409 protein-coding genes, 7 tRNA genes, 7 pseudogenes, 1 riboswitch and 1 other annotated feature (2 of these 425 running past the window's edge) are annotated in these 461,373 nt (G+C 56.0%); of the genes and pseudogenes, 234 read left to right on the forward strand and 189 right to left on the reverse strand.

Annotated features, from left to right (window positions below):
• From mscM to rsgA, 3 genes are all read right to left on the reverse strand, one after another.
• Positions 1-2,821 carry the 5' portion of a miniconductance mechanosensitive channel MscM gene (mscM, locus tag HBM95_02110; protein NIH41740.1) on the reverse strand. The gene continues 503 nt to the left of window position 1, outside the view, so the window shows 2,821 of its 3,324 coding nt (coding positions 1-2,821); it begins with the start codon at positions 2,819-2,821; its stop codon lies off the left edge, out of view.
• 19 nt (positions 2,822-2,840) lie between these two features.
• Positions 2,841-3,809, reverse strand: a complete 969-nt coding sequence (psd, locus tag HBM95_02115; protein NIH41741.1) for a phosphatidylserine decarboxylase — start codon at positions 3,807-3,809, stop codon at positions 2,841-2,843.
• Between the two features lie 97 nt (positions 3,810-3,906).
• Positions 3,907-4,992, reverse strand: coding sequence for a small ribosomal subunit biogenesis GTPase RsgA (gene rsgA, locus HBM95_02120; protein NIH41742.1), 1,086 nt, complete (start codon positions 4,990-4,992; stop codon positions 3,907-3,909).
• Between the two features lie 74 nt (positions 4,993-5,066).
• Here rsgA and orn point away from each other — a divergent pair, with 74 nt between their 5' ends.
• From orn to HBM95_02140, 4 genes are all read left to right on the forward strand, one after another.
• Positions 5,067-5,612 carry an oligoribonuclease gene (orn, locus tag HBM95_02125; GenBank protein ID NIH41743.1) on the forward strand — a complete coding sequence of 182 codons (546 nt, stop codon included), beginning with the start codon at positions 5,067-5,069 and terminating at the stop codon, positions 5,610-5,612.
• 196 nt (positions 5,613-5,808) lie between these two features.
• A tRNA-Gly gene (locus tag HBM95_02130) sits at positions 5,809-5,884 on the forward strand.
• A 37-nt stretch (positions 5,885-5,921) separates the two neighbouring features.
• Positions 5,922-5,997: transfer RNA gene (locus HBM95_02135), tRNA-Gly, on the forward strand.
• A gap of 36 nt (positions 5,998-6,033) precedes the next feature.
• A tRNA-Gly gene (locus HBM95_02140) sits at positions 6,034-6,109 on the forward strand.
• Positions 6,110-6,379: 270 nt separating this feature from the next.
• Here the strand turns inward: HBM95_02140 and queG are convergent.
• Positions 6,380-7,519 (reverse strand): tRNA epoxyqueuosine(34) reductase QueG, encoded by a 1,140-nt coding sequence (queG, locus tag HBM95_02145; GenBank protein ID NIH41744.1) that lies wholly within the window; start codon positions 7,517-7,519, stop codon positions 6,380-6,382.
• Here queG and nnr point away from each other — a divergent pair.
• From nnr to rlmB, 14 genes are all read left to right on the forward strand, one after another.
• Positions 7,518-9,041 carry a bifunctional ADP-dependent NAD(P)H-hydrate dehydratase/NAD(P)H-hydrate epimerase gene (gene nnr / locus HBM95_02150; GenBank protein NIH41745.1) on the forward strand — a complete coding sequence of 508 codons (1,524 nt, stop codon included), beginning with the start codon at positions 7,518-7,520 and terminating at the stop codon, positions 9,039-9,041. The genes queG and nnr overlap by 2 nt on opposite strands.
• Complete coding sequence (tsaE, locus tag HBM95_02155; protein ID NIH41746.1) at positions 9,034-9,495, forward strand: tRNA (adenosine(37)-N6)-threonylcarbamoyltransferase complex ATPase subunit type 1 TsaE; 462 nt, start codon at positions 9,034-9,036, stop codon at positions 9,493-9,495. The genes nnr and tsaE overlap by 8 nt, the downstream gene beginning before the upstream one ends.
• A gap of 16 nt (positions 9,496-9,511) precedes the next feature.
• Positions 9,512-10,846 (forward strand): N-acetylmuramoyl-L-alanine amidase AmiB, encoded by a 1,335-nt coding sequence (amiB, locus tag HBM95_02160; GenBank protein NIH41747.1) that lies wholly within the window; start codon positions 9,512-9,514, stop codon positions 10,844-10,846.
• A 9-nt stretch (positions 10,847-10,855) separates the two neighbouring features.
• Positions 10,856-12,700 (forward strand): DNA mismatch repair endonuclease MutL, encoded by a 1,845-nt coding sequence (gene mutL / locus HBM95_02165; GenBank protein ID NIH41748.1) that lies wholly within the window; start codon positions 10,856-10,858, stop codon positions 12,698-12,700.
• Positions 12,693-13,643 carry a tRNA (adenosine(37)-N6)-dimethylallyltransferase MiaA gene (gene miaA / locus HBM95_02170; GenBank protein NIH41749.1) on the forward strand — a complete coding sequence of 317 codons (951 nt, stop codon included), beginning with the start codon at positions 12,693-12,695 and terminating at the stop codon, positions 13,641-13,643. The genes mutL and miaA overlap by 8 nt, the downstream gene beginning before the upstream one ends.
• Positions 13,644-13,728: 85 nt before the next feature.
• Entirely contained in the window at positions 13,729-14,040 is a 312-nt protein-coding gene (gene hfq / locus HBM95_02175) for an RNA chaperone Hfq (GenBank protein NIH41750.1), read from the forward strand.
• Positions 14,041-14,113: 73 nt separating this feature from the next.
• On the forward strand, positions 14,114-15,394 hold the full coding sequence (gene hflX / locus HBM95_02180; protein ID NIH41751.1) for a GTPase HflX: 1,281 nt from the start codon (positions 14,114-14,116) through the stop codon (positions 15,392-15,394).
• Between the two features lie 56 nt (positions 15,395-15,450).
• The gene (gene hflK, locus HBM95_02185; protein ID NIH41752.1) at positions 15,451-16,710 is read left to right on the forward strand and encodes an FtsH protease activity modulator HflK; all 1,260 of its coding nucleotides are present in this window, start codon (positions 15,451-15,453) and stop codon (positions 16,708-16,710) included.
• 2 nt (positions 16,711-16,712) lie between these two features.
• Positions 16,713-17,717: a protease modulator HflC gene (gene hflC, locus HBM95_02190; GenBank protein NIH41753.1), complete on the forward strand. Its 1,005-nt coding sequence runs from the start codon at positions 16,713-16,715 to the stop codon at positions 17,715-17,717.
• 71 nt (positions 17,718-17,788) lie between these two features.
• The gene (locus HBM95_02195) at positions 17,789-17,986 is read left to right on the forward strand and encodes a DUF2065 domain-containing protein (GenBank protein NIH41754.1); all 198 of its coding nucleotides are present in this window, start codon (positions 17,789-17,791) and stop codon (positions 17,984-17,986) included.
• 104 nt (positions 17,987-18,090) lie between these two features.
• Complete coding sequence (locus tag HBM95_02200) at positions 18,091-19,389, forward strand: adenylosuccinate synthase (protein NIH41755.1); 1,299 nt, start codon at positions 18,091-18,093, stop codon at positions 19,387-19,389.
• Positions 19,390-19,581: 192 nt separating this feature from the next.
• A complete protein-coding gene (gene nsrR / locus HBM95_02205) occupies positions 19,582-20,007 on the forward strand; it encodes a nitric oxide-sensing transcriptional repressor NsrR (protein NIH41756.1) in 426 nt (141 codons plus the stop codon).
• Between the two features lie 38 nt (positions 20,008-20,045).
• Positions 20,046-22,487, forward strand: coding sequence for a ribonuclease R (rnr, locus tag HBM95_02210; protein ID NIH41757.1), 2,442 nt, complete (start codon positions 20,046-20,048; stop codon positions 22,485-22,487).
• 65 nt (positions 22,488-22,552) lie between these two features.
• Entirely contained in the window at positions 22,553-23,287 is a 735-nt protein-coding gene (rlmB, locus tag HBM95_02215) for a 23S rRNA (guanosine(2251)-2'-O)-methyltransferase RlmB (protein ID NIH41758.1), read from the forward strand.
• 89 nt (positions 23,288-23,376) lie between these two features.
• Here rlmB and HBM95_02220 read toward each other — a convergent pair whose 3' ends face one another.
• Complete coding sequence (locus HBM95_02220; protein NIH41759.1) at positions 23,377-24,651, reverse strand: MHS family MFS transporter; 1,275 nt, start codon at positions 24,649-24,651, stop codon at positions 23,377-23,379.
• 194 nt (positions 24,652-24,845) lie between these two features.
• Between HBM95_02220 and HBM95_02225 the strand changes: the two genes are divergently transcribed.
• Positions 24,846-26,468, forward strand: a complete 1,623-nt coding sequence (locus HBM95_02225) for an isovaleryl-CoA dehydrogenase (GenBank protein NIH41760.1) — start codon at positions 24,846-24,848, stop codon at positions 26,466-26,468.
• Here the strand turns inward: HBM95_02225 and HBM95_02230 are convergent.
• The 3 genes from HBM95_02230 to bsmA form a co-directional block, all read right to left on the reverse strand.
• Entirely contained in the window at positions 26,465-28,396 is a 1,932-nt protein-coding gene (locus HBM95_02230; protein NIH41761.1) for a HAMP domain-containing protein, read from the reverse strand. The two genes, HBM95_02225 and HBM95_02230, sit on opposite strands and share 4 nt — an antisense overlap.
• A gap of 171 nt (positions 28,397-28,567) precedes the next feature.
• Positions 28,568-28,843, reverse strand: a complete 276-nt coding sequence (locus tag HBM95_02235) for a DUF1471 domain-containing protein (GenBank protein ID NIH41762.1) — start codon at positions 28,841-28,843, stop codon at positions 28,568-28,570.
• Between the two features lie 148 nt (positions 28,844-28,991).
• The gene (gene bsmA, locus HBM95_02240; GenBank protein NIH41763.1) at positions 28,992-29,321 is read right to left on the reverse strand and encodes a biofilm peroxide resistance protein BsmA; all 330 of its coding nucleotides are present in this window, start codon (positions 29,319-29,321) and stop codon (positions 28,992-28,994) included.
• Between the two features lie 137 nt (positions 29,322-29,458).
• Here bsmA and yjfP point away from each other — a divergent pair, with 137 nt between their 5' ends.
• Positions 29,459-30,181, forward strand: coding sequence for an esterase (gene yjfP / locus HBM95_02245; GenBank protein NIH41764.1), 723 nt, complete (start codon positions 29,459-29,461; stop codon positions 30,179-30,181).
• On the opposite strand, the gene ulaR is transcribed toward yjfP, so the two are convergent.
• Complete coding sequence (gene ulaR / locus HBM95_02250) at positions 30,178-30,933, reverse strand: HTH-type transcriptional regulator UlaR (GenBank protein NIH41765.1); 756 nt, start codon at positions 30,931-30,933, stop codon at positions 30,178-30,180. The genes yjfP and ulaR overlap by 4 nt on opposite strands.
• A 110-nt stretch (positions 30,934-31,043) precedes the next feature.
• A complete protein-coding gene (gene ulaG, locus HBM95_02255) occupies positions 31,044-32,108 on the reverse strand; it encodes an L-ascorbate 6-phosphate lactonase (protein NIH41766.1) in 1,065 nt (354 codons plus the stop codon).
• Positions 32,109-32,466: 358 nt separating this feature from the next.
• On the opposite strand from ulaG, the gene ulaA reads away from it, so the two are divergent.
• The 6 genes from ulaA to HBM95_02285 are packed head-to-tail and all read left to right on the forward strand — an operon-like array spanning position 32,467 to position 36,874.
• Complete coding sequence (ulaA, locus tag HBM95_02260; GenBank protein NIH41767.1) at positions 32,467-33,867, forward strand: PTS ascorbate transporter subunit IIC; 1,401 nt, start codon at positions 32,467-32,469, stop codon at positions 33,865-33,867.
• A gap of 12 nt (positions 33,868-33,879) precedes the next feature.
• Positions 33,880-34,185, forward strand: a complete 306-nt coding sequence (gene ulaB, locus HBM95_02265) for a PTS ascorbate transporter subunit IIB (protein ID NIH41768.1) — start codon at positions 33,880-33,882, stop codon at positions 34,183-34,185.
• 9 nt (positions 34,186-34,194) lie between these two features.
• Entirely contained in the window at positions 34,195-34,662 is a 468-nt protein-coding gene (ulaC, locus tag HBM95_02270; GenBank protein NIH41769.1) for a PTS ascorbate transporter subunit IIA, read from the forward strand.
• Positions 34,663-34,674: 12 nt separating this feature from the next.
• The gene (ulaD, locus tag HBM95_02275) at positions 34,675-35,325 is read left to right on the forward strand and encodes a 3-keto-L-gulonate-6-phosphate decarboxylase UlaD (protein ID NIH41770.1); all 651 of its coding nucleotides are present in this window, start codon (positions 34,675-34,677) and stop codon (positions 35,323-35,325) included.
• 9 nt (positions 35,326-35,334) lie between these two features.
• A complete protein-coding gene (locus HBM95_02280; protein NIH41771.1) occupies positions 35,335-36,195 on the forward strand; it encodes an L-ribulose-5-phosphate 3-epimerase in 861 nt (286 codons plus the stop codon).
• Positions 36,188-36,874, forward strand: a complete 687-nt coding sequence (locus HBM95_02285) for an L-ribulose-5-phosphate 4-epimerase (GenBank protein ID NIH41772.1) — start codon at positions 36,188-36,190, stop codon at positions 36,872-36,874. The genes HBM95_02280 and HBM95_02285 overlap by 8 nt, the downstream gene beginning before the upstream one ends.
• A gap of 140 nt (positions 36,875-37,014) precedes the next feature.
• On the opposite strand, the gene HBM95_02290 is transcribed toward HBM95_02285, so the two are convergent.
• On the reverse strand, positions 37,015-37,290 hold the full coding sequence (locus HBM95_02290) for a DUF1471 domain-containing protein (GenBank protein NIH41773.1): 276 nt from the start codon (positions 37,288-37,290) through the stop codon (positions 37,015-37,017).
• Between the two features lie 340 nt (positions 37,291-37,630).
• Between HBM95_02290 and rpsF the strand changes: the two genes are divergently transcribed.
• The 5 genes from rpsF (at position 37,631) to HBM95_02315 (ending at position 40,151) form a co-directional block, all read left to right on the forward strand.
• Positions 37,631-38,026, forward strand: a complete 396-nt coding sequence (gene rpsF / locus HBM95_02295) for a 30S ribosomal protein S6 (protein ID NIH41774.1) — start codon at positions 37,631-37,633, stop codon at positions 38,024-38,026.
• 6 nt (positions 38,027-38,032) lie between these two features.
• Entirely contained in the window at positions 38,033-38,347 is a 315-nt protein-coding gene (priB, locus tag HBM95_02300; protein NIH41775.1) for a primosomal replication protein N, read from the forward strand.
• 4 nt (positions 38,348-38,351) lie between these two features.
• Positions 38,352-38,579, forward strand: a complete 228-nt coding sequence (gene rpsR, locus HBM95_02305; protein ID NIH41776.1) for a 30S ribosomal protein S18 — start codon at positions 38,352-38,354, stop codon at positions 38,577-38,579.
• Positions 38,580-38,620: 41 nt separating this feature from the next.
• The gene (gene rplI, locus HBM95_02310; protein ID NIH41777.1) at positions 38,621-39,070 is read left to right on the forward strand and encodes a 50S ribosomal protein L9; all 450 of its coding nucleotides are present in this window, start codon (positions 38,621-38,623) and stop codon (positions 39,068-39,070) included.
• A 151-nt stretch (positions 39,071-39,221) separates the two neighbouring features.
• Positions 39,222-40,151, forward strand: a complete 930-nt coding sequence (locus HBM95_02315) for a DMT family transporter (GenBank protein NIH41778.1) — start codon at positions 39,222-39,224, stop codon at positions 40,149-40,151.
• A 46-nt stretch (positions 40,152-40,197) separates the two neighbouring features.
• On the opposite strand, the gene HBM95_02320 is transcribed toward HBM95_02315, so the two are convergent.
• Positions 40,198-40,842, reverse strand: a complete 645-nt coding sequence (locus HBM95_02320; protein ID NIH41779.1) for a hypothetical protein — start codon at positions 40,840-40,842, stop codon at positions 40,198-40,200.
• 194 nt (positions 40,843-41,036) lie between these two features.
• Between HBM95_02320 and HBM95_02325 the strand changes: the two genes are divergently transcribed.
• Together HBM95_02325 and cycA are read left to right on the forward strand one after the other, a co-directional pair.
• A complete protein-coding gene (locus HBM95_02325) occupies positions 41,037-41,696 on the forward strand; it encodes a peptidylprolyl isomerase (protein NIH41780.1) in 660 nt (219 codons plus the stop codon).
• A gap of 311 nt (positions 41,697-42,007) precedes the next feature.
• Positions 42,008-43,417, forward strand: a complete 1,410-nt coding sequence (gene cycA / locus HBM95_02330) for a D-serine/D-alanine/glycine transporter (GenBank protein ID NIH41781.1) — start codon at positions 42,008-42,010, stop codon at positions 43,415-43,417.
• A gap of 531 nt (positions 43,418-43,948) precedes the next feature.
• On the opposite strand, the gene ytfE is transcribed toward cycA, so the two are convergent.
• Complete coding sequence (gene ytfE, locus HBM95_02335) at positions 43,949-44,611, reverse strand: iron-sulfur cluster repair protein YtfE (protein NIH41782.1); 663 nt, start codon at positions 44,609-44,611, stop codon at positions 43,949-43,951.
• Between the two features lie 243 nt (positions 44,612-44,854).
• Between ytfE and HBM95_02340 the strand changes: the two genes are divergently transcribed.
• A complete protein-coding gene (locus HBM95_02340) occupies positions 44,855-46,504 on the forward strand; it encodes a HAMP domain-containing protein (GenBank protein ID NIH41783.1) in 1,650 nt (549 codons plus the stop codon).
• A 79-nt stretch (positions 46,505-46,583) separates the two neighbouring features.
• Here HBM95_02340 and HBM95_02345 read toward each other — a convergent pair whose 3' ends face one another.
• The 6 genes from HBM95_02345 to HBM95_02370 form a co-directional block, all read right to left on the reverse strand.
• On the reverse strand, positions 46,584-47,549 hold the full coding sequence (locus tag HBM95_02345) for a DMT family transporter (protein NIH41784.1): 966 nt from the start codon (positions 47,547-47,549) through the stop codon (positions 46,584-46,586).
• Positions 47,550-47,624: 75 nt separating this feature from the next.
• Positions 47,625-48,449 carry an AraC family transcriptional regulator gene (locus tag HBM95_02350; protein NIH41785.1) on the reverse strand — a complete coding sequence of 275 codons (825 nt, stop codon included), beginning with the start codon at positions 48,447-48,449 and terminating at the stop codon, positions 47,625-47,627.
• 81 nt (positions 48,450-48,530) lie between these two features.
• Positions 48,531-49,379, reverse strand: a complete 849-nt coding sequence (locus HBM95_02355) for an SDR family oxidoreductase (protein NIH41786.1) — start codon at positions 49,377-49,379, stop codon at positions 48,531-48,533.
• A 256-nt stretch (positions 49,380-49,635) separates the two neighbouring features.
• A complete protein-coding gene (locus HBM95_02360; GenBank protein ID NIH41787.1) occupies positions 49,636-49,926 on the reverse strand; it encodes a helix-turn-helix transcriptional regulator in 291 nt (96 codons plus the stop codon).
• Between the two features lie 855 nt (positions 49,927-50,781).
• Positions 50,782-51,231, reverse strand: a complete 450-nt coding sequence (locus HBM95_02365) for a hypothetical protein (protein ID NIH41788.1) — start codon at positions 51,229-51,231, stop codon at positions 50,782-50,784.
• Positions 51,232-51,248: 17 nt separating this feature from the next.
• On the reverse strand, positions 51,249-52,049 hold the full coding sequence (locus tag HBM95_02370; GenBank protein NIH41789.1) for a hypothetical protein: 801 nt from the start codon (positions 52,047-52,049) through the stop codon (positions 51,249-51,251).
• Between the two features lie 571 nt (positions 52,050-52,620).
• Between HBM95_02370 and HBM95_02375 the strand changes: the two genes are divergently transcribed.
• The 7 genes and pseudogenes from HBM95_02375 (at position 52,621) to HBM95_02405 (ending at position 63,605) form a co-directional block, all read left to right on the forward strand.
• Positions 52,621-53,064 carry a hypothetical protein gene (locus tag HBM95_02375; protein NIH41790.1) on the forward strand — a complete coding sequence of 148 codons (444 nt, stop codon included), beginning with the start codon at positions 52,621-52,623 and terminating at the stop codon, positions 53,062-53,064.
• Positions 53,065-53,129: 65 nt separating this feature from the next.
• Positions 53,130-53,195: pseudogene (locus HBM95_02380) on the forward strand (hypothetical protein).
• 1,932 nt (positions 53,196-55,127) lie between these two features.
• A complete protein-coding gene (locus HBM95_02385; protein NIH41791.1) occupies positions 55,128-61,037 on the forward strand; it encodes an autotransporter outer membrane beta-barrel domain-containing protein in 5,910 nt (1,969 codons plus the stop codon).
• A 67-nt stretch (positions 61,038-61,104) separates the two neighbouring features.
• On the forward strand, positions 61,105-61,686 hold the full coding sequence (locus HBM95_02390; GenBank protein ID NIH41792.1) for a hypothetical protein: 582 nt from the start codon (positions 61,105-61,107) through the stop codon (positions 61,684-61,686).
• A 59-nt stretch (positions 61,687-61,745) separates the two neighbouring features.
• The gene (locus HBM95_02395) at positions 61,746-62,366 is read left to right on the forward strand and encodes a helix-turn-helix transcriptional regulator (protein ID NIH41793.1); all 621 of its coding nucleotides are present in this window, start codon (positions 61,746-61,748) and stop codon (positions 62,364-62,366) included.
• Positions 62,367-62,481: 115 nt separating this feature from the next.
• A complete protein-coding gene (locus HBM95_02400; GenBank protein NIH41794.1) occupies positions 62,482-63,006 on the forward strand; it encodes an OmpH family outer membrane protein in 525 nt (174 codons plus the stop codon).
• 107 nt (positions 63,007-63,113) lie between these two features.
• Positions 63,114-63,605, forward strand: coding sequence for a DUF523 domain-containing protein (locus tag HBM95_02405; GenBank protein ID NIH41795.1), 492 nt, complete (start codon positions 63,114-63,116; stop codon positions 63,603-63,605).
• A 176-nt stretch (positions 63,606-63,781) separates the two neighbouring features.
• On the opposite strand, the pseudogene HBM95_02410 reads toward HBM95_02405, so the two are convergent.
• The 7 genes and pseudogenes from HBM95_02410 to HBM95_02440 all read right to left on the reverse strand — a co-directional run bounded on the left by HBM95_02410 (position 63,782) and on the right by HBM95_02440 (position 72,006).
• A pseudogene (locus tag HBM95_02410) lies at positions 63,782-64,393 on the reverse strand (transposase family protein).
• A 224-nt stretch (positions 64,394-64,617) separates the two neighbouring features.
• Positions 64,618-65,162, reverse strand: a pseudogene (locus HBM95_02415) (3'-5' exonuclease).
• Positions 65,163-65,553: 391 nt separating this feature from the next.
• Entirely contained in the window at positions 65,554-66,570 is a 1,017-nt protein-coding gene (locus HBM95_02420; GenBank protein ID NIH41796.1) for a hypothetical protein, read from the reverse strand.
• A 132-nt stretch (positions 66,571-66,702) separates the two neighbouring features.
• Positions 66,703-67,566, reverse strand: a complete 864-nt coding sequence (locus HBM95_02425; GenBank protein NIH41797.1) for a hypothetical protein — start codon at positions 67,564-67,566, stop codon at positions 66,703-66,705.
• A 44-nt stretch (positions 67,567-67,610) separates the two neighbouring features.
• The gene (locus tag HBM95_02430) at positions 67,611-69,053 is read right to left on the reverse strand and encodes an ATP-binding protein (protein ID NIH41798.1); all 1,443 of its coding nucleotides are present in this window, start codon (positions 69,051-69,053) and stop codon (positions 67,611-67,613) included.
• A complete protein-coding gene (locus tag HBM95_02435) occupies positions 69,050-71,182 on the reverse strand; it encodes a transposase family protein (GenBank protein NIH41799.1) in 2,133 nt (710 codons plus the stop codon). Before HBM95_02435 ends, HBM95_02430 begins: the two co-directional genes overlap by 4 nt.
• Entirely contained in the window at positions 71,173-72,006 is an 834-nt protein-coding gene (locus HBM95_02440) for a transposase (protein ID NIH41800.1), read from the reverse strand. The genes HBM95_02435 and HBM95_02440 overlap by 10 nt, the downstream gene beginning before the upstream one ends.
• A 352-nt stretch (positions 72,007-72,358) precedes the next feature.
• Here HBM95_02440 and HBM95_02445 point away from each other — a divergent pair, with 352 nt between their 5' ends.
• A complete protein-coding gene (locus HBM95_02445) occupies positions 72,359-72,745 on the forward strand; it encodes a helix-turn-helix transcriptional regulator (protein ID NIH41801.1) in 387 nt (128 codons plus the stop codon).
• A gap of 87 nt (positions 72,746-72,832) precedes the next feature.
• Here the strand turns inward: HBM95_02445 and HBM95_02450 are convergent, their stop codons facing one another.
• Positions 72,833-74,776 carry a bifunctional 2',3'-cyclic-nucleotide 2'-phosphodiesterase/3'-nucleotidase gene (locus HBM95_02450; GenBank protein NIH41802.1) on the reverse strand — a complete coding sequence of 648 codons (1,944 nt, stop codon included), beginning with the start codon at positions 74,774-74,776 and terminating at the stop codon, positions 72,833-72,835.
• A 190-nt stretch (positions 74,777-74,966) separates the two neighbouring features.
• Between HBM95_02450 and cysQ the strand changes: the two genes are divergently transcribed.
• Positions 74,967-75,707, forward strand: a complete 741-nt coding sequence (cysQ, locus tag HBM95_02455) for a 3'(2'),5'-bisphosphate nucleotidase CysQ (GenBank protein ID NIH41803.1) — start codon at positions 74,967-74,969, stop codon at positions 75,705-75,707.
• Here the strand turns inward: cysQ and HBM95_02460 are convergent.
• Positions 75,701-76,258 (reverse strand): YtfJ family protein, encoded by a 558-nt coding sequence (locus HBM95_02460; protein ID NIH41804.1) that lies wholly within the window; start codon positions 76,256-76,258, stop codon positions 75,701-75,703. The genes cysQ and HBM95_02460 overlap by 7 nt on opposite strands.
• A 324-nt stretch (positions 76,259-76,582) precedes the next feature.
• Between HBM95_02460 and HBM95_02465 the strand changes: the two genes are divergently transcribed.
• The gene (locus HBM95_02465) at positions 76,583-76,789 is read left to right on the forward strand and encodes a DUF1107 domain-containing protein (protein ID NIH41805.1); all 207 of its coding nucleotides are present in this window, start codon (positions 76,583-76,585) and stop codon (positions 76,787-76,789) included.
• A gap of 76 nt (positions 76,790-76,865) precedes the next feature.
• Here HBM95_02465 and HBM95_02470 read toward each other — a convergent pair whose 3' ends face one another.
• Positions 76,866-78,203, reverse strand: a complete 1,338-nt coding sequence (locus HBM95_02470; GenBank protein NIH41806.1) for an HlyC/CorC family transporter — start codon at positions 78,201-78,203, stop codon at positions 76,866-76,868.
• Between the two features lie 759 nt (positions 78,204-78,962).
• Here HBM95_02470 and HBM95_02475 point away from each other — a divergent pair.
• Both HBM95_02475 and HBM95_02480 read left to right on the forward strand, forming a co-directional pair.
• On the forward strand, positions 78,963-79,673 hold the full coding sequence (locus HBM95_02475) for a hypothetical protein (protein ID NIH41807.1): 711 nt from the start codon (positions 78,963-78,965) through the stop codon (positions 79,671-79,673).
• Between the two features lie 10 nt (positions 79,674-79,683).
• Positions 79,684-81,093 (forward strand): PAAR domain-containing protein, encoded by a 1,410-nt coding sequence (locus HBM95_02480; protein ID NIH41808.1) that lies wholly within the window; start codon positions 79,684-79,686, stop codon positions 81,091-81,093.
• A gap of 766 nt (positions 81,094-81,859) precedes the next feature.
• Here the strand turns inward: HBM95_02480 and HBM95_02485 are convergent.
• From HBM95_02485 to HBM95_02505, 5 genes and pseudogenes are all read right to left on the reverse strand, one after another.
• On the reverse strand, positions 81,860-83,407 hold the full coding sequence (locus HBM95_02485) for an MFS transporter (GenBank protein NIH41809.1): 1,548 nt from the start codon (positions 83,405-83,407) through the stop codon (positions 81,860-81,862).
• Between the two features lie 78 nt (positions 83,408-83,485).
• Positions 83,486-84,508 (reverse strand): Gfo/Idh/MocA family oxidoreductase, encoded by a 1,023-nt coding sequence (locus tag HBM95_02490; GenBank protein NIH41810.1) that lies wholly within the window; start codon positions 84,506-84,508, stop codon positions 83,486-83,488.
• Positions 84,509-84,520: 12 nt separating this feature from the next.
• The gene (locus HBM95_02495) at positions 84,521-85,588 is read right to left on the reverse strand and encodes a Gfo/Idh/MocA family oxidoreductase (protein ID NIH41811.1); all 1,068 of its coding nucleotides are present in this window, start codon (positions 85,586-85,588) and stop codon (positions 84,521-84,523) included.
• Positions 85,585-86,767, reverse strand: a pseudogene (locus HBM95_02500) (Gfo/Idh/MocA family oxidoreductase). Before HBM95_02500 ends, HBM95_02495 begins: the two are co-directional and overlap by 4 nt.
• Before the next feature lie 16 nt (positions 86,768-86,783).
• Positions 86,784-87,935: a Gfo/Idh/MocA family oxidoreductase gene (locus tag HBM95_02505; protein NIH41812.1), complete on the reverse strand. Its 1,152-nt coding sequence runs from the start codon at positions 87,933-87,935 to the stop codon at positions 86,784-86,786.
• Positions 87,936-88,128: 193 nt separating this feature from the next.
• Between HBM95_02505 and HBM95_02510 the strand changes: the two genes are divergently transcribed.
• Positions 88,129-89,187, forward strand: coding sequence for a LacI family transcriptional regulator (locus tag HBM95_02510; protein NIH41813.1), 1,059 nt, complete (start codon positions 88,129-88,131; stop codon positions 89,185-89,187).
• On the opposite strand, the gene msrA is transcribed toward HBM95_02510, so the two are convergent.
• Positions 89,188-89,829, reverse strand: coding sequence for a peptide-methionine (S)-S-oxide reductase MsrA (msrA, locus tag HBM95_02515; protein NIH41814.1), 642 nt, complete (start codon positions 89,827-89,829; stop codon positions 89,188-89,190). It abuts the gene before it with no gap.
• Between the two features lie 223 nt (positions 89,830-90,052).
• Here msrA and tamA point away from each other — a divergent pair, with 223 nt between their 5' ends.
• From tamA to HBM95_02530, 3 genes are read left to right on the forward strand one after another with little or no spacing between them, the layout of a single operon-like run.
• Positions 90,053-91,786 carry an autotransporter assembly complex protein TamA gene (gene tamA, locus HBM95_02520; GenBank protein ID NIH41815.1) on the forward strand — a complete coding sequence of 578 codons (1,734 nt, stop codon included), beginning with the start codon at positions 90,053-90,055 and terminating at the stop codon, positions 91,784-91,786.
• Positions 91,783-95,559: an autotransporter assembly complex protein TamB gene (gene tamB / locus HBM95_02525; protein NIH41816.1), complete on the forward strand. Its 3,777-nt coding sequence runs from the start codon at positions 91,783-91,785 to the stop codon at positions 95,557-95,559. Before tamA ends, tamB begins: the two co-directional genes overlap by 4 nt.
• Positions 95,560-95,561: 2 nt before the next feature.
• Positions 95,562-95,906, forward strand: a complete 345-nt coding sequence (locus HBM95_02530; protein NIH41817.1) for a gamma-glutamylcyclotransferase — start codon at positions 95,562-95,564, stop codon at positions 95,904-95,906.
• Positions 95,907-95,960: 54 nt separating this feature from the next.
• Here HBM95_02530 and ppa read toward each other — a convergent pair whose 3' ends face one another.
• The gene (ppa, locus tag HBM95_02535) at positions 95,961-96,491 is read right to left on the reverse strand and encodes an inorganic diphosphatase (GenBank protein NIH41818.1); all 531 of its coding nucleotides are present in this window, start codon (positions 96,489-96,491) and stop codon (positions 95,961-95,963) included.
• Positions 96,492-96,800: 309 nt separating this feature from the next.
• Between ppa and ytfQ the strand changes: the two genes are divergently transcribed.
• The 5 genes from ytfQ (at position 96,801) to HBM95_02560 (ending at position 103,014) form a co-directional block, all read left to right on the forward strand.
• A complete protein-coding gene (ytfQ, locus tag HBM95_02540) occupies positions 96,801-97,757 on the forward strand; it encodes a galactofuranose ABC transporter substrate-binding protein YtfQ (protein NIH41819.1) in 957 nt (318 codons plus the stop codon).
• A gap of 65 nt (positions 97,758-97,822) precedes the next feature.
• Positions 97,823-99,325, forward strand: a complete 1,503-nt coding sequence (locus HBM95_02545) for a sugar ABC transporter ATP-binding protein (protein NIH41820.1) — start codon at positions 97,823-97,825, stop codon at positions 99,323-99,325.
• 10 nt (positions 99,326-99,335) lie between these two features.
• Positions 99,336-100,361: an ABC transporter permease gene (locus HBM95_02550; protein NIH41821.1), complete on the forward strand. Its 1,026-nt coding sequence runs from the start codon at positions 99,336-99,338 to the stop codon at positions 100,359-100,361.
• A complete protein-coding gene (gene yjfF, locus HBM95_02555; protein NIH41822.1) occupies positions 100,348-101,349 on the forward strand; it encodes a sugar ABC transporter permease YjfF in 1,002 nt (333 codons plus the stop codon). Before HBM95_02550 ends, yjfF begins: the two co-directional genes overlap by 14 nt.
• A 93-nt stretch (positions 101,350-101,442) precedes the next feature.
• Positions 101,443-103,014 carry a methyl-accepting chemotaxis protein gene (locus HBM95_02560; protein NIH41823.1) on the forward strand — a complete coding sequence of 524 codons (1,572 nt, stop codon included), beginning with the start codon at positions 101,443-101,445 and terminating at the stop codon, positions 103,012-103,014.
• Here HBM95_02560 and HBM95_02565 read toward each other — a convergent pair.
• Entirely contained in the window at positions 102,986-103,342 is a 357-nt protein-coding gene (locus HBM95_02565; GenBank protein NIH41824.1) for a LysR family transcriptional regulator, read from the reverse strand. The genes HBM95_02560 and HBM95_02565 overlap by 29 nt on opposite strands.
• 150 nt (positions 103,343-103,492) lie before the next feature.
• A complete protein-coding gene (gene fbp / locus HBM95_02570) occupies positions 103,493-104,491 on the reverse strand; it encodes a class 1 fructose-bisphosphatase (protein ID NIH41825.1) in 999 nt (332 codons plus the stop codon).
• Between the two features lie 197 nt (positions 104,492-104,688).
• On the opposite strand from fbp, the gene mpl reads away from it, so the two are divergent.
• The gene (gene mpl, locus HBM95_02575; protein ID NIH41826.1) at positions 104,689-106,068 is read left to right on the forward strand and encodes a UDP-N-acetylmuramate:L-alanyl-gamma-D-glutamyl-meso-diaminopimelate ligase; all 1,380 of its coding nucleotides are present in this window, start codon (positions 104,689-104,691) and stop codon (positions 106,066-106,068) included.
• Between the two features lie 94 nt (positions 106,069-106,162).
• Here mpl and HBM95_02580 read toward each other — a convergent pair whose 3' ends face one another.
• Positions 106,163-106,714 (reverse strand): ribosome-associated protein, encoded by a 552-nt coding sequence (locus HBM95_02580; GenBank protein ID NIH41827.1) that lies wholly within the window; start codon positions 106,712-106,714, stop codon positions 106,163-106,165.
• Between the two features lie 95 nt (positions 106,715-106,809).
• On the opposite strand from HBM95_02580, the gene pmbA reads away from it, so the two are divergent.
• The 12 genes from pmbA to HBM95_02640 all read left to right on the forward strand — a co-directional run bounded on the left by pmbA (position 106,810) and on the right by HBM95_02640 (position 117,570).
• A complete protein-coding gene (pmbA, locus tag HBM95_02585; GenBank protein ID NIH41828.1) occupies positions 106,810-108,162 on the forward strand; it encodes a metalloprotease PmbA in 1,353 nt (450 codons plus the stop codon).
• Between the two features lie 40 nt (positions 108,163-108,202).
• Positions 108,203-108,589: a cytochrome b562 gene (cybC, locus tag HBM95_02590; protein ID NIH41829.1), complete on the forward strand. Its 387-nt coding sequence runs from the start codon at positions 108,203-108,205 to the stop codon at positions 108,587-108,589.
• Positions 108,590-108,905: 316 nt separating this feature from the next.
• The gene (locus tag HBM95_02595; protein ID NIH41830.1) at positions 108,906-109,244 is read left to right on the forward strand and encodes a glycine dehydrogenase; all 339 of its coding nucleotides are present in this window, start codon (positions 108,906-108,908) and stop codon (positions 109,242-109,244) included.
• 10 nt (positions 109,245-109,254) lie between these two features.
• Positions 109,255-109,617, forward strand: a complete 363-nt coding sequence (locus HBM95_02600) for a hypothetical protein (protein NIH41831.1) — start codon at positions 109,255-109,257, stop codon at positions 109,615-109,617.
• 2 nt (positions 109,618-109,619) lie between these two features.
• Entirely contained in the window at positions 109,620-109,919 is a 300-nt protein-coding gene (locus HBM95_02605) for a DUF4312 family protein (protein ID NIH41832.1), read from the forward strand.
• Between the two features lie 23 nt (positions 109,920-109,942).
• The gene (locus tag HBM95_02610; GenBank protein NIH41833.1) at positions 109,943-110,719 is read left to right on the forward strand and encodes a DUF4311 domain-containing protein; all 777 of its coding nucleotides are present in this window, start codon (positions 109,943-109,945) and stop codon (positions 110,717-110,719) included.
• Positions 110,720-110,732: 13 nt separating this feature from the next.
• Positions 110,733-111,374 (forward strand): DUF4310 family protein, encoded by a 642-nt coding sequence (locus tag HBM95_02615; protein NIH41834.1) that lies wholly within the window; start codon positions 110,733-110,735, stop codon positions 111,372-111,374.
• Between the two features lie 42 nt (positions 111,375-111,416).
• A complete protein-coding gene (locus HBM95_02620) occupies positions 111,417-112,550 on the forward strand; it encodes an amidohydrolase/deacetylase family metallohydrolase (GenBank protein NIH41835.1) in 1,134 nt (377 codons plus the stop codon).
• On the forward strand, positions 112,534-113,652 hold the full coding sequence (locus tag HBM95_02625) for a DgaE family pyridoxal phosphate-dependent ammonia lyase (GenBank protein NIH41836.1): 1,119 nt from the start codon (positions 112,534-112,536) through the stop codon (positions 113,650-113,652). The genes HBM95_02620 and HBM95_02625 overlap by 17 nt, the downstream gene beginning before the upstream one ends.
• Positions 113,649-114,389: a KDGP aldolase family protein gene (locus tag HBM95_02630; protein NIH41837.1), complete on the forward strand. Its 741-nt coding sequence runs from the start codon at positions 113,649-113,651 to the stop codon at positions 114,387-114,389. Before HBM95_02625 ends, HBM95_02630 begins: the two co-directional genes overlap by 4 nt.
• A 114-nt stretch (positions 114,390-114,503) precedes the next feature.
• Positions 114,504-115,640, forward strand: a complete 1,137-nt coding sequence (locus tag HBM95_02635; protein ID NIH41838.1) for a lactonase family protein — start codon at positions 114,504-114,506, stop codon at positions 115,638-115,640.
• Between the two features lie 19 nt (positions 115,641-115,659).
• The gene (locus HBM95_02640; protein NIH41839.1) at positions 115,660-117,570 is read left to right on the forward strand and encodes a BglG family transcription antiterminator; all 1,911 of its coding nucleotides are present in this window, start codon (positions 115,660-115,662) and stop codon (positions 117,568-117,570) included.
• A 32-nt stretch (positions 117,571-117,602) separates the two neighbouring features.
• Here HBM95_02640 and nrdG read toward each other — a convergent pair whose 3' ends face one another.
• From nrdG to HBM95_02665, 5 genes are all read right to left on the reverse strand, one after another.
• Positions 117,603-118,067, reverse strand: a complete 465-nt coding sequence (gene nrdG, locus HBM95_02645; protein ID NIH41840.1) for an anaerobic ribonucleoside-triphosphate reductase-activating protein — start codon at positions 118,065-118,067, stop codon at positions 117,603-117,605.
• Positions 118,068-118,187: 120 nt separating this feature from the next.
• A complete protein-coding gene (nrdD, locus tag HBM95_02650; protein NIH41841.1) occupies positions 118,188-120,326 on the reverse strand; it encodes an anaerobic ribonucleoside-triphosphate reductase in 2,139 nt (712 codons plus the stop codon).
• Between the two features lie 370 nt (positions 120,327-120,696).
• On the reverse strand, positions 120,697-121,269 hold the full coding sequence (locus HBM95_02655) for a PTS transporter subunit EIIA (GenBank protein ID NIH41842.1): 573 nt from the start codon (positions 121,267-121,269) through the stop codon (positions 120,697-120,699).
• A 1-nt stretch (position 121,270) separates the two neighbouring features.
• Positions 121,271-123,865 (reverse strand): alpha-mannosidase, encoded by a 2,595-nt coding sequence (locus HBM95_02660; GenBank protein ID NIH41843.1) that lies wholly within the window; start codon positions 123,863-123,865, stop codon positions 121,271-121,273.
• A 10-nt stretch (positions 123,866-123,875) separates the two neighbouring features.
• Positions 123,876-125,273, reverse strand: coding sequence for a PTS transporter subunit EIIC (locus tag HBM95_02665; protein NIH41844.1), 1,398 nt, complete (start codon positions 125,271-125,273; stop codon positions 123,876-123,878).
• Between the two features lie 179 nt (positions 125,274-125,452).
• On the opposite strand from HBM95_02665, the gene HBM95_02670 reads away from it, so the two are divergent.
• The gene (locus HBM95_02670) at positions 125,453-126,112 is read left to right on the forward strand and encodes a MurR/RpiR family transcriptional regulator (protein ID NIH41845.1); all 660 of its coding nucleotides are present in this window, start codon (positions 125,453-125,455) and stop codon (positions 126,110-126,112) included.
• A gap of 8 nt (positions 126,113-126,120) precedes the next feature.
• Here the strand turns inward: HBM95_02670 and HBM95_02675 are convergent, their stop codons facing one another.
• The 4 genes from HBM95_02675 to treR form a co-directional block, all read right to left on the reverse strand.
• Complete coding sequence (locus HBM95_02675) at positions 126,121-126,867, reverse strand: hypothetical protein (GenBank protein ID NIH41846.1); 747 nt, start codon at positions 126,865-126,867, stop codon at positions 126,121-126,123.
• 135 nt (positions 126,868-127,002) lie between these two features.
• Entirely contained in the window at positions 127,003-128,658 is a 1,656-nt protein-coding gene (gene treC, locus HBM95_02680; GenBank protein ID NIH41847.1) for an alpha,alpha-phosphotrehalase, read from the reverse strand.
• Between the two features lie 51 nt (positions 128,659-128,709).
• A complete protein-coding gene (treB, locus tag HBM95_02685) occupies positions 128,710-130,131 on the reverse strand; it encodes a PTS trehalose transporter subunit IIBC (protein NIH41848.1) in 1,422 nt (473 codons plus the stop codon).
• 127 nt (positions 130,132-130,258) lie between these two features.
• The gene (gene treR, locus HBM95_02690) at positions 130,259-131,206 is read right to left on the reverse strand and encodes an HTH-type transcriptional regulator TreR (GenBank protein NIH41849.1); all 948 of its coding nucleotides are present in this window, start codon (positions 131,204-131,206) and stop codon (positions 130,259-130,261) included.
• A gap of 391 nt (positions 131,207-131,597) precedes the next feature.
• Between treR and mgtA the strand changes: the two genes are divergently transcribed.
• A complete protein-coding gene (gene mgtA, locus HBM95_02695) occupies positions 131,598-134,306 on the forward strand; it encodes a magnesium-translocating P-type ATPase (protein ID NIH41850.1) in 2,709 nt (902 codons plus the stop codon).
• 166 nt (positions 134,307-134,472) lie between these two features.
• The gene (locus HBM95_02700; protein ID NIH41851.1) at positions 134,473-136,863 is read left to right on the forward strand and encodes a family 20 glycosylhydrolase; all 2,391 of its coding nucleotides are present in this window, start codon (positions 134,473-134,475) and stop codon (positions 136,861-136,863) included.
• Between the two features lie 57 nt (positions 136,864-136,920).
• On the opposite strand, the gene gbpA is transcribed toward HBM95_02700, so the two are convergent.
• The 5 genes from gbpA to HBM95_02725 all read right to left on the reverse strand — a co-directional run bounded on the left by gbpA (position 136,921) and on the right by HBM95_02725 (position 140,544).
• Positions 136,921-138,372 (reverse strand): N-acetylglucosamine-binding protein GbpA, encoded by a 1,452-nt coding sequence (gbpA, locus tag HBM95_02705; protein NIH41852.1) that lies wholly within the window; start codon positions 138,370-138,372, stop codon positions 136,921-136,923.
• A gap of 138 nt (positions 138,373-138,510) precedes the next feature.
• A complete protein-coding gene (gene ridA, locus HBM95_02710) occupies positions 138,511-138,897 on the reverse strand; it encodes a 2-iminobutanoate/2-iminopropanoate deaminase (GenBank protein NIH41853.1) in 387 nt (128 codons plus the stop codon).
• Positions 138,898-138,971: 74 nt separating this feature from the next.
• Positions 138,972-139,433: an aspartate carbamoyltransferase regulatory subunit gene (gene pyrI / locus HBM95_02715; protein ID NIH41854.1), complete on the reverse strand. Its 462-nt coding sequence runs from the start codon at positions 139,431-139,433 to the stop codon at positions 138,972-138,974.
• Between the two features lie 12 nt (positions 139,434-139,445).
• Positions 139,446-140,378 (reverse strand): aspartate carbamoyltransferase, encoded by a 933-nt coding sequence (pyrB, locus tag HBM95_02720; GenBank protein ID NIH41855.1) that lies wholly within the window; start codon positions 140,376-140,378, stop codon positions 139,446-139,448.
• A gap of 34 nt (positions 140,379-140,412) precedes the next feature.
• Complete coding sequence (locus HBM95_02725) at positions 140,413-140,544, reverse strand: PyrBI operon leader peptide (GenBank protein NIH41856.1); 132 nt, start codon at positions 140,542-140,544, stop codon at positions 140,413-140,415.
• On the opposite strand from HBM95_02725, the pseudogene HBM95_02730 reads away from it, so the two are divergent.
• Positions 140,497-140,621: pseudogene (locus HBM95_02730) on the forward strand (hypothetical protein). The gene HBM95_02725 and the pseudogene HBM95_02730 overlap by 48 nt on opposite strands.
• Here the strand turns inward: HBM95_02730 and HBM95_02735 are convergent.
• The 5 genes from HBM95_02735 to arcA (HBM95_02755) all read right to left on the reverse strand — a co-directional run bounded on the left by HBM95_02735 (position 140,618) and on the right by arcA (HBM95_02755) (position 145,869).
• The gene (locus tag HBM95_02735; GenBank protein ID NIH41857.1) at positions 140,618-141,097 is read right to left on the reverse strand and encodes an ArgR family transcriptional regulator; all 480 of its coding nucleotides are present in this window, start codon (positions 141,095-141,097) and stop codon (positions 140,618-140,620) included. The pseudogene HBM95_02730 and the gene HBM95_02735 sit on opposite strands and share 4 nt — an antisense overlap.
• Positions 141,098-141,177: 80 nt before the next feature.
• The gene (locus HBM95_02740; protein NIH41858.1) at positions 141,178-142,581 is read right to left on the reverse strand and encodes a YfcC family protein; all 1,404 of its coding nucleotides are present in this window, start codon (positions 142,579-142,581) and stop codon (positions 141,178-141,180) included.
• A 47-nt stretch (positions 142,582-142,628) separates the two neighbouring features.
• Positions 142,629-143,633 carry an ornithine carbamoyltransferase gene (argF, locus tag HBM95_02745; protein ID NIH41859.1) on the reverse strand — a complete coding sequence of 335 codons (1,005 nt, stop codon included), beginning with the start codon at positions 143,631-143,633 and terminating at the stop codon, positions 142,629-142,631.
• A 93-nt stretch (positions 143,634-143,726) separates the two neighbouring features.
• Entirely contained in the window at positions 143,727-144,638 is a 912-nt protein-coding gene (arcC, locus tag HBM95_02750) for a carbamate kinase (protein NIH41860.1), read from the reverse strand.
• Positions 144,639-144,648: 10 nt separating this feature from the next.
• Entirely contained in the window at positions 144,649-145,869 is a 1,221-nt protein-coding gene (gene arcA, locus HBM95_02755; GenBank protein ID NIH41861.1) for an arginine deiminase, read from the reverse strand.
• 675 nt (positions 145,870-146,544) lie between these two features.
• On the opposite strand from arcA (HBM95_02755), the gene HBM95_02760 reads away from it, so the two are divergent.
• The 5 genes from HBM95_02760 to HBM95_02780 all read left to right on the forward strand — a co-directional run bounded on the left by HBM95_02760 (position 146,545) and on the right by HBM95_02780 (position 153,346).
• Positions 146,545-146,997 (forward strand): DUF386 domain-containing protein, encoded by a 453-nt coding sequence (locus HBM95_02760; protein NIH41862.1) that lies wholly within the window; start codon positions 146,545-146,547, stop codon positions 146,995-146,997.
• A gap of 227 nt (positions 146,998-147,224) precedes the next feature.
• Positions 147,225-148,133 (forward strand): 2-keto-3-deoxygluconate aldolase, encoded by a 909-nt coding sequence (yagE, locus tag HBM95_02765; protein NIH41863.1) that lies wholly within the window; start codon positions 147,225-147,227, stop codon positions 148,131-148,133.
• Between the two features lie 14 nt (positions 148,134-148,147).
• Positions 148,148-150,115 carry a xylonate dehydratase YagF gene (yagF, locus tag HBM95_02770; GenBank protein NIH41864.1) on the forward strand — a complete coding sequence of 656 codons (1,968 nt, stop codon included), beginning with the start codon at positions 148,148-148,150 and terminating at the stop codon, positions 150,113-150,115.
• A 226-nt stretch (positions 150,116-150,341) separates the two neighbouring features.
• Complete coding sequence (locus HBM95_02775) at positions 150,342-151,724, forward strand: MFS transporter (protein NIH41865.1); 1,383 nt, start codon at positions 150,342-150,344, stop codon at positions 151,722-151,724.
• 11 nt (positions 151,725-151,735) lie between these two features.
• The gene (locus tag HBM95_02780) at positions 151,736-153,346 is read left to right on the forward strand and encodes a glycoside hydrolase family 43 protein (GenBank protein NIH41866.1); all 1,611 of its coding nucleotides are present in this window, start codon (positions 151,736-151,738) and stop codon (positions 153,344-153,346) included.
• Positions 153,347-153,350: 4 nt separating this feature from the next.
• Here HBM95_02780 and xynR read toward each other — a convergent pair whose 3' ends face one another.
• The 3 genes from xynR to argF (HBM95_02795) all read right to left on the reverse strand — a co-directional run bounded on the left by xynR (position 153,351) and on the right by argF (HBM95_02795) (position 156,364).
• Complete coding sequence (xynR, locus tag HBM95_02785; protein NIH41867.1) at positions 153,351-154,109, reverse strand: DNA-binding transcriptional repressor XynR; 759 nt, start codon at positions 154,107-154,109, stop codon at positions 153,351-153,353.
• A 174-nt stretch (positions 154,110-154,283) separates the two neighbouring features.
• Positions 154,284-154,718, reverse strand: coding sequence for a DUF3828 domain-containing protein (locus tag HBM95_02790; protein NIH41868.1), 435 nt, complete (start codon positions 154,716-154,718; stop codon positions 154,284-154,286).
• 641 nt (positions 154,719-155,359) lie between these two features.
• A complete protein-coding gene (gene argF, locus HBM95_02795; GenBank protein NIH41869.1) occupies positions 155,360-156,364 on the reverse strand; it encodes an ornithine carbamoyltransferase in 1,005 nt (334 codons plus the stop codon).
• A 164-nt stretch (positions 156,365-156,528) separates the two neighbouring features.
• Between argF (HBM95_02795) and rraB the strand changes: the two genes are divergently transcribed.
• The 4 genes from rraB (at position 156,529) to HBM95_02815 (ending at position 158,694) form a co-directional block, all read left to right on the forward strand.
• On the forward strand, positions 156,529-156,945 hold the full coding sequence (gene rraB, locus HBM95_02800) for a ribonuclease E inhibitor RraB (protein ID NIH41870.1): 417 nt from the start codon (positions 156,529-156,531) through the stop codon (positions 156,943-156,945).
• Positions 156,946-156,991: 46 nt separating this feature from the next.
• On the forward strand, positions 156,992-157,750 hold the full coding sequence (miaE, locus tag HBM95_02805; protein ID NIH41871.1) for a tRNA isopentenyl-2-thiomethyl-A-37 hydroxylase MiaE: 759 nt from the start codon (positions 156,992-156,994) through the stop codon (positions 157,748-157,750).
• A gap of 30 nt (positions 157,751-157,780) precedes the next feature.
• Complete coding sequence (locus HBM95_02810) at positions 157,781-158,503, forward strand: topoisomerase II (GenBank protein ID NIH41872.1); 723 nt, start codon at positions 157,781-157,783, stop codon at positions 158,501-158,503.
• Positions 158,504-158,609: 106 nt separating this feature from the next.
• Positions 158,610-158,694 (forward strand) — tRNA-Leu (locus tag HBM95_02815).
• 155 nt (positions 158,695-158,849) lie between these two features.
• Here the strand turns inward: HBM95_02815 and HBM95_02820 are convergent.
• The 3 genes from HBM95_02820 to HBM95_02830 form a co-directional block, all read right to left on the reverse strand.
• Complete coding sequence (locus tag HBM95_02820; GenBank protein ID NIH41873.1) at positions 158,850-159,731, reverse strand: DNA adenine methylase; 882 nt, start codon at positions 159,729-159,731, stop codon at positions 158,850-158,852.
• The gene (locus HBM95_02825; GenBank protein ID NIH41874.1) at positions 159,731-161,227 is read right to left on the reverse strand and encodes a ParB N-terminal domain-containing protein; all 1,497 of its coding nucleotides are present in this window, start codon (positions 161,225-161,227) and stop codon (positions 159,731-159,733) included. The genes HBM95_02820 and HBM95_02825 overlap by 1 nt, the downstream gene beginning before the upstream one ends.
• Positions 161,228-161,315: 88 nt before the next feature.
• Complete coding sequence (locus HBM95_02830; GenBank protein NIH41875.1) at positions 161,316-162,194, reverse strand: HNH endonuclease; 879 nt, start codon at positions 162,192-162,194, stop codon at positions 161,316-161,318.
• Between the two features lie 300 nt (positions 162,195-162,494).
• Here HBM95_02830 and HBM95_02835 point away from each other — a divergent pair, with 300 nt between their 5' ends.
• A complete protein-coding gene (locus HBM95_02835) occupies positions 162,495-162,962 on the forward strand; it encodes a type I toxin-antitoxin system SymE family toxin (protein ID NIH41876.1) in 468 nt (155 codons plus the stop codon).
• A gap of 58 nt (positions 162,963-163,020) precedes the next feature.
• Here HBM95_02835 and HBM95_02840 read toward each other — a convergent pair whose 3' ends face one another.
• Both HBM95_02840 and trpS read right to left on the reverse strand, forming a co-directional pair.
• Entirely contained in the window at positions 163,021-163,389 is a 369-nt protein-coding gene (locus HBM95_02840; GenBank protein ID NIH41877.1) for a hypothetical protein, read from the reverse strand.
• 587 nt (positions 163,390-163,976) lie between these two features.
• On the reverse strand, positions 163,977-164,978 hold the full coding sequence (gene trpS / locus HBM95_02845) for a tryptophan--tRNA ligase (protein ID NIH41878.1): 1,002 nt from the start codon (positions 164,976-164,978) through the stop codon (positions 163,977-163,979).
• A 199-nt stretch (positions 164,979-165,177) separates the two neighbouring features.
• Here trpS and fosA point away from each other — a divergent pair, with 199 nt between their 5' ends.
• The gene (fosA, locus tag HBM95_02850; protein NIH41879.1) at positions 165,178-165,603 is read left to right on the forward strand and encodes a FosA/FosA2 family fosfomycin resistance glutathione transferase; all 426 of its coding nucleotides are present in this window, start codon (positions 165,178-165,180) and stop codon (positions 165,601-165,603) included.
• Here the strand turns inward: fosA and HBM95_02855 are convergent.
• Positions 165,589-166,596 carry a substrate-binding domain-containing protein gene (locus HBM95_02855; protein ID NIH41880.1) on the reverse strand — a complete coding sequence of 336 codons (1,008 nt, stop codon included), beginning with the start codon at positions 166,594-166,596 and terminating at the stop codon, positions 165,589-165,591. The genes fosA and HBM95_02855 overlap by 15 nt on opposite strands.
• Positions 166,597-166,781: 185 nt before the next feature.
• Between HBM95_02855 and HBM95_02860 the strand changes: the two genes are divergently transcribed.
• Together HBM95_02860 and HBM95_02865 are read left to right on the forward strand one after the other, a co-directional pair.
• Positions 166,782-167,870 carry a cellulase family glycosylhydrolase gene (locus HBM95_02860; protein NIH41881.1) on the forward strand — a complete coding sequence of 363 codons (1,089 nt, stop codon included), beginning with the start codon at positions 166,782-166,784 and terminating at the stop codon, positions 167,868-167,870.
• Between the two features lie 50 nt (positions 167,871-167,920).
• On the forward strand, positions 167,921-169,342 hold the full coding sequence (locus HBM95_02865; protein NIH41882.1) for an MFS transporter: 1,422 nt from the start codon (positions 167,921-167,923) through the stop codon (positions 169,340-169,342).
• Here the strand turns inward: HBM95_02865 and HBM95_02870 are convergent.
• From HBM95_02870 to HBM95_02885, 4 genes are read right to left on the reverse strand one after another with little or no spacing between them, the layout of a single operon-like run.
• Positions 169,305-170,126 (reverse strand): alpha/beta hydrolase, encoded by an 822-nt coding sequence (locus HBM95_02870; protein ID NIH41883.1) that lies wholly within the window; start codon positions 170,124-170,126, stop codon positions 169,305-169,307. The two genes, HBM95_02865 and HBM95_02870, sit on opposite strands and share 38 nt — an antisense overlap.
• A gap of 30 nt (positions 170,127-170,156) precedes the next feature.
• A complete protein-coding gene (locus tag HBM95_02875; GenBank protein ID NIH41884.1) occupies positions 170,157-171,776 on the reverse strand; it encodes an MFS transporter in 1,620 nt (539 codons plus the stop codon).
• Complete coding sequence (locus tag HBM95_02880; GenBank protein ID NIH41885.1) at positions 171,773-172,180, reverse strand: DoxX family protein; 408 nt, start codon at positions 172,178-172,180, stop codon at positions 171,773-171,775. The genes HBM95_02875 and HBM95_02880 overlap by 4 nt, the downstream gene beginning before the upstream one ends.
• Entirely contained in the window at positions 172,180-174,051 is a 1,872-nt protein-coding gene (locus tag HBM95_02885) for an amidohydrolase (protein ID NIH41886.1), read from the reverse strand. Before HBM95_02885 ends, HBM95_02880 begins: the two co-directional genes overlap by 1 nt.
• Positions 174,052-174,270: 219 nt before the next feature.
• Between HBM95_02885 and HBM95_02890 the strand changes: the two genes are divergently transcribed.
• From HBM95_02890 to HBM95_02910, 5 genes are all read left to right on the forward strand, one after another.
• Positions 174,271-174,957: a hydrolase gene (locus tag HBM95_02890; GenBank protein ID NIH41887.1), complete on the forward strand. Its 687-nt coding sequence runs from the start codon at positions 174,271-174,273 to the stop codon at positions 174,955-174,957.
• A gap of 61 nt (positions 174,958-175,018) precedes the next feature.
• On the forward strand, positions 175,019-175,240 hold the full coding sequence (locus tag HBM95_02895) for a XapX domain-containing protein (protein ID NIH41888.1): 222 nt from the start codon (positions 175,019-175,021) through the stop codon (positions 175,238-175,240).
• Positions 175,237-175,497 carry a XapX domain-containing protein gene (locus tag HBM95_02900; GenBank protein NIH41889.1) on the forward strand — a complete coding sequence of 87 codons (261 nt, stop codon included), beginning with the start codon at positions 175,237-175,239 and terminating at the stop codon, positions 175,495-175,497. The genes HBM95_02895 and HBM95_02900 overlap by 4 nt, the downstream gene beginning before the upstream one ends.
• A 23-nt stretch (positions 175,498-175,520) precedes the next feature.
• A complete protein-coding gene (locus HBM95_02905) occupies positions 175,521-175,901 on the forward strand; it encodes a response regulator (GenBank protein ID NIH41890.1) in 381 nt (126 codons plus the stop codon).
• Between the two features lie 9 nt (positions 175,902-175,910).
• Complete coding sequence (locus tag HBM95_02910) at positions 175,911-181,493, forward strand: AAA family ATPase (protein ID NIH41891.1); 5,583 nt, start codon at positions 175,911-175,913, stop codon at positions 181,491-181,493.
• A 3-nt stretch (positions 181,494-181,496) separates the two neighbouring features.
• Here HBM95_02910 and HBM95_02915 read toward each other — a convergent pair whose 3' ends face one another.
• Together HBM95_02915 and HBM95_02920 are read right to left on the reverse strand one after the other, a co-directional pair.
• Positions 181,497-182,114 carry a response regulator transcription factor gene (locus HBM95_02915; protein ID NIH41892.1) on the reverse strand — a complete coding sequence of 206 codons (618 nt, stop codon included), beginning with the start codon at positions 182,112-182,114 and terminating at the stop codon, positions 181,497-181,499.
• Between the two features lie 178 nt (positions 182,115-182,292).
• Positions 182,293-182,679 (reverse strand): glyoxalase/bleomycin resistance/extradiol dioxygenase family protein, encoded by a 387-nt coding sequence (locus HBM95_02920; protein ID NIH41893.1) that lies wholly within the window; start codon positions 182,677-182,679, stop codon positions 182,293-182,295.
• Between the two features lie 81 nt (positions 182,680-182,760).
• On the opposite strand from HBM95_02920, the gene HBM95_02925 reads away from it, so the two are divergent.
• From HBM95_02925 to HBM95_02935, 3 genes are all read left to right on the forward strand, one after another.
• Positions 182,761-183,531: a DeoR/GlpR transcriptional regulator gene (locus tag HBM95_02925; GenBank protein NIH41894.1), complete on the forward strand. Its 771-nt coding sequence runs from the start codon at positions 182,761-182,763 to the stop codon at positions 183,529-183,531.
• Positions 183,532-183,594: 63 nt separating this feature from the next.
• Positions 183,595-184,197 carry an ATP-dependent Clp protease proteolytic subunit gene (locus HBM95_02930; GenBank protein ID NIH41895.1) on the forward strand — a complete coding sequence of 201 codons (603 nt, stop codon included), beginning with the start codon at positions 183,595-183,597 and terminating at the stop codon, positions 184,195-184,197.
• Positions 184,198-184,319: 122 nt separating this feature from the next.
• Positions 184,320-185,441 (forward strand): cupin domain-containing protein, encoded by a 1,122-nt coding sequence (locus HBM95_02935; GenBank protein NIH41896.1) that lies wholly within the window; start codon positions 184,320-184,322, stop codon positions 185,439-185,441.
• Positions 185,442-185,937: 496 nt separating this feature from the next.
• On the opposite strand, the gene HBM95_02940 is transcribed toward HBM95_02935, so the two are convergent.
• On the reverse strand, positions 185,938-187,356 hold the full coding sequence (locus tag HBM95_02940; protein NIH41897.1) for a PLP-dependent aminotransferase family protein: 1,419 nt from the start codon (positions 187,354-187,356) through the stop codon (positions 185,938-185,940).
• Positions 187,357-187,532: 176 nt separating this feature from the next.
• Between HBM95_02940 and HBM95_02945 the strand changes: the two genes are divergently transcribed.
• Positions 187,533-187,694: a DUF1127 domain-containing protein gene (locus HBM95_02945; protein NIH41898.1), complete on the forward strand. Its 162-nt coding sequence runs from the start codon at positions 187,533-187,535 to the stop codon at positions 187,692-187,694.
• 40 nt (positions 187,695-187,734) lie between these two features.
• Here the strand turns inward: HBM95_02945 and HBM95_02950 are convergent, their stop codons facing one another.
• A complete protein-coding gene (locus tag HBM95_02950) occupies positions 187,735-189,123 on the reverse strand; it encodes a PLP-dependent aminotransferase family protein (protein ID NIH41899.1) in 1,389 nt (462 codons plus the stop codon).
• Between the two features lie 101 nt (positions 189,124-189,224).
• Here HBM95_02950 and HBM95_02955 point away from each other — a divergent pair, with 101 nt between their 5' ends.
• Positions 189,225-189,704 carry a carboxymuconolactone decarboxylase family protein gene (locus HBM95_02955; GenBank protein ID NIH41900.1) on the forward strand — a complete coding sequence of 160 codons (480 nt, stop codon included), beginning with the start codon at positions 189,225-189,227 and terminating at the stop codon, positions 189,702-189,704.
• On the opposite strand, the gene HBM95_02960 is transcribed toward HBM95_02955, so the two are convergent.
• On the reverse strand, positions 189,691-190,593 hold the full coding sequence (locus HBM95_02960; protein NIH41901.1) for a LysR family transcriptional regulator: 903 nt from the start codon (positions 190,591-190,593) through the stop codon (positions 189,691-189,693). The two genes, HBM95_02955 and HBM95_02960, sit on opposite strands and share 14 nt — an antisense overlap.
• A 100-nt stretch (positions 190,594-190,693) precedes the next feature.
• Between HBM95_02960 and HBM95_02965 the strand changes: the two genes are divergently transcribed.
• The 7 genes from HBM95_02965 (at position 190,694) to HBM95_02995 (ending at position 196,332) form a co-directional block, all read left to right on the forward strand.
• Complete coding sequence (locus HBM95_02965) at positions 190,694-192,109, forward strand: aldehyde dehydrogenase family protein (protein ID NIH41902.1); 1,416 nt, start codon at positions 190,694-190,696, stop codon at positions 192,107-192,109.
• A 75-nt stretch (positions 192,110-192,184) separates the two neighbouring features.
• Positions 192,185-192,508, forward strand: coding sequence for an antibiotic biosynthesis monooxygenase (locus HBM95_02970; GenBank protein NIH41903.1), 324 nt, complete (start codon positions 192,185-192,187; stop codon positions 192,506-192,508).
• Complete coding sequence (locus HBM95_02975) at positions 192,501-192,896, forward strand: amino acid-binding protein (protein NIH41904.1); 396 nt, start codon at positions 192,501-192,503, stop codon at positions 192,894-192,896. The genes HBM95_02970 and HBM95_02975 overlap by 8 nt, the downstream gene beginning before the upstream one ends.
• Positions 192,871-193,566 carry a winged helix-turn-helix transcriptional regulator gene (locus HBM95_02980; GenBank protein ID NIH41905.1) on the forward strand — a complete coding sequence of 232 codons (696 nt, stop codon included), beginning with the start codon at positions 192,871-192,873 and terminating at the stop codon, positions 193,564-193,566. The genes HBM95_02975 and HBM95_02980 overlap by 26 nt, the downstream gene beginning before the upstream one ends.
• Before the next feature lie 165 nt (positions 193,567-193,731).
• Complete coding sequence (locus HBM95_02985) at positions 193,732-194,202, forward strand: MarR family transcriptional regulator (GenBank protein NIH41906.1); 471 nt, start codon at positions 193,732-193,734, stop codon at positions 194,200-194,202.
• Positions 194,199-195,266 carry an HlyD family secretion protein gene (locus HBM95_02990; GenBank protein NIH41907.1) on the forward strand — a complete coding sequence of 356 codons (1,068 nt, stop codon included), beginning with the start codon at positions 194,199-194,201 and terminating at the stop codon, positions 195,264-195,266. The genes HBM95_02985 and HBM95_02990 overlap by 4 nt, the downstream gene beginning before the upstream one ends.
• Positions 195,256-196,332 carry a DUF2955 domain-containing protein gene (locus HBM95_02995; protein NIH41908.1) on the forward strand — a complete coding sequence of 359 codons (1,077 nt, stop codon included), beginning with the start codon at positions 195,256-195,258 and terminating at the stop codon, positions 196,330-196,332. Before HBM95_02990 ends, HBM95_02995 begins: the two co-directional genes overlap by 11 nt.
• On the opposite strand, the gene HBM95_03000 is transcribed toward HBM95_02995, so the two are convergent.
• Positions 196,329-197,600 (reverse strand): DUF445 domain-containing protein, encoded by a 1,272-nt coding sequence (locus HBM95_03000; protein ID NIH41909.1) that lies wholly within the window; start codon positions 197,598-197,600, stop codon positions 196,329-196,331. The genes HBM95_02995 and HBM95_03000 overlap by 4 nt on opposite strands.
• A gap of 170 nt (positions 197,601-197,770) precedes the next feature.
• Here HBM95_03000 and HBM95_03005 point away from each other — a divergent pair, with 170 nt between their 5' ends.
• On the forward strand, positions 197,771-198,058 hold the full coding sequence (locus tag HBM95_03005) for a BrnT family toxin (protein NIH41910.1): 288 nt from the start codon (positions 197,771-197,773) through the stop codon (positions 198,056-198,058).
• Entirely contained in the window at positions 198,045-198,347 is a 303-nt protein-coding gene (locus HBM95_03010; protein NIH41911.1) for a BrnA antitoxin family protein, read from the forward strand. The genes HBM95_03005 and HBM95_03010 overlap by 14 nt, the downstream gene beginning before the upstream one ends.
• A gap of 30 nt (positions 198,348-198,377) precedes the next feature.
• Here HBM95_03010 and HBM95_03015 read toward each other — a convergent pair whose 3' ends face one another.
• Both HBM95_03015 and HBM95_03020 read right to left on the reverse strand, forming a co-directional pair.
• Positions 198,378-199,016: a LysE family translocator gene (locus HBM95_03015; GenBank protein ID NIH41912.1), complete on the reverse strand. Its 639-nt coding sequence runs from the start codon at positions 199,014-199,016 to the stop codon at positions 198,378-198,380.
• Between the two features lie 47 nt (positions 199,017-199,063).
• Complete coding sequence (locus tag HBM95_03020; GenBank protein NIH41913.1) at positions 199,064-199,807, reverse strand: AraC family transcriptional regulator; 744 nt, start codon at positions 199,805-199,807, stop codon at positions 199,064-199,066.
• Between the two features lie 151 nt (positions 199,808-199,958).
• On the opposite strand from HBM95_03020, the gene HBM95_03025 reads away from it, so the two are divergent.
• Positions 199,959-201,329: an NAD-dependent succinate-semialdehyde dehydrogenase gene (locus HBM95_03025; protein ID NIH41914.1), complete on the forward strand. Its 1,371-nt coding sequence runs from the start codon at positions 199,959-199,961 to the stop codon at positions 201,327-201,329.
• A gap of 45 nt (positions 201,330-201,374) precedes the next feature.
• On the opposite strand, the gene HBM95_03030 is transcribed toward HBM95_03025, so the two are convergent.
• Complete coding sequence (locus tag HBM95_03030; protein NIH41915.1) at positions 201,375-201,695, reverse strand: hypothetical protein; 321 nt, start codon at positions 201,693-201,695, stop codon at positions 201,375-201,377.
• Complete coding sequence (locus HBM95_03035; GenBank protein ID NIH41916.1) at positions 201,695-202,240, reverse strand: porin; 546 nt, start codon at positions 202,238-202,240, stop codon at positions 201,695-201,697. The genes HBM95_03030 and HBM95_03035 overlap by 1 nt, the downstream gene beginning before the upstream one ends.
• 410 nt (positions 202,241-202,650) lie before the next feature.
• Between HBM95_03035 and HBM95_03040 the strand changes: the two genes are divergently transcribed.
• Positions 202,651-204,009: an esterase-like activity of phytase family protein gene (locus HBM95_03040; GenBank protein ID NIH41917.1), complete on the forward strand. Its 1,359-nt coding sequence runs from the start codon at positions 202,651-202,653 to the stop codon at positions 204,007-204,009.
• 70 nt (positions 204,010-204,079) lie between these two features.
• Here HBM95_03040 and yjiA read toward each other — a convergent pair whose 3' ends face one another.
• From yjiA to HBM95_03110, 14 genes are all read right to left on the reverse strand, one after another.
• Positions 204,080-205,033 carry a GTPase gene (gene yjiA / locus HBM95_03045; GenBank protein NIH41918.1) on the reverse strand — a complete coding sequence of 318 codons (954 nt, stop codon included), beginning with the start codon at positions 205,031-205,033 and terminating at the stop codon, positions 204,080-204,082.
• A 10-nt stretch (positions 205,034-205,043) separates the two neighbouring features.
• A complete protein-coding gene (locus HBM95_03050) occupies positions 205,044-205,247 on the reverse strand; it encodes a YbdD/YjiX family protein (GenBank protein NIH41919.1) in 204 nt (67 codons plus the stop codon).
• 51 nt (positions 205,248-205,298) lie between these two features.
• Complete coding sequence (locus HBM95_03055) at positions 205,299-207,452, reverse strand: carbon starvation protein A (GenBank protein NIH41920.1); 2,154 nt, start codon at positions 207,450-207,452, stop codon at positions 205,299-205,301.
• Between the two features lie 190 nt (positions 207,453-207,642).
• A complete protein-coding gene (locus tag HBM95_03060) occupies positions 207,643-208,560 on the reverse strand; it encodes a WYL domain-containing protein (protein NIH41921.1) in 918 nt (305 codons plus the stop codon).
• 178 nt (positions 208,561-208,738) lie between these two features.
• Positions 208,739-209,251, reverse strand: a complete 513-nt coding sequence (locus tag HBM95_03065) for a 4-hydroxyphenylacetate 3-monooxygenase reductase subunit (protein NIH41922.1) — start codon at positions 209,249-209,251, stop codon at positions 208,739-208,741.
• 17 nt (positions 209,252-209,268) lie between these two features.
• Positions 209,269-210,831: a 4-hydroxyphenylacetate 3-monooxygenase, oxygenase component gene (hpaB, locus tag HBM95_03070; protein NIH41923.1), complete on the reverse strand. Its 1,563-nt coding sequence runs from the start codon at positions 210,829-210,831 to the stop codon at positions 209,269-209,271.
• Positions 210,832-211,008: 177 nt separating this feature from the next.
• On the reverse strand, positions 211,009-211,941 hold the full coding sequence (gene hpaA / locus HBM95_03075) for a 4-hydroxyphenylacetate catabolism regulatory protein HpaA (GenBank protein NIH41924.1): 933 nt from the start codon (positions 211,939-211,941) through the stop codon (positions 211,009-211,011).
• Complete coding sequence (gene hpaX, locus HBM95_03080; protein NIH41925.1) at positions 211,913-213,259, reverse strand: 4-hydroxyphenylacetate permease; 1,347 nt, start codon at positions 213,257-213,259, stop codon at positions 211,913-211,915. The genes hpaA and hpaX overlap by 29 nt, the downstream gene beginning before the upstream one ends.
• 21 nt (positions 213,260-213,280) lie before the next feature.
• Positions 213,281-214,078, reverse strand: a complete 798-nt coding sequence (gene hpaI, locus HBM95_03085; GenBank protein NIH41926.1) for a 4-hydroxy-2-oxoheptanedioate aldolase — start codon at positions 214,076-214,078, stop codon at positions 213,281-213,283.
• Between the two features lie 10 nt (positions 214,079-214,088).
• Complete coding sequence (hpaH, locus tag HBM95_03090; protein NIH41927.1) at positions 214,089-214,892, reverse strand: 2-oxo-hepta-3-ene-1,7-dioic acid hydratase; 804 nt, start codon at positions 214,890-214,892, stop codon at positions 214,089-214,091.
• Between the two features lie 69 nt (positions 214,893-214,961).
• On the reverse strand, positions 214,962-215,342 hold the full coding sequence (locus HBM95_03095) for a 5-carboxymethyl-2-hydroxymuconate Delta-isomerase (protein ID NIH41928.1): 381 nt from the start codon (positions 215,340-215,342) through the stop codon (positions 214,962-214,964).
• Between the two features lie 9 nt (positions 215,343-215,351).
• Positions 215,352-216,203 (reverse strand): 3,4-dihydroxyphenylacetate 2,3-dioxygenase, encoded by an 852-nt coding sequence (gene hpaD / locus HBM95_03100; GenBank protein ID NIH41929.1) that lies wholly within the window; start codon positions 216,201-216,203, stop codon positions 215,352-215,354.
• A gap of 2 nt (positions 216,204-216,205) precedes the next feature.
• The gene (hpaE, locus tag HBM95_03105; protein ID NIH41930.1) at positions 216,206-217,672 is read right to left on the reverse strand and encodes a 5-carboxymethyl-2-hydroxymuconate semialdehyde dehydrogenase; all 1,467 of its coding nucleotides are present in this window, start codon (positions 217,670-217,672) and stop codon (positions 216,206-216,208) included.
• Positions 217,669-218,946 carry a 4-hydroxyphenylacetate degradation bifunctional isomerase/decarboxylase gene (locus tag HBM95_03110; protein ID NIH41931.1) on the reverse strand — a complete coding sequence of 426 codons (1,278 nt, stop codon included), beginning with the start codon at positions 218,944-218,946 and terminating at the stop codon, positions 217,669-217,671. Before HBM95_03110 ends, hpaE begins: the two co-directional genes overlap by 4 nt.
• A 271-nt stretch (positions 218,947-219,217) precedes the next feature.
• Between HBM95_03110 and hpaR the strand changes: the two genes are divergently transcribed.
• Positions 219,218-219,658 carry a homoprotocatechuate degradation operon regulator HpaR gene (gene hpaR, locus HBM95_03115; protein ID NIH41932.1) on the forward strand — a complete coding sequence of 147 codons (441 nt, stop codon included), beginning with the start codon at positions 219,218-219,220 and terminating at the stop codon, positions 219,656-219,658.
• 83 nt (positions 219,659-219,741) lie between these two features.
• Entirely contained in the window at positions 219,742-221,406 is a 1,665-nt protein-coding gene (gene tsr / locus HBM95_03120; GenBank protein ID NIH41933.1) for a methyl-accepting chemotaxis protein, read from the forward strand.
• A gap of 90 nt (positions 221,407-221,496) precedes the next feature.
• Here the strand turns inward: tsr and HBM95_03125 are convergent, their stop codons facing one another.
• The 18 genes from HBM95_03125 to HBM95_03210 form a co-directional block, all read right to left on the reverse strand.
• On the reverse strand, positions 221,497-222,003 hold the full coding sequence (locus HBM95_03125) for a GNAT family N-acetyltransferase (GenBank protein ID NIH41934.1): 507 nt from the start codon (positions 222,001-222,003) through the stop codon (positions 221,497-221,499).
• Positions 222,004-222,032: 29 nt separating this feature from the next.
• Positions 222,033-222,506 carry a hypothetical protein gene (locus HBM95_03130; GenBank protein ID NIH41935.1) on the reverse strand — a complete coding sequence of 158 codons (474 nt, stop codon included), beginning with the start codon at positions 222,504-222,506 and terminating at the stop codon, positions 222,033-222,035.
• Between the two features lies 1 nt (position 222,507).
• Positions 222,508-223,248, reverse strand: coding sequence for a winged helix family transcriptional regulator (locus HBM95_03135; GenBank protein NIH41936.1), 741 nt, complete (start codon positions 223,246-223,248; stop codon positions 222,508-222,510).
• A gap of 128 nt (positions 223,249-223,376) precedes the next feature.
• The gene (locus HBM95_03140) at positions 223,377-224,333 is read right to left on the reverse strand and encodes a spore coat protein U domain-containing protein (protein NIH41937.1); all 957 of its coding nucleotides are present in this window, start codon (positions 224,331-224,333) and stop codon (positions 223,377-223,379) included.
• Positions 224,324-226,510, reverse strand: coding sequence for a fimbrial biogenesis outer membrane usher protein (locus tag HBM95_03145; protein NIH41938.1), 2,187 nt, complete (start codon positions 226,508-226,510; stop codon positions 224,324-224,326). Before HBM95_03145 ends, HBM95_03140 begins: the two co-directional genes overlap by 10 nt.
• Before the next feature lie 25 nt (positions 226,511-226,535).
• Positions 226,536-227,312, reverse strand: coding sequence for a molecular chaperone (locus HBM95_03150; protein ID NIH41939.1), 777 nt, complete (start codon positions 227,310-227,312; stop codon positions 226,536-226,538).
• A gap of 2 nt (positions 227,313-227,314) precedes the next feature.
• Positions 227,315-227,812: a fimbrial major subunit CsuA/B family protein gene (locus tag HBM95_03155; GenBank protein ID NIH41940.1), complete on the reverse strand. Its 498-nt coding sequence runs from the start codon at positions 227,810-227,812 to the stop codon at positions 227,315-227,317.
• Between the two features lie 32 nt (positions 227,813-227,844).
• Positions 227,845-228,384 carry a helix-turn-helix transcriptional regulator gene (locus tag HBM95_03160; protein NIH41941.1) on the reverse strand — a complete coding sequence of 180 codons (540 nt, stop codon included), beginning with the start codon at positions 228,382-228,384 and terminating at the stop codon, positions 227,845-227,847.
• Complete coding sequence (locus HBM95_03165) at positions 228,381-229,019, reverse strand: EAL domain-containing protein (protein NIH41942.1); 639 nt, start codon at positions 229,017-229,019, stop codon at positions 228,381-228,383. Before HBM95_03165 ends, HBM95_03160 begins: the two co-directional genes overlap by 4 nt.
• A 180-nt stretch (positions 229,020-229,199) precedes the next feature.
• The gene (gene opgB, locus HBM95_03170; GenBank protein ID NIH41943.1) at positions 229,200-231,491 is read right to left on the reverse strand and encodes a phosphatidylglycerol--membrane-oligosaccharide glycerophosphotransferase; all 2,292 of its coding nucleotides are present in this window, start codon (positions 231,489-231,491) and stop codon (positions 229,200-229,202) included.
• 268 nt (positions 231,492-231,759) lie between these two features.
• A complete protein-coding gene (locus tag HBM95_03175; GenBank protein NIH41944.1) occupies positions 231,760-232,242 on the reverse strand; it encodes a DUF2501 domain-containing protein in 483 nt (160 codons plus the stop codon).
• 84 nt (positions 232,243-232,326) lie between these two features.
• The gene (gene dnaC, locus HBM95_03180; GenBank protein NIH41945.1) at positions 232,327-233,064 is read right to left on the reverse strand and encodes a DNA replication protein DnaC; all 738 of its coding nucleotides are present in this window, start codon (positions 233,062-233,064) and stop codon (positions 232,327-232,329) included.
• Complete coding sequence (gene dnaT, locus HBM95_03185; GenBank protein NIH41946.1) at positions 233,061-233,606, reverse strand: primosomal protein DnaT; 546 nt, start codon at positions 233,604-233,606, stop codon at positions 233,061-233,063. The genes dnaC and dnaT overlap by 4 nt, the downstream gene beginning before the upstream one ends.
• A 135-nt stretch (positions 233,607-233,741) precedes the next feature.
• On the reverse strand, positions 233,742-234,170 hold the full coding sequence (locus tag HBM95_03190; GenBank protein ID NIH41947.1) for an organic hydroperoxide resistance protein: 429 nt from the start codon (positions 234,168-234,170) through the stop codon (positions 233,742-233,744).
• A gap of 84 nt (positions 234,171-234,254) precedes the next feature.
• Positions 234,255-234,707 carry a MarR family transcriptional regulator gene (locus tag HBM95_03195; protein ID NIH41948.1) on the reverse strand — a complete coding sequence of 151 codons (453 nt, stop codon included), beginning with the start codon at positions 234,705-234,707 and terminating at the stop codon, positions 234,255-234,257.
• A gap of 41 nt (positions 234,708-234,748) precedes the next feature.
• The gene (locus HBM95_03200) at positions 234,749-235,390 is read right to left on the reverse strand and encodes a TetR family transcriptional regulator (protein NIH41949.1); all 642 of its coding nucleotides are present in this window, start codon (positions 235,388-235,390) and stop codon (positions 234,749-234,751) included.
• Positions 235,391-235,457: 67 nt separating this feature from the next.
• A complete protein-coding gene (locus HBM95_03205) occupies positions 235,458-235,931 on the reverse strand; it encodes a threonine/serine exporter (protein NIH41950.1) in 474 nt (157 codons plus the stop codon).
• Positions 235,922-236,698: a threonine/serine exporter ThrE family protein gene (locus HBM95_03210; protein ID NIH41951.1), complete on the reverse strand. Its 777-nt coding sequence runs from the start codon at positions 236,696-236,698 to the stop codon at positions 235,922-235,924. Before HBM95_03210 ends, HBM95_03205 begins: the two co-directional genes overlap by 10 nt.
• A 411-nt stretch (positions 236,699-237,109) precedes the next feature.
• Here HBM95_03210 and HBM95_03215 point away from each other — a divergent pair, with 411 nt between their 5' ends.
• Both HBM95_03215 and bglJ read left to right on the forward strand, forming a co-directional pair.
• A complete protein-coding gene (locus HBM95_03215) occupies positions 237,110-237,847 on the forward strand; it encodes a response regulator transcription factor (protein ID NIH41952.1) in 738 nt (245 codons plus the stop codon).
• Positions 237,844-238,479: pseudogene (gene bglJ / locus HBM95_03220) on the forward strand (DNA-binding transcriptional activator BglJ). Before HBM95_03215 ends, bglJ begins: the two are co-directional and overlap by 4 nt.
• 38 nt (positions 238,480-238,517) lie before the next feature.
• Here bglJ and HBM95_03225 read toward each other — a convergent pair.
• Positions 238,518-238,976, reverse strand: a complete 459-nt coding sequence (locus tag HBM95_03225; protein ID NIH41953.1) for a YbaK/EbsC family protein — start codon at positions 238,974-238,976, stop codon at positions 238,518-238,520.
• A gap of 328 nt (positions 238,977-239,304) precedes the next feature.
• Here HBM95_03225 and HBM95_03230 point away from each other — a divergent pair, with 328 nt between their 5' ends.
• The gene (locus HBM95_03230; protein NIH41954.1) at positions 239,305-240,651 is read left to right on the forward strand and encodes a PTS sugar transporter subunit IIC; all 1,347 of its coding nucleotides are present in this window, start codon (positions 239,305-239,307) and stop codon (positions 240,649-240,651) included.
• Between the two features lie 98 nt (positions 240,652-240,749).
• On the opposite strand, the gene fhuF is transcribed toward HBM95_03230, so the two are convergent.
• Both fhuF and HBM95_03240 read right to left on the reverse strand, forming a co-directional pair.
• Positions 240,750-241,538: a siderophore-iron reductase FhuF gene (gene fhuF, locus HBM95_03235; protein ID NIH41955.1), complete on the reverse strand. Its 789-nt coding sequence runs from the start codon at positions 241,536-241,538 to the stop codon at positions 240,750-240,752.
• A 94-nt stretch (positions 241,539-241,632) separates the two neighbouring features.
• Complete coding sequence (locus tag HBM95_03240) at positions 241,633-242,697, reverse strand: GGDEF domain-containing protein (GenBank protein ID NIH41956.1); 1,065 nt, start codon at positions 242,695-242,697, stop codon at positions 241,633-241,635.
• 254 nt (positions 242,698-242,951) lie between these two features.
• On the opposite strand from HBM95_03240, the gene HBM95_03245 reads away from it, so the two are divergent.
• Positions 242,952-243,182: a DUF1435 domain-containing protein gene (locus tag HBM95_03245; protein ID NIH41957.1), complete on the forward strand. Its 231-nt coding sequence runs from the start codon at positions 242,952-242,954 to the stop codon at positions 243,180-243,182.
• Positions 243,183-243,223: 41 nt separating this feature from the next.
• Here HBM95_03245 and HBM95_03250 read toward each other — a convergent pair.
• The 4 genes from HBM95_03250 to rsmC form a co-directional block, all read right to left on the reverse strand.
• Positions 243,224-243,309: transfer RNA gene (locus HBM95_03250), tRNA-Leu, on the reverse strand.
• Between the two features lie 33 nt (positions 243,310-243,342).
• Positions 243,343-243,429 (reverse strand) — tRNA-Leu (locus tag HBM95_03255).
• Between the two features lie 28 nt (positions 243,430-243,457).
• A tRNA-Leu gene (locus tag HBM95_03260) sits at positions 243,458-243,544 on the reverse strand.
• A 174-nt stretch (positions 243,545-243,718) separates the two neighbouring features.
• Complete coding sequence (gene rsmC / locus HBM95_03265; GenBank protein ID NIH41958.1) at positions 243,719-244,747, reverse strand: 16S rRNA (guanine(1207)-N(2))-methyltransferase RsmC; 1,029 nt, start codon at positions 244,745-244,747, stop codon at positions 243,719-243,721.
• A gap of 102 nt (positions 244,748-244,849) precedes the next feature.
• On the opposite strand from rsmC, the gene HBM95_03270 reads away from it, so the two are divergent.
• The 8 genes from HBM95_03270 (at position 244,850) to HBM95_03305 (ending at position 251,212) form a co-directional block, all read left to right on the forward strand.
• Entirely contained in the window at positions 244,850-245,263 is a 414-nt protein-coding gene (locus tag HBM95_03270; GenBank protein NIH41959.1) for a DNA polymerase III subunit psi, read from the forward strand.
• The gene (gene rimI / locus HBM95_03275) at positions 245,232-245,675 is read left to right on the forward strand and encodes a ribosomal protein S18-alanine N-acetyltransferase (GenBank protein NIH41960.1); all 444 of its coding nucleotides are present in this window, start codon (positions 245,232-245,234) and stop codon (positions 245,673-245,675) included. Before HBM95_03270 ends, rimI begins: the two co-directional genes overlap by 32 nt.
• A gap of 19 nt (positions 245,676-245,694) precedes the next feature.
• The gene (gene yjjG / locus HBM95_03280) at positions 245,695-246,372 is read left to right on the forward strand and encodes a pyrimidine 5'-nucleotidase (GenBank protein NIH41961.1); all 678 of its coding nucleotides are present in this window, start codon (positions 245,695-245,697) and stop codon (positions 246,370-246,372) included.
• A 91-nt stretch (positions 246,373-246,463) separates the two neighbouring features.
• A complete protein-coding gene (gene prfC / locus HBM95_03285) occupies positions 246,464-248,053 on the forward strand; it encodes a peptide chain release factor 3 (GenBank protein NIH41962.1) in 1,590 nt (529 codons plus the stop codon).
• Positions 248,054-248,353: 300 nt separating this feature from the next.
• Complete coding sequence (gene osmY / locus HBM95_03290; protein NIH41963.1) at positions 248,354-248,971, forward strand: molecular chaperone OsmY; 618 nt, start codon at positions 248,354-248,356, stop codon at positions 248,969-248,971.
• A 127-nt stretch (positions 248,972-249,098) separates the two neighbouring features.
• Positions 249,099-249,260, forward strand: a complete 162-nt coding sequence (locus HBM95_03295; protein ID NIH41964.1) for a DUF1328 domain-containing protein — start codon at positions 249,099-249,101, stop codon at positions 249,258-249,260.
• A gap of 120 nt (positions 249,261-249,380) precedes the next feature.
• On the forward strand, positions 249,381-250,433 hold the full coding sequence (locus HBM95_03300) for a patatin family protein (protein ID NIH41965.1): 1,053 nt from the start codon (positions 249,381-249,383) through the stop codon (positions 250,431-250,433).
• Positions 250,430-251,212 carry a metal-dependent hydrolase gene (locus HBM95_03305; protein ID NIH41966.1) on the forward strand — a complete coding sequence of 261 codons (783 nt, stop codon included), beginning with the start codon at positions 250,430-250,432 and terminating at the stop codon, positions 251,210-251,212. Before HBM95_03300 ends, HBM95_03305 begins: the two co-directional genes overlap by 4 nt.
• Here the strand turns inward: HBM95_03305 and yjjW are convergent.
• Positions 251,207-252,067 carry a YjjW family glycine radical enzyme activase gene (gene yjjW, locus HBM95_03310; protein NIH41967.1) on the reverse strand — a complete coding sequence of 287 codons (861 nt, stop codon included), beginning with the start codon at positions 252,065-252,067 and terminating at the stop codon, positions 251,207-251,209. The two genes, HBM95_03305 and yjjW, sit on opposite strands and share 6 nt — an antisense overlap.
• The gene (locus HBM95_03315) at positions 252,042-253,589 is read right to left on the reverse strand and encodes a YjjI family glycine radical enzyme (protein NIH41968.1); all 1,548 of its coding nucleotides are present in this window, start codon (positions 253,587-253,589) and stop codon (positions 252,042-252,044) included. Before HBM95_03315 ends, yjjW begins: the two co-directional genes overlap by 26 nt.
• 244 nt (positions 253,590-253,833) lie before the next feature.
• On the opposite strand from HBM95_03315, the gene deoC reads away from it, so the two are divergent.
• The 4 genes from deoC (at position 253,834) to deoD (ending at position 258,144) form a co-directional block, all read left to right on the forward strand.
• Positions 253,834-254,631 carry a deoxyribose-phosphate aldolase gene (gene deoC, locus HBM95_03320; GenBank protein NIH41969.1) on the forward strand — a complete coding sequence of 266 codons (798 nt, stop codon included), beginning with the start codon at positions 253,834-253,836 and terminating at the stop codon, positions 254,629-254,631.
• Between the two features lie 109 nt (positions 254,632-254,740).
• Positions 254,741-256,063, forward strand: a complete 1,323-nt coding sequence (gene deoA, locus HBM95_03325; GenBank protein NIH41970.1) for a thymidine phosphorylase — start codon at positions 254,741-254,743, stop codon at positions 256,061-256,063.
• 53 nt (positions 256,064-256,116) lie between these two features.
• On the forward strand, positions 256,117-257,340 hold the full coding sequence (gene deoB / locus HBM95_03330) for a phosphopentomutase (GenBank protein ID NIH41971.1): 1,224 nt from the start codon (positions 256,117-256,119) through the stop codon (positions 257,338-257,340).
• An 81-nt stretch (positions 257,341-257,421) separates the two neighbouring features.
• A complete protein-coding gene (deoD, locus tag HBM95_03335; protein NIH41972.1) occupies positions 257,422-258,144 on the forward strand; it encodes a purine-nucleoside phosphorylase in 723 nt (240 codons plus the stop codon).
• Positions 258,145-258,229: 85 nt separating this feature from the next.
• Here the strand turns inward: deoD and lplA are convergent, their stop codons facing one another.
• Positions 258,230-259,246 carry a lipoate--protein ligase LplA gene (lplA, locus tag HBM95_03340; GenBank protein ID NIH41973.1) on the reverse strand — a complete coding sequence of 339 codons (1,017 nt, stop codon included), beginning with the start codon at positions 259,244-259,246 and terminating at the stop codon, positions 258,230-258,232.
• A gap of 39 nt (positions 259,247-259,285) precedes the next feature.
• The gene (locus HBM95_03345) at positions 259,286-259,930 is read right to left on the reverse strand and encodes a YtjB family periplasmic protein (GenBank protein NIH41974.1); all 645 of its coding nucleotides are present in this window, start codon (positions 259,928-259,930) and stop codon (positions 259,286-259,288) included.
• A 117-nt stretch (positions 259,931-260,047) separates the two neighbouring features.
• Between HBM95_03345 and serB the strand changes: the two genes are divergently transcribed.
• The 3 genes from serB to nadR are packed head-to-tail and all read left to right on the forward strand — an operon-like array spanning position 260,048 to position 263,681.
• Positions 260,048-261,016 (forward strand): phosphoserine phosphatase, encoded by a 969-nt coding sequence (gene serB, locus HBM95_03350; GenBank protein ID NIH41975.1) that lies wholly within the window; start codon positions 260,048-260,050, stop codon positions 261,014-261,016.
• 11 nt (positions 261,017-261,027) lie between these two features.
• Positions 261,028-262,413 carry a DNA repair protein RadA gene (radA, locus tag HBM95_03355; protein ID NIH41976.1) on the forward strand — a complete coding sequence of 462 codons (1,386 nt, stop codon included), beginning with the start codon at positions 261,028-261,030 and terminating at the stop codon, positions 262,411-262,413.
• 35 nt (positions 262,414-262,448) lie between these two features.
• Positions 262,449-263,681, forward strand: coding sequence for a multifunctional transcriptional regulator/nicotinamide-nucleotide adenylyltransferase/ribosylnicotinamide kinase NadR (gene nadR, locus HBM95_03360; GenBank protein NIH41977.1), 1,233 nt, complete (start codon positions 262,449-262,451; stop codon positions 263,679-263,681).
• A gap of 106 nt (positions 263,682-263,787) precedes the next feature.
• Here nadR and HBM95_03365 read toward each other — a convergent pair whose 3' ends face one another.
• The gene (locus HBM95_03365) at positions 263,788-264,789 is read right to left on the reverse strand and encodes a zinc-binding alcohol dehydrogenase family protein (GenBank protein ID NIH41978.1); all 1,002 of its coding nucleotides are present in this window, start codon (positions 264,787-264,789) and stop codon (positions 263,788-263,790) included.
• Between the two features lie 108 nt (positions 264,790-264,897).
• On the opposite strand from HBM95_03365, the gene HBM95_03370 reads away from it, so the two are divergent.
• On the forward strand, positions 264,898-265,797 hold the full coding sequence (locus HBM95_03370; protein NIH41979.1) for a LysR family transcriptional regulator: 900 nt from the start codon (positions 264,898-264,900) through the stop codon (positions 265,795-265,797).
• Between the two features lie 91 nt (positions 265,798-265,888).
• Here HBM95_03370 and ettA read toward each other — a convergent pair whose 3' ends face one another.
• Positions 265,889-267,556, reverse strand: a complete 1,668-nt coding sequence (ettA, locus tag HBM95_03375; GenBank protein ID NIH41980.1) for an energy-dependent translational throttle protein EttA — start codon at positions 267,554-267,556, stop codon at positions 265,889-265,891.
• A 226-nt stretch (positions 267,557-267,782) separates the two neighbouring features.
• Between ettA and sltY the strand changes: the two genes are divergently transcribed.
• Both sltY and trpR read left to right on the forward strand, forming a co-directional pair.
• Positions 267,783-269,720 (forward strand): murein transglycosylase, encoded by a 1,938-nt coding sequence (gene sltY, locus HBM95_03380; GenBank protein ID NIH41981.1) that lies wholly within the window; start codon positions 267,783-267,785, stop codon positions 269,718-269,720.
• 55 nt (positions 269,721-269,775) lie between these two features.
• Positions 269,776-270,105 (forward strand): trp operon repressor, encoded by a 330-nt coding sequence (gene trpR / locus HBM95_03385; GenBank protein ID NIH41982.1) that lies wholly within the window; start codon positions 269,776-269,778, stop codon positions 270,103-270,105.
• Here trpR and yjjX read toward each other — a convergent pair.
• A complete protein-coding gene (gene yjjX, locus HBM95_03390) occupies positions 270,096-270,611 on the reverse strand; it encodes a non-canonical purine NTP phosphatase (GenBank protein NIH41983.1) in 516 nt (171 codons plus the stop codon). The two genes, trpR and yjjX, sit on opposite strands and share 10 nt — an antisense overlap.
• A gap of 49 nt (positions 270,612-270,660) precedes the next feature.
• Between yjjX and gpmB the strand changes: the two genes are divergently transcribed.
• Positions 270,661-271,308, forward strand: a complete 648-nt coding sequence (gene gpmB / locus HBM95_03395) for a 2,3-diphosphoglycerate-dependent phosphoglycerate mutase GpmB (GenBank protein ID NIH41984.1) — start codon at positions 270,661-270,663, stop codon at positions 271,306-271,308.
• Here gpmB and robA read toward each other — a convergent pair.
• Positions 271,305-272,174, reverse strand: a complete 870-nt coding sequence (gene robA, locus HBM95_03400) for an MDR efflux pump AcrAB transcriptional activator RobA (GenBank protein ID NIH41985.1) — start codon at positions 272,172-272,174, stop codon at positions 271,305-271,307. The genes gpmB and robA overlap by 4 nt on opposite strands.
• Positions 272,175-272,385: 211 nt before the next feature.
• Between robA and creA the strand changes: the two genes are divergently transcribed.
• The 4 genes from creA to creD are packed head-to-tail and all read left to right on the forward strand — an operon-like array spanning position 272,386 to position 276,393.
• A complete protein-coding gene (creA, locus tag HBM95_03405) occupies positions 272,386-272,856 on the forward strand; it encodes a protein CreA (protein NIH41986.1) in 471 nt (156 codons plus the stop codon).
• Positions 272,857-272,870: 14 nt separating this feature from the next.
• Entirely contained in the window at positions 272,871-273,560 is a 690-nt protein-coding gene (gene creB, locus HBM95_03410; GenBank protein NIH41987.1) for a two-component system response regulator CreB, read from the forward strand.
• Complete coding sequence (gene creC, locus HBM95_03415) at positions 273,560-274,984, forward strand: two-component system sensor histidine kinase CreC (GenBank protein NIH41988.1); 1,425 nt, start codon at positions 273,560-273,562, stop codon at positions 274,982-274,984. The genes creB and creC overlap by 1 nt, the downstream gene beginning before the upstream one ends.
• 56 nt (positions 274,985-275,040) lie before the next feature.
• Positions 275,041-276,393: a cell envelope integrity protein CreD gene (gene creD / locus HBM95_03420; GenBank protein ID NIH41989.1), complete on the forward strand. Its 1,353-nt coding sequence runs from the start codon at positions 275,041-275,043 to the stop codon at positions 276,391-276,393.
• Positions 276,394-276,439: 46 nt separating this feature from the next.
• Here creD and arcA (HBM95_03425) read toward each other — a convergent pair whose 3' ends face one another.
• Complete coding sequence (arcA, locus tag HBM95_03425; GenBank protein NIH41990.1) at positions 276,440-277,156, reverse strand: two-component system response regulator ArcA; 717 nt, start codon at positions 277,154-277,156, stop codon at positions 276,440-276,442.
• Positions 277,157-277,251: 95 nt separating this feature from the next.
• Between arcA (HBM95_03425) and HBM95_03430 the strand changes: the two genes are divergently transcribed.
• The 6 genes from HBM95_03430 to thrC all read left to right on the forward strand — a co-directional run bounded on the left by HBM95_03430 (position 277,252) and on the right by thrC (position 283,522).
• The gene (locus HBM95_03430; GenBank protein ID NIH41991.1) at positions 277,252-277,392 is read left to right on the forward strand and encodes a hypothetical protein; all 141 of its coding nucleotides are present in this window, start codon (positions 277,252-277,254) and stop codon (positions 277,390-277,392) included.
• Between the two features lie 399 nt (positions 277,393-277,791).
• Positions 277,792-278,478, forward strand: coding sequence for a tRNA/rRNA methyltransferase (locus HBM95_03435; GenBank protein NIH41992.1), 687 nt, complete (start codon positions 277,792-277,794; stop codon positions 278,476-278,478).
• Between the two features lie 211 nt (positions 278,479-278,689).
• Entirely contained in the window at positions 278,690-278,758 is a 69-nt protein-coding gene (gene thrL / locus HBM95_03440) for a thr operon leader peptide (protein ID NIH41993.1), read from the forward strand.
• Positions 278,697-278,814, forward strand: a sequence feature (Thr leader region). It overlaps the preceding gene by 62 nt.
• Positions 278,815-278,838: 24 nt before the next feature.
• A complete protein-coding gene (gene thrA, locus HBM95_03445) occupies positions 278,839-281,301 on the forward strand; it encodes a bifunctional aspartate kinase/homoserine dehydrogenase I (protein NIH41994.1) in 2,463 nt (820 codons plus the stop codon).
• 1 nt (position 281,302) lies between these two features.
• Complete coding sequence (thrB, locus tag HBM95_03450; GenBank protein ID NIH41995.1) at positions 281,303-282,232, forward strand: homoserine kinase; 930 nt, start codon at positions 281,303-281,305, stop codon at positions 282,230-282,232.
• 3 nt (positions 282,233-282,235) lie between these two features.
• Positions 282,236-283,522 (forward strand): threonine synthase, encoded by a 1,287-nt coding sequence (thrC, locus tag HBM95_03455; GenBank protein NIH41996.1) that lies wholly within the window; start codon positions 282,236-282,238, stop codon positions 283,520-283,522.
• Positions 283,523-283,638: 116 nt separating this feature from the next.
• On the opposite strand, the gene yaaA is transcribed toward thrC, so the two are convergent.
• A complete protein-coding gene (gene yaaA / locus HBM95_03460; protein ID NIH41997.1) occupies positions 283,639-284,412 on the reverse strand; it encodes a peroxide stress protein YaaA in 774 nt (257 codons plus the stop codon).
• Between the two features lie 66 nt (positions 284,413-284,478).
• Entirely contained in the window at positions 284,479-285,909 is a 1,431-nt protein-coding gene (locus HBM95_03465) for a sodium:alanine symporter family protein (protein ID NIH41998.1), read from the reverse strand.
• A 262-nt stretch (positions 285,910-286,171) separates the two neighbouring features.
• Here HBM95_03465 and tal point away from each other — a divergent pair, with 262 nt between their 5' ends.
• From tal to HBM95_03480, 3 genes are all read left to right on the forward strand, one after another.
• A complete protein-coding gene (gene tal, locus HBM95_03470; protein ID NIH41999.1) occupies positions 286,172-287,125 on the forward strand; it encodes a transaldolase in 954 nt (317 codons plus the stop codon).
• Positions 287,126-287,235: 110 nt separating this feature from the next.
• Positions 287,236-287,823, forward strand: a complete 588-nt coding sequence (mog, locus tag HBM95_03475; GenBank protein NIH42000.1) for a molybdopterin adenylyltransferase — start codon at positions 287,236-287,238, stop codon at positions 287,821-287,823.
• A gap of 122 nt (positions 287,824-287,945) precedes the next feature.
• Complete coding sequence (locus HBM95_03480; GenBank protein ID NIH42001.1) at positions 287,946-289,268, forward strand: MHS family MFS transporter; 1,323 nt, start codon at positions 287,946-287,948, stop codon at positions 289,266-289,268.
• On the opposite strand, the gene satP is transcribed toward HBM95_03480, so the two are convergent.
• Entirely contained in the window at positions 289,245-289,811 is a 567-nt protein-coding gene (satP, locus tag HBM95_03485) for an acetate uptake transporter (protein NIH42002.1), read from the reverse strand. The two genes, HBM95_03480 and satP, sit on opposite strands and share 24 nt — an antisense overlap.
• A 296-nt stretch (positions 289,812-290,107) precedes the next feature.
• Here satP and dnaK point away from each other — a divergent pair, with 296 nt between their 5' ends.
• The 4 genes from dnaK (at position 290,108) to nhaR (ending at position 295,560) form a co-directional block, all read left to right on the forward strand.
• Complete coding sequence (dnaK, locus tag HBM95_03490; protein NIH42003.1) at positions 290,108-292,021, forward strand: molecular chaperone DnaK; 1,914 nt, start codon at positions 290,108-290,110, stop codon at positions 292,019-292,021.
• Between the two features lie 87 nt (positions 292,022-292,108).
• A complete protein-coding gene (gene dnaJ / locus HBM95_03495) occupies positions 292,109-293,254 on the forward strand; it encodes a molecular chaperone DnaJ (protein NIH42004.1) in 1,146 nt (381 codons plus the stop codon).
• 172 nt (positions 293,255-293,426) lie between these two features.
• Complete coding sequence (nhaA, locus tag HBM95_03500; GenBank protein NIH42005.1) at positions 293,427-294,602, forward strand: Na+/H+ antiporter NhaA; 1,176 nt, start codon at positions 293,427-293,429, stop codon at positions 294,600-294,602.
• 58 nt (positions 294,603-294,660) lie between these two features.
• Positions 294,661-295,560 (forward strand): transcriptional activator NhaR, encoded by a 900-nt coding sequence (gene nhaR, locus HBM95_03505; protein ID NIH42006.1) that lies wholly within the window; start codon positions 294,661-294,663, stop codon positions 295,558-295,560.
• 57 nt (positions 295,561-295,617) lie between these two features.
• Here nhaR and rpsT read toward each other — a convergent pair whose 3' ends face one another.
• Positions 295,618-295,881 (reverse strand): 30S ribosomal protein S20, encoded by a 264-nt coding sequence (gene rpsT, locus HBM95_03510; protein ID NIH42007.1) that lies wholly within the window; start codon positions 295,879-295,881, stop codon positions 295,618-295,620.
• 101 nt (positions 295,882-295,982) lie between these two features.
• On the opposite strand from rpsT, the pseudogene HBM95_03515 reads away from it, so the two are divergent.
• From HBM95_03515 to folA, 13 genes and pseudogenes are all read left to right on the forward strand, one after another.
• Positions 295,983-296,201: pseudogene (locus tag HBM95_03515) on the forward strand (DUF2575 family protein).
• A gap of 7 nt (positions 296,202-296,208) precedes the next feature.
• Entirely contained in the window at positions 296,209-297,135 is a 927-nt protein-coding gene (ribF, locus tag HBM95_03520) for a bifunctional riboflavin kinase/FAD synthetase (protein ID NIH42008.1), read from the forward strand.
• Positions 297,136-297,180: 45 nt separating this feature from the next.
• A complete protein-coding gene (ileS, locus tag HBM95_03525) occupies positions 297,181-299,997 on the forward strand; it encodes an isoleucine--tRNA ligase (GenBank protein NIH42009.1) in 2,817 nt (938 codons plus the stop codon).
• Entirely contained in the window at positions 299,997-300,497 is a 501-nt protein-coding gene (gene lspA / locus HBM95_03530) for a lipoprotein signal peptidase (protein NIH42010.1), read from the forward strand. The genes ileS and lspA overlap by 1 nt, the downstream gene beginning before the upstream one ends.
• A gap of 52 nt (positions 300,498-300,549) precedes the next feature.
• Positions 300,550-300,999 (forward strand): FKBP-type peptidyl-prolyl cis-trans isomerase, encoded by a 450-nt coding sequence (gene fkpB / locus HBM95_03535; GenBank protein ID NIH42011.1) that lies wholly within the window; start codon positions 300,550-300,552, stop codon positions 300,997-300,999.
• Position 301,000: 1 nt separating this feature from the next.
• Positions 301,001-301,951, forward strand: a complete 951-nt coding sequence (gene ispH / locus HBM95_03540) for a 4-hydroxy-3-methylbut-2-enyl diphosphate reductase (protein NIH42012.1) — start codon at positions 301,001-301,003, stop codon at positions 301,949-301,951.
• 205 nt (positions 301,952-302,156) lie between these two features.
• Complete coding sequence (gene dapB, locus HBM95_03545) at positions 302,157-302,978, forward strand: 4-hydroxy-tetrahydrodipicolinate reductase (GenBank protein ID NIH42013.1); 822 nt, start codon at positions 302,157-302,159, stop codon at positions 302,976-302,978.
• A gap of 455 nt (positions 302,979-303,433) precedes the next feature.
• The gene (carA, locus tag HBM95_03550; protein NIH42014.1) at positions 303,434-304,582 is read left to right on the forward strand and encodes a glutamine-hydrolyzing carbamoyl-phosphate synthase small subunit; all 1,149 of its coding nucleotides are present in this window, start codon (positions 303,434-303,436) and stop codon (positions 304,580-304,582) included.
• An 18-nt stretch (positions 304,583-304,600) separates the two neighbouring features.
• Positions 304,601-307,825, forward strand: a complete 3,225-nt coding sequence (gene carB, locus HBM95_03555; GenBank protein ID NIH42015.1) for a carbamoyl-phosphate synthase large subunit — start codon at positions 304,601-304,603, stop codon at positions 307,823-307,825.
• A 139-nt stretch (positions 307,826-307,964) separates the two neighbouring features.
• Positions 307,965-308,198 carry a YgdI/YgdR family lipoprotein gene (locus tag HBM95_03560; GenBank protein NIH42016.1) on the forward strand — a complete coding sequence of 78 codons (234 nt, stop codon included), beginning with the start codon at positions 307,965-307,967 and terminating at the stop codon, positions 308,196-308,198.
• Positions 308,199-308,301: 103 nt separating this feature from the next.
• On the forward strand, positions 308,302-308,832 hold the full coding sequence (gene kefF, locus HBM95_03565) for a glutathione-regulated potassium-efflux system oxidoreductase KefF (protein NIH42017.1): 531 nt from the start codon (positions 308,302-308,304) through the stop codon (positions 308,830-308,832).
• Positions 308,825-310,690, forward strand: a complete 1,866-nt coding sequence (kefC, locus tag HBM95_03570) for a glutathione-regulated potassium-efflux system protein KefC (GenBank protein NIH42018.1) — start codon at positions 308,825-308,827, stop codon at positions 310,688-310,690. The genes kefF and kefC overlap by 8 nt, the downstream gene beginning before the upstream one ends.
• A 114-nt stretch (positions 310,691-310,804) precedes the next feature.
• Positions 310,805-311,284 carry a type 3 dihydrofolate reductase gene (folA, locus tag HBM95_03575; protein ID NIH42019.1) on the forward strand — a complete coding sequence of 160 codons (480 nt, stop codon included), beginning with the start codon at positions 310,805-310,807 and terminating at the stop codon, positions 311,282-311,284.
• An 81-nt stretch (positions 311,285-311,365) separates the two neighbouring features.
• Here folA and apaH read toward each other — a convergent pair whose 3' ends face one another.
• From apaH to lptD, 6 genes are read right to left on the reverse strand one after another with little or no spacing between them, the layout of a single operon-like run.
• Positions 311,366-312,214, reverse strand: a complete 849-nt coding sequence (apaH, locus tag HBM95_03580) for a bis(5'-nucleosyl)-tetraphosphatase (symmetrical) (protein ID NIH42020.1) — start codon at positions 312,212-312,214, stop codon at positions 311,366-311,368.
• Positions 312,215-312,218: 4 nt separating this feature from the next.
• The gene (apaG, locus tag HBM95_03585; GenBank protein ID NIH42021.1) at positions 312,219-312,596 is read right to left on the reverse strand and encodes a Co2+/Mg2+ efflux protein ApaG; all 378 of its coding nucleotides are present in this window, start codon (positions 312,594-312,596) and stop codon (positions 312,219-312,221) included.
• Positions 312,597-312,599: 3 nt separating this feature from the next.
• Positions 312,600-313,421: a 16S rRNA (adenine(1518)-N(6)/adenine(1519)-N(6))-dimethyltransferase RsmA gene (rsmA, locus tag HBM95_03590; protein ID NIH42022.1), complete on the reverse strand. Its 822-nt coding sequence runs from the start codon at positions 313,419-313,421 to the stop codon at positions 312,600-312,602.
• Entirely contained in the window at positions 313,418-314,404 is a 987-nt protein-coding gene (pdxA, locus tag HBM95_03595) for a 4-hydroxythreonine-4-phosphate dehydrogenase PdxA (GenBank protein ID NIH42023.1), read from the reverse strand. Before pdxA ends, rsmA begins: the two co-directional genes overlap by 4 nt.
• On the reverse strand, positions 314,404-315,690 hold the full coding sequence (gene surA, locus HBM95_03600; GenBank protein ID NIH42024.1) for a peptidylprolyl isomerase SurA: 1,287 nt from the start codon (positions 315,688-315,690) through the stop codon (positions 314,404-314,406). Before surA ends, pdxA begins: the two co-directional genes overlap by 1 nt.
• 53 nt (positions 315,691-315,743) lie before the next feature.
• Entirely contained in the window at positions 315,744-318,095 is a 2,352-nt protein-coding gene (gene lptD, locus HBM95_03605; protein NIH42025.1) for an LPS assembly protein LptD, read from the reverse strand.
• A 239-nt stretch (positions 318,096-318,334) separates the two neighbouring features.
• On the opposite strand from lptD, the gene djlA reads away from it, so the two are divergent.
• Positions 318,335-319,150, forward strand: coding sequence for a co-chaperone DjlA (djlA, locus tag HBM95_03610; protein ID NIH42026.1), 816 nt, complete (start codon positions 318,335-318,337; stop codon positions 319,148-319,150).
• Positions 319,151-319,180: 30 nt separating this feature from the next.
• Here djlA and rluA read toward each other — a convergent pair whose 3' ends face one another.
• The 6 genes from rluA to araB form a co-directional block, all read right to left on the reverse strand.
• Complete coding sequence (gene rluA, locus HBM95_03615; GenBank protein ID NIH42027.1) at positions 319,181-319,840, reverse strand: bifunctional tRNA pseudouridine(32) synthase/23S rRNA pseudouridine(746) synthase RluA; 660 nt, start codon at positions 319,838-319,840, stop codon at positions 319,181-319,183.
• A gap of 12 nt (positions 319,841-319,852) precedes the next feature.
• Positions 319,853-322,759: an RNA polymerase-associated protein RapA gene (rapA, locus tag HBM95_03620; GenBank protein ID NIH42028.1), complete on the reverse strand. Its 2,907-nt coding sequence runs from the start codon at positions 322,757-322,759 to the stop codon at positions 319,853-319,855.
• Between the two features lie 128 nt (positions 322,760-322,887).
• A complete protein-coding gene (gene polB, locus HBM95_03625; GenBank protein NIH42029.1) occupies positions 322,888-325,245 on the reverse strand; it encodes a DNA polymerase II in 2,358 nt (785 codons plus the stop codon).
• A 74-nt stretch (positions 325,246-325,319) separates the two neighbouring features.
• Positions 325,320-326,015, reverse strand: a complete 696-nt coding sequence (gene araD / locus HBM95_03630) for an L-ribulose-5-phosphate 4-epimerase (protein ID NIH42030.1) — start codon at positions 326,013-326,015, stop codon at positions 325,320-325,322.
• 47 nt (positions 326,016-326,062) lie between these two features.
• The gene (gene araA / locus HBM95_03635; GenBank protein ID NIH42031.1) at positions 326,063-327,565 is read right to left on the reverse strand and encodes an L-arabinose isomerase; all 1,503 of its coding nucleotides are present in this window, start codon (positions 327,563-327,565) and stop codon (positions 326,063-326,065) included.
• 10 nt (positions 327,566-327,575) lie between these two features.
• On the reverse strand, positions 327,576-329,285 hold the full coding sequence (gene araB / locus HBM95_03640) for a ribulokinase (GenBank protein NIH42032.1): 1,710 nt from the start codon (positions 329,283-329,285) through the stop codon (positions 327,576-327,578).
• Between the two features lie 337 nt (positions 329,286-329,622).
• On the opposite strand from araB, the gene araC reads away from it, so the two are divergent.
• Both araC and HBM95_03650 read left to right on the forward strand, forming a co-directional pair.
• Positions 329,623-330,468 (forward strand): arabinose operon transcriptional regulator AraC, encoded by an 846-nt coding sequence (gene araC / locus HBM95_03645; GenBank protein NIH42033.1) that lies wholly within the window; start codon positions 329,623-329,625, stop codon positions 330,466-330,468.
• A gap of 128 nt (positions 330,469-330,596) precedes the next feature.
• Positions 330,597-331,364, forward strand: a complete 768-nt coding sequence (locus HBM95_03650) for a DedA family protein (protein ID NIH42034.1) — start codon at positions 330,597-330,599, stop codon at positions 331,362-331,364.
• 43 nt (positions 331,365-331,407) lie between these two features.
• On the opposite strand, the gene thiQ is transcribed toward HBM95_03650, so the two are convergent.
• From thiQ to sgrR, 4 genes are all read right to left on the reverse strand, one after another.
• On the reverse strand, positions 331,408-332,109 hold the full coding sequence (gene thiQ, locus HBM95_03655) for a thiamine ABC transporter ATP-binding protein ThiQ (GenBank protein ID NIH42035.1): 702 nt from the start codon (positions 332,107-332,109) through the stop codon (positions 331,408-331,410).
• Positions 332,093-333,703, reverse strand: coding sequence for a thiamine/thiamine pyrophosphate ABC transporter permease ThiP (thiP, locus tag HBM95_03660; protein NIH42036.1), 1,611 nt, complete (start codon positions 333,701-333,703; stop codon positions 332,093-332,095). Before thiP ends, thiQ begins: the two co-directional genes overlap by 17 nt.
• The gene (locus tag HBM95_03665; GenBank protein NIH42037.1) at positions 333,679-334,662 is read right to left on the reverse strand and encodes a thiamine ABC transporter substrate binding subunit; all 984 of its coding nucleotides are present in this window, start codon (positions 334,660-334,662) and stop codon (positions 333,679-333,681) included. Before HBM95_03665 ends, thiP begins: the two co-directional genes overlap by 25 nt.
• Positions 334,663-334,693: 31 nt before the next feature.
• Positions 334,694-334,794: riboswitch (TPP riboswitch) on the reverse strand.
• 36 nt (positions 334,795-334,830) lie between these two features.
• The gene (sgrR, locus tag HBM95_03670; GenBank protein NIH42038.1) at positions 334,831-336,486 is read right to left on the reverse strand and encodes an HTH-type transcriptional regulator SgrR; all 1,656 of its coding nucleotides are present in this window, start codon (positions 336,484-336,486) and stop codon (positions 334,831-334,833) included.
• 88 nt (positions 336,487-336,574) lie between these two features.
• Between sgrR and sgrT the strand changes: the two genes are divergently transcribed.
• Together sgrT and HBM95_03680 are read left to right on the forward strand one after the other, a co-directional pair.
• Positions 336,575-336,727: a glucose uptake inhibitor SgrT gene (gene sgrT / locus HBM95_03675; GenBank protein NIH42039.1), complete on the forward strand. Its 153-nt coding sequence runs from the start codon at positions 336,575-336,577 to the stop codon at positions 336,725-336,727.
• Positions 336,728-336,847: 120 nt separating this feature from the next.
• A complete protein-coding gene (locus HBM95_03680) occupies positions 336,848-338,026 on the forward strand; it encodes an MFS transporter (GenBank protein NIH42040.1) in 1,179 nt (392 codons plus the stop codon).
• 86 nt (positions 338,027-338,112) lie between these two features.
• Here the strand turns inward: HBM95_03680 and leuD are convergent, their stop codons facing one another.
• From leuD to leuL, 5 genes are all read right to left on the reverse strand, one after another.
• Positions 338,113-338,718 (reverse strand): 3-isopropylmalate dehydratase small subunit, encoded by a 606-nt coding sequence (gene leuD, locus HBM95_03685; GenBank protein ID NIH42041.1) that lies wholly within the window; start codon positions 338,716-338,718, stop codon positions 338,113-338,115.
• Between the two features lie 10 nt (positions 338,719-338,728).
• Complete coding sequence (gene leuC, locus HBM95_03690; GenBank protein ID NIH42042.1) at positions 338,729-340,129, reverse strand: 3-isopropylmalate dehydratase large subunit; 1,401 nt, start codon at positions 340,127-340,129, stop codon at positions 338,729-338,731.
• Positions 340,130-340,131: 2 nt separating this feature from the next.
• On the reverse strand, positions 340,132-341,223 hold the full coding sequence (gene leuB, locus HBM95_03695) for a 3-isopropylmalate dehydrogenase (protein NIH42043.1): 1,092 nt from the start codon (positions 341,221-341,223) through the stop codon (positions 340,132-340,134).
• Positions 341,223-342,794: a 2-isopropylmalate synthase gene (gene leuA / locus HBM95_03700; protein ID NIH42044.1), complete on the reverse strand. Its 1,572-nt coding sequence runs from the start codon at positions 342,792-342,794 to the stop codon at positions 341,223-341,225. The genes leuB and leuA overlap by 1 nt, the downstream gene beginning before the upstream one ends.
• A 91-nt stretch (positions 342,795-342,885) precedes the next feature.
• Entirely contained in the window at positions 342,886-342,972 is an 87-nt protein-coding gene (gene leuL / locus HBM95_03705) for a leu operon leader peptide (GenBank protein ID NIH42045.1), read from the reverse strand.
• A gap of 608 nt (positions 342,973-343,580) precedes the next feature.
• On the opposite strand from leuL, the gene leuO reads away from it, so the two are divergent.
• The 23 genes from leuO (at position 343,581) to mutT (ending at position 370,758) form a co-directional block, all read left to right on the forward strand.
• Positions 343,581-344,525, forward strand: coding sequence for a transcriptional regulator LeuO (gene leuO / locus HBM95_03710; protein ID NIH42046.1), 945 nt, complete (start codon positions 343,581-343,583; stop codon positions 344,523-344,525).
• Between the two features lie 380 nt (positions 344,526-344,905).
• Positions 344,906-346,630, forward strand: a complete 1,725-nt coding sequence (gene ilvI / locus HBM95_03715) for an acetolactate synthase 3 large subunit (GenBank protein NIH42047.1) — start codon at positions 344,906-344,908, stop codon at positions 346,628-346,630.
• 1 nt (position 346,631) lies between these two features.
• Positions 346,632-347,123 (forward strand): acetolactate synthase small subunit, encoded by a 492-nt coding sequence (ilvN, locus tag HBM95_03720; protein ID NIH42048.1) that lies wholly within the window; start codon positions 346,632-346,634, stop codon positions 347,121-347,123.
• Between the two features lie 179 nt (positions 347,124-347,302).
• A complete protein-coding gene (gene cra, locus HBM95_03725; protein ID NIH42049.1) occupies positions 347,303-348,310 on the forward strand; it encodes a catabolite repressor/activator in 1,008 nt (335 codons plus the stop codon).
• 599 nt (positions 348,311-348,909) lie between these two features.
• Entirely contained in the window at positions 348,910-349,368 is a 459-nt protein-coding gene (mraZ, locus tag HBM95_03730; protein ID NIH42050.1) for a division/cell wall cluster transcriptional repressor MraZ, read from the forward strand.
• 2 nt (positions 349,369-349,370) lie between these two features.
• Entirely contained in the window at positions 349,371-350,312 is a 942-nt protein-coding gene (rsmH, locus tag HBM95_03735; GenBank protein NIH42051.1) for a 16S rRNA (cytosine(1402)-N(4))-methyltransferase RsmH, read from the forward strand.
• Entirely contained in the window at positions 350,309-350,674 is a 366-nt protein-coding gene (gene ftsL, locus HBM95_03740) for a cell division protein FtsL (protein NIH42052.1), read from the forward strand. Before rsmH ends, ftsL begins: the two co-directional genes overlap by 4 nt.
• 15 nt (positions 350,675-350,689) lie before the next feature.
• Complete coding sequence (locus HBM95_03745) at positions 350,690-352,456, forward strand: peptidoglycan glycosyltransferase FtsI (protein ID NIH42053.1); 1,767 nt, start codon at positions 350,690-350,692, stop codon at positions 352,454-352,456.
• Positions 352,443-353,930, forward strand: a complete 1,488-nt coding sequence (gene murE, locus HBM95_03750) for a UDP-N-acetylmuramoyl-L-alanyl-D-glutamate--2,6-diaminopimelate ligase (GenBank protein NIH42054.1) — start codon at positions 352,443-352,445, stop codon at positions 353,928-353,930. The genes HBM95_03745 and murE overlap by 14 nt, the downstream gene beginning before the upstream one ends.
• Positions 353,927-355,285 carry a UDP-N-acetylmuramoyl-tripeptide--D-alanyl-D-alanine ligase gene (gene murF / locus HBM95_03755; protein NIH42055.1) on the forward strand — a complete coding sequence of 453 codons (1,359 nt, stop codon included), beginning with the start codon at positions 353,927-353,929 and terminating at the stop codon, positions 355,283-355,285. The genes murE and murF overlap by 4 nt, the downstream gene beginning before the upstream one ends.
• On the forward strand, positions 355,279-356,361 hold the full coding sequence (gene mraY / locus HBM95_03760; protein ID NIH42056.1) for a phospho-N-acetylmuramoyl-pentapeptide-transferase: 1,083 nt from the start codon (positions 355,279-355,281) through the stop codon (positions 356,359-356,361). Before murF ends, mraY begins: the two co-directional genes overlap by 7 nt.
• 2 nt (positions 356,362-356,363) lie before the next feature.
• Positions 356,364-357,680: a UDP-N-acetylmuramoyl-L-alanine--D-glutamate ligase gene (murD, locus tag HBM95_03765; GenBank protein ID NIH42057.1), complete on the forward strand. Its 1,317-nt coding sequence runs from the start codon at positions 356,364-356,366 to the stop codon at positions 357,678-357,680.
• Complete coding sequence (ftsW, locus tag HBM95_03770; protein NIH42058.1) at positions 357,680-358,924, forward strand: cell division protein FtsW; 1,245 nt, start codon at positions 357,680-357,682, stop codon at positions 358,922-358,924. Before murD ends, ftsW begins: the two co-directional genes overlap by 1 nt.
• The gene (gene murG, locus HBM95_03775) at positions 358,921-359,985 is read left to right on the forward strand and encodes an undecaprenyldiphospho-muramoylpentapeptide beta-N-acetylglucosaminyltransferase (GenBank protein ID NIH42059.1); all 1,065 of its coding nucleotides are present in this window, start codon (positions 358,921-358,923) and stop codon (positions 359,983-359,985) included. The genes ftsW and murG overlap by 4 nt, the downstream gene beginning before the upstream one ends.
• A 56-nt stretch (positions 359,986-360,041) precedes the next feature.
• Positions 360,042-361,517 carry a UDP-N-acetylmuramate--L-alanine ligase gene (gene murC, locus HBM95_03780; protein NIH42060.1) on the forward strand — a complete coding sequence of 492 codons (1,476 nt, stop codon included), beginning with the start codon at positions 360,042-360,044 and terminating at the stop codon, positions 361,515-361,517.
• On the forward strand, positions 361,510-362,430 hold the full coding sequence (locus HBM95_03785) for a D-alanine--D-alanine ligase (GenBank protein ID NIH42061.1): 921 nt from the start codon (positions 361,510-361,512) through the stop codon (positions 362,428-362,430). Before murC ends, HBM95_03785 begins: the two co-directional genes overlap by 8 nt.
• Before the next feature lies 1 nt (position 362,431).
• Complete coding sequence (gene ftsQ / locus HBM95_03790; GenBank protein NIH42062.1) at positions 362,432-363,274, forward strand: cell division protein FtsQ; 843 nt, start codon at positions 362,432-362,434, stop codon at positions 363,272-363,274.
• Positions 363,271-364,527, forward strand: a complete 1,257-nt coding sequence (gene ftsA / locus HBM95_03795; protein ID NIH42063.1) for a cell division protein FtsA — start codon at positions 363,271-363,273, stop codon at positions 364,525-364,527. The genes ftsQ and ftsA overlap by 4 nt, the downstream gene beginning before the upstream one ends.
• 63 nt (positions 364,528-364,590) lie before the next feature.
• Positions 364,591-365,742, forward strand: a complete 1,152-nt coding sequence (ftsZ, locus tag HBM95_03800; protein ID NIH42064.1) for a cell division protein FtsZ — start codon at positions 364,591-364,593, stop codon at positions 365,740-365,742.
• A gap of 101 nt (positions 365,743-365,843) precedes the next feature.
• Complete coding sequence (gene lpxC, locus HBM95_03805; protein ID NIH42065.1) at positions 365,844-366,761, forward strand: UDP-3-O-acyl-N-acetylglucosamine deacetylase; 918 nt, start codon at positions 365,844-365,846, stop codon at positions 366,759-366,761.
• Positions 366,762-367,042: 281 nt separating this feature from the next.
• Positions 367,043-367,546: a secA regulator SecM gene (gene secM / locus HBM95_03810; protein ID NIH42066.1), complete on the forward strand. Its 504-nt coding sequence runs from the start codon at positions 367,043-367,045 to the stop codon at positions 367,544-367,546.
• Positions 367,547-367,603: 57 nt separating this feature from the next.
• A complete protein-coding gene (secA, locus tag HBM95_03815; GenBank protein NIH42067.1) occupies positions 367,604-370,309 on the forward strand; it encodes a preprotein translocase subunit SecA in 2,706 nt (901 codons plus the stop codon).
• Between the two features lie 56 nt (positions 370,310-370,365).
• On the forward strand, positions 370,366-370,758 hold the full coding sequence (mutT, locus tag HBM95_03820) for an 8-oxo-dGTP diphosphatase MutT (GenBank protein ID NIH42068.1): 393 nt from the start codon (positions 370,366-370,368) through the stop codon (positions 370,756-370,758).
• A 34-nt stretch (positions 370,759-370,792) separates the two neighbouring features.
• On the opposite strand, the gene yacG is transcribed toward mutT, so the two are convergent.
• From yacG to coaE, 3 genes are read right to left on the reverse strand one after another with little or no spacing between them, the layout of a single operon-like run.
• A complete protein-coding gene (yacG, locus tag HBM95_03825; GenBank protein ID NIH42069.1) occupies positions 370,793-370,987 on the reverse strand; it encodes a DNA gyrase inhibitor YacG in 195 nt (64 codons plus the stop codon).
• 9 nt (positions 370,988-370,996) lie between these two features.
• Positions 370,997-371,740 carry a cell division protein ZapD gene (gene zapD / locus HBM95_03830; protein ID NIH42070.1) on the reverse strand — a complete coding sequence of 248 codons (744 nt, stop codon included), beginning with the start codon at positions 371,738-371,740 and terminating at the stop codon, positions 370,997-370,999.
• On the reverse strand, positions 371,740-372,360 hold the full coding sequence (coaE, locus tag HBM95_03835; GenBank protein NIH42071.1) for a dephospho-CoA kinase: 621 nt from the start codon (positions 372,358-372,360) through the stop codon (positions 371,740-371,742). Before coaE ends, zapD begins: the two co-directional genes overlap by 1 nt.
• A 228-nt stretch (positions 372,361-372,588) precedes the next feature.
• Between coaE and HBM95_03840 the strand changes: the two genes are divergently transcribed.
• Complete coding sequence (locus tag HBM95_03840) at positions 372,589-373,632, forward strand: GMP reductase (GenBank protein ID NIH42072.1); 1,044 nt, start codon at positions 372,589-372,591, stop codon at positions 373,630-373,632.
• 41 nt (positions 373,633-373,673) lie between these two features.
• Here HBM95_03840 and hofC read toward each other — a convergent pair whose 3' ends face one another.
• The 4 genes from hofC to nadC form a co-directional block, all read right to left on the reverse strand.
• On the reverse strand, positions 373,674-374,858 hold the full coding sequence (gene hofC, locus HBM95_03845) for a protein transport protein HofC (GenBank protein ID NIH42073.1): 1,185 nt from the start codon (positions 374,856-374,858) through the stop codon (positions 373,674-373,676).
• The gene (gspE, locus tag HBM95_03850) at positions 374,848-376,230 is read right to left on the reverse strand and encodes a type II secretion system protein GspE (protein NIH42074.1); all 1,383 of its coding nucleotides are present in this window, start codon (positions 376,228-376,230) and stop codon (positions 374,848-374,850) included. The genes hofC and gspE overlap by 11 nt, the downstream gene beginning before the upstream one ends.
• A gap of 10 nt (positions 376,231-376,240) precedes the next feature.
• Complete coding sequence (ppdD, locus tag HBM95_03855; GenBank protein ID NIH42075.1) at positions 376,241-376,678, reverse strand: prepilin peptidase-dependent pilin; 438 nt, start codon at positions 376,676-376,678, stop codon at positions 376,241-376,243.
• Positions 376,679-376,852: 174 nt separating this feature from the next.
• Complete coding sequence (gene nadC / locus HBM95_03860) at positions 376,853-377,746, reverse strand: carboxylating nicotinate-nucleotide diphosphorylase (GenBank protein ID NIH42076.1); 894 nt, start codon at positions 377,744-377,746, stop codon at positions 376,853-376,855.
• A gap of 87 nt (positions 377,747-377,833) precedes the next feature.
• Between nadC and ampD the strand changes: the two genes are divergently transcribed.
• Positions 377,834-378,385, forward strand: coding sequence for a 1,6-anhydro-N-acetylmuramyl-L-alanine amidase AmpD (gene ampD / locus HBM95_03865; protein ID NIH42077.1), 552 nt, complete (start codon positions 377,834-377,836; stop codon positions 378,383-378,385).
• Between the two features lie 9 nt (positions 378,386-378,394).
• Positions 378,395-379,249 (forward strand): beta-lactamase regulator AmpE, encoded by an 855-nt coding sequence (gene ampE / locus HBM95_03870; protein NIH42078.1) that lies wholly within the window; start codon positions 378,395-378,397, stop codon positions 379,247-379,249.
• An 18-nt stretch (positions 379,250-379,267) separates the two neighbouring features.
• Here the strand turns inward: ampE and HBM95_03875 are convergent, their stop codons facing one another.
• The 4 genes from HBM95_03875 to HBM95_03890 all read right to left on the reverse strand — a co-directional run bounded on the left by HBM95_03875 (position 379,268) and on the right by HBM95_03890 (position 383,436).
• Complete coding sequence (locus tag HBM95_03875; protein NIH42079.1) at positions 379,268-380,218, reverse strand: family 43 glycosylhydrolase; 951 nt, start codon at positions 380,216-380,218, stop codon at positions 379,268-379,270.
• Between the two features lie 10 nt (positions 380,219-380,228).
• Positions 380,229-381,626 carry an MFS transporter gene (locus tag HBM95_03880; protein ID NIH42080.1) on the reverse strand — a complete coding sequence of 466 codons (1,398 nt, stop codon included), beginning with the start codon at positions 381,624-381,626 and terminating at the stop codon, positions 380,229-380,231.
• A 165-nt stretch (positions 381,627-381,791) separates the two neighbouring features.
• Positions 381,792-383,162: an aromatic amino acid transporter AroP gene (gene aroP / locus HBM95_03885; protein ID NIH42081.1), complete on the reverse strand. Its 1,371-nt coding sequence runs from the start codon at positions 383,160-383,162 to the stop codon at positions 381,792-381,794.
• Between the two features lie 46 nt (positions 383,163-383,208).
• Positions 383,209-383,436 (reverse strand): hypothetical protein, encoded by a 228-nt coding sequence (locus tag HBM95_03890; protein NIH42082.1) that lies wholly within the window; start codon positions 383,434-383,436, stop codon positions 383,209-383,211.
• A 263-nt stretch (positions 383,437-383,699) separates the two neighbouring features.
• On the opposite strand from HBM95_03890, the gene pdhR reads away from it, so the two are divergent.
• The 4 genes from pdhR to lpdA all read left to right on the forward strand — a co-directional run bounded on the left by pdhR (position 383,700) and on the right by lpdA (position 390,761).
• Positions 383,700-384,464 carry a pyruvate dehydrogenase complex transcriptional repressor PdhR gene (gene pdhR, locus HBM95_03895; protein ID NIH42083.1) on the forward strand — a complete coding sequence of 255 codons (765 nt, stop codon included), beginning with the start codon at positions 383,700-383,702 and terminating at the stop codon, positions 384,462-384,464.
• Positions 384,465-384,587: 123 nt separating this feature from the next.
• Entirely contained in the window at positions 384,588-387,251 is a 2,664-nt protein-coding gene (gene aceE, locus HBM95_03900) for a pyruvate dehydrogenase (acetyl-transferring), homodimeric type (protein ID NIH42084.1), read from the forward strand.
• Between the two features lie 14 nt (positions 387,252-387,265).
• On the forward strand, positions 387,266-389,161 hold the full coding sequence (aceF, locus tag HBM95_03905; GenBank protein NIH42085.1) for a pyruvate dehydrogenase complex dihydrolipoyllysine-residue acetyltransferase: 1,896 nt from the start codon (positions 387,266-387,268) through the stop codon (positions 389,159-389,161).
• A gap of 175 nt (positions 389,162-389,336) precedes the next feature.
• A complete protein-coding gene (gene lpdA / locus HBM95_03910) occupies positions 389,337-390,761 on the forward strand; it encodes a dihydrolipoyl dehydrogenase (protein ID NIH42086.1) in 1,425 nt (474 codons plus the stop codon).
• A 53-nt stretch (positions 390,762-390,814) separates the two neighbouring features.
• Here lpdA and HBM95_03915 read toward each other — a convergent pair whose 3' ends face one another.
• Entirely contained in the window at positions 390,815-391,606 is a 792-nt protein-coding gene (locus tag HBM95_03915) for a DUF2950 domain-containing protein (protein ID NIH42087.1), read from the reverse strand.
• 10 nt (positions 391,607-391,616) lie between these two features.
• Positions 391,617-393,140: a DUF3300 domain-containing protein gene (locus tag HBM95_03920; protein NIH42088.1), complete on the reverse strand. Its 1,524-nt coding sequence runs from the start codon at positions 393,138-393,140 to the stop codon at positions 391,617-391,619.
• Positions 393,141-393,824: 684 nt separating this feature from the next.
• On the opposite strand from HBM95_03920, the gene acnB reads away from it, so the two are divergent.
• Together acnB and HBM95_03930 are read left to right on the forward strand one after the other, a co-directional pair.
• Positions 393,825-396,422 (forward strand): bifunctional aconitate hydratase 2/2-methylisocitrate dehydratase, encoded by a 2,598-nt coding sequence (acnB, locus tag HBM95_03925; GenBank protein NIH42089.1) that lies wholly within the window; start codon positions 393,825-393,827, stop codon positions 396,420-396,422.
• Positions 396,423-396,612: 190 nt separating this feature from the next.
• A complete protein-coding gene (locus HBM95_03930) occupies positions 396,613-396,975 on the forward strand; it encodes a YacL family protein (GenBank protein NIH42090.1) in 363 nt (120 codons plus the stop codon).
• A 30-nt stretch (positions 396,976-397,005) separates the two neighbouring features.
• Here HBM95_03930 and speD read toward each other — a convergent pair whose 3' ends face one another.
• The 3 genes from speD to HBM95_03945 all read right to left on the reverse strand — a co-directional run bounded on the left by speD (position 397,006) and on the right by HBM95_03945 (position 399,133).
• Positions 397,006-397,800 carry an adenosylmethionine decarboxylase gene (gene speD, locus HBM95_03935; protein ID NIH42091.1) on the reverse strand — a complete coding sequence of 265 codons (795 nt, stop codon included), beginning with the start codon at positions 397,798-397,800 and terminating at the stop codon, positions 397,006-397,008.
• Positions 397,801-398,670, reverse strand: a complete 870-nt coding sequence (gene speE, locus HBM95_03940; protein NIH42092.1) for a polyamine aminopropyltransferase — start codon at positions 398,668-398,670, stop codon at positions 397,801-397,803.
• 115 nt (positions 398,671-398,785) lie between these two features.
• Positions 398,786-399,133 (reverse strand): YacC family pilotin-like protein, encoded by a 348-nt coding sequence (locus HBM95_03945; protein ID NIH42093.1) that lies wholly within the window; start codon positions 399,131-399,133, stop codon positions 398,786-398,788.
• Positions 399,134-399,278: 145 nt separating this feature from the next.
• Here HBM95_03945 and cueO point away from each other — a divergent pair, with 145 nt between their 5' ends.
• A complete protein-coding gene (cueO, locus tag HBM95_03950) occupies positions 399,279-400,847 on the forward strand; it encodes a multicopper oxidase CueO (GenBank protein NIH42094.1) in 1,569 nt (522 codons plus the stop codon).
• An 84-nt stretch (positions 400,848-400,931) separates the two neighbouring features.
• On the opposite strand, the gene HBM95_03955 is transcribed toward cueO, so the two are convergent.
• The gene (locus tag HBM95_03955; protein ID NIH42095.1) at positions 400,932-403,322 is read right to left on the reverse strand and encodes a glucose/quinate/shikimate family membrane-bound PQQ-dependent dehydrogenase; all 2,391 of its coding nucleotides are present in this window, start codon (positions 403,320-403,322) and stop codon (positions 400,932-400,934) included.
• A gap of 208 nt (positions 403,323-403,530) precedes the next feature.
• Here HBM95_03955 and hpt point away from each other — a divergent pair, with 208 nt between their 5' ends.
• The gene (gene hpt, locus HBM95_03960; protein ID NIH42096.1) at positions 403,531-404,067 is read left to right on the forward strand and encodes a hypoxanthine phosphoribosyltransferase; all 537 of its coding nucleotides are present in this window, start codon (positions 403,531-403,533) and stop codon (positions 404,065-404,067) included.
• 65 nt (positions 404,068-404,132) lie between these two features.
• Here hpt and can read toward each other — a convergent pair whose 3' ends face one another.
• On the reverse strand, positions 404,133-404,795 hold the full coding sequence (gene can / locus HBM95_03965) for a carbonate dehydratase (protein ID NIH42097.1): 663 nt from the start codon (positions 404,793-404,795) through the stop codon (positions 404,133-404,135).
• A gap of 107 nt (positions 404,796-404,902) precedes the next feature.
• Here can and HBM95_03970 point away from each other — a divergent pair, with 107 nt between their 5' ends.
• The 4 genes from HBM95_03970 to HBM95_03985 all read left to right on the forward strand — a co-directional run bounded on the left by HBM95_03970 (position 404,903) and on the right by HBM95_03985 (position 408,452).
• A complete protein-coding gene (locus HBM95_03970; protein ID NIH42098.1) occupies positions 404,903-405,829 on the forward strand; it encodes an ABC transporter ATP-binding protein in 927 nt (308 codons plus the stop codon).
• Positions 405,826-406,596, forward strand: a complete 771-nt coding sequence (locus tag HBM95_03975; protein ID NIH42099.1) for an ABC transporter permease — start codon at positions 405,826-405,828, stop codon at positions 406,594-406,596. The genes HBM95_03970 and HBM95_03975 overlap by 4 nt, the downstream gene beginning before the upstream one ends.
• A 104-nt stretch (positions 406,597-406,700) precedes the next feature.
• Positions 406,701-407,141 (forward strand): PTS sugar transporter subunit IIA, encoded by a 441-nt coding sequence (locus HBM95_03980; GenBank protein NIH42100.1) that lies wholly within the window; start codon positions 406,701-406,703, stop codon positions 407,139-407,141.
• Between the two features lie 63 nt (positions 407,142-407,204).
• Positions 407,205-408,452: a polysaccharide deacetylase family protein gene (locus HBM95_03985; protein NIH42101.1), complete on the forward strand. Its 1,248-nt coding sequence runs from the start codon at positions 407,205-407,207 to the stop codon at positions 408,450-408,452.
• 3 nt (positions 408,453-408,455) lie between these two features.
• On the opposite strand, the gene panD is transcribed toward HBM95_03985, so the two are convergent.
• The 9 genes from panD to thpR all read right to left on the reverse strand — a co-directional run bounded on the left by panD (position 408,456) and on the right by thpR (position 415,391).
• Complete coding sequence (panD, locus tag HBM95_03990; protein ID NIH42102.1) at positions 408,456-408,836, reverse strand: aspartate 1-decarboxylase; 381 nt, start codon at positions 408,834-408,836, stop codon at positions 408,456-408,458.
• Positions 408,837-408,868: 32 nt separating this feature from the next.
• Positions 408,869-409,720 (reverse strand): pantoate--beta-alanine ligase, encoded by an 852-nt coding sequence (gene panC, locus HBM95_03995; protein NIH42103.1) that lies wholly within the window; start codon positions 409,718-409,720, stop codon positions 408,869-408,871.
• Between the two features lie 11 nt (positions 409,721-409,731).
• Positions 409,732-410,523, reverse strand: a complete 792-nt coding sequence (panB, locus tag HBM95_04000; protein NIH42104.1) for a 3-methyl-2-oxobutanoate hydroxymethyltransferase — start codon at positions 410,521-410,523, stop codon at positions 409,732-409,734.
• 121 nt (positions 410,524-410,644) lie between these two features.
• Entirely contained in the window at positions 410,645-411,124 is a 480-nt protein-coding gene (gene folK, locus HBM95_04005; protein NIH42105.1) for a 2-amino-4-hydroxy-6-hydroxymethyldihydropteridine diphosphokinase, read from the reverse strand.
• Entirely contained in the window at positions 411,121-412,545 is a 1,425-nt protein-coding gene (pcnB, locus tag HBM95_04010) for a polynucleotide adenylyltransferase PcnB (protein ID NIH42106.1), read from the reverse strand. The genes folK and pcnB overlap by 4 nt, the downstream gene beginning before the upstream one ends.
• A 15-nt stretch (positions 412,546-412,560) precedes the next feature.
• Entirely contained in the window at positions 412,561-413,451 is an 891-nt protein-coding gene (gene gluQRS, locus HBM95_04015) for a tRNA glutamyl-Q(34) synthetase GluQRS (GenBank protein ID NIH42107.1), read from the reverse strand.
• A gap of 59 nt (positions 413,452-413,510) precedes the next feature.
• The gene (dksA, locus tag HBM95_04020) at positions 413,511-413,966 is read right to left on the reverse strand and encodes an RNA polymerase-binding protein DksA (GenBank protein NIH42108.1); all 456 of its coding nucleotides are present in this window, start codon (positions 413,964-413,966) and stop codon (positions 413,511-413,513) included.
• Between the two features lie 176 nt (positions 413,967-414,142).
• Complete coding sequence (gene sfsA, locus HBM95_04025) at positions 414,143-414,847, reverse strand: DNA/RNA nuclease SfsA (GenBank protein ID NIH42109.1); 705 nt, start codon at positions 414,845-414,847, stop codon at positions 414,143-414,145.
• Complete coding sequence (gene thpR, locus HBM95_04030; GenBank protein NIH42110.1) at positions 414,837-415,391, reverse strand: RNA 2',3'-cyclic phosphodiesterase; 555 nt, start codon at positions 415,389-415,391, stop codon at positions 414,837-414,839. Before thpR ends, sfsA begins: the two co-directional genes overlap by 11 nt.
• 74 nt (positions 415,392-415,465) lie before the next feature.
• Between thpR and hrpB the strand changes: the two genes are divergently transcribed.
• From hrpB to fhuB, 10 genes are all read left to right on the forward strand, one after another.
• Positions 415,466-417,895 carry an ATP-dependent helicase HrpB gene (hrpB, locus tag HBM95_04035; GenBank protein ID NIH42111.1) on the forward strand — a complete coding sequence of 810 codons (2,430 nt, stop codon included), beginning with the start codon at positions 415,466-415,468 and terminating at the stop codon, positions 417,893-417,895.
• Positions 417,896-418,098: 203 nt separating this feature from the next.
• Positions 418,099-420,624 (forward strand): bifunctional glycosyl transferase/transpeptidase, encoded by a 2,526-nt coding sequence (mrcB, locus tag HBM95_04040; GenBank protein ID NIH42112.1) that lies wholly within the window; start codon positions 418,099-418,101, stop codon positions 420,622-420,624.
• Positions 420,625-420,919: 295 nt separating this feature from the next.
• The gene (locus HBM95_04045; GenBank protein ID NIH42113.1) at positions 420,920-421,528 is read left to right on the forward strand and encodes a type 1 fimbrial protein; all 609 of its coding nucleotides are present in this window, start codon (positions 420,920-420,922) and stop codon (positions 421,526-421,528) included.
• 43 nt (positions 421,529-421,571) lie between these two features.
• Positions 421,572-422,285, forward strand: coding sequence for a molecular chaperone (locus tag HBM95_04050; GenBank protein ID NIH42114.1), 714 nt, complete (start codon positions 421,572-421,574; stop codon positions 422,283-422,285).
• Between the two features lie 19 nt (positions 422,286-422,304).
• Entirely contained in the window at positions 422,305-424,782 is a 2,478-nt protein-coding gene (locus HBM95_04055; protein NIH42115.1) for a fimbrial biogenesis outer membrane usher protein, read from the forward strand.
• Positions 424,783-424,794: 12 nt separating this feature from the next.
• Positions 424,795-425,799, forward strand: a complete 1,005-nt coding sequence (locus tag HBM95_04060; GenBank protein NIH42116.1) for a fimbrial protein — start codon at positions 424,795-424,797, stop codon at positions 425,797-425,799.
• A gap of 203 nt (positions 425,800-426,002) precedes the next feature.
• Positions 426,003-428,258, forward strand: coding sequence for a ferrichrome porin FhuA (gene fhuA / locus HBM95_04065; GenBank protein NIH42117.1), 2,256 nt, complete (start codon positions 426,003-426,005; stop codon positions 428,256-428,258).
• Between the two features lie 50 nt (positions 428,259-428,308).
• Positions 428,309-429,106, forward strand: coding sequence for a Fe3+-hydroxamate ABC transporter ATP-binding protein FhuC (gene fhuC / locus HBM95_04070; protein ID NIH42118.1), 798 nt, complete (start codon positions 428,309-428,311; stop codon positions 429,104-429,106).
• Positions 429,106-429,996 carry a Fe(3+)-hydroxamate ABC transporter substrate-binding protein FhuD gene (fhuD, locus tag HBM95_04075; GenBank protein ID NIH42119.1) on the forward strand — a complete coding sequence of 297 codons (891 nt, stop codon included), beginning with the start codon at positions 429,106-429,108 and terminating at the stop codon, positions 429,994-429,996. The genes fhuC and fhuD overlap by 1 nt, the downstream gene beginning before the upstream one ends.
• Positions 429,993-431,975: a Fe(3+)-hydroxamate ABC transporter permease FhuB gene (gene fhuB / locus HBM95_04080; GenBank protein ID NIH42120.1), complete on the forward strand. Its 1,983-nt coding sequence runs from the start codon at positions 429,993-429,995 to the stop codon at positions 431,973-431,975. The genes fhuD and fhuB overlap by 4 nt, the downstream gene beginning before the upstream one ends.
• Before the next feature lie 93 nt (positions 431,976-432,068).
• Here fhuB and hemL read toward each other — a convergent pair whose 3' ends face one another.
• Complete coding sequence (hemL, locus tag HBM95_04085) at positions 432,069-433,349, reverse strand: glutamate-1-semialdehyde 2,1-aminomutase (protein NIH42121.1); 1,281 nt, start codon at positions 433,347-433,349, stop codon at positions 432,069-432,071.
• Between the two features lie 177 nt (positions 433,350-433,526).
• Between hemL and clcA the strand changes: the two genes are divergently transcribed.
• A complete protein-coding gene (gene clcA, locus HBM95_04090) occupies positions 433,527-434,927 on the forward strand; it encodes a H(+)/Cl(-) exchange transporter ClcA (GenBank protein ID NIH42122.1) in 1,401 nt (466 codons plus the stop codon).
• Between the two features lie 79 nt (positions 434,928-435,006).
• Positions 435,007-435,351: an iron-sulfur cluster insertion protein ErpA gene (gene erpA, locus HBM95_04095; GenBank protein NIH42123.1), complete on the forward strand. Its 345-nt coding sequence runs from the start codon at positions 435,007-435,009 to the stop codon at positions 435,349-435,351.
• Between the two features lie 58 nt (positions 435,352-435,409).
• On the opposite strand, the gene HBM95_04100 is transcribed toward erpA, so the two are convergent.
• Genes HBM95_04100 through mtnN form a run of 3 tightly spaced genes read right to left on the reverse strand, consistent with a single transcriptional unit; the run spans position 435,410 to position 437,546 of the window.
• On the reverse strand, positions 435,410-436,033 hold the full coding sequence (locus tag HBM95_04100) for a TRIC cation channel family protein (protein ID NIH42124.1): 624 nt from the start codon (positions 436,031-436,033) through the stop codon (positions 435,410-435,412).
• A 21-nt stretch (positions 436,034-436,054) separates the two neighbouring features.
• On the reverse strand, positions 436,055-436,855 hold the full coding sequence (gene btuF / locus HBM95_04105; GenBank protein ID NIH42125.1) for a vitamin B12 ABC transporter substrate-binding protein BtuF: 801 nt from the start codon (positions 436,853-436,855) through the stop codon (positions 436,055-436,057).
• Positions 436,848-437,546 (reverse strand): 5'-methylthioadenosine/S-adenosylhomocysteine nucleosidase, encoded by a 699-nt coding sequence (gene mtnN, locus HBM95_04110; GenBank protein NIH42126.1) that lies wholly within the window; start codon positions 437,544-437,546, stop codon positions 436,848-436,850. Before mtnN ends, btuF begins: the two co-directional genes overlap by 8 nt.
• Positions 437,547-437,628: 82 nt before the next feature.
• Here mtnN and dgt point away from each other — a divergent pair, with 82 nt between their 5' ends.
• From dgt to HBM95_04125, 3 genes are all read left to right on the forward strand, one after another.
• Positions 437,629-439,143 carry a dGTPase gene (gene dgt, locus HBM95_04115; GenBank protein NIH42127.1) on the forward strand — a complete coding sequence of 505 codons (1,515 nt, stop codon included), beginning with the start codon at positions 437,629-437,631 and terminating at the stop codon, positions 439,141-439,143.
• Between the two features lie 131 nt (positions 439,144-439,274).
• On the forward strand, positions 439,275-440,711 hold the full coding sequence (gene degP, locus HBM95_04120) for a serine endoprotease DegP (protein ID NIH42128.1): 1,437 nt from the start codon (positions 439,275-439,277) through the stop codon (positions 440,709-440,711).
• A gap of 146 nt (positions 440,712-440,857) precedes the next feature.
• Positions 440,858-442,015 carry a CdaR family transcriptional regulator gene (locus tag HBM95_04125; GenBank protein NIH42129.1) on the forward strand — a complete coding sequence of 386 codons (1,158 nt, stop codon included), beginning with the start codon at positions 440,858-440,860 and terminating at the stop codon, positions 442,013-442,015.
• 68 nt (positions 442,016-442,083) lie between these two features.
• On the opposite strand, the gene HBM95_04130 is transcribed toward HBM95_04125, so the two are convergent.
• Positions 442,084-442,473 carry a DUF3461 family protein gene (locus HBM95_04130; protein NIH42130.1) on the reverse strand — a complete coding sequence of 130 codons (390 nt, stop codon included), beginning with the start codon at positions 442,471-442,473 and terminating at the stop codon, positions 442,084-442,086.
• Positions 442,474-442,794: 321 nt separating this feature from the next.
• On the opposite strand from HBM95_04130, the gene HBM95_04135 reads away from it, so the two are divergent.
• On the forward strand, positions 442,795-443,427 hold the full coding sequence (locus HBM95_04135; protein ID NIH42131.1) for a DNA-binding protein: 633 nt from the start codon (positions 442,795-442,797) through the stop codon (positions 443,425-443,427).
• Here the strand turns inward: HBM95_04135 and dapD are convergent.
• The 3 genes from dapD to map all read right to left on the reverse strand — a co-directional run bounded on the left by dapD (position 443,424) and on the right by map (position 447,813).
• Entirely contained in the window at positions 443,424-444,248 is an 825-nt protein-coding gene (dapD, locus tag HBM95_04140; GenBank protein NIH42132.1) for a 2,3,4,5-tetrahydropyridine-2,6-dicarboxylate N-succinyltransferase, read from the reverse strand. The two genes, HBM95_04135 and dapD, sit on opposite strands and share 4 nt — an antisense overlap.
• 32 nt (positions 444,249-444,280) lie before the next feature.
• Positions 444,281-446,956, reverse strand: coding sequence for a bifunctional uridylyltransferase/uridylyl-removing protein GlnD (glnD, locus tag HBM95_04145; GenBank protein ID NIH42133.1), 2,676 nt, complete (start codon positions 446,954-446,956; stop codon positions 444,281-444,283).
• A 62-nt stretch (positions 446,957-447,018) separates the two neighbouring features.
• Positions 447,019-447,813 carry a type I methionyl aminopeptidase gene (gene map / locus HBM95_04150; protein ID NIH42134.1) on the reverse strand — a complete coding sequence of 265 codons (795 nt, stop codon included), beginning with the start codon at positions 447,811-447,813 and terminating at the stop codon, positions 447,019-447,021.
• Positions 447,814-448,135: 322 nt separating this feature from the next.
• Here map and rpsB point away from each other — a divergent pair, with 322 nt between their 5' ends.
• The 14 genes from rpsB to lpxB all read left to right on the forward strand — a co-directional run.
• Entirely contained in the window at positions 448,136-448,861 is a 726-nt protein-coding gene (rpsB, locus tag HBM95_04155) for a 30S ribosomal protein S2 (protein ID NIH42135.1), read from the forward strand.
• A 117-nt stretch (positions 448,862-448,978) separates the two neighbouring features.
• Positions 448,979-449,830: an elongation factor Ts gene (tsf, locus tag HBM95_04160; GenBank protein ID NIH42136.1), complete on the forward strand. Its 852-nt coding sequence runs from the start codon at positions 448,979-448,981 to the stop codon at positions 449,828-449,830.
• A 150-nt stretch (positions 449,831-449,980) separates the two neighbouring features.
• Positions 449,981-450,706, forward strand: a complete 726-nt coding sequence (pyrH, locus tag HBM95_04165) for a UMP kinase (protein NIH42137.1) — start codon at positions 449,981-449,983, stop codon at positions 450,704-450,706.
• Between the two features lie 167 nt (positions 450,707-450,873).
• Entirely contained in the window at positions 450,874-451,431 is a 558-nt protein-coding gene (gene frr, locus HBM95_04170; protein NIH42138.1) for a ribosome recycling factor, read from the forward strand.
• A 95-nt stretch (positions 451,432-451,526) separates the two neighbouring features.
• Positions 451,527-452,726 (forward strand): 1-deoxy-D-xylulose-5-phosphate reductoisomerase, encoded by a 1,200-nt coding sequence (gene ispC / locus HBM95_04175; protein NIH42139.1) that lies wholly within the window; start codon positions 451,527-451,529, stop codon positions 452,724-452,726.
• A gap of 186 nt (positions 452,727-452,912) precedes the next feature.
• A complete protein-coding gene (gene ispU, locus HBM95_04180) occupies positions 452,913-453,671 on the forward strand; it encodes a (2E,6E)-farnesyl-diphosphate-specific ditrans,polycis-undecaprenyl-diphosphate synthase (protein ID NIH42140.1) in 759 nt (252 codons plus the stop codon).
• Between the two features lie 12 nt (positions 453,672-453,683).
• Positions 453,684-454,541: a phosphatidate cytidylyltransferase gene (gene cdsA / locus HBM95_04185; protein ID NIH42141.1), complete on the forward strand. Its 858-nt coding sequence runs from the start codon at positions 453,684-453,686 to the stop codon at positions 454,539-454,541.
• A gap of 11 nt (positions 454,542-454,552) precedes the next feature.
• Positions 454,553-455,905, forward strand: a complete 1,353-nt coding sequence (gene rseP, locus HBM95_04190) for a sigma E protease regulator RseP (GenBank protein ID NIH42142.1) — start codon at positions 454,553-454,555, stop codon at positions 455,903-455,905.
• Between the two features lie 31 nt (positions 455,906-455,936).
• The gene (gene bamA / locus HBM95_04195) at positions 455,937-458,354 is read left to right on the forward strand and encodes an outer membrane protein assembly factor BamA (protein NIH42143.1); all 2,418 of its coding nucleotides are present in this window, start codon (positions 455,937-455,939) and stop codon (positions 458,352-458,354) included.
• A gap of 122 nt (positions 458,355-458,476) precedes the next feature.
• Entirely contained in the window at positions 458,477-458,971 is a 495-nt protein-coding gene (gene skp / locus HBM95_04200; GenBank protein NIH42144.1) for a molecular chaperone Skp, read from the forward strand.
• 3 nt (positions 458,972-458,974) lie between these two features.
• Positions 458,975-460,000 carry a UDP-3-O-(3-hydroxymyristoyl)glucosamine N-acyltransferase gene (gene lpxD / locus HBM95_04205; GenBank protein NIH42145.1) on the forward strand — a complete coding sequence of 342 codons (1,026 nt, stop codon included), beginning with the start codon at positions 458,975-458,977 and terminating at the stop codon, positions 459,998-460,000.
• 102 nt (positions 460,001-460,102) lie between these two features.
• The gene (gene fabZ / locus HBM95_04210) at positions 460,103-460,558 is read left to right on the forward strand and encodes a 3-hydroxyacyl-ACP dehydratase FabZ (GenBank protein ID NIH42146.1); all 456 of its coding nucleotides are present in this window, start codon (positions 460,103-460,105) and stop codon (positions 460,556-460,558) included.
• A gap of 3 nt (positions 460,559-460,561) precedes the next feature.
• Positions 460,562-461,350, forward strand: coding sequence for an acyl-ACP--UDP-N-acetylglucosamine O-acyltransferase (gene lpxA / locus HBM95_04215; GenBank protein ID NIH42147.1), 789 nt, complete (start codon positions 460,562-460,564; stop codon positions 461,348-461,350).
• Positions 461,350-461,373, forward strand: the start of a protein-coding gene (gene lpxB / locus HBM95_04220) for a lipid-A-disaccharide synthase (protein NIH42148.1). The gene runs 1,125 nt beyond the window's last position; only the first 24 of its 1,149 coding nucleotides appear in the window; it begins with the start codon at positions 461,350-461,352; the stop codon falls past the right edge of the window. Before lpxA ends, lpxB begins: the two co-directional genes overlap by 1 nt.

A 461,373-nucleotide genomic window follows, 5' to 3' on the forward strand; every position in this document is an offset into this window, starting at 1 on the left:
TCACCGTATCGCCAATACGAATCGGCTTTTCAAACAAGATGATGAGGCCGGACACAAAGTTAGCGAAAATCTCCTGCATGCCAAAACCAAGGCCAAACGTCAGCGCCGCTACCAGCCACTGCAGTTTAGACCACTCGATACCAATCATTGAGAAACCAACCATCCCGCCAAACAGCAGTATCAGGTATTTCGTAATGGTCGTAATGGCGTATCCCGTGCCGGGGGTTAAATCCAGATGCTGCAGCAGCGCCAGCTCCAGCAGTGCCGGGAAGTTACGCACCAGTTGGGTGGTGATGATCAGCACCAGAATGGCAATCAGCACCGCGCCTAAGGTGATCGGCTCCAGGCTTTCAACACCCTGCACCGTGGACGTCACGTCCCACAGAGAGATATTCTCCAGGAAGCCAAACGCGGAATGAATTTCCGACCACAGGAAAATCACCGACAGAAGGGCAATCAGCATCAGGAGGGAGCGCACCAGGCGCAGAGACTGGGTACTGATGGCATCCAGATCCAGTTCGACCTCGTCGGCATCCATCGTGCCTTCCGTGCTGTTGACATGGGTTGGCTCTTCCTCACCCCGGGCACGCTGAGCGAGGATCTCCGCCCGGCGATGCTTGGCGCGGTCGAAGGCCAGGCGACGGCGCTGGATCAGCATCCCGCGACGGATCACGTGATACACCACCAGCAGCAGGAACCAGATCGCCACCGACGTTTCCAGTCGCGCCAGAAGTGCCTGCGAGGTTGCCAGGTAACCTACCGCGGCTGCCAGCATCGCAATCAGAGGGGCGCTCAGCAGGAGGTTCCAGAGCAGCCGGTTGAACATGTTGTCGCCGCTGCCGGATTTATCCAGATAGAGCGGTATCCCCGCGCGTTTCAGGCTGAGCGTCACGATGGCCAGCGCGCCGCAGATCAGCATAAAGCAGAGGCGGCCCAGCGAGCCTGAAAATTCCCGGTCGTTGAGATTATCAAACATGATCAGCGCCATAATCAGCGGCACAATCAGCCCGATGCTCATCAGGTAGTAGCGCATGGCGCGCGCCACGCGGTTACGCGGCCAGCCAAAGTGGGCAATGAACAGGCCATTCGGCCGTGCGAACGTGGCGCAAATCATCACCACCCACAGCAGCGGCACCGTAGCGGTGACGCCATCGCCAATGGCGACCGCGAGCGGATAAGGCCAGGCTTCCCGCAGGCCGTAGCCAAGCGTCATCCACAGCACCGGCAGCGGAGACGCGACGAGAATCGACCAGAACACGGTGCGCAACGTCAGCCAGAAGTGATCCTGAGTGACTTTCCCCACCCGCGCGCTGGAACGCTCCAGGAAGCGGGTGAAATGTCTGCGCGAGTAAATGCTGAAGCCCACCAGAACCAACGCGCCCAGTAGCGGGATAATCGTCTCTTTACTGGTCAGCATCATCACGCTGGCCTGTCCGAGCTGGCTGAAGGTGTCCAGCGAAATCAGGCGGCGCAGATCCTGAACGATCTCAATCGGCCACGAGAAGGTCATCGGACGCACGTCGGACGTCCAGAAGAGATAACGGTGCGTCGCCTCGTTCACCTCTTTCAGCGCGTCTTCCAGCTGGCTATTAGAGACCTTGAGCTTAGTCAGTTCCAGAATCAGCGTATCCCCGCCCTGCAGCAAGGAGTTCAGCAGCTCGCGCTGGGTGCGCAGCTGGGCTTCCAGAATACGGTTTTGCTCGCTGGTCAGGGGTTGTCCGTCAGCCTGACGGATCTGGCGAATTTGCGGCTGCTTATTGAGAAGATCTTCAAAGTGCAGTCGCTGCACGCGCAGCTGGGCCATCTCGGTATCCAGCTGCTGCGGCTTCGGCATTTCCGGCAGGCGTGCGACCTGGGCGCGTAACGCTTCGCCCAGCAGGTTTGATGACCCGAGCCACTGGGACTGCTCGCGCAGGGTGTTGAGCGCCTGGCGCACCTGCAGGGTTTGATTCGTCGCCTGGCGCTGCTGGGAGGCAACCAGATCCATACGCTGCGCCTGCTGATTCAGGGCGGCAGAAAGCTCGCGGTTGACCTTAAACTGATCGACGATACCTTCTGGCAGATTGGCACTGTTTTCCGCCAGCAGCTCGGTGCTTTCAAGCGCACGCTCGGCTTCGCGCTGACGCTGGCTGTTAAGCAAATTACGCAGGGCCTGAAGATACGCATCCAGCTGCTCGCTCTGCTTCTGAGCAAGTTCAGAGCGCATCCGCGCCAGCTCCTGGCGGTTGTTGGCGGAAAGCTGCGCCAGCTCCAGCTCATCCACAAGGGCCTTCAGACGAGCTGATTCGGCCTGCAGACCCAGATTTTGCGCCTGAGCCTGCGGCGTATTGCCGCTTTGCGTCCCCACGCGACGCTCAACGTCGTTAAGCTGGCGGCGGGCGTCGGTTTGCTGCTGCGGAAGCTGACTGAGGGAGTCGGCAATTTCACGCGCCCGCTCCTGCTCCTGCTGAGCCTGGCGGCTCTTTTCCAGAAGCTGGCTGCTCACCTGCAGGATTTCCTGATTCAGGGCGTCGGTGGTCATGCCTTCCGGCACATTGCGCGGCTCATCGCGCAGATTAGCGAGCTGCGCGCGCAGCGTTTGCGAGAGTTTAGGGAAGTTGTCGATAACCTGCTGATACTGCTGAGCGCGCTCAAGCGAGCCTTTCCGCTCTTCAAGCGCGTTCAGTGCGGACTGGAGCGACTCAACGGTCTCTGGCTGAGCGGGTTTGGCCGCTTTCGCCTGCTCCAGTTCCTGGGTTATCTGTTTGGCGTCGGGGGCTGTCGCTGCGTACGCCCCCATGCTGAGGCACCAGGCCATCAGTAAAACGATAATCGGGCGCACGTCAGCGATCCTTCTGTTGTTAGCCTTCGTCTTTTTTGTCGTCAACCAGCGGGCTGGCGTCGTGCTCGGCGTCAATCTCTTCTTGCGGCAGCGGAGCAGGTTCTGCGTCCGGCGTCACGAAGGTTTCGGTAGAGACCGCCAGCGGTTGGCCAAGCTTAGTGACCGAGAGGCTTTCGAGCTGTTCAGCCAGCTTCACTTTGCCCGGCGCAAACAGGTTGATGACGGTCGAACCCAGCTTAAAGCGGCCCATCTCCTGACCTTTCAGCAGGGCGACAGAGCCTTCCTCTTCACCAGCAGGCCACGTCCAGCGCTTAATTACGCCTTCACGCGGCGGGGTGATGGTGCCAGCCCAGACGGTTTCAATACTGCCGACAATGGTCGCGCCCACCAGAATCTGCGCCATAGGGCCGAATTCAGTATCGAACAGGCAGATGACGCGCTCGTTACGGGCAAACAGGTTCGGTACGTTTTGCGCGGTCAGGTGGTTTACGGAGAACAGATCGCCCGGCACGTAGATCATCTCACGCAGGATACCGTTACACGGCATATGCACGCGGTGGTAGTCGCGCGGTGACAGATAGGTGGTGGCAAAGGTGCCGTTGCGGAACAGATCCGCCATCAGGTAATTGCCCGCCAGCAGCGCTTCCAGGCTGTAGTTATGGCCTTTCGCCTGCAGGATTTTGTCGTCTTCGATGTTACCCAGCTGGCTGATCACCCCGTCTGCTGGCATCACCAGGACGTTAGGATCGGTGTTCAGCGGGCGCACTTCGTCGCGCAGCGGGCGCACGAAAAACTCGTTGAACGTGCGGTAGCTGGCGGTGTCCGGCTTCTGCGCTTCTTTCATGTCGACCTTGTAATACTTCACGAAAAGATCGATGACCAGTTTGGTCAGCCAGCCCGCGCGTTTGCTTGCGCCCCAGCCCGCCAGGCGAGTGAGCCACAGTTTTGGCAGAATGTATTGAAGCGAAAGTTTAAATGCGTTTAACAAGGTAGCCTCCAGGCCATTGTTTTGTCGTTCCTGATCCGGCGGTAAGCCGCCGGAACCTGAAAAAAGGGGACGATTTTAGCGATGCTTAGCTTAGTTGTCAGTTGTCAGAATCAGAAAAGTTTTTACGCGTTTTTACCTGATCCATGCTCTCAAGAATGCGGTGGTAATTGTCGAAGCGGGTCTCCGCAATCTCACCTTTCTCAACCGCTTCGCGGATAGCGCAGCCTGGATCGTTATCGTGTTTACAGTCGCGGTATTTGCAAGCGCCTAAATAATCATGGAATTCGACAAATCCATTAAAGATTTGTTCCGGCTCAAGATGCCATAAACCGAATTCACGCACGCCCGGGGAGTCGATGACATCGCCGCCGTGCGGGAAGTGATACAGACGCGAGGCGGTAGTGGTGTGCTGGCCCAGACCCGAGACGTCAGACACATCGTTGGTGAGGATCTCCTGCTGGAGGCCGAGCAGATTGTTCAGCAGGCTCGATTTGCCTACGCCGGACTGGCCCGCAAAAATGCTGATGCGATCGGTAAGCGCCTCTTCCAGCGGTTTGAGGCCATCTTTAGTATGGCTGGAGACCATCAGGACGCGATAGCCAATCTTGCGATAGATATCCATCTGCTCATTAACGAAAGCCATGCCTTCGTCATCCAGCAGATCGATTTTGTTCAGCACGATAATCGGTTCAACCTGCAGCGTTTCGCAGGCGACGAGGTATCGGTCGATAATATTGAGCGAAAGTTCAGGCAAAATCGCCGATACGATAACAATCTGGTTAATGTTGGCGGCAATCGGCTTCACCCCGTCGTAAAAATCGGGACGGGTTAACACGGACGTACGTTCATGAACCGCTTCAACGATACCTTTTACCGTAACGCCTTCCGCCGCCTCTTTCCCCGGACGCCATACGACGCGGTCACCGGTCACCAGAGAACGAATGGTCCGGCGGATGTTGCAGCGGTGGATTTCACCATCGGCGGATTCCACGTCAGCGTGCATACCGAAACGGCTGATGACTACGCCTTCCGTTGGTTCGCCAAACAGGTTGTCGTCGTAATCGACCTTCTCCGAAGTGGTTTTAAGACGGCGCTGGTGATTGGCATTCACACGGCGCTGCTGCCCTTTGGAGAGTTTATTTTTACTCAATCGCACTGGCTCCTGGTCGCCCGTAAGGGGCAAAACCTCTATGATACACTCTAATTAATACTAGTTAACCTGCTACTGCCGGTTATGCGAGAAGGGTGGAAAATAACATGAGCGCGGATGAAAACAACCTGATTTGGATCGATCTCGAAATGACCGGGCTGGATCCCGAGCGCGATCGCATTATTGAGATTGCAACCCTGGTCACCGATGCCAACCTGAATATCCTGGCCGAAGGGCCAACGATTGCGGTGCATCAGTCCGACGACCAGCTGGCGCTGATGGACGAGTGGAACGTGCGTACCCATACCGGAAGCGGGCTGGTGGAGCGCGTAAAGGCCAGCACGTTGGGCGATCGCGAGGCGGAACTGGCGACGCTCGAATTTCTGAAACAGTGGGTGCCGGCGGGTAAATCGCCGATCTGCGGCAACAGCATCGGCCAGGATCGCCGTTTTCTGTTTAAGTATATGCCGGAGCTGGAGTCTTACTTTCACTACCGCTATCTGGATGTCAGTACCCTGAAAGAGCTGGCGCGTCGCTGGAAACCAGAAATCCTTGATGGCTTCAAAAAGCAAGGAACGCACCAGGCGATGGACGATATCCGCGAGTCTGTGGCGGAACTCGCGTACTACCGCGAAAACTTTATTAAGCTGTGATTTTGAGATCCGGCGCCTTGCGTGGCCGGGATTTTGTCGTTAAATTGTTCAGCTTGCCGATTAAATAAGCATTTGAACTGAATTTCGAAAAAATCACTTTCAGGGGGGTTGCAGCTAAAAGGATTTCTCGTATAATGCGCCTCCCGTAACGACAGAGAATTACACGTTACGACAGCAACAAAAGCAGTACAGATTTGCGGGAATAGCTCAGTTGGTAGAGCACGACCTTGCCAAGGTCGGGGTCGCGAGTTCGAGTCTCGTTTCCCGCTCCAAAATTTGAAAAGTGCTTCTCAAGCACGGACTGCCCAAGCGGGAATAGCTCAGTTGGTAGAGCACGACCTTGCCAAGGTCGGGGTCGCGAGTTCGAGTCTCGTTTCCCGCTCCAAAATTTGAAAGTGCTTCTAAAGCACGGACCACCCAAGCGGGAATAGCTCAGTTGGTAGAGCACGACCTTGCCAAGGTCGGGGTCGCGAGTTCGAGTCTCGTTTCCCGCTCCAAATTCTTCTTCATCTCTAAAATATCCACAGCGAAAAGACGCGCTGGGGACGTTTTCTATTGCATCTGAAATACTCTTGTAAACAGAGTTATCCACAGAATTCGCGCTTTACCCAAACCGTACAGAAAGTTAGCAGGGTGAATAGTATCTTTGCAATCCATTGTATTTAATGGATAAATTTTCATTTCAAAATGTTAGCGAGATCACTTGACCTCTTCTCAAGTCCAGATGGCGCTTGAGTTTTTATTTTTATTCACAGGCTGTGAATATATCACGCATCCCGCGTAAGCCCTTTTTCGATTACCCTGACCAGCCGCTGTTTCTTGGGAAGCTGCACCTCGACCACGCAGGCATTGCGCTTCTCGATTTGCTGCGCAATCGCCCATTCTATGTGTTCATCAAGAAGTGGGTGCTCACCTCTACGACTTTCAAGCGCCTGAATATTTGCTTCATCCCACGGGGCATTGCCCAGCGCGACGGCCACGTTTCGCAGCCAGCGCAGGTGGCCGATACGCCGAATGGCGGAACCTTCCGTCACTTTCAGGAACCAGGCTTCGGTCCAGGCGAACAGCTCGATCAGCGGTGGGGCATGTAACGCCTTGCGCGGACTGAAGTCTTCTTCATCCGTCAGCTGTGAATAGCGGTTCCACGGGCAGATCAGCTGGCAGTCGTCGCAGCCGTAGATGCGGTTGCCGATAAGCGATCGAAACTCTTCCGGGATCGCTCCTTCGAGCTCGATGGTGAGATAGGAAATGCAGCGGCGCGCATCAACAGTGTACGGCTCAACGATGGCGCCAGTCGGGCAGATGGTCATGCAGGCCACGCAGCGGCCACAGCCTTCCTCTACCGGGCCGTCTACCGGCAGGGGTAAATCAATCAGCAGTTCACCGAGGAAGAAGAACGATCCGGCGTCGCGGCTAAGGATAAGTGAGTGCTTACCTGTCCAGCCAAGCCCGGCTTTTTCGGCGATCGGGCGCTCAAGAATAGGCGCGGAATCGACAAAGGGTCTAAAATTCAGCGAAACACAGTGCTGCTGAATAGTTTCCCCGAGTTTTTTTAAACGGTTACGCAGTAGCTTATGGTAATCACGCCCCAGGGCGTACCGGCTGACATAACCCAAAGAGGGATTTTTTAGCGTGCGCGCAAAGGCCGCGTTGGCAGGCAGGTAGTTCATGCGCACGCTGATGACGCGCAATGTACCCGGTAAAAGCTCATGTGGACGGGCACGCATCATGCCGTGACGCGCCATCCACTCCATTTCGCCGTGGTATTGTTTGTCCAGCCAGGCCTGCAGTTTTGGCTCGCTGGCAGAGAGGTCGGTATCGGTAATGCCTACCTTCTGGAAGCCAAGCTCAGCACCCCACTGTTTTATTTTTTGCGCTAATTCATTGAGATCGAGGGGCTGTGACATGACGGACCATACGGTGAAGAAAAACCCCGCAAGTATACCACATTCCATCTGGCATGCGGATGACCTCCGGCGCGCCGAAAAAGAGGCCGCAGACAGCCTCGGCATTACCCTTTATGAACTGATGCAGCGCGCGGGAGAGGCGGCGTTTAATGTTGCTCGCGGCGCGTACCCGCAATCCACTCACTGGCTGATTTTGTGTGGGCACGGCAATAACGGCGGCGACGGCTACGTTGCTGCGCGTCTCGCGGTTGCGGCCGGTATCCGCATTACCTTGCTGGCGCTGGAAAGTGATAAGCCCCTGCCGGAAGAGGCCGGTGCGGCGCGGGAGGCATGGCTGAATGCAGGCGGCGTGATTCATGCCCCTGATATCGTCTGGCCGGAAGATGTTGATCTGATTGTTGATGGTCTGCTGGGGACCGGGCTACGCAGCGCGCCTCGCGAGAACATCGCCGCGCTTATTGAACACGCTAACGGGCACTCCGCGCCGGTAGTGGCGCTGGACATTCCGTCGGGCCTGATCGCGCAGACCGGCGCGACGCCTGGCACCGTTATTCAGGCTGCGCACACCGTGACCTTTATCGCTCTGAAGCCGGGCTTGTTAACCGGAAAAGCCCGGGATGTGGTTGGCGTATTGCACCATAACGCCCTGGGGCTGGAGAGCTGGCTCGCAGGGCAGGAAACGCGCCTGTCACGCTTTGATTCCTCGCAGCTAAAAGAGTGGCTTCCGCCGCGCCGCCCAACGTCCCATAAGGGCGACCACGGCAGGCTGGTGATTATTGGTGGCGATCGCGGTACGGCAGGTGCGGTTCGCATGGCCGGTGAGGCGGCACTGCGCAGCGGTGCCGGATTAGTGCGAGTACTCACTCGCATCGAGAACATTACGCCAATCATTACAGCTCGACCGGAACTGATGGTCCATGAGCTTACGCCCCAGACGCTTGAAGAAAGCCTCGAATGGGCGGATGTGGTGGTCATTGGTCCCGGTCTTGGACAGCAGGCATGGGGTAAACAGGCCCTGCAAAAGGTCGAAAATTTTCGTAAACCGATGCTGTGGGATGCCGACGCGCTTAACCTTCTGGCAATAAACCCGGATAAGCGTCACAATCGCATTCTGACGCCACACCCCGGCGAAGCCGCGCGCCTGCTTAACTGCAGCGTGGCAGAAATTGAAAGCGATCGCTTACTTTCTGCTCAGCGTCTGGTAAAACGTTACGGAGGTGTTGCCGTTTTGAAAGGGGCAGGAACCGTTGTCGCCAGTGACGAGACGCAGGGCATTATTGATGCCGGAAATGCGGGCATGGCGAGCGGCGGCATGGGCGATGTGCTTTCAGGCATCATTGGCGCATTGCTTGGACAGAAACTTCCCCTTTATGATGCAGCCTGTGCGGGCTGCGTGGCCCACGGCGCGGCAGCTGACAGGCTTGCTGCGCGAGAGGGTACACGCGGTATGCTGGCCACCGATCTCTTTTGCACGCTGCGGCGTGTTGTTAACCCGGATGTGATTGACGTAGAAAATGACTAATCGAGCGATTCCTTTACCTGATGAACAAGCCACTTTAGATCTCGGCAAGCGCGTGGCGCAGGCCTGTCAGGGGGCAATCGTCATTTATCTGTATGGTGATTTAGGTGCGGGTAAAACCACCTTCAGCCGGGGTTTTTTGCAGGCGTTAGGGCATAACGGGAATGTGAAAAGCCCAACCTACACGCTGGTCGAGCCGTACACCCTCGACAATCTTATGGTGTACCACTTTGATTTATATCGCCTTGCGGATCCTGAGGAGCTGGAATTTATGGGGATCCGTGATTATTTTGCCAACGACGCCATCTGCCTGGTGGAGTGGCCGCAACAAGGTGCGGGTGTGTTACCTGACCCGGATGTCGAAATTCACTTAGATTACCAGGCGCAAGGGCGTGAGGCTCGCATCAGTGCGGTTTCCTCATCAGGGTGTTCCTTACTGGCGCGTCTCGCCGGTTAAGAGTAGGGATGACGGAATGATTAGTCGCGTTAAAGGTTGGGTGTTGGCTGCGACGGTGCTGCTGTGCGCGCAGGCCGGGGCGGCAAGCCTTTCGGATATTCAGGTGTCAAACGGCGAAAGCCAGGCCCGGATCACGTTCAGCTTTATGGGTGATCCTGAATATGCGTTTTCACAGCCAGACAGCCGCAGCGTGGCGCTGGATATCAAACAGACTGGCGTGATCCAGGGGTTACCGCTGCGGTTCAGCGGTAACAACCTGGTGAAAAGTATCCGTTCGGGTACCCCGCAGGACAGCCAGTCGCTGCGTCTGGTGGTCGATCTGACCGAAAAGGGTAAAACGAAGGCGGTGAAGCAGCAAAACGGGGCGAACTATACGGTGGTCTTTACCATCAATGCCGATGTTCCGCCGCCTCCGCCGCCACCGGTTGTCGCGAAACGCGTGGAAGAGCCGGTCTATACGCCGCGCCCATCGGAACCTGCGCGTAATCCGTTTAAATCGCAGAACGATCGCATCACCGCGGCAACCAGCAGCAATACGGTAACGCGTCCGGCGTCCAGCGCGCGGCGTGCGGTCAGCGGTGATAAAGTGATTATCGCCATTGATGCCGGGCACGGTGGTCAGGACCCTGGTGCGATTGGCCCGGGCGGCACGCGAGAGAAAAATGTCACTATTGCAGTGGCCCGCAAGCTGCGGACGTTGTTAAACGACGATCCGATGTTTAAAGGCGTACTGACGCGCGACGGCGACTATTTTATCTCTGTGATGGGCCGCTCAGACGTGGCGCGTAAGCAAAACGCCAATTTCCTGGTCTCCATTCACGCGGATGCCGCACCGAACCGTAACGCGACGGGCGCCTCGGTATGGGTTCTGTCGAACCGTCGGGCGAACAGCGAAATGGCAAACTGGCTGGAAGAGCATGAGAAACAGTCTGAACTGTTAGGCGGCGCGGGTGATGTGCTGGCTAACAGCCAGTCTGACCCGTATCTCAGCCAGGCGGTGCTGGATTTACAGTTCGGTCATTCTCAGCGCGTCGGGTATGATGTCGCCACTAACGTATTGAATCAGCTGCAGGGCATCGGAGCATTGCATAAGCGTCGCCCGGAACATGCGAGCCTGGGCGTTCTGCGTTCGCCGGATATTCCGTCAATTTTGGTGGAGACGGGCTTTATCAGCAATAACAGCGAAGAGCGCCTGCTGGGCAGCGACAGCTACCAGCAGCAAATTGCCGAAGCGATATACAACGGTTTACGTAAATATTTTGAGGCGCATCCTCTGCAGTCCGCGCCGCAGGGCGGGGCAGCCCAGACGGCCAGCGCCGCGCAGCCGGGTGAGTTGACCGCCACAAATTAAGGAGAATTCATGCCGATTCAGGTTCTGCCGCCGCAGCTCGCGAACCAAATCGCCGCCGGTGAGGTGGTGGAACGCCCTGCGTCGGTAGTGAAAGAGCTGGTGGAAAACAGCCTCGATGCGGGCGCAACCCGCATTGATATTGATATTGAACGCGGCGGCGCGAAGCTTATCCGCATTCGCGACAACGGCTGCGGGATCAAAAAAGAGGAGCTGGCGCTGGCGCTGGCGCGTCATGCCACCAGTAAAATTGCCTCTCTGGATGACCTGGAAGCGATTATCAGCCTCGGTTTTCGCGGCGAAGCGCTGGCCAGTATCAGTTCGGTGTCTCGTTTAACGCTGACCTCCCGCACCGCTGAACAGCAGGAAGCCTGGCAGGCCTACGCTGAAGGGCGGGATATGGACGTGACGGTCAAACCCGCGGCGCACCCTGTCGGTACCACGCTGGAAGTTCTGGATCTGTTCTACAACACTCCCGCCCGCCGTAAGTTTATGCGTACCGAAAAAACCGAGTTCGGCCATATCGACGAGATCATCCGCCGAATTGCGCTCGCCCGTTTCGACGTCACCATCAACCTCAGCCATAACGGCAAGGTGATGCGCCAGTACCGCGCGGTGGCTGAAGGTGGGCAGAAAGAGCGACGTTTAGGGGCTATCTGCGGGACGCCGTTCCTGGAACAGGCGCTGGCTATCGAGTGGCAGCACGGCGATCTGGCTTTACGTGGCTGGGTGGCCGATCCGCATGCCAGCAGCGCGGCGTTCTCTGAAATTCAGTATTGCTACGTTAACGGCCGTATGATGCGCGACCGCCTCATTAACCACGCCATTCGCCAGGCCTGCGAAGATAAGCTCGGGGCAGATCAGCAACCTGCCTTTGTACTTTATCTGGAGATCGACCCGCATCAGGTGGATGTCAACGTCCATCCTGCCAAGCATGAGGTGCGGTTCCATCAGTCGCGTCTGGTACATGATTTTATCTACCAGGGCGTGCTGAGCGTACTGCAACAGCAGCTTGAACCCACACTGCCGCTGGAAAAAGAAGACTCCGCACCGCGCCCCATTCCGGAAAATCGTGTCGCTGCGGGTCGCAACCATTTTGCGGAGCCTGCCGTCGCGCGTGAACCGGACGCCCCGCGTTTCTCCTCAGCAGGGGCCGCACCGCGTCCGACGGGCGCGAACTACCCGAACGCTCAGCCCGGCTATCAAAAGCAGCAGGGGGCGCTGTACCGTAAACTGCTGGAAACGCCGGCAGTCGAGCGCAAAGAGCACGTTGCGGTGGCGACACCTTCCCTTGAAGGCCATAGCCAGAGTTTTGGCCGGGTGCTGACGATTATCGCACCGGATATGGCGCTGCTTGAGCGCGACGGCAAACTGCTGCTTCTGGCGCTGCCGGTTGCCGAACGCTGGCTCAAGCAGGCGCAGCTGACGCCGGGGGATAATGTGGCATGTGCGCAGCCGCTGTTAATCCCGGTTCGCCTGAAAATATCCCCTGAAGAAACAAGGGTATTGCAGCGTGCAGAGGCCCAGCTGGCGCAAATGGGCATTGAAATTGTGCTCGAACCACAACATGTGACAATTCGCGCAGTGCCTTTACCCTTACGCCAACAAAATTTACAAAACTTGATTCCTGAACTGATAGGCTACCTGGCGCAGCAGACATCGTTTGAGGCTGCCAACACCGCGCAGTGGATCGCCCGCCATCTGGCCAGCGAACATTCACCGTGGAGTATGGCGCAGGCGATTACCGTGCTTGCGGAGGTGGAACGCCTCTGCCCACAGCTGGTGAAAGCGCCGCCGGGTGGGTTATTACAACCTGTTGATTTAAAAACGGCGATGACCGCCCTGAAACATGACTGACGTAAGTAAGGCGAGCCTGCCAAAGGCAATTTTTTTAATGGGCCCAACGGCCTCGGGCAAAACGGCGTTAGCCATTGAGTTACGTAAAGTTTTGCCTGTAGAGTTGATTAGCGTTGATTCCGCCCTCATCTATCGAGGGATGGACATCGGCACGGCGAAGCCCGGCGCAGATGAACTGCGTGCGGCACCGCACCGTTTGCTGGATATTCTCGACCCGGCAGAGGCTTACTCCGCAGCGGATTTCCGCCGGGATGCCTTAGCCGAGATGGCCGAGATCACCGCCGCGGGGCGTATACCGCTGTTGGTTGGCGGAACCATGCTCTACTTCAAGGCGCTGCTCGAAGGGTTGTCTCCTTTACCTTCCGCGGACCCTGAGGTGAGAGCAAAGATTGAGCAGCAGGCGGCAGAGCAGGGATGGGACGTATTGCATAAGCAACTGGCGGAGGTTGACCCGGTTGCAGCAGCGCGGATCCATCCAAATGATCCGCAAAGGCTTTCCCGGGCACTGGAAGTTTTTTTCATTTCGGGTAAAACTTTAACGGAACTGACGCAAACGTCAGGAGACGCTCTGCCGTATCAGGTGCATCAGTTCGCCATCGCCCCGGCGAGCCGTGAACTGCTCCATCAACGAATTGAGCAGCGTTTTCATCAGATGTTGGCTTCAGATTTTGAAGCAGAAGTGCGGGCGCTATTTGCCCGTGGAGATTTGCATACGGATATGCCTTCCGTTCGTTGTGTGGGATACCGCCAGATGTGGTCGTATCTTGAAGGTGAGATTTCATACGATGAAATGGTTTATCGAGGTGTTTGCGCCACGAGACAGTTAGCGAAGCGCCAGATCACCTGGTTGCGCGGTTGGGAGGGAGTTCACTGGTTAGACAGTGAAAAACCGCAACAGGCGTTAAACGAGGTGATTGAGGTTGTTGGTGATATCGCCCACTGAATGTGTACAATTGAGACGTATCGTGCGCAATTTTTCAGAATCGCAAGGTTCTAAGTACAAAACAAGCATATAAGGAAAAGATAGAATGGCTAAGGGGCAATCTTTACAAGATCCGTTCCTGAACGCATTGCGTCGGGAACGTGTTCCAGTTTCTATTTATTTGGTGAATGGTATTAAGCTGCAAGGTCAGATTGAGTCTTTCGATCAGTTCGTGATCCTGTTGAAAAACACGGTCAGCCAGATGGTCTACAAGCACGCTATCTCTACTGTTGTTCCGTCCCGTCCGGTCTCTCATCACAGCAATAACGCTGGCGGCGGCACAGGCAGTAACTACCATCACGGCAGCAACGCGCAGGGTTCTTCAACGCCAGCGCAGGACAGCGACGAGACCGAATAAGGTTTCAGCTGTTATCCACACGGGGAGCCAGGGATCCTGCGTTCCCCGCTGATCTTTTTAGAGAGGTTTACGCTTGTTTGACCGTTATGATGCCGGTGAGCAGGCGGTGCTGGTACACATCTATTTTTCGCAAGACAAAGATATGGAAGACCTCCAGGAGTTTGAATCTCTGGTCTCTTCCGCCGGTGTCGAAGCAATGCAGGTGATTACCGGTAGCCGTAAAGCGCCGCACCCAAAGTATTTTGTTGGTGAAGGTAAAGCAGTAGAAATTGCGGATGCCGTAAAAGCAACCGGCGCGTCAGTCGTGTTGTTTGATCATGCGCTGTCTCCAGCCCAGGAGCGCAACCTGGAAGCTCTCTGCGAATGCCGTGTTATCGATCGCACGGGATTGATTTTAGATATTTTTGCTCAGCGTGCCCGAACCCACGAGGGGAAACTGCAGGTTGAGCTGGCGCAGTTGCGCCATCTGGCGACGCGTCTGGTGCGTTGCTGGACCCACCTTGAAAGACAAAAAGGCGGGATTGGTTTGCGCGGTCCGGGTGAAACCCAGCTCGAAACCGACCGCCGTTTGCTGCGTGGCCGTATTACCCAGATCCTCTCACGTCTGGAACGTGTAGAGAAACAGCGTGAACAGGGGCGTCGGGCGCGAACCAAAGCCGACATCCCAACGGTGTCGCTGGTGGGCTATACCAACGCCGGTAAATCCACCCTGTTTAACCAGATAACCGAGGCCCAGGTGTATGCCGCAGACCAGCTGTTTGCGACCCTGGACCCGACGCTGCGCCGCATTGACGTTGCAGACGTGGGTGAAACAGTGCTGGCGGATACCGTAGGGTTTATCCGCCATCTGCCGCACGATCTGGTGGCGGCGTTTAAGGCGACGTTGCAGGAGACGCGTCAGGCGACCCTGCTGCTGCACGTGATTGATGCGGCTGACGTACGCGTGCAGGAGAACATCGACGCGGTGAACGTGGTGCTGGAAGAAATTGACGCCCACGAAATTCCCACGCTGTTGGTGATGAATAAGATCGATATGCTGGAGGATTTCGAACCGCGTATCGACCGAGATGAAGAGAACAAACCGATTCGGGTCTGGCTTTCTGCTCAGGCCGGTATTGGTGTGCCACTGCTTTTCCAGGCTTTGACAGAACGTCTTTCCGGTGAGGTAGCTCAGCACACGCTGCGACTGCCGCCACAGGAAGGCAGGCTGCGCAGCCGGTTTTATCAGCTTCAGGCGATAGAAAAAGAGTGGATGGAGGATGACGGCAGCGTGGGGATGCAGGTGCGTATGCCGATCGTTGACTGGCGTCGCCTCTGTAAACAAGAACCTGCGCTGGCGGACTATATCGTCTGATCAGAAAGGGGAAGCCTGAAAAATTCGCCCTTGCATAACAAATATGGAGCATATACATGGCGTGGAATCAGCCCGGTAATAACGGACAAGACCGCGACCCGTGGGGAAGCAGCAATAATCAAGGCGGCAACTCTGGGGGAAATGGCAACAAAGGTGGTCGCGAGCAGGGGCCGCCGGATCTGGATGATATCTTCCGCAAGCTGAGCAAAAAGCTTGGTGGCCTTGGCGGAGGAAAAGGTTCAGGCTCGGGTGGCAGTTCCAGCCAGGGACCGCGCCCGCAATTAGGTGGCCGCCTGGTGGGCATCGTTGCTGCCGGGCTGGTGATCGTCTGGGCAGCCAGCGGGTTCTACACCATTAAAGAAGCAGAACGCGGCGTGGTCACCCGTTTCGGTAAGTTCAGCCATCTGGTTGAGCCGGGCCTGAACTGGAAACCGACCTTCATTGACGACGTTACTGCAGTCAACGTGGAGTCCGTCCGTGAACTGGCCGCCTCCGGCGTGATGCTGACCTCTGACGAAAACGTGGTGCGCGTCGAGATGAACGTGCAGTACCGCGTGACCGATCCTGAGCGTTATCTGTTTAGCGTGACCAGCGCCGATGACAGCCTGCGTCAGGCGACCGACAGCGCCCTGCGTGGTGTAATCGGCAAATACACGATGGACCGCATCCTGACCGAAGGTCGTACCGTTATTCGTAGCGATACCCAGCGCGAGTTGGAGGAGACGATTCGTCCTTACAACATGGGTATCACCCTGCTGGACGTCAACTTCCAGGCTGCGCGTCCGCCGGAAGAGGTGAAGGCCGCGTTTGATGATGCGATTGCCGCCCGTGAAAACGAACAGCAGTACATCCGCGAAGCAGAAGCGTATACCAACGAAGTGCAGCCGCGTGCTAACGGTCAGGCGCAGCGTATTCTGGAAGAGGCGCGTGCGTACAAGACCCAGACCATCCTGGAAGCTCAGGGTGAAGTGGCTCGCTTCGCGCGCATCCTGCCGGAATACAAAGCCGCGCCGGAAATTACCCGCGAGCGTCTGTATATCGAGACCATGGAAAAAGTGCTGAGCCACACCCGCAAAGTGTTGGTTAACGACAGCAAAGGTGGAAACCTGATGGTTCTGCCGCTGGATCAGATGCTGAAAGGCGGTTCTGCACCGGCAGCGAAAGACACCAGCGGAGCGAACAACCTGCTGCGTCTGCCGCCAGCCTCATCAGGCAGCTCCAGCGCGAACACAACGCCTTCTTCGAACGATGGTGACATTATGGACCAACGCCGTGCTAACGCGCAGCGTAACGACTACCAGCGTCAGGGGGAATAAGGATGCGTAAGTCAGTTATTGCGATCGTCGTCATCGTACTGGTCGTGCTGTATACCTCGATCTTTGTGGTGAAAGAGGGCGAGCGTGGGATCAAATTCCAGTTCAGCAGCGTCGTGCGTGACAGTGACAAACGTCCGGTGATTTACGAGCCGGGTCTGCACTTCAAGGTGCCGTTTATTCAGTCAGTGAAAACGCTGGATGCGCGTATCCAGACCATGGATAACCAGGCTGACCGTTTCGTGACCAAAGAGAAGAAAGACCTGATCGTTGATTCTTATATCAAATGGCGCATCAGCGATTTCAGCCGCTACTTCCTGGCAACGGGCGGTGGTGACGTTTCTCAGGCGGAAGTGCTGCTGAAACGTAAGTTCTCTGACCGTCTGCGTTCTGAGATTGGTCGTCTGGATGTGAAAGACATCGTGACCGATTCCCGTGGTCGTCTGACGCTGGAAGTGCGCGATGCGCTGAACTCCGGTACAGCGGGTACGGAAGACGAAGTGGAAACGCCAGCAGCGGATGACGCGATTGCTAAAGCCGCTGAGCGAGTTCAGGCTGAAACCAACGGTAAAGTTCCGGTGATCAACCCGAACAGTATGGCAGCGCTGGGTATCGAAGTGGTTGACGTGCGTATCAAGCAGATCAACCTGCCAGCTGAAGTGTCCGAGGCGATCTACAACCGTATGCGCGCCGAGCGTGAAGCGGTAGCCCGTCGTCACCGTTCACAGGGCCAGGAAGAGGCGGAAAAACTGCGTGCGGCAGCGGACTATGAAGTGACCAAGACGCTGGCGGAATCTGAGCGTCAGGGCCGTATCCTGCGCGGTGAAGGCGATGCCGAAGCCGCGAAGCTGTTCGCCGATGCCTTCAGCCAGGATCCAGACTTCTACGCCTTTATCCGTAGCCTGCGCGCGTACGAGAATAGCTTCAAGAGCAACCAGGATGTGATGGTGCTCAGCCCGGACAGCGATTTCTTCCGTTATATGAAGACGCCGACCAACGCAACGCGATAAACTCAGGCTCGTTTGAGTATTCAAACCACCGCTCCCAACGGAGCGGTGGTTTTCTTTTATAAGGATGAAAAATGAATTCAACGATCTGGCTTGCGCTGGCCCTGGTTCTGGTGCTGGAAGGCCTCGGTCCGATGCTCTATCCGCGCGCATGGCGTCGTATGATCGCGACCATGAGCCAGCTGCCGGATAATATCTTGCGTCGTTTCGGCGGTGGTCTTGTGGTTGCCGGTATCGTTATCTACTACATGTTGAGGAAAACGATTGGCTGATCAAAAACTAGCCGCAATTGGCATATTTTAGGGTCAAAAAGTGCTGTATATCTGAAAAAGCGATGGTAGAATCCATTTTTAAGCAAACGGTGATTTTGAAAAAAATGGGTAACAACGTCGTCGTACTGGGCACCCAATGGGGTGACGAAGGTAAAGGGAAGATTGTTGATCTTCTGACTGAACGGGCTAAATATGTTGTACGCTACCAGGGCGGTCACAACGCAGGCCATACTCTCGTAATCAACGGTGAAAAAACCGTCCTCCATCTTATTCCATCAGGCATTCTTCGCGATAACGTCACCAGCATCATCGGTAACGGCGTTGTGCTGTCTCCTGCTGCGCTGATGAAAGAGATGAAAGGTCTGGAAGACCGTGGTATCCCTGTTCGTGAGCGTCTGCTGCTCTCCGAAGCCTGCCCGCTGATCCTGGACTATCACGTGGCGCTGGATGTAGCGCGTGAAAAAGCGCGCGGCGCGAAAGCAATCGGCACCACCGGTCGTGGTATCGGCCCGGCTTACGAAGATAAAGTTGCACGTCGCGGTCTGCGCGTGGGCGACCTCTTCGACAAAGCGACCTTCGCTGAAAAACTGAAAGAAGTGATGGAATATCACAACTTCCAGCTGGTGAACTTCTACAAAGCTGACGCTGTTGACTACCAGAAAGTGCTGGATGACGTCATGGCGATTGCAGACATTCTGACCGGTATGGTTGTTGATGTGTCCGATCTGCTGGACCAGGCGCGCAAGCGTGGCGATTTCGTCATGTTCGAAGGTGCGCAGGGTACGCTGCTGGACATTGACCACGGTACCTATCCGTACGTAACCTCCTCTAACACCACCGCGGGTGGCGTGGCGACCGGCTCTGGCCTGGGTCCACGTTATGTGGATTACGTTCTGGGCATCATCAAAGCGTACTCCACTCGCGTGGGTGCGGGTCCATTCCCGACTGAACTGTTTGATGAAACCGGCGAGTTCCTGTGCAAGCAGGGTAACGAGTTTGGCGCGACCACCGGTCGTCGTCGTCGTACCGGCTGGCTGGATGCGGTTGCAGTGCGTCGTGCAGTGCAGATCAACTCCCTGTCTGGCTTCTGCCTGACCAAGCTGGACGTGTTGGACGGCCTGAAAGAAGTGAAAATCTGCGTAGGCTACCGTATGCCAGATGGCCGTGAAGTGACCACCACTCCGCTGGCCGCTGACGACTGGGAAGGCATCGAGCCAATCTACGAAACCATGCCGGGCTGGTCTGAAACCACCTTCGGTGTGAAAGAGCGTAGCGGCCTGCCGCAGGCGGCGCTGGATTACATCAAGCGCATCGAAGAACTGACCGAAGTGCCGATCGATATTATTTCTACCGGCCCGGATCGTACTGAAACGATGATTCTGCGCGACCCGTTCGACGCATAATCTTCGTGACTGCTGGCCTGCGGGGAGACCCGCAGGCCGGATAAGCGTAGCGCCAACCGGCGACCGCTCCTGGATCTCCGCTTTTTCGCCCCGTCTGTCAAATAAATTAGCCCCTAACTATCTGGCTGGTTTATCATCATTAATGAATATCTCAGCGGTTTGACCGCGTTTTCCCTTTTTCCTGAGGTTGATGTGCAGTTAACAAGTTTCACCGATTACGGCTTACGCGCGCTGATTTACATGGCGTCGTTACCCGAAGGGAAGATGACCAGTATCTCTGAAGTGACAGAGGTATACGGTGTATCCCGTAATCATATGGTCAAAATAATCAATCAACTTAGCCGTGCCGGATACGTTGCTGCCGTCCGCGGGAAGAATGGAGGGATCCGTCTTGGTAAACCGGCACAGAGTATTCGTATCGGGGATGTGGTACGCGAGCTGGAGCCTTTGTCTCTGGTGAACTGCAGCAGCGAGTTCTGCCACATTACGCCCGCTTGCCGCCTGAAACAGGCGCTTTCTAAGGCCGTGCAAAGTTTTCTCAAGGAACTGGATAACTACACGCTGGCCGATTTGGTTGAAGAGAATCAACCGCTTTATAAATTATTGCTGGTGGAATGAAGAAAATTTCCACCGGAGCTGACAACGGAGGAACCGACATGTCACAAGATCCTTTCCAGGAACGCGAAGCCGAAAAATACGCGAATCCTATCCCCAGCCGCGAGTTCATCATTGAACACTTAACAAAACGCGAAAAACCCGCCAATCGTGAAGAACTTGCCGTTGAATTAAATATTGAAGGTGAAGAGCAAATTGAAGCCCTTCGCCGCCGCCTGCGCGCCATGGAGCGCGACGGGCAGTTGGTCTTTACCCGCCGCCAGTGCTACGCGCTGCCTGAACGCCTCGACCTGCTGAAAGGCACCGTGATAGGTCACCGTGACGGCTTTGGCTTCCTGCGCGTGGAAGGCCGTAAAGACGATCTTTATCTCTCATCCGAACAGATGAAAATGTGTATCCACGGCGACCAGATCCTGGCGCAGCCGCTGGGTGCCGACCGTAAAGGCCGCCGCGAGGCGCGCGTGGTTCGCGTGCTGGTGCCGAAAACCAGCCAGATTGTGGGCCGCTACTTTACCGATGCGGGTGTAGGCTTTGTGGTGCCGGACGACAGCCGTCTGAGCTTCGATATTCTGATCCCACCTGAAGAGGTGATGGGCGCGCGCATGGGCTTTGTGGTGGTGGTGGAACTTACCCAGCGCCCAACCCGTCGCACCAAAGCGGTCGGGAAAATCGTCGAAGTGCTGGGCGATAACATGGGCACCGGCATGGCCGTCGATATGGCGCTGCGCACGCATGAGATCCCGTACGTCTGGCCGAAAGCGGTCGAGGAGCAGATTGAAAACCTGCGTGAAGAAGTGCCGGAAGAGTCCAAAGCGGGCCGTGTGGATCTGCGCTCCCTGCCGCTGGTCACCATTGATGGTGAAGATGCCCGCGACTTCGATGACGCCGTCTACTGCGAGAAAAAACGCGGCGGCGGCTGGCGTCTGTGGGTGGCGATTGCTGACGTAAGCTACTACGTTCGTCCGCACACGCCGCTGGATAACGAAGCGCGCAGTCGCGGTACGTCGGTCTACTTCCCGTCTCAGGTTGTACCGATGCTGCCGGAAGTGCTCTCAAACGGCCTGTGTTCCCTGAACCCGCAGGTTGACCGCCTCTGTATGGTTTGCGAGATGACTATCTCCACCAAAGGGCGCTTAACGGGCTACAAATTCTACGAAGCGGTGATGAGCTCGCACGCGCGTCTGACCTATACCAAGGTCTGGCATATGCTGCAGGGCGACCAGGATCTTCGCGAGCAGTACGCGCCGCTGGTTAAGCACATCGAAGAGCTGCATAACCTCTACAAAACGCTGGATCAGGCGCGCGAAGAGCGCGGCGGGATCTCCTTTGAGAGCGAAGAAGCGAAGTTTATCTTCAATGCGGAACGCCGCATTGAGCGTATCGAGCAGACCCAGCGTAACGATGCGCACAAGCTGATCGAAGAGTGTATGATTCTGGCGAACATCTCGGCGGCGAGATTTGTTGAGAAAGCCAAAGAGCCTGCGCTGTTCCGTATCCACGATAAGCCGTCGACGGAAGCCATCACCGCGTTCCGCTCCGTGCTGGCTGAACTGGGTCTGGAGCTGCCAGGCGGTAACAAGCCAGAGCCGCGTGATTACGCCGAGCTGCTGGAGTCCATTGGCGACCGTCCTGACGCAGAAATGCTGCAGACGATGCTGCTGCGCTCTATGAAGCAGGCTATTTACGATCCGGAAAACCGGGGGCACTTCGGCCTGGCGCTGCAGTCTTACGCGCACTTTACCTCGCCGATCCGCCGCTATCCTGACCTGTCCCTGCACCGTGCTATCAAGTATCTGCTGGCGCAGGAGCAGGGTCATAAAGGGAACACCACCGAAACCGGCGGGTATCACTATTCGATGGAAGAGATGCTGCAGCTGGGCCAGCACTGTTCCATGACCGAACGTCGTGCTGATGAAGCCACGCGTGACGTAGCGGACTGGCTGAAGTGTGACTTTATGCTGGACCAGGTGGGCAACGTCTTTAAAGGCGTGATTGCCAGCGTTACCGGCTTTGGTTTCTTCGTTCGTCTGGATGAGCTGTTTATCGACGGCCTGGTGCACGTCTCCAGCCTGGATAACGACTACTACCGCTTCGACCAGGTCGGCCAGCGCCTGATTGGCGAATCTGGCGGCCAGACCTATCGTCTGGGCGACCGTGTGGAAGTGAAGGTTGAAGCCGTGAATATGGACGACCGTAAAATCGACTTCAGCCTGATCTCCAGCGAGCGCGCGCCGCGTAACGTCGGTAAAACCGAGCGTGAAAGGGCGAAAAAGGGCGGCAACGGTAAAGCGAGCGGTAAACGTCGCCAGGCAGGTAAAAAGGTAAACTTCGAGCCGGACAGCGCGTTCCGCGGCGAGAAGAAACAGAAGCCGAAGGCGGCGAAGAAAGAAGCCCGTTCAGCGAAAAAGCCTTCCGCGAAAACGCAGAAAATTGCTGCCGCCACCAAAGCGAAGCGCGCGGCCAAGAAAAAGCAGGCGGAGTAATTCTCCCCTCACCCTGACCCTCTCCCCAACCGGGAGAGGGGAAATACTTATTACGAGAACCATCAATGAGTGAAATGATTTACGGCATCCACGCGGTGCAGGCCCTTCTCGACCGCGCACCGGAGCGTTTTCAGGAAGTGTTTATTCTGAAAGGGCGTGAAGATAAGCGTCTGATGCCGCTGATCCACGCGCTGGAAGCGCAGGGCGTGGTGATCCAGCTGGCTAACCGCCAGTTCCTGGATGAGAAAAGCGAAGGCGCGGTGCACCAGGGGATTATTGCCCGCGTGAAGCCGGGCCGTCAGTATCAGGAAAACGATCTGCCGGATCTGATTGCCGGGCTGGATAACCCGTTCTTCCTGATCCTCGATGGCGTAACCGATCCGCATAACCTCGGCGCGTGCCTGCGCAGCGCCGATGCGGCGGGCGTGCACGCGGTGATCGTGCCGAAAGATCGCTCCGCGCAGCTGAACGCGACTGCGAAGAAAGTGGCCTGCGGCGCGGCGGAAAACGTTCCGCTGATCCGCGTGACCAACCTGGCGCGCACCATGCGTATGCTGCAGGAGGAGAACATCTGGATCGTCGGTACCGCCGGTGAAGCGGATCATACTCTGTACCAGAGCAAAATGACCGGCCGTCTGGCGCTGGTTATGGGAGCGGAAGGCGAAGGCATGCGTCGTCTGACCCGCGAACACTGCGACGAGCTGATTAGCATCCCGATGGCGGGCAGCGTGTCGTCTCTGAACGTTTCCGTTGCGACGGGCATCTGCCTGTTTGAAGCGGTGCGCCAGCGGGGAGCATAAACAGCAAGGCCGTCCACAGGACGGCCTTTTGTGTTTTCTCCCTCTCCCCGTGGGAGAGGGCCGGGGTGAGGCACCAGACGGTGACAAACTCACTCTTCCAGCGACCGCAAATGGTCATCCTTCCTCAGCGTCATCAGCGCGAAAATACTCACTACCGCCGTTGCCATCACGTAATACGCCGGAATATCCAGGTTGCCCGTCTGCTTAATCAGCCCGGTAATGATTAGCCCTGCACATCCCGAGAAAATCGCGTTCGACAAAGAGTAGGCCAGCCCCAGCCCCGTATAGCGCACGCGAGTCGGGAACATCTCAGATAGCATTGCCGGGCCCGGCCCCGCCAGCATGCCCACCAGACCGCCCGCAATGAGTACCACACCAGCCTTCACCGCCAGCGTGCTCGACTCCGCCTGCAAAATTTTCAGCAGCGGCAGGGCGAGGATCAGCAGCAGCGCGGTAGCGATAATCATCACCGTGCGGCGGCCAATCCTGTCGCTCAGGATCCCGGCCGGGATAATCGTCAGCGCAAAGCCGATATTCGAAATCACCGCGATCAGCAGCGCCTGGTTAAAGCCGGTGTGCAGCGCTGACTGCAGGTAGGTTGGCATAATCACCAGATAGGTATATCCCGCCGCGGACCAGACCATCACGCGCCCAATGCCCATCAGGATGGTTTTGAGCGTGGCGGAAGTGCTGGCCTGAGCAGCAGCCGGTTTTTCCTGCTGCTGCACAAAGCTCGGCGTCTCTTCCATACTCACCCGCAGCCATAGCGCGACCGCACCCATCGGCAGGGCAAGGAAGAACGGAATGCGCCAGCCCCAGTCATGCAGGTCTTCAGGGGTAAGAACGGCAGAGAGCAGCGCGACAATAGCAGCGCCCGCTAACAGCCCGAGCGCTACGGTAAAGGACTGCCACGCGCCGTACAGGCCGCGCTTGCCGCGCGGGGCGAACTCGGTCATCAGCGAGACCGCACCGCCGTACTCGCCGCCCGCGAACAGCCCCTGCAGGATGCGCAGCAGCGTAATGATTAACGGCGCAGCAATGCCGATACTGGCGTAGACGGGCACGATGCCGATGGCCGTGGTGGCGAGCGTCATCAGCACCAGCACAATAATCAGCGTCGGTTTTCGCCCAATCCTGTCGCCAATACGGCCAAATATCACCGCACCCAGCGGACGGAAGAAGAAGGCGATGGCAAATGAGGCCCAGGTGAGGATCAGACTGGTCAGTCCCGCCTCTCCCTCAAGCTGGAAGAAGTTCTTCGCAATCACGGTCGCCAGAAAACCGTAGACCGCAAACTCATACCACTCGATGAAGTTACCAATGGAGCCTGCAATTAATGCACGCTTGTGCGCATCCTGTTGCATAACGATCCTCACAAAGACGGGTTAAGAATAAATTATTCAACATAAGCGGGGTAATGAAATAGTTTATTCTTATGTTCTGTGAGCTATTTCACGAATGATATCAGCGGGATCACCACCGTGTGACCTCAATCCCATGCAGCGTGCACGCGGTCTGTCCATACTTACCTTCATTGCCACTGAAGGAGGGAGACAGCATGCACTGGCAGACCCATACCGTTTTTAATCAACCTGCCCCACTCTCTAACAGCAACCTTTTCCTTTCAGACTGCGCCCTGCGTGATGCGGTGGCGCGTGAAGGGGCCGAGTGGGATATAGAACTCCTCGCCAGCATTGGTCAGCAGTTGGGTACGGCGGAATCGCTGGAGCTGGGCAGGCTCGCGAACGTGAATCCACCGGAGCTATTACGCTACGACGCCACCGGAGAGCGGCTGGATGACGTTCGCTTTCACCCCGCGTGGCACCTGCTGATGCAGGGGCTCTGCGCCAACCGGGTACATAATCTGGCATGGGAGGAAGAAGCGCGAAAAGGCTCTTTTGTCGCCAGGGCCGCGCGCTTCGTGCTCCATGCTCAGGTAGAAGCGGGGACGTTATGCCCGGTGACCATGACCTTTGCCGCCACGCCGCTGTTGCAGCAGTCGCTGCCCAAACCGTTTCATGGCTGGTTAACGCCGCTGATGAGCGATCGCTACGATCCCCATCTCGCGCCGGGTGGGCAAAAGCGCGGCCTGCTGATCGGCATGGGGATGACGGAAAAGCAGGGCGGCTCAGACGTGCTCAGCAATACCACCAGAGCGGAAAAATGCAGCGACGGCAGCTACCGGCTGGTGGGGCACAAGTGGTTTTTCTCCGTGCCGCAGAGCGATGCGCATCTGGTGCTGGCGCAGGCGAAAGGCGGTTTGTCCTGCTTTTTTGTTCCGCGTTTCTTGCCCGACGGACAGCGCAACGCCGTGCGCCTTGAGCGTCTGAAAGAGAAGCTTGGCAACCGCTCCAACGCCAGCAGTGAGGCGGAGTTCCTCGACGCTTCCGGCTGGCTGCTGGGGGAAGAGGGCGAAGGGGTACGGCAGATCCTCAAAATGGGCGGTCTGACGCGCTTTGACTGCGCCCTGGGCAGCCACGGGCTGATGCGTCGGGCGCTCTCGGTGGCGCTGTACCATGCCCATCAGCGGCAAACCTTCGGCAAAAATCTCATCGATCAGCCGTTAATGCGCGAAGCGTTAAGCCGCATGGCGCTGGTGCTGGAGGGGCAAACGGCGCTGCTGTTCCGCCTGGCCAGGGCGTGGGATAACCGTACCGATCCGCAGGAGGCCGCCTGGGCAAGGCTTTTTACCCCGGCTACAAAATTTAGCGTGTGCAAAGCGGGCATTCCGTTTGTCGCGGAGGCGATGGAGGTGTTGGGCGGCGTAGGGTATTGCGAGGAGAGTGAACTTCCGCGCCTGTATCGCGAGATGCCGGTGAACAGCATCTGGGAAGGATCGGGAAATATCATGTGCCTGGACGTGCTGCGCGTGCTGGCGAAGCAGCCAGGGATCCACGACCTGCTTGCCGATGAGTTTGCCCAGGTGAAAGGACAGGACCGACACTTTGACCGCAGCTGGCGGCAGCTTCAGCAAAAGCTGCGTAAACCGCAGGAGGCACAGGGGAGGGAGATCGCGCGGCAGCTCTTTTTGCTGGGCGCCGGAAGCCAGATGCTGCGGCACGCATCGCCGCCCGTGGCGCAGGCGTGGTGCCGCATGATGCTGGATACCCGTGGCGGTACGCTGATGAGCGAGCAGGTGCAAAGCGATCTGCTGCTGCGCGCCACGGGCAGGGTTGGCTAGCGTTTAAGCTGGAACAGGCTGACCAGTTGGGTAAGGTGTGACCCTTTCTCGCGCAGCGTGCGTGCGGTTTGCTCGCTGCGTGAGATGCGATCGGCGTTGATATGCGACGCTTCGCCAATGTGGGTCATCGCAAGATTGACCTGGCCGATCCCCGCGGACTGCTCGCGTGACGCATGGTTAATCTCCGTGACCAGCTGGCTGATGTTGTCGATATGAACGATGATGGAATCCATCGCCAGACGCGTCTGTTCAGACAGCGCGTGGCCTTCGCCCACTTTCCGTAGCGTATCGCCAATCAGCTGTTCAATCTCCTTCACCGCGTTAGCGCTGCGTCCTGCCAGGGCGCGAACTTCCTGCGCGACCACCGCAAACCCTTTTCCGTGCTCCCCTGCGCGTGCTGCTTCAACCGCCGCATTCAGCGCCAGAATATTGGTCTGGAACGCGATGGACTCGATTACGCGCGTGATGTCTTCGATGCGTTTTGACGCTTCGCGAATGTCGTCCATCGTGGCAACCGCATGGGTTACCGTTTCACCACCCTGATGAACCGCGCGTGAGGTTTCACCTACCAGCTGCTGCGTTTGCTCCATGTTGGCGGCATTTTGCTGCACGGTCGCGGCCAGTTGCTCCATGCTGGCGGAGGTTTCTTCCACGCTGCTGGCCTGCTTGTTGATCTGCTCGGAGATGTCTCCGGTATCGGAGGCCAGCGCATTGGTGCCCAGATGTATCTCGCCCGCGGCTTCACGGACCTGCAGGACAATTTTTTGTAGCCCATCGCCAATACCGTTGATGGCATCAACCAGCTGGCCAACCTCATCCTGACGGGTGACGGGCAGGCTGGAGCGCAAATCGCCTGCGGCATACTGGCGGGCCAGGTCAATCACGTTACGCAGCGGACGGGTCAGCATCCGGCGAATAAGCACCACAAACAGGCCCGCGAAGAGGACTGACAACGCTACGCCGGCCAGCAGGAAACGGTCGCGCATGGCGTTAACGCTCGCGAGCAGGACTGATTTATCCACTTCACCGACGATGGTCCAGTTCCAGCCGGGCAGCGGCGTATAGGCCATTTTCAGCGTGCGGCCGTCGTCGCTTACGCGTTCCAGCGTACCTGAGGAATCGCTCAGCAGCTGCTGTTGGGTGGCGCTATCCCACTTCGGCTGTTTTCCCTCTTCGCTGGCATGGAACAGATACTGACCGCGCGTTTTGCCGTTGCTGCGGTCCAGCACAAAGAAGTGCCCGCTCTCGCCCAGGCGGCGGTTAAGGATTTTCTCGCGCATGACGTTCCAGGAGTGAGTGATATCCACCCCAACGAAGATGATCCCAATGACCTGGCCTTCACTATCCTTCACGGGCTGGTACTGGGTGATGTAGCGTTTGCCAAACAGGAGCGCCAGGCCGCGGTAGACTTCACCTTTGCTGACGGCGGCAAACGCCGGGCTGCTCGCGTCCAGAACGGTTCCCATGGCGCGATCGCCATTCTCTTTGCGCAGGGAAGTGGCAACGCGAATGAAGTCATTACCGCTGCGAACAAACAGCGTGGAGATTGCTCCTGTACGACTCAGAAAGTCATCAGAAAATGTCGTGTTTTCATGGAGTTCAGCATCGCCCCCTTTCAGCAGGGGAACGGTGAGCCCGTTAATGGTCCGGGTCTGATTAGTATCGACGCTAAACGGCTGGGGCAGAAATGTTGTAAACAGTCTGGTATAGCTTTCGACTTCCTCGCTCAGGCTGGTATTAAACATCTGCACCATGTCGACCATACCGGTGGACTGATTATGCAGATCTTCTACCGCGAGGGCTTCAAGCTGCTGGCTGGCTTTTTGGCTGAGCAGGAAAGTGAAAAGCAGAAACAGCGTGGCGACACTGACGCCCGTCAGCAGCGACAGCTTTGTTCCAAGGCCCGCACGGCGGAAAAAATTGATCATAAATTGCTCATCATTGAAAAGGTATGGTTCTTCAACGGCAGAGCGGAGATTACGTTTACTGAATTAATGTAACAAAATGTTAGTTTATTGTTTTTGAGTGGTTTAAAAATAGATAAAAAATTTGCAAAAACGAAAAGCCACTAAAAATAAGTGGCTTTTATCAGGAAGGACTTATACGTAGAGAATGGCCTGTACCCGCCAGTGATCGATATGGTTATCTTCCTGCATGTGGATGATGCGATACCATGACGCGCCCTGTTCATCGGCCTTTAATGCCACGATACGTTCAACGTCTTGCGGGCTCCCCGAAATGTTATTGACGGAGATATGGCCTATTTCATTCAGACCCGTTACGCAATCCGCACTGGCGAATTCTGCTGACTGCGCGGTGGTGCTCACAAGGCCTGCTGAGAGCAACAGAGAGGTCAAAGCAAGAGTTCGTTTCATCGTCAGCTCCATTTCACATATTTCCGGTATCCGCCGGGCAATCCTTCGCGAATAAACTCCCATTCCTTGTCGCTGGCATGGAGTTTATTGTGGACAGGAAAATGTCTATGGACGCAAAGCAGTGTAAATGTCGTTCAAAGGTAAACCATTATTTTCGGTACAAAATGGCTTGTGAATACCACTGTCCCGTTATGATGGTTTCGTCGATCATAATAATGACGTAATAATCTGCTTTGGCGGCGACGGCTTGTGCCTTTATTGCGTCTTCTGCGTCATCCGGCGAACCGCGAACCAGCGCGGAGACGGTGCCCATTCGCTGTAATCCTTCCGTCTGATTACGACGAATCTCCTGCGGATGATCGGCAACCGGGGGAGCGGGTTGCGGTGTACCCTGCAGTGCGCTACAGCCGCTGAGCAGAAACACCAGCAATAAAGCAGCAAACCTGTGCATAACCATATCTCGTTTCCTGTTAGCCATAGTGTAGTTGTCTGCGAATTTAGTTTTGGGGGAATGTTCCCGAAGTGTTATCTGGTACGCTATTTTCGAATGAAAATAGCGTCAAACCGTAACCCAGTTCTCAACATTATGAATCATTCATTCGTACAGGGTCGACAATGATTGAAATTGAAATACGCCATCTCGGTGAACATGAAATTTTACATGCCGTGCCGGCAGGAAAACGTGATAAACCGCTGCCGGTTGTGGTTTTTTATCATGGGTTTACCTCATCTAAACTGGTTTACAGCTATTTTGCGGTGGCGCTGGCGCAGGCGGGTTTTCGCGTGGTGATGCCGGATGCCCCTGACCACGGGGCGCGCTTCACGGGCGATGGACATGCGCGGCTTGGGCAGTTCTGGCACATTCTGCACGGCAGCCTGACCGAGTTTGCCGGGCTGCGCGATGCGCTTTATGAGGCAGGACTGGTGGCCGATAATCGGCTGGCGGTGGCCGGGGCGTCGATGGGCGGTATGACGGCGCTGGGGATTATGACGCATCATCCTGACGTGATGTCTGTCGCCTGTCTGATGGGCTCGGGCTATTTTACCTCGCTGGCGAAGACGCTTTTCCCCCCTCAGGATTTAACGCAAATTGCGGCGATGCTGGCAGAGTGGGAAGTGACCCAGGCATTGCCGCGCCTTGCCGATCGCCCGCTGCTGCTGTGGCACGGTGATGCGGATGATGTGGTGCCGCCGGACGGAACCTTCCGCCTGCAACAGGCGTTAAAGAATGAAGGACTGGACGCTAATCTGACCTGTTTGTGGGAATCGGGCGTCCGCCACCGCATCACGCCAACGGCGCTGGACGCCACGGTGGCATTTTTCCGCCAGCACCTTTAAACGCGCAGGACTTTGACGCCCTGATCTTCCAGCTTCTGGAGGATCTCGGGGTTCGCCCCTTTGCCGGTGATCACCATGTCGATCTGTTCTGCGCGGCTGAACAGCATGCCTGCGCGTTCACCGACTTTGCTGCTGTCGACCAGCACTACGAGCTTGCCCACAACGTTAAGCATGTTTTGTTCCGCCATTGCGGTCAGCATATCGGTTTTATACAAACCGTCAGCGGTCAGGCCTTTGCCGCTGGTAAACATCCAGTGCCCGGCGTAGAGACTGTTTTCGCTGTCCTGTGGGCTGAGCGTGATGGACTGGCTTTTATTGTACTGGCCGCCCATGATCACCACGCTCTCATGTTCCTGATCGATCAGGTAGTTAGCCAGCGGCAAATAGTTGGTGATGATTTGCACCGGCTTGCCGCACATCTCGCGACCCAGCAAAAACGCCGTGGAACCGCAGTTGATGACGACGCTCTCACCGGGGTTCACCAGCTGCGATGCCGCTCTGGCAATCCGTACCTTTTCATCGTGATTCTGCGCCTGATGGATATTCATCGGCGACCAGCGTGGACGCTGCTGGCTGATGGCTTCCGCGCCGTTGCGGACTTTTTTCAGCTTGCCGCTCTCATCCAGCTTGTTGATGTCCCGCCGCGCGGTAGCGGGGGAGATGCCTAAACGTTCGATCACTTTCTCGACGGTGATAAACCCTGTTTGCGCCAGGAGTTCCAGTAAAATTTGATGCCGTTGCGCTTCCGTCATGAGCTATTCCGATAAGAATTGATTTGAAAAGATGATATTTGAAATAGCGTGAAATTACTAAAATAAATATGAAATCGCCAGACTCAGGGTCTGGCGATGTGGCCTCATAATCAGAGGAAGGACTTGAACGGAAGATCGGCCTCAATGGTGAAGCAATCATCGAAACCGCGTGGGTAGTGATATTCGAGATTGTCTTTGTCCAGAGGCCAGGTGAACTTGCCGCCGACCTGCCAGATAAACGGCTTAAAGCCATACTTCAGGCGGTCTTTTTTCATCTCCCACAGCACGCGGATTTCCTGCGGATCGGCCTGGAAGTTTGACCAGATATCGTGGTGGAACGGAATAACCACTTTGGTATTCAGCGCTTCCGCCATACGCAGCATGTCGGCGCTGGTCATTTTATCCGTAATACCACGCGGGTTTTCGCCGTACGAGCCCAGCGCTACGTCAATCTGATGTTCGTTGCCGTGCTTCGCGTAATAGTTGGAGTAGTGGGAGTCACCGCTGTGGTACAGGGAGCCGCCCGGCGTCTTGAACAGATAGTTCACCGCGCGCTCGTCCATGCCGTCCGGCAGTACGCCCGCAGCTTTCTGGTCGGCCGGCAGGGTAATCAGTGCGGTACGGTCAAAGGCATCCAGGGCGTGGATTTCAATGTCTTTGATTTTCACCACATCGCCAGGCTTCATCACGATGCAGCGCTCTTTCGGCACGCCCCAGCCAATCCAGAGATCTACGCAGGTTTGCGGCCCGATAAAGGGTACGTCGTCCGCGCAGTTTTGCATTACCGCGGCCGCCACATTCACGTCGATATGATCGTTATGATCGTGGGTAGAAAGCACGGCGTCGATCTGACGAATGGCAAACGGATCAAGCACAAACGGCGTTGTGCGCAGGTTCGGCTGCAGTTTTTCAACGCCGGCCATGCGCTGCATCTGGTGGCCTTTTTTCATCAGCGGATTACCGTGGCTCTGCTTGCCGGTGCCGCACCAGAAATCAACGCAGATATTGGCGCCGCCTTCTGATTTCAGCCAGATACCGGTGCAGCCCAGCCACCACATTGCAAACGTGCCAGGAGCAACCTGTTCCTGCTCGATCTCTTCGTTCAGCCAGCTACCCCACTCCGGGAATGTGCTCAGAATCCATGATTCACGGGTGATGGTTTTCACTTTACTCATCGTTTTGACTCCTGGGTTTAATCAAAAGTAATCATATGGTGATTTGTTGTGATTAATGCTGGCACCATTTAACGCGCTTTGCAATGGTAAAAATGAGGAATTTTATCTGCGCGACTTCACGGACTCTCCGCTATTTACTTGTTAGAGTATCGCATATTAAACATTAATATTATGAATTATAAGGATTAATTTATTTTCATGGTACGGTAGTGAAAATCATTACTAACAGCATGGAAATAAATTGCGTGATGCGTCACAAATAATCAAATGCAATCTTGTGGTGATTATTTGTGATTAATAGAGTGATGACACCAACCGCACAGGGATTGCCCTTGTGTTCTCATTTCTGGAGAGAGTTATGGAGATCCTCTACAACGTCTTTACCGTTTTCTTTAATCAGGTAATGACCAACGCCCCGCTGTTGCTGGGTATCGTGACGTGCCTGGGGTACATCCTGCTGCGCAAAAGCGTCAGCGTGATTATTAAAGGCACCATCAAAACCATTATCGGTTTCATGTTGTTACAGGCGGGGTCAGGCATTCTGACCAGCACGTTTAAGCCAGTTGTCGCCAAAATGTCGGAAGTGTACGGCATCAACGGGGCTATCTCTGATACCTACGCCTCAATGATGGCGACCATCGATCGCATGGGCGATGCCTATAGCTGGGTGGGATATGCGGTTCTGCTCGCGCTGGCGCTGAACATTATCTATGTTCTGCTGCGCCGCATTACCGGTATTCGCACCATCATGCTCACCGGGCACATTATGTTCCAGCAGGCGGGGCTGATCGCGGTTTCTCTCTATATCTTCGGCTACCCCATGTGGACCACGATCATCTGCACCGCCGTGCTGGTCTCGCTCTACTGGGGTATCACCTCCAACATGATGTACAAGCCAACGCAGATAGTGACTGACGGCTGCGGCTTCTCCATCGGTCACCAGCAGCAGTTTGCCGCCTGGCTTGCTTATAAAGTTGCGCCGTACCTGGGCAAAAAAGAAGAGAGCGTTGAAGACCTTAAGCTGCCGGGCTGGCTCAATATCTTCCATGACAACATCGTTTCGACCGCGATTGTGATGACCATCTTCTTCGGCGCCATTCTGCTCTCCTTCGGTATTGACGTGGTGCAGGCGATGGCAGGGAAAACCCACTGGACGGTCTATATCCTGCAGACCGGCTTCTCCTTCGCGGTGGCGATTTTCATCATCACTCAGGGCGTGCGTATGTTCGTCGCCGAACTGTCGGAAGCCTTCAACGGTATCTCTCAGCGCCTGATCCCTGGTGCGGTACTGGCGATTGACTGTGCGGCTATCTATAGCTTTGCGCCAAACGCCGTCGTCTGGGGCTTTATGTGGGGCACCATCGGCCAGCTGATTGCGGTGGGCATTCTGGTGGGTTGCGGTTCCTCAATCCTGATTATTCCTGGCTTTATCCCGATGTTCTTCTCCAACGCCACCATCGGCGTGTTTGCTAACCACTTCGGCGGCTGGCGCGCGGCGCTCAAGATCTGCCTGGTGATGGGCATGGTGGAAATCTTCGGTTGCGTGTGGGCGGTCAAGCTCACCGGTATGAGCGCCTGGATGGGTATGGCGGACTGGTCAATTCTGGCACCGCCGATGATGCAGGGCTTTGCCTCCGTCGGGCTGGTCTTTATGGCCGTCATCATCCTGATTGCTCTGGCTTATATGTTCTTCGCTGGCCGTTCGCTGCGAGCAGAAGAAGATGCGGAAAAACAAACAGCAGAAGTTTCTGCTCACTAAGGAGTATCGATTATGACCGTACGTATCCTGGCTGTGTGTGGCAATGGGCAAGGTAGTTCCATGATCATGAAGATGAAAGTGGACCAGTTTCTAACCCAGTCAAACATCGACCACACGGTGAACAGCTGCGCAGTGGGTGAATACAAAAGTGAACTAAACGGCGCGGACATCATCATCGCTTCAACTCACATTGCCGGTGAGATTAGCGTGTCGGGCAACAAATATGTGGTAGGCGTACGCAACATGCTGTCGCCTGCGGATTTCGGGCCAAAACTGCTGGAAGTGATCAAAGAGCACTTCCCACAAGACGTGAAGTAAGGACGCCACATGAAACTACGTGATTCGCTGGCAGAGAATAACTCCATCCTTTTACAGGCCGACGCCAGCACCTGGCAGGAAGCGGTGAAGCTGAGTGTGGATCTGCTGGTTAAGGCGGACGTTGTCGAGCCGCGCTATTACCAGGCCATTCTCGATGGCGTGGCGCAGCACGGCCCCTACTTTGTGATTGCGCCGGGCCTGGCAATGCCGCACGGCCGCCCGGAAGAGGGCGTCAAGAAAACCGGCTTCGCGCTGGTGACGCTGAAAACGCCGCTGGTGTTTAACCACGAAGATAACGACCCGGTCGATATTCTCATCACCATGGCGGCCGTTGATGCCAACACCCACCAGGAGGTGGGCATTATGCAGATCGTCAATCTGTTTGATGACGAAGCCAATTTTGACCGTTTACGCGCCTGCCGTACCGCGCAGGACGTGCTGGATTTAATTGATAACGCCACTGCGGCGGCCGTTTAAGAGGAATTGAACATGTCATTACCAATGTTGCAAGTTGCGCTGGATAACCAGACGCTGTCTCACGCTTACGAAACCACCCGCCTGATTGCGGAAGAGGTGGATATCATCGAAGTGGGCACCATTCTGTGCGTGGGCGAAGGCGTGCGCGCCGTTCGCGACCTGAAGGCGCTCTATCCGCACAAAATCGTGCTGGCGGATGCCAAAATTGCCGACGCAGGCAAAATCCTTTCCCGCATGTGCTTTGAAGCCAACGCCGACTGGGTCACCGTGATCTGCTGTGCGGATATCAACACCGCCAAAGGCGCGCTGGACGTGGCAAAAGAGTTTAACGGCGACGTGCAGATTGAGCTGACCGGCTTCTGGACCTGGGAGCAGGCGCAGGAGTGGCGCGAAGCGGGCATCCAGCAGGTGGTTTACCACCGCAGCCGCGATGCCCAGGCCGCAGGCGTGGCGTGGGGCGAAGCGGATATCAGCGCGATTAAGCGTCTGGCGGATATGGGCTTCAAAGTCACCGTCACCGGTGGCCTGGCGCTGGAAGATCTGCCGCTGTTCCAGGGCATCCCAATTCACGTCTTTATCGCCGGCCGCAGCATTCGCGACGCGGCCTCTCCGGTCGAAGCGGCGCGTCAGTTCAAACGCTCAATCGCTCAGCTTTGGGGCTAAGGAGCGGGTATGTTGTCAAAACAGGTCCCGCTTGGCATCTATGAAAAGGCACTCCCTGCGGGGGAGTGCTGGCTGGAGCGGTTACAGCTGGCAAAACAGCTGGGTTTCGATTTTGTTGAAATGTCAGTGGATGAGACGGACGAGCGTCTCTCTCGCCTGGACTGGAGCCGCGAACAGCGTCTGGCGCTGGTGAGCGCCATTGCCGAGACCGGCGTGCGCGTGCCGTCCATGTGCCTGAGCGCCCATCGTCGTTTCCCTCTGGGATGTGAAGATGATGCCGTGCGTGCTGAAGGTCTGGAGATCATGCGCAAAGCCATTCGCTTTGCCCAGGACGTGGGTATCCGCGTGATCCAACTGGCGGGTTATGACGTTTACTATCAGGAAGCCAACGATGAAACGCGCCGTCGTTTCCGTGACGGCCTGAAAGAGAGCGTTGAGATGGCAAGCCGCGCGCAGGTCACGCTGGCGATGGAGATCATGGACTACCCGTTGATGAACTCCATCAGCAAGGCGCTGGGCTACGCGCACTATCTGAATAACCCGTGGTTCCAGCTTTATCCGGATATCGGCAACCTGTCGGCATGGGATAACGACGTACAGATGGAGCTGCAGGCGGGCATCGGGCATATCGTGGCGGTGCACGTCAAAGATACCCGTCCTGGCGTGTTTAAAAACGTACCGTTCGGCACCGGGGTGGTGGATTTTGAACGGTGCTTCGAGACGCTCAGGCAGACAGGCTATTGCGGGCCTTACCTGATTGAGATGTGGAGCGAAACGTCAGACGACCCGGCTGCGGAAGTAGCAAAAGCGCGGGACTGGGTGCGCGAGCGGATGGTGCGGGCGGGTTTGCTGGAGGTTGAACATGCTTAAGCTGAAACAGCAGGTCTTTGAAGCCAATATGGATCTGCCGCGCTATGGCCTGGTCACGTTCACCTGGGGCAACGTGAGCGCTATCGACCGCGAGCAGGGGCTCATCGTGATTAAGCCGAGCGGTGTGGCGTATGACACCATGAAAGCAGACGATATGGTGGTGGTGGATCTCGACGGAAACGTCGTGGAGGGAAAATGGCGTCCCTCTTCAGATACCTCAACCCATCTGGCGCTGTACCGGCGATATCCGTCCCTTGGCGGCGTGGTGCATACCCACTCCACGCACGCGACGGCCTGGGCACAGGCGGGGCTGCCCATCCCGGCGCTGGGCACGACCCACGCGGACTATTTCTTTGGCGACATTCCCTGCACGCGAGCGTTAACGCAGGCTGAAGTAGAAGGGGAGTACGAACGCAACACCGGCAAGGTCATCATCGAAACACTGGGTGAAACGGAACCGCTGCATACGCCGGGGATTGTGGTGTACCAGCACGGTCCATTCTCCTGGGGTAAAGATGCTCACGACGCGGTACATAATGCTGTCGTGATGGAGGAGGTGGCTAAAATGGCGTGGATTGCCCGCGGCATTAATCCACAGCTTCAGGGCATTGATGATTACCTGATGAACAAGCATTTCATGCGCAAGCACGGCCCAAATGCCTACTACGGGCAGAAGTGAATAAGTGCTCTGGAATACCAAAAAACAGTTGTAACCGGTGGTATTCCGGAGCCATTCACAAAAAAAGCCCCCGGGCAGGGGGCAACGTCAACTATGGCTATGTTCTCGTTGTTGGCTTTCCTGGTGCTAGCGTTAAGGCATTACCGGTAGATATCTGCACTGGCGTGCATATTGCCGTTGCTGCCGGGCTCACGGGTTAACATCACATGGTAATAGGTTGCGCCCTGGGCATCGGTCTCTTCATTTAGTGCCTGATCTGCTTCGCTTTCAGTGGCGAAATTATGATTGATATAGATTACGCCTAAGCTGTGCACATCATCCATGTTTCTGGCCTGCCGGCCGTCTATTTTGATGGCTGCCATCGCGTTTGCACTGAGCAAAAGCGCAGCCATTATGGCTAATGCGATTTTTTTCATGATATGCGCTCCACGACTGCGTGCTGTGAGAGGGGAATGCTCCTTCTTTAATTCAGTGGGTCTCTGATTAAAGTGTAATCACTCATCCGGCGGGGATACGTGACCATTTCTGATGCAGTTGTTCAAAAAAGCAACGCTTCCGGATGCGTTTAATATTAAATCACCCACTTAGACCAGCTTTACGCTTTGTGCGAATTATTTGTGCAATCAGCTTGAGTTTCCAGGGGCGCGCAAGTATTATGACGCGTCAATTTTTCAGCCGACCTTTAACACGTTCCTTGCCTCCCCGGGCCTCGGCTGACCCAGACAGGAGGCTGAATAATCCGTAAGGAGCAATTCGATGCGTCATTACGAAATCGTTTTTATGGTCCATCCTGACCAGAGCGAACAGGTTCCGGGTATGATCGAGCGTTATTCTGCTGCCATCACTGGTGCAGAAGGTACGATCCACCGTCTGGAAGACTGGGGCCGCCGTCAGCTGGCTTACCCGATCAACAAACTGCACAAAGCACACTACGTTCTGATGAACGTTGAAGCGCCGCAGGAAGTGATCGATGAGCTGGAAACTACCTTCCGCTTCAACGATGCCGTTATCCGCAGCATGGTTATGCGTACCAAAAACGCAGTTACCGAAGCATCTCCGATGGTTAAAGCGAAAGACGAGCGCCGTGAGCGTCGCGATGATTTCGCAAACGAAACCGCAGATGATTCTGATGCTGGGGATTCTGAAGAGTAATTTCTGATGACCAACCGTCTGGCGTTGTCCGGCATCGTATGCAGGGCTCCCCTTCGAAAGGTCAGTCCATCAGGAATTCCGCATTGCCAGTTCGTGCTTGAGCATCGTTCTGTGCAAGAGGAAGCCGGGTTTCACCGGCAGGCGTGGTGCCAAATGCCCGTTATTATTAGCGGACACGAAAACCAGGCCATTACTCACAGTTTAACGGTCGGTAGCGCAGTAATCGTTCAGGGGTTCATCTCTTGCCATAAGGCAAAGAACGGCCTGAGCAAAATGGTTCTGCATGCCGAGCAGATTGATTTGATAGATACTGGAGACTAGCCATATGGCACGTTATTTCCGTCGTCGCAAGTTCTGCCGTTTCACCGCGGAAGGCGTTCAAGAGATCGACTATAAAGATATCGCAACGCTGAAAAACTACATCACCGAAAGCGGTAAGATTGTCCCAAGCCGTATCACCGGCACTCGTGCAAAATATCAGCGTCAGCTGGCTCGCGCTATCAAACGCGCTCGCTACCTGTCCCTGCTGCCGTACACTGATCGTCATCAGTAATCGGGCACGGTCCATTAATACGACTTTAAGAGGATAAGGTAATGCAAGTTATTCTGCTTGATAAAGTAGCAAACCTGGGCAGCCTGGGTGATCAGGTAAACGTTAAAGCGGGCTACGCTCGTAACTTCCTGGTTCCACAGGGTAAAGCTGTTCCAGCTACTAAGAAAAACGTAGAGTTTTTCGAAGCACGTCGTGCTGAACTGGAAGCCAAACTGGCTGACGTTCTGGCGGCTGCTAACGCTCGCGCTGAAGCAATCAACGCACTGGGCACTGTTACCATCGCTTCCAAAGCTGGCGACGAAGGTAAACTGTTCGGTTCCATCGGTACCCGCGATATCGCTGATGCAGTTACTGCAGCAGGCGTTAAAGTGGCTAAGAGCGAAGTTCGCATGCCGAACGGCGTTCTGCGTACCACTGGTGAGCACGAAGTTGACTTCCAGGTTCACAGCGAAGTGTTCGCTAAACTGGTTGTTAACGTTGTAGCTGAGTAATTTTACTCTGCTCGCGTCGAAGCGCCGGCCTTGTGCCGGCGTTTTGCTTTTTTAAGGCTACCGACCATTCTCTTTTTATCTTGTATGGTAGCTATTCCTGACGCATTCTCAGATAATAAAATGAAACGCAATTTTATTTATGAGATTTGTCATGGATACCGCTCTGCCCACGCCCGTCTTTGCCCGTCGAAATGTGGCCTATGCCTGCGCCACGCTCTGCTGTTTACTCTGGGGAAGCTCGTACCCGGCCATTAAAAATGGTTATGAACTCTTTCAGATTGCGACCGATGACATCCCATCCAAAGTTGTTTTTGCCGGATACCGCTTTCTGTTTGCCGGTGCGCTGCTGCTGCTGTTTGCTCTGGCCCAGCGAAAACCGATTGGCAGGCTCACGCCCACGCAGTTTGGCCAGCTCACGATCCTCGGACTGACCCAGACGACAATCCAGTACACCTTCTTCTATGTAGGGCTTGCCTACACGACGGGGGTGAATGGCTCAATCATGAACGCCACCGGCACCTTCTTCAGCGTGCTGCTGGCGCACTTTATCTATCACAACGACAAACTCAGCTATAACAAAACGCTGGGCTGTATTCTCGGGTTTGCCGGGGTGATGCTGGTGAACTTCCACAGTGGGTTAAGCGATTTCCAGTTTGTCTGGAAAGGCGACGGCTTCGTGGTGCTGGCGGCCTTTATTCTCTCTGCCGCCACGCTTTACGGGAAACGTATTTCCCAGACCGTCGACCCAACGGTGATGACCGGCTGGCAGCTGGCGATAGGCGGGGCTGCGCTGGTTGCAGGAGGCTATGCCACGGGCGGGACGCTGGAAGTGCACAGCATGAAGGCTGTCGCGGTGCTGGGGTATCTGACGCTGCTCTCATCCGTGGCGTTCGCCCTGTGGAGCGCACTGCTGAAAGTGAACCGGGTGAGCATGATTGCCCCGTTCAACTTTGTCATTCCGGTTGCAGGGACGGTGCTTTCCGCAATCTTTCTCGGCGAAAATATTCTGGATATCAAATATGCGATTGCGCTGGCGCTGGTCTGCTCGGGGATCTGGTGGGTGAATAAACGGAGTGCCTGAGAACAAAAGTGCCGGGTGGCGGCTTCGCCTTACCCGGCCTATGCCATTAACGTGCTCTGATGAAACTACCGTCCGGCTGGCGGGTAAACAGTACCTGCTGCCCATTTCCGGTATCAATCGTCAGCCCGGTGACCACGCCGCTGGCATTCTGGCGAATCTGCACCATCTGGCCATTCTGCAGGTTACTGAGCGGCTTACCTGCACCTTCAACCTTAGCCATGGCATACACGTCGGTTGGCGGCAGGTTGTGGTCGCGGAAAAGCTGTGCCAGCGTTTTGCCCGGCTCCACGCGATAGGAACGCCACTGCTGCTCAATGCCGGTAGGCTGCTGGGTTTGCGGCCCAGACGGGGCCGCGGCCTGCTCCTGCGGCTGTTCATCCTGAACGGGTTCAGGTTCAACCGGCGCGACCTGGCCTGGATCGTTAGACGGGGTCACCAGCTGTGTCTGCATGGGCTGCGCGTCAGGCTGCGGCCGCGTTTGCGACTGAATATCCAGCTGTGCATTGCGGGTGACAGGCGCGGTATCGACATCATCACCGCCGGAAGGAAGCAGGAAGCCCACGATGACCATCAGCGCACCAATGATGATCCCCCTGCGGTGCAGAGGAGGCAGCGGGTCCATAATGCGAAAATTGTCCGGCGCCTGCCAGATTTTCGCCAGGGTAGGTTTCAGTTCAAATCGCCCGGGCATGGCTCTCCTCCTGCTCCGCGTCTTTTATATCCTGTGCTTCGAAGTATAGTTCGCTAACTGCCTGAACGACGTAACAAACCCGACTTCCGTGACATCAGTTCGGGATTAATCCTGGTTGCCTCTATTGTTTCTGTTTCGTCGCGGTTTGTCACCCTAACTTAAGACAAAGTTTTACCCATAAGGGCATGGCTGATATGCTGCCCGCTACTTTAAATGTGATGGAAGGAAAACCCATGACCACCCCGACTTTTGACACTATCGAAGCGCAGGCAAGTTACGGTATCGGCTTGCAGGTAGGACAGCAGCTGAGCGAATCCGGCCTGGAAGGTCTGTTACCTGAAGCGCTGGTGGCGGGTATCGCTGACGCGCTGGAAGGTAAACAGCCTGCCGTTCCGGTTGACGTTGTGCACCGTGCGCTGCGTGAAATTCACGAACGTGCTGACGCCGTGCGTCGCGCGCGTTTCGAAGAGATGGCAGCCGAAGGCGTGAAATATCTGGAAGAGAACCGCGAGCGTGAAGGCGTGAACAGCACCGAGTCTGGCCTGCAGTTCCGCGTGATCAACCAGGGCGACGGCGCTATCCCGGCGCGTACCGACCATGTTCGCGTTCACTACACCGGTAAACTGATCGACGGTACCGTGTTCGACAGCTCCGTGGCGCGCGGCGAACCGGCTGAATTCCCGGTCAACGGCGTTATCGCGGGTTGGATCGAAGCCCTGACCCTGATGCCAGTCGGTTCCAAATGGGAACTGACCATCCCACACAACCTGGCCTACGGCGAGCGTGGCGCTGGCGCGTCCATTCCGCCATTCAGCACCCTGGTATTTGAAGTCGAACTGCTGGAAATCCTGTAATCGACTTTTCTTATTTCCTCTCTCCGCTCGGGGAGAGGAAATAGTGATAAAACCTATAGTTACGACAGAATCAATATTTTATCTTGCAAACGAAACTGTTGCGTGTATTTTTGTGAGCTGTTTCGCGCTGTATGAGTGATATGACACTCACTTTCAACATATTATTAACATAATATCTAAATCATAGTATTCATCCCGCCGATTCTTACCTAATATCGATAAACCCTTACAAAGGGACCGTCATTTATTTGACGTTTTTAAAGGCCAGAAGAGCCTTAACAACACAGACAGGCATAAACAGGAAAAATTACATGGTAGATCAGGTCAAAGTCGCCGCTGCAGAAGAGGCGACGTCTGAACAGTCGCTACGGCGCAATCTCACAAACCGTCATATACAGCTTATCGCCATTGGCGGTGCCATCGGCACCGGGCTGTTTATGGGATCGGGCAAAACCATCAGTCTTGCCGGGCCGTCGATCATTTTCGTTTATATGATCATCGGTTTTATGCTCTTCTTCGTGATGCGTGCAATGGGTGAATTGCTGCTCTCGAACCTCGAATACAAATCCTTCAGTGACTTCGCGTCTGACCTGCTCGGGCCATGGGCGGGCTATTTTACCGGGTGGACCTACTGGTTCTGCTGGGTAGTCACCGGAATGGCGGACGTCGTGGCGATTACCGCCTACGCGCAGTTCTGGTTCCCGGGGCTGTCGGACTGGGTCGCCTCGCTGGCGGTGATTATTCTGCTGCTGAGCCTCAACCTCGCCACCGTGAAAATGTTCGGTGAGATGGAGTTCTGGTTCGCGATGATCAAGATCGTCGCTATCGTGGGGCTGATTGTTGTGGGCCTGGTGATGGTATTGACGCACTTCCAGTCGCCAACGGGCGTTCAGGCGTCCTTTACCCATCTGTGGAACGACGGCGGCTGGTTCCCGAAAGGCATCAGCGGTTTCTTTGCTGGCTTCCAGATTGCGGTGTTTGCGTTTGTAGGGATTGAGCTGGTGGGGACTACGGCTGCGGAAACCAAAGACCCGGAGAAATCCCTGCCGCGTGCCATCAACTCTATTCCGCTGCGCATTATTATGTTCTACGTCTTCGCGCTGATCATTATTATGTCCGTGACGCCGTGGAGCTCCGTGGTGCCCAGCAAGAGCCCGTTCGTTGAGCTGTTCGTGCTGGTAGGGCTGCCCGCTGCCGCTAGCCTGATTAACTTCGTGGTACTGACCTCAGCGGCATCGTCTGCGAACAGCGGCGTGTTCTCCACCAGCCGTATGCTATTTGGTCTGGCGCAGGAGGGCGTGGCGCCGAGCGCCTTTGCGAAACTGTCTAAACGTGCGGTGCCGGCGAAAGGGCTGACCTTCTCCTGCATGTGCCTGTTGGGGGGCGTGGTGATGCTCTACGTGAACCCAAGCGTGATTGGCGCGTTCACTATGATCACCACGGTCTCGGCAATCCTGTTCATGTTCGTCTGGACCATTATCCTGTGCTCGTACCTGGTGTACCGCAAACAGCGTCCACACCTGCATGAGAAATCGATCTACAAGATGCCGCTGGGCAAGCTGATGTGCTGGGTGTGCATGGCGTTCTTCGTGTTCGTTCTGGTGCTGCTGACGCTGGAAGATGATACCCGTCAGGCGCTGATCGTCACGCCGCTGTGGTTTATCGCGCTGGGGCTGGGCTGGCTGTTTATCGGCAAGAAACGTATGGCTGGCATAAGATAAAAGCAAAACGGCAACTTCGGTTGCCGTTTTTAGTTTTTGCACCCTCTTCCCGTGGCCTGAGGGATCCCCACAAAATAATGTTTGCATGGACGACCCCCTCTCCCTTGAGGGAGAGGGCTGGGGTGAGGGGGAACATACGGCTCTGGTGGTCATTCCGTTCACTTTATGTTCCTTGCTACTCTGTAAGGACATGGCCGGTGAACGTGCCAGGGCGGCTCAGTCGCCACCTCCCTGGCGACCCGGGCTCCCGGCGGTAAATCGCCGCTTCGCGGTGCCTTCGGCTTATTCCTTCCGGCTTGTCGGGGACGGGCGGAGGTAACATCCCTGTAAAGCCCGCCCTCTCGGCGCATCCATGCGCCTCGCCCCGGCCGGAAGGCAAACGCCTCAGCGATTTACAGCCGGACCATAGCATCGCTGAAGGCCTTAAATCGTTCTGAAACAACATTATTGCTTCTGCTTAAAAATTACTGGGGATTCCTCAGCCCAGTGGGAGAGGGCCGGAGTGAGGGCATCAGGCCGCAGCGGCCTTTTTTATTCCCCCGCCAATGCCCGCGGGAACAGAACGTTATTCTCAAGACTGATGTGTTCCATCAGGTCGTCAATCATCTCGTTAATGCCGTTGTACATCGCTTTCCAGGTGGTGCACGCTTCCGGCGGCGGCGTGACGTTGTTAGTGGTGTGTTTGATCACGTCCAGAAGTTCGCCCGCATCATCATGTTCGCTTTCCATCACGCTGATGGGCCCCATCGCCTGGCTGCCCATTCCCTGTTTAATCATCGGGAAGAGGATCTGCTCTTCTTTCATCATGTGGCTGGAAAGCTCTTCGTGCAGCATGGTCAGGTATTTTGCCAGACCGCGCGGTACGGAAGGCTTGTCGGCGTGGACGCGCTCAACTTTCGTCGCCTGCAGGATCAGCTCAGGCAGCTGCTCACGGTGGCGGTCGTGGTAACACACAATGATATGGTCGATGATTTCCGCGAGCGGGGCGGTGCGCCAGTCTTTGTCGACAGGCTGTTCGGCCAGAAGTGCCAGTTCCGCTTCGATAACCTCCACGTTCAGCTCTTTACGCGAGGCCGCTCGCGCCAGGGTCTGCTTACCGCCGCAGCAGTAATCCATATCGTATTTACGGAACAGCGCAGAAGCGCGAGGGATGGAGAGCGCCAGCTCGCCAAGGGGTTGGTCGCGAAAGGCCATAGCAGTTACCTCGTCATCAAGAATATAAGATGCATATTAAATGCATCTTTATGGTGGCGCTATAACCCTTTAGAGGGAAGGGAAAAAGTGCGACGGGGATCACAAAAAATGTCCCGTTTAACTCCCTGAATGGACTTAGGAAAGTGGTTTAGAAACTTTTTAAAGGTGGAGAAACAGTAAACAACCCGCCGCGCGTGCCGATAGATACTCGTCAGAGAAACCTGCATATAACAAAGGCAACGTATGTTTAAACGTATAAAAGTCATTACTCTTCTTATTTCGGTGCTGCTTGTGCTCGGCATCATGCAAGTGATTTCCGCGGGTATTTTTATTAACGCGCTGAATAACGATAAAGACAACTTCACCGTGTCGCAGCTCTCCAGTAAAAACGTCGCGGAGTTTACCGATGCGTGGATCAGCCTGAATCAGGCGCGGGTGACGCTGAACCGCGGGATGCTGCGCCTGCAAAGCAGCATGGCCTCTCAGATTAACGGTGGGCAGCTCAATGAGCTGGTCAACACGGCGAAGAATCTGCTGGCCGATGCGCAAGCCCATTACGATAAATACTACGCCCTGCCGAATACGCCGGGGCTGGATGAGAATCTGGCCAAGCGTCTCGAAGAGCAGTACCGCATTTACTCCTCCACACTGACGCAAATGAACGTCCTGCTGAGCCAGGGCAATCTGGAAGAGATGTTCAAGCAGAACGCGGAGCATAAACAGACCGCGATGCAGGCGGTTTACCGCGAGTGGCGCGAAGCGCAGGCAACGCTTACCGATAAAGGCATCCAGGATAATGAAAGCGACTACAAACGCATCCTGTGGATCCTCTCTGCGGTGATGCTGCTGGTGATTGTGGTGATTGTATCCAGCTGGATCGCTATGCGCCGCGTGCTACTGCTGCCTCTGGAAGAGGTGATTAACCATATTCGCGCCATTGCGGCGGGGGATTTAACCCAGCCGATTCAGGCTGAAGGTAAGAATGAAATGGCTATTCTGGCGCGCAACGTTCAGGAGATGCAAACCTCGCTGGCGAACACCGTGGGCGTGGTGCGTGAAGGTGCGGATACCATCTACACCGGCGCCGGTGAAATTTCTGCCGGGAGTAACGACCTCTCTTCCCGTACCGAGCAGCAGGCCGCGTCTCTGGAAGAAACGGCAGCCAGCATGGAACAGCTGACGGCCACCGTGAAGCAGAACGCCGATAACGCGCGTCAGGCTTCCCGTCTGGCGCTGGATGCCTCCTCAACGGCGAAGAAGGGTGGAAATGTAGTAGAAGGCGTCGTGCGTACGATGGATGAAATCGCGACCAGTTCCAGCAAAATCGCGCAAATTACCAACGTGATCGACGGTATTGCCTTCCAGACCAATATTCTGGCACTGAACGCGGCGGTGGAAGCGGCGCGCGCGGGCGAACAGGGCCGTGGCTTTGCGGTAGTCGCAGGGGAAGTTCGAACGCTTGCCCAGCGCAGCGCACAGGCGGCGAAAGAGATTAAGGCGCTGATCGATGATTCCGGCGAGCGCGTCAACGCAGGCTCGCAGTTGGTGAATGAAGCGGGCGCGACGATGGCGGAGATCGTCAACGCGGTCACCCGCGTGACCGACATCATGGGCGAAATTGCCTCTGCCTCTGACGAGCAGAGCCGCGGTATCGACCAGGTGGGCCAGGCGGTCGCCGAGATGGACCGCGTGACCCAGCAGAACGCCTCGCTGGTGGAAGAGTCTGCGGCTGCTGCGGCCGCGCTGGAAGATCAGGCTGCACGCCTGAACGAAGCGGTGGCGGTGTTCAAAATCACCCGCAACCAGGCGGTCAAAGCGGCACCGGTGAAAACCTATGTGCCAAAAGCGCAGCCCGCAGCGGCGGCGTCAGAAGGGAACTGGGAAACGTTTTAAGGACTTGCCCGGTGGCGGCTACGCCTTACCGGGCCTACGGTTTTGTAGGCCCTGCAAGCGCAGCGCCGCCGGGCAATGCTCACATCTCCGACGCCGGAACGACCCTTGGTTTTTCCGGCTTCGCTCTCACCGCAATCACCACCCCCACGACCAGCAATAATATTCCACAGGCCGTTAACAGCGGCGGTACGCTCTGGCGCATCAGGAAGGTATAAAGCAGCCCCGCAAGGGTTTCGAAGACAATCAGCGGCCCTAAAATCACCGTCGGCAGTTTCTGGCTGGCAATGTTCCAGCACAGCGCACCCACCCAGGAGCACAGCACCGCAATCGCAACCATTAAGCCAATAAACACCCACGGCCTCGGCCCGAAGGGCTGGGCGAAGTCTGGCTGTTGATAGCCTAACCAGAGGCACGCGCCGACATACCCCACCAGTGATACGGGCAAGGTGACCAGCGCCTGCGCCGTTGCCCACATCATCGGGTGCTTGTCCGGGTTTTCCCGCAGCCAGCGCGCATTGCGCAGGGCGTACCAGGCCCAGCACGCTACCGAGACGAACGCTAAAACGATCCCCGAACCGTAACGCCATAAGCTGAAATCGCCCAGCCCGTGGCGCAGCTCGGCGATATTGACGCACACCAGTCCCACTGCGGTGCACATCAGCGCCGGCGCCATTTTTGACCACGCCAGCCTGCCGTCCCGGTGGCTATAGAGCAGATTCGCGAAGATGGGGATGACCACCGGCAGCGTGCCAATAATCATGGTGGAAACCGGCGCACCGGTACGCTGAATGGCGCTTGCCAGACAGACGTAATAGATCAGGTTACCCATCATGGTCAGCGCCAGCGCGGTACCCCAGTCCTGACGGCTGAGCTGACGCAAGCGCGCGCGTCCCAGCCACGCCAGGGGCAGGGCAATCAGCCCCAGCGCCAGGTAACGTCCGGTCGACTGCAGTATGGCCGGATACTCGGGTACGATCAGCGGGCCGACAAAAATCAGCCCCCACATCATCCCTGCCAGCAGGGCATACAACACGCCACTAATCATTTTTCCATCCTGTTTGATTCACGTTGCACTCAGTGTAGGAGGGACAAATACGCACGTATTGTATGAGATTGCGCTTTAGCGCCGGGTGACCTGCTTCTGGTAGCGAACGGGAGTAATGCCGTAGCGGCGGGTAAACGCGCGGGTTAAATGCGACTGGTCGCTCAGCCCGGTTGCGGCGGCGACCTCAGCTGCGGGCATGCCGTGGGTGAGGAACGCTTTGGCGCGCCACAGGCGGATGGCCATCAGCATCTGGTGCGGCGTAACGTGGAAATGGGCTTTGAACTGGCGCTGGAAATGGTACGGGCTGAGCGAGACAACGTTCGCCAGCTCGTCCAGCGTCAGGGCGTGCATATAGTTGTCGTGCAGATACTCGCGCACGCGTTCGAACCGGTGTGCACCTTCCTGAACTACCGGCGCGTGATGGGCTAACGGCTGAAAGGTCTCAATCAAATCCAGCAATAAGCCTTTTTGCGCCAGCGGGTCGTCCGTATGCCACAGGCCGTAAATCAGCCTGCCGATTTGCTGCGAGCGCAGCGGGTCATAGCGGGTTACGTCGCTGAACCACCAGTGGCGCATGCCGGTTACCTCGTCCAGCAGGTCAGGCTCGATGTAAACCATCCGGTAGCGCCAGCCGTCTTCAGTGGCGGATTCCCCGGTATGGATCTCGTCCGGGTTCATGGTAACAACGGATTTTTCAGGTGCGAGATGCTGGGTGCCGCGATAGCGAAAGCGTTCGGCACCGGTTTCAATCGTGCCGATCCCGAAGGCTTCATGGGTGTGAGGCTCAAAGGCGTAGTCAGAGATATGCGCGTGATAGAGTTCAAGGCCCGGCAGCTGCGCCAGGTGGCGAAAGCGCGCGCTGTCTCTCTCATCAATAAATTGTTCCGGTACGCCTTGCACGGTGAGCCTCCTCATGGGTCATCGTTTCATTATCAGAGATGACCCGAGGGGATGCCACAAAAAATAACCAATCCGTAACAATTACAGAATGGCTTTGACGCTCTCCGCCAGCGGCGTGGTTGGACGGCCAATCAGCTTGCTGAGGGTACGGCTGTCGTCAAACAGACCGCCTTTGGACGCGCCCACATCGGAGTCCGCGAGCATATCTGCCAGCCCGGCAGGCAAGCCGACGCTTTTCAGCGCGGCGGCGAAATCTGCCTCGCTGAGATTCTGATAGGTTACCGGCTTTCCGCTCTGCTTGCTGAGCTCCGCCGCCAGCTCGCTCAGCGTCCAGCCGTGGTCGCCTGCCAGTTCGTATACTTTGCCCGCATGACCCTCTTCAGCGATGACTTTGGCGGCCGCCGCTGCATAGTCTGCACGGGTCGCAGAGGCAATTTTGCCTTCGCCTGCGGCACCGATAAACACGCCGTGTTCCAGCGCGGGCGGCGCGCTCGCCAGGTAGTTTTCGGTATACCAGCCGTTGCGCAGCAGGGCATGAGGAATGCCGGACGCCGCCAGCGCTTTTTCCGTCGCGACGTGTTCAACGTGCAGACCCAGTGGTGATTTGTCCGCATGCAGCAGGCTGGTGTAGGCGATAAATTTCACGCCTGCCGTTTTGGCGGCGTTAATGACGTTCTGGTGCTGGGTTGCGCGCTGGCCTACTTCGCTGGAAGAGATCAGCAGCAGCTTATCCACACCGCTCAGCGCGGCGGTGAAGGCGGCTTCGTCGGTGTAATCCGCCTGACGAACCACAATGCCCTGCTGGCTCAACGCTTCAGCTTTCGCCGGGTTACGCACGATAGCCACAATCTGGCTGGCCGGTACGGTATTTAACAGCTGCTCGATAACGAGATGGCCAAGCTGGCCAGTAGCGCCGGTAATCGCGATCATGATGAATCTCCTGTGTAGGGACAATAAAGTTGTAAATTTAAAATGAAAAATGACATTAAAGTTGTATCGCTATACGGATATAGTTCTTATTTTTCATAAGCTTAGTATTAAGATTAATCTAAACTCTCGATTAATAAATCAGCTTTACTGTTTGGAGTCTAACCAGCAACTGATGGCTACAGGGTATGAGATACCTTTGCCAACGTGTAGCGTGCATAGCAAACGTTCTAATTCAATCTTTGATGGACATGCCTCGTCACCATTTTTCCCGTCTGGCCGGAGAAGATTCATATTCGTTTTTCACTTCAGTTATTGGGGCGGAGTGTTGTGTTGAAGATAAGGTAAGTCCAACCCCTAACACACAAAAAATTCTAAACAAACGCTCGAAACTGGCGCTGGTAGGATTGGATTCAAGTCGGGCATAGGCCTGCTGTGTAACCCCTAATCGTTGAGAAATCTCTTTCTGTGTTAGCCCATTTTCTTTGCGAAAAGCAATCAACATTGGACGTAACTGATTAAGGTGTTTTATTGGGTAAGTCGTATTCATTTAAGATAACCGCTGCGCTTGCGTCTAATACTTGCATCTGTAAATACATTTAACAACGTATAGGGTGTTAAAACAAGAATACAGCCTATACGTTGTTAAATGAGTATAAGATCTGATTATGGCGTATTGCAAATAAAGAGGCGACCGAACTGAACGTGGAAACGTTTTACCTTCTCTGTTACGGATCTGCTGGTGGATAGAGGGGCTTTTGAGTTTGCCGATATCCTCATATCTTACAACGACCGGGCTGCAAAATTTATGCAGGTGTCCCTGTATAGTCATGGCATGAAGGATGCGCGGAGGCGAGCTTTCAAAGTCATCTACGCAGATTCAAAGTTTGAACCAGCAGCATCTTCATATTTTTAGGCCAATAAAAACATATGTCATGTGACACAATTGACTGCGCGCAACCCTACATCTGTCACCCGCATCATTTCCCCTTCCGTCATCATTTGTAGACTGATAATAAGCAGCCATATACCAACGGTATTAAATTATAGGATGTTTGTTTCGCGGTGATCCAATTTTTTGCTTATTTACGAATTACCGGAAGTGTACTACGGTGAGGAAATAAGCAAAGAGGCAATATTTACCCCTGCGAGTCGGGTCACGGCAGTGAGGTACAACACAACATATAAACAAAATTGCAGATGGTGGTACACCACATCCTGCGTTTTCTTGCCGCAGCGCGGCGGTGGGGGGATTAGAAGATCCGGCACCAGGGGTTTTCGGATCTTCGCGGAGGAAGAACGGTATTTGTGCTACTGAAGCATTTAAATATGCACATTATGAACAAATTGTCACTAATGCATTGCCAGCAACAATAATAATAAAATGATGCTTACCTGGCAGCAATCACCGACGGGGAATGTTTTTGCACAACAACAGCGGAATGCCGTTCTGCCGGATCAGATAACTCCCGTCGCTCTGCTCCCGGAACTGGTAGATATAATCCACATTTTCAGTGTTTACGGAAAAAGGCAGCAGGTGACTGAATGTTTCATGGATATCCTTTGACTGGAATGAGGTTTTATTGCCGGTAAAACGAACATGATAGTCTTCACCTGTTACCTCATACGTAATACCGGAGACCAGCTTGACCGGTGTCTGTTCACCTGCAGGTGAGGTATAGTCTCCGCTAATCTGAATGCTGCCTTTTTCCCGGTACAGATAGAGCATCACTTTAGCATTGAGCCGGTTCTTATTAACCTGGCTGTCAAACGCCGCCATACAGTGGATTACTCTCCCTTCAGAACTCTTTTTTAACTTCAGCAGATGATAAACGGAATAACACAATACCAGCAGGCTGAGAGTGCACACTGTTATTCTGATAACCGTAGATAGCCTGAACTGCATATTCTTTCAGCCTCATTTTTCCCGTTACATGAAAGATAAAACACGCTGTGTTGATTACGGTACGGCGTAATATATCGTTGTGGTACTTGGCTACAATTAGCCGTGATACCCGGCCATATTCTCAGAAGTTGTTCAATTTTTATAGCGGACAAAGTTTGCCGTTTATTAAGGTAAACCTGACACCCTTTTTGCGCGCCTGCATAATTATATTCAGCTGTGAAATCATCGTAGGGGGCCGTACCATATCTTAAGGATGCTACACTAAACGTCACTAATGCAAGGAGAATGAAGACTGCCGTAACCGGGATGGTCAGACGGGACAGCAGAGTTGGAACAATCTCCCTCGACATTAAAGTTTTACTGCCGTCACTGTTTGATTCAGGAATTTTTTTATCCAGAGCCGAAACGGCACTGTCAGTAGAGACCCTGACTGTTACCGTCATGGTTTCATTAAACCGGAACCCCTGTCTGGGTACGGTAATGATAAAATCGTCATCACTTTCAGCTATCTTGCGGAAGGCCTTACGGGCCAGGAGTATATTCTGGTACAGGGTATTAGGTGCGACGTCCTTATACGCCTCACCCCAGCCAGCCTTATACAGTTCAGCCTGGCGGACAATATTTCCCTCCGCATCCAGCAGCGCCTCAAGGCAACGGGCGCAGGGCTCGTTCAGTATTTTCGAGAGATCTGGATGAACCAGACTGGCCAGTTCATTTTGCCCGCTGTGAAAGACTACCCTGCCGTCGATCAAATACGTTTTCTTCATGACTCCCTGCCTGCTGACTGCCTGCCCAAATCTTAGCTTTCCCCGATTCATGGTGCCAGAAATTATTTCATAACTCTTAAGTGGCTTCAAAAGGGATGGGTAATTTATGTGTAAATTCAGTCGCTTATTTGTTTGTGATCTTAAGTGAAATCTTAACTGTCTTAATTGAAGTGATGATCCCTTCACCCGTACCGGGCAGATGTTAATATCCGGTCAGACAGAAAAACCCTGGTCACTGCCGGAAAACCCGCTTTACAAGAAGGGAAGGACATGAACCTTAAGTAGTAAACACTTTAAAAAAGAAATAATAAGCATAAAAAACTTCATTAAAAAGCAAAGGTTTTTTATTAATTTCATCAATCAAAATATTAATAATTCAGGATAAGTATCTGATTATTGTTTATTCTATGGTGTTATTATCTGGTTTTTATTTTTTTATTGGTTTTTTGTTTTTATCAAATTGATTGGTTTGATATTAGGTTTCGTCTGAAACTATTATGCTGACATGATTCCAACAGTTCGCTGACAGTTATTGCAGAAATGCAGAGCCGGAATATGGAGATATTTATTCGTGAGAAAATTTGGTTATATTCTGGGAGATGATCGTAATGGTGTGATGGTTCTGCGGGAAAACCGGGTGCTTATCCCCCTTAATAGTCAGAAATTAAATCAGAAACATATTTATCTGAGACAGACCATGTTCCGATTACTGGAGTTTCTGCTTGAGAGAGGAAGGTCCGGCCTTCTGCGTGATGAAATCATCATGAGAGCCGTGTGGGAGGCATATGGGCTGAAATCCTCAGGGCCACGCTTATGGCAGGTCATGAACGAATTAAAGAAAAGGCTCGTCGGTCTTGGTGTCGATGAGGATTTTATTATGCGTGTGGAAGGGCGGGGCTATATGGTGAATACCGCAGGTTATGAACCTGTTTACATCCGTGCCTCATATGATCGCTTGAGTCGGTTTATATTTTCCCGTCAACAGGCTACCGATATGGTCAAGTCAGTAAAATAACTGTAGACCTGTAGTTTTAACTACTTTACGTAAAACTAATTACGCCCAGGGCGTAAGGATCTTATATGAACGCAATTTATAAAGTGATATTTAACAGAGCGACGGGACAGCCTGTCGTTGTTTCAGAACTGGGTAAAGGTAAAATCAAAAGTTCCACTAGTAAGTCTATTAAGACGGCTGTTATGTTAATGGCTGCGGCAATTTCCATGCCGTCCTTTGCAACCAATTGCGATCCCACTACTCTTATTTGTAAACTTAATAGTTCTTGGTCTGTAATCAATAATTATCAAAAAGGAACTGCATTCATTTCTGACGGTAATAGCTGGGCGGTCAGTGGTGTGGACTTATGGTCTGGCGCCGGGAAAAGTTATAATTTATATAACAATTTAGATGAAGTAATTAATGCTGGTTATTCAGTGACCTCTTCTGGTGCAATCATTCAACCGGGTGGTTTAATTACAACGAATTTTAGCTTGAGCACTCCAGGTCAAAAATCTGTAAGTGTGTTTGACCCAATAACACAAGCATATACTTCCATCAAAGTTTATGATTCAAACTCTTTTTCTGAAAAAAATTCTTACGATTTTGGAGTAGCCACTCCATTTATGGTTCCGAATGTAAACGTGTATGTGGATACTAGATTAGTTGATGTTAGTAATGGCCATGCAGAAATATCATTGAATAACGATACGTATGCTATTGGTGAATTGAGGAACAGCCATCTAATTAATATCGATGGTCAGAACAATACAGCATCCGCAACTTTGACTTCTAAAAATAAATTCTTGATGAATCAAGCATTAGAATGGTTGCAAGAAGGAAGTTCGACGGCATTTACTGCAAAGATTAATTCTTATAAAGGAAATGTTCAGGCTTTCGATGGTAGCAATCATACTGTCAATAATTTGGGCGATTTTAAGAAATATAATGATTGGTTAGTTAAACAAGTTCAGTTAGGTAATTTAGAATATAAAGATTATGATTCTGAACTAAAAAATGCTTACAATGAAAAAGAAGAGAATTATATTTATTCGATATATCCTAATGGAAGCTCTTATAATGCATATGGTGACGCGGAGGGTTCGATTATTCATGCCTCGGGAGCTAATGCTTTAGCAAAGATCTCCAGTACCGGTGAGCTCTTTGTTAGTAGTGGTTCAGCAAATACCATGAAAGTTTTTCAGGCAGAAAATAACGCAACGATTATTAATGATGGCATAGTAATAGGTTCTGGCAGGTTGGTTGACATAACTTCTGGTGCTTCATTTATTAATAATGGGACTTTGTCTCTGGGTGGGACTAGTGGAACAAAAGTAATTGCCAGAGGGCTTTCAGCATTTCCTGTTTATGTAACTGATGCAGGCAGTTCATTTATAAATCATGGTGATTATAATATCGACGCTCGTGCTCTGTACGAAAATAAATCTAGTAACGCTACTACCAATGGCGTTACTTTGCTTAATGGGGCTCAAGCTATAAATTATGGAAATATTAATAGTGGTTATTGGGGGAATACAACTCTGCCGGATGAACAGTCCGGTAGTATTCGCTCAATTTTAGTCAGAGATGACTCGACATTTTTAAATGATACTAACGGCCATATTCAATTGGGCACAGGAGAGGATGGCCTCACTCACGATTATCTGGGGTCCGGCAGTATAGCTGTAGAGGTTAGGGATAAAGGCAAAGCAATAAATGCAGGAACTATTACGCTCCGTTCTACCGCTGATGGGGTTATTGGGCTTTATGCTACGGGTAATGCTATTACACTTATTAACAGTGGTCTCATTGAAGTGAATTCCGATGGTAATGGTGGAAAATATATTCCTGCTCAAAGTGTTGGCCTTTATTCTGAGGGGCGGGCGGGCGGTGTTATAGATAATACGGGAACTATTGTTCTGAACGGCGCAAACAATGTCGGCGTAAAGGCTAAGGGGGGAGCGCAAGCTTCTTCTTCTGGGCTTATCACAGTAAATGCAGCGAGTGGCCAGAATACTCTTAATAACTATGGTGCATGGGTTGAGGGGGTGGGGTCAGTAGTAAATATCGCAGGTAAAGTTAACTTGAACGGTGATGGTGCCATCGGCGTGCACGCCCGCGACAGTGGTACTATTAACCTGACGAATAATGCCGTCATTACTTTTGTCTCCGGCAAAAAGCAGATTGGCTATTTTGTTTACGGCGCAGGCGCACAAATCATCAACAGCAGCAGCAGCGTGCAGGATGTGACATCGGATAACTCAGTCTTAATGCGCCTTGACGGTGGGGCCACTTTTACCGGCAGCGCTACCCAAGGATCCCGGATGGTTGCTTCTGGTCAGGATTCGGTGATTCTAACGGCGACGGGCAAAGGCACTTCGGTAAGTACCGGTACCTTGGCTCTGGACATTGCCGGGAAGGGGGCGACTGGTGTGCTGGTCGAAGGTGGCGCAACGGGTGTAATTGATGCAGGCACAAACTTGCTGCTGAATAATGCCAGCGCCATTGCGGCTATCGCCGACGGAGATGGACACGATATTAGCGGTAAATTTACCAGTAACGAAACCAGTACAAGACTGAACTCTTCAGCGAACCTGTCCTCAACAAAAGATCAGGTCATCGGCTATATTGCCCGTAACGGGGCCACCCTTGAAAATTCCGGGAATATTCATTTTTCTGGAAAAAATACAATAGGACTGGAGGTCCGCGATGGTTCCACAGGGACCAACAGCGGCAGCATCACCGTCCAGAATGGTGGGAAAGGTCTGGTTGCCAGTTCAATCAACCAAAGCACGACAATTAATAATACAGGGGACCTTACACTTAAAGGCGGGAATGATGCTGAACGTACCACGGGAATCCAGGCCTCCGGCAACGCTGTTACTGTCAACATGACCGCTGGTACCATCAGGCTCGAAGGCCAGGGGGCTATCGGCGTGGAAGTGACTGATGGTGCCTCTGTGAACCTAGCGGGTACCGCGTTGCCTGTGTTTGCGGACTCGGCTACCGGCGTCAGCAATCAGATCGCATTCCTGATTTCAGGTGCAGGTTCCACGCTTAATGCCCAGACGACGGCCGTGATGGATGCTAATGGAAAGGGTTCCACACTGTTCAGAATCGAGGATGGCGCTTCCCAACAGGGGGTACTGTCTTACAACGTGTCCGGTGAAGATGGTCGTGGGATCTGGGCCACAGGCGCAGGCACGCTGGTGAACACCGCTGCAGGCAGTCATCTGTCCATTCAGGGGACCGGTGCAAAGGGGATATATGCTGCAGGTGGTGCCAGCGCAACGTTGTCACAGGGCGTGACTGCGGATCTCACCGGCTCCGGGGCTGTAGTCGGTGTTGTTGACGGAAATGAGTACGACCTTGCTGGTAGTGTAACCAAAAGCAATACCGGCACGACGCTCACGAACGAGGCCGATATTACCTCCGGGCTCGCCGGTGCTACGGCATTTATCTCGCAGAACCAGGGCATGCTGGTTAACAAGGGGAATATCGATCTGACCACCGGCACCGGCAATACCGGAATAAAGGTCATCAGCGGACAGTTCGATAATCAGGCCAGTGATATTACCGTCAGCGGCGTCGCTGTGGACGTCGAAGGGGCAAACTCGAGCGTACTCAGCACCGGGGGGCGCATTATCGCCACTGATGGTGAGGCTGCTATCCGCCTGAGTCAGGGAGCCTCCCTGGACTTAGTGGGTAGCGGAATGGGCGTGGTTGAAGGCCGGGGCACGGCGCACGGCGTGTTGCTCGATACCGGTGCCGCAGGCCTTATCGTCAACGGCGCGCGAATTGATGTAAACGCTGTGGGTGCTAGCGGAAACGGAATTGAAAACCGGGCAGAGATTGCCGGTATTCAGCTGAACAACACCACTATCAATGTGCAGGACGGTAAAGGCGTCCGGACATCAGCCACGCTGGCTCAACAGAACAGCGGCACGATTAACGTGGCAGGAAACGGGACGGGACTCGCTTTCATGGCTGCGGACGGCGGCATGACCAGTAACAACCTGGATTTATCCAGCTCTTCTGGCCTGACCGTTAATCTCCTTGGCAAAGGCGGGGCCGGTATTCTGGCCAACACGGCAGACGGTGCAATGGTGAAAACTGCGGTCAACGTGAATGTGACAGGGGCCGACGGCGGTTCCGCACTGGTGGTGAATAATCACGCGAACCGGGTTGAACAAACTGGTGTTCTGCGCTCTGCGTCAACCACTTCGGCGGTAGTCGATGCCACGAAGGTCGGCACATTTATCAATACCGGTGCCATCATCGCGGCCACAGACACCTCGCTGGCTATGGCCTTTGATGACGGTGTCGATACCGTCATGCGCAATGGATACGGAGGCGTTATCCAGGGGGTTATTGCACTCAATAACGGCAATAACAGCCTCTACCTCGATGACGCCAGTACGCTGACCGGTACCGCCACTCTGGGGAACGGAAACAACCGCGTCACCCTGACCGATACGGCCCGTGCGGACAGCGTGATTGCCGGTAGCGGTGACAACACCTTTACGGTGAAAGGCAAAGGAGCCGTCTTTAATCTCCTCGACGGGGGCACAGGCAGCAACGACGACCTGGTGTTCGATGCCGCTGTGTACCGTCTGGCCAGTGCGTCAACGCTTCAGAATTTTGAGCGTGTGGCCCTCAAAAATAACTCGCTCCTGACCCTCGGGGAAGCGCTGGTGCTGACCGACGGGGGGATCGGGGCCGGTGCTGTCGACATCGAACGTGGCAGCGAGCTGGCGGTGAAGCCTTCTGTCACGGGAGATTTCACTTTTGACCCGACGCTTACCGGTCAGGGCCTGGTATCGGTCAGCCTCGATTCTTCGCAGTCGGATTTTGCTTTCACCGGCAATACAGGAAGTGATTTCGCGGGCACCCTGAAACTGGGCACCAGTCATTTCCAGCTGGAAGGCGATAACACGTCTTCACTGACGCAGGCCTCCCTGGTCACCGGGAGTGAAAGTGTGGTCACGGTCGGTACGGGCGAGCAGCAGCTCGGCGGCCTGTCCTTTGACGGGGGTACCGTTCAGTTCGGAGCTGTTATGCCAGGCGATATCATTGCGGACAATCATATCACCACCTCTGCCGTTGGCACGCTCGATATCGGTGGCAAGGGTACGGTTCAGGTCACACTGGGTGGCGGGGTGATTAACCATGTTCCTGCCAGCCTCAGTAAAAAATCGCTGATGGAGCAGGATGATGCCACCACGCTGGTCCAGCTTGCCGGTGCAGAAGGGGCGGTCAAAGGAACGGGTGGTCAGCTTAATCTGGTAGATGAAGACGGCAACCTGATCAGCGATGTGCAGCACCTGGACATCGTTCAGGACGGCAACACCGTCGCGAAAGGGACCTGGGATTACCAGATGGTAAGCAGCTCCGACGGTATCACCAGCGACGGGCTGTATATCGCCTACGGTCTGAAAGAAGTCGAGCTGATGGGGACGGGCGACAACGCCCTGACGCTTGCGGTTGGGCCTGATGCTCAGGGGCTGCAGACCGATCTGCGCGTGAAGGTGACCGGCAATGGCGATCTGTCGGTTGATACCGGCAGCGGACAAACTGTGAGCCTGTCGAATGGCGGTAATGATTACACAGGTGCTACCAGTGTAATCAGTGGAACGCTGCGTCTTGATGCCGACAACACTCTGGGGCTGACTTCAGTCGTGAATGTCGCGGCTGGCTCTGTGCTGGATATAAACGGTTCACGCCAGACATCGGGTGCGCTCAATACTGAGATTGGCAGTCAGGTCATGCTTGACGCAGGCAGTCATTTGACGCTCACCCACGCACAGCGTGAGGCTGGCATTAATGATGCCGGGTCCATCGCCGGTGACACCCTTATTGGGGCGGGTGAGCTGGAGGTGCTGTCCGGTGAACTTCACGTCGATGGTGCTAATACCGACTATACCGGGAATGTTGCCCTGAACGGAGGCGCAAAAACCATGCTTAACGATGTGGCGGGCCTGGGTAACAGCGGAACGGTCACGATGACGTCAGCTAACGACATCCTGACGCTGAACGACGGTGTCTCTGGTGCGCTGGCGAAAACGCTGGCAGGAAACGGGGGGGTCGTACTTAAGGACGGTGCAGATATCACCCTGGCAGCGGATAACAGCGGATTCTCGGGCCTCTTTACGGTGGACAGTGGCGCAAAACTTACTGCTCAGGGGCCTGAGCAGACCGGTAAGGCCGACATTGAGAACCACGGTAGCCTAGTGCTGAACAATGTGACCGCCTGGACGGTAGAAAACCACATCACCGGTACAGGGGACCTAGTGAAAAATGGCCGGGGTAACGTGACGCTGACGCAGTCCGCCGCGCAATACACCGGTAATACAGATGTTCATCTCGGCATACTCACCCTGGGGGATGTGGACAATGCGGTTTCACTGGCTTCATCCGCTGTAAACGTAGCTCATGGCGCTGTCTTTGGGGGATACGGCAGTACGGCAGGCGATGTTAACAACCAGGGCACGTTTGTGCTGGGAGAGTATGGCCTCGTGGATGTAACTTCACTGCAGTTCACTGTGGGCGGTAACCTGACGAACGCCAGTTCGGTTTTGATTGGTCAGTCGGGGGGCAATGCCGGAAATACGCTCCAGGTGAGCGGTGACTATGTTGGCAACAACGGCACTATCCACTTTAACACCGTGCTGGGTGATGACAGCTCGGCAACCGATCGGATGGTAATTGGTGGTTCTACCAGCGGCAATACCACTGTCAGCGTTACAAATGCGGGCGGAAGTGGCGCTGCCACCCTTCACGGGATTGAGCTGATTACGGTAGGCGGTAAGTCCGAGGGGGAATTTACGCAGTCCGGACGAATTGTGGCCGGGGCTTACGATTATCGTCTGACGCGTGGGCAGGGCAGTAATAGCGGGAACTGGTATCTGGTGAGCCGGGATACCACCCCGGTCGATCCGGTAATTCCGGACCCGGGTCCAGGAACAGGCCCGGATACAGGCCCAGGAACGGATCCGGACACGGGCACCCAGCCTAAGCCTGACTGGATTCGTCCTGAAGCGAGTTTGTACGGGGTGAATATGGCAGCTGCGAATACGCTATTCACACACCGACTCCACGATCGTCTGGGGGAGACCCATTACGTTGACGCTCTCACCGCAGAGAAAAAGGTCACCAGCATGTGGCTGCGTAACGTTGGTGGACATACCCGCTCGAAAGACAGCAGCGGACAGATGAATACCCAGTCGAACCGGTATGTGATGCAGATGGGCGGTGATATTGCGCAATGGAGTAGCGACGGTGAAAACCGCTATCACCTAGGCGTGATGGCGGGCTATGCAAACCAGAAGAGCAACGCGCGTAACCACCTCAACGGTAACAAGGCCGATAGCAGTATTAACGGGTACAGCCTAGGTCTTTATGGCACCTGGTTGCAGGATAACGAGGCGAAAACCGGAGCATGGGTGGACACCTGGCTGTTGTACAACTGGTTTGACAATACTGTAAGTGGAAAATCTGCCGGCAGTGAAAGCTACAAATCAAAAGGGTTCACCGCATCGGTCGAAGGGGGGTACACCTGGAAACTGGGTGAACGTGATGAACGTACGGCTTACTACATTCAACCGAAAGCGCAGGCAATCTGGATGGGTGTGAAGGCTGATGATCTGACTGAAAGCAACGGTACCCGGGTCACCGGTGAAGGGGACGGGAATATTCAGACCCGCCTGGGCGCGCGTGCCTTCATTAAAGGACACAGCACGCTGGATGACGGAAAAGAACGAACCTTTGAGCCGTTTATTGAAGCTAACTGGATCCATAACACTGAGACGTTCGGTGCCACCCTTAACGGCGTACGGGTGAATCAGGACGGTACCCGCAACATTGGCGAGCTGAAGGTCGGCGTGGACGGCCAGCTGAGCCGCAATGTCAACCTGTGGGGTAACGTTGCCCAACAGGTAGGAGACAAAGGCTACAGCGACAGCAGTGCCATGCTGGGTCTGAAGGTGAGCTTCTAAACATAATCCGGGCAGGCCGCAGGGAAGGCCTGCCCTCTACAACCTTATTTAAAGGAAGAGCTAAAGAATGAGAGAGCAAACCCGTCAGTTTTTTACGTTTTATATGATCATTATGGCACTGTCCGTGGTGCTGCTGGGAGGATGTGATATGAAGAAAAAAGGAAATGACGTTGCGTATGTTGACCTGGCAGCGGTCTTGTCAATGTCGGGACTGGCGCATCAGGAAAAGGAGCGCATGGATTTGGTTATTGATGCGCTGAAAAAGGCCGAAACCGAAGCCGGGAAACTTTATGAAAAGATGGACAAAGACCAAAGAGAAAAAGCGCGCCAGGCCGATCAGATTATGCTTCGTCGCGTGCTGACTGACGCAGGGCAGTCTGCCAGAAACAGCATCCTGGAGGAGGCCCGTCAGGCGGTAGAGAAAGTCAGACAAGAGGAAGGGCTGCGTATCGTGATGGACGGCTCCCTGATCCTTGCCTCGGCAGACGATACCAATTTAACGGTTAATGTCACAGAAGTGCTTAAGGATGTTAAAGCAGACTTTGGCCCTCTGCCTTCCATCTCTGTCACCAGTCCGAAGTCTGAACCTTCAGCTGTGACCAAAGAAAATAAGGACGCCACCATTAAAAAAAATAATACCTCAAAATAATTCAGGGAGAGGCAGCCCACTGAAAGGGCTGCCTTACAGGAACTAAGCAGGGATATCAGATGAGAATATTATTCATTGGAGCCGATACTTTCTGGGCGGAAGGTATCAGATATCTTCTAGAAGAAGCATATTCAGAAAGTGTGAAGCTTGTTTCAGTGCAGAGTTCATATAGCCATGTGAATCAGGCTGATATTTTTTTCGGTAAATATGATTTTATCTTTATAGATATGATGAGTTACGTCCCCGCGCTCTACTGGAACTTATACTCGGTATTAAATAACGCAAGTGAAAAAATTGCTTTTATTCAACCAGTAAATTCAACCAGCATTGACGTGCATAGCAGTCTGATATCTAAATCCATAACGATATCAAAGCATATGGCGATTGAAATGTTGAAGATTAAACTTATGTCCTACTGTGCCTGTGAGGAGAAGAATTTAATACCCCATAGTCATTATCATTCAAGTTTTAAACGTCCGAAAGCGATTATGAATGCTTTCGAACTTGAAGTGATTAGGTCTATCTCCTCTGGAGATAGGGTAAAAAATGTCGCCAGACGAATGAATAAAAGCGATAAAACAATATATCAATTACTATCAAGGATAAAGTTGAGGATGGGAATGAAAAATAAACACGAGTTTCTTGTCTTTCTATCAACATTTAACTCTTATAAAAATTAGCGGTAACTCCTCATAATTTATTGTTTTTCCATTTAAGAAAAATTAATCAACACCACAAGAAATAAGTCAGAACAATAAATTTTTCATCGTCTTGAAATTAAAGGGCAACTAAGATATGACAAAAGTCAAATATTTAATCTCGTGTATATCATCAGCAATTTTTTCGGTTATGTTACTTAGCGGGTGTGATACAGGTGGAGATAAAAAGAAGGTTGGATATATTGACATGAAGGTTGTACTGGCGAAGTCAGGATTGGCGCGTCAAGAGAGGATATATCTTGAGCATATTGAAAAGTTGCTTAAAGATACTGATAACAAAGCAAAAAATTTGTATGCCACCATTGATGCTAGAACAGTGAATGTACATCGAGAAGCTGACCAACTGATGTTGTATGAACTGTTGAAGACGGCTCGTCAATCTGCAAGAAATATGGTTATTCAGAAGATTATTATGGCTGCGGAGAAGATAAGTGAAAATAATGGCCTGCAGTTTAAACACTATGGTTCGCTGGTCCTCATTTCAGAAGAATATGTAGATTTAACAGAACAGGTTATTGAAGAACTTAAAGACACCACGGTTAACTTTGGATCTTTACCCAGGCTGTTTAGACAATTTCCTGACAATATAGAAGAAAGTTAGCCCTTGGCAGCAGGAGTCATAAGCATTATGTAAATATCCCTTTAATTTATGAGGTGGGACAAGGCGTTACATTCCTTAGCAGTTTTCATGCTTAACAATAAGAAATAATGAAAAATAAAATACTGGTCAGTGCCTGCCTGATGGGCCTTAAAGTCCGTTATAACGGAAAAGAGAAAGCGTTGATGACTCATCATCTTGAACGCTGGCAACAGGAGCAGCGCTTGTTGCTTCACTGCCATGAGCTAGCTGCCGGGCTACCTGTTCCGAGACCCCCTGCTGAGATTGTGTCTGCTGATGGTAAAGACGTAATGTGTGGACAAGCCAGAATAATTGAAAATACTGGAAGGGATGTTACGGAGCATTATCAACTTGCAGCTTGGCTGGCTCTTCGGACAGCACAAGAAGCAGGGTGCACTGCCGCATTGTTAACTGATGGTAGTCCAACGTGCGGGAGTCAGTTTATCTATAACGGTTGTTTTAGTAATCAGCGTAAATCGGGCATGGGAGTGGCGGCATCACTGCTCTCCGAGCATGGCATCGTGGTATTTTCAGAAACTCAGGTTGCAGAGCTTGTAAGCTGGATTGAAGAACGGGAATGAGCGGTTCTCCACTATTAACGCCGAATGTGACAGGTCCTCTCTTCGCTCAAAACGGCCATATCAAATGAATGTATGACTGGATTGATTAGCGAGGTTCTGGGCAACAAAAAGGGGGCAGTTGGTTATATGGCAGATGTGAAGGGCTGGTGACCTGCCCCCAGTATTAGATACAACCATCAGTTAGTAATGTCGGTTTGTTTACCTTCACATTTTCCATTCCGCCACCGTGCTGCAAACTCTGATGGCGTCTGATAATTGAGTGCCGAATGTGGACGACACTCGTTATAATCCTGCCGCCAGTCATTAATGATTTTCCTTGCGTGCACGATATAACTGAACCAGTGCTCGTTCAGACATTCATCGCGAAATCGTCCGTTAAAGGTCTCAATAAATCCGTTCTGCGTTGGCTTGCCCGGCTGAATTAGGCGCAACTCAACACCATGCTCAAAGGCCCATTGATCCAGTGCGCGACAAGTGAACTCCAGCCCCTGGTCAGTGCTTATCGTCGCCGGATAGTCTCGAAACCGTGCAATGCTGCCCCGAATACGCGTGACTTGAGCGCCTGAAATCCCGAATGCGGTAGTAATTGTCAGACACTCCTTCATGAAGTCGTCCACACAGGTCAGGCACTTGATCCTGCGACCGGTGGCCAGCGCGTCCATGACGAAATCCATCGACCAGGTCAGTTTAGGCACCGCCGGGCGGAGCAGCGGCAGACGTTCCGTTCCCAGTCCTTTACGACGTCGTCCGGGTTTTACGCCCAGCCCGCTGAGATGATAAAGGCGGTACTGGCATACGCATCCGCAAACTGTTCCTCACATCTCAGGGACTGATATTGCCAGTTTTACGCGATTCGCGAGGCAATATGCACGTGATCTTCCCCATCCCTTGGCGGTGATTGTCGGCACGTCACCATCGACCAAGGGCATCAAAGCCTGGCTATTTCGGGATGGCAGGTACCAGGAGGCAGTGTATACAGTATCCTTGTCGCGGCCTTAACGGGCCGGATTCATCAAAGCTCTTTATGTCTCATCAACTCAAATAGCTCTGCCTGAAAAAGTGCACCACCCAGAGCATTATGACTGGGTCTTCCTCTGGCAGATAAACGCTGTGTCATAATTGATGATTAGGTTTCAGACCACGTGCAGCCTGTTGCTCCCATAAAGTAAGCCTTGATATCTAATACACTGAAAGCAAAAATATTTTTATCCGTATACTTATGGAGGTAGTAATTGATAAATGACCAGTCAAAAGGGGTATTCAATCCCGTAAATACCGGCTTCTGGCTTGCCTCAAGGTGAGATGTGAGCCACGTGGATAACTGTTTTGCATAGCGTCTGCTGGGTCTATGCCGGTGGTGGCCAGTTCCTGTAGGTCAAATCCCGTCACGGCCAGCGCCTCGGGATAAAAGCCAGTGCAGTCAGGCTTCAACTCGGCATAGAAACACACGTCGGGCGCATGCATCAGACAGGCCCCAATGGAAAGCATACTAAATAATCCCGGAACCGGGCCGGATGCTTCAATAGCCACTGAAACAAAAATCTCGTCTGCATTCATAATCACTCCTGCGATAGAGAGCACTGATATTCGATTTGAAAAAGAAAAAGATACGCTATTATTATTTGTAAGTATCCCATTTTTAGTTTAAGGCACTAGCTAATGTTTGACTACCTATTATACTGAAGGATATTAAATTAATTAGTCTCAGTATTCGCTATGCCTGCCAGCAAGCAAAAGTTTTTATTGATTTGCATTATGTATAAAAGTTAACTATCTACTTTCAGAACCAGGCAGAACGTACATTCTACCGATTCTAGGAGTTGCAGAATACTTTCACTCAGCAATCCGATAGCCTGAAACTGAATGAATTAAAACAGGTTTTTCTCTTGCTATTTACCTGTGAGTTAATATCTATCTTATAGTTTTTAAGATGTCGAATTAACAAAATCTATATTCTTGACTTAGTGCCTGATGAACGCCTTATATTTTGAGGGAAAAGAGAACGTTTTTTTATAGGGCATGTTTCAAATTTACAATTACTGCATGAATCCATGCTCCTGAAAATATGTATATGTTCAACAATTTGGTTGGTGTTAATAATGCCGCATGGTATGGATGTCTTGACAGCATTTTCTATCCAGAATGATTTAAATGGGGGAAAGTTTTCTTCAAAAAAACACCTGATTATTCTGGTAAGGATAGGGTCTGTTGAAAGATAGCTTCGACGATACTGTTGTATCGTTTTTTGTGGGCTTCGGTCTTTCCTTACTGACATTTTTGGAAATTCTCCCGGAAATGAAAGGATGAACTTCTTAATTTCTTTCTTTAAACAATCTGCGATGTATATAAATTCCCCGTTGTCATATGGCAGTGTATTGTATCCGTTTGTCGATATGTACAGGGGGGGAATGTTTTCCTTTATGGGACCAACAACACTGAGTACACTGTAAGACCCTACAGGATGCTTCCCCCTGAGTATGGTTTTTAACATTTCACAGGGTTTTTCATCAAATGTCATTGATGCAATCGTTAAAGGTTTATTATGCGTTATGCATTTTTCAGAATATTGATAATGCCATGATGATTTAAAATAACCATATCCATTTTCCTTAATGGACTGTAGTATGCAATCCATACAGTATTTTATATGAGAGATTTTATCTATACCTCCCTTGCGAGGACCCTTTACATAAAGGTTTTTTAAATCTGACATATATTCTGTCGGATCGGAAAACATTTTCATACTCTTACTGGCTTGCCATGAGTTTCTGATTAATAAAAGAAAATCATGGTCATTATAACACTTAAAAAACTTGGATATATTCTTATTGAGATGGATGGTTTTTCTCCAGCGAGAATTATGACCTGTTACATCTGCATATTGCTCCACACCGTTTATCAGACAAACTCTGAAGATGAAACTGTGCAGGGTTTCATCTGAATGGTAAGCTATCTTTACTGACATATGGGCTTCTCGCATAAAAATATGACATGATAAAAGAGTTCAAGCATACAATAGGAAATGATTCGTTGGCAGCTTTTATTCATATTATGAGTGGTATGCAATAAAATTTTTGAGGAAGTTAATTTTTACAACTCAAACGAGTTCAAACTGATTTAAACAATAGAGTAACAGCAGGTACTGGGTGGGCGATTGTGGTGAAGTGCCGTACAATAATGTTTTCCAGAAGGAAATGTTATTTTTTAGTGAAGGGAACAAGTTTTTACTTGAGTGATCAAGATTTTCTGCTAGATCGTATAGTTTCTTGAATACGGATATGTCTAACTCACCGGTTGGATTTTTTGACAGTACAGACTTTATAAATAGCTTAACAAGGGATGAATGACGGTTACTGATAAATTCTGGTGAAGAACTGCATATAAGTTCGAGAATTTGTGAAGAAAACCTAGCGAATCTATAGTCATCCTCACTGCAGAGAGAGATCCTTTTTCTTTGATGGAGTAGTTTATAGGAATTGATGCCTGATAATCTTGGATACACTATAGAGTTCAGTCTTACTTTATGACGATTGCAAGTCGTTACTCCTGCGATCTGATGCTGTCGGTGCCAGTACGCAACCCCGAAATGCCTGACATCATGATATGTACAAACAGGGCAGTGTTTAAGCGGAGCAGGATGATCTTCCGCATAGGTGGATAATTTACAGAGAGTGTGTAAATTCATGGCTGAAATTGTCAGGTCTTCAAGCTGCTTTCTGTAGTCTGGCATTGCCCATGCGTAGAGCGGAAGAAGTGTCTGCCGTGTCCAGAGTTCCTGCCCTGACTCAATAGTTTTTTCAGACAATACATTTAGTGATGTGTTGAGGTAAGGATGTACTGAATGTGTTTTATTATTAAAGAACACCGAAAAAAACTGATTAGCGGTCATGCCATACACTTCCTGTGTTCTCACACATCGGCTGTACAGTGTCTCTTCGGGAAGAGCCTGAAGAAGCAGCATATGTCACCCAATCGTATACTGATGATTTGATAATTATACAGCATTTAATCAAAGACAGGCGCTATACACAGTAATCCGTACGCAGACAAATGAGCTAAGCTTTTGTTTTCATTTGCAAGTGTTCGGAATGCTGAGGTGTATTTAACCTGGGACATGTTTTCTTCAAATGCGTTCATTACCTTCATAGTCTTTTCTGCCAGTTCACTGTGCTGAGGGCGACTCAGATCCCCAAAAACAATGATTGAAGAGGCCATCTTCTTGTTCACCTTTCCGGTTACTACGGCTACGTTTTTATCATTGCGTACACTTGCTGGTACTGATTTGGATGGGGGAGGTGTAACAGTGATTTGAGTGCCAGTAAACTCTTCTGAACTGGCTGATAGCCTCGGTACCGCTGAACGTAGTACGGCTTTGTTAATGACCTCATTACCGCTTCCTATCACCATCATTTGTGCCCTTCTGTAAATCATTTGCGCAACGGACATATTGCCTTTCGAGAGCAAAAAAAGTGTCTCATTGAGTTCCTGTGTTAACGGTGTTTCAACGTTAGTCCACTGTAGCGGCCAAAGATAGTGGATAAAAGATTGCCAGTCTGTTGTGTTGAAACCCGGAGGGGAAATGTTCATAAATCCCCCCGATTCAGCTCTCCTTGCGATCCTGAGTTTTTTTGAAAGTGTCTCTTCAAAGGGATGATTACCGCAAAATACGAGTGACACTCCCAGTGAATCAACAATTTCATGAAGAAAATCAATCAAGGTTGATTCTCCACCTGTTCTGGAGAATTTAAGTCTTTGCATTTCATCAATCACCAGTACGCCAAGAAATGCAGCTTTGATTCTTTGTGCGATCTGCCTTGCCAGACCACCATTTCTGCTTGCTGGTTTCGTTGGCTCAAGTCCCATTACATTATCAAGTATGAGAAGAATGGATTCGCAGAGTTCACGAACGCTGGCATTGTAAGGGCAGTTTACCTTCACCCAGATAACCTGGTCGGAAACCCCGGGGTAAACGCCATTATATTGGGTATGTTGAATGACCTGAGGAAAGTGACCAAGAACCTGTTCGAGCATGGTCGTTTTTCCGGAACCACTGATACCCACGATGGTTAAAGTATCGGCGTTAGGGTGAAAATAGCCATCTACGGTTTCAATATCCGGACACTCATCACCATAGTAGTGAAGGTATTGCTGAGTACTGCGTTTTAGCGGGTTTCGAGGGGCGTATCCGTCTCTGATGATTCTGGTCAAATATTTATAGCATTCAATGTAGTTAGTCTGTGGGCAACGGAAGTGTTTAATGCGGTCAACGTAATGTTCCCTGACTGACGCTGATTCATTCCAGCGTATAAAATCATCCAGTGGAGGAAAGTTACTCATGGCCATTAAAATCTCTGTATCATCCAGCAAGGGTGGTAATGCTTCGATTAACGGGTTTCCCCTATGCTCCGGAAGTATGGCTTCAGTATATCGTGCAAAGACTTTTCTCATTTTTTTTCACCCTTTATATCATTTTGATTGTTTTTTGTGGCCAGCCATTTTTCCTTTTCTTTTGGACCAGGAAGCAGGGTGATGTTTTCTAATGGCAACTGATGCGTACTATGAACCTTTTCTACCGGTAAAGCCGCGTTTTTCCTTAGTTCTTCTCTTTTGTTTTCCGTTATGTTCTTTGTCCTGGTGCTATTGTGTGGTTTCAGTGTATTCAGTCTTTGCAGGCCTGTTTCTTGAAGTGTTTCAGAGAATTCTTTTACAATATAAGATGACGCAGTGACCGGGGACTTTTCACTACGCAGATCAACCCAGTCGGCGAGGGTGTCAGCATCAAGATGTGGCATACCCTTCAGGATATTACGTTTTTCGAGCAGAGCATGGCGGGTAAACGGTTTGTTTTTATCAAGCCGGACATAGATGAAGTCCACACAGTTGTCGTCGATACGGGCTTCGCAACTCGATTGACCGAAAACACGTGCTACCGAGGCAAGATCCTCCTCGCATTCATAATAGAGATTGTTGTACTGCAGCCCGCCGGGAGTAATGCTTACCCGCTCTGGAGGCAAAAGCCTAGAAATGACTTCATCCTCCATAATTGTGCGGGCGCTGAATCTGCTGTTTTTCAGACTAATCAGCCAGCTATTCAAGGGGGATATATTAAGGTCGTGTTCTATCAGGAGTGGATTAATGTAGGCGAGTTCTTTGAAGATGGCCTGGTTGTGCTCCAGAATGGCGAGAATAATCGTTTTTGTCACCTCCTGCAGCGTCAGGCACGCTCTTGAGGTCGGTACAGGTTCACCTTTCACAATAAGCCCGCCTCTTGTTGATCCGAGAAGGGGGTGAATTGCCTCCCTGTTCAAAATACCAAATCGCCTTTCAACGATACTTTTTTTGTCAGCCCTATAGCCGGGAGCAAATTCCAGCGTTGTTATTGGAGTGACGACATCCTGCGGTTTGAGGCCGATCATTTCACCGTTGTCACAAACCAGTTTTACCGGCACGTGAGAGCAGGGCCAATCCCTTTCGGAGATGTTAATACCAAATAACCTGCAAAACTCTTTCTTGGGCATGAAACAGTTGGCCAGTGCCTGTCGGGCTGCCCGCCAGGATGCATGGTAAAGAGAAACATGAACGCCGGTTACCATTCTGGTCGCCCGGTCTACAACGGTATATATTGTTGGTCTGCCAATAACATTAGTTTTGTTCAGGCTGGAAACCAGATGAACATCTGCGACAGTTGCATCAATCTCAAAAACATCTCCAGGCAGGGTACTTGTGTTTGCTGTGGAGCCAAGGCGAGCTCGTTTGTTAAGCATAAAATTAGATTTAGTTGATCGTGCACGTATCCTTTTCTCCTGAGGAATGCGTTTTTTCCCCCAGTATCTGAATTGCCTGAGTGAGGGGATGCAGGGAGCCTTATTTGCTGCTCGGGAAACCTCGATTTCATCGCGGAAAAAGTCTTTCAGATATTCTTCATAAGTACGGGCTAAAGAAAAGCCACCGACCTTCAGATAATATTTTTTTATTGTCCTGATAATATTTTTTTTGTCTTCGTTTTTCAGTATATAAGTGCTGGCGCGTTGCATCGGTAAAACACGATTTTTCTTTTTTTTGCCCAGCGGGATTGTGTCCGGATTGCGTTCTTTGCCGGGGGCGCCGCTACGGGAATAGGCTGGAAGTAATGCATAAATATTTTGGCCGTACCGCCAGTATCGTGCCAGAAGTAGTCTCAGATGCTGGGGGTTTACACCGGCATTTGAAGCATGGCGTGTTAAGATGGGTGAACGCAGAGACGAAGTAAAATCATAGAGAAAATTGCCCTCCTGGATAATGGGTAAAATTAAATTGTAATTTTCATCTCTTTTATTTTTGCTTTTCTGATCGAGGCTGTCTTCATCAACCAGCATGTATAGCGGAAGGGCATAGGTGGTGCGAATGACTATGCGGGTTTTAACAAGAAGTATGAACCGCCGGAGAGAAAAAAAGAATGGCTTGTTTGCTCGGTTGTCCTGAAGTTCGAACAGAATGATGGTATCCGTATCACTATATATGCCGAGTATGCGGTATAAACCGGTCTTCAGCACATCTGTGTCATTTGTTGTCCAGACACTATTCAGGGTTATTTCCATTGCTCAGATACCTTATGGTCACAGGTGTTGCTCAGCACACGTAACACTCCAAGTTCAAGTATAGGCGTGGTTAAATCAACCTGGATGAATTTTCGGGCAATGAGTATCTGGATAACCGTCATAATATCGCCGTATTCGACATTAAATTTCCTGGCAAGAGAAGAACATACCGCTTCCATTATGTAGTCTCCCGGCAGTAACGCGGATGCCACTTCCTGACAGGGTAAATGCCCATGACAAGTGTTATCCATTCTTATTGCTGATGTCGCCCACGAGATATTTTTACTTATGATTCGATTGAGTTCTGAGCCAATATAGACTTTAAATTCGATATCATGTAGAGCCCAAAAAAGACGCTCAATCTCTAGCTTTTCAGCAACACGTAGAGTAGGCACCCCATCGGGTTTCACTGCAAATGCCTTATATTTTATTCCGCCGCCAGGCTCTTTGACGGTCAGGAGAAAATCGGTAGTCATTACATAAAGAACCGGGGGGCCACTTACGCCTATGACAACAGGGTGTTTCACAGCAATGTGACTGGCAATTTTTTCTGTAAGATTCAGGGGGAATAAGGGGAACTGTTCACGAATATCAATAACTGAATCATTAAATTCAGCCTGATAGAAGAAGTCACTTTCAATAATGGACATTAAGTGATGCGCACGCATGGTTTTTAGACCAAATACAACCGAACGATTGCCATGAGATTTTACATCCTGAACTCTTAACCAGGGCTGATAGTCCTGCATATGCCCGGACCCCACGCCTTTACTCAGAGCCTGCTCATAATCCTGATAGGACTTAAGCCTCCTTCCTCTGCTCATGATCTGTATTACCGCTATGTAAGTCAGCTGTACGCTGCGTTCAGTGAACGTAACCCGAATCTGAAGCATTGACCTTACAGCTACAGTATCCAAGGATCCTCTTGCTTTACAGGTGATAGGGACGAGCAACAAGTAGAAATCAAATGAATGAGTTGTAAGTAGGCTGCAGCATTCGGACGATATTGATGTACTTAAGTATACAACTTTAATGTCATTTTGCGAGGTTAGCGGTACAACTTTAATGTTAGCGGTATAACTTTATTGTCACATCACATCTCCTTCGTGTTTGTCTGGTGTTGTGGCACACTAGCACCATAGCTAACTTTTAGTAAGTACGTACAAAAAGGTAAGTATGAAAACAACGATACCAACGCTCAGCGAACAAATGCGCGATGGCAATCTTTTCGCGGAACAGTGCCCTTCACGGGAGGTGCTCAAGCACGTTACCAGCCGCTGGGGGGTACTGATTCTGCTGGCCCTGCAGGAGGGAACGCACCGCTTCAGCGATCTGCGCCGTAAAATGGGTGGGGTGAGCGAAAAGATGCTGTCCCAGTCGCTTCAGGCGCTGGAGCAGGACGGATTTGTCGATCGCGTGTCGTATCCGGTCGTGCCGCCTCATGTCGAGTATAGCCTGACGCCGATGGGGATTGAGGTCAGTGAGAAAGTGGCCGCGCTGGCAGACTGGATTGAGGTCAATACGCCGAAGGTGATGGCGAATCGGGATGAGCGTGCGGCGTAAAAGCCGGGTATGTGAGGCCTGATGTCCCTCTCCCACAAGGAGAGGGAACAAACACCAAAAACGGCAACGTGCGTTGCCGTTTTGCTTTTACCTGCTCAAATCCACCTGATAAATCGCGAACCCGATATCATCCGTCGCAACCTTCTTCATCGGATACTGCGCCTTGTCCTTAATGAACCTGGCCGCCTTATCGGACGGTGACGTTTCAAAGCGGATATCCAGTTTTGTCTCGCTATGAATCGGCGCAAGACGCCAGTTGTTATCCACCGCCGGGTGAATTTGGCCCGCCTTCTTCGACTCTGCGCCGATCCACGCCGCCAATACCGAGCGGTTTTCGTCCGGTGACGCAAAAGCGATGTGGCTATCCCCCGTACCGGCAAACTTACCGCCGTAGGCGCGATAGTTATTTGTCACCACCAGGAAGGTGGCATTCGGGTCGATCGCCTTGCCGTTGAAGGTCAGGTTTTTAATGCGCTCCGCCTGCGGATTAATGGTCTGGCACTCGCCGTCATATTTCGCCGGCTGGGTGACGTCAATCTGGTAATTCACGCCGTCGATCACGTCGAAGTTGTAGGTGCGGAAGCCGTCCCAGTTAATCAGCGACTGCGGTTTGCTGCTTGTCGGATCGATCTGGTTAAACTGTCCGGCGGAGCACTCCAGCCACTCTTTCACCTCCTTTCCTGTGGCTTTAACCACCACCAGCGTGTTCGGGTAGAGATAGAGATCGGCGGCGTTACGGAAGGTCAGCTGGCCCTTTTCGACTTCAACATAGCTTGCCGGGTCATTCTTACGCCCGCCCACTTTGAATGGCGCAGCGGCAGACAGGACCGGCAGTTTTGCCAGATCCGGATCGCCCTGCACAAAGTGTTCGGCATAGGCTTTCTGCGCCATGTTGACCACCTGAACGGTTGGGTCGTCCTGCACCAGCGCCAGGAAGCTGTACATATTGTCGGCGGATTTGCCGATCGGCTTGCTGACGAATTCGCGGGTGGCGTCGTGATCGTGCTTCAGCACGTCGACCAGTTTTTTATCTTCAGCCGCCAGAGATTTTTTAGCCGCAGCGTCGTAAATCGGGCGCGCTTCGGCTTTTGACTGCGTCACCTTCCAGCTGCCGCCGTCGTTATTCAGCACCAGGTCCACCACGCCAAGATGGTCGCCCCACATGCCCGGCATCACCGACGGCACGCCGTTGAGCGTCCCTTTCTCAATATCAGCCCCTTTGATACTGGCAAAATCTTTGCCCGGGAAGACGGCGTGGGCGTGGCCGAACAGGATCGCGTCAACGCCCGGAACTTCACTCAGATAATAAACGGAGTTTTCAGCCATGGCCTGGTACGGGTCGGCGGAGAGACCCGAGTGGGCGACAACCACGACCAGATCCGCGCCTTTTTCGCGCATTTCCGGCACGTATTTGCGCGCGGTTTCGGTAATGTCGTTAACGGTCACTTTACCGTCGAGATTGGCTTTATCCCAGGTCATGATCTGCGGCGGTACGAAGCCGATATAGCCGATTTTCAGCGTCTGCTTTTTACCGTCCTGATCGACAACGTCAGTCTCTTTTATCAGGTAAGGGGTAAAGAGCGGTTTCCGGGTCTTAACATCAATGATATTGGCGTTAACGTACGGGAATTTCGCGCCGGCCAGCGCATCGAGCAGGTATGTCAGGCCGTAGTTGAATTCATGGTTGCCCAGGTTACCGACGGCATAATCCAGCGTGTTCATCGCTTTATAAACCGGATGGATCTCGCCTTTCTTAAGGCCTTTCGCCGCCATGTAATCGCCGAGCGGGCTGCCCTGAATGAGATCGCCGTTGTCCACCAGCACGCTATTTTTTACTTCACCGCGCGCGGCGTTAATCAAACTTGCTGTGCGTACCAGTCCGAATTTTTCCGTAGGGGTATCTTTGTAGTAATCGAAGTCCATCATATTGCTGTGCAGATCGGTCGTTTCCAGAATACGCAGATCTACCGTCGCCGCCTGTACGCTTGCTGCAACCAGCGTTGCCAGGAGCGTTGCACTAAACTTAATCATCAGAGGAGTCCTTTTTTCGATGCAGACCACAAAAGAGTATGTATCTATCGCTTGTTGCTTACAGAAATGTGAATCCTGACAGAAAAAAGCGTCCTGAAACCGGAATTGCTTCACAGATAGCGGAATTGTTCACATTACGATATAACTAAAACAAAGAGTTAACCTCACTGCGTTAACAAAGAGGTGGAGAATGCTAGATAAAATTTGTCAGCTCGCACGGGATGCGGGAGATGCCATCATGCAGGTGTATGACGGTAGTAAACCTATGGAGGTGGTCAGCAAAGCCGACGACTCTCCGGTCACGGCGGCGGATATTGCGGCGCATAAGGTGATCCTGAAAGGATTACAGGCTCTAACGCCGGAGATCCCCGTTCTGTCTGAAGAAGCGCCGCAAAGCTGGGATGAGCGCCAGCACTGGCAGCGCTACTGGCTGGTCGATCCTCTGGACGGGACAAAAGAGTTCATCAAGCGCAACGGTGAGTTCACCGTCAATATCGCCCTGATTGAGAAGGGCAAAGCGGTGCTCGGCGTGGTCTACGCGCCGGTGATGAACGTGATGTACAGCGCCGCAGAAGGCAAGGCCTGGAAAGAGGAGTGCGGCGTACGGAAGCAGATCCAGGTGCGCGATGCGCGTCCACCGCTGGTGGTGATCAGCCGCTCGCACAGCGACAGCGAGCTGCAGGAGTACCTGCAACAGCTGGGTGAACACCAGACTACCTCGATTGGCTCGTCGCTGAAATTCTGCCTGGTGGCGGAAGGTCAGGCGCAGCTGTATCCGCGCTTTGGGCCAACCAACGTCTGGGATACTGCGGCAGGTCACGCCGTGGCTGCGGCCGCCGGGGCGCACGTTCATGACTGGCAGGGCAAGCCGCTGGACTACACCCCGCGCGAATCCTTCCTCAACCCCGGCTTCCGCGTCTCTATTTATTGAGCCAGCAGCTTATGCAGCAGGTCGACAACCTGCTGCACCTCTTCCTGGGTTAACGCCCCGTCTTTCACCCACTGTACGCGACCGTTCTTGTTCAGCACGACAATCGCAGAGCTCTCTTCCTCCAGTTGCCAGGCCTTACGGGTTACGCCGTTGCTGTCGACGATAAACTGCGACCACGGATAGAGCTTTTTATTGCTCTCAAGGCTCGAGCGCACAAACATCCCGGAGCCCGGAATAGCGTCATCGGTGTTCACGATCGTGGTGGTCTGGTAGCGGTCGTGAGGGAATTTTGCGGCCTTGATCGCTTCCACCAGGTTGGCATTTTTCTCTTTTGCGGATGTACGACCGGCAATATGTTGTACAACTCTCACTTTGCCCGCGAGCTGCGCGCTATTCCAGGCTTTATAGCTAAACTTATCATTGTCGAGAATCAATTCTCCCCGGTCTGCAATGCCGACTGGCGGTACACGTTGTCCTTTTTCAATGTTGTGAGCGCAAGCCCACAGGGGCAGCAGCAGGCAGGCTGCTGCAAGGATGTTACGTAGGGTCATGGCGTTTCCTTATTGTTTGCAGGTGATCCGACCACTTGGTCATACGCTTTTAATCATAAGTGCGATCAATGTGGTTTTCCCGCAATCCCGATGCCAGTTTGCGGGCGAACGCACATATCCATGAAAAAACGACGGCTTATACTGCTCTCTATCACGCTTTGCAAAGATTATTCTGAATAATTGTAATCAAACGGTAAATAAACTTATGCACACTGGGTAACACCGTAGTTCTGGTCTATAGTCATTGGGCATCAAAATTTGCGCTCAGGACAGTCGGGCCGATTGTGGCACCGCAAGAGCGTATGATTCGCAGGAGATACAAGAATGAAAATTTTCCAACGCTACAACCCGCTTCAGGTGGCGAAGTACGTGAAGATCCTGTTCCGTGGACGGTTGTACATCAAGGATGTTGGCGCTTTTGAGTTTGATAAGGGCAAGATCCTTGTCCCAAAAGTGAAGGACAAACAGCACCTGTCTGTGATGTCCGAAGTCAACCGTCAGGTTATGCGTCTGCAAACTGAGATGGCTTAACCAACGTGCTATGCAGTAAGTAGTTAGAAAAACGGCTCCCGATGGGAGCCGTTGATGTTTGTGGGAGGCAGGAACGTTACGCCGACACTTTCTCTTCCGCGTCCGGCAGCTTCGGCACCAGCACGGTCGGCTTGTTGTCGATGCGCGTCACCAGTAACTGGTCGATGCGGTAGTTATCAATATCCACCACCTCAAACTTGTAGCCGGAGAACTTCACCGAGTCGGTACGTTTCGGGATTTTACGCAGCATAAACATCATAAAGCCGCCGATGGTCTCGTAGTTGCCGGACTGCGGGAACTCGTCGATATCCAGCACGCGCATCACGTCTTCAATTGGTGTGCCGCCATCAATCAGCCATGAATTATCGTCACGCTGGACAATCTGCTCTTCCAGACCCTGGCCTACCAGGTCGCCCATCAGCGTGGTCATCACGTCGTTCAGGGTGATAATGCCCACCACCAGCGCGTATTCGTTCATGATCACCGCGAAGTCTTCCCCGGCGGTTTTGAAACTTTCCAGCGCTTCTGAGAGCGTCAGGGTGTCCGGCACAATCAGGGTATTGCGGATCTGTACGCCGCTGTTAAGCGCGAGGCTCTGGTTTGCCAGCACGCGGTTCAGCAGGTCTTTAGAGTCGACATAACCGATGATGTGGTCGATATCTTCATTACAGACCAGGAACTTGGAGTGCGGATGCTGCGCCACTTTGTTCTTCAGGCTCTGCTCATCTTCATGTAAATCGAACCAGATAATGTTTTCACGGCCCGTCATGGAAGAGGGCACGGTACGGGATTCCAGTTCAAACACGTTCTCAATCAGCTCGTGTTCCTGCTTACGCAGCACCCCGGCCAGCGCGCCGGCTTCCACCACCGCATAAATATCGTCAGAGGTGATGTCGTCTTTACGCACCATCGGTAGCTTAAAGATGCGGAAAATCACGTTCGCCAGGCCGTTGAAGAACCACACCAGCGGACGAAACACGTACAGACAGAAGCGCATCGGGTTGATGATACGCAAAGCCACAGCTTCTGGCGCAATCATACCGATGCGTTTCGGGGTCAGGTCTGCAAAAAGGATGAACAGGCCGGTTACCAGCGAGAAGGAGAGAATAAAGCTCAGCTGTTCGGCAAGCTCAGCGGACATGTACTTCACAAAGAGGCTATAAAACGCCGGAGAAAACGCTGCATCCCCTACGATACCGCCGAGGATGGCGACTGCGTTCAGGCCAATCTGCACCACGGTAAAGAACATACCGGGGTTTTCCTGCATTTTCAGGATGCGGGTGGCATTGATGTTGCCTTCATCGGCAAGCAGCTTAAGTTTGATTTTACGGGACGCGGCCAGCGAGATCTCAGATATCGAGAAAAATGCACTGACGGCAATCAGACAAAGTATTACTAAAATACTGTTTAACATAGTTTATCCGGCTTCACGCCAGATCCTCAGAAGGGGAGTTGATACCATTTGTGTGAAAACACGTAGAACGTCAGCTCGTAGCGTTGAGCCGATTATTTCAGCGGTAGTATAGCGTAAAGAGATGTAAACCTGCCAGAGGTCACGTTTTTGGCACTTAAGTATCGATAAGTGTTGTACTTGGGATTTGATGAGAACCATTTTCATTTAAAGAGGGTTTTCATGCAATCTTTACCGGATCTTTATCCAATCTTTATACAGCGAAATGTGCATTTTTTTGGTCTGGACGGCTTCCTCTCAACGCTCTTTTATGTGGCTATGTAGCAGTGTCGATTAGTTGGAAAACTAATCCGAGTCAGTCTTAGGACCCAGGACAAAAAAGTGGCTTAGCGCCGAGCCGTAGAACTCTCTGAGTTTTTTATAAGGCACTTCCTGCTAATGGCGAATACGAAAAATGCTCCTAAGGGCCAGGGATAAGCCAACAATAGATCGTTAATGTCGATCATTAAGACCAACCGTGTGGAATCGGGGCTGCATGTGCCAGCCAGCGTATATGGTGCTCGATCAATCTCAATAACTGTTTGTACTGGCACGAGGTCGCGAAAGTAGCCATTTTTTAAGGGCAACTAAATGATATCTCAGTACTTTCTGTTTTATGTATTTGTGGCAAAAACGTGAGGTCAATAGCTCAACCTCTGTACAAAACCGCAATGTTAATGTGAGAATTAGAGTCAAAAAAAAACAACACGAGTACAGGACGTTATGACCAAAAAGATTCATTTTTATGCACCTGGTACAAACGATTACATCAGCCCAACTTTACTTTTTTCAGTTGCCCGGATGACAGTAAATGATGACGGGGTTCAGTGGTTAGAGACTCAGTGGGTTGGCGGTGGCGATGTTCAGGGGATGGCTCTTTACACTTCGATTGTTGATGCGGCAATTGCTGCTGAAGTACTGAATCAGGCAGAAACCCCGTCGGAATGGAAGGTTTACCCATTCTCTGATCTGAACATTACAGAAATGATGATCAACACGAAAGCGCATAAGTCACATTATGGCATGATGCTTGTGTTTGGGTTCTCAATCGACGATTTCAGAAACCTAATACTGCAATCTGATCTATACCGAACTCTGCAATTCCCTGAATCATTCCCTATCGGTGACGGCTTAGATCCCATCACAAACAAGGTAATCCTGAAATTCGATGAATCCCTGTTCGACGGGATGAATGGTTACTGGCATGAAGAGTTTCCCAGCTACTGTGAATCAATGGAGATCCTGAACTCTCAACCTCTCGATCTCATCAAAGAACACGCTCGTAATGCTGTATCAACGGCACTTGTCACCGCAATACCGATGATCAGCCCTGCAACGCAATACTGTGTATCCACCTATTCCATCGAAAAGCAAATGTGGATCGTATCTTCTCTGGCAGTGAATGGTTCTAAACCTGCTAACAAACTTCATTAAGGATGATTCTATGGCTACTGGTCATTTTCTGAGGATTGGCGACAAGACAACGTGCGGCGGTAGTATTCTTTCAGGTTCCCCAAATCACAGCTTTGGAGGGATTGCAACCGCGAGAAATGGCGATTCTGTCTCTTGTGGTAAAGATGGCAAGGTATACCATATCGCAGGTGGTATCCCCACTTACTCGATTCATGGAGTTGCCGCAGCAGGTACTTTGCATAGCCGTAGTACATGCCCCTGTAACGCAAGTTTCATTTCGTCATTCCCAAATGCTTCCTATTGGGTCGAGGAAAAGAAAGCAGTTAAGGCTATCCCTGTAGTTACTGCTGCCCCTTTAGCTGTTCCTGTACCAACAAAAGCGGAAGAACCCGTACAGCACGCCCAGACAGCTAAAAAACCACATAAGGAAGAAACTAAACGTGAACCAGTAGATGCTGGCTTTTGTGTACTTCCTTACGGTGCTGAAACTGGAGCCTATGAAAGCTATCTGTTCGAAAGTGAACCGCCAGCAGGAACACGCGAACTTTACCGTTCACTTAATGGAGAAGGTAAGGAATACAAAGCTGGTTCTATCCTACTTGTTGTTGATCCAGAAAAACAGGACAGTGATCAGATCGCACATATGCAGGTCGCTAAACAACGTATTGATACAGCATTAGAACCGCTTACGCATAAAGAGGCTAACTTCTTACACGATCACTATGCAACAATAGCTAACTTTAGCAACATCGCCGATAAAGGAATAGGGCTTGCTGCTGAACCTGTTGGGAAGTATTTCGAAAATATAGAGAAAATCCTGAAAGAAATTCAGGAAACGTACAAGAATACATACATGACAAGAGGGGCTTTGATTGGTGAACAGTTCTATGTAAGACGTGCTCAACTATTCAAGGAACTTGATCATGTACTTAAAGTCGGCTTCCTTAATAAAGGTATGAAACTTGGTGAGTACAACAACTTAAAAAGTGCTCTTGGTTTATCAACTAAATCGATAACTCATAAATGGAATGAAACGGGAATAAGTGATATTGATGGCTACGCTACACATATAGAGCGAGCGGCAAAATATGTAGCAGCTATGCGATATGTTGGTTATGTCGGGATCGGCTTTAGTGCTTTGCATTCTATCAATGAAATAAATGAGGCTTGTTCTGTTGGTCGTGAAAGCGAATGTACTAAAAAGAAATACACGGAAATAGGTAGCTTTGTAGGGGGGCTTGCTGGTAGTTATGCTGGCGGTGCTACTGGTGTTGGCCTCTGCTCTGTCATTTTGGGGGCTTTAATAATAGAAGTTGCCGGAGCAGGTGCATTAGCTTGTGGTGTAATTCTTGGTACTGGTGGGGGGTATGTAGGCGGAGAGTATCTCTCAGACAAAGGCGAAGAATATGGTGAAATAATTTATAACACAGTAGGAAAATGATGAAAATTGTATCTGCTATCATATTCATATTGTTTGTTTTATCGACAATTGTAGCATGTGCATATTCGGTGACGAAGAATAAACAACATCTTTTATTGTGCGATCTTTTTAAAGAACGATTTGGATACGTACCCGCAGGTATAATCCTTGCACAAGCAGGGGGGATATTCTTAGCTTTTCAAAAAGATATGTACTTCATCTTCCCATTTGCTTTTAAAAAGGGAAGTTTTCCTGTGAGGAATATGAACCCCGAACATTATGATTTCATCAAAAATTTACCTGGCGAGGAAGTATCGTGGCTAAAAATTAAGTTCACTTTATTCTTAATAATGATTGTTCTGTTTTGTACAACCATCATAACATCTTACTTATTACTCTAAGTCTTTTTTATAAAGCCGCTAAAGCGGCTTTTCTTGTACGTGAATACAAAGCGATTAGGTTACTGGTTTTTAGAGCACAAAATAATCAAATCTCAGTCCTCCCGATTTTGGCAAAAAACCTTAAGTAATCTTTTAATCAGGAAAAAGTACAGTTTGTTTTTTTCCACCTGATTTAAAATCTCGTTCACCTGATCAGCTTCTACCCCGCCGACAAAATGCCGTGTAATCAGATCTCAGTACTGAACTTTCCACTAACCCTGTATTGACTGAAAAATGATCGATCAAGAATCTCATTTAGGTAGAGCGTAAAGAGATGTAAATCTGCCAGAGGTCACATTTTGGCATAAAAACAGACCGGACAGCGGGGTGCTGCCCGGTACGCGAGGTTATTTCACGGGAGATAAGCTGGCGCTTCCCACCGTCCGTCGTGTGGCATCGCCTCCCCACACCTGGTCATACTCATAACCCGTCAACTGCTTGATTATCAGGCGGGTTCTGGCGTCGCAGTCGCGGTAATCTCCGCCCAATTTCCGGCGGGCAATCTCCTTGAGCAGCAGCTTATGCGTCTCGCGGGTGAGCTTAAATTTGTAGGTGGTAAAGAAGCTCACCGCCAGAAGGGCTGCCGTTGCGAAGATCATCAGGCCGATAATTGCCTCCAGCGCGCTTTCTGGCTGTGCGCCGCTGCCCTTCACGAAGCCGGACTCCTGCAGCACAAGGCCAATAATCATGATGGCAATTGCCACGGTGCTTTTGCGGGTCAGAACCATCACGCCGGCAAAAATCCCTTCGCGGCGCTGCTGCGTCACCATCTCGTCGATATCCGGAATAAAGCTGTAGATGTTCCACGGAATATAGTAGAGGCCAGAGCGGGAAGCGCCCAGCAGGATAAAGACCGCCGAGAACAGCAGCGTCGGCACCTGCGTTTTGGTGAGGTAGACCGTAAACAGGAATACCAGCACGCAGAAGATACAGCCGTAGGAGAGGCGCAGAGCGGCTGAAGGGGTAACATTCAGCCGGTTCAGCAGTAGCATAAACCCGTACGTGCCGGGTACCGAGGCGAAGGCCGCAATGCTCAACCAGCCGGATACCGCAGCCGCATCCTGGCTCAGACAGTACACGACGTAATAAGTAAACACCGAACCGAATACGTCCATCGCCGTAAACGAAAAGATATAAATAATAATATGCAGGCGGAACGCGCGAATGCGGAATGAGGAAAAGAGATCCAGTACCAGATATTTCAGGTGATTAAGTATTCCGCTGCTGCGCTGGTTATCCACCTTAAAATCGGATTCCTGCTGCACATCTTTGGCTTCCCAGGTGGTGTACCAGGTAATAAATACCGCGATGCAAAATACGCAGGAAAATATCAGCCCGGTGAGGGTATAGGTAAACGGATTATCTTTCCCCGTGAACTGCATGATCACGCCCGGGACGGAAACCGCAAGGAAACCACCCAGTTGGGAGCAGATCATACGCACGCCGGAGAGGCGGCTACGCTCTTCATAGCGGTTTGTCATTTCCGCCGCCAGCGTCTCCCAGGGCACCAGCACCATCGCCGACAGCAATTCGATCGAGAGATAGGTTCCCAGGTAATACCAGTAGCCCATATCCGTCAGCCACAGCAGGGCATACAAAAACATTAATGGGGAGCTGAGTAATAAAAAGAAGCGGCGACGGCCAAATTTACGGCCGAGCCAGGTATTGCCGAAATTATCGGTGATATAGCCCATAATCGGGCTTAAGAGTGCATCAATGACGCGGGCAATCGCGAATATCGAACCCGCTTCAATAACCGAGAGTCCGCAATAGGTGGTGTAAAAAAATAGCAGCCAGGTGCCGATAATGGCGAAAGCGCCTCCGCCAAACAGATCGGTTACGCCGTAGCCAAGCGCTACGCCATAACCAACTCTACGTTCAGTTGGTTTGACCATAATAATATCCAGTGTAGGGTAATGATTAACCTGTTTTCAGGTCGTATTTTTATTTACTGCTGGACGACACATTACGTTCTAATTATTGATATCTATCCATTGTCTCAATTGAGATGAGCGATAAAGGGCCTCCACAAGCGCGAGTGATTTTCCGGCAGAATGGATATCGGTGTAGTCCGTTTCTCCCGAGTGATTAATGGCGTGATAAAAACGGCGGATCGCCTGCTGATGTCCCAGCCCCCAGTAGCTTTTGACCGAGCCGTCAGGGGAGTCATCGCTCACCAGCCTGCGACGCTCGCCGGGGGTGATGCGCCAGAGCACGTTGTCATTCAATAACAGCGAACCCCGTTCGCAGTGGATTTCCAGCCAGAGAGGGGAATCCACGGTATTGCAGTTGCTGGCATAAAACAGGCCGCGCGCGCCGTTGGCAAAGTGCAGCGTCGCCATTGCGCTGTCTTCCCCTTCGGTGACGTCCGCCAGTTCACCGCTATCCACCACGCCTTTCAAACGCGTCACGCCGCCGGTGAACCACTGCATCAGGTCAAGGGTATGGATCGCCTGGTTGATCAGCAGGCTGCCGCCTTCCGTTGCCAGCCGTCCACGCCACGGGCTTTCGGTGTAATACGCCCCCGAGCGTGACCACGTCAGCACCGCTTTCATACTGAGCATCTTCCCCAGTTCGCCATCGTTCAGCGCCTGACGGATGCGCAGGCTGGTGGGGTTGAGCCGGTTCTGATAGCAAACGCCAAGCAGGCCTGGAGCCTGCTCAACGGCGCGGGCGATATCGTCGAGCTCGCTGCTGTTCATCCCTACCGGTTTTTCGCAGAACACATGCTTCCCGGCAGAGAGTGCATCCAGGATCATACGTTTATGTTCGAAATGCGGCGTGCAGATATGGACCACGTCGATGGCATCATTCCGCAGCATTTCCCGGTAATCCTGATAAAAACGGCACTGGTAATCCATCGCCAGCTTCAGTCCTTTGACGCTGTCGATGTCTACCAGCGCGCGCAGCGCGACGTTGGGGATCTGGCGTAAGGCGTTCACATGGCAGCCGTGAATCGCGCCGGCGCCGATAACCGCCGTGTTCAGGATCGTCATCGTTACCTCCCGTTATGCCGTCGCGTTGGTCAGCATCTGTGCCTTCACGCAGAGCTCCGCCGCCTTGAAGGCGTGCGACTGCGTCATGGCGTTTTCGGTACGGTGCAGGCAGTCGAGGATCAGTTCACCAAAGAACGGGAACCCGACCTGCCCAGCCACCGGATAACGGAATTCCCCCTCTTTATTGACCAGGTAAACCACGTCCTGCTCGCCGCGGGTGAGATCGACATATTTACGGATTTCGATATAGCCTTCGGTGCCGAGCAGCGTCAGGCGGCCGTCGCCCCAGGTTGAGAGCCCGTCCGGGGTGAACCAGTCGCAGCGGAAATAGCCGCTGGCGCCGTTTTCTCCTTTCAGCATGGCATCGCCAAAATCTTCAAATGCCGGGTACTGCGGGTGTTTAACGTTGCGAACCTGGCTTGCCACCACGGAGGCCTCGCTGTTTCCGGTGTAAAACAGGAATTGCTCAATCTGGTGGCTGCCGATATCGCACAGAATGCCGCCGAAGTAACGACGATCGTAGAACCAGTCCGGGCGACCGGTGCCTTCCCGGTGCGGGCCGGTTCCCAGGGTTTGCACGACGCGGCCAATCGCGCCCTGCTGCACCAGCTGTCCGGCAAAAACCGCACTCTCTACGTGCAGGCGTTCGCTGTAGTACACCGCGTATTTCTTCCCGGTTTTCTCCACCATCGCTTTAGCGTCGGCCAGCTGTTCAAGCGTGGTGAGCGGTGCTTTATCCGTGAAGTAGTCCTTGCCCTCCGCCATTGCTTTCAGCCCCAGCGCGCAGCGTTCGGACGGGATGGCCGCACCCGCAACCAGACGCACCTCGTCGTCGTTGAGTATCACCTCCAGCGACTGCGCCACTTTTGCCTGCGGGTACTGCTGGATAAATTTATCCACTTTGGCCGGATCGGGGTCGTACACCCACTTCAGCGTGGCGCCAGCTTCAATCAGGCCGTTACTCATCCCGTAGATATGGCCGTGGTCGAGCGCGGCGGCGGCAAACACAAACTCTCCTTCCCTGACAACGGGCTGCGGTTTGCCCACCGGGGCGTAGTTCATTCCGTCATTTTTGTTCATGCTGATACTCCTCGATCCAGATCTTTACCCAGAGGGATAGCGCCCACTTCGCTGAAGTTGGCGACGCTTGCAGATTTTTCATAAAAACGGGGGGCGAGGGCGTTGGTCCCGCCGGTGCGATAAAACGGGTCATCACGCTGAATCGGCAGCGAAACTACGCTCCGGGTAATGGCGGATTTATAGATCGCGGTAATCAGCTCCAGCGAGCGTTTGCCCTGTAACCCATCCACTAACGGCGCCGTGCCGTGCTCGATGGCATAAAGCAGATCGTTAATCTGCCCGGCGTGCAGCGTCCATTCGAGTTTTCGGGTGTCGTGAAAAACGGCGTTGAGCTGCGCTTCTCGCGACAGGTCGTTAGTTTCCTGCGGGAAGCCATTATCGGCACTGACGCTGGCGAAGGCCTGCCACGGCGCGGAGATGCGCGCCTTATCGCCCTGAATGACGATCTTCTGATCTTCCCCGTGGTGCACAACGGAGGCGGTAAGCTGCGCGAGCGCGCCGCCGGGGTATTTGAAAATTGCCGCGCTGAGGTCTTCCACTTCGGCGTTGTCGTGCGCCACGTTGGTCATCATCGCCACCACCTCTGACGGGAAGCCGAGCATCCACTGAAAGGCGTCGATATGGTGTACCGCGTGGTTCAGGGTGCAGCCGCCGCCCTCTTTTTCCCAGGTGCCGCCACCACAGGTCGTAGTAGCAGTGTCCGCGCCACCAGAGCGAATCCACCTGCGCGTGGCAAATCTTCCCGGCGAGCCCCGATTCCAGCGCGGCTTTTAAGCGCCAGAAGGCATCGGTAAAACGGTTCTGGGCAATGATGGAGAGCGTCTTGCCGCTGGCCTTTTGTGCGGCGATCATCGCGTCGCACTCCTCCAGCGAGGCGGCCATCGGTTTTTCGCACAGCACGTGGCAACCCGCGTGCAGGGCATCAATGCTGATTTCTGCATGGACGTAAGGCGGGGTACATACGTCGACGATGTGGATATCCGCCTCTGACGCCAGCATCTGCTGGTGGCTTTCATACACGCGCGCATCCGTCAGGCCGTAGCGCGTTTTTTTCTCGTGGGCTTTTTCCGGGTAGATATCGACCAGCGCGACGATCCGGCAGCGCTGACCAAACTGCAAATAGCCCTGAATATGGTTATGGGAGATATTCCCTGTTCCCACGATGGCGACATTTAACATCGTTTTATCTCCGAAGTTACCAGGTGCCAGAGGCGTCCAGCGTGACGCTGGCGGTCTCTTTAGCTACTGAGGTGCTGATACGCTGTTGAAGCAGGCGCAGATACTGTTTCTCGTTGAGCGGCAGGTCGACCCAGTCGTCTGTCCAGGTGGAGAGGTGCATGGCGTTGGAGAGCGTCAGCCCGCGGATCCCCTCCAGACCCGGCGCAATCAGCGGCTCGCCGCGAAGGATGGCGGCACAGAAGTTGGCGGTAATAACGTGATGATCGCTGCATTCCGGGGCGACGGGGAGCGTCACCTCCCAGCATTCAGGTTCACCGAAGCCGTTTTGCCAGCGGGCGTTGAAGGCGGTTTCGGACTCACGCAGCCGCCAGTAGCGCAGCTTGCCCTCTTCAACGACCACCTTGCCGCGGTCGCCGACGATTTCCAGCCGGTTGGTACCCGGCGTTTCCGCCACGGTGGTGATAAACACGCCGGTCGCGCCGTTGGCATACTCAGCGTAGGCGGTGACCTCGTCTTCCACTTCGATATCGCGATGCTTGCCGAACTGACAGAACGCGCGCAGGCGGACCGGCATCCCCACCAGCCACTGCCAGAGATCGAGCTGATGCGGGTCCTGGTTGAGCAGCACGCCGCCGCCTTCTCCTTTCCAGGTGGCGCGCCAGCCGCCGGAGTTGTAGTAGCTCTGCGAGCGATACCAGTTGGTGATGATCCAGTTGGAGCGGCGGATCTCACCCAGCTCGCCGCTGTCGATAAGATCTTTCACCTTCTGGTAAAGCGGATTCGGGCGCTGGTTGTACATGATGCCAAACATCACGTCGCACTCCCGGGCGCAGGCGTTCATCTCCTGCACCTGCGCCGTATATACGCCTGCCGGTTTTTCACACAGGGTGTGGATACCGTTGCGCATCGCCAGCATCGACAGGCGCGGATGCTCGTAGTGCGGCGTCGCGACAATCACCGCGTCGATAAGCCCGCTCTGGAGCATCTCCTGCGCGTCGCTGAATAACGGGAGGGTGCCGACCAGTTGGCGAATAGCCGGGTGCTTTTCAACGGCATTATCGCAAACTGCCGTCAGGCAGGCGTCGCTGACCGTACCCGCCAGTAAATAGCGTGCGTGGACCGTACCGATATTACCTATTCCAATAATGCCAAAACGTACCTTCTCCATGTCACACCTTAATTTCTGTTGAAAAGAAGTGATGACCGGAAAATAGGAAAGGCGAGCCGCAGCGACAATGTGTTTTTGTGAGAATACTCGCAAGGTGGTTAAGTAATCTCCAGGCTTTTTGAAATTTGGTTTTAAAATCAAAAGGCTGTTTCTGCAAATATTTGCAAAAACTGAATGAGAGCGAGGTCACACTATGCCCGGCAGGTTAAAAATGGAGGAAATTGCGGCCCTGACGGGCTTTTCCGTCAGCACGGTTTCGCGGGTGTTAAGCGGCAAATCGTATACCAGCGATAAAGCCCGGGAGGCGATCGTTCGCACCGCACGAGAATTAGGCGTACTGGAGTCAATGGCGAGCGGAAGGCTATTAATTAACGGTATCGCTGTTTTTGCACCAGAAAGAACCTTTCAGGGACGCGGGGATATTTTTTATCTGGAAGTGACGAAAGGGATTGCTGAAGCCTGCGCGCGGCACAACGTGTGGGTCAGCTGCTGTGGATTAGAAGAGCAGCACGCCGATGTGAAGTTATTTATGGAAAAGGCCAGCCAGAAGAATATCAACGCGATAATTATTATTGGGACTGATGATTCCACCATATTTAAACTCGCCAGCACGCTGAATAAGCCCTGCGTATTAATTAATTCCGTTGACCGGGATCGGGAGCTGGATGCCGTTTCGCCCGATCACCGGGCGATTGGCTTTACCGCCATGCAGTATCTTTTTGAGCAGGGACATCGGCGGGTACTCACGCTCACCTGCCTGCGGCGAGAAACGCTGTATGCGCGTCTGGACGGCATTAAAGAGGCGTACCGCCATTTTCACGTGGCCTTTGATCCCCAGCGAGATTTGCTGGTGACGGAGTGGTTTACCGCAGAGGAGGCCGAGCGGGCGCTGGATGCGTGGCTGATGAATCATGACAGATCCCAGTGGCCGGAGGTTATTTTCCCGAACAGCACCAGCATGGTGGAGGGGGTAGTCAGGGCGTTAACCCGCCACGGGCTGCGCATTCCGGAAGACATTTCGCTGATTACGACCGATTTTGCATGGAACCTGGCGCACCGTCTGGAAAAACCGGTCACGGGCGTGACGGTGCCCTGTCGCGAGCTGGGGATTGAAGCCGTACACCTGCTGCAAACGCGGCTCAACCGGCCGCAGGTGCCGGTCTTTAACCTGCTGCTGCAGGGGAAGGTAATGGACTACGGTTCGGTCAGTAACGCCACGCGCCACGCGGCTCGCGTGGCGCTGGAACGCTAATCAGGCCAGCTGTGGCGGCAGACAGACGCCGATGCCCCCGATACCGCAGTAGCCGTACGGATTTTTGTGCAGGTACTGCTGGTGATCGTCCTCGGCATAGTAGAACGGTTTCGCGGCGGCGATCTCTGTCGTCACGTCGCGCGTATCACCCGCTTCACGCATGGCCTGCTGGAAACGCTCAAGACTGGCGCGCGCGGCGGTATCCTGCTCAGGCGTGAGCGGATAAATCGCCGAGCGGTACTGCGTGCCGTGGTCGTTGCCCTGACGCATGCCCTGGGCCGGGTCGTGGTTTTCCCAGAAGACCTGCAGGAGCTGTTCGTAGCTAATGACCGCAGGGTCATACACCACGCGGACCGCTTCCGCATGCCCGGTTTCGCCGGAGCAGACTTCGCGGTAGGTTGGGTTCGGCGTGTAACCGCCCGTGTAGCCGGCCGCGGTGCTGTACACGCCGGGCAACTGCCAGAAGAGGCGCTCAACGCCCCAGAAGCAGCCCATGGCGAACAGGGCGATTTCCATTCCATCCGGCACGTTGGTCATTGAATGGTTGTTGACGGTGTGTAAGGTTGCCACAGGCATAGGGGTGTTGCGTCCCGGTAATGCATCAGCTTGTGAAACCAGATGCTTTTTGTCGAATAAACTCACGATGGGGCCTCCCGGGGTGCGATGTTTCGGTTAAGGTTGTCACGAAGCGTTTAATTGAACACAATAAATGCGCTGAATGAGACTAGATTTAATCATAAGAAATATTTGGGTGTTACACCCGTTTTCAACCCACGATTTGGGTTTTTGGCTACCAGGCCGTATTTTGCCGCACAGCGGCGCTTCATTTGCTTCCAGGGTGGAAAAGGGATATTCAGGAGAAAACGTGACAAAAATCCGCCAGTTATGTTTAGTCAGTGTGTTGCTGACAAGCGGGGTTGCCAGCGCGGCGAATGTCCGTTTGCAGGTTGAGGGGTTATCCGGGGCGCTGGAAAAAAACGTGCGTGCGCAGCTGTCGACTATCCAGAGTGATGAGGTGACGCCGGACCGGCGTTTTCGTGCGCGCGTGGATGATGCGATCCGTGAAGGGCTAAAAGCGCTGGGGTATTACGAACCCACCATTGATTTCGATCTCCGCCCGCCGCCAAAGAAGGGGCGTCAGGTGCTTATTGCCCGCGTCTCACCGGGTGAGCCGGTGCTGATCGGTGGCACGAACGTCATCCTGCGCGGCGGCGCGCGTACCGACCGGGATTACCTGGATCTGCTCAGCACGCGGCCAAAAGTCGGCACCGTGCTCAATCACGGCGACTACGACCACTTCAAAAAAGAGCTGACGAGCGTCTCCCTGCGCAAGGGCTACTTCGACAGCCAGTTCAATAAAAGCCAGCTGGGCATTGCGCTGGATCGACGTCAGGCCTTCTGGGATATCGATTATGACAGCGGGGAACGCTACCGCTTTGGTGATGTAACGTTTGAAGGTTCGCAAATTCGTGAAGAGTACCTGCAAAACCTCGTGCCGTTTAAAAAAGGGGATTACTACCAGTCGAGCGACCTGGCGGAGCTGAACCGTCGTCTTTCTGCTACCGGCTGGTTTAACTCCGTGGTTGTCGCACCGGAATTTGATAAGTCTCGCAAAACCAAGGTGTTGCCGCTGCATGGCGTTGTCTCGCCGCGCACCGAGAACACCATTGAGACCGGTGTTGGCTACTCGACAGACGTCGGCCCGCGCGTGAAGGCCACCTGGAAAAAGCCGTGGATGAACTCCTACGGCCACAGCCTGACCACCAGCGCCAGCATTTCCGCCCCGGAACAGCAGCTTGATTTCAGCTACAAAATGCCGCTGCTGAAAAACCCGCTTGAGCAGTACTATCTGGTCCAGGGGGGCTTTAAGCGTACCGACCTGAACGATACGGAGTCCGACTCCACCACGCTCGCGGTTTCCCGCTTCTGGGATCTCTCCAGCGGCTGGCAGCGCGCCATTAACCTGCGCTGGAGCCTGGACCACTTTACCCAGGCTAACGTCACCAACACCACCATGCTGCTCTATCCTGGGGTGATGATCAGCCGCACCCGCTCGCGCGGTGGCCTGATGCCAACCTGGGGGGATTCACAGCGTTACTCTATCGACTACTCCAATACGATGTGGGGCTCTGACGTCGACTTCACTGTGGTGCAGGCGCAAAACGTCTGGATCCGCACGCTGTATGACAAACACCGCTTTGTCATGCGCGGCAATCTCGGCTGGATTGAAACGGGCGATTTCGAGCGCGTTCCGCCGGACCTGCGCTTCTTCGCCGGGGGCGACCGCAGCATTCGCGGGTATAAGTACAAATCGATCTCGCCTGAAAACGAAAAAGGCCAGCTGACCGGGGCATCAAAACTGGCGACCGGATCGCTGGAGTATCAGTACAACGTCAGCGGCAAGTGGTGGGGCGCCATGTTTGTTGACGGTGGTGAAGCGGTGAACGATATCCGCCGCAGCGATTTCAAAACCGGCGCGGGCGTGGGCGTACGCTGGCAATCACCCGTCGGGCCCATCAAGCTCGATTTCGCCGTGCCTGTCGGCGACAAAGACGAACACGGATTACAGTTTTACATCGGTCTGGGGCCTGAATTATGAGTTTATGGAAGAAAATAAGCCTCGGGGTGCTGATTTTTATCGTGCTGCTGCTCGGTACGGTGGCGTTTCTGGTAGGAACGACGACCGGGCTGCATCTGCTGTTTAACGCTGCGAACCGCTGGGTGCCGGGGCTGGAGATTGGTCAGGTGACGGGCGGCTGGCGCGATCTGCGTCTGAAGAACATCCGCTACGAGCAACCTGGCGTGGCGGTCAACGCCGGGGAATTCCATCTCGCGGTGAAGCTGGGATGCCTTCGGGACAGTAAGCTCTGCGTGAACGATCTGTCGCTAAAAGACGTCAACGTGGCGATAGACTCAAAGAAGATGCCGCCGTCTGCGCCGGCTGAGGAAGAGGACGGCGGCCCGCTGAATCTCTCCACGCCGTACCCGATTGCGCTTTATCGGGTGGCGCTGGATAACGTCAATATCAAAATCGACGACACCACCGTGTCCGTCATGGACTTCACCTCCGGCCTGCGCTGGCAGGAGAAAAACCTCACCCTGACGCCAACCTCACTGCAGGGGTTGCTGATCGCGCTGCCGAAAGTGGCGGACGTGGCGCAGGAGGAGATCGTCGAGCCGAAGATCCAGAACCCGCAGCCGGAAGAGAAGCCGCTGGGCGAAACGCTGAAAGATCTCTTCTCGAAGCCTGTTCTGCCGGAAATGACCGACGTGCATCTGCCGCTGAACCTCAACATTGAGGAGTTCAAAGGCGAACAGCTGCGCCTGACCGGCGATACCGACCTGACGGTCTATAACATGCTGCTGAAAGTCAGCAGCATTGACGGCAACATGAAGCTCGACGCGCTGGATATCGACACCAACCAGGGCTCGGTGAACGCGTCAGGCAACGCCCTGCTGCGCGACAACTGGCCGGTGGATATCACCCTCAACAGCTCGCTTAATATTGAACCGCTGAAGGGCGAAAAAGTGAAGGTTAAAGTGGGCGGGGCGCTGCGCGAAAAGCTGGACGTCGGGGTGAATCTCTCCGGCCCGGTAGACATGGTCCTGCGTGCGCAAACCCAGCTGGCGGAAGCCGGGCTGCCGCTCAATCTTGAGGTGGTCAGCAAGCAGCTTTACTGGCCGTTTACCGGCGAAAAACAGTATCAGGCCGATGACCTGAAGCTGAAGCTGAGCGGCAAGATGACCGACTACACGCTCTCGTTCCGCACCGCGGTGAAGGGGCAGGACGTCCCGCCCGCAACTATCACGCTGGATGCAAAAGGCAACGAACAGCAGGTTAACCTCGACAAGCTGACCGTCGCGGCGCTGGAAGGTAAGACCGAGCTGACCGCGCTGCTCGACTGGCAGCAGGCGATCAGCTGGCGCGGCGAACTGAAGCTGAAGGGGATCAACACCGCCAAAGAGGTGCCGGACTGGCCGTCGAAGCTCGATGGTTTGATTAAAACCCGCGGCAGCCTCTACGGCGGTACGTGGCAGATGGACGTGCCGGAAATCAAGCTCACCGGGAACGTGAAGCAGAACAAGGTGAACGTTGAAGGCTCGGTGAAAGGCAACAGTTACCTGCAGTGGGTGATTCCAGGGCTGCACGTGGCGCTGGGCCGCAACACGGCGGATATCAAAGGCGAACTGGGGGTGAAGGATCTCAATCTGGATGCCACCATCGACGCGCCGAATCTGGATAACGCTCTGCCGGGTCTGGGCGGTACGGCGAAAGGGCTCGTGAAAGTGCGCGGCACCGTGGAGGCGCCACAGCTGCTGGCGGACATTACCGCCAATAACCTGCGCTGGCAGGAACTGAGCGTCGCCCGCGTCCGCGTGGAAGGGGATGTGAAATCCACCGATCAAATCGGCGGCAACCTGAACCTGCGCGTGGAGCGCATTTCCCAGCCGGACGTCAACATTAGCCTGGTGACTCTGGACGCCAAAGGGAACGAGAAGCAGCACGATCTCCAGCTGCGTGTGCAGGGCGAACCGGTTTCCGGCCAGCTTCACCTGACCGGCAGCTTCGATCGCAAAGAAGCGCGCTGGAAAGGGACGCTGGACAACACCCGCTTCAACACCCCGGTGGGTCCGCTGGCGCTGTCGCGCTCTATTGCGCTGGACTACCGTAACGCCGAGCAGAAGATCAGCATCGGGCCACACTGCTGGACCAACCCGAATGCGGAGCTGTGCGTGCCGCAGACCATTGATGCGGGCGCGGAAGGGCGCGCGCAGATCAACCTCAACCGTTTCGATCTGGCGATGCTTAAACCGTTTATGCCGGATACCACGCAGGCAAGCGGCGTCTTCAGCGGGAAAGCCGATGTCGCCTGGGACACCACCAAAGAGGGGCTGCCACAGGGCAGCGTTACGCTCTCCGGCCGCAACGTGAAGGTGACGCAGGAGGTGAACGACGCGCCGCTGCCGGTGGCCTTCGATACCCTGAACGTCAGCGCGGACCTGCATAACAACCGTGCGGAGCTGGGATGGCTTATCCGACTGACCAACAACGGGCAGATGGACGGGCAGATACAGATCACCGATCCGCAGGGACGGCGCAATCTGGGCGGTAACGTCAATATTCGGAACTTCAACCTGGCGATGGTGAACCCGATTTTCGCCCGCGGGGAAAAAGCCGAGGGCATGGTGAATGCCAATCTGCGTCTGGCTGGCGACGCGCAAAGCCCTCAGCTGTTCGGCCAGCTGCGGCTCAGCGGTGTGGATATCGACGGTAACTTCATGCCGTTTGATATGCAGCCCAGCCAGATCGCGATGAACTTCAACGGCATGAGCTCGACGCTGAGCGGCTCGGTATTAACTCAGCAGGGGCAAATTAACCTGAGCGGCGACGCGGACTGGAGCCAGCTCGACAACTGGCGAGCCCGTATTGCTGCGAAAGGCAGTAAGGTGCGCATCACTGTACCGCCAATGGTGCGCCTGGACGTCTCGCCGGACGTGGTCTTTGAAGCGACGCCAAGCCTCTTCACCCTGGATGGCCGCGTGGACGTGCCGTGGGCGCGCATCGTGGTTCACGAGGTACCGGAAAGCGCGGTCGGCGTCTCCAGTGATGAAGTTATGCTCAATGAAAATCTGAAACCTGCCGAAGAGAAGAGCGCTGGCATACCGATTAATAGTAACCTTATCGTGCACGTGGGGAATAACGTGCGGTTGGATGCGTTTGGGCTGAAGGCGAGGCTCACGGGCGACCTGAAAGTGGCGCAGGATAAGCAAGGGCTTGGCCTGAACGGGCAGATCAATATCCCTGAAGGGCGTTTCCACGCCTATGGTCAGGATCTGATTGTCCGCAAAGGCGAGCTGCTGTTCTCCGGTCCACCGGATCAACCATTGTTGAACATCGAAGCGATTCGTAACCCGGAAGCGACGGAAAACGACGTCATTGCTGGCGTACGCGTTACCGGCTCTGCCGACGAACCGAAGGCGGAGATCTTCTCTGACCCGGCGATGTCGCAGCAGGAAGCTCTCTCTTACCTGCTGCGCGGACAAGGCCTGGACAGCGGTCAGAGCGACAGCGCGGCGATGACCTCAATGTTGGTCGGCCTGGGGGTTGCACAAAGTGGGCAGGTTGTGGGTAAAATCGGCGAGACGTTCGGCGTAAGCAATCTGGCGCTGGACACCCAGGGCGTGGGTGACTCCTCGCAGGTGGTGGTCAGCGGCTATGTACTGCCGGGTCTGCAGGTAAAATATGGTGTGGGGATCTTTGACTCACTGGCAACACTCACGTTACGCTATCGCCTGATGCCTAAGCTATATCTGGAAGCAGTGTCCGGCGTAGACCAGGCACTTGATCTGCTCTATCAGTTTGAGTTTTAGCAATGCGAATATTTGTCTACGGCAGTTTACGAACCAGGCAAGGCAACAGTCACTGGATGACCAATGCCCAGCTACTGGGGAATTACAATATCGAGAACTACCAGTTGTACAGCCTGGGCCACTATCCAGGCGCGGTTCCCGGCGAAGGAACAGTACAGGGTGAAGTTTATCGTATTGATAACGCGACACTTGCCGAACTTGATGCCTTGCGCACCAGGGGCGGTGAATACGCTCGCCAGTTGATCCAGACGCCGTACGGAAGCGCGTGGATGTATGTCTACCAGCGTCCGGTCGACGGGTTAACGCGGATTGTAAGCGGTAACTGGTTAGACAGAGACCAGTACTGAAAAACGACAACGCCACCGTAAGGTGGCGTTGTTTTTTGTGTCTGGCAGTAAGAATTACTTCTTAGCAGCGCGTTCGAAGGAGGCGATGATTTCTGCTTTCGCCGCTTCTGCGTTGTCCCAGCCGTCAACCTTAACCCATTTGCCTTTTTCGAGGTCTTTGTAGTGCTCGAAGAAGTGGGCGATCTGCGCTTTCAGCAGCTCTGGCAGGTCGTTCACATCTTTAATGTGATCGTACTCTTTGCTCAGCTTGGTGTGCGGTACCGCAACCAGCTTCGCATCTTCACCCGCTTCGTCAGTCATTTTCAGCACGCCAACAGGACGGCAGCGAATGACTGAGCCTGGCTGCAGTGGGTATGGCGTTGGGACCAGCACGTCAACCGGGTCACCGTCCAGAGACAGGGTGTGGTTGATGTAGCCGTAGTTGCACGGATAGAACATTGCGGTAGACATGAAACGGTCAACGAACAGCGCACCGGTGTCTTTGTCGATTTCGTATTTGATTGGATCTGCGTTGGCCGGGATTTCGATAACAACGTAGATGTCTTCTGGCAGTTCTTTACCCGCAGGGACGTTGAGTAAGCTCATGTCGGTGTCCTTAAAAATGGATGGTAAACAAGTGGCAGGTATTATAGCCAACTCACGCCGAATGTCTCCGCCTGTTTTCGCTTTCTCTCCCCGCTAGCCCCACTTTTCAGACCGTTTCCATGACAGAAATATCCATAAACTCAGCCGCATTTTTAATGGTGAAATGAAAGCGATTACAAACTTGTGATTAACGTTTTATTCACTTTTCTGAAGTGTGATGTAACGCAATTCGTTACATATTTCATTGGCTATAGTCATTTCGCAGAACATCTTTTAACCAACAATAAACACCCCTACGAGGACGCTCATATGTGGAAGCGCTTACTTCTTGTCACAGCAGTTTCGGCAGCCATGTCGTCTATGGCGATGGCCGCTCCCTTAACCGTAGGTTTCTCGCAAGTTGGCTCTGAATCCGGCTGGCGTGCGGCAGAAACCAACGTTGCGAAAAGCGAGGCTCAGAAACGCGGTATCACCCTGAAAATCGCCGATGGTCAGCAAAAACAAGAGAATCAGATCAAAGCCGTACGCTCCTTTATCGCCCAGGGCGTGGATGCCATCTTTATTGCACCAGTGGTGGCGACCGGCTGGGAACCCGTCCTGAAGGAAGCGAAAGACGCTGAAATTCCGGTCTTCCTGCTCGACCGTTCCATCGACGTCAAAGACAAATCTCTCTATATGACCACCGTCACCGCTAATAACGTGCTTGAAGGGCAGTTAATTGGCGACTGGCTGATTAAACAGGTCGACGGCAAGCCGTGTAACGTCGTTGAGCTGCAGGGCACCGTCGGTGCCAGCGTGGCCATCGACCGTAAGAAAGGGTTTGCTGAGGCCATTGCCAAAGCGCCAAACATCAAGATTATCCGCTCCCAGTCCGGCGACTTTACCCGCAGTAAGGGTAAAGAGGTCATGGAGAGCTTTATCAAGGCTGAAAACAACGGCAAGAACATCTGCATGGTTTACGCCCACAACGATGACATGGCGATCGGCGCAATTCAGGCCATTAAAGAAGCGGGCCTGAAGCCGGGCAAAGACATCCTCACCGGCTCTATCGACGGCGTGCCGGACATCTATAAAGCAATGATCGATGGTGAAGCCAACGCCAGCGTGGAGCTTACGCCAAACATGGCGGGCCCGGCATTCGACGCGCTGGAGAAATTCAAGAAAGACGGCACGATGCCTGAGAAGGTGACCGTCACCAAGTCCACGCTCTACCTGCCGGATACGGCGAAAGAAGAGTTAGAGAAGAAGAAAAATATGGGCTACTGATCCAGTGAAATTGCCGGGTGGCGCTGCGCTTACCCGGCCTACGGGAACGTGGCGGGGACGTGAATATGAAAACTGAACAACACCAGGAAATCCTCCGCACAGAGGGCTTAAGCAAATTCTTCCCTGGCGTAAAGGCGCTGGATAACGTCGATTTTAGCCTGCGGCGCGGTGAGATCATGGCGCTGCTGGGCGAGAACGGCGCGGGCAAATCAACGCTGATTAAATCTCTGACCGGCGTGTATCAAGCCGATCGCGGCACCATCTGGCTGGAAGGTAACGCCATTTCGCCAAAAAATACCGCCCATGCCCAGCAGCTGGGGATCGGGACGGTTTACCAGGAAGTGAACCTGCTGCCGAATATGTCGGTGGCGGATAACCTGTTTATTGGCCGCGAGCCACGCCGCTTTGGCCTGCTGCGCCGCAAAGAGATGGAGGCGCGGGCCACGCAACTGATGGAGTCGTACGGCTTCTCCCTCGACGTTCGCGAGCCGCTGAACCGCTTTTCCGTGGCGATGCAGCAGATCGTCGCCATCTGTCGGGCGATCGATCTCTCGGCAAAGGTGCTGATCCTCGACGAACCCACCGCCAGCCTCGATACCCAGGAAGTGGAGATGCTCTTTACCCTGATGCGCCAGCTGCGCGATCGGGGCGTGAGCCTGATCTTCGTTACGCACTTCCTCGATCAGGTGTATGAGGTGAGCGATCGCATTACGGTGCTGCGCAACGGCAGCTTTGTCGGCTGCCGCGAAACCCGCGAGCTCCCGCAGATAGAGCTGGTGAAAATGATGTTGGGCCGTGAGCTGGAAACTAACGCCCTTCAGCGCGCAGGGCGCACGCTGCTGAGCGAGAAGCCGGTCGCCGCGTTCAGCGATTACGGTAAAAAAGGGGTGATCTCGCCGTTTAACCTTGAAGTGCGGCCCGGTGAAATTGTCGGACTGGCGGGCCTGTTAGGCTCAGGACGAACCGAAACCGCCGAGGTGATCTTCGGGATCAAGCCAGCGGACAGCGGCAGCGCGATGATCAAAGGCAAACCGCAAACCCTGCGATCGCCGCATCAGGCGTCGTGTCTGGGCGTCGGCTTCTGCCCGGAAGACCGGAAAACGGACGGAATTATTGCCGCCGCCTCGGTGCGCGAAAATATCATCCTGGCCCTGCAGGCGCAGCGCGGCTGGCTACGCCCGATCCCCCGTAAAGAGCAAAACGCGATCGCCGAGCGCTTTATACGCCAGCTCGGCATCCGCACCCCGAGCGCGGAACAGCCGATTGAGTTCCTCTCCGGCGGTAACCAGCAGAAGGTGCTGCTCTCCCGCTGGCTGCTGACCAAACCCCAGTTCCTGATCCTCGACGAGCCGACGCGCGGTATCGACGTGGGCGCGCACGCCGAAATTATCCGGCTTATCGAAACGCTCTGTGCGGACGGGCTGGCCCTGCTGGTTATTTCGTCCGAGCTGGAAGAGCTGGTGGGCTATGCCGATCGCGTCATTATCATGCGCGATCGCAAACAGGTGGCAGAGATCCCGCTGGATAAGCTGTCCGTTCCGGCAATCATGAATGCCATCGCGGCGTAAGGAGTGAATCGTGATGTCCCGTTCGCTTTCGCAAACCGGTGAGTCAAAGCGCCGCTTTAGCTGGCCAACCGGCACGCCGCAAATTGCGGCGCTGCTGGTCGTGCTGCTGGTAGATAGCCTTGTCGCACCGCATTTCTTCCAGATCGTCGTGCAGGATGGCCGCCTGTTTGGCAGCCCGATCGATATTTTAAACCGTGCTGCGCCCGTGGCGCTGCTGGCGATTGGGATGACGCTGGTGATCGCCACCGGCGGGATTGACCTCTCCGTCGGCGCGGTAATGGCAATCGCCGGCGCTACCGCTGCCTCCATGACCGTGGCCGGACACAGCCTGCCGGTGGTACTGCTGGCGGCATTGGGCACCGGGGTGCTGGCCGGACTATGGAACGGCATTCTGGTCGCGGTGCTGAAAATTCAGCCCTTTGTCGCCACCCTTATCTTAATGGTGGCCGGACGCGGGGTGGCGCAGCTGATTACCTCCGGACAGATTGTCACCTTTAACTCGCCGAGCCTGGCGTGGATCGGCAGCGGCAACCTCCTGTTCTTCCCGACACCGGTGATCGTTGCGCTGGTCACGTTAGTGGTGTTCTGGCTCTTCACCCGCAAAACGGCTCTCGGCATGTTCATTGAGGCGGTGGGGATCAACATTCGCGCCGCGCGCAACGCCGGGGTCAACACCCGGCTGATGGTGATGCTGACCTACGTGCTGAGCGGCGTGTGTGCCGCCATCGCCGGGGTCATCGTCGCGGCAGATATCCGCGGGGCCGATGCCAACAACGCCGGGCTCTGGCTGGAGCTGGACGCGATCCTCGCGGTGGTGATCGGCGGCGGGTCGCTAATGGGCGGGCGTTTTAACCTGCTGCTCTCGGTGATTGGCGCGCTGATCATTCAGGGCATGAACACCGGGATCCTGCTTTCGGGGTTCCAGCCGGAACTCAACCAGGTGGTAAAAGCGGTGGTCGTGCTTTGCGTGCTGATCGTCCAGTCGCCGCGCTTTGTCAGCATCATTAAGGGGATCCGTGGCCATGATAAAACGTAATTTACCGTTAACGATCACGCTGGGCGTGTTTGTGCTGGGGTATCTCTACTGCCTCACTCAATTCCCCGGTTTTGCCTCGACGCGCGTGATCTGCAATATCCTGACCGATAACGCCTTTTTAGGCATCATCGCGGTCGGGATGACCTTTGTGATCCTCTCCGGCGGGATCGATCTCTCCGTCGGCTCGGTGATCGCGTTTACGGGCGTATTCCTCGCGAAGGCGATCGGCTTCTGGGGCATCTCTCCGCTGGTGGCGTTTCCGCTGGTGCTGGCGATGGGCTGCGCGTTTGGCGCTTTTATGGGGCTGCTGATCGACGCGTTAAAAATCCCGGCGTTTATCATTACCCTCGCGGGAATGTTCTTCCTGCGCGGGGTGAGCTATCTGGTGTCGGAAGAGTCGATTCCGATTAACCATCCGGTGTATGACACGCTCTCCAGCCTGGCGTGGAAAATTCCCGGCGGCGGTCGCCTCAGCGCAATGGGGCTGCTGATGCTGGGCGTGGTAGTGATTGGCATCTTCCTCGCTCACCGCACCCGGTTCGGCAATCAGGTTTACGCCATCGGCGGCAACGCTACGTCGGCAAACCTGATGGGGATCTCGACCCGCAGCACCACCATCCGCATCTATATGCTCTCGACAGGCCTGGCGACGCTGGCGGGTATCGTCTTCTCGGTGTATACCCAGGCGGGCTATGCCCTTGCAGGCGTGGGCGTTGAGCTGGATGCGATTGCTTCTGTGGTTATCGGCGGCACGCTGCTCAGCGGCGGGGTAGGAACGGTGCTGGGGACGCTGTTCGGCGTGGCGATCCAGGGGCTGATTCAGACCTATATCAACTTCGACGGCACGCTCAGTTCATGGTGGACGAAGATCGCCATCGGCATTCTGCTGTTTATTTTTATCGCGCTCCAGCGCGGCCTGACGGTGCTCTGGGAGAACCGTCAAAGCTCGCCTGTTACCCGCGTAAACACATCAGTAACAGAGCGATAATACGCTGAATTTGCTTAAAGTCTAAACATTTACCGGTAGCGGCCGATACTCTTCTTTTATGCCCAGAAATATCTCGCTACCGGAAATAATATCATGCTTAAAACGCTATCGATTCGTACCGGCTTGCTCTCTTTACTGGCCGTTATGACCCTTCTGCTGCTGATTGTCAGCGGCATCGGCATTTATGCCCTCACACAGAGTTCTTCTTCACTGCAGCGCATTAATCACCTTCAGGGTGAGCAGATGGTGCAGCTTAATTCAGGCTATACGCTGATCCTGCGCGCGCGCAATGAGGCGGGTCAGGCCGTCCGGATGATGGAAATCGGCATGCTGGACGATGCGGCCAAAGCGGTAAAAAACATCAATCAGGAAGTTGCCCTGGCCCAGAAAACGCTGAAAGGCGTGATTGACGGCGGCGTGGCTGACGAGCAGGGGCAGCAGCTCCTCGATAAAGTCGCGGCCAGCCTGGCGACGTATAACCAGCAGGGGATCGGCCCGATGCTGAAAACCCTGAATGACCAGAGCGCGGACAGCTATTACGATCTGCTGGAGAACACGCTAATCCCGGTAGCGAAGCAGTTTGATAACGATATGCAGGCGTTTCAAAAATGGAGCGAAGTGCGAGGTCAGGCGGAAGTGAGCGCTGTGCAGGCGAGCAAAACCCGCGTGCTGATCCTGATTATCGTCGCCGCGCTGCTGACGGCGGGCATTATCGTGCTCGCCTGGCTGGTGCTGCGCCATATGCTGCTTAAGCCGCTGTCGGCCTCCATTGCGCAGCTGGAGAACGTGGCGGCGGGGGACTTAACCCATACGCTGAATGCGCCGGCGAGCCAGGAGTTTAACCGCCTCAACGCGGCGATAGAGGAGATGCGCCAGTCTCTGATGAGCTCGGTTATGCGGGTACGCGATGCCAGCTCGCAAATTGACACCGGCAGCCGCGAGCTGACGGCGGGGAACCGGGATCTTGCCGAGCGCACCGAATCTACCGCCACGTCGCTGGAGCAGACCGCCGCCAGCATGGAGCAGATCACCGCGACGGTGAAGCTCAACGCCGATAATGCCGAGCAGGCGCACCAGCTGGCGAAGTCCGTTTCCGACACCGCCGATCACGGCAGCGAAATGGTCTGCTACGTGATTGAAAAAATGCGCGATATTTCAGGCAGCTCGGCGCGCATCGCCGACATCCTGAGCGTGATCGACGGTATTGCCTTCCAGACCAACATTCTGGCGCTCAACGCCTCCGTGGAAGCGGCGCGCGCGGGCGAGCAGGGACGCGGGTTTGCCGTCGTCGCGGGTGAAGTCCGCAACCTTGCCAGCCGCAGCGCCGACGCGGCGAAAGAGATCCGCTCGCTTATCAGTGATTCGCAGACCCACGTTAACGAGGGCAGCGAGCTGGCCCAGCAGGCGGGTGAAACGATGGATGAGATCGCAACAGAAGTGCTGCGCATGACTAAACTGATGCGCGAAATTGCCACCGCGTCTCAGGAGCAGAGCCGCGGCATTGAGCAGGTGAATATTGCGGTGAATCAGATGGACGAAACCGCGCAGCAGAATGCGGCGCTGGTGCAGCAATCCTCCGCCGCGACCCGCTCCCTTGAGGAGCAGTCGCGTCAGCTGATGGAAGCCATGTCATCGTTCAAAGTGACGGCTCAGACTGCGGCATAATATTCCCCGGCCCCGGTGCATTCTGTGCCGGGGTTTTATTCCTCGCGGAATTTACCGCCGCAATATTATCGTGAATATCACCCATTAATATTTCCAGCGAGCTGGTTAACGCTAACGCTTTTTCCGTCGGTTCAAGATATAAACCTTTTCGGGAAAATAAAGACTCATCAAACAGTTGATTAAAGCGTTTCAACGCCAGGCTCACCGCAGGACGGGACATCTCCAGGCGCAAAGAGGCTTTTGCCATACTGCCGCAGCGGACGACTTCAATAAATACAGGAATAAGGTTTAAATCAATGCCGGTATTAGCCCGGGAATAATTTTTCATTGCAGTTCTGCTCCAGGAAATAATTGTCAAACTGTTATGGAAATAATGCAGGAGCAGGGGTGAATATTAAAGCGTGTTTTTTATAAACACTTATACGGTAAAATATATAAATGTGTCGGGGAGCCTGACTGGCTCCCCGGGGGAGGGGGATTACGCGTCCGGGTACTCACGGATAAAACGTTCAACGTCTTCAACCATGTGGTTGTTGCCGACGAAGAATGAACGGCGCTGGTGAAGGCTTTCCGGCACGATATCCAGAATACGCTCTTTACCGTCGCTCGCCTTACCGCCCGCCTGTTCGGCCAGGAACGCCATCGGGTTGCATTCGTACAGCAGACGCAGCTTCCCGTCCGGGTGGCTGGCGGTGCTTGGGTAAAGGTAGATACCGCCTTTCAGCAGGTTACGGTGGAAATCCGCGACCAGAGAGCCAATATAGCGGGACGTGTAAGGGCGCTGGGTCGCTTTATCTTCTTCCTGACAGAATTTGATGTACTTCTTCACGCCGTTCGGGAAGCGGATGTAGTTGCCTTCGTTGATGGAGTAGGTGTTGCCTTTCTCCGGGAAGCGCATGCGTTCCTGGCTCAGGCAGAAAACGCCCAGTGACGGATCGTACGTAAAGGCGTGAACCCCGCACCCGGTGGTATACACCAGCATGGTGGAGGAGCCATAAACGACGTAACCGGCTGCAACCTGATTAATGCCAGGCTGCAGGAAATCTTCTTCGGTCACCGGCGTGCCAACAGGCGTGACGCGGCGGTAGATGGAGAAAATGGTACCGACAGAAACGTTAACGTCGATGTTGGAGGAGCCGTCGAGCGGATCCATCAGAACAACGTATTTAGCGTGTTCACACCCTTCGAAAACAACAATTTCATCTTCTTCTTCAGAGGCGATACCCGCAACGATGTCGCGCGCGCGCAGTGCAGCTTTCAGTTTTTCATTTGCGAACAGATCGAGTTTCTGCTGAACCTCGCCCTGAACGTTTTCGGCACCGCTGGCACCCAGGATATCGACCAGACCGGCCTTGTTGATATCACGGTGGATGATCTTAGCGCCCAGCTTTATTGCCGACAGCAAAGCAGTGAGTTCACCCGTAGCATGAGAGAACTCGTGCTGCTTTTCGACAATAAATTCACCTAACGTTTTCATAACACTTTCCCTGCATCTTTGTGAGTAGAGCGATTGTATGTTCACTAAAACGACTAAAGCCCAACAATCTTAACAAATATTCAAATAGTAGCGCAGAGGTGAATCGCGCCAGCAACATACGGATTTACCTGAAATGCGTTTCACAGCCGCTAACATGTGAGTAAAATGTGCGCCACATTGAAGAAGGATAGTGACGTATGCGCATTCATATATTGGGGATTTGTGGCACTTTCATGGGCGGACTGGCAATGCTGGCGCGCTCGCTGGGCCATGAAGTGACAGGTTCGGACGCCAATGTGTATCCGCCGATGAGCACGCTTCTGGAAAAACAGGGCATCTCGCTAATTCAGGGCTACGATGCCAGCCAGCTGGATCCCGAGCCGGATCTGGTCATTATTGGCAACGCCATGACCCGCGGTAACCCGTGCGTTGAAGCGGTGCTGGAACGCAATATTCCGTTCATGTCCGGCCCGCAGTGGCTGCATGACTTCGTGCTGCGCGACCGTTGGGTAGTTGCCGTGGCCGGTACCCACGGAAAAACCACTACCGCCGGCATGGCGACCTGGATCCTCGAAGCCTGCGGCTACAAGCCGGGCTTTGTGATCGGCGGCGTGCCGGGTAACTTCGACGTCTCTGCGCGTCTTGGCGACAGCCCGTTCTTTGTGATTGAAGCGGATGAATACGACTGCGCATTCTTCGACAAGCGCTCCAAGTTCGTGCATTACTGCCCGCGCACGCTGATCCTCAACAACCTTGAGTTCGATCACGCGGACATCTTTGACGATCTGAAAGCGATTCAGAAACAGTTCCACCATCTGGTGCGCATTGTTCCGGGTCAGGGCCGCATCATCCTGCCGGAGAACGACATCAACCTGAAGCAGACCATGGCGATGGGCTGCTGGAGCGAGCAGGAGCTGGTGGGCGAGCAGGGCCACTGGCAGGCGAAAAAGCTCAACGCGGATGCCTCCGAGTGGGAAGTGCTGCTCGACGGTGAAAAAGTGGGCGAGGTGAAGTGGGGCCTGGTGGGCGAGCACAACATGCACAACGGCCTGATGGCGATTGCTGCGGCGCGCCACGTGGGCGTGCTGCCTGCGGATGCCGCTAATGCGCTCGGCTCGTTCATTAACGCCCGCCGCCGCCTGGAACTGCGCGGCGAAGCGAATGGCGTGACGGTCTATGACGATTTCGCGCACCACCCGACCGCCATTCTGGCGACGCTTGCCGCGTTACGCGGCAAGGTTGGCGGTACCGCGCGCATTCTGGCGGTGCTGGAACCGCGCTCAAACACCATGAAAATGGGCATTTGCAAAGACGACCTCGCACCGTCCCTGGGACGTGCCGACGAAGTCTTCCTGCTGCAGCCGCAGCATATTCCGTGGCAGGTGGCTGAAGTGGCGGATGCCTGCATTCAGCCTGCGCACTGGAGTGCGGACGTGGATGTGCTCGCGGATATGGTGGTGAAAGCGGCTCAGCCTGGCGATCACATTCTGGTGATGAGCAACGGCGGGTTCGGTGGGATCCATCAGAAGCTGCTGGACGGTCTGGCGAAGAAAGCGGAAGCGGCGGCTGCAGAGTAAAAAAAAGCCCGGTGGCGCTAGCGCTTACCGGGCCTACTTTCCCGTGTTTTCTCCCTCGCCCCTCCGGGGAGAGGGCTGGGGTGAGGGGAAGAGATTACTCGCCGTTCTCAGACAGCTCGCGCAGATACTGGAAAATCAGGCGCGCGGACTTCGGCGGCTTATTCCCTTCTTTCTCTTTCTTCGCGTTGCGGATCAAAGAACGCAGCTGCTGGCGGTCGGCATCCGGCCACAGGTTCAGTACTTCCGGTACTGCATCATCACCCTGTTCAATCAGACGATCGCGGATCTGCTCCAACTTATGGAACAGCGCAACCTGCTGGTTGTGGCGGTTTTTCAGCTTGTCCAGCGCCTGACGGATCGGATCCACGTCGCGCTGACGCAGCATTTTACCGATAAGCTGAAGCTGGCGACGACGGCCTTCTTTTTTGATTTTCTGTGCCAGTTCAATGGCATCACGCAGATCTTGGTCGAGCGGGATCTTGTCCAGCGCGTTTTTACCCAGTTCTACCATTTCTGCGCCAAGCTGTTTTAACTCTTCGGCGTCACGTTTAATTTCACTTTTACTGACCCAGATGATCTCATCATCTTCGTCTTCGATGTCATCACCGGGAACGTCGTCGAGCCAGTCTTCGGGCTGCTTAGTCATGTCAGGCTCCTTAAAAAAAGAGGCTAATGTTACCAGTTAAGACGCGCACTGAAAAACGGTTCTCTGTTAGACTTCACTTAACTCTCTCTTACAGTATGGCATTTGCGATGAAAGTAACCTCACAAGTTGAAGCGCAGCGTAAGATTCTGGAAGAAGCCGTCTCCACCGCGCTGACGCTCGCTTCAGGTAAATCAGATGGCGCCGAAGTGGCGGTCAGCAAAACCACCGGCATTAGCGTGAGCACCCGCTATGGCGAAGTGGAGAATGTAGAATTTAACAGCGATGGCGCGCTTGGGATCACGGTGTATCACCAGAATCGCAAAGGCAGCGCGTCATCCACCGATCTCAGCCCGGATGCCATTGCCCGTACGGTGCAGGCGGCGCTGGATATTGCCCGCTATACCTCTCCGGATCCTTACGCAGGCGTGGCGGATAAAGAGCTGCTGGCGTTTGACGCGCCGGATCTCGATCTTTTCCACCCGGCGGAAGTGACGCCGGATGAAGCCATTGAACTGGCCGCGCGCGCCGAGCAGGCGTCATTGCAGGCTGACAAGCGCATCACCAATACCGAAGGCGGCAGCTTCAACAGCCACTACGGCATCAAAGTCTTCGGCAACAGCCACGGCATGCTGCAGGGCTACTGCTCAACCCGTCACTCGCTCTCCAGCTGCGTCATCGCCGAAGAGAACGGCGACATGGAGCGCGACTACGCCTATACCATTGGCCGCGCGCTGGGGGATTTGCAGTCTCCTGAGTGGGTGGGTAAAGAGTGTGCCGAACGCACGCTGTCTCGCTTGTCGCCGCGTAAACTCTCCACCATGAAGGCCCCGGTGATCTTTGCCAATGAAGTGGCGACCGGCCTGTTTGGCCATCTGGTGGGCGCTATCGCGGGCGGCTCGGTGTACCGTAAATCGACCTTCCTGCTCGACTCGCTGGGCAAGCAGATCCTGCCGGAATGGCTGACGATTGAAGAGCACCCGCACCTGCTGAAAGGGCTGGCCTCCACGCCGTTCGACAGCGAAGGCGTACGCACGGAACGCCGCGATATCGTTAAAGACGGCATTCTGACCCAGTGGCTGCTGACCAACTACTCCGCGCGCAAGCTGGGGCTAAAAAGCACCGGACACGCGGGCGGCATCCACAACTGGCGCATTGCCGGTCAGGGCCTTAACTTCGAGCAAATGCTAAAAGAGATGGGCACCGGTCTGGTGGTCACCGAGCTGATGGGGCAGGGCGTGAGCGGCATCACCGGCGACTACTCGCGCGGTGCGGCAGGCTTCTGGGTCGAAAACGGCGAAATTCAGTATCCGGTGAGCGAAATTACCATCGCCGGCAACCTGAAGGACATGTGGCGCAATATCGTTACGGTCGGTAACGATATTGAAACACGTAGCAATATACAGTGTGGTTCTGTATTACTGCCGGAAATGAAAATCGCCGGCCAGTAATACCCGAAAAGCGTTTTAATAATAAAAAAGGAAGTGAGCAATGCGTAAACACCTGTTAGCGATCGTCGCGGCTTCAACGCTGGTTCTTGGCTCTTCTGCGTTTGCTGCCGATCTCGAAGACAACATGGACATCCTCAGTCAAAACCTGAAGATAGTGCAGAAAACGGACAATGCGGCCGAAATGAAAGGCGCACTGACCAAAATGCGTGAAGCGGCGCTGGACGCGCAAAAAGCGACCCCGCCAAAGCTGGAAAGCAAAGCGGCAGACAGCGCAGAGATGAAAGACTATCGCCACGGCTTTGACGTGCTGGTCGGTCAGATCGACGGTGCGCTGAAGCTGGCTAACGAAGGCAAAGTGAAGGAAGCCCAGGCGGCGGCTGACCAGTTTGTGGCGACGCGTAACACGTATCACAAGAAATATCGTTAATCGATCGCGCATCTGACAAACAACCAGCGGGGGCCAGTGGCTCCCGTTTTTTTTACGCGGTAATAAGTAAACCCTATCGCCATCACATTTTTGCGTCACCACGCCTGAACGTTTTCGTTTCCCCGGCGCGCGTTTTGCCGCTGGAATACGTGATATTCATCACGCAAATACCGTTATTAATCCAGATTCACCGCATTTATGTGGCACAGATCACTGCTGCGGCTCGCCTTTCCACTTCGAAGTGGAAAACAACTCGCTACAAACAATTCCCCCCCAACGTTAGTTTTATTCCAGAGCCATTAACGGGGTAAGACCAGTGATTAACGGAGCGGTAATGAACGACGTTGGGGAACAGGCGGAGCAAACAGAACAGCTCGCGACCACCATGCTGCAGCAGGTTTATGCCCTGCTGGCCCGAAACAACATCATCCCCAATGCGGTACAGGAGCAGATGCTCACCTCCCACGTGCGCGCAATGGCGCACCGGTCCGTGACCGGCGAGCCGCTGCCGGAGGTAGAAGCAGAGCTGTTTGACGAAATTTCACCAGATTCAATGCAACTTGCCCGTGAAGTGGTAGCGCAGTTTGGCAATCTTCCTGATGAAGAGGCCTGGCTGCTCTCCGTTCACTTTGAAGTCGCGAAAGACAACCTTTAAGGAGCAACACATGGAACAGATTACAGTCGTGATTGGCGATCGCCTGGGCAAAGGTCAGAAAGTGGCTGCCGGTGTGGAAAAAGCAGGCGGACGCGCGGTGGTTGTGCCGGGCATGGCGGCTGACATGAAGCTCGGCGACGTGATGAAAGCGGAAAATGCCACTTTCGGCATCTCCTTCTGCGGCAGCGGCGGTGCGGGCGCTATCACCGCGCAAACCAAATATGGCTACAAAGCCAAATACGGCATGCGTTCCGTGGATGAGGGCGTGACCGCCATCAACGAAGGCTGCAACGTGCTGGGCTTCGGCTTTATGGATAAAGAAGAGCTGGGCGAGCGTCTGGTACAGGCGTGGCAGAAGAAATACGGCGCATAAGCATGAAAGAACAGTTCACAACCACGGTGAGAGTGAAGGGCAAAGGCGACGCCAAAGCGCGCGCCTTTGCTGACGCGCTCAACCACGTTCAGGCTGCGGTGATGAAAGCCTCACCGCATATCTTACTGCGTATTGAGCCACAGGATGTGCAGGTTGTTCAGGCGCAAGAAGCGGTGCGTAAAGAAGCGTTTCTGTTCTTCTTTTTGCGCCGGGAGAGACGCACCTACAGCGTGGAGCTGGATGTGACCGTCAACGTGACCGCCATCAATCTCGACCGGGTGGATTTCGTCACGCAACGCTGATTATTCATAAAAAGGGCAGACTGATGTTCTTAATTATATTAATAAAATCGCTCATCATCGGCGGCCTGGTAGGCGTCGGTGTTGGCGCCGGGGCTGCACGCATGTTTCATGCGCCTACCACTCAGGGTATGGGCGCGTTTCGTACGTTGGGGGAACTGAACTCCTGCGAAGGGGATCCGGCTTCTCACTTCTCCTTTGGGTTAGGTTTCTTCTTTAACGCCTGGGCCTCTTCCGTGGCTGCAGGCGCCTTCACACAGGACGTTGACCACCGCATCATCCCGAACTGGGGTGCTGCTGCACTGATGATCAAAAACCGTAACGTCGGCGAAACGCTGCACGATCCCCGCAAAATGGCGATTGCCTGCGGTGTGATTGGCATGCTCGTCGTCACCTTCCTTAACCTGACCGCTTCCTCCGTTCCGGCCGCGCTTCAGGTCACCGCCGTGAAGGTACTGGTGCCTGCCGCGAACCTGCTGGTGAACACCGTCATGCCGGTGATCTTCTGGCTGGCGGCTATCGACGCGGGTAAAAAATCGGGCTTCTGGGCCACCATCTTCGGCGGCGCGGCGCAGCTGATTATGGGCAACGCCGTACCGGGCCTGGTGCTGGGGATCCTGATCGGTAAAGGCGTGGAAGAGAGCGGCTGGAACCACGTCACCAAAGTGATGATGGCGGCTATCGTCCTGCTCTTCGTGCTGAGCGGCTTCTTCCGCGGCTTCGACATGAAGATGATCGAATCCTTCCATCTGACCGTGCCGAACTGGCTCGATATGATCCACAACTCGCTCAGCGGTAAATAACAGGAGCCTCTACATGGAACAGAATAAAGGTTTTTGGTATGCCGACTGGTCGTTCCCGATCTTCGTTGGCCTGCTCTCCTCCGGCGTCTTCGCCGGGACGCACATGTACTACCTCTACGGCATCGGCGCGTTTAACGAAGTGGCCTTCGTGGCGATGCTGAAAGCGGGGATTGATACCGGCGTCTACGGCGCGGTGGCGGCGTTCGGCGCAAGTTTCCTGTTCGCCCGCATTATCGAAGGGTCGCTGGTCGGTATTCTTGATATCGGCGGTGCGATCCAGACCGGCGTGGGCCTCGGCGTTCCGGCGCTGCTGCTGGGCGCGGGGATCATGTTCCCGGTGACCAACTTCATCGCCTCGCTGATTACCGGCCTGGTGATTGGTCTGGCGATCGGCTACGTCATCATCCTGGCGCGTAAGTTCACCATCAACCAGAGCAACTCTACCTACGGTGCAGACGTGATGATGGGCGCGGGCAACGCCTCCGGCCGCTTCCTCGGGCCATTGATTATCCTCAGCGCCATGACCGCCTCCATTCCTATCGGCGTCGGTTCACTGGTGGGCGCGCTGCTGTTTTACATCTGGCAGAAGCCGATTACCGGTGGCGCTATCCTCGGCGCAATGATTTTGGGCTGGCTGTTCCCGGTCGCCCTTTAATACCTGCGGGCGCTCCGGCGCCCGCCTTATCAGGAGATCCTCATGTTTGATTTACTCCTGCGCCGTGCGCGCCTCGCCGACGATACCCTGACCGATATCGCCATTCAGGACGGAAAGATCGCCGCGACGGGCGACATTGACGCTCCCGCCCATAAAACGGTTGAGCTGAACGGCGACGTGTTCGTCAGCGCAGGCTGGATTGACTCCCACGTTCACTGCTACCCGAACTCCCCGATTTACCACGACGAGCCGGACAGCGTGGGCATTGCCACCGGCGTTACCACCGTGGTGGACGCGGGCAGTACCGGGGCCGACGACGTGGACGATTTCTACGACATCACCCGCAAAGCTTCCACCGAAGTCTTTGCCCTGCTGAACATCTCCCGCGTGGGGCTGATTGCCCAGAACGAGCTGGCCAACATGGCGAATATTGACGCCGAGGCGGTGAAGCAGGCGGTGAAGCGCCATCCGGATTTTATCGTCGGCCTGAAGGCGCGCATGAGTAGTAGCGTGGTCGGTGAAAACGGCATTACGCCGCTGGAGCGCGCCAAAGCCATTCAGAAAGAGAACGGCGACCTGCCGCTGATGGTGCACATTGGCAACAACCCGCCGAACCTCGACGAAATTGCCGAGCTGCTGAGCTCGGGCGACATCATCACCCACTGCTACAACGGCAAGCCAAACCGCATTCTGACGTCCTCCGGCGAGCTGCGCGCCTCCATCACCTCCGCCCGGAAGCGCGGTGTGCGTCTGGACGTCGGCCACGGCACGGCGAGCTTCAGCTTTGAGGTGGCGAAACGCGCCATCGCGATGGGCATTCTGCCGCACACCATCAGCTCGGATATCTACTGCCGCAACCGCATCAACGGCCCGGTGGGCTCGCTGGCGAGCGTGATGTCGAAATTCCTCGCCATCGGCATGTCGCTGCCGCAGGTGATTGACTGCGTGACCGCCAACGCCGCCGACGGCCTGCGCCTGACGCGCAAGGGTTGCATCCAGCCGGGTCTCGACGCCGACCTGACGCTGTTCACGATTAAACGCCAGCCAACGGTGCTGACAGACGCTGAAAACGACAGCCTGCAGGCTGAACACATTCTGGTGCCGCTTGCCGCGATCCGCGCGGGCAAGGGCTACATGACCGAACAAGGGAGCACGGAACATGCCTTCGATTTATGAGAAGTATAATTTAAAGCAGGTTATCAACACCTCTGGCCGCATGACGGCGCTGGGCGTCTCCACGCCGCGCCCGGAAGTGGTGCAGGCGGCGATGGACGGCATGAATCACTATTTCGAGATGAAGGATCTGGTTAACAAAACCGGGGAGTACATCGCGAAGCTGCTGGACGTGGAGGGCGCGACGGTGGTCTCCTGCGCGTCGGCGGGCATTGCCCAGTCCGTGGCGGCGGTGCTGGTGAAAGACAGCGACTGGCTGCTGGAAAACCTGCACGTGACCCCGATTGAGAACAACGAAATCGTCCTGCCGAAAGGCCACAACGTGAACTTTGGCGCGCCGGTGGGCACCATGGTGGCGCTGGGCGGCGGCAAGCTGGTGGAGGCGGGCTACGCCAACGAATGCTCTGCCGATCAGCTGGCGGCGGCGATCACCCCGCGCACCGCGGCGATCCTCTACATTAAATCGCACCACTGCGTTCAGAAAAGCATGCTCAGCGTCGAGCAGGCGGCGGTCGTGGCGCGCAAGCACGATCTCCCGCTGATCGTCGATGCGGCGGCAGAAGAAGATCTGCACGCCTACTACCGCTCCGGCGCGGATCTGGTGATCTACAGCGGCGCGAAGGCGATTGAAGGGCCAACCAGCGGGCTGGTGATCGGCAAAACCCAGTACGTTGAGTGGGTGAAGCGCCAGACTGCGGGCATTGGCCGTGCGATGAAGGTCGGGAAAGAGGGCATTCTTGGTCTGACCTGCGCCATCGAACACTACCTGACGGCGACCAAAGAGAGCGGGGCCGAGATGGTGGCGAAGATGACGCCGTTTATCGAGGCGCTCAACACCCTGAACGGCGTGACCGCGCGCGTGGTCTGGGACAGCGCCGGTCGCGATATCGCGCGCACCGAGATTAAGTTCGACGAAGCCGCAACGGGCGTCGGCACGGGCGATCTGGTGGCGAAACTCAAACAGGGCGAATACGCCATTTACTTCCGTGGCTACAAGGCCAACGAAGGGATTATCGAGGCGGACGTGCGCAGCGTGAGCGCTGACCAGCTGAATATCGTCTACCGCCGCATTAGCGAAGTATTAGGACAGGAGAAAAACGCATGAAACTGACCCCCAACTTTTACCGTGACCGCGTCTGTCTGAACGTGCTGGCCGGCTCAAAGGCTAACGCCAGCGCCATTTACGAGGCGGCGGAAGGCCACGTGCTGGTGGGCGTGCTCTCCAAAAATTACCCGGACGTGGCGAGCGCCGTTGTCGATATGCGTGAATATGCCGCGCTGATTGATAACGCGCTTTCCGTCGGCCTCGGCGCGGGGGATCCGAACCAGTCTGCGATGGTGAGCGAAATCTCCCGTCAGGTGCAGCCGCAGCACGTCAACCAGGTCTTTACCGGCGTGGCCACCAGCCGCGCGCTGCTGGGGCAGAATGAGTCTGTGGTCAACGGTCTGGTCTCTCCGACCGGCACCATCGGCATGGTAAAAATCTCCACCGGTCCGCTGAGCAGCGCAGCACCGGACGGCATCGTGCCGGTTGAAACGGCGATTGCCCTGCTGAAAGATTTCGGCGGCAGCTCCATCAAATACTTCCCGATGGGCGGCCTGAAGTGCCGTGACGAATACAAAGCGGTGGCGGAAGCCTGCGCCCGTCACGACTTCTGGCTGGAGCCAACCGGAGGTATCGATCTGGAAAACTATGAGGAGATCCTGCAGATCGCCCTCGACGCGGGCGTGAGCAAAATCATCCCGCATATCTACAGCTCGATTATCGACAAGGCCAGCGGCGACACGCGTCCGGAAGATGTGCGTACGCTGCTTGTGATGACGAAGAAGCTGGTGACGTAGTATCTGCCCTCACCCTAACCCTCTCCCAAAGGGAGAGGGAACTTTTACCCCCTCTCCCTTTGGGAGAGGGCCGGGGTGAGGGAAAACAAACCGCACAAATATAAAGGAGCCACCATGCACACCCGTACCCTGCTTGTTGCTTCACTCTCAATGTTCTCCACTGCCGCTGTCGCCCAGACGCAATACGCCTGGGTGGGCACCTACAACCCCAACGGGGAAGGGCTGTACCGCTTTACCGTTGACCCACAAACCGGCGCGCTGGCGAATAAAACGCTGGTGAGCAAGCTGCCGAACGCCGCGCAGCTGACCGTCTCGCACGACGGCAAAACGCTCTATCTGGCAAGCGAAGTGGAGCAGGGCTTGGTGCAGGCGCTGCGGGTGGGGGATAACGGCGAGCTAAGCGAACTGAATCAGGTGGCTTCCGGCGGTGCGGGGCCGGTGTACCTGTCGCTGACGCCGAGCGGCCAGCATCTGCTGGTGGCGAACTATGTCAGCGGATCGATTGCCGTGTTGCCCGTCAACGCGGACGGCAGCCTGGGTGACGCTACGGACAAACATCAGGATCAAGGGGAACCGGGCGCGGCGAAGCCGGAAGCGGCTGTCGAAGGTAGCTTTGCCATCAGCGATCACAATGGTCCCCATGCGCACATGATCGCTGCCGATCCGAGCGGGAAATATGTTTTTTCTACCGATCTGGGGCTGGATCGTATCTATCAGTACCGCTTTGACGATCGAACCGGAAAGCTGACGCCGAACGATCCGCCGTTTATCAGCGCCTCCTCAAAAGGCGCCGGCCCGCGCCACTTTGTCTTTACGCCAAAGGGGGACGCCCTGTGGCTGATTAACGAAGAGGCGTCTACGCTCACCCATTATGCGCTGGACAGCAGCGGCAGGCTGAAAGAGGGCAAAACGGTCTCTGCCCTGCCGGACGGCTATAAAGGCACCAGCTTTGCAGCCGGGCTCGCATTAAGCGCCGACGGTAAGCAGCTGTATGTGGCTAACCGTTTGCATAACAGCATCGGGCACTTTACCGTAACAGCGGAGGGCACGCTGACCCATCAGGACGACGTGTGGACCCGCGGCGACTACCCGCGCACCCTGACGCTCGATAAACAGGGACGCTGGCTGTACGTCATGAACCAGCGCAGCGACAACATTACCCGTTTCCGCGTGGCGCAGGACGGCAAGCTGAGCTTCGAGCCTGACTATACCCCGGTCGGCAGCCCATCCCAGATGGTCATTTCACCTTAAGCTGTAAGAGGACAAACCCGTGCGATTTCCGAACCAACGTTTAGCGCAACTTTTCGATCTGTTGCAAAACGAGACGCTGCCACAGGACGAGCTGGCGCAGCGGCTGTCGGTCTCCACGCGAACCGTCCGCGCCGATATCACCGCCCTGAACGCGCTGCTGGCAAGCCACGGCGCGCAGTTTATTCTGAGCCGGGGCAACGGCTACCAGCTAAAAATTGATGATGCCGAGCGCTATCAGCAGCTTCAGGCATCGCACCCGCGCGCGCTGCGAATTCCCCGAACGGGAGCGGAGCGCGTGCACTATCTGGTGGTGCGTTTTCTGACGTCGGCGTTTTCGCTTAAGCTTGAAGATCTGGCTGACGAGTGGTTTGTCAGCCGCGCCACGCTGCAAAGCGACATGGTGGAAGTGCGCGAGTGGTTCCAGCGCTATAACCTGACGCTGGAAACCCGCCCGCGCCACGGCATGAAGCTGTTTGGCAGCGAGATGTCGGTGCGCGCCTGCCTCACCGATCTCCTGTGGGAGCTGGCGCAGCAGGACAGCCTCAACCCGCTGGTGACGGAGGTCGCGCTCAACGCCGGGGTACCGGAGCAGATGGTAGCTGTGCTGCACGACGCGCTTACCCGGCACCACATCCGCCTGACTGACGAAGGCGAGCTGTTCCTGCGTCTGTACTGTGCGGTGTCGGTGCGTCGTATCAGCGAAGGCTTTCCGCTGCCGGAATTTCATGCGGAAGACGTGGAAGAGAACGTGCGCGAGGCGGCGAAGGATATCGCGGTGGTCATTCAGGAGCTGGCGGGCAAAGCGCTGTCGCCGTCCGAAGAGAGCTGGCTGTGCGTGCACATTGCGGCGCGGCAGATTCAGGAGATCGCCCCAAGCGCGATTAACGCCGACGACGACGAGGCGCTGGTCAACTACATCCTGCGCTACATCAACACCCACTATAACTACAACCTGCTCAGCGACGCACAGCTGCACGCGGATCTGCTCACGCACATTAAAACCATGATCACCCGCGTGCGGTATCAAATCATGATCCCCAATCCGCTGCTGGAAAACATCAAGCAGCATTACCCGATGGCATGGGATATGACGCTGGCGGCGGTGTCGAGCTGGGGCAAATACACGCCGTATGCGATCAGCGAAAACGAGATTGGCTTTCTGGTGCTGCATATCGGCGTCGGGCTGGAGCGCCACTACAACATCGGCTACCAGCGCCAGCCGCGCGTGCTGCTGGTGTGCGATGCCGGGAATGCCATGGTGCGCATGATCGAGGCGGTGCTTCAGCGCAAGTATCCGCAGATCGAGGTGACGCGCACGCTCACCCTGCGCGAGTACGAGCTGGCGGATGCTATCGGCGAGGACTTTGTTATCTCTACCGCCCGCGTCAGCGAAAAATCCAAACCGGTGGTGACGATCGCCCCGTTCCCGACCGACTATCAGTTAGAGCAGATCGGCAAGCTGGTGCTGGTGGACCGCACCCGACCGTGGATGCTGGAGAAATACTTCGACGCGGCTCATTTCCGCATTCTCGACAAGCCCGTTGACCAGCAAACGCTGTTCCGCGAGCTGTGTGACCAACTTGAACACGAAGGTTTTGTTGGCGCGGAGTTTCTGGATTCGGTCGTCGAGCGTGAGGCTATCGTCAGCACCATGCTCGGTGACGGCATCGCGCTGCCTCACTCCCTCGGCCTGCTGGCGCAGAAAACGGTGGTCTACACGGTTCTGGCTCCGCAGGGCATCCCGTGGGGGGATGAAACCGCGCACGTCATCTTCCTGCTCGCCATCAGCAAAAGCGAGTACGAAGAGGCGATGGCGATTTACGATATCTTCGTCACCTTCCTGCGTGAACGGGCGATGGCGCGCCTGTGCCAGTGCGGAGATTTTGCCGGGTTTAAGGCGGTGGCAATGGAGAGTTTGAGCCGGTTTTGAGGTAAGGGCGGACGGATAACATCCGCCTTTGATCAACGCAAATGATGCACAACCTGGTTACTGCTGCCGCGCCAAATCAGCGCCGGGTCTTTTAAATCCTGTACGAACTTGCCGTCGACCAGCACGTTAATCAGTTCCACCACTTCCATTTGCTGCGCGTTCAGCTCATCCAGCTTATAGCCTGTCCAGACCCAGATATCTTTTCCCGCACACTCTGCCCGAATGCGCTTCACCAGCTTCAGGATATCCGGCACGTTTTGCGGGTGCAGGGGGTCGCCACCGGAAAGTGAGATCCCCTGACGGTGAATGCGCGTGTCGTTCAGGTCGTTGACGATCTTGTCTTCCATCTCAGCGGTAAACGGCATGCCGGAGTTCAGACGCCAGGTGCTTTTGTTGTAGCAGCCGGGGCATTCGTGGACGCAGCCTGAAACAAACAGGGTGCAGCGGGTGCCGGGGCCGTTGACGATGTCGACGGGGTAGTATTGATGGTATCGCATAGAAAATGTCCAGAGAATGTGCGCGCTGATGCCCTCACCCCGGCCCTCTCCCACAGGGAGAGGGGGAAAAGTTCCCTCTCCCTTGAGGGGTAGGGTGAGGGGGAGAACCCTGCGCAGAACTTACCCGATCTGCCCATTCCCCAAATGCTTCACGCGGCGCTTCACCTCTTCCTGCTTGCCAGCGTTAAACGGACGCGCATCCGGGCTGCCGAGATAGCCGCACACGCGACGGGTCACAGAGACGCGGGCCGCATCGTGGTTGCCGCATTTCGGGCAGGTGAAGCCTTTACTCGTACACTCGAACTCACCGGTAAAGCCGCACTCGTAGCACTCGTCGATTGGCGTGTTGGTCCCGTAATACGGCACGTGCTGATAGCTGTAATCCCATACGTCTTCCAGCGCCTTCAGGTTGTGCTGAATGTTCGGGTACTCGCCGTAGCAGATGAAGCCGCCGCTGGCGATCGGCGGATAGGCCGCTTCGAAGTCGATCTTATCGTACGGGTTCACCTTTTTCTCCACGTCGAGGTGGAAGCTGTTGGTGTAGTACCCTTTGTCGGTCACGCCTTCCACAATCCCGAACTCGGCGGTATCCAGACGGCAGAAGCGGTCGCACAGGTTCTCGCTCGGCGTGCTGTAGAGGCTAAATCCGTAGCCGGTTTCCTCTTTCCACTGGTCAACCGCGTCGCGCAGGCGTTGAACAATCGCAATGCCTTTTTCGCGCAGGGCCTCGCTGTCGTACATATGCGTATCGCCAGCCAGGGCGTTGATGGTCTCGTGGATGCCGATATAGCCCAGCGAAATCGACGCGCGGCCGTTTTTGAAGATCTCGGACACGTCATCGTCCGCCTTCAGGCGCACGCCGCAGGCCCCTTCCATATAGAGGATTGGCGCGACGCGGGCTTTCACTCCTTCAAGGCGAGCAATACGGGTCATCAGCGCCTTACGCGCCAGCTGCAGACGTTCATCCAGCAGCTTCCAGAATTCAGCTTCATTGCCTTTGGCCTCCAGCGCGATGCGCGGCAGGTTCAGGCTGATCACCCCCAGGTTGTTACGCCCGTCGTGGATCTGCTCGCCGTTTTCATCTTCGTACACGCCGAGGAAGCTGCGGCAGCCCATTGGCGTTTTAAACGAGCCGGTCACTTTAACGACCTGATCGTAGTTCAGGATGTCCGGGTACATGCGCTTGCTCGCGCACTCCAGCGCCAGCTGTTTGATGTCGTAGTTCGGGTCGCCAAACTTGTGGTTCAGGCCGTCGCGAATCGCGAACACCAGTTTCGGGAATACCGCCGTTTTGCGGTTCTTGCCGAGGCCGGAAATACGGTTGCGCAGGATGGACTGTTGAATCAGGCGTGATTCCCAGCTGGTGCCCAGGCCAAAGCCGAAGGTTACAAACGGCGTCTGGCCGTTGGCGGTGTGCAGCGTGTTCACCTCATATTCCAGTGACTGGAACGCGTCGTAGCACTCTTTTTCGGTGCGGGAGTGCGCATAGCCGTCCGCGTCCGGGATCTGCCACTCTTCGGCGGTTTTACGGTGCTTGTTGAAGCTCGCCGTTACGAACGGGGCCAGCACTTCATCAATGCGGTTAATGGTGGTCCCGCCGTAAATATGGCTCGCCACCTGGGCGATGATCTGTGCCGTAACCGCGGTGGCGGTGGAGATGGATTTTGGCGGTTCAATCTCGGCGTTACCCATTTTAAAACCGTGGGTCAGCATGCCTTTCAGGTCAATCAGCATGCAATTGAACATCGGGAAGAACGGCGAATAGTCGAGATCGTGATAGTGGATCTCGCCGCGCTCGTGCGCAGACACCACGTCGCGCGGCAGCAGGTGCTGACGGGCATAGTGTTTGGCGACGATACCGGCCAGCAGGTCGCGCTGGGTCGGGATCACTTTACTGTCTTTGTTGGCGTTTTCGTTGAGCAGGGCAGAGTTGGTCTGCTCCACCAGGCCACGGATCTCCTGGTTCAGGCGACCGCGCTTCTCACGCTGCACGTCACGATCGTGGCGGTACTCAATATAGGCGCGCGCCAGCTGCTTGTAAGGCCCCGCCATCAGCTGGTTTTCAACCGCGGTCTGGATCTCGTTGATATCGACCTGGCTGCGTTCAGTCATCTGGCTGCTAACGACTTCTGCGACGGTGGCGCAGTAATCTGCGTCATCGACTCCCGCTGCTTTAGCTGCACGCAGAATGGCTTCCTGGATGCGCTCTGATTTAAACGGCACTTTACAGCCATCACGTTTCATCACATGCGGTGTCATGATCACTCCATTTTTTGAAAACAGGTTATCCACAGAGGTGGAGAAGTATTCACCGGGCGTATTCCCCGCCGGGCCAAAGACTTCCCGCGTTCCCAGCTCGTGTTATCCACAGTTCCGGCCAGCGTCAGCGCCGTCTTGTTGTTGGAATAGTAGACGAAAAATACAAGATGTTGGGTCGGCGTGCATTTTAAGTGCTACATATAGTGATTTGCATCAAACAAGTTTGCGATTTATTTGACGCAGAACAAAGTAAAAAGACGAGAGTACAAACGGCGGGCGCTTCAGCCTTTGTAAAGACGCAGAGGAAAAATCTGATTAATTATTCAACAAAAACAAGCGCTCAGCACGGTACGTGCTGAGCGCTGTTCGGTTAACTGATTCCGCAGGCCCAGCTCAATCCTGCCTGTATAAAGGCTGCTGTAGCGATACTGCCCAGTATCACCGGAATGAGAAGGGAACGGTCGGGGGACGCATCCTGTTTTTGCGGTTCTTCAGCACTCAGGGCGGACATCGCCTCTTCCCGGGTGCGCGACGCCAGAAGCTGCTCACGTACCCGATCTTCCGTCAATAAACTGGTCAGCGTCGTCAGCAGCTGCATATGGGTACTGCCTGCTTCTGCGGGCGGAATGGCGAGCAGAAAAACCATTCTCACCTCTTCATCCCCTTCCAGACCCGGCCAGCGTATCGGGTCGTCAAAGAGCGCCAGACAAAACGCCGCCTGCTGCACCGCCTCGGTTTTACCGTGCGGAACGGCGAGCGCTTCACCCAGCGCGGTAGGGCCTTCGCTTTCGCGTTGTAAAACGCTCTGGATAAACGTTTCTTGATCGCTGATGATTTTCCGCCCGGCGAGCGGTTCGGCGAGCCAGCGGATCAGCGCTTCAGGCGTACGGTGCGGCGGGTTGATAAAAACCAGATCGGGGTGCGTCAATGCAAGCAAGTTCATATTAAGCCTCCATTAAAAAATCGCAGGTCGCGGAAGGGGGGATCGCCGTTACCGGCTGCACTGGCTCTTCCAGATAGTTGATCTGATGGAGCTCTGCCAGCGCTGCCGGGACGGGAACCGGCTGCGTCCCGGCGTTAAATACCCGGACGACCGTGCCGCGCGACTGCTGCGCATGGGGTAGGGCAGAAAGGATGAGCGGCTCCGGCAGGGTCAATAGTGAGAATTGTGCCGGAAGCTGGCGGTCGGGCAGGCGCAACGAAAAGCGCTCAAGACGGTGATCGAGCGTGTGCAACGATTGCCGCTGGTAGGTGAAGGGCTGCCCGGCTGCCTGATTTTCTAGCCGACGAAGCGTGAGATGGTCGGCGCTGTCGGCCAGCGCGACGGTGAATGAAAAGTGCAGCGGTTTCAGCAACTGGGCATCGGGGGTCTCAACCACCGTATTATTAATGCCGGACGCCCGGCCTGGCCGCCAGTCGAGATCGTTGCGTCCGAGTACGCCCGTCGCTTTAAACAACGTCAGGGCTATCGCCGCCGGTTCGCTGCCGATAATCTGAAACTCCTTCATACCTCGGCTATTCACCACCAGCGCTTTGCCCGCTTCCGCGACGGCAATAATGCCTTCGGTGGTTTCGATATCCACGGGCATCTCGCGATAGCGCTCCTGCCAGTTTTCACCGGCACACCCCGTTTCGCGCTGGATTATCGCGAAGGGCTGGGAGGCGATAGCGTGACGGGTGTGAATATCGCTGCCGATCAGTAAACGTAGCCGGTGATCGCAGTGGCTATTTTCAAGCGTACTCTCGACATACAGGTTCGGATCGTCGTGGCGTAATTCGCACACCAGACGAATGGATAGCGGCGTTCGGTCCGTATTCTGACGGCCTGCGAGATCCTGCGGAAGAAGCATCGTGGCCTCAACGATCAGCTTTTCAACAAGTGGCGTTTTCAGGCTGTCGACGAGCGTAAAATGCGAACAGCGCGTCGGTACGTCGCCCGCAAGCGGCGAGAAATCGTAGCTGTCGCCCGCATCCGCGCAGTCTTCAAGGGTAAAGAGAGAGGGGATACGCCTGCCGCTGCGTTTGTCTTCCAGGATTAGCGTTCCGGCGTCCAGCGACAGTCGATAGTGCGCATTCACTATCTCGCTTCCCTTTGTCTGTACATGCTGGCGGAACGGCGCAGGGTCATCTTCCACGTTAACCGTGATGTAGCCGACCGACGGCAGAACCGGGGTTTGCAAAGCAACCTGCCAGCGGAAATAAGGGGGAAGGGGCGTTTCACACTCGCCTTCAGCGGTAAGGGAGATCGCTGTTCCGCCGGGCAACACGTCTCTTTTCAGAACGTCGAAGGGGATGGGCTGGCCCTGATACGTCAGCGCGATATTGTCAGCGCGGCTGTAGAGAGTGGTTTTCACCACGCGTTGCGTTTGCTCGGCCAGCGGGTTGAAAATCAGCAGGTCGCCGTCCTGAATGCAGGCGGCCAGGGTTTTCACCACCAGATTCCACAGGCTGTGGCACAGCTGTTCGGTTTGCTCCAGCCGATGCAGGATGTCGCGGTTGGTGGCATCACTGTTACAGCCGCCAATGGAGTCGTGGGCGTGGCTTCGCAACAGCTTCTTCCAGAGGGTATCGACCACTGAGAGGTTGACCGGGATGCCCTGATGACGCGCCATGGCGATTGTCGGCTCCAGCTGTCGCAGGATGAACTGCTCAACCTCATCATTTTTCTTTTTGATGTCGTAGCGCACGGAGCCGATCGTTTTATGAATGCGGGTGTAGCGCGGTGATTTCAGCTCTCCTTCCCATAGTTCAAACTGCTCACGCTGCGCGCGCAGGGTGTCGACGTAGCGCTCCAGCGAACTGAGGACGTAACGGTCCTCGTCTGGGGAGCGTGCGCTGGCGAACTCCAGGATTTTCGGCAGCGCCGGGTCGATGCTGACCTGATCGCCGCCGCAGGGCAGGAGCAGGTCGTTGATACCGGCGCGTGAACGCAGGTGATTGACCATCGGAAAGATTTTGCCCTCCAGATGGCTCGCTTCTGACCCTATGTTTTTCGCCGCGCCATAACCGAACGCCATCGCGCAGGCGATAACGGTCGCCCCTGACGGCGCGCGCCAGAGGAACTGGCTGCTTTTGGCGTGCCTGTCATGATCGATACCGCGCCAGAAGACGATGCTGTCGAGATTGCAGCCCTGCAAAATCGTCGGCATCTGCGCATTGTGGCCGAAGGTATCCGGAAGATAGCCAACCTGCATGGCGTGCCCCAGCGTCCGGGCGGCGAAGATGCCGTATTTGAGGTTGCGGATGATGGATTCGCCATGCACGTTGTAGGTGTCCGTCTGGGTATACCATGGCCCCACGAAGATCCTTTTGTCTCTGACCAGCGTTTCCAGCCTGGCGCGATAATCGGGATTGATAGCGAGAAAGTCCTCCACCACCGCCATCTGGCCGTCAAGGTGATAGCAGCTGTACGCCGGGTCCTGCTCCAGCGTGTCGATGACTTCCGCAAAGTTATATGACGCCAGCACCATGCTGTCCTGACGGGTGAAATACCACTCCTGATCCCAGTGCGTGTGGGCAATGACATGGATCTGATTCATGACGTTCCCCTTACCTGGCGTTCTTTGGGCTGACGTAAAGCACGCCCAGGGCGCAAATCAGTGCGCCAATAAAGACGCTCGCCAGGTAGCCCGCCACGTTGGTTGCCAGCGGCCAGCCCCAGATGGCCGGTAGCGGCAGCGTCTGCTTCACGCCGAGTGCAATGGCGACCAGCGCGCCGGCGACGGCACCGGTCATGAACACCGGGATCAGGCGTGGGTTTTTCAGGATGAACGGGATCGCACCTTCCGAGATCCCAATAACGCCCAGCAATAGCGAGGTGCTGCCAACGGTCTTCTCTTCCCGGCTGAAGACATCCGGTAGTCCAAAGCGGCCGTTAAGGAACGCGGCAAAGCCAACGCCAATAGAGGGGATGACGATGGAGAGTTCACGGGCGGTTAAATCAAACGTCTCGCTCATGCCATTCAGGCCGAGTGCGACGGAACCTGCCGCCTTGTTGACCGGGCCGCCCAGGTCGAACGCGGTGCCTGCGGCGATCATCGCAGAATAGAACCCGCGCCCGGTGTCACCTGCCGAGGTAAAAAAGACCACCATCAGCTGGTTAAGTGAGCCAAAAATCGGGTTAATCAGGTATTCCATGACCATTACCAGCGTAATGCCGGTGATCAGCGGGACGATCAGCATAGTCTTAATGGTGGTCAGCTGTTGGCGGACGTGAATAGCATCGTTCAGCCAGCGCACCAGATAGCCCACAAAAAAGCCGATGCCGATCGCGCCGAAAAAGCCGGACGGCATAAAACCTTCGATATCAAAGAAGCGCTTGTAGACTTCGTCGGACATAATGCCGCCGATAAGCCCTGGGATCAGCGCCGGTTTGCCGGCAATGGAAAATGCCAGATACATAGCGAAAACCGGATACATGAACTTGATGGTCATAAAGCCCACTTTATCCAGCACGCTGAACGGCGAATGTTCGATGTTAATAAACTGGCCGGTAATTTTAGCCGTCGCCATCATCAGCCCGCCCATGACCACCACCGGCAGCATATAGCTGATGGCTGCCATGATATGGCCGATAAAAATCTGGTAAGCCGAACGCTGAAGATCGTCTTCATGTACGACAGTGGTGACGCTTTTTTCCATGGCCAGCGCCTGACGCAGATAGCGATCGGTATGCTTGATCAGCTCTTGCGTACGGGTCTGAAGGTGAGGAATGTTTTCAAAGCGCTCGGTATCCTGAATGGTGACGTCGGTTGCCAGAATAATGGCCGTGGCGGAGGCGATGTCCTGCTTCGTTAAGCGGTTTTTAACGCCGTCGCTGCCCTGCGTTTCGACCTTAACCTCAATATTGTGCGCTTTAGCCCATGCAATAATTTTATTCGCCGCCATAAAGGTATGTGCAATGCCCGTCGGGCAGGCTGTTACCGCGACAACTTTTTGTTTCGTCATTGTCATAATTCCCTGGATGTGAAAACAGGGAAAGTATAAAGAGAACCTAAAACAGTTTTTAACGTTTGCTAATACTAATTACGTATCGTGATACGCGTAAATGCAATGTGTGAAGCGCCTTCCAGAGACTATTTTTCCGTTGTGTTAATATCATGTCGGGATTAAACAGGGCGTAATTTATGAATTCATTTCAGGGAAGTGAACGTTTGATATTTGAATACATTCAGCATCACGCGTGTAATATTTCTAATATATCGGCAAAAGAGATTGCCCGTGATACCTTTACAACGACAACATCCGTTAATCGTGTGTGTAAAAAAATGGGGTATAAAAGTTATACCGAGCTCCGGTACCGTTTTTTGCGCGATCATTTTACCCCTGCGCCAGTAGCGCCCGACGTAGGGCCACAGGCGGACGATATTGTGGCGGAGGTGTCCAGGTTGCTCGCCCATTCCAGCCATATCTATCTGTACGCACGCGGCGCCTCGCTCACCAGCCTCAACTACCTGTCGCGCTTTTTATCGCTGGCGAGCCTGCCGCACCTTATTTTGAATGACATGCACCAGCTGACACGGGTATCGAAGGGGACGCTGGTGCTGATCAGTAAATCCGGGGAGACGCAGTCGCTGATTGAAATGGCGCGTAACGCGCTGCGTAAAGGCTTAAAGATTATTGCCATTACCCGCGAGGGGTCGACACTGGCGGCAATTTCAACGCTATGCTGGCCGTTACCGATCGACATTAACGCGGTGTCGCTGTATCAGCGGGAGGGCCAGCTTGAACTGTTAAGCGCCGTGGATCGTATCGGCTGCAGGCTGCTGCAGCACGATACGGTGTAGTCAGGTCGTCAGAGCTGCTTCACTATCCCCAGACGTACGGCATAATCATTTTCATGGTTGCCGTCATCGTTGATATAGGTTTTATCCAGTGATACCAGCTCGACGTATGGCGTCCAGCCATCGTCGAGCTTGTAGTTGAACGCGACGGTATGTTCCCAGTAGGTATCATCCCCGGTTCCCTGATCGACATTATCCTGCCAGCGAAAGCGCGGGTTGTAGGACATGCCGAATTTGCCAATGTTGTACGCGAACCAAATGTCGAACTGGTGTGACTGGCGGCGGGTGTAGCCGCTGCCGTCGAGTTCTTTGTCGCTGTGCGCGTCATTTACGGTGTTGTAACGGTAACGGGCGGAGAGATTCAGACCATTATCGAACGCTTTCCACCCCTGAATGAAGGGGCGGTAATGGGTATTGCTGGCGGTGAAAACCGTCACCATGCCAGGCGCAACGGCGAAGCCATTTCCCAGATCGAAGCGCCAGCGCGTTTCAATCTCCTGCGCCGCTTCCGTTAACCCCTTGTCGTCGGAATTATAACGGTCGGTATCACCAAAAAAGGTATCGTTGTGGTTTTGTGCGGCTTCAACGGAGAAGTAAAAGCCGTTATTCGCCTGGTGCATCACTTTAATACGTGAATCATTGACGTCTGAGCGCGTATTATGCCCAAAGCGAAGGTCGACGGACGTATTTCCGCACCATCCCTGCGTACTTAATAATAATGCGCTAATACACGTTGCTTTAATAATTGTCTTTTTCATAATGTCCTGCCGAGGTTATTTAATTGGCAGGGCTATTTTTATTTTGGGTACGTCGTGATGTAAAAGTTATCGTCGTACATTTAGCGTATCGCTAAACATAAAAAAGGAGATACAGCATGCTGTATCTCCTGACGTTTATTCCTGCACCCACCAGATGGCTTCAAACGGGCGCAATAGCAGCGTATCGGGACGGGAGGGGACGTCCTCATAGTTGCTAAGGGCGACCCGCCATGCGCCCTGTACCGGGTCCGGCTGCCACTGCTGGCGCTCGCGGCTCAGATTCGCCACTACCATCAGCGTCTGGCCATGCCACCGGCGGCGATAGCACCACAGGGAAGGGTGTTCCGGGAGCAAATCGTCATAGTCTCCCCACGTCAGCACCGGCAGGGTTTTACGCAGGCTAATCAGCGACCGATAGGTGTAGAACACCGAATCAGGGTCGTCCAGCGCCGCGCGGGCGTTCACGGTTTCGTAGTTGTCGCAGACACCAATCCACGGCTCGCCCTCGGTAAAGCCCGCATTGTGCGACGCGTCCCACTGCATTGGCGTGCGCCCGTTATCGCGGGATTTGCTCGCCAGAATCGCCAGCAATTCATCCGGCTCGCGGCCGCTGGCCCGCAGTTCCGCGAACATGTTCAGGCTCTCCACGTCGCGGTAGTCGGTGATGCGGCTGAAGTGCGGGTTGGTCATCCCCAGCTCTTCACCCTGATAGATATACGGCGTGCCCTGCATGCCGTGCAGCACCATGCCGAGCATCTTCGCGGCAGCCACACGATGTTCCCCTTCGTCACCAAAGCGCGACACGATGCGCGGCTGGTCGTGGTTACACCAGAACAGCGCGTTCCAGGCTTTGTTGTGCATCCCCTGCTGCCAGTGGCGGAAGAGGGTTTTCAGCGCCACGAAGTCAGGCTTCGCCTTCGTCCACTTTTCGCCGCCGGGGTAGTCCACCTTCAGATGATGGAAGTTAAAGGTCATCGACAGCTCGCGCCCGTCGAGCGACGCGTACTGCTGGCAGTTCTCCAGCGAGGTCGAGGACATCTCGCCCACCGTCATCAGGTTGCGCGGAGTGAAGACGTCGCGGCTCATTTCCTGCAGATATTCGTGGATGCGCGGCCCGTCGGTGTAGAAGCGGCGGCCGTCGCCGATACTGTCGTCCGGGAAATCCTGATCTTTAGAGATGAGGTTAATCACGTCCAGGCGCAAGCCGTCCACGCCGCGATCGGCCCAGAACTCACATACCTTTTTCAACTCTTCGCGCACCGCCGGGTTTTCCCAGTTGAGATCCGCCTGCTCCGGGGCGAACAGGTGAAGGTAGTACTGCTCGCTCTCGGCGTGCCAGCGCCAGGCGTTGCCGCCAAACTTGGAGCGCCAGTTGTTAGGAAGCTGCTCCGGCGTGCCGTCGCGCCAGATGTAGAACTGGCGGTACGGACTCGCTTTGTTCAGCGACTCGCGGAACCAGGCGTGCTGCGTGGAGGTGTGGTTAAACACCATATCGAGCACAATGCGAATGCCGCGTTCGTGCGCTTCGGCAACCAGCTCGTCAAAGTCATCCAGCGTGCCACAGGACGGGTCGATGGCGGTGTAATTCGCCACGTCGTAGCCGTTATCCACCTGCGGGGAGATATAAAACGGCGTCAGCCAGATGGCGTCGATGCCGAGGGATTTCAGGTAATCCAGGCGCTGGGTCACGCCGCGCAGATCGCCCGTGCCGCTGCCGGTGGTGTCCTGGAAACTCTTTGGGTAAATCTGATAGATGACGCCGTTCTGCCACCAGAGAGGAAGGGTATTCATAGTGCGTTCCTGCAAATGCGAAGGGGCGCAACTGCGCCCCGAAAGATGAAGTTAAACAATCTGCAGCGTGCCATGACGGAACTTACGCTGGTAAACCACGGTGGTGAGCGCCATGGGGACGATAATCGCTACCGCCATCGCCAGGGCAAACACCTGCCAGAAAGCGGGCTGGATGGAGAGGATGCCCGGCAGGCCGCCGACGCCAATCCCGTTTGCCATCACGCCGTTCAGGCCGCACAGCAGGCCCGCCAGACCGGAGCCGATCATCGCGCAGAGCATCGGGAAGCGGTATTTCAGGTTGATACCGTACATCGCCGGTTCGGTGACGCCGAGGTAGGCAGAGATGGCCGCCGGAACGGAGATCTCACGCTCGTTGTGCTTACGGCTGACGATGATGATGCCGGTGACCGCCGACGCCTGCGCAATGTTAGACAGGGCGATAATCGGCCAGACCGGCGTGCCGCCGAGGCTCTGGATCATCTGCATATCAATAGCCAGCGTGGTCTGGTGCACGCCGGTGATCACCAGCGGGGCGTACAGGAAGCCAAACAGCGCGGCACCGACTGGCGCGAAGCTGCCGGTCATCAGGTGACGGACCGCGAAGGCCACGCCGTCGCCGATCATGCGGCCAAACGGACCGATAAAGGCGTGCGCCAGGAACACCGCCAGAATCAGCGAGCAGACCGGCACCACCACCAGATAGAGGTAATCCGGCACGATGCGCTTCAGGCGCGTTTCAATAAAGCCCAGCGCCAGACCGGCCAGCAATGCCGGAATGACCTGTGCCTGATAGCCTACTTTGGCGATGGTAAACAGGCCGAAGTTCCACACCTCAGGCACCTGCTGACCAAGTAAGTAAGCGTTCATTAACTGCGGAGAGACCAGCGTGACGCCCAGCACGATACCGAGAATCGGCGTACCGCCCATCTTGCGCACCGCGGACCAGCAAATCCCGACCGGCAGATAGAAGAAGATCGCCTCGCCAATCAGCCACAGGAAGTCGTAAATGGTTTTCAGCGCCGGATACATCTGCGCCAGGGTTTTGCCGTCGCTCATTGGCACATCGCCGATGACGTTACGGAAGCCTAAGATTAAGCCCCCGCTGATCAGCGCTGGTAGCAGCGGGAAGAAAATTTCCGCGAAGTGGGAAATCAGCTGCTCGTGCCATTTCATATTCTGGCGCGCGGCCTTCTTGGCCTGCTCTTTATCCGCCGCGCTGTGCCCGGTGGTCGCCAGCAGAGCCTGATAGTAATCGCCCACTTCGGTACCAATAACCACCTGGAACTGTCCGGCGTTGGTGAAGCAGCCTTTAACCATGGAAAGCTCTTCAATGGCCTTCGGATTGGCTTTGGCCGGATCGTTCAGCACGAAGCGCAGGCGGGTAATGCAATGGCTGACGGTTGCGATGTTCTCGCGGCCGCCGACCAGGACGATCAGCCGATCGATATCTGCTTGTTTGACTTTACTCATCATGAAACCTCATGACAGATGGTGAGAGGGGTGTAATGACCTGAGCGCAAGCCTACTCCTTCAGCGTGACGGCGAAAATGGGAACGTTCCCGAAATCGGGCGAAGATCACAATAATCCGTTTTAGAGGGGTTAGGAAAGGTGAGCGGGAATAACGATCTGGCGCGGCTCGCTCCGCCCGTTGATCTGCTCGATCAGCTGCGCGGCGGCCTGTCTGCCGGACTCGGCGTAGCCCGGATCGACGGTGATGATCTCCGGATGCAGGAACTTCATCAGCGGCGTGCTACCCACGCTCGCCACCTGCAGGCTATCGATGCGCTGCTCCTGCAGATATTTGCTGGCGCCCAGCGCCAGGGTATCGGTGGCGCACACCAGCGCGGTGGTCTGCGGCGTCAGAACGCTGGCGACCTGCTCGTAGCCCTGCTTCATGCCCAGCCCCGGCAGGGAGGCCACGGCCGGGAGATTGTGCTTTTTGCAAAAGGCCAGGTAGGCCTCGTGACGGCGTTTGCCGGTGGTGACGTCCGCGTGCGGTACCCCAAGGAAGCTGATGTGGCGATGGCCTTCGTCAAACAGGCGCTGCATCAGGGTGATAATCGCGCCCTCGTCGTCATAGCAGACGGAGGCAAAACCGTGGGCATCGCGCGCCAGCAGCACCAGAGAGGGCTGCCAGTGTTTCAGCATCTCTTCGTTGATGCCGGTAAAACCAAACAGCACCACGCCGTCAATGTTGCGTCGCTGGAGCATGCCCAGATGTTCTTCCACCAGCTGCGGCGAGAACTGGCTCTCCATCATGATCGGGTCATAGCCCTGCTCGTAGAAGGCGGGCAGCATGGTCTGCACGGCGAGGTTCTCTGAGAGTGAATCCAGACGCGAAACAATGATCGCGACCACTTTATCGCTCTGCCCGCGCATGGCGCGCGCGGAGCGGGAAGGGGAAAAACCGTGCTGATTCATGACCGCCTCAACGCGTTCGCGGGTGCGTTCGCTGACACCACTTTCGTTGTTCAGCACGCGCGACACGGTGGATTTCCCCACGCCGCTTAAACGCGCGATGTCTTTAATCGTAAGGCGGTTCTGCATGCTGTTTTCCCTGTAACAACGACAAAATGGTCAATTGAGCCTAATGCTATAGCGCGATTTCGCTATGGGCAAAGTCTGGTTTACGTACTGTTTATTTGCAGGCGGGTATAATACCGCCCGAATCGCCACAAAGGGTACGCTTAAATCCTTATACTGCGCGGCGACACCCTGTTTTTTTACTTACCGGAGGCTTTATGGATCCCGATCCCACACTTCTCCTGAACGGGAGAACACGTTCTTTCCGGTAAGCCAGCTTTTGCTGTCTCACCGGTAATGTGAGGCAGCAACGTCCCAAACGTTCCTGCTTGAAAAATTGAGTGCCTGACAGGTACGGCTTTGCCACGCCTGAAGGGAATGCTGCGTCCGCCCAGGCGGATGCGGAGGAATGTCTATGTTTAAAAATATCACCCGGCAGCTGCAGGCGCTGCTGAGCCGCCACCTGCCACACCGTCTTGTTCAGCGCGACCCGCTGCCCAATGCCAAAAACATGGCGGGGGCGGCGATCCCCGCGTCCCTGACCGAACGCTGCCTGAACGTGGCGGCGATGGATGAAAACGAAGTCTGGCGCGCCTTTGGCGGTCATCCTGAAGGGCTGAACGCGTCTGAAGTGGAAAAAATCCGCGCCGTGCACGGCGATAACCAGATCCCGGCGCAGAAGCCCTCTCCGTGGTGGGTGCACCTGTGGCTCTGCTACCGCAACCCGTTCAACCTGCTGCTGACCGTGCTCGGCATTATCTCCTACGCGACGGAAGATCTGTTCGCCGCGGGCGTCATCGCCCTGATGGTGGGCATCTCCACGTTGCTGAACTTTATTCAGGAAGCTCGCTCCACCAAAGCGGCGGATGCCCTGAAGGCGATGGTCAGCAACACCGCGACCGTCTCGCGGGTGATTAACGATCTCGGCGAAAACGCCTGGGTGGAGCTGCCTATCGACCAGCTGGTGCCGGGCGATCTGGTGAAGCTGGCGGCGGGGGACATGATCCCGGCGGATTTACGCATCATCCAGGCGCGCGATCTGTTCGTGGCGCAAGCCTCTCTGACCGGGGAATCCCTGCCCGTTGAAAAAGTATCGCGCAGCCGCGACCCGCAGCAGATGAACCCGCTCGAGTGCGATACCCTGTGCTTTATGGGCACCACGGTTGTGAGCGGCACCGCGCAGGCGATTGTCACCGCCACCGGGGGCAACACCTGGTTTGGACAGCTTGCCGGACGCGTCAGCGAGCAGGAGAGCGAGCCGAACGCCTTCCAGAAAGGGATTGGCCGCGTCAGCATGCTGCTGATCCGCTTTATGATGGTGATGACGCCGATTGTGCTGCTGATCAACGGCTACACCAAGGGCGACTGGTGGGAGGCGGCGCTGTTTGCGCTCTCCGTGGCCGTTGGCTTAACGCCGGAAATGCTGCCGATGATTGTCACCTCCACGCTGGCGCGCGGGGCGGTGAAACTCTCTAAACAGAAAGTGATCGTCAAGCACCTGGACGCCATTCAGAACTTCGGCGCGATGGACATCCTCTGCACCGATAAAACCGGCACCCTGACGCAGGACAAAATCGTGCTGGAGAACCACACCGATATCGCCGGTAAAACCAGCGAGCGCGTGCTCCACAGCGCGTGGCTGAACAGCCACTACCAGACCGGGCTGAAAAACCTGCTCGACGTGGCGGTGCTGGAAGGCGTGGACGAGGAAGCCGCCCGCACGCTCTCCGGCCGCTGGCAGAAGGTGGACGAAATCCCGTTCGACTTCGAGCGCCGCCGCATGTCGGTGGTGGTGAGCGAGCAGACAGACGTGCACCAGCTGATCTGCAAAGGGGCGCTGCAGGAGATCCTCAACGTATCGACGCAGGTTCGCTATAACGGTGAGATCGTCCCGCTGGACGACACCATGCTGCGCCGCATCAAGCGCGTCACCGACAACCTGAACCGTCAGGGGCTGCGCGTGGTGGCGGTGGCGAGCAAGTTCCTGCCCGCGCGTGAGGGGGACTATCAGCGTATCGACGAATCCGATTTGATCCTTGAGGGTTACATCGCATTCCTCGATCCGCCGAAAGAGACCACCGCGCCGGCACTGAAGGCGCTGAAGGCAAGCGGTATTACCGTCAAAATCCTCACCGGCGACAGCGAGCTGGTGGCCGCCAAAGTGTGCCACGAGGTCGGCCTTGACGCGGGCGACGTGGTGGTGGGGAGCGACATTGAGCACCTCACCGACGACGAACTGGCGCAGCTTGCCCAGCGCACCACGCTGTTTGCCCGCCTGACCCCGATGCACAAAGAGCGCATCGTCACCCTGCTGCGTCGCGAAGGGCACGTGGTGGGCTTTATGGGCGACGGTATCAACGACGCGCCCGCGCTGCGTGCGGCGGACATTGGCATCTCCGTAGACGGCGCGGTGGATATCGCCCGCGAAGCGGCGGATATCATCCTGCTGGAAAAGAGCCTGATGGTGCTGGAGGAGGGCGTTATCGAAGGGCGTCGCACCTTCGCCAACATGCTCAAGTACATCAAAATGACCGCCAGCTCCAACTTCGGTAACGTCTTCAGCGTGCTGGTGGCGAGCGCATTTCTGCCGTTCCTGCCGATGCTGCCGCTGCATCTGCTGATCCAGAACCTGATGTACGACGTGTCTCAGGTAGCGATTCCGTTTGATAACGTGGACGACGAGCAGATCCAGAAGCCGCAGCGCTGGAACCCCGCCGATCTGGGGCGCTTTATGCTGTTCTTTGGGCCGATCAGCTCCATCTTTGACATTCTGACCTTCTGCCTGATGTGGTTTGTATTCCACGCCAACACCCCGGAACATCAGACGCTGTTCCAGTCCGGCTGGTTCGTGGTAGGTCTGCTGTCGCAGACACTGATTGTGCATATGATCCGCACCCGCCGCATTCCGTTCATCCAGAGCCGTGCCGCGTGGCCGCTGATTGTGATGACGGGGATTGTGATGGCGCTCGGCATCGCGCTGCCGTTCTCGCCGCTGGCAGGCTACCTGCAGTTGCAGGCACTGCCGCTGAGCTACTTCCCGTGGCTGGTGGCGATCCTCGCGGGCTATATGGTGCTGACGCAGATGGTGAAAGGATTCTATGCGCGTCGGTACGGGTGGCAGTAAGTTTTTCACCCTCTCCCCTTTGGGGAGAGGGCCGGGGTGAGAGGACTGGCTTTCCTCCCAAATTCAACAACCTGTGATCTCCGTCGGCGCATTCGCTTGACGACAAATTGAGCGCATGTTAACAGAATGTTTTGCCTTTATTTGGCCCGTCAGATAAGGAACATTCATGTTACGGTACAGTCTCTTAACCGCCGGGCTGATGCTCGGCGCCTCTGCCTCTGCCTTTGCCGCTCCGGCAGGCGATCTCCCTTTGATGCCCTGGCCTGCTAAGGTCGAACGCCCGACCCCCCAGGGCGCGCTGGTGCTCAGCAACAACGTATCCATTAGCGTCACCGGGGACGATCTCGGTGACGCGGTCAACCGCCTGCGCCAGCGCATTGCCCTGCAAACCGGCTGGACGCTGCAGCCTCAGGCTGAAAAGCCAGACAAACCGACCATCCGCATCGCGATTGCCAAAAAGGTCAAGCCGCAGCCGCTGCCGGACAGCGATGAAAGCTATAAGCTCACGGTGGACGCCAACGGCGTGAACATCTCCGCTAACACCCGCTTCGGCGCGCTGCGCGCTATGGAAACGTTGCTCCAGCTGATGCAGAACGGAGCGGAAAACACCTCGCTGCCGTGGGTCACCATTGAAGATTCGCCGCGCTTCCCGTGGCGCGGGCTGCTGCTGGACTCGGCGCGCCACTTTATCCCGCTGCCGGATATCAAGCGCCAGATCGACGGCATGGCCGCGGCAAAGCTCAACGTCCTGCACTGGCACATGACCGACGACCAGGGCTGGCGCTTCAGCTCGAAGCGCTACCCTAAGCTGACGCAGCTTGCCAGCGACGGGCTGTTCTACACCCCTGAACAGATGCGCGAGGTGGTGCGTTACGCCGCCGAGCGCGGCATTCGCGTGGTGCCGGAGATCGACATGCCGGGCCACGCCTCGGCGATTGCCGTGGCCTATCCGGAGCTGATGAGCGCCCCGGGGCCATACAGCATGGAGCGCAGCTGGGGCGTGCTGAAGCCGGTGCTGGATCCAACAAAAGACGCAACCTACGCCTTTGCCGACGCGATGGTCAGCGAACTGGCGGCGATCTTCCCCGATCCCTATCTGCACATCGGCGGTGATGAGGTGGACGACAGCCAGTGGAAAGCGAACCCGGCCATTCAGCAATTTATGCGCGATAAGAAGCTTGCCGACAGCCACGCGCTGCAGGCGTATTTCAACCGCAGGCTGGAAACGATCCTTGAGAAGCATCACCGGCAGATGGTCGGCTGGGACGAGATCTACCATCCCGACCTGCCGAAAAGCATTCTGATCCAGTCCTGGCAGGGGCAGGACGCGCTGGGGCAGGTGGCGCAGAGCGGCTACAAAGGCATTCTCTCGACGGGCTTCTATCTCGATCAGCCCCAGTCCACCGCCTACCACTACCGCAATGAAATCGTCCCGCAGGGGCTGAACGGCGCGGATGTGATTGCAGACACCGACAGCGTCCAGAGCTGGGCCTTCACCATGCCTCGCCTGAAGGGCAAGCCGGTAGAGGGGAGCTTTACGCTGGTAAAAGGGGATGCCGGCTGGCGCGGATTTATTGATTTTGCCGGGAAATCCCGCCGCGCGGTGCAGGACATTGAATGGCGTGACGACAATCAGGTGACCTTCACCGTCGACACCTGGATGGGCGAGACGCGCCCGGTCGTCAACGTTGATAACGACAAGCTTTCCGGTTACTTCCTGATGGGGAATACGCGCTACCCGATTAGCGGCTCGCGTGTGGACGAGGTACCGAAAGGCATTCCGCCCGTCGTGCCGGACGTGGCGAATCAGGCCAACCTGCTCGGCGGTGAAGCCGCGCTGTGGGCGGAGAACGTGGTCGCACCGGTGCTGGATATCCGCCTGTGGCCGCGCGCCTTTGCGGTGGCGGAGCGGCTGTGGTCAGCGAAGGACGTCAACGACGTCGACAACATGTATACCCGCCTGCAGGCGATGGACAGCTGGTCGACGGTGTCCGTCGGGCTGCAGCAGCATACCCAGCAGCAGGTGCAGTTCACGCGCCTTTCTAACAGTGCCGACACCCTGCCGCTGCAAATCCTCGCCCAGGCGGTGGAGCCCGCGCAGTATTACACCCGCCAGCACCTGAAGTTCCAGGCGGGAAATTATCATCAGTTCGAACCGCTCAACCGCTTCGCGGATGCACTGAACGCCGAAAGCGCCACGGTGCGGCAGATGAACAAATGGGCCGACAGGCTGGTGAGCGACGCGGAAGACACGGAAAGTGCCGACGCGCTGCGCCACGTCTTTAACCGCTGGCAGAGCAACACCAGCGACGCGCTGGCCTTAAGCGAAAACAGCTATCAGCTAAAGGCGATGAAGCCGGTGATTCAGGAGGTGGATAAGCTGGCCTCCATTGGACTGAGGCTGACGGATCTGGTGGCGCGCCAGGGCACGCTGGATGATAAAGAGATCGCGTCGATTCAGAGCGAGCTGGATAACGCGGCGAAGGTGCAGGACGAGGTGGTGATTGCGGCGGTATATCCGCTGGAGACGCTGCTGCGGGCGACGCGGAATCAGTAACCCCTCACCCCGGCCCTCTCCCAAAGGGAGAGGGTTAGGGTGAGGGAATCAAGCAACTCAGTTCTTCAGCACCCACGCCTCTTTCCAGTGTGCGCCAACGCCTGGCTCATACTGGTTTGCGGTTGGGCTGTACTGCACGCAGTAGCCGCTGTACGGGAACGGCTTGCACTCGTAGGTCTTACCGTCTTTAGGCTGCAGTACCACGGTACCCGCTTTGTAAGACGCAATGCTGTCCGGGAAGATAAAATCGTGCTGACCGGTGCCGTCTGCGGCTGAATCGCCTTCCAGCATCAGGTTCAGCACGTCCTGGGCGAACATCGTGCCGTCTTTGTTGGTCGCGTAGTATTTCAGCATGTGGTGACCCGCCGTCACGTCATTCAGGGTCATGGTCACGTCCTGGTTGGCGTTGTTCATGTCCTGCTTCAGGTAGCCTTTTTCCGCACCGCTGTGGTTCATCACGTGTGCTTCAAGGTTCACGTCACCTTTGGTGTTTACGTGGAAGGTGACGGTTGCCTTGCCGTTCTCGATTTTGCTGTACTGCAGGTTAGAAACGGCAATGGTTTCATGCACTTCCGCCTTCTGCTCTTCATACGAGATCGCAACGGACTGCAGGGCGCTGCCGTCTTTGACGAAGACGCTGTTCGCGCCGTGGACCGGGCTGATTTCACCCGCTTCATCCTTCACGCCGACGCGTACTTCGCTGTGCGCCGCGTTGATTTTCTGCGCCAGATCGTATGCCCACTGGTTCGCATCCCCCTGGGCTGCTGAACTAATGGTCATCTCGGTGCGCATGGCGGCAACTTCGCCGTTGGCATCGAAGAATCGCGCGATGACTTTATCGCCTGCATTCAGGTTATTACCGGCAATCTGCCCGCTCAGCGTTTTATTCCATTCGGACACCACCGCAGGCGTGTCGTCCGGGGTGACGTTGCCGCCGTTACCGAAATCAACGTCAATGGCCTGATAGAAACTGTTCGAGGTATCCGCAATTTCCCATACGCCGTAAATAACCTGGTAGCCCGTGCGCTCAGGAACATTACAGGTCATGCTTTTTGTGACGGCAGGAGCCTGGTTATTTCCGTTGATTGTACAGAATGGGGTTAATTCAAACTGATCGCGAGTCAGCGGCTTATTTGGATCCCAGTTCTGCTTAGTAATGTAATAACGCCAGTTGGTGGTTTTATGCGGTGCAGTATGGTGCCAGACGAATTCATGTGGGCCCGCCGTCATCGGGTTTTTGGTCCAGGCATTCAGGCTCTGCTTATCAAGCTGAGAGTACTGAGAAATACCTGCGCTGGCGAGATCTCCGTCCGCGGGCTCAGCGCCTGACGGGAAGCCAGAGGTTTTCTCTACGCTCTGTGGCTCATACTGTACAGAGCCGCAGTCAACGTTTTGACCCAGCTTACACATATAAGCGCGGCTGGCCGGAGATTCAATATATCCGTGAGCAAATGCTGAGGATGCAACGGTCAATGTCGCAAGGGCAAGTGCAATTTTTGAAAGTTTCATTACTCATCCATTATTAGAGAATATTACCGGGAGGGGAGAGTCTAATAATGGACTGACTGACATGTCATATTATACAGAGAGTAAAAGTAGTCGAAATAAAAAAGGCAGCCGGAGCTGCCTTCTCTTTATTGAAATAAATTAGCGACGTACGGCAATCGCTTCAATTTCAATTTTCACGTCTTTTGGCAGACGGGCCACTTCAACGCAGGAGCGCGCCGGGAAGGAGGCGTTGTGCTCGTTGAAGAAGGCTTCATACGTGGCGTTAACGGTCGCGAAATCGTTCAGATCTTTCACAAAAACGGTGGTTTTCACGATATCGCCCACTTTCAGACCGGCAGCTTCAACGATCGCCTGCACGTTTTCCAGCGACTGACGCGCCTGTGCCGCTACGTCGGCCGGCACTTCACCAGTTTTCGGGTTCACCGGGATCTGCCCAGAGGTGATGATCATGCTGCCCAGATCGACGCCCTGAACGTAAGGGCCGATAGCCGCTGGTGCACTTTCCGTCGCGAGTACTTTGGTCATGATTTCTCCAGAATAACAGCTGATTAAATGTTCCCGGCCATTATAGGGAGGCCGGGATCCTTTACCAACCTCAATTAGTTGGCCAGCACCACATAATGAGAAAACTCTTTTTCGCAGTATTTGCATTTGAGCGCGATGTCATTGGCGCGTTTTTTCACTGCAAAACTGGAGGAAACCGGCTCAGCGTGACTGATGCAGTTGCTGTTCGGACAGACCAGCACGCTTTCGATGCGATCCGGCAGGCTCGGGCGGGATTTTCCGACCACTTCATACTCGTCGATGCGGTTGACCGTGGCGTCCGGCGCGTACAGCGACAGCTGGTTAACCTGCTCGTCGGTCAGGAAGGTGTTCTCAATTTTAATCAGGTCCTTGCGGCCCATTTCACCCGACGGAAGGTTCAGGCCGATGGTGATGCGCTGGTCGGTTTCGGTCAGTTTGAACAGCGTCAGCAGCTTAAAGCCCACCTGTGCAGGGATGTGGTCAATCACGGTGCCACGCTTGATGGCTTCAACCTGGAGTTTGTTATCGTGTGTCATTGTCGTTTCCCCTTACAGTGCCAATTCGCGATTCAGAACCAGTGCCAGTAACGCCTGGCGGGCGAAGATGCCGTTTCCGGCCTGCTGGAAGTACCAGGCGTGCGGCGTTTTGTCCACGTCTGTGGCGATCTCATCGATGCGCGGCAGCGGATGCAGCACCTTCATGTTGTCGCGGGCACCGTCGAGGTCGCTGGCGCGCAGCACGAACTGCGCCTTCACGTTGGCGTATTCGGACGGATCCAGACGCTCTTTCTGTACGCGGGTCATGTAGAGAATATCCACGTGGCCCACCACCTCTTCGATGCTGGCGTGCAGGCTCCACTGAATGCCTTTTTCGTCCAGCATGTCGAGAATGTACTGCGGCATCGCCAGCGCGTCCGGGGCGATGAAGAAGAAGCGGTTGCCGTTAAATTTCGCCAGCGCCTGGGTCAGGGAGTGGACGGTGCGGCCGTACTTCAGGTCGCCGACCATGGCGATGTTCAGGTTCTCGAGCGTGCCCTGCGTCTCCTGAATGGTGAACAGATCCAGCAGGGTCTGCGTCGGATGCTGGTTGGCACCGTCACCGGCGTTCAGCACCGGAATGCCGCCGGAAAATTCCGTCGCCAGACGCGCCGCGCCTTCCTGCGGGTGGCGCATCACAATCGCGTCCACGTAGGTACTGATGACTGAAATGGTGTCCGCCAGGGTCTCGCCTTTTTTACCCAGTGACGTATTGCTGCTGTCCGAGAAGCCCACCACGCTCGCGCCCAGGCGGTGCATGGAGGTTTCAAAGGAGAGGCGGGTGCGGGTTGAAGCTTCGAAGAAGCAGCTCGCAATCACCTTGTGCTTCAGCAGCTCCGGTTGCGGATTGGCCTTCAGTTTTGCCGCGGTTTCCAGAACCAGTTCCAGCTCTTCGCGGCTGAGGTCGTTTATGGAAATGATGTGTTTTTGATAAAGCGGATTCATGTTTATCTCCTGACGCCGGGCAAAAAAAAGCCCCTCAAATGAGGGGCTCTGGGAATAGGTTTAGCAACGGGAAGAAAAACGGCAGGCCAGCGTCTGATTTCAGACGCGGTAAGACGTTATGTCGTACACGCTTGACCATGCTTCCTCCCGGCAAATTGTCGGGCATTATACGCAGCTCGCTTTGCGGATCAAGCGATTTAATGCACGCTTTACTCAATGCAAACGGTTCTTTATGAATATTAATGCGTTCTGAGTAAATAATTAATTTGCTTATGCACCAGCGCGGTGCGCTTCACGACCCTGGGTGCGACCCAGACGATACTGCTTCCGGCCACCACGCCTAAAATTTCCGGTAACTGGTGATAATCCAGAATACGCGCCACCGCGCGGCCATATCCGGCAACGGTATGGATAAGGATAAATTCGCTATTGTGCTCCACGCTCACCACCATTTCGGATACGGTGCGCGCGGCATCGGGGGCAGGGCGCAGCTGGGGATTCAGCGAATAAATTTTTAGACCTTTGGCATTTCGAATTTTTATGACACCAAGCAACTTGAGCAGACGTGAAACGGTGGACTGGCTGATGGTCTCAAAACCCCGCTCCTGCAAGTCGCGGCGGATCTCCTCCTGAGAGAGATAGCTCTTTTCCGCGATCAGACGCTGGCAGACCGTTAGCTGTAGTTGCTCTTTGGGAGAGTACTCTTCGTAATCCATCATAGTTCCCATATCAGTTCCCGAAATAACCGGTGGCACTGCACCGATCCGTAGGCCGGATAAGCGCAGCGCCATCCGGCAAATCACAACATGGCACCCAGGCTTAACGCCACCATAATCACCACCGTTAATATCCCCAACAGCGGCGCGACCCATTTCAGATAGCGCACGTAGGGCACGCGGGCAATAGCCAGCCCGCCCATCACAACGGCAGAGGTGGGAGTGACAAGGTTAACGATGCCGGACGCCGACTGGTAAGCCGTTACCACCAGGTCGCGGTTGACGTTAGCGAAATCGGCAAGCGGCGCCATGATCGGCATCGTCAGAACGGCCAGGCCGGACGAAGATGGCACAAGAAACGACAGCACCACTTCCAGCCAGTACATCACGTTGATAAACGCCACCGTCGACAACCCGGTGACCATCCCCTCGGCGCTATGCAAAATGGTGTGGGTAATCATGCCCTTATCCATGATGACTACGATACCGCGCGCAATGCCGATAATCAGCGCGACGCCCAGCAAATCTCGCGCGCCGTTGATAAAGGTTGAGGTCAGCTCCTCTTCGCTCATCCGCGCAATCAGCCCGACGATAATCGCGCTGGCGAGAAACACCGCCGAGATCTCCGCCATCCACCAGCCCAGCACCGCCACGCCGTAGATCATCACCGCGAAGGCGAGGGCGAAAATCACCAGGATGAGTTTGCGCACCGGGGTAAATTCCAGCGACTGCTCGCCCTTGTTGCCGAGGAAATGGGCGAGGTTTTCTTCCTGCTTATCCGCCACGATCGACAGCGAAGGATCCTTGCGGACCTTGCGGGCGTAGCGCATCACCCACGCCACGCAGATAACCCAGCCAATCACCAGCAGCGCGATGCGCAACATGATGCCGTTGGTGAAGGGGATCCCGGCGGCGTTGGCGGCGATCACCGTGGCGAACGGGTTAATAGTAGAGCCGAGGGTACCGATCCCCGCCCCGAGCAGGACGGTGGACGCGGCGACGACCGGATCGAACCGCGCCGCCAGCATCACCGGCACCAGCAGGGTGTAGAACGGCAGCGACTCCTCGGCCATGCCGTAAATTGTGCCGCCAGCGGCAAACAGCGCCATCAGGATCGGGATCATCCACTCCTCGCGGCCACGCAACTTAGTGGTGACGCGCTCGATCCCGGCGTCAATCGCCCCGGTTTTGGTGACGATCCCGAGGAAGCCCCCGATGATCAGAATAAACAGCGCGACGTCGATCGCCCCGGCCTGGCCGGATTCCGGATCGTAGAGCCCGGCAATCGGCGCCATCAGCACCGAAACCAGCCCCTGCGGATGCGCCGCCACGTGCGCGTAGGTGCCGGCAACCGGCACGTCCTTGCCGAGCGCCTCGTTCATCGCCATATGGTACTGCCCGGCCGGCACAATCCACGTCAGCACGGCAACCACGGCAATCAGAAAAAAGAGAATGGTGTAAGCGGAGGGAAACTTAAACTTGCCCATGATGTTCTCCTGAAACCCGGCGCACCCCGCGGCGCGCCGGGCGGTGATTAGTCGCCGAGTGTCGCCACCATGACCGCTTTAATGGTGTGCATGCGGTTCTCTGCTTCGTCGAAAACGATGGAGTTCGGTGATTCGAAGACCTCTTCTGTCACCTCCAGCCCCTTCAGGCCGTATGCCATCTCGATCTCGCGGCCCACTTTGGTGTGCTCGTTGTGGAACGCCGGGAGGCAGTGCATAAACTTGACGTTCGGGTTGCCGGTGGCCTTCATCACATCCGCGTTAATCTGATACGGCTTCATCAGGCTGACGCGCTCGGCCCAGGCTTCCTTCGGCTCGCCCATGGAGACCCACACGTCGGTGTAGAGGAAATCGGTCCCCCGCACGCCTTCTTCCACGTCGTCGGTGAGGGTAATGCGCGCGCCTGTTTCTTTGGCGATGGCGCGGCACTGCTCAACCAGCCCGGCTTCCGGCCAGAAGGATTTCGGCGCGACGAGGCGGATATCCATCCCCATCTTGGCCGCGCCGACCATCAGCGAGTTGCCCATGTTGTTGCGCGCGTCGCCGAGATAAGCAAAGCTCAACTCCGGCAGGGTTTTGCCCGGCGAATGCTCCAGCATGGTCATCAGGTCGGCGAGGATTTGCGTTGGGTGGAACTCGTCGGTCAGGCCGTTCCACACCGGCACGCCCGCATATTCGCCCAGCTCTTCGACGATGGCCTGGCCGTAGCCGCGGTATTCGATGCCGTCATACATACGGCCTAATACGCGGGCGGTGTCCTTCATCGACTCTTTATGGCCAATCTGCGAGCCGCTTGGGCCGAGGTAGGTGACCTGCGCGCCCTGGTCGAACGCGCCCACTTCGAAGGCGCAGCGGGTGCGGGTGGAGGTTTTTTCAAAGATCAGGGCGATGTTTTTCCCGACCAGGGTTTGCTTCTCACGCCCGGCTTTTTTGGCCGCCTTCAGGTCGATGGCGAGATCGATCAGGTACTGGATCTCCGCCGGGGTGTAGTCCAGCAGTTTCAGAAAGTTGCGGTTTTTCAGGTTGATGGTCATGGGTAAATCCTTTTTAAAATTTAGCTGTCTGATGCCCTCACCCCGGCCCTCTCCCACGGGGAGAGGGAGAGGTGGGTGAGGGGAAAAGGGTGTTCAATTACGAATCAACGTGCCTTTCTCGCCCGCCAGGATCTCTGCGCCGTCGGCCAGCGCGCCGATCCCGGCAATGCCGTTGCAGGCTTCAACAAACTCGCGGCAGGCGGCCACTTTCGGCCCCATCGATCCGGCGTCGAACTGCATATCTCTGAGCAGCTCCGGCGTCACCTGCGCCAGCGGGCGCTGGGTCGGCTTGCCCCAGTCGAGGTACACCGCGTCGGCATCGGTGAGGATCAGCAGGGCGTCGGCTTCGATCTGCCTCGCCAGCAGCGCGGCGGAGAGGTCTTTGTCGATCACCGCTTCAATCCCGCGATAGCCGTTGGCGTTTTCCACCACCGGCACGCCGCCGCCGCCGTTGCAGATCACCAGGTGGTCACGCTGAATCAGCGCCGTGATGGCGTCGCTCTCGACGATGCGCTTCGGCTGCGGCGACGGCACCACGCGGCGGACGTAGCTCCCGTCGGCCTTGAATACCCAGCCTTTTTCCGCGGCCAGCGCTTTCGCCTGGGCTTCGCTGTACACCGGGCCTATGTACTTGGTCGGGTTGCTGAAGGCCGGGTCGGCGGCGTCCACTTCGACCTGCGTGAGCAGGACGCTCACCTCGCGCTGCGGCAGATTATTTTTCAGCGCTTGCTGGAGCATGTAGCCGATCATCCCCTGGCTTTCGGCGCCGAGAACGTCCAGCGGGTAGGGCGTCACTTTGTCGTAGGCGCTGTTCTGCAGCGCCAGCAGCCCGACCTGCGGGCCGTTGCCGTGAACCAGCACCACGCGCCACTGCGCCGTCAGCCCGGCGATGGTGCGGGCGGCCTGCTCGATGTTCTGGCGCTGGATCTCCGCTTCCAGCGGCTCGCCGCGCTTGAGCAGCGCGTTGCCGCCCAGGGCCACAACCAGAGTGGGTTTTCGTTCCATGATGGCTCCTTTAAATTCCGTCGCGTTCCAGCGGGCAGCTCATGCAGCGAGCGCCGCCGCGGCCGCGTCCGAGCTCGTCGCCAGGGATGGGCAGCACGGTGATGCCCGCTTTGTCGTACTTCTCGTTGGTCCAGACGTTGCGCTCGTAGCCGATTACCACGCCCGGGCGGATGGTCAGGACGTTGTTAGCGTCGTTCCACTGCTCGCGTTCGGCTTCAAAGGCGTCGCCGCCGGTGGTGATCAGGCGCACCTGGCTAATGCCGAGCGCTTTCTCGATGGCGTGCAGCAGGTCGGTTTCCTGGGTGCGCAGCAGGCCGCCGCGTCCGTCCGGGGTGAGCGTCCAGCACTGGGCGTCTTTGCGCACCACTTCCGGATAAACGGAGAAGGTGTCCACGTCGATGTGGGTCATCACGGTGTCGAGGTGCATGCAGGAGCGGTGTTTGGGCAGCTCAACGGCGATCACGCGCTCGGCCTGACGGTGTTTGAACAGGCTATTGGCGAGGAACTCCACGCCCTGCGGCGTCGTGCGTTCGGACATGCCGATCAGTACCGCGCCGCGGCCAATCACCAATACGTCGCCGCCTTCTAAGGTGGCGTGGTCGTAATTAATATTCTCGTCGCCGAAATACTTAATAAAATCGCCGTCGGCAAACGCCGGGTGCCAGCGATATATTGCTCGCAGGTTATTGGTTTCACGCTGACGTGCCGGTTTGGCCATGGGGTTAATAGAGACGCCGTTATAAATCCAGCAAGAGGTGTCGCGGGTAAATAAATGGTTCGGCAGCGGCTTCATAATAAAATCATTCGCCGTGTGGGTATCGACCACCATATTTTTAATGGCCGCCGGAATTTCACCGTAGGTTAATCCGCCGCTCAGTCTGCGCGCCAGTTCGCGGTGCGGCATATCCGCCAGCCAGCCGCGCACGTCGCCGGCAAAGGTGGGGCCGAGGCGATAGTCGGAGATCTGCGTATCCAGCAGCCAGGCTTTCGCCTCTGCAATATCAAGGGTTTGTGTCAGAAGGTCGGTCAACAGCAGGACTTCCACACCCTGATCGCGCAGCGTGTTTGCGAAGATATCATGCTCCTCACCCGCCCGCTCAACCGAGAGCACGTCATCGAAAAGCAGCTCCTGACAGTTCGATGGCGTTAAACGTTTCAGACTTAAATTTGGGCGGTGCAGCATAACGCTACGCAATTGACCAATTTCAGAACCGACATAATGCTTTTCCATAATTATTCCTTTAACTTTTTTTCAGAATAAAAAGGGCATGCGCCATGCGTTGTGTTTAATTACATGGCGGCTAAGCTCAATTGATTTCGTGATTCATACTAGGCAGTTAAATAATCCATAATGTGACATCGCTCACGCGAAAATGGATATTAAGAGGTTTGTTTTCATTTGCATGATTCGCATCAGATAATGATTAATTTCATATTGTTCAGGGATGAATAGCTAAGCAGGATTCGGTGGCATTATTTTAGGTTGTTATTATTTTGTAGATTTTAATCTTTTGATACATTCCGTTATGTTGCTGATTTTTAATGCTTAATTATGCCTGTAGGAATGGCTATGCAATTCACGTAATTAACTATTTTTGACTTAAGAAAAATCCTTAAATAATTATGGCTTTTTTGAGCACATTATCAGAACGGTAAAGTGTGAGGTGGCAACGAGTTTTGTTAATTAACCTGAATGATCAGAGGGTTAGTTCAGCCGTGCGATATGCACTTGCCAATGTTATTCATAACCCCTGCATAAATGCCTGAGCAGGATTAACAGCAAATTAACACCATTCCCGATAAACATGCGCTCGCGCAAATCTCAACGAAAAAGGGCTGGTATGGCAGCGGGGATTCTCGTATAAAATATAAAAATGAAACATTGTTTTATATTGAGGGTTGAAACATGATTATCGGCAACATCCACCATTTGCAGTCCTGGCTGACTGACGATCTGCGCCAGGCCATTGAGCACGTTAAAGCCCACGTCACCGACGCCACGCCGCTCGGGAAACACGACATCAACGGCAACAGCCTGTTTTATCTGGTCTCGGAAGACATGACCCAGCCGTTCGCCGAGCGCCGCGCCGAGTACCACGCGCGCTATCTGGATATCCAGATCGTGATGAAGGGTCAGGAGGGGATGACCTTCAGTACCCTGCCGTACGGCGCGCCGGACACCGACTGGCTGGCGGACAAAGACATCGCGTTCCTGCCAGAAGGCGAGCAGGAGAAAACCGTGGTACTGAGCGAAGGGGATTTTGTGGTGTTCTGGCCGGGTGAAGTGCATAAGCCGCTGTGCGCGGTTGGGGAGCCTGCTAAGGTCAGGAAAGTAGTTGTTAAAATGTTAGTGGAGTAATTTTCCCTCACCCAAGGGGAGAGGGTGTTAAAGTTCCCTCTCCCTGTGGGAGAGGGTTAGGGTGAGGGCACCAGACCGCACCCACGCAATCTGTGATCCAGCTTAAATTTCCCGCACTCCCTCCTCCCTTCCCATTTACCTCACCTTTTTCTGCGTCATAGTATGATCGTTAAATTAATGAACGCTGTTCTATAATGTAGAACAAAATGATTCAGCAAGGAGATCTCATGCCGCAGTCCGCGTTGTTCACGGGAATCATTCCCCCTGTCTCCACCATCTTTACCGCCGACGGTCAGCTCGATAAGCCGGGCACCGCCGCGCTGATCGACGATCTGATCAAAGCAGGCGTTGACGGCTTGTTCTTCCTGGGCAGCGGCGGCGAGTTCTCCCAGCTCGGTGCCGAAGAGCGTAAAACCATTGCCCGCTTTGCTATCGATCATGTCGATCGTCGTGTGCCGGTTCTGATCGGCACCGGCGGCACCAACGCCCGGGAAACCATTGAGCTCAGCCAGCACGCGCAGCAGGCGGGCGCGGACGGCATCGTGGTGATTAACCCCTACTACTGGAAGGTGTCGGAAGCGAACCTGATCCGCTATTTCGAGCAGGTGGCGGACAGCGTCACGCTGCCGGTGATGCTCTATAACTTCCCGGCGCTGACCGGGCAGGATCTGACCCCGGCGCTGGTGAAAACACTCGCCGACTCGCGCAGCAATATTATCGGCATCAAAGACACCATCGACTCCGTCGCCCACCTGCGCAGCATGATCCATACCGTCAAAGGTGCCCATCCGCACTTCACCGTGCTCTGCGGCTATGACGATCACCTCTTTAATACCCTGCTGCTCGGCGGCGACGGGGCGATCTCGGCCAGCGGCAACTTTGCACCGCAGGTGTCGGTGAATCTTCTGAAAGCGTGGCGCGACGGGGACGTGGCGAAAGCGGCTGAGTATCATCAGACCTTACTGCAAATACCGCAGATGTATCAGCTGGATACGCCGTTTGTGAACGTGATTAAAGAGGCGATTGTGCTCTGCGGCCGCCCTGTCTCCACGCACGTGCTGCCGCCCGCATCGCCGCTGGACGAGCCGCGCAAGGCGCAGCTGAAAACCCTGCTGCAACAGCTCAAGCTCTGCTGAGCCGGACGATAACGATGACCATTGAGAAAATTTTCACCCCACAGGACGACGCGTTTTATGCGGTGATCACCCACGCGGCGGGGCCGCAGGGCGCGCTGCCGCTGACCCCGCAGATGCTGATGGAATCCCCCAGCGGCAACCTGTTCGGCATGACCCAGAACGCCGGGATGGGCTGGGACGCCAACAGGCTGACCGGGAAAGAGGTGCTGATCATCGGCACCCAGGGCGGCATCCGCGCCGGAGACGGGCGCCCGGTCGCGCTGGGCTACCACACCGGGCACTGGGAGATCGGCATGCAGATGCAGGCGGCGGCGAAGGAGATTACCCGCAGCGGCGGGATCCCGTTTGCGGCCTTTGTCAGCGATCCGTGCGACGGACGCTCGCAGGGTACGCACGGCATGTTCGACTCCCTGCCGTACCGCAACGACGCGGCGATCGTGTTTCGCCGACTGATCCGCTCCCTGCCCACGCGGCGGGCGGTGATCGGCGTGGCAACCTGCGATAAAGGGCTGCCCGCCACCATGATTGCGCTGGCCTCGATGCACGACCTGCCGACCATTCTGGTGCCGGGCGGGGCGACGCTGCCGCCGACCGTGGGGGAAGACGCGGGTAAGGTGCAGACCATCGGCGCGCGCTTCGCTAACCATGAATTGTCATTGCAGGAAGCCGCCGAGCTGGGCTGCCGCGCCTGCGCGTCGCCGGGTGGCGGGTGCCAGTTCCTCGGCACGGCGGGCACCTCGCAGGTGGTTGCGGAGGCGTTGGGCCTGGCGCTGCCGCACTCCGCGCTGGCGCCGTCCGGGCAGGCGGTGTGGCTGGAGATCGCCCGCCAGGCGGCGCGCGCGGTCAGCGAGCTGGATAACCGCGGCATCACCACGCGCGATATCCTCACCGATAAAGCCATCGAAAACGCCATGGTGATCCACGCGGCGTTCGGCGGCTCCACCAATTTACTGCTGCACATTCCGGCCATCGCCCACGCGGCGGGCTGCACGATCCCGGACGTTGAACACTGGACGCGCGTCAACCGCAGGGTGCCGCGCCTGGTCAGCGTGCTGCCCAACGGCCCGGACTATCACCCGACCGTGCGCGCGTTCCTCGCGGGCGGCGTGCCGGAGGTGATGCTCCACCTGCGCGAACTCGGCCTGCTGCATCTGGACGCCATGACCGTGACCGGCCAGACGGTGGGCGAGAACCTCGACTGGTGGCAGGCGTCCGAGCGCCGTGAGCGCTTCCGCCAGTGCCTGCGCGAGCAGGACGGCGTGGATCCGGATGATGTGATCCTGCCGCCGGAGAAGGCAAAAGCGAAAGGGCTGACCTCGACGGTCTGCTTCCCGACGGGCAACATCGCGCCGGAAGGCTCGGTGATCAAGGCCACGGCGATTGACCCGTCGGTGGTGGGCGAAGATGGCGTATACCGCCACACCGGCCGGGCGCGGGTGTTTGTCTCGGAAGCGCAGGCGATCAAGGCCATCAAGCGGGAAGAGATTGCGCAGGGCGATATCATGGTGGTGATCGGCGGCGGACCGTCCGGCACCGGCATGGAAGAGACCTACCAGCTTACCTCCGCGCTGAAGCATATCTCGTGGGGCAAGACGGTGTCGTTAATCACCGATGCGCGCTTCTCGGGCGTGTCGACGGGCGCCTGCTTCGGCCACGTGTCGCCGGAGGCGCTGGCGGGCGGGCCGATTGGCAAGCTGCGCGATAACGATATCATCGAGATTGCCGTCGACCGCCTGACCCTCACGGGCAGCGTGAACTTCATCGGCACCGCGGACAACCCGTTGACGCCGGAGGAGGGCGCGCGCGAGCTGGCGCGGCGGCAGACGCACCCGAACCTGCACGCCCACGACTTTTTGCCGGACGATACCCGGCTGTGGGCGGCGCTGCAGTCGGTGAGCGGCGGCACCTGGAAAGGCTGTATTTATGACACCGATAAAATCATTGAGGTAATTAACGCCGGTAAAAAAGCGCTCGGCATTTAATTATTTTCAGAGATAAACCCGTCTGCGGAAAATATTCCGCGGACGTTTTTTTCATTTCTGTTATTTAATAATATAAACAATAGGTTGAGATATATCGTCGGCGTCACAAAAGCAAAATAACGTAATTCGGAAATAAGATATGACCATTGCTGGTTAATTGAACAGCTCATTACACTCCATTAACACGATGTTGTAATTCAGCACACTACATAAGGGTGTAATTCTGATGACGCAATTAACCATGAAAGACAAAATTGGCTACGGGCTGGGTGACACCGCCTGCGGCTTCGTCTGGCAGGCCACGATGTTTCTGCTGGCCTACTTCTACACCGACGTCTTCGGCCTGTCGGCGGGCATTATGGGCACGCTGTTTTTGGTCTCCCGCGTGCTCGACGCCGTCACCGACCCGCTGATGGGGCTGCTGGTAGACCGCACCCGCACGCGTCACGGCCAGTTCCGCCCGTTCCTGCTGTGGGGCGCCATCCCGTTCGGCATCGTCTGCGTGTTGACCTTCTACACGCCGGACTTCTCCGCGCAGGGCAAGATCATCTACGCCTGCGTGACCTACATTCTCCTGACCCTGGTCTACACCTTCGTTAACGTGCCGTACTGCGCCATGCCGGGCGTCATCACCGCCGACCCGAAAGAGCGTCACGCCCTGCAGTCCTGGCGCTTCTTCCTGGCGGCGGCGGGCTCGCTCGCCATCAGCGGCATCGCGCTGCCGCTGGTGAGCATCATCGGCAAAGGGGACGAGCAGATGGGCTATTTCGGCGCCATGTGCGTGCTGGGGCTGGTTGGCGTGGTGCTGCTCTACGTCTGCTTCTTTACCACCAAAGAGCGCTACACCTTTGAAGTGCAGCCGGGCTCGTCGGTATCCAAAGACCTGAAGCTGCTGCTCGGCAATAGCCAGTGGCGGATCATGTGCGCGTTCAAGATGATGGCGACCTGCTCCAACGTGGTGCGCGGCGGGGCGACGCTCTACTTCGTGAAATACGTGATGGATCACCCGGAGATGGCGACACAGTTCTTACTCTACGGCAGCCTCGCCACCATGTTTGGCTCGCTCTGCTCCTCCCGCCTGCTGGGCCGCTTCGACCGCGTCACCGCTTTCAAGTGGATCATTGTCGCCTACTCGCTGATCAGCCTGCTGATTTTCGTCACCCCGGCTGAGCACATCGCGCTGATTTTTGCCCTCAACATCCTGTTCCTGTTCGTCTTTAACACCACCACACCGCTGCAGTGGCTGATGGCCTCTGACGTGGTGGATTACGAGGAGAGCCGCAGCGGTCGCCGCCTCGACGGGCTGGTGTTCTCCACCTACCTGTTCAGCCTGAAGATTGGCCTGGCGATTGGCGGGGCGGTGGTGGGCTGGATCCTGGCGTACGTGAACTATTCCGCCAGCAGCAGCGTGCAGCCGGTTGAGGTGCTGACCACCATCAAAATTCTGTTCTGCGTGGTGCCGGTGGTGCTCTACGCGGGCATGTTCATCATGCTGTCGTTCTACAAGCTCACCGACGCCCGCGTGGAGGCCATCAGCCAGCAGCTGATTAAGCACCGCGCGGCGCAGGGCGAGGCCGTTCCCGACGCCGCGACAGCCGCATCCCATTAACCGGAGGCAATATGGAAATCACTAACCCAATCCTGACCGGCTTCAACCCGGACCCGTCCTTGTGCCGCCAGGGCGAGGACTACTACATCGCCACCTCGACCTTCGAGTGGTTCCCGGGCGTGCGCATCTACCACTCCCGCGACCTGAAAAACTGGTCGCTGGTCAGCACCCCGCTGGACCGCGTGTCGATGCTGGACATGAAGGGCAACCCGGACTCCGGCGGCATCTGGGCGCCGTGCCTGAGCTACGCCGACGGCAAATTCTGGCTGCTCTACACCGACGTGAAGATTGTCGACTCGCCGTGGAAAAACGGCCGCAACTTCCTTGTCACCGCGCCCTCCATTGAGGGACCGTGGAGCGAGCCGATCCCGATGGGCAACGGTGGGTTTGACCCGTCCCTTTTCCACGACGACGATGGCCGCAAATACTATATCTACCGCCCGTGGGGGCCGCGTCACCACAGCAACCCGCACAACACCATCGTGTTGCAGGCGTTTGACCCGCAGACCGGCACGCTCTCGCCCGAGCGCAAAACCCTGTTTACCGGCACGCCGCTCTGCTACACCGAAGGGGCGCACCTGTATCGCCACGCGGGATGGTACTACCTGATGGTCGCCGAGGGCGGCACCAGCTACGAGCACGCCGTCGTGGTGCTGCGTTCCAAAAATATCGACGGGCCATACGAGCTGCACCCGGACGTGACGATGATGACCAGCTGGCACCTGCCGGAGAACCCGCTGCAGAAGAGCGGCCACGGCTCGCTGCTGCAGACCCACACCGGAGAGTGGTACATGGCCTACCTCACCAGCCGCCCGCTGCGCCTTCCCGGCGTACCGCTGCTGGCCTCCGGCGGACGCGGCTACTGTCCGCTGGGGCGCGAGACCGGCATCGCCCGCATTGAGTGGCGCGACGGCTGGCCGTACGTGGAAGGCGGCAAGCACGCGCAGCTGACCGTGCCCGGCCCGCAGATGGCCGAGCAGCCAGCAGCCGTTCAGGCCACCTGGCGGGACGATTTCGACGGCAACACGCTTGATCCAGAGCTGCAGACCCTGCGCATTCCGTTCGACGACACCCTCGGCTCGCTCACCGCGCGCCCGGGCTACTTACGGCTCTACGGCAACGACTCGCTCAACTCGACCTTTACCCAGTCGACCGTGGCGCGCCGCTGGCAGCACTTCGCCTTCCGTTCAGAAACGCGGATGCAGTTCTCGCCGGTCCACTTCCAGCAGAGCGCGGGGCTGACCTGCTACTACAACAGCAAAAACTGGAGCTACTGCTTTGTGGACTACGAGGAGGGGCAGGGCAGAACCATCAAGGTTATTCAGCTCGACCACAACGTGCCGTCGTGGCCGCTGCACGAGCAGCCCATTCCGGTGCCGGAACATGCGGAGAGCGTCTGGCTGCGGGTGGACGTGGACAGGCTGGTCTACCGCTATAGCTATTCGTTCGACGGCGAGACGTGGCACGCCGTGCCGGTAACCTATGAGGCGTGGAAGCTATCGGATGACTACATCGGCGGGCGCGGCTTCTTCACCGGCGCGTTTGTGGGGCTGCACTGCGAGGACATCAGCGGCGACGGTTGTCACGCAGACTTCGACTACTTCACCTACGAGCCGGCCTGACGGCTCAGGCCGGGTAGCCCAGCGCGCGTGACAGCGCGAGCCCGGCCTGCTGAAGCTGCTCGCGGAAGCGGGCCAGCTCGGCGTCGTCCACGCGGGAGGTCAGCGTCGACAGGCTCAGGGCGGCGATGACGCGGGACTCGTGGTTCCACACCGGGACCGCCACGCAGCGCACGCCCTGCTCGTTCTCTTCGCGGTCCAGGGCGTAACCCTGCTCGCGGGTCTGCGCCAGCGCGCTCATTAAGGCTTCGCGAGAGGCGAGGGTTGCGGGCGTAAAGGTAGTGTACTGATAGCCCTCCAGCAGGGCGTTCAGCTCGGTCTCGCCCAGCCAGGCAATCAACACCTTGCCGATGGCGGTGGCGTGAACCGGCAGACGGCGGCCGATGCGCGAATAGGCGATGGCGGCCAGCTTGCCTTCAATCTTCTCGATATAAACCCCTTCACGCCCGTCCAGGATCCCCAGATGGGTGGTCTGCCCGGTACGCTGGGACAGCTCCGTCAGCCAGCCTTTCGCCTTCTGACGAATATCGATGGAGCCCACGACAAAATGACCGCGCTCGACCAGCTTCATGCCGAGGCGATATTTACCGTTCTCCGGGTTCTGATCGATATAGCCGTGAAGCTGCAGGGTTTTCAGCAGCGAGTGGAGGGTACTCTTGCTCAGCCCCATCAGTTTGCTGATGTCGGTGATCTTAAGCTCGGTGGCCTGCTCGTTGAACAGGTCGAGGATCTGCAACGCACGTTCAACAGACTGAATAATCGGCATAATGCTGGCATGTCCACGCTGGAATTAAGGCGAAAACGTACCTTTTTCGGGGTGAAAAATCAATGAAATGGAGCCGATGTTCTCCCTCTCCCTGTGGGAGAGGGCCGGGGTGAGGGCACCAGACCGCATCGCAGCCCGGCAACAAAGGCGGCTCCATTATTGTTAGCGGGGGCATCAATTATTATCCCGAGCGGCGACAGACTGAATTTTCCAGATCCCATCTTCTTTAACCATACAATCAATGACTGTGTGCTGGGTCTTTTTGCCAAACGTGATATTCACGTTTACACAGACTGGGTCTGAATCATACGAATCAATAGCTACATTCTCAGCCCAGTCCTCGCCGATATATTGCGATTTCATAAAAAAATCAGCCTCGTAAAATTCAGCGTCGGCATAACGGGGATCGGCTGCATGACGTAATTTTTTCATGGTGCTGGCCGTAACGAACTTATCGATTTCGTTTCCCTGTTGAATAGGATAACGATCGTTGTTCACCTGTTTGACGTACCAGCGATTGAATTCAAGGGCGCGCTGCATCGGTATCTGAAAATCTTCGGCCCCCAATGCTGCTGTGCTGAATAATACAATTAAGATGAGCTTATTCATATTAGTAATGCCTGTATAAGGTTACGGCAGGCTGGAGTTGGCGATACGTTGGCCCCGGGTACAGTGTTCTCTGTTTAAAATCTGAATACCAGGTTCCAGCGCCATCGTAAATACAGACATGCCCGTACTGATTCGGGCCGGGCAAGGCATCAATCACCGCGATATCCCCCTCTATGGGAGTGCCATAGACTTTTGTGAACCCTGCTTTTTCAAGAGAACGCCAGAAATCCTTAGCGTTTGCCCCTTAGATTTTAAGCCCTCCGGCTCGAATAGCGGCGGCGATTGCACGAGCGCAATAGTGTCCAGTATGGGTTAGTGCGTGGCTACGGGCGTATGACACAGCTTCATGCTTATTCCATGACATAAATAATCCTTATTAACGAAATGCAGCAATAAGGAAATATTACGCCGATAATATACGGTGTTTTGTAATTGATAATGACCTGATATTAACCATTATCTACTCAGTAAATAATGGTTAATAAAAATATAAATTCTTATTATGGTTAATGCCTATCTGAGAAAGCGTCAGTAAAATGAATTTTTCTGCCCGACGATAACGCTGTTGTCGTTTTTAGTGTTTTCTCCCTCTCCCTGTGGGAGAGGGCCGGGGTGAGGGCACCAACGCGCAGAGGACCCAATCACTCCCCAAGCGTCGCCACCATCACCGCCTTAATCGTATGCATCCGGTTTTCCGCCTGATCGAACACGATGCTTGCCGCCGACTCAAATACCTCGTCCGTCACTTCCATTCCGCCGTGCAGATCGAACTCTTTCGCCATCTGCTTGCCGAGCGTGGTCTGGTCGTCATGGAACGCCGGCAGACAGTGCAGGAACTTCACGTCCGGGTTGCCGGTCAGCGCCATCATCTGCGCGTTCACCTGATACCCGCGCAGCAGCGCAATCCGCTCCGCCCACTTCTCTTTGGCTTCGCCCATCGACACCCACACGTCGGTATAGATGAAGTCCGCGCCCTTCACGCCCGCCGCCACGTCTTCGGTCAGGGTGATCTTCCCGCCGTGCTTCTCCGCCAGTGCGCTGCACTCCGCCACCAGGCTCTCTTCCGGCCAGCAGGCTTTCGGGGCCACCAGGCGCAGATCCAGCCCGGTCAGCGCCGCCGCTTCCAGCATCGAGTTGCCCATGTTGTTGCGCGCGTCGCCCGCGTAGACCAGCGTCATCTCGTTAAACGCCTTGCCCGGCAGGTGCTCCTGCATGGTCAGCAGGTCCGCCAGCAGCTGGGTCGGGTGGAACTCGTTGGTCAGCCCGTTCCACACCGGCACGCCCGCGTACTGCGCCAGCGTCTCGACCACTTCCTGGCCGTGGCCGCGATACTGAATGCCGTCGTACATCCGCCCGAGCACGCGCGCGGTGTCCTTAATTGACTCTTTATGCCCAATCTGGCTGCCGCTCGGCCCTAAATAGGTGACGCGCGCGCCCTGGTCAAATGCGGCAACTTCGAAAGAGCAACGGGTACGGGTCGAGTCTTTTTCGAAGATGAGCGCGATGTTTTTACCGGTAAGTTTCTGTACTTCCTTGCCATTTTTTTTATCGGCCTTGAGCTGTGCGGCAAGGGTCAGCAGAGAAGTGAACTGTGCAGGGGTAAAGTCGAGCAGTTTCAGAAAGTGTTTTTTGTATAAATCGGACATTTTATCCTCACATGGCGAACGCCACTTATTGAATTAAAATTCACTTTATATGTGTAATTATTCATTTGCAACCCCGTTTCACAAATCTTTCCAACAAAGGTGGAGGCAAACCCGTCCGTGTGTGAAAATAGAAGTATCTGCCGCACTTTAAAGAGGATTGAGCCATGGCAAACCCGGAACACCTGGAAGAGCAACGCGAAGAGACGCGTCTGATTATTGAAGAGCTGCTGGAAGACGGTAGCGATCCGGACGCGCTGTACACCATCGAGCACCATTTCTCTGCGGATGATTTCGACGCGCTGGAAAAAATGGCCGTGGAAGCCTTCAAGCTGGGTTACGAAGTGACCGAGCCGGAAGAGCTGGAAGTGGAAGAGGGCGACACCGTCATCTGCTGCGACATCCTGAGCGAGGGCGCGCTGAAGGCGGAGCTTATCGACGCGCAGGTAGAACAGCTGATGAACCTGGCCGAGAAGTTTGACGTGGAATACGACGGCTGGGGAACCTACTTCGAAGATCCGAACGGCGAAGAAGGCGACGACGAAGATTACGTCGACGAAGACGACGACGGCGTGCGTCACTAAGCGTTTCAGGCGGTGGCCCGCGCCACCGCTTTTTCAAGGCAGAACCATGGATTACCCGCAGATACTCGCCCCCGTACTCAACTTCCTCCAGTGCCCGACCCCGCAAGCATGGATTGATAAAGCCCGCGACCCGGCGAACCTGCCGCTGCTGCTCACCGACCACATGGTGTGCGAGCTCAAGGCCGCCCAGACCGCGCTGCTGCTGGTGCGTAAATACGTCGCCGACGAAAGCGGTGCAGACGCGCTGCTCGACTGGCTCAAACCCTACGAACAGTTCACCTTCCGCGACGGCCCGGAGCCGGACTTCATCGCCCTGCACAGGCAGATTGGCAAAAGCGTGATGCCCAAAACCGACGACCCGTGGGGCCAGCGGCTTATCGACAGCATGGTGCTGCTGATTAAAGAGGAGCTGCACCACTTCTGGCAGGTGCGCGAGGCGATGCTGGCGCGCGATATTCCCTACGTCAAAATTACCGCCAGCCGCTACGCCAAAGGGATGCTGAAGGAAGTGCGTACCCACGAACCGCTGACGCTGATCGACAAGCTCATCTGCGGCGCCTACATCGAAGCCCGCTCCTGCGAACGCTTCGCCGCGCTGGCTCCGTTCCTCGACGACGACCTGCAGAAGTTTTATCTCTCGCTGCTGCGCTCGGAAGCGCGCCACTATCAGGACTACCTGATGCTGGCACAGCAGGTGAGCGACGACGATATCTCACCGCGCATACAGCTTTTTGGCGAAATTGAAGCCACACTTATCTCGACACCGGACCACGAGTTTCGCTTCCACAGCGGCGTGCCGGTGTAAACCGGCACAACTCAAGGATAAGGATGCGAGATGAATAAAACGTGGACCCGTATTGTGATTGTCGTCGTCGCGGCCGCCGCCGTGGCGTTCTGGGTATTTTTCGATAAGCAGCGTGCTCCGGAACGGCAGATGGATAACGCCCTCAACGCGATGCCCGCCTGGCAGGTTATTAAGGAGCAGGAGCCCGCGCTGCATCAGCGTATCCTCGACCAGATGGCCGCCCTGCAAAAAGCGGGCGAGCCGGAGCAGCAGATTATCGACACCATCCAGCCGCAGATCCTGCATCTGCAGATGTCGCGCCTGCAAAACGCCCCGGATGCCAACGTGGTGAACTACATGACCATCAATATGGAGCAGACCGCCGCCATCCAGAAGGTGAGCGACGACGCCTGCTTCCGCTTCCTCTACCCAATGGTGAAGGGCGGCGTGAACCCGATGCGTATGCTGGATAAAGACCTGATGGCGCGGCGCATGCAGGCCGACGCTGACATGATGCGTGCGGCCTACGGCAAAAACCGCCACACCGTGACCCCTGCCGAACGCGAGGCGGCCGTCGAGGACGTGCGACCGATTATGAAGGCGCTTGCCGATAAGTACGGCGAGGACATCCAGCTGCTGCAGATGCCGGAGAAGGCGGCGGGCAAAGAGAAGCTCTCCTGCGATATGGTGCAGGAAATGTGGGTTAAGGTGCTGGCGCTGCCGGAGCAGAAGGCAGCGAGGGTGATTCGACTGGCGGTGTCTGAGCTGGAGTGACAAAGGGCGCTGGTTTTTTGGGCACTTAGCGCGGGTTTAGCGCGTCGTCGCTTGCATGGCGGCGCGCGACAGGTATAATCCACAACGTTTCCGCATCCCCTTCAGTGCCGAAGTGGCGAAATCGGTAGACGCAGTTGATTCAAAATCAACCGTAGAAATACGTGCCGGTTCGAGTCCGGCCTTCGGCACCAAAAGATAGCAAATACGTTCAAAAAAATTCATCTCTTTTATTGAAATAATTTTAAGTATTTGTAGATTGCTTGAATATATATTTTTATGTATATCTTTATATAATTATATTCGTAATAAAAAATAGATATGCTTATAATTAATTATAAAAATATGTTCAGAGCAAACCATTTCTCTTTAATTTATTAATTTCACTAAAAGTAATATCAGGCTTCAAGCCAGTCTTTAATAAATTTTTTGAATGAATTATTAGCTCGGAACCCTTATATTTGTTTTGAGCTGTGTAGGTTAATCCGAATGATTCAGGAATAAAATCAGAGTAGATCTCACAGATTTCAGGGGTGTCATCATAAGTGACAATCCAGTGTTGTTTAATTTTTACTACACTTTCAAATAATTTATAATGGTCATCATGTTCAAAGAAATTCTGATAAAGGCCTTTCCCCTTTATATAATAAGGAGGATCAATATTAATAAATGCTGGACCATCAATGTCGGGTATGAATTTTTCAATGTAATCAACAGCATCCATATTGCTTAGACGTATGGAATCTCTTTTGGCAGCTATAGCTAATATTTGTTCAACAAGTCTGTCTTTATTATATCTACAATGTAATTTATAGTTTCCATCTTGCTTTAATCCACCTATAACCCCTCCTTTAATAATGCCAGAACGGTTCGTTCGGTTAAGAAAGAACGTAGCGAATCCTAATTTTAAAAAATCACTATTTTTTTCTTTATATATTGCACGTTGCTTATGCCATTCATCTATGGTCACTGGAGTGCTCTTAATCAATGAACATAGCTCATCTGTGCGATATAACACGCAATGCCAAAACGCATGTATAGCCGGATCTAGATCATTTATATATACTTTCTGTACATGGTTATTTAGCAATAAATGCCAAGCAATCGCACATCCGCCAGCAAACGGTTCGACATATGACTCCCCCTCAAGATTGTTTAACTTGATTGTTTCCAGTACATATGCTGCTAACTTGGACTTTCCACCTGGGTATCTTAAGGGAGAGTAAAACATTAAATTTCCTTCAAACTTATCAGTACTGCCAAAAGCGGTGTCAACATATCCCAGAAGCGATTCAAAAACTGAGGTTCAACTTTGTGAACTTTGCTTCCATGTATGTATTCGTTCAATGTGTTCAAACTGTAATCATTGCTTACATGTAGTAACTGATCAATAACTTTGTTAGCCTCTTTTACGTCTATATATTCGCCGCGCAGAGTACTTAGCTTTTGCTGCAGTGTAAGGTCATTGTAGCCTTTCTTTTCATACTTGGACAGCCTATCCTTCAGATCATTTGAATGAATGTATTCATCCACAGCAAGCTCAAGAAAAATACGTAATGACGCTGCTGTCACATTAGGATAGATAAATACTGGTAGTTTTTGAAACTCTTTAAAAAGTGATTTTAGTTTGTAACTAGTTGTTGATATTTCATGATAGCAATCAGTTAACTGACGCCGCCTAGGATCCCCTTTTAACTTTGGCTTATCTTCTGGTTTAGGATCCTGAACTTTTGTTGGGTCTGCAGGGATTGGGTCAGGGGTGTCTGAAGGGGCTGGGGTAGGATTAACCTCAATACCGGCATGGGGAATATCATCTTTATTTGCATCTTCTAGACTTTTTACTTTAGGTAGGAAATCAAATATTTTTTGGAAGCTAGAATCAATAGTACGAGTATTGACCAAGAACCCTAACTCATTGTTTTTATTTAGCATTAACTTAAGGAATTTAGCATAAGCAAAACAAAAAGTTGACATTTCAGCCTTAATTACAACACCCTCTTCATTAAAGTCGATATGCCAAGCATCGCGAACTTGACTATTCCCGAACCATCGTTCTAATACAGTCATATTAATTTTATGGCTATAGACTTGCTCTTTTTCTTCATGCGTAAGATATTGTGTCACTTCTTGTCTTGTCGCGATATCACGTATTTTTACATACCGTAAAGCCTCGATTATTGCTGCACGTTTAAAACCAGTGTATTCGATGGTTTTGTCAATATCTTGCCCTTCTGCGTCATAGACATCGATTATAAATCGTTGCCATCTGACAAGGTTACTTGCTGAAGAATGACGTTGTAAAATATACCACCTAGCATCATCGTAAGAAGGCGCTACACATACTCTAATTTTCTCCAGCTCGTCTCTGTCAATCATCCTTGATAGGTTGACAACAAGTTTACGAATAGACAATGGGGCTTTATCAGGCGAACGTAACAGTTTCAGAGCCATTACCCTTCGATTGCCTTCTGCAACAACGAAATCTTTATCTTTATTTTGCCAAACTACAACAGGGTCGAATGATTGAAAACCTCGTGTCGCAATAGATCTCATTAAAGTTAAAAAGTTTTGTTCATCATTGTCATCAGATATTAACTCCTCAACAAAATCGCGAACTGTAACGAGCTTACTTGAGGGATCTAAACGTGGATTATTAGACCATAACTTAAGGTTATCCACGGAACGTAGCACTCTTTTTTCCCACCATTTATTGTGTTCTTGAATCATATAATAAATATTCCATATGGTTATTAATTGTAGTATTAGATAACGGGTTATACTGTTGCAGTAATGATAAATAAAAAATGATCGAGTATCAGTAGAAGTCCATTTTATACACCTCCCTACGATGCCATTCTACAAAACCCTCTCCAGGATAGTTGCCTTTTATGATTGGCAGGGCAATCTGCTTCCCAGCAAAATCCCAGAACAGTCTTCCAACTATCCCACTCCCATTCACCGCCTCGGACACGAGCAAACGCATATTCTCATCCAGCCCAATCGATCCTTTATCAAACGCCTTATGATGAATTGCACACAGCGCCAGCCCGTTGGGGATCTCACACGGCCCGCCAAACTGCTTCCATTTAATATGGGCGGCTTCAAGTCCTACAGAGGCGTTATCATGCCGCATGTTAAATCCGCAAATAGCACACTCGTAGTTATAAGCACGCAGCACCTGCTGACGGAACAGCGGATCGCGAACCTTACGGATTTGCTGGATATCAAAACCCATCTCATCCGCGAGCTCTTCCTGAATACTTTCAGGAAAATGCGCTTCAAGGATCTGCTGCGCCAGCGAGCTGATCAGGTTTTTGTTCTTACTCAGCAACGCAAAGTGTTCTTCATCAAACCCGCCTGCAACGTTATGTTCCACAAGTTCTTTAACAGGCGGTTGCTTACTGCCAGTGGTCGAACAGAACTCAGTATTCTTCAGATCCCAAAATCCATCCCCTTTGAGCCGCCAGAAAGGCATATTCGGGTAATGCGTCTTCCTCTGTGGGCCAAAGCGTTCTAGCAGGCTAAGCAACTGTTCGTGGACTTCGGTTCCATAGTTAAACAATCGCGCATGCCCATGCTGATAGTTCGCAAGCACGTACAGAAGCAATAAAGGTTTATGCGGCGCACGCTGTTCGCCTTTGCGCCAGATGGTGATGTCGGCAATTGCCTGTTCGAGAGTTTTGCTGGAAGCCATCGCGTTACGGAAGAAAGTAAATAATTGCGATGATGCTCGCAAAACCTAGACCAATCAACCCGCAAACAACAAAAACATGACCTTACCGCACACAACACTAATTCCTGAATCCCCCTCGCAAATTCCAAATTTACCCCACACCAAACCGCTGTATTTATATTCAGCCCTGTATAATGAGCACCAGAAATTACGCCGAACGGCAAAGGAAGTAGCAAAGAATATTTAAAGAAGAATTCGCGATATGAAGGTGCTGCAACACCCCCATACCGCTAACCACTAACAACTAATCAGGAGTTGAAAATGGCTGCGACGAATTTTAAGCCAGAGTTTACTGTTTGCAAAACAGAATCAGACGCTTTCACCGGCATGATTGAAAACCGCGAGCTGGTACGCAAAAACAGCGCCCGCCGTTTACACGGCAACCAGCTCAACGCGGCCCCCGTCCATCCCCGCGCGGAGACGCCGCAGGACAGTGCCGCCTGCTGCGAACTTTATTCCCGCATAGATATGAAATACCTTCTGCTGGGCGGCGAGTGGTTAACCCGTGCGGGCTTTATCGACGGCATGCCCGTAAAAATCCGCGCCATGAAAGACTGCATTGTGATTACGCCGCAGCATACAAGAGAATTATGGGGATGCCTGGAAGGTATGAGCGTGGTGAATATAAATAAGCAGAAAGTCGTGCAGTGGTTGAAAACCTTTCCGGGAGCGCTGAATGATACAGGTGATGTTCCGGTGATTAAGCGTGGGAGTGGGAAGGCCGTTTAAACTTAAGACTAACGAGTGCGGGCATATGAGCACATGCCCGCACTATGCTAAAAATAACTCAATCATGATCTACCTGTTCAACTGCCTTAACCAGCACAGCATGAAGCTCGCCAACGGTTAAATCGCGTATCACCGGTTCCGAAATGCCTCGCAACCGGCGAATCAAGCGGCAGATACCAAAGTAATCTATGCCCTCGGTGCTAAAAAGAAACTCGTTTTCAGCGAGAGAAAAAGTTTTCTCATAACCATCTTCTTCAGTGACGAGCGTAACGCCAAACGCTGCCTCGCAGTCTTCAATCAGGGCATCGCCATCCATGCCGCATATATCGAGGTCGGCTTCGATTAGGGTGTTCTCATCAATGCGCTTGCGATGATGTCCCGAGGACTGACGTACAACCTCAATGACCTGCGAAAGAGTGGGGTACATTATGTTGGATTCCGTGGGTGAAGAAATGACGTAGACATTGATTAATAGACTGAGTTAACGCTTGGGGCTTATTATTGAAGGTACAAAGAAAATTAAAACAATCCACGTAAACATCCCAATGATCTTTATCGGCCAGGGTTCAAACACATCCAGACACACAATTGCGCCAATAACTAATAGCGGACCTTCTATTAGTTCAGCTATCCCCCCTAAAACATGTAACTTATGAGGCAGTGCCCGATTAAGTAATGTCGCAATAAGTTGTGCACTTCCTAAGATTATTGTTATTGCGATTGTACGGTCCTCCCAGTTATCAAAACTAACCAAAGAAATGAGGCATGTAGCCAGTACATAACCACAGAATAATATATTCAGCATGTAAATAATAAACTTGCCCATAGCATTTGCCGAGACGGTTAAAAAATAAAGAGTCTATGAATATAGCGCTCTTAATAGAATGACAAACAACAATGGCTAATAATGCATTTAAGAATTTATTGCGCCTTGCTTATTTTCGTAATAAACGAGTTAGCGGCTTGATGCCGGTACCATACACTCCACCGCTAACTCTCTCTTAACTCACACTTTCAAAACACCGGCACCCCCAGCCCCACCTTCACCTCCCTCAACGTCGCCTGCGTCACCCCCTGCGCCCGTTCCGTGCCGCGCTTCAGCATCGCCATCAATTCCCCCTTGTCCTGCATATACATCGCCCTCCGCTCCCGCATCGGCGCAATCAGCTCCTGCAAACACCCCTCCAGCTCGTTCTTACACGCCCGGTCGCCCAGCCCGCCCGCCTGATAGTGCGCCTTCATCGCCGCCACTTTCTCCTTGTCCGGATGAAACACGTCGAGGTACGTAAACACCACGTTCCCCTCAATCTGCCCCGGGTCGCTCACCTTCAGGTGGTTCGGGTCGGTGTACATGGCGCTGACCGCACGGTGGATCGTCTCTTCGCTGGCCGAAAGGTGCAGCGTGTTGCCCAGTGATTTCGACATCTTGGCGCTGCCGTCGATGCCGGGCAGGCGGCTGGTGTCGCTCAGCATCGCCTTGCAGTGGCGCAGCACCGGGGCGGGCAGCAGGCTGTTCATCTTGTGCACAATCTCGTTGGTCTGCTCAATCATCGGCAGCTGGTCGTCGCCGACGGGCACGCACTCGGCCTTAAACGCGGTGATGTCCGCCGCCTGGCTGATGGGGTAGGCCATAAACCCGACCGGCAGCGAGCGGGCGAAGCCCTTCTGCGCAATCTCGTTTTTCACCGTCGGGTTACGCTCCACGCGGGTGACGGTGACGATGTTCATATACAGCATCGTCAGCTCGGCGAGGGCGGGCAGGGCGGACTGCAGGCAGATCGTGGTCAGGTTTGGGTCGATGCCCGCGGCGAGGTAGTCGGCCAGCACTTCGGGGATGTTGTCGCGAATTTTTTGCGGGTTGCTACCGTTGTCGGTCAGCCCCTGAAGGTCGGCAATCAGCACAAACTGGCTGTGCGTCTGCTGGAGCGCTACGCGCTGGCGCAGCGATCCGACGAAGTGGCCGAGGTGCAGCGGGCCGGTTGGGCGATCGCCGGTGAGGATGGTGGGTGCGTTCATAAAGACTCCTTAATGTGCAGTTGCCGAAAGGGGTCTTAGAAATGTGAAAGCCGCCTTTCGGCGGCTATCTGAAAATGGGGAAAACTACTCCGTGCCGCCTTTAAGAAGGCAGCCACCAGCGGTTTACGGTGAGCACGGTGTGGTTTATGTTCATCTCTTTACCGTACCACGTCCGGCGCGAAAAACAAAAGGGCACGTCATGCTGCAATCTCTCAACCACCTGACCCTCGCGGTCAGCGACCTGCAAAAAAGCGTCACCTTCTGGCACGAGCTGCTGGGGCTGACCCTGCACGCCCGCTGGAATACCGGGGCCTATCTCACCTGCGGCGATCTGTGGGTCTGCCTGTCGTACGACGAGGCGCGCCAGTACGTGCCGCCGCAGGAGAGCGACTACACCCACTACGCGTTTACCGTCGCGGAGGCGGATTTTGAACCGTTCTCACAAAGGCTTAAGCAGGCGGGCGTCACCGTCTGGAAGCAGAACAAAAGCGAGGGGGCGTCGTACTATTTTCTCGACCCGGACGGGCACAAGCTGGAGCTGCACGTGGGCAGCCTCGCCGCGCGGCTGGCGGCGTGTCGCGAGAAGCCCTACGCGGGCATGGTGTTTACCTCAGACGAGGCTTGAGGCGCGCACCTTCAGCCTGCCCGCCAGCGTCACGTGCGTGGCGGCATCTTCCTGATTGCACAGGTACTCCACCGCCAGCCGTCCCAGCTCGCTGTAGGGCAGCTGGATACTGGTCAGCGGCGGGGTGAGCTGCTCGGAAATCTTCTGGTCGTCGTAGCCCGCCAGCAGCATGTCCTGCGGGATGCGCACGCCGTTCACCGCCAGCGCCTGATAGCAGCCAATCGCCAGCCAGTCGCTGGCGCAGAAGATGGCGTCCGGGCGCTCGTTCAGCTCCAGCAGAGAAGTCGTGGCGGTAAAGGACTCGCTGAACTGCCAGTTGGTTTGGCGCACCAGGCTGTCGTCGCACGCCAGTCCGGCCTGCTGTAATGCCGCCTGGTAGCCCGCCAGACGCTGGCGCGAGGCCTCCATCCAGCTCTCCCCGGTGATGTGGGCGATGCGCGTGGCCCCGCAGGCGATGAGGTGTTTAGTCACCTGAAAAGCGTTGGCGTAGTCGTCCGGGATAAACGACGGCAGCAGCGGCGAGCCGGGGTCGCGCTGGTTGAGCAGCACCAGCGGGATGCGGGTGCAGTCCTGGAACGCCGTCATGTCCACCAGCGTGGTGACCGGAGACGCGAGAATAATCCCGATGCAGTTACGCTTCTCCAGCTGGCGGATTATGTTCAGCGCCAGCTCGATGTCGTCGCCGTAGTCGTAGACGGTGAGCAACGTCTCGTTGCGCCACGCCGCTTCCCGCGCCTGGCTGATGGCGTCGATAAACGGGTCGAAACTCTGCATGGAGCTCACCAGCAGGGCGATCTCTTCCTGGTTGCGCGGAGCGTGAACGGCGGGGAGGCGGTCGTAGCCGAGCTCGGTAGCCACGTTAATCACCCGCTGGCGGGTGTCGTCGCTGAGCTTGATGTTGCGGGACTGGTTAAGCACCAGCGATACCGTCGCCTGCGACACGCCCGCCGCCCGCGCAATATCGTTCATCGTCACTTTCGTTTTTCGCTTCATCCGTCCTCTCCCTTTCGCGATTTCGCATCATACCCTAACCGCACGCTTTAGCGCCGTCGATCACGTTTCTCATTCATCGAAGCGTGAACTTTGTGAGAGCCGTCGCTTTTCGGTGCGCCGTGATTTGCGCATTTATCCCGCAACTAATATTTATTAGCTAAATATTATCAGTAAGAGGACGCGTAATGAAAGAGCAGTGGAGCAGGGAGCAGGCACAGGCGTGGTACGAGCAAAAAGGCTGGCTGTGCGGGTTCAACTATCTGCCGTCGACGGCGGTGAACTGGACCGATATCTGGCAGGCAGAGACCTTCGATGCCGTAACCATCGAGCGCGAGCTGGGCTGGGCGGCGGACGCGGGCTATAACACCTTGCGCATCAACCTGCCGTTTATCGTCTGGGAGCACGACCGCGACGGACTGATGGCGCGCATCGACCGGTTTTTGACGATTGCCGACGGTCACGGGTTCAGCACCATGCTGACCCTGATGGACGACTGCGGCTTCTCCGGCGACGAGCCGTACCTCGGCCCGCAAAAGCCACCGGTGCCGGGCAAGCACAACAGCCAGGCGGCGGCGAGCCCCGGTCGCGATAAGGTGTGCGATCCGGACTGCCGGGCAGACATTGAGCGCTATATCCGCGACGTTGTCCGACAGTTCCGCGAGGATAAGCGCGTGCTGCTGTGGGATCTGTATAACGAGCCGGGCAACCGCGGCATTTTCGCGACGGGCACGCAGGAGGTGCAGTACGACGCGAAGCTGGAGACCTGCGCCCATGAGCTGATGAAGCTGGCGTTCCGGTGGGTGCGTGAAGAAGATCCGACCCAGCCGCTCACCGTCTGCGCGTGGCGTCTGCCGCCGGAAGAGGAGGGCGAGACGTTCTTCCGGCACCCGCTGGACCAGACCGCGCTGGCGCTCTCGGACGTGGTGAGCTTCCACGCCTACACCCACACCGGGCGCATGACGGCGATTATCCAGCAGCTGCAAAAGCTCGGCCGCCCGCTGTTCTGCACCGAATGGCTGGCTCGCCACGTAGGCAGCACCATCGAAGAGCAGCTCCCGCTGATGTACGCGGCGAAGGTCGCTCCGTACCAGTGGGGGCTGGTGCGCGGCAAAACCCAGACGTGGCTGCCGTGGCCGGTGGTGATGAAGGAGTCCACGGACTACTGTCGCCTCTGGTTCCACGACGTGTTTGAGGAGAACGGCATTCCGTTCTCGCGCCGTGAAATCGCATTAATGCAGCAGCTGCGCAAGATCGCCCCGAAAGTTCAGGGCTAATAATATCGACCCGGTGGTCGACCGCCGGGCAACCAGGCAGGCATATAACAATGGCAACGACAATGAAAATACCGTCTCGCGAGTTGTGGTCTTATTTTGGCTATGGTTTAGGTCAGTGTTTTAGCTTTGGTTTAGTGGGTTCGTTTATTAACTATTTTTACACCGACGTGCTGGGGATCTCGGCGCTGGCGGCGAGCACCATCTTCCTGATTGCCCGCGCGTGGGACGCGGTTCACGATCCGCTGTTTGCCAGCATTATGGACACCATTAACAGCCGGTTCGGCAAGTTTCGCCACTTTTTGCTGATCGCCCCGCTGCTGATCACCGGCGTCACGCTGCTGTCGTTCTATAAAATCGAAGCGGACATGACCACCAAAATCCTCTACGCCGGGGTGACCTATATCCTGTGGGGGACGCTGTACGCCATCTCCGATATCCCGTTCTGGTCGATGTCGTCGGTGATGACCAACGACTCCGCCCAGCGCACCCGCGCGGTGACGGCGGCGATGCTTGGGGTGAACGCGGGGATTGCCTGCGCCAACATCTTCTTCCCGAAGCTGGCGGCGTTCTTCGCCCAGTACAGCAACGATAAAGGCTACTTTATGGCGGCGCTGGTGATGATGCTGGTGGGCCTGCCGCTGATGCTCAACGGCTTTATGCAGATCAAAGAGCGCGTGCCGCCGAGCCCGGAAAAGGTGACCATCCGCGACACCTTCCACAACCTGCGCCAGAACAAGCCGCTGTTTATCGTCCTGCTGTCGTTCTTTTTCTGCGTGTTCCACAACGTGGCGGGCGGGCTGTATATCTACTTCTTTATCAACAACCTGGGCGACGGCAGCCTGCAGATGGCGATTGGCGTGATGGGGATCGTGGCGGCGGTGCTGTGCCTGGTTGCCCCGATGCTGACGCGGCGGATGCAGAAGCGGAAGCTGTTTATGATCCTCTGCGGGCTGGACGTGGCGGTGCGCGTGGTGATGTGGTTTGTCGGCTATCAGCAGGTGACGATGCTGTTTATTCTGCTCGGGCTGAGCACGCTGTTCGTGATGATGACCAACATCCTCACCTCGTCGATGATTGCCGACACCATCGAGTACGCGGAGTACCACACCCACAAGCGCTGCGCGGCGATCACCTTCTCCGGGCAGACCTTTACCGGCAAGATGTCGGTGGCGGTGGGCGGCGGGTTAATCGGCGTGTTTCTGACGATGATCGGCTACGTGCCGCAGGCGCAAATTCAGAGCGAAGGCGTGCTGTCGGGGCTGTTCTTCGGGATCTGTTTGTTACCGGCTATCGGCTCGCTGATCCGAATGGGCTTTATGTCGCGCTTTACCTTCACCGAGGAGAAGCATGCGGAGATTTGTCGGCTGCTGGCGGAGCGGAACGCGTCTGCGAAAGCGCCGGGTGGCGGCTGCGCCTTACCCGGCCTGGAAAAAATTACAGCGACTTCACAAACGCCAGCAGATCTTCGTTGAGCTGGTCCTGGTGGGTCAGCGCGAAGCCGTGCGGCGCGTTGTCGTACACCTTCAGCGTGGCGTTTTTGATCATCTCTGCCGCCAGCTTGCCGGTGCTTTCAAACGGCACGATCTGGTCGTTGCTGCCGTGAATAACCAGCGTCGGCACGTCGATTTTCGCCATATCCGGGCGGAAGTCGGTTTCGCCGAAGGCGGTCACGCAGTCGATGGTGCCCTTCAGCGACGCCAGCAGAGCGATGTTCAGCGTCTGGGTCAGGGCACCGGCAGAGACGGTCTGCCCGGCGTTGGTGCCGTAGAACGGCGTCGCGAAGTCGCTGATGAACTGGGCGCGATCTTTACGCAGTCCGTCGCGAATGCCGTCGAACACGCTCTGATCCACACCCTGCGGGAAGGAGTCGGATTTGCCAAAGATTGGCGTTACCGCGCCCAGCAGCGCCAGACCGGCCACGCGCGCGCTGCCGTAGTTGTTGATGTAGCGCGTCACGTCGCCGCCGCCCATGGAGAAGCCCACCAGCGTCACGTCGCGTAGATCCAGAGTGGTAATCAGGTCGTTGATGTCGGACGCAAAGGTGTCGTAGTCGTAGCCGTTCCACGGCTGATCCGAGCGGCCAAAGCCGCGACGGTCAAAGGCGATGGCGCGGAAGCCGCGCTCGGCCAGGTAGTTCAGCTGGCTGTCCCACATGTCGCCGTCCAGCGGCCAGCCGTGGCTGAAGAGAACCGGTTTGCCCGCGCCGCAGTCTTTGTAGTAAATCTGCGTGCCGTCTTTTGCCTTAAACGTTGCCATAGTGTCTTCCTCTACAGGTGATTGTTATGTTTAAACCGGCGCGACCAGATAGCGAATTGCCGGTGATGTTGTGCCCTGATGAAAAGCCAGAACGCGGCTCTGCAGCAGGAGGTCATTCATGGTGTGGCGCTCCTGCTGGCGCAGATGCTCAATCCAGGAGCCCATCAGGAAGGTCTCGATAAACAGACCGGGGCGCTCAATATCCTCATACACCGCCCAGCTCATCGCCCCGGCGCGGCGGCGCACCCGGCGCAGCTCGTGTACCGCCTCCAGGAAGGCCTTCGTGTTCTGCGGGTCGATGATGTACTCGTGCGATACCAGCACCGGGCCGCGCTCGTTCGGCAGGTCAATCTCCACGCCGTCCAGCGGCTGGCCGCTGAGGTCGAGGTTCAGGTCCGGATCTTTGCCCAGCTTCCAGCGGAACACGGTGGCGCTCGCCAGCACCATCCCCAGCGTGGCGACAACCAGCGAGGTTGGGGTGCCGAACTGCGAGGCGATTTGCCCCCAGATGGCGCTGCCCGCGGTCATCGAGCCGAAGAATACCGTCAGGTAGACCGCCAGCGCGCGGGCCTTCACCCAGCGGGCGGCGCTGCGCTGCGCGCCGAGGTTGAGGGTGGAGAGCACCGCAATCCACGCGAAGCCGGTGAAGAACTCAAACAGGTTCAGCAGCCAGACGTGGCGCACAAACGCCAGCGCCAGCATGGTGAGGGCAAAGGTCAGGCTGGCGGCCACCATCAGGCGGTCGGCGTTCAGCCGCTGGCGCAGGCGCGGCAGCAGGATGGCTCCGGCAATCGCTCCAAGGCCAATGCACGCCAGCATCACGCCGTAGCCCGCCGGGCCTAAGCCCAGCTCGCGGCGCGCCACCAGCGGCAGCAGCGCCCAGCCCGCGCTCCCGAAAACGAAGAAGGCCACGGTGCGCACCAGCACGTTGCGCAGCACCGGGGCGGCGTGCACGTAGCGAATGCCGGAGCGCACCGCCGAGAAGAAGTGCTCCGGCGGCAGGCGCTGCACGGATGGCGCCGGACGCCAGCGCCACAGCACCCACGCCACGCCGACCACGGACAGCGCGTTCAGGGCAAACACCATCCACGGCCCGGCGAGCGACAGCAGAAAACCGCCCAGCGCGGGGCCAATCGCCCGGCTGATGTTCACCCCGAGCGAGTTCAGCGCCACGGCGGCACCCAGCTCCGGCTTGCTCACCAGATCGGGCACCACGGCCTGGAACGGCGGCGAGCTCATCGCCGCGCCCACGCTCAGCAGAAACGTCGCCACCAGCAGAACGGTAGGGGTAACGTGTCCGGTGAAGGAGAGCACCGTCAGTACGGCGGCGGCGATGAACACCCACAGCTGGGAGAAGAGCAGGTATTTACGTCGGTCGACGATGTCCGCCATCACCCCGGACGGCAGGGCGAAGAGGAACATCGGCAGGCTGCTGGCCGCCTGTACCAGCGCGATATCCAGCGGGTCGGCGCTCAGGGTCAGCATGCTCCAGTTGATGCCGACGTCGCTCATCCATGAGCCGACGTTAGAGACCACCGTGGCGATCCACAGCATGCGGAACACCGGCTGGCTCAGCGGCTGCCAGGGAGAAACCGTCGATGCGGGCGTCGTCTCGACGTGTGCGTCGCGAACGTCGTTAACCTGGGTCATGCGAACCTCTCCGTTGCCTTACGCTGTAGCCGCCACTGGCCCGGCCCGGTGAGGGCGAGGGTGGTGAAGATAATCAGCAGCAGCCAGCCAAACTGCCCTTCGGCAATTGACCAGTTCGGGTGGACCGCCAGCATCGCCACCAGCAGCACGGCGATAATCGGCAGGCACGCCAGGCGGGTGTACACGCCCGCAATGATCAACAGCGGGCAGATCACCTCAGCGAATATTGCCGGGATCAGGCTGGCGTAAGGCCCGAAGCCAAACGGATCTTCAATGCGCGTCAGCTCTTCGCTGAAGTGCAGCACCTTCGGCAGGCCGTGCACGTAGAGCAGCAGCAGGCTGCCGGTCAGGCGCAGGAAGAACAGCCCCAGGTCGACCCGGGGCGGCATAGTGGTGTTTTTCATCAGAATGCAAAGCAGCTGCAGCCCAGCGCCCCCCAGAAAGCGTTATCGTCGGACACCGGCATCTCTGACGTGCGGGCGAAATCATGCTGGTGGCTGTGAACCCCGCACGGGCCGCTGCAGTGGTGAATTGGGTTCATGCCAACGCGTGCGGCCTGCGGTGGCGCGCTGCGGTAGTGGCCCGGCACCTTCACCACCGGGGACCACTCGGGCAGAACCGGAATGGCCGGCGGCGCGAGCGGGCCAAAGCTGCCTGCGGCGTAGACGATATCGCCGTTGACCACCGTCAGGACGGATTCGATGCCCTTGATCTCCTCTTCCGGCACGCGGAAGTAGTCTTTGCTCAGTACTGCCAGGTCGGCGAGCTGGCCGACTTTGATCTGCCCTTTCTGATTTTGCTCGCTGGAGAACCACGCGCTGCCCTGGGTCCAGAGCATCAGGGCGGTGCCGCGATCCAGACGGGCGCTGTGATCGTACATCTGCATCCCGCCGACGGTGCGCCCGGAGACCAGCCAGTAGAGCGCGGTCCACGGGTTGTAGCTCGCCACGCGGGTAGCGTCCGTTCCTAAGCCCACCGGCACGCCGGTCTCCAGCATTTTCGCCACCGGCGGCGTGTGGCGGGTGGCTTCGATGCCGTAACGCTCGGCAAAGTACTCGCCCTGGAAGGCCATGCGGTGCTGCACGGCAATGCCTCCGCCCAGCGCTTTGATGCGGTCGATGTTGGCCTGGGTAACGGTTTCCGCATGGTCGAAGAACCAGTGCAGGCCGTTGAACGGAATGTCGCGGTTCACCTTCTCGAAGACGTCCAGCATGCGGCTGATGGATTCGTTGTAGGTGGCGTGCAGGCGGAACGGCCAGCGGTGCTCCACCAGATGGCGCACCACGCGCTCCAGTTCGTCCTCCATGCCCGGCGCGAGGTCAGGGCGCGGTTCGAGGAAATCTTCAAAATCGGCGGCGGAGAAGACCAGCATCTCGCCCGCGCCGTTGTGGCGGAAGAAGTCGCTGCCCTGGCCGGGCGTGAGCATGTCGGTCCATTTTTCAAAGTCTTCCAGCTCGTGGCCCGGACGCTGGGTAAACAGGTTGTAGGCGATGCGGATGGTCATCTGCTTTTTCTCGTGCAGCTCGGCAATCACCTCATAATCTTCCGGGTAGTTCTGGAAGCCGCCGCCCGCGTCGATGGCGCTGGTCAGCCCCAGGCGGTTCAGCTCACGCATGAACTGACGGGTGGAGTTGACCTGCTGCTCCAGCGGCAGCTTCGGCCCTTTGGCCAGCGTGGCGTAGAGGATCATGGCGTTCGGACGGGCAATCAGCATCCCGGTCGGATTGCCGTTGGCGTCGCGCTGGATCTCGCCGCCCGGCGGGTTGGGCGTGTCTTTGGTGTAGCCGACCACCTTCAGCGCGGCGCGGTTGAGCAGGGCGCGGTCGTACAGGTGCAGGATGAAGACCGGGGTATCCGGCGCGGCGTCGTTAATTTCGTCCAGGGTCGGCATGCGGCGCTCGGCAAACTGGAACTCGGTCCAGCCGCCCACCACGCGCACCCACTGGGGTGACGGCGTGCGCAGAGCCTGCTCTTTCAGCATCCGCAGGGCGTCGGCCAGGGACGGCACGCCTTCCCAGCGCAGCTCAAGGTTGTAGTTCAGCCCGCCGCGAATGAGGTGCAGGTGCGAGTCGTTCAGGCCGGGGATGGCGGTGTGGCCTTTTAAGTCGACCACTTTGGTGCCGTCGCAGTGGTGCTGCATCACCTCGGCGACGGTACCCACTTCCAGAAATTTTCCGTCGCGCACGGCAACGGCTTCCGCGACAGGATTTTCGCGATCGACGGTGTGAAACTGGCCGTTAACCAGAATGAGATCGGCTTTACCGAGGGTAACCATAACTGCTCCTGACTGAGAGGGGGAATGGTCAGGATTATGGGAACCGGTTTCGGCAAAGATCCAGTTATACAATAGGATAGGTATACCAAAGTATAACTATACCTAAGGTTAACTATACGAAGAGATAATTACGCGCGGCGACGGAAAACCGCAGGATGAGGGTGACTTTATCGTCGTGGCACTCACGGCGATTTCTACCCTTAACCACTGGAAAATGCTATGACCTCTTCAAAGCTCGAAGTGTTAACCCCTGCGAACTGTCAGGTAATCTTTATCGATCACCAGCCACAGATGGCGTTTGGCGTGCAGTCTATTGACCGCCAGGTGCTGAAAAACAACACCGTGGCGCTGGCGAAAGCGGCCAAAGTGTTCAACATCCCGACCATCATCACCACCGTTGAGACCGAAAGCTTCTCCGGTAACACCTATCCGGAGCTGCTGGACGTCTTCCCGGGCCAGGACATCCTGGAGCGTACCTCCATGAACTCCTGGGACGACCAGAAGGTGCGTGATGCGCTGAAGGCCAACGGCAAGAAGAAGGTGGTGGTTGCCGGCCTGTGGACCGAAGTGTGCAACAACAGCTTTGCCCTGTGCGCGATGCTGGAAGGCGACTACGAAATTTATATGGTGGCGGACGCGTCCGGCGGCACCTCCAAAGAAGCCCATGACTTCGCGATGCAGCGCATGATCCAGGCGGGCGTGATCCCGGTGACCTGGCAGCAGGTGATGCTGGAGTGGCAGCGCGACTGGGCGCGTAAAGAGACCTACACCGCGGTGATGGATATCGTACGCGAGCACTCCGGCGCGTACGGCATGGGCGTGGATTACGCTTACACCATGGTGCACAAAGCGCCGTCTCGCCAGAAGAGCGAGCACCGCACCTTAGCGCCTGTTCCGGCTCGCTAAGTTCCGCTGGCGGGCTGGTCCCTCATCCGGCTCGCCGCTGCCTCTTTCTCTGGAGTTCACAATGAGTACTGGGCTGATATCCCTTGCGGCAGGCGTGTTGATTGGCCTGATGTATGCCGTGCTGAAGGTGCGCTCCCCCGCGCCGCCCGCGCTGGCGCTGATTGGCCTGCTCGGGATGCTGGCGGGTGAACAGGCGACGCGCCATCTGTTATCCCGCGATGGCGCGCCGCCGCCTCAGGTGACGGTTCCGCAGGCCAACTCGCAGACGGGAGCGACCTCATGAAAGCATGGATAATTTCTCTGGTGTGCGGCGTGGGTGCTGGGGTAATTTACGCTCTGCTCGACGTCCATTCCCCGGCGCCGCCGGTTGTCGCCCTGCTTGGCCTGTTTGGCATGCTGGTGGGCGAACAGCTCATCCCGGTGGGACGGCGTTTACTGAGTCGCGAACCGCTTACCCTCGCCTGGTTTCGTCACGAATGCGTACCGAAAATCAGCGGCACGGCGCCCCCTGCGCCCGCGAAGGACGATCGCGACGTTTAATGATTTGTTTGAGGAAAGACAGCATGACGCTGCCGTGGCGCATTGCCATCATTGATGACGAACGTTCCGTCCGCAGCGGGCTGAGTAATCTCCTGGAGTCGGAAGGCTATGCCGCCGACACGTTTGATTCGGCAGAGGTATTTCTGAGCCATCCGCTCGCCCTGTCCGGCGCGGCGATGGTGATCGCCGATATCAAGCTGCGGGGCATGAGCGGCCTGGAGCTGTTTGAAAAGCTGCGGCTGCTGGCCGTTCCCCCGCCGCCGGTGATCTTTATCTCCGGTCATGCTGATGAAAATATGCAGCGGTACGCTCTCAGCCTGGGCGCCGCTGCATTTTTGCGTAAACCCATTAACATCGATATTCTGCTGGATCATATACAGCGGGAGCTGGCCCGCCGACGATAAGGATCGCGGATGAACGAACACGAGCAGCCTGCATTCTGGCCCGCCCAGGGGAATCTTCACCAGGGGCGGGTTTTTGTCCTTAAAGAGGATGTGATTTTTACCGTGCTGGCGCAGGAGGGCGGTATCTCCTGGATGAACGCGCGCCATCCCCATTCCGGCGGCTCGTTCATCATTGCCACCGCGGTGAGTGACGAAGAAGAGGAGCGGGCGACACGGCTGCTCAAAAACGAGTTTGCCCTGCGCGACGTGCTGCAGGATAGCTGGGCCATCCGCGCCGTCGCGTCCACCCAGTACCGGGGACGTTTCGCGCTGGTGTATGCGCCGTTTTCGTTTGAACTGCTGGCGCGGCGCGCGGGCAGGGCGATCTCGGGGATCTCGCGCTTTATCGAACTGGCGATCCAGATCTGCGCTCCCCTGCGCCAGATGCACCTGCAAAACCTGATCCACGGCGATATCAAGCCCGGCTCGATATTTGTTCATCACGATGGCGCCTGCCGTCTGGGCAGCTTTGGCCTCTCCTGCAGCCTCTCCGGCGCCTTTTCCCAGACCCGGCTTGCCGTTTCAGGCGGTACGCCCGCCTACATGTCGCCGGAGCACACCACCCGCACCCGGCGCCCCGTTGACGGCCGCAGCGATCTCTACAGCCTCGGCATGGTGCTGTATGAACTCCTGACCGGACGCCTGCCGTTTGAGTTGGGGGAGGACGATCAGACCAACTGGGCGCACTACCATATTGCCTCGGAGCCGCTGGCCCCGGACGTGATTCGCCCGGACGTGCCGGGAATGCTGTCCACTATTATCCTGAAGCTGCTGGAAAAGCACCCCGATAACCGCTACCAGACGGTCGACGGGCTGATTGCCGACCTCCGCCGCTGCCAGGCGACGCTGACCTGCGAGGGCGAGATCGTCGCCTTTACCCCCGGCCAGCAGGACCGCACCCCGGCGATCCATCTGGCGGACTCGCTGTTCGCGACGCATCCGCAGGCGAATGACGTCATTGCCGCGTTTGAGCGGGTGGGGCAGAGCCTGGTGCCGGAGCTGGTAACGATCGGCGGGCCGTCGGGGATCGGCAAATCGTCGATCATCGCGACGGCGCTCAAAACGCTGCAGCAGCGTAAGGTGCTGCTGGCGGTGGGGAAAGTCGATCAGTTTTCGCCGTCCCTGCCCTACGGCGTATTAAGCTCCGCGTTCCGCACCTTGACGCTGCACCTGCTGGGGCTGCCCGCAGACGAGGTGGCGAAGTGGAAAATCCGCCTCTCCCGCGCCCTTGAGGGGTACGAAGCGCTGGCCGTCAGCCTGGTGCCCGAGCTGGGCCTGCTGCTTGAGAGCAAGCCGCGCTTCTCGGCGGATACGTTTTCCATTGATGCCCGGGCGCGCTTCAGCCATATGGTGCTGGCCCTGGTGAAAACCTTTGCCACTCAGGGCTGCCCGCTGGTGCTGGTGCTCGACGATCTTCAGTGGAGCGACGCCGCCAGCCTGCATACGCTGAAACATCTGCTGGTGACCTGCGGCGCTATCCCGCTGCTGCTGGTAATCGCCCACCGCGATATCGGTTCGTTGTCCGAACCGACACTGCAACAGCAGCTGGCGAGCCTGCCGGAGGCAGCGCAAAACGCGACTGAAATTGTCCCGCAGGCGCTGTCCGTGAAGGCGGTGGCGCGCTGGCTGGCGACGATATTTCGCACCCGCAGCGCGGCGACGACCGACCTCGCCACGCTGATCCATGAAAAAACCGGGGGCAACCCGCTCTTTGTGCACGAGTTTTTCCGCCGCATCGTGGATGACGGGCTGGTGGTGCACAACAAATATCAGGATAAGTGGCACTACGATCTGCAGGCGATCCGCGCCCGACACTACACCGAGAACGTCGTGACTCTGGTGCTGGAGCAGCTTGAAGAGCTGCCCGACGAGACGCGCCGTCTGCTGGGCAGCCTCGCCTGCCTCGGCGGCACGGGCGAGATGGAGATGATATGCCGCGTGGTCGGCATGTCGATGGCGGAAATGCGCTATGCGCTGCACCCGGCGGTGATGGCCCAGCTCATCGTGCTGACGGAAAAAGAGTACGCCTTCACCCATGACAGGGTGCAGGAGGCCGCCTTTGCGCTGCTGGATCAGCATGAGAAAAGTCATCTTCACCTGACCACAGCCAGCCTGCTGGCCGACGCCGCGCGTCAGGCGGCGGGGAACGAACTGCTGTTCCGCGCCGTTCACCACGTCACGGCCGCGCTGGACAGCATTCAGCCCGCGCCGCAGCGGCAGATGTTCCGCGAGCTGAGCCTGCTGGCCGCGCGACGGGCGAAGCGCACGGGGGATTATCTTTCGGCGCTCGGCTATATCCAGACCGCCAGAGCGCTGGGCAACGCCGGGGCGGTGTCAGACTTCATGCTCGATATCGAAGAGGCGGGCTGCGAGTTTGCGCTGGGGCACCTGGAGCGGACCCGCGAGCTGTGTGACGCCATTCTCGGCTGCCCCGGCGGGCTGACCGAAAAGGCGCTGGCGGCCAACCTGCTGGTGGAAGTCTACACTCGCCAGTCGGACAGCCGTCTGGCGCTGGAGGCGGCGCTCTGCTGGCTGGGGATTTTTGGTATTCAGATTGGCCGTTATCCGGAAGATGCCGACTGTGACGAGGCCTGGGCGCTTTTTTGCAACCGCACGGGCGACGCGCCGCAAAATCTTTTTGCCCAGCTCTCGCGGATGGATAACCCGGAAACCGAAGCGGTGATGAACCTGCTCTACAGCGCCAGCATTTGCGCCGGCTTCATCTGCCCGCGTCTGCACTTTTTGCTGCTCTGCCGCATGATGCACCTGACGCTCGACCACGGCATCACCGGCGCCTCCACCACGGCGATGGCCTGGTTTGGCGTGCTGATTGGCCACCGCTACGCCGAGTATCGCCTCGGGTTCCAGTACGGCACCCTGGCCCGCGAGATGGTGAACCGCCACGGCTACGACGCGTTCGAAGCCAAAACCCTGCTGCCCCTCGACCAGCTCAGCGTCTGGACCCAGCCTTTATCGTTTACCATCGAGTGCGCAAAGGCCTGCTTCACCGCCGCAGTGACCCACGGGGATATGACGGTAGCCTGCTTTGCGGCCTGCCATCAGGTCATTAACTTCCTCTCGCGGGGCGATCATCTGGACGGGGTGTTGACCAGCATCGATCGTGGCCTGGCGTTTGTGCGTAAAACCCACTTCCAGGACGTTGAGACCATTTTGATGCTCCAGCGCACCTTCGTGGAGTTTTTGCGCACGCCGGTCATCGGTACCTGGACCGCGTCGCAGGCGCTGCCCGAGACGCTGCTTCCCGCGTCGCCGGAGCAGGCCCCGGAGCAGACCTCGACCATGCTGTTCTGGTACTGGCTCTACCGCGGCATGGCGCACTTTACCTGCGGCGAGTATGCCGACGCGCAGGCGGATCTCGAGATGGCAGGCTGGTACGCGTGGTCTGCGCCGGGGCACATTCATCTGCTGGATTACCATCTCTACAGCGCGCTGGCGCTCTCCCGTCAGCTGACGCCGGAGACGTTTTCGGCGAATCACCGCCGCAGCATCCACGCTCACTACGACAAAATCGCCCTCTGGGCGCGCGTTAATCCCGGCACGTTCGCGGATAAAGAGGCGCTGATCTACGCCGAAATCGTCCGTCTGGACGGGATGAACAGCATTGCGCTTGAGCAGTATGAGAAGGCGGTCCGGCTCTCCCGCGAGGGCGGGTTTAACCCGATCAACGCCCTGGCCCACGAGCTGGCGGGCCGCTTCGCGCTGGCCTGCGGCTACCCGACCGCGTCGGACGCCCACTTCCGCGGCTCGATTGCCGCCTGGGGCCGCGCGGGCGCGCAGGCTAAGGTACGCCAGCTGGAGCAGGATTTCCCGCACCTGCTGGCCTCCGGGCAGGCCAGCGCCTACGACACGGTGGCGTTCGCCCAGAATGAAACGATCCGCGATCTGCAGAGCGTGATCAAAGCTTCCCGCGCGCTGTCGGAAGAGATCAATCTTGAGCGCCTGATTGAAAACCTGATGACGATCCTGCTCGAACGCGCCGGGGCGCAGCGCGGTCTGCTGCTTCGCGTGAGTGATAATCTGATCCCGGAGATCGAGGCCAGCGCCTGGACCAGCACCGACGGCGTGCGGGTGCGGATCCTGAAAGACGTGCCGACGGCGACCGACATGCCGCTGTCGGTGCTGGCAGCGGTGATCCGCACCGGGCAGGAGATCCGCACCGGTAAGCCGGAGGAGTTTCATCCCTTCAGCCAGGATCCCTATCTGGTGACCTCGGGGGCGGCGGTTATGTGCGTTCCGATGTTCAAACAGGCGCGGCTGGTGGGCGTGCTCTACCTGGAAAACCGCCTGATGCCGGAGGTCTTCACCGCCGAGCACTCGCGCGTGGTTAGCCTCTTGGGCGCGCAGGCCGCGGTCTCCCTGGAGACGGCGCGGCTGTACGCCGAGCTGCTGGCGGAGAACATCCAGCGCCGCCGGGTGGAAAAAGAGCTACGCGCCAGCCAGACCTCGCTGATGCTGGGCGAGCAGATCAGCCACACTGGCAGCTGGCGCTGGGAGCTGGAGCAGGATCTGATGTTTGTCTCGGAAGAGTACGCCCGCATTCTCGGCCTGCCCGAGCAGCAAAAGATGATCTCCATGGCGGAGTTTTTGACCTTCGTTCACGAGGATGATTACGCCCGCATCAGCGCCATCGTCACCCAGAGCGTGCGCGACGGGCTCTCCATGCGCGCGGAGTTTCGCGTTAAGCGTCCCGACGGCTCTACGCGCTACATCCTCGGCATTGGCGATCCGGTGGGCGTGGGCAGCGAGGTGAACGAGTACTACGGCATCATCACCGATATCACCAGCCAGCGCGCCGCGGAGGATGCCATGCGGGTCGCGCAGGCGGATCTGGCGCGCGTTTCCCGGGCCACCACCGTCGGACAGCTGACCTCCTCCATCGCCCACGAGATCAACCAGCCGCTGATGTCCATCGTCTCGAACGCCGGGGCGAGCCTGCGCTGGCTCAGCCGCGAGCCCGCCCGGCTGGATAAAGTGCGTGAAGGGCTGGAGGAGATCGCCGCGGAAGGCGCGCGGGCGGGGGAGATCATTCGCAGCATCCAGTCCCTGACGCGCAAGCAGGATCCCACCTTCTCGCGCATCGACATGCACTACCTGATCCGCCATATCCTCACGCTCTCCCGCAGCGAGCTGGAGCAGCGACACATTAGCGTTGATTATCTGTTAAAGGCGCAGGACAGCTTTATCACCGGCGACAGCGTGCAGATCCAGCAGGTGCTGCTGAATCTGGTGATGAACGCGGTAGAGGCGATGGCCGAGGTGAAGGATCGCGCCAGCACCATTACCCTCAGCACCGGCAACGCGGACGGAAAAGTGATCGTCGAGATCGCTGATACCGGCAGCGGCATTGAGCCCGAGCGGCTGGAGCAGATTTTTGACTCGTTCTACTCCACCAAGCCGCAGGGGATGGGGATGGGGCTGACCATCAGCGCCAGCATCATCGAGCGACACTGCGGGAAGCTGAGCGCGCGCCGCCGGGAGCCGCACGGCACGGTGTTTACCTTTGCGCTGCCGCTGGCGGCGCAGGAAGGGTAAACGTTACTCCGCGGGCTGGCTTTTGGTCAGGCGCTCAACGGCCCTGACCAGCTCGGCCACGGAGCGCACCTGCATTTTTTCCATCACGCGGCGGCGGTGCACCTTCACCGTGATCTCGCTGACGCCCAGCTCGGCGGCAATCTGCTTGTTGAGCTTGCCGGTGATGGCAAGCTCAAGCACCTCGTGCTCGCGCGGCGTGAGGGACAGATGGCGCTGCTTCAGGGCGTAGTGCTCTTTATTGCGCGCGGCGTTGTGTTCCGCCAGCTGAAGCGCGGATTCAATGGCGTCGATAAGCGCAGTGGATTCGACGGGCTTGGTGAGAAATTCGTACGCGCCGCCTTTAATGGCGCGCACCGACATCGGAATAGTGCCGTGGCCGGTGAGAAAAATAATCGGGATCTCGCGCCCGCTGTCCTTGAGCGCGTCAGCCACCTCAAAGCCCGAGATGGCGGGCATTTGCATGTCGAGGATCACGCACGACGGCAGATCCTCAAAGCGATGCTGAAGAAACGTTTCTGCCGATGAAAAGCCGACGGCGTTCAGGCCCGCTGATTCCAGCAGCCCGATTACGGACTGCCTGACTGCGTCATCGTCATCAACCACATACACAATGTGTTCCATTCACCGCCCCGGTGCTGATTTAAATGTCGAGATGCAAACCGTCCCGGTGGGTACGTAAGGGACTGTTTATGCTGCCTTTCATCTTAACACATTAACTATCATTATCATTTAACAATATGATAACCATATGAAGTATAGCGAGCCGGGGCAGGGGCGGTGAAGGAGCGAAACGTTGTTTTTATGCACCGACAAGCTCAATGCGGTTGCCGTCCGGGTCCGCGATCACCGCTTCATAAAAGCCGTCTCCGGTCATGCGCGGGGCGCTGAGCAGCGTGCCGTTTGCCTGTGCCTGCGCTGCCATACGGTCCACCTGCGCTTTGCTGCCGACGTTGATGGCGATATGCGCCCAGCCGATAAACTCCGGGTGCGTGGGGGCGTCCGGCAGGTCCGGCAGCGTCATCAGCTCGATGGTCGGCCCGTCATCCAGGGTAATAAAGTGTGATTCGAAACCGGGGCGATTTTTACTGACGTAGCGTTCGTTGCTGCGGCCATTAAAAACCGTTTCCCAGAACTGAACCTGTGCGTTCAGGCTGCGGGTCCAGAGTGCGACATGTGCAATATTCATAGTTACCCTCGTTGTTTGTGTTGCGCGGTTATGCAACATTATGCGCATTGATACTCGATTAGACTTTTCAAAGGACTTTAAATGCTCGATTATGCAGCTTTTCCTGAACAGCGACAAGAGCGGATCCGACAGATCCTTCAGGAGAGCGGAAGGGTGGTCTGTACCGAGCTGGCGAGCCAGATGAACGTGTCCGAGCACACTATTCGCCGTGATTTACATGAACTTAGCAAAGAGGGCTATTGTAAAAAGGTCTACGGCGGCGCGGTGCTTCAGCTTCCGGATGCGGGCAGTTTTTTCAGCCGTGAGCAGAAAATAAGTGCAGAAAAGCACACAATCGCGCAGAAAGCAGCAACACTGGTTCAGGCAGGTGGGTGCATTTTTATCGACGCAGGGACAACAAACCTGGCGCTGGCAAAAGCCCTTCCGGCGGATCTTAACGTCACGGTGGTGACCAATTCTCCGGCGATTGCCGCGGAGCTGCTGCTGCATCCTCTGTGCGAGGTGATTGTCACCGGCGGGCAGGTCCAGCGAGCGTCCGGCGGAACGGTTGGCGCTACGGCGGCGAGCCAGATTCAGGACATTATCTTCGATCAGGCCTTTATCGGCGGCTGTGCGATGGATCCTGAGGCGGGGCTTACGGGGTTTGATTTTGCCGACTGCGAGTTTAAAAAAGCCGTGATTGCCCGGAGCACCCAGACCATTGTGGCCCTGACCGCAGACAAGCTTCCTGGCGTCGCGCGCTTTGTGGTAGCGAAGAGCCGCGACATTGACGTGCTGGTGGTGGAAGAGGGGATGGAGCAGGGCGTTTTTGACGCGCTGGCGGCGCAGGATGTTCGCATTGTGTGCGCCTGAGGACTTTCACGGGTAAAACAGGCTACACTCTGGTTTTGAGCGCGACAAGCTAAGGAAATAACAATGCACTACACACTGAAAGATAGCGACAAGGAAAAGGCGGAAGGGTCAAACGGCGCGGGCGCTCTGCAGCAAAAACTGCTGGAGTCTCGTTCGATTGTGATCTCCGGTGAGATCAACCAGGAGCTGGCGCAGAAGGTCATCACCCAGATGATCCTGCTGCAAAGCGTCAGCAACGATCCGATCAAGCTGTACATCAACAGCCAGGGCGGCCACGTGGAAGCGGGCGATACCATCCACGACTTCATCAAATTCATTCGCCCGGAAGTGCACGTCATCGGCACCGGCTGGGTGGCGAGCGCCGGGATCACCATCTTCCTGGCGGCGAAGAAAGAGCACCGCTACTCGCTGCCAAATACCCGCTTTATGATCCACCAGCCGCTGGGCGGCGTGCGCGGCCAGGCAACGGACATTGAGATCGAAGCGCGCGAGATCATCCGCATGCTGGATCGCGTGAACAAGCTGATCGCCGACGCCACCGGCCAGCCGCTGGAAAAAGTGAAAAAAGACACCGACCGCAACTACTGGATGTCTCCGGCAGAAGCGCTGGACTACGGCATCGTGGGTAAACTGATTACCCATTATGACGAGCTGAACCTGGATTAAGTTTTCGCGGCGTGTAGGTCGGGTGATACCCGACCTACACGCCCTCGTTTGACCCATGACAAGTTCCCCCTCTGCCTTCTTGCCTATAATCGCGCCTGTTTCCCCTCTCACTGGTGCTACCCATGGCGTATCAACTGAACCTGAACTGGCCGGAATTTCTTGAGAAATACTGGCAAAAACAACCCGTAGTGCTGAAAAATGCCTTCCCAAATTTTGTCGACCCGATTACCCCGGATGAGCTGGCTGGCCTGGCGATGGAGCCGGAAGTCGATAGCCGCCTGGTGAGCCATTTCAACGGCAAGTGGCAGGCCAGCAATGGTCCGTTTGAGCACTTTGACGATCTGGGCGAAACTGGCTGGTCGCTGTTGGCGCAGGCGGTGAACCACTGGCATATGCCCGCGGCGGAGCTGGTGCGTCCGTTCCGCGTCCTGCCGGACTGGCGTCTGGACGATCTGATGATCTCCTTCTCCGTGCCGGGCGGCGGCGTGGGTCCGCATATCGATCAGTACGACGTGTTTATCATTCAGGGGATGGGCAGCCGCCGCTGGCGCGTGGGCGACAAGCTGCCGATGCGTCAGTTCTGCCCGCATCCGGCGCTGCTGCATGTCGATCCGTTTGAGCCGATTATTGACGAAGATCTGGCCCCGGGCGATATCCTCTACATCCCGCCTGGATTCCCGCACGACGGCTTTACCCATGAGACGGCGCTCAACTACTCCGTTGGCTTCCGCGGGCCGAACGGTCGCGATCTGATCAGCAGCTTCGCCGATTACGCGCTGGAAAACGATCTGGGCGGCGAGCACTACAGCGATCCGGATCTGACCTGTCGCGAACACCCGGGCCGCGTGGAGCAGTACGAACTCGATCGTCTTCGTCAGATGATGATCGACATGATTAGCAAGCCGGAAGATTTCACAAAATGGTTCGGCAGCTTTGTCTCCACGCCGCGTCACGAGCTGGACATTGCCGCCGCCGAGCCGCCGTACGCGCCGGAAGAGGTACTGGACGCGCTGCAGGGCGGCGAAACGCTGTCTCGCCTGAGCGGCCTGCGCGTGCTGAACGTCAGCGGCAGCTTCTTCATCAACAGCGAGCAGCTGGAGACGGTGGACGCGAAGGCGGCGGATGCGCTGTGCCGCTACACCGAACTCGGCCAGGCCGAGCTGGGCGATGCGCTGAATAACCCGGCGTTTGTCGAAGAGCTCACCGGGCTGATTAACCAGGGGTACTGGTACTTCGACGAGTAGTGCGGCACGGTTTTCTCCCTCTCCCTGTGGGCTGAGGAATCCCCAGTAATGATTAAACAGAAGCAATAACGTTGTTTCAGAAAGATTGAAGACTTACAGCGACGCCCTGGTCCGGCTGTAAATCGCTGAGGCGTTTGCCTTCCGGCCGGGGCGAGGCGCAGGGATGCGCCGAGAGGGCGGGCTTTACAGGGACGTTACCTCCGCCCGTACCCGATAAGCCGGAAGGAATAAGCCGAGGGCACCGCGAAGCGGCGATTTACCGCCGGGAGCCCGGGTCGCCAGGGTGGTGGCGACTGAGCCACCCTGGCACGTTCACCGGTCATGTCGTTACAGAGTAGCAAGGAACATAAAGTGAACGGAATGACCACCAGAGCTGTATGTTCCCCCTCACCCCAGCCCTCTCCCTCAAGGGAGAGGGGGTCGTCCGTGCTGGCATTATTTTGTGGGGATCCCTCAGCCCTGTGGGAGAGGGCCGGGGTGAGGGCATCAGGCCGCACTAGCCCTCCTCCATCGCAATCACAATCGCCTCGCCCATCTTCTTCAACGCTTCACGATTTTTCTCCGTCGGCGGCAGCGCCACGTTGATCCGCAAACAGTTGCGGTACTTCCCGGAGGCGGAAAACAGCGACCCGGCCGCGGCCTGGATCTTCAGCCGACACAGCTGCTTGCTGACGCACACCATGTCGACCTTCTCCGGCAGCTCAATCCACAGCAGGAAGCTACCCTGCGGGCGCGTGACGCAAATCTCTGCCGGAAAATACTGCCGCACCCAGCAGGTGTAGGTTTCCATATTCTGCTGATAAATCTGGCGCATACGGCGCACGTGGCGATGGTAATGCCCGTCGCGAATAAACGCCGCCACCGCCATCTGGGTGCCCGGCACGTTAAACCCGCCCGCGGCGTATTTCATGTGCATCACCCGGTCGTAATAGCGCCCCGGCACAATCCAGCCGACGCGCAGGCCCGGCGCCACGGTTTTGGTAAATGAGCTGCAGAGGATCACGCGGCCGTCGATATCCATCGAATGAATAGTGCGAGGGCGCGGGTACTCCGCCGCCAGCTCGCCGTAAATGTCATCCTCCACAATCACGATATCGTGCCGCTGGGCGAGGGCTAACACCTGCTTTTTCCGCGCTTCGGGCATGATAAAGCCGAGCGGGTTATTGCAGTTGGGCACCAGGATCACCGCCTTGATCGGCCACTGCTCCAGCGCCAGCTCTAACGCCTCGATGCTGATCCCGGTCTCGGGATCGGTAGGAATTTCAATCGCCTTGATGTCAAACCCGCGTAGCATCTGCATGGTGCCGTGGAACGACGGCGATTCTACCGCCACGATGTCCCCCGGTTTACACACCGAGAGCAGGGCGATCGACAGCGCGCCGTGGCAGCCGTTGGTGATGACAATCTCGTTCGCCGCCACGGTAGAGCCGCTGTCCAGCATCAGGCGGGCGATCTGCTCGCGCAGCTCCAGGCGCCCGTCGAGCACGTCATAGCTCAGCATCTCGCTCGGGTTATGCTGCGCGATACGGCTCATCTCGCGCCACAGGGGCTTCAGGCTCGGCTGATTCACGTCCGGCGAGCCGCCGCCGAAGGAGATCATCTCTTTGTCGGCGCGGGCGTCCAGCAGCATCATCACCTCGTCCCACTGGGTGACGTCCACCGGGCGCTGAACCGGGCGGGTCATGGCCGGGACAGGCGGCTGGGCCTTGCGCTGCGAGACAAAATAGCCGGAGCGCGGCTGGGGTGTGATGAGCTGGAGGTTTTCGAGGATCTGGTAGGCCTGCTGTATGGTGCTGATGCTCACGCCGTGCTCCTGGCTCAGCGCGCGCACCGACGGCAGACGTTCGCCGCTGCGGTACAGCCCTTGTTCAATGCGTTCTGCCAGAAGGTTGGCCAGATGTTGATAGCGCGTCATGCTGTATCCTTTGTTTTCACCATACAGATTATAAAACCAGTACAGATTGCCGTAAAAATTGGTATGCAGATACTGTTTTAGCGGATCTGTATGTTAAAAAAAAGTTGTTTTTGAGTCTGTATTGCACGGGCCGATTTCCAGGATGATAACCCTACTGGCACAGCGAGGAGAGCATCATGGAATTCTACGAAAACCGTTCAAAACGTCCGTTTATTGTGTTTGTCTGGATCGGCAAAACGATCTGCAGCTGGTATCGCATCAACCGTACCCGCCGCATCCTGAGCCAGATGAGCGACGAGCAGCTCAAGGACGTTGGGTTATCCCGCAATGATATTTAAACCACAGGCCGGGTAAGGCGTAGCCGCCACCCGGCGATGTTCAGTCCAACAGCGCAAGCGTCTGCCGCTTCGGCCTTTCCAGCAGCTCAACCGCCTCTTCATACGTCCGCACGTTGTTATAGCCCATCACCAGCCCGTAGCGTTTGCCCGACCCGCGATACCACTCCGAAAGCGCGTTCACCTGCAACTGCTGTTCCTGCCAGCAGCGCGCCACTTCCCGGTCACAGCTTCCTTTGGTCAGGAACGCCACAACATGCATTCCGCCGTCGTTTTGCTCGGTGAAAAACAGATCGCCATACACCTCGCGCAGGGCGGCAATCATCCAGTCGCGGCGGGTCTGATACAGCGCGCGCATCTTTTTCAAATGACGGAAAAAATGCCCTTCGTTGAGAAACGCGGTGAGGATCTTTTGCGTCAGCACCGGCTGGCCGCTGGTGGTAATGTCCGCGCAGTCGGTAAAAGCCCCGACGGTGCTGGCGGGCATCACCACGTAGCCCATGCGCAGCGAAGGCATGATGGTTTTACTGAAGGTGCCCATAAAAATCACCCGGTCATGCCGGTCGAGGCTTTTCAGCGACGGCAGCACTTTGCGGGTGTAGTGAAACTCTCCGTCATAATCATCTTCGATGATCCACGCTTCGTTCTGGCTGGCCCAGTCGAGCAACTGCTGCTTGCGCGGCAGCGAGAGCGTCACCGCCAGCGGGCTCTGGTGCGACGGGGTGACGATGGCAAAACGCGCGTCGCGATGGTGACGGAGCAGGTACTCGGTATCGATACCCGAACGATCGACCGGCACGGTGTGCAGGCGCGGCACGATCCGCTTGAGCAATTGCTGGCCCATAAAGTAGCCCGGATCCTCAAACACCACCTTGTCGCTGCGGCTGGCGAGGGTGTCGAGGATCAGCCGCAGGCTGCCGCTGTAGCCGCTGGTGATCAGCACCTGTTCGGCGCTGCAGGACAGCCCACGTGAAATGTTGAGATAGCTGGCGATGGCCTGGCGCAGCGGATACCAGCCCAGAACGGGCGGGTTGAGCATCTCCTCCTGACGCATGGCGCGAGTCGCCTGGCCCGCCAGCAGCAGCCATTTTTTATACGGGAAGCTGTCGAGGGCGGGTATGCCGGGGCGCAGAAACCCCGCCCGCTCGCGCTGGCTGATGAGCGATGCCGGAAGCGCTCCGGTGGGCTGTTCCGCAGGGGCAGGCTTATCTGGCAGCAGTAAATCGGGGTTAACCCGCGTGCCGCGCGCGCCCTGGCTCACCAGATACCCTTCACCTGTCAGAATGGCATACGCCGTTTCGACGGTTTTACGCGCCACCTTCAACTCTTCCGCCAGCACGCGGATGGCAGGCACCTTATCGCCCGGCTTCAGCACCCCGCGCGTGATGTTGTCGCGATAGCGGGTATAAATCTCGTGATAGCCCGGCTTCATGTCCTACCTCATTTCACGCTTTTTGTATCTTTTTACTATGTCATGAACGGCGTAGATTTGCTTCATCGCATGACACATGCCGCACAAAAAGAGGAAAGACAATGAGCACTCGCGTTAACCACCATAAAGTTACACCTGCCCTCGCCAACGCGCTGTCTGCCCTGAGCATGGAGGTGGCAAAAACCTCCATCGACCCGGCGCTGAAGCATCTGATCGACATTCGCGTATCGCAGCTGAACGGCTGTACCTTCTGCCTGGATATGCACTCGAAAGAGGCCAAAATTGCCGGCGAGCGCGAGCTGCGCCTGTACCATCTGGCGGCCTGGCGCGAGTCCCCGCTGTTCAGCGCCCGGGAGAAAGCCGCGCTGGCCTTCACCGAAGCGCTGACCCAGATTGGCGTTCACGGCGTGAGCGACGCGCTGTACCGCAGCGTGGCGGAGCACTTCTCGGACGTGGAGATTTCAGAGCTGAACTTCGCCATCGTGGCGATCAACGCCTGGAACCGTCTGGGGATCACCTCCCGCATGGCGCCGGGCTCGCTGGACGCGGCTTACGGGCTGAATAAGGCTAACCTGGAATAGTTCCGCGCTCGCGGATCATCGCCACCAGCGCCCGTAATCCCGGCGGGACGTGGCGATGGCCGGGGTAATACAGGCGTAGCCCGGCAAAGGGCTGCGCCCAGTCGTTTAAAACGCTCACCAGCTCTCCATTCTCAAGTTCTTCCCGGATATACAGTTCCGGCAAAAATCCTACCCCTAATCCCGCCTTTACGGCGCGGATCGAGGCAAAAAGATCGGATGTCGCAAAGCGCGGCGGTACGGCAAGGGCGTACGTTTCCCCCCGACGCGCCAGCTCCCAGCGGTAGATCCCGCCGTGGGCCATGCGCATGCCGATCCCCTGATGTGAAAGCAGATCGTCCGGCGTCTGCGGAATGCCGTGACGGGCAAAATAGTCCGGCGTGGCGGTGACCAGCTGGCGGATCTCCCCGGTCAGCGGCACGGCGATCATATCCTGCGGCACGGACTCTTCGAGGCGGATCCCCGCGTCATAGCCTTCCGCGACGATGTCGATCATCCTCGCTTCGCTCACCGTTTCCACGCGCATCTTCGGATAGCGGATCATAAAGTCGATCAGCAGTTGGTCCAGAAACAGGGTGCCGATATGGTTCGGCACGTTCAGACGCAGCGTGCCGGCGGGTTCCCCGGTGTCGCTGTGGATCTCCTCGCCGGCGAGACGGATCTCCTGCAGGGCCGGGCCGATACGCGCCACGTAGCGCTGTCCGGCGTCGGTGAGCGCCACGCTGCGGGTGGTGCGGTTAAAGAGGCGGCTATCAAGGCGGCTCTCCAGTCCGGCGATGGCGTTACTGACCGCCGTGGCGGACATGCCCAGCTCCTGCGCCGCGCCGCGAAAGCTGCCGCGCCGCACCACCGCCATGACCACTTCCAGCTCTGTCAGACCTGAACGATGCATAGATTATCCTGAAAATCGAAACAACCCTTGCAGCATAGCGTGGATTATCGCAACGGAGAAGCCGTGCCAGACTGTGCTCACACAGCCTGAGGAGGTTTATATGCACACCATCGAACAGATCTTTATTAACGGCGAATTTGTTACCCCGCACGGCACCGAGTGGTTTGATTTGTACAACCCGGCGACGGCGCAGGTTATAGGGCAGGTACGTCTGGCGGATGAGGTTGACGCAGAGCGCGCCGTTGCGGCGGCAAAAGCGGCGTTTCCGGCGTGGTCGAAGACCACAAAGCAGGAACGCATCGCGGCGCTGAAGCGCATGCACGCCGCCGTGGCCGCTCGTCACGACGATCTGCTGGAAGCGGTCATCGAAGAGTACGGCGCCCCAGCCTCGCGCTCGGCGTGGATGGCCAGCTATCCGACGGAAGTGATTGCTCAGGCCATTGAGGCGCTGGAGGCGTTTGAGTTCGTCACCTCCGCAGGCGCTGCAACGGTGCAGATGACGCCGCTTGGGGTAGCCGGGCTTATCACACCCTGGAACAGCGACGCCGGGTTTATCTGCGGCAAGCTGGCGGCCGCGCTGGCGGCGGGCTGCACGGCGGTCATCAAGCCGAGCGAAATGAGCGCCCTGCAAACGCAGATTGTCACCGAAGCGCTGCGCGACGCCGCCCTGCCGCCGGGCGTGTTTAACATCGTCACCGGACGCGGCGAGACGGTAGGTGAGACCATCAGCCGCCATCCGGACGTGGCAAAAATCTCGTTTACCGGCTCCACGAATACCGGCAAAGCGATCCTGCGCAATGCGGCGGAGAGCTTTAAGCGCGTAACGCTGGAGTTAGGCGGTAAATCGCCGACCATCCTGCTGGATGATGTGGATCTGGCGCAGGCGATCCCGCTGGTGATTCAGGCCGGGTTTATGAACAGCGGGCAGGCGTGCGTGGCCGGAACGCGTATTCTGGTGCCGCAGGCGCGTAAGGCGGAGATTGAAACCGCGCTGGCGCAGGCCGTCGCTGCAGTGAGATCCGGCGACCCGCGCGACAGCGCGACGGACGTCGGCCCTATGGTCAGCGAAAAGCAGTGGCTGCGGGTGCAGGGCTATATCCGTAAAGGCATCGAAGAGGGGGCGCATCTGCTGGCGGGTGGTGAAGGGAGACCGGACGGGACGCGAGACGGCTGGTTTGTGCGCCCGACGCTGTTTACCGACGTGAACAACCGGATGACGATCGCCCGTGACGAGATTTTTGGCCCGGTGCTGTGCGTCATCCCCTATCGTGACGAGGCGGAGGCTGTTGCGATTGCCAACGACACGGACTACGGCCTGAGCGCGATGGTGCTGGGCAGCGATGCGGAGCGCGCGCGCCGCGTAGCGCAGCAGATTGTCTCCGGTCGCGTGCTGGTGAACACCCTTGCCCATGAACCGAAAGCGCCGTTCGGCGGGTTTAAGTACTCCGGCGTGGGGCGCGAGATGGGCGAGTGGGGGATTAGGGCGTTTATGGAGCCGAGGTCGGTTCTGGGCTAAAACTTCGCTCTTTACCGAAGCATTGTGCTTTTCCATCCCGCATTCTCTCCTCAACATCACAGCGGAGAGACCCTCATGATCGCAGTCATTTTCGAAGCCAAAGCCGCGCCTGCCCATCAGGCGCGCTACCTGCAGCTTGCCGCAGAGCTTAAGCCTTTGCTGGCCGACATCGACGGCTTTATTGATATCGAACGGTTCCAGAGCCTGACGACCGACGGCAAAATCCTGTCCCTTTCCTGGTGGCGGGATGAAGAGGCCGTCCGCCGCTGGAAGCAGAACGTTTTCCATCAGGCGGCGCAGGCCGAAGGGCGGGAGTCGATTTTTACTTTCTACCGTATTCGGGTGGCGCAGCTGGTGCGGGAATACAGTTCCGAAACCGGAGGGCACGCGGATGTATGACGTTCACGTGATTTTCAGCGACAGGCCCGGCGAGCTGGCGCGCTTTGGAGAGCTGTTGGGGCGCAACGGCGTGGGGCTTGAGGGCGGCGGCGTATTCGGTACCGATGCCCATTTCCTGGTGGAGGACGGGGAAAAAGCCCGCCGCGTGTTGATGGAGGCCGGGTTTATCGTGCAGGCGGTGTGCAGGCCGGTTATCAGAAAACTCAAGCAGGAGCGGCCCGGCGAGCTGGGTGAAATTGCGGCGGCGCTGGCGGCACGCGGCGTGTCTGTTCTTACCCAGTACAGCGACCATGCAAATCACCTTATTCTGCTGACGGATGATGATAAGCTGGCCGCAGAGATCACCGAACCCTGGGCGGCACATGTTAAAGACAAGCTTACCGACTGATAACAGCGTGGCGCTGGAACAGGCCATCGCGGCGGTGGCGGCGGCAATGGCCGATCCGTCGCGGGTGAAGATGCTGTGCGCGCTGATGGACGGGCGAGCATGGACCGCCACCGAACTGAGCACCGCGGCAGACGTCGCCCCGTCGACCGCCAGCGGGCATCTCGCCCGGCTGGTGGAGGGAAAGTTGATTACCTGCCTGTCTCAGGGGCGGCACCGCTACTATCGTCTGGCGGGGCACGACGTGGCGGAGTTGGTCGAACAGATGATGGGGCTCTCCTGGAGCCGCATTGCGCCGCCGGAAACCACCGCGCCGAAGGCCATGCGGGAAGCGCGGACCTGCTACGACCATCTTGCCGGAACGGTCGCGGTGCAAATCTATGATTTCATGCAGGCAGAAGGCTGGCTGGAGTCAGACGGTTCAGCGCTCACACTGCATGGCCGGGAGCGGTTTATGAAGCTTGGGATTCCGATAAATTCTCAATCCCGTCGCAAGGCCTGCTGCGCCTGTCTGGACTGGAGCGAGCGGCGGTTTCATCTTGGCGGTGAGGCGGGCGCGGCGCTGCTTATTCATCTGGAAAGCAAAGGGTGGATACAGCGGGTGCCGGGGTACAGGGAGGTGGTAGTGACGGCGTCGGGGAAGGGTGCTATCACTCGCCATTTTAGCCGCTAAGCGCCGCTGTGTGAGGGATGCACGGACGGCTCCCTCTCCCTTGAGGGAGAGGGCTGGGGTGAGGGGGAGAACATCCTTTTCGCAATTCCTGCGCTTTTACCTCTCGTTTCTTGATACTTACCCTGATAACTATTATCTTGCCTGCGTGTGACGAGAGGTTTCCCCATGAGTGAAGAAGAACTGTTTAGCCGCAGGCCGATGGGCATGCGGATGGCGATGATCGTGCGCCAGTGGCGTGCGGTGATCGACGACGCCATTCTCGATACCGGGTTAACCCAGTCGAGCTGGACGGTGATGATGCAGCTTCATCAGCTCGGGGATAACGTTTCAATGAGTGAGCTGGCGGAGGTGCAGGGCATTGAACTGCCGCCGCTGATGCGCACCCTGACACAGCTGGAAAAACAGGGTTACCTGCTGCGCACCACATCGCCTTATGACAAGCGCATCCGGCTTCTGACGCTGACGCCTGAGGGAAAAGCCATATTAAAAAGGCTCACTCAGGTGATTGAGACCTATCAGGCGCGCGTATCGCAACACATCGCGCCGGAACATATCGAGATTTTCAGCGCTACGTTGAATCAAATCGCCTGCAATTTGCGGACAATCCGCGAAGAAGACAACAAGACCGAAAAATAATGACCCCTGAACAAAAGTTTGCCCGCTGGGTAAGGGTGAGTATTGCCTCTTTCCTGCTGATGTTTATCTATTTTGTCGTCGCGGATATCTGGATCCCGCTGACGCCGGACTCCACCGTGATGCGCGTAGTGACGCCGGTTTCTCCGCGCGTCTCCGGCTACGTGGCGGCGGTACATGTCCACAACAACAGCCAGGTGAAGAAAGGCGATCTGCTGTTTGAGCTCGACGACACGCCGTTTCGCAATAAAGTGGAAGCGGCGCAAATCGCGCTGGAGCAGGCACGCCTGTCCAACGAACAGCTGGACGCGCAGATCGCCGCCGCGCAGGCCAGCCTGAAAACCGCGGTGCTGACGGCGCGGAACGACAAAGTGACCTTTGACCGCTACCAGAAACTGAGCACGTTACAGAACGTTTCGCAGGCAGATCTGGATAAAGTTCGCACCGCCTGGCAGAGCAGCGAGCAGTCCGTCAGCTCCATTCAGGCCAACATCCGGAACCTGCGCATCCAGCGCGGCGAGCGCGAAGAGCACCGCAACGTGACGCTGCAAAAATACCGCAACGCGCTGGATGAAGCAGAGCTGAACCTCGGCTGGACAAAGGTCTACGCCCAGGCGGACGGCACGGTCAGTAACCTGCAGTTAAGTCCCGGTTTTTACGCCTCATCCGGCTCCGCCGCGCTGGCGCTGGTAAACAACCAGACCGATATCGTGGCCGATTTCCGCGAGAAGAGCCTGCGCCATACCCATCAGGGCACCGATGCCGCCGTGGTGTTTGACGCCTTCCCGGGACAGGTGTTCCGCGCCCACGTGGCCAGCAGTGACGCGGGGATCCTCGCAGGCCAGGAGGCGGTTAACGGCCAGCTCTCCCAGCCGGAGACCTCTAACCGCTGGGTACGAGACGCCCAGCGCATGCGCATTCACGTCACGCTGGATGATTCGCTGCCGAAGCCGCTGCCAACCGGCGCGCGGGCAACCGTGCAACTCTACAACAGCGAAGGGCCGTTTGCGCGCTTCTTCTCAGGGATGCAGATCCACCTGGTGAGCCTGCTGCACTATGTCTATTAATACGCTGGCGCGGGTGTTTACCCCGCACGGCAACATCGTCTATACGGCAAACGACTTTCGCCAGACCCTGCGCATCGTCTTTGCCGGGATGATTGCCCTGAGCATATCGAGCTTCTACAACACCAGCTATGGCGTGTTTTTCGTGGTCTACCCGATCATGCTGCTGTCGCTGGTGCCGGTGTTTAACCGCCACGTGGCGAAGCAGTTTATCTTCAGCGCATCGCTAAACTGCATCGAAATGGTGATTATCATCGGCTATCTGTCGCAATGGCCGGTTATCATGACGCTGGTGGTGTTTGCCCTGTACGTGATGCGTTTTCGCTTTATGAGCAAAGGGCCGCTGTTCCTGTTTGGCTCGATGGGCGTGGTGTGCCAGAGCGTAATGCTCAACTTTATGAGCTACCCCACCACCAACTGGCACACGCTGCTGTTTTCCAACATCGAAGCGAGCGTGATGGCGGTGTGCCTGAGCGCGCTGATGAACTACCTGCTGCCAGACGTTGAGCCCCGCAAGCCGCCGCCGCTGATTGAGAAAGACGACGCCCGCGTGCGCCACGAGTCGCTGCTCTCCGGCAGCGTCGCGACGATGATTTTCGTGGTGTTTCAGATTAGCGACTTAAGCGATTCGCTCTCTGCGCTGATGGCAGGGATTCTGATCCTGTTCCCGATGCACTATCGCGGCGCGGTGATGAGCTCCATCTGGCGCGTGGCCGGGGTGGTGCTGGGCTGCCTCTATATTCTGGTGGTGCAGCTTATCCTCTACGATCACAGCAGCCATATGCTGCTGATGATGCCGCTGATTGGCCTCGGGCTGGCGTTTGGCGCGCGTCTGCACGTGATGGAGAAAGTGGGCGCGGGCGTGGGTTTTTCCAGCATCACCACCATCGGCATTATGTTCGGGCAGAACATGCACCCGGACAGCGATCTGGTGTTCAGCGATCTCTACCGCATCACCTCCGTGACATTTTCGCTGGTGGCGACGCTGACGATGGTCTTCCTGGTGCACCTGATCCTCAACCGCTTCGAGGCAACGCGCTACGTCATCGCGCCGCCCAAAGTAGATTAATGCCCCAGCACGGCAGGCAACTGCGAGAGTAAAAACAGGATCAGACCAATCGTCCCGCCCACCAGCGTGCCGTTGACGCGGATGAACTGCAGATCTTTACCGATGTTAAGCTCAATCTGGCGGGACATGTCTTTAGCGTCCCAGCTTTTGACCGTGTCGCTGATGTGGCGGGTCAGAAACGCCGCGAAATCCGGCGCAAGGCGGTGCGCGGCCTGCTCCAGATGCTCGTTCAGCGACGCCCGCAGGCTGGCGTCGTTAGACAGCGTTTCGCCAAACCACAGCCCGGCGTTGGCGATGCGTTGCTTCACGCGGGAGTCCTCGCTCTGCATATCCGCCTTCAGCCACTGGCGCAGGTCGGCCCACATCTCCCCCAGATAGCGATTAAACGCCTCGTCGTTTTTCAGGTAGTGCTTGATGTTGTCGGCTTTGGCCGCCATCTCCGGGTCGTTTTTCAGATTGTCGATAAGCTTCAGCGTGGCGCGGTCAAACGCCTGACGGATCTGGTGCGTGCGGTCGTGGCTAATATCGTCCAGCAGGGTATTCACCGCCTTTGACACCATCTCCGCGCTTTGATCGCCCAGCCACTCGGTGGGCAGCACCATCGCCTTGCGCGGGTGTTCGGTCTTCAGCCAGTGGACGATCTGGTCAGAGATAAACTCTCGCGTGCTTTCCCGCTGAATCAGGGTAATCAGGCGGTTGATGATGGCGTCCAGCAGCACCTGGTGGCGGTTGTTTTTGGTCATGCTCTCCAGCATCACGGCGCTGGTCTCGGTGAAATCCACCTTGTCGATGGCCTTATGCACCGCCCGTTTAAGCAGGCGCTGAATGCGCCCGTCATCGGTCAGTTCGAGAAAACCGCTCATCACCTGCATCAGATGCAGCCCGACGCGCTGGGCGTTGTCGGGCTTGCTGAACCAGGCGCCAATCATTTGCGCGGGTTCATAGCGGCGGATCAACGCGACCAGCGACTGGGTATCGAGAAATTTCTCCTGCACAAACTGGCCAAGATTGTCGCCAATCCGGTCCTTATTGCGCGGGATAATCGCCGTATGGCGCGAGATAAACGGAATGGGCACCCGACGGAACAGCGCGACGACGGCAAACCAGTCCGCCAGCGCGCCGACCATCGCCGCCTCGGCAATGGCCTTCACGCCGCGCACCCAGAAGGTCTGCGGCAGGAAGAGGGTGGTGATAAACGCCGCGGCGGCAACCAGCAGCAGCGACAGCGCAAGAAGCTTGGCGCGTTTGAGTTCAGCGATTTTTTCCATGGGGTAAGGATAGAGGGAAGCGGGGGGAAAGTGCAAAGAAGGAGAAGGACCTCCGCGTTTCAGCTTCTGGAATGCGCCTTCAGAAAATGAAATTGAACGATGTCGACCGGTTCAATTTACGAACGTTTTGTATATGCTTTTTTGTATATACAATAAGGGAAGGGTACACTATGCCAACGGAGTTTGAATGGGATACCAACAAAGCGAAAAGTAATCTCATTAAGCATGGGATCCGCTTTGAAGAGGCTGTTCTGGTGTTTGACGATCCTTACCATTTATCTCTGCAGGATCGTCATGAAAATGGAGAGTTCCGTTGGCAGACCATTGGTCTTGTACATGGTCTAATTGTCATTATGGTCGCACACACGGTACGTTTTGAAAGTGGTGACGAAGTCATTCGAATCATTAGCGCACGAAAGGCGAACCGTAAAGAGAGGAGCCGTTATGAGCATGGTTAAACATAAACGCGGTAGTGCGCCTGAGGTTAGCGCTCGTCGTGAGGCTGAGCTCAAAGCACTCGCCGAAAAATCGGAAGCAGAGATTGATTACAGCGATATCCCTGCCACGGGGGATGAACAGTGGTCAGGGGCGGTGCGAGGGAAGTTCTATCGACCACTCAAAACTCAGGCATCTGTACGTATCGACGCTGACGTGATGGAGTGGCTTAAACGGCCTGGAAAAGGTTATCAGACGAGGCTCAATGCTATTTTGCGTGAAGCAATGCTGCGCGATCAAAACAAAAAATAAGCAATGGGCGGCGTCAGGCTGCCCGCTATCTCAGCGTAAAATTTCCAGTAGCCGCCACAGCACCCACCCCCCAAACCCCATCAGCACCACCCCTGCCGTGCGCTCAATCCACCACAGCGAACGGCTGAGCTTCTGTTGCACCGCCGATAAGCCCATCAGCGTCACCAGCGCCAGATCCCACACCAGCACCACCATCACCATCCAGACGCCGCAGATCGCCTGCTGAAGCAGCGTGACGTCCGGCCCCAGCAGCGCCGTCATCAGCGCCAGATAGAACAGCGCGTTCTTCGGATTAAGCAGCGCCGAACCGAGCCCCAGCAGGATCTGCTTTCGCAGCGAAGGGAAGCGCTGGTGAGTTTCATTTAGCGCCAGCGCCTGAGATCGGCTGCGCACCAGATGCGAGCCGATCCACAGCAGATACAGAGCCCCGCAAAGCTCGATCAGCGTAAACAGCCACGTAAACTGGCGCAGCGCGCTCCAGCCGATAATCACCAGAACAATATAGAGCGCGTTACCCGCGGCGATGCCGACGCACAGCCCGGCGCTGCCACGCAGCCGATAGCGCGCCGCGTAGCCCACAAGCAGGAAAAAATCCGGGCCCGGGCTCAACAGCGCAACAAAATGCGCCAGCGCCAGGGCGAGAAAAGCGGAAGGGAAGAACAGTTCCATAGCGACCTCAGTTAACAATCTGAGGTCAGAGTACGGTGCTGCAGAACCTATTTATTGTCTGATATTGATCGGCCCGTGGCGTACTGGCGCGGCGTGGCGGCGGTATAGCTGACGAAGGTCTTATGAAAATGGCTCTGGTCGGCAAAGCCGCTCTGGTAGCCGACGTCGGCGATGTCGTCCCCGGCGCGCAGCCGCGCTTTGGCGAACTCCACGCGGGAGACGTTGAGAAAGCTGCCCGGCGTCAGGCCGGTGTCCTGCCGGAAGGTGCGGATCAGCGTCTCCTTGCGCAGCGAGAAGCGTTGTGCAAGCTCTTCGAGAGAGGGCGGGCAGGTGAGATCGCAAAGAAATGCCTGCTGAACCTGCTGGCTGGTTGAGCGAAGCGCGTCTGCGTTATACGCGCAGCGGGGAAGGGCAGAAAGCAGCGTGTCCAGGGATGCAGGCGACATCGTCTCAACAATATCAAGGTAGTGCCTAAAGAGCGTAGGGTCGCGAATCACCTGTAGCGCCAGCGGAAGCTCGGTGTCGATATAGAGCATATGGTAGCTGCGCGGCTGCCCGGCGACGGGGTTGCAGCTGTGCGGCGCAGAGGCCGGGATCACAATGAGGTCCCCGGGATGAAGGATGTACTCTCTGTCATGACACACGCAGCAGGTCTGGCCTTCCACAATCGCGCCGATGGAGAGCTGAGGGTGACTATGGCGTTTGTACGCCTGCGTGCTCTGCCAGGTGCTGCGCAGCTCAAGGCCCTGGGTACGGTGAAAAGTCTGGCGAACGTGTCGGGTATCGGTCATGGGAACTCCTTCTGGAGGTTTTTTATACCACGTCAGCGAACCGTCTGGCAGCGCTTCATTAAGAACCTTCCGGATATACCCAACTTTACCTCCATCGCCAGTCATGTTGACTACCCTTAATACCCTAAGCGGTAAAACAAGGAGATTCGACATGGCTTATCAGACAGTAAATCCTGCCACTAACCAGCTCATCAAAGAATACCCCTCACATACCGACGCGGATATCGAAGCGGCGCTCAGGGCGGCCGATGCGCTTTATCATTCCGAGTGGGCGAAAGGCGACATCAACCAGCGCCTGCCGGTGCTGCATAAGCTCGCCGACCTGATCGACGAGCGCGTGGAGGATCTGGCGAAAATTGCCAGCCAGGAGATGGGTAAGCTCATCGAACAGAGCCGCGGCGAGGTGAAGCTGTGCGCGCAGATCGCCCGCTACTACGCCGACAACGCGAAGCAGTTCCTGGCCCCGGTGAAGTATGACTCTGAACTCGGGGAAGCGTGGGTGGAGCATCACCCCATCGGCGTGCTGATGGCCGTTGAGCCGTGGAACTTCCCGTATTACCAGTTGATGCGCGTTCTGGCGCCGAACCTGGCTGCGGGGAACCCCGTCATCGCCAAGCATGCCAGCATCGTGCCGCACTGCGCCGAGATCTTTGCGCACCTGGTGCGCGAGGCGGGGGCGCCGGAAGGTGCGTGGACCAACCTGTTTATCTCGTCCGAGCAGGTGGCGAACATCATTGCCGACGATCGCGTACAGGGCGCAGCGCTGACCGGCTCTGAAAAGGCCGGCAGCGTGGTGGCCGCGCAGGCGGCGAAGCACATCAAAAAATCTACGCTGGAGCTGGGCGGTAACGACGTCTTCGTCGTGTTGGATGATGCAGACCTGGAGAAGGCCGTCAAAATTGGCGTGAATGCGCGGCTCAACAACGCCGGGCAGGTCTGTACCGCGGCGAAGCGCTTTATCCTGCATGAAAAGATTGCGGATGCCTTCCTGAGCAAATTCACCGAAGCGTTTAAGCAGGTGAAAATCGGCGATCCGTTGGACGAAAGCACCACGCTGGGGCCGCTGTCGTCTAAAGATGCGCTGGAAACGCTCACCAGACAGGTTAACGAGGCGGTGAAAAACGGTGCCACACTGCATTATGGTGGCAAGCCGGTGCAGCGCGACGGGAGCTTCTTCGAACCGACGATCCTGACGAATATCTCCCGTGACAACCCGGCGTACTTCGAAGAGTTCTTCGGTCCGGTGGCGCAAATGTACGTGGTGAAAAACGACGACGAGGCGGTCGCCCTGGCAAACGACTCCCACTACGGCCTGGGCGGGGCGGTGTTCAGCCAGGATATCGAGCGCGCGAAGAAAATGGCGTCGCGGATCGAGACCGGTATGGTGTATATCAACTGGCTCACCGATACCGCGCCAGAACTGCCGTTCGGCGGCGTTAAGCGCTCCGGCTACGGGCGCGAGCTGTCGGATCTGGGTATCAAAGAGTTTGTGAACCAGAAGCTGGTGGTGGTGCGTAAGTAAGAGGTAATAAAAAACCTGCCAGCCGGCAGGTTTTTTTTAAAGGGATTATTGCACTTCGATCTTGTCCCAGCCGCTTTTAAACATGCAGCTGTCGACTAACGTATCCCGGCGATATTCATTCGCGTCTTCTACCGTGTAGCTCGTGGAAATATCCTTTTTCTTGTTCTTTTTGTCCGTTTTTTCCGAGCTCGAACCGGTCACTACGTTATCCGGGGGCAGATCGATCAGGGCCTGCGCTTCGCATTCCGTGAGCTTTTTATTCATCTCAGTATCGCTGACGCCCGGTTTTACCCATTTGTACTGGACGCACCCGGTGAGCATCAGCGTGAGGCTCAAAACGCAAAGCGCGGTGATGCGGTGTTTCATCAGAAGCTGACTCCACCGCCTACATATGCGCCGTCAATCAGGGTGTGGTTTGGACGACCATCTTTGCCGTCAACGCTCACGTGGCGGTAGCCCACTTTCAGCGTAACCGGTTTGATTGGGGTCCAGCTTACGCCGCCGTTGGCTTCTACGTAATTTTTCACGCTGTTGTTCAGGCCTTCTGGTGCCGCATAGCCTTCACCGTACACGTGGATGCTGTCGGTCAGCGCAACGTTTACGCCGCCGCCAATCGGGAAAGCAACGCCGTTATCGCCTTTTTTCGGGCCGATGTAGATGGCTTTTGCGCCCGCGTTCAGCATCACCGGGCCCACTTCCAGGTTGTAACCTGCGCCCACGCCGCCAGTCTGGGTACCGTCGTCGGTGTTTTTCAGCCAGTTACTTTCGAGATAAACACCGGATGAGGATTTCCCCATTTCCAGATTGAGGTTGGTAAAGTTTTTACCCTGTTCAATGCTGCCGCCCATTGCCAGTGCGGAACCTGATACGGCAGCCAGAGCAGAAAGGAGAAGGATATTCATTTTTTTCATGTTTCGTGCCTCATCATCAAATTAATCTGGGGGCACCTTAACAAGCGATGTTTATGACTGCAAATGTGATGCAAATCGACTTTTAATGCTGGTATTGTTAATTTTTTTATCTTTATTTGTAACGCCAAGGTTGGGTTGTTGGTGTGTCAACGCACAAATTTCAGGCGTTGAGGAACAGTTTAATTTTGTGACTAAACGAAATCTGAACGAGCCGGGGATAGTAATTTGAGATGAATTAATTGGGATTCTAATAATTTCCAATTCCATTTCTAAAATCACATAAAAAAACAATTTTTTACAACTTTGTGGTCAATATTCGTTCAGATGCCCGGCCACGTTTTCGTTCTATGTCATTTTTCTGACACGTTTGTTCATTACGTTGTGGGCTTCACTTTCTGGATACTAACAATATGAAAAGAAGAATTATTCCTGTGCTTATCGGTTGTGCGCTCTCTTTCTCTGGCCTGGCGGCGCAGCCCACGGCGGAGCGCTATGTCGTCAGCTTCCCTGACGGCTCACACGTAAAATACAGCGGCGCGTTTGCCGACGCGTTTCCGAATGGACTCCCGGTGGGGATTGGTTCTGGCCTGCTGTTTACGGGCAAGCAGGGCGATGCCCTTACCTTCGCGACCGTGACCGATCGCGGTCCCAACGCCGATGCGCCCAAAATGGGCAAAAACGAAGCCAAAATTTTTGTCACTCCGGATTTCGCGCCGCTACTGATGACTATCCGCGTTCAGAACGGCAAAGCTGAGGCAACGGATGCCCGCCCGCTGCATGATGATAAAGGCGAGATTAACGGCCTGCCGCTGCAAAGCGGCGTGATTGGCTCCACCAATGAAGTGGCGTTCAGCGATACCCTCAAAATTCTGAAGGGTGACAACCGCGGGCTGGACACGGAAGGCATCACCCCGGACGGCAAAGGCGGCTTCTGGCTGTGCGACGAGTATGGCCCGTTCCTGATTAACGTCGACAGCAAAGGGAAAATTCTGGCGATCCACGGGCCGCAGGCTGCGGAAGGGGAAAAATCCATCGCAGGTGGTCTGCCAAACGTCATCAAATGGCGCCAGCCGAACCGTGGCTTTGAAGGCCTGACCCGGATGCCGGACGGGCGTATTATCGCCGCCGTGCAAAGCACGCTGGATATCGACGGTAAGAGCAAAAAGCAGGCATTGTTTACGCGTCTGGTCAGCTTCGACCCGGCGACCGGGAAAACGGCGATGTACGGCTACCCCATCGACAGCGCGGCCTACAGCAAAAACAGCGATGCTAAAATCGGCGACATCGTGGCGCTGGATGACCAGCACGTCCTGCTGATTGAGCAGGGTGAGGATAAAAACGACGCGATGCGTAACCTTATCTACAAGGTGGATCTGAGCAAGGCGAGCGACCTGACCGCCTTCGACAAGCCGGGCGAGTACCCGGAGTTTGATGATGAGAAAACCCTGGTGCAGCGCGGCATTACCCTTGCTGCAAAAACGCAGGTCGTCGATCTGCGCGCGCTGGGTTGGCAGCAAGAGAAAGCCGAAGGGCTGGCGCTGATCGACAGCAAACGGCTTGCGGTGGCGAACGATAACGACTTTGGCGTGAAGGTGGCGATGCAGCACACGGTCGAGGGCAAAAAGCTCAAGGATTATCGAGTGAACGCGGAAGGCAAGCTGACGCTGGATGATAAACCGGTGGAAACCACGCTCAGCGTGAAGCCGCTGAAGAAGCCGGAGTCAGACAGCGAGCTATGGATTGTGACGCTGCCGGAGGCGTTGAAATAATACCAGGCGTAACCCCGCACCCCTCACCCTAACCCTCTCCCCGCAGGGGAGAGGGGATTGTTCGGTGCGGTTATTTTTTCAGACCCGCAAACGCCGCCCGAATCTCTTCTTCCGGCAACTGTATGCCAATAAACACCATCACGCTGTGCGGTGGTTCATCGCCCCACGGGCGATCCCAGTCGGCGCTGTACAGGCGCTGTACGCCCTGGAACAGCAGACGGTTCGGCTCGCCGTCTATCCACAGCATCCCTTTGTAGCGCAGCAGCTTGTCGGCAAACGACAGCAGCAGGTTTTCCATCACGCGGGAGACCTCGCTGATGTCCACCGGGTAGTCCAGCTCCACCACAATCGACGCCACGTCGTTTTGCTTGTCGGACATAAAGTGGAAGCGCGGTTTCGCAGTGACGTTCTCCTCCAGCATAAAGCCGTTGGTGTTGAACAGCTGAGACAGATCGATGTCTCCATGCGTCACCGTGTAAATCGGCGCGCGGGAATTAATGCGCGTCAGCCGCTCGCGCAGTTTTTCGCTGGGTCCCGCCACGTCGGTTTTGGTCAGCAGGATGCGGTCGGCGTAGCCCACCTGAGACTGGGCGATGGTGAACTGGTTCATCTGCTCGTCGGCGTGAACCGCATCCACCAGGGCAATCACGCCGTCCAGCAGGTAGCGCTGGCAAAGAATCTCATGGGAGAAAAAGGTCTGAATGATCGGGCCGGGGTCGGCCATGCCGGTGCACTCGATCACCAGACGGTCAAAGTCGATGTCGCCACGATCGCGGCTGTCGAGCAGGTCCAGCAGGGCGTCTTCTAATTCATTAGAGCGGGTGCAGCAGATGCAGCCGTTGGTGAGGGTTTTGATCTGAGTGGCGCGATCGCCAATCAGCTGATCGTCAACCGAGACTTCGCCAAATTCGTTTTCGATGACGGCGATTTTGAAGCCGTGCTGCTCGTTCAGGATGTGGCGCAGCAGGGTGGTTTTACCGGCGCCGAGGAAACCGGTCAGCAGGGTAACGGCAATCGGGGTCATGGTCTCTCCTTTAGCAGCAGCGGACGCCGCCTTCTCCACTTCCGCCGTAGCGCGCTTCCTGACGCTCGCGGAAGAATTCGGTGTAGGTCATGTACGGCTTGTCCGGATGATTGGTCTTCATATGCTCAACATAGTTGTCATAGTCCGGAATGCCAATCAGCATTTTCGCAGCCTGACCGAGGTATTTTTTCGCTTGTCCTAAGTTACCAAACATCGCAAATCCTGATAAGAATCAAGCCCTGCATTCGCAGGGCTTGATGGCCTATTAATGATGTGAAGAGGTTTTCACGCCGCCTTCCGGTACCGGCACGTACGGGGTTTCTTTATCCGTACGGCCTTCGGTGTTGCGCACTTTCATCCAGGTTTTGATGCCGTAGAAGATAATGCTGTACACCACCACCAGGAACAGAATGCTCAGACCTGCGTTGGTGTAGTTGTTCACCACGATATGGTTCATGTTGGCAATCTGCTGGGCGGTCAGATCCGCGCCGCCTGCGGCAATCTTCTCTTTGTACTGGTTAGCCATGAAGAAGAAGCCTTCCAGCTGTGGGTTGGTGCTGAACAGCTTCAGGCCCAGCGCCCAGGTGGTGCAGAGCAGCAGCCACAGCGCGGGAACGACGGTCACCCAGATGTATTTGGTGCGTTTCATCTTCACGAGGACAACGGTGCCCAGCACCAGGGCTACGGCTGCCAGCATCTGGTTAGAGATACCGAACAGCGGCCACAGGCTCTTCACGCCGCCGAGCGGGTCAACAACGCCCTGATACAGCAGATAACCCCACAGACCTACGCAGCCGGCAGTACCCAGAACACCCGCTACCAGAGAGTCGGTTTTCTTCAGGAACGGCACGAAGTTGCCGAGCAGATCCTGCAGCATGAAGCGGCCCGCACGGGTACCTGCATCCAGCGCGGTGAGGATGAACAGCGCTTCAAACAGAATACCGAAGTGGTACCAGAAACCCATGTCCGCCCACGGCAGCACTTTGTGGAATACGTGTGCGATACCCACTGCCAGCGTCGGCGCACCGCCTGCACGGTTCAGCACTGACGGCTCGCCGATGTCTTCCGCGGTCTGCATGATCTGCTCAGGCGAAATCACGAAGCCCCAGGAGCTGACGGTTGCCGCCGCGTGTGCGCTGGCGTCTTTCAGCTGCGCCATGATCAGCGCGGTATTTTCGCCACCCATCTCGTGCAGGTTTGGCATGGTGATGCCCAGACCCGCCGGCGGGGTGTTCATCGCGAAGTACAGACCTGGCTCGATGATAGATGCCGCGACCAGCGCCATAATCGCCACGAAGGACTCCATCAGCATTGCGCCGTAACCGATGAAGCGCGCGTCGGTTTCGTTGGCCATCAGCTTCGGCGTGGTGCCGGAGGAGATCAGCGCGTGGAAGCCAGACACGGCACCGCAGGCGATGGTTATAAACAGGAACGGGAACAGGGCGCCTTTCCACAGCGGACCGGTACCGTCAATATACTGCGTCACCGCCGGCATTTTCAGCTCAGGGTTGATGAGCACAATCCCGATCGCCAGCCCGACGATCACGCCGATTTTCAGGAAGGTCGCCAGGTAGTCGCGCGGAGCCAGAATCAGCCACACCGGCAGCAGGGCGGAAACGAACGCGTAACCGATCAGCGCGAAGGTGATGGTGGTGTCTTTAAAGGTCAGCGCCGGGCCCCAGTACGGGTCGTGCGCAATCACGCCGCCGAAGTAGATGGAGGCGACCAGCAGCACGATACCGATGACCGACACTTCGCCCACGCGGCCAGGGCGCAGGAAGCGCATGTAGATGCCCATGAACAGCGCAATCGGTACGGTAGAGCAGACGGTGAAGACGCCCCACGGACTTTCGGCCAGTGCCTTCACCACGATCAGCGCCAGCACCGCCAGGATGATGATCATAATCAGGAAGCAGCCGAAGAGGGCGATCGTGCCCGGCACGCGGCCCATCTCTTCTTTGATCATCTCGCCCAGCGACGAGCCGTTACGGCGTGAGGAGATAAACAGCACCATAAAGTCCTGCACCGCCCCCGCCAGCACCACGCCCGCCAGCAGCCAGAGCGTACCCGGCAGGTAGCCCATCTGCGCGGCCAGCACCGGGCCGACCAGCGGGCCCGCGCCTGCAATGGCGGCAAAGTGGTGACCAAACAGCACGTAGCGGTTGGTTGGCACGTAGTTCAGGCCGTCGTTGTTAATGACCGCCGGGGTGGCGCGGGTCGGGTCGAGCTTCATGACCTTCTGCGCGATGTACAAGCTGTAGTAGCGATAAGCCACAAGATAGACGGAGACAGACGCGACCACGATCCACAGGGCGCTTACGTGTTCGCCCCGGCGCAATGCGACAACCGCCAGACAGAAAGCACCGAGGATCCCGAGTAAGGCCCAGGGCACGTGCTTAAGTAGTTTTTTAGTATCCATAGTAAGACCTGGTTTTTTATGTAATGAAAAAAGGGTCAGGGTTCGTTGTGAGGAGGTATTGATAATGCTGGAGCGATCGTGCCAGATCCGCGCGCGCGTAAAGGGCGGTAAATGCGTGAGTGGTTGAAAGTGACGGGTGAGCGGTCAAAGAACGCGGCGAGTGGTTAAGGCTCGCCGCTGGCGGGGGAAATTATGTGATTGAGATCACGTGGTTTTCCGGGCTGCGCTCCATCGACAGGTAGTTTTCCAGCGTCTTGATGAGCTTCTCCTTCAGCCAGCTCGGCTCCAGGATCTGAATATTCGGCAGCCAGTAGAACAGCAGCGGCAGGATCTGGTTTTCGTGTGCTGCCTGGCAGCGAAGCGTGACGCCGCCGCGTTGCTGCTCCAGCAGCTCTTGTTCCGGCAGGAGATCGCGGCGCAGGAAGTAATGTGAAATATTATCCTTAATGAATATTTTCACGGTGAAAGTAGTTTCGGAAACCCACGGGTCGAGGCTTTTTTCCAGCAATGCCCGCACATTTTCATCAGAGGTAAAAACGTTTTTTTGAATATCAAACCAGCTAATCTGGCTTAATGAAAAGGATTTCAACCGGCTATTTTCGGTAGCTTGTAAATACCATATATTTTTTTTGTTAATGAGTTTATAGGGATTAATCAGACGGGTTTTACCCTTATAAACGATCTGACAAACATTATGGTTCTTAATCGATTTCTCGATTTTTGCTAAATGGCGGCGGATATCACGCTGTACCGTGTGCTCTGCGTCATTACCGAGGATGAGAATATGGTTTTCGTCGACGCGCGCCTCCAGTTTTTGCCAGAAGTCCGTATTTCTTTCAGGGAAAAAATTATCGGCATTCAGGAAGTTAGCCAGAGCGTGATGTAATCCCTGCCCGCCGGGAGATTGGGCGGAGTGGATCAGCCGATATAGCCCGTTACCGGTATGTTCAACAATGGGCGAGAGCGCATTTAAATCCCGGTAGACGGTACGCTCGGTAATTTTAAATTTCTCCATTATCGCACTGCGGTTTACCACGCCATGTAAATGTAGCTCAAGGAGAATATCGACCAGACGTTCAGCCGAGCGGCTCCGCGTCGTTTTAGCCATAAGGTCTTCCTGTATATTGGGTATGCGCTGAACAATGCAAAAAGCACTGACCGGAGATGTCAGTATTCAGGCACAGAAAATTTCTCTTATGGATATATAACGGCGTGATTTAGCGGAAACCTTAGGAATTTTTGTAGAAAGCGGCGCTGGCCCGAAAAAAGGCCAGCGCGAGGGGGGATCACACGGCGGCTTCCGCCTCCATCATGACCGGATGGAAACGACGCCTGAAGTAGATCAGGCCGTGTCCCGCGTCACTCAGGATGATGTTTTTCACTTCGACAAGATAAACCAGATGCGTGCCGATGGTTTGCACCTGAGTAATCTCGCCTTCGAGGCTGGCCAGCGCGCCTTTCAGCACCGGCTGCGCCAGCAGGCCTTTCTGCCAGCAGGAGAGGGCGAAGCGCTCCTCCATTGTCATGGCGGTCATTCCGGCGAAGTGGCGGGCCATGATCTCCTGCTCGTGGTTCAGCACGTTAACGCACAGCCTGCCGTTGCCCTGAAAGACCGGGTTCATGGCGCTGTTGGCGTTGATGCACACCATCACCGACGGCGGAGTATCCGTCACCGAGCAGACGGCGGTGGCGGTAATGCCGCAGCGGCCCGCCTCGCCCTCGGTGGTGACCACATTGACCGCCGCCGACAGGCTGCTCATTGCGTCGCGAAAACGCAGGCGTTGTTCATCTAAATGCATTGCAACCTCCCGCTGCGCTATTTCAGCAGCTTGTCGAGCATGTTGATATCGCTGTTGTTGTGCAGGTGCGGCACCGTCCAGCCGTGCTGGTCGTATTCGGACATGCAGCGGTCGACCATCGCCATCATTTTGTCCATGTTGCCGGAGCTCTGCGCCTGACGCAGGCACTGCAGGCGGATCTCATCCTGGCTGCCGGAGTAGTTGATTTCGTACAGCTCGTGGCGGCCGCCAAACTCGCTGCCGATGGCGTCCCACATCAGTTTTAAAATCTTGATGCGTTCAACGTGGTCCATACCGTTGGAGCCGCGCACGTATTTCGCCAGATACTGGTCGATCTGCGGGTTGTTCAGATCCCGGGCGCTGGACGGCAGGTAGATCAGCCCGGACGTCACGTTACGCTCGATGATGTTCTTGATCTTCGCGTAGGCCATCGGGGCCATGACGCGGTAGGTTTGCAGCGCGGCGTGATCCGGCAGATACGCGCCGTTTACCCACGGGGTGGCTTCGGAACACATGGAGTCGCTCAGCGCCCAGAACATATTGCGCCAGGCCACCACTTCGCCGAGATCCGCCTGTACGCCGCGGAACTCCAGGGTACCGGTGCACTCCAGGGATTTCTTCAGCAGGGCGGTGATGAAGTCGAGCTTCACCGCCAGGCGCACGCAGGCCTGCAGCGGGTACATGCGTGCAAAGCCGCCCTCCATCGTCCAGCGACGGCAGCGGTCGAAATCGCGGTAGATCAGCACGTTTTCCCACGGGATCAGCACGTGATCCATCACCAGAATCGCGTCGTTCTCATCGAAGCGGCTGGAGAGCGGGTAGTCGTACGGGGAGCCGGTAGCGCCTGCCACCATCTCGTAAGAGGCGCGGGAGATCAGCTTCACGCCTTCGGCATCCATCGGCGCGACGAACATCAGCGCGAAGTCCGGGTTTTCACCCATCACCTGCGCGGAGCCGAAGCCGATCATGTTGTAGTGGGTCAGCGCCGAGTTGGTTGCCACCACTTTCGCACCGCTGACGATAATCCCGGCGTCGGTCTCTTTCTCCAGCTTGATGTAGACGTCTTTCACCTCGTCCGCAGGCTTGTGGCGGTCGATCGGCGGGTTAACGATGGCGTGGTTGAAGTACAGGCCGGTTTCCTGAATGCGGGTGTACCAGTTGCGGGCGTTCTGCTCGAACTGGCCGTAGAAGGCCGGGTTGGCGCCGAGCGCGCAGCCGAACGCGGCCTTGTAGTCCGGCGTACGTCCCATCCAGCCGTAGCTCAGGCGCGACCACTCAGCGATGGCGTCGCGCTGCTGGCGAAGGTCGTCGGCGCTTTTCGCCACGCGGAAAAACTTGTGGGTATAGCCGCCGCTGCCGGTGTCGGTGCCCCAGCAGAGCGTGTCCTGCATGTCCGGCTTGTGCAGGGCGTCGTACATCTGCGCGATGGAGGCCGCCGCGTTGCGAAACGCCGGATGGGTGGTGACGTCTTTGACGCGCTCGCCGTAGATATAAATCTCACGACCGTCCTGCAGGCTTTTTAAATACTCTTCGCCGGTTAACGGACGTTTGGCGTCTGCGCGAAAATCTTCAGGCTTCATAGGGACCTCGTATCGGAATTGGGTTGTTAAATTTATGTTTTGTTTTTGTTGTTTAATTGAAGCCTGAGAGGGGCGAGGCGTGAAGGGACGATTGGGACAACGGCGGGTACTTTTCGCGAGAGATCGCAGAGTGTGATTTCCCTCACCCTAACCCTCTCCCAAAGGGAGAGGGGACGGTTACTCCCTCTCCCTTTGGGAGAGGGCAGGGGTGAGGGGAACAGGCGACACCGGTACTTTCTGCGCCCGATACGCGCTCGGTGAGCACCCCACTAATCGGTTAAAAAACCGGGCAAAATAGGCAGGATCCTTAAACCCCAGCTGCCAGGCAATCTCGCTGACCGCGCTGTCGGAGAAGAGCAGCAGCCGTCTGGCTTCGCGCAGCTGGCGGTCGAAGATCAGCCGCTTCGGCGGGCGGTTGGCAAAGCGGCGGCAGATATCGGTCAGGCGGGATTCGGTGAGGTGCAGCTCGCCAGCGTATTCCGGCACCGTCCAGTGCTGGTGGTAGTGCGCATCAATCAGCTGGGTAAAGCGCTGGAACAGCTTCAGCTCGCCGCGCATACCGCCCGAAGCGTGGTCGTCGAGCTTTGCGTTGCGCAGCAGCAGGGTAAAGACCGCCTGCGCCAGCAGGACCAGCGTGTGCTCGCGCCCCGGCAGCTGTTCCGTGGATTCCCGGGCAATCAGCTGCCAGTAATGCTTCAGCGCCGCCAGCTCGTCCGGCCTGTCGGCCAGCGAGAGGCAGATCCCCGGCAGGCCGAAAGCTTCCCGGGTGCCGGGGTAGAGCACCTCCAGCAGCGGCCAGATCAGATCCTCGCGTACCGTCAGCACGTGGCCGTCGCTGTCGGATTCGGTGATAAACGCGTGCGGCACCGACGGCGGCGTGAGGACGAACAGCGGGGCCTGCACCGAGTAGCGGTGATCGTCGAGCTGGAGCTCAATTTGCCCGGTATCGAGAAAGTGCATCTGAAAATACTGATCATGACGATGCGCCTGCATGTCGCGGCCAAAAAAGGCCGCCATGCGGGCGAACGACTGGTAGTGCACATCGTCGGTGCCCAGACTTTCGTCGTACTCCTTGCTGATATCAATGTTGGCGATAGGGCTCTGGCACATGCTCGTTCCTCTGTTGATCCCGCTGCGTCATCGGAATGCGCGTCAGCACCAGCGCGCCGACCACCAGCAGCCCGGCCACAAACCACAGCCCGGAGCTGAAGCTGCCGGTCGCGTCGCGCAGGATCCCAATCAGCAATGGGCTGACGGCGGATCCGACGTTGCCGATGGCGTTGATCACTGCCAGCGCCACCGCCCGGGACTGCAGGCTAATAACCTGGTCCGGCGTGGTCCAGAATATCGCCATGGCGGTAAAGGATCCGGTTGAGGCCATAATGATGCCAAGCAGCTGGATCAGGCTGTGATCGGTGGCTGAGGCCAGCATCCATCCCGCCGCAGCGAACAGGTACGGCAGGATGGTGTGCTTTTTTCGCTCTTTCAGCCTGTCGGAGCGGCGGCTCCACCAGATCATCCCGAGGATGGTGCAAAACTGCGGGATCGCCGCCAGCAGGCCGATGACGATGTTGCTGCTGCCCGTGTTGAAGCTTTGCAGGATCTGTGGCGTCCAGATGTTAATGGCGCTCAGGGTGTTGGTCAGGCAGAAGTAGGCCAGCGTGTAGAGCAGCACCGCAGGCGTCAGCACCTCGCGCAGCGTCGATCGCGGCGTGACGGATTGGGCAATGGCGACCTCCTGCTCGCGGGCGATCATCGCTTTCAGCGCCCGCTTTTCGTCATCGTCCAGCCAGGTGGCCTGATCCGGCGTGTCGTTGAGGTAAAACCAGGTCACCAAGCCGAGCACCACCGACGGCAGCCCCTCCAGCAGGAACAGCCACTGCCAGCCCTTCAGGTTCCATAGCCCGTCCATCGCCAGAATGTAGCCGGAGAGGATCGAGCCAAGCATCATGGTCACCGGCATGGCGATCATAAACAGCGCGTTGGCGCGGGCGCGGTGATAGGCCGGGAACCACCAGGTGAGATAGACCAGGATCCCCGGCAGGAAGCCAGCTTCGGCGATGCCCACCAGCATGCGCAGGACGTAGAGCGTTTCAGGGCTGGTGGCGAACATGGTGCAGGTGGAGGCGATGCCCCACACCACCATGATCCCGGCGATCCAGCGGCGAGCGCCGATTTTCGCCAGCATGATGTTGCTCGGGATCCCGCACAGCACGTAGGTGACGTAAAACAGCGTCGCGGCCAGGCCAAACATGGTCGACGTGAGGCCCAGATCTTTACCCATCGTCAGCCCGGCAAAGCCGATGTTGATGCGGTCAAGGAACGAAAAGACAAACAGGATAAAGAGAAACACGATCAAACGACGGAACAGCTTGTTGATCGCGCGATGTTCTATAGCTTTCATATCTTGCAGGGTAGAGGTCGTCATGCTGCGCTCCAGATCTTACGTTTAGTAGACGGATTTATTGTTATTCACTGACGTAACCGGTTGTTCGATAAAGCGCGCCGCCAGCGCTTCGGCGCCGCGGGCGAGCAGGGTGGTGTCGACGCCGACGGCGACAAACAGCGCGCCGAGTTCAAGGTAGCGTTTCGCCAGCTGCTCGTTCGCCATCAGAATGCCGGGGGCTTTACCCGCCGCACGGATCTGCGCGATTGCCTGCTCGATGGCGGCCTGCACCTCTGGGTGCTGCGGGTTGCCGGCAAAGCCCATGTCGGCGCTCAGATCCGCCGGGCCGATAAACACGCCGTCGACCCCTTCCACGTCCAGGATCTGCGGCAGGTTTTTCAGCGCCTCGCGGGTTTCAATCTGCACCAGCACGCACATGGCGTCGTTGGCCTGCTGCAGGTAGTCCGGGATGCGGTTCCAGCGCGAGGCGCGCGCCAGGGCGCTGCCGACGCCGCGAATGCCCGCGGGCGGGTAGCGGGTGGCACGTACCGCCAGCAGCGCCTCGTCGGCGTTTTGCACCATCGGCACCAGCAGGGTTTGCGCCCCCACGTCCAGCAGCTGTTTGATCTGCACCGGGTCGTTCCACGAAGGGCGCACCACCGGCTGGCTGGTGTACGGCGCGATAGCCTGCAGCTGGGTTAAGACGGTCTGCACGCTGTTCGGCGCGTGCTCGCCGTCGATCAGCAGCCAGTCGAAGCCTGCCCCCGCCAGCAGCTCGGCGCTGTAGCTGCTGGTCAGCCCCAGCCATAACCCGATTTGCGGACGGCCCGCCTGCAGCGCCGCTTTGAATACGTTTTGCATGTTTGTCTCCTTACACAAAGCGGCAGCTGATGGAGCCCATGCTGCCGTAGTCGACGTGGAAGGTGTCGCCTCTGCTGGCCGGCACCGGGCGGGTAAACGAGCCGCCGAGGATTATTTGTCCCGGCTCAAGCTGCACGTCGTACGGCGCAAGCTTGTTCGCCAGCCACGCCACGCCGTTCGCCGGGTGGTTAAGCACGCCTGCGGCAACGCCGGTCTCTTCGATCACGCCGTTGCGGTAGAGCAGGGCGGAGATCCAGCGCAGATCCAGCTCGTCGGGCTTAATCGGGCGACCGCCGAGGATCACCCCCGCGTTGGCGGCGTTATCGGAGATAGTGTCGAACACCTTGCGCGGGCGCTGGGTTTCCGGGTCGACGTTGTGGCAGCGGGCATCGATCAGCTCCAGCGCGGGGATGACGTAGTCCGTGGCGTTGTAGACGTCGAAGATCGTGCAGTTCGGGCCGCGCAGCGGTTTTGCCAGTACGAAGGCCAGCTCCACTTCGATGCGCGGGACGATGAAGCGATCGACGGGGATGTCGCTGCCGTCGTGGAAGAACATGTCGTCCAGCAGCGCGCCGTAGTCCGGCTCGCTGATCTGCGAGCTGGCCTGCATCGCTTTGGAGGTGAGGCCGATCTTGTGGCCTTTCAGCACGCGGCCTTCGGCGATTTTCAGGCTCACCCATTCGCGCTGGACGGCATAGGCGTCTTCAATCGTAATCTCCGGGTACTCAAGGGAGATCGCACGGATCTGCTCCCGGGACTGCTCCGCCTGATGCAGGCGATGGGCGATCAGGGTATGGGTATGTTTGTCGAGCATGGCGATATCCTGTTATACGTTTGTTTTCTCCCTCTCCCCGTGGGAGAGGGACGGGGTGAGGGGACGGTTTTACTTAAACAACGCGTGCACGTTGTTCTGTTTGTAATTGAGCGTCGGGTGCAGCTCGTCGAGCTCAAACGACAGCGCCAGATAGCGGCTCGCCATCAGATCTGCAAAATGCGTTTTGATCAGTGCAAACAGCATCTCCCCCACGGCTTCCCGGCTCTCCAGACTGCGCCCGGCGCCGATTTTCAGCGTCATATGCACAAAGGCGTAATCGTGCTTGCCGTCGGCCATCTGCCAGGTATCCAGCCAGTGGGCGCGACTGCGGATACCGCCGATGGGGAAGATGCCCGTGGCGGCGAGTGCCTCGTTCACTTTGGCGAACAGCCCCGGCAGGTCGGCCTGCTCGCGGATGTTGTCGGTACATTCGGCAATAAAGTGCGGCATGGTGGCTCCTTACGCGGGCAGCGGGAAAACGGCGTTAACCTGGCCGGTGCCGGAGCTGGCGAACAGCTCGGTGAGGAACTCCACCCTGCCGTCGTATTTGTCCCAGCCGAGCATCCCCAGCAGCATCACCGTGTCGTGCATGTTGCCCTCGCCGTAGCAGTAGTCGGCGTACTCCGGCAGCATGCTGCAAAACTCTTTGAACTGGCCTTCGCGCCACAGCTTCACCACGCGCTCGTCCATCTGGCGGTCGAACTCGCGGGTGTAGCTGTTCATTCCCTCTTCCGCGCGCTGGTCGTCGATAAAGCGGTGTGACAGCGAGCCGCTGGCGAGCACCGCCACGGTGCCGTCGTATTTCTCGATGGCGCTGACGATGGCCTCGCCCAGCCGGCGGCTGTCGGCGAAGTCGTGAACCGTGCAGAACGCCGAGATGGAGACCACTTTGAAGTGCTTATCCGCGTTCATGTAGCGCATCGGCACCAGCGTGCCGTACTCCAGCTTGAGGCTCGGGATGTTGTGCGCTTTGGCGCGCACGCCCAGCTTCACCGCCTCGTCGGCAATCAGCTGGCCGAGCGCCGGGTTGCCGTCGTAGTCGTAGGTCATGTCGCGGATAAAGTGCGGCAGCTCGTTGCTGGTGTAGACGCCCGAGAAATGGTCCGCACAGTTAATGTGGTACGCGCTGTTCACCAGCCAGTGGGTGTCGAACACGATGATGGTGTCCACGCCCAGCTCGCGGCAGCGCTTGCTGATTTCTTTATGTCCGTCGATGGCCGACTGTCGGCAGCCGTGGTTTTTGCCCGGCAGCTCGGAGAGGTACATCGACGGCACATGGGTGATTTTTGCCGCTAACGCCAGTTTACCCATGATCAGATCCCCCATTTTGGAATCGGGTGGTCGCCCATCGAGATGCAGACGTTCTTCATCTCGGCGAACACTTCGAAGCTGTACTCGCCGCCCTCGCGGCCGGTGCCGGATGCCTTCACGCCGCCAAACGGCTGGCGCAGGTCGCGCACGTTTTGGGTGTTGACGAAAACCATCCCCGCTTCGATGCTGCGCGCCAGGCGCAGCACTTTGCTGACGTCCTGGGTCCAGATGTATGACGCCAGGCCGTACTCCACGTCGTTCGCCAGGCGCAGGCCCTCCGCTTCGTCCTTAAACGGCAGCAGGCAGGCCACCGGCCCGAAGATTTCCTCCTGCGCCACGCGCATGCGGTTGTCGACGTCCGCCAGCACCGTCGGGCGCAGGAAGTTGCCGCCTTTCAGGTGCGCGGGCAGATCGGTCGGTTTGTCCGGGCCGCCCGCCAGCAGGGTTGCACCCTCTTCAATGCCGAGGCGGATGTAGCCGGAGACTTTCTCCCAGTGCTGCTGGCTGATGAGCGCGCCAATCTGGGTATTCGGATCGTTTGGATCCCCAACGCGCAGGCGGTTGGCGCGCTCGGCAAAGCGCTTGACGAACTCCGGGTAGATGCTCTGCTGAATGAAGATGCGCGAGCCCGCGGTGCAGCGCTCGCCGTTGATCGAGAAGATGGTGAACAGGGCGGCGTCCAGCGCGCGCTCGATGTCGGCATCTTCAAAAATCAGCACCGGGGATTTGCCGCCCAGCTCCATGGAGTATTTCTTCAGCCCGGCGTTTTTCATGATGTTACGCCCGGTGGCGGTGCCGCCGGTGAAGGAGACGGCGCGCACGTCGTGGTGGCGCACCAGCGCGTCGCCTGCCGTTGCGCCGTAGCCCTGCACTACGTTCAGCACGCCCGCCGGAATGCCCGCCTCCAGCGCCAGCTCGCCCAGACGGTCGGCGGTTAGCGGGGAGAGTTCAGACATCTTCAGCACCGCGGTGTTTCCGAGTGCCAGGCACGGCGCAACCTTCCAGGTGGCGGTCATAAACGGCACGTTCCACGGCGACACCAGCGCGCAGACGCCCACCGGCTGCACCAGGGTGTAGTTGAGCATCTTGTCGTCAACCGGGTAGGTTTTGCCGTTCATCTGCTGGCACACCTCGGCGAAGAACTCGAAGTTGTGCGAGGCGCGCGGAATGAGCACGTTTTTGGTCTGGTGGATCGGCAGGCCGGTGTCGGCTGTTTCCATCGCGGCGATCTCAGGCACGTTTTGGTCGATCAGATCCCCCAGGCGACGCATCAGGCGCGCGCGCTCCTTCATCGGCAGGTTAGCCCACTTCGGGAATGCCTCTTTGGCGGCGGCGACGGCCTGGTGAATTTCAGCTTCTCCGCCGGAGGCGACTTCTGCTAATACCTCGCCGGAGGCCGGGTTGGTGGTGTGGAAGTACTCGCTTCCGGCGACGTTTTTACCGTTGATCCAGTGGTTAATCTTTTTCATTTTGCAGTCTCCTCGCTGACAATCCGGTTTACCAGGCGGCCTACGCCTTCCACTTCCACCACCACTTCATCCCCCGGCACCACGTCTGACAGCCCTTTTGGCGTGCCGGTGGCAATCATGTCGCCCGGCTGCAGGGTCATAAAATCGCTCAGGTACGCGATCAGGAACGGGATGCTGAAAATGAGATCGGCGGTGGTCCCTTCCTGACGCAGCTCGCCGTTGACGAAGGTGCGAAGACGAAGGTTGTGCGGGTCGGGGATGGCCGCTTTCGGCATGATGTTCGGGCTAATGGGCGTAAGCCCGTCGCGGCTTTTGACCCGCAGGTTCGGGCGGTAGTAGTTTTCCAGGTAGTCGCGGATGGCGTAGTCGTTGCAGACCGTATAGCCCGCAACATACTCCATCGCCTCGGCTTCGCTGACCTTACGCGCGGTTTTACCGATGACCACCACCAGCTCCGCTTCGTAATGCATGTATTCGATATTGTTCGGGCGCACCGAGGTCTGGCCGTCGCCATTAAAGGTGTTTGGCGCTTTGATAAACACCAGCGGCTCGGTGGGGGGCTTGAAGTCCAGCTCGCTGGCGTGGTCGGCATAGTTCAGGCCGAGGGCAAACAGCGTGGCCTGCGGCGGCGTGCTGTGCGCAATAATGACGTTGCGCTCATCCACCACCGGGTTTTCCAGCGGCGGAAACCCTTCCGCCAGAATACGCACGCGATCCCCCGGGCGGATCTCAACGCGGCTTTGCGGGGTGCCGAGCAATATTGCATCGCCGGGGTTAAGGGTAGCGAACTCGCTCAGGGCGCTCAGCAGTTCGGCGGCGTTGCGCTGAAGATCGGCCGTGTTCCAGTGGTCCGCTTCGCGGCCGTTGATCTCGGTGATGATGGTCAGGTTGTCGACGTTATCAACGGCGACAGGTTCGCCGAGCGGGCAAAATCCGTCCCGGCATTTGGCCTTGATGGCCGGGCGGTAGAAGCTCTCCTCCGGCAGGCTCACCTCGTTGGCCAGCGCATACCCCGCGATGTATTCCGCGGCCTCCTCCACGCGCACCCTGCTGGCGGTTTTACCCACCACCAGTGCCACCGTCGCGCCGCTCAGCACCGTTTCCCCCTGTGGGAAGGGGATCGGTTCGCCCGCGCGAATCACGGTGTTATGCGGTTTGATAAACCACACCGGCGTTTTCGGCGGCGTGTTGTAGGGGGCTTTTTCAAATGCCTCACGCCAGGCTTCACGCTGGCTGTGATGGTTCAGCGCGACGGCAAAAACGGTACCTTTCATTCACATACTCCTTACCCCGACGGCCCGGGTTATGATTTCATTAATATATTAATGATCTGGTTTTATGCTTTTGCTGTTCATTTCGCAATCAGAAGTGAAGAATTTGTGATATGAATAACAATAAATTTACATATTGATTTTTATGTCTATTAAAATCATATGGTTAAATAAATTGACTGGTTTCTGTTAGACTTTTTGACGGAAAACGTGTTGTTTATAAAAACATCTTTTATGGATTGTTTACTTGTTAATGATGCAAAGGGGAGAGGCTATGCATGATTCATTAACCATCGCGCTATTGCAGGCGCGGGAAGCGGCGATGTCCTACTTCCGACCGATTGTGAAGCGCCATAACCTCACCGAGCAGCAGTGGCGCATCGTGCGCGTGCTGGCTGAGCATCCGTCGATGGATTTTCACGACCTGGCGTTTCGCACCTGCATTTTGCGCCCGAGCCTGACCGGCATTCTGACGCGCATGGAGCGCGACGGCCTGGTGCTGCGCCTGAAGCCGGTGAACGACCAGCGCAAGCTGTACGTGTCGCTGACCAAAGAGGGCAATGCGCTGTACGAGCACGCCCAGGCGCAGGTGGAAGAGGCGTATCAGCAGATTGAGGCGGAATACACGCCGGAGAAGATGAAGCAGCTGACGGCGCTGCTGGAAGAGTTTATTGAACTCGGAAACCGCCATAACGCAGCGCGGGAAGAAGAGTAAAAACCACAAATTCCAGGATGATTTTCGTAAAGTTTTCCCTTTCCAGGCCGAAAATTCTGTATCTGTCTGAGGAAAGAGAAAACATGTTAAACCGTATCAAGATTGTCACCAGCTTAATGCTGGTTTTAGCTATATTTGGCCTGTTACAACTCACATCCGGTGGTCTTTTCTTTAATGCTCTGAAGAATGACAAAGAGAATTTCACCGTCCTGCAAACCATTCGTCAGCAACAATCCACCCTGAACGGGAGTTGGGTTGCGCTGCTGCAAACCCGTAATACCCTTAACCGCGCGGGCATCCGCTACATGATGGATCAGAGCAATATCGGCAGCGGCGCGACCGTTAACGATCTGATGCAAATTGCGTCTGCCTCGCTGAAACAGGCGGAAAAAAACTGGGCTGACTATGAAGCCCTGCCGCGCGACCCGCGTCAAAGCGACGCCGCTGCGCTGGAGATTAAGCGTAACTACGATATCTACCACGGTGCGCTGGCAGAGCTGATTCAGCTGCTGGGGGCAGGTAAAATCAACGCCTTCTTCGACCAGCCGACCCAGAGCTACCAGGATGGTTTTGAGAAGCAGTACGTGAGCTACCTGCAGCAGAACGACAAGCTGTACCAGATGGCGGTTGAAGACAGCAACAGCTCCTTCAGCCAGGCGATCTGGGTGTTGATAAGCGTGCTGGTTGCCGTGTTGGTGGTGATCGTGGCTGTCTGGCTGGGTATCAAGCAGGCGCTGATCTCTCCGCTGACGCGTCTGATCGACAATATTCGCCATATCGCCAGCGGCGATCTGGTGAAGCGCATTGACGTGGAAGGGTCCAACGAGATGGGTGAACTGGCTGACTCGCTGCGTCATATGCAGAGTGAGCTGGTGCGTACCGTGGGCGACGTGCGTAACGGCGCGAATGCGATCTACAGCGGCGCGAGCGAAATCGCGATGGGCAATAACGATCTCTCTTCCCGTACTGAACAGCAGGCCGCTTCCCTGGAAGAGACCGCTGCCAGCATGGAGCAGCTGACGGCGACCGTTAAGCAGAACGCCGAGAACGCCCGTCAGGCGAGCCATCTGGCGCTGAGCGCGTCTGAAACCGCGCAGAAAGGCGGTAAAGTGGTGGACAACGTGGTGCAAACCATGCGAGACATTGCCGGCAGTTCACAGAAGATTGCCGACATTATCAGCGTGATCGACGGCATTGCCTTCCAGACCAACATCCTGGCACTGAACGCGGCGGTAGAAGCGGCGCGTGCGGGCGAGCAGGGCCGTGGTTTTGCGGTGGTGGCAGGGGAAGTGCGTAACCTGGCCCAGCGCAGCGCCCAGGCAGCTCGTGAAATTAAGAGCCTGATTGAAGACTCTGTGGGCCGCGTGGAAGTGGGCTCAACGCTGGTAGAAAGCGCCGGTGAAACCATGGGTGAGATCGTGAACGCGGTGACCCGCGTGACCGACATCATGGGCGAGATTGCGTCTGCCTCTGACGAGCAGAGCCGCGGTATCGACCAGGTGGGTCTGGCGGTAGCAGAGATGGACCGCGTGACGCAGCAGAACGCCTCGCTGGTGGAAGAGTCTGCCGCAGCAGCGGCGGCGCTGGAAGAGCAGGCGAGCCGCCTGACGCAGGCCGTGGCGGTGTTCCGCATTCAGCAGGAGCAGATGAAGGCGCGCGAGTTTGCTTCCGCGAAAAGCGTTGCCGCGCCGGTGATATCGCGTAAGGCCGCGACGGCGGACGCGGGCGATAACTGGGAAACGTTCTAATCCTGCGCGTTGTGCCGGGTGGCGGCTGCGCCCTGCCCGGCCTACGGAAAGGTGTTGTAGGCCCGGTAAGCGAAGCGCCACCGGGCGATATCAAAGCGGCAGACGCATGGCGCAGCGGGAGTTATACGCTAAGCCGTGCGCTGCTTCTTCTTCACGTTTTTCACGCAGTTCAGGCGTGAGTTCAGTGACGTATTCAAACCCCAGCTTTGCATAGAAGGGCGCATTCCACGGAACGTCCCGGAACGTCGTCAGCGTCAGCGATGTCAGCCCCACTTTGCGGGCATGGTCAGCCGCACGGGCGATGAGCTGCCGACCAATTCCTTTTCCCTGCCAGGCCAGATCAACCGAGAGCTCCACAATAAACAGTGACGAAGGGTGTGCCTCTGCAAGGAGAAACCCCACGGGACGCTCGTTCGCCAGCGCCAGCCAGCTTAGCCCCCGTTCGGCATAGCCGAGGTGCTGTTCAGCGGAAATGACCTCACCCTCGGCAAGCCAGGCGAGATCCGGGTCGTCACGAAAACGTTCGCCCGCCGCGCGTTCAAGGGCGGGCAGGGCGGCAACGTCGTCGCTGGTGGTGGGGCGAATGTAAATGTTCATGGCGGGAAGTATAGCCTGACCTTCCGACATTATTCCGAGCAGACCAGCACCGGCGAGTAAAAGTTGCTAATCACCAGCGCATCATGCGGCGTGCGCTCTATCGTCAGGAGCCTTTTTTTCCCCAGCGTCAGGCCTGCCACGTATTTTTCAAATACGCCGGGCGGCATCGCATCGTGGCTAAAACGCTCCACTTTTTGAATGATGATTTCATAGAGTTCCCCCTCCACGTGCCGCCACTTAAACATCTCCTGCCGCGACACTTCCCAATTTTGCGGGGCGTTCTCGACGTTGCCGTTTAGGGTGATGTACCCGGTTTTGTCGGGGTGGAACCGCATGATGATCTCCCCATCAAACGTGAAATCGTGATTGTCGCGTCTGTCGGAGAAGGTCAGGTTACCGTCGCAGGCCACCGACAGCGGGGGCGTGTAGAAGTACCACGCCAGCGCGGCGCCGATGAGCATCAGGTTAAAGATCAGAATGAGCCAAATTTTTATCTGTCGCATATCACCACTCGTAATAGTAAAGCGTACGGCAGGCGCTCGCTTTATCCCGCGTGAGGGAACACTGGGAAAGCACCAGCCGTCCTTCGTGGCCGTAAAAAAGCGTTCTCTGGATGTGCATATAGAAAATGGAATTTTTCAGACACGGGAGATGGCCGTCCTGCTGAAGGGTTTGCGCCAGGGCAATCGCCTTCTCGTGAAACACATCCGCCAGCGGCGTAAAGGTGTAGACCGGACAGGAGCCGATATGGGTCAGCAGATGGATTTCCCTCTGCGGGTTTACTGGTTTGATCGCCGTTATCCAGAGGCACAGCGTCACGATCGCCAGAGTAAGCGCGCCGCAGAACAGCCGTTCCGGTCGAGCGCGCCATGCCGGTTTCGCCATTTTGGCGGCCGGGGGCGCCTCCTCCTGGGGCGTTACCGTGACGTCGGCGCTGAGCATAAAGCCCGTCTTAGGGACCGTGACGATAAACAGCGCGTCGGGAAGCAGGCTTGCCAGCATTTTGCGCAAAATACTGATGTACTGGTTTAACGAGTTGTTCGATCCCTGGAGCCCTCGCCGATCCCAGACCTCATGGAGAAAGGTGTCCCGTTCAATCACGTTGCCATGATGCTGGACCAGCAGCTTCAGGATGGTATTGGCCGTGCAGGTGAGGATCTGCGCATCCTCATCCGGCGCATTGATAAGAGAAACAGAACCGTCCTCGTCGTTGTAGACGATGGCGTCAGCAAGCAGGTATTTCATAAGTTGTTGTAAAACAGACAGAGATAATGAAAAAAAAGAGAAGGTGTTTACATCTTCTAAGCAGAGCTGCTGGCTATTTTAACGCCATTGTTACCGATAACATTGATCCAGACGGTTTTTTGAGTGGTTTAATAAGTCAGCGTAATTATCACGTCGTCAATAAATTCCCCCGTACCGCTCAGAGGCTGGGCCGGGACTTCTCCGTAAACGGTGAAGCTTTGGGTGCCGCCTGCGGGATGGGTGACGACCAGCGCATCCCCGCTGCGCGAATCGCCCCAGCGTTGCGTGGCAGCGGCATCCTGCCAGAGCGCATAGCGCAGGCACTGGCCTTCGTCGTTGCAAAGCTGCCGCTGATTGCCGCTGGCATGGTTGCCGTTGCCCATGGCAAGGGTAAACGCCGTGCCGGCCGGACATCGCGTGGTGAGTGTTGCCGTGGAACGCGTCGGGCGCAGCGTGGCGGTGCTGCTCAGCGTGCCGAAGTTAAGCGGGGTGACGCGTTCTATGTAGCACCCCTGGCTGATTTCGGCCTGCGCGCTGGTGCCGCCCTGCACCTGCTCGCCCTCCGCGGAGCCGTCCGAGCAATTTTGCAGCGCATCCTGACGGGTGGCGCTGTGCCAGGCGATGCGCAGATTCATGTTGTAGTTGTAATAGTGGTACGCCGGCAGTTGGTTTTGCCCCGGCGGGAGGGTGGCGATAAGCGGAAAGCTACCGCTGATGCTGGTATTGCTTTGTGCAGTCAGGGTCTGCTGAATGAGATCCCCGCCGCTGGCGGGGCCCAGCTCCTGAGAGCGCGCGACGCCGTTAAGCAGGCGGAAGAGCAGGGTGTACTGTTTCCCCTCCTGGTCCCCGTTCGAGAGCATCTGAAAGGGTGGAGCATCAATGCTGCTCAGGCAGACGTTGATATATTCCATCGTGCCGTTATTGTCGGCCTGACAGCTAAATTTAACCTCGGTGTTGGTCGAGGCGGCATTTCCCGCCACGACGCTGCCAAAGTTGATGGCGGCGGGTGAGGTTATCCAGCACGCTGCCGCCATCGCCTTCATGGACAGCACGAGCAGCAGCAATAACGGTGTTTTTAATGACACAGTTGTTCTCCAATATTCTGTATTGATGACGCGGTGCGCGGGGCCGGAAGCGTGACCCGACACTCCCCCTCGCCGGTTTTCACCACCAGTTCACCCGGCAGGGGCGGATCTTCAAGCCAGATAAAACCGTCGCGTCCGACGATGGTCGCGCCGCGTGGCGTTGAAACGATGCTGCCCAGCGGGAGCGGCTTGTGGCGGCTGTCGACCAGCCGGGCCTGAACCGTCACGGCGTGATGGACATTAAAATCGACCTTTACCGCGCTGCCGTTGCCCGGTCTGGCATCCATGTCGGTGACGGGGGCCATAACATCGGCAGGGAGATCCAGCGGATTGATGCTGACCTTGCTGCTGTGGTATTGCGGCAGGTCGGTCAGCAGCAGATAGCCGTTTTCATCGGTTTCGCCTGCAGGGCGGTTTTCCAGCATTACCGGCACGTGTCCAACGCCGTGGGTGGAGACCAGCGCCAGACCCTGTTGGCTGTAGCGCAGGGCATGAAGGCTGCCATCCAGCAGCGTCAGGCTGCCTTCGGCTGAGGCGTACTGGTTGCCCAGCCTGGCGCCTTGCTCCAGCCCGACGTGCCACTCGCCTGCATGACCCAGATAGCCCACGTCCGCATAGATATCCCGGCGCTCACCAACGCTTTGTCCCAGCTGCCATGACCAGCCGCCGAGTCGATCGTCCGGCTGGTGGCGATAATCCATGCGTGACGTCTCGCGGCTGGTCTGAACGGAGAGAGTATCCGCACGGCCTAACGGGACCGAGAGCATAAGCTGAACGTTACTCGACGCATCCGTAAACGAACGGGTATAGCTCAGCGTGGTGGAGAGATGGGCCGGCAGCGAGACGGACCAGGAGGCGTTGAGGTAGCGCTGTTTGTTGCCCTGAATGTTTTGCTGTACCCAGCCTGCGCCTACGGTACCAAAATGAGGAACAGAGTGGCTTAGCCAGACGCTATCGCTGCGTCTGACCGGCAGGGCGCCGATCGTGCGGGCGTTATCGGCAAAGTCGGCATCGGTACGGACGGTGCTGGCAGAGAAGCCCGTCCCGCTGCCGTTCCATTGCCAGCCAAGGCCCCACTGTTTTCCCTGGCCATAGGGGCTGTCGCTCAGGGCAACATGTTGGCTAACAATCCCGATGTCGGGCGAGATCAGCCAGTCGACGCCTGTCCCGACATTGCGCAGTTTGCTCTGCTGTTCCGTGTGCAGCGCCAGCGTCAGCCGGTTACTTACCCCATAGCGCCAGCCCGCGTCGAGCACGAGATCGGGGGCATAGTCATTCGATCGCAGGGCGTAGTTTTGCCGCATCCAGCCGATATCCAGCGAGCCGCTGCTGAGCCCTTCCGCCAGCATCCCCGGCGCGCCGTAGAGATCGAGCTGTACGGTGCGACGCTGACCGTTGATGTCGGTAATGACCACCTGCGCCTGTCCGCTTCCGGTGAAGGAGGGCAGGGTATCCAGCAGAAAATCCCCCGGTGTCACGTGCTCGCTGCTCTGCTTAAGCCCGTCGATGTAAAGATCGACCGTTGAAGGCAGGACGGCAGTGTCGCTGTAGCGGCTGCGCGGTTCGGTGTTGAGCTGCGGATTAAGCTCAAAATTCCGCGCCCAGTGCAGGCCGCCAAAACGTACCTGCCGGCTCCAGCGGGTGCCCGTGGTGATGTTGTCGCCCAGCGCCAGGCTGGTCAGCGAGTCTGCGTTGTCCCACTGCCAGCGGGTTTCAAGACGCGTGTGGCTGGGCCGCCCAGCGCTGTTTTCCTCCCCCGCATGGCTTGAAAAGCTGCTGCTGAAGGTGCCGGGAAGCGCCCCGGATGCGGTCAACGAGGTCTGCGCGTTAAGCTGGCGGTTCCCCTGGGAGTCGCTGGCATAAAGGGCATACCCGAGCGTAAACGCGCTGATGGGCTGCGCCTCGGGATAGCGATACTGCGCGGTCGGCCTCTCGATAGTCAGGTGCTGCTGGCCGTCGAGCGCCTCTGCGTCGGCGGTAAGGGAGACCTGCTGAGCGTGTAAGTCGAGACTGACCTTCAGGCCAGGCAGGGACGTCAGTTCAACCCATTCGCTGTGGTCATCCGGGGCGCGAAGCCCCAGCTTTTTGAGGTCGCCGCGGTCAATCCACAGCGCCTCACCCACGACCCGGCAGGCCCACAGCTCCCCTCGAGGAGCGTGATTCACCGTGATGGCCAGCCATTGTACGGTGTCGGCGGCGGGTTCAACCCGGGCTGACAGCGTGAGCGGTAGCCAAAGCAGGAGCGCGAGTAGCGAGCGGGCGCAGGGGGATCTGGCTGGCATGGTGTTCATCATTGAGATAGGCGCGCAGTGCGCTGAGCGTGTGGTGTGAAGCCTGCTTAAGTGTCACAAGCGCGGTCTGTCCCGGTAGCACATAGCCCGCCAGCCCTTTCACCGATCCCACAACCTGCCCGCTGGCCGTCAGGGCCTGCAGGTGGCTCAGGCGAATATGGCTGTTCCCGGCGTTATAGCAGCGGATCGTTCCCGGGGGCTCCGCCTGTTCGCAGCTCAGGGCATCTCGGCTGACGGGCATATTCTGGTTTCCGGCAATAAAGACGGGAATCGAGTAGCGCAGCAGAAAGTGCACCGCGTTGGGGTTGGCCGCACGGGACGTTTCATCCGGCAGCTCATCAATGACCAGGCGGTAACTTTGCTCCTGTTCACGGATGCCGGGCTCCATAACGATGATGCGCACCAGCTGCTGCTGGCCCGGGGCCAGAGAGGTCATCGCCGGGCTACTGACCACCTCGTCGGTGGCCGTTAACACATCTTTGCCGTTTTGCTGGGTCCATTCGTAAACCCGTATCTGAGCATGGATGGCCGCTTTGCCGCTGTTCGTGAGGTAAACCGCGGATGCTCTTTGACCGCTCTGGAGATCGAGCGTCACGGGGGCCACCTGAAGTGTGGCGGCCAGCGCGTAGCGCGACAGCAGCGTCAGCATCAGGAGCCACAGAATGAAGCAGGGAAGACAGCGCCGCATGATCAATACACCAGATTTAAGGTGACATCGTCGCTGTAGGCGCCCGCCTGCGCGGTCGTCAGCGCCCCTGCGTCAATAACGCCATACAGCGTCTCTTCCTGCGTCATGCCGTTGCCGGTATCGGTAAGCCCATCGGTGCTGGTGATTTGCGTCTGTTTGCTCTCATCGGCAAAAAGTTTCCACGCTATCTTCTGTGCGCCCGTTTCACCGTTTTCCGGCTTCAGCCAGAAGGTGCCGTTTTCGCTGCTATCATTGCTGGTGGCGGAGAGCGTGAACGGCGTACCGTTGGTACAAACAATATCGACCTGCGTTTTGGCCTGAATTTCGCTTGATTCATCCGACCCGTGGCGTGAGAAATTGAGGTCGTTGGCTTTGAGGGTGCAGGATTTTACCACCTCAAGTGAAACGTGCATCGTCGCGCTTGCGGTGCTGTCTGCGGCGATCGCAGCGGCAGGAAGCAGGAGAGCGGAACAACATACAGCAGTGGAGATAATTTTCATGATCTTATTTCCTGACGTGAATAACAGTGCAATTACAGAGAAGTGGCCAGAGCGTCCAGCAGGCAGAGTTTTCGATGGAATTCTGCCAGGTTCTGACAGCAAAATTTGTTCATCGCGTTACGCTTGTGGGTGTAGATCGTTTTCGGTGACTTATTAAGGATTTGTGCGATACGCACCGGGCTGAAGCCTTTTTGAAGCAGCATGCAAACCCGCATTTCCTGGTACGTGAGCGTGGCGGTATTTTCTAAAGAGAAGGTCATGTCGCTAAAGCAGTGGCTTAGTTGGGCAAGGGACACATTTCCCGGGACCACTCTGATCCGCTCATTGCCTGGCAGGGCGTTAATGTCGTTGACCCTGGCCGTATCCGTAAATAACAGCCAGCTCTGCCCGGCGTGCGTGCTGAGCAGCTCCTGCAAACGCAGAAGCCCTTCTGGAGTAACGTTGTTGATCCAGTACGCCTCAGGACGGGGGGACACGGCCGTCGATACTATCGAATGGAGGCCGAGCCACAAAAACGCATTGCTGCTCAGAACGATGACCTGATAGCCGGCATTCGGGATGAAAGGCGTCATTTCATGCCCCACAGATAACCCTGGCCGTAGTCGGCCACGCTGGCGCGGGCCAGCGCGAAATCACCCGCGGTTTCGATGCCTTCTATCAGTACCTTACTGGCGACACGCTTGTACTGGCGGGTAAGGTGCAGGAACTTAGCCTGCTCGGTACGTCCGATCCAGAAGGTATGTTTGTCAATTTTGACGCCGCAGAAGCGGATCTGGCTGGCAAGCAGCTCGGGAAGAATGTCTTCGCAGACGTCGTCGGCCCACACTTCAACGCCCCATTGATGGAGCATCGCGATACCTGTTCGTAGGGACCGGCTTTGCATATCGTCGAGTTGTACCATCGTATGGAGATCGGTAACTTCGATAGCCAGCCTCTCCGGGCAGGAGGTTTCTTCTTTCAGCCTGTCGAGGAAGTCCGGTTCCAGCAGCAAATCCGATGTCGCATTGAGGTAATACTTGTCGCCTTCTTCGCAAGACAGGGTATGGCGAAGCTGCGCAAAGAAGTGTTCTTTACGCTGCGCAGAGGGCATTGAGCTAAAGTAGTCTTCAAGATTGACGTGGGGTTTTGCCGTGGACAATACCTCCCAGGCAATGACATTTTCACTGCGCAATGCCCGGATGGACTCGAACTTATAGCCGGTTAGCATGATAAAAGTGTGTACCGCTCCGTAGTGATTTCAGGAGCTGTACATTCTATGGTGGTGGCTTTTGGCGGGATATTTATAAATAAAATTGACTCATATAAAGAGTTTTTATCTGATTTATAAACTTTATATAGAATTATTTATTTTCATAACCGCCCGGCGGAATGCCGGGCGGGGCATGCGTTAGCCTTGCTTGCTGACAATTTTGATTTCGACCATGCCAATCCCGAGCTGGCGGGGTGAGTGGCCGAGAATATTCCCTTCATTGGTGGACTGCGGATCTGGCGGCACAATGACTAAAGTATTGCTGCGCGATGGATTGGTGAAATGCAGCGTGTGAGTGCTTACGTCGTTACCAAGCGTCAGCGTCTGCTCTTCATCGCCCACGCGCACCGGCACGGGCTTATTCGCGTTGGGCCCGTAAGCTCTGGCTGTGATCACCAGGTCGAACTGTTCCGGCAGCGGATGGGTGTACTCAATTTTCACCTCGTTGCCCAGTTGCGCGTTCGACCAGCGTCCCCAGGACTCCGGACGGGAGATGCCGCTAAACTGCTTCACTTCTTCAGGCGCGCCGGCCACGTTAAAGATGAAGCTGTCCGCTTTATAACGAATGTCGTTGTCGACGATTTTAAGCATGTCGATGTTGTGCTGATAGCGAGCCGTATCAATCACCGTATCTTTAAAGGCGGTTTTGCCTTTCCACTGGGCTTTGTCAACATGCTGCACGTTTTGTTCCCCGCCAAGCTGCCCCTGAGAGACGCACCAGTCGGTAGAAAGCGCCAGCGGCTGTGACCAGAGCTGGCCCATTTTGTAACACCGGTCGATCCAGACGAAGTTATCGCGAGGGGCGAAATCGGCCAGCTGGAAACGCAGCGGCGCGGAGTACTCACTTTCCGGCAGCGGTTCAACGCGGCTATCCGACACGCGTACCAGCAGCGGCAGACGGAAATTGCTGCCGGAGAAGGCGACGGTGTTTTTATCCCGATCGATGGTGAAGTCTTTCATCTCTTTCGGGAAGTTCCACAGGCGGATGATGTCGGGCTTCCAGGCGAGAATTTTCTCCTTCATGTTGAGGAAGACCTCCGACAGGGATTGTCCGGACAGCGTGCTGCGTCCAAGGCCAATAAAGTTGTCGCCGCCCAGAATGTCCAGCACCGTCGCGCCGTTATCCATGGAGTTGCGCTTGGTGGCGATCGTCTCCTGCTGCGGCTTGTCGCCGCGCAGGACGAAGAACAGATTGCTGCGGTCCTGCTTGTTGAGCTGATCCCACGCGCTGTTTTTCATCGCCAGATGATCGGACGAGACGACGATGACGGTGTTTTTAAACCAGGGCGAGGTTTTGATTTTCTCGACCAGCGCGGCGATGTGCTCCTGGCTACAGGTCACGGCGCTGAAAGACTTATTGTTTTTGCCATCCACGTCATAGCTTTTGCGCTTACAGGTGCGCGAGACGAACCCGTCCGGATGGTGGGTATCCACCGTCAGCGCAAAGAGAGAAAAACGCTTCCCGGCGCGGGACAGTTCCTCAAATTTCTTCCAGGTTTCGTCCAGCACCGTATCGTCATAGAAGCCCCAGTCGTTGCGGTAGGTCGGATCGGCAACCGTCGTTTTTAACTCTTCCGAGCCATACAGGTGGTCAAAACCGTGGGATTTCAGAAACACATCTTTTCCGGCAAAGCGCAGGTTTGCTCCCTGCATAAAGTAGTTTTCATAGCCGGAGTTTTTCAGAATATCGCCCAGGCAAATATTCTGCGGGAAGAACGTCGACATTGAAGCGGAGGCGTTGCCTTCAAAAGGCGCGAAGAGCGGGATACCGCACTGGGAAGCCACCATTCCGGCGATAGTGTAATCCGTGCCGGGCAGCTGCATGGTGTGGCTGAAGTCGAGACCTTCATTTTTCAGCGCGCCCAGGTCCGGCGTCAGGTTAGGGAACGCGTCGTTATCAAAGTAGGTACGCTCCAGGCTTTCACCGTAGATGTAGACCAGATTGAGCTTCGGGTTGGCGATCGTTTTTGACGGCTCTTTGTAATAAGCCACGAAGTCCGGATCGCCGTCACGCGACTGGGATTTCACAAGCTCGGTAATTTGATGAAACGCCGGGCTGGCATCAACGGAGGCCAGCGCCAGGAACAGCGCCAGCAGGCTGTAGCCATGATGGTGAGGGAGATGGCGACGGCGGCGCAGCACCCAGGCGAGCGCGCCGAAAATCGTCACCAGCGCCACGATCAGCCCCAGCCCCGGAAGGATGTACTTACCCACCCCCGCGCCCGTCAGGCTGTTCGTCAGGGTGTAGAGCACAGCATCGTTAATGCCGTCGCCGGTGAAGTAATCGCTGGCGTATAAGGTAATGTTTAAAATGATAAAAATGCCGAGCACCACCAGCGTGGCGATAAACCACCAGGTGTTACGGCCGGCTTTCCAGGCATAAACGCCGACGGAGGCCAGGAAAAGGATAAGAGAGATAAATTCTGACAACAGCATATCCTCATGACGCCAGGTGCTTCGCTGGCTAACTGTTTATTTTTGGTAAGACAATGTAATGGCGATGTCGTTTAGCTGCAATTTTAGTGTCACGAAAGTGTGCTGTTGTTAGGATTTGGTTTATAAAATCGTTTTTATGAAGGCGGTCGCATCCTGACAAACGGACGCTGAGACGGTGACAGGTAGGAAAAACGCTCGTTTAACGCCGCGATGCAAGCCTATCGCATTAAACGCGGCGTGTTGTGGCAGAAAATGGGGCGGGTCAGGAGATGAAATTAACGCCTTGTTTCAGCACCAGATCGCAGGCTTTGGTTTTCACCTGTTTTGCCAGAGAGGAGTTGCCGAGGGTGCTCAGGTTAAGCTGCTGGCCGTTTTGCGCGTTAAGAAGGCCCTGAATGCCGTCCATATAGCTTGTATCTGCTTTCTGTTCCTGCGTATCGAGACCCAGTTTACCCAGCACCTGGTTTTTCACGTTTTGCGCGTCGGTCACGGACGCCAGCTTCTGCTTTGCGCAATATTCCAGAATCCCCGCCGCGTTGTTCATCGTGCCCGCGCTCAGGCTCTGGGAGCTGTTGCTCAGCAGGCTGGTGAGAGAAGAGGCCGAGAGCCCGCCCTGGGCGCTGCTGCCCTCTTTGGTCAGCTCATTTGCTGCGCTTGACAGGGAATCCTGCCAGGAAGCCGCTTGCGCTGCGCCGGTAACCAGCAGAGCGCCTAAAAAGGTGCTGATAAGAATCTGTTTTTTCATAATGGCTTTCTCAAAAAGGTCCGTTTTGGGCCGGAAGGGGTTCCAGTATATACCTGCGCCCTGCTGGTGATTCCTGGAACTGTCTTAATACTCTTTGCCGGTGACGCGGCTGCGGTAACTGTCCCAGTCGAAGATGACATACAAACTGTTGCCCAGCTTCATGCGGTCCATGACGCGTTCACCCAGTAAACGGGTCATCTCGTCAATGTTGTGGTTCGTCAACATGCCGGTGGGGCGTTTGGAGGAGGAGCGGCGATCGACAATCTGGTTAATGATGACCTTTTCATAACGGGATTCCGTCTGAACGCCTATCTCGTCGATGACCAGGAGATCCACATTGCTCAGATCGTTAAGCAGCTGTTCTTCGCTGGTTTCACGGTTGCTGAAGGTGTCTTTCATGGCGGACATAATATCGGCCACGGTGATGATGAGGACCGATTTACCGCGCAGAAGCAGCTCGTTGCAGATGGCGGCTGCGAGGTGGTTTTTTCCGGTCCCGGGTTTGCCGCTAAAAATGAAGCTCGCGATATTGCCGTCGAATTCATCCACGTACTGACGTGCGGCGGCAAGCGCGTTCATCTGCCCGGTGGTCTCAATTTTATAGTTATCAAACGAGCAGTTCTGATGCAGGGGACGAATACCGGAGCGGTTAAAGGTGCGCTGCATTTTCATCGCCCGGTTTTCGCGGGCGAGCGCGGCGGCACGAATTTCACCTTGCTCCTTTTGCCACGCCAGCAGCTCTTCACCCGTGGTGAAAGCGGGCTTCACGTTGGCAGGCATCATTTTTTGCAGACGTTTCATCAGGTCGCCGACGTTCTTCATTTCGCACCTCGGAATCCGCTTGGGATCTGTTTATCCGGTTCTGAAAACGCGTTGATATCGCGCTTTGGCTGGCCATTGTTGCTGGCGCGGGTTATTTGAAGATGACGCGCGAGCTTTTGCTGCCACTGGATGTGGGTGAACACTTTGCCTTCCGCCTGCCACCACGCGGTAAACGCGGCGAGCTCTTCCGCGGTGGCGGGTTGGGTTAACGCAATGCCCCACAGTGCAGCCTGCCGCTGAAAATCCGCGTCAGGCTGCCACCCCGCGTACAGGGCAAATTTACCCATCGGAACGGCCAGTGGGGCATTAACCGGTTCATCAAAGAACTGGTTATCCAGCGTGACGTCGCTCGCCGGGCGTGACAACCGCGCTTCAATCTCCAGAAGCTGTGCCAGACGTTCCGGCGTGATTGCGTAAAACGCCGGCGCGTTGTCGGCAAAAACCGCAACCGTGCCGCCTTCGGCGTGGGTCAACACACCGCGTGGGTCGCGCATAAAGGCATCAATGCCAGCAATGCTGGTGGTCAGAATTCTGGAGGACATAACGCTTACTCAACTGATTACTACGGGCGTGATATGGGCTTATGGTAGCACAGAGAGGGGGAAGGAAAGGAGGGGGAAGTGCAGGCTGGTGCCCTCATCCTGGCCCTCTCCCGGCGGGAGAGGGAACAGAACCGATTACGCGATGATATTCAGCGTGACGTCAATATTGCCGCGGGTCGCGTTAGAGTAAGGGCAAACAATGTGCGCCGCATCGACCAGTTTTTTAGCTTCAGCAGGATCCATACCTTCTACGTGGATATTCAGTTTTGCTTCGATACCAAAACCGGTTGGCAGCGGGCCGATACCCACTTCGCCTTCGATAAACGCATCTTTTGGCAGGGTAAATTTGTCGCGAGCCGCCACAAACTTCATCGCGCCCAGGAAGCAGGCAGAGTAACCCGCGGCAAACAGCTGCTCAGGGTTCGTGACTTCTCCCCCCATGCCGCCCATCTCTTTTGGTACGCCCAGTTTGACATCCAGTACGCCATCGGAAGAGGTCGCGCGGCCGTCACGGCCCCCGGTTGCTTTTGCTTTGGCGGTATAAACAACTTTTTCTAAAGACATGGCAGGTTCCTCATCTTACTTTTGTATGTGCTATTTAATAGCGTGCGATATATATGGGTAAACTAAGACGCGTAAAGTATAGCCTCACGCGCGTTGAATCTGTTGTCGCAAAAGTTCCAGCTGTTGCTTGAGCGCCAGCATGGTGTCGGTATCACACTGTGCGGCGCATCCCACCGCATGTGGGATACCCAATGCCTGCTGCTGAAGTTCACGTCCGGCTTCAGTCAGCGTGACGGCGACCTGACGTTCATCTTTACGCGAGCGGTGGCGGTTGATGAGCCCTGCGCTTTCCAGACGCTTCAGGAGCGGCGTCAACGTTGCGGAGTCAAGGAACAACCGTTCACCGATGTCCGACACCGTCACGTCATCCTGCTCCCACAGCACCAGCATCACCAGATATTGCGGGTAAGTCAGGTTCAGCGGTGCCAGCAGTTGCCGGTACAGCTTATTAAGCGCCAGATTTGCCGAATAGAGGGCAAAACAGAGCTGGTTGTCCAGCAGGAGCGCAGCGGTCGTGTCGTTCGTTTTTGCGTTCATGAAATGAATATAGATTGTGTGCGATTTAATTGCAAGCAATATTAGGGGCAGGTATAACGCAGCGCCACCTGAACGGCCATTTTACGGTAGTGCTGGCGCTGGGCCTGTTCGTCTGCACCCTCTTCAAACAGCAGGGTGAAGGTGTAGCTGTTGGCAACGTAGTGAAAGCTGAAGCTGCTGATCAGACGGTGAAGATCGCGGGCGTCAACCGTCTGGCTGAATAGCAGCTTTTCTTTGCCCCGGCGCAGGATGCCTTCCAGCAGGTCGAGCGCGCTGCGGTTGACCTGGCGAAGATAGTTTGACTGCTGCATAAAGCGGCCGCGCTGCATGTTTTCCATGCAGATTATGCGGATGTAATCCGGGTGGTCGGCGTGATAGTCAAAAGTGGCTTCAACCAGGTGGACCAGCGCTTCGACAGGGGGCATATCCGCCAGGCTGAGCGCTTTTTCACTGGCGCGAATTTGGGTGTAAACGTATTCCAGGACAAGCAGGTAGAGATTTTCTTTGTTTTTAAAATGGTAAACCACCATGCGTTTGGTGGTACCCGCTTTCTCGGCGATCTGCTCCATGCGGGCACCGTTCAGTCCAAATTCGGCAAACAGCGCGATAGCGCTCTGAAAAATTTTCTCTTTCAGGCTCGATTCTTCACTGTGCTCGGGGTGTTCGCTGCCAGGGTTAGCCACATCCTTTCCTTATTTTTACCAAACGGACCAGAAAGATTATCTCCACGGCAGCGAAATAACACAAATATCAAACGCGCGGGTGCTTGCGGTAGAGCCATAGCCCGGGTATCGACAGCCCGATAGAGAGCGCGCCGACGATGGAGGACGCCTTAAGAAAGTTGCTCAGGAGAAGAATCATCTGCGGCTCGGTGTAGCCAAAATGGCTGATTTTCACCGCGGAAATCATCGCCGTATAGGCAGATATGCCGGGGAACATCGGAATAACGGCGGCGACGGTGAACACTTTCGGATGCGCCAGATACCAGCGCGACCACTGAATACCGATGCTGCCGACCAGCATAGAGGCGATAAACGTCGACCATTCGATGTTAAAGCCCGCCGTCATCATCACCATTCGTGAGCCATGACCGATTGCGCCCAGCAGGGCACACCACGGCAGCGCGCGTTGCGGAACGTTAAATACCATCGCAAAGCCGACGGCAGGAATGGCGGCCAGGAGCATGTCCTGTGCCAGCGCCAGCAGAAAATCTATCACGCCCATCCGCGTAGCCCCCACAGCGTCATTGCCATCACCACGCCGATGCAGGTCGCCAGCGTCAGCAGGCTGGCGATAGCCCAGCGTGCCAGGCCGGTATTGATGTGCCCTTTAAACATGTCGGCGACGGCGTTAATCAGTGGGAAGCCCGGCACCAGCAGAAGCACGCTGGCGGCCATCGCAATCGTTGGGGTCGCGGCAAACTGCGGCAGGCGCAGCAGCAGGCCAGACACCGTGGTGGCAACAAACGCGGTGATGCAGAAATTAATTTGTGGGTGCAGCTGCCGGTGCGTCAGCATCTGGCGCACGTACATGGCGATGCTGCTGGCGAAAAAGGTGACGATCGCGCCGTCCCAGCCGCCTTTATTGAGCTTACAAAAACAGGCGCACGACAGCCCCACCATGAGCACGACCAGCCAGCGTGGATAACGTAATGGCTTGATTTGGTTAAACCGTTTTTCAATCTCCTTGAGATCGAGAAGCTTATGCTCAGCCAGGATGACGATGTGCTGGACCTCAGTTACAACGTGCATATTAATGCCGCGGTCGTGGTTTTTACGGGTGGACGTCAGACACTGCCCGTCTTTAATGGTGGTCAGCACAATGGCGTTGGATGAGATAGCGCTTTCAACGCTGTCCATTCCCAGCGCCAGTCCCAGCCGGGTTGAAAGCTCCTCGACCAGCGCGCTTTCCGCGCCGTGCTGGAGCAGAAAAAGACCGCACTGAATACAAAGCCGCGTGATAGCACGCTGCGTTGACCGATCTGCCTGCATGTCGTGTCCCGAAGAGAAAGTGGATAGTTGCCGATTGGCCCGTAATGCCTACTTTTAGCACAAAGTGCGGTGACCTTTGCTGTGGATCAGATCAAGGTTTATGCAAACAGTTGCGACCCCCGCCACGAAAGGTTTTTTGTATTAATTTATCAATGCGGTGAATTATTAATTTGGAAATATAAGATATTTGTATTTAGTTATTCTAATTTTATATTGTCGTTATTTTAATGACTACGTAATTAAATTTATTTGCGCTTTGTGAGATATTAGCGCTGTTTTAGGCGTTTCTTAAACCAAGAACATATCTCATCTTCTGCTTGTATTAATCCGTTTTACACTCAGGGACGAAAATACTTATACATTGATGCGTTTAAGGTTACTCATCAAATGAAAAATGGACACGGAGGGTCTATGTTGTCACTGCCTGGTAAGCATGGCGTCGTCATTAGCCGAATACCCGTAATGCAAAATGGGCTAGGGGACATAATGGCGCGTCATTTCCCCGATTTTGAATTGACCTACTGCCGCTCACTACAGGAGTTAACCCTGCTTCAGTTGCGCCGCGCAGACGTGATTATCGCCGATGTTTCAGGCGAATACAGGAACCCACGGGGTACGCTCGAAGAGTATTACCGCTTACTGAACCAGTACCGGGAAATCCACTGGATCTTTTTGGTCTCCCGGCCGTTTTACCCTATTGCCGTTGAGCTGCTTATGCGGCCGGAAAGCACGCTGCTTTCTGATATGGAACCTATTGAAGGTGTCGTTAACGCTATCCGGGCAGGGAGTGAACGCGCGGAGCGGATAAGCCAGACGTTATTAACCCCAGAACCTCAGGAAAGTGATGATGATGACGAACACTTTATTGCGCTCACGCACTCTGAACGTAAGGTGCTTCGCCTGTTAGGCAAAGGGTGGGGAATTAACCAAATCGCTACATTGCTTAAAAAGAGCAATAAAACGATCAGTGCGCAGAAAAACAGTGCGATGCGAAGGCTCTCATTGCGGAGTAATGCCGACATGTACGCCTGGATCAACAGTACACAGGGAATGAGAGAGCTGAGTTTAATGTCAGCCTATGGAGAGTTCGAGGAATGGAAAAAACCGATTCAACAAGACATATCGCCATCATCGAAAATTGCGCGATGAGTGCGGTCGGGCTGCAGCATCTTTTTACGCAGTCTGAACTCAGCCAATATCAACTGCACCTGTTTAATGATTTTGATGGCTTTAAGAAAGCACTGCATCACGTGAATTTTTTTTCGCTGATCTATTCGCTTTCCGATGCGCGAGAAGAGCGCCGTAACTGCCTGGCGCATCTGCGGGATCTTGCGTTTACGCATAGCCATATCCAACGCATTATCCTGGTCTCGGATGAAATGGAAGCGCGGTTGATTAGCCATCTTTCGCCTTCACGTCTGCACGGTGTGGTCAGTAAATCGGTGACCCTCGAACACCTGATGAAGTAATTCATGGTGTTGTTGAGCGAAACGCTGCGCATTAATGACAATATGCTTAACCACTGGTACTGCAGTCAGAACCGGATGTTAAGCCCAACGGAAAGAGCGATTTTGCGTTATATGTCATGCGGGTATTCCATCCCCGAAATCGCGGCGCAGCTTGAGCGCAATATCAAGACTATTCGCGCGCATAAGTTTAATGCGATGGTGAAACTGGGGGTGAACTCTGACGTAGGGTTGCTTGACGCAGCGGATATTCTTACCCATCTCCCGGTTAGAGAACCGCGAACTGCGGGGCTAAGCAAACCGACATTTTTGTAACCTGCCTTTTGCGCGCCAGAGACGCTCTGGCGCATCATTCAGATGCACACATCAACCCACTTTGCGGATGTCAGCTCTGCCATTCTGTCTGGAGAAATACGCACGGCACTATGAATTGCGCCAGCGGCGGGGAGCACTTCAGCGTATTGTTTTAAAGAGATATCGCAGTAAACTGCGAGCGGGTTTTCCAGCCCGAACGGGCAGACGCCACCAACGGGATGACCTGTAACGGTAACCACTTCATCGCTGCTGAGCATGCGTGCTTTCGCGCCAAACGTGTCTTTCAGTTTTTTGTTATCCAGACGCGCATCACCCTTCGCCACGACCAGAATCACCTCATTTTTAACCTTCAACGATAAGGTTTTGGCAATTTGTCCCGGCTCTACACGGTGGGCGGCAGCAGCCAGCGCAACGGTAGCCGTACTCTGGCTAAGTTCTATTACCTCTATCTCCGGCGCGTTGTCGGCAAAAAACTGCTGTACGGACTGCAAACTCATTGTTTCCTCCTGACAAATATCCTGCGTAATCTGTCATAAGAATTTATGCTCTGTAAATATCTCTTAAGTAACAAATATCCAGGATGGCTGATTTCTGGATCCTCTTCACAATCACAGAAACCGGTTACAGTAACCGGTTGCAGAGCGTGATGCGTAGATTAATACTGAGTATGTAACGTCCCCTGTATCCAATAATAAGAGCCAATTATGAAACCATTTCGTCTGAGCAGTACCGCTGGTACGCAAGCCAGCAAGGTTGTGAAGCTGATTTATGGAACAACGTGCGGCGCGAGTGCGCCCGTAATAAACGTCTGACAGGAGATCAACCATGTCTGCCAACCATGCTGCGTTTAATCTGATATTCCGTTTCGTTGAAAATTACGTGAGCCCGATTGCCGGGCGTATCTCGTCCCAGCGTCATGTCATGGCTATCCGTGATGGGTTTATCTCCGCGATGCCGTTCATGATTGTAGGTTCATTTTTATTAGTGTTTGCTTACCCGCCGTTTTCGCCTGATACCACCTGGGGTTTTGCGCGCGCCTGGCTGGATATGGCAAAGCAGTTTGAAGGCCAGATCCTGACGCCGTTTGATATGACGATGGGCATCATGTCCATTTATATCTGCGCGGCCATCGCCTATAACCTTGGCAAACATTATGTCAAAACGCACCAGCTGGACCCGTTCATGTGCGCGATGCTGTCTCTGATGGCGTTTCTGCTGGTTGCAGCCCCTAAAACTAAAGGCACGCTTCCCGTCGACAGCCTGGGTGGAACGGGTATTTTTACCGCCATTCTGGTGGCGATTTACTGCGTTGAGATGATGCGTTTCCTGAAAGCGCATAACATCGGTATTCGCCTGCCAGACCAGGTGCCGCCGATGATCAAAAACTCCTTTGACCTGCTGATCCCGGTGCTGGTGGTGGTGTTAACGCTTTATCCGCTAAGCCTGTTGATTCAGTCTCAGTTTGACATGCTGATTCCGCAGGCAATTATGTCCATCTTCAAGCCCCTGGTTTCCGCGGCGGACTCACTGCCCGCAATCCTACTGGCGGTGTTGATTGGGCATCTGCTGTGGTTCGCCGGGATCCACGGGGCGGCTATCGTCTCCGGGATGCTGCAGATGTTCTGGCTGACTAACCTCGGGGCTAACCAGACCGCTCTGGCCGCCGGTCATCCCCTGCCACATATTTTTATGGAAGCCTTCTGGACGTTCTTTATCGTGATTGGGGGGTCGGGTGCGACGATGGGGCTGGTGATTTGCTATCTGCGCAGTCGCTCAGCGCATTTACGCTCTATCGGCCGATTGAGCGTGGTGCCCAGCTTCTTTAACATCAACGAACCAGTTATCTTCGGTACGCCGATCGTGATGAACCCGGTGTTCTTTATTCCGTTCCTGCTGGCCCCGATGGTTAACGCCGTGCTGGCCTGGGCGGCAATGACGTTTGATCTGATTGGCCGTGTTATTTCCGTAGTACCCTGGACGGCACCGGCGCCGATAGGCGCAGCATGGGCGCTGGGCTGGGATTTCCGTGCCGCTATTCTGGTGGTCGTTCTGGCCTGCGTATCGGCAATCATCTACTTCCCGTTCTTTAAAGTGTACGAGAAACAGCTGCTGGAGCAGGAAGCGGAAGAAGCGCAGCGTAATGCGGAAGAGGACAACCAGCAGGTGGCCTAGGTAAAAGCAAAACGGCAACTTTCAGGTTGCCGTTTTTAGTGTTTGTTCCATCAGCCCCGTGGGAGAGGGGCAGGGTGAGGGCATCAGGCCGCACCCGATTATTTCAGCGTGCAATCCCCGCACTGCTTGACGTCCGGCAGGCGATAGCGCTGGCAGCAGGTACGACGCACCAGAAGCCCGTCACGGAGCACAACGGTACGGAATAATGGGTTATCGCGGCCATCGGAAAGTTGTTTTGCAAAGAAGCAGGACTGACGCAGGGCCTCCACTTTCTCATCGCCGATCAGCGGTTTCATTTCCGTTAAATACCAATGGATTAAATATCCGGTATTACTCCAGATAAGCTTCCCGTTGATCTCGCCCGTTGCTTCAAGTGCCTCCACCACTGGGATCAGGGCCTGGATGACAAGCTGTTCCAGACGTTCCTGAGCAGAGAACTGCTCTGCGCCGCGATCTTCGTACAGGTCAATCCAGAAACAGGCTGCTCGGCCAGTTTCGTGGAACTCGACGTGAAAATGATCCGGGGAGAGCGCCAGCATGCTCTTTTGGGTTAACACCGCCAGCATGAGCGGGGGAACCATCAGCCCGATATACCATTGTGCCCACAGGGAAAGCAGCGGTTTATTTTCCCGCGTTAGGGTCGGCTGATTGCGATAGATATGGTCGGAATAGGTTGCAAGCAGCGACTGCAGCGTAGAGGGTTGCTGCCACTGAGCGAGCGTCATGGCGTGATGCGGGGGCGCTTCATCAAGCCTGATAAAGTCCAGAAGGTGGGCGCGCGTCTGTGCAATCTTATCCCGTATGGCATCCGCAAGCGACGCATCCCCGCTGGTGAGCGGCGCTCGCCAGAGGAGTGGTTCAACGATGTGTGCGGTTTGCGTAGCCATAGTTGAGATAGGAATCTAAATGATAATGATTGCCAATCCTAACTATTGCTCATACCAATGGCAAGACTTTTGTCCTGATTAACCGCTTACGCGCTTAAGCGGTTTGTAGCTCTTCACTCAGCAGAATGTTATTGCGACCTAAATGCTTTGCTTCATAGAGCGCTCTGTCTGCTCTCTCCAGCGCGCCTTCCACGTCTTCATTTTCGAAAATGGCAATACCGATGCTGATGGTGACGTTGGTGGCGACACTTTCGTTGAAAAGATGGGGGATTTTCAGATCATAGACTTTCTGACGGATCCGCTCTGCCGTATGGCGGGCGTGTTCAAGGGAAATATTCGTCAGCAACACCATGAACTCTTCCCCACCGAAACGCGCCACAATATCGCGTGAACGGACGGCATCACGAATGGCCGCAGAGACGCGTTTCAGTGCCTGGTCGCCCATCATATGGCCATAATGGTCGTTATAGGCTTTGAAGTGGTCGATATCCATCAGAAGGACAAAGTGTTCGCCGTTTTCTACCGCCGGCAGGTTCTCCAGACGGCTCTGCAGGCCGCGACGATTATAGAGCCCGGTTAGAGGATCCATCATGCTGAGATCGGTCAGCGTTTCCCGTTCTTCCAGCAGGCGAGAGAGCAGCTCCTGGGCGAAGCGATCGTTGCGCCTTTGCAAAATGTTATGAATAGCAATAGCCACCACAGGAAGTGCGAAAGAATAGGACATTCTTAGCCATATATCTTGGTCGCTTAACCACAGGCAGACAATAAAGGCGGGGAGCGAGTGCAGCGTAAATGCTTTGATATTACTGGCGAAGGCCAGCGTTCCGATAAATAGCACCGTGAGTAAGGCTATTATCAAATACATAGCCTGGTCATGGGTAATTAGCGAAAATTTCGAATCAATTTGCCAGGCCCACAAAATACCAAAGATTGCTGAAACGGCAGGAATATTTATCTTCCGCGCGCCCTTTTTCCAGTGCCAGACGAACAGGCCAGTACTGATCGCGAAAATTGCAATCAGAGGGGCAGAAAACACGCGTACAGAATAGAGCGGGTTTGTTACCGAGAACACGGCTGAAGTTGCGTTCAGAAATAAAAATAAACGTAACGATAATTGATATTTTCTTTGAACCAAAGACCGCCAGGATTGTGATGTCATAGTCGTGCGTTTTTATTAAAATTTAATTAAAACAAATGAATAGGTGTGGTTTCGCACTAAAATATGCAAAAAACTCAAAGCGTAATTATAAGAAAAACTTTATGTGTAGTTAACAGGTGAGCAATTTATCACCTTAGGAAATTTCTGTCATTCTACATAAGGGTAAAGGCCGATCTTTTTTGCTTCACTGCGCGACAAATGATAATTTTTATCATATGATATTGTTTATCATTATCGTTATGAAAGGGCGATGTATGTTGAACAGGGCGCTGGGAAGTGCATGGGGAGTATTGTTACCGGGCGTTATCCTTGGCGTGTTGATGTTTGCCGATCTCTCCATCAATATCTGGAAGGCCATCATTGTGTCAGGATTGCTGGTTACGTCAGGCATGATCTGGCATAAGCAACTTCGTCACTTTGTTTTACTGCCATCGTGTGTCGCATTGATCAGTGGAATTCTGGTGATACTGATGAGTTTGAAATAACAGGGAAAACAAGAGGAGTTACAGAAGGGATGTAAGATAATTGGTGCGAGGGGGGGGACTCGAACCCCCACATCCTAAGGACACTAACACCTGAAGCTAGCGCGTCTACCAATTCCGCCACCTTCGCACAGTCATCTTACTTTTTTCGATATCGCCTCGTTGGTGCGAGGGGGGGGACTCGAACCCCCACATCCGTAAGGACACTAACACCTGAAGCTAGCGCGTCTACCAATTCCGCCACCTTCGCCCAGTGCGAGCAATATCAACGTGATTTATGGTGCGAGGGGGGGGACTCGAACCCCCACATCCGTAAGGACACTAACACCTGAAGCTAGCGCGTCTACCAATTCCGCCACCTTCGCATACCATCGATACTGTAAAAGTATCGTAACCACGGAGGCGCATTCTAGATGTTTTCAGCTTTACGTCAACTGAAAATTGCGCGCCTTTTATTGATTGCTGCAAAAATGGACGGAATTGATACACCTGCTTGCCGGATGGCGCTGGCGCTTATCCGGCCTGCATTGTATGGCAAATTATTTCTTTGCCTGACGCGTCATCACGGTGCGGTAGACCTTAAAGCGGCCAGTCTGGGCGATCACTTCGTGGAAGCCGAAGGTTTCGTCCAGCACTTTCGGGTACGCCAGGAAGGCGTTCGCCACGATGCGCAACTCGCCGCCGCTGTTGAGGTGGCGAGTCGCGCCACGGATCAGCGTTTGCGCAGCTTCGAGGCTGGTCTCCATGCCGTCGTGGAACGGCGGGTTAGAGATAATCATGTCAAAGCGGCCGGTCACGTCAGAGAAGACGTTGCTGGCAATCACGTCGCCTTCAATGCCGTTTGCGGCAAGCGTTGCGCGGCTGGCTTCAACCGCCGGGGCGCTTACGTCACACAGGGTTAAACGCACTTTTGGTGAATGGCTGGCAAGCACCGTTGAAAGCACGCCCGCGCCGCAGCCCACGTCCAGCACTTTGCCTTTGGTGTGCGGTGTCAGGGTGGAGAGCAGCAGCTTGCTGCCCGTATCCAGCGCGTCACGGCTGAAGACGCCCGGCAGGGTTTTGATGGTCAGGCCGTCAAGCTGGTATTCGTCCCAGAAGGTGTTGGCATCGAACGTTGTCTGCTTTTCCAGACGGCCATGATACAGACCGCAGCGACGCGCGCTGTCGACTTTGGTCAGCGGCGCGTAGGCTTCCAGCATCTGCTCGGCGCTACGGACGCCGCTGCGGTTTTCACCGACCACGAAAATATCACAGCCAACCGGCAGCAGGGAGAGCAGGTTCATCAGCTGGAACTGGGCTTCCGGCTTGTTCTTCGGCCAGTAGTAGATCAGCGTATCGCAGTCGGCAATATCGCTCTGCTCCGCCACCAGGCTGAAGCGTGCGCGCTCGCCCATCTGGCGGCTCAACACCTGCCAGTGGTGGTAGTATTGGGTGTGGGCACGGCTTTCAGCACAGTCGAAACGCGCGGGCAGGTCATCCTGCATATCTCCGGCAAACAGAATACGGCTTTCTTCGAAATCATCACTGTGACGCAGCAAGACTTCACTTGCCGGGGTAAATGCAGACATGAATTGTTCCTCAATAAACTCAGGCGGGGATTATAGTAGGTAGATGGCGCACTTTCGACACATTTGCTATATTTGCGCGCCTGAGAGACAGGAGTTATCCCTATGACATCCCGACGAGACTGGCAGTTGCAGCAGCTGGGCATTACCCAGTGGGCCTTGCGTCGCCCGACGGCGTTGCAGGGCGAAATCGCTATCTCCATCCCTGCGCACGTTCGGCTGGTGATGGTAGCGGAAGAACTGCCTGCCCTGAATGAACCCCTGATCGGTGATGTCCTTCGCAGCCTGAAGCTGACGCCCGACCAGGTCTTACAGCTGACGCCTGAATGGGTTGCCATGCTTCCTCCTGATAGCCGCTGTAACAGCTGGCGCATCGGAGAGACTAGCGACATCTCTCTTCAGGGGAGCAAAATCAGCTCGCCAGTGCTGGACGAGCTGAAAGCCAATCCAAAGGCGCGCAGCGCGCTATGGCAACAAATCTGCGAATATGAACACGATTTCTTCCCTCACGACGCCTGACCTGACCGCAGCGTTCGCGATTGAAACACGCGCCCACACCTTTCCGTGGAGCGAGAAAACGTTTGCCAGCAATCAGGGCGAGCGCTATCTGAACTACCGTCTGGACGTTGACGGCACCATGGCCGCGTTTGCCATCACGCAGGTCGTTCTTGACGAGGCGACGCTGTTTAACATCGCCGTCGACCCGGCGTTTCAGCGCCGTGGGCTGGGAAGAGAACTGCTTGAGCATCTCATTCGTGAGCTCGAAACCCGTGACGTTTTCACCCTGTGGCTGGAGGTGCGCGCATCGAATGTCGCCGCCATCGCGCTCTATGAAAGCTTAGGCTTTAACGAGGCGACAGTCCGCCGTAACTACTACCCCACCGCAGAGGGACGTGAAGACGCCATCATAATGGCTCTGCCGATTGGATAACGAAGATAAGGTTGTAACGATGAAATGGGACTGGATTTTCTTTGATGCCGACGAAACGCTGTTTACGTTTGACTCGTTTGGCGGCCTACAGCGGATGTTTCTCGACTATAGCGTGACCTTCACCGCTGAAGATTTTCAGGACTATCAGGCGGTGAACAAGCCGCTGTGGGTGGATTACCAGAACGGTGCCATCACTGCGTTACAGCTTCAGCACCAGCGCTTTGACGTCTGGGCGGAGCGCTTAAATGTGAGTCCGGGCTCGCTGAATGATGCTTTTCTCAATGCGATGGCGGATATTTGCGCGCCACTGCCGGGCGCGGTTTCTCTGTTGAATGCGTTGAAAGGCAAAGTGAAACTGGGAATCATCACTAACGGCTTCACCGCGCTGCAGCAAATCCGTCTGGAGCGCACCGGCCTGCGCGATCATTTTGACGCGCTGGTGATCTCCGAAGAGGTGGGGGTGCCGAAACCGGATCCGCGGATTTTCGATTATGCGCTGGCGCAGGCCGGTAATCCCGACCGCGATCGCGTGCTGATGGTGGGGGATACCGCAGAGTCTGATATTCTTGGCGGTATGAAGTCAGGTTTGTCGACCGTCTGGCTAAATGCGCATGGCCGCGTGAAGCCTGAAGGCATCGAGCCAACCTGGACCGTCACGTCATTGACCGAACTGGAGCAACTCCTGTGTAAACAATGATTGCCTGCCCCCCGTTGATGGGTAAAATAGCCGCAATTTTGTATTCCATGATGCGTGGCGTGCTGCCGCGCTTATAAAAGAAGATTTAATTATGACGTTGTCTCCTTATCTGCAAGAGGTGGCCAAGCGCCGTACTTTTGCCATTATCTCGCACCCGGATGCCGGTAAAACGACCATCACCGAAAAGGTGTTGCTGTTCGGACAGGCGATCCAGACTGCGGGTACCGTTAAAGGCCGTGGCTCCAGCCAGCATGCAAAATCTGACTGGATGGAGATGGAAAAGCAGCGTGGTATTTCGATTACCACCTCCGTGATGCAGTTCCCGTATCACGACTGCCTGGTAAACCTGCTGGACACCCCGGGCCACGAAGACTTCTCCGAAGATACCTACCGTACCCTGACGGCGGTGGACTGCTGTCTGATGGTGATCGACGCCGCGAAGGGTGTAGAAGATCGTACCCGCAAGCTGATGGAAGTTACCCGCCTGCGCGATACGCCGATCCTCACCTTTATGAACAAACTCGACCGTGACATCCGTGACCCGATGGAGCTGATGGATGAAGTGGAAAACGAGCTGAAGATCGCCTGTGCGCCAATTACCTGGCCAATTGGCTGCGGTAAGCTGTTCAAAGGCGTTTACCACCTCTATAAAGACGAAACCTACCTGTACCAGACCGGTAAAGGCCACACCATTCAGGAAGTGCGCATTGTGAAAGGTCTGGACAACCCGGATCTGGACGCCGCGGTTGGCGAAGAGCTGGCCGCGCAGCTGCGCGACGAGCTGGAGCTGGTGAAGGGTGCGTCTCACGAGTTCGACAAAGAGCTGTTCCTGAGCGGTGAAATTACCCCGGTCTTCTTCGGTACCGCACTGGGTAACTTTGGCGTAGACCACATGCTGGACGGTTTGGTGGAGTGGGCTCCGCAGCCAATGCCGCGTAAAACCGACACTCGCGAAGTGGAAGCGAAAGAAGAGAAATTCACCGGTTTCGTCTTCAAAATTCAGGCCAACATGGACCCGAAACACCGCGACCGCGTGGCCTTTATGCGCGTGGTGTCCGGTAAGTATGAGAAGGGCATGAAGCTGCGCCAGGTGCGTATTGGCAAAGATGTGGTGATCTCCGACGCGCTGACCTTTATGGCGGGTGACCGCTCGCACGTTGAGGAAGCGTATCCGGGCGACATCATCGGTCTGCACAACCACGGTACGATCCAGATTGGCGATACCTTCACCCAGGGCGAAATGATGAAGTTCACCGGGATTCCGAACTTCGCACCAGAGCTGTTCCGTCGTATTCGCCTGCGCGATCCGCTGAAGCAGAAGCAGCTGCTGAAAGGCCTGGTTCAGCTCTCCGAAGAGGGCGCCGTGCAGGTGTTCCGTCCAATCGCCAACAACGATCTGATTGTCGGCGCGGTGGGTGTGCTGCAGTTCGACGTGGTGGTTGCGCGTCTGAAGAGCGAGTACAACGTGGAAGCGATTTACGAATCGGTCAACGTGGCGACCGCGCGCTGGGTTGAGTGTTCAGACGTGAAGAAATTCGAAGAATTTAAGCGTAAGAACGAAATTCAGCTGGCGCTGGATGGCGGTGACAACCTGACCTATATCGCGCCAACGATGGTCAACCTGAACCTGACGCAGGAACGTTATCCTGACGTACAGTTCCGCAAAACGCGCGAACACTAATCCCTTCTCAGAGCACGGCAATCGCCGTGCTCTTCTTTTATTCCAGTCTTATTAATCCCTTGCGGAATGTTCTTAATTCACCGCTAATTCACGCTATTCGCGCGTTTTTTACTCAATTCTGAAAGCGGCATTGTGAGAGTGATCTATATTTAACTCAGTGTTTAGCACCGGGTGTGGATGAATTAACTGTTCAATGCATGTCGATTGGTTCTCCATTTCACCCGTGTGTTTATTCGCAATATATAAAACTACTAAGGAAGTATGTAGCCCGAATAGCGGGTAAAACACAGGAATAAATCGATGAATATGACAAGACTGAAGATTTCTAAAACTCTGCTGGCTGTAACACTGGGTAGCGTTCTGGTTAGCGGTTCCGCCCTGGCGGAAAGCAGCACCATGGATAAAGCACAGTCCACGGCCGATACTGCGGGGCAAAAAATCGATAGCTCTATGAATAAAGTCGGTAATTTCATGGACGACAGCTCTATCACAGCAAAAGTGAAAGCCGCGCTGGTGGATGATGAAGCCATCAAGAGCACCGATATTTCCGTTAAGACCGACAAGAAAGTGGTCACCCTGAGTGGCTTCGTGGAAAGCCAGGCGCAGGCAGAACAGGCGGTGAAAGTCGCTAAGGGTGTCGAAGGTGTGGCCTCCGTGAGCGATAAACTGCATGTTCGCGACGGTAAAAACGCGTCGGTGAAAGGTTACGCCGGGGATGCGGCAACCACCAGCGAAATCAAAGCTAAACTTTTAGCAGATGACATCGTGCCGTCTCGTAAGGTGAAAGTAGAAACCACCGATGGTGTGGTTCAGCTTTCCGGTACGGTTGATTCCCAGGCACAAAGTGAACGTGCCGAGTCAATTGCGAAAGCCATTGATGGTGTGAAAAGCGTTAAAAACGATCTGAAAACGAAGTAATTCTGGACCATTCGCCCGCCGGGCTAAATCCTGCGGGCGAAATAAGAACGACTCTGGAAAAACGCCGGTGAGTGACCTGAGCGCTCACGTTTAGCGGCCGACATTAACTATGGTAAAGGAGAAGCTTATGTTTCGTTGGGGCATTATATTTCTGGTTATCGCGTTAATTGCCGCCGCATTGGGCTTTGGTGGACTGGCAGGTACAGCGGCATGGGCAGCTAAAATTGTCTTCGTCGTCGGTATTATTCTGTTCCTGGTCAGCCTGTTTACGGGGCGTCGACGTCCATAGCAAACGCAATATTTCTTCAACAAAATAAAGCCAGTCCCTGCGACTGGCTTTTTCTTATTTGCGTTACAGGTCGGGTGCGTTACTGTGGAGTGATAAAATAATCAAAACAGGAAAGCAGAGGTGGGGCAACGAATTCCCGTTACGCTCGGCAATATTGCGCCGCTGACGTTAAAACCGTTTCGCGCGGGTCAACTCGCACTGGTTTGTGAGGGGGGAGGACAGCGCGGCATTTTCACCGCCGGCGTGCTGGATGAATTTATGCGCGCGCAGTTCAACCCGTTTGACCTCTACTTCGGTACGTCCGCCGGGGCGCAGAATCTCTCTGCCTATGTCTGTAACCAACCCGGCTACGCGCGAAAAGTAATCATGCGCTACACCACGGCGAAAGAATTTTTTAACCCGGTGCGCTTCGTGCGCGGCGGCAACCTGATCGATCTCGACTGGCTTCTGGAGTCGACCTCCAGCCAGATGCCGCTGGCCATGGATACCGCCGCCCGTCTGTTTGATAGCGGCAAAGCGTTCTGGATGTGCGCCAGCCGGGGGGATGACTACTCGCCGGGCTATTTCTCACCGCAGAAGGATAACTGGCTGGACATCATCCGCGCCTCCAGCGCTATTCCCGGTTTTTATCGTACCGGAGCTCTGCTGGACGGCATCAGCTATCTGGACGGTGGCATCAGCGACGCGGTGCCGGTGCAGGAAGCCGCCCGGCGCGGGGCGAAAACCATCGTGGTGATCCGGACTGTGCCGTCGCAAATGTATTACACACCCCAGTGGTTTAAACGGATGGAGCGCTGGCTGGGCGACAGCAGCCTGCAGCCGCTGGTGAACATCGCAAAGCAGCATGAAACCACCTACGGTGCGATGCAGCGCTTTATTGAAAAACCGCCGGGTAAGCTGCGAATTTTTGAAATCTATCCGCCGAAGCCGCTGCTGAGCATGGCGCTGGGCAGCCGCATCCCTGCGCTGCGCATGGATTACAAAACGGGGCGGCTGTGCGGGCGTTACTTCCTGGCGACGGTGGGGAAAATGCTGGCGGAGCAGCCGCCGCTTCATCGGCATAAACGGATTATTATGCCGCCTGCGGTTGTCGCCAATGATGCCCTGACGATGCCGCTGGTGGATATCCCGCAGGCGAATGACGCTTTACTGGATAACGAGGATCTGGCGTGACGCACCGCTTTGTTGATACCCACTGCCACTTTGATTTCCCGCCGTTTGCGGGGGATGAAGCGCAAAGCATTGCGAAAGCTGCCGAGGCAGGCGTTCAGGCCATCATTGTGCCGTCAGTAGAAGCGGCCTATTTTTCCCGCGTGCTGGATCTTTCCACGCGATACCCCGCGCTTTATGCCGCGCTCGGCCTGCATCCGATTGTCATTGAGCGCCATCGTGATGAGCATCTTGAAGAGCTGGATCAGGTGCTGCAAAGTGCAGGAGAGAAACTTGTCGCCATCGGCGAGATCGGCCTCGATCTCTATCGCGAGGATCCGCAGTTTGAACGCCAGCAGACGATCCTCGACGCGCAGCTCAGGCTGGCAAAGCGTCACGATCTGCCGGTGATCCTCCACTCAAGGCGCACGCACGATAAGCTCGCAATGCACCTTAAACGTATCGATCTGCCGCGAAGAGGCGTTGTACACGGTTTTTCCGGCAGCCTGCAGCAAGCGCAGCGTTTTATTGAGCTGGGGTATAAAATTGGCGTCGGTGGCACCATCACCTATCCGCGCGCCAGTAAAACCCGCGATGTGATGGCGCAGCTGCCGCTGTCCGCGCTCCTGCTGGAAACTGACGCGCCGGATATGCCGCTGAATGGTTTTCAGGGGCAGCCGAATCGCCCGGAACAGGCGGCGCGCGTTTTTGACGTGCTGTGCGAACTGCGTCAGGAACCTGAAGATGAGATTGCTGGCGCGCTGCTGGAAAATACCCGTTCGGTTTTTGGCATCACGCTATAGATAAAGCGCCGGACGAATCACCGTTATTTTCTTTTTTTCCAGCGACCGGGCCAGCGGTTCAACGTCCTCCGGCGTGGCGCTGCGCCATGACGCTGCCTCGCCGTAAACCCCATGCGCATGAAAAGCGTTGATGCGCACCGGCACATTCCCAAGCCCGTGGATAAAGGTCGTTAGCGGCTTGAGATGTTCCAGGTAATCACACTGCTCCGGAATAACCAGCAAGCGGAGTTCCGTCAAACGGTGACGATCTGCCAGCCAGCGGATGCTCTGTTTAATCTGCGGGTTTTCGCGCCCGGTCAGGAAGCGGTGATGCTCGTTCCCCCACGCCTTCAGATCCAGCATCGCGCCATCCAGTACCGGCAGCAGCTTTTGCCAGCCGGTTTCGCTTAACAGACCGTTGCTGTCTACCATGCAGGTTAAATGATGTAGCTCAGGATCGGTTTTGATCGCGGTAAACAGGGCGATTAAAAACGGCAGCTGCGTGGTGGCTTCGCCCCCGCTGACGGTAACGCCCTCAATAAAGGGGGCGGCTTTTCGGATCTGCGTGAGGATCTCCTCCACGCTCAGGCGGTTCGCCATGGGCGTGGCCTGCTGCTGGCACAGGCGCAGGCAGGTGTCGCACTGCTGGCAGTGACTCTCCTGCCACCAGACGCGTCCTGCCTGAATGGTCAGCGCGTCATGCGGGCAGTGGGGCACGCAGTCCCCGCAGTCGTTGCAGCGCCCGATGGTCCACGGGTTGTGGCAGGTTTTGCAGCGCAGGTTGCAGCCCTGCAGGAACAGCGCCAGGCGGCTGCCCGGCCCGTCTACGCAGGAGAAGGGAATGACCTGACTAACTAAAGCGCATCTGCTGTTCATGGCTTATCACGCGCGGCTGACGTTCCAGAATTCGGGTATTGCGTGCGGCTTCTTCACCCAGCCAGGTGGTATTGGTGCGCGATCCGGCATCGCGGTACTTTTCCAGATCCGACAAGCGCACCATATACCCGGTTACGCGGACCAGATCGTTACCGGCGACATTCGCGGTGAACTCACGCATACCGGCCCTGAACGCACCCAGGCAAAGCTGAACCACCGCCTGAGGATTGCGTTTTACCGTCTCATCCAGCGTTAAAATATCGCTAATCCCGGAGTGATAGTGTTTATGGTGCGGCGCAACAGCCAGCAGGTGGCTGATGGGATCCGGTTCGTCACCGTACGGCAGACGCGCCCCCGGCGTGGTGCCCGAATCGGAGCTGATGCCTGACTGGGCGTGCAGCATCGCGCGCTGCTTCCAGCCGTGCTTCACCGGAGTGTTTTCGACGAACGCCGCAAGCTGTTCGCTGATGCGATAGCCCAGCGCGTTGGCCTGTTCGTCTTTTCCGTAGCGTCCCGCTATTCCTGCTTTCTCACAGAGCGCGTTTACCGCTTCCGCCAGGCCGTACATGCCAAACATCGGCACAAACCGATCGGCATCAATCAGCCCCTCTTTTACCAGGAAGCTATTCTCAAAGAAGCCAGACTGCCCGTACAGGAAATCGCAGCGTGCATCGATGATGGCAATTTGCTGCTGGCAGTAGTGCGGGAGCGTGCGGGTGAAGAAGTCTTCAATGGATGTGCTGCGTTCAGCCATGGCTTTGAGGTTAAGGCGCACCAGGGTGCTGCCACCGCCTGCCAGCGGCAGGGAGTTGTAACAACTCACCACGCCGTAACGGCCTTTTGTGAAAATTTTATCATTCATTGGGCCATTGGAAATATGCGGTTTGCTGCATTCACATATGTTTTTTGCCACCTCAAGTAGCAAGTCGTCCGGGGTGATATCGGGATCGTAGATAAAGGTCAGGTTCGGCGCGACCTGCTTCAGCTCTGCGTCGGCACGCAGAATGGCACGGGTAATGGGGCCGTCGGCAGGCCCGATGTTTGCGTGCATAAACGCATCCGGCAGCGTACGGTCGAGATAGCGCCAGAAACGTTTTACTCGGCTATCGATCTCTTCTTGTGTTAGAATTCTAACATACGGAGTTAATATCGCATCAAGCTGACCGAGATAGACCGGCATCGATGTGACGGACGGAACATGGTGGTAGAGGATGGTTAACAGCGAGAGGGCGTCGTCGAGATCTTTCGCCCCTTCCAGCTCCAGCCATTCTGAACCGTTAGCCAGAAATTTTGCGTAATCCGGCAGAACGTAACGGGGTTTGTAAGGCGCGTGGCCTTCGAACATGTCGCAGATAAACCCTTCGTCCAGCGCGGCTCGCGCGGCCTCAGGAAGTGTCGGATACGGCAGGTTGTTTTCCGCTTCCAGCGCCAGAAAATGACGTTTTTGTTCCGGGGTTAACACCGGGCTTGTCACAATGTGCTGGCAACGTTGTTGCAGGGCGTCGGGGCTGGAGTGGGGCATATTCGCTTCCTTGAGTGTTCTGCGGATGATGAGCGAATTGTAGGAAGCCAGCCTGTCGGGGCTTTTGATCCGACAGGGGGTATCGCTGCTTTAGCCGGCAATTTACGTACTAAAGTTTGAAGAAGATCTCATTACAGTAATGCAAATTTGTACGCAGTTTTCATTAACTGTGATGAATGTCGAAGTGTGGATGCGGGTGAATGTTAGAATACTCACAGACCCGCAAGGTAAAATTTATACGGCACTGCCGTTGGAGAATGTTATGACCGATTTAACTGCAAGCAGCCTGCGCGCGTTGAAACTGATGGACCTGACCACCCTGAACGATGACGACACCAATGAAAAAGTCATCGCCCTGTGCCATCAGGCGAAAACGCCAGTGGGCAACACCGCCGCTGTCTGCATCTACCCGCGCTTTATCCCGATTGCCCGCAAAACGCTGAAAGAGCAGGGCACTCCGGACGTGCGCATTGCAACCGTGACTAACTTCCCGCACGGCAACGACGATATCGAGATCGCGCTGGCGGAAACCCGTGCGGCGATTGCCTACGGCGCAGACGAAGTTGACGTGGTGTTCCCTTACCGCGCGCTGATCGCTGGCAACGAGCAGGTCGGTTTTGACCTGGTGAAAGCCTGTAAAGACGCGTGTGCGGCGGCAAACGTGCTGCTCAAAGTGATCATCGAAACCGGCGAGCTGAAAGAAGAGGCGCTGATTCGTAAAGCGTCTGAAATCTCTATCAAAGCCGGTGCGGATTTCATTAAAACCTCTACCGGTAAAGTACCGGTGAATGCGACCCCGGAAAGCGCGCGCATCATGATGGAAGTTATCCGCGATATGGGCGTGTCCAAAACCGTTGGCTTCAAGCCTGCGGGCGGCGTGCGTACCGCGGAAGACGCGCAGCAGTTCCTGGCAATTGCCGACGAGCTGTTTGGCGCAGAGTGGGCGGATTCCCGTCACTACCGCTTCGGTGCGTCCAGCCTGCTGGCCAGCCTGCTGAAAGCGCTGGGTCACGGCGACGGTAAGAGCGCAAGCAGCTACTGATTGCCAGACAATGCCGGATGACGCTTCGCTTATCCGGCCTACAGGATCGTAGGGCGGGTAAGCGTAGCGCCACCCGCCACAACTCCCCCGATTCCGCATGGAGGTTACCGTGTTTCTCGCACAAGAAATTATTCGTAAAAAACGTGATGGTCAGGCATTAAGCGACGAAGAGATCCGCTTCTTTATCAACGGCATTCGTGATAACACCGTCTCAGAAGGGCAGATTGCTGCTCTGGCGATGACCATTTTCTTCCACGATATGTCGATGCCCGAGCGCGTGTCGCTGACCATGGCGATGCGAGATTCAGGAACCGTTCTGGACTGGAAAAGCCTTAACCTTAACGGCCCGATTGTGGACAAACACTCCACCGGCGGCGTGGGCGACGTGACCTCTCTGATGCTTGGCCCCATGGTGGCAGCCTGCGGCGGTTACATTCCGATGATCTCCGGGCGCGGCCTGGGCCACACCGGCGGTACGCTCGACAAACTGGAAGCCATTCCGGGCTTCGATATCTTCCCGGACGACAACCGCTTCCGCGACATTATTAAAGACGTTGGTGTGGCGATTATCGGCCAGACCAGCTCTCTTGCTCCGGCAGACAAACGTTTCTATGCAACCCGCGATATCACCGCGACCGTTGACTCCATCCCGCTGATCACCGCCTCTATCCTGGCGAAGAAACTGGCTGAAGGGCTGGACGCGCTGGTGATGGACGTGAAGGTGGGCAGCGGCGCCTTTATGCCGACCTATGAACTCTCTGAGGCGCTGGCCGAAGCGATTGTTGGCGTCTCCAACGGCGCGGGCGTGCGCACCACCGCGCTGCTGACCGACATGAACCAGGTGCTGGCTTCCAGCGCCGGTAACGCGGTTGAAGTCCGCGAAGCCGTGCAATTTCTCACTGGCGAATACCGTAACCCGCGTCTGTTCGACGTCACTATGGCGCTGTGCGTGGAGATGCTCATCTCCGGCAAGCTTGCTAAAGACGATGCGGAGGCCCGCGCGAAGCTGCAGGCGGTGCTGGACAACGGCAAAGCGGCGGAGATCTTTGGCCGCATGGTGGCGGCGCAAAAAGGCCCGACCGATTTCGTCGAAAATTACGCGAAGTACCTGCCGACAGCGATGCTCAGCAAAGCCGTCTATGCGGATAGCGAAGGCTTTGTCTCTGCCATGGACACCCGCGCGCTCGGCATGGCTGTCGTGTCTATGGGCGGCGGTCGTCGTCAGGCATCCGACACCATTGATTACAGCGTCGGCTTTACCGATATGGCCCGTCTGGGCGACAGCGTTGACGGCCAACGTCCGCTGGCGGTGATCCACGCCAAAGATGAAGCCAGCTGGCAGGACGCGGCGAAAGCGGTGAAAGCCGCCATTACGCTTGATGATAAAGCGCCGGAAAACACCCCAACGGTCTATCGCCGTATCACCGAATAGCGGTATACTGATCTGATCGCATTTTTATGAAGCACTAAGTACGGAGAACAATTATGAAACGTGCATTTATTATGGTGCTGGACTCATTCGGCATCGGCGCAACCGAAGATGCAGAACGTTTTGGTGACGTGGGTTCCGATACCATGGGTCACATCGCGGAAGCCTGTGCTAAAGGCGAAGCGGACAACGGTCGTAAAGGCCCTCTGACTCTGCCAAACCTGACCCGCCTCGGTCTGGTGAAAGCGCATGAAGGTTCTACCGGTAAAATCGCAGCCGGTATGGACGGCAACGCGGAAGTGGTGGGCGCCTACGCCTGGGCGCACGAGCTCTCTTCCGGTAAAGACACCCCGTCCGGTCACTGGGAAATCGCCGGTGTGCCGGTGCTGTTCGACTGGGGCTATTTCTCCGATCACGAGAACAGCTTCCCGCAGGAGCTGCTCGATAAGCTGGTCAAGCGTGCCAACCTGCCGGGCTACCTCGGTAACTGCCACTCTTCCGGTACCGTGATTCTGGACCAGCTCGGCGAAGAGCACATGAAAACCGGCAAGCCGATTTTCTACACTTCTGCTGACTCCGTGTTCCAGATTGCCTGCCACGAAGAGACCTACGGCCTGGATAAACTCTACGAGCTGTGCGAAATCGCCCGTGAAGAGCTGACCGAAGGCGGCTACAACATTGGCCGCGTGATCGCGCGTCCGTTTATCGGCGACAAAGCGGGTAACTTCCAGCGTACCGGTAACCGTCATGACCTGGCCGTTGAGCCACCAGCGCCAACCGTGCTGCAGAAGCTGGTTGAAGAGAAAGACGGCCACGTGGTTTCCGTGGGTAAAATCGCGGATATCTACGCCAACTGCGGCATCACCAAAAAGGTCAAAGCGACCGGTCTCGATGCGCTGTTCGATGCCACCATCAAAGAGATGAAAGAAGCGGGCGACAAAACCATTGTCTTTACCAACTTCGTGGACTTCGACTCCTCCTGGGGCCACCGTCGCGACGTTGCGGGTTATGCTGCTGGCCTTGAACTGTTTGACCGCCGTCTGCCTGAGCTGATGGAGCTGGTGGGTGAAGATGACATTCTGATCCTGACAGCGGACCACGGCTGTGACCCAACCTGGACCGGTACCGACCATACCCGTGAGCACATCCCGGTGCTGGTGTATGGCCCGAAAGTGAAGCCGGGCTCGCTCGGTCACCGTGAAACCTTCGCGGACATCGGCCAGACCATTGCGAAATATTTTGGCACGTCTGACATGGAATATGGCAAAGCCATGTTCTAAACGGATTGGGTGCGGCCTGATGCCCTCATCCCAACCCTCTCCCTGTGGGAGAGGGAGATATTAAATGAAAAGGAACTGAAGATGGCAACTCCTCACATTAACGCAGAAATGGGTGATTTCGCTGACGTCGTATTGATGCCGGGCGACCCGCTGCGCGCGAAGCACATTGCGGAAACCTTCCTCGAAGACGTACGTGAAGTGAACAACGTTCGCGGCATGCTGGGCTTCACCGGTACCTATAAAGGCCGCAAAATCTCCGTCATGGGCCACGGTATGGGTATCCCATCCTGCTCCATCTACACCAAAGAGCTGATCACCGACTTCGGCGTGAAGAAAATCATCCGCGTGGGCTCCTGCGGCGCGGTGCGCATGGACGTTAAGCTGCGTGATATCGTTATCGGCATGGGTGCCTGCACCGATTCCAAAGTTAACCGTATGCGTTTCAAAGACCACGACTTCGCGGCGATTGCTGACTTCGGCATGGTGCGTGACGCAGTCGACGCGGCAAAAGCGCTGGGCGTTGAAGCGCGCGTGGGTAACATCTTCTCTGCTGACCTGTTCTATGCACCGGACGGCGGCGAGATGTTCGACGTGATGGAAAAATACGGCATCCTGGGCGTGGAAATGGAAGCGGCGGGTATCTACGGCGTCGCGGCTGAGTTTGGTGCGAAAGCGCTGACCATCTGTACCGTCTCTGACCACATCCGTACCCACGAGCAGACCACCGCTGCCGAGCGTCAGACCACCTTCAACGACATGATCAAAATCGCGCTGGAATCCGTTCTGCTGGGCGATAAAGAGTAAGAGCTGTTGTGCCGGGTGGCGGCTTCGCCTGACCCGGCCTACGGTTTTGTAGGCCCGCTAAGCGCAGCGCCAGCGGGCTTTTTTACTAGCGCACTGCCTGTGCAATCCATGCTGACAAATCCCTTAACTCTTTTTCCTGCCCTGGGAAATCCCCAATCAACGCGTCGCATTCCTGCTGCAGCATATCTGCCCGATACAAACAGCCCTGCAAGCGGGCCGCCAGCGCTTCTAACGGTGCCGGGTTGAGGCTGTCCGTAAATACCTGCGTGCGGGTGATATGGCCTTTCTCCACGTCAAAATGCAGCTCTACACCGCCCCAGGTAAAACGTTCGTCCAGCAGGTGAGAAAACGCGGGGGCCTGACCGAAGTTCCACTCCCAGCTGCTCTGGCGGGCAAAGGTTTCGGCGAAGTTGGGCAGATCCGGGGTTTTATCCGGCGAAATCACTTCTGCATCCACGCGCTCGCCGTAATGTTTAAAGAACGCGTCACGGATCGCGTCGCAAATTTGCTCGTGCGTAATCCCCGGCAGCAGTTCAACCAGATTCGCCACGCGCCCGCGCACGGAGGTAATCCCTTTCGCCTGGAGCTTTTTCTTGTCCGGATTCAGGTAGTTCGCCAGACGGCTCAGATCGGCGTTCAGCAGCAGGGTGCCGTGGTGGAACCCGCGATCCATGGTTTCGCGGTAGGCGGAGCCGGAGACTTTTCGGTCGCCCTCGGACGTTTTCACTACCAGGTCGTTCCGCCCCGACGCCTCCGCCGTCACGCCGAGTGAATTCAGCGCGTTAAGGACAATCGAGGTGGAGATGGTTTTGTCGTACTCCGGTTTACCCGCCATAAAGGTAAAGCAGGTATTGCCCAGATCGTGAAATACCGCGCCGCCGCCGCTGCTGCGGCGCGCCAGACGGACGTTGTCCTCTTCCATACGCCGCGTATTGCACTCTTTCCACGGGTTTTGCGCACGGCCAATGACCACTGTATCGGCGTTGCGCCAGAGAAACAGCACGCGCTGGGTGGCGGGCATCTGGCGGAAGATGCACTCTTCTACCGCGAGATTAAACCAGGGATCATAAGAGTCAGAGATAAGCAGGCGTAACGTCGTCATGGCAGAGTTCCTTTTCCGAATCGTTCGCCTACTTTATCACTATTCTTTCTTCTCGCTCTCTTCGTCTTCGGGAACCGATCTGCTGGCGGTCAGCAGGAACGGCGACTGCTGCCAGCGGGTGCGCTTGCCCTGAAGCAGGGTACGCGCCAGCACGACGCCAATGGCCAGCGAGAGTAGCAGCATCAGGCGCAAAATATTGGTGGTATTATCCACCTGTTTGGCTTCGGTCGGCAGAGTGTGAGTATCGAGCGTCAGGCGGAGATAGCCCAGCGGACCATTCTTGCCCTGAATGGGTTCGACGATCTGCTGGTTAAAATAGCCTCCGGCTTTTTTGCCGTCCAGCGCCAGTCTGTCGCGCACGTCGACGTGCTCTCCGGCGCGGGCAATCAGGTCACCTTTTTCATCGTATACGCCCGCATCCAGAATGCGGCTGTTTTCCGTAAGCTGACGCAAGACCTGGCCTATCCGCTTATCGTCCGGCGTCTCGGTGCGCATCAGGGGCGCAACGTTGAGCGTCACCTGACGTGCCAGCGTGCGGGCCAGCTCTTCAAACTGCGGGTTGCGCTGCCGCTGATGGTTCTGACTAAACCACGATGCCCCCTGCATCAATGCCACTAACAGTGCGAGACAGGAAAGGACAATCACGGCGCGATGAAGCCGGAATTTCAGTTTTGCGCGAGCCATATTCCACCTGCTGAAAATTTAGGGCTTAATGTTGCCAGAAGTGATGGTTACAGGGTAGCCTCATGCGTTATTTTCCCTCTGGAACCTTCCGGCGCGAACGAAATTACAGGAGCTTTAATGCCGAACATTACCTGGTGTGACCTGCCAACGGATGTCTCTTTATGGCCAGGATTGCCGCTCTCGTTAAGTGGCGATGAGGTGATGCCTCTGGATTACCACGCTGGCCGTAGCGGCTGGCTGCTGTACGGACGCGGCCTGGATAAGCAGCGCCTGACCCAGTATCAAACCAGGCTGGGCGCGGCGATGGTCATCGTAGCGGCCTGGTGCGTGGAAGATTACCAGGTCATCCGGCTGGCGGGTTCCCTGACGCAGCGCGCAACGCGTCTGGCGCATGACGCCGGGCTGGACGTTGCGCCGCTCGGCAAAATTCCGCACCTGAAAACGCCGGGGCTGCTGGTGATGGACATGGACTCCACCGCCATTCAGATCGAGTGTATTGACGAGATTGCTAAGCTGGCAGGCAGCGGTGAGCTGGTGGCGGAAGTCACCGAGCGTGCGATGCGCGGCGAGCTGGACTTCACCGCCAGCCTGCGCCAGCGCGTGGCGACCCTGAAAGGGGCCGATGCCAACATCCTTCGCCAGGTGCGCGACGTGCTGCCGCTGATGCCGGGACTGACGCAGCTGGTGCTGAAGCTCCAGTCCCTCGGCTGGAAAGTGGCGATTGCTTCCGGTGGCTTCACCTTCTTTGCAGATTATCTGCGCGAAAAACTGCATCTGACCACGGTGGTGGCTAACGAGCTGGAAATCATGGACGGCAAGCTGACCGGCCAGGTGATCGGCGACATCGTGGATGCCCAGTACAAAGCCAACACCCTGACGCGCCTGGCGGAGAAATATGACATTCCTGTCGAGCAGACCGTCGGCATCGGTGATGGCGCGAACGATCTGCCGATGATCAAAGTTGCTGGCCTTGGCATTGCCTACCATGCCAAGCCAAAAGTGAATGAAAAGACGGAAGTGACTATCCGTCACGCTGACCTGATGGGGGTGTTCTGCATTCTCTCCGGCAGCCTTAATCAGAAATAACGAGGTAAACCGTGGCGAAAGCTCCAAAACGCGCATTTGTCTGTAATGAATGTGGTGCGGATTATCCGCGCTGGCAGGGGCAATGCAGCGCCTGTCATGCCTGGAACACCATCACCGAAGTGCGTGGTGTGGCGGCTTCGCCGAGCGTGGCCCGCAATGAACGCCTGAGTGGCTATGCGGGCAATGCAGGCGTGTCGAAGGTACAAAAACTTTCAGATATCAGCCTGGAGGCGCTGCCGCGCTTCTCCACCGGCTTCAAGGAATTTGACCGTGTGCTCGGCGGCGGCGTGGTGCCGGGCAGCGCGATCCTGATCGGCGGTAACCCGGGCGCGGGGAAATCGACCCTGCTGCTGCAAACGCTTTGCAAGCTCGCCGAACAGATGAAAACTCTGTACGTCACGGGGGAAGAGTCACTGCAGCAGGTGGCGATGCGCGCGCACCGCCTGGGCCTGCCGACCGGCAACCTGAACATGCTCTCCGAAACCAGCATCGAGCAGATCTGCATGATCGCCGAAGAAGAGCAGCCGAAGCTGATGGTGATCGACTCCATCCAGGTGATGCACATGGCGGACATTCAGTCCTCGCCGGGCAGCGTGGCACAGGTGCGTGAAACCGCCGCTTACCTGACGCGCTTTGCCAAAACGCGCGGCGTGGCGATTGTGATGGTCGGCCACGTGACCAAAGACGGCTCGCTGGCGGGGCCGAAGGTGCTTGAGCACTGTATCGACTGCTCCGTGATGCTCGACGGCGACGCGGATTCCCGCTTCCGCACCTTGCGCAGCCATAAAAACCGTTTTGGGGCGGTGAACGAACTGGGCGTGTTTGCCATGACCGAGCAGGGGCTGCGCGAGGTCAGCAACCCATCTGCTATCTTCCTGAGCCGTGGCGATGAGATCACCTCCGGCAGCTCGGTGATGGTGCTGTGGGAAGGCACGCGCCCGCTGCTCGTCGAAATTCAGGCGCTGGTGGATCACTCTATGATGGGTAACCCGCGGCGCGTGGCGGTCGGTCTGGAGCAGAACCGTCTGGCGATCCTGCTGGCGGTGCTGCACCGTCACGGCGGCCTGCAGATGGCGGATCAGGATGTGTTCGTTAACGTGGTTGGCGGCGTCAAAGTCACTGAAACCAGCGCAGATCTGGCGCTACTCCTGGCGATGGTCTCCAGCCTGCGCGACAGGCCGCTGCCGCAGGATCTGGTGGTGTTTGGTGAAGTGGGGCTGGCCGGGGAAATCCGTCCGGTGCCGAGCGGCCAGGAGCGTATCTCCGAGGCAGCAAAACACGGCTTCCGTCGGGCTATTGTTCCGGCAGCTAACGTGCCGAAAAAAATCCCGGAAGGGATGCAGGTCTTTGGTGTTAAGAAACTCGCAGATGCGTTAAATGTCTTTGACGACTTATAATTACGTATTCGATTTTGCAGGAGGCACCGTAATTTATGTCATCATTTGACTACATCAAAACCGCAATCCGTCAGAAAGGCTGCACGCTGCAGCAGGTGGCTGACGCCAGCGGCATGACCAAAGGCTACCTGAGCCAACTGCTGAACGCCAAAATCAAAAGCCCCAGCGCGCAGAAGCTCGAAGCGCTGCACCGTTTTCTGGGGCTCGAATTCCCGCGTATGCAAAAGAACATTGGCGTGGTGTTCGGCAAGTTTTACCCCCTGCATACCGGGCATATCTATCTGATCCAGCGCGCCTGTAGCCAGGTTGACGAGCTGCACATCATCATGGGTTACGACGAAACTCGCGATCGCCAGCTGTTTGAAGACAGCGCCATGTCGCAGCAGCCCACCGTGCCGGACCGCCTGCGCTGGCTGCTGCAGACCTTTAAGTACCAGAAAAACATTCGTATTCATGCCTTTAACGAAGAGGGCATGGAGCCGTACCCGCACGGCTGGGATGTGTGGAGCAACGGCATCAAAGCGTTTATGGAAGAAAAGGGTATTGCGCCTAACTGGATCTACACCTCTGAAGAGTCCGACGCGCCGCAGTTCCGCGAGCATCTGGGCATCGAGACGGTGCTGATCGATCCAAAACGCACCTTTATGAACATCAGCGGGGCGCAGATCCGCGAGAACCCGTTCCGCTACTGGGATTACATCCCGACCGAAGTGAAGCCGTTCTTCGTGCGCACGGTGGCTATTCTGGGCGGTGAATCGAGCGGTAAATCAACGCTGGTCAACAAGCTGGCGAACATCTTCAACACCACCAGCGCGTGGGAGTATGGCCGCGATTATGTGTTCTCGCACCTCGGCGGCGACGAGATGGCATTGCAGTATTCGGACTACGATAAAATTGCCCTCGGACACGCCCAGTACATTGATTTTGCCGTGAAATACGCCAATAAAGTGGCCTTTATCGATACCGATTTCGTCACCACGCAGGCGTTCTGTAAAAAGTACGAGGGGCGCGAACACCCGTTCGTGCAGGCGCTGATTGACGAATACCGCTTTGACCTGGTGATCCTGCTGGAAAATAATACCCCGTGGGTGGCCGACGGCATGCGCAGCCTCGGCAGCTCGGTGGACAGGCGAGAATTCCAGTCCATGCTGGTGGAGATGCTCAACGAAAACAACGTTGAGTTTGTGCATGTGGAAGAGTCGGACTACGACTCGCGTTTCCTGCGCTGCGTCGAGCTGGTGAAGGAGATGATGGGGGAGCAGGGGTAGTTTACCCCTCACCCTAACCCTCTCCCCAGAGGGGCGAGGGGATCGAACGGAGCCGTCTTTACCCTCTCCCCTCTGGGGAGAGGGCAGGGTGAGGGGAACAAACCACTCAGAACTCAACCACCACTTTCCCCCGCATATGCCCCTCCAGCACTTTACGGTGCGCTTCGGTAATGCTTTCCACGCTCAGCCCGTGCAGTGTTTCACTCAGCGAACTTTCTACCACGCCGTTATCCACCAACTTCGCCACCTCATTGAGGATCTCACCCTGCCGCGCCATATCAGCGGTCTGGTACATGCTGCGGGTGTACATAAACTCCCAGTGCAGCGCGGCGGATTTGGACTTGAGCTTGTCCTGGTTCAGCGGATGTTCATTCTCAACGATGGAACAGATATGCCCCTGCGGTGCAATCAGTTCGCTGACCGCATCCCAGTGCCCGTCGGTGTCGTTGAGGATGAAAATGTAATCCACAAAGGTGATGCCCTGTTTTGCCAGCTCGCCTTTCAGATCGCGGTAGTTCACCACCGTGTCAGCCCCACGATCGCGGCACCATTGGGCGGAATCTTCTCGTGAAGCGGTTGCGATGACCTTCACTTTGCTGTTGTGCTTCGCAAACGGGATCGCCAGCGAGCCCACGCCGCCCGCGCCGCCGATGATCAGCAGCGTTTTGTCCGCCCCTGCATCCTGAATGTTCAGCCGTTCAAACAGGCCTTCCCACGCGGTGAGCGCGGTTAAGGGCAGTGCTGCGGCAGCCGCCCAGCCGAGGCTGGCAGGCTTGTGCCCGACTATGCGCGCATCGATCAGCTGATGCGTGGTGTTGCTGCCCGGGCGGGTGATGTCTCCCGCGTACCATACCTCGTCACCCGGTTTGAATCCGGTCACGCCAGTCCCCACGGCTTTGACGATCCCGCTGGCATCCCAGCCGAGCACCCGCGGATCTTTCAGCCCGTTTTTGGCAATGCCTGCGTGCACCTTGGTGTCTACAGGGTTTATGGAGACGGCTTTCACCTCCACCAGCAGATCGTGCTCGCCGGGCTGCGGCATAGGCGGGGTGATTTCAATGAAGGTGGATGGATTTTCCGGGTTAACGGCAATGGCTTTAACAGACATGGTGTGCTCCTCAATGGCATGCGTTTTGTTGAGGCTAGTCTATTAAGTGGCCAGCTGCATGATAAGATGGACAATCAAGAACTCAGCGTTCGCACAGGATGAACAATCATGTTTAAACAGCTGCAGGATATGGCTCTATTCGCGCTGGTGGCGGAGATGGGCAGCTTTACCGCGGCGGCGCAGAAGGCGGAACTGCCAAAATCCAGCGTGAGCCAGCGGATTAGTCAGCTGGAGCAGCAGGTGGGGATCCGCCTGCTCAACCGCACCACGCGCAGGATCAGCCTCACGTTCGCAGGCGAGCACTATCTGGTGCACTGTCGCGAGATGCTGGCAGCCAGCGAGCGGGCGGAGTACGCCATTCAACGGCTGCGTGAAAACCCCAGCGGGCGACTGCGGATCACCTGTCCGGCGGGGATTGGGGCGACGCTGCTGGCGCATATGAATGCCGAGTTCCAGCTTCGCTATCCTGACGTTTCGCTGGATGTGTCGATCTCTGACGACGTGGTGGATCTGGTCGAGTCCGGCTTTGACGTGGCGCTGCGCACCGGCAGGCCGCAGGACTCCTCCCTGATTGGCCGGATGATCGGGCATTGCCCGCGCTACATGCTGGCCTCGCCGGACTATCTGGCGCGCCGGGAGCCGCTGACGCATCCTCGCCAGCTGGTGGATCACCGCAGTATTACGCACCGGGCGTGGTCGGAGTGGCTTCTGCGACGCGAGAGCGAGGATTACCGCTACCTGCCGGATAACGCGCACATGACCGATAATCTGGTTTACGCCCGCGAATGTGCGATTGCCGGTGCGGGGATCACGCTGTTACCCGCATTTCTGCTGGAAGATAAGATCGAAAAAGGTGCGCTGGTTCAGGTGCTGCCTGAGTGGAATGTTGAAGGTAACGATCTGTGGCTGGCCTATCCGAGCCGCAAGCTGAACTCGCCCGCGCTAATGAGCTATATCGAGTTTGCGATGCAGTTCGATGAGGTGAAGCGGTATTACGTGGGTGGGTGATTTTGTGCGGCCTGATGCCCTCACCCTGACCCTCTCCCACGGGGAGAGGGTACAAACATAAAAAACGGCAACCGAAGTTGCCGTTTTGCTTTTATTTCGCAATACGCTTGTACTTAATACGCTTCGGCTCCAGCGCGTCTGCGCCCAGCGTGCGTTTCTTGTACTCTTCGTATTCGGTGAAGTTACCTTCGAAGAACTCCACTTTACCTTCGTCCTGGTAGTCCAGGATGTGGGTGGCGATACGGTCCAGGAACCAGCGGTCGTGCGAGATAACCATCGCGCAGCCCGGGAACTCCAGCAGGGCGTTTTCCAGCGCGCGCAGGGTTTCGATATCCAGGTCGTTGGTTGGTTCATCGAGCAGCAGAACGTTACCGCCAACCTGCAGCAGCTTCGCCAGGTGTAGACGACCGCGCTCGCCGCCGGACAGCTCGCCCACGCGTTTGCCCTGGTCGGTGCCTTTGAAGTTAAAGCGGCCAACGTAGGCACGGCTTGGCATCTCGGTGTTGCCGATACGCATGATATCCAGACCGCCGGAGACTTCTTCCCACACGGTTTTGCTGTTATCCATCGCGTCACGGAACTGGTCAACGGAGGCCAGCTTCACGGTTTCACCCAGGGTGATAGAGCCGCTGTCAGGCTGTTCCTGACCGGACATCATGCGGAACAGGGTCGATTTACCCGCGCCGTTCGGACCGATGATCCCAACGATAGCGCCTTTCGGTACGGAGAAGCTCAGGTCGTCGATCAGCAGGCGGTCGCCGTAAGACTTGCGCAGGTTGCTGACTTCAACCACTTTATCCCCCAGACGTGCTCCAGGTGGAATAAACAGTTCGTTGGTTTCGTTACGTTTCTGGTATTCGGTGTTGTTCAGCTCTTCGAAGCGTGCCAGACGGGCTTTGCCCTTAGACTGACGGCCTTTCGCGCCGTGACGCACCCACTCCAGCTCTTTCTCAATAGACTTACGACGGGCCGCTTCCTGAGAAGCTTCCTGCGCCAGGCGCTGATCTTTCTGCTCCAGCCAGGAGGAGTAGTTGCCTTCCCACGGAATGCCTTCGCCGCGGTCCAGCTCCAGGATCCAGCCTGCGACATTGTCGAGGAAGTAACGGTCGTGGGTAATCGCCACCACGGTGCCTTCGAAGTCGTGCAGGAAGCGCTCCAGCCATGCCACGGATTCCGCATCCAGGTGGTTAGTCGGTTCATCGAGCAGCAGCATGTCTGGTTTTTCCAGCAGCAGGCGGCACAGCGCCACGCGGCGGCGTTCACCACCGGAGAGGTTCGCGATTTTCGCATCCCAGTCCGGCAGACGCAGGGCATCAGCCGCACGCTCCAGCTGCACGTTCAGGTTGTGACCATCGTGCGCCTGGATAATCTCTTCATATTTGCCCTGCTGAGCGGCCAGCTTGTCGAAGTCCGCATCCGGCTCGGCGTATTTGGCATACACTTCATCCAGACCTTTCAGCGCGTTAACCACTTCGGACACCGCTTCTTCAACGGACTCACGTACGGTGTGTTCCGGGTTCAGCTGAGGTTCCTGCGGCAGGTAGCCGATCTTGATGCCAGGCTGCGGACGGGCTTCACCTTCGATGTCTGTATCGATGCCGGCCATGATGCGCAGCAGGGTGGACTTACCGGCACCGTTGAGACCCAGAACACCAATTTTTGCGCCCGGGAAGAAGCTCAGCGAGATATTTTTAAGAATATGACGTTTCGGCGGGACAACTTTGCCGACACGATGCATGGTATAAACGAATTGAGCCACGTGGACTTCGCCTCTTTTATCGTAATGAGAAGGAATTTCAGCCTCGAAGTGTAGCCTTTTTCACGCCCTAATCCCAGCCAGGAACGTCGGGAGTGTTAAAACGCGCAAGAAAGGTAAAAAAGTGTCCATGACGTGGCGCGTTGCAGGATGCCTGGTTAGCATAAGTTGTTGTGACTTTGACGTGGCAAGACGCTGCAATTGACGAAAAAACAATGAGGAAGAGCTTGTGGAAAAAGCCAAACGGGTGGTCTGGCGTCTGCTGGCTGCCAGCGTATGCGTAATGGCGGTAAGCCAGGCGGTGCATGCAGATTCACTGGATGAACAACGTAACCGCTACGCCCAGATTAAACAGGCGTGGGACAACAAGCAGATGGATACCGTGCAGGCGCTGATGCCGACGCTCAAGGATTATCCGCTGTATCCGTATCTGGAGTATCGCCAGATTACCGACGATCTGATGAACCAGCCGACCGTCACCGTGAATAATTTCATTAAGGCGAACCCGACCCTGCCGCCTGCCCGAAATCTCCAGTCTCGTTTTGTGAATGAGCTGGCGCGTCGTGAAGACTGGCGCGGCCTGCTGGCGTTTAGCCCTGACAAGCCGAATACCACCGAAGCGCAGTGTAATTACTACTATGCGAAATGGGCGACCGGACAGCAGGAAGAGGCATGGGCCGGGGCGAAAGATCTGTGGTTGACCGGCAAAAGCCAGCCGAACGCCTGTGATTCCCTGTTTGGCGCATGGCGCGCGTCCGGCAAGCAGGACCCGCTGGCCTACCTTGAGCGCATCCGCCTGGCGATGAAAGCGGGCAACACGCGTCTGGTGACCGCGCTGGCAGGGCAGATGCCGTCCGATTACCAGACTATCTCCTCGGCGGTTATCGCGCTGGCAAACGATCCGAACAGCGTGCTGACCTTTGCCCGCAGCACGGGCTCGACCGATTTTACCCGCCAAATGGCGGCGGTGGCTTTTGCCAGCGTGGCGCGCGACGATGTCGAAAACGCGCGGCTGATGATCCCGCAGCTGGTGCAGGCGCAGCAGCTGAATGAAGATCAAACCCAGGAGCTGCGCGACATCGTGGCGTGGCGACTGATGGGCACGGATGTGACTGACGATCAGGCGCGCTGGCGAGACGATGCCATTATGCGTTCTAACTCCACGTCGCTGGTGGAACGCCGCGTGCGCATGGCGCTGGGTACCGGCGACCGCCGTGGCCTCAACACCTGGCTCGCGCGTTTGCCGATGGATGCCAAAGAGAAAGACGAATGGCGCTACTGGCAGGCGGATCTGCTGCTGGAGCGTGGTCGTGAAGGCGAAGCCAAAGATATTCTTCACTCGCTGATGCAGCAGCGTGGGTTCTACCCGATGGCGGCCGCCCAGCGTCTGGGCGAAGAGTACACGCTCAGGATCGACAAAGCGCCCGCTAATGCGAACCCGTCGCTGACGCAGGGACCAGAGATGGCGCGCGTTCGCGAGCTGATGTACTGGAACATGGATAACACCGCGCGCAGCGAGTGGGCCAACCTGGTGACCAGCCGCACCACGGATGAAAAAGCGCAGCTTGCCCGCTATGCGTTTGATAATCACTGGTGGGATCTGAGCGTGCAGGCGACGATCGCCGGTAAGCTGTGGGATCATCTCGAAGAGCGTTTCCCGCTGGCGTATAAAGATCTGTTTGACCGCTACACCAGCGGCAAAGATATCCCGCAAAGCTACGCCATGGCGATTGCTCGTCAGGAGAGCGCCTGGAACCCGAAAGTCCGTTCCCCGGTGGGCGCCAGCGGTCTGATGCAGATTATGCCGGGCACGGCAACGCACACGGTGAAGATGTTTAATATCCCTGGGTACAGCAGCCCGTCACAGCTGTTGGATCCGGATACCAACATCAACATCGGCACCAGCTACCTGCAGTACGTGTATCAGCAGTTCGGCAATAACCGTATCTTCGCGTCGGCGGCGTATAACGCCGGCCCGGGTCGCGTGCGCACCTGGCTTGGCAATAGCGCCGGACGCATCGACGCCGTGGCGTTTGTCGAGAGCATCCCGTTCTCGGAAACGCGCGGCTACGTGAAGAACGTGCTGGCCTATGACGCCTACTATCGCTACTTCATGGGGCAGAAAGATACCCTGATGAGCGATGCTGAGTGGCAGAGACGTTACTGATCGGCATGGGTTGTGTTATGCTGTACTCGCTAATGAGTACAAGAGGCAGCATAACATGACCCAGCATTCCCCATATTCCTCGGCGATGGCCGAACAGCGTCACCAGGAGTGGCTTCGTTTTGTGGAGCTGCTTCGCCAGTCTTACGAGCAGGATTTGCACCTACCCCTCATGCAACTGATGCTCACGCCGGACGAGCGTGAGGCGCTGGGCACGCGCGTGCGCATCATTGAAGAGCTATTGCGCGGTGAGATGAGCCAGCGCGAGCTGAAAAACGAGCTGGGCGCGGGCATCGCGACCATCACCCGTGGATCGAACAGCCTGAAGTCTGCGCCGGTCGAGCTGCGTCAGTGGCTTGAGTCAGTCTTATTGGGCGATCAACGATAAATGGCGTTATGAAACGGGCTTAACGCCAGGATCACCGCCTGATGGTAAACCCCTGAACGCGTGAGCTTACCCGCCGTAAAGACGCCAATTGCCCCTTCTTTACGGCCAATCTCATCAATGCCGGTGTAGTGCGACATTACCGGCCCGAGCGCTTCACCTGCGCGGACTTTTTCCAGAATGATCTCCGGCAGCGGCAGGGTGGCCGAGCGTGCTTCGCCGCGCTGCTCGCGGCTTTCAATCACCACCCAGCTAAAGGTTGCGCCTTCGTCGATGCCTGCTTCTATGGCGACCCAGAAGTCAGCTTTCGGGGCCGCGGCTTTTGCATTTGCCACGCGATTTCGTGCGCCAGCGCGCGTTTCATCGCTGCCAAACGGCTGTTCAGGTACGCCACTCTCGACGCCGATGGCCTCAATATGGCAGGATCCTTCGCCGAAAATCTCTTCAAAAGCCTTTAGAATTGCCTGAATTTTGGCAGGATTGGTGGTAGCAGAGACAACATGGTGCATAATTAAGCTCGATTCAAAAAAACTCATCGCAGTATAACGGAAAAAAAGCATGTTACAGGTATACCTTGTTCGCCACGGTGAAACGCAGTGGAACGCCGAGCGACGTATTCAAGGCCAGTCAGACAGTCCTCTCACCGAGAAGGGTGTGCAGCAAGCGTGGCAGGTGGCGGAACGCGCCAGAACGCTGGGCATTACCCACGTTATTACCAGCGATTTAGGTCGCACACAGCAGACGGCGCGCATCATTGCAGACGCCTGCGGCTGCGATGTGATGCTTGAGCCGCGCCTGCGCGAGCTGGATATGGGCGTGCTGGAAAAGCGCCATATCGATACGCTGACGGAAACGGAAGAGGGCTGGCGTCGCACACTGGTGAACGGTACCGAAGATGGCCGTATTCCTGAGGGCGAATCCATGCAGGAGCTGAGCGTGCGTATGCATGCGGCACTGGCGGAATGCCTCAAACTTCCGGCAGGCAGCCGTCCGCTGCTGGTGAGTCACGGTATCGCCCTGGGCTGTCTGGTGAGCACCATTCTGGGATTGCCGGCTTATGCCGAGCGCCGTTTGCGTCTGCGCAACTGCTCCATTTCCCGGATTGATTACCAGGAAAGCGCGTGGCTGGCGTCGGGCTGGGTGGTGGAGATGGCAGGGGACATTTCGCATCTCGATGCCCCTGCGCTTGACGAACTGCAGCGTTAACGACGGATCGGAATCAAGAATTCCATACGCAGATTGATTGGGCCTTCTTCCGGTTTGGCATCCTGCGCCGGGTAGTAGCGCTCAATATCCTGACCTTTACGGCGATTCAGATTCAGCATTGGCATGCAGGTTCCGTAAACGGTCAGGATAAACTCCTGGACGCCCGTTCCTAAACCCTCGTATGAGAACATCACATACTCGCCGCCTTCCAGTACGACAGGTTTAGAGCCCTGAATGTAGCCGTTGGCCATGTCAGGGGTGAGGGCGGTGGTGTAAAACACCTCCTGCTCGTCGTCTTTTTCCTGGCTTGGATGCGTTTCGTTGAGGCCATACAGGATCGGCGGAATGGCCGGCGCATGGCTCAGAAAATCGCGCCAGAACTGGACGCGCATCTGATGACGGAACTCAGAAATCTGCTCCAGAGAGCAGGAATAGCTCTGGGTCGTACCGATCAGATGGGTTTCCGGCAGAGTGACCATTTCGTATTTCGGCATTGCGAACTCGCCCAGACGCAGCGGCGGACGCATACCAAACGAGCTCCAGTCAGGCGAGCGGCGATAGAGCGCTGGCGTCAACGAGAACTGTTTTTTAAAGGCGCGGGTGAAGGTCTGCTGCGAATCAAAACGGTACTGCAAAGCAATATCCAGAATGGGCCGCGCCGTCAGGCGCAACGCTACAGCAGATTTCGATAAACGACGTGCGCGAATATAGGCCCCGATAGCATGACCGGTGACATCCTTGAACATCCTTTGCAGATGCCACTTGGAATAGCCCGCTTTAGCCGCCACATTATCCAGTGACAAAGGCTGGTCGAGATGACCTTCCAGCCAGGTGAGCAGGTCGCGAATAATTCCAGCCTGATCCATATACTATCCTCATCCTTAAAACAGCAGGTGCCTGATAACAGGTTAGCGGATAATAGCATTTTTTGATGTTTTAGCATTCAGTGTTTTTTTTGCGCATTAATGCCTTTTCTCCTTCGTTTTGGGTGAATATATTCTAATCCTGTGATCTTGCTACATTTTTGACTAACGTGTTGAATAATTGCTCAGTGCAATTTTAAAGAATGGTAACAATATGAAATACAAGACTTTGCTTCTTACTGCCCTGTTGCTGGTAGCGGGCCGTGCGGCGCAGGCGGAACAGATTGGTTCTGTCGATACCGTGTTCAAAATGTTCGGTCCGGACCACAAAATTGTGGTGGAGGCGTTTGACGATCCGGACGTGAAAAACGTCACCTGCTACGTTAGCCGCGCGAAGACGGGCGGTATTAAAGGCGGTCTGGGGCTGGCGGAAGACACTTCCGATGCGGCGATCTCCTGTCAGCAGGTGGGGCCGGTTGAGCTGAGCGATAAAATCAAAAACGGCAAAGCGCAGGGCGATGTAGTATTCCAGAAACGGACCTCGCTGGTGTTTAAAAAGCTACAGGTGGTGCGTTTCTATGATGCCAAACGCAACACCCTGGCCTACCTGGCGTATTCCGACAAAGTCGTGGAAGGCTCACCGAAAAACGCGATCAGCGCGGTGCCGATTATGCCGTGGCATTAATGCAGGGATGAACCATGCAACAACCTGTGGTCTGGCTGGTTGAAGACGAAACCAGTATCGCCGATACGCTTATCTACATGCTTCAGCAGGAAGGGTTTGCGGTAAAGGCGTTTGAACGGGGGCTACCGGTGCTGGAGGCGGCGCGGCGGCAGGTTCCGGCGCTCGCCATTCTGGACGTCGGGCTGCCGGACATCAGCGGTTTCGAGCTCTGCCGCCAGCTTCTTGCGCAGCATCCATCACTGCCCGTGCTGTTTCTGACGGCACGCAGTGACGAAGTGGATAAACTCCTCGGCCTGGAAATGGGCGCAGACGACTACGTCGCCAAACCTTTCTCCCCGCGCGAAGTATGTGCCCGGGTAAGGACCATTTTACGGCGGATGCAAAAATCCGCCGCGCCAGCAGAGACGGTGCGTATCGGGCAGTTTGAGCTGAACGAACCTGCAGCCCGAATCAGCTGGTGCGGTGAAGCATTGCCCCTGACCCGCTACGAATTCTTGCTGCTCAAAACCCTGTTACAGGCGCCCGGACGAGTATTTTCTCGCCAGCAACTCATGGACAAGGTATGGGGTGAAGACGGGGACAGTTTCGATCGTACCGTGGATACCCACATCAAAACCCTGCGCGCCAAGCTGCGGGCGGTGAACGAGGAACTTTCACCCATCAGCACCCATCGCGGTATGGGCTATAGTCTGGGCCTTTATTGATGCGCATTGGGATGCGGTTGTTGCTGGGATATTTCCTCATCGTGGCCATCGCCGCGTGGTTTGTGCTGTCGATCTTTGTTCAGGAAGTGAAGCCCGGTGTGCGCAGGGCAACCGAGGGTACGTTGATCGATACCGCGACCTTGCTCGCCGAAGTCGGGCGTGAGGATCTTCTTTCGGGCAATGCGCAGCAGGGCAAACTGGCGCAGGCCTTTTCCCAGCTCCATCAGCGGCCTTTCCGCGCCAATATCGGCGGCATTCATAAGGTGCGCAACGAGTATCACGTCTATATGACCGATGCGCAGGGTAGAGTGGTTTTTGATTCCGCCGGTCTGGCCGTGGGGCAGGATTACTCTCGCTGGAACGACGTCTGGCTGACGCTTCGCGGCGAATACGGCGCGCGCAGTACTCAGATCAATCCCGAGGATCCGGAGAGTACGGTGATGTATGTTGCAGCGCCGGTTGTGGAGCAGGGCAAAATCATCGGCGTGCTGTCGGTAGGGAAACCTAACAGCGCGATGGCACCGGTTATCCATCGCAGCGAGCGGCGAATTCTGTGGGCAGGCGGGGCGCTGCTCGGCATTGCTTTGCTGATCGGTCTTTTTGTCGCCTGGTGGATCAACCGTTCCATCAGTACGTTATCGCGCTACGCCGACTCGGTGACCACCGACACGCCTCTCCCGCTGCCCAATCCAGGTAGTAGCGAACTGCACAAGCTGGCCCAGGCGCTGGAAAATATGCGCATTCGCCTCGAAGGGAAAAACTATATTGAACGCTATGTCCATGCGCTCACCCACGAGCTGAAAAGCCCGATCGCCGCCATACGCGGCGCGGCGGAAATACTCGCCGAGCAGCCGCCGCCGCAGGTGGCTGCTCGTTTCATCGATAATATTCTGGTACAAAACGCGCGAATGCAGTCGCTGGTTGAAAAACTGCTCGCTCAGGCTCGGCTTGAAAATCGGGTCGAGATTACGCCCGAGGCCGTCCGGGTCGACTCGCTGTTTACCCGGCTTGCCGACGCGCGATCGGCGCAGCTGGCAACAAAAGAGATTGCGCTGACCCTCCAGCCTGCTTCGCTTTATGTTGAAGGCGATCCCGACCTGCTCGAACAGGCGCTCGGCAATTTGCTGGATAACGCTATCGATTTTACGCCGCAGGGCGGATCCATAGAACTGGCGGCCCGGGAAGAGCGCGGGCAGATACAGCTGATCGTCACCGACAGCGGAAGCGGGATCCCGGATTACGCGCAGGATCGTATTTTTGAACGCTTCTATTCCCTGCCGCGGGAGAACGGGGTTAAGAGCAGCGGGCTTGGGCTGGCCTTTGTCCGGGAGGTGGCTCGTCTGCATCAGGGAGACATTACATTGCGCAATCGTGATGAAGGTGGCGTGATGGCCACGCTGACACTTCACCGTCCCTTCACATAACTTCAAATTGCCCCCACACAGCCTGGTTACGCTCTCCTCATCACAAAGGAGACGTAATGATGAAATCCCCCCTGTTCTGGAAAGTAAGCACCCTGCTGGGGTGCATTCTGCTGCTGTTAGTTCCGCTGTTTATGGTGAGTAACCTCATTTCAGAGCGTGAAAGCTACCGTAACGATGTCGAAAATACGCTTCGCCAGAGTACCAGTGGACCGCAAAAACTGGTCGGCCCGCTGATTGCTATCCCGGTGACGGAGATCTTCTACAAGTTAGAGGATGAGAAGAACGTCGAATACAAGAAAAGCTATATGCGCTTTATCCTGCCGGAGTCTCTGCTGGTTGAGGGTAACCAGCACGTTGAGTCCCGAAATATCGGTATTTATGACGGGCAGATCTGGAACACTAAACTCAACATAAAAGCACGGTTCAACACCGAAAAAATCACGCAGCTGAAAGGGGAGGCGATGACCCTGGGGCAGCCGTTTATCGTTGTTGGCGTGGGCGACGCTCGCGGTATTGGCACGGTGAACGTCTCCAGTATCAACGGTGAGACGCTGGGCGTAGAGCCGGGTTCAGGCGTGTATGGGGGGCTTTCCGGGATTCATATCCCGCTGACGGACAAAGCGCTGGAGCCAAAAACGTTTGTCATGGAGATGTCGCTGAATCTGGCAGGGACGGGAAGTTTTGCCGTGGTGCCTGTGGGACGTAACAGTGAAATGGCGCTAAACAGCAACTGGCCACATCCAGGCTTTATGGGTAACTATCTGCCGGTGAAGCACAAAATTGGTGATTCCGGTTTTCAGGCGAACTGGCAGAGCAGCTGGTTTGCGAACAACCTTGAGAGCTGGTTCAACGGCAGTGAATCTCCGGCGTGGGAGTCGATCCCCGCTTTCAGCGTCACGGTAGCCACGCCCGCCGATCAGTATCAACTGACTGACCGGGCGATCAAGTACGCTATTTTACTGATTGCTCTGACGTTTATGGCCTTCTTTGTTTTCGAAACTCTGACCGGGCTGCGCCTGCACCCGATGCAGTATCTGCTGGTGGGGCTGTCGCTGGTGCTGTTCTATCTGGTGCTGCTGGCGCTGTCAGAACACGTCGGCTTTACGCCAGCCTGGGTTGTTGCAAGTCTGGTTGGTGCGGCGATGAACGGGATGTACCTGCGGGCTGTGCTGAAAAGCTGGAAGCGTAGCGGGCTGTTCGTGCTGGCCCTGCTGGGGCTGGACGTGGTGATGTGGTTCTTGCTGCGCTCGGAGGATAGCGCGCTGCTGTTGGGGTCAGCGGTGCTGGCGCTGGCACTGTTCGCCGTGATGTACCTGACCCGACATCTCGACTGGTATTCACTTTCACAGCCGAAGCGGTCTGAGCCAGCTGCATCGCCGGATGACGATACGATGCGGATCTGGAAATAAAAAAAACGGCGCAAATGCGCCGTTTTTTCATGGGTTAACTGCCGGATTACTCCTGCAGGTCTCCGCAGAAGCGGTACCCTTCGCCGTGGATCGTGGCGATAATTTCCGGCGTATCAGGCGTAGATTCGAAATGTTTACGAATACGACGGATGGTCACGTCTACGGTACGGTCATGAGGCTTCAGCTCACGGCCGGTCATTTTCTTCAGCAGCTCTGCACGGGACTGAATTTTGCCCGGGTTTTCGCAGAAGTGCAGCATCGCGCGGAATTCACTGCGCGGCAGTTTATACTGCTCACCGTTCGGGCTAATCAGCGAACGGCTATTGATATCAAGTTCCCAGCCGTTGAATTTGTAGCTGTCGACGCTACGGCGCTCTTCGCTGACCGTGCCCAGGTTCATGGTGCGGGACAGCAGGTTGCGTGCACGAATGGTTAACTCGCGAGGATTGAACGGCTTGGTGATGTAGTCATCCGCACCGATTTCCAGGCCAAGGATCTTATCAACTTCGTTGTCACGGCCCGTCAGGAACATTAACGCGACGTTCGCCTGCTCGCGCAGTTCGCGCGCCAGAAGAAGACCGTTTTTGCCCGGCAGGTTGATATCCATGATCACCAGGTTGATATCATTTTCAGAAAGGATCTGATGCATCTCTGCGCCATCGGTCGCTTCAAAGACATCGTAGCCTTCTGCTTCGAAAATGCTCTTTAACGTGTTGCGTGTTACCAACTCGTCTTCAACGATAAGAATGTGCGGGGTCTGCATGTTTGCTACCTAAATTGCCAACTAAATCGAAACAGGAAGTACAAAAGTCCCTGACCTGCCTGATGCATGTCGCAAATTAACATGATCGGCTTAACGTGACTAAAGTACGTAATTGCGTTCTTGATGCACTTTCCATCAACGTCAACAACATCATTAGCTTGGTCTTGGGTACTTTCCCTTTGGACCCGACAGTGTCAAAAACGGCTGTCATCCTAACCATTTTAACAGCAACATAACAGGCTAAGTGACACCAGACACCCAATAAAACTACGCTTCGTTGACATATATCAAGTTCAATTGTAGCACGTTAACAGTTTGATGAAATCATCGTAGCCGAATGCTAGCCTTTGTCACAATTTTTCAATAAACCAACTAGTTGCGGAGATTGATTTATAAACGAAGCGAATCCAATCAGAATAGGGTATTCATGTTGCCATTATCATTATAAAACATAGGGATAATAGGCTCCTGTTAACATTCTAACTGATTGTTCAGACACAAAATAGTTTAGCGTCTTTAATTTATTATGAAACGCTATTTCGGTGATTTGTGTTGCAAATTTGTAAATTTGCGCTGCGTAATATGTTGAAGTGCATCACATTTTTACCCGCTAACTGATTAAAAAGAGAGCATAAATGCATCTGTCGATTGTACTGGTCGCTCCAGCCAGAGCCGAAAATATAGGCGCTGCGGCGCGCGCCATGAAGACCATGGGTTTTACCGATTTACGTATTGTGGACAGCACTGCGCACCTGGAGCCTGCCGCCCGCTGGGTGGCACACGGTTCGGGTGATATTCTCGATAATATAAAGACTTACGCTACGCTTGCCGACGCGCTGCACGATATTTCGTTTACCGTTGCGACCACCGCACGCAGCCGGGCGAAGTTCCACTACTACGTCACGCCTGCTGAACTGGTACCCATGCTGGAGGAGAAAAGCCAGTGGCTGGAGAAAGCCGCGCTGGTATTTGGTCGCGAAGATTCCGGGCTCACCAACGAAGAGCTTGAGCTGGCGGACGTTCTCACCGGTGCGCCGATGGTAGCCGATTATCCTTCCCTGAATTTAGGCCAGGCGGTCATGGTCTATTGCTATCAATTAGCCTCCCTAATGCAAATCCCCCAACCTCAGGCAGAAGCGGCAAATGAAAATCAGCTGGCCGCGCTTCGTGCTCGCGTGGAGAATCTGCTATCGAGCCTTGGCGTTGCGGACGATCAAAAAATGGCCGACTGGCTACAGCAGCGCCTTGGACGTCTTGAGCAGCGGGATACCGCCATGTTGCATCGTTTGCTGCACGATATTGAAAAAAAATTGGCCGAGTAAAATGCTGCCATAAGTTTTTAGTATGGCGAAAAGATCTGTCGTGGAGGGTTGCAGTTGGGGGATTCGGATGAAAATAAAACGGCGCGCAGCGTGACGTGAACGTCTGCGGAATTGTGATCAAATTAAAAATTCATTGACTTAAGGTGCCCGATCCTTTAACCCTAAAAGAATACAGCACAGACAGATAATAATGACAGAGTACACAACATCCATGAAACGCATCAGCATCACCACCATTACCACAACCATCATCATTACCACAGGTAACGATGCGGGCTGACGCGTACAGGAAAAACAGAAAAAAGCCCGCACCTGAACAGTGCGGGCTTTTTTTTCGGCTAAAGGAAACGAGGTAGAACCATGCGAGTGTTGAAGTTCGGCGGTACATCAGTGGCAAATGCAGAACGCTTTCTGCGTGTTGCCGATATCCTGGAGAGCAACGCCAGGCAGGGGCAGGTTGCGACCGTCCTCTCTGCCCCGGCAAAAATCACAAACCATCTGGTGGCGATGATTGAAAAGACCATCGGTGGCCAGGATGCACTCCCGAACATCAGCGACGCAGAGCGTATCTTCGCTGAGCTGCTGCAGGGGCTGGCAGAGGCACAGCATGGTTTCCCGCTCGCGCAGCTGAAGTCTTTCGTTGAGCAGGAGTTTGCTCAGATCAAACATGTGCTGCACGGCATCAGCCTGCTGGGCCAATGCCCGGACAGCGTCAACGCGGCGCTGATCTGCCGGGGCGAAAAACTCTCCATCGCCATCATGGCGGGCGTGCTGGAAGCGCGCGGCCATAGCGTGACCGTTATCAACCCGGTTGAGAAACTGCTGGCGGTGGGTCACTACCTCGAATCTACCGTTGATATTGCCGAATCAACCCGCCGTATCGCCGCGAGCAAAATCCCCGCTGACCACATGATCCTGATGGCAGGCTTCACTGCCGGAAATGAGAAGGGTGAACTGGTGGTGCTGGGCCGCAATGGCTCCGACTACTCTGCCGCCGTGCTGGCCGCCTGTTTACGCGCGGACTGTTGTGAGATCTGGACTGACGTCGACGGCGTCTATACCTGCGACCCGCGCCAGGTGCCGGACGCCAGGCTGCTGAAGTCGATGTCGTATCAGGAAGCGATGGAGCTTTCTTACTTCGGCGCCAAAGTGCTTCACCCGCGTACCATCTCCCCGATTGCCCAGTTCCAGATCCCTTGCCTGATTAAAAACACCGGTAACCCACAGGCGCCAGGCACGCTGATTGGTGCCAGCAGCGATGAAGATGGCCTGCCGGTGAAAGGTATTTCCAACCTGAACAATATGGCGATGTTCAGCGTCTCCGGTCCCGGGATGAAGGGGATGGTCGGCATGGCGGCGCGCGTTTTTGCGGCCATGTCACGCAACGGTATCTCGGTGGTGCTGATCACCCAGTCCTCTTCCGAGTACAGCATCAGCTTCTGCGTGCCGCAGGTCGACTGTCTGCGCGCCCGCCGCGCGCTGGAAGAAGAGTTCTACCTGGAGTTAAAAGAGGAACTGCTGGAGCCGCTCTCCATTCAGGAGCGCCTGGCCGTGATCTCTGTGGTCGGTGACGGTATGCGCACTCTGCGCGGTATCTCCGCCAAATTCTTTGCCGCGCTGGCGCGGGCCAATATCAATATCGTGGCGATTGCTCAGGGCTCGTCCGAGCGTTCAATTTCCGTTGTTGTGGATAACGACGATGCGACCACCGGCGTTCGCGTGGTGCACCAGATGCTGTTCAACACCGATCAGGTGATCGAGCTGTTCCTGATTGGCGTAGGAGGCGTCGGTGGCGCATTGCTGGAGCAGGTGAAGCGCCAGCAGGAGTGGCTTAAGAAAAAACATATCGACCTGCGCGTCTGCGGTATCGCTAACTCCAGAGCGCTGCTGACCAACGTCCACGGTCTTAACCTGGAAAACTGGCAGGCGGAGCTGGAGGAGGCGAAAGAGCCGTTCAACCTGGGGCGCCTGATCCGTCTGGTGAAAGAGTATCACCTGCTTAACCCGGTGATCGTTGACTGTACCTCAAACCAGGCTGTGGCCGACCAGTACGCCGACTTCCTGCGCGAAGGCTTCCACGTGGTGACGCCGAACAAAAAGGCCAACACCTCGTCGATGGATTACTATCACCAGATGCGTCTGGCGGCGAGCAAGTCGCGCCGCAAGTTCCTGTACGACACTAACGTCGGTGCCGGCCTGCCGGTTATCGAAAATCTGCAAAACCTGCTGAACGCGGGCGACGAACTGCAGCGTTTCTCCGGCATTCTCTCCGGCTCCCTGTCGTTTATTTTCGGCAAGCTGGATGAGGGCATGAGTCTCTCGGAAGCCACCCGTGCCGCGCGCGAGCTGGGCTATACCGAGCCGGACCCGCGTGACGATCTCTCCGGTATGGACGTGGCGCGTAAGCTGCTGATCCTGGTGCGTGAAACGGGGCGCGAGCTTGAGCTTTCCGATATCGTGATTGAACCCGTGTTGCCAGCCGAGTTTGACAGCAGCGGCGATGCCAGCACCTTTATGGCGAATTTGCCCCAGCTTGACGACGCTTTTGCCGCGCGAGTGGCGAAAGCCCGTGATGAAGGTAAGGTATTGCGCTATGTTGGCAACATTGAAGAAGATGGCGTGTGCCGGGTGAAGATTGCCGAAGTGGATGGCAACGACCCGCTGTACAAAGTTAAAAACGGCGAAAACGCCCTCGCGTTTTACAGCCACTATTATCAGCCATTGCCGCTGGTGCTTCGCGGCTATGGCGCAGGGAACGATGTTACGGCGGCGGGTGTGTTTGCCGATCTGCTGCGTACCCTGTCATGGAAGTTAGGAGTTTAACATGGTCAAAGTTTATGCCCCGGCTTCCAGCGCCAATATGAGCGTCGGATTTGACGTGCTGGGTGCGGCGGTGACGCCGGTAGATGGTTCGCTGCTGGGCGATACGGTCACGGTTGAAGCGGCAGAGAGCTTCAGCTTGAATAACGTGGGCCGCTTTGCCAGCAAGCTGCCGTCTGAGCCGCGCGAGAATATCGTCTATCAGTGCTGGGAACGCTTCTGTCAGGAGATCGGCAAAAATGTGCCGGTCGCCATGACGCTGGAAAAAAGTATGCCGATTGGCTCGGGCCTGGGCTCCAGCGCCTGTTCGGTGGTTGCCGCACTGGTGGCGATGAACGAGCACTGCGGTAAGCCGCTGAATAACAGCCGTCTGCTGGGGCTGATGGGCGAGCTCGAAGGACGCATCTCCGGCAGTATTCATTACGATAACGTGGCGCCGTGCTTCCTCGGCGGCATGCAGCTGATGATCGAAGAAAATGGCATCATCAGCCAGCAGGTGCCAGGGTTTGATGAGTGGCTATGGGTGCTGGCGTATCCGGGCATTAAGGTCTCTACCGCGGAAGCGCGTGCGATCCTGCCTGCGCAGTATCGTCGTCAGGACTGCATCGCCCACGGGCGTCATCTGGCGGGCTTTATCCACGCCTGCTACACCCGTCAGCCGCAGCTGGCGGCGAAGCTAATGAAGGACGTCATTGCCGAGCCGTACCGCACGAAGCTGCTGCCCGGCTTTAACGAGGCGCGACAGGCTTCAATGGATATCGGCGCGCAGGCGTGCGGCATCTCCGGCTCTGGCCCGACGCTGTTCGCCCTGTGCGATAAGCCAGACACCGCGCAGCGCGTGGCGGACTGGCTCTCTAAACACTACCTGCAAAATCAGGAAGGCTTTGTTCATATTTGCCGTCTGGACACGGCTGGCGCACGAGTACTGGGATAATTAATGAAACTCTACAACCTTAAAGATCATAACGAGCAGGTCAGCTTCGCGCAGGCGGTGACTCAGGGGCTGGGCAAAAACCAGGGGCTGTTTTTCCCGCATGACCTGCCGGAATTTCAGCTGACCGAGATTGATGAACTGCTGAAGCAGGATTTTGTCACCCGCAGCACCAAAATTCTTTCTGCGTTTATCGGCGACGAAATCCCGCAGGAGCTGCTGGAAGAGCGCGTGCGCGCGGCGTTTGCTTTCCCGGCTCCGGTTAAGCAGGTGGAGCCTGACGTTGGCTGTCTGGAGCTGTTCCACGGCCCGACCCTGGCGTTTAAAGATTTCGGCGGCCGCTTTATGGCGCAGATGCTGACCCACATCAGCGGCGACAAACCGGTGACCATCCTGACCGCCACCTCCGGCGATACCGGCGCGGCGGTGGCGCACGCGTTCTATGGCCTGAAAAACGTCCGCGTGGTGATCCTCTATCCAAAAGGCAAGATCAGCCCGCTGCAGGAAAAACTGTTCTGCACCCTCGGCGGCAACATTGAAACCGTGGCGATCGACGGCGATTTCGATGCCTGCCAGGCGCTGGTCAAGCAGGCGTTCGATGATGAAGAGCTGAAGGCCGCGCTGGGGCTGAACTCGGCGAACTCCATCAATATCAGCCGTCTGCTGGCGCAGATCTGCTACTACTTCGAAGCGGTGGCGCAGCTGCCGCAGGAAGCGCGCAATCAGCTGGTAGTTTCCGTACCAAGCGGTAACTTTGGTGACCTGACGGCGGGCCTGCTGGCGAAATCTCTGGGGCTGCCGGTCAAACGCTTTATCGCTGCTACCAACGCCAACGACACCGTGCCGCGCTTCCTGAAAGACGGCAAATGGGCTCCTAACGCCACGCAGGCCACGCTTTCCAATGCCATGGACGTGTCACAGCCGAACAACTGGCCGCGCGTGGAAGAGCTGTTCCGCCGTAAGATCTGGCGTCTGGGTGACCTGGGCTACGCCGCGGTGACGGACGAAACCACCAAAGCCACCATGCGCGAGCTGAAGGCGGTGGGGTACACCTCTGAGCCGCACGCGGCAATTGCCTACCGCGCGCTTCGCGACCAGCTTAACCCGGGTGAATATGGCCTGTTCCTGGGCACCGCGCATCCGGCGAAGTTCAAAGAGAGCGTGGAAGCGATCCTGGGCGAAACGCTGCCGCTGCCGAAAGAGCTGGCCGAGCGTGCTGACCTGCCGCTGCTGTCTCATGAGCTGCCGGCGGACTTTGCGGCGCTGCGTAAGTTGATGATGACGCGCGCGTGATTGTGTTGCCCGGTGGCGGCTACGCCTTACCGGGCCTGCAACGACCGCGACCACCGTCCGGGACCGGACTGGAAACACCATTAACGCAAAACCCCGCCAGCAGGCGGGGTTGTGTTTTACTGCTCGTGACGCTTAAACACCAGTTCGCCTTTCCCCGACGCCTCTTCGTCAAAGAAATACCCTTCACTGTTAAACCCGGTCAGCTGCTCCGGCTTCGTCAGGCGGTTCTGAATGATGTAGCGGCTCATCAGGCCACGCGCTTTTTTGGCGTAGAAGCTGATGACCTTGAACTTGCCGTTCTTCTCATCAAGGAAGACCGGCTTAACGATCTCCGCGTTCAGCTTTTTCGGTTTCACCGACTTGTAGTACTCATCGGATGCCAGGTTAACCACCACGTTATCGCCCTGAGCGTGCAGCGCCGCGTTCAGCTTGTCGGTGATGATGTCTCCCCAGAAATGGTACAGGTCTTTGCCTTTGGCGTTTTCCAGGCGAATCCCCATCTCCAGACGATATGGCTGCATCAGATCCAGCGGGCGCAGCACGCCATACAGACCCGACAGCATGCGCAGATGCTGCTGGGCAAAATCAAAGTCGGCTTCGCTAAAATCTTCCGCCTGCAGGCCGGTGTAGACATCGCCCTTAAACGCCAGGAGCGCCTGGCGCGCGTTGGCGGGGGTGAAATCCGGGTGCCACTCATGGAATCGGGTCGCGTTAAGGTCTGCCAGCTTGTCGCTGATGCTCATCAGCGAGGCGATTTGCGGCGCCGAGAGCTTACGCGCTTCGCGGATCAGCTGTTGCGAGTAGTCCAGCAGTTCTGGCTGGGTATAACGCTCGGTGGCGAGCGGGCTCTGGTAGTCGAGCGTTTTTGCAGGTGAAATCAGAATCAGCATATCCAGTCCTTGCAGGAAATTTAGAGCGACTTTAACAAAAAATCGCCCTGAATTGATCGATAGCTGTTATCGCCGGGGCAAATCATCCCAGGTGCCGGGGGCGAGTTGTGACTGAATTTCGGGATAGCGTGCGGCATCAAAAACCGGGGGGACGCCCAACTTGCGCTGGCGCAGATAATCCCTGGCAATAAGGTTCACAACGGGCGAGAGCAGCAGGATCGCCGTCAGGTTAGTGATTGCCATTAGCGCCATAATGACATCAGCCAACTGCCAGACCAGCGGCATATTCAGAAGGGAGCCCGCGATCACCATCAGTATCACGCCCAGGCGAAGCAAGAGGATGGCCGGACGAGAGTCGAATTTCAGGAAGATGAGGTTGTTTTCGGCGTACAGGTAATTCACCACAATCGAGCTGAAGGCGAATAGCATCAGAATGAGCGAGACAAATCCTGCCCCCCAGCCTCCGGTAAGATTCACCAGCGCCTGCTGGAGAAATTGGATCCCGACGGCGTCCGAGGTATGGGGTACCGGGCCGGCCAGCAGGAGGATCATGGCGCTGGCGGAACAGATAATAACGGTATCCATAAAAACGCCTATCATCTGCACGATACCCTGTGCTGCCGGGTGTGGCGGCCAGGAAGAGGCGGCCGCGGCGGCGTTGGGAGTGGAGCCCATTCCGGCTTCATTGGAGAACATACCTCGCTGAAAACCTGCCATCAGCGCCTGGCTCAGGGTGTAACCCAGGGCGCCAGACGCGACCTCGCGCCAGCCAAAGGCGCTTTTAAAGATGGTCGCAATCACGCCCGGAACCTGGTCGGCATGCAGCGCAGCGACGACCAGACTCGCGGCAACCCAGAGCAGCGCCATGATGGGAACCAGCCACTGCATCAGACGGGCGACGCCTTTGATGCCGGCAGAAATGGTGAGCAACACAAAGAGGGCTAAAACGATGCCGGTGATCCACTCCGGGCAGGAGAAGGTATAGCGCAGGGCATGGGCGACGGAGTTTGACTGCACGGTATTAAAGATTAGGCCGTACGCGAGAAGTAAAAAAAGCGAGAACAGAACGCCCATCCATCGCATTCCTAAGCCACGCGCCATATACCAGGCCGGACCGCCGCGAAACTGCCCGTTTCTGTCTTTCTCTTTGTAAAGCTGCGCCAGTGAGCTTTCGGCAAAAGAGGTAGCCATTCCGAGAAGCGCCGTGACCCACATCCAGAACACCGCGCCTGGCCCACCGGCGCTGATGGCCAGCGCAACGCCCGCCAGATTACCGCTGCCAAGGCGTGCCGCCAGGCTGGTACAGAGCACCTGGAACGACGTTAATCCCCCCGGCTGGGGCGTGACGCTGTTTTTCAGACTTCTGCCAAACTTGCGGATATAACGAAACTGGATAAACCCACTGCGTAGCGTAAACCAGATACCTGCTCCCAGAAGCAGGTAGATCATTATCGAACCCCAGAGGACTTCGTTAATAAAGAAAAAGAAATCAGGCATTAACGTCCCTCTTGTTGATGCCAATGTGAATATGTAAGCGCTACCACTGATTGGGCATGCTGTTGCTTAGCAGCCTGTTAATATTCTGAGTTTATCATACTCTGCCTAAGCGCACTGTCTGCGGTTGCGCTACCCCTCCGTCGTGTTATCATCAGGGCAGACCGGTTACATCCCCCTAACAAGTAAACCTGTCATTTTTCCGCTGCAGGCATGCTGTCGGTAGCGTGAATTATCCAGGGCACGTTAAAAGAGAAACACTATCATGACGGATAAATTGACCTCCCTTCGTCAGTTCACCACTGTCGTAGCTGACACCGGAGATATCGCGGCAATGAAGCTGTACCAGCCGCAGGATGCCACAACTAACCCTTCTCTGATCCTTAACGCCGCACAGATCCCTGAGTATCGCAAACTGATTGACGAGGCTGTGACCTGGGCGAAAGCACAGAGCAATGACCGCGCGCAGCAGGTTGTGGATGCTACTGATAAACTGGCAGTGAACATCGGTCTGGAAATTCTGAAGCTGGTTCCGGGCCGTATCTCTACCGAAGTGGATGCACGTCTCTCCTACGACACCGAAGCGTCAATCGCGAAAGCAAAACGCCTGATCAAACTGTACAACGATGCGGGTATCAGCAATGACCGTATCCTGATCAAACTGGCGTCGACCTGGCAGGGCATTCGCGCTGCTGAGCAGCTGGAAAAAGAAGGCATCAACTGTAACCTGACCCTGCTGTTCTCCTTCGCACAGGCACGTGCGTGTGCGGAAGCAGGCGTGTACCTGATTTCTCCGTTCGTGGGCCGTATTCTGGACTGGTACAAAGCCAACACCGATAAGAAAGAGTACGCACCGGCTGAAGATCCAGGCGTGATTTCTGTGACTGAAATCTACGAATACTACAAACAGCATGGCTATGAGACTGTGGTTATGGGCGCAAGCTTCCGTAACGTCGGTGAAATCATCGAGCTGGCTGGCTGTGACCGCCTGACCATCGCGCCTGCGCTGCTGAAAGAGCTGGCAGAGAGCGAAGGTACCCTGGAGCGTAAACTGTCCTACACCGGTGAAGTGAAAGCACGCCCAGAGCGCATCACTGAATCTGAGTTCCTGTGGCAGCACAACCAGGATCCAATGGCCGTAGACAAACTGGCGGACGGTATCCGTAAGTTTGCTGTTGACCAGGAAAAACTGGAAAAAATGATCGGCGACCTGCTGTAATCATTCTGCGTGACCGGGCTCCCGGTCACGCGTCTTCTTCTGATCCCTGTCTGAATTTTCCCTCTGCGTGTATCATTCCCTTTAATCAGTACTTTTTGAATGGAATGGATATGAATACCTTACGCATCGGCTTAGTGTCGATTTCTGACCGCGCCTCCAGCGGCGTTTACCAGGATAAAGGCATCCCCGCTCTGGAAGCGTGGCTGGCGAGTGCGCTGACCACCCCGTTTGAGATCCAGACTCGCCTTATCCCCGACGAACAACCGATCATCGAGCAGACCTTGTGTGAGCTGGTGGATGAGATGAGCTGTCACCTTGTGCTGACCACGGGCGGAACCGGCCCCGCGCGCCGGGATGTGACGCCAGACGCGACGCTGGCTATCGCCGATCGTGAAATGCCGGGCTTCGGTGAACAGATGCGCCAGATCAGTCTACACTTTGTCCCGACGGCGATCCTTTCCCGGCAGGTGGGGGTGATCCGCAAGCAGGCGCTGATTCTGAACCTGCCGGGACAGCCGAAGTCGATCAAAGAGACGCTGGAAGGATTAAAAGCCGAGGACGGCAGCGTCATTGTGCACGGCATATTTGCAAGTGTACCGTATTGTATACAGTTGCTTGACGGGCCGTACGTGGAAACTGACGACAAAGTGGTAGCAGCATTTCGTCCTAAAAGCGCACGCCGCGAGACAATCTCCTGAAATTAACTAAAATGTGACATTAGCGCCAGCCGCAGTAGCGTGTAAATGGATTTACGATATAGTAATTTTTTCTTTACGATTACTGTAAAAAATTATCCACAACACATGCACAATGGTTCGCTATGTCACATAACACCCGACCTCTGAATCGACAGGACTACAAAACCCTCACGCTCGCCGCCTTAGGCGGCGCGCTGGAGTTTTACGACTTCATCATCTTTGTTTTCTTCGCCGCCGTGGTGGGGGCGCTCTTCTTCCCGGCGGATATTCCGGAATGGCTGCGTCAGGTACAAACCTTCGGCATTTTTGCTGCCGGGTATCTGGCGCGTCCGCTGGGCGGCATCATCATGGCCCACTTTGGCGATCTTGTCGGGCGTAAGAAGATGTTTACCCTGAGCATCCTGCTGATGGCGGTGCCGACGCTGGCCATTGGCCTGCTGCCAACTTATGCCTCAATGGGCATTCTCGCCCCACTATTGCTGCTGCTAATGCGCATTCTCCAGGGCGCGGCTATCGGCGGGGAAGTGCCGGGGGCCTGGGTGTTTGTGGCGGAGCACGTTCCTGCCCGCCGCATCGGTATCGCCTGCGGAACGTTAACGGCGGGGCTGACCGTCGGGATCCTGCTGGGGTCGGTGGTGGCGACGATAGTCAACACCAGCATGACGCAGCAGGCCGTGCACGACTGGGGCTGGCGTATTCCGTTCCTGCTGGGTGGGGCGTTTGGCCTGGTGGCAATGTACCTGCGCCGCTGGCTGCAGGAGACGCCTATTTTCCTCGAAATGCAGCAGCGCAAGGCGCTGGCGCAGGAGCTGCCGGTCAAAGCCGTCGTGGTGCGTCATAAAAAAGCGGTGGTGGTGTCGATGCTGCTCACCTGGCTGCTGTCGGCGGGCATTGTGGTGGTGATTTTGATGTCGCCGGTGTGGCTGCAGAAACAGTACGGTTTCGCCCCTGCCGTGACCTTACAGGCGAACAGTATCGCGACAATCATGCTCTGCTTTGGCTGTCTGGCCGCTGGGCTGGCGGCGGATCGTTTCGGTGCCAGCCTGACTTTTATTGTCGGCAGCCTGCTACTGGCCGCGTCGAGCTGGGCGTTCTACCATCTGGCGGGCACTCATCCTGAACAGCTGTTCCTGCTGTACGGTATCGTGGGGCTGTGCGTGGGCGTAGTGGGTGCTGTGCCTTACGTCATGGTGCGCGCCTTCCCGCCGGAGGTTCGCTTCACCGGGATCTCGTTCTCTTATAACGTCGCGTATGCCATTTTCGGCGGGCTGACGCCGATAGTGGTCACGGTGATGATGGGGGTGTCGCCGATGGCGCCTGCCTGGTATGTACTCGCGCTCTCGCTGATGGGGCTGGGATTAGGCGTTTGGCTTCGTCAGGCGGGAGAGTATCGTGCCCGCGAGGCGGGCACGACAGAGGGATCAGTGTTTTTCACCAATCGGTAGAATGGTGCGGTCAAACTGTTCGTTCAGCACTTCACCCATTGCCAGGTAAATAGCGCTTGCGCCGCACACCAGGCCAATCCAGCCTGCTACGTGAACGATGCCTTCGTTATCCGCCAGGTGGCCAATCGCCAGCAGGGCGAACAGCACGGTCAGGCTCAGGAAGACGAACTGCAGTGCGCGGTTGCCTTTCAGGGTGCCGAAGAACATGAACAGGGTGAAGACGCCCCACAGGCCCAGGTAGACGCCCAGGAAGTGGGCGTTTGCCGCGTCTGCCAGGCCCATTTTAGGCATCATCAGGATGGCGACCAGGGTCAGCCAGAACGAGCCGTAAGAGGTGAAGGCGGTTAAGCCGAAGGTGTTGCCTTTCTTATATTCCAGCAGGCCCGCGAAGATTTGCGCGATACCGCCGTAAAAAATGCCCATCGCCAGGATAATGCCGTCCATCGGGAACATCCCGATGTTGTGCAGGTTCAGCAGAATGGTGGTCATGCCAAAACCCATCAGGCCCAGCGGAGCCGGATTAGCCAACTTAGTGTTGCCCATAAGTCCTCAAAAAAATCATCATTAATATGGTGAAATGGTTAAACCCGCGTCAATTCTCCCTGACGGGGCGCGGCATCATAATGGGCGGCATCGACGCCGTCTATGATCTCATCAGGGTGAAATTAAAATTTTTTTTATCGTTCCCCCTTGATGGATGCCGTCGCGACCCCATCTTGTAGTCAACCGCAGTGTGTGGACCTGAAAAAAATCAAATCTGGGTAGTTGAAAAAGCACGTTCTGCCCTTATTACAGGTACACAACCACATGTTGACTGAATTTTTAGTGGAGACGTTTAGATGGGTAAAATTATTGGTATCGACCTGGGTACTACCAACTCTTGTGTAGCGATTATGGACGGCACTACTGCACGCGTGCTGGAGAACGCCGAGGGCGATCGCACCACGCCTTCTATCATTGCTTATACCCAGGATGGTGAAACTCTGGTTGGTCAGCCGGCTAAACGTCAGGCAGTGACAAACCCGCAAAACACCCTGTTTGCGATCAAACGCCTGATTGGCCGCCGCTTCCAGGACGAAGAAGTTCAGCGTGACGTTTCTATCATGCCTTACAAAATCATCGCGGCAGATAACGGCGATGCGTGGCTTGATGTGAAAGGCACCAAAACGGCACCACCGCAGATTTCTGCTGAAGTGCTGAAAAAAATGAAGAAAACCGCTGAAGATTATCTGGGTGAGCCGGTAACTGAAGCTGTTATTACCGTTCCTGCTTACTTCAACGATGCGCAGCGTCAGGCAACTAAAGATGCTGGCCGTATCGCAGGTCTGGAAGTAAAACGTATCATCAACGAACCAACCGCGGCTGCGCTGGCTTACGGTCTGGATAAAGAAGTCGGCAACCGTACTATCGCGGTTTACGACCTGGGTGGTGGTACCTTCGATATCTCTATTATCGAAATCGACGAAGTTGACGGCGAAAAAACCTTCGAAGTTCTGGCAACCAACGGTGATACCCACCTGGGTGGTGAAGACTTCGATACCCGTCTGATCAACTACCTCGTTGACGAGTTCAAGAAAGATCAGGGCATTGACCTGCGTAACGATCCGCTGGCAATGCAGCGCCTGAAAGAAGCCGCTGAGAAAGCGAAGATCGAACTGTCTTCCGCTCAGCAGACTGACGTGAACCTGCCGTACATCACTGCAGACGCGACCGGTCCTAAACACATGAACATCAAAGTGACCCGTGCGAAACTGGAAAGCCTGGTAGAAGACCTGGTGAACCGTTCTATCGAGCCGCTGAAAGTTGCACTGCAGGATGCTGGCCTGTCTGTATCTGATATCCAGGACGTTATCCTGGTGGGCGGTCAGACTCGTATGCCAATGGTTCAGAAGAAAGTGGCTGAATTCTTTGGTAAAGAGCCACGTAAAGACGTGAACCCGGACGAAGCAGTTGCTATCGGTGCTGCGGTTCAGGGCGGCGTTCTGACCGGTGAAGTGAAAGATGTACTGCTGCTGGACGTTACCCCGCTGTCTCTGGGTATCGAAACCATGGGCGGTGTGATGACTGCGCTCATCAACAAAAACACCACCATCCCAACCAAGCACAGCCAGGTGTTCTCTACCGCTGAAGACAACCAGTCTGCGGTAACCATCCATGTGCTGCAGGGTGAGCGTAAGCGTGCGTCTGATAACAAATCTCTGGGTCAGTTCAACCTGGATGGTATTAACCCGGCACCGCGCGGCATGCCGCAGATCGAAGTCACCTTCGATATCGATGCTGACGGTATCCTGCACGTGTCTGCGAAAGATAAAAACAGCGGTAAAGAGCAGAAGATCACCATCAAGGCATCTTCTGGCCTGAACGAAGCGGAAATCGAAAAAATGGTTCGTGATGCCGAAGCTAACGCGGAATCCGACCGTAAGTTCGAAGAGCTGGTTCAGACCCGTAACCAGGGTGACCATCTGCTGCACAGCACCCGTAAGCAGGTTGAAGAAGCGGGCGATAAACTGCCAGCGGAAGATAAAACTGCTATCGAAGCTGCACTGAGCGCGCTGGAAACGTCTCTGAAAGGCGAAGACAAAGCGGATATCGAAGCGAAGATGCAGGAGCTGGCACAGGCTTCCCAGAAGCTGATGGAAATCGCTCAGCAGCAGCACGCACAGCAGCAGGCGGGCGCTGACGCTTCTGCGAACAACGCGAAAGACGACGACGTTGTCGACGCTGAGTTCGAAGAAGTTAAAGACAAAAAATAATCGCCCTGATGCAGGGTAATTAATCGGCACGGGCGTAGGAGAACTCTCCACGCCCGTGCTCGCATGTTAAGGGGCTTAAAAAAACCAATGGCAAAGCAAGACTATTACGAGATTTTAGGCGTTCCGAAAACTGCGGAAGAGCGTGAAATCAAAAAGGCGTATAAGCGCCTGGCCATGAAATTCCACCCGGACCGTAACCAGGGTGACAAAGAGGCTGAAGCAAAATTTAAAGAGATCAAAGAAGCCTACGAAGTCCTGACCGATGCACAAAAACGTGCGGCCTATGACCAGTACGGCCACGCAGCCTTTGAACAGGGCGGCATGGGCGGCGGTGGATTCGGTGGTGGCGGCTTTGGCGGCGGTGCGGATTTCAGCGACATCTTTGGCGATGTGTTCGGCGATATCTTTGGCGGCGGTCGTGGTCGTCAGCGCGCGGCGCGCGGCGCAGACCTGCGCTACAACATGGATCTCACTCTTGAAGAGGCCGTTCGTGGCGTCACGAAAGAGATCCGTATTCCGACGCTGGAAGAGTGTGATGTTTGCCACGGCAGCGGCGCGAAGGCGGGTACCCAGCCACAGACTTGTCCAACCTGTCACGGCTCCGGCCAGGTACAGATGCGTCAGGGCTTCTTCGCGGTACAGCAGGCCTGTCCGCACTGTCACGGTCGCGGTACGCTGATTAAAGATCCGTGCACCAAGTGTCACGGCCACGGTCGCGTTGAGAAAACCAAGACCCTGTCCGTTAAGATCCCGGCTGGCGTTGATACGGGCGACCGCATCCGTCTGGCGGGTGAAGGCGAAGCAGGCGAGCACGGCGCGCCGGCAGGCGATCTGTACGTTCAGGTACAGGTGAAACAGCACGCCATCTTCGAGCGTGAAGGCAACAACCTGTACTGTGAAGTGCCGATCAACTTCGCGATGGCGGCTCTCGGCGGTGAAATCGAAGTGCCGACGCTGGACGGTCGCGTCAATCTGAAAATCCCTGGCGAAACCCAGACCGGCAAGCTGTTCCGCATGCGCGGCAAAGGCGTGAAATCCGTTCGCGGTGGTGCTCAGGGCGACCTGCTGTGCCGCGTCGTCGTGGAAACGCCGGTTGGCCTGAACGACAAGCAGAAACAGCTGTTGAAAGAGCTTCAGGAGAGCTTTGGCGGCCCAACGGGTGAGAAAAACAGCCCGCGCTCCAAAAGCTTCTTTGATGGCGTCAAAAAATTCTTCGATGATTTGACCCGCTAGTTCGTTAGCTGGTGTTCATCTTCAAAAAGCCCGGAAGCGATTCCGGGCTTTTTTATTTGCCGATATTGATCGGTAAAACTGAGTCTATACTCAATATTAATCTGTTTTTGCCGAGCTATTTGGCTTGGTATTATGGTTTTATCGAGGTATTGTTGTAAAAGAGAGAACATAAATGAAATTACTACACCGTTTCTTTAGCAGTGAGGCGTCCGGTGGTGTGATCCTGATTATTGCCGCGGCGGCCGCGATGGGGCTGGCTAACCTGGGCATGACCCGCGATCTCTATCACGCATTTCTGGAAACTCCCGTCGAGCTGAAGGTCGGGGCGCTGGAAATTAACAAGAACATGCTGCTGTGGATCAACGATGCGCTGATGGCGGTGTTCTTCCTGTTGGTAGGACTGGAAGTTAAGCGCGAGCTGGTGCTCGGCTCGCTCGCCAGCCGCCAGCGCGCGGCGTTTCCGGTGATCGCTGCCATTGGCGGGATGGTCGTTCCGGCGCTGCTCTTTCTCGCATTTACCTGGCAGGATCCTGTCGCGCGTGACGGCTGGGCTATCCCGGCCGCAACGGATATCGCCTTTGCGCTCGGTGTCTTAGCCCTGCTCGGTAGCCGCGTTCCGGTTGCGCTGAAAATCTTCCTGATGGCGCTGGCGATTATTGATGACCTGGGCGCCATTGTGATTATCGCGCTGTTCTACACCAGCGATCTGTCGATCCTGTCCCTGAGCGTGGCCGCCGGGGCGATTGCAGTGCTGGCGCTGCTGAACATCTTCAATGTTCGCCGCATCGGTATCTATATTCTGGTGGGGATGGTGCTGTGGACGGCGGTGCTGAAATCCGGCGTGCACGCCACGCTGGCAGGCGTGATTGTCGGCTTCTTCGTGCCGCTTAAGCCGCAGGACGGAAAGTCTCCCGCTAAACAGCTGGAACACGTACTACATCCGTGGGTCGCCTTTATGATCCTGCCGCTGTTTGCGTTTGCCAACGCGGGCGTTTCCCTGCAGGGCGTTACGCTGGACGGGCTGACGTCTGTCCTGCCGCTGGGCATTATTGCCGGGCTGTTTATCGGTAAGCCGCTGGGGATCAGCCTCTTCTGCTGGCTGGCGCTGAAGATGAAGCTGGCGTCGTTGCCGAACGGTACAAGCTTTGGTCAGATTATGGCCGTCGGCGTGCTGTGCGGCATTGGATTTACCATGTCGATCTTTATCTCGACGCTGGCGTTTGGCGCAAACGCGCCTGAGCTCATCGTCTGGGCGAAGCTCGGCATTCTCATCGGGTCATTACTGGCCGCAGTGATTGGGTATACCTTGTTGAAGGTGAAGTTGTCCGGACAGGCCGTCCAGGCATAGCGGAACACCGGGAGGAGGCGATCCTTCTCCCGATACACACTCAGGGAGAGAAGACGCGATGTCTCATTTAAATTACAACCATCTGTACTACTTCTGGCACGTCTATAAACAGGGCTCGGTCGTGGGGGCCGCAGAGGCGCTTTACCTGACGCCGCAAACCATCACCGGGCAAATTAAAGCCCTGGAAGAACGTCTGCAGGGTAAGCTCTTCAAGCGAAAGGGCCGTGGGATTGAGCCGAGCGAGCTGGGTGAACTGGTTTTCCGCTATGCGGACAAAATGTTCACCCTGAGCCAGGAGATGCTGGATATCGTCAACTACCGCAAAGAGTCGAACCTGCTCTTTGACGTGGGCGTGGCGGATGCGCTCTCCAAACGGCTGGTAAGCGGCGTGCTGGATGCCGCTGTGGTAGAAGATGAACAAATCCACCTGCGCTGCTTTGAATCCACCCACGAGATGCTGCTGGAGCAGCTGAGCCAGCATAAGCTGGACATGATTATCTCGGACTGCCCCATCGACTCCACACAGCAGGAGGGGCTGTTCTCAGTGAAAATTGGCGAATGCGGCGTGAGCTTCTGGTGCATCAATCCGCCGCCGGAGAAACCTTTCCCGGCCTGTCTCGAAGAGCGTCGCCTGCTGGTGCCGGGAAGGCGTTCCATGCTGGGACGCAAGCTGCTGAACTGGTTTAACTCACAGGGGCTGAACGTGGAGATCCTCGGTGAGTTTGACGATGCTGCGCTGATGAAAGCCTTCGGCGAAGCGCATAATGCGATCTTCGTGGCACCAACGCTCTATGCGCACGATCTCTATTCAGACGATAAGATTACGGAGATTGGCAGGGTAGATAACGTGATGGAAGAGTACCACGCCATTTTCGCCGAAAGGATGATTCAGCATCCGGCGGTGCAGCGAATCTGCAACCGTGACTACTCGGCGCTATTTACGCCACCGGCGTTCTGAAGACATAAAAAAACCCGCGTTAAGCGGGTTCTTTAAACAAGCAACAACAAGTGGCGATTAAGCCAGTTTGTTGATCTGCGCGGTCAGGTTTGCTTTATGACGCGCTGCTTTGTTTTTGTGGATCAGACCTTTAGCAGCCTGACGATCCACGATTGGTTGCATTTCGTTAAATGCGTTCTGCGCTGCAGCTTTGTCGCCAGCTTCGATTGCTGCGTATACTTTCTTGATGAAAGTACGCATCATAGAGCGACGGCTTGCGTTGTGCTTACGAGCCTTTTCAGACTGAACGGCACGTTTCTTAGCTGATTTGATATTAGCCAAGTCCAACTCCCAAATATGTTCTATGTGGACAATTCAAAGGCCGAGGAATATGCCCTCTTTGCCTTCTTTTGTCAATGGATTTGTGCAAATAAGCGCCGTTAATTAGCGACGCTACGTTACGTAGTGATGGCGCAGGATTCTACCAGCTTGTCTTTCGTGAATACAGCCTTTCGGCGTAAAAATCGCAGTTCACGGGCAGATTTTTTCGCTGTGAAAGGTCAGCCTGATGAAATCATTACGGCTTTCTGTTTTGCGCGAACAATCGCCGGTTAACCTTAACCGCTGTACAAGGTATACTTTGGCGATTTTCACTGTTTTGAGCCAGACATGAAGCTGATACGCGGCATACATAATCTCAGCAGAGCCCCACACGGGTGCGTGCTGACTATTGGTAATTTCGACGGCGTGCATCGTGGTCATCAGGCGCTGTTGCAGGGATTGCGTAAAGAAGGGGAGGCCCGTGGCCTGCCCGTTGTGGTGATGATTTTCGAGCCACAGCCGCTGGAGCTGTTCGCGGGCGATAAATCTCCCGCCCGCCTCACTCGCCTGCGCGAAAAGTTGCGCTACCTGGCAGAGTCCGGCGTGGACTACGTATTGTGCGTGCGTTTTGATCGTCGCTTTGCCGCACTAACAGCACAAAATTTCGTCAGCGACCTGCTGGTTAAGCGTCTTGGCGTACAGTTTCTCGCCGTGGGGGATGATTTCCGCTTCGGCGCTGGTCGTCAGGGCGATTTCTTGCTATTACAGAAGGCTGGTCTGGAGTACGGTTTTGACGTCACCAGCGCGATGACCTTCTGTGAAGGCGGCGTGCGCGTCAGCAGCACGGCGGTGCGTCAGGCGCTGGCTAATGATGAACTGGAGACGGCAGAAACTCTGCTGGGACATCCATTTACCATCTCTGGCCGCGTGGTCCATGGCGACGCGCTGGGCCGCACGATAGGTTTCCCGACGGCGAATATACCGCTGCGTCGTCAGGTTTCCCCGGTTAAAGGGGTCTATGCGGTGGAAGTAGCAGGACTTGGCGATAAGCCGTTTTACGGCGTTGCCAACATTGGCACGCGTCCGACCGTTGCTGGTGTGCGTCAACAGCTAGAAGTGCACCTGCTGGACGTTGTAATGGACCTTTATGGTCGCCATATAGATGTGATACTGCGTAAAAAAATACGCAACGAGCAGCGATTTGCTTCGCTGGATGAACTTAAGGCGCAAATCGCGCGAGATGAATTGACGGCCCGCGAGTATTTTGGGCTATAGAACCGGCTTAACTGCCTACGTGATAAATACGGAACCGAGAATCTGATGAGTGACTATAAATCAACCCTGAATTTGCCGGAAACAGGGTTCCCTATGCGCGGCGATCTCGCCAAGCGCGAACCGGGAATGCTGGCGCGTTGGACCGATGATGACCTGTACGGCATCATTCGTGCAGCCAAAAAAGGCAAAAAATCCTTCATTCTGCATGATGGCCCTCCATATGCGAATGGCAGCATTCATATTGGTCACTCTGTAAACAAGATTCTGAAAGACATTATCGTGAAGTCCAAAGGACTCGCGGGATATGACTCGCCTTACGTTCCGGGCTGGGACTGCCACGGTCTGCCCATTGAGCTGAAAGTGGAGCAAGAGTTTGGCAAGCCTGGCGAGAAGTTTACCGCTGCAGAGTTCCGCGCGAAGTGCCGCGAATACGCTGCCACCCAGGTTGAAGGCCAGCGCGCTGACTTTATCCGTCTGGGCGTGCTGGGCGACTGGTCGCACCCGTACCTGACCATGGACTTCAAAACCGAAGCCAACATCATCCGTGCGCTGGGCAAAATCATCGGTAACGGTCACCTGCACAAAGGCGCGAAGCCGGTGCACTGGTGCGTGGACTGCCGCTCTGCGCTGGCAGAAGCGGAAGTGGAGTATTACGACAAAACTTCACCTTCTATCGATGTGGCCTTCGAAGCGGTCGATCAGGATGCCATTAAAGGTAAATTCGGTCTGCCTGGCGTTAGCGGCCCGATCTCTCTGGTGATCTGGACCACTACCCCATGGACGCTGCCAGCCAACCGTGCAATCTCGCTCTCCGGCGAGTTTGAATACGCGCTGGTGCAGATTGATGGCCGCGCGGTTATCCTGGCAAAAGATCTGGTTGAAAGCGTGCTGAAACGCGCGAATATCACCGACTACACCGTGCTGGGTACCGTAAAAGGCGACGCGCTGGAGCTGATGCGCTTCAAACACCCGTTCCTGGACTTCGACGTTCCGGCGATCCTGGGCGACCACGTGACGCTGGACGCGGGTACCGGTGCGGTACATACCGCCGGTGGCCACGGTCCTGACGACTACAACATCAGCCTGAAGTACGGTCTTGAAATCGCCAATCCGGTTGGCCCGGACGGTTCTTACCTGCCTGGCACCTATCCGGCGCTGGACGGCATCAACGTCTTCAAAGCGAACGACATTATCGTTGACATGCTGCGCACCAGCGGCGCGCTGCTGCACGTTGAGAAAATGCAGCACAGCTATCCGTGCTGCTGGCGTCACAAGACGCCAATCATCTTCCGTGCGACCCCGCAGTGGTTCGTTAGCATGGATCAGAAAGGCCTGCGCGAGCAGTCTCTGAAAGAGATCAAAGGCGTGCAGTGGATCCCGGACTGGGGCCAGGCGCGTATCGAATCCATGGTGGCTAACCGTCCTGACTGGTGTATCTCCCGTCAGCGTACCTGGGGCGTGCCGATGTCTCTGTTTGTACATAAAGAGACGCAGGAACTGCATCCGAACACCCTGGAACTGATGGAAGAAGTGGCGAAGCGCGTTGAAGTTGACGGCATTCAGGCGTGGTGGGATCTCGACGCCCGTGACATCCTGGGCGCGGACGCAGACAACTACGAGAAAGTGCCGGATACCCTGGACGTGTGGTTCGACTCCGGGTCTACTCACGCCTCCGTGGTCGATGTGCGTCCGGAGTTTGCCGGCCACGCTGCCGATATGTATCTGGAAGGCTCTGACCAACACCGCGGCTGGTTCATGTCATCTTTGATGATCTCCACCGCGATGAAGGGTAAAGCGCCTTACCGTCAGGTACTGACTCACGGCTTCACCGTGGATGGACAGGGCCGTAAGATGTCCAAATCCATCGGTAACACCGTTTCTCCGCAGGACGTGATGAACAAGCTGGGCGCGGATATCCTGCGCCTGTGGGTAGCCTCTACCGACTACACCGGCGAAATGGCTGTATCTGACGAGATCCTGAAGCGTGCTGCTGACAGCTATCGTCGTATCCGTAACACCGCGCGCTTCCTGCTGGCGAACCTGAACGGTTTTGATCCGGTGAAAGACATGGTGAAACCGGAAGAGATGGTCGTGCTGGACCGCTGGGCGGTAGGCTGCGCGAAAGCGGCGCAGGAAGACATCGTTAAGGCGTATGAGTCCTACGACTTCCACGAAGTGGTGCAGCGCCTGATGCGCTTCTGCTCCATCGAGATGGGCTCGTTCTACCTCGACATCATCAAAGACCGCCAGTACACCGCGAAGGCGGACAGCGTGGCGCGCCGTAGCTGCCAGTCCGCGCTGTTCCACATCGCAGAAGCGCTGGTGCGCTGGATGGCACCGATCATGTCCTTCACCGCAGATGAAATCTGGGGCTATCTGCCTGGCGACCGTGAGAAATATGTCTTCACCGGCGAGTGGTATGAAGGTCTGTTCGATCTCTCCAGCACCGAAGCAATGAACGATGCCTTCTGGGACGAGCTGCTGAAAGTGCGTGGCGAAGTGAACAAGGTGATCGAGCAGGCGCGTGCTGACAAGAAAGTTGGTGGCTCTCTGGAAGCGGCAGTGACTCTGTACGCCGAACCTGAGCTGGCGGCGAAGCTGACCGCGCTGGGCGATGAATTGCGATTTGTCCTGTTGACCTCCGGAGCAAAAGTTGCGGATTATGCCGAGGCTTCTGCTGATGCGCAGCAGAGCGAGCTGCTCAAAGGGCTGAAAGTCGCGCTGAGCAAAGCCGAAGGTGAGAAGTGCCCGCGCTGCTGGCATTACACTACCGATATCGGCCAGGTGGCGGAACACGCAGACATCTGCGGACGCTGTGTAAGCAACGTCGCCGGTGACGGCGAAAAACGTAAGTTTGCCTGATGAGTAAAACTCTCTGTTCAACAGGACTGCGCTGGCTGTGGCTGGTTGTGGTGGTGCTGATTATCGATCTGGGCAGCAAGTTCCTGATCCTCCAGAATTTTGCTCTGGGGGAGACGGTTTCGCTGTTCCCGTCGCTTAACCTGCACTATGCACGCAACTACGGCGCGGCGTTTAGCTTCCTTGCCGACAGCGGTGGCTGGCAGCGCTGGTTCTTTGCGGGTATCGCTCTCGGTATCTGCGTGGTGCTGGCCGTGCTGATGTACCGCTCAAAGGCCACGCAAAAGCTGAATAACATTGCCTACGCGCTGATCATTGGCGGCGCGCTCGGCAACCTGTTTGACCGCCTGTGGCACGGCTTTGTGGTCGATATGATCGACTTCTACGTCGGCGACTGGCACTTCGCGACCTTTAACCTGGCCGATACTGCAATTTGCATCGGTGCGGCGTTAATCGTGCTGGAAGGCTTCTTGCCTAAACCGGCCGCGAAAGAGCAGGCGTAACACACTCGCCCGGTGGTGTAATGCCACCGGGCAAAACAAGCGAGCAATTTGCATGTCTAAATCCGTACAGAGCAACAGCGCGGTTCTCGTTCACTTCACGCTGAAGCTGGATGACGGCTCCACCGCCGAATCCACCCGCAATAACGGCAAACCTGCCCTGTTTCGTCTCGGCGATACCTCCCTGTCTGAAGGTCTTGAGCAGCAGCTCCTGGGCCTGAAAGAGGGGGAGAAAAAAGCGTTCTCGCTGGAGCCGGATGCCGCGTTTGGCGTGCCAAGCCCGGACCTGATCCAGTATTTCTCGCGCCGCGAGTTTATGGACGCGGGCGAACCGGAAATCGGGGCGATTATGCTCTTTACCGCTATGGACGGCAGCGAAATGCCTGGCGTGATCCGCGAGATTAACGGCGACTCTATCACCGTTGACTTCAACCATCCGCTTGCCGGGCGTACCGTTCATTTTGATGTTGAAGTGCTGGAGATCGATCCGGCACTGGAGGCCTGAAATGCAGATCCTGTTGGCTAACCCGCGCGGCTTCTGCGCCGGTGTAGACCGCGCTATCAGCATTGTTGAAAACGCGCTGGAGATTTACGGCGCGCCAATTTACGTGCGTCACGAAGTGGTGCATAACCGATACGTGGTGGACAGCCTGCGCGAGCGCGGCGCTATTTTCATCGAGCAGATCAGCGAAGTGCCGGACGGTGCGATCCTGATCTTCTCCGCGCACGGCGTCTCTCAGGCGGTGCGTAACGAAGCGAAAAGCCGCGATTTAACCGTTTTCGACGCAACCTGCCCATTAGTGACGAAAGTGCATATGGAAGTGGCGCGCGCCAGCCGTCGCGGTGAAGAGTCGATTCTGATTGGCCATGCGGGTCATCCGGAAGTCGAAGGCACCATGGGCCAGTACAGCAATCCGGAAGGGGGAATGTATCTGGTTGAGTCGCCGGAAGATGTCTTTACGCTGAACGTGAAAAATGACGCCCGTCTGTCGTTTATGACCCAGACGACGCTCTCGGTTGATGATACCTCGGATGTGATTGACGCCCTGCGCCAGCGCTTCCCGAAAATCGTCGGGCCGCGTAAGGATGACATCTGCTACGCGACCACCAACCGTCAGGAAGCGGTGCGCGCGCTGGCTGAACAGGCGGACGTGGTGCTGGTGGTCGGCTCCAAAAACTCGTCTAACTCCAACCGTCTGGCCGAACTGGCGCAGCGCATGGGTAAAGCGGCGTTCCTGATCGACGACGCGGCGGACATCCAGGAAGCGTGGGTTAAAAATGCGGTCTGCGTTGGCGTTACCGCAGGCGCTTCCGCGCCGGATATCCTGGTGCAGAACGTGATAACCCGTCTGCAGGAGCTGGGCGGTGGCGAAGCGGTTCCGCTGGAAGGACGCGAAGAGAATATCGTCTTCGAAGTGCCGAAAGAGCTGCGTATCGACGCCCGCGAAGTGGAATAACCCCTAAACAGCGAAAAGGCCAGCATCTCATGTGCTGGCCTTTTTTTTGTCCCGTACTTTATCGTGACCACAAAATCATGTCTTTTACTGATATTTAAGTCGGTTTCACGTTAAATTCTAATTATTGGTGTTTTCAGTTGGCAGCCTCCGCGAAGGCTGGTTAATCTGAAAACGATTTACATCATTTTAACGTAAGAGAATAACTATGCATGATGCACAGATCCGTGTCGCCATTGCGGGCGCGGGTGGACGTATGGGCCGTCAGCTGATTCAGGCGGCACTTCAGATGGATGGCGTAGCGCTGGGCGCGGCGCTGGAGCGCGAAGGCTCATCGCTTTTGGGGGCCGACGCAGGTGAACTGGCGGGCGCAGGAAAGACGGGCGTTACCGTCCAGAGCAGCCTGGATGCGGTTAAAGATGACTTCGATGTGTTTATCGACTTTACCCGCCCGGAAGGTACGTTGACGCATCTGGCATTTTGCCGCCAGCACGGCAAGGGGATGGTGATCGGCACCACCGGTTTTGACGACGCGGGTAAACAGGCCATCCAGGACGCATCAAAAGAGATTGCGATTGTCTTCGCGGCGAACTTTAGCGTGGGCGTTAACGTCATGCTCAAGCTGCTGGAGAAAGCAGCGAAGGTCATGGGCGACTATACCGATATTGAAATTGTCGAAGCCCACCACCGCTACAAGGTTGATGCGCCGTCAGGCACGGCGCTTGCGATGGGCGAGGCGATTGCTCATGCACTCGATAAAGATTTAAAAGACTGCGCGGTCTATGCCCGCGAAGGTCACACCGGCGAACGCGTACCGGGCACTATTGGTTTCGCAACGGTACGTGCGGGTGACATCGTCGGCGAACATACGGCGATGTTCGCCGATATTGGTGAACGCGTGGAGATTACTCATAAAGCCTCAAGCCGCATGACCTTTGCCAACGGCGCGGTACGTTCCGCTTTGTGGCTTAAAAACAAGAAAGATGGACTTTTTGATATGCGAGATGTGCTGGATCTCAACAATTTGTAAGCATTATTACCCATCGTGATGTGGTTATTGCAGTCGTAATTGTTTGATTGCATAGGGCAATATTTTATTGCCCTTTTATTTTTGACTGTTTCAATATGAATCAGGCTATAAGCCTATAAAAATCTATCTATTGCTGCGTTTTAACGTTGCAGAAATGTAAATTTTGACCATTTGGTCCACTTTATAATGCTCCATCCTCTTATTTTTTATTAAACCAGGCGCGCAAGCGTTTTCCGCAGTGATTTACCTGATCTTTTTGTCGCTTAAGCCGCATTCCTCTCGCCAGGCCTGTAAAAGACTAAACAAAATATCCGTTTTAAGTTGACTTTTACCCACCAAATCTCCAGAATGCCGCCGTTTGCCAAAAATCCGCTGGCAACACATTTGCATTGATCCATGACACGGTTATGCATTAATATGCAAATAAAGTGAGTGAATATTCTCTGGAGGGTGTTTTGATTAAGTCAGCGCTATTGGTTCTGGAAGACGGAACCCAGTTTATCGGTCGGGCCATAGGGGCAACGGGTTCGGCGGTTGGGGAAGTCGTTTTCAATACTTCAATGACCGGTTATCAAGAAATCCTCACTGATCCTTCCTATTCTCGCCAAATCGTTACTCTTACTTATCCTCATATCGGCAATGTCGGCACCAACGCGGCTGACGAAGAATCTTCTCAGGTACATGCGCAAGGCCTGGTCATTCGCGACCTGCCGCTGATTGCCAGCAACTTCCGCAATACCGAAGACCTCTCTTCTTACCTGAAGCGCCATAACATCGTGGCGATTGCCGATATCGATACCCGTAAGTTAACGCGTCTGCTGCGCGAGAAGGGTGCGCAGAACGGCTGCATCATCGCCGGTGATAACCTCGATGCGACGCTGGCGCTGGAAAAAGCGAAAGCCTTCCCGGGCCTGAACGGCATGGACCTGGCGAAAGAAGTGACGACCGCGGAAGCCTACAGCTGGACGCAGGGTAGCTGGACGCTGGAAGGCGACCTGCCGGAAGCGAAAAAAGAGAGCGAGCTGCCGTTCCACGTGGTGGCCTACGATTTTGGCGCCAAGCGCAACATTCTGCGCATGCTGGTTGACCGCGGCTGCCGCCTGACGGTGGTGCCGGCTCAGACCTCTGCCGAAGACGTATTGAAGATGAATCCGGACGGTATTTTCCTGTCCAACGGTCCTGGCGACCCGGCACCGTGCGATTACGCCATCGCCGCCATTAAGTCCTTCCTGGAAACCGACATCCCGGTATTCGGCATCTGCCTCGGCCATCAGCTGCTGGCGCTGGCGAGCGGTGCGAACACCGTTAAGATGAAGTTCGGCCACCACGGTGGTAACCACCCGGTGAAAGACATCGATAACAACACGGTAATGATCACCGCGCAGAACCACGGCTTTGCCGTCGATGAAGCCTCAATGCCGGCTAACCTGCGCGTGACCCATAAGTCGCTGTTCGATGGCACCCTGCAGGGGATTCATCGCACCGATAAGCCAGCATTCAGCTTCCAGGGTCATCCGGAAGCCAGCCCGGGCCCGCACGACGCCGCGCCGCTGTTCGATCACTTCATCGAACTTATCGAGCAATACCGTAAGACCGCTAAATAATCAGGAGCCGAGAAGACCATGCCAAAACGTACAGACATAAAAAGCATCCTGATCCTTGGCGCTGGCCCGATTGTCATCGGCCAGGCCTGTGAATTCGACTACTCCGGCGCGCAGGCGTGTAAAGCCCTGCGTGAAGAGGGCTACCGCGTTATTCTGGTGAACTCTAACCCGGCAACCATCATGACCGACCCGGAAATGGCCGATGCAACCTACATCGAGCCGATTCACTGGGAAGTGGTGCGTAAAATCATCGAGAAAGAGCGTCCGGACGCGGTCCTGCCAACCATGGGCGGCCAGACGGCGCTGAACTGTGCGCTGGAGCTTGAGCGTCAGGGCGTGCTGGCCGAGTTCGGCGTGACCATGATTGGTGCGACCGCCGACGCGATTGATAAAGCAGAAGACCGTCGCCGCTTCGACGTGGCGATGAAGAAAATCGGCCTCGACACCGCGCGTTCCGGTATTGCGCACAACATGGAAGAGGCGCTGGCCGTTGCGGCTGAAGTGGGTTATCCATGCATCATCCGTCCTTCCTTCACCATGGGCGGCACCGGCGGCGGTATTGCCTACAACCGCGAAGAGTTCGAAGAGATTTGCGAACGCGGTCTGGACCTTTCCCCAACCAAAGAGCTGCTGATTGATGAATCGCTGATTGGCTGGAAAGAGTACGAGATGGAAGTGGTGCGTGATAAAAACGACAACTGCATCATCGTCTGCTCCATCGAAAACTTCGATGCGATGGGTATCCACACCGGTGATTCCATCACCGTTGCGCCAGCCCAGACGCTGACCGACAAAGAGTATCAAATCATGCGTAACGCCTCGATGGCGGTACTGCGTGAAATCGGCGTGGAAACCGGCGGCTCTAACGTGCAGTTCTCCGTTAACCCGAAAACCGGCCGTCTGATTGTTATCGAAATGAACCCGCGCGTCTCCCGCTCCTCCGCGCTGGCCTCCAAAGCGACCGGCTTCCCGATTGCGAAAGTGGCGGCGAAGCTGGCGGTGGGTTATACCCTCGACGAGCTGATGAACGACATCACTGGTGGCCGCACCCCTGCGTCCTTCGAACCGTCCATCGACTACGTTGTGACTAAAATTCCTCGCTTTAACTTCGAGAAGTTCGCAGGCGCGAACGACCGTCTGACCACCCAGATGAAATCCGTCGGTGAAGTGATGGCGATTGGTCGCACGCAGCAGGAATCCCTGCAGAAAGCGCTGCGCGGCCTCGAAGTGGGCGCGACCGGCTTTGACCCGAAAGTGAGCCTGGACGACCCGGAAGCGCTGACCAAAATCCGCCGCGAGCTGAAAGACGCGGGCGCGGAGCGCATCTGGTACATCGCCGATGCCTTCCGTGCTGGCCTGTCCGTCGACGGCGTGTTCAACCTGACCAACATCGACCGCTGGTTCCTGGTGCAGATTGAAGAGCTGGTGCGTCTGGAAGAGAAAGTGGCAGAGCTGGGCATCAACGGACTGGACGCAGACTTCCTGCGCATGCTGAAGCGTAAAGGCTTCGCCGACGCGCGTCTGGCTAAGCTGGCGGGCGTGCGCGAAGCGGAAATCCGTAAGCTGCGCGACCAGTATGACCTGCACCCGGTTTACAAGCGCGTGGACACCTGTGCGGCAGAGTTTTCCACCGACACCGCTTACATGTACTCCACCTATGAAGACGAGTGCGAAGCGAATCCGTCCGTCGACCGCGACAAGATTATGGTGCTGGGTGGCGGCCCAAACCGTATCGGCCAGGGCATCGAGTTTGACTACTGCTGTGTACACGCCTCGCTGGCGCTGCGCGAAGACGGTTACGAGACCATCATGGTCAACTGTAACCCGGAAACCGTCTCCACCGACTACGACACTTCTGACCGTCTCTACTTCGAGCCGGTTACCCTGGAAGACGTGCTGGAAATCGTGCGCATTGAGAAGCCAAAAGGCGTTATCGTGCAGTACGGCGGCCAGACCCCGCTGAAGCTGGCGCGCGCGCTGGAAGCGGCAGGCGTGCCGGTTATCGGCACCAGTCCGGATGCGATTGACCGTGCGGAAGACCGCGAGCGTTTCCAGCAGGCGGTTGACCGTCTGAAGCTGAAACAGCCTGCGAACGCCACCGTGACCGCTATCGAACAGGCTGTCGAGAAGGCGAAAGAGATTGGCTACCCGCTGGTGGTACGTCCTTCCTACGTACTGGGCGGCCGCGCGATGGAAATCGTTTATGACGAAGCCGACCTGCGCCGCTACTTCCAGACCGCGGTGAGCGTCTCCAACGATGCGCCTGTGCTGCTCGACCGCTTCCTCGACGACGCGGTAGAAGTGGACGTGGACGCCATCTGCGATGGCGAAATGGTGCTGATTGGCGGCATCATGGAGCACATCGAGCAGGCGGGCGTACACTCCGGCGACTCCGCCTGCTCTCTGCCAGCGTACACGCTGAGCCAGGAAATTCAGGACGTGATGCGTCAGCAGGTGCAAAAGCTGGCCTTCGAACTGCAGGTCCGCGGCCTGATGAACGTTCAGTTCGCGGTAAAAGACAACGAAGTTTACCTGATTGAAGTGAACCCGCGTGCGGCACGTACCGTACCGTTCGTCTCCAAAGCCACTGGTATTCCGCTGGCGAAAGTGGCGGCACGCGTGATGGCAGGCCAGACGCTGGCTCAGCAGGGCGTGACAAAAGAGATCATCCCACCGTACTACTCGGTGAAAGAAGTGGTGCTGCCGTTCAACAAATTCCCGGGCGTTGACCCGCTGTTAGGGCCAGAAATGCGCTCTACCGGGGAAGTGATGGGCGTGGGCCGCACCTTCGCAGAAGCGTTCGCGAAGGCGCAGCTGGGCAGTAGCTCCACCATGAGAAAATCGGGCCGTGCGCTGCTCTCCGTTCGTGAAGGTGACAAAGAGCGCGTGGTTGACCTGGCCGCCAAGCTGCTGAAACAGGGCTTCGAACTGGATGCAACCCACGGTACGGCGATTGTGTTGGGCGAAGCCGGCATCAACCCGCGTCTGGTGAACAAGGTGCATGAAGGTCGTCCGCACATTCAGGATCGTATCAAGAATGGCGAATACACCTACATCATCAACACCACCGCAGGCCGCCAGGCGATTGAAGACTCCAAGCTGATTCGCCGCAGCGCGCTGCAGTACAAAGTGCACTACGACACCACCCTGAACGGCGGTTTCGCGACGGCCATGGCGCTGAACGCGGACGCCACCGAGAAGGTGATTTCGGTGCAGGAAATGCACGCGCAGATTAGCAAGTAAGACAAATTGCCCGGTGCCGTTCGGTAACCGGGCATTCTTCCTCTCTTCAGAACCTTCTGGTTTTTCATCCGCTTTCAGTCAGTTAGCCTAAAATGGTTAGGTCGATAACGAAATTCATCTGAGAGCAGGGGAAAACACCATGCAAAATAAATTACTGATCGCTTCCGTTCTGGCTGCCACGACAATGTTTACCGTTGCGGGCTGTTCGTCTAATCAGGCCGTAAAAACCACCGATGGCAGAACCATTGTCACCGACGGCAAACCGCAGGTGGATGACGATACCGGTCTGGTGTCTTACAAAAACGCTGAAACCGGCCAAACTGAGCAGATTAACCGTGACCAGGTTAAATCGATGGGCGCACTGGATAACTAATTCAGAATTCTGACGTAAACCCGTCAATAATATTCACTATTAGCCTGTTGAATTACTGACTACACTCTTTTGTTAAAAGAAAGCAGTAACCACAGGCTAATCAATGATTCTGATAATTTATGCCCACCCTTATCCGCACCATTCGCATGCGAATAAGCGGATGCTTGAGCAGGTAAGGACGCTTGATAACGTAGAGATACGTTCCCTCTATGAACTCTATCCCGATTTTAATATCGATATCGCTGCCGAACAGGAGGCGCTTTCCCGTGCCGATCTGATTATCTGGCAGCATCCCATGCAGTGGTACAGCACGCCCCCGCTCCTGAAGCTGTGGATTGATAAAGTCTTCTCCCATGGCTGGGCGTATGGTCACAACGGCCATGCGCTAAAAGGCAAAAGCCTGATGTGGGCGGTCACTACCGGCGGTGGGGAAAGCCACTTTGATATTGGTTCCTTTCCGGGGTTTGACGTGCTGGCGCAGCCGCTGCAGGCTACTGCGCTTTACTGTGGACTGAACTGGCTCCCGCCGTTTGCGATGCACTGCACCTTTGTTTGCGATGATGAAACGCTGCAGGCGCAGGCTCGCCATTATAAACAACGCTTACTTGAGTGGCAGGAGACGCACCATGGATAGCCATACGCTGATACAGGCGCTGATTTATCTCGGCGCGGCGGCACTGATTGTGCCCGTGGCGGTACGTCTGGGGCTGGGCTCTGTTCTCGGCTACCTGATTGCGGGCTGCGTCATTGGGCCATGGGGCTTTCGACTGGTCACGGATGCGGAGGCGATCCTCCATTTCGCTGAAATTGGCGTTGTGCTGATGCTGTTTGTGATTGGCCTGGAGCTGGATCCGCAGAGATTATGGAAGCTTCGCGCCTCGGTATTTGGCGGAGGCGCGCTGCAGATGGTGGCCTGCGGCCTGCTGCTCGGCGGGTTCTGTATCCTGTTGGGTATGGACTGGAAAGTGGCTGAGCTTATCGGCATGACGCTGGCGCTCTCCTCAACGGCGATTGCCATGCAGGCGATGAACGAGCGAAATCTGACGGTCTCGCAGATGGGGCGCAGCGCGTTTTCGGTGCTGCTGTTCCAGGATATTGCCGCTATTCCGCTGGTGGCGATGATTCCGCTGCTGGCGGCAAGCGGCTCGTCCACGACGCTGGGTGCGTTCGCGCTTTCGGCATTAAAAGTCGTGGGGGCGCTGGCGCTGGTGGTCCTGCTGGGGCGCTACGTGACCCGTCCGTTACTGCGGTTTGTTGCCCGCTCGGGCCTGCGCGAAGTATTCAGCGCCGTGGCGCTGTTCCTGGTGTTTGGCTTTGGTTTGCTGCTTGAGGAAGCCGGACTGTCGATGGCGATGGGGGCCTTCCTCGCAGGCGTTCTGCTGGCGAGCTCTGAATACCGTCACGCGCTGGAAAGCGATATCGAGCCGTTCAAAGGGTTGCTGCTGGGGCTGTTTTTCATCGGGGTGGGGATGTCCGTCGACTTCGGCACGCTGGTCACGCACCCGCTGCGGATTGTCATCCTGCTCGTCGGTTTCCTCGTCATTAAAATGGTGATGCTGTGGCTGATTGCGCGCTCATTGAAGGTGCCGAACAAGCAGCGCCGCTGGTTTGCCGTGCTGCTGGGTCAGGGAAGCGAATTTGCGTTCGTGGTGTTTGGCGCCGCGCAGATGGCAAACGTGCTCGATCCCGAGTGGGCGAAAGCGTTGACGCTGGCGGTCGCGCTGTCGATGGCGGCGACGCCTGTTCTGCTGGTGGTTCTGACGCGCCTTGAAAAATCGGGTAGCGAGCAGGAGCGCGAAGCCGACGAGATCGACGAGGAGCAGCCGCGCGTTATCATCGCCGGATTTGGCCGCTACGGGCAGATCGTGGGGCGTTTACTGCTGTCGAGCGGGGTGAAGATGGTCATCCTCGATCACGACCCCGACCATGTTGATACCCTGCGTAAATTTGATATGAAGGTGTTTTACGGCGATGCGACCCGCGTCGACTTGCTGGAATCCGCCGGGGCGGCAAAAGCAGAGGTGTTGATTAACGCCATTGACGATCCGGAGACCAGCATGCAGATGGTGGAGCTGGTAAAAGAGCATTTCCCTGCGCTGACGATAATTTCCCGCGCGCGCGATGTAGATCATTACATCCGGCTGCGCCAGGCAGGGGTTGAGGCGCCGGAACGTGAGACATTCGAAGGCGCGCTGAAGTCTGGCCGGATGGCGCTGGAAAATCTGGGGCTCGGCGCGTATGAGGCGCGCGAACGTGCGGACCTGTTCCGCCGCTTTAACACCGGGATGGTGGAAGAGATGGCGGCGATGGCAGGCAGCACGGCCACGGAGCGTGCAGCGGTGTTTAAACGCACCAGCGCGATGCTGACGGAAATCATTAACGAGGACCGCAATCACCTGTCGCTGATCCAGCGTCACGGCTGGCAGGGCACGGAAGAGGGCAAGCACACCGGCGATCCGGCTGACGAGCCCGAGAGTAAACCTTCCGCGTGAAGTGGAGTTGCCAGCAATAATAAAAAATTTCTGTATCTTTACTCTGCCGCCAGTCGACGAAAGATTAAGCTTTCCGTATAGTGGCGGCAATTTTTTGCATCCGGGAAATTTTCAATGATCAGTCTGATTGCAGCGCTGGCGGTGGACCGCGTTATCGGTATGGAAAATGCCATGCCGTGGAACCTGCCTGCCGATCTCGCATGGTTTAAGCGTACTACGTTAAACAAGCCGGTAGTGATGGGCCGCCTGACCTGGGAGTCGATTGGTCGTCCATTGCCGGGCCGTAAGAATATCGTTATCAGCAGCCAGCCGGGCACTGACGATCGCGTTGAATGGGTTAAGTCCGTTGATGAAGCGATTGCCGCCTGTGGTGACGCGGAAGAGATCATGGTGATCGGTGGCGGTCGTGTGTATGAACAGTTCCTGCCAAAAGCGCAGAAGCTGTATCTGACCCACATTGATGCAGAAGTGGAAGGGGATACCCATTTCCCGGATTACGATCCGGACGAATGGGAATCTGTGTTCAGCGAATTCCACGACGCCGATGCGCAGAACTCCCACAGCTACTGCTTCGAGATTCTGGAGCGTCGTTAAGTGATTTTCCTACCCCTCTCCCCTCTTCCCAAAGGGGAGAGGGGACTGTTCGGTGCGGTCTTTTGGGGAGGGGGGCAATAGTCAGGAGGCAACGGCCTCACTTTCCCCTAAGTCCAGCTGTCGGTTGGACGGCTGCACAAAGTAAGCTTTATCTTCCCAGCGTAAGCAGGTTAACTCTCCGCCCCAGCAGCATCCGGTATCCAGACCGTAGATCCCGTCCGGCGTGCCTTTTCCTTCCAGCGCAGCCCAGTGACCAAATACCACGCTGTACTCGCTGGTCACCGGTCCAGGAATAGCAAACCACGGTTTGAGCGGGGCAGGCGCGCTTTCCGGTGTCTCTTTGGAATACATGTCCAGCTGCCCGTTCGGGAAGCAGAAACGCATGCGGGTGAACGCATTGGTGATAAAGCGCAGGCGGGCCAGACCGCTGAGATCCTCGCTCCAGTGGTTCGGCATATCGCCGTACATGGCATCAAGGAAGAAAGGGTACGAGTCGCTCGCCAGCACTGCCTCTACGTCACGCGCGCAGGTTTTCGCTGTCTCAAGATCCCATTGCGGCGTGATCCCGGCATGGGCCATGACCAGCTTTTTCTCCTCGTCGACCTGAAGTAAGGGCTGACGGCGCAGCCAGTTAATCAGTTCGTCCGCGTCTGGCGCATCCAGCAGGGGAGAGAGGCGATCTTTAGGTTTGTTGCGGCTGATCCCGGCAAATACGGCCAGCAGGTGAAGATCGTGGTTGCCCAGCACCATGCGAACGCTGTCGCCCAGCGATTTGACGAAACGTAAAACCTCAAGCGATCCCGGGCCGCGCGCGACTAAATCGCCCGTCAGCCAGAGCGTGTCCTGTCCTGGCGTAAAGTCGACCTGTTTTAACAATGCGATCAGTTCATCGTAGCAACCGTGAACGTCGCCAATCAGATATGTAGACATTAGATTAATGAATGAGTGTGGTTACGGCGAGACGGAACACAGGAATAGCAACGCGGAACACGTTGCCATCGACGTCGACCATTTCGTAATGGCCTTGCATGGTACCCAGCGGCGTTTCAATCACCGCGCCGCTGGTGTACTGGTACTCTTCGCCAGGGGCGATGTGGGGCTGCTCACCGACCACGCCTTCACCCTGAACTTCAATTTCGCGGCCATTGCCGTTAGTGATAAGCCAGTAGCGCCCGCGCAGTTGCACGGGCATCCGCCCCAGATTGCGAATGGTCACGGTGTAGGCAAAGACAAAACGCTCTTCATCCGGCGAGGATTGCGATTCAACATAAACGCTTTGTACATGGACACATACGCGGGGCGAATCAATCATGGCTTAACTCTCCTTCGGCGGCGCATTTTCGCTGATGTAATTAGCCAGCTTGCAGTACTGCTCTACGGAAATGTTTTCCGCACGCATTGCCGGGTCGATCCCCAGCTCTGCTAACACCTCAACGGTAAACGAATTGCTCAGGCTGTTACGGATCGTTTTACGGCGCTGGTTGAACGCTTCTGTTGTGATGCGGCTGAGTACGCGCAGATCTTTAACCGGATAAGGTTTTGTTTTGTACGGCACCAGGCGCACAACCGCAGAATCTACTTTCGGTGGTGGCGTGAACGCGGACGGCGGTACTTCGAGTACCGGGATCACGTTGCAATAATATTGTGCCATCACGCTTAAACGACCATACGCTTTACTGTTCGGCCCTGCAACCAGACGGTTAACAACCTCTTTTTGCAACATGAAGTGCATGTCGGCAATGGCATCAGTATAGCTAAAGAGGTGGAACATTAGCGGCGTGGAGATGTTATACGGCAGGTTGCCGAACACGCGCAGCGGCTGGCCCATTTTTTCCGACAGTTCGCCAAAGTTCATGGTCATGGCATCCTGCTGGTAGATGGTCAGCTTTGGTCCGAGGAACGGGTGCGTTTGCAGGCGTGCGGCCAGGTCGCGGTCCAGTTCGATAACGGTCAGCTCGTCGAGGCGTTCGCCTACCGGCTCGGTCAGCGCGGCAAGACCCGGGCCGATTTCGACCATAGCCTGACCTTTCTGCGGATTAATAGCAGACACGATGCTTTCGATCACGAACTGATCGTTGAGAAAGTTTTGCCCGAAGCGTTTACGGGCTAAGTGGCCCTGATGGACTCGATTAGTCATTGAGTATTAACAATCATTTTGATGGCGAGATTAAGCGCCGTAATAAAACTGCCGACATCCGCTTTCCCCTGGCCTGCCAGATCCAGCGCAGTGCCGTGGTCAACGGATGTTCGAATAAAGGGTAAACCGAGGGTGATATTCACCCCGCGGCCAAAGCCCTGGTATTTTAGCACGGGCAGGCCCTGATCGTGGTACATCGCGAGCACGGCGTCGGCATTATCCAGGTATTTCGGCTGGAAAAGGGTATCCGCAGGCAGCGGTCCACTGAGATTCATCCCCTTCGCCCGCATTTCGTTGAGCACCGGAATAATGGTGTCGATCTCTTCGGTGCCCATGTGCCCGCCTTCTCCGGCGTGCGGATTCAGGCCGCAGACCAGCACGTGGGGCTGCGGGATCCCAAATTTTGTCTGTAGATCGTGGTGCAAAATCCCGATGATTTCGCGCAGGAGTTCAGGGGTGATCGCATCAGGAATGGCTTTGATCGGCAGATGGGTTGTCACCAGCGCAACGCGCATCGCTTCCGTCGCCAGCATCATCACCACTTTCGGGCTGTGCGAGCGCTCTTCGAAGAACTCCGTATGCCCGGTAAACGGTATGCCCGCTTCGTTGATGACGCCTTTGTGGACGGGGCCGGTGATCAGAGCGGCAAATTCGCCCTTCAGGCAACCGTCGCAGGCGCGAGCAAGGGTGTCAACGACGTAATGGCCGTTTTCCGTGCTGAGCTGGCCTGGAACAACGGGTGTACGAAGGGGGACAGAGAGCAGCGTGAGCGTACCGGCCTGCTGTGGTGCGGGCTGTTGGCCTTCATCGTAAGGGATGAGCGTTAGAGGCAGACCGAGCAGCTTCGCCCGGTCTTGTAACAGTGTTGCATCAGCGCAGACAACCAGTTCTACCGGCCAGCTGCGCTGGGCGAGCTGGACAACGAGGTCAGGCCCAATCCCGGCGGGTTCGCCGGGCGTGATAACAACACGATGCTGTTTCATTAGTTGCTTAGCACTTTCACATAAGCACTGGCGCGTTGTTCCTGCATCCAGGTTGCCGCTTCTTCAGAGAATTTACGGTTAAACAGCATACGGTAGGCTCTGTCTTTCTGCGCCGCATCCGTTTTGTCCACGTTGCGTGTGTCCATCAGTTCGATCAGATGCCAGCCAAATGAAGAGTGAACCGGGGCGCTGAGCTGACCCTTATTCAGCTTCATCAGTGCATCGCGGAAGGCAGGATCGTAAATGTCCGCTGCCGCCCAGCCCAGATCGCCGCCCTGGTTCGCAGAGCCAGGATCCTGAGAGAACTCCTTCGCTGCATTGGCAAACGAGGTTTTACCGCTCTTAATGTCCGCGGCAATCTGCTCCAGCTTCGCACGCGCCTGATCGTCAGTCATAATCGGTGACGGCTTCAGCAGAATGTGGCGAGCGTGAACTTCAGTCACGGAGATGTTCTGGCTCTGACCGCGCAGATCGTTCACTTTCAGAATGTGGAAGCCCACGCCTGAACGGATTGGACCCACAATATCGCCTTTCTTCGCCGTGCTCAGCGCCTGAGCAAAGATGGAAGGCAGCTCCTGAATACGTCCCCAGCCCATCTGGCCGCCTTTCAGCGCCTGCTGGTCAGCGGAGTAGGTGATAGCCAGCTTGCCAAAGTCGCTGCCGTTACGCGCCTGGTCGACAATAGAACGTGCCTGACTTTCTGCTTCCGCAGCCTGATCGGACGTTGGGTTCTCTGGCAGTGGGATCAGAATGTGGCTCAGGTTCAGCTCTGTGCTCGCATCGTTCTGGTTGCCCACCTGCTTTGCCAGCGCGTCCACTTCCTGCGGCAGGATCGTGACGCGGCGGCGCACTTCGTTGTTACGCACTTCCGAAATCAGCATCTCTTTACGGATCTGGTTGCGGTAGGTGGCGTAGCTGATACCGTCATAAGCCAGACGACTGCGCATCTGGTCTGGCGTCATGTTGTTCTGCTTTGCAATGTTAGCGATGGCCTGATCGAGCTGCTCGTCAGTCACCTTCACGCCCATTTTCTGACCCATCTGCAGGATAATCTGATCCATGATCAGACGCTCCAGGATCTGATGGCGCAGCGTAGCATCATCCGGAAGCTGCTGGCCTGCTTCGCCCGAATTGAGCTTCACGGATTTCATCAGACCGTCAACGTCACTTTCGAGCACGACGCCGTTGTTAACGACAGCCGCGACCTTATCAACAACCTGGGGGGCCGCGAAGCTGGTATTCGCAACCATAGCGACACCGAGCAGCAGCGTTTTCCAGTTCTTCATACTTTTTCCATTTCAATTAACCGCAAAGCGGATTACGTTTTAAATCAAGCACATTACAAAGAGCTACTGTACGGCAGAATGTTCGAACGCAGCATCTGATGCGTGCCAAGGCCGTAGTTGGAACTCAGGCCGCGCAGTTCGACATTAAAGCCAATCACGTTATCGTATTTGCCCTGATTGTTTTCACTGTCCCAGCCGTTAAGCTTACGCTCGTAACCGACGCGCAGCGCGTAACAGCAGGAGTTATATTGCAGACCCACCATCTGGTCCGCTGGCTTATTCGCGTTAGTGTCAAAGTAGTAAGCGCCTACGATTGACCAGCGGTCGGCGATAGGCCAGCTTGCTGCGCCACCCACCTGCGAGATGCCGTCTTTATACTGTTCATTGCCAGCATAGGAAGGCAATGTTGCCTGAATATATTCCGGGCTGGCGTAACGATACGTCAACTGCATCATCCGGTCTTCATCGCGGCGGTACTCAATAGCCGCGCTACTTGTGGCGATATTATCGAGGCGAGTGTCATACTGCACGCCGCCACGCAGACCCCAGCGGTCAGTCATGCGCCAGTAAGTATCACCCGCCCAAACCAGCGATCCCGTTTTGTTGTCTTTCTCCCAGTTAATGTTGTCATCACCGGTACGTGACTCGGTGAAATAGTAGATTTGACCAACAGAAACGTTAAAACGTTCAACGGCGGCATCATCATAAACGCGCGTAGTGACGCCTGTCGTTAACTGGTTAGCGGATGCGATACGGTCCAGACCGCCATAAGTACGGTCACGGAACAGGCCGCTGTAGTCAGACTGCAGTAAAGAAGAGTCGTAGTTCTGGATATTGCTCTGATCGCGATACGGCACGTACAAATACTGCATACGCGGTTCAAGCGTCTGGGTATAACCATCCGCCAGCAGGGCCATATCACGTTCGAAGATCAACTTGCCGTCCATTTTGAACTGCGGGAGCGTTCGGTTTACCGACTCTTCCAGATGCGCATTTCGGGTGGCATTGTAATTATCAACATTTTTTTGTTGATAGTGAGTCGCCATCAGCTTGGCTTCGGTATTCAGGCTTGCCCAGTCGTTAGACCACGGCAGATTGATCGTCGGCTCAAGGTGAACACGCGTGGCTTCCGGCATATCCGAATCCGTGTTCACGAAATGTACTGCCTGAGCGTAAACCCGGGTGTCGAATGGACCTACGTTATTCTGATACCAGTTAACGTCCAGCTGTGGTTCTGCACCATATGTAGGCGTGGACTGGTCAGAAAATACCTGGAACTGCTTGGTCGAGACGGTTGCATCAAAGTTCTGCACCGCATAGCCAACGCTGAACTTCTGCGTGGCATAGCCATCCGTGCTCGAACCGTATTTGGACGAGAAATCGTTAAAATAAGATGAGTCGCTAACTTTGGTGTAGTCAATATTAAAGCGCCACACCTGATCCATCACCCCGGCATGCTGCCAGTAGAATAACCAGCGGTGTTTATCACCTTCCGTTGGATGCTCATCCTGGAACACTTTATCCGACGGCAGATAATCCAGCTCCATCAGGCCAGCACCGGCCTGAGTCAGATAGCGGAACTCATTCTCCCACATGATGTTGCCGCGCTTGTGGATATAGTGCGGCGTGATCGTGGCGTCCATGTTGGGCGCGATGTTCCAGTAATACGGCAGGTAGAACTCAAAGTAATTCGAAGTGCTGTATTTGGCATTGGGGATCAGGAAACCTGAGCGACGCTTGTCGCCCACGGGAAGCTGCAGGTAAGGGCTGTAGAAAACCGGAACTGGGCCGAGCTTAAAGCGGGCGTTCCAGATTTCCGCGACCTGTTCTTCACGGTCATGGATAACTTCGCTCCCGACCACGCTCCAGGTATTTGAACCCGGCAGACACGATGTAAAGGAGCCATTCTCCAGGATCGTATAGCGGTTTTCACCGCGCTGCTTCATCAGGTCCGCTTTACCGCGTCCCTGGCGACCCACCATCTGGTAATCACCTTCCCAGACGTTAGTGTCTTTAGTATTCAGGTTTGACCAGGCTTTCGGACCTTTCAGGATGACCTGATTATCGTCATAGTGCACATTACCCAGCGCATCCACCGTTCGTACCGGCTCGGCCGCGCCTTCCGGCTGCTTCTGGTGCAACTGCACTTCATCCGCCTGCAGGCGGCTATTGCCCTGGTTAATATCCACATTGCCCGTAAACGTGGCATTGTCAGGATAAGTACCTTTGGAGCTATCGGCAGTAATGGTTACCGGCAAGCTATTTGTATCGCCCTCCACCAGTGGGCGATTATAACTTGGGACGCCAAGCATACACTGCGAGGCGAGATCGGCCGCCAGCCCCTGTTGACTGTAAAGGGCGGAGCCAATCATTGTGGCCAGGAGGGTGGGGATACGTTTTTTCATACGTTATATTTTATTGTTCCGTCATCAGTGGCTACGGCTTACAAACGCTCAGAGACTATCTTACTCATCTGCGCAGTACCAGCGTTAATCCTGCCCGTTTGCGTGCCAGAGTGTTAGGCTCGCTATCGAATGACGAGTATGATAAAGCAAATTATAGGCGATGTCCTTCAATTGACCGTGACTTGAACACAGTGATGATGACGTTGCGTCGGCAAGGAATATGACTATCCGGGGAGTATATGCAGTATTGGGGTAAAATAATCGGCGTTGCGTTCGCCATCATCATGGGTGCCGGGTTCTGGGGGATTGTGCTTGGGCTTATTATCGGCCACATGTTTGATAAGGCGCGCAGCCGCAAAATGGCCTGGTTTGCCAATCAGCGCGAGCGTCAGTCACTCTTTTTCTCCACCACCTTTGAGGTTATGGGGCACTTAACCAAATCCAAAGGGCGCGTGACCGAAGCGGATATTCAGATTGCCAGCGTCTTTATGGATCGCATGAATCTGCATGGTGAATCTCGTGTGGCTGCGCAAAATGCGTTTCGCATCGGTAAATCCGATAACTATCCGCTGCGTGAAAAGATGCGCCAGTTCCGCAGCATCTGCTTCGGACGTTTTGATTTAATTCGGATGTTTCTGGAAATCCAAATCCAGGCGGCATTTGCCGACGGTTCACTTCACCCTAATGAACGTGATGTGCTGTACGTCATTGCGGAAGAGCTGGGCATCTCCCGTATGCAGTTTGACCAGTTCCTGCGCATGATGCAGGGCGGGGCACAGTTTGGCGGCGGCTATCATCAGCAGTCGTCCGGTGGCGGCTGGCAGCAGGCGCAGCGTGGCCCGACGCTGGAAGATGCCTGCAACGTGCTTGGCGTGAAGCCCACGGACGATCAAACCACAATTAAACGTGCCTACCGTAAGCTGATGAGTGAACACCACCCGGACAAACTGGTCGCGAAAGGCTTGCCGCCGGAAATGATGGAGATGGCGAAGCAAAAAGCGCAGGAAATCCAGAAAGCGTACGAGCTGATTAAAGAGAAGAAAGGTTTCAAATAAGCAAAAGCCCGACAGCGTCGGGCTTTTTTTTCAGAAGTCCACCGGGGCTTTAAACGTCATCGCGTTACCGAAGGCCGGGTGGGTGATGGTGAGCGTCTGCGCGTGCAGTTGCAGACGTGGCGCTAACGCCAGCGCTTCCGGCGGGGCGTAAAACCGGTCGCCCAGAATCGGATGACCCAGCGCAAGCATATGCACGCGCAGCTGGTGCGAACGTCCGGTAATTGGCTTAAGCAGGACGCGCGCGGTATTATCCGGCGCGTACTCCAGCACTTCATATTCGGTCTGCGCGGCCTTGCCGGTTTCATAACACACCTTCTGCTTTGGCCGGTTCGGCCAGTCGCATATCAGCGGTAAATCCACCAGCCCTACCGCCTGCGCCGGATGGCCCCAGACGCGGGCGATATACTGCTTTTTCGGCTCGCGCTCGCGGAACTGGCGCTTCAACTCACGCTCCGCCGCTTTATTCAGCGCCACCACAATCACGCCGCTGGTGGCCATATCCAGACGATGGACGGACTCTGCCTGCGGAAAATCGCGCTGAATGCGCGTCATCACGCTGTCCTTGTGCTCGTCCAGGCGCCCCGGCACGGACAACAGGCCGCTCGGCTTGTTGACCACCATGATGTGTTCATCCTGATACAGAATGACCAGCCAGGGATCCTGCGGCGGATTATACGGCTCCATCACCATCTTGCGCTCCGTTTACTGATGCGTCACAACTATAAGACGCAGGGCATCCAGGCGCCAGCCCGCCTGATTCAGGCTTTCCAGCACCTGCTGACGGTTGCTTTCAATCGCCGCCAGCTCGTCGTCACGGATGTTCGGATTGACCGCTTTTAACGCTTCCAGACGGGACAGCTCGGCAGACAGTTTCTCGTCGGCTTCATTGCGCGCAGCGTCAATCAGCTCTCGGGCCGCTTTTTCAATCTGGGTTTCGCCCTGCTGAAGAATAGCGTGCACGTCCTGCTGCACCGCATTGACCAGCTTGCTGCCGGTATGGCGGTTCACCGCGCTCAGCTGACGGTTAAAGCTTTCGAACTCAACCTGTCCTGCGAGATTCGTACCGTTTTTATCCAGCAGCAGACGCACCGGCGTTGGCGGCAGGAAGCGGTTGAGCTGCAGCTGTTTCGGCGCCTGCGCTTCCACAACGTAGATCAGCTCCAGCAGCAGCGTGCCTACGGGCAGCGCCTTGTTTTTCAACAGGGAGATGGTGCTGCTGCCGGTATCGCCGGAGAGGATCAGATCCAGCCCGTTGCGGATCAGCGGGTGCTCCCAGGTGATGAACTGCGCATCTTCGCGGGACAGCGCCACATCACGCTCGAAGGTGATGGTACAGCCGTCTTCCGGCAGGCCCGGGAAATCCGGGACCAGCATGTGGTCTGACGGGGTAAGGACAATCAGATTCTCGCCACGATCGTCCTGGTTAATCCCGACGATGTCGAAGAGGTTCATGGAGAAGCTAATCAGACTAGTGTCGTCATCCTGTTCTTCAATGCTCTCAGCCAGCGCCTGCGCTTTTTCACCGCCGTTGGAGTGGATCTCCAGCAGGCGGTCGCGGCCCTGCTCAAGCTGCGCTTTCAGCGCGTCGTGCTGCTCGCGGCAGGACTTGATCAGATCGTCAAAGCCGTCGGTGTTTTCCGGCGCGGCCAGGAAGCCAATCAGATCGCCGTGCACCCGATCGTAAATGGTGCGGCCGGTTGGACAGGTATGTTCAAACGCATCCAGACCTTCGTGGAACCAGCGCACCAGCACGGACTGGGCGGTTTTTTCCAGATATGGGACGTGGATCTGAATATCATGCGCCTGACCAATACGATCCAGGCGGCCGATACGCTGCTCCAGCAGATCCGGGTTGAACGGCAGATCGAACATCACCAGATTGCTGGCGAACTGGAAGTTACGGCCTTCGGAGCCGATTTCAGAGCACAGCATCACCTGGGCGCCGCTGTCCTCTTCGCCAAACCAGGCCGCCGCGCGGTCGCGCTCGACGATGGACATCCCTTCGTGGAACACGGCGGCGCGAATGCCTTCGCGCTCGCGCAGGACCTGCTCCAGCTGCAGCGCGGTGGCGGCTTTGGCGCAGATCACCAGCACTTTCTGGGAGCGGTGCGCGGTCAGGTAGCCCATCAGCCACTCTACGCGCGGATCGAAGTTCCACCAGGTGCCGGTATCGCCTTCAAATTCCTGGTAAATCTGTTCCGGGTAGAGCATATCGCGGGCGCGCTCTTCCTGGGTTTTGCGCGCGCCCATAATGCCGGAGACTTTAATCGCCGTCTGATACTGGGTTGGCAGCGGCAGCTTGATGGTGTGCAACTCGCGTTTCGGGAACCCTTTCACGCCGTTACGGGTGTTACGGAACAGCACGCGGCTGGTGCCGTGACGGTCCATCAGCATGTCGATCAGCTCTTTGCGCGCGGATTCCGCGTTCTCGCTGTCGCTGTTCGCGGCCTGCAGCAGCGGTTCAATATCCTGCTCGCCAATCAGATCGCTCAGGGTGTTGAGCTCGTCGTTTGAGAGACGTTTTCCCGCCAGCAGCAGCGCGACGGCATCCGCAACCGGACGGTAGTTATTCTGCTCTTCCACAAACTGCGCGAAGTCGTGGAAACGGTTTGGATCGAGCAGGCGCAAGCGGGCGAAGTGGCTTTCCAGACCGAGCTGCTCCGGCGTTGCGGTCAGCAGCAGGACGCCGGGCACGCGCTCGGCAAGCTGTTCAATCGCCATATATTCGCGGCTCGGCGCGTCTTCGCTCCAGACCAGATGATGTGCTTCATCGACAACCATCAGATCCCACTCGGCGTCACACAGGTGCTCAAGACGCTGCTTGCTGCGGCGCACGAAGTCCAGGGAGCAGATCACCAGCTGTTCAGTTTCAAACGGGTTGTCGGCATCGTGCTGCGCTTCGGCATAGCGCTCGTCGTCGAACAGGGAGAAGCGCAGGTTAAAGCGGCGCAGCATCTCGACCAGCCACTGGTGCTGCAGGGTTTCTGGCACCACGATCAGCACGCGCTCGGCTGCGCCGGAAAGCAGCTGTTGATGCAGGATCATGCCAGCTTCAATGGTTTTACCCAGGCCCACTTCATCAGCCAGCAGCACGCGCGGCGCGTGGCGACGGCCCACGTCATGGGCGATATTCAGCTGGTGGGGGATCAGGCTGGTGCGCTGGCCGCGCAGGCCGCTCCACGGCATACGGTACTGCTCGCTCTGGAACTTGCGCGCGCGGTAGCGCAGGGAGAAACGATCCATGCGGTCAATTTGCCCGGCAAACAGGCGGTCCTGCGGCTTACTGAACACCAGTTTGCTGTCGAGCAGCACTTCACGCAGGATGACATTCGTCTCGTCGGTATCAAGACGCGTCCCGATGTAGGCGAGCAGTCCATTCTCTTCTTTTACGTCTTCAACCTTCAGTTGCCAGCCGTCGTGGCTGGTCACGGTGTCACCCGGATTAAACATCACGCGGGTTACAGGGGAGTCATTGCGGGCGTACAGGCGGTTTTCACCGGTGGCAGGGAAGAGGAGGGTAACCATGCGCGCATCAACGGCAACGACGGTTCCTAATCCAAGTTCGCTTTCTGTATCGCTGATCCAGCGTTGACCAAGTGTAAAAGGCATAGTTGTTCGGCTCTAATCTTTAATTGCAGGCAATAGTTCGACCCCCGTCAAAAAAGACGGTCATCGAAAAATGGGTCCGGGAATGGAAAGGGCGCTATGGTACTGGATGGCAGCCATTTCGTCACGCGTCAAAATAGGCCAAGTTGCCCTGTCACTAGTGTAGCAAAATCGTCGTCAATGAAGGGCAAAATTCCGTCGGCGACGGGCTGAAGCTGGCGCGTCAGATAGTGATCGTAATCGAGCGGAGACTGCTGGTAATCAACGGGTTCCGGGCCGTTAATCGTCCAGACGTACTTAATGGTACCCCGATTTTGATACTGTGGCGCACGTCCGCGGCGCACGTTTTCTTCATCCGCCAGACGCGCGGCGCGCACGTGTGGAGGAACGTTACGCTGGTACTCCGCCAGCGGGCGGCGCAGGCGTTTGCGGTAGACCAGCTGGTTATCCAGTTCGCCCGCCATCAGGCTGGCGATGGTTTCACGCACGTAATCCTGATACGGCTCGTTGCGAAACACTCGCAGGTAAAGGGTTTGCTGAAACTGCTGTGCCAGCGGCGTCCAGTCGGTGCGCACCGTTTCCAGGCCTTTAAAGACCATACGCTGCTTATCTCCTTCCTGAATCAGCCCGGCGTAGCGCTTCTTGCTGCCCTGATCGGTACCGCGAATGGTGGGCATTAAAAAGCGGGCAAAATGGGTTTCAAATTCCAGTTCTAATGCGCTGGTTAACCGCTCTTTTTGCAAATGTTCCTGCCACCAGGCGTTCACGAAAGCGACCAGTTCTTTGCCGATTCGCGAGGCATCCTCTTCTGTACGTGAGCTCTTAAGCCACACAAAGGTGGAATCCGTGTCGCCGTAGATAACGTCATAGCCCCGGGATTCAATCAGCGCTTTGGTCTGGCGCATGATGTCGTGCCCGCGCATGGTGATGGACGAGGCCAGACGGGGATCAAAGAAGCGGCAGGCGCTGGTCCCCAGCACGCCGTAAAAGGCGTTCATAATGATTTTCAGCGCCTGCGAGAGCGGCTTGTTGCCGTGGCGTTTAGCCTCGTCGCGGCCGTGCCAGATGTTCCCCACGATTTCAGGCAGGCAGTGCTTTTCCCGCGAAAAACGGGCGCCGAGGAAACCGTCGGTGCTGTGGGCGTCGTCCGGCTGCGCCATGCCTTCTACCAGCCCGACGGGATCGATCAGGAAGGTGCGGATAATCGACGGGTAGAGGCTTTTGTAGTCCAGCACCAGAACCGAGTCATACAGTCCAGGCCGGGAGTCCATCACGTAGCCGCCGGGGCTGGCCTGCGGCGGCACGTCTCCGAGGTTGGGCGCAACATAGCCCGCACGGTGCATTCGTGGGAAATAGAGGTGGCTAAAGGCCGCTACCGAGCCGCCGTGCCTGTCTGCCGCCAGGCCGTTTACCGTCGCCCGCTCCAGCAGGAACGGCATGATCTCGGTTTTATGGAAAATCTGCGTCACCAGCTCGCAGTCTTTCAGGTTATAGGTAGCGAGCGCGGGTTTGTCTTCGTTGAAGCGCCGGTCGATCTCGTCCATGCGGTCCCACGGATTGTCGATGGATTTGCCTTCACCGAGCAATTCCTGCGCTACCGCTTCCAGAGAGAAGGAGGAGAAATTCCAGAAAGCGGATTTCAGCGCCTCGATGCCGTCGATAATCAGTCGACCGTTGGCCTGCGCAAAGAAAACGCCGTTCTTAAAGCCGTGCTCGCGCCACTCCAGCTCCGTATTTCCGCGCCCGAGCATCAGCGGGATGCGATACCGCTCGGCGTGTTTTTGCAGCACGCGCAGGTCAAACTGCACCACGTTCCAGCCGATCAGCACGTCCGGGTCGTGCTCGGCAAACCACTGGTTAAGTTTCTCCAGCAACTGCGGGCGGCTGCTGACGTACTCAAGCTGAAAATCCAGCGCGGACGCATCGCCGTTCGGCGGCCCGAGCATATAGACAACCCGCTGCCCGCAGCCTTCAAGACCGATGCAGTACAGTTCGCCATGACGGGTGGTTTCTATATCCAGGGAGACCCACTTTAGCGGTGGACGATAATGCGGATTCGGCTTCAGGCGAGCGTTGATGAGGGTGCCGTTTTGCTCTGCGCCGTCTACCCAGACGGGCGCGGTTATAAACCGCTCCATCAGAAAGCGTTCCGGCGGGCGGATATCCGCTTCGTAGAGCGTCACGCCCGATTCGCGCAGCAGCTTTTCATAGCGCATCAGCTGACGATGGGCGCGGCAGTAGAGGCCGTAAACCGGCTGGCGGTGGAAATCTTTCAGTTCAAGCGGGGTAATGCGCCAGCCGCTTTCGTCGCGCAGCAGCTGCTTCACCTTTTCGACGTGCGCTTCAGGGATAAATGCCACGGACTCCTGCGGCGGCAGCGTAACGTACCGCGGGCCGTTGTCCGTCGCCAGCCAGAACGCGACCTCGGTGCCCTGAGGGGTATCCCGCCAGTGTCGGGTCAGTAAAAAGCCTTGTTGCGCCTGTGCCACGCCGCTATCCCATAAAACAAAACCAGGCCTGATTATAGCCTGGTTGAATGTTTTATGCTGGAGATATATACAGTTTATTGTCCGTAATAGGCCTTCGCGCCGTGCTTGCGCAGGTAGTGTTTATCCAGCAGGGTTTGCTGCATATCCGGCAGCTGCGGCGCGAGCTGGCGACAGAAGATCCCCATATAGGCCACCTCTTCGAGCACGATCGCGTTATGCACCGCATCTTCCGCGTTTTTACCCCAGGCAAACGGGCCGTGGGAGTGCACCAGCACGCCGGGCATCTGCGCCGCGTCGATTCCCTGTTTTTCGAAGGTTTCGACAATTACGTTACCCGTTTCCCACTCGTACTCACCGTTGATCTCTGCATCGGTCATCAGACGCGTGCAGGGAATGGTGCCGTAAAAGTAGTCCGCGTGGGTGGTGCCGGTCGCCGGGATCGACTGGCCCGCCTGCGCCCAGATGGTCGCGTGACGAGAATGGGTATGCACAATGCCGCCGATGGTCGGGAATGACCGGTACAGCAGGCGGTGAGTGGGCGTATCGGATGACGGTTTTTTGTTACCTTCCACCACTTCACCCGTCTCGATGCTGACCACCACCATATCGTCCGCGGTCATCACCGTGTAATCCACGCCGGAAGGCTTGATCACGAACACGCCTTTTTCCCGGTCAACGGCGCTGACGTTGCCCCAGGTCAGGGTCACCAGGTTATGTTTCGGCAGCGCCAGGTTGGCTTCGAGCACCTGACGTTTGAGATCGTCTAACATTGTTGTCTCCCTGCCCGGTGGGCGTAGCGCCACCGGGCATTCCGTACTTAGCGTTTTGAACCGTAATAGACTTCGTTCCAGCGCAGCGCGTCCTTAAAGGCGGGCAGGCGGGTATCGTTATCAATGACGGTCAGCTCGATATCGTGCAGCTCGGCGAACTGACGCATGTCGTTCAGATCCAGCGCGTGGCTGAACACCGTGTGGTGCGCGCCGCCGGCCAGGATCCACGCCTCTGACGCGGTCGGCAGGTCCGGCTGCGCTTTCCACAGGGCGTTGGCGACAGGCAGTTTCGGCAGCGAATGTGGCGTTTCAACCGCATCGACGCAGTTCACCAGCAGGCGGAAACGATCGCCCAGATCGATCAGGCTGGCGTTGATGGCCGGGCCGGTGCGGGTGTTGAAGATCAGACGCGCCGGATCGGCTTTACCGCCGATGCCGAGATACTGCACGTCGAGGATCGGTTTCTCTTCGACGGCGATAGAAGGGCACACTTCCAGCATGTGGGAGCCGAGCACCAGGTCGTTGCCGTTTTCGAAGTGGTAGGTGTAGTCCTCCATAAAGGAGGTGCCGCCCTGCAGACCGGTCGACATCACCTTCATGATGCGAAGCAGAGCGGCAGTTTTCCAGTCGCCTTCGCCTGCAAAGCCGTAGCCCTGCTGCATCAGACGTTGTACCGCCAGGCCCGGCAGCTGTTTCAGGCCGTGGAGGTCTTCAAAAGTGGTAGTAAAAGCGTGGAAGCCACCCTGTTCCAGGAAGCGCTTCATGCCCAGCTCAATGCGCGCCGCATCAAGCACGTTCTGGCGCTTGTCGCCGTTGATTTGTGCCGCAGGGGTCAGGCGGTAGCTGCTTTCGTATTCATCCACCAGCGCGCTCACTTCGCCATCGCTAATGTCGTTTACCACCTGCACCAGGTCGCCCACTGCCCATGTATTTACGGAGAAGCCGAATTTAATCTGCGCAGCGACTTTATCGCCGTCGGTGACCGCCACTTCACGCATGTTGTCGCCGAAACGCACCACTTTCAGGTGGCGGGTATCCTGCTTAGAGACCGCCTGTCGCATCCAGGAGCCGATACGTTGTTGCGCCTTGCCATCCTGCCAGTGGCCGGTGACCACCGCGTGCTGCTGGCGCATGCGCGCGCCGATGAAGCCAAACTCACGGCCGCCGTGCGCGGTCTGGTTCAGGTTCATGAAGTCCATGTCGATGCTGTCCCACGGCAGGGAGGCATTGAACTGGGTATGGAACTGCAGCAGCGGTTTGTTGAGGATAGACAGACCGTTGATCCACATTTTGGCCGGAGAGAAGGTATGCAGCCACACCACCAGACCTGCGCATTTATCGTCGTAGTTCGCGTCGCGGCAGATGTGGGTAATTTCGTCCGGCGTGGTGCCCAGCGGTTTCAGTACCAGTTTGCAGGGCAGTTTGGCTTCCGCGTTCAGCGCGTTAACCACGTGCTCCGCGTGTTTCGTCACCTGCTGCAGCGCTTCCGGTCCGTACAGATGCTGGCTGCCAATCACAAACCACACTTCATAGTTATTAAAAATGGTCATCATCGTGTCCTTAATGGGTCAGGGTTGCCGTAGTGTCCTCGGTGCTTTTGGCCGGGGCGGCGACAGGGAGATAGTGAAGTTCGGCGCTTTTTGCCCATTGCTGGTAGCGCTGATAAAGCTGTTCAAAGCGTTGTGCCTGCCGGGCACGCGGCTGGAGCGTATTTTCGACGGCGCTCGCCATATGCCGCTGTGCGGCCGGGATATCGGAATGCACGCCTGCGGCCACGGCAGCGAAAATCGCCGCGCCCAGCGCGCAGCACTGATCGGAAGCCACAATCTGCAGCGGACGGTTCAGCACGTCGCAGCAGGCCTGCATAATCACCGGGTTTTTACGGGCGATGCCGCCCAGCGCCATCACGTTGTTCACGTCGATGCCCTGCTCGGTGAAGCACTCCATAATGGCGCGGGCACCGAAGGCCGTTGCGGCAATCAGGCCGCCGAACAGCGCTGGAGCGTCGGTCGCCAGGTTGAGATCGGTAATCACCCCTTTCAGACGCTGGTTGGCAAACGGCGTGCGGCGACCGTTAAACCAGTCCAGCACCACCGGGAGGTGATCGAGAGACGGATTTTTGGCCCAGGCTTCGGTGAGCTGCGGCAGGAGCTGCTTTTTGCTGTCGGCAATCTGGGTTTTCAGCTCTGGATGCGCCGCTGCCAGCTGGTCCAGAGGCCAGCCCAGCACGCGGCCAAACCAGGCGTAAATATCGCCAAACGCGGACTGACCGGCTTCCAGACCGATGAAGTCCGGCACCACGCTGCCGTCAACCTGGCCGCAGATGCCTTTCACCGCGCGGTCGCCGACGCTGGCTTTATCTGCCGTCAGAATGTCGCAGGTCGAGGTACCGATAACTTTTACCAGGGTGTTGGGCTGCGCGCCCGCGCCCACGGCGCCCATATGACAGTCAAACGCGCCGCCGGAGATGGTCACGTTCTTCGGCAGGCCGAGACGCGTTGCCCACTCTTCACAAAGCGTGCCGACCGGAATATCGGCGGTGAAGGTGTCGGTAAACAGCGGGTATTTGAGATTCTTGTTGATGATTGGGTCGAGTTCATCAAAGAACGCGGCCGGAGGCAGGCCGCCCCAGCTTTCATGCCACAGGGATTTATGCCCGGCGCTGCAACGCCCGCGGCGAATATCCTGTGGCCGTGTGGTGCCGGAGAGCAGGGCAGGCACCCAGTCGCACAACTCAATCCAGGACGCCGCGGCCTGCGCAACGGTTGCGTCGGCGCGGGTGACGTGGAGGATTTTGGCCCAGAACCATTCGCTGGAGTAAATCCCGCCGATGTAGCGCGAGTAGTCTGTTTTGCCCGGCTGATGGCACAGGCGCGTGATGGCTTCGGCCTCTTCCACGGCAGTATGGTCTTTCCACAGCACGAACATGGCGTTCGGGTTGTCGGCAAACTCCGGGCGCAGTGCCAGCACGCGGCCTTCGGCATCCACCGGGGCAGGCGTGGAGCCGGTGCTGTCGACGCCAATCCCCACGACCTCGGCCCGCTGGGCGTCCGTCAGTTCGGCCAGTACGGTTTTGATTGCCGCTTCCATCGACTCAATGTAGTCCCGCGGGTGATGACGGAACTGGTTGTTCGCCGCATCGCAGTAGCGCCCTTCCTGCCAGCGCGGGTACCACTCAACGCTGGTTGCTATCTCCTGGCCGGACGTACAGTCCACTGCCAGCGCGCGAACCGAGTCGCTGCCAAAATCGAGGCCAATTGCAATTGCCATGGTGTTGCTCCATCCAAAAAACAGGTATGGAAGAACATTAGAGACTGGGGGCGAAAATCGTCAGGCAGGATCCGCTAATCTTATGGACTAAATTGCTGTTACGACGGAAAGTGTGACGCCGTGCAAATATTCAATGTGGACATTTCTGCCGCACTTATAGACACTTTTGTTACTGCTTATCTGCCTGTACTGGCGGAGAAATCAGGGGGAAAGGCTGAAACATGGCGGACGTAAAAGAGGCGTGATGCTTTTTGGATCTTTTCGCAGGCCATTTTTATACTGCTTTTAGTGATATGGACAATTGGTTTCCTTCAGGACCCTTGGGAGAACTGAATCTATGGCCGAAACGCAAAACGATCCCCTGTTGCCGGGATACTCGTTTAACGCGCACCTAGTGGCGGGACTGACCCCTATCGAGGCTGAGGGATATCTCGATTTTTACGTCGACCGACCGCTCGGGATGAAAGGGTATATTCTCAACCTGACCGTGCGGGGGGAAGGGATCATCAAGAACGGTGACCAGCAGTTTGTCTGCCGTCCCGGCGATATCCTGCTGTTTCCGCCGGGAGAGATCCACCACTACGGGCGTCATCCGGATGCTAAAGAGTGGTATCACCAGTGGGTCTATTTTCGCCCGCGCGCCTACTGGCAGGAGTGGCTTTCATGGCCGGCTATTTTTGCGCATACCGGCTTTTATCGCCCGGATGAGGTTCATCTGGCGCAGTTTCGCGAACTGTTCGCGCAGATTATTGAGGCGGGGCAGGCCGGCGGGCGCTATGCCGAACTGCTGGCGATAAACCTGCTTGAGCAGGTGCTGCTGCGCCGCATGGAGGCCATCAACGAATCGCTTAACCCACCGCTGGATAACCGCGTCCGCGACGCCTGCCAGTACATTAGCGACCATCTGGCCGACAGCCAGTTTGATATCGCCAGCGTCGCCCAACACGTCTGTCTGTCGCCGTCGCGGCTGTCGCATCTGTTCCGCCAGCAGCTGGGCGTCAGCGTTCTGAGCTGGCGTGAGGATCAGCGCATCAGTCAGGCGAAGCTGCTGCTCAGCACCACCCGAATGCCGATTGCTACCGTTGGGCGCAACGTGGGATTTGAAGATCAGCTCTATTTCTCTCGCGTGTTTAAGAAATGCACCGGCGCGAGCCCGAGCGAATTCCGCGCGGGATGTGAATAAACGGTAAAAAAAGATAAACAAGCAGGTGAATGCGGAAAGCAACCTGTAAACTATTCAGACAATTGTTGCCTTGACGCGGTGCGGGGCGCTAAGCAGAATCGCTGATTCGTTTTCTGACCGGAATAGTTATGCAGGCATTGCTGGAACACTTTATTACCCAGTCCGTTATGTACTCGCTCATCGCCGTGGCGCTGGTGGCGTTTCTGGAATCGCTGGCGCTTGTTGGGTTGATCCTGCCCGGAACCGTGATGATGGCGGGGCTTGGCGCGCTGATCGGCAGCGGCGAGGTTAATTTCTGGCAGGCGTGGCTGGCCGGGATTATCGGTTGCCTGATGGGGGACTGGATCTCCTTCTGGCTGGGCTGGCGCTTTAAGAAGCCGCTGCACCGCTGGTCTTTTATGAAAAAGAACAAAGCGCTGCTGGATAAAACCGAGCATGCCCTGCATCAGCACAGCATGTTTACCATTCTGGTAGGCCGCTTCGTTGGGCCAACGCGTCCGCTGGTGCCGATGGTGGCGGGGATGTTGGACCTGCCGGTCGCGAAGTTCGTGGTGCCGAACATCATCGGCTGCGTCTTCTGGCCGCCGTTTTACTTCCTGCCGGGGATCCTCGCCGGCGCGGCGATTGATATCCCTGACGGTATGCAAAGCGGTGAGTTTAAGTGGCTGCTGCTGGGCACGGCTGTGCTGCTGTGGCTGGCGGCCTGGCTCTGCTGGCGGCTATGGCGCAGCGCGAAAGCCAGCGTCGATCGCCTGACGCGCTATCTTCCGCGCTCTCGTCTTTTGTGGCTGGCCCCGCTGACGCTGGGCGTTGCGGTGGTGGCCCTGGTGGTGCTGATTCGTCACCCGCTGATGCCGGTGTACGGCGAGATCCTGTTGAAGGTGGTAAGCCGTTAAGGCGTTTTCCCTCTTCCTGGGGGAGAGGGCCACGGTAAGGGCATCAGACCACACGAATGCCCAACAATGAAGACGCCCCCGCTTCACCACTCAGCAGTTCTTCTGTACTTCCGTCCCACAAAATACGTCCCTCCGCAATCACCACAGATCGCGGCGCAATCCGTGCGGCATCCTCAATACTGTGCGACACCATCAGCATCGTCAGTTGCTGGCGCTGACAGACGTCCTGCACCAGCGCCAGCATCTCCTGGCGAAGCGCGGGATCGAGCGCCGAGAAGGGCTCATCCAGCAGCAGGATTGGCTGCTCCCGCACCAGACAACGCGCCAGCGCCACGCGCTGACGCTGGCCGCCCGAAAGCTCGCCCGGCAGCCTGTCAATGAACCCGGTGATCCCCATCTGGGCGGCAATGATCTCCAGCTTCTGGCGCTGAGCGTCGTTCAGCCTGAGCCCCGGATGCATTCCCAGAGCGATGTTTTGCCGCACCGTCAGATGGGTAAACAGGTTGTTTTCCTGGAACAGCATTGAGACCGGACGTTTTGCGGGCGGCGTGTGGGTATGATCGTGATTTTCAATGACGATCGCGCCGCTTGCCGGCTGAAGAAAACCCGCAATCAAATTAAGCAGCGTGCTTTTTCCCGCGCCGCTTGGGCCAAGTACGGCGATCATCTCCCCCTGGCGCACGGAGAGCGTGAAGCGCATCGGCAGATGCTGGTAAAGCCAGGTTACATCAGTCAGTGTTAACATCGCGCCCCGGAAGTTTTTCGATAACGGTAAATAAGGCAAAGCACAGCAGCAACAGTAACAGCGCGGTGACCGCGCCGTCCTGACTGCGATAAGAGCCGATTTGCTGATAGAGCCAGAACGGCAGCGTGCGGAAATCTTCGTTGCCAAAGAGGGCTACCACGCCAAAATCGCCAATCGACAGCACGCAAGCAAACGCCAGCGCCTGGGCGAGCGGCCGTTTTAGCGCGCGGAGTTCGACCACCTTCAGTCGCTGCCAGCCCTGCATGCCCAGCGACTGGCACAGTAAACCGTAACGGCTGTTGACGTCGCGCATCGGGTTTTCCAGCACCTTAAGCGCGTAAGGGATGGCCATTAAGGCGTTGGTAAAAATGACGATGCCGTCGGCGCTTTCCGGCAGGCCGATGGTGCTGTTGAACAGTAAAAAGAAGCCCGTCGCCAGCACGATGCCCGGCATCGCCAGAATCAGCATGCCCGTCAGCTCCAGCGCCTGTCCGGTTTTACGAGCATGACGCGCGTAGAGCTCGCGGCTGCTCCAGAGCAGCATCATGGTCAGAAGTACACAGACCAGCCCGGCTGCCAGCGCGATGCGCAGCGAGGTCCACGTCGCTTCCCAGAGCACGGGCTGCTGCAGGACGGACGTGAGATTGAGGTTCAGTCCGTCAACGATAACGGCCAGCAGCGGCGGCAGCAGCAGCATGAGCGCCAGCGTAATCAGGATAAAATCGGCGACGCGGCTGTGCAGGCTGTCCTGCGGGTCGCGCCAGCCGGTTATTTGATTACTGCCAGCGGGAATGGCTTTACTCAGTCGCTGGCTCAGCAGCACCAGCACCAGACAGCACGCCATCTGCACCATCGCCAGCAGCGCGGCGCGGCCCGGATCGTAGTCGTAACTTAAGGCCTGATAAATCGCCAGCTCAATGGTGGTGGCCTGCGGCCCACCGCCGAGCGAAAGCACGGTGGCAAAGCTGGCGAAGCAGAGCATAAAGATTAGCGCGGCCACCGGGGCAATCTGACGTCGCAGCCACGGCCATTCGACAAAGCGGAAGAACGACCAGCCGCGCATGCCGAGCTGAGCCGCAATCTGGCGTTGCTCGCCGGGAATGTTTTCCAGCGCCTGTAAAAAGAGGCGCGTCGCCATCGGCATATTGAAGAAAATGTGCGCCAGCAGGATGCCCTTCAGCCCGTAAGGGGAAAAGGTCCACTCCAGCCCCAAAGATGCAAAGAGCGAAGCCAGCCAGCCCTGACGACCGTAGACGCTCAGAATGCCAAAAACGGCCACCAGAACCGGCAGGATCAGCGTCATGGCGCACAGGCGCAGCAGAGCCTGCCTGCCGGGAAAACGCCGGCGGTACAGCGCTCGCGCGAGGAAAATGGCCGGGATCGCTGACAGCAGCGCAGAAAGAAACGCCTGCCAGAAAGAGAACCGGATAACGTGCCAGAGATAGCTGTCGTGCCAGAGCGCGAGCAGATCGCTCTCTGGCGCATTAAACCACAACGCAAGGAATGCCCCCAGGCTGACCACCACCATCAGCATGGCGGCGAGCAGGCCGGGGATTAACCAGCCGGGAATTAACGGCTGACGGCGCGTTGCCATTCACTTACCCATGCTGCACGCTGCGCGGCGACCTGCTGCGGCGTAAATTCCAGCGAGGTTGTTGGTTTGGTCAACTGCTCGAAACCTGCGGGCAGGGTAACGCTGGTGACCGGATACATCCAGTTGCCTGCGGGAATCGCATTCTGGAACGCCGGTGAAACCATGAACTTCAGGAACTTCTCGGCCAGCTCCGGCTGTTTGCTGGCGGCGGTACGCGCTGCCACTTCCACCTGCAGATAGTGCCCTTCAGCAAAATTCGCGGCGCCGTAGTTGTCTTTCTTCTCAGCGATGATGTGGTAGGCCGGAGAGGTGGTGTAGCTCAGCACTAGGTCGCTTTCCCCTTTCAGGAACAGGCCGTAGGCTTCGCTCCAGCCCTTGGTCACGGTGACGGTTTTGGCGGCCAGTTTCTGCCACGCTTCCGGCGCTTTATCTCCATAGACTTTCTGCATCCACAGCAGCAGGCCCAGACCCGGCGTGCTGGTACGCGGATCTTCATAGATCACGCGCCACTTCTGGTCACTTTCCACCAGCTCTTTCAGGCTTTTCGGCGGGTTTTTCAGCTTATTTTTGTCGTAAACAAAAGCAAAATAGCCGTAATCGAACGGCACAAAGGTGTCGTTTTTCCAGCCGCCCGGCACGTTGACGGCATCTGCCGCCACGCCGCTTTTGGCAAACAGTTTGGTTTGCGTCGCGGCTTCCAGCAGGTTGTTATCCAGCCCGAGCACCACGTCGGCCTTGCTGTTTTTCCCTTCCATGCGCAGACGGTTGAGCAGCGACACGCCATCTTCCAGCGCCACGAACTTCAGCTCGCAGTTGCAGTCGGCTTCAAAGGCTTTTTTTACCACCGGGCCAGGGCCCCAGTCGGCGGAGAAGGAATCGTAGGTATAGACCGTCAGGACGGGGTTCGCGAAAGCAGGCAGCGCAAACAGCGCCAGCAGGGGGAAAACTTTTTTTAACACTTTGCACCTCAGAGTTGAGTGGCAAAGGATTTTGAGCGACAGCCTCAAATCCCTTCGCCGGCGTTATCCGGATCAGGTTCGACGGGTATTATCTCAGCGCACATCTGTGATGCAGCACCCCGTTGAGAACGGCGCTATTGTAATGATTTGGTGAATATTACGAAAGCGTTATGGTTCCGGCGGCGCAAACCAGGCGGATTTAAAATCAAACCAGCCCAGGGTGTTCATCCGCAGGCCGCGCATGCTGCGTTGTCCCTGGATCAGCAGCCAGTGGTGGATCAACGGTACGATCGTCTGCCCGGCCAGCAGCTCCTGGCACCATGCGGCCAGATCCATTTCGCCTGCCCGCCACTTCGCGGCGTCCTGCTGCCAGTCCCGGTTGATACAGTGCTGAATGAGGGGCACTTCATACAGGTGAGAAAAGAGCGAGAAATCAAGCGGCAGCGTGAAGTTGGCGCTATTGAGCCAGATATCGCTGACGACATCCCCGCGGTGCCATTCATCATAGTCGACTTCCTGTATCGCCAGCGTCACGCCTTCGGCCACCAGCAGCTTGCTCATAATCTTCGCGATAAAACGGTGCTCAATGTGATCGCGATAGTAGCTGAGGGTGATGGTCTCCAGCCCGGCAGGTTTTCCACTGCGCACCGGCTGAGCATGGTGCCAGCGCGGAAGCAGGCCATATGCCGGGAACCACCAGGTCTGGTATTGCTCCTCTGCGTGATAAATCAGGTTAGCCGGGGCCAGAACATGGCTGATCCACGTGCGGACGTCGTGGTTTGCTCCGCGGTGGCTGCGGCTGTCAAAGAGCAGGTAGTAACAGCCCTCCTCCAGGCGACTTTCGAACGCCTTTTCGCTTGTTGTGGGGCCTTCCAGCGTCAGGCCTGCGCTCAGCTCTTCGTTGAGATCCGGTAATACCCAGACGTTCACTTCGTCGATCAGCGCCCGATAGCCAAAATAGTCATCAAAGGCGCGGATTTTGAGCTGGTTGTTGGTATTGCGCGTCACGGAGTAGGGGCCCGTGCCAATCGGCAGGCTGGCAAAATTGTTCAGCGATCGCCATTCGCCGGGCAGGATCATTGAGGGCACATAGCCCAGCAGCCACGGCAGCCATCTGTCCGGCTGCGACAATTCAATGTCCAGCGTCCAGGCCGTGGGGGAGTGGATCCGCGAGACGTGCGAATAGAGCGGAAGCGTGCGGGCGCGTTCCAGAGAGGCGATGACGTCACTCATCTCCAGCTCGCGTCCGTGGTGGAAGTGAATGCCCGGGCGTAAAAAGAAACGCCAGTGCAGGGGGGAAAGCTGCTGCCAGTGGTGCGCGATGTCCGCTTCCAGTTCCCCGTTTTCCTCATTTATTTTCGTCAGGCCGCTGAATATCTGCCGGGCCATATGGGTTTCAGAACGACGCAACGCCGTGCCGGGCAACAGGTTTTTCATTGGCCGATAGTAGAGCACCCGCATAATGTGGCGGCCCTGACGAAAGCTGCGCCCCAGATGCGAGACCAGCATCTGGCGCACGGCGGCCTTGTCGCCCACCAGCTGGACCAGCTGATCGATGCGGTCCTGCTCCAGCAGATCCTCCGCCCGCTGTTGTTGCAGCGCCAGACCGGTATAGAGGAAGGTCAAGCGTGAGCGCTTACCGCGTCCGGCCTCGGCCTCCCAGCTTAGCCAGCCCTGCTGCTGCATGGTGTTGAGCAACGTGCGCATATGGCGGCGAGAGCAGTTGAGGAGTTCTGCCAGCTCGTTAAGCGTGGTCTCCTGCGATTGACCCTCGCAGCACTGCCACAGGCGGATAAATTGTTGTTGCAGTCGACCGGATGGCATAAAAGAGGAACTCCTGACAAAAAATCAGCAATTTATTAATCCCTATATTAGGCCAATAATGCTTTCCGATGAAGTGAGGAGGTAAATTATGAAGAGGTCTACCGCACGTCAGTTTTATCAGCAGTACTTTTCAGCGACAAAAGGATCGTCCTGGCTGGCCCGCCAGTGTGCAGAGCAACGGCTGAAAATATTGGAAGAACTGATGCAGTGGGACGTTACGAAACCGACCTCTTCCCGCTAACTCGCCTCGATCATGTGTGACTGAGTATTGGTGTTTATCACCCGCCAGCAAAATGTTTTTGCTGGCTTTTTTCGTTTATTCTTTCACCCAATTTCGATTTGCTTTCACAAGGACTTGCGCATGCTGTGGTTGATGACGATGGGGCGCCGCCTGAATGGCGTATATGCCGCTTTTATGCTGGTGGCCTTTATGATGGGCGTGGCGGGGGCCCTACAGGCGCCGACGCTGAGCCTGTTCCTCAGCCGCGAGGTGGGCGCACAGCCGTTTTGGGTCGGCCTGTTTTATACCGTCAACGCCATTGCCGGGATCCTCGTTAGCCTGGGACTGGCGAAACGATCGGACAGCCAGGGCGATCGCCGCAGGCTGATCCTCTTTTGCTGCGCGATGGCCGTGGGCAACGCGCTGCTTTTTGCCTTTAACCGGCACTACCTGACGCTCATTACCTGCGGCGTGCTGCTGGCCTCTCTTGCCAATACCGCCATGCCGCAGCTGTTCGCGCTGGCCCGTGAATACGCCGACAGCTCGGCGCGGGAGGTGGTGATGTTCAGCTCGGTGATGCGTGCGCAGCTCTCTCTTGCATGGGTCATCGGCCCGCCGCTGGCCTTCATGCTGGCGCTGAACTATGGCTTCACGGTCATGTTTTCGATCGCGGCAGGCATTTTTATTATTAGCCTGGCGCTGATTGCCTTTGCGCTGCCGTCCGTCGCTCGGATTGAGCAGACGACGGATAAGCCCATCACGCAGGTGAGCGGCTGGCAGGATAAAAACGTCCGCATGCTGTTTATTGCCTCCACGCTGATGTGGACCTGCAACACCATGTACATCATTGATATGCCGCTGTGGATCAGCAGCGATCTGGGCCTGCCGGACAAGCTTGCCGGGATCTTAATGGGCACAGCTGCCGGGTTGGAAATTCCAGCGATGATTCTGGCGGGGTATTACGTGAAGCGCTTCGGAAAGCGTCGGATGATGATCGTCGCCGTGGCGGCCGGGGTGCTGTTTTACGCGGGACTGATCCTTTTCCATTCGCGTGAAGCGCTGCTTGCGCTGCAGCTGTTTAACGCTGTGTTTATTGGCATCGTTGCCGGGATCGGCATGCTCTGGTTCCAGGATCTTATGCCCGGACGCGCAGGCTCTGCGACCACGCTTTTTACCAACAGCATTTCGACGGGCGTTATTCTGGCGGGGGTGATTCAGGGGGCGCTGGCGCAAAGCTATGGCCATGCCTCGGTTTACTGGGTGATTGCGGCGATTTCGGTGGTTACGCTTGGGCTGACCTGCCGGGTCAAGGATGTTTGATTCCGGGAGGTGGCTTCACGAAATGAGACGATTGTCTGACAGGTATCGGAGGGAAGCAATGGCCCGCGTGCAGCGGGCCATTGCTTTTAGCCCATAAACGCAGGCTGTTTTTTCTCGTACGCGGAAATGGCGTCCTCGTGCTGGAGCGTCAGGCCAATGCTGTCCAGACCGTTGAGCATGCAGTGGCGACGGAAGGCATCGATGCTGAAGCTGTAGGTCTTATCCCCGGCTTTCACCACTTCCCCTTCCAGATCCACCTCAAACGACATGCCCGGGTTCGCCTTAACCAGCGCGAACAATTCATCGACCTGCTCGTCACTCAGCGTCACCGGCAGCAGCTGATTGTTGAAGCTGTTGCCGTAAAAGATATCCGCGAAGCTCGGGGCGATAACTACCTTAAAGCCGTAGTCGGTCAACGCCCATGGCGCATGCTCACGCGATGAGCCGCAGCCGAAGTTTTCCCGCGCCAGCAGAATGGAGGCACCTTTGTATTCCGGGAAGTTCAGGACGAATTCCGGGTTCGGCACTTCGCCTTTGTCGTCCAGAAAACGCCAGTCGTTAAACAGGTGTGCGCCAAAACCGGTGCGGGTCACTTTCTGCAAAAACTGCTTAGGAATGATCGCGTCCGTATCGACGTTAGCGGCGTCCAGCGGGACAACACGGCCCGTATGTTGGGTAAATTTTTCTGCCATGATTGTCTCCTTATTTCAGGCTGCGAATATCGGCGAAATGGCCGGTAACTGCCGCGGCGGCGGCCATTGCCGGGCTGACCAGATGGGTGCGTCCACCACGGCCCTGACGGCCTTCAAAGTTACGGTTGCTGGTAGAGGCGCAGCGCTCGCCCGGATTCAGGCGGTCGTTGTTCATCGCCAGACACATTGAGCAGCCCGGCAGGCGCCACTCGAAGCCTGCTTCGATGAAGATCTTATCCAGACCTTCCGCTTCCGCCTGGGCTTTCACCGGACCGGAGCCTGGAACCACCAGCGCCTGCACGCCCGGCGCCACTTTACGGCCTTTGGCAATCTCTGCCGCCGCGCGTAAATCCTCGATACGTGAGTTGGTGCAGGAACCGATAAAGACTTTATCAATGGCGACATCGGTCAACGGTACGCCTGGCTTCAGTCCCATATAGGCCAGCGCTTTTTCCGCACTGGCGCGCTCGACCGGATCGGCGAAGGACGCCGGGTCCGGGATGCTGTCGTTGACGGAAATCACCTGGCCCGGATTGGTGCCCCAGGTCACCTGAGGGGCGATCTCTTCCGCCTGCAGCGTGACAACGGTATCGAAGGTCGCACCGTCGTCGGTTTTCAGGGTTTTCCAGTACGCCACCGCGTCGTCAAAATCCTGACCCTTCGGCGCATGCAGACGGCCTTTCACATAGTTGAAGGTGGTTTCGTCCGGCGCGACCAGGCCAGCTTTTGCGCCCATCTCAATAGCCATGTTGCACAGGGTCATACGACCTTCCATGCTCAGCGCCTGAATCGCGTCGCCGCAAAATTCCACAACGTGGCCGGTACCGCCCGCGCTGCCGGTTTTACCGATGATGGCCAGCACGATGTCCTTCGCGGTAATGCCCGGCGCGGCTTTACCCTTTACTTCAATTTTCATGGTTTTGGCGCGGCCCTGCTTCAGGGTCTGGGTCGCCAGAACGTGTTCCACTTCAGACGTGCCGATCCCGAAGGCCAGCGCGCCAAACGCGCCGTGGGTTGCGGTATGGGAGTCGCCGCAGACGATGGTCATGCCCGGCAGGGTAATACCCTGCTCAGGCCCCATCACGTGGACGATGCCCTGATACGGATGGTTCAGGTCATACAGCTCAACGCCAAACTCGTTGCAGTTCTTGATCAGCTCCTGCATCTGGATACGCGCCATCTCACCCGAGGCATTAATGTCTTTGGTCTGGGTGGAGACGTTGTGATCCATAGTCGCGAAGGTTTTACCCGGCTGACGTACCGGGCGCTTGTGCGCGCGCAGGCCGTCAAATGCCTGCGGAGAGGTCACTTCGTGTACCAGATGACGGTCAATGTACAGCAGCGGGGTTTCGTTTGGTGCCTCGTAAACAACGTGCGCATCAAACAACTTTTCATATAACGTCTTAGCCATGATTACACCCCTTCAGCGACATAGCGGGCAATAATGTCGCCCATTTCATCGGTACTGACTGCTGCCGTGCCGCGCGCTAAGTCACCGGTACGGACGCCTTCTTCTAACGCCCGGTTAATGGCGTTTTCAATTGCGGTTGCTGCGTCGCCTGCATCGAGGCTATAGCGCAGCAGCAGGGCCAGGGAGAGGATCTGCGCAATCGGATTAGCAATGTTTTTGCCGGCGATATCCGGTGCGGAGCCGCCCGCCGGCTCGTACAGTCCAAAGCCTTCTTCATTCAGGCTGGCGGATGGCAGCATGCCCATAGAACCGGTGATCATCGCGCACTCGTCAGACAAGATATCGCCGAACAGGTTGGAGCAGAGCAGTACGTCAAACTGGGACGGATCCTTAATCAGCTGCATCGTTGCGTTGTCGATGTACATGTGCGACAGCTCAACGTCCGGGTACTGCTTAGCGACTTCACTGACGATCTCGCGCCACAAAATGGACGACTGCAGCACGTTCGCTTTATCAATGGAGGTCACCTTATGGCGGCGCTTACGTGCTGACTCAAACGCGATATGGGCGATACGTTCAATTTCGAAACGGTGATACACCTCGGTATCAAACGCTTTCTCATGCTGGCCGCTGCCTTCGCGACCTTTTGGCTGACCAAAGTAGATCCCACCCGTCAGCTCGCGCACGCAGAGAATGTCGAATCCGTTGGCCGCGATGTCCGCGCGCAGCGGGCAGAACTCTTCCAGCCCCTGATACAGCTTCGCCGGACGCAGGTTGCTGAACAGCTTAAAATGTTTACGCAGCGGCAGCAGCGCGCCGCGCTCTGGTTGCTCTGCCGGCGGGAGATGTTCCCATTTTGGGCCACCAACGGAGCCAAACAGCACGGCATCGGCATTTTCGCAGCCTTCAACGGTGGCTTTCGGCAATGGCGTTCCGTGATTATCAATCGCAATACCGCCCACGTCGTAGTGGCTGGTAGTAATTTTCATCGCAAAACGCGTGCGAACGGCTTCCAGTACTTTCAGCGCCTGTGCCATTACTTCCGGGCCAATACCGTCACCCGGCAACACAGCAATATGGTAATTCTTCGACATTACACGGTTTCCTTGTTGTTCTCTTTATTCTGAGCTTTGCGTTGCAACTCTTTTTCGACTTCAGCGGCGCGCCAGATGTTGTTCAGGACATGCACCATAGCTTTCGCGGAGGATTCGACAATATCCGTCGCCAAGCCCACACCGTGGAAACGGCGGCCGTTGTAGTTGACGACGATATCCACCTGACCCAGCGCATCTTTACCATGTCCTTTCGCCGTCAGGTCATACTTCACCAGCTCAACGTCGTACTCGGTGACGCGGTTGATCGCCTGATAGATAGCGTCGACAGGGCCGTTGCCGTTTGCCGCTTCCGCTTTAATTTCATCACCGCAGGCCAGTTTGACCGAGGCGGTGGCGATGTCGCTGGAGCCGGACTGCACGTTGAAGTAATCCAGACGGAAGTGCTCTGGCTCTTCCTGCTGCTTGTTGATGAAGGCCAGCGCTTCCAGGTCGTAATCGAACACCTGGCCTTTCTTGTCGGCCAGCTTCAGGAACGCGTCGTACAGCTGATCCATGTTGTAATCGCTGTCCTGATAGCCCATCTCTTCCATACGGTGTTTCACCGCCGCACGGCCGGAACGGGAGGTCAGGTTCAACTGCACCTGGTTCAGGCCGATAGATTCCGGGGTCATGATTTCGTAGTTTTCACGGTTCTTCAGCACGCCGTCCTGGTGAATGCCGGAGGAGTGTGCGAAGGCGCCGGTGCCGACAATCGCCTTGTTGGCCGGAATCGGCATGTTGCAAATCTGGCTGACGGTCTGGCTGGTGCGCCAGATTTCGTTGTGATTGATGCGGGTGTGCACGTCCATGATGTCTTTGCGCACCTTGATTGCCATAATCACTTCTTCCAGCGAACAGTTGCCCGCGCGCTCGCCGATACCGTTCATCGCGCCTTCTACCTGACGCGCGCCGGCGTGCACCGCGGCGATGGCATTGCCTACGGCCAGGCCCAAATCATCATGGGTATGCACTGAGATGATCGCTTTATCAATATTCGGTACGCGCTCATACAGGCCGGTGATGATGTTGGAGAACTCAAACGGCATGGTGTAGCCGACGGTGTCCGGGATGTTGATGGTTTTCGCGCCCGCCTTGATGGCGGCTTCCACTACGCGCGCCAGGTCTTCGATTGGCGTACGGCCCGCATCTTCACAGGAGAATTCAACGTCATCGGTGTAGTTGCGTGCGCGTTTAACCATATATACCGCGCGTTCAATGACCTCATCCAGCGTGCTGCGCAACTTGGTTGCGATATGCATGGGGGAGGTGGCAATAAAGGTGTGAATACGGAAGGCTTCGGCCACTTTCAGCGACTCAGCAGCAACGTCGATGTCTTTCTCTACGCAGCGCGCCAGACCGCACACGCGGCTGTTTTTAATGGTGCGGGCGATAGTCTGGACGGATTCGAAATCACCCGGAGACGAGACCGGGAAGCCGACCTCCATCACGTCGACGCCCATACGTTCGAGAGCCAGCGCAATCTGCAGTTTCTCTTTTACACTCAGGCTTGCCTGTAATGCCTGTTCACCGTCACGTAAAGTTGTATCGAAAATAATGACTTGCTGGCTCATGGGTTAGGTCCTTGTCAGTCTTAGGGCGCCTTGCTACGAGCATAAAAAAACCCGCGCAGTGGCGCGGGTTTTTAGTCTTACTGGTGACGATTCAACGCTGAATTTCGCCCGCCAGTCTACCGCGCACAGTGGATGCGTTTAGTAGTAGTAGACCGGTGAAACGAATGGTGCGTGTCATGAATCGTGCTCCGTTAAATTCAATATGCTTTTAGTGGTACTGGATACGACTGTGCATGTCAACCCCTGATGGTAAAAACGGCCCCGGAAGGTCGAGCAGGGAGGATGTGTGCTTTAGCTTATTGTGCTGGATTTTTCTTGTCTGGCTTTACAAATTGTCTAAATTTGGACTTAAAAAACATTTGCAGAAACAAATAAAATTAATAGGTATTTTTCAGGCGATCGTTTTGTTATGTAGGTGTCCTTTTAAAAATTCTTTAATATCACTTATTTATCATTCTGGTAAGTGTGTTTTGACTTCATTGAAATGAAAGGTGATAACAGATTATTAACTCAGTACTGAGCAACAGCGATAACAGTTTAATTATACTTAAGTCATCCTTAACTGGATGGTTGTTGTATATTGATTCGGTTTATGGTTTCATTCCAGCACTAAAGTTAAACATATCTTTTGCGTCTATTTTTATTTTAACGTTATTACGTGATCTTTATATATTCCGATTTTTAAACTATTTTCTTTCGCTGGTCGTATTTGCATGGTAAATCATATTTTCTGAAATTATTACAGTGCGTTGGCGAAGGGAGTGTAGCGTGACAGTGGAGTCAGAAGTGCCAGAAAATAATATTAAACAACCACAAGTTACTGATGGGATTAAACCGCAGTTGCGCACGGTGGATCTTAATCTATTGACGGTGTTTGATGCCGTCATGCAGGAGCAGAATATCACCCGGGCGGCACAAACGTTGGGAATGTCACAACCTGCGGTAAGCAACGCGGTTGCCAGGCTTAAAGTGATGTTCAACGACGAATTATTCGTTCGTTATGGCAGAGGGATCCAGCCGACAGCGCGGGCTTTCCAGCTTTTCGGCTCCATCCGCCAGGCGCTGCAACTGGTGCAAAATGAGCTGCCAGGCTCGGGCTTTGAACCCTTAAGCAGTGAGAGAGTATTCCATCTCTGCGTCTGCAGCCCCTTAGATAATTATCTGACATCAATTATTTATAATAAAGTTGAAGAGATCGCACCTAATATTAATCTTGTCTTTAAATCGTCCTTAAATCAAAACACTGAACACCAGTTACGTTATCAGGAAACCGAATTCGTCCTGGGTTATGAAGAATTCCGCCGACCTGAATTTTCCTGCGTACCGCTGTTTAAAGATGAAATGGTGCTGGTTGCCAGCAAAAAACATCCACGACTGAATGCTCCGCTACGTGAAAGTGACGTTTATAGCGAACAGCATGCCGTTGTCGCGCTCGACAGATATGCCTCCTTTAGCCTGCCGTGGTACGACACTGCGGAGAAACAGGCGAGCGTGGCTTATCAGGGGATGGCCATGGTCAGTGTATTAAACGTCGTTTCCCAGACGCAGCTGGTGGCAATTGCGCCACGCTGGCTGGCAGAAGAGTTCTCTGGCGCATTAAATCTGCAAATTCTGCCCCTGCCACTCAAGCTAAATAGCCGTACCTGCTATCTCTCCTGGCATGAAGCCGCTGGACGGGATAAAGGACATCAGTGGATGGAAGAGCTACTTATTAGCATCTGCCGTCGATAATCGAGTCAGGATAAATTGCATCTCTGCATGTGATTTATCCTGGTTTTATTTCATTTATTGATATTTTGTTCTGTTGTGTATTTTGTCTGGCGGCTGCCAGGCCTGTAAAAATAGATGATTTTCTGGATCGCCGCGCTTTTCAGCGATGATTTATCATCTCGTCCTCTAATTTCAGATGAATTAACCATATCCTCTGACAATGTCTGTTTTTTCTGCTTTCACGGCCTCTTCTCTCTCCTGGTTTGCGAATTGCCTGCCTCATAACGAGCGGTTAAGGTAAGTATCACTCTGCAAAATAGAAGACGGGTTCATCCCGATCGCAAGACGGTGCGGAAATGAATTCGGCGGTCCGTCTATAACAAAATGCCTGGAGGCAAAGCATGGAGATGTTGTCTGGCGCGGAAATGGTCGTCCGGTCGCTGATCGATCAGGGCGTAAAGCAAGTGTTCGGCTATCCTGGCGGTGCGGTTCTTGATATTTATGATGCGCTGCATACGGTAGGGGGCATTGACCATGTGCTGGTACGCCATGAGCAGGCGGCGGTGCACATGGCCGATGGCCTGGCGCGTGCGACGGGTGAAGTGGGCGTGGTCCTGGTCACGTCGGGGCCTGGTGCGACAAACGCCATTACCGGCATTGCGACCGCGTACATGGACTCTATTCCGCTGGTGATCCTTTCCGGACAGGTCGCGACATCACTGATTGGCTATGATGCGTTTCAGGAGTGCGACATGGTCGGGATTTCGCGTCCCGTTGTGAAGCACAGCTTCCTGGTAAAGCAAACCGAAGACATTCCTGGCGTGCTGAAGAAGGCGTTCTGGCTGGCGGCAAGCGGGCGCCCGGGGCCGGTGGTGGTCGATCTCCCTAAAGATATCCTGAACCCGGCAAACAAGCTGCCTTATGTCTGGCCGGAATCGGTGAGCATGCGCTCTTACAACCCAACAACGCAGGGCCACAAAGGTCAGATCAAACGCGCGCTGCAAACGCTGCTGGCCGCAAAAAAACCGGTGGTCTATGTCGGTGGCGGGGCTGTCAATTCAGCGTGTGAGGCACAGCTTCGTGAACTGGTTGAAAAGCTCAATCTTCCTGTTGCGTCATCGCTGATGGGGCTTGGAGCATTTCCCGCCACCCACCGTCAGGCGCTCGGCATGTTAGGGATGCACGGTACCTATGAAGCCAACATGACAATGCATCATTCTGACGTGATCTTTGCCGTCGGCGTGCGTTTTGACGATCGTACTACCAACAACCTGGCGAAGTACTGCCCGAATGCCACCGTGCTGCACATTGATATTGATCCAACCTCAATTTCAAAAACGGTGTCGGCTGATGTACCTATCGTCGGTGACGCTCGTCAGGTCCTTGAACAAATGCTGGATCTGCTGGCCCTGGAGAACACAGCTCAGCCGCTGGATGAGATCCGCGACTGGTGGCAGCAAATTGAGCAGTGGCGCGCGCGGCAGTGTCTGAAATATGACACCCAAAGCGAGCATATTAAGCCGCAGGCGGTCATCGAAGCGGTCTGGCGACTGACGAAAGGCGATGCATATGTAACCTCTGACGTGGGCCAGCATCAAATGTTTGCCGCCCTCTATTATCCGTTTGATAAACCTCGTCACTGGATCAACTCGGGTGGTTTAGGCACGATGGGCTTTGGCCTGCCTGCCGCGCTGGGCGTTAAGCTGGCGCTGCCAAATGAAACTGTTGTCTGCGTGACCGGTGACGGCAGTATCCAGATGAACATTCAGGAGCTCTCCACCGCGCTGCAATATGAGCTGCCGGTGCTGGTGCTCAACCTCAACAACGGCTATCTCGGCATGGTGAAGCAGTGGCAGGATATGATCTACTCGGGCCGCCACTCTCAGTCGTACATGGAATCGCTGCCGGATTTTGTTCGTCTTGCTGAAGCTTACGGTCATGTGGGGATGCGGGTGACCGATCCGGCTGAACTGGAAACGAAACTCGCAGAAGCGCTTGAGCACGTTAAAAACAACCGCCTTGTCTTTATGGATGTCATCGTTGATGGGACCGAGCACGTTTATCCGATGCATATTCGCGGCGGCGGAATGGATGAGATGTGGTTAAGTAAAACGGAGAGAACCTGATATGCGCCGGATATTATCGGTATTACTGGAAAACGAGTCTGGCGCACTGTCGCGCGTCATTGGGCTTTTTGCGCAGCGCGGCTATAACATTGAAAGCCTGACCGTAGCGCCAACGGACGATCCGACGCTGTCGCGTATGACGATTCAGACCGTTGGCGACGCCAAGGTGATTGAGCAGATCGAGAAACAGCTGCATAAGCTGGTCGACGTGCTGCGCGTGAGCGAGCTGGGGCAGGGCGCTTACGTTGAGCGTGAGGTCATGCTGGTAAAAATTCAGGCCAGCGGTTACGGGCGGGAAGAGGTCAAACGCAATGCGGATATCTTCCGCGGGCAGATCATCGACGTCACGCCTTCTCTTTATACGGTTCAGCTGGTCGGAACCAGTGACAAGCTGGACGCTTTCCTGGCGTCCGTGCGGGATGTAGCAAAAATTGTTGAGGTGGCGAGATCGGGGATCGTTGGTCTGTCACGCGGCGAGAAAATCATGCGGTAGTTGTTAAAAAGGTTCGCCTCTTTCAGCCCGGTCACCAAAGCCGGGCTTTTTTTTGCGTAATCAGCCGACAACGCAGATAAAAGCGGTTGCCGCGAAGGCTTTTCTGCGTTTAGATGTTAAAAGATTTAACCATAACCTTGACAGGGCCATGGACTCTTTTCTTTTTTTAAGGGGCAATTGTGAAACTGGATGAAATCGCCCGGCTAGCCGGCGTGTCACGAACAACGGCCAGCTATGTGATTAACGGCAAAGCAAAGCAGTACCGTGTCAGCGATAAGACCGTTGAAAAAGTTATGGCGGTGGTTCGTGAGCATAACTACCATCCGAATGCTGTCGCTGCCGGCCTGCGTGCCGGGCGCACCCGCTCTATTGGTCTGGTGATCCCGGATCTGGAAAACACCAGCTATACCCGTATCGCCAACTATCTTGAACGTCAGGCTCGTCAGCGCGGTTACCAGTTGCTGATCGCCTGTTCTGAAGACCAGCCCGATAACGAGATGCGCTGCATTGAGCATCTGCTCCAGCGTCAGGTTGATGCCATCATCGTCTCGACCTCCTTACCGCCGGAGCATCCGTTCTACCAGCGCTGGGCGAACGATCCTTTCCCCATCGTTGCGCTGGACCGCGCACTCGATCGTGAGCATTTCACAAGCGTAGTGGGTGCCGATCAGGATGACGCGGAAATGCTGGCCGCTGAGCTGAGAACTTTCCCCGCTGAAACGGTGCTGTATCTTGGCGCGCTGCCTGAGCTTTCCGTGAGCTTCCTGCGTGAGCAGGGGTTCAGAACCGCCTGGAAAGACGATCCGCGTGAAGTCCACTATCTCTATGCCAACAGCTATGAACGCGAAGCCGCTGCGCAGCTGTTCGAAAAATGGCTGGAGACGCACCCGATGCCCCAGGCGCTGTTCACCACGTCGTTTGCTCTTCTGCAGGGGGTGATGGATGTCACCTTACGTCGTGAAGGCAAGCTTCCCTCCGACCTGGCGATTGCCACGTTCGGGGATAACGAGCTTCTCGATTTCCTTCAGTGCCCGGTGCTGGCAGTGGCTCAGCGTCACCGCGATGTAGCTGAGCGCGTCCTGGAGATTGTTCTGGCGAGCCTGGATGAGCCGCGAAAACCGAAGCCGGGTCTGACGCGTATCAAACGTAATCTCTATCATCGCGGAATTTTGAGCCGCCATAAATGAAATGACGGGGCGGCGCAAACCGCCCCTTTTTACTGAAATAATTTGCCGAGTTAATTCCCGCAATGAAATTAGGATAATTCTTGAGAGATCATAATCTACTATTTTTCCTAATTCATTTTGTCGTTTTAAATGGTCCTTAAAGAATCACGAAGCCATTTTAAAAGCCTATCTTTGTATTATTTTGTTACAAACCCTCTTCGGTCGATGAATATTCAGCCGTTTTTCCTTCCCCCTTGACCGGCCAGCAACGCAGCCGCTGCCTTCACCGTCCGCTTGCGTGAATCTGGCGCTGTTATCCCCAGAGAATCTGTCATAAAATGCTGCCCGCGTCGCAAACTGACACTTTATATTTATCTGCGATGATATTGAGTGAGCCTTAACGCTAGTGTGCATATTCGGTTTTTTTCTTACAAATATTCATAACGTTAATTTTGCCTCGCCAGTTGTGCAGTTATTAGCCAGGTCTGTTTATCTCTGTAAATAGCGGCCTTTCGGGTCCTTATAGGGAGAGTCCTGGCTTGACAAGCTTTTCCCTCGCTCCGTAAACTCCTTTAGGTGGGAATTTGTGGGTTAAAGTGGTGAGGAGGGGTGAGACTGGCATGTTCCGTGGAGCTACGTTAGTCAATCTCGACAGCAAAGGGCGTTTATCGGTCCCAACCCGATATCGCGACCAGCTGATTGAGAACGCTTCGGGTCAAATGGTTTGCACCATTGACATCAACTCCCCCTGCCTGCTGCTTTACCCCTTACCTGAATGGGAAATTATTGAGCAAAAGCTGTCGCGACTGTCGAGCATGAACCCGCAAGAGCGCCGCGTGCAGCGGCTGTTATTGGGACATGCCAGTGAGTGTCAGATGGATAGCGCCGGGCGATTACTGATTGCGCCCGTGCTGCGGCAACATGCCGGTCTGACCAAAGAAGTGATGCTGGTCGGACAGTTCAACAAGTTTGAACTGTGGGACGAAACGACCTGGTATCAACAGGTCAAGGAAGATATCGACGCTGAGCAGTCTGATTCCGCAACTTTATCGGAACGGCTGCAGGACTTGTCTCTATAAATATGATGGAAAATTATAAACACAAAACGGTGCTGCTGGACGAGGCCGTGAACGGCCTGAACATTCGTCCGGATGGCATCTACATTGATGGCACGTTTGGTCGCGGTGGTCACTCGCGTTTGATCCTCTCCCAGCTTGGAGAGGAAGGGCGTCTGCTGGCAATCGATCGCGATCCGCAGGCGATTGCCGTTGCACAGACCATCAATGACCCACGCTTTTCCATCGTGCATGGACCTTTCTCTGCGCTCGCGGATTACGTTGCCGAGCGCGATCTTACGGGCAAGATCGACGGGATTCTTCTCGATCTTGGCGTCTCTTCACCCCAGCTTGATGATGCAGAACGCGGCTTCTCCTTTATGCGCGACGGTCCGCTGGACATGCGTATGGACCCGACGCGTGGCCAGTCTGCCGCCGAATGGCTGCAGACCGCTGACGAAGCGGATATTGCCTGGGTGATCAAAACCTTTGGCGAAGAACGTTTTGGCAAGCGCATTGCGCGCGCCATCGTTGAGCGCAACCGCGTTGAGCCAATGACCCGCACCAAAGAGCTGGCCGAAGTGATCGCGGCGGCGACGCCGGTGAAGGATAAGCACAAACATCCCGCGACCCGTACCTTCCAGGCGGTTCGCATCTGGGTAAACAGTGAACTGGAGGAAATAGAGCTGGCGCTAAAAAGCTCGCTCGACGTGCTGGCCCCGGGTGGGCGGTTATCCATCATCAGCTTCCATTCGCTGGAAGACCGCATTGTGAAACGCTTCATGCGTGAACAGAGCCGCGGTCCACAAGTGCCAGCGGGGCTGCCGATGACGGAAGAACAACTCAGGAAGCTGGGTGGCCGTCAGTTGCGAGCATTAGGCAAGTTGATGCCGGGCGAAGAAGAGGTGGCAGAGAATCCACGCGCCCGTAGTTCAGTGCTGCGAGTTGCAGAGAGGACGAACGCATGATCGGCAGAGTGACAGAGACCCTAAGCAAAGTTAAGGGATCGTTAGGAAGCAACGAGCGCCATGCTTTGCCTGGCGTGATCGGCGACGATCTTTTGCGGTTTGGGAAGCTGCCACTCTGCCTGTTCATTTGCATCATTGTTACGGCAGTTACGGTGGTGACCACGGCTCACCATACACGTTTATTGACTGCGCAGCGCGAGCAGCTGGTGCTGGAACGCGATGCGCTGGATATTGAATGGCGAAATCTGATCCTTGAAGAAAACGCGCTCGGCGATCACAGCCGGGTTGAACGGATCGCAACGGAAAAGCTGCAACTGCAGCATGTTGATCCTTCCCAGGAAAATATCGTAGTACAAAAATAAGGGAAAACGCGACGCATGAAAGCAGCGGCAAAAACGCTAAAACCAAAACGTCAGGAAGAACAGGCCAACTTTATCAGTTGGCGTTTTGCGTTGCTTTGCGGCTGCATTTTACTGGCGCTGGGTTTCCTGCTGGGGCGCGTGGCGTGGCTGCAAATCATCGCCCCTGACATGCTGGTACGCCAGGGAGATATGCGCTCCCTTCGCGTTCAGGAAGTGTCGACTTCTCGCGGAATGATAACCGACCGTTCAGGCCGCCCGCTGGCGGTGAGCGTGCCGGTGAAAGCGATCTGGGCCGACCCGAAAGAGCTGCATGATGCCGGTGGCATCACGCTTGATAACCGCTGGAAAGCGCTGTCAGATGCGCTCAAAATGCCGCTGGATCAGCTTGCCTCCCGCGTCAACGCGAACCCGAAAGGGCGTTTTATCTATCTGGCGCGCCAGGTTAACCCTGACATGGCGGACTACATTCGAAAACTGAAGCTGCCGGGCATTCATCTGCGCGAAGAATCCCGTCGTTACTATCCGTCCGGTGAAGTAACCGCTCACCTCATTGGCTTCACCAACGTCGACAGCCAGGGGATTGAGGGCGTTGAAAAAAGTTTCGATAAGTGGCTCACCGGCCAGCCGGGCGAGCGAATTGTGCGTAAGGACCGCTACGGGCGCGTCATCGAAGATATCTCCTCTACGGACAGCCAGGCGGCGCATAACCTGGCCCTGAGTATTGACGAGCGCCTGCAGGCGCTGGTCTACCGCGAGCTCAACAACGCCGTGGCGTTTAACAAGGCCGAGTCAGGCAGCGCCGTGCTGGTGGATGTCAGTACTGGCGAAGTGCTGGCCATGGCCAACAGTCCGTCCTACAACCCGAATAACTTTACCGGCACCGCAAAAGATGCGATGCGTAACCGGGCGATTACTGACGTGTTCGAACCCGGCTCCACGGTGAAACCGATGGTGGTGATGACGGCGCTTCAGCGCGGTATAGTCAATGAAAACACGGTCCTGAACACGATCCCTTACCGTATTAACGGCCACGAGATTAAAGACGTGGCGCGCTACAGCGAATTGACCCTGACCGGGGTGTTACAGAAGTCGAGTAACGTCGGTGTTTCAAAGCTGGCGTTAGCGATGCCGTCCTCAGCGTTAGTAGAGACTTACTCACGTTTTGGACTGGGAAAGGCGACCAATTTGGGGTTGGTCGGAGAACGCAGTGGCTTATATCCTCAAAAACAACGGTGGTCTGACATAGAGAGGGCCACCTTCTCTTTCGGCTACGGGCTAATGGTAACCCCGCTACAGTTAGCGCGAGTCTACGCAACGATTGGCAGCTATGGCGTCTATCGCCCGCTGTCCATCACCAAAGTTGATCCACCGGTTCCGGGCGAGCGTATCTTCCCGGAATCCATCGTTCGTACCGTTGTGCACATGATGGAAAGCGTGGCGCTGCCGGGTGGCGGCGGCGTGAAGGCGGCCATTAAAGGCTACCGCATCGCCATTAAAACCGGTACGGCGAAAAAGGTGGGGCCAGACGGTCGCTACATCAACAAATACATTGCCTATACCGCAGGCGTTGCGCCTGCAAGCAATCCGCGTTTTGCGCTTGTGGTCGTCATTAACGATCCACAGGCGGGTAAATACTACGGCGGCGCCGTTTCTGCGCCTGTGTTTGGCGCCATCATGGGCGGCGTGTTACGCACCATGAACGTTGAACCGGATGCGCTGGCGACGGGTGAAAAAAGTGAATTTGTAATTAATCAAGGCGAGGGTACAGGTGGCAGATCGTAATTTGCGCGACCTTCTCGCTCCGTGGGTGCCTATGCTACCTGCGCGAGCACTACGAGAGATGGTACTGGACAGCCGCGTGGCTGCTTCTGGCGATCTTTTTGTGGCGGTGGTCGGTCATCAGGCGGACGGGCGTCGTTATATCCCGCAGGCGATTGCGCAAGGTGTTGCTGCCATTATTGCTGAGGCCAAAGACGAGGCAACCGACGGTGAGATCCGTGAAATTCACGGGGTGCCGGTTGTCTATCTCAGCCAGTTGAATGAGCGTCTCTCTGCACTGGCAGGACGTTTTTATCACGAACCTTCTGACCAGCTGCGTCTGGTTGGCGTGACGGGCACGAACGGAAAAACCACCACCACGCAGCTGATGGCGCAGTGGGCTCAGCTGCTGGGTGAAACGGGGGCCGTGATGGGCACCGTAGGCAACGGCCTGCTGGGCAAAGTGAGCCCGACGGAAAACACCACCGGCTCGGCGGTTGACGTACAGCATGTGCTTGCCGGTCTGGCAGGGCAGGGGGCAACCTTTGCCGCGATGGAAGTCTCTTCGCACGGTCTGGTTCAGCACCGCGTCGCGGCGCTGAAATTTGCTGCTTCAGTGTTCACCAACCTGAGCCGCGATCACCTTGATTACCATGGTGATATGGAGCACTACGAAGCCGCGAAATGGCTGCTGTTCTCTACTCACCATTACGGCCAGGCTATCATCAACGCCGATGACGAAGTGGGCCGCCGCTGGCTTGCGAAGCTGCCGGACGCGGTTGCGGTGTCGATGGAAGACCATATCAATCCGAACTGCCACGGCCGCTGGCTGAAGGCCGTTGACGTTAACTATCACGACAGCGGCGCGACGATCCGCTTTGCCTCTTCCTGGGGGGAAGGTGAAATTGAAAGCCGCCTGATGGGGGCGTTTAACGTCAGCAACCTGCTGCTGGCGCTGGCGACGTTGCTGGCGCTGGGTTATCCGATGGCGGAACTGCTGGAAACGTCAACGCGTCTGCAGCCGGTTTGCGGCCGTATGGAAGTGTTCAGCGCGCCGGGTAAACCGACCGTAGTGGTTGATTATGCCCACACCCCGGACGCGCTGGAAAAAGCGCTGGAAGCAGCGCGCCTGCACTGCACTGGTAAGCTCTGGTGCGTGTTTGGCTGCGGCGGCGATCGCGATAAAGGCAAACGCCCGCTGATGGGGGCTATTGCCGAGCAGTTCGCGGATATTCCGGTTGTGACCGATGACAACCCGCGTACCGAAGAGCCGCGCGCCATCATCAACGACATTCTGGCGGGAATGCTGGACGCCGGTCGTGCCCGCGTGGTGGAAGGCCGTGCGGAAGCCGTGACCAACACCATTATGCAGGCGCAGGAGAATGATGTTGTTCTGCTGGCGGGCAAAGGGCATGAAGATTATCAGATTGTTGGCAATCGCCGTCTGGACTACTCGGACCGCGTAACGGCAGCACGCCTGCTGGGAGTAGTGGCATGATTAGCATCACGTTACGTCAGGCCGCTGCCATCCTGCAGGGCGACCTGCACGGGCAAGACCTGACCATTGATGCCGTGACGACGGACACCCGCAAAATTACTGCGGGCTGTCTGTTTGTGGCGCTGAAAGGCGAGCGTTTTGACGCGCATGATTTTGCAGAACAGGCCAAAGAGAACGGCGCCGGTGCGCTGCTCGTCAGCCGCAGGCTCGATATCGATCTGCCGCAGATTGTGGTGAACGATACGCGTCTCGCGTTCGGTGAGCTGGCTGCCTGGGTGCGTCAGCAGGTACCTGCTCGCGTTGTCGCACTGACCGGGTCATCAGGCAAAACGTCGGTGAAAGAGATGACGGCGGCGATCCTCAGCCACTGTGGCAATACGCTCTATACCGCGGGCAACCTCAATAATGACATCGGCGTGCCGATGACATTACTTCGCCTGACCAAAGAACATGAATTTGCGGTGATTGAGTTAGGGGCAAACCACCAGGGCGAAATCGCCTGGACCGTAAGCCTGACTCGCCCGGAAGCGGCGCTGGTGAATAACCTGGCGGCGGCGCATCTTGAAGGCTTCGGCTCGCTGGAAGGCGTGGCGAAAGCGAAAGGTGAGATTTACACCGGCCTGCCGGATGACGGTATTGCCATTCTTAACGCCGATAACAACGACTGGCTGAACTGGCAAAGCATCATTGGTTCGCGTAAAACCTGGCGCTTCTCGCCGAATGCGGCCAACAGTGACTTTACCGCGACCAATATCCATGTGACGTCGCACGGTACGGAGTTCACCCTCACCACCCCGACGGGTGGCGTAGACGTGCTGCTGCCGCTGCCGGGACGCCATAACATCGCCAATGCGCTTGCGGCAGCGGCGTTATCGACGGCGGTGGGCGCGTCGCATGAGGCGATCAAAGCGGGGCTGGCGAACCTGAAAGCCGTGCCGGGACGTCTGTTCCCGATTCAGCTTTCGGAAAACAAGCTGCTGCTGGATGACTCCTACAACGCGAACGTCGGCTCGATGACGGCGGCGGTGCAGGTATTATCTGAAATGCCGGGCTACCGCATCATGGTGGTTGGCGATATGGCCGAGCTGGGCGATGAAAGCGAAGCCTGTCATACCCAGGTCGGTGAAGCGGCAAAAGCGGCGGGGCTGGACTGCGTGCTGAGCGCAGGAAAACTGAGCCAGGCGATTAGCCGTGCCAGCGGCGTTGGCGAACATTTTGCCGATAAAGCCGCCTTAATTGAGCGCCTTAAGGCATTAATTACAGAAAAACAAATTGTGACAGTGTTAGTGAAAGGTTCACGTAGTGCCGCCATGGAAGAGGTTGTGCACGCATTACAGGAGAACGGGACATGTTAGTTTGGCTGGCCGAACATTTGGTCAAATATTATTCTGGCTTTAACGTCTTTTCGTATCTGACGTTTCGCGCCATCGTCAGCCTGCTGACTGCGCTGTTCATCTCGTTGTGGATGGGCCCGCGCATGATTGCCCGTCTGCAAAAACTCTCATTCGGCCAGGTCGTACGTAACGACGGTCCGGAGTCGCACTTCAGCAAGCGCGGTACGCCGACGATGGGCGGGATCATGATCCTTACCGCGATCGTTGTTTCCGTGCTGCTGTGGGCCTACCCGTCCAACCCGTACGTCTGGTGCGTGCTGACCGTGCTGGTGGGCTACGGCATTATCGGGTTTGTGGATGATTACCGCAAAGTCGTCCGCAAAGACACGAAGGGCCTGATCGCCCGCTGGAAGTATTTCTGGATGTCAGTGATTGCGCTGGGCGTGGCCTTCGCGCTGTATCTGGCCGGGAAAGACACGCCTGCCACCGAGCTGGTGGTGCCGTTCTTTAAAGACGTGATGCCGCAACTGGGGCTGTTCTACATCCTGCTGGCCTACTTTGTGATTGTTGGCACAGGCAACGCCGTTAACCTGACCGACGGTCTGGATGGCCTGGCCATTATGCCAACCGTCTTTGTGGCCGCCGGTTTCGCGCTGGTGGCGTGGGCGACCGGTAACATGAACTTTGCGAACTACCTGCACATCCCTTATCTGCGCCACGCGGGTGAGCTGGTGATCGTCTGTACGGCGATTGTTGGCGCGGGGCTGGGCTTCCTGTGGTTCAACACCTACCCGGCGCAGGTCTTTATGGGCGACGTCGGTTCTCTGGCTTTAGGCGGTGCGCTCGGCATTATCGCCGTACTGCTGCGTCAGGAGTTCCTGCTGGTGATCATGGGCGGCGTGTTTGTGGTTGAGACCCTGTCGGTGATTTTGCAGGTTGGCTCCTTCAAGCTGCGCGGTCAGCGCATCTTCCGTATGGCGCCGATCCACCACCACTATGAACTGAAAGGCTGGCCGGAGCCGCGCGTGATTGTGCGCTTCTGGATTATTTCGCTGATGCTGGTGCTGATTGGCCTGGCAACGCTGAAGGTACGTTAATCATGGCAGATTACCAGGGCAAAAAAGTCGTTATCATCGGGTTAGGCCTTACAGGCCTCTCCTGCGTGGACTTTTTCCTTGCGCGCGGCGTTACGCCGCGCGTGATGGATACGCGTGTCTCTCCGCCGGGTCTGGACAAGCTGCCGGAACAGGTTGAACGCCACCTTGGTGGTCTGAATGATGACTGGCTGCTGGCAGCCGATCTGATTGTCGCCAGCCCGGGAATGGCGCTGGCGCACCCTTCATTGAGCGCTGCCGCGGATGCGGGCGTTGAGATTGTTGGCGATATCGAACTGTTCTGCCGCGAAGCGCAGGCGCCGGTTATCGCGATCACCGGTTCTAACGGCAAAAGCACCGTTACCACCCTGGTGGGTGAAATGGCAAAAGCCGCAGGCATGAACGTAGGGGTAGGCGGCAATATCGGTCTGCCCGCGCTGATGCTGCTGGACAAAGGCTGCGAGCTGTACGTTCTGGAACTTTCCAGCTTCCAGCTTGAAACCACCTCCAGCCTGCATGCGGCGGCGGCAACAATCCTCAACGTGACTGAAGATCATATGGACCGGTATCCATTTGGTCTGCAGCAGTACCGCGCGGCCAAGCTGCGCGTATACGAAAACGCCAAAGTCTGCGTGGTTAACGCCGATGACGCGCTGACCATGCCCGTGCGTGGCGCGGACGAGCGCTGTATCAGCTTTGGTATCACCATGGGTGATTATCATCTGAACCGTCAGTTGGGAGAAACCTGGCTGCGCGTGAAAGGCGAGAAAGTGCTGAACGTGAAAGAGATGAAGCTTTCCGGCCAGCACAACTACACCAATGCCCTGGCGGCGCTGGCGCTTGCGGATGCCGTAGGGCTGCCGCGCTCTTCCAGCCTGAAAGCGTTGACCACGTTTTCCGGCCTGGCGCACCGTTTCCAGCTGGCGCTGGAGCATAACGGCGTGCGCTGGATTAACGACTCCAAAGCGACCAACGTGGGAAGCACGGAGGCCGCGCTGAACGGTCTGCACGTTGACGGTACCCTGCATCTGCTGTTGGGTGGAGACGGCAAATCCGCAGATTTCTCCTCCCTGAAGCCGTATCTCACCGGCGATAACATCCGCCTGTACTGCTTTGGCCGCGACGGCAGCGAGCTGGCTGAACTACGCCCGGAAATTGCCGAGCAAACTGAAACGATGGAACAGGCGATGCGCCTGATCGCCCCGCGCGTACAGCCTGGCGACATGGTTCTGCTCTCCCCGGCGTGCGCCAGTCTCGATCAGTTTAAGAATTTCGAACAGCGTGGCGATGTCTTTACCCGCCTTGCGAAGGAGTTAGGCTGATGCGTTTATCTCTCCCTCGCCTGAAAATGCCGCGCCTGCCAGGATTTGGGATCCTGGTGTGGCTGTTTGCGGCGCTGAAAGGCTGGGTGATGGCTTCACGGGATAAAGATTCCGATAGCCTGATTATGTACGACCGCACCCTGTTCTGGCTGACGCTGGGGCTGGCGGCGATCGGCTTTATCATGGTGACCTCGGCTTCCATGCCCGTCGGGCAGCGTTTGGCGAACGATCCCTTCCTGTTCGCCAAGCGTGACGGGCTGTACATCATTCTGGCGTTTTGCCTGGCGCTGGTGACGCTTCGTCTGCCGATGGCGTTCTGGCAGCGGCACAGTACCGCGATGCTGATCGCTTCTATCATCATGCTGTTGATCGTGCTGGTTGTCGGGAGCTCCGTTAACGGGGCATCGCGCTGGATCGCCTTCGGCCCGCTGCGTATTCAGCCAGCGGAATTTACCAAGCTTTCATTGTTCTGCTATCTGGCGAACTACCTGGTCCGTAAGGTCGATGAGGTGCGTAATAACCTTCGCGGTTTCTTAAAGCCGATGGGCGTGATTCTGGTGCTGGCGATCCTGCTGCTGGCGCAGCCTGACCTCGGTACTGTGGTGGTGCTGTTCGTGACGACGCTGGCGATGCTGTTCCTGGCAGGGGCCAAGCTGTGGCAGTTCATTGCCATTATCGGAATGGGGATATCAGCGGTGGTGCTGCTGATCCTCGCTGAGCCTTACCGTATCCGCCGCGTGACCTCATTCTGGAACCCCTGGGAAGATCCGTTCGGCAGCGGTTATCAGCTGACGCAGTCGCTGATGGCGTTTGGCCGCGGTGAAGTCTGGGGACAAGGCCTGGGCAATTCGGTTCAGAAACTGGAGTATTTACCGGAAGCGCATACTGACTTCATCTTCTCCATTATTGGGGAAGAACTGGGTTATATCGGTGTGGTATTAGCGCTATTAATGGTATTCTTCGTCGCTTTCCGTGCTATGTCCATCGGCCGGAAAGCGCTGGAGATCGATCACCGCTTCTCAGGCTTCTTAGCCTGCTCAATTGGTATCTGGTTTAGCTTCCAGGCGCTGGTTAACGTCGGGGCCGCAGCGGGTATGCTGCCGACCAAAGGTCTGACGTTGCCGCTGATCAGCTATGGTGGTTCGAGTCTGTTGATCATGTCGACGGCCATTATGTTTTTGTTACGCATAGATTATGAGACGCGTCTGGAGAAAGCCCAGGCGTTTACACGAGGTTCACGATGAATCAACCGAAGCGGTTAATGGTGATGGCGGGCGGTACCGGCGGACACGTGTTCCCGGGACTGGCGGTTGCGCACCATTTAATGGATCAGGGCTGGCAGGTACGCTGGCTGGGAACCGCAGACCGCATGGAGGCCGACCTGGTACCGAAGCACGGTATCGAGATCGACTTTATTCGAATTTCTGGCCTGCGGGGAAAAGGCCTCAAGGCCATGCTGCTGGCACCGGTGCGTATTTTCAACGCCTGGCGTCAGGCGCGGACCATCATGAAGCGCTTTAAGCCCGATGTGGTGCTGGGCATGGGCGGCTATGTCTCTGGACCCGGCGGGCTGGCCGCATGGTCATTGGGTATTCCCGTTGTGCTGCATGAGCAGAACGGTATTGCCGGCCTGACCAACAAGTGGCTGGCGAAAATCGCGACCAAAGTGATGCAGGCGTTTCCCGGCGCGTTCCCGAAAGCGGACGTGGTGGGCAACCCGGTGCGCGTGGACGTGCTGGCGCTACCGCTGCCGGATGCCCGCCTGGCGGGACGTGAAGGTCCGGTTCGTGTGCTGGTTGTCGGTGGGTCTCAGGGGGCGCGTATTTTAAACCAGACGATGCCGCAGGTGGCGGCAAAGCTGGGGGATGCCGTGACGATCTGGCACCAGAGCGGAAAAGGCGCTCAGCAGACCGTTGAGCAGGCTTATGCCGAAGCGGGAAAACCGCAGCATAAAGTGACGGAATTTATTGACGATATGGCCGCAGCCTATGCCTGGGCCGATGTCGTGGTCTGCCGCTCGGGGGCGTTGACGGTGAGCGAAATTGCCGCCGCCGGTTTACCCGCGCTGTTCGTGCCGTTCCAGCACAAAGACCGACAGCAGTACTGGAATGCGCTGCCGCTTGAGAAAGCCGGCGCGGCGAAAATTTTTGAACAGCCACAATTTACCGCCGATGCGGTCGCCACCACCCTGGCGGGCTGGAACAGAGACGCACTGCTGGAGATGGCACAACGCGCGCGCGCGGTTGCTATCCCGGATGCGACAGAACGGGTGGCAAAAGAAGTGAGCCTGGCAGTCCAGGCTTAACCCTCGCAGCGCGTGAAGCGCGGCACGAATTTTAAGTAGTCGATGGCGTTTAGAGAATGAATACACAACAACTGGCAAAACTGCGTTCAATCGTGCCCGAGATGCGTCGCGTCCGGCACATTCACTTTGTTGGCATCGGTGGTGCTGGCATGGGCGGTATTGCCGAAGTGTTAGCTAACGAAGGCTATCAGATCAGCGGGTCTGACCTGGCGCCAAACCCTGTAACGCAGCAGCTGGCGTCGCTTGGGGCGACTATCTATTTCAACCATCGCCCGGAAAACGTGCGCGATGCGAGCGTGGTGGTGGTCTCAAGCGCCATCTCCTCTGACAACCCGGAAATCGTTGCCGCGCATGAAGCGCGCATTCCCGTGATCCGCCGTGCTGAAATGCTGGCGGAACTGATGCGTTTCCGTCACGGCATTGCGATTGCCGGCACCCACGGTAAAACCACGACCACGGCGATGGTCTCCAGTATTTATGCGGAAGCCGGGCTCGATCCGACGTTCGTCAACGGCGGTCTGGTGAAAGCGGCAGGCGTGCATGCGCGTCTGGGCCACAGCCGTTATCTGATTGCGGAAGCGGATGAGAGTGACGCGTCGTTCCTGCATCTGCAGCCGATGGTGGCGATTGTCACGAACATCGAAGCTGACCATATGGATACCTACCAGGGCGACTTCGAGAACTTAAAGCAGACCTTTATCAACTTCCTGCACAACCTGCCGTTTTATGGGCGTGCGGTAATGTGCGTCGACGACCCGGTGATCCGCGAGCTGCTGCCGCGCGTCGGTCGTCAAATCACCACCTATGGTTTCAGCGAAGACGCTGACGTCCGCGTGGAAGCGTACAAACAGATTGGTGCGCAGGGCCATTTCACTCTGGCGCGTCAGGACAAAGAGCTGCTGCACGTCACGCTGAATGCGCCTGGGCGCCATAACGCGCTCAACGCCGCTGCGGCAGTGGCTGTTGCGACGGAAGAAGGCATTGACGATGAAGCGATCCTGCGCGCGCTGGAAAGTTTCCAGGGCACGGGGCGTCGCTTCGACTTCCTCGGTGAATTCCCGCTGGATGCGGTGAATGGTAAGCCAGGCACCGCGATGCTGGTAGACGACTACGGTCACCATCCGACCGAAGTGGACGCGACCATCAAAGCCGCACGCGCGGGCTGGCCGGAGAAGAATCTGGTGATGATCTTCCAGCCGCACCGCTTCACGCGTACCCGCGATCTGTATGACGATTTCGCCAGCGTCCTGTCGCAGGTGGATACCCTGCTGATGCTGGATGTTTACGCCGCAGGCGAAACGCCGATTCCGGGCGCGGACAGTCGTTCCCTGTGTCGTACCATTCGCGGGCGCGGTAAAGTTGACCCTATTCTGGTATCTGATCCGGCGCAGGTGGCGGAAATTCTGGCACCGGTCCTGACCGGTAACGATCTGATCCTGATTCAGGGTGCGGGAAATATCGGCAAAATCGCCCGTACTTTAGCCGAAATCAAACTGAAGCCGCAAACCCAGGAGGATGAGCATCATGGCTGATAAGATTGCAGTCCTCTCTGGCGGCACCTCCGCCGAGCGCGAGGTTTCCCTGAATTCCGGGGCTGCCGTGCTGGCGGGCCTGCGTGAAGGCGGCGTAAACGCGCACCTGGTCGATCCAAAAGAGGTCGACGTGACGCAATTAAAAGCGATGGGCTTCGATAAGGTCTTTATCGCGTTACATGGTCGTGGCGGTGAAGACGGAACCCTGCAGGGGCTTCTGGATCTGATCGGCATGCCTTACACCGGCAGTGGCGTGATGGCTTCCGCCATCTCTATGGATAAACTGCGCAGTAAGTTACTCTGGCAGGGCGCGGGGCTACCTGTTGCACCTTGGGTGGCGCTGACCCGTCGCGAATTTGAATTGGGCCTGTCGGACAGCGTTAATACACGCATTGCGTCACTGGGCTTACCGGTTATTGTAAAGCCGAGCCGGGAAGGGTCGAGCGTCGGGATGTCAAAGGTCGATAAAGCTGAAGATTTAGCATCTGCTTTAGCGCTGGCATTTCAACACGATGAAGAAGTTCTGATTGAAAAATGGCTCAGCGGGCCGGAATTTACCGTCGCGATGCTTGGCGAAGAAATTTTACCGTCAATTCGCATCCAACCCGCCGGAGTCTTCTATGATTATGAGGCGAAGTATCTCTCTGATGAGACGCAATATTTCTGCCCTTGTGGTCTTGAAGGTGAGCGTGAAGCCGAATTACAGTCCCTGGTGGTAAAAGCATGGAATGTTCTCGGGTGTCGTGGCTGGGGACGCATTGATGTGATGCAGGACAATGACGGGCAGTTTTATCTGTTGGAAGCCAATACTTCGCCGGGAATGACCAGCCACAGCCTTGTGCCGATGGCGGCGCGTCAGGCGGGAATGAGCTTCTCACAGTTAGTCGTACGTATTCTGGACCAGGCGGGCTGATATGTCTCAGGCTGCATTGAACACGCGCAACCGCGATGACGAAGAAGAATATACTTCTTCACGCCGGAGTAATGGAACGCGTCTTGCAGGGATTATTTTCCTGCTCGGGGTGCTGTGCACCGTGTTTATCAGCGGCTGGATGGTGCTGGGCTGGATGGAAGATGCGCAGCGGCTGCCGCTGTCGAAGCTGGTGGTGACCGGTGAGCGTCACTACACGCGTAACGATGATATTCGCCAGTCAATTTTGGCGCTGGGATCGCCCGGCACCTTTATGACGCAGGACGTCAATATTATTCAGAGCCAGATTGAACGTCTGCCATGGATAAAACAGGCGAGTGTCAGAAAACAATGGCCTGATGAATTGAAGATTCATCTGGTTGAATATGTGCCCATTGCGCGTTGGAATGATCAGCACATGGTTGACGTAGACGGAAATTCCTTCAGCGTCCCGAGCGATCGTGTCAACAAGCAAAATTTACCGATGTTGTATGGCCCGGAAGGCAGCGAAAACGAAGTATTGCAGGGTTTTCGTGAAATGGGCCAGGTGCTGGCGAAGGACAGCTTTACGTTAAAAGATGCTGCGATGACGGCGCGCCGCTCCTGGCAGCTGACGTTGACGAACGGCATTAAGCTCAACCTGGGACGCGGCGACACAATGAAACGTCTGGCGCGTTTTGTAGAACTTTACCCGGTTTTACAGCAGCAGGCGCAGACGGACGGCAAACGGATAAGCTACGTTGATTTGCGCTATGACTCAGGCGCAGCAGTCGGTTGGGAGCCGGCTCCGGTCGAGGAACCTAATCAGCAACAGAATCAGGCACAGGTACAGGCAGAACAACAATGATCAAGGCGACGGACAGAAAACTGGTAGTTGGACTGGAGATTGGCACCGCGAAGGTTGCCGCTTTAGTAGGGGAAGTTCTGCCCGACGGTATGGTCAATATCATTGGCGTGGGCAGTTGCCCGTCCCGTGGTATGGATAAAGGTGGGGTAAACGACCTTGAGTCGGTGGTGAAATGCGTACAGCGCGCCATCGATCAGGCTGAATTAATGGCAGATTGCCAGATTTCTTCTGTCTATCTGGCCCTTTCTGGCAAGCACATCAGCTGCCAGAACGAAATCGGTATGGTGCCGATTTCCGAAGAAGAAGTGACGCAGGAAGACGTTGAAAACGTTGTGCATACGGCGAAGTCCGTGCGCGTTCGCGATGAGCATCGCGTGCTGCACGTGATCCCGCAGGAGTATGCGATCGACTACCAGGAAGGGATCAAGAACCCGGTTGGTCTGTCTGGCGTGCGTATGCAGGCAAAAGTGCACCTGATCACATGTCACAACGATATGGCGAAGAACATTGTGAAAGCCGTTGAACGTTGTGGCCTGAAAGTTGACCAACTTATTTTCGCCGGTCTGGCGGCAAGTTATTCCGTGCTGACCGAAGACGAACGTGAACTGGGTGTCTGTGTGGTCGATATTGGTGGTGGTACAATGGACATGGCCGTGTATACCGGCGGTGCGCTGCGCCACACCAAAGTGATCCCATACGCAGGGAACGTTGTGACCAGCGATATTGCTTACGCTTTTGGTACGCCACCGAGCGATGCAGAAGCGATTAAAGTGCGCCACGGCTGTGCGCTGGGGTCTATTGTTGGCAAAGATGAGAGCGTTGAAGTGCCGAGCGTGGGCGGTCGTCCGCCGCGTAGCCTGCAGCGCCAGACGTTGGCAGAGGTGATTGAGCCGCGCTATACCGAGCTGCTCAACCTGGTCAACGAAGAGATTTTACAGTTACAGGAACAGCTTCGTCAGCAGGGCGTGAAACATCATCTTGCGGCGGGGATTGTATTAACCGGCGGTGCAGCGCAAATTGAAGGTCTTGCGGCCTGCGCTCAGCGCGTGTTCCATACGCAGGTGCGTATTGGTGCGCCGCTGAATATTACCGGTTTAACGGATTATGCCCAGGAGCCGTACTATTCAACGGCAGTGGGCCTGCTCCACTACGGGAAGGAATCTCATCTCAGTGGTGAAGCAGAAGTGGAAAAACGCGTCTCAGTGGGGTCGTGGGTCAAACGACTGAACAACTGGCTGCGAAAAGAGTTTTAATTTTTTAAAGAGACCGGAGAGAATTAGCGGTCTCGGGCGACAGGCACAACGGAGAGAGAAATTATGTTTGAACCTATGGAACTGACCAACGACGCGGTGATTAAAGTCATCGGCGTCGGTGGCGGCGGCGGTAACGCCGTAGAGCATATGGTGCGTGAACGCATTGAAGGTGTTGAATTCTTTGCAGTTAACACCGATGCACAAGCACTTCGTAAGACGGCAGTTGGCCAGACTATCCAGATCGGCGGTGGTATCACCAAAGGCCTGGGGGCTGGAGCTAACCCGGAAGTTGGCCGTAACGCGGCTGAAGAAGATCGTGAAGCCCTGCGTGCTGCACTGGAAGGCGCGGACATGGTCTTCATCGCAGCAGGCATGGGCGGCGGTACTGGTACCGGTGCAGCACCTGTTGTGGCTGAAGTGGCAAAAGATTTAGGTATCCTGACCGTTGCTGTCGTGACCAAGCCTTTCAACTTCGAAGGCAAAAAGCGTATGGCCTTCGCGGAGCAGGGTATCACCGAGCTGTCCAAGCATGTGGACTCGCTGATCACTATCCCGAACGACAAACTGTTGAAAGTTCTGGGTCGCGGTATCTCCCTGCTGGACGCCTTCGGCGCGGCAAACGACGTGCTGAAAGGCGCGGTTCAGGGTATCGCTGAACTGATTACCCGTCCTGGCCTGATGAACGTTGACTTTGCAGACGTTCGCACGGTGATGTCCGAAATGGGCTACGCGATGATGGGCTCTGGCGTGGCGAGCGGTGAAGACCGTGCTGAAGAAGCGGCTGAAATGGCTATCTCTTCTCCACTGCTGGAAGATATCGATCTGTCTGGTGCGCGCGGCGTGCTGGTCAACATTACCGCTGGCTTTGACCTGCGTCTGGATGAGTTCGAAACCGTGGGTAACACCATCCGTGCGTTCGCCTCTGACAACGCAACCGTGGTAATCGGTACGTCTCTTGACCCGGAAATGAACGACGAGCTGCGTGTTACCGTTGTTGCGACCGGTATCGGTATGGACAAGCGTCCTGAGATCACCCTGGTGACCAACAAGCAGACTCAGCAACCGGTAATGGATCGTTACCAGCAGCACGGTATGTCTCCTCTGACTCAGGAGCAAAAACCGGCCGCGAAAGTGGTGAACGACCCAACGCCGCAAACGGCAAAAGAGCCAGATTATCTGGACATCCCGGCGTTCCTGCGTAAGCAAGCTGACTAAGAATTGGCTGGAATTTGGGGATTTGCGCTCTTTGTGCTAAACTGGCCCACCGTTAGTGATATACACTCTCGGTTGGATAGTTAATTTGGCGAGATTATACGATGATCAAACAAAGGACACTTAAACGTATCGTTCAGGCGACGGGTGTCGGTTTACATACCGGCAAGAAAGTCACACTGACGTTACGCCCTGCGCCGGCCAATACCGGGGTCATCTATCGTCGCACCGACTTGAATCCACCGGTAGATTTTCCGGCCGATGCCAAATCTGTGCGTGATACTATGCTCTGTACTTGTCTGGTGAACGAGCATGACGTGCGGATTTCTACCGTAGAGCACCTGAACGCCGCCCTGGCGGGGCTGGGTATCGACAACATTATTGTTGAAGTCGATGCGCCAGAAATCCCGATTATGGATGGTAGTGCTGCGCCGTTCGTTTATCTGTTGCTGGATGCCGGCATCGAAGAACTGAACTGTGCGAAGAAATTTGTTCGCATTAAAGAGACCGTTCGCGTCGAAGATGGCGACAAGTGGGCTGAATTCAAACCGTACAATGGTTTCTCGTTGGACTTTACCATCGACTTTAACCATCCGGCGATTGATGCCAGCACCCAACGCTATGCGATGAACTTCTCTGCTGATGCGTTTATGCGCCAGATCAGCCGCGCACGTACGTTTGGCTTCATGCGTGATATCGAATATCTGCAGTCCCGCGGCCTGTGCCTGGGCGGCAGCTTCGATTGTGCCATCGTTGTTGACGATTATCGCGTACTGAACGAAGACGGCCTGCGTTTTGAAGATGAATTCGTTCGTCACAAAATGCTGGACGCGATCGGCGACCTCTTCATGTGTGGTCACAACATCATTGGTGCATTTACCGCGTTTAAATCCGGTCATGCACTGAACAACAAACTGTTGCAGGCCGTCCTGGCAAAACAGGAAGCCTGGGAATATGTGACCTTCGAAGACGAAGCTGAGCTGCCGCTGGCGTTCAAAGCACCGACTATGGTCCTGGCGTAACGGTTAACGCCGTTTCGTAAGAAAAGCGACTGGTTCACCTGGTACTCTCTCCGACCAGGGAAGCCAGTCGTTTTTATTTCTGCCCTTCTTTGATTTGTCCCTCTATTCCCTGGCCTTTGTCGGGTGCCGAATAACGGTGTGTTCGCTGCATTATTGACCGTTTTTACCTGCTGCGAGGTGTCATTCCTGCTGCTGTGTAGTGGCTTTAGTGGTAATATCTGGGCGCTAAAAAAAGAATAACTGAACTCAGCCTGCACTGGCGGGCGAATGTGGTGGAGCAAGTGAGCGGAATACTGACGCGCTGGCGACAATTTGGCAGACGTTACTTCTGGCCGCATCTCTTATTAGGGATGGTTGCGGCGAGTTTCGGCTTGCCTGCGCTCAGCAACAGTGCGGAAGCGGCGACACCAGCACGTTCCACTACGACTAAACACGATCTCTCGACGCGGGTTAATTTTACGAATCTCGCGTGGCTTGAAGCCAGCCGTCGTCCTAATTTCTCCGTTGATTACTGGCAGCAGCACGCCATCCGCACGGTTATCCGTCATCTGTCGTTCGCGATGGCGCCGCAGACGATGCCTGTTGCTGAAGAAACGCTGCCGGTTCAGGCTCAGCATCTTGCCCTGCTCGATACGCTTAATGCGCTTCTGACGCAGGACAACCAGCCGCCTGTGAACGTGAGTCAGACGGCGCAAACCGGGTTTGTCCCCCCTGTATCATTCTCAGTTTCGACATGGATTAGCCAGGTTCACGGCATCCGCGCCGGGCCACAACGCCTCAGCTAAATTAACTTTTTCAATACCTTAATTTATCTGCCCGTCTGGGGCGTTTGAGAATTTATTATGCTAATCAAATTATTAACCAAAGTTTTCGGTAGTCGTAACGATCGTACCCTGCGCCGTATGCGCAAAGCTGTAAACGTCATCAACGGTATGGAACCGGCGATGGAGAAGCTCTCTGATGATGAGCTCAAAGCGAAAACGGCGGAATTCCGCGCGCGCCTGGAAAAAGGCGAAACCCTGGAGAGCCTTATTCCGGAAGCTTTCGCGGTTGTGCGTGAAGCGAGTAAACGCGTATTTGGCATGCGTCACTTCGACGTTCAGTTGCTGGGTGGTATGGTGCTTAACGAGCGCTGCATCGCGGAAATGCGTACCGGTGAAGGTAAAACACTGACCGCAACGCTGCCGGCTTACCTGAATGCACTGACCGGTAAGGGCGTTCACGTCGTTACCGTCAACGATTATCTGGCCCAGCGTGATGCCGAAAACAACCGTCCGCTGTTCGAATTCCTCGGCATGACCGTCGGCATCAACATGTCCGGCCTGCCGGCGCCCGCCAAGCGTGAAGCGTATAACGCTGATATCACCTACGGTACCAACAACGAATACGGCTTCGACTACCTGCGTGACAACATGGCGTTCAGCCCGGAAGAGCGCGTCCAGCGCAAGCTGCACTATGCGCTGGTGGATGAGGTTGACTCCATTCTTATCGATGAGGCGCGTACCCCGCTGATCATCTCCGGCCCGGCCGAAGACAGCTCTGACATGTACCGTAAAGTCGACAAAATCATTCCACACCTGCTGCGCCAGGAGAAAGAAGACTCCGATACCTTCCAGGGTGAAGGCCACTTCTCCGTTGATGAGAAAGCGCGCCAGGTGAACCTGACCGAACGTGGTCTGGTGAAAATTGAAGAGCTGCTGGTGGCTGAAGGCATTATGGAAGAAGGCGAGTCTCTGTACTCTCCGAGCAACATTATGCTGATGCACCACGTGACCGCCGCGCTGCGTGCGCACGCGCTGTTCACCCGCGACGTCGACTACATCGTGAAAGACGGTGAAGTCATTATCGTCGATGAACACACCGGTCGTACCATGCAGGGCCGTCGCTGGTCTGACGGTCTGCACCAGGCCGTTGAAGCGAAAGAAGGCGTGGATATCCAGAACGAAAACCAGACGCTGGCGTCTATTACCTTCCAGAACTACTTCCGTCTGTACGAGAAGCTGGCAGGGATGACCGGTACTGCAGATACCGAAGCGTTTGAATTCAGCTCCATCTACAAGCTGGATACCGTGGTTGTGCCAACCAACCGTCCGATGATCCGTAAGGATATGCCGGACCTGGTGTACATGACCGAAGCGGAAAAAATTCAGGCGATCATCGAAGATATTCGTGACCGTACTGCCAATGGTCAGCCCGTTCTGGTGGGGACCATCTCCATCGAGAAATCTGAAGTGGTTTCTAACGAACTGACCAAAGCTGGCATCAAGCACAACGTTCTGAACGCCAAGTTCCACGCTAAAGAAGCAGACATTGTTGCTCAGGCTGGCTATCCGGCAGCCGTGACCATCGCCACCAACATGGCGGGTCGTGGTACCGATATTATGCTGGGCGGTAGCTGGCAGGCTGAAGTTGCAGAGCTGGAAAACCCAACGCCAGAGCAGATCGCGCAGATCAAAGCCGACTGGCAGGTGCGCCACGACGCGGTGCTGGCATCCGGTGGCCTGCACATCATTGGTACCGAGCGTCACGAATCTCGTCGTATCGACAACCAGCTGCGTGGCCGTGCGGGTCGTCAGGGGGACGCCGGTTCTTCCCGCTTCTATCTGTCTATGGAAGATGCGCTGATGCGTATTTTCGCCTCCGACCGCGTGTCCGGCATGATGCGTAAGCTGGGCATGAAGCCAGGCGAAGCCATTGAGCACCCGTGGGTGACTAAAGCGATCGCTAACGCCCAGCGTAAAGTGGAAAGCCGCAACTTCGATATTCGTAAGCAACTGCTGGAATACGATGACGTTGCCAACGATCAGCGTCGTGCAATCTACACCCAGCGTAACGAACTGCTGGACGTGTCCGACGTGAGCGAAACCATCAACAGCATCCGCGAGGATGTGTTCAAAGCCACCATCGACGCGCATATTCCACCGCAGTCTCTGGAAGAGATGTGGGATGTTGAAGGCCTGCAGGAACGCCTGAAAAACGACTTCGATCTCGATCTGCCAATCAAAGAGTGGCTGGACAAAGAACCTGAGCTTCATGAAGAGACCCTGCGCGAACGTATCTTTGAAACCGCGCTGGAGGTTTACAAGCGTAAGGAAGAAGTGGTTGGCGCTGAGATGATGCGTCACTTCGAAAAAGGCGTGATGCTGCAGACGCTGGACTCCCTGTGGAAAGAGCACCTGGCGGCGATGGACTACCTGCGTCAGGGTATCCACCTGCGTGGCTATGCACAGAAAGATCCGAAGCAGGAGTACAAGCGTGAATCCTTCTCCATGTTTGCCTCTATGCTGGAGTCGCTGAAGTATGAAGTGATCAGCACCCTGAGTAAGGTTCAGGTGCGTATGCCGGAAGAAGTGGAAGCGATGGAGCAGCAGCGTCGTGAAGAAGCTGAGCGTCTGGCGCAGATGCAGCAGCTGAGCCACCAGACCGACGAAAGCGAAGCCGCAGCAGCGATCGCCGCGCAGACCGGCGATCGTAAAGTGGGTCGTAACGATCCATGCCCATGTGGTTCTGGTAAAAAATACAAGGCCTGCCACGGCCGTCTGAACTAAGTTCATAAAAAAAGAAAAGGCGCAGACATCTGCGCCTTTTTTATGGAAGTGAAACTATGAAAATACTGCAAATTGCCGTCGGGATTATTCGCAACCCGCAAAACCAAATCTTCATCACCCAGCGCGCTGCCGACGCCCATATGGCGAACAAGTGGGAGTTTCCTGGTGGGAAAATCGAATCAGGAGAAACGCCGGAAGAGGCGCTGGTGCGTGAGCTGCAGGAAGAGGTGGGGATTACCCCGCTTGGCGCTACGCTGTTTGATAAGCTGGAATACCAGTTTCCCGACAGGCACATCACGCTGTGGTTCTGGCTGGTGGAAAGCTGGGAAGGTGACCCATGGGGAAAAGAAGGACAGCCGGGTAACTGGGTGGAACTTCAGGCCAGTGATGCCGATAAATTCCCGCCAGCCAATGAGCCTGTGATCCGCCGCTTAGCGGCAAATATGTAGGCCTGCCGGACGAAGCGCCAGCAGGCTTTGAACGTTACTGCTGGCTTTCGCTCCAGTCATCGCTATCCGAGAGGTCCCCTTCGCTCGGAATACGTTTCTCTTCCGCCGCCCATTCGCCCAGGTCAATGAGCTGACAGCGCTTGCAGCAGAATGGGCGAAATGGACTCACTTTGCCCCAGACAACGGTTTTGCCACAGGTTGGGCAGTTTACGGTGGTGACGTCAGACATTGGCACTCCTTAACAACAGGCCAGTTCAAAATCGAGGCGTTCCGGCACGGTGCCATTTTCACTGTCCAGCGGCATAAAGCGGATCGCGAAACGGCTTTTATGCCCGGAAATTTGTGGATAAAGCTGCTCGCCAAGAGACAGATTTAGACGCAGAAGATCGGCGTCGTCGCCGTTGTCCTGATAAAAACCGTTGAGACTGGTTTGCTTGCGGAATGGGGCAGAGTTACGCACAAGATCGAGGATCAGCGATAACGTCTGATTCATCGGCTCCAGGCTGCCCAGCCAGCTGTTTACCTGACGATCGCGCTGTTCCTGCGGCATATGCAGCCACATATGCAGCGTTGGCAGGTCAAAGCTACAGCAACCGCCCGGTATGCTCAGGCGCTGGCGCACCAGCGCAATCAAACGGTCTTCTCGTAAATATTGCCCAACGCGCGGCGCTGCCATCAGCGTTGTGCTGCTGTTTTTCAATTGCTGACGTAAGGCGTCAATCCGGCTTTGATCCACGCCCGGCACTTCGGCCCAGGCCTGTAATTTACGCTGCTGGCGCTCCAGCTCTTTCAACAGCTCCGTACGGACATCGCCACGCTCAATCACATCCAGCAGATCGCCTACGTTGCGAAAGAAGTGCAACGCCGTGGCATGATCGTTAACAGGAAGATGTTGTGAAAGCTGTTGGATAAGAAATTCAATGCGCAGCCAGGTACGCATTTTTTCATTAAGCGGGTGCTCAAAAAGAATGTGAGTGGACATTATGGTTTTTCCTGTGCAACGGCCTGCGCGGCGAACGTCAGATACTGCGCGTGCAGACGGGCAACATCCGATGCAATGGCATCTGGTGCGCCGTTATTATCAATAACATCATCCGCAACGGCAAGGCGCTGAGCGCGCGTGGCCTGAGCGGCAAGAATTTGTTCAGCATGTTCACGCGAGACGTGATCGCGCGTCATGGTTCGCTGGATTTGCGTTTCGGGTGTGACATCAATCACCAGTACCCGATTGGCTTTCTTATACAGCTGATTTTCCACCAGGAGCGGAACCACCCACAGGACATAGGGCGAGCGGGCTGCGGCTATCTGACGCTGAGTTTCCTGGTGGATAATGGGGTGGAGCAGGGCATTAAGCCAGGCTTTTTCCGCAGAATCAGAAAAAATATATTCGCGAAGCTGACGGCGGTTCAGCGTGCCGTCGGCATTGATGATTGCCTGACCGAAATGGTCTGCGATGGCCTTTAGCGCGGGTGTATCGGGCTCTACCACCTGACGGGCAATAATATCGGCATCAATAATCGCGATGCCGAGACGAGAAAACGCGTCCGCAACGGTACTTTTGCCACTACCGATGCCGCCGGTTACTGCGACGATATACCCCATTAAATCAAATCCTGGGAATTATTCATTATGAAAATCAGTTGCTTAAAAAACAAACGTGCGACAGTAATTGTTTGATTCTCTTTACCCGCTTTTTACCAGGTAAATTTATAGGATTGTAGCGTAAAAAAAGAAAATTTCGCAGTCTTGCGGAGCAGGTATTAGTGCGTATGATAGCGTCACTGGAGTTGTGCTTTTAACATATTTGCCTCTAACCCCAGGAATCCGCACATGCGTATCGAAGAAGATCTGAAGTTAGGTTTCAAAGACGTTCTTATCCGCCCTAAACGCTCTACACTGAAAAGTCGCTCAGACGTTGAACTCGAACGTCAATTCACCTTTAAACACTCCGGTCAGACCTGGTCTGGCGTGCCAATCATTGCTGCCAACATGGATACGGTCGGTACCTTTGAGATGGCAACGGCGCTGGCTCAGTTCGATATTCTTACTGCAGTCCACAAGCACTACACTCCTGAAGAGTGGAACGCGTTTGTTGCGTCCGCCTCTGCTGATGTGGTGAAGCACGTGATGGTCTCCACGGGTACCTCCGATGCAGATTTCGAAAAGACCAAACAGATCCTGAATGCCAACCCAGCGCTTAGCTTCGTTTGTATTGATGTGGCGAACGGTTACTCCGAGCACTTCGTACAGTTCGTCAGCAAGGCGCGCGAAGCCTGGCCGAACAAAACTATCATCGCGGGCAACGTGGTGACCGGTGAAATGTGTGAAGAGCTGATCCTTTCCGGTGCCGACATCGTGAAAGTGGGCATTGGCCCGGGCTCCGTATGCACCACGCGCGTTAAGACCGGAGTTGGTTATCCGCAGCTTTCCGCGGTCATTGAATGTGCCGATGCGGCGCACGGCCTGGGCGGCCAGATTATCAGCGACGGCGGTTGCACCATGCCGGGCGATGTCGCAAAGGCCTTTGGCGGCGGCGCGGACTTCGTGATGCTCGGCGGTATGCTGGCAGGTCACGAAGAGAGCGGCGGCACCGTAGTGGAAGAGAACGGCGAGAAATTCATGCTGTTCTACGGTATGAGCTCTGAGTCCGCGATGACCCGTCACGTCGGTGGCGTGGCTAAATACCGTGCGGCAGAAGGCAAAACCGTGAAGCTGCCACTGCGCGGTCCGGTTGAAAACACCGCGCGCGATATTCTCGGTGGCCTGCGCTCAGCCTGCACCTACGTAGGTGCATCCCGCCTGAAAGAGCTGACGAAACGCACGACGTTTATTCGCGTTCAGGAGCAGGAAAACCGCGTTTTCAATAGCCTGTAATGGCTTTCGCTGGCGCATGCCCGTGCGCCAGCGCTGTTGCACTACCCCGCGCTCATCGCATCTCCCAGATGGAAAATCGGCAGATACATTGCCACCACCAGCGTGCCGATGATGACTCCAGTAACAACCAGCAGCAGCGGCTCCAGAAGCGCCGCCAGGTTGTCTGCCCGTTGAAAGGTCTGTTCCGTGTGATGGCGGGCAAGGTTTGCCAGCATGACGTCCAGCGAACCTGACATCTCGCCGGTTCGTAAGAGCTGGATGCAGAGCGGGGTAAACATCGCCGCTTTCTGGAAGGAAGACCAGATGGGGAGACCTTTTTCGATGTCCTCCCTTATGCTGCTGAGTATCCCTTGCCAGTACCGGCTTTCAGCGGTCTCTTCTGCGCTCTCAAGACCCTGTAAGAAGGCAATGCCCGCCTGCTGCGTAAGTGACAGCACGGTGAAGATCTGTCCCAGCTTTTGCCCTTTCGCCAGCGCTCCCATTACGGGAAAACTCAGCAGAATACGCTGCCAGCGAGGATGGTGTCGCAGAGCCCAGGCAGCGGTTACGGGAACAAGTAGCATCGCGAACAGCACGAGGGCATATGACTGCATAAACGCGGCTATCCCCATCACTATTCGCGTCAGTGCCGGAAGCGGGGTGTTAAACGTTTTGTAAATCGCGGCAAACTCGGGCAAAACCAGGGTGACCATTGCCAGCACGACGAGCACCGCCAGCGTCAGGACGATCGCCGGGTAGCGCAGCGCTTTTTTCACTTTCGCGTTGAGCTGCTGCTGCGCTTTTTGCTGCTCTGCAAGCTCCCGGCAGCACGCTTCAAGCTTCCCTGTTAGCTCTCCGGTTTTCACCATTGAGATATGCAGTGGGCTAAAGACTGCTGGCCACCGTTTAAGCGCCTCAGAAAAAGGACGCCCTTCGCTGAGTTCATCGGCAACGCTTTGCAGTAGCCCCCGCCACGGTTCTACTGGATGCTGGTCTGCCAGCATTTGCAGACTATGTACGAGCGTCAGGCCGGCCTGCAGAAGCGTTGCGAGCTGACGAAACATCTCGTAGCAGTGATGTGGACGCCAGCGGTGTCTTTGAGCGCATCGGGTCAGGGCCAGAGGATGGAGGTCGTTACGCATCAGCCTGGTGAAGGCCGCGCTGCGGTCTGTGGCCCAGAGAACCCCGCTTCGGGGTTCTCCTTCAGCGGAGACTGCTCGCCAGCGCCAGAGTTGATTAGCGGCCATCGGGCATTCCCAGAACACGCACTAACTCTTCAAGCGTGGTGAGCCCTTGCTCGACGGCCATGCAGCCGTGTTCAAACAGCGAGATGAGTCCCGCCTGCCGTGCACTGGCTTCTATCACCTCAATGCCTGCCCCGCTGGCAATCGCCTGGCGCAGGGGATTATCGATCGCAAGCGCTTCAAAAATGGCCACGCGGCCGTAAAAACCGTGATAACAACGATCGCAGCCTGCGGGCTGCCAGCGAGGAAGTTGCCGCGTCCAGGCCGAGCGCGGTAAGTCCGTATGCTCCCCTGTTTTCTGTCGGCAGTGCGGGCAAAGGCGTCGAACCAGCCGCTGGGCAATCACCATCGAGAGCGCGGAAGAGATCATCCAGCGTGCAATGCCCATCTGCTCCAGACGAATGAGGGTTTCCATCGTCGAGTTGGTGTGCAGCGTCGACAGCACCAGGTGTCCGGTCTGTGCGGCTTTGATGGCAATTTCTGCCGTTTCACCATCGCGAATTTCCCCGACCATAATGATGTCCGGATCCTGACGGAGCAGCGCCCTCAGTACGCTCTGGAATGTTAAGCCCGCGCGGGGGTTAATCTGAGTCTGATTTAACCCTACAAGCGGGATCTCAATGGGATCCTCCACGCTGCAGATGTTGACGTCAGGGGTGTTACGCGCCTGCAGCGCGCTGTAGAGCGTTACGGTTTTGCCGCTGCCCGTTGGGCCGGTGACCAGAATTAGCCCCTGAGGCTGGTGGAGTACCTCATTAAAACAGGCCAGCTGTTTAGCGCTCATACCAAGCGCGTTCGGTTCCAGCGCCTGCTGAACCTGGTGCAGCAGACGCAGCACAATTTTTTCCCCGCCGCTGCAGGGAAGCGTGGAGATACGAAACGAGACCGGCTCGTTTGTCAGCTCAATCGTAAACTGACCGTCCTGCGGTAAGCGGCGTTCTGCAATATCCAGATTACCCAGCACTTTTAACCGGGCGCTGAGCATCGTCGTCAGCGCGGCGGAAAGGGGAGGCTGCGGGTAAAGTACCCCGTCGATACGCAAGCGGATCTGGCACGCGTGCTCCATCGGTTCGATATGGATGTCAGACGCGCGCTGGTTTATTGCCTGCTGCAGCGTGTTGTTGAGGATATCCACCGCGGAGTGGGGTGGTGAAACGACAGGCAGATGCGATTGCGCGGTTAACTGCCGGTGCTTTTCCATGCGTTCAGCGCTCCAGCATTCGATATCAATCCGCTTCTGGGTCGCGAAGCGCAGGGCCTCCATCAGTTCAGGCGCGGGGTTTCCCACGACGGCGATGCTAATCATGTCGCTGTCGCTGGTGAGCAGCAGCGCATGGTGGCGAAGACAAAGTGCCACGAGTTGATCGGTGTTCATTATCCGCTCCTCAGTAAGTGTCGAAGCGGAAGACGTCTTCGCAGGCCTGCTTAAGCGCGCTGTCAGCACTGATGTTGCAGTCACGCGTCCAGCCCGTCATACCGTTGCCGTTGTTCCACTGTGGCGTCATGGTTACCGTCAGCCCGTTCAGGCTTTCCTGGCCCGTTAAGGCCACGACCCCTTTCGCCACGCTCATTCCTGAAACGTAACGCGTCGTGGCAGGAGAGGGTATACCGTTACTGCCGGCATCGCAGCTTTCCACGCCGCCGCGATCGAGCGCGCAAAGCTCAATGGCGGTACGGTAAGGCACGAAAGTTTGCAGCATATCGGTGAGGGCTGCTTTACGCAGGTAGTTCTGATAGGCGGGAACGCCGATGGCGCTCAGAATCGCGATAATGCCAATGACCACCATCAGCTCAATGAGCGTGAATCCTTGTTGTCTGTCCATATCTGCTCCTTATGCAAAGTGGCGCTACTTTGTCAGCGGGACAGGGCAGAAACGAGGGGCAAATAAGGGAACGGGAAAGAGGCTTCAGAGAATTCATTCCGTGTTGCAGGAAGAGACAATGGATTTGCGAGCAGAGCTGAAATTCCCCTCTCCGGGCAGAGAGGGGAGCGCGCGTTATTTGAAGCGCATTGAGAGGTCGAGGGCGCGAACGTGCTTGGTCAGCGCGCCGACGGAGATGTAATCCACGCCGGTTTCAGCGAACTCACGGATCGTGTCGAAAGTGACGTTTCCGGAGACTTCAAGCTGGGCCCGGCCGTTGGTCAGTTTCACCGCCTCGCGCATCTGCTCCGTTTCGAAGTTATCGAGCATGATGATATCGGCCCCGGCCTTAATCGCCTGCTCCAGCTCTTCCAGGCTTTCAACTTCCACCTCAACCGGCACATCCGGGTGCAGCCAGAAGGCTTTCTCCACCGCCTGACGCACGGAGCCAGAAGCAATTATGTGGTTCTCTTTAATCAGGAAGGCATCGGATAAACCGAGACGATGGTTTGCGCCGCCGCCGCACAGTACCGCATACTTCAGGGCGGTGCGCAGGCCCGGCAGCGTTTTACGGGTATCCAGCAGCTGGGTTCGGGTGCCGGCCAGCAGGTCAACGTAGCGGCGCACTTCACTGGCGACGCCAGAGAGCGTTTGGACAAAATTGAGCGCGGTACGCTCGCCGGTCAGCAATACGCGGGATGGCCCGTCCAGCTCGAACAGTGGCTGATTGGCGGTCACCGCATCACCATCTTCAACGTGCCATGTCACCTGCACATCGTCGCCCGCCAGCTGAGTAAAGACCTCTTCAACCCAACGCTTGCCGCAAAAAACGCCCTCCTCACGGGTGATAATGACCGCGTGCGAGCGTGTCTCTTTTGGCAACAATTGTGCGGTAATGTCTTTATCGGCGTTAACGTCACCCCCCAGGTCTTCTTTCAACGCATGGGCGACGCTTGCCGGAATATCCATATTAATACGTTCCAGAAGCGCTTCACGTCGGTGGTCGGGGTTGTAGCGGCGAGGCGGCATGATAAAACTCCAAATTGGTAACGAATCATAATATTGAAACATGCTACTCTGAACCGAGTCATTGCACCATACAGAAGGAGTTCCAGCATGTTGTTAGAAAACGGATGGCTGGTGGATGCGCGGCATGTGCCCTCGCCGCACCACGACTGCCGCCCGGAGGATGAAAAGCCCACACTGCTGGTGGTTCATAATATTAGCCTCCCGCCGGGTGAGTTTGGCGGCCCGTGGATCGATGCGTTATTCACGGGAACGATAGATCCCAATGCCCATCCTTTCTTCGCTGAGATTGCGCATTTGCGCGTGTCGGCTCACTGCCTGATTCGCCGTGATGGTGAGGTGGTTCAGTATGTTCCTTTTGATAAGCGTGCCTGGCATGCCGGTGTGTCGATGTATCACGGGCGCGAACGGTGCAACGATTTCTCAATAGGGATCGAGCTGGAAGGCACGGACACGACCCCCTACACCGATGCTCAGTATCAGCAGCTGGTTGCTATTACCCACACGCTTATCGGACTCTACCCGGCAATCGCCGACAATATTACTGGGCACAGCGATATCGCTCCGGCGAGAAAAACCGATCCGGGCCCGGCATTTGACTGGTCACGGTTTCGCGCCATGCTTGCCGCGTCGTCAGAATAAGGAGATACCATGACGTTGTTTACCATGCTGCTGGTTATCATCGCTGAACGCCTGTTCAAGCTCGGCGAACACTGGCAACTGGATCACCGGCTGGAAGTGTTATTCCGCCGCATCAAGCACTTTTCCATGCTGCGCACGCTGCTGATGATGGCGGGCGTGATGGCGATTACCTTCCTGCTTCTGCGCTCGCTGTACGGACTGTTTTTCAACGTGCCGCTGCTGGTGGTGTGGATCCTGCTCGGCGTGCTGTGTATTGGTGCGGGCAAGGTGCGCTTGCACTATCATGCCTACCTGAAAGCCGCCTCCCGTGACGATGCCCACGCGCGCGGCGCGATGGCGAGCGAGCTGACGATGATCCACGGCGTGCCGCCGGACTGCGACGAGCGCGAGTTCCTGCGCGAGCTGCAAAACGCGCTGCTGTGGATTAACTTCCGCTACTACCTGGCACCGCTGTTCTGGTTTGTGGTGGGCGGCCCGTGGGGGCCGGTACTGCTGATGGGCTATGCGTTTCTGCGCGCCTGGCAGACCTGGCTTGCCCGTTATCTGACGCCGCATGAGCGTTTGCTGTCCGGCATTGATGCCATCCTGCACGTGCTCGACTGGCTTCCGGTGCGTCTGGTAGGCGTGGTGTACGCGTTAATTGGCCACGGTGAAAAAGCGCTGCCCGCATGGTTCGCTTCTCTTGGCGACCGCCATAGGTCGCAGTACCAGGTGTTAACGCGCCTGGCGCAGTTCTCACTGGCGCGCGAGCCGCATACCGACAAGATTGAAACGCCAAAAGCCGCCGTTTCAATGGCGAAGAAAACGTCGTTTGCGGTGGTCGTTATTGTGGCGCTGCTGACCATTTACGGCACGCTGGTGTAACCCAGCGTGCCGCAAACGCTACAGCGTATCCGCAGGCGGGATGCCGAAATCAGGCATCCCGTTTTCGTCCCAGCGGACAAGCTTCAGGCGGGTATGACGGTTCGGATCGTACAGCGGATCGCCCTCAATTTCGGTGTAATTACGCGCGTGATACACCAGTACATCTTCCCCTTCCGGCGTTTGCGTAAAGCTGTTGTGTCCTGGCCCGTACTGGCGGTTCTCAAAGCTGGTGACGAAAACCGGGCGAGGGGATTTGTGCCAGTTTGCCGGGTTTTGCGGATCGGCGTTCATATCTATCCACAGTAATCCCATGCAGTAGTTCTCATCGGTGGCGCTGGCAGAGTAGCTGATAAACAGCTTATCGTCATGGAACAGCACCGCAGGGCCTTCGTTGACCCAGAAACCGCGGCATTCCCAGTCGTATTCCGGTTTGCTGAGCATCACCGGCTCGCCTTTCAGCGTCCACGGGTTCGCCATTTCGCACAGATAAAGATTGGAGTTGCCGGTGATATCCGGCGCTTTCTGCGCCCATAAATACCAGCGTTTCCCCTGATGAACAAAGGTGGTGGCGTCCAGGGCGAAGGTGTCGAACTGCGTTTTTATCTGACCTTTTTCCGTCCACGTACCGGTGAGCGGATCGCCGTCAGCACATTCAATGGCGAACATGCGGTGCTGGAACATCCCGAGCGCGTCGAGCGCCTGGGTGTGCGTCGCGGCAAAATAGATGTACCACTTGCCGTCGAGGTGGTGCAGTTCGGGCGCCCAGATTAGCTGGCTCATCGGGCCGGTGTCGGGTTTGCGCCAGACTACCACCTCTTCAGCGTCGCGTAGCCCTTCCAGCGAGTCTGCGCGGCGGATCGCCAGCCTGTCGTACTGCGGCACGGAGGCAATAAAATAGTACTGCCCCTCATGGCGTAAAATGTACGGGTCGGCGCGTTGTTCGATAAACGGATTTGGCCAGGTTTGCATTCGGCTTTCCTTATTTAGTCTCAGCGGCTTTAAGTTCCTGATAGTCGTTCAGCTCGCGGTAGTTGGTGCGGCGCTTCTCCAGATCGGCCTGGATCTGCTTCATGGTTTCGCGATCCACTTTCAGCAGACGTACCACGCCCGCGGTAATTAAGTATCCAATGCCGGGAATAACGGTAAAGAGCAGCACGATCCCGTTAATGGCGTCCGCGCTCTGTGCTTTCGCGCCCGCGTCATAACCGTACCAGGAGAGCAGGAAGCCGACCATCGCACCGGCAATCGCAAGGCCCAGCTTCAGGAAGAAGATGTTGCCGGAGAAGCTGATCCCGGTGATGCGTTTCCCGGTCTTCCACTCGCCGTAGTCGTCCACGTCGGCCATCAGCGACCAGTGCAGCGGAGACGGGATCTGGTGCAGGATGTTCAGCAGGACGTAGAGCACCACAATGGTGACGGTGGCTTTCGGGTCGAAGAAGTAGAAGGCGCAGGAGAAAATCGCCAGCACGATGTTGGTCCAGAAGAAGACCTTCAGCTTGCACCAGCGGTCAGTCAGCACTTTTGCCAGCACGCTGCCGAGCATCATGCCGACAACGCCCAGGCTGATAAACAGGGTGGCGAAGTGGGTGCTCTGGCCCATCACCCAGGTGACGTAATACATGGTCGCCGCCATGCGGATAAAGCCCGGGCAGACGTTGCACAGCGTCAGCAGCAGAATGCGTACCCACTGGTCGTTCTTCCACACGTCTTTCAGGTCATTTTTCAGCTCGTCGTTGGTCTGTACCGCCGGGCGTACGCGCTCGCGCACGGTGGCGAAGCAGAACAGGAACATACAGGTACCTGTCAGCGCCAGGACGGTCATTGCCATCTGGTAGCCCTTGGCTTTGTTATCTCCGCCAAACCAGTCGGCCATCGGCAGCAGCGTTAATGAGAGCAGCAGCGTGGCGATGCCGACCAGCACGAAGCGATACGACTGGCAGGCCACGCGCTCTTTTGGATCGTTGGTGATCACCCCACCTAACGAGCAGTAGGGGATGTTGATGGCGGTATAGGTGAGCGACAGCAGGAAGTAGGTGACAAACGCATAGATAACTTTGCTGTTATAGCTCCACTCCGGGGTGGTGAACATCAGGATGCTGAACAGCGCGTAGGGGAAGGCAATCCACAGCAGCCATGGACGAAACCGGCCATATTTACTGCGGGTACGGTCGGCAATCGCCCCCATGATCGGGTCCGTTACGGCGTCAATCACGCGGACGGAAAGCAGCAGTACCCCGACCAGCGCAGGCGCCAGGCCAAAAATATCCGTGTAGAAATAGTTAACAAACAACATGATGGCGCCGAAGATAATGTTGCATCCCGCGTCGCCCATCCCATAGCCGATCTTTTCTTTTACTGACAGTTTGTTGTTATCCATCGACAGCTCTCCGGTTTACGGTATGGAGAGAATTATTTGCTGGCAAAGGAATATATGCGTTGCAGTATCAGGGCGGTGATATGGATAAATGCGCTATGGGCGTGAAAGTGTGAGGGAGGTAACAACGCGCGGCACCCGCAAAAGCAAGGTGCCGCGGTGGGAGGCTTAGTGCGCCTTCATGGCATTACGGCTTTTCTGGCTAAAGAGATAGCCCACGCCAAGGATCGCAATCCAGACCGGGATCAGGTAGACGGAAATCGCCATACCCGGCGTGATCAGCATGATCACCAGCACGGCCGCCATAAACAGCAGGCAGATCCAGTTACCCAGCGGATACAGCAGGGCAGGGAAGCGCGTAGTGACGCCCTGCTGCTGCTTCGCGCGGCGGAACTTCATGTGCGCCAGGCTGATCATTGCCCAGTTGATGACCAGCGCAGAGACCACCAGCGCCATCAGCAGGCCAAACGCCGATTCCGGTGCCATATAGTTAATCAGCACGCACAGCGCGGTCACGATGGCTGAAACAATGATGGTATTGACCGGCACGCCGCGTTTATCAACGTTGAGCAGCATCTTAGGCGCGTTGCCCTGCTGGGCAAGGCCGAACAGCATGCGGCTGTTGCAGTATACGCAGCTGTTGTAAACGGAGAGCGCTGCAGTCAGCACCACGATGTTAAGGGCGTTTGCGACGAAGGTGTCGCCCAGCTCATGGAAGATGAGAACAAACGGGCTGGTGTCAGCGGTCACGCGCGTCCACGGCAACAGGGAGAGTAGCACGGCCAGCGAGCCCACATAGAAGATCAGGATGCGGTAGATAACCTGGTTAGTGGCTTTCGGGATGCTCTGCTCCGGATTGTCGGCTTCTGCGGCGGTGATGCCCACCAGCTCCAGGCCGCCGAAGGAGAACATAATGATCGCCATCATCATCACCAGACCGGTCATGCCGTGAGGCAGGAAGCCGCCCTGTTCCCAGAGGTTACGCACGGTAGCCTGCGGGCCGCCGTTGCCGCTGAACAGCAGCCAGCCGCCAAAGATGATCATCGCCACAACGGCAATCACTTTGATGATGGCAAACCAGAACTCCATCTCGCCGAACACTTTCACGTTGGTCAGGTTAATGGCGTTGATAATCACGAAGAATGCCGCTGCGGAGGCCCAGGTGGGGATCTCGGGGTACCAGAACTGAATGTACTTCCCGACGGCGGTCAGTTCTGCCATTGCAACCAGAACGTACAGCACCCAGTAGTTCCAGCCGGAGGCAAAACCCGCGAAGCTACCCCAGTATTTATAGGCAAAATGGCTGAATGAGCCTGCTACCGGCTCTTCAACGACCATTTCTCCCAGCTGGCGCATAATCAGAAAGGCAATAAAACCGGCTATCGCGTAACCCAAAATAATGCCGGGACCGGCTGACTGGATAACGGATGCGCTGCCCAGAAACAGGCCGGTACCAATCGCACCGCCCAGTGCGATGAGCTGTATATGGCGGTTTTTAAGCCCGCGCTTTAGCTGATCGCCGTGCTGTTGAGCTTCCATTTGAAACCTCGTGTGTGGTTGTTATGTTCACGCTGAGCGTGTGTAATTATGAAAGTCCATATTCTGTATTTATTTCTTTACGGTTAAACAAACCGAAAAAAGCGGTGATGACTTCCGTACGCGCCAGAATAGTGGTAAGCGCCTGCGAATGCACCTGCTTTATGAAGGGATGCTGACGACTTGAATAAAAAGAAAGCATTTGTAAATCGGCCCGCTTATTCTTCCTAACCCAACCTATAGAATAGAAATGCTTATTAAGTGGACGAATTTTCATTATTTGCCCTGTTGAATCGCTTCAGATTGCAAAAACCCTCGTTTCATTATGGTTAAAACTCCCTCTTTGGGAGTAATCAACTCATTTGTGCAAAGTTACATTTCTGAAACGTTATTTCTGTAAGGTTGTTAAAATGTGCAGGGTTTACTGATTTCAATCAAAACCAATATGGACAGAAGGTGAATACTTTGTTACTTTAGCGATACGAACCAGAAATTGGTAAGACCAATTGACTCCGGGCAAAAAGGCGTAAGACAGGGAATATGGCCTACAGCAAAATTCGCCAACCAAAACTATCTGATGTGATTGAGCAGCAGCTGGAGTTTTTAATCCTCGAAGGGACTCTGCGCCCGGGTGAGAAACTTCCGCCAGAACGCGAGCTGGCAAAACAGTTCGACGTTTCACGCCCCTCTCTGCGTGAGGCGATTCAACGCCTCGAAGCAAAGGGCTTGCTGCTTCGTCGCCAGGGCGGCGGAACCTTTGTGCAAAACAGCCTGTGGCAGAGCTTCAGCGATCCGCTGGTAGAACTTCTCTCTGACCACCCAGAATCCCAGTTTGATCTGCTTGAGACCCGTCACGCGCTGGAAGGTATTGCGGCCTATTACGCCGCCCTTCGCAGCACTGATGAAGATCGCGTGCGTATCCGCGAACTGCATCAGGCCATTGAACGGGCACAGCAGTCCGGCGATTTAGACGCCGAGTCCAGCGCCGTCGTCCAGTATCAAATCGCCGTCACCGAAGCGGCACACAACGTGGTGCTCCTCCATCTGCTACGCTGCATGGAGCCGATGCTGGCCCAGAACGTTCGTCAGAATTTTGAATTGTTGTATGCCCGTCGGGAGATGCTCCCACTGGTAAGCAACCATCGCACCCGAATATTCGAGGCGATAATGGCCGGGGAGCCGGAGCAGGCGCGCGAAGCGTCGCACCGTCACCTGGCTTTCATTGAGGAAATCTTGCTGGACCGCAGCCGTGAACAATCGCGTCGCGAACGTTCATTACGCCGCATACAGCAACGAAAGGATTAAGCGCCAGGTACTTTTAGAGCGCGGCAACTAAACGCAGAACCTGTCTTATTGTGTTTTCTGACGAAAATACAATGGGACAGGTTCCAGACAAATCAACGTATTAGATAGATAAGGAATACCCCCATGTCAGAACGTCTCCAAAATGACGTGGATCCGATCGAAACTCGCGACTGGCTACAGGCGATCGAATCGGTCATCCGTGAAGAAGGTGTTGAGCGCGCTCAGTATCTGATTGATCAGCTGCTTTCTGAAGCCCGCAAAGGCGGCGTGAAGGTTGCTTCAGGTGCAGGGGCTAGCAACTACGTAAACACGATTGCCGTTGAAGACGAACCGGAATACCCGGGCAATCTGGATCTGGAACGTCGTATCCGTTCTGCAATCCGCTGGAACGCCATCATGACCGTTCTGCGCGCGTCCAAGAAAGACCTGGAGCTGGGTGGCCACATGGCGTCCTTCCAGTCTTCTGCAACCGTTTACGAAGTGTGCTTCAACCACTTCTTCCGTGCAGCGAACGAGAAAGACGGCGGCGATCTGGTGTACTTCCAGGGCCACATCTCTCCGGGCATCTATGCACGTGCATTCCTGGAAGGTCGTCTGACCGAAGAGCAGATGAACAACTTCCGTCAGGAAGTTCACGGTAAAGGTCTGTCTTCTTATCCGCACCCTAAACTGATGCCTGAATTCTGGCAGTTCCCTACCGTATCTATGGGTCTGGGTCCAATCGGTGCGATCTACCAGGCGAAATTCCTGAAGTATCTGGAACACCGTGGTCTGAAAGACACCTCCGAGCAGACCGTTTACGCCTTCCTGGGCGACGGCGAAATGGATGAGCCAGAATCCAAAGGTGCGATCACCATCGCAACCCGTGAGAAGCTGGACAACCTGTGCTTCATCATCAACTGTAACCTGCAGCGTCTGGATGGTCCGGTAACCGGTAACGGCAAGATCATCAACGAACTGGAAGGCATCTTCGCAGGTGCTGGCTGGAACGTGATTAAAGTGATGTGGGGTTCCCGTTGGGACGAACTGCTGCGTAAAGACACCAGCGGTAAACTGATCCAACTGATGAACGAAACCGTTGACGGTGACTATCAGACCTTCAAATCCAAAGACGGTGCCTACGTGCGTGAGCACTTCTTCGGCAAATATCCAGAAACCGCAGCCCTGGTTGCAGACTGGACTGATGAGCAGATCTGGGCCCTGAACCGCGGTGGTCACGATCCGAAGAAAATCTACGCTGCACTGAAAAAAGCGCGCGAAACCAAAGGTAAAGCGACTGTAATCCTGGCCCACACCATTAAAGGTTACGGCATGGGTGATACCGCAGAAGGTAAAAACATCGCTCACCAGGTTAAGAAAATGAACATGGACGGCGTGCGTTATATCCGCGACCGTTTCAACGTTCCAGTGACCGATGAGCAGGTAGAAAACCTGTCTTACATCACTTTCCCGGAAGGTTCAGAAGAGCACAAGTACCTGCACGAACGTCGTCAGGCGCTGAAAGGCTACCTGCCTGCTCGTCAGCCTAACTTCACCGAGAAGCTGGAACTGCCGGCGCTGGAAGACTTCTCTCAGCTGCTGGAAGAGCAGAACAAAGAGATCTCTACCACCATCGCTTTCGTTCGTGCCCTGAACGTGATGCTGAAGAACAAGTCGATCAAAGATCGTCTGGTTCCAATCATCGCCGACGAAGCGCGTACTTTCGGTATGGAAGGTCTGTTCCGTCAGATCGGTATCTACAGCCCGAACGGCCAGCAGTACACCCCGCAGGACCGTGAGCAGGTTGCTTACTACAAAGAAGACGAGAAAGGTCAGATCCTGCAGGAAGGTATCAACGAGCTGGGCGCAGGCGCATCCTGGCTGGCTGCTGCGACCTCTTACAGCACCAACAACCTGCCGATGATCCCGTTCTACATTTACTACTCCATGTTCGGGTTCCAGCGCATCGGTGACCTGTGCTGGCAGGCAGGCGACCAGCAGGCTCGCGGCTTCCTGATCGGTGGTACTTCCGGTCGTACGACCCTGAACGGTGAAGGTCTGCAGCACGAAGATGGCCACAGCCACATTCAGTCTCTGACTATCCCTAACTGTATCTCTTACGATCCGTCTTACGCGTACGAAGTGGCAGTCATCATGCATGACGGTCTGCAGCGCATGTACGGTGAAGCGCAAGAGAACATTTACTACTACATCACCACCCTGAACGAAAACTACCACATGCCGGCAATGCCAGCAGGTGCCGAGGAAGGTATCCGTAAAGGTATCTATAAACTCGAAACCATCGAAGGTAGCAAAGGTAAAGTTCAGCTGCTGGGCTCCGGCTCTATCCTGCGTCACGTGCGTGAAGCAGCGCAGATCCTGGCGAAAGACTACGGCGTGGGTTCCGACGTGTACTCTGTAACTTCCTTCACTGAACTGGCGCGTGATGGCCAGGATTGTGAGCGCTGGAACATGCTGCACCCAATGGAAACCCCACGCGTTCCGTACATCGCTCAGGTGATGAACGACGCGCCAGCGGTGGCATCTACTGACTACATGAAACTGTTCGCTGAGCAGGTTCGTACTTACGTTCCGGCTGATGATTATCGCGTACTGGGTACTGACGGCTTCGGTCGTTCTGACAGCCGCGAAAACCTGCGTCACCACTTCGAAGTTGATGCTTCTTACGTGGTTGTAGCAGCACTGGGCGAACTGGCTAAACGTGGCGAAATCGATAAGAAAGTGGTTGCGGACGCAATTACCAAATTCAACATCGATGCAGAAAAAGTTAACCCGCGTCTGGCGTAAGAGGTAAAAGAATAATGGCTATCGAAATCAATGTACCGGACATCGGGGCTGATGAAGTTGAAATCACCGAGATCCTGGTCAAAGTTGGCGACAAAGTTGAAGCTGAACAGTCGCTGATCACCGTAGAAGGCGACAAAGCCTCTATGGAAGTCCCGTCTCCTCAGGCTGGCATCGTTAAAGAGATCAAAGTCTCTGTTGGCGATAAAACCGAGACCGGCAAACTGATCATGATTTTCGATTCCGCCGACGGTGCAGCAGCTGCTGCACCTGCGCAGGAAGAGAAGAAAGCCGCTCCGGCCGCAGCTGCTCCAGCAGCTGCCGCGAGCGCGAAAGAAGTCAATGTGCCTGACATCGGCGGCGACGAAGTTGAAGTCACTGAAATCCTGGTGAAAGTGGGCGACACCGTTGCGGCCGAGCAGTCACTGATCACCGTAGAAGGCGACAAAGCCTCTATGGAAGTGCCAGCGCCGTTCGCCGGTACCGTTAAAGAGATCAAGATCAACACCGGTGATAAAGTGTCTACCGGCTCCCTGATTATGGTCTTCGAAGTGGCGGGTGCTGCACCTGCCGCCGCGCCTGCACAGGCCGCTGCTCCGGCTCCGGCTGCTGCACCAGCGGCTGCTGGCGGCGCGAAAGACGTTAACGTACCGGACATCGGCGGTGACGAAGTTGAAGTGACCGAAGTGATGGTAAAAGTGGGCGACAAAGTTGCCGCTGAACAGTCACTGATCACCGTTGAAGGCGACAAGGCTTCTATGGAAGTCCCTGCGCCGTTCGCCGGTACCGTTAAAGAGATCAAAATCAGCACCGGCGACAAAGTGTCTACCGGCTCTCTGATCATGGTCTTCGAAGTGGAAGGCGCTGCGCCTGCCGCAGCTCCAGCTGCCGCGGCTGCTCCAGCACCGGCTGCTGCACCGGCTCAGGCTGCTAAACCCGCTGCTGCGCCTGCTGCTAAAGCAGAAAAATCTGAGTTCGCTGAAAACGACGCGTACGTCCACGCTACCCCGCTGATTCGTCGCCTGGCGCGCGAGTTCGGCGTGAACCTGGCGAAAGTGAAAGGAACCGGCCGTAAGGGTCGTATCCTGCGCGAAGACGTGCAGACCTACGTGAAAGACGCGGTGAAACGCGCCGAAGCTGCACCAGCTGCAGCCGCTGGCGGCGGTATCCCGGGCATGCTGCCATGGCCGAAAGTGGACTTCAGCAAGTTCGGAGAAATCGAAGAAGTGGAGCTGGGCCGCATTCAGAAAATCTCTGGTGCGAACCTGAGCCGTAACTGGGTGATGATCCCGCACGTTACGCACTTCGACAAAACCGATATCACCGATCTGGAAGCGTTCCGTAAACAGCAGAACGCCGAAGCTGAGAAGCGTAAGCTGGACGTGAAATTCACCCCAGTGGTCTTCATCATGAAAGCCGTTGCCGCTGCCCTTGAGCAGATGCCACGCTTCAACAGCTCCCTGTCCGAAGACGGTCAGAAGCTGACGCTGAAGAAATACATCAACATCGGTGTTGCGGTTGATACGCCAAATGGTCTGGTTGTTCCGGTCTTCAAAGACGTGAACAAGAAGAGCATTACTGAGCTGTCCCGTGAACTGACCACCATCTCCAAAAAAGCGCGTGATGGTAAGCTGACTGCCGGCGAAATGCAGGGCGGCTGCTTCACTATCTCCAGCATCGGCGGCCTGGGTACCACCCACTTCGCGCCGATTGTTAACGCGCCGGAAGTGGCTATCCTCGGTGTGTCCAAGTCCGCGATGGAGCCGGTGTGGAACGGCAAAGAGTTCGTACCGCGTCTGATGATGCCAATCTCTCTGTCCTTCGACCACCGCGTGATCGACGGTGCTGATGGTGCACGTTTCATCACCATCATCAACAACACCCTGAGCGACATTCGCCGCCTGGTGATGTAATCGAAAAGCCGGCCGCTCGGCCGGCTTTTTTCTGATAACCTCATGGGGTTTATGAGGTTATGGGTGAAAGCGATAATTCGTGAGCCGTTTGTTGTTTCAAAATTGTTAACAATTTTGTAAAATACGGGCGGATAGAACGACCCGGTGGACGACGGGTATAAATTAAGAGGTCATGATGAGCACAGAAATCAAAACTCAGGTCGTAGTACTTGGGGCAGGCCCAGCAGGTTACTCCGCAGCATTCCGCGCAGCGGATTTAGGTCTGGAAACCGTCATCGTAGAACGTTACAGCACCCTCGGCGGTGTTTGTCTGAACGTCGGCTGTATCCCTTCTAAAGCGCTGCTGCACGTAGCGAAAGTTATCGAAGAAGCCAAAGCGCTGGCTGAACACGGTATCGTCTTCGGCGAGCCGAAAACTGATATCGACAAAATTCGTACCTGGAAAGAGAAAGTTATCACTCAGCTGACCGGCGGTCTGGCGGGTATGGCCAAAGGCCGTAAGGTGAAAGTGGTAAACGGTCTGGGTAAATTCACCGGTGCGAACACCCTGGAAGTTGAAGGCGAAAACGGCAAAACCGTGATCAACTTCGACAACGCGATCATCGCGGCAGGCTCTCGCCCAATTGAACTGCCATTCATTCCGCATGAAGATCCACGCGTGTGGGATTCCACTGATGCTCTGGAGCTGAAAACCGTTCCTAAGCGCCTGCTGGTCATGGGCGGCGGTATCATCGGTCTGGAAATGGGTACCGTGTACCATGCGCTGGGTTCAGACATTGACGTGGTTGAAATGTTCGACCAGGTTATCCCGGCTGCCGACAAAGACATCGTTAAAGTCTTCACCAAACGCATCAGCAAGAAATTCAACCTGATGCTGGAAACCAAAGTGACTGCCGTTGAAGCGAAAGAAGACGGTATTTACGTTTCCATGGAAGGCAAAAAAGCTCCATCCGAACCACAGCGTTACGACGCCGTGCTGGTGGCTATCGGTCGTGTGCCGAACGGTAAAAACCTCGATGCGGGCAAAGCTGGCGTGGAAGTGGACGACCGTGGCTTCATCCGCGTTGACAAGCAGCTGCGCACTAACGTGCCGCACATCTTTGCTATCGGCGATATCGTCGGTCAGCCAATGCTGGCGCACAAAGGTGTTCACGAAGGTCACGTTGCCGCTGAAGTTATCGCCGGCATGAAGCACTACTTCGATCCGAAAGTCATCCCATCTATCGCGTACACCGAGCCAGAAGTTGCATGGGTTGGTCTGACTGAGAAAGAAGCGAAAGAGAAAGGCATCAGCTACGAAACCGCCACCTTCCCGTGGGCTGCTTCTGGCCGTGCTATCGCGTCCGACTGTGCTGACGGTATGACCAAACTGATCTTCGACAAAGAGACTCACCGCGTGATCGGTGGTGCGATTGTCGGCACCAACGGCGGCGAGCTGCTGGGTGAAATCGGTCTGGCTATTGAAATGGGCTGCGATGCGGAAGACATCGCGCTGACCATCCACGCTCACCCAACTCTGCACGAGTCCGTGGGCCTGGCGGCTGAAGTGTTTGAAGGCAGCATCACCGACCTGCCAAACGCGAAAGCGAAGAAGAAATAAGTTTCTTCAGATGAAAAAAAGCGGCCAATGGCCGCTTTTTTTATGCGCTGTGTTTAGGGTGCCACCGGCTGCCAGGTTTTATCAGGGCTGTAGGCGGCTAGCGCACGGGCTTTCTGCTCTGAATCACTGCCGAGATCGGACTGGTACACCTTGTCGTCCTGGTTAATCACAAAGCTCATTACGCCCGTCTGACCATAGCTGACCGGCCAGGCCACCATCGCAAAACCGTGATTATCCGGCAGGATGCGGAAGCGATAGCCGTGGTAACCCGCACCCGGCTCTTTCGGACTGAACGCCGGGCCAAGCGGGCTCGGCGTTTCTCCGGGCGAGACGGGCCAGTACAGACCGTCCTTTTTCCCTTCAGAGCTGACAATCTTCTGCGCGTATTTCTGGTTCATCGCAAAATAGCTCTGCTGGGCATCTACGTAGGCATGCAGGGCTTCGATGGCGGCGAGCTCGTTACGCCCAATTTCGCGGGTCAGGATCTCCTCGGCCCCTTCTTTGATGTCAAACTGCCAGCCGGAGGCGGTTTTGATCACCGGGATGGGAAGCTGCCAGCCGCTATTTCCGACCACAAGATGCGCCGTATCCCCTTCGACAACGGTGTTATGACGGACGTTCCAGTCGCGCAGGAAGCGATCGACCGCATCCGGATCAACGCCTTCAGGCGGCAGAAAATCGCGCCAGTTTTCGCCGAGCAGATTGTTCATCGCACTTTCGTTTTGCTCGCTGATGGCGCTTGCCAGCGCATTGGTTGCCTGTTCTGGCGAACTGAAGGATTGCTGCGCCATAACGGTCGCCGAAGCCATGAACAATACTATTCCACTGAGTAATTTACTTTTCATGTCGGCTCCCTTAACGATGACGGAATTCACGGCGTTCTACACGTTCGCCAGAAACCTGGCGCGATTGCTGTTGGCGAGCAGCGAGCTGCCGACTCTGTGCACCTCGCTGCTGCTGCGCCTGCCAGTTGGCGGAGCGGCTGTCGTTGCCGCTCAGCGCATTGGCACGATGCAGTCTGGCTGGCTGCTGTAGCGTCTGTGAAGCCCGCTTCTCCTGTCTGTGCACGGCAGTCTGGTGATTTTCACGCTGCGGTGTACTCGCGCGTTTTACGGTCTGCGGCCTGGCGTCATACCCACGATAGTTATTGCGCTGCGAAATCTGCGCTAACTGCTGCGTCGAGGCCAGACGCTGAGCATCCCGCGTGCCGGTGCGCGGGAAGGTTTTTCCAGTTGATTTTTCCATCTGGCTGAGCGCGGCCTGGCGCTGGCTGTCGCGATTAACCGACTTTTGCTGCGTTGCGCTTAGCCCTGTGGCTGTATTTGTGGAGTGGAAACGGTTAGCCAACTGATTATTCGGGTAGGGAACGCCCTCACGATAGGCCGGATTGTGCTGCCATGTGCGGTTGATATCGGTGAGATGCTGCCCGCTGATTCTGTTGAAATTATCAACGTTAATATTGATGTTGTTATCACCGTTGTGGTTATAGCCGCCGTGATTCTCCCAGTCGTCGTGGTGATGATCCCAGTCATCGTCATCATCCCAGTCGATATTGCTGAAGATGGCGTAGGTTGTTGCGACCCCGAGACTGAAACCCAAACCTTTGACCAGGCTGTCGGTGAATTGCTCGCCGGGGGAGGGCGGGAGATACACCGGCGGGTAAGTGGTGTTGGGCCATGTACCGTAAACCGTATTCGGGTTATAGGTGGGAACGTAAACCACCTGCGGATCGGCGGATTCAATTTTAATGACCGTCGGATTGCTGGTTGTTTCCGTTGCCGTTGTTGATGTTGTTTTTGCCGGTGCGGGCTTCGTGACGGTGGTGACCGTCTGCTGCGGCGTGGATTGCAGCACACCCGCTTGTTGCGCCAGCAGGCGCAACCGTTGCACCGAATCCATCACGTCTTTCGGCTGCGCGAGAAACGCATCCCCCAGATTTTGTACCCACGGCGGATTTTCACCCATTAGCGACATCAGCTGAGGAAACGCGACCAGCGATTTCACGCTGGGATCCCACGGCTGATTGGCCACCGCCTGAATGGCGGCATCACCCTGCATTTTAGGATTGTCCTTTGACCACTGCGCCGCCTGGATAACGTTAGACGGATAGGTTGACGCCATTAAAATCTGCGACAGCAGGGCATCCGGATAGAGCGCAATGGGGGCAACCCACTGGTCGATTTGCGCGGCAGTGTAGGTTGGCGCGACAACCGGAGCAGGCTGGGCTGCGGCAGGCGCCGGTGCAGCTGGCTGTTGTGCGACGGGGGCAGGCGCAGCGGGCTCCGTTGCGCGGCCTTTGACAAACATCACGCCCGAGGCGGCAAACAGCCCGGCACTGCACAGAAGGACGAGCAGGTGAGGCTTAAAAGGCAACTTCATAAAATGACTCCGATGAGACAAGCGCTGTGCCGTGAGGCGTTACGGTTGGCGTGAGTATCAATTACACGTCTTTTACTTTTTTGACTTTTATTGGGAAGCGTTCGGTGTGTCCGGATAAAGAGTGTGAGTATTTATTACGCAATTATATGCGATGCGGGAAAAACCGGAGGGAATTCAGAAGGCCGCTCTTGCGAGCGGCCAGCAGCTAGTTCATGGCCCGGTGACTGGTTGCTACACCAGCGAAGCAGGCCGGGGGCAACAGTATTACAGCCGAAATGGACTGAAAATAGGTGAAATGCAGTTTCATCCTTTTTCATTCGAAACTGGATGGCAGCTCGTAAACATAAAATATGTGCTTGCGGATCTGCATACTCAGGAACATTATTCATGCCGAGTGCATTGCCGCAAATCTGCCAGCCCGGTGTGCTACCACCGCAAGGCAACAAAATAACCGCTACCAGGCGGTTTTTTTGTACCCAAAATTCATCTCGACCCCCCGCTACACCATGCTTAACGATTCAGCAAATTTTTTAATGTTGCTTTTTTGTAAACGGATTAACACTGTGCAGAAATCCTGCTATGCTGCCCGACGCGGTATCGGGCATTTACCCTACAAACTGCTGTCTCACAGGAGCGTGAAGAGAACGCCCGCCGCATATGACAATGAGAGCGAGGAGAACCGTCGTGCTAGAAGAATACCGTAAGCACGTAGCAGAACGTGCCGCCGAGGGAATTGTACCCAAACCTTTAGATGCAACCCAAATGGCCGCGCTCGTCGAGCTGCTGAAGAACCCGCCTGAGGGCGAAGAAGAATTCCTGTTAGATCTGCTGATCAACCGCGTACCGCCTGGCGTAGATGAAGCTGCCTACGTAAAAGCCGGATTCCTTGCTGCTATCGCCAAAGGCGAAGCCACCTCCCCACTGGTTACTCCTGAAAAAGCCATTGAACTGCTCGGCACCATGCAGGGTGGTTACAACATTCATCCGCTGATTGACGCGCTGGATAACGACAAGCTGGCACCGATTGCCGCTAAAGCGCTCTCTTCCACGCTGCTGATGTTCGATAACTTCTACGACGTAGAAGAAAAAGCCAAAGCGGGCAACGTCTATGCGAAGCAGGTGATGCAGTCCTGGGCTGATGCCGAATGGTTCCTGAACCGTCCTGCGCTCGCTGAAAAAATCACCGTGACCGTCTTTAAAGTGACCGGTGAAACCAACACCGATGACCTCTCTCCGGCGCCGGACGCGTGGTCTCGCCCGGATATTCCTCTGCACGCCCTGGCGATGCTGAAAAACGCCCGTGAAGGCATTGAGCCGGATCAGCCAGGCGTTGTTGGCCCGATCAAACAGATCGAAGCGCTTCAGAAGAAAGGTTTCCCGCTGGCCTATGTCGGTGACGTTGTCGGTACCGGCTCTTCCCGTAAGTCCGCCACCAACTCCGTGCTGTGGTTCATGGGCGACGACATTCCGCACGTGCCAAACAAGCGCGGCGGCGGCCTGTGCCTCGGCGGCAAAATTGCGCCAATCTTCTTCAACACCATGGAAGATGCGGGCGCGCTGCCGATCGAAGTGGATGTGAGCAACCTGAACATGGGCGACGTGATTGACGTCTATCCGTTCAAAGGCGAAGTGCGTAACCACGAGACCAACGAGCTGCTGGCAAGCTTCGAGCTGAAAACTGACGTGCTGATTGACGAGGTGCGCGCCGGTGGCCGTATCCCGCTGATCATTGGTCGTGGCCTGACCACCAAAGCGCGTGAAGCGCTGGGTCTGCCGCACTCGGACGTTTTCCGCCACGCGAAAGACGTTGCGGAAAGCAACCGCGGCTTCTCGCTGGCACAGAAAATGGTGGGTCGCGCGTGCGGCGTTGCCGGTATCCGTCCTGGCGCGTACTGCGAGCCGAAGATGACCTCCGTGGGCTCTCAGGACACCACGGGCCCAATGACCCGTGATGAACTGAAAGACCTGGCGTGCCTGGGCTTCTCTTCTGACCTGGTAATGCAGTCATTCTGCCACACGGCGGCCTATCCGAAGCCGGTTGACGTAACCACGCACCACACGCTGCCTGACTTCATCATGAACCGCGGCGGCGTTTCTCTGCGTCCGGGTGACGGCGTGATTCACTCCTGGCTGAACCGCATGCTTCTGCCGGATACCGTCGGTACCGGCGGTGACTCCCACACCCGTTTCCCAATCGGTATCTCCTTCCCGGCGGGCTCCGGTCTGGTGGCGTTTGCTGCGGCGACCGGCGTAATGCCGCTGGACATGCCTGAGTCGGTGCTGGTGCGCTTCAAAGGTAAAATGCAGCCGGGCATCACCCTGCGCGACCTGGTTCACGCGATCCCGCTGTATGCGATTAAACAGGGCCTGCTGACCGTTGAGAAGAAAGGGAAGAAAAACATCTTCTCCGGCCGTATCCTGGAAATTGAAGGTCTGCCGGATCTGAAAGTGGAGCAGGCGTTCGAGCTGACCGATGCCTCCGCAGAGCGTTCTGCGGCGGGCTGTACCATCAAGCTGAACAAAGAGCCGATTGTTGAGTATCTGACCTCCAACATCGTGCTGCTGAAGTGGATGATTGCGGAAGGCTACGGCGACCGTCGTACGCTGGAGCGTCGTATTCAGGGCATGGAAAAATGGCTGGCGGATCCGCAGCTGCTGGAAGCCGACGCTGACGCAGAATACGCGGCGGTGATCGACATCGATCTGGCGGATATCAAAGAGCCAATCCTGTGTGCACCGAACGATCCGGACGACGCACGTCCGCTGTCTGAGGTTCAGGGCGAGAAGATCGACGAAGTGTTCATCGGCTCCTGCATGACCAACATCGGCCACTTCCGTGCTGCCGGTAAGCTGCTGGATACCCACAAAGGCCAGTTGCCGACCCGTCTGTGGGTGGCTCCGCCAACCCGTATGGATGCGGCGCAGCTGACCGAAGAGGGCTACTACAGCGTGTTTGGTAAGAGCGGCGCGCGTATCGAAATCCCTGGCTGTTCCCTGTGTATGGGTAACCAGGCGCGCGTGGCCGACGGTGCGACGGTGGTCTCCACCTCAACCCGTAACTTCCCGAACCGTTTAGGTACCGGTGCGAACGTCTACCTGGCCTCTGCGGAGCTGGCGGCGGTTGCGGCGCTGATTGGCAAACTGCCAACGCCGGAAGAGTACCAGACCTTTGTGGCTCAGGTGGATAAGACGGCGGTGGATACCTACCGCTATCTGAACTTCGACCAGCTCTCTCAGTACACCGAGAAGGCCGACGGGGTTATCTTCCAGACAGCAGTATAAACAGCAAAACCGTCTCTACGAGACGGTTTTTAGTGTTTGCACCCTCTCCCGTGGGAGAGGGACGGGGTGAGGGCATCAGGCCGCAAGATCTTGCTCTCACCTTTTTATTTTCATTCCTCCCACCTCTCCCGCTTTTTTTCTTCCCCTCTGCTGCGATAATTACCCTAATGGCTTTGCAGAGGAAAATGCTATGGATTACGAATTTCTGCGCGACATCACCGGCGTGGTGAAAGTGCGTATGTCGATGGGGCACGAAGCCGTTGGACACTGGTTTAACGAAGAGGTGAAAGAGAACCTCGCGCTGCTGGATGAAGTCGAACAGGCGGCGAAGACGGTAAAAGGCAGTGAACGCTCCTGGCAACGCGCCGGACATGAATACACGCTGTGGATGGATGGCGAAGAGGTGATGGTGCGCGCTAACCAGCTCGAGTTTTCAGGTGACGAGATGGAAGAGGGGATGAGCTACTACGACGAAGAGAGCCTGTCGCTGTGCGGCGTGGAAGACTTCCTGCAGGTCGTGAATGCCTACCGTGAGTTCATGAAACAGAAGTAACTCCCGAAGCGTCCCTGCTCCGGGCAACACTTACACGGCCGGAATATTGCGGCCGTAGTAGATTTCGCGCATCTCTTTCCAGAGCAGGTCGGTGATGACCTTGCGCTCTTCTTCGCTTAAATCTTCCGGCTTTGTGTGGAACATGTAGTGCTTAAGGTCGAACTCCTTAAGCAACATTTTGGTATGGAAGATGTTTTCCTGGTACACGTTCACGTCCATCATGTCGTACAGCGATTTCATGTCCTCGGACATAAAGTTCTGAATGGAGTTGATCTCGTGGTCGATGAAGTGCTTCATGCCGTTGATATCGCGGGTGAAACCGCGCACGCGATAATCAATCGTGACGATGTCCGATTCCAGCTGGTGGATTAAATAGTTCAGCGCGTTCAGCGGGGAAATCACGCCGCAGGTCGACACCTCAATATCCGCGCGGAACGTGCACAGCCCGCCTTCCGGGTGGCTTTCCGGGTAGGTGTGCACGCAGATATGGCTTTTGTCCAGATGGGCGACGACCACTTCCGGCAGCGGGCCCGGGTGTTCAGTTTTGTCGATAAGCTTTGGGTCGACCGGCTCTTCGCTGACCAGAATGGTCACGCTGGCACCCTGAGGTTCATAATCCTGTCGGGCGATATTCAGGATGTTCGCACCGATGATCGAGCAGGTTTCTGACAGGATCTCGGTCAGACGGTTGGCGTTGTAGAGTTCGTCGATATAGGCGATGTAACCATCGCGTTCTTCCGCTGTTTTGGCATAGCAGATATCGTAAATACAAAAACTCAGGCTTTTGGTCAGGTTGTTAAAGCCATGCAGTTTAAGCTTTTTCAATTAGCTCACCCCCTTAGTGGATAATGCGTCTTGCAGGTACTGCGGCAGAGCAAACGCTGCGGTATGAATGGCCGGGTTGTAGTACCGACACGTGAGACCGGCCTGATGGAAGCGGGCCTGAATAATTTCGGTGGAGAGATGGCGCAGCACGTCGTTATCCGTCGCCCAGGCAAAGGTCATGATCCCGCCGTAGTACGTCGGAATGGCCGCCTGATAGAAGCTGACGTCGCCGAAATAGGTGCTCAGCTTACGATGGCTGTCGAGGGCTTCATCCTGCTGCAGGAAGCAGACGCCATTTTGCGCGACGAAGATACCGCCAGGGTTCAGGCAGCGCTTGCAGCCTTCGTAGAACGAGGAGGTAAACAGCGACGCGCCGGGGCCGATGGGGTCGGTACAGTCGGAGATAATGACGTCGAAGGTCTGCGTGGTCTGGTTAACGAAGTTAACGCCGTCGTCAATGACCAGATTAAAACGCGGGTCGTCATAGCTGCCAGCATTGTGGTTGGGCAGATACTGACGGCAAAACGAGACCACGCCTGCATCGATCTCCACCATGGTGATGGTTTCAATGGACCGATGACGGGAAACCTCGCGCAGCATTGCGCCGTCGCCGCCGCCGATAATCAGGACATGCTTCGCGTGACCGTGGGCCAGCAGCGGAACGTGGGTCATCATTTCATGATAGATAAACTCGTCGCGCTCGGTCGTTTGCACGACGCCGTCCAGCGCCATCACGCGGCCAAAGGCGGCATTTTCGAAAATGATGAGATCCTGGTGATCGGTTTTCTCATGATAGAGCACGTTATCAACGGCAAAGTACTGACCAAACTGGTCATGCAGTGTTTCATGCCACAACGTGTGGTCGGCCATACGCGGACTCCTCCTTTGTTAACTTCCGTAACGCTCATAAAAAATGAGCGAAACATGATAGCTAACTATAACCGTGGTTGCACGGTTATAGGTTCAACAGGGGGCGTTGGGAAGGTTATTTCACGTAGGCGAGCAGGCTGAGCGAATCGCGAGCCAGCGCTTTGCATTTTTTAGCCGTGGGAATGCCAATACCGCTCAAGTCGCGGTAGCTGTCTTCACCGAGCGCCTTCATGTCAAAGCTGTCGTAGTTGCTGAGATCCCACTGGTTTTGCTGGGCGAAAAAGACCAGCGCGCGGCGAATTTGCCCGTTGGGTAAATTCTGGTAGCCACAATCATTTTTCAGGAATACAAAAACCGCCGTTAAATCGGCCATATCTTCCGCTTCATTTTCACTGAGCGCATAGCTGTTCGCACACATTGCCATCAGGCTTCCGAACAAAATTGTCCTGAAAAACGTCTTCATTGCTTCTACCACTTCTTCACGGAAAATTAACGTTAGCATACTTGATGCCAGTGCGACGATCTTTATTATTGCCGCTTTACTTGACCTTCCGGTAAGGGGAGGGTTTATGCTCAAAAGATCGCCTGCTGGAAATAAGGAAATGAACATGCAACGTCGTGATTTTTTAAAATATTCCGCTGTGCTGGGGGCTGCCAGCGCATTACCACTCTGGAGCCGCGCGGTTTTTGCGGCTGACAGGCCTGCCTTACCCATCCCTGACTTACTGACCGCTGACGCCCGCAGCCGTATCCAGCTTGTTGTTCAGGCCGGTAAAACGACGTTCGGCGAGAACAACGCTACGACGTGGGGCTATAACGGCAATTTGCTCGGTCCGGCGCTTCAGTTACGTAAAGGGAAGGCGGTGACGGTGGATATCCACAATACGCTCGCTGAAGAGACCACTCTACACTGGCATGGGCTCGAAGTCCCGGGCGAAGTAGACGGTGGACCGCAGGGGGTTATCAAGGCCGGTGGCAAACGTAGCGTCACCTTTACGCCAGACCAGCGCGCGGCGACCTGCTGGTTCCACCCGCATCAGCATGGAAAAACGGGCCATCAGGTAGCGATGGGGCTGGCGGGGCTGGTGCTGATTGAAGACGACGATAGCCGCCTGCTGCGCCTGCCGAAACAGTGGGGCATCGACGACGTGCCGGTGATTGTGCAGGACAAAAAATTCACCGCGGACGGCCAGATTGACTATCAGCTGGACGTGATGAGCGCGGCGGTCGGCTGGTTCGGCGATACGCTGCTGGCCAACGGCGCGATCTATCCGCAGCATGCCGCGCCGAAAGGCTGGCTGCGTTTACGTCTGCTTAACGGCTGTAACGCGCGTTCGCTGAATTTTGCTGCCAGCGATAAGCGCCCGCTGTATGTCGTGGCGAGCGACGGCGGCCTGCTGCCGGAGCCGGTGAAGGTGAGCGAGCTGCCGATGCTCATGGGCGAACGCTTCGAAGTGCTGGTGGACATCAGCAACGGCAAGCCGTTCGACCTGGTAACGCTGCCGGTCAGCCAGATGGGGATGGCGGTTGCGCCGTTTGATAAACCGCATCCGGTGCTGCGCATTCAGCCGCTACAGGTCACGGCCTCTGGTACGCTGCCGGACACCTTAGCCACGCTGCCTGCTCTCCCGTCGTTGGATGGCCTTACGCGGCGCAAGCTTCAGCTTGCCATGGATCCGATGCTGGACATGATGGGCATGCAGGCGCTGATGAAGAAGTATGGCAATCAGGCGATGGCGGGGATGCACCACGGGCAGATGATGGGCCATATGAATATGGATCACGGCAAAATGGGCGGCATGGGGAACATGGATCACGGTGGTCACGGGTTCGATTTCCACAACGCCAACACGATCAACGGCAAAGCGTTCGACATGAACGCGCCGATGTTTGCTGCCACTAAAGGTCAGTTTGAGCGCTGGGTGATTTCAGGCGAAGGCGACATGATGCTGCACCCGTTCCACATCCACGGTACCCAGTTCCGCATTCTTTCTGAGAACGGCAAAGCGCCGGATGCGCATCGCGCAGGCTGGAAAGATACGGTGAGAGTAGAAGGCGGCGTCAGCGAGGTGCTGGTGAAGTTTGACCACGACGCGCCTAAAGAGTTTGCCTATATGGCCCACTGTCATCTGCTGGAGCACGAAGATACGGGGATGATGCTGGGGTTCACGGTTTAAAGCAGAGCGGCCTGATGCCCTCACCCTCTCCCACGGGGAGAGGGAACAAACACAAAAACGGCAACCGAAGTTGCCGTTTTGCTTTTATTTGCCTTCGTCCGGCAATGCGTACGCGACAATATAATCGCCCATCTTCGTGCCAAACGAGCCGTGACCACCCGCAGAGATGACAACGTACTGCTTGCCATTCACTTCATAGGTCATCGGCGTTGCCTGTCCACCGGCCGGCAGACGGCCCTGCCACAGTTTTTCACCGTTGGTCATGTTGTACGCGCGCAGATAGTTATCTGCGGTTGCCGCGATGAACAGCACGTTACCGGCGGTGGAGATAGGGCCACCCAGCATTGGCATACCCATATTGAACGGCACCGGAACCGGCATCGGGAACGGCATGCTGTCCTGTGGCGTACCAATACGTTTTTTCCAGACGATCTGGTTGGTTTTCAGATCCAGACCGGAGATGTAACCCCAGGCCGGCTGTTTACACGGCAGACCAAACGGAGACAGGAACGGGTTCAGGGTCACGCCAAACGGCACGCCATACTGCGGCTGAATACCGGCTTCGGTACCGCTGCCTTTCGCGTCTTTCGGCTGCTCCATCGGATTGCCCGGACCGCGTGGGATCAGACGAGAAACGAACGGCAGCGCCATTGGGTTGGCAATCGCCACCTGACGGTTCGGGTCAACGGAGATACCGCCCCACTCGAACATCCCCAGGTTACCCGGGAAGACCAGCGTGCCCTGCTCCGACGGCGGCGTGAAGATGCCTTCATAGCGCAGCTGATGGAACATCACGCGACACACCAGCTGGTCAAACATGGTGGCACCCCACATGTCTGCACCGCTGAGGTCTTTCTTCGGACGGAAGCTCAGGTCAGAGAACGGCTGGGTTTTGCTGACGTAGTCGCCTTTTGCGGCACCCTGTGGAACCGGTTTTTCCGGTGCCGGCACAACCAGCTTACCGTTGCTGCGATCCAGGACGAAGATGTTGCCCGTCTTGGCCGGAGCGTAAATGACCGGCACGGTTTTGCCGTTTACGGTAATGTCGGCCAGCGTCGGCTGGGACGGCATATCCATATCCCACAGATCGTGGTGAACGGTCTGGTAGCTCCACGCCAGCTTACCGGTGGTCGCGTTCAGCGCCACGATAGCGCTCGCATAACGTTCCTGCTCCGGCGTACGGTTACCGCCCCAGATATCCGGCGTGGTCACGCCCATTGGCAGATAGACCAGGTCCAGCTTCGCGTCATACGCGGCTGGCGCCCAGGAGTTTGGCGAGTTGAAGGTAAAGGTGTGCTCGTCCGACGGGATCGCGTTTGGATCTTTCGCGCCCGGGTCGAAGGCCCACAGCAGTTTACCGGTGTTCACGTCGAAACCGCGGATAACGCCGGAGGTTTCACGCGTGGAGAAGTTATCCGTTACCGAACCGGCAATCACGATGGTTTTATCGGTGATGATTGGCGGCGAGGTTGGCTCATACAGACCCGGCGTAGTGTCCGGCATGTTGGTCTGCAGATTCAGGATGCCTTTGTTGGCAAAGGTTTCACACAGCTTGCCCGTTTCTGCGTTGATGGCGAACAGACGGCCATCGTTCACCGGCAGCATAATGCGGCGCGGGCAGTCGGCAATCACTTCCGGGCTGGCATTATCGGCACGCGCTTCGTGGTAAGAAACGCCACGGCAGGTGACATGCTGGAAGGACGGGTTGGAGTTCAGCTGCGGATCGAAGTGCCATTTCTCTTTACCGGTGGCCGCGTCGAGCGCAAACAGACGCTGGTGCGCCGTACACAGGTAGAGCATGTTGCCCACTTTAATCGGGGTCACTTCATTGGTCAGTTCGCCCGGATCGTTTGGCATCTTCAGGTCGCCGGTACGGAATACCCAGGCTTCCTTCAGGTTTTTAACGTTGTCCGTGTTGATCTGCTTCAGCGGGGAGTAGCGTTGACCTTCCTGGTTACGACCATAGGCCGGCCAGTCGCCGTCCGCCACCTGAGAGATAGCTGCCGCAGGCGTGGATTCCGCGTTCAGCGTGCCGTGGATCTCCTGTGGGTCGTTAAAACCTGCCCATGTCAGGATGCCGCCGCTGATTAACAGCGCTACCACCAGCGCCGCAACGGCACCGCTGGAAGGGACAATCAGACGACGCCAGACAAACGGCAGGATCAGCCAGATACCGAAGAAGACCAGGATGTCGCTGCGCGGGGTCAGCGCCCAGAAGTCGAAGCCGACTTCCCAGACGCCCCAGATCATCGTGGCGAGGAGCAGTGCGGCATAGAGCCACAGTGCGGATTGTTTTCTACGCCAGAGCAGGACGGTTACGCCAAGCATAACCAGGCCCGCAATCGGGTAGTACCAGGAGCCGCCGATCGCGACCAGCCAGACGCCACCGATTAACAGGTACAGGCCGCAGAAGGCGGCGAATAGCGCTGTTAGTGTCACCAGTAGACGCGGCTGTTTAGAGTTTGTTTCAGCCATAGAAAGTGTACTCGTCAGTTTTTGTTAATAATTTGCTAGCAACTAATTATAGGTATTAACAAGTGTGATCGGAATCACAATATTTGCTTTTTATAACTCATGCGCCAGGGTTATCCATTTGCTGGTATAATGGCTGGCTTGCGTATCGATGCCGGAAATACATTCACCTGCATTGAGAGATTTTCATTAAAATCATATGGTTAGTAATATGAAACATACTGTTGAAGTGATGATCCCGGAAGCCGAGATCAAAGCGCGTATCGCCGAACTGGGTCGTCAAATCACCGAACATTACAAGGACAGCGGCAGCGAAATGGTGCTGGTGGGCCTGTTGCGTGGCTCTTTCATGTTCATGGCAGACCTGTGCCGTGAAGTGCAGGTGCCGCACGAGGTCGATTTTATGACCGCCTCCAGCTACGGCAGCGGCATGTCCACAACCCGTGATGTGAAAATCCTGAAAGATCTGGATGAAGATATTCGTGGCAAAGATGTGTTGATCGTTGAAGACATTATTGACTCCGGCAACACGCTGTCAAAAGTGCGCGAGATCCTGAGCCTGCGTGAGCCAAAATCTCTGGCGATTTGTACTTTGCTGGATAAACCTGACCGCCGTGAAGTGCAGGTGCCGGTGGAGTTTGTCGGTTTCTCGATTCCGGACGAATTCGTCGTCGGTTACGGCATTGACTACGCGCAGCGTTATCGTCATCTGCCGTATGTCGGGAAAGTGGTATTGCTGGACGAGTAATAGCGGGCTGATGCCCTCATCCCAGCCCTCTCCCACGGGGAGAGGGTGAAAACCCCCGGCTTTGTTTATTTATGGTTCACATGCTTAAGCTTGAGGTTGGCAATCCCCGAACGGTAGCGCTGCTCCAGCGTTTCGCGGTTAGTGGCGGTGACTTCCAGATTGCGCAGCAGCCCATCGTGAATACCGTACGCCCAGCCGTGGATTGAAACCTTCTGCCCGCGTTTCCACGCCGACTGCATGATGGTCGAATGCCCAAGGTTATATACCTGCTCCATCACGTTGAGCTCGCACAGGGTGTCCATGCGTCGCTCCTGCGGCATTTCGCCGAGCAGTGAACTATGTTTGAACCAGATATCGCGGATGTGCAGCAGCCAGTTATCAATCAACCCCAGTTCCGGATTTTCAACCGCCGCCTGCACGCCGCCGCAGCCGTAGTGGCCGCAAATAATGATGTGCTCGACTTCCAGAACGTCAACGGCATACTGAACCACGGAAAGACAGTTGAGATCGGTATGAATCACCAGGTTGGCGACGTTGCGGTGAACAAACAGTTCGCCGGGCTCAAGGCCGGTCAGGCGTTCCGCAGGTACGCGGCTGTCTGAACAGCCAATCCAGAGAAAGCGCGGGTTTTGGGCTTGCGCCAGTTTTCCAAAAAATCCGGGGTCTTCCTCCACCAGCATTTTTGACCATAGTGCATTGTTGCTAATGAGTGTATCTATGTCGTTCATGGAGGTTAGCGACCTGTAACCAAGTAATTGCGTTGCGCTACTATAGGGTAACCCGACTTTTAATGAAACCACACAACGTGTGTAAGAACTGAAGGTAAGTTAAATTCATGGCAATTGCACTGGAGCTTGAGCAGCTTAAAAAAACCTATCCGGGTGGCGTTCAGGCGCTACGCGGGATAGATCTAAAAGTAGAGGCCGGTGATTTTTACGCGCTTCTGGGGCCGAACGGGGCGGGGAAATCCACCACCATCGGGATCATCAGTTCGCTGGTGAACAAAACCTCCGGCCGCGTCAGCGTGTTCGGATACGATCTGCAAAAAGATGTGGTGAACGCCAAGCGTCAGCTGGGGCTGGTACCGCAGGAGTTTAACTTCAACCCGTTTGAGACGGTGCAGCAGATTGTCGTTAACCAGGCGGGTTATTACGGCGTTGAGCGTAAAGAGGCGCTGGAGCGCAGCGAAAAATACCTCAGGCAGCTCGATCTCTGGGAAAAACGTAGCGAGCGTGCGCGGATGTTGTCCGGCGGGATGAAGCGCCGCCTGATGATTGCCCGTGCGCTGATGCACGAGCCAAAGCTGCTGATCCTCGATGAACCGACTGCGGGTGTCGATATCGAACTTCGTCGTTCCATGTGGGGCTTCCTGAAAGATCTCAACGACAAGGGCACTACCATCATTCTGACCACCCACTATCTGGAAGAGGCTGAAATGCTGTGCCGCAACATCGGCATCATTCAGCACGGCGAGCTGGTGGAAAACACCTCGATGAAGGATCTGCTCTCCAAGCTGAAATCAGAAACCTTTATTCTCGATCTGGCGGCAAAAAGCCCGCTACCGAAGCTTGAAGGGTACCAGTATCGCCTGGTAGATACCTCGACGCTGGAAGTGGAAGTGCTGCGCGAGCAGGGGATCAACAGCGTGTTCTCCCAGTTGAGCGCGCAGGGGATTCAGGTATTAAGTATGCGTAATAAAGCGAACCGACTGGAAGAGCTGTTTGTCTCTCTGGTGCAGGATAAACAAGGAGACAAGGCATGACGCATCTTTACTGGGTCGCGCTGAAGAGCATCTGGGCGAAAGAGATTAACCGCTTTATGCGTATCTGGGTGCAAACCCTGGTGCCGCCGGTCATCACTATGACGCTCTATTTCATTATCTTTGGTAACCTGATTGGCTCCCGCATTGGTGAAATGCACGGCTTTACCTACATGCAGTTTATCGTGCCGGGTCTGATCATGATGGCGGTGATCACCAACGCCTACGCCAACGTGGCGTCGTCGTTCTTTAGCGCCAAATTCCAGCGCAACATTGAAGAACTGCTGGTGGCACCGGTGCCGACGCACGTCATCATCGCCGGTTACGTGGGTGGCGGCGTGGCGCGCGGGCTGTGCGTGGGGATCCTGGTCACGGCGATTTCGCTGTTCTTCGTCCCGTTCCAGGTACACTCGTGGCTGTTTGTCGCGCTCACGCTGCTCCTGACGGCGATCCTGTTTTCGCTGGCCGGTCTGCTGAACGCGGTATTCGCCAAAACGTTTGACGACATCAGCCTGATCCCGACCTTCGTGCTGACGCCGCTGACCTATCTCGGCGGGGTGTTCTACTCCCTGACGCTGCTGCCACCGTTCTGGCAGGCGCTGTCGCACCTGAACCCGATTGTCTACATGATCAGCGGTTTCCGCTTTGGCTTCCTCGGCATTACCGATGTGCCGCTGTTTACCACGGTGGCGGTGCTGGTGGTGTTCATCATCGCCTTCTACCTGCTGTGCTGGTATCTGATCCAGCGTGGGCGCGGTCTGCGCAGTTAGCCTCCTGCCCGGCGACGTTCTGGTTGCCGGGCACTTTCTTTGACAGTTATCACCGTAAGCAAACCTTCACTTCGCTAAACTACTTGCCTGCTAAGGAGAGAGTTATGCTGGGATGGGTTATTACCTGCCACGATGAACAGGCGCAGGAAATGCTGGACAAGCTTGAGGCCAGATTTGGCCCGCTGGCGCAATGCCGGGCGGTAAATTACTGGCGCGGGTTGAGCACCAACATGCTCAGCCGGATGATGTGCGATGCCCTGCATGAAACGGACACCGGTGATGGGGTCATTTTTCTTACCGATAAATCCGGGGCCGCGCCTTACCGGGCCGCGGCGTTACTGAGCCACAAGCATGATAACTGTGAAGTGATCTCCGGTATCAGCCTGCCTTTACTCGAAACCGTGTATCCGCTTCGTGCCTCATTAAGCAGCGCCGAGTTTCGTCACGCCATCGTGGCAGAGGGGCTGCCGGAAGTGAGCAGCCTGTGGCACCAGCAGCAGAAGAACCCGCCTTTCGTTCTGCTTCACGATCTGTATAAGCATTAAACATTGGTATTGATGTCGCTTTTGCTACAATGGCGACTGATTTCCTGTGTCGATTAATATCCTATGTTCATGCGCGTTATCTTTCTCCTTTTGCTGCTGGTTTCCGGCGGGGCGTCTGCCAGCCTGATAAGCCAGCAAGGGCTTCCTGCTCAATATATGCAAACCACTGAGGATGCGGCCATCTGGGCCCAGGTGGGGAACGAGGTGGTTAACGTAGGCAATATTCGCGCCGGGCAGATCCTCGCGGTCTTTCCCGCTGCGGCGGATTATTATGAATTTCGCTTCGGATTCGGCACGGGGTTTATCGATAAAGATCACCTTGAGAAAGTGCAGGGCAAACAGCGCGTTGAGGACAGCTTGGGCGATCTGAACAAGCCGCTCAGTAACCAGAACCTCATCACCTGGAAAGATACGCCCGTCTATAACGCGCCCAGCAGCGGAAGTGCGCCTTTTGGCACCCTTAGCGCCAACCTGCGTTATCCCATTCTGAACAAACTTAAAGACCGTCTGAATCAGACCTGGTTTCAGATCCGCATTGGCAATCGTCTGGCGTGGATCAGCAGCCTGGATGCGCAGGAAGATAACGGCATTCCGGTTCTGACCTACCACCATATTCTGCGAGATGAGGAGAACACCCGTTTTCGTCATACTTCCACGACCACCAGCGTACGCGCGTTCAGCAACCAGATGACCTGGCTTCGCGACCAGGGGTACACCACGCTGACGATGTACCAGCTGGAGGGCTACGTGCGTAACAGGATGAACCTGCCAGCAAAGGCGGTGGTGATTACCTTTGACGACGGCCTGAAGTCGGTGAGCCGCTACGCGTATCCGGTTCTGAAACAATATGGCTTCAACGCGACGGCGTTTATCATTTCCTCACGAATTAAAGGCCATCCGCAGAAGTGGGACCCGAAATCGCTGCAGTTTATGAGCGTTCAGGAAATTAAGGGCATTCAGGACGTGTTCGATATTCAGTCTCATACTCACTTCCTGCATCGCGTCGACGGGTATAAACACCCGATCTTGCTGAGCCGCAGCTATCACGTGATCCTGTTTGATTTTGAACGTTCTCGTCGCGCGCTGTCGCAGTTTAATCCGCGCGTGCTGTACCTTTCCTATCCGTTTGGTGGCTACGACAATAAAGCGATCAAGGCGGCGAACGACGCCGGTTTTCATCTGGCTGTGACCACAGTGAAAGGGAAGGTGAAGCCGGGGGATAATCCGTTCTTGCTGAAGCGTTTGTATATATTAAGAACGGATTCTCTGGAGACCATGTCGCGGCTGATCAGCAATCAGCCGCAGGGTTAACGATCAGGCAACCTGAACAGGAATCGCCTTCGCGGTACGCTTCATGTCGTTGTCGCCTTCAAAATAGGCCACTTTTGGCTGCCAGCGGCGCGCTTCTTCGTCAGACATCATCACGAAGCTGGCGATGATCACGATATCGCCCACGTCCGCGCAGTGCGCTGCCGCGCCGTTAACGGAGATGATTTTGGAGCCGCGCTCGGCGGCAATGGCGTAGGTGGAGAAGCGTTTGCCGTTGTTCACGTTCCAGATATCAATCGCTTCGTTTTCAAGAATACCCGCCGCGTCGAGGAAATCCTGGTCAATGGCGCAGGAGCCTTCATAGTGCAGGTCGGCCTGGGTGACTTTCACACGGTGAAGCTTACCTTGCAGCATTTTGCGAATCATTACGTTTACCTTTAATTATCCAGGGTGAAGAACTACGCCAGCTCAACCACTTTATTGTCGATAAGGCGTGCCTGGCCGAGCCATGCCGCCACCAGAATTACCGCGCGTTTGCTGGTCTGCGTCAGTTCAAGCAGGGTATCAGCATCGCGGATTTGAATATCATCAGCGCGGAAGCCTTTGTCGTTCAGCGCCTGCTCTGCAAGGGCGACGATCTCTTCTGCGGCCAGCTCTTTCGCCAGCAGCTGTTCCGCCATGGTGTTCATGACTTTGCTCAAGCCCGGTGCGATCTTACGCTGGTCAGCGGTCAGGTAGCCGTTGCGCGAGCTGAGCGCCAGACCGTCTTTCGCACGCACAATCGGCACCCCGACAATCTCAATATCGTATCCCATATCGGCGACCATCTTGCGGATCAGCGCCAGCTGCTGGAAATCTTTCTCACCGAAGCAGGCAACGTCCGGCTGCACCAGGTTGAACAGCTTGCTGACGATGGTGGAGACGCCGCGGAAGTGTCCAGGGCGGCTGGCGCCTTCCAGCATGGTGGAAATGCCGGGGACATCAACGTACGTCGCCTCGTCGGTACCCTGCGGGTAGATATCTGCCGGGGCCGGTGAGAAGACGATGTCTGCGTGGCGCTTTTTAAGCTTCTCGCAATCTTCCTGCAGGGTGCGCGGATAGCGTGCCAGGTCATCGGCGCGGTCAAACTGCATTGGGTTAACGAAGATACTGACCACCACGATATCTGCGCGGGCTTTTGCTTCGTCCACCAGCTTCATGTGGCCGTCATGCAGGTTGCCCATGGTTGGGACCAGTGCGATACGTTTACCTTCCTGACGCGCGCGACGAATATGCTGGCGAAGCAGCGGCAGGGTTTCAATGATTAGCACAACGAGACTCCTTAATGGAAACTGTGTTCTTCACCCGGGTAAACACCGGATTCAACGTCGGCAATATACTGCCTGACCGCAGCGCGCATGTCGCCCGCTTCGGTAAGGAAATTTTTGGCAAACTTCGGAATATGCCCTCCGGTAATGCCAAAGGCGTCGTGCATCACCAGAATCTGACCATCGGTCACGTTGCCTGCGCCAATACCAATCACCGGAATGGTTAGCGCGTCGGTGATGCGTTTCGCCAGCTCAACCGGCACGCACTCCAGCACCAGCAGCTGCGCGCCGGCGGCTTCCAGCGCCAGGGCATCATCAAACAGCGTCTGGGCTGCGTCGCCGCGGCCCTGCACTTTATACCCGCCAAAGATGTTGACGGACTGCGGCGTCAGACCCAAATGACCGCACACCGGTACCGCGCGTTCGGTGAGCATTTTCACCGTATCCACCAGCCAGGCGCCGCCTTCAATTTTGACCATGTTAGCGCCCGCGCGCATTACCGCCGCCGCGTTTTCAAATGCCTGCTCTGGCGTGGCGTAGGCCATAAACGGCAGGTCGGAAAGCAGCAGGCAGGCAGGGGCTCCACGGCGCACGGCGCGGGTATGGTAAGCGATATCCTCAACCGTTACCGGCAGGGTGGAATCATGTCCTTGTACCGTCATCCCTAACGAATCTCCGACCAGCATGACGTTGATACCCTCTTCGGCAAACAGTTTGGCGAAGCTGTAGTCATACGCGGTGATGGTGGCGAAGCGTTTTTTTTCCTGTTTGCATTTCTGCAGTAAGGAGATGGTGGTTGGTTTCATACTGTTTCCTGATAGCCCAAAGCGAATCTTTGCGCATTCTAACAGTAACATTCGAGGGAACAATGATTTTAGGTAACCGATTAACCACAATTATTTTGCGGTCAATCGGTGGGGGAGAGGATCACCAGCGAGCGGGTCTTTCCGCGTTGAGGTTGCTCAGAACGGTCTTTAATGCGGTACCGTCCGGGAAGGTGAGATCGGGTGCCACTTCAAAGAGCGGCCAGAGCATAAAGCCACGGTTTTTCATGTCGTAATGCGGTACGGTGAGGCGCTCGGTATTAATCACTTCATGGCCGAACAGCATAATATCGAGGTCGAGCGTGCGCGGCCCCCAGCGTTCGGCTTTACGCACGCGCCCCTGCTGTAGCTCGATGCGCTGGGTATTTTCCAGCAGCGTTTCGGCATCGAGGGCCGTTTCCAGCACCACGGCGGCATTCAGATAATCAGGCTGATCCTGTGGCCCGAGTGGCGGCGTGCGGTAAAACGAGGAGACCGCCACGATACGGCTTTGCGGGATCTCACCCAGGGCCTGTACGGAAGCGTTAACCTGCTCCAGCGGAGAGGCTAAATTACTGCCGATGGCGATATACGCGAGGGTCATGCTGTCCCTTCACGACGCGGCGCGCGTTTGCGCGGACGACGATGACGGCGACGCGGTGCAGGCTCTTCATCCAGCCCGGTCAGCATATCTTTCTGCTCCGGCGGGGCGGAAACCTGGAACTCAGCCCACCACTGCGCCAGACGCTGCAGCTCCTGATTACGTTCAGTTTCCGCACGTAGCGACAGCAGATCGAAGGCCGCGCGGAATTTTGGATGCTCCATCAGCTTCCAGGCACGCTTGCCCTGACGGCGGGACATGCGCAGCTGTAGCTGCCAGATATCGCGCACCAGCGTGGTAATACGTTTCGGGATTGCCAGCGTGCGGCACCCTTCGTCCAGCACGTCGTTCGCGGCGAGCGCGAAGGCATCGTAATAGGCGAGGCCGCTCTCCTGGGTGATTCTTTGAGCCGTTTCCAGCAGGGGATACCAGAACATCGCCGCAAACAGGAATGCCGGGTTCACGCGCATATCATTATGGATGCGGGTGTCGGTATTTTTCAGCACCTGTGCAATCATGCGCTCCATTGGGCTGTCACCGTTTTCGGTGAAGTAGCGGGTAATGGTCGGGAACAGCGGCTGGAACAGGTTGTATTCGCGCAGCAGATTGTAGGTTTCAAACCCGTAGCCAGCCTGCAGCAGCTTCAGCGCCTCTTCAAACAGGCGGGCAGGCGGTACGTCGTTAATCAGCGTCGCCAGACGCGGGATCGGCTCTGCGGTTTCCGGGCTGATGCGCATGTTCAGCTTGGCGGCAAAACGCACGGCGCGCAGCATGCGCACCGGATCTTCGCGATAGCGCGTTTCCGGCGTGCCAATCAGACGGATCAGACCCTCTTTCAGGTCCTGCATGCCGCCGACGTAATCGCGCACGGTGAAATCCGCCACGCTGTAATAAAGGCTGTTGATAGTGAAGTCGCGGCGCTGGGCATCTTCTTCGATAGAACCGAAGATATTGTCGCGCAGCAGCATGCCGTTCTGGCCGCGCTGTGACGTGGTGCGATCGGATGCGCCCGCTTCGTGGTGGCCGCGGAAGGTCGCCACTTCGATAATTTCTGGCCCAAACATCACGTGAGCGAGACGGAAACGGCGGCCAACGAGACGACAGTTACGGAATAATTTGCGCACCTGCTCAGGCGTGGCGCTGGTCGTCACGTCGAAATCTTTCGGTTTTTTGCCCAGCAGTAAATCACGCACCCCACCGCCAACGAGATAGGCCTCGTAGCCCGCTTTATTCAGACGATAGAGTACCTTGAGGGCATTTTCACTGATATCTTTGCGGGAAATATTGTGCTGCTCACGCGGAATAACCGACATGTGTGGCTGTGCAATAGCGTCGTTCGCCATGCTCTCTTCGCGGCTTAGCACTTTACGGCAAAAATTAGCGACTCGGGTAAAAATGGTACACCTCGTAGTGTGTTTTGTTATGAAAAAAGCGGCTAATCATAGCTCAGCGCAACGCATTTGAGAATGCTGGATTTTTGGCACCGCCGTGAGCGTCCAGTTGGCAATGGCTATTTTCAGCAGTTCGTCAATGCACAGATCCTGCCATTCGTTGGTTACATTCTGGTTGAGAAATCGCAGCGCGTCGATCAAAACAGGACGCGGATCGCCGTCTGGCAGGGCCGGGGCGTGGTTTTGCTTGGACAGCTTAACGCCCTGCGCATTGACCGCCAGCGGCAGATGAATGTAATCCGGCGCTGTCCAGCCAAACTGATGATACAACGATATTTGTCGCACCGTCGGTTCGACCAGATCTGCCCCGCGCACAATTTCCGTGACGCCCTGGAAACGATCGTCGACGACCACGGCCAGGTTATAGGCGAAAAGGCCGTCGCGGCGGTGAATAATAAAATCCTCGCGCGCGAGGCGCTCATCAGCATGGATTTCGCCGGAGAGTAAATCGTTAAAGCACGTCACCGGGAAGCGCTGCTTTATCCGTACGGCGGCATTTTCCGGGGGAAGATTCAGCGTGCGGCAGTGGCCGTCATAAACCCCTCCCACGCTCTGGATACGCGCGCGGGTGCAGGTGCAGTTATAGGAAAGCCCCTGAGCGCTAAGCCAGGCCAGACGTTCCCGGTAGGCTTCATGACGGTTTGACTGCCAGAGGACGTCGCCGTCCCAGTGAAGACCGTAATGTTCCAGCTGACGCAGAATGGTGTCTGCAGCACCGGGAACTTCACGCGGAGGGTCAATATCTTCAATGCGTACGAGCCATTTGCCCTGGCGGGCGCGAGCCTGCAGGTAGCTGCCGAGCGCGGCAATTAATGAGCCGAAGTGTAATTCACCGGAAGGAGATGGCGCGAAGCGCCCAATATAGGGTGATTCAGACATATCAACAGTAACAAGGCGGGAGAGACTCCCGCCTTTGGAGTGTGTAAACAGCGCTGGCGTTAGCCGGCCATCTGTTTTTCGCGGATTTCGGCCAGCGTTTTACAGTCGATGCACAGATCGGCGGTTGGACGCGCTTCCAGGCGACGAATACCGATTTCAACACCGCAGGATTCGCAGTAGCCAAAATCTTCGTCTTCGACTTTTTTCAGCGTTTTCTCGATCTTTTTGATCAGCTTGCGTTCGCGGTCACGGTTACGCAGTTCGAGGCTGAACTCTTCTTCCTGAGCGGCACGGTCTACCGGATCAGGGAAGTTAGCCGCTTCATCCTGCATATGCGAAACGGTGCGATCCACTTCATCCCTGAGTTGATTACGCCATGCTTCAAGAATACGCTTGAAGTGCGACAGCTGGGCTTCGTTCATATACTCTTCGCCCGGCTTCTCTTGATACGGCTCCACCCCAGCGATGGCGAGAATACTCAGGGACGATGTTTTACGGTTTTGCCCTTCTTGCATGTTGCTTCTCCTTAACACGCACTATCGATCCCCGTGTTGGGGGAAAAATCAGGTCGCTATAAATAGCAGATGCTTTTCCGTATGGCAATTATCTAAACGTAACACTTGACAAGCCTGTGAGGAAAAGCGTATTTGCGCACGCGGCCAGAACACTTATTCATCAATCGTCTAATCCCTTATAAGACAATGGGAAGAGACGATCTCAGAGTCATATTATCGGCAGAAAGTTCCGCTTTATAAGCTAAAACCTCTACCCCCTGCTTTTGTGCCTCATTCAACAGTTGTGCGTATTTAGGATCGATATGGCGGGCAGGGGAAAACCGTTCAATGGCTGAATGCAACACCGCAAACAGCAATACGGCGCGTTTGCCCGCCGCCGCAACACTCATTAGCTCTCGCAGATGCTTCTGCCCGCGTAGCGTTACCGCATCCGGAAAGAAGCCATTTTCCTGTTCCGCTAACGTCACTGATTTTACTTCAATATAGCACTCAGGCCGGTCTTCCGCCTGTAACATGAAGTCAATTCTGCTGCCTTCATCGCCATATTTCACTTCACTTTTATGCGTACCGTAACCCACAAGTTCGGGAATGGCGCCATTAGTCAGCGCTTCCTTAACGAGCTGATTTGCGCGCAGGGTGTTAACGCAAATAAATGCCCCGTTTTGCGTCTCGGTTATTTCCCAGGTATGGGCATATTTGCGTTTAGTATTTTCTGACGTGGAATACCAGACCGTGTCACCCGGGGCGGCGCAACCGGTCATGGCGCCGGTGTTGGGGCAGTGCAGGGTGAGCGCTTCGCCTTCCGGCGTCACCACGTCGGCGAGGAAGCGTTTGTAGCGTTGGATCAGCGTGGCAGACTGGAGTGCAGGACTAAACTTCATCAGAATTCCTTGTGGTGTCGCCCAGCGTCCAGCGCTGTAGCGGCGTATAGCGGGTGCGTCCCTGTGCAAAGACGGATTCATAAAGCGCGAATTCATTGACCGGAAAAGCCCAATGAAAGCCCGGGGGCGGGATAGCAACGGCCTGACCGGCATCGCGCAATAACGTGATGTGCGGGTGAAACGGCTGCGGGCTTTGATAACAGCCGCTTCGCGCCGCCTGCGCGCGCAGCATATTGGCAAGCTGTAACAACCCGCGCGGCGGCTGGCGAGTACCCAGCCAGACCACGCGCGAACGCAGCCACTGGCCCGCGTCGTCAAGGTGCAGCGTAAACGGTGGCTGAGAAATTCGCCCGGCCATGGCGGCCAACGCCCGCTGTTTTTCGGCGCTCACGTCACCCAGAAACGCCAGCGTAAGGTGCAGGTTGGCTGCCGCAACGGGTCGGCCCGCTTCCGGCGGAAAATGTTCCGCGCGCCAGCGAACGATGTGCCGCTGTACGGTGGTGGGCAATTCAATGGCAAAAAACAGCCGTTTCGACTCAGACATTCGGGGGGACTCGGTAATGATATGCGCCGATGCTACAATGTACGCCGACTAATGTTAACCCTCTGGAGCTGTTAGTGTCCTCATTGCCGGTCGCCGTCGTCCTTCCTGAGCTTCTCGCTGCCTTACAACATGCCCCGCAGGTTTTGCTTAACGCGCCTACGGGGGCGGGTAAATCTACCTGGCTGCCGTTGCAGATCCTCAAAGAGGGGAAGATTGCCGGAAAAATCATCCTGCTCGAGCCGCGCAGGCTGGCCGCGCGCAACGTGGCGCAGCGGCTGGCGGAACTGCTGAATGAAAAACCGGGTGAAACGGTGGGCTATCGGATGCGTGCCGAAACCTGCGTCGGCCCGTCCACGCGTCTTGAGGTGGTCACCGAGGGTATTCTCACCCGCATGCTGCAAAACGATCCGGAGCTGACCGGCGTCGGGCTGGTGATTCTGGATGAATTCCACGAGCGCAGCCTGCAGGCGGATCTCGCCCTGGCGCTGTTGCTGGATGTACAACAGGGACTGCGCGACGATCTCCGGCTGCTGATTATGTCGGCGACGCTGGACAACGAGCGGCTGCAGCAGACGCTGCCCGATGCGCCGGTTGTCGCCTCCGAAGGTCGAGCGTTCCCTGTTGAGCGCCGCTATCTGCCGCTTCCTGCCCATCAGCGCTTTGACGAAGCGGTGGCTGTTGCCACTGCTGACCTGCTTCGCCAGGAGCCCGGTTCGCTGCTGCTGTTTTTGCCCGGCGTGGGGGAGATTCAGCGCGTGCAGGAGCGGCTGGCCTCCAGGGTGGGCACTGACGTTATGCTTTGCCCGCTCTATGGTGCCTTGTCGTTGACCGAGCAGCGTAAAGCCATCCTTCCCGCCCCGGCGGGGCAGCGTAAAGTGGTGCTGGCAACCAACATTGCCGAAACCAGCTTGACCATCGAAGGCATTCGCCTGGTGGTGGATAGCGCGCAGGAGAGGGTGGCGAGCTTTGATCCACGCACCGGGCTGACGAAACTGCTGACGCAGCGCATCAGCCAGGCGTCAATGGTGCAGCGCGCGGGCCGTGCGGGGCGTCTTGAGCCGGGGATTTGCCTGCACTTGACCAGCGCGGAGCACGCTGAACGAGCGGCACAGCAAAGCACGCCGGAGATTTTACAAAGCGATCTCTCAGGGCTGGTGATGGATCTTCTGCAGTGGGGCTGCCCGAACCCTGAACAGCTCACCTGGCTCAATCCGCCGCCCGTCGTGAACCTCGCCGCCGCGCGCAGCCTGCTGACCCAGCTTGGCGCGCTGGAAGGTGAACGTCTGACGGCGCGCGGTCAGAAAATGGCGGCGCTGGGCAACGATCCGCGTCTGGCGGCGATGCTGGTGGCCGCGCAGGGAGAAGATGAAATTGCCACGGCGGCGAAACTGGCGGCTATTCTTGAGGAGCCGCCACGCGGAGGCAGCAGCGATCTGGGGCAGGCGTTTTCGCGCAGTCAGGGAAACTGGCAGCAGCGGGCGCAGCAGCTGTGCAAACGTCTGAATAGCCGGGGCGGTTCACCTGACGGCGATAAGATTGCCTCCCTGCTGGCGCTGGCCTTCCCGGACAGGATTGCGCGCCGCCGCGGGCTTGACGGTCGCTATCAGCTGGCAAACGGTATGGGGGCGATGCTGGACAGCGATGATGCCCTGACGCGTCACGAGTGGCTGATCGCCCCGCTGTTGCTTCAGGGCAGCCAGTCTCCGGATGCGCGTATCCTGCAGGCGATTGCCGTGGACGTAGACGCCCTGACGCGCACCTCCCCGCAGCTGCTCCAGCAATCGGACATCGTGGAATGGGATGACGCCCAGGGGACGCTGAAGGCGTTTCGGCGTAGGCAGATTGGCAAACTGATCCTCGGGACGAAACCGCTGGCGAAGCCGTCGGAAGAAGAGTTACACCAGGCAATGCTGAACGGCATCCGGGAAAAAGGGCTGGGCGTGCTGAACTGGACGCCGGAGGCCGAACAGTACCGTATTCGTCTGCACTGCGCCGCGAAGTGGATACCGGAATACGGCTGGCCAGCGGTGGATGATGAGACGCTGCTGGCCACGCTTGAGCACTGGTTATTGCCACAAATGAGCGGCGTGCACTCTCTGCGCGCCCTTAAGGCGCTTGATGTTAAGACCGCGTTACAGAATTTACTGGACTGGTCATTACGTCAACGTCTGGATAGTGAGCTTCCTGGGCATTACACTGTGCCCACCGGGAGCCGGATTGCCATTCGTTATCATGAGGATAATCCTCCGGCGCTGGCGGTTCGGATGCAGGAGATGTTTGGTGAAGCCACCACACCGTCTATTGCTGAAGGGCGTGTGCCGTTGGTGCTTGAGCTGCTTTCGCCTGCGCATCGTCCATTGCAGATCACCCGCGATTTGGGGGCGTTCTGGGCGGGAAGCTACCGTGAAGTGCAGAAAGAGATGAAAGGGCGCTACCCCAAACACGTCTGGCCGGACGATCCGGCGAATACGGCGCCGACGCGGCGCACGAAGAAGTATTCATGAGTTAGGTGAAAGAGGGGAGTGCGGCCTGATGAGTGCGGCCTGATGCCCTCACCCCGGCCCTCTCCCACAGGGAGAGGGAGAAAACACTAAAGACTTTCCTGACAGGAAAGTCTTGCTGTTTATTTTGAGAGATTTCTTCTTTCACAAGTCTGTGGAAGAAAAGAAAATCTGGCCTTTGCGCCTGAAAGTTGCGGAGAAAAAGCATGGCGGGGAATGACCGCGAGCCAATAGGACGTAAGGGAAAACCCGCGCGTCCGGCGAAAGAAAAGATAAGCCGTCGTCGCCTCAGAGATGAGGACTATGACGATGACTATGAAGACGATTATGAGGATGAAGAACCCATGCCGCGTAAAGGGAAAGGCAAAGGGCGTAAGCCTCGGGGCAAGCGCGGCTGGTTCTGGCTGCTGCTGAAGCTGTTTATTGTTTTTGTGGTGCTGATCGCGATTTACGGCGTCTATCTGGATCAGAAGATTCGCAGTCGTATTGACGGAAAAGTCTGGCAGCTGCCTGCGGCAGTGTATGGTCGCATGGTGAACCTTGAGCCGGATATGTCCATCAGCAAGAACGAGATGGTGAAACTGCTGCAGGCGACACAGTATCGTCAGGTCACGAAGATGACGCGCCCGGGCGAGTTTACGGTGCAGGCGAAGAGCATTGAGATGATCCGTCGTCCGTTCGACTTCCCGGACAGCAAAGAAGGGCAGGTGCGCGCGCGTCTGACCTTTGACGGCGATCGGCTGGAAACCATCGAGAACATGGACAACAACCGCCAGTTCGGTTTCTTCCGTCTCGATCCGCGTCTGATCACCATGCTTTCGTCGGCGAACGGCGAACAGCGTCTGTTCGTGGCGCGTAACGGCTTCCCGGACCTGCTGGTGGATACCCTGCTGGCAACCGAAGACCGCCACTTCTACGAGCACGACGGTATCAGCCTTTACTCCATCGGCCGTGCGGTGCTGGCGAACCTGACTGCGGGCCGTACCGTGCAGGGGGCGAGTACGCTGACCCAGCAGCTGGTGAAGAACCTGTTCCTCTCCAGCGAGCGTTCTTACTGGCGTAAAGCCAACGAAGCATACATGGCCGTGCTGATGGATGCGCGCTACAGCAAGGATCGTATCCTTGAGCTGTACATGAACGAGGTGTACCTCGGCCAGAGCGGCGATAACGAGATCCGCGGCTTCCCGCTGGCGAGCCTGTACTACTTTGGCCGCCCGGTAGAAGAGCTCAGCCTGGACCAACAGGCGCTGCTGGTGGGCATGGTGAAAGGGGCGTCCATTTACAACCCGTGGCGCAACCCTAAACTGGCGCTGGAGCGTCGTAACCTGGTGCTGCGCCTGCTGCAACAGCAGCAGGTCATTGACCAGGAGCTGTACGACATGCTGAGTGCACGTCCGCTGGGCGTGCAGCCGCGCGGTGGGGTGATCTCTCCACAGCCTGCCTTCATGCAGATGGTGCGTCAGGAGTTGCAGTCTAAGCTCGGGGATAAAGTCAAAGATCTCTCCGGCGTGAAGATCTTCACGACCTTTGATTCCGTGGCGCAGGACGCGGCAGAAAAAGCGGCGGTTGAAGGGATCCCGGCGCTGAAGAAACAGCGCAAGCTGAGCGATCTTGAAACCGCGATGGTGGTCGTTGACCGTAACACTGGCGAAGTGCGTGCGATGGTGGGCGGCGCCGAGCCGCAGTATGCGGGCTACAACCGTGCAATGCAGGCGCGTCGTTCGATTGGTTCTCTGGCTAAACCGGCGACCTATCTCACCGCGCTGAGCCAGCCGAATATGTATCGCCTGAACACCTGGATTGCCGATGCGCCAATCTCCCTGCGTCAGCCTAACGGCCAGGTATGGTCACCGCAGAACGATGATAAACAGTTCAGCGGCCAGGTGATGCTGGTGGATGCGTTAACCCGCTCCATGAACGTACCAACGGTTAACCTCGGTATGGCGCTGGGTCTGCCGGCCATTGTCGATACCTGGCAGAAGCTGGGCGTACCGAAAGATCAGCTGCACCCTGTTCCGGCGATGATTCTGGGGGCGCTTAACCTGACGCCGATCGAAGTAGCGCAGGCGTTCCAGACCATTGCCAGCGGGGGGAACCGCGCACCGCTCTCTGCCCTGCGTTCGGTGATTGCCGAAGATGGCTCCGTGCTGTATCAGAGCTTCCCGCAGGCGGAACGTGCCGTTCCCGCGCAGGCGGCCTATATGACGTTGTGGACGATGCAGCAGGTTGTGCAGCGCGGTACCGGTCGTCAGCTGGGGGCGAAGTATCCTGGTCTGCATCTGGCGGGTAAAACCGGGACCACCAACAACAACGTCGATACCTGGTTTGCCGGTATTGATGGCCGTGAAGTGGTGATTACCTGGGTAGGCCGTGACAACAACCAGCCGACCAAACTGTACGGGGCGAGCGGGGCGATGTCGATTTACCAGCGCTACCTGGCGAACCAGTCACCTGTGCCGCTAAATCTGGTTGCGCCGGAAGATATCGTCGATATGGGCGTGGATGGTTCCGGGAACTTTGTCTGCGGCGGCGGGATGCGTACCCTGCCGGTCTGGACGACCAACCCGGACTCGCTGTGCCAGCAGAGCCAGCCTGAACAGCCAACGGGCAACCCGTTCGATCAATCTTCTCAGCCGCAGCAGCCGCAGCAACAACCGGCTCAGCAGCAGAACGAGAAGAAAGACAGTGATGGCGTGGCCGGCTGGATCAAGGACATGTTTGGTGGAAACTAATTAATTTCCTGAATAAAAAAGCCGCTTTATATTAAAGCGGCTTTTTTTGTGATTTACACTTTGTAATTATTAAAAAAATTAAATTTTAAATTAAGTATTTTTAAGTTCATGTATTTTTCATTTAAAACATGCGGTTGTGGCTAACTGTATGTCTCGCCTCATTGTCCGCTCTGGACATAATGAAGAAAAATCTGATGTAATCTCCTCAAGAAATTCACTTGCTCTAAGGATATTTCTAAAGAGTTAGTGGCGTAACTGTCGGAGAACATTCTAACGCGAAATATTTGTAGCGAGAATGGATGCCTCTATCATCAAATATAAGGATATTATTATGAATAAGTATGTTGTTTCTTCGTTATTAGCCGGAAGCATAATGGCCGCGCTGTCTTTGCCTGTATTTGCATCGAACGATTCCGGTACGGTGAACTTTGCCGGAAAAATTGTTGCTGATACCTGCGAAATTAACGTGGATGGATCCGGAACTAACGCTTCCACCGTCACTTTCGCCGATACCTATCCTTCGGATTTTGGCGCTGATGGTACGGTTGGCACCTCAAAAGCCTTTAAGATTGAAGTGAAAAAATGTGACCCTCTGGTCGCTAAACTGAACCTCAAGTTCAGCGGCACGACGACAGACGCCGCGTACAAGCGTTTGAAGAACGATCTGACAGGCGCAGGTAATGCGACCAACGTAGGTATTATCGTCAGCAATGATAACGGCTCAAAAGGCGATGTTATTTTCGACGGTTCAGTACCGGATGCGGGTACCGATGTGAATAACGACGCGACCGGGGCAACGGCTTCTGTCTTTAACTACACCGCGAAAGTGATTCAGGTGGGGGATACCGCGCCAACTGCAGGCCATTACTCCTCCTCTGCAACATTCGAGGTTGTCTACCGCTAAGCAATGACTGGCAGCCTGAACGGCTGCCTTTTTGGAACATTGTATGAAGACTTTATTTAAATTGTTATGTGGTTGTTTAATTGTTTCCTGCTGTTCAGTACAGGCAAGTGTTGTTCTCGGCGGTACGCGAATTATTTATCCATCGAATAAATCTGAAGTTCAAATAGCACTTAAAAATAAAGATCCTCATACGCGTTATCTGGTGCAAAGCTGGGTCAGTTATCCCAATGATGCAAAAGCGCCTTTCATTATTACGCCCCCTGTTTACAAATTGCAGGAAAATCGTCAAACCCTTTTGCACGTTATTTTTACCGGCGATAAAAAAAGCCTGCCCGCAGACCGGGAATCACTGTTTCTGGCGAACGTTAAATCGGTATCGGCACTTTCACCTGAGCTGAAAGAGAAAAATACGCTGCAGTTTGCGATGAAAACGCGCCTCAAACTGTTCTGGCGCCCCGCTCAGTTGAAAGAAACCGATGCGCTGAGTGCCTATGAAAAAATCACTTTCCATCGCCAGGGTGACACGCTTATCGCAAACAACCCGACACCGTTTTACGTCTCGTTTGGCGAGCTTGCCGTTGGCGGGAAAAGCGTGCCGGTGAAAGAGACCAAAACCACGCCTGGAGCCATTTCCATGATGGTGGCACCGTTCAGCGAGCAGCGTTTCGCGTTACCGAATTCAGCAAAGGGCGCGGTGACCTGGACGGCAATCAACGATTTCGGTGGACAGACCCCGCAACGCAAACAGGCTCTTTAAATAATCATGTTGGTATTTTATGTCGTCATCTCTGCTCCACAAACAGGTACTGTCCGGGATCGCGCTGGCGCTGCTCGCCGCGATCCAGCCTGCAAGTGCCGATGACGAATTTAACCTGCGGATCCTTGAACTGGATACGCCGCTCGAAAATACCTCTACGCTACAAAACTTCATCAACGATAACGGGTTACTAGCCGGAAGCTACCTCACGACAGTTATGTGGGATCGGGACGTTGTGGATAAACGTCCCATCGCCTTCGTGCTCTCTGACGATAAACAGCGCCTGCTGCCGGAGCTAACGAAAGCGGACCTGCGTGATTACGGCGTGAAAGTCGACGCGATCCCGGACTTAAAAGATCTGGATGACGGCGCTTACGTTCGCGATATCTCCCATTTTATTGAAAATGCCCGTTACGAATACAATCAGGATGACCAGACCCTGAAGCTGGTCATCCCGCAGGTGTATCGCGACCACGCTGCCGCTGGCGCGATACGTCCAAAATTCTGGGATGACGGCGCGCCTGCCGCCTGGACAAGCTATCAACTCAGCGGCTCTCAGCAGCACTACAGCTCGGGCAAAACTTCTTCGACCTGGCTTGGCCTGGAGTCGGGGATTAACCTTGGAGCGTGGCGGCTGCGCAATAACAGCACCTGGAGCGACGCTTCCGGCTGGGAGGCCATTGCCAGCACGTTACAACGCGACATCAAAACGCTAAAAAGCCAGCTTGAGATTGGCCAGACGTATACCAACGGCGAGCTTTTTGACAGCGTCCAGATGACCGGCGTGAAGCTGGAAACGGACTCCTCTATGCTGCCCGTCAGCCAGCAGGGCTTTGCGCCAGTCGTGCGCGGTATTGCCAATAGCGATGCGAAAGTCACTATTAAGCAAAACGGCTACATCATTTATCAAACGAACGTCTCGCCGGGGCCGTTTGAGATCCGCGATTTAAGCCAGGTAACATCCGGCGCCGATCTGGAAGTGACTGTCGAAGAGGCGGACGGCAGCGAGCATAGCTTCATCCAGGCCAGCGCCTCGGTGCCGGTGTTGCAGCGGGAAGGTGGTTTTAAGTATTCACTGGCAGCTGGGCGCTATCGCGGTAATGAAGGTGAAGATGAACCGATCTTTGCGCAAGGTACGGCCATCTATGGTCTGCCTTACGGCGTTACGGCGTATACCGGCGCGATGGGGGCGTCCCTGTATCATGCTTTACTGTTGGGGCTCGGCGCCGACCTGGGACACTTCGGCTCGGCATCTGTCGATCTCACCGCCGCGCGTACCGCGTTTGATGACGGACGTGACGATGCCAGCGGCTTATCCTGGCGGGCTCAGTATTCGAAAGATATTCCTGACACGGATACGACCGTGACGCTTGCCAGCTATCGCTACTCCACCTCGGGTTTTTATACCTTTCAGGAAGCTCTCGATCAGCGTGACAGCGAGATCGATGACGGCATTTATACCTACCGCAGAACCAACAACCGCCGTAGCCGCATGCAGCTCAACCTTTCCCAGCGTATTTCAGACTGGGGCTCGGCCTATCTCAACGGCTATCAGCAGGATTACTGGGACATGGACGGCCACGAACGTAGCGTCAGCGCGGGGCTGAGCTCCAGCTGGCGCAATATCACCTGGTCGATAAGCTACAACCTGACCCGCACGCCAGATGCCGATACCGACCGGCAAATGGCGTTGACGGTCAATATTCCCTTATCGAAGTGGCTGCCTGATGCCTGGGCAACCTACAGCGCTAACACCGCCAGCGGTGGGTTTGTTTCGCATCAGGTCGGGCTCGGCGGTACTGCTCTTGAGGACAATAAGCTGAGCTATAACCTCCAGCAGACCTACGCCAGCCAGGATACGGGCTACGGTGGCAGCCTGTCCGGGCGTTACCGCGGCGCTTCCGGTGAAGTGGGGATGGGGTACAGCTACGGCGGCGACAATCGACAGTGGAACTACAGCGCTCAGGGGTCAATCGTTGCTCACGAGCATGGCGTGACGCTGGGGCAACCCGTGCGCGACGCCTTCGCCATTGTGCACATTAAAGATGGCGATAACGTCAAAGTGCAAAACGGACGCGGCATTTCAACCGATCGTTTTGGTAACGCGATCGTTCCCTCCCTGACCGCCTATCGACACAACGTCATTACGGTCAACACTCAGGATCGGGAAGATATTGATATCGACGCGGCGACGAAGGATCTCGTCCCGACGAAAGGCGCCGCGCTGCACGCCACCTTCGATGCCCGCGTTGGACGACGCGCGCTGGTGACCTTGCGCTATGCGGGCAAACCCGTGCCGTTTGGTGCCGTCGTAGCGCTGGATAACACCACTGCCATCGTGGGTGATGACGGTGAGGTTTACCTGACGGGGCTGTCCGGCAAAACCACGTTTAGCGTGCAGTGGGGGGAAGAGCGCGATCGGCAGTGTCAGGGGACGCTGGATATTCCTTCAGAGAGCCCGGCAGGGATCGTCAAAGCAACGGTCAACTGCCATTAACAGAGGTATTTCATGAATTTACGCCGTTCAGTCAACACGTTTCTTGCATCTGTGCTGCTTCTGCTGGCGGGCATCTTTTTCCATTCAGCCCGGGCAGAATGTACCTTTAACGGCAGTTCTGACGTGGATGCCGTGGTGACGTTTCAACTTCCTCCGGTGATTATTGTCCAGCCCGATACGCCCGTCGGCACCGTGATTTATGATGCCAGCGTTGAAAGTAAAGAGGTGTTGGTGGACTGTAGCGGTGAAGCGCAAATTCGGCGCGGATATCTGTATCTGACCGATACCGACGCGCGGGAGGATGTGATGACCGGGGTTTACCAGACCAACGTGCCGGGTATTGGCATCCGTGCGGCATCGTCGAACGAGCAGTTCCCCAGCTACAACGAGGAAGATATCCTCAGGCCGATGCACTATCTGGGATCGACACATGGAAGCTCGCAAAGCAAATCGGTATTTCGTGCCGCCGCACAGCTGGTGGTGACGGGCGATATCCATGAAGGGTATCTCGATACCTCACGATTAACCTCAATGGACATTCTGGGCAACGCGGTGATAGGTGAGATGCGTTTTTCTCCTGCCAGCGTTCGCATTACAACCAACACCTGTAACCTGGTTGACCGAAACATTTATGTGCCGCTGAAAACGGTCAACACCCAGGACTTTAACGGCCAGTACTCAGACATACTCACGGACAGCAGCTTCAGGATTGAAATCACCGACTGTGCGGCGGGCACAAAGGTTGATTATCAGTTTACCAGCGCGGGTTCAACGGGGGTCACGAACGGCAATATTCTCGGCATTGCTGCCGGAGACTCTGCCGCCGATGGCGTCGGCATACAGATCCTTGACCAGAATAATACGGTGCTGCAGTTTGATCAGAACTACACGGCCATAACCAGTACGCAGGACAAAGTCCCTGTCGAGATCCCGCTCAAGGCCCGCTACATCAAGACGGGAGAGATTAAAGCCGGCAAAGTCGACTCTGTCGCGACGTTCGAAGTCTTTTACCGATAATCCATCCTGCCCGCTCCGGCGGGCTTAAACGATCATTTCACTACACTTATTAACCCCCTGTTTTCATCTGGTTAATTCTTAAACCCTTAAATCTTGTAGGGCCGCTTACTGCTTGCTATGCAACCAGCGTTTCGCATATTATTCTGCGGTCATAATAATAATTCTCGTTTACGTTATCATTCACTTTTCCATCAGAGATAAACATGGCGCTTTCCAATACTGCTCAGCCAATTACCACGTCGCTGCGTAAAGTCGCGGCGGTCGTAGCCACAGCGGTTGCCGGCATGTCTACTTACGCACATGCTGCCGAAACCCAGAAAAAAGAAGAAACCATTACGGTAACCGCAGCACCTGCTGCCCAGGAAAGTGCCTGGGGGCCCGCTGCGACTATCGCTGCAAGGCAATCCGCCACCGGCACGAAAACGGATACGCCAATCCAGAAGGTTCCGCAGTCTATTTCTGTGGTGACGGCCGAAGAGATGGCGCTGCACCAGCCGCGCTCGGTGAAAGAAGCCCTGAGCTACACGCCGGGCGTTGCGGTAGGTACGCGCGGTGCGTCTAATACCTATGACTATTTGATCATTCGCGGCTTCGCGGCGGATGGGCAGTCGCAGAATAACTACCTCGACGGCATGAAAATGCAGGGGAACTTCTACAACGACGCGGTAATTGACCCTTACATGCTGGAGCGCGCCGAGATCATGCGCGGTCCGGTTTCCGTTCTGTACGGCAAAAGCAGCCCTGGCGGTTTGCTGAACATGGTCAGTAAGCGCCCGACAACCGAACCGCTGAAAGAGATCCAGTTCAAGGTGGGTACGGACAGCCTGTTCCAGACCGGCTTTGATTTTAGCGATGCGATCGATGATGACGGTGTTTACTCGTACCGTCTGACGGGCGTTGCGCGTTCGAACAATTCGCAACAGGAAGGTAAAGGCGAACAGCGTTATGCCATCGCGCCATCGTTCTCCTGGCGTCCGGATGAGAAGACCACCTTCACATTCCTCTCTTACTTCCAGAACGAGCCTGAAACGGGCTACTACGGTTGGTTGCCAAAAGAGGGGACGGTTGATCCGCTGCCTAACGGCGATCGTCTGCCAACGAACTTCAACGAAGGCGCGAAGAACAACACCTATTCCCGTAACCAGAAGATGGTGGGATACAGCTTCGACCACGAATTCAACGATACCTTTACCGTGCGTCAGAACCTGCGTTATGCGCAGAATAAAACCTCGCAAAACAGCGTCTACGGCTACGGTATGTGTTCTGACCCGCTCTATTCGAGTAATCCGGCATCCAGCCCTTGCGCCAGCATTCCTCAATCGCAGTGGGGCCATACGTTGACTCGCCAGTATGTGATCGATAACGAGAAGCTGGAAAACTTCACTGTCGACACGCAGTTGCAGAGCAAGTTCGCGACGGGTTCGTTCGATCATACGCTCCTGACCGGCGTGGATTTTATGCGCATGCGTAATGACATCGATTCGTGGTTTGGTTATGCCGGTTCCGTAGCTCCCTCTGATATCTATAACCTCGATCGTAGCGATTTCGATTTCGGTTCACATCCTGGGCCGTCAGGTGCTTATCAGGTGCTGAACAAGCAAAAGCAGACCGGTATTTATGCTCAGGATCAGATCGAGTGGGATAAAGTGCTGGTAACGCTGGGTGGCCGATATGACTGGGCCAATCAAGAATCTTACAACCGCGTGACAAATACGACTTCCGAGCGTAATGACACCCAGTTCACCTGGCGTGGCGGTGTTAACTACCTGTTCGATAACGGCGTCACCCCGTACTTTAGCTACAGCGAATCGTTCGAACCGGCTTCTCAGACCGGAGCGAACGGCAACGTCTTTGCACCGTCTAAAGGCAAACAGTACGAAGCGGGCGTGAAATACGTTCCGAACGATCGTCCGATCGTTGTCACCGGCGCGTTGTACCAGCTGACCAAAACCAACAACCTGATGGCCGACCCTGCGGGTTCCTTCTTCTCCGTTGAAGGCGGCGAGATCCGCGCCCGTGGCGTAGAGCTGGAAGCGAAAGCGGCCCTGTCTGCGAGCGTGAACGTTGTCGGTTCTTATACCTACACCGATGCCGAGTACACCACGGACACCAACTACAAAGGCAACACGCCTGCTCAGGTGCCAAAACACATGGCGTCGCTGTGGGGCGATTACACGCTGTTTGATGGTGCACTGTCCGGTCTGACGCTGGGTACCGGCGTGCGTTATACGGGCTCCAGCTATGGCGATCCGGCGAACTCCTTCAAAGTAGGCAGCTACACCGTGGTGGATGCGCTGGTCAGATACGATCTTGCTCGCGTTGGCATGGCTGGCTCTAACGTTGCGCTTCACGTGAACAACCTGTTCGATCGTGAATACGTCGCCAGCTGCTTCAATACCTACGGCTGCTTCTGGGGTGCCGAACGTCAGGTTGTTGCCACCGCGACCTTCCGCTTCTAATCGCTTTTTGGGCACGGTTCGCCGTGCCCTTTTTATTTAAGTTGGCTGACATGCAGGATAATAAAACGCAATCCGACACCACCTTTACGCTCAATCAACTCTCCTTTCGCGTACCCGGGCGCACGCTGCTGCATCCGCTCTCTCTGACGTTTCCGGCCGGTAAAGTGACGGGCCTGATTGGCCACAACGGCTCCGGTAAATCCACGCTGCTCAAGATGCTGGGGCGCCATCAGCCGCCTTCAGAAGGCGCTATTCTGCTGGATGACCAGCCGCTGGAGAGCTGGAGCAGCAAAGCTTTTGCTCGCAAAGTGGCCTATCTGCCGCAGCAGTTGCCTCAGGCGGAAGGGATGACGGTGCGTGAGCTGGTGGCGATTGGGCGTTATCCGTGGCACGGTGCGCTTGGGCGCTTCGGAGTCGCCGACAGAGAAAAAGTGGAAGAGGCGATTGCTCTGGTGGGGCTAAAACCGCTGGCGCACCGTCTGGTGGACAGCCTGTCCGGCGGTGAACGTCAGCGGGCGTGGATTGCGATGCTGGTGGCGCAGGACAGCCGCTGCCTGCTGCTGGATGAACCGACCTCTGCGCTGGATATCGCCCATCAGGTGGACGTGCTGGCGCTGGTGCATCGCTTAAGTCAGCAGCGTGGCCTGACGGTGATCGCGGTCCTGCACGATATCAACATGGCGGCACGCTACTGTGACTACCTCGTCGCGCTGCGCGGCGGCGAAATGATTGCTCAGGGCACGCCGTCTGAACTGATGCGCAGCGAAACGCTGGAACATATTTACGGTATTCCGATGGGGATTTTGCCTCACCCGGCCGGGGCTGCACCGGTGAGCTTCGTATACTGATGCTGGATAACATTTCCCTTAGCCGCCGTCGTCTTCTGACGGCAATGGCGCTCTCACCGCTGCTGTTTAAAATGAATGCGGCGCGCGCTGCCACCGTCGATCCGCACCGCATTGTGGCGCTGGAGTGGCTGCCGGTCGAACTGATGATGGCGCTGGGCGTCACACCGTATGGCGTGGCGGATATTCCAAACTATAACCTCTGGGTGAACGAGCCTAAGCTGCCGGACTCGGTGATCGACATCGGCCTGCGCACGGAGCCAAACCTCGAACTGCTCACTCAGATGAAACCGTCGTTCCTGTTCTGGTCTGCGGGCTACGGTCCGTCAGAAGAGACCATGGCGCGGATTGCGCCCGGGCGCGGTTTTTCCTTCAGCGACGGTAAAAAACCGCTGACCGTGGCGAAAAACTCCATTAACGAGATGGCGCATTTCCTCAACCGCGAGGCGGAGGCCAAAAAGCATCTCGATGACTTCGATGCCCTGATTGCCGCCCTGAAGCCGCGTTTTGCCAACCGGGGAGATCGCCCGCTGCTGATGGTGACGCTGCTGGATGCCCGCCATATGCTGGTCTTCGGTAAAAACTGCCTGTTCCAGGAGGTGCTGGACAGCTTCGGCATTAGCAATGCCTGGGAAGGGGAGATGACCTTCTGGGGAAGCACCGCCGTCGGTATCGATCGTCTGGCGGCGTTTCGCGATGTGGACGTGCTGTGCTTCGACCACGGCAACGAACGCGAGATGCAAACGCTGATGGCGACGCCGCTCTGGCAGGCGATGCCGTTTGTGCGCGAGAAGCGCTTCCAGCGCGCACCTGCAGTATGGTTCTACGGCGCGACGCTGTCGGCCATGCATTTTGCCCGCGTGCTGGATAACGCGCTGGGAGGCAAAGCATGAGTACGCGTATCGCCCGTTTCCCGGTGCTGCTGTTGTTCCTGCTTTTCCTGGTTGCGCTGGCTCTCACCGGGTTCAATCTCTCGACGGCATTACCGCGCGCACAGTGGGGCGCCGCGCTGGCCTCGCCGGATATCGACAATATTCAGCAGATGCTGTTCCACTACAGCCTGCTGCCGCGTCTGGCGATTTCACTGCTGGTCGGGGCCGGTTTAGGGCTGGTGGGCGTGTTGTTCCAGCAGGTGTTGCGTAACCCGCTGGCAGAGCCGACAACCCTGGGCGTCGCGACGGGGGCTCAGCTCGGGATCACGATAACCACGCTCTGGGCGTTACCCGGGGCGTTAACCGCGCAGTTTGCCGCTCTCGCGGGAGCGTGCGTGGTGGGGGCGCTGGTCTTTGGCGTCGCCTGGGGCAAGCGCCTTTCCCCGGTAACGCTGATCCTGGCCGGGCTGGTCGTCAGCCTCTACTGCGGCGCGATTAATCAGCTGCTGGTGCTGTTCCATCACGATCAGCTGCAAAGCATGTTCCTGTGGAGTACCGGTACGCTCACCCAGACCGACTGGAGCGTTGTGCAGCGCCTGTGGCCGCAGCTGGCGGGCGGCGTCGTGCTGACGCTGCTGCTGCTGCGTCCGCTGACGCTCATGGGGCTGGATGATGGCGTGGCGCGCAACCTGGGGCTGGCGCTGTCGCTGGCTCGCCTGGCGGCGCTCACCCTGGCGATTGTGCTCAGTGCTCTGCTGGTTAACGCGGTCGGCATCATCGGGTTTATTGGCCTCTTTGCGCCCCTGCTGGCGAAAATGCTCGGGGCGCGTCGCCTGCTGGCGCGTCTGCTGCTGGCGCCGCTGATTGGCGCGCTGATCCTCTGGCTTTCCGATCAGATCATTCTCTGGCTGGCGCGCGTCTGGATGGAAGTGTCTACGGGGTCGGCAACGGCGCTTATCGGGGCGCCTCTGCTGCTGTGGCTGCTCCCGCGCCTGCGCAGTATCAGCGCGCCGGCGATGGACGCCGGTGATAAGGTCTATGCTGAACGTCAGTCGGTGCTGTGGTTCAGCCTTGCCGGTCTGGCGGTGTTGCTTATCGCCTCGTTTGCCGCCCTCGCGTTTGGGCGCGATGCCGCAGGCTGGCACTGGGCAACGGGTGACTTACTCAATGAACTATTACAATGGCGCTGGCCGCGTATTCTCTCTGCGTTGTTTGCTGGCGTAATGCTGGCGGTCGCTGGCTGTATTATTCAGCGTCTCACCGGCAACCCGATGGCAAGCCCTGAAGTGCTGGGGATCAGCTCCGGCGCTGCTTTTGGCGTGGTGCTGATGCTGTTCCTGGTGCCGGGCAATGCGTTTGGCTGGCTGATGCCTGCCGGAAGTATCGGTGCGGCGGTCACGCTGATGATTATTCTGGTTGCCTCGGGCCGCGGCGGATTTTCTCCACACCGCATGCTGCTGGCCGGTATGGCCCTCAGCACCGCCTTTACCATGCTGCTGATGATGCTACAGGCGAGCGGCGATCCGCGCATGGCGAAGATCCTGACCTGGATTTCCGGCTCAACGTACAACGCCACCGCCAGCCAGGTTGCCTGGTCAGGAAGCGTTATGATCGTGCTGCTGGCAATTGTGCCGCTGTGTCGTCGCTGGATGACCATTTTGCCATTGGGGGGCGAAACCGCGCGTGCGGTTGGCTTAGCGCTGACGCCAACGCGCGTCGCGCTTCTGCTGCTGGCGGCGTGTCTGACGGCAACCGCCACCATGACCATCGGTCCGCTGAGCTTTGTAGGGTTGATGGCACCGCATATCGCCAGAATGATGGGTTTCCGCCGAACGATGCCGCATATTGTGATGTCGGCCCTGACGGGCGGGGTCATTCTGGTGTTTGCCGACTGGTGTGGAAGGATGGTGCTGTTCCCGTATCAGATCCCGGCGGGCCTGCTGTCGACCTTTATCGGAGCGCCGTACTTTATCTATCTGTTGAGAAAGCAGAGTCGGTAATAAAAGTAAACGGCAATCCTTGGATTGCCGTTTTAGTGTTTGCTCCCTCTCCCCGTGGGAGAGGGTTGGGGTGAGGGCACCAGGCCGCACATCTTACAACTTCGCAAACACCTTACGCGCAGCGTCGATGGTGTTATTGATATCTTCTTCGCTGTGCGCCACGGACATAAAGCCCGCTTCGAACGCGGACGGTGCCAGGTACACGCCTTCTTCCAGCATCAGGTGGAAGAAGCGCTTGAAGCGTTCAACGTCGCACTTCACCACGTCCTGGTAGCAGGTCACGGTTTTCGCATCGGTGAAGAAAATCCCGAACATGCCGCCGACGTGGTTAACAACCAGCGGAACCCCCGCTTCTTCTGCGGCTTCCAGCAGACCGTTTGCCAACTGCGTGGTGCGGTCCGTCAGGGTTTCATGAATACCCGGCTGCGCCACTTCGGTCAGACAGGCGAAGCCCGCAGCCATGGCAATTGGGTTACCGGAGAGCGTGCCCGCCTGGTAAACCGGGCCGGTTGGCGCCAGGGCCTCCATCACGTCCTTACGACCACCGAAAGCACCGACCGGCATGCCGCCGCCGATGATTTTGCCGAGGCAGGTCAGGTCCGGCTCAACGCCGTAGTAAGACTGGGCACCCGCCAGCGCCACGCGGAAGCCGGTCATGACTTCATCGATGATCAGCAGCGCGCCGAACTCGTCGCACAGGGCGCGCAGGCCCGGCAGGAAGTCAGGCTGCGGTGGGATGCAGTTCATGTTGCCCGCAACCGGCTCAACGATAATGCAGGCGATTTCCTGCGGATACTGCTCGAACGCCGCGCGAACGGTGTTCAGATCGTTGTAGGTGCAGGTCAGGGTGTGCTTCGCGAAATCCGCAGGTACGCCAGGCGAGTTTGGCTGGCCGAGCGTCAGCGCGCCGGAGCCCGCTTTCACCAGCAGGCAGTCCGCATGGCCGTGGTAGCAGCCTTCGAACTTGATGATTTTGTCGCGACCGGTAAAACCGCGCGCCAGGCGGATGGCGCTCATGGTGGCTTCAGTACCGGAGTTCACCATACGCACCATGTCCATGGTAGGCACCAGTTCGGTCACCAGCTCCGCCATTTTCACTTCCATCTCGGTTGGTGCACCGAAGCTCAGGCCGCGCTGCGCGGCTTCGATGACCGCATTACGAATGGCAGGGTGGTTATGTCCGAGAACCATCGGCCCCCAGGAACCGACGTAATCGATATAGGCTTTGCCATCGACATCATACAGATACGCGCCGTCAGCACGTTCAATAAACAGCGGCGTTCCGCCCACACCGGTAAAGGCGCGAACAGGTGAGTTCACGCCACCTGGGATAAGCTCGCGGGCTGCACTGTAGAGGTTTTCAGACTTGCTCATGGCGTCGTTCCTGGTTCGTATAAAATGATTAAGCACACTATTCTAAGTGATTCGTGGAAGGTTATGAAATTTTTAGCCGGGTAATGCTTTAAGATTTGTTAAGTATTTTTCAGGCGACGCAGGGAAGGTCTCTGGTAAAATCTTCGCGGCTTTTTGTATGATGAATAAGAACAGGACATGAAATCAGATTCTCCGTCTTTTGAAGAACAACAGTTTACGCGCGCCCAGCACCGAATCAGCATTCGGCGGCTGCTCAATCGCGATAAAACGCCGCTGGCGATCCTGCTGGCCGCTGCCGTGGTGGGTACCCTTGCAGGCCTGGTTGGCGTGGCGTTTGAAAAAGCGGTTAATGCCGTACTCAACTGGCGAGTGGGAACCGTAGCCGGTTTCGCCGAGAGCGAATGGCTGGTCTGGGTAGCGGCATTCGGCCTGTCTGCGCTGTTTGCCATGGTGGGGTATTTTCTGGTGCGTAAATTCGCCCCGGAAGCGGGCGGGTCTGGCATTCCGGAAATTGAAGGCGCGCTGGAGGAGCTGCGTCCGGTGCGCTGGTGGAGGGTGATCCCGGTTAAATTCATCGGCGGCATGGGGACGCTGGGCGCGGGGATGGTGCTAGGCCGGGAGGGGCCAACGGTGCAGTTGGGGGGGAACGTCGGCCGCATGGTGGGCGATCTGTTCCGTATGCGTAGCGCCGAGGCGCGCCATACGCTGCTGGCCACCGGTGCAGCGGCGGGGCTTTCTGCGGCATTTAACGCGCCGCTTGCGGGTATTTTGTTCATCATCGAAGAGATGCGCGCGCAGTTCCGCTACAACCTGATCTCCATTAAAGCGGTGTTTACTGGCGTCATTATGTCGAGCATTGTCTTTCGCATCTTTAATGGCGAAGGGGCGGTGATTGAAGTCGGTAAACTGACCAACGCACCGGTGAACACATTGTGGCTATATCTGATCCTCGGCATGATTTTTGGCGTGGTGGGGCCGCTGTTCAATGCCTTTATCTTACGCGCTCAGGATATGTTTCAGCGCGTTCACGGCGGCAATACCACGAAATGGGTGCTGATGGGCGGCCTGCTGGGTGGCATTTGCGGCGTGCTCGGCTTTATCGAACCGAATGCCGCGGGCGGTGGCTTCGGGCTTATTCCCATTGCTGCAGCCGGAAACTTCAGCGTGGGTTTGCTGCTGTTTATGTTTATCTCCCGGGTTATCACGACGGTATTGTGCTTCTCCTCCGGCGCTCCCGGCGGGATTTTTGCCCCGATGCTGGCGCTGGGAACGCTGCTCGGCACCGCGTTTGGTATGGCGGCTGAGGCGGGTTTCCCCGCTTACCATCTGGACGCTGGCACCTTTGCCGTGGCCGGGATGGGGGCACTGCTGGCCGCGTCCCTGCGTGCGCCGTTAACCGGCATAGTGCTGGTGCTGGAGATGACGGATAATTACCAGCTCATTTTGCCAATGATCATTACCTGTCTCGGGGCGACACTATTAGCCCAATTCCTGGGTGGAAAACCGCTATACTCCACCATCCTCGCGCGTACCCTGGCAAAACAAGAGGCGGAGCGGGCCGCCACGCAGAATACTTGAATGAATTACCAGGGTATTAGATAATGACGAAAAGAATTGGGTGAATTTTACCCAATAGCAGTATTCATGGGAGCATAAGATGAGTGATGACGTAGCTGTGCCGCTGGAATTTACCGAAGCAGCAGCCAACAAAGTGAAAACCCTGATTGCCGACGAAGACAATCCGGATCTGAAACTGCGTGTCTATATTACCGGTGGCGGCTGCAGCGGCTTCCAGTACGGTTTTACCTTTGACGATCAGGTGAACGACGGCGATATGACCATTGAGAAGCAGGGCGTCGCGCTGGTGGTTGACCCGATGAGCCTGCAGTATCTGGTAGGCGGTTCGGTGGATTATACCGAAGGTCTGGAAGGCTCGCGCTTTGTGGTGACCAACCCGAACGCAACAAGCACCTGCGGGTGTGGTTCTTCATTCAGCATTTAAGCCTGAATGCGGATTGTAGGCCCGGTAAGCGAAGCGCCACCGGGCTTATAAACGACGACTATCTTGAAGTTTCATCCAGCGCAAACGTCGGCAGCTTCAGGTGCCAGCGTATCGCCGCTAAACGTATCACCAGCGTAACGACCATCCCCAGCATGGCCGCATTTTCCAGCGGTACTGCGAAGGTGTAGTACGCCGTGGCGTGCACAATCCCGCCAATTATACAGGCCGTGGCGTAGATTTCAGTCCGCAGGATCATCGGTACTTCGCGCGCCAGGATGTCGCGAATGATCCCGCCGCCTACGCCGGTCAATACTCCCATGCAGATCGCCACCATCGGCCCTGTTCCGGCATTGAAGGCTTTATTCACCCCGATCCCCACAAACACGGCCAGACCCACGGCATCCAGCACCGGCAGGATCCATTTCGGTAATCTGCGGGGCTGGCGAACCAGTACAATGGTTAACAGACAGGTCACCATCGCCACCACCAGGTCGGTAGGATCTTTCACCCAAAACACCGGGCCATTATCCAGCGCCATATCGCGGATTGTCCCGCCGCCCACGGCGGTCACCACGCCCAGCACCAGCACGCCAAACGGATCCATGCGTAGTTTTCCGGCGAGCAGGACGCCGGAGATAGCAAAAACGGCTGTACCAAGAATATCCAGCCAATAAACGAGCATCGCTAAATCCTCGAACGTATGTTAGTGGCTCTCTGCCAGGGCGGCACAGAGCTGTTTTGCGGCGAGGATAATACGCGGGCTGGCGCGTTCAAACCAGTCGCTGTTAAGCGGGATCACCGGAATTTTTAGCTGGCTCTGCCAGAATTGTTTAATTTTAGGAATCTCGCTCGCATTTCCGACCACTACGATGGCCTGCGGCTGGCGCGCCAGAACCTGCTCACGGCTCACCTGAGGCCACGGTACCCGGCTGGCAGCAAAGATATTTTCACCGCCACAGACTTCGAGCACCTGGTTCTGAATCGAGCCTTTTCCGGTGGTGAACAGCGGCTGGCTGCCAAACTGCAGGAAGATGCGTTTTTTGGCTGGCGTATCGTATTGGGCTTTCAGCGCGGCATAGTCGCTGAGCATCTGGTTCGCCGCACTCTCGGCTTTTTGAGGCGCAGGGCTATAAGGGGCCAGGGCGCGGAGTGCCTGGGCGACCTGCTCAATACTTACCGCGTCAACCCACATGACTTTGATGCCAAGCGAGGTGAGCTGGTTAACCTGCCGCTCGGCGTTACCACCACGCCAGGCCAGCACGAGATCCGGTTTAAGCGCCACGATGCGCTCAAGGTTCATCCCTTGCCAGGTTGCCACTTGCTCAATGCCGGACGCCTGTGGGGGGTAATCCGAAAAGCTGCTGACGCCAACGGGCGTGATCCCGGCGGCAAACGCCAGTTCGGTATTGGCGGGGGAGAGGGTAATCACACGCGGCGCGGCGAAAAGCCACGCCGGTGCGAGCAGAAGCAGGGCGACCAGCGCCCTGAGTGACTGTTTAACCACGTGCCAGGTTCTGCACCAGGCGTTCAACCATCACGGTAGACTGTTTCGCTGCAACGGCCAGGAACTCGTCGAAGCTGATGTGAGACTGCTGGTCTGCCACGTCAGAGATGGCGCGAACCACTACAAACGGTACGCTGAAGTTGTGGCAAACGTGCGCAATCGCGGTCGCTTCCATCTCAACGGCAACCGCCTGCGGGAAGTTGTGGCGGATTTTCGCCAGACCGACGGAGCCATTGATGAACGCATCACCGCTGACAATCAGGCCGCGCACTGCGTTGAGGTTGAGCTCAGCAATACAGGTCTCTGCCGCCGCAATCAGTTTGTCGTCAGCTTTAAACCCTGCCGGGCAGCCCGGAAGCTGGCCGTATTCGTAGCCGAACGCGGTGACGTCAGCATCGTGGTAACGCGCTTCGTCGGAGACAACGATATCACCCACTTTCAGCGTCGGTGCCAGGCCGCCTGCCGAGCCGGTGTTAATGATGACGTCCGGCTTGCAGCGCTCAAGCAGCAGGGTCGCACCCAGCGCAGCAGCCACTTTACCGATGCCTGATTTCAGCAGAGCCACCTCAACACCGTTCAGCTGGCCGGTGTAGATCTCACAACCCCCGAGAGAGAGGGTCTGACGGTTCTCAATTTTGTCACGCAGGAGCGTAACTTCTTCTTCCATTGCACCAATAATGCCGATTTTCATAGATTTACTCGCGATGTGCCTTGTTAAGAGGCATAGTCTATCATGCGGTTAAGGGGAAACGCATTCTCACGCGGGGGAGCACATGTCACCAATCGATTTTCGTACCAAAATTAACTGGCACCGACGTTTCCGTTCGCCGCAGGGCGAAAAGAGCGAACATGAGATCCTGCGTATCTTCGAAAGCGATCGCGGCAGGATCATTAACTCGCCCGCCATCCGGCGTTTGCAGCAAAAGACCCAGGTGTTCCCGCTGGAGCGTAACGCCGCGGTGCGCACGCGCTTAACCCACTCAATGGAAGTGCAGCAGGTCGGACGTTATATTGCCAAAGAGATTTTAAGCCGCCTCAAAGAGCAACGTTTACTGGAAACCTATGGCCTGGATGAGCTGACGGGGCCCTTCGAGAGCATCGTCGAGATGGCCTGCCTGATGCACGATATCGGCAACCCGCCTTTTGGCCACTTTGGCGAGGCGGCTATTAATGACTGGTTTAAACAGCGGCTTTATCCGTCGGATGCGGTAAGCCAGCCACTCAGCGATGACCGCTGCATCGTGCGCGATTTACGCCTGCGTGAGGGCGAAGAAGGGCTAAACGATCTGCGCCGTAAAGTGCGCCAGGACCTTTGTCACTTTGAGGGCAATGCGCAGGGGATCCGGCTGGTGCACTCTCTGATGCGCATGAACCTGACCTGGGCGCAGGTCGGCTGCATTCTGAAATATACGCGTCCCGCCTGGTGGATGGGGGAAACGCCCGCGTCCCACAGTTATTTAATGAAAAAACCGGGCTATTACCTTTCCGAAGAGGCCTATATAGAACGGCTCCGTAAAGAACTTTCCCTGACGCCAAACGGCCGCTTCCCATTGACGTGGATTATGGAAGCCGCCGACGATATTTCCTATTGCGTGGCCGACCTGGAAGATGCCGTCGAGAAAAGAATATTCAGCGTCGAGGAGCTTTATCAGCATCTTTATGCAGCATGGGGAGCCCATGAAAAAGGATCGCTGTTCGCGCAGGTTGTCGAAAATGCCTGGGAAAAATCGCGCTCAAATACGTTAAGCCGCAGTACGGAAGATCAGTTCTTTATGTATTTACGGGTCAATACCTTAAATAAACTGGTGCCGTATGCCGCCTCACGCTTTATAGATAATTTGCCGCAAATCTTCAGCGGGGAATTCAACCACGCGCTGCTGGAGGATGACAGCAGTTTCAGCCAACTCCTTGAGCTTTATAAGCATGTGGCGATGCGGCATGTATTTAGCCATCCGGATGTCGAGCAGTTAGAGCTGCAGGGCTATCGGGTAATCAGTGGGTTACTGGAAATTTATTCCCCGTTGCTCCAGCTGTCGGTGGACGATTTCAGCGAGCTGGTGGAGCACGAGCGCGTGCGCAGAATACCCATCGAATCGCGGCTTTATCAGAAACTCTCTACCCGGCATCGCCTGGCCTATGTCGAAGCGATGGGTAAGCTGGATCGCCATTCTCCCCAATGGCCGGTGATGGAATATTATTATCGCTGCCGTCTTATCCAGGACTATATCAGCGGCATGACGGATTTGTATGCCTGGGATGAATACCGCAAGCTCATGGCGGTGGAATAACCACGGAGTTTTGTAAAGACGGCCAATAAATTTTTACCTTTTCCATAAACTTATGGCCGGAACTAAGCGGTATAAAATGAATCTGAGTTACACAGCAATTTTGCGTTACCTGTAAATCGAGATTGAGAAACATGAAAAAAACCACATTAGCAATGAGTGCACTGGCTCTGAGTTTAGGTTTAGCGCTGTCTCCTCTGACTGCTACTGCAGCTGAGACCGCGTCGTCGGCAGCAACCGCGCAGCAGATGCCAAGCCTGGCACCGATGCTCGAAAAAGTGATGCCATCGGTGGTGAGTATTAACGTTGAGGGTAGCACGACCGTCAATACGCCGCGTATGCCGCGTAACTTCCAGCAGTTCTTCGGTGACAATTCACCGTTCTGCCAGGACGGTTCGCCATTCCAGAGCTCTCCGTTCTGTCAGGGCGGTGGCGCAGGGGATGACAGCCAGGGCGGCGGCCAGCAACAGAAATTCATGGCGCTTGGCTCGGGGGTGATTATTGATGCGGCGAAAGGCTACGTCGTCACCAACAACCACGTTGTGGATAACGCTAACAGCATCAAGGTTCAGCTGAGCGATGGCCGCAAGTTCGATGCGAAAGTGGTGGGTAAAGACCCGCGCTCCGATATCGCGCTGATCCAGATTCAGGATCCGAAAAACCTGACGGCGATTAAGATTGCCGACTCCGACGCGCTGCGCGTGGGCGATTACACCGTCGCTATCGGTAACCCGTTCGGTCTGGGTGAAACCGTGACCTCCGGTATCGTCTCTGCGCTGGGCCGTAGCGGCCTGAATGCGGAAAACTATGAAAACTTCATCCAGACGGATGCGGCCATTAACCGCGGTAACTCCGGTGGTGCGCTGGTGAACCTGAACGGCGAGCTGATCGGTATCAACACCGCTATTCTGGCACCGGACGGCGGCAACATCGGGATTGGCTTTGCTATCCCGAGCAACATGGTGAAAAACCTGACTGCTCAGATGGTGCAGTATGGCCAGGTGAAACGCGGCGAGCTGGGTATTATGGGTACCGAGCTGAACTCTGAACTGGCGAAAGCGATGAAGGTGGATGCGCAGCGCGGCGCGTTCGTGAGCCAGGTTATGCCGAACTCCTCTGCGGCGAAGGCGGGCATTAAAGCGGGTGATGTGATTACCTCCCTGAACGGTAAACCGATCAGCAGCTTTGCCGCCCTGCGTGCGGAAGTGGGCTCGATGCCGATTGGCAGCAAAGTGACCCTTGGCCTGCTGCGTGACGGCAAACCGGTTAACGTGAGCCTTGAGCTGCAGCAGAGCAGCCAGAATCAGGTAGATTCCAGCACTATCTTCAGCGGTATTGAAGGTGCCGAGATGAGCAATAAAGGCGCAGATAAAGGCGTGGTGGTGAACAACGTGAAGGCGAATTCACCTGCTGCCCGTATCGGCCTGAAAAAAGGTGATGTGATTATGGGGGCTAACCAGCAGCCGGTGAAAAACATCGCTGAATTGCGCAAAATCCTCGACAGCAAACCGTCTGTGCTGGCACTGAATATCCAGCGCGGTGACACCTCAATCTACCTGCTGATGCAGTAATCCTTTTAAGCCCCTGCGTGCAGGGGCTTTCTCGTTTCTGTGACGCCTACCGCAACTCCATACTTCCCCCTCTCACTTTGTGCATTCGCACAATGCAGCCGTCGCTGAACTTCCCTATGCTTGAGCTCTGCTCACAGGAGGGTTACATGGCTGGCTGGCATCTTGATACCAAAATGGCGCAGGATATCGTGGCGCGCACCATGCGCATCATTGATACCAATATCAACGTAATGGATGCCCGCGGGCGCATTATTGGCAGCGGGGATCGGGAGCGTATTGGGGAATTGCACGAAGGTGCCCTGCTGGTGCTCTCTCAGGGCCGCGTGGTTGATATCGACGATGCGGTAGCGAAACACCTGCACGGCGTGCGTCAGGGGATTAATCTGCCGCTGCGTCTGGAAGGGGAAATTGTTGGCGTCATTGGTCTGACGGGCGAACCGGAATCTCTGCGTAAATACGGCGAGCTGGTCTGTATGACGGCGGAAATGATGCTGGAGCAGTCGCGTCTGATGTATCTGCTTGCCCAGGACAGCCGTTTACGCGAAGAGCTGGTAATGAACCTGATTCAGGCGGAAGAGCATACCCCTGCTCTCAGTGAATGGGCGCAGCGTCTGGGGATCGATCTGAACCAGCCGCGCGTGGTGGCGGTGATTGAGGTCGATAGCGGACAGCTTGGCGTAGACAGCGCGATGGCTGAACTTCAGCAGCTGCAAAATGCACTGGCGACGCCGGAGCGCGACAACCTCGTGGCGATAGTCTCGCTGACGGAAATGGTGGTACTCAAACCTGCGCTCAATCCGTTCGGCCGCTGGGATGCTGAGGATCATCGTCGTCGCGTGGAACTGCTGATCTCCCGTATGCAGGAGAACGGCCAGCTGCGTTTTCGCGTTGCCCTGGGCAATTACTTTACCGGGCCCGGCAGCATCGCCCGGTCCTGGCGTACCGCGCGCACCACCATGATGGTGGGCAAACAGCGAATGCCGGAGAGCCGCAGTTATTTTTATCAGGATCTGATGCTGCCGGTGCTGCTCGACAGCCTGCGCGGCGGCTGGCAGGCCAACGAGCTGGCGCGGCCGTTAGTGCGCCTGAAGGCAATGGACAATAACGGCTTGCTGCGCCGGACCCTGCAGGCGTGGTTCCGCCATAACGTGCAGCCGCTGGCGACCTCAAAAGCGCTGTTTATTCATCGCAACACCCTGGAGTACCGGCTTAACCGGATTTCAGAGCTGACCGGGCTGGATTTGGGAAACTTTGACGACAGGCTACTGCTGTACGTGGCGCTGCAGCTGGACGAGCAGAGATGATGCAGTGTGCGTTTTCACCCTCTCCCTGTGGGAGAGGGCCGGGGTGAGGGGATCAGACCGCACCTGACTTATTTATTGCGAGTTAATTTCTCAAGATCCGTTTCAATCTCGCTGATCTTGTTGGTGACAACGCTTTCAAGGTGACGCAGATCGTCGAGGATCTTACGCTTGAGATCGACTTCAGTGCGATCGCGCTGGCAAATCTGATCGAGTTCATCGATCACATAGCGCAGATTAGGGCTGATTTCCTGAACTTCTTTATAGCCTTGTCCTACGCCGTCGGCGACGACGGTCTTACGCTGGCGTGGATATTTAAACTTCACGCTCTTGGCGAAAAACTCTCCTTTATCCTTGTGAAAATAGATTTTTAAAATGTCGTTGTTGGCTTCCTGGCGAAGGCTGTAACGATCAATTTCATCAGGATTGGTAATGCCCAGACTTTTCAGATTATCGTACATAGCGGTACCCTTATCTCAACATAACCTTTGAATAATTAACGAAAAAATTCCTTTTTGCCACCCTCAAATACAAAAAAAGCGGGGTCGATCCTGATTCATTTCACTGAAATTACCGGGCAGGTAAGGTGCATTGCCCCCACTCGTTTATTGTTGTTTTTAACGACTACGTCAAGTGGAAATCACTTTAATACCTTAATCGGCATTCTCAACGCTTACGCAGCATAGCGATAGCCGCGATAAAAGCAGGGCGAGACGGGTATTCAAAACCGGGGAAATGAGGCAAAGTTATCGTACGAAAGCGTAGCCCGCGGGGATAATGACATGTCAGGACGCATTGATTATCAAATCGAAAAATACAGCTTTGGTGCCGTAGAGGAGAGCCCAAGGCTCACGCACCAGTGGGCAGAAGTTGCCGCTGAGTGCCGCCAGCTGAAGGCGGGTGCGGAAGAGCGTTTACGCATTGCCTTACTGAACGTGGATTATGTCACCAGCTTCGAACTGCCGTTCCGACTGGTGCTGACCCGTGCCCCTCAGCTCATCGCCGGGCTGCGCGATGAGTTTCAGCTAAGCCAGAAGAACGTCATCTTTAACGGCAAGCGCTTTGGCTGCGTGTATAGCCTGAAAGCCGATCTCAATGCGATTCCCGAGGCTTTTCAGTACCGCATGAGCACCCGCATTCGGCGGATCGATCCCACCGGGCTTACTGCAGAGCCTTTCCGGCAGATTGCCAAAGAGGTAAAAGCGCCGCGTGAGCGACTGAAACTGGCGCTGGAGTCGGGGCTGGCGGTGACGGCTCTCGACGGGCTGTTCTGGCTGGGGAGCCAGCGTATGGCGGCGGATATCGCAGGGTTGCGAAAAAAGGGAATGGCAATCGCGACAGCGGAAACGGACGTTTTTGATGATTATACCGGGACGCACAGGCGGGTCCCGGTTTATCAACGCGTTGGGGATTAGTCGATGGTGCGCAGCAGTTCGTTGATGCCCACTTTACCGCGGGTTTTCGCATCCACTTTCTTCACGATAACCGCACAGTACAGGCTGTATTTACCGTCTTTTGACGGCAGGTTACCGGAAACCACCACGGAGCCCGCAGGAACGCGACCGTAGTGCACTTCGCCGGTTTCACGGTCGTAAATACGGGTGCTCTGACCGATGTAAACGCCCATGGAGATCACGGAGCCTTCTTCCACGATCACGCCTTCTACCACTTCTGAACGCGCGCCGATGAAGCAGTTGTCTTCAATGATGGTTGGGTTAGCCTGCAGTGGCTCCAGAACGCCACCGATGCCGACGCCGCCAGACAGGTGGACGTTTTTACCGATCTGCGCGCAGGAACCGACTGTCGCCCAGGTATCGACCATGGTGCCTTCGTCAACGTACGCACCGATGTTCACATAGGATGGCATCAGCACGGTGTTACGTGCGATGAATGCACCCTGACGTACTGCTGCCGGTGGTACCACGCGGAAACCTTCTTTCTGGAAACGCGCTTCGTCGTAATCCGCGAATTTCATTGGCACTTTATCGAAGTAGCGGCTTTCTGCTCCGTCGATAACCTGGTTATCGTTGATGCGGAAAGAGAGCAGCACGGCTTTCTTCAGCCATTGATGAGTGACCCACTGACCGTCGATTTTTTCTGCCACGCGCAGCGCGCCGGAATCCAGCAGGGAAATAACCTGGTTTACCGCTTCACGGGTCACGGTATCCACATTTGCCGGAGTGATCTCGGCGCGACGCTCAAAAGCGGACTCAATAACGTTCTGTAACTGCTGCATTGTTTACTCTTTCCATTTCACTAAAAAACACGTCACCCTTTATCGTTTGGATTGAGGGCTGCTGTCAACCGTTGTTGCACTTCAAGCTGCAGGTCATTATTAAGGGCACGCCGGTCGGCGGTGGCGATTATAAATAAATCTTCTACTCGCTCGCCAATGGTTGTAATTCGGGCCCCATGGAGCGAAATTCCCAGATCGGCAAAAACCTGGCCGACGCGGGCGAGCAGCCCAGGCTGGTCGAGCGCGATCAGCTCCAGGAACGATTTACGGTCGGTGTGGGTCGGCAGGAAGTTGACCTCGGTATCGACGGTAAAATGACGCAGTTTCGCCGGCTGACGGCGCGGCTGCGGTGGCTGCCAGCTGCGCTGGGTAATCGCCTGCTCCAGACCAAAGCGTATCCCTTCATGCCTGTCCGAGGACAGCGGGCTGCCGTCCGGCTCCAGCACAATAAAGGTATCCATCGCCATGCCGTCGCGGGTGGTAAAAATCTGCGCGTCGTGAACGCTCAGGTTACGCCTGTCCAGCTCGGCGCAGACGGCAGCAAACAGATAAGGCCGGTCCGGGCTCCAGATGAATATCTCCGTTCCGCCGCGCGTGGCCTGCGGGCTCAGCAGGATCATCGGCTGAGACAGATCGTGCTTCAGCAGGTGCCGCGCGTGCCAGGCAAGCTGGTTTGGGCTGTGGCGCACAAAATAGTTGGCACGGCAGCGGGCCCAAATCTGATGCAGCGCTTCTTCATCAATGTTATCCATCCGCAGCAGCGCCAGCGCCTGCAGCTGGTGATGACGCACGCGCTCGCGCATGTCCGGGGTGTTTTGCATCCCGCGACGCAGCTGTTTTTCGGTGGCGAAGTACAGTTCGCGCAGCAGGCTCTGCTTCCAGCTGTTCCACAGGGTTTCGTTGGTGGCGCAAATATCGGCCACCGTCAGGCAGACCAGGTAGCGCAGGCGATTTTCCGTCTGGACTTCTTCGGCGAACTGCTTGATCACTTCCGGATCCTGAATATCACGACGCTGGGCGGTAACCGACATCAGCAGGTGATGGCGCACCAGCCAGGCGACCAGCTGCGTCTCGCGCGAGTTGAGGCCGTGCAGTTCGGCAAATTTCAGCACGTCCTGCGCGCCCAGCACCGAGTGATCGCCGCCGCGGCCCTTGGCGATGTCGTGGAACAGGGCGGCAATCAGGATCAGTTCAGGATGGGTCAGGCGCGGCCACAGCTCCACGCACAGCGGGTGGCGGGGCCGCGTCTCTTCTTTCGCAAAGCTTTCCAGCTTGAGCATGACGCGGATCGTATGTTCATCCACCGTATAGGCGTGGAACAGATCGAACTGCATCTGCCCGACGATGTGTGACCACTGCGGCATATAGGCCCACAGCACGCTGTGGCGGTGCATCGGCAGCAGACCGCGGCTGACGGCGCCCGGGTGGCGGAGCATGCTCAGGAACAGCGAGCGCGCTTCCGGGATATAGCACAGCGGCTGCGTCAGATGACGGCGCGCGTGGCGCAGATGGCGCAGGGTGGTGGAGTAGATCCCGGTGATGGTGCTGTTGCGCACCATGGTGTAGAACATCCGCAGGATTGCTTCCGGCTCGCGGATAAACAGCGTTTCGTCGCGCAGATCGATCAATGTGCCGCGCAGCTGGAATTCGTCATCAATCGGGCGCGGCTTTTCGTCCGCCGTCAGGGCGAGGATTGCTTCATCAAACAGCTGCAACAGCATCTGGTTCAGCTCGGTGACCCGGCGGGTGACGCGGAAGAAATCCTTCATCATCTGCTCAACCGGCTCGTTACCTTCGCCCTGATAATTCAGCCGCTGCGCCACGCTGAGCTGGCGGTCGAACAGCAGGCGGTTATCGTAGCGGGTAACTTCCAGATGCAGGGCAAAACGGATGCGCCACAGCAGGTGCAGACACTCGTTTAGCTCGTTACGCTCGGCCTCGGTCAGGAAGCCAAAGCCGACCATCTCGTCCATCGAGGTGGCGCCAAAGTGGCGACGGGCGACCCACTGTAACGTGTGGATGTCGCGCAGGCCGCCGGGGCTGCTTTTAATATCGGGTTCAAGATTATAGCTGGTGCCGTGGTAGCGCTGGTGGCGCTGGTTTTGCTCCTCGACCTTGGCGGCGAAGAATTTCTCAGATGGCCAGAAGCCGTCGCTGAAAATATGCTTTTGCAGCTCCAGGAACAGCGCGACGTCGCCAATCAGCAGGCGGGTTTCAATCAGGTTGGTGGCGACGGTCAGGTCAGATAACCCCTCCAGCAGGCACTCTTCCAGGGTGCGCACGCTGTGGCCCACTTCAAGCTTGACGTCCCAGAGCAGGGTCAGCAGTTCGCCAATTTTTTGCGCCTGTTCGTCCGGCAGCTTTTTGCGGCTTAAGATCAGGAGATCGATGTCGGAGAGCGGATGAAGCTCTCCGCGGCCATAGCCCCCGACGGCAACCAGCGCAACATCACTGATTTGCCCAAACCCGTAATCGATCCACAAACGCTGCAGCAGCTGGTCGATAAATTCGGTGCGCGCTTCAATGAGCTGCTCGGCAGATACGCCCGCGTCGAACGCGCTGCCCAGCCAGCGATGGAAAACGTCCATATGGGCTTTTATGTGCGCGCAGGTCAGCTCGTGCGGCGGCCAGACGCCCGGGTTATCGGGCTGGTCGGGGAGGGTGGGAAGGGCTGTGTTAGCATACTGTTCGGGTAATAGATTACTCATCGTGCGCCACCCATAAGAAAAAGCTATCGCCATTAAAAAAGCCGGCATTTGCCGGCTTCTTATCACTCAATGTTCGTCAGTATCGCCGGGATGGTGTCATCCTTGCGCAACGTCATAATTTCGCAGCCGTTGTCCGTTACCACAATAGTATGCTCGTACTGGGCAGACAAGCTTCTGTCTTTGGTTTTCACCGTCCAGCCGTCTTTCATGGTGCGAATGCGGTAGTCACCGGCGTTGACCATCGGCTCGATGGTGAAGGTCATCCCTTTTTGCAGCACCACGCCGCCGTCATCGGCATCATAGTGCAGAACCTGCGGTTCTTCATGAAAGACGCGGCCAATGCCGTGACCGCAGTACTCGCGCACCACGGAGAAACCTTCCGCTTCCACAAATTTCTGAATTGCGGCACCGAGGGTGCGCAGGCGAATACCCGGTTTAACCATTTTCAGCGCCAGGTAAAGGCTCTCTTGCGTCACTTTGCACAGACGCTCGCCCAGAATCGTTGGTTTGCCAACGATGAACATTTTTGAGGTGTCACCGTGGTACTCGTCTTTAATGACGGTCACGTCGATGTTGACGATGTCGCCATCTTTCAGCAGTTTTTCGTCGTCAGGAATACCGTGGCAAACCACTTCATTAATAGAGATGCAGACGGATTTCGGGAAACCGTGGTAGCCGAGGCAGGCGGAAACCGCGTGCTGCTCGTTAACGATATAGTCATTACAGATGCGATCCAGTTCGCCGGTGCTGACGCCCGGCTTCACGAACGGCTCGATCATTTCCAGCACTTCCGCAGCCAGACGACCGGCGACGCGCATCTTTTCAATTTCTTCAGGTGTCTTAATAGAGATAGCCATGTAATCTGTCCATCGGTGTCGATTTTTTCGACAATACTAGTCTAAGTGTCGTCAATGGTATCAGTCAGGCACGCTCCGTGCCAAATTGAGAATCATTAACAGCACACTCCGCCAACAACTGTTGGTTTCTGGTCGTGTTTTGTGGTATAAAGCGCGCCGGACTTCCGATCCATCTCAGATACACAGGCTGGACGGAAGCGACAAATCTCACTTTGTGTAACAACACACACGTATCGGCACATATTCCGGGGTGCCCTTCGGGGTCGGTAATATGGGATACGTGGAGGCATAACCCCAACTTTCAATATAGAGGTTTTAAAACATGGCAACTGTTTCCATGCGCGACATGCTCAAGGCTGGTGTTCACTTCGGTCACCAGACCCGTTACTGGAACCCGAAAATGAAGCCTTTCATCTTCGGCGCGCGTAACAAAGTTCACATCATCAACCTTGAGAAAACTGTACCAATGTTCAACGAAGCCCTGGCTGAGCTGAACAAGATCTCTTCCCGTAAAGGTAAGATTCTGTTCGTTGGTACTAAGCGCGCTGCAAGCGAAGCTGTGAAAGATGCTGCTAACAGCTGCGACCAGTTCTTCGTGAACCATCGCTGGTTGGGCGGCATGCTGACCAACTGGAAAACTGTTCGTCAGTCCATCAAGCGCCTGAAAGATCTGGAAACCCAGTCTCAGGACGGTACTTTCGACAAGCTGACTAAGAAAGAAGCGCTGATGCGCACTCGTGAACTGGACAAGCTGGAAAACAGCCTGGGCGGTATCAAAGATATGGGCGGCCTGCCAGACGCGCTGTTCGTAATCGATGCAGACCACGAGCACATCGCTATCAAAGAAGCTAACAACCTGGGTATCCCGGTATTCGCTATCGTTGATACCAACTCCGATCCGGACGGTGTTGACTTCGTTATCCCGGGTAACGACGACGCAATCCGTGCTGTTAGCCTGTACCTGAGCGCTGTAGCTGCTACCGTTCGTGAAGGCCGTTCCCAGGATCTGGCTTCTCAGGCGGAAGAAAGCTTCGTAGAAGCTGAATAATAAGGTTTTACCCCTTATTAGTACCGTGTATGAATAGGGGCCCATTATCGGCCCCTTTTTTCAATTTACACTGTTTGGCCTCCGGCCGGGCAGTTCACATCTCCCGAGGATTTAAGAATGGCTGAAATTACCGCATCCCTGGTAAAAGAGCTGCGCGAGCGTACTGGCGCAGGCATGATGGATTGCAAAAAAGCGCTGACTGAAGCGAACGGCGACATCGAGCTGGCAATCGAAAACATGCGTAAATCCGGTGCGATCAAAGCAGCTAAGAAAGCAGGCAACGTTGCTGCTGACGGCGTGATCATCACTAAAATCGACGGCACCTACGGCATCATTCTGGAAGTTAACTGCCAGACTGACTTCGTTGCTAAAGATGGCGGTTTCCAGGCATTTGCGAACAAAGTTCTGGACGCAGCTGTTGCTGGCAAAATCACTGACGTTGAAGTTCTGAAAGCACAGTTCGAAGAAGAACGTGTTGCGCTGGTTGCTAAAATCGGTGAGAACATCAACATCCGTCGCGTATCTTCCCTGGAAGGCGAAGTACTGGGTTCTTACCAGCACGGCGCACGTATCGGTGTTCTGGTTGCGGCTAAAGGCGCTGACGAAGAGCTGGTTAAACAGCTGGCTATGCACATCGCTGCAAGCAAACCAGAATTCGTTAAGCCAGAAGACGTGTCTGCTGAAGTGGTTGAGAAAGAGTACCAGGTTCAGCTGGACATCGCGATGCAGTCTGGTAAGCCAAAAGAAATCGCAGAGAAAATGGTTGAAGGCCGCATGAAGAAATTCACCGGCGAAGTTTCTCTGACTGGCCAGCCTTTCGTTATGGATCCAAGCAAGTCTGTTGCTCAGCTGCTGAAAGAGCACAACGCTGACGTAACTGGCTTCATCCGCTTCGAAGTGGGCGAAGGCATCGAGAAAGTTGAGACTGACTTCGCAGCAGAAGTTGCTGCAATGTCCAAGCAGTCTTAATGATTGAAAAGGAGCCGCCTGAGGGCGGCTTCTTTTTGTCACCCGTCACAGGAAATCAGACAGGCTCCAGTATCGCTGTACTGATTTGCGGCATATTATGTCGCCAGAATTAACTCCCATCTTAATCGTTGACAGTCTCAGGAAAGAAACATGGCTACCAATGCAAAACCCGTGTACAAACGCATTCTGCTTAAGCTGAGTGGCGAAGCGCTGCAGGGATCCGAAGGCTTCGGTATTGACGCAAGCATCCTTGATCGCATGGCACAGGAAATCAAAGAACTGGTCGAACTGGGTATCCAGGTTGGCGTGGTCATTGGCGGTGGCAACCTTTTCCGTGGTGCTGGTCTGGCGAAAGCGGGGATGAACCGCGTTGTGGGCGACCACATGGGTATGCTGGCAACCGTGATGAATGGCCTGGCAATGCGTGACGCACTCCATCGCGCATATGTGAACGCCCGCCTGATGTCCGCGATTCCACTGAATGGCGTATGCGATAATTACAGCTGGGCAGAGGCCATTAGCCTGCTGCGCAACAACCGCGTGGTGATCCTCTCCGCCGGTACGGGTAACCCGTTCTTTACGACCGATTCCGCTGCCTGCCTGCGCGGTATCGAGATCGAAGCTGATGTGGTACTGAAAGCGACCAAAGTCGATGGCGTGTTTACTGCCGACCCGGCAAAAGATCCTTCTGCCACCATGTACGATCAGCTGAGCTACAGCGAAGTGCTGGATAAAGAGCTGAAAGTGATGGATCTTGCCGCCTTCACGCTGGCTCGCGACCACAAATTGCCAATTCGTGTCTTCAACATGAACAAACCTGGCGCACTGCGTCGCGTGGTCATGGGCGAAAAAGAAGGCACTTTGATCACGGAATAATTTCCGTTGACGATAAATACAGGTAAGATTCCGCTTTACTTTGTAGTGGTATCTTACCTGGACGCGCCTTTGGCGTTGTCATGAATTAAACGCGACTATACTTAGCACACCTGTAGCGCTGTGCTGGCGGATAGTCTGCCTGAGACAAGTTTTCAAGGATTCGTAACGTGATTAACGACATCAGAAAAGATGCTGAAGTACGCATGGACAAATGCGTAGAAGCGTTCAAAAACCAAATCAGCAAAATCCGTACTGGCCGTGCTTCCCCAAGCCTGCTGGATGGCATTATCGTAGAATACTACGGTACGCCAACGCCTCTGCGCCAGCTGGCGAGCGTGACGGTTGAAGATACCCGTACGCTGAAAATCAACGTCTTCGATCGCTCTATGAGCCCGGCCGTTGAGAAAGCGATCATGGCCTCTGACCTGGGTCTGAACCCAAGCTCTGCAGGCGCTGACATCCGCGTTCCGCTGCCTCCGCTGACGGAAGAACGTCGTAAAGACCTGATCAAAGTGGTTCGCGGTGAAGCTGAGCAGGGTCGTGTTTCCGTGCGTAACGTGCGCCGTGATGCGAACGATAAAGTGAAAGCACTGCTGAAAGAAAAAGAGATCAGCGAAGATGACGATCGTCGTTCTCAGGACGACATTCAGAAAATGACCGACGCAGCCATCAAGAAAATTGATGCGGCGCTGGCAGAAAAAGAAGCGGAACTGATGCAGTTCTGATTTCTGTCGTACACTGATAAACGCCGTTCAGAGGGACTTCGGGTCTTGCTGGCGGCGTTTTGCTTTTATCTGGTCTAACTTTTTTCGGGCATCTCATGAAGCATTTAACACTCCTCGGCTCAACCGGCTCCATCGGTTGCAGTACTCTCGACGTCGTCCGCCATAATCCTGAACTTTACACCGTGACAGCGCTGGTAGCCGGTAAGAATGTGCAGCGTATGGTCGAGCAGTGCCTGGAGTTTATGCCCCGCTACGCGGTGATGGATGACGAAGAGAGCGCGCGTCTGCTGAAAGCCCAGCTGCGGGAGAAGGGTAGCCGAACCGAGGTGCTGAGCGGCCAGCAGGCGGCCTGTGAGATGGCGGCGCTGGATGAAGTTGACCAGGTTATGGCGGCCATCGTCGGAGCGGCCGGGCTGCTGCCGACACTTGCTGCGATCGATGCCGGTAAAGACGTTTTGCTCGCCAATAAAGAGTCGCTTGTTACCTGCGGCCGCCTGTTTATGGACGCGGTAAAACAGCGTGGGGCGCGCCTTTTGCCGGTTGACAGCGAGCACAACGCCATTTTTCAGAGTTTACCGCAACCTTTTCAACAGAACCTGGGGTACGCTGACCTGGAGCAGAATGGCGTCGTGTCGATTCTGCTTACCGGGTCTGGTGGCCCGTTCCGTGAAACGCCACTGTCTGAACTGCGCGCAATGACGCCGGACCAGGCATGCCGTCATCCGAACTGGTCAATGGGGCGTAAAATCTCCGTTGACTCAGCCACCATGATGAACAAAGGTCTGGAATACATTGAAGCGCGCTGGCTGTTTAATGCGTCAGCGAAGCAGATGGAAGTACTGATCCACCCGCAGTCGGTGATTCACTCGATGGTGCGCTATCAGGATGGCAGCGTGCTGGCACAGCTTGGCGAGCCGGATATGCGTACGCCTATTGCCCATTCAATGGCGTGGCCAAACCGGGTGAAATCCGGCGTTAAGCCGCTTGATTTCTGTAAGCTCAGTTCCCTGACGTTCAGTGAACCAGACTACGATCGTTATCCTTGTCTGAAGCTTGCAATGAACGCCTTTGACCAGGGGCAGGCGGCGACGACGGCACTGAATGCAGCCAATGAAATTACCGTTGACGCATTTCTGAATCAGCAGATCCGTTTTACCGATATCGCGACGTTAAATTTATCGGTACTGGAGATGATGGATTTGCGCGAGCCACAAAGCGTGGAAGAGGTGCTGGCGGTGGATACAACTGCTCGTGATATTGCGCGTAAACAGGTGACACGTCTTGCAAGCTGGTGATAAAGCAAGCACTAGTGGTCGTGCTATTTGTTAGCGTTGGGCTTCAGTGATATAGTCTGCGCCACCTGATCGCAGGAATTTGACTTTACGTGGTCAGGTAAGCCGTGGTTTGACACGGCTTTTTTATGTACAGGCTTAAGTATTCCTGAGTACCGTTAAATCCTTTTCAGGGACAAAAAACGCGTTATGTTGTCTGCGAATCAACCAATAAGCGAAAACTTGCCAGCTCATGGCTGCCGTCATGTAGCAATCATCATGGATGGCAACGGGCGCTGGGCGAAAAGACAAGGGAAAATACGAGCCTTTGGGCATAAAGCGGGAGCGAAATCTGTTCGCCGTGCCGTTTCTTTTGCCGCTAATAACGGCATTGATGCGTTAACGCTCTATGCTTTTAGCAGTGAAAACTGGAATCGACCTCCGCAGGAAGTGACTGCGTTGATGGAATTGTTTGTGTGGGCGCTAGACAGCGAAGTAAAAAGCCTGCACCGCCACAACGTTCGCCTGCGCATCATTGGCGATACCAGTCGTTTTAACTCACGTTTGCAGGAGCGGATTCGTAAAGCAGAAGCGCTGACTGAAAATAATACCGGTCTGACGCTCAACGTTGCGGCGAATTACGGTGGACGCTGGGATATTATCCAGGGCGTTCGGCATCTGGCCGAACAGGTTCAGGAAGGGCTGTTGAGACCCGACCAGATTGATGAAGAGGCGCTGAGCAAGCAAATCTGCATGAATGAACTGGCACCTGTGGATTTGGTAATTAGGACAGGGGGGGAACATCGCATAAGTAACTTTTTGATATGGCAAATTGCCTATGCTGAACTTTACTTTACGGATGTTCTTTGGCCCGATTTTGATGAACAAGACTTTGAAGGTGCGCTGCATGCCTTTGCCAATCGAGAGCGTCGTTTCGGCGGCACCGAGCCAGGTGGCGACAAAGCCTGATGGGGGTAGCTTTTGCTGAAGTATCGCCTGATTTCCGCTTTTGTTTTAATACCCATTGTCATTGCGGCGCTGTTTTTACTGCCCCCGGTGGGATTCGCCATTGTTACGCTGGTGGTGTGCATGCTCGCCGCGTGGGAATGGGGACAGTTTAGCGGCTTTACCTCGCGCAGCCAGCGAGTATGGCTTGCGGTACTCTGTGGCTTTATCCTTGCCATAATGCTGTTTACGTTGCCTGAATATCACCATGATATTCATCAACCGCTGGTTGCCGGCTCCTTGTGGATATCGTTGGCCTGGTGGGTTGCCGCGCTGTTGCTGGTTCTTTTTTATCCAGGCTCCGCGGCATTATGGCGTCATTCAAAAGTGCTGCGACTGATTTTTGGTTTGCTCACCATTGTTCCGTTTTTCTGGGGCATGGTCGCGCTGCGAGCCTGGCACTATGACGAAAACCATTACAGCGGTGCGATCTGGCTGCTTTATGTGATGATTCTCGTCTGGGGGGCTGACTCCGGGGCCTATATGTTTGGTAAACTGTTTGGCAAACATAAGCTGGCACCAAAAGTTTCTCCGGGTAAAACCTGGCAAGGCTTCATCGGCGGCTTGTTTACGGCAGCGATCATCTCCTGGGGCTATGGCGTCTGGGCAGATCTGGCCGTAGCACCGTCAATACTGCTGGTGTGCTCGATTTTTGCTGCACTTGCCTCAGTGCTCGGTGATTTAACCGAAAGTATGTTTAAGCGTGAAGCAGGGATTAAGGACAGCGGACATCTTATTCCAGGGCATGGCGGTATACTGGATCGCATTGACAGCCTGACAGCGGCTGTTCCAGTATTTGCTTGCCTGCTTTTACTGGTATTCGGGACGATTTAACGGAAGGTTTTATGCTGAGCATTCTCTGGAATCTGGCGGCGTTCATTGTTGCACTGGGTGTACTGATTACCGTGCATGAATTTGGCCATTTCTGGGTTGCTCGCCGTTGTGGTGTGCGGGTAGAGCGATTCTCCATTGGTTTTGGCAAATCACTCTGGACGCGCACCGACCGTCACGGCACGGAATTTGTCATCGCCCTTATCCCGCTTGGCGGCTACGTCAAAATGCTCGACGAACGCGTTGAGCCTGTCGCTCCTGAACTGCGACATAGTGCGTTTAACAACAAAACCGTTGGACAACGCGCCGCCATCATTGCTGCCGGACCGGTAGCCAACTTCATCTTTGCGATTTTCGCTTACTGGCTGGTGTTTATCATCGGCGTCCCTGGCGTGCGTCCGGTAGTGGGGGAGATTGCCCCTGACTCCATCGCGGCGAGTGCGCAAATTACGTCCGGGATGGAACTTAAAACGATTGATGGCATCGAAACCCCTGATTGGGATGCCGTGCGACTGCAGCTGGTAGCCAAAATTGGCGATCCGCAGACAATCATCAGCGTATCGCCGTTTGGGTCAGACGCGCGTCAGGACAAAGTACTGGATTTACGCCACTGGCGTTTCGAGCCAGACAAAGAGGATCCCGTCGCTGCGCTGGGCATTCGTCCCCGCGGCCCGCAGATTGAGCCGGTATTAGCCGAAGTACAGGCAAATTCGGCAGCGAGCAAAGCGGGTTTGCAAGCTGGCGACAGGATCGTTAAAGTCGATGGTCAACCATTAACAGAGTGGATGACCTTTGTTACTCTGGTGCGCGATAATCCGGGGACGTCTCTCGCGCTGGAAGTTGAAAGGCAAGGTAGTCCGCTTTCGCTGACGCTGATCCCGGATACGAAGTCGGTCGGCAAAAAGGCAGAAGGGTTTGCAGGCGTTGTGCCAAAAGTGATCCCGCTGCCAGATGAGTACAAGACAATACGCCAGTATGGGCCGTTCAGCGCCATTCTTGAAGCCACGGATAAAACATGGCAACTGATGAAGCTGACGGTCAACATGTTGGGGAAATTGATAACCGGTGATGTGAAACTGAACAACCTCAGTGGGCCAATCTCGATTGCTCAGGGGGCTGGGATGTCAGCGGAGTTCGGGGTGATTTACTATCTCATGTTCCTCGCGCTTATTAGCGTGAACCTTGGGATTATCAACCTGTTCCCGCTTCCCGTTTTAGACGGGGGTCATCTGCTGTTTTTAGCGATTGAAAAGCTAAAAGGCGGACCGGTATCCGAGCGAGTTCAAGACTTTAGTTATCGCATTGGCTCGATTTTGCTGGTGCTGTTAATGGGGCTTGCACTTTTCAATGATTTCTCTCGGTTGTAAGAGAGTTAGTTAGGAAGAACGCATAATAACGATGGCGATGAAAAAGTTGCTCATAGCGTCGCTGCTGTTTAGCAGCGCCACCGTATACGGTGCTGACGGGTTCGTAGTGAAAGACATTCATTTCGAAGGCCTTCAGCGTGTCGCCGTTGGTGCGGCCCTCCTCAGTATGCCTGTGCGCCCCGGCGATACGGTTAATGATGATGATATCAGTAACACCATCCGTGCTCTGTTTGCCACCGGCAACTTTGAGGACGTCCGCGTCCTGCGCGATGGTGATACGCTGCTGGTACAGGTAAAAGAACGTCCAACGATCGCCAGTATCACTTTCTCCGGTAACAAGTCGGTGAAAGATGACATGCTCAAGCAAAACCTTGAAGCATCGGGTGTTCGTGTGGGTGAATCTCTGGACCGCACAACCCTTTCAGACATTGAAAAAGGTCTGGAAGACTTCTACTACAGCGTCGGTAAATACAGCGCCAGCGTGAAAGCGGTTGTCACTCCGCTCCCACGTAACCGTGTTGACCTGAAACTGGTCTTCCAGGAAGGTGTTTCTGCGAAGATCCAGCAGATCAACATTGTGGGTAACCACGCGTTCAGCACCGACGAACTGATCTCGACCTTCCAGCTGCGCGATGAAGTGCCGTGGTGGAACGTAGTTGGCGATCGTAAATACCAGAAACAGAAACTGGCGGGCGACCTTGAAACCCTGCGCAGCTACTATCTGGATCGCGGTTATGCCCGCTTCAACATCGACTCGACTCAGGTCAGTCTGACTCCGGACAAGAAAGGTATCTATATTACGGTTAACATCACTGAAGGCGATCAGTACAAGCTTTCTGGTGTTGAAGTGAGCGGTAACCTGGCGGGGCATTCTGCTGAGATCGAATCGCTGACCAAAATTCAGCCAGGCGATCTGTATAGCGGCTCCAAAGTCACCAAAATGGAAGACAGCATTAAGAAGCTGCTCGGCCGCTATGGTTACGCCTATCCGCGCGTACAGACTCAGCCGGAAATCAACGACGCGGATAAAACCGTTAAGCTGCACGTTAACGTTGATGCGGGCAACCGTTTCTACGTGCGTAAGATCCGCTTCGTCGGTAACGACACCTCCAAAGACTCCGTTTTGCGCCGCGAAATGCGCCAGATGGAAGGTGCGTGGCTGGGCAGCGACCTGGTCGACCAGGGTAAAGAGCGTCTGAACCGTCTGGGCTATTTTGAAACCGTAGACACTGAAACTCAGCGTGTACCGGGCAGCCCGGATCAGGTTGATGTCGTTTATAAAGTGAAAGAGCGTAACACCGGTAGCTTTAACTTCGGCGTGGGCTACGGCACGGAAAGCGGCGTGAGTTTCCAGGTGGGCGTCCAGCAGGATAACTGGCTGGGTACGGGTTACTCTGTTGGTATTAATGGTACCAAAAACGACTACCAGACCTACTCTGAGTTCTCCGTTACCAACCCATACTTCACCGTTGACGGTGTGAGCCTGGGCGGTCGTATCTTCTATAACGACTTTAAAGCGGATGATGCCGATCTGTCTTCCTACACCAACAAAAGTTACGGTGTGGACGGAACGCTTGGCTTCCCGGTTAACGAATACAACACCCTGCGAGCGGGCTTAGGTTACGTGCATAACGACCTGTCCAACATGCAGCCGCAGGTGGCGATGTGGCGTTATCTGGACTCTATCGGCCAGTCTGCAAGCACATCCAGCGATGACAACGGTTTTGCTGCAGATGACTTCACCTTCAACTACGGTTGGACTTACAACCGTCTTGACCGCGGTTACTTCCCAACGGAAGGCTCTCGCGTCAACCTGAACGGTAAGGTGACCATTCCTGGTTCCGACAACGAGTTCTACAAGGTGACGCTGGATACCGCGTCCTACTTCCCGATTGATGACGATCACAAGTGGGTGGTTCTGGGTCGTACCCGTTGGGGCTATGGTGACGGTATCGGCAGTAAAGAGTTGCCGTTCTATGAGAACTTCTACGCGGGTGGTTCAAGTACCGTGCGTGGCTTCCAGTCCAACAACATTGGTCCGAAAGCGGTTTATTACGGCGGTAATGATGAAGATAACTGCGCAAGCCGTGATCCAAAACAAGTATGTAGCTCTGATGATGCGGTAGGCGGTAACGCCATGGCCGTGGCCAGCCTGGAGTTCATCACCCCAACGCCATTTATCAGTGATAAATACGCGAACTCCGTACGTACATCCTTCTTCTGGGATGCGGGTACGGTGTGGGATACCAACTGGCAGAACACTGCCCAGATGCGCGCAGCTGGCGTACCAGACTACAGCGATCCGAGCAATATTCGCATGTCTGCCGGTATCGCATTACAATGGATGTCACCGCTGGGGCCGTTGGTCTTCTCCTACGCCCAGCCGTTTAAGAAATACGATGGAGACAAAGCGGAGCAATTCCAGTTTAACATTGGTAAAACCTGGTAATAATCCGCTGCAACGGAATGCGTTGGCAGTGTAGCGCTGACAACCGGCGATCGGTCAAACGGTCGCCTTGCCACGCAAAGAACGGTACCTTCTGGTGCCAATGGGATGGTAAGGAGTTAATTGTGAAAAAGTGGTTATTAGCTGCAGGTCTCGGTTTAGCGATGGCAACTTCTGCTCAGGCAGCAGACAAAATCGCAATCGTCAACATGGGTAATTTGTTCCAGCAGGTTGCACAGAAAACGGGTGTTTCTGCGACGCTGGAAAACGAATTCAAAGGCCGTGCGAGCGAACTGCAGCGTATGGAAGGCGATCTTCAGTCCAAAATGCAGCGTCTGCAGCGTGATGGTTCTACCATGAAAGCAAGCGATCGCAGCAAACTGGAAAAAGACGTTATGGCTCAGCGCCAGACCTTCTCCCAGAAAGCGCAGGCTTTCGAGCAGGATCGTCAGCGTCGTTCTAACGAAGAGCGTGGCAAGCTGGTGACTCGCATTCAGACTGCTGTTAAAGCAGTTGCTGCCGATCAGAGCATCGATCTGGTTGTTGATGCGAACGCCGTTGCTTTCAACAGCAGCGATGTTAAAGACATCACCGCTGATGTTCTGAAACAGGTTAAATAAGTAATGCCTTCAATTCGACTGGCTGATTTAGCTCAGCAGTTGGATGCAGAATTACACGGTGATGGCGATATCGTCATCACCGCTGTTGCGTCCATGCAATCTGCTAAAGCTGGCACGATTACCTTCATGGTAAGTCCTAAGTACCGTGAACAACTGGCTCAATGCCAGGCGTCAGCTGTTGTTCTGACGCAGGACGATCTTCCCTTTGCCACTGGAAGCGCGCTGGTAGTGAAAAATCCCTACCTGACGTATGCACGCATGGCTCAAATTCTTGATACCACGCCGCAGCCGGCGCAGAACATTGCTGCCAGCGCAGCGATTGATCCGACGGCTAAGCTGGGTAACAACGTGGCCGTTGGCGCGAATGCGGTTATTGAATCTGGCGTTGAACTGGGCGATAACGTCGTCATTGGCCCTGGATGCTTTGTTGGGAAAAATACGAAAATCGGCGCTGGAACCCGTTTATGGGCCAATGTGTCCGTTTATCATGAAGTTGAAATCGGCGAAAATTGCCTCGTCCAGTCCAGTACCGTGATTGGTTCTGATGGCTTTGGCTACGCGAACGATCGCGGTAACTGGGTTAAGATCCCGCAGCTTGGTCGCGTTATTATTGGCGATCGCGTGGAGATCGGGGCCTGTACAACGATCGACCGTGGTGCACTCGACGACACGATTATTGGTAATGGTGTTATCATCGATAACCAGTGCCAGATTGCGCATAACGTTGTGATTGGCGACAATACCGCGGTTGCGGGGGGCGTCATCATGGCGGGCAGCCTGAAAATTGGTCGTTACTGCATGATTGGCGGCGCGAGCGTGATTAATGGCCATATGGAAATATGCGACAAGGTGACGGTGACGGGTATGGGCATGGTAATGCGTCCTATCACTGAACCTGGCGTCTATTCCTCCGGTATTCCGCTGCAACCCAACAAGGTATGGCGTAAAACAGCAGCTCTGGTGATGAACATTGATGATATGAGCAAGCGACTCAAGTCTCTTGAGCGTAAGATCGATCAACAAGACTAAACGTCACCCGTTTAACGCTATCTTTCCCGGCCTGTCGGCTTTCTAATAAACCGGCAGGCCGTGTTATTATTGTTATCAGTACATTTTGACAGGAAGAGTATTTTGACTACTGACACTCATACTCTGCATATTGAAGAGATTTTAGAACTTCTGCCGCACCGCTACCCGTTTCTGCTGGTAGACCGCGTGCTGGATTTTGAAGAAGGTCGTTTTCTGCGCGCAGTGAAAAATGTTTCCGTGAACGAACCGTTCTTCCAGGGACACTTCCCGGGTAAGCCTATCTTCCCGGGTGTGTTGATTCTGGAAGCGATGGCTCAGGCTACCGGTATTCTGGCGTTTAAAAGCGTCGGTAAGCTGGAGCCGGGTGAACTGTATTACTTCGCAGGTATTGATGAAGCGCGCTTCAAGCGTCCTGTCGTGCCTGGCGATCAGATGATCATGGAAGTCACTTTTGAAAAAACGCGTCGTGGCCTGACTCGCTTCAAAGGCGTAGCGCTGGTTGACGGCAAAGTTGTTTGCGAAGCGACGATGATGTGTGCTCGTAGCCGGGAGTCCTGATACGTGATTGATAAATCCGCCTTTATTCATCCTACCGCTATTGTGGAAACCGGTGCCATCATTGGTGCTAACGTCCACATTGGCCCGTTCTGTATTGTTGGACCCCATGTCGAAATTGGTGAGGGTACAGTACTGAAATCTCACGTTGTCGTGAATGGTCACACGACCATTGGCTGCAATAACGAGATCTATCAGTTCGCTTCCATCGGCGAAGTTAACCAGGATCTGAAATATGCTGGTGAGTCGACCCGTCTGGAAATTGGCGATCGTAACCGCATTCGCGAAAGCGTCACCATTCATCGTGGAACCGTGCAGGGTGGTGGGTTGACGAAGGTGGGCAGCGACAACCTGTTTATGGTTAATGCGCATATCGCGCACGACTGTACCGTGGGTGACCGCTGTATTCTTGCCAACAACGCAACGCTGGCAGGACACGTTTCGGTTGATGACTTCGCAATTATTGGCGGCATGACCGCAGTCCATCAGTTCTGCATCATTGGTGCACACGTGATGGTCGGCGGATGCTCCGGTGTGGCGCAGGACGTCCCACCGTATGTGATTGCGCAGGGCAACCATGCCACGCCGTTTGGCGTGAACATCGAAGGCCTCAAGCGTCGTGGTTTTAGCCGCGAAGCGATTACCGCCATCCGCAACGCGTACAAATTGCTGTACCGTAGCGGTAAAACGCTGGAAGAGGCGAAGCCGGAAATTGCCGAACTGGCGAACAAGCATCCTGAAGTGAACGCGTTCATGGAGTTCTTTGACCGTTCAACAAGGGGCCTGATTCGTTAATGGTCGACAGTCGTCCGCTTACG

Source organism: Enterobacter asburiae, from assembly GCA_011754535.1.
GTDB lineage: Bacteria > Pseudomonadota > Gammaproteobacteria > Enterobacterales > Enterobacteriaceae > Enterobacter > Enterobacter cloacae_N.

Excerpts from the sequence above, each read along its gene's own strand:
- orn (NIH41743.1), top strand. The coding sequence starts at position 5,067 with ATGAGCGCGGATGAAAACAACCTGATTTGGATCGATCTCGAAATGACC.
- nnr (NIH41745.1), top strand. The coding sequence starts at position 7,518 with ATGACGGACCATACGGTGAAGAAAAACCCCGCAAGTATACCACATTCC.
- queG (NIH41744.1), bottom strand. The coding sequence starts at position 7,519 with ATGTCACAGCCCCTCGATCTCAATGAATTAGCGCAAAAAATAAAACAG.
- tsaE (NIH41746.1), top strand. The coding sequence starts at position 9,034 with ATGACTAATCGAGCGATTCCTTTACCTGATGAACAAGCCACTTTAGAT.
- amiB (NIH41747.1), top strand. The coding sequence starts at position 9,512 with ATGATTAGTCGCGTTAAAGGTTGGGTGTTGGCTGCGACGGTGCTGCTG.
- mutL (NIH41748.1), top strand. The coding sequence starts at position 10,856 with ATGCCGATTCAGGTTCTGCCGCCGCAGCTCGCGAACCAAATCGCCGCC.
- miaA (NIH41749.1), top strand. The coding sequence starts at position 12,693 with ATGACTGACGTAAGTAAGGCGAGCCTGCCAAAGGCAATTTTTTTAATG.
- hfq (NIH41750.1), top strand. The coding sequence starts at position 13,729 with ATGGCTAAGGGGCAATCTTTACAAGATCCGTTCCTGAACGCATTGCGT.
- hflK (NIH41752.1), top strand. The coding sequence starts at position 15,451 with ATGGCGTGGAATCAGCCCGGTAATAACGGACAAGACCGCGACCCGTGG.
- hflC (NIH41753.1), top strand. The coding sequence starts at position 16,713 with ATGCGTAAGTCAGTTATTGCGATCGTCGTCATCGTACTGGTCGTGCTG.
- HBM95_02195 (NIH41754.1), top strand. The coding sequence starts at position 17,789 with ATGAATTCAACGATCTGGCTTGCGCTGGCCCTGGTTCTGGTGCTGGAA.
- HBM95_02200 (NIH41755.1), top strand. The coding sequence starts at position 18,091 with ATGGGTAACAACGTCGTCGTACTGGGCACCCAATGGGGTGACGAAGGT.
- rnr (NIH41757.1), top strand. The coding sequence starts at position 20,046 with ATGTCACAAGATCCTTTCCAGGAACGCGAAGCCGAAAAATACGCGAAT.
- rlmB (NIH41758.1), top strand. The coding sequence starts at position 22,553 with ATGAGTGAAATGATTTACGGCATCCACGCGGTGCAGGCCCTTCTCGAC.
- HBM95_02220 (NIH41759.1), bottom strand. The coding sequence starts at position 24,651 with ATGCAACAGGATGCGCACAAGCGTGCATTAATTGCAGGCTCCATTGGT.
- HBM95_02225 (NIH41760.1), top strand. The coding sequence starts at position 24,846 with ATGCACTGGCAGACCCATACCGTTTTTAATCAACCTGCCCCACTCTCT.
- HBM95_02230 (NIH41761.1), bottom strand. The coding sequence starts at position 28,396 with ATGATCAATTTTTTCCGCCGTGCGGGCCTTGGAACAAAGCTGTCGCTG.
- HBM95_02235 (NIH41762.1), bottom strand. The coding sequence starts at position 28,843 with ATGAAACGAACTCTTGCTTTGACCTCTCTGTTGCTCTCAGCAGGCCTT.
- bsmA (NIH41763.1), bottom strand. The coding sequence starts at position 29,321 with ATGGCTAACAGGAAACGAGATATGGTTATGCACAGGTTTGCTGCTTTA.
- yjfP (NIH41764.1), top strand. The coding sequence starts at position 29,459 with ATGATTGAAATTGAAATACGCCATCTCGGTGAACATGAAATTTTACAT.
- ulaR (NIH41765.1), bottom strand. The coding sequence starts at position 30,933 with ATGACGGAAGCGCAACGGCATCAAATTTTACTGGAACTCCTGGCGCAA.
- ulaG (NIH41766.1), bottom strand. The coding sequence starts at position 32,108 with ATGAGTAAAGTGAAAACCATCACCCGTGAATCATGGATTCTGAGCACA.
- ulaA (NIH41767.1), top strand. The coding sequence starts at position 32,467 with ATGGAGATCCTCTACAACGTCTTTACCGTTTTCTTTAATCAGGTAATG.
- ulaB (NIH41768.1), top strand. The coding sequence starts at position 33,880 with ATGACCGTACGTATCCTGGCTGTGTGTGGCAATGGGCAAGGTAGTTCC.
- ulaC (NIH41769.1), top strand. The coding sequence starts at position 34,195 with ATGAAACTACGTGATTCGCTGGCAGAGAATAACTCCATCCTTTTACAG.
- ulaD (NIH41770.1), top strand. The coding sequence starts at position 34,675 with ATGTCATTACCAATGTTGCAAGTTGCGCTGGATAACCAGACGCTGTCT.
- HBM95_02280 (NIH41771.1), top strand. The coding sequence starts at position 35,335 with ATGTTGTCAAAACAGGTCCCGCTTGGCATCTATGAAAAGGCACTCCCT.
- HBM95_02285 (NIH41772.1), top strand. The coding sequence starts at position 36,188 with ATGCTTAAGCTGAAACAGCAGGTCTTTGAAGCCAATATGGATCTGCCG.
- HBM95_02290 (NIH41773.1), bottom strand. The coding sequence starts at position 37,290 with ATGAAAAAAATCGCATTAGCCATAATGGCTGCGCTTTTGCTCAGTGCA.
- rpsF (NIH41774.1), top strand. The coding sequence starts at position 37,631 with ATGCGTCATTACGAAATCGTTTTTATGGTCCATCCTGACCAGAGCGAA.
- priB (NIH41775.1), top strand. The coding sequence starts at position 38,033 with ATGACCAACCGTCTGGCGTTGTCCGGCATCGTATGCAGGGCTCCCCTT.
- rpsR (NIH41776.1), top strand. The coding sequence starts at position 38,352 with ATGGCACGTTATTTCCGTCGTCGCAAGTTCTGCCGTTTCACCGCGGAA.
- rplI (NIH41777.1), top strand. The coding sequence starts at position 38,621 with ATGCAAGTTATTCTGCTTGATAAAGTAGCAAACCTGGGCAGCCTGGGT.
- HBM95_02315 (NIH41778.1), top strand. The coding sequence starts at position 39,222 with ATGGATACCGCTCTGCCCACGCCCGTCTTTGCCCGTCGAAATGTGGCC.
- HBM95_02320 (NIH41779.1), bottom strand. The coding sequence starts at position 40,842 with ATGCCCGGGCGATTTGAACTGAAACCTACCCTGGCGAAAATCTGGCAG.
- HBM95_02325 (NIH41780.1), top strand. The coding sequence starts at position 41,037 with ATGCTGCCCGCTACTTTAAATGTGATGGAAGGAAAACCCATGACCACC.
- cycA (NIH41781.1), top strand. The coding sequence starts at position 42,008 with ATGGTAGATCAGGTCAAAGTCGCCGCTGCAGAAGAGGCGACGTCTGAA.
- ytfE (NIH41782.1), bottom strand. The coding sequence starts at position 44,611 with ATGGCCTTTCGCGACCAACCCCTTGGCGAGCTGGCGCTCTCCATCCCT.
- HBM95_02340 (NIH41783.1), top strand. The coding sequence starts at position 44,855 with ATGTTTAAACGTATAAAAGTCATTACTCTTCTTATTTCGGTGCTGCTT.
- HBM95_02345 (NIH41784.1), bottom strand. The coding sequence starts at position 47,549 with ATGATTAGTGGCGTGTTGTATGCCCTGCTGGCAGGGATGATGTGGGGG.
- HBM95_02355 (NIH41786.1), bottom strand. The coding sequence starts at position 49,379 with ATGATCGCGATTACCGGCGCTACTGGCCAGCTTGGCCATCTCGTTATC.
- HBM95_02360 (NIH41787.1), bottom strand. The coding sequence starts at position 49,926 with ATGAATACGACTTACCCAATAAAACACCTTAATCAGTTACGTCCAATG.
- HBM95_02370 (NIH41789.1), bottom strand. The coding sequence starts at position 52,049 with ATGAAGAAAACGTATTTGATCGACGGCAGGGTAGTCTTTCACAGCGGG.
- HBM95_02390 (NIH41792.1), top strand. The coding sequence starts at position 61,105 with ATGAGAGAGCAAACCCGTCAGTTTTTTACGTTTTATATGATCATTATG.
- HBM95_02395 (NIH41793.1), top strand. The coding sequence starts at position 61,746 with ATGAGAATATTATTCATTGGAGCCGATACTTTCTGGGCGGAAGGTATC.
- HBM95_02400 (NIH41794.1), top strand. The coding sequence starts at position 62,482 with ATGACAAAAGTCAAATATTTAATCTCGTGTATATCATCAGCAATTTTT.
- HBM95_02405 (NIH41795.1), top strand. The coding sequence starts at position 63,114 with ATGAAAAATAAAATACTGGTCAGTGCCTGCCTGATGGGCCTTAAAGTC.
- HBM95_02420 (NIH41796.1), bottom strand. The coding sequence starts at position 66,570 with ATGTCAGTAAAGATAGCTTACCATTCAGATGAAACCCTGCACAGTTTC.
- HBM95_02425 (NIH41797.1), bottom strand. The coding sequence starts at position 67,566 with ATGCTGCTTCTTCAGGCTCTTCCCGAAGAGACACTGTACAGCCGATGT.
- HBM95_02430 (NIH41798.1), bottom strand. The coding sequence starts at position 69,053 with ATGAGAAAAGTCTTTGCACGATATACTGAAGCCATACTTCCGGAGCAT.
- HBM95_02435 (NIH41799.1), bottom strand. The coding sequence starts at position 71,182 with ATGGAAATAACCCTGAATAGTGTCTGGACAACAAATGACACAGATGTG.
- HBM95_02440 (NIH41800.1), bottom strand. The coding sequence starts at position 72,006 with ATGAGCAGAGGAAGGAGGCTTAAGTCCTATCAGGATTATGAGCAGGCT.
- HBM95_02445 (NIH41801.1), top strand. The coding sequence starts at position 72,359 with ATGAAAACAACGATACCAACGCTCAGCGAACAAATGCGCGATGGCAAT.
- HBM95_02450 (NIH41802.1), bottom strand. The coding sequence starts at position 74,776 with ATGATTAAGTTTAGTGCAACGCTCCTGGCAACGCTGGTTGCAGCAAGC.
- cysQ (NIH41803.1), top strand. The coding sequence starts at position 74,967 with ATGCTAGATAAAATTTGTCAGCTCGCACGGGATGCGGGAGATGCCATC.
- HBM95_02460 (NIH41804.1), bottom strand. The coding sequence starts at position 76,258 with ATGACCCTACGTAACATCCTTGCAGCAGCCTGCCTGCTGCTGCCCCTG.
- HBM95_02465 (NIH41805.1), top strand. The coding sequence starts at position 76,583 with ATGAAAATTTTCCAACGCTACAACCCGCTTCAGGTGGCGAAGTACGTG.
- HBM95_02470 (NIH41806.1), bottom strand. The coding sequence starts at position 78,203 with ATGTTAAACAGTATTTTAGTAATACTTTGTCTGATTGCCGTCAGTGCA.
- HBM95_02475 (NIH41807.1), top strand. The coding sequence starts at position 78,963 with ATGACCAAAAAGATTCATTTTTATGCACCTGGTACAAACGATTACATC.
- HBM95_02480 (NIH41808.1), top strand. The coding sequence starts at position 79,684 with ATGGCTACTGGTCATTTTCTGAGGATTGGCGACAAGACAACGTGCGGC.
- HBM95_02485 (NIH41809.1), bottom strand. The coding sequence starts at position 83,407 with ATGGTCAAACCAACTGAACGTAGAGTTGGTTATGGCGTAGCGCTTGGC.
- HBM95_02490 (NIH41810.1), bottom strand. The coding sequence starts at position 84,508 with ATGACGATCCTGAACACGGCGGTTATCGGCGCCGGCGCGATTCACGGC.
- HBM95_02495 (NIH41811.1), bottom strand. The coding sequence starts at position 85,588 with ATGAACAAAAATGACGGAATGAACTACGCCCCGGTGGGCAAACCGCAG.
- HBM95_02505 (NIH41812.1), bottom strand. The coding sequence starts at position 87,935 with ATGGAGAAGGTACGTTTTGGCATTATTGGAATAGGTAATATCGGTACG.
- HBM95_02510 (NIH41813.1), top strand. The coding sequence starts at position 88,129 with ATGCCCGGCAGGTTAAAAATGGAGGAAATTGCGGCCCTGACGGGCTTT.
- tamB (NIH41816.1), top strand. The coding sequence starts at position 91,783 with ATGAGTTTATGGAAGAAAATAAGCCTCGGGGTGCTGATTTTTATCGTG.
- HBM95_02530 (NIH41817.1), top strand. The coding sequence starts at position 95,562 with ATGCGAATATTTGTCTACGGCAGTTTACGAACCAGGCAAGGCAACAGT.
- ppa (NIH41818.1), bottom strand. The coding sequence starts at position 96,491 with ATGAGCTTACTCAACGTCCCTGCGGGTAAAGAACTGCCAGAAGACATC.
- ytfQ (NIH41819.1), top strand. The coding sequence starts at position 96,801 with ATGTGGAAGCGCTTACTTCTTGTCACAGCAGTTTCGGCAGCCATGTCG.
- HBM95_02545 (NIH41820.1), top strand. The coding sequence starts at position 97,823 with ATGAAAACTGAACAACACCAGGAAATCCTCCGCACAGAGGGCTTAAGC.
- yjfF (NIH41822.1), top strand. The coding sequence starts at position 100,348 with ATGATAAAACGTAATTTACCGTTAACGATCACGCTGGGCGTGTTTGTG.
- HBM95_02560 (NIH41823.1), top strand. The coding sequence starts at position 101,443 with ATGCTTAAAACGCTATCGATTCGTACCGGCTTGCTCTCTTTACTGGCC.
- HBM95_02565 (NIH41824.1), bottom strand. The coding sequence starts at position 103,342 with ATGAAAAATTATTCCCGGGCTAATACCGGCATTGATTTAAACCTTATT.
- fbp (NIH41825.1), bottom strand. The coding sequence starts at position 104,491 with ATGAAAACGTTAGGTGAATTTATTGTCGAAAAGCAGCACGAGTTCTCT.
- mpl (NIH41826.1), top strand. The coding sequence starts at position 104,689 with ATGCGCATTCATATATTGGGGATTTGTGGCACTTTCATGGGCGGACTG.
- HBM95_02580 (NIH41827.1), bottom strand. The coding sequence starts at position 106,714 with ATGACTAAGCAGCCCGAAGACTGGCTCGACGACGTTCCCGGTGATGAC.
- pmbA (NIH41828.1), top strand. The coding sequence starts at position 106,810 with ATGGCATTTGCGATGAAAGTAACCTCACAAGTTGAAGCGCAGCGTAAG.
- cybC (NIH41829.1), top strand. The coding sequence starts at position 108,203 with ATGCGTAAACACCTGTTAGCGATCGTCGCGGCTTCAACGCTGGTTCTT.
- HBM95_02600 (NIH41831.1), top strand. The coding sequence starts at position 109,255 with ATGGAACAGATTACAGTCGTGATTGGCGATCGCCTGGGCAAAGGTCAG.
- HBM95_02605 (NIH41832.1), top strand. The coding sequence starts at position 109,620 with ATGAAAGAACAGTTCACAACCACGGTGAGAGTGAAGGGCAAAGGCGAC.
- HBM95_02610 (NIH41833.1), top strand. The coding sequence starts at position 109,943 with ATGTTCTTAATTATATTAATAAAATCGCTCATCATCGGCGGCCTGGTA.
- HBM95_02615 (NIH41834.1), top strand. The coding sequence starts at position 110,733 with ATGGAACAGAATAAAGGTTTTTGGTATGCCGACTGGTCGTTCCCGATC.
- HBM95_02620 (NIH41835.1), top strand. The coding sequence starts at position 111,417 with ATGTTTGATTTACTCCTGCGCCGTGCGCGCCTCGCCGACGATACCCTG.
- HBM95_02625 (NIH41836.1), top strand. The coding sequence starts at position 112,534 with ATGCCTTCGATTTATGAGAAGTATAATTTAAAGCAGGTTATCAACACC.
- HBM95_02630 (NIH41837.1), top strand. The coding sequence starts at position 113,649 with ATGAAACTGACCCCCAACTTTTACCGTGACCGCGTCTGTCTGAACGTG.
- HBM95_02635 (NIH41838.1), top strand. The coding sequence starts at position 114,504 with ATGCACACCCGTACCCTGCTTGTTGCTTCACTCTCAATGTTCTCCACT.
- nrdG (NIH41840.1), bottom strand. The coding sequence starts at position 118,067 with ATGCGATACCATCAATACTACCCCGTCGACATCGTCAACGGCCCCGGC.
- nrdD (NIH41841.1), bottom strand. The coding sequence starts at position 120,326 with ATGACACCGCATGTGATGAAACGTGATGGCTGTAAAGTGCCGTTTAAA.
- HBM95_02655 (NIH41842.1), bottom strand. The coding sequence starts at position 121,269 with ATGAACTTGCTTGCATTGACGCACCCCGATCTGGTTTTTATCAACCCG.
- HBM95_02660 (NIH41843.1), bottom strand. The coding sequence starts at position 123,865 with ATGAATCAGATCCATGTCATTGCCCACACGCACTGGGATCAGGAGTGG.
- HBM95_02665 (NIH41844.1), bottom strand. The coding sequence starts at position 125,273 with ATGACGAAACAAAAAGTTGTCGCGGTAACAGCCTGCCCGACGGGCATT.
- HBM95_02670 (NIH41845.1), top strand. The coding sequence starts at position 125,453 with ATGAATTCATTTCAGGGAAGTGAACGTTTGATATTTGAATACATTCAG.
- HBM95_02675 (NIH41846.1), bottom strand. The coding sequence starts at position 126,867 with ATGAAAAAGACAATTATTAAAGCAACGTGTATTAGCGCATTATTATTA.
- treC (NIH41847.1), bottom strand. The coding sequence starts at position 128,658 with ATGAATACCCTTCCTCTCTGGTGGCAGAACGGCGTCATCTATCAGATT.
- treB (NIH41848.1), bottom strand. The coding sequence starts at position 130,131 with ATGATGAGTAAAGTCAAACAAGCAGATATCGATCGGCTGATCGTCCTG.
- treR (NIH41849.1), bottom strand. The coding sequence starts at position 131,206 with ATGCAGAACCGCCTTACGATTAAAGACATCGCGCGTTTAAGCGGCGTG.
- mgtA (NIH41850.1), top strand. The coding sequence starts at position 131,598 with ATGTTTAAAAATATCACCCGGCAGCTGCAGGCGCTGCTGAGCCGCCAC.
- HBM95_02700 (NIH41851.1), top strand. The coding sequence starts at position 134,473 with ATGTTACGGTACAGTCTCTTAACCGCCGGGCTGATGCTCGGCGCCTCT.
- gbpA (NIH41852.1), bottom strand. The coding sequence starts at position 138,372 with ATGAAACTTTCAAAAATTGCACTTGCCCTTGCGACATTGACCGTTGCA.
- ridA (NIH41853.1), bottom strand. The coding sequence starts at position 138,897 with ATGACCAAAGTACTCGCGACGGAAAGTGCACCAGCGGCTATCGGCCCT.
- pyrI (NIH41854.1), bottom strand. The coding sequence starts at position 139,433 with ATGACACACGATAACAAACTCCAGGTTGAAGCCATCAAGCGTGGCACC.
- pyrB (NIH41855.1), bottom strand. The coding sequence starts at position 140,378 with ATGAATCCGCTTTATCAAAAACACATCATTTCCATAAACGACCTCAGC.
- HBM95_02725 (NIH41856.1), bottom strand. The coding sequence starts at position 140,544 with ATGCCCGACAATTTGCCGGGAGGAAGCATGGTCAAGCGTGTACGACAT.
- HBM95_02735 (NIH41857.1), bottom strand. The coding sequence starts at position 141,097 with ATGATGGATTACGAAGAGTACTCTCCCAAAGAGCAACTACAGCTAACG.
- HBM95_02740 (NIH41858.1), bottom strand. The coding sequence starts at position 142,581 with ATGGGCAAGTTTAAGTTTCCCTCCGCTTACACCATTCTCTTTTTTCTG.
- argF (NIH41859.1), bottom strand. The coding sequence starts at position 143,633 with ATGACCATCAACCTGAAAAACCGCAACTTTCTGAAACTGCTGGACTAC.
- arcC (NIH41860.1), bottom strand. The coding sequence starts at position 144,638 with ATGGAACGAAAACCCACTCTGGTTGTGGCCCTGGGCGGCAACGCGCTG.
- arcA (NIH41861.1), bottom strand. The coding sequence starts at position 145,869 with ATGGAAAAGCATTATGTCGGTTCTGAAATTGGTCAATTGCGTAGCGTT.
- HBM95_02760 (NIH41862.1), top strand. The coding sequence starts at position 146,545 with ATGATTATCGGCAACATCCACCATTTGCAGTCCTGGCTGACTGACGAT.
- yagE (NIH41863.1), top strand. The coding sequence starts at position 147,225 with ATGCCGCAGTCCGCGTTGTTCACGGGAATCATTCCCCCTGTCTCCACC.
- yagF (NIH41864.1), top strand. The coding sequence starts at position 148,148 with ATGACCATTGAGAAAATTTTCACCCCACAGGACGACGCGTTTTATGCG.
- HBM95_02775 (NIH41865.1), top strand. The coding sequence starts at position 150,342 with ATGACGCAATTAACCATGAAAGACAAAATTGGCTACGGGCTGGGTGAC.
- HBM95_02780 (NIH41866.1), top strand. The coding sequence starts at position 151,736 with ATGGAAATCACTAACCCAATCCTGACCGGCTTCAACCCGGACCCGTCC.
- xynR (NIH41867.1), bottom strand. The coding sequence starts at position 154,109 with ATGCCGATTATTCAGTCTGTTGAACGTGCGTTGCAGATCCTCGACCTG.
- HBM95_02790 (NIH41868.1), bottom strand. The coding sequence starts at position 154,718 with ATGAATAAGCTCATCTTAATTGTATTATTCAGCACAGCAGCATTGGGG.
- argF (NIH41869.1), bottom strand. The coding sequence starts at position 156,364 with ATGTCCGATTTATACAAAAAACACTTTCTGAAACTGCTCGACTTTACC.
- rraB (NIH41870.1), top strand. The coding sequence starts at position 156,529 with ATGGCAAACCCGGAACACCTGGAAGAGCAACGCGAAGAGACGCGTCTG.
- miaE (NIH41871.1), top strand. The coding sequence starts at position 156,992 with ATGGATTACCCGCAGATACTCGCCCCCGTACTCAACTTCCTCCAGTGC.
- HBM95_02810 (NIH41872.1), top strand. The coding sequence starts at position 157,781 with ATGAATAAAACGTGGACCCGTATTGTGATTGTCGTCGTCGCGGCCGCC.
- HBM95_02820 (NIH41873.1), bottom strand. The coding sequence starts at position 159,731 with ATGTTTTACTCTCCCTTAAGATACCCAGGTGGAAAGTCCAAGTTAGCA.
- HBM95_02825 (NIH41874.1), bottom strand. The coding sequence starts at position 161,227 with ATGATTCAAGAACACAATAAATGGTGGGAAAAAAGAGTGCTACGTTCC.
- HBM95_02830 (NIH41875.1), bottom strand. The coding sequence starts at position 162,194 with ATGGCTTCCAGCAAAACTCTCGAACAGGCAATTGCCGACATCACCATC.
- HBM95_02835 (NIH41876.1), top strand. The coding sequence starts at position 162,495 with ATGGCTGCGACGAATTTTAAGCCAGAGTTTACTGTTTGCAAAACAGAA.
- HBM95_02840 (NIH41877.1), bottom strand. The coding sequence starts at position 163,389 with ATGTACCCCACTCTTTCGCAGGTCATTGAGGTTGTACGTCAGTCCTCG.
- trpS (NIH41878.1), bottom strand. The coding sequence starts at position 164,978 with ATGAACGCACCCACCATCCTCACCGGCGATCGCCCAACCGGCCCGCTG.
- fosA (NIH41879.1), top strand. The coding sequence starts at position 165,178 with ATGCTGCAATCTCTCAACCACCTGACCCTCGCGGTCAGCGACCTGCAA.
- HBM95_02855 (NIH41880.1), bottom strand. The coding sequence starts at position 166,596 with ATGAAGCGAAAAACGAAAGTGACGATGAACGATATTGCGCGGGCGGCG.
- HBM95_02860 (NIH41881.1), top strand. The coding sequence starts at position 166,782 with ATGAAAGAGCAGTGGAGCAGGGAGCAGGCACAGGCGTGGTACGAGCAA.
- HBM95_02865 (NIH41882.1), top strand. The coding sequence starts at position 167,921 with ATGGCAACGACAATGAAAATACCGTCTCGCGAGTTGTGGTCTTATTTT.
- HBM95_02870 (NIH41883.1), bottom strand. The coding sequence starts at position 170,126 with ATGGCAACGTTTAAGGCAAAAGACGGCACGCAGATTTACTACAAAGAC.
- HBM95_02875 (NIH41884.1), bottom strand. The coding sequence starts at position 171,776 with ATGACCCAGGTTAACGACGTTCGCGACGCACACGTCGAGACGACGCCC.
- HBM95_02880 (NIH41885.1), bottom strand. The coding sequence starts at position 172,180 with ATGAAAAACACCACTATGCCGCCCCGGGTCGACCTGGGGCTGTTCTTC.
- HBM95_02885 (NIH41886.1), bottom strand. The coding sequence starts at position 174,051 with ATGGTTACCCTCGGTAAAGCCGATCTCATTCTGGTTAACGGCCAGTTT.
- HBM95_02890 (NIH41887.1), top strand. The coding sequence starts at position 174,271 with ATGACCTCTTCAAAGCTCGAAGTGTTAACCCCTGCGAACTGTCAGGTA.
- HBM95_02895 (NIH41888.1), top strand. The coding sequence starts at position 175,019 with ATGAGTACTGGGCTGATATCCCTTGCGGCAGGCGTGTTGATTGGCCTG.
- HBM95_02900 (NIH41889.1), top strand. The coding sequence starts at position 175,237 with ATGAAAGCATGGATAATTTCTCTGGTGTGCGGCGTGGGTGCTGGGGTA.
- HBM95_02905 (NIH41890.1), top strand. The coding sequence starts at position 175,521 with ATGACGCTGCCGTGGCGCATTGCCATCATTGATGACGAACGTTCCGTC.
- HBM95_02910 (NIH41891.1), top strand. The coding sequence starts at position 175,911 with ATGAACGAACACGAGCAGCCTGCATTCTGGCCCGCCCAGGGGAATCTT.
- HBM95_02915 (NIH41892.1), bottom strand. The coding sequence starts at position 182,114 with ATGGAACACATTGTGTATGTGGTTGATGACGATGACGCAGTCAGGCAG.
- HBM95_02920 (NIH41893.1), bottom strand. The coding sequence starts at position 182,679 with ATGAATATTGCACATGTCGCACTCTGGACCCGCAGCCTGAACGCACAG.
- HBM95_02925 (NIH41894.1), top strand. The coding sequence starts at position 182,761 with ATGCTCGATTATGCAGCTTTTCCTGAACAGCGACAAGAGCGGATCCGA.
- HBM95_02930 (NIH41895.1), top strand. The coding sequence starts at position 183,595 with ATGCACTACACACTGAAAGATAGCGACAAGGAAAAGGCGGAAGGGTCA.
- HBM95_02935 (NIH41896.1), top strand. The coding sequence starts at position 184,320 with ATGGCGTATCAACTGAACCTGAACTGGCCGGAATTTCTTGAGAAATAC.
- HBM95_02940 (NIH41897.1), bottom strand. The coding sequence starts at position 187,356 with ATGACGCGCTATCAACATCTGGCCAACCTTCTGGCAGAACGCATTGAA.
- HBM95_02945 (NIH41898.1), top strand. The coding sequence starts at position 187,533 with ATGGAATTCTACGAAAACCGTTCAAAACGTCCGTTTATTGTGTTTGTC.
- HBM95_02950 (NIH41899.1), bottom strand. The coding sequence starts at position 189,123 with ATGAAGCCGGGCTATCACGAGATTTATACCCGCTATCGCGACAACATC.
- HBM95_02955 (NIH41900.1), top strand. The coding sequence starts at position 189,225 with ATGAGCACTCGCGTTAACCACCATAAAGTTACACCTGCCCTCGCCAAC.
- HBM95_02960 (NIH41901.1), bottom strand. The coding sequence starts at position 190,593 with ATGCATCGTTCAGGTCTGACAGAGCTGGAAGTGGTCATGGCGGTGGTG.
- HBM95_02965 (NIH41902.1), top strand. The coding sequence starts at position 190,694 with ATGCACACCATCGAACAGATCTTTATTAACGGCGAATTTGTTACCCCG.
- HBM95_02970 (NIH41903.1), top strand. The coding sequence starts at position 192,185 with ATGATCGCAGTCATTTTCGAAGCCAAAGCCGCGCCTGCCCATCAGGCG.
- HBM95_02975 (NIH41904.1), top strand. The coding sequence starts at position 192,501 with ATGTATGACGTTCACGTGATTTTCAGCGACAGGCCCGGCGAGCTGGCG.
- HBM95_02980 (NIH41905.1), top strand. The coding sequence starts at position 192,871 with ATGTTAAAGACAAGCTTACCGACTGATAACAGCGTGGCGCTGGAACAG.
- HBM95_02985 (NIH41906.1), top strand. The coding sequence starts at position 193,732 with ATGAGTGAAGAAGAACTGTTTAGCCGCAGGCCGATGGGCATGCGGATG.
- HBM95_02995 (NIH41908.1), top strand. The coding sequence starts at position 195,256 with ATGTCTATTAATACGCTGGCGCGGGTGTTTACCCCGCACGGCAACATC.
- HBM95_03000 (NIH41909.1), bottom strand. The coding sequence starts at position 197,600 with ATGGAAAAAATCGCTGAACTCAAACGCGCCAAGCTTCTTGCGCTGTCG.
- HBM95_03005 (NIH41910.1), top strand. The coding sequence starts at position 197,771 with ATGCCAACGGAGTTTGAATGGGATACCAACAAAGCGAAAAGTAATCTC.
- HBM95_03010 (NIH41911.1), top strand. The coding sequence starts at position 198,045 with ATGAGCATGGTTAAACATAAACGCGGTAGTGCGCCTGAGGTTAGCGCT.
- HBM95_03015 (NIH41912.1), bottom strand. The coding sequence starts at position 199,016 with ATGGAACTGTTCTTCCCTTCCGCTTTTCTCGCCCTGGCGCTGGCGCAT.
- HBM95_03020 (NIH41913.1), bottom strand. The coding sequence starts at position 199,807 with ATGACCGATACCCGACACGTTCGCCAGACTTTTCACCGTACCCAGGGC.
- HBM95_03025 (NIH41914.1), top strand. The coding sequence starts at position 199,959 with ATGGCTTATCAGACAGTAAATCCTGCCACTAACCAGCTCATCAAAGAA.
- HBM95_03030 (NIH41915.1), bottom strand. The coding sequence starts at position 201,695 with ATGAAACACCGCATCACCGCGCTTTGCGTTTTGAGCCTCACGCTGATG.
- HBM95_03035 (NIH41916.1), bottom strand. The coding sequence starts at position 202,240 with ATGAAAAAAATGAATATCCTTCTCCTTTCTGCTCTGGCTGCCGTATCA.
- HBM95_03040 (NIH41917.1), top strand. The coding sequence starts at position 202,651 with ATGAAAAGAAGAATTATTCCTGTGCTTATCGGTTGTGCGCTCTCTTTC.
- yjiA (NIH41918.1), bottom strand. The coding sequence starts at position 205,033 with ATGACCCCGATTGCCGTTACCCTGCTGACCGGTTTCCTCGGCGCCGGT.
- HBM95_03050 (NIH41919.1), bottom strand. The coding sequence starts at position 205,247 with ATGTTTGGTAACTTAGGACAAGCGAAAAAATACCTCGGTCAGGCTGCG.
- HBM95_03055 (NIH41920.1), bottom strand. The coding sequence starts at position 207,452 with ATGGATACTAAAAAACTACTTAAGCACGTGCCCTGGGCCTTACTCGGG.
- HBM95_03060 (NIH41921.1), bottom strand. The coding sequence starts at position 208,560 with ATGGCTAAAACGACGCGGAGCCGCTCGGCTGAACGTCTGGTCGATATT.
- HBM95_03065 (NIH41922.1), bottom strand. The coding sequence starts at position 209,251 with ATGCATTTAGATGAACAACGCCTGCGTTTTCGCGACGCAATGAGCAGC.
- hpaB (NIH41923.1), bottom strand. The coding sequence starts at position 210,831 with ATGAAGCCTGAAGATTTTCGCGCAGACGCCAAACGTCCGTTAACCGGC.
- hpaA (NIH41924.1), bottom strand. The coding sequence starts at position 211,941 with ATGTGCCAGAGCCCTATCGCCAACATTGATATCAGCAAGGAGTACGAC.
- hpaX (NIH41925.1), bottom strand. The coding sequence starts at position 213,259 with ATGACGACCTCTACCCTGCAAGATATGAAAGCTATAGAACATCGCGCG.
- hpaI (NIH41926.1), bottom strand. The coding sequence starts at position 214,078 with ATGCAAAACGTATTCAAAGCGGCGCTGCAGGCGGGCCGTCCGCAAATC.
- hpaH (NIH41927.1), bottom strand. The coding sequence starts at position 214,892 with ATGCTCGACAAACATACCCATACCCTGATCGCCCATCGCCTGCATCAG.
- HBM95_03095 (NIH41928.1), bottom strand. The coding sequence starts at position 215,342 with ATGCCGCACTTTATTGCCGAATGTACCGACAACATCCGCGAGCAGGCC.
- hpaD (NIH41929.1), bottom strand. The coding sequence starts at position 216,203 with ATGGGTAAACTGGCGTTAGCGGCAAAAATCACCCATGTGCCGTCGATG.
- hpaE (NIH41930.1), bottom strand. The coding sequence starts at position 217,672 with ATGAAAAAGATTAACCACTGGATCAACGGTAAAAACGTCGCCGGAAGC.
- HBM95_03110 (NIH41931.1), bottom strand. The coding sequence starts at position 218,946 with ATGAAAGGTACCGTTTTTGCCGTCGCGCTGAACCATCACAGCCAGCGT.
- hpaR (NIH41932.1), top strand. The coding sequence starts at position 219,218 with ATGCATGATTCATTAACCATCGCGCTATTGCAGGCGCGGGAAGCGGCG.
- tsr (NIH41933.1), top strand. The coding sequence starts at position 219,742 with ATGTTAAACCGTATCAAGATTGTCACCAGCTTAATGCTGGTTTTAGCT.
- HBM95_03125 (NIH41934.1), bottom strand. The coding sequence starts at position 222,003 with ATGAACATTTACATTCGCCCCACCACCAGCGACGACGTTGCCGCCCTG.
- HBM95_03130 (NIH41935.1), bottom strand. The coding sequence starts at position 222,506 with ATGCGACAGATAAAAATTTGGCTCATTCTGATCTTTAACCTGATGCTC.
- HBM95_03135 (NIH41936.1), bottom strand. The coding sequence starts at position 223,248 with ATGAAATACCTGCTTGCTGACGCCATCGTCTACAACGACGAGGACGGT.
- HBM95_03150 (NIH41939.1), bottom strand. The coding sequence starts at position 227,312 with ATGCGGCGCTGTCTTCCCTGCTTCATTCTGTGGCTCCTGATGCTGACG.
- HBM95_03155 (NIH41940.1), bottom strand. The coding sequence starts at position 227,812 with ATGAAAATTATCTCCACTGCTGTATGTTGTTCCGCTCTCCTGCTTCCT.
- HBM95_03160 (NIH41941.1), bottom strand. The coding sequence starts at position 228,384 with ATGACGCCTTTCATCCCGAATGCCGGCTATCAGGTCATCGTTCTGAGC.
- HBM95_03165 (NIH41942.1), bottom strand. The coding sequence starts at position 229,019 with ATGCTAACCGGCTATAAGTTCGAGTCCATCCGGGCATTGCGCAGTGAA.
- HBM95_03175 (NIH41944.1), bottom strand. The coding sequence starts at position 232,242 with ATGAAAAAACAGATTCTTATCAGCACCTTTTTAGGCGCTCTGCTGGTT.
- dnaC (NIH41945.1), bottom strand. The coding sequence starts at position 233,064 with ATGAAGAACGTCGGCGACCTGATGAAACGTCTGCAAAAAATGATGCCT.
- dnaT (NIH41946.1), bottom strand. The coding sequence starts at position 233,606 with ATGTCCTCCAGAATTCTGACCACCAGCATTGCTGGCATTGATGCCTTT.
- HBM95_03190 (NIH41947.1), bottom strand. The coding sequence starts at position 234,170 with ATGTCTTTAGAAAAAGTTGTTTATACCGCCAAAGCAAAAGCAACCGGG.
- HBM95_03195 (NIH41948.1), bottom strand. The coding sequence starts at position 234,707 with ATGAACGCAAAAACGAACGACACGACCGCTGCGCTCCTGCTGGACAAC.
- HBM95_03205 (NIH41950.1), bottom strand. The coding sequence starts at position 235,931 with ATGGGCGTGATAGATTTTCTGCTGGCGCTGGCACAGGACATGCTCCTG.
- HBM95_03210 (NIH41951.1), bottom strand. The coding sequence starts at position 236,698 with ATGCAGGCAGATCGGTCAACGCAGCGTGCTATCACGCGGCTTTGTATT.
- HBM95_03215 (NIH41952.1), top strand. The coding sequence starts at position 237,110 with ATGTTGTCACTGCCTGGTAAGCATGGCGTCGTCATTAGCCGAATACCC.
- HBM95_03225 (NIH41953.1), bottom strand. The coding sequence starts at position 238,976 with ATGAGTTTGCAGTCCGTACAGCAGTTTTTTGCCGACAACGCGCCGGAG.
- HBM95_03230 (NIH41954.1), top strand. The coding sequence starts at position 239,305 with ATGTCTGCCAACCATGCTGCGTTTAATCTGATATTCCGTTTCGTTGAA.
- fhuF (NIH41955.1), bottom strand. The coding sequence starts at position 241,538 with ATGGCTACGCAAACCGCACACATCGTTGAACCACTCCTCTGGCGAGCG.
- HBM95_03240 (NIH41956.1), bottom strand. The coding sequence starts at position 242,697 with ATGACATCACAATCCTGGCGGTCTTTGGTTCAAAGAAAATATCAATTA.
- HBM95_03245 (NIH41957.1), top strand. The coding sequence starts at position 242,952 with ATGTTGAACAGGGCGCTGGGAAGTGCATGGGGAGTATTGTTACCGGGC.
- rsmC (NIH41958.1), bottom strand. The coding sequence starts at position 244,747 with ATGTCTGCATTTACCCCGGCAAGTGAAGTCTTGCTGCGTCACAGTGAT.
- HBM95_03270 (NIH41959.1), top strand. The coding sequence starts at position 244,850 with ATGACATCCCGACGAGACTGGCAGTTGCAGCAGCTGGGCATTACCCAG.
- rimI (NIH41960.1), top strand. The coding sequence starts at position 245,232 with ATGAACACGATTTCTTCCCTCACGACGCCTGACCTGACCGCAGCGTTC.
- yjjG (NIH41961.1), top strand. The coding sequence starts at position 245,695 with ATGAAATGGGACTGGATTTTCTTTGATGCCGACGAAACGCTGTTTACG.
- prfC (NIH41962.1), top strand. The coding sequence starts at position 246,464 with ATGACGTTGTCTCCTTATCTGCAAGAGGTGGCCAAGCGCCGTACTTTT.
- osmY (NIH41963.1), top strand. The coding sequence starts at position 248,354 with ATGAATATGACAAGACTGAAGATTTCTAAAACTCTGCTGGCTGTAACA.
- HBM95_03295 (NIH41964.1), top strand. The coding sequence starts at position 249,099 with ATGTTTCGTTGGGGCATTATATTTCTGGTTATCGCGTTAATTGCCGCC.
- yjjW (NIH41967.1), bottom strand. The coding sequence starts at position 252,067 with ATGAACAGCAGATGCGCTTTAGTTAGTCAGGTCATTCCCTTCTCCTGC.
- HBM95_03315 (NIH41968.1), bottom strand. The coding sequence starts at position 253,589 with ATGCCCCACTCCAGCCCCGACGCCCTGCAACAACGTTGCCAGCACATT.
- deoB (NIH41971.1), top strand. The coding sequence starts at position 256,117 with ATGAAACGTGCATTTATTATGGTGCTGGACTCATTCGGCATCGGCGCA.
- deoD (NIH41972.1), top strand. The coding sequence starts at position 257,422 with ATGGCAACTCCTCACATTAACGCAGAAATGGGTGATTTCGCTGACGTC.
- lplA (NIH41973.1), bottom strand. The coding sequence starts at position 259,246 with ATGACGACGTTACGCCTGCTTATCTCTGACTCTTATGATCCCTGGTTT.
- HBM95_03345 (NIH41974.1), bottom strand. The coding sequence starts at position 259,930 with ATGGCTCGCGCAAAACTGAAATTCCGGCTTCATCGCGCCGTGATTGTC.
- serB (NIH41975.1), top strand. The coding sequence starts at position 260,048 with ATGCCGAACATTACCTGGTGTGACCTGCCAACGGATGTCTCTTTATGG.
- nadR (NIH41977.1), top strand. The coding sequence starts at position 262,449 with ATGTCATCATTTGACTACATCAAAACCGCAATCCGTCAGAAAGGCTGC.
- HBM95_03365 (NIH41978.1), bottom strand. The coding sequence starts at position 264,789 with ATGTCTGTTAAAGCCATTGCCGTTAACCCGGAAAATCCATCCACCTTC.
- HBM95_03370 (NIH41979.1), top strand. The coding sequence starts at position 264,898 with ATGTTTAAACAGCTGCAGGATATGGCTCTATTCGCGCTGGTGGCGGAG.
- trpR (NIH41982.1), top strand. The coding sequence starts at position 269,776 with ATGACCCAGCATTCCCCATATTCCTCGGCGATGGCCGAACAGCGTCAC.
- yjjX (NIH41983.1), bottom strand. The coding sequence starts at position 270,611 with ATGCACCATGTTGTCTCTGCTACCACCAATCCTGCCAAAATTCAGGCA.
- gpmB (NIH41984.1), top strand. The coding sequence starts at position 270,661 with ATGTTACAGGTATACCTTGTTCGCCACGGTGAAACGCAGTGGAACGCC.
- robA (NIH41985.1), bottom strand. The coding sequence starts at position 272,174 with ATGGATCAGGCTGGAATTATTCGCGACCTGCTCACCTGGCTGGAAGGT.
- creA (NIH41986.1), top strand. The coding sequence starts at position 272,386 with ATGAAATACAAGACTTTGCTTCTTACTGCCCTGTTGCTGGTAGCGGGC.
- creB (NIH41987.1), top strand. The coding sequence starts at position 272,871 with ATGCAACAACCTGTGGTCTGGCTGGTTGAAGACGAAACCAGTATCGCC.
- creC (NIH41988.1), top strand. The coding sequence starts at position 273,560 with ATGCGCATTGGGATGCGGTTGTTGCTGGGATATTTCCTCATCGTGGCC.
- creD (NIH41989.1), top strand. The coding sequence starts at position 275,041 with ATGATGAAATCCCCCCTGTTCTGGAAAGTAAGCACCCTGCTGGGGTGC.
- arcA (NIH41990.1), bottom strand. The coding sequence starts at position 277,156 with ATGCAGACCCCGCACATTCTTATCGTTGAAGACGAGTTGGTAACACGC.
- HBM95_03435 (NIH41992.1), top strand. The coding sequence starts at position 277,792 with ATGCATCTGTCGATTGTACTGGTCGCTCCAGCCAGAGCCGAAAATATA.
- thrA (NIH41994.1), top strand. The coding sequence starts at position 278,839 with ATGCGAGTGTTGAAGTTCGGCGGTACATCAGTGGCAAATGCAGAACGC.
- thrB (NIH41995.1), top strand. The coding sequence starts at position 281,303 with ATGGTCAAAGTTTATGCCCCGGCTTCCAGCGCCAATATGAGCGTCGGA.
- thrC (NIH41996.1), top strand. The coding sequence starts at position 282,236 with ATGAAACTCTACAACCTTAAAGATCATAACGAGCAGGTCAGCTTCGCG.
- yaaA (NIH41997.1), bottom strand. The coding sequence starts at position 284,412 with ATGCTGATTCTGATTTCACCTGCAAAAACGCTCGACTACCAGAGCCCG.
- HBM95_03465 (NIH41998.1), bottom strand. The coding sequence starts at position 285,909 with ATGCCTGATTTCTTTTTCTTTATTAACGAAGTCCTCTGGGGTTCGATA.
- tal (NIH41999.1), top strand. The coding sequence starts at position 286,172 with ATGACGGATAAATTGACCTCCCTTCGTCAGTTCACCACTGTCGTAGCT.
- mog (NIH42000.1), top strand. The coding sequence starts at position 287,236 with ATGAATACCTTACGCATCGGCTTAGTGTCGATTTCTGACCGCGCCTCC.
- HBM95_03480 (NIH42001.1), top strand. The coding sequence starts at position 287,946 with ATGTCACATAACACCCGACCTCTGAATCGACAGGACTACAAAACCCTC.
- satP (NIH42002.1), bottom strand. The coding sequence starts at position 289,811 with ATGGGCAACACTAAGTTGGCTAATCCGGCTCCGCTGGGCCTGATGGGT.
- dnaK (NIH42003.1), top strand. The coding sequence starts at position 290,108 with ATGGGTAAAATTATTGGTATCGACCTGGGTACTACCAACTCTTGTGTA.
- dnaJ (NIH42004.1), top strand. The coding sequence starts at position 292,109 with ATGGCAAAGCAAGACTATTACGAGATTTTAGGCGTTCCGAAAACTGCG.
- nhaA (NIH42005.1), top strand. The coding sequence starts at position 293,427 with ATGAAATTACTACACCGTTTCTTTAGCAGTGAGGCGTCCGGTGGTGTG.
- nhaR (NIH42006.1), top strand. The coding sequence starts at position 294,661 with ATGTCTCATTTAAATTACAACCATCTGTACTACTTCTGGCACGTCTAT.
- ribF (NIH42008.1), top strand. The coding sequence starts at position 296,209 with ATGAAGCTGATACGCGGCATACATAATCTCAGCAGAGCCCCACACGGG.
- ileS (NIH42009.1), top strand. The coding sequence starts at position 297,181 with ATGAGTGACTATAAATCAACCCTGAATTTGCCGGAAACAGGGTTCCCT.
- lspA (NIH42010.1), top strand. The coding sequence starts at position 299,997 with ATGAGTAAAACTCTCTGTTCAACAGGACTGCGCTGGCTGTGGCTGGTT.
- fkpB (NIH42011.1), top strand. The coding sequence starts at position 300,550 with ATGTCTAAATCCGTACAGAGCAACAGCGCGGTTCTCGTTCACTTCACG.
- ispH (NIH42012.1), top strand. The coding sequence starts at position 301,001 with ATGCAGATCCTGTTGGCTAACCCGCGCGGCTTCTGCGCCGGTGTAGAC.
- dapB (NIH42013.1), top strand. The coding sequence starts at position 302,157 with ATGCATGATGCACAGATCCGTGTCGCCATTGCGGGCGCGGGTGGACGT.
- carB (NIH42015.1), top strand. The coding sequence starts at position 304,601 with ATGCCAAAACGTACAGACATAAAAAGCATCCTGATCCTTGGCGCTGGC.
- HBM95_03560 (NIH42016.1), top strand. The coding sequence starts at position 307,965 with ATGCAAAATAAATTACTGATCGCTTCCGTTCTGGCTGCCACGACAATG.
- kefF (NIH42017.1), top strand. The coding sequence starts at position 308,302 with ATGATTCTGATAATTTATGCCCACCCTTATCCGCACCATTCGCATGCG.
- kefC (NIH42018.1), top strand. The coding sequence starts at position 308,825 with ATGGATAGCCATACGCTGATACAGGCGCTGATTTATCTCGGCGCGGCG.
- folA (NIH42019.1), top strand. The coding sequence starts at position 310,805 with ATGATCAGTCTGATTGCAGCGCTGGCGGTGGACCGCGTTATCGGTATG.
- apaH (NIH42020.1), bottom strand. The coding sequence starts at position 312,214 with ATGTCTACATATCTGATTGGCGACGTTCACGGTTGCTACGATGAACTG.
- apaG (NIH42021.1), bottom strand. The coding sequence starts at position 312,596 with ATGATTGATTCGCCCCGCGTATGTGTCCATGTACAAAGCGTTTATGTT.
- rsmA (NIH42022.1), bottom strand. The coding sequence starts at position 313,421 with ATGACTAATCGAGTCCATCAGGGCCACTTAGCCCGTAAACGCTTCGGG.
- pdxA (NIH42023.1), bottom strand. The coding sequence starts at position 314,404 with ATGAAACAGCATCGTGTTGTTATCACGCCCGGCGAACCCGCCGGGATT.
- surA (NIH42024.1), bottom strand. The coding sequence starts at position 315,690 with ATGAAGAACTGGAAAACGCTGCTGCTCGGTGTCGCTATGGTTGCGAAT.
- lptD (NIH42025.1), bottom strand. The coding sequence starts at position 318,095 with ATGAAAAAACGTATCCCCACCCTCCTGGCCACAATGATTGGCTCCGCC.
- djlA (NIH42026.1), top strand. The coding sequence starts at position 318,335 with ATGCAGTATTGGGGTAAAATAATCGGCGTTGCGTTCGCCATCATCATG.
- rluA (NIH42027.1), bottom strand. The coding sequence starts at position 319,840 with ATGGTGATGGAGCCGTATAATCCGCCGCAGGATCCCTGGCTGGTCATT.
- rapA (NIH42028.1), bottom strand. The coding sequence starts at position 322,759 with ATGCCTTTTACACTTGGTCAACGCTGGATCAGCGATACAGAAAGCGAA.
- araD (NIH42030.1), bottom strand. The coding sequence starts at position 326,015 with ATGTTAGACGATCTCAAACGTCAGGTGCTCGAAGCCAACCTGGCGCTG.
- araA (NIH42031.1), bottom strand. The coding sequence starts at position 327,565 with ATGACCATTTTTAATAACTATGAAGTGTGGTTTGTGATTGGCAGCCAG.
- araB (NIH42032.1), bottom strand. The coding sequence starts at position 329,285 with ATGGCAATTGCAATTGGCCTCGATTTTGGCAGCGACTCGGTTCGCGCG.
- araC (NIH42033.1), top strand. The coding sequence starts at position 329,623 with ATGGCCGAAACGCAAAACGATCCCCTGTTGCCGGGATACTCGTTTAAC.
- HBM95_03650 (NIH42034.1), top strand. The coding sequence starts at position 330,597 with ATGCAGGCATTGCTGGAACACTTTATTACCCAGTCCGTTATGTACTCG.
- thiQ (NIH42035.1), bottom strand. The coding sequence starts at position 332,109 with ATGTTAACACTGACTGATGTAACCTGGCTTTACCAGCATCTGCCGATG.
- thiP (NIH42036.1), bottom strand. The coding sequence starts at position 333,703 with ATGGCAACGCGCCGTCAGCCGTTAATTCCCGGCTGGTTAATCCCCGGC.
- sgrR (NIH42038.1), bottom strand. The coding sequence starts at position 336,486 with ATGCCATCCGGTCGACTGCAACAACAATTTATCCGCCTGTGGCAGTGC.
- sgrT (NIH42039.1), top strand. The coding sequence starts at position 336,575 with ATGAAGAGGTCTACCGCACGTCAGTTTTATCAGCAGTACTTTTCAGCG.
- HBM95_03680 (NIH42040.1), top strand. The coding sequence starts at position 336,848 with ATGCTGTGGTTGATGACGATGGGGCGCCGCCTGAATGGCGTATATGCC.
- leuD (NIH42041.1), bottom strand. The coding sequence starts at position 338,718 with ATGGCAGAAAAATTTACCCAACATACGGGCCGTGTTGTCCCGCTGGAC.
- leuC (NIH42042.1), bottom strand. The coding sequence starts at position 340,129 with ATGGCTAAGACGTTATATGAAAAGTTGTTTGATGCGCACGTTGTTTAC.
- leuB (NIH42043.1), bottom strand. The coding sequence starts at position 341,223 with ATGTCGAAGAATTACCATATTGCTGTGTTGCCGGGTGACGGTATTGGC.
- leuA (NIH42044.1), bottom strand. The coding sequence starts at position 342,794 with ATGAGCCAGCAAGTCATTATTTTCGATACAACTTTACGTGACGGTGAA.
- leuL (NIH42045.1), bottom strand. The coding sequence starts at position 342,972 with ATGACACGCACCATTCGTTTCACCGGTCTACTACTACTAAACGCATCC.
- ilvI (NIH42047.1), top strand. The coding sequence starts at position 344,906 with ATGGAGATGTTGTCTGGCGCGGAAATGGTCGTCCGGTCGCTGATCGAT.
- ilvN (NIH42048.1), top strand. The coding sequence starts at position 346,632 with ATGCGCCGGATATTATCGGTATTACTGGAAAACGAGTCTGGCGCACTG.
- mraZ (NIH42050.1), top strand. The coding sequence starts at position 348,910 with ATGTTCCGTGGAGCTACGTTAGTCAATCTCGACAGCAAAGGGCGTTTA.
- rsmH (NIH42051.1), top strand. The coding sequence starts at position 349,371 with ATGATGGAAAATTATAAACACAAAACGGTGCTGCTGGACGAGGCCGTG.
- ftsL (NIH42052.1), top strand. The coding sequence starts at position 350,309 with ATGATCGGCAGAGTGACAGAGACCCTAAGCAAAGTTAAGGGATCGTTA.
- HBM95_03745 (NIH42053.1), top strand. The coding sequence starts at position 350,690 with ATGAAAGCAGCGGCAAAAACGCTAAAACCAAAACGTCAGGAAGAACAG.
- murF (NIH42055.1), top strand. The coding sequence starts at position 353,927 with ATGATTAGCATCACGTTACGTCAGGCCGCTGCCATCCTGCAGGGCGAC.
- mraY (NIH42056.1), top strand. The coding sequence starts at position 355,279 with ATGTTAGTTTGGCTGGCCGAACATTTGGTCAAATATTATTCTGGCTTT.
- murD (NIH42057.1), top strand. The coding sequence starts at position 356,364 with ATGGCAGATTACCAGGGCAAAAAAGTCGTTATCATCGGGTTAGGCCTT.
- ftsW (NIH42058.1), top strand. The coding sequence starts at position 357,680 with ATGCGTTTATCTCTCCCTCGCCTGAAAATGCCGCGCCTGCCAGGATTT.
- murG (NIH42059.1), top strand. The coding sequence starts at position 358,921 with ATGAATCAACCGAAGCGGTTAATGGTGATGGCGGGCGGTACCGGCGGA.
- murC (NIH42060.1), top strand. The coding sequence starts at position 360,042 with ATGAATACACAACAACTGGCAAAACTGCGTTCAATCGTGCCCGAGATG.
- HBM95_03785 (NIH42061.1), top strand. The coding sequence starts at position 361,510 with ATGGCTGATAAGATTGCAGTCCTCTCTGGCGGCACCTCCGCCGAGCGC.
- ftsQ (NIH42062.1), top strand. The coding sequence starts at position 362,432 with ATGTCTCAGGCTGCATTGAACACGCGCAACCGCGATGACGAAGAAGAA.
- ftsA (NIH42063.1), top strand. The coding sequence starts at position 363,271 with ATGATCAAGGCGACGGACAGAAAACTGGTAGTTGGACTGGAGATTGGC.
- ftsZ (NIH42064.1), top strand. The coding sequence starts at position 364,591 with ATGTTTGAACCTATGGAACTGACCAACGACGCGGTGATTAAAGTCATC.
- lpxC (NIH42065.1), top strand. The coding sequence starts at position 365,844 with ATGATCAAACAAAGGACACTTAAACGTATCGTTCAGGCGACGGGTGTC.
- secA (NIH42067.1), top strand. The coding sequence starts at position 367,604 with ATGCTAATCAAATTATTAACCAAAGTTTTCGGTAGTCGTAACGATCGT.
- mutT (NIH42068.1), top strand. The coding sequence starts at position 370,366 with ATGAAAATACTGCAAATTGCCGTCGGGATTATTCGCAACCCGCAAAAC.
- yacG (NIH42069.1), bottom strand. The coding sequence starts at position 370,987 with ATGTCTGACGTCACCACCGTAAACTGCCCAACCTGTGGCAAAACCGTT.
- zapD (NIH42070.1), bottom strand. The coding sequence starts at position 371,740 with ATGTCCACTCACATTCTTTTTGAGCACCCGCTTAATGAAAAAATGCGT.
- coaE (NIH42071.1), bottom strand. The coding sequence starts at position 372,360 with ATGGGGTATATCGTCGCAGTAACCGGCGGCATCGGTAGTGGCAAAAGT.
- HBM95_03840 (NIH42072.1), top strand. The coding sequence starts at position 372,589 with ATGCGTATCGAAGAAGATCTGAAGTTAGGTTTCAAAGACGTTCTTATC.
- hofC (NIH42073.1), bottom strand. The coding sequence starts at position 374,858 with ATGGCCGCTAATCAACTCTGGCGCTGGCGAGCAGTCTCCGCTGAAGGA.
- gspE (NIH42074.1), bottom strand. The coding sequence starts at position 376,230 with ATGAACACCGATCAACTCGTGGCACTTTGTCTTCGCCACCATGCGCTG.
- ppdD (NIH42075.1), bottom strand. The coding sequence starts at position 376,678 with ATGGACAGACAACAAGGATTCACGCTCATTGAGCTGATGGTGGTCATT.
- nadC (NIH42076.1), bottom strand. The coding sequence starts at position 377,746 with ATGCCGCCTCGCCGCTACAACCCCGACCACCGACGTGAAGCGCTTCTG.
- ampD (NIH42077.1), top strand. The coding sequence starts at position 377,834 with ATGTTGTTAGAAAACGGATGGCTGGTGGATGCGCGGCATGTGCCCTCG.
- ampE (NIH42078.1), top strand. The coding sequence starts at position 378,395 with ATGACGTTGTTTACCATGCTGCTGGTTATCATCGCTGAACGCCTGTTC.
- HBM95_03875 (NIH42079.1), bottom strand. The coding sequence starts at position 380,218 with ATGCAAACCTGGCCAAATCCGTTTATCGAACAACGCGCCGACCCGTAC.
- HBM95_03880 (NIH42080.1), bottom strand. The coding sequence starts at position 381,626 with ATGGATAACAACAAACTGTCAGTAAAAGAAAAGATCGGCTATGGGATG.
- aroP (NIH42081.1), bottom strand. The coding sequence starts at position 383,162 with ATGGAAGCTCAACAGCACGGCGATCAGCTAAAGCGCGGGCTTAAAAAC.
- HBM95_03890 (NIH42082.1), bottom strand. The coding sequence starts at position 383,436 with ATGAAAATTCGTCCACTTAATAAGCATTTCTATTCTATAGGTTGGGTT.
- pdhR (NIH42083.1), top strand. The coding sequence starts at position 383,700 with ATGGCCTACAGCAAAATTCGCCAACCAAAACTATCTGATGTGATTGAG.
- aceE (NIH42084.1), top strand. The coding sequence starts at position 384,588 with ATGTCAGAACGTCTCCAAAATGACGTGGATCCGATCGAAACTCGCGAC.
- aceF (NIH42085.1), top strand. The coding sequence starts at position 387,266 with ATGGCTATCGAAATCAATGTACCGGACATCGGGGCTGATGAAGTTGAA.
- lpdA (NIH42086.1), top strand. The coding sequence starts at position 389,337 with ATGAGCACAGAAATCAAAACTCAGGTCGTAGTACTTGGGGCAGGCCCA.
- HBM95_03915 (NIH42087.1), bottom strand. The coding sequence starts at position 391,606 with ATGAAAAGTAAATTACTCAGTGGAATAGTATTGTTCATGGCTTCGGCG.
- HBM95_03920 (NIH42088.1), bottom strand. The coding sequence starts at position 393,140 with ATGAAGTTGCCTTTTAAGCCTCACCTGCTCGTCCTTCTGTGCAGTGCC.
- HBM95_03930 (NIH42090.1), top strand. The coding sequence starts at position 396,613 with ATGGATTACGAATTTCTGCGCGACATCACCGGCGTGGTGAAAGTGCGT.
- speE (NIH42092.1), bottom strand. The coding sequence starts at position 398,670 with ATGGCCGACCACACGTTGTGGCATGAAACACTGCATGACCAGTTTGGT.
- HBM95_03945 (NIH42093.1), bottom strand. The coding sequence starts at position 399,133 with ATGAAGACGTTTTTCAGGACAATTTTGTTCGGAAGCCTGATGGCAATG.
- cueO (NIH42094.1), top strand. The coding sequence starts at position 399,279 with ATGCAACGTCGTGATTTTTTAAAATATTCCGCTGTGCTGGGGGCTGCC.
- HBM95_03955 (NIH42095.1), bottom strand. The coding sequence starts at position 403,322 with ATGGCTGAAACAAACTCTAAACAGCCGCGTCTACTGGTGACACTAACA.
- hpt (NIH42096.1), top strand. The coding sequence starts at position 403,531 with ATGAAACATACTGTTGAAGTGATGATCCCGGAAGCCGAGATCAAAGCG.
- can (NIH42097.1), bottom strand. The coding sequence starts at position 404,795 with ATGAACGACATAGATACACTCATTAGCAACAATGCACTATGGTCAAAA.
- HBM95_03970 (NIH42098.1), top strand. The coding sequence starts at position 404,903 with ATGGCAATTGCACTGGAGCTTGAGCAGCTTAAAAAAACCTATCCGGGT.
- HBM95_03975 (NIH42099.1), top strand. The coding sequence starts at position 405,826 with ATGACGCATCTTTACTGGGTCGCGCTGAAGAGCATCTGGGCGAAAGAG.
- HBM95_03980 (NIH42100.1), top strand. The coding sequence starts at position 406,701 with ATGCTGGGATGGGTTATTACCTGCCACGATGAACAGGCGCAGGAAATG.
- HBM95_03985 (NIH42101.1), top strand. The coding sequence starts at position 407,205 with ATGTTCATGCGCGTTATCTTTCTCCTTTTGCTGCTGGTTTCCGGCGGG.
- panD (NIH42102.1), bottom strand. The coding sequence starts at position 408,836 with ATGATTCGCAAAATGCTGCAAGGTAAGCTTCACCGTGTGAAAGTCACC.
- panB (NIH42104.1), bottom strand. The coding sequence starts at position 410,523 with ATGAAACCAACCACCATCTCCTTACTGCAGAAATGCAAACAGGAAAAA.
- folK (NIH42105.1), bottom strand. The coding sequence starts at position 411,124 with ATGACCCTCGCGTATATCGCCATCGGCAGTAATTTAGCCTCTCCGCTG.
- gluQRS (NIH42107.1), bottom strand. The coding sequence starts at position 413,451 with ATGTCTGAATCACCCTATATTGGGCGCTTCGCGCCATCTCCTTCCGGT.
- dksA (NIH42108.1), bottom strand. The coding sequence starts at position 413,966 with ATGCAAGAAGGGCAAAACCGTAAAACATCGTCCCTGAGTATTCTCGCC.
- sfsA (NIH42109.1), bottom strand. The coding sequence starts at position 414,847 with ATGAAGTTTAGTCCTGCACTCCAGTCTGCCACGCTGATCCAACGCTAC.
- thpR (NIH42110.1), bottom strand. The coding sequence starts at position 415,391 with ATGTCTGAGTCGAAACGGCTGTTTTTTGCCATTGAATTGCCCACCACC.
- mrcB (NIH42112.1), top strand. The coding sequence starts at position 418,099 with ATGGCGGGGAATGACCGCGAGCCAATAGGACGTAAGGGAAAACCCGCG.
- HBM95_04045 (NIH42113.1), top strand. The coding sequence starts at position 420,920 with ATGGATGCCTCTATCATCAAATATAAGGATATTATTATGAATAAGTAT.
- HBM95_04050 (NIH42114.1), top strand. The coding sequence starts at position 421,572 with ATGAAGACTTTATTTAAATTGTTATGTGGTTGTTTAATTGTTTCCTGC.
- HBM95_04055 (NIH42115.1), top strand. The coding sequence starts at position 422,305 with ATGTCGTCATCTCTGCTCCACAAACAGGTACTGTCCGGGATCGCGCTG.
- HBM95_04060 (NIH42116.1), top strand. The coding sequence starts at position 424,795 with ATGAATTTACGCCGTTCAGTCAACACGTTTCTTGCATCTGTGCTGCTT.
- fhuA (NIH42117.1), top strand. The coding sequence starts at position 426,003 with ATGGCGCTTTCCAATACTGCTCAGCCAATTACCACGTCGCTGCGTAAA.
- fhuC (NIH42118.1), top strand. The coding sequence starts at position 428,309 with ATGCAGGATAATAAAACGCAATCCGACACCACCTTTACGCTCAATCAA.
- fhuD (NIH42119.1), top strand. The coding sequence starts at position 429,106 with ATGCTGGATAACATTTCCCTTAGCCGCCGTCGTCTTCTGACGGCAATG.
- fhuB (NIH42120.1), top strand. The coding sequence starts at position 429,993 with ATGAGTACGCGTATCGCCCGTTTCCCGGTGCTGCTGTTGTTCCTGCTT.
- hemL (NIH42121.1), bottom strand. The coding sequence starts at position 433,349 with ATGAGCAAGTCTGAAAACCTCTACAGTGCAGCCCGCGAGCTTATCCCA.
- clcA (NIH42122.1), top strand. The coding sequence starts at position 433,527 with ATGAAATCAGATTCTCCGTCTTTTGAAGAACAACAGTTTACGCGCGCC.
- erpA (NIH42123.1), top strand. The coding sequence starts at position 435,007 with ATGAGTGATGACGTAGCTGTGCCGCTGGAATTTACCGAAGCAGCAGCC.
- HBM95_04100 (NIH42124.1), bottom strand. The coding sequence starts at position 436,033 with ATGCTCGTTTATTGGCTGGATATTCTTGGTACAGCCGTTTTTGCTATC.
- mtnN (NIH42126.1), bottom strand. The coding sequence starts at position 437,546 with ATGAAAATCGGCATTATTGGTGCAATGGAAGAAGAAGTTACGCTCCTG.
- dgt (NIH42127.1), top strand. The coding sequence starts at position 437,629 with ATGTCACCAATCGATTTTCGTACCAAAATTAACTGGCACCGACGTTTC.
- degP (NIH42128.1), top strand. The coding sequence starts at position 439,275 with ATGAAAAAAACCACATTAGCAATGAGTGCACTGGCTCTGAGTTTAGGT.
- HBM95_04125 (NIH42129.1), top strand. The coding sequence starts at position 440,858 with ATGGCTGGCTGGCATCTTGATACCAAAATGGCGCAGGATATCGTGGCG.
- HBM95_04130 (NIH42130.1), bottom strand. The coding sequence starts at position 442,473 with ATGTACGATAATCTGAAAAGTCTGGGCATTACCAATCCTGATGAAATT.
- HBM95_04135 (NIH42131.1), top strand. The coding sequence starts at position 442,795 with ATGTCAGGACGCATTGATTATCAAATCGAAAAATACAGCTTTGGTGCC.
- dapD (NIH42132.1), bottom strand. The coding sequence starts at position 444,248 with ATGCAGCAGTTACAGAACGTTATTGAGTCCGCTTTTGAGCGTCGCGCC.
- glnD (NIH42133.1), bottom strand. The coding sequence starts at position 446,956 with ATGAGTAATCTATTACCCGAACAGTATGCTAACACAGCCCTTCCCACC.
- map (NIH42134.1), bottom strand. The coding sequence starts at position 447,813 with ATGGCTATCTCTATTAAGACACCTGAAGAAATTGAAAAGATGCGCGTC.
- rpsB (NIH42135.1), top strand. The coding sequence starts at position 448,136 with ATGGCAACTGTTTCCATGCGCGACATGCTCAAGGCTGGTGTTCACTTC.
- tsf (NIH42136.1), top strand. The coding sequence starts at position 448,979 with ATGGCTGAAATTACCGCATCCCTGGTAAAAGAGCTGCGCGAGCGTACT.
- pyrH (NIH42137.1), top strand. The coding sequence starts at position 449,981 with ATGGCTACCAATGCAAAACCCGTGTACAAACGCATTCTGCTTAAGCTG.
- ispC (NIH42139.1), top strand. The coding sequence starts at position 451,527 with ATGAAGCATTTAACACTCCTCGGCTCAACCGGCTCCATCGGTTGCAGT.
- ispU (NIH42140.1), top strand. The coding sequence starts at position 452,913 with ATGTTGTCTGCGAATCAACCAATAAGCGAAAACTTGCCAGCTCATGGC.
- rseP (NIH42142.1), top strand. The coding sequence starts at position 454,553 with ATGCTGAGCATTCTCTGGAATCTGGCGGCGTTCATTGTTGCACTGGGT.
- bamA (NIH42143.1), top strand. The coding sequence starts at position 455,937 with ATGGCGATGAAAAAGTTGCTCATAGCGTCGCTGCTGTTTAGCAGCGCC.
- lpxD (NIH42145.1), top strand. The coding sequence starts at position 458,975 with ATGCCTTCAATTCGACTGGCTGATTTAGCTCAGCAGTTGGATGCAGAA.